Genomic DNA, 438904 nt, shown 5'->3' with positions numbered 1-438904 from the left:
CGAAGTCGTCCATCCGGACGTCTCGCTCGTCCTCCTGGCCCATGCTGATCCAGACGTCAGTGTAGACGACGTCGGCGTTCGCAACTGCCTCGACCGGGTCAGTCGTGACTGTCGGCTCGCCGCCGAGGTCTGCGGCGCGCTCGACGACGTCCTCGTCGATACCGTACCCCTCGGGCGTGGCGATGGTGAGGTCGACGCCGGTGAGCGCACAGCCGAGTGCGAATGACTGGGCGACGTTGTTGCCGTCGCCGACCCATGCCGCCGAGACGTCGTTCAGATCGCCCCTGTGCTCGCGGATCGTCAGCAGGTCCGCGAGCGTCTGGCAGGGGTGGGCGTCGTCGGTCAGCCCGTTGATCACCGGGACGTCGGCGTAGCTGGCCAGCTCTTCGATGTTGGCGTGGTTGAACACGCGGGCCATCAGCAGGTCGACGTATCGTGAGAGTGCGCGCGAGGTGTCCTTGAGCGGTTCGCCCCGCCCGAGTTGGATGTCGCTTTCGCCGAGGAAGACGGCGTGGCCTCCCAGTTGGGTCATCCCGGTCTCGAAGGAGACTCGGGTCCGCGTGCTTGGCTTCTGGAACACCATCCCGAGCGTGCGCTGGTCGAAGTCGTCGTGTGTGACGCCGTCCGCGAACTCGGATTTGTACTCGCTGGCGACGTCGAGGACGGTCTCCAGTTCTGTGCGTGTCAGGTCGTCTACGTCGAGGAAGTGTCGTGGACTCTCGCTCATTCGTGTTCACCTATGAGTCGTTCCGTAACCGATTCGAGCACCTCGATCGAGCGGTCGTACTCCGCCAGCGACAGGTGCTCGTTCGGCGCGTGGTCGAGATCCGAGTCACCGGGCCCGTAGGTGACGATCGGACTGTCCCAGTGGTCAGCGAAGACGTTCATGTCGCTCGTCCCGGTCTTTCTGAGCAGGCGCGGATCGCCGCCGCTCTCCCGGATGGCGACGCGGAACGCGCGAGCCACCTCGGTCCGCGAGCTCTCCATCACCGGTTCGACCTTGTCCTTCCAGTGGACCGAGCCCATCCCGTCGAGGTAGCCGTCCGCGATCTCGCGGACCTCCTCGACTGTCAGGTCCGGCGGGATCCGGAGCTGGACATCCATCGTCGCCTCGACGGACAGGCCGTCGTCGGTGAGACCGCCGTTCATACTCGTCGGTTTCGGCGTGACTCGCTCGAAGACGGGCTCCCAGTCGTCGGCCTCGAACTCGCTCTCGACGTTCGACCACCAGGCGATAGCGTCCTGGACGGCGTTGTTCTCCGGGCGGGAAGTGTGTCCGGACTCGCTCGTCGCGACGTAGGTGCCGGCGAGCAGTCCGCGGTAACCGAGCGTGATACCGTCCCAGCCGCTGGGCTCACCGTTGATGACAACGTCCGGCACGCGATCGCGGTCGTCGATCACGAACCGAGAGCCGCGGGAGTCGACCTCCTCGCCGACGACGCCGACGAAACTGACGCCGGTCTCGACGGCCGCGACCGCCATTGCGGCGAGCGGGCCGGTCGCGTCGACGCTGCCGCGCCCCCACAGCATCTTGCCGTCGTCGCCCTCTTCGATCCGTACCGGGATGTCGCCCGGGACGGTGTCGATGTGTGACGTGAGTAACACCGAGTCGTTGGCCGGCGCGCGCACGTTTCCGATCTCGTCAATCCAGACTTCGCGGTCGTGCGCCTCGAAGAACGTCGCCAGTCGCTCGGCGGCCTCGCGCTCCTCGTCGGTCGGCGAGGGGATGCTCACCAGATCGACGAGCAGGTCGCGGGCCTCGCTGTCCGCGCTGGTCTCGACTGTCGCCGTCATTCGTTCTCACCCAGTATGTCGACCAGCGCATCCACGACCTGATCCGCGTGCTCGCGGTCGATCGTCAGCGGCGGGAGTAGCCGCAGGACCGACCGCCCGGCGGGTAGCGCGAGGATCCCGTGGTTCAGCGCGAGTTGCTTCAGTAGCCGGTTCGATCCGCGCTTGACTTCGATGCCGATCATCAGTCCCTCGCCGCGGACGTCGCGGACGACGTCGCCGAGTTCGGCCTCGATCTCTTCGCGGAGATAGCGCCCGATTTCGTGGGCGTGGGCCGGTATCTCCTCGTCGACGATGGTCGAGACCGTCGCTTCGGCGGCGGCGCTGATGACGGGACCGCCGCTGAACGTCGAGGCGTGCGAGCCGTAGTCCTCGGCGATCCAGTCGCGACACAGCGTTGCGCCGATGGGAAGCCCGTTGCCCAACCCCTTCGCGCTGGTGATCATGTCGGGGACGACGTCGCTCCCGTTCGCGGCCCACAGCGATCCGGTCCGTCCCATCCCGGTCTGTACCTCGTCGAAGATCAGGGCCGCGCCGTTCGTCGCCGTCTCGACGCGGGTGGTCTGGAGGAACTCCTTCGTGGCCGGGTTGATGCCGCCCTCGCCCTGAATCGGCTCGGCGATCACGGCGGCAGTGTCCTCGTCGACCGCCTCGGCCATCGCATCGCCGTCGTTGTACGGGACGAACTCCACGTCGCCGATCAACGGCTCGTACGGCGTCTTGTACTTGTTCTTCCAGGTCGTCGCCAGCGCGCCCATCGTCCGACCGTGAAAGCCCTGCATCGTGGCCACGATCTTCGAGTTCCCCGTCGCCGATCGGGCGAACTTCAGCGCGGCCTCGTTGGCCTCGGTGCCGGAGTTACAGAGCCACACGTTGTCGACGGTCTTCGGTGCCGTCTCGGCCAGTAGCTCGTAGAGATCGGTCCGGCTCTGCACCGGATAGGACGCCTGCACGTAGGTCAGATCGTCGACCTGCTCGTGGACGGCGTCGTCGACGGTCGTGTGGCTGTGCCCGAGCGGGACGCAGGCGTAGCTGGCACCCATATCGAGATACTCGGTCCCGCTGTCGTCGTAGAGATACGCGCCCTCGCCGCGCTCGATCTGGATCGGCTTCTCGTTGAAGACGAAGCCACTCATGACTCTCCCTCCGCGGTCTCGGCCAGTGCGTCGGCCGTGATGTGTGTCCCGCCGCCGTCGATAGCGTCGCTGATCGGCGCATCGACGTTGGCGTCGGCGACGACGACCTCGCGTGCGCCGCCAGCAAGGGCTTCCTTCGCGGCCATGACCTTCTTCGTCATGAACCCTTCTGCGGCCTCCTCGATGCCTTCGAGTCCCGCCGGGTCGGTCGCCCGCTCGATCAGGGTCGACTCGTCGTCGGGGTCGGCGAGAATGCCGGGGACGTCGGTGAGGACGACCAGCGTTGCGTCGAGCGCGCCGGCCACTGCGGCCGCGGCGCGGTCCGCGTCGGCATTGACCGGCGTGAACCGCTTTGATCGCGGCTCATCGCCGCTCTCCGCGGAACTGCGTTCCACGCTCTCTTCGCCGAGCATCGGTACCGTCACGACGGGTGTGTAGCCGTCGCCAAGTAGTGTCTCCAGCAGACCGGCGTTGACGTCGGTGATCTTTCCGGAGTGGTCGCCGCGCTTGATTTTCTTCGTGCCGTCTTCGACGACTCGAACCGCGGACTTCCGGGGGCCCGTGATGAGTCCGCCGTCGACGCCCGAAAGGCCGACTGCGTCGACGCCCTGGTTCTGCAGGCCGGCGGTCAGATCGGTGTTGAGCCGTCCGGGGAGCACCATCTCGAACACTTCCATGGTGCGTTCGTCGGTAAACCGCCCGACGACGCCGCCCGGTGTCTCGACGTACGTCGGCTCCTCGCCGAGTTCCTCTAGCGTGTCGTCGACGGCGGTCGAGCCACCGTGGACGACGACTACCTGTTCATCCTGTTCAACCAGCTTCGCGACGTCGGCGAGTGCACCTGCCGGGTCGACGGCACGCGCTCCACCGATCTTGACGACAGTTGTCATGAGAATCCCTGTTGCATGTATTCAGTGTGTGTCGGTATCAAAAGTTGACGGTTCACGGCCGCTACGGCGATCCAATGGGGTGGAGCCCCTGGAACTCCAGTCCGGCCGTTTCGTCGAGTCCCAGCGCGACGTTGGTGGCGTGGACGGCCTGCCCGGCAGAACCCTTCATCATGTTGTCGATAGCCGAGAAGACGACGATGCGCTCGTTCGAGGGGTCGAGTTCGAAGCCGACCTCGCCGTAGTTCGTGCCGGCGACGGCTTTCGGTTCGGGATACCGGTAGACGCCGCTCCCGCCCGCGGCCATGCGCATGAACGGTTCGTCCTCGTACGCGCCGCGGTAGGCCTTCCAGAGGTCGCCTTTCGAGACTGGTCCGTTCGGGAAGACGTGGGCAGTTGCCGACGCGCCGCGTACCATGTCCACCGCGTGGCAGGTAAAGGAGACGTCCAGTCCGAGGAACGACTCGATCTCGGCCTCGTGGCGGTGGCCGGTCGGCGCGTACGGGCGGACGACGCCCGAGCGCTCGGGATGCGAGGAGGCGTCGCCGCCGCCCGCACCGCCTTCCGAGGAGCCGACCTTCACGTCGACGACGACCTGTTCGGAGCCGTCGAGGACGCCCGCCTCGATCAGCGGATGCAGGCCCAGAATCGTCGCCGTGGCGTTACAGCCGCCGGAGGCGATCAGATCAGCGCCCGGTAGCTCATCGCGCGTAATCTCCGGGAGCGCGTAGACCGATCCTTCGAGCAGTTCCGGCCGGGAGTGCCCGTCGTACCATTCGTCGTAGGCCGCTTCGGTATCCAGGCGGAAGTCAGCCGAGAGGTCGACGACGGTGTCGGCCGCGTCCTGAAACCGGTCGATCTGCTCCATCGAGACGCCGTGGGGCGTCGCCGTGAACAGCACGTCGACGGTCGCTAGCTCCTCGGGATCGGAAAAGCGCAGCTCCGGGTGCGTCCCGCGGAGGTTCGGATGCACGGAGCCGACGGACTTGCCGTCGTAGCTCCGGCTTGTCGCCTGTGCGATGTCGAAATTCGGATGGCTCGCCAGCAGGCGAAGCAGTTCGCCGCCGGTGAAGCCGCTCGCGCCGACGACGCCCGCGGTCAGGTCGGCCATCACGCAGTCACCTCGACCTTCGATTCGAGCCAGTCGACGACTTCGCCCGTCACGTCGATCTCGGTGGCGTCGTTCAGTGCCTTGAACTCGACGGTGTGGTTGACCTCGTGGACGGTGTAGCCACCCGCTTCGGGTGCATCGTCGTCCTGGGACACCCCCGTCTCCATCAGGTCGACGCCGAGGAGGCCGCCGCCGACGGCGTCACTGGCCTCTTTGACGAGCGCTCGCGCCTCGTCATCTAGCTCGAAGGCGTCGGTTTCGGCACCCTTCGCGGCGTTGGTCAGCCAGTGCTCCGACGAGCGGACCATCGCGCCGACGGGTTCACCGTCGACAGCCAGTACGCGGATGTCCCGGCCGGGCTTGTCGACGAACTCCTGCACGTAGAACACCTTGTGCTCGTAGTGGCCGAGCGTCGCCTTGTGTTCGAGCACGGCTTCGGCCGCGCTGCGGGAGTCGATCTTGGCCATCAGGCGTCCCCACGAGCCGATAACCGGCTTGATCACGCAGGGGTAGCCGAAGGACTCGATGATCTCCATGGCCGACTCCTTGGTAAACGCGACCTCGGTGTTCGGTGTAGGGATCCCCGCCCGTTCGAGCGCGAGGCTGTTTTTCACCTTGTCGGCACAGATCTCGGCGGTCTCGGCGCTGTTGACGACCGGGATGTCGTACGCATCACAGAACTGCGTGGCGTAGCGACTCCGGCTCGTCGCCAGACAGCGGTCGAGTACGATGTCGACGCCCTCGAACGCTTCCGGCGGCTCCCGGATCGAAAAGCGTTGTTTGCGCACGTCGATCTTTGCGACCTCGTGGTCGCGGTCGCGTAGCTCTTCGAGTAGCAGTTTCTCGTCTTTCCTGATCCGGGAGTAGAGTAATCCGACTTTCATAGAGGAATCCTCGTGGGCGTGCTCACCGCTCCTGCCGTCATTACTCGCCCCAGTCCTCTTCGAGCTCTGGGGCCTTGTCGAGTTCGGGTGGTTCGACGTCGATCACTTCCAGTTCCGCGCCGCAGGTGGTACAATCGATGATCTCTCCGACTTCGAGGCTGTCGTGCAGGGAGACCTCCGCCCCGCATTCGACGCATTCTACCATTGTACTCCTCTCTCGTTCCTATACCTACTTAAATCCTGCGAACTTATCAGAGAAAAGAAATACGCACACTGCAAGCTAACGGTCCAAAAACAGAGTTTGCAGAGTTTTTGCTGATCCAGTATCAAATTATATATGTTTCCCCGGGCGGGGATCGCCGTCTCTCGGGTGGCTCACACATAGTCGCTCACCGCGGTATCGAGCTGGTCGCGTGCGGTTTCGAGATTCTCTCTGCGGTCGGCGAGTGTCTCCTGATCGGCGTCGACCCGTCCATCGGCCTCGTCGAGGTAGGCCGCGACCGCTGTGGCCGCCGGCCCCCCCATCGAATCACGGGAGGCAACGCTTTCGACCGGATCGAGCGCGGCCTCGACCGCTTCGGGGTCGACGTACTCTGAAACGGGGTCGTCGAGCACCTCGCGTGCCGCGGCGTCGACGGCGTCGAGATCGGTTTTACCCTCTTGCCGGCCGTCTTCGTCCGACTGGTCGGTGTCTCGTGTTTCGATCTCCTCCGCGGCGACCGCGACGACCTCGTGGGCCGTTCGAAACGGAAGCCCGTGGGCGGCCAGCAGGTCGGCAACGCCGGTCGCCGTCGAGAAGCCCTCGCCAGCGGCGTCGGCGAGCACGTCTTCGGGCCACTCGGCCGTGGCGACGGCCCCGCCGACCACGTCGGTCGCGTCGAGCACGGCGTCGACGGTCTCCCATGCATAGGGCGTCGCGGACTGCAGATCGCGGTTGTATGCGCGTGGTAGCCCTTTGAGCGTCGTCAACAGGCCGTTGACTCCGGCCGCCGCCTCGCCCGCAGTCGCGCGAACGAGTTCGAGCGTGTCCGGGTTCTTCTTCTGGGGCATGATCGAAGACGTCGAAGCGTAATCGTCCGATAGCTCGACGAAGCCGCGATTGGCGAAGACGATGACGTCCTCGGCGAGTCCCGAAAGGGTGGTGGTGTGGGTGGCCAGCGCGGTCACGCTTTCGAGCAGGAAATCACGCGCCGAGGAGGCGTCCATCGAGTTCTCGACGACACCGGTCGAGCGATGCGCTACCGGGCCCTCACTCGCTCCGCTCGCTGGGACGCCCCCGAAGCCGAGAAGCGCTGCAGTGCGCTCGCGGTCGATGTCGAACGTCGTCCCGGCGAAGGCCGCCGCGCCCAGGGGCGAACGGTTCACGCGCTCGTAGGCATCGAGCAGGCGTTCGGTATCACGTGCGATCGCTTGCTCGTACGAACAGAGCCAGTGGGCGACGGTCGTCGGCTGTGCAGGCTGGAGATGCGTGTAGCCGGGCATGATCGTCTCCGTATGCTGGCTTGCGGTCTCCAGTAACTGCTCGCGCAGCGCGACAGTTGCCTCGACGGCGTCGAGCAGGTCCTCGCGCAACTGGTAGCGGATACAGGTCGCCACCTCGTCGTTGCGCGAGCGCGCGGTGTGCATTTTGCCGCCGTCCCGCCCGACGCGCTCGATCACGGCGGTCTCGATCGCGGCGTGGACGTCCTCACCCTCCGGCAGGGCGTCGTGGCCCGCGGCTTCGATATCGCCCAGCGCCGCGAGCATCTCGCCGGCGATGTCGTCCTCGATGACGTCCTGCTCGGCCAGCATGACGACGTGTGCGCGGTCGACTGCGATATCGGCCGCGAAGATGCGCGTGTCCGCGTCCATCGAGGAGAGGAACTCCCGGGCGGGGCCGCCGCTGAAGCGGTCGCGCCGGACTACATCGGAACTGGGGTCTCTCTCCTCGGTCATCTCACTCGTCCCCGTCGACCTGCTCGGTGACGGCGTTTGCCAGGCGGCCCTGGTAGCCGTGGTACTTGGCGACGCCGGTGGCGTCCTTCTGGGTGATCCCCTGGCCCTGAATCGTCTCGGTGTTGAACGAGGCGGCCTCCTCGGAGTAGGCGGCATACTCGCTCTCGCGGCCGACCGGGCGGGCGCTCCCACCTTCGAGTTTGATCGTTGCCGTGCCGGTGACGCGGGACTGGGTCTTCTCGATGAACCCTTCGAGCGCGTCGACGAGCGGGGCGTCGATCAGGCCCTGGTAGGCCTTTTTCGACCACTGCTGGTCGATGCCCTGCTTGGCTTCGCGTTCTTCCTGGGTCAGGACGAGTCCCTCCAGTGCCTCGTGGGCGTTGAGCAGCACTGTCGCGGCGGGATGCTCGTAGTTTTCGCGGACTTTGAGACCGAGCATGCGGTCTTCCATCATGTCCGTGCGGCCGATACCGTACGCGCCCGCACGCTCGTTGAGGTGCTCGATCAGTTCGACGGGGCCGTACTCCTCGCCGTCGACGGCGACCGGTTCGCCGTCCTCGAACTCGATCTCGACGATGTCGGCGTCGCCGGCGGTGCCCGGCGCATCGGTCCAGTCGTAGATGTCCTCCGGCGGGACGTAGTTCGGTTTCTCCAGGTTCGCGCCCTCGACCGAGCGACTCCAGAGGTTGGTGTCGATCGACCAGTCGCCGTCGTTACCGCTCTGGACGGGGAGGTCGTGGTCTTCGGCGTACTGCATCTCCCACTCGCGGGTGAGTTCGAGTTCGCGGACAGGGGCGATCACGTCCAGTTCCGAGTCGCGCCAGACGGCCTCGAACCGTAGCTGATCGTTCCCTTTTCCGGTACAGCCGTGTGCAACGGCATCGCAGTCCTGTTCGATTGCAGTGTCGAGAATCGCGTTCGCGATGACGGGTCGCGCCAGCGCGGTCCCGAGCGGATAGCCCTGATAGGTTGCGTTCGCTTTCAGCGAGTCCAGACAGAGCTCGGCGAACTCCTCTCGGGCGTCGACGACGTACGTCTCGACGCCGAGCGCCTCGGCGGTCTCTTCGGCCTCTTCGAACTCTTCGGCTGGCTGTCCGACGTCGACGGTGACGCCGATTACTTCGTCGTATCCGTACTCCTCTTCGAGCAGTCCGACACAGACTGTCGTGTCGAGTCCGCCCGAAAATGCGAGGGCCACACGTTCCATTTGTACTCGAAGCCAGCCTTCGGACGGTATTAAATCCTTTCTTTCTATTACTGAATAAAAATCGCAGAGATGTCTATAAGAGCTATAATCTGTTCTCTACTGTTTGTTGTAGTTCGTGTAGTCGGTGGGGGAAGTGGTAGTGGGCCTAGAGAGGGCCCCGCCGCCGCCGACCGAAAGAAGCGAGTGGAGACGCACCGCTCTCGGGGGGTTCGAAACTCGTCCCCGTAGCAGTCGTCTCCATGTTGAGTGTAGCTACCCCACTCTGAGTATTAAAAACTTCCGTGTTTTCGCCGGAAAACGAAGGCTAGCGGCCGTCTCGCTGCTGCTGTTCCCTGTCACTGCTGGGGTAGCCCGCTCCGACAGTTACCTCCGGCGTGCGACCAGTGCGCCCCCGACGAGTGCGGCAAGCGCCGCCGAGACGACCCCGAAGCCGGGGAGACTGTCGTCGGTGGCGTCGCCCGCACTCGCCTCGATTTCACCATCGGGCGCTTCTATGCTGACCTCGAAGCCGTCCAGTGCGGTCCCAGCGGCCCACGTCGCCGTCCCGTCGCCTTCGTCGTCGGGCGTCGGCATCGCGTCAGCCAGAATAAAGCCGTCGGGGGCGACGATGCTTAGCGGGCGGTCCGTCTCGTATCCGCTGGCGAACGGTTCGGTGACGACGAGCTGATCTCCCTCTATCGCCGCGAGATTGGTCCACTGCACCGTCACTCTCAGCACGCCAACGTCGTCCTGGCGCTCGGTCGTCACGTCCTCGCGGGTGACCACCATCGGCCGCTCGGTGCGCTTGCTGGCGGCGTCGGCGACGGACTGCAGGTCCATGGCGAACCCATCGAGTATCTCGGTCTGTGTCTCCTCGTCGTCCTGCACCGACTCGAACGCGGCGGCCTCTTCCTCGCTGTCGAGGTCGTAGGTCGTCGTTAGCGTGACCTGTGCGTCACCCGTCTCGTCGACGTCGATCACCAGAGACGGTTCCGGAGAGTGTGCTGCCGCGACCGGCGTCACGGCGAGGCTACACACCACGAGTCCTGCGAGCACCGTCGCTATCGCACGATTGGAAATCATCGGTACTGAAACGTTGATCAGTGATCCGCTCCGGCTTCGGTTTCGGTCTCTCCGTCGACCGTCGTTTTGCCGTCGTCAGTCGTGTCGACGTCGGTATTCATCTCGGCGTCGACCTGGGTGTCATCCGTGCCGGCGTCGGCGCCTGCATCGGCGCTTGCTTCCGAGCGGTTCTCGTCGTCGTCGCTCTCGTTGTTCAGGCCGGGAATGTCGACGCCGACCTTGCCGTCAGCCCCGGCACCGATCTCGACGCGCGGTCCGGCGTCAGCGGGGCCGTTCCCGCCTGCGATGGTCTGTGCGGCCTCGGCGACTGCGGGACCACCGAGTTCGTTCGCGCGCTCCTGGAGGGTCATGATCGCGGTGACGTTGATTCCGTTTGCTGTCAGGATTTCAGCATCGAGGCCCTGGGCGCTCGCCTCGCTCTGTGTCGCGAGGTTCGCGGCGGTCTGTCGCTCGGAGGCGACGACGGCCATCTCGGCCTGATACCGCCCCTCGGTGATCTCGCCCTTAGCGCGTTGCTCTTCGAGTTCCGCGACGCGCTCGTCGAGGTCGTCGAGCCGCTGCTCGACGTCTTTGACCTGTTCACCGACGATCTCACCCTGTGCCGAGGCGTTCGCGGACTGGGCCATCTTCACGCCGAAGGTCCGCTCGCTCATCTCACCCTCGAACTCGGATTCGTGTACGGCTACGACCCCCGCGAACTGCTCGCCCGGCTCGACACCGTTCTCGTCGTCGTCGTTCTCGTCGTCCTGTGCGAACGCCTGTCCTGCGACGGCCATGGGCGCGGCGGCAACCATGGACACCACCACGGCAAGCGCCACGAGTGCGGCTACAGTGCGTCTCATTACACTCCCCTCTTGCAGCCGGTACAGTATATAAAGTACAGACGCTCAGCCACGATTGCCGACCGTTAAGCCGGATTAATGCGGATTGTAACCCCGCCTCGTCGTGCGATTCCTGAATGTCGCCACGATTTCGGGGTGCGAAACGACGTGGGGTTTATAAGCTACCTTCCTCGCCCTCTTCCGGAAGCCGGACGACGTTCTCGCGGCCGATCCGGAACGTCTCGACCGTTCCCTCCTCGCGCAGCGCGCCGATCACCTGACTCGTCTTCGCGTCGGTCCACTCCAGTTCGCCGACGACCTGCTGTTGTTTCAGCCGTCCGCCGTGTTGTTCCAGCAGTCGAACAACCCGTTCCTCGTTACTGAGTAGCTCCGAGGGGGGGCTCTCGTCGGCGTCGGCGTCGGGCGCATCGGCATCGTCGGGCACAGCGGCCTGTTGGCCCGCCGCTGCGGGATCGGACTCCGCGGCCGCGGCTGGAGTCGGTTGTCTCTGCTCTACTGTCCCTGCATCGCTCGCCGCGTTGTCCGCCGCACTCGTACCGTCGCCGCCCTTGTCCGAGAGCCCGCGGGTGTAGAGGAACCAGAGAATCACGACCAGCACCGCTCCGGTGAGTCCTGCACCCAGGGGAACTAGCGGCAGACCGCTCTCCTCCCCGAGTGCATCGGCAGCGCCGGGATCCGTGCTGACGACCACACGTGGTTCGTCGCCGACGAACGAGGTCTGGGAGCCCTGCCAGAGGACGGAGCCCTCTCGCGTCTCGGTGGGTTCGGGTTGCACGTCGACGAGTTCGTACTCTCCCGGCCAGGCGACGACGAGTCGCGTCTGGTCGTCGAGGAAGAACCCGGAGATAGCGTCGCCGATCTCCAGTCGCTCACCGTCGACAGCGGCGAAGCCGCTCCACTCGAAACTGTAGGTCAACACGCCGTACTCCTGCGGGATCGACTCCGATCTCGTGCTGACGGTGTAGTCGTTTGCTGCCATCTCCCTGCCCGTGCTGTTCGTGGCGGACGCCACGGTACCGTCCATCGACGCGGCGAACTCGTCGACGTACTCCTGTGGGTTCTCCTCGACGTCAGTCTCGATCGACTCGAAGGCGGTCGTGCTCTCGTCGTCGTCGAGGCGTTTCCAGTACTCGACAGTCCACGTTGCTGTGCCCTCGTCGTCGACGTCGACGGTCAGCCGAACGTCGTCGGCATCGAACTCCTCCTGAGCGACGGGTGCCTGGGTTCCGTCCTGCTGGATCGACTGACTCCGCTGGTCCGCTGCTGCGCCAGCGGCGAGACTCCCGGCTACGAGCGTCGTTACCAGCAGTACTGCGATACCGACGGCGACGATCCGCCGTCCTGTCGTGCGCTCGCTCGGATCCATTCTTCCCGACGTTCTCACCCTGATCGCTAAAGCCTTGTTGCTCTCTTCCGACCGGCCAATGCGTTTTTGAAACATCGGGGGCAATGGCTGTTGCATGAACGATCCCCGTGGCAATGTCGAAGTCGAGACCCTCCTCCGTATTGCACTCGCGCTACTCATCGTCGTACTGGTGCTCGAACTCCTCTCGATGCTGATCGGCGGGCTTGCGAGCCTCTTTGGCTTCCTCCAGCCCGTCATCCTGCTCGGTATCGCCGCTCTGATCGTGCTCTGGCTGCTCGACCGGCTTTGAGTTCGATACGCTCATTTTGCTGGCTCCGGTAGTTGCTCCCAGTGTACAGTCTCAACGCCCCGGTTCCCGGTCGCGTCGCCGCGCTCGCGGCCGACCTGTTCCCCCAACTCGTCGGCTTCGAGTCGATCCGTGAGCACCATTCGGTGCTGCTCAAACGGCTCGGCGACGACGAGTTCACCCACCTCGCCGAGCGGGTGCGCCGCGAACTGCAGGGTGCGCCGACCGTCGAAGCGCGGATCACCGGGATCGATTACTTCGAGCAGCCTCCTCGAGGTTCCAGCCCAGTCGTCTACCTCACCGTCGAATCGCCCGGGATGGCGCGACTCCACGACCAGCTAGTCGAGGAGTTCGGAGCCATCGACGGCCTCGAAGGTGAGGATTACGCCATGCACGTTACGCTTGCGCGCGGCGGGGGCGACGTCGCGGCCGCCCGCGCGTTCGCGGAGCGAGAGATCGAACCGATCACGTGGACGATCACTGAGCTTCGGCTATGGGATGCGATCAACGAGGAAGCGGCGAGAACGATTTCGCTTCCGGCCTGACTACGCCAGTAGCCGCGGCCCGAAGATGACGACCAACAGGCTGAGCAACATCGTCAACCCGATGGTCGTGGTCACGGTTTTCGTCAGCTGGTAGGAGCCCTCGATCGGTAGCCGCGAGACCACTGCCTCGGTGCTGGTGCGCAGGATGTGCCCGCCGTCCAGCGGGAATGCCGGAATGCAGTTGAAAAAGCCGAGCTGGATGTTGATCCACCCGACCCAGAACAGCACGTTTGCGAGGACGAACACGCCGGGCCCGAAGACCGCGAGCGGCCCCTCGAGGACGTAGAAGTTCATCAACTCTCCCGTGAAGCCGGCGAAGCTCTCGGGGAACACCCCCGACCCGACGATTGCGGCGACGGGCAGGAACAGCACGAGCAACGTCTTGCCAATGAAGGAGTCGGTTACTCCGGGGTCGACCGTCGGTTCCCCGTCCGACTCGCCGCCGAGGATTTCGAGATAGCTCCCTGCCGGGTAGTACTGCAGCCCCCAGTCGTCGGTCGTGATCCCGTTCACGCCCGGCGCGACCGATGCCGCGCCGACGAGCGCGCGACCGTCGTCGGCTTCCACGAACGTTACCTGGTGGGTCGTTCGCTCGTCACCGTCGTACGTCACCACCTCTGCGGCCTCGCCCGGAGACTGCTCGGCCATGACGTCTCGCAGGTCCTCGCCGGTCACGGTGCGTTCACCGGCAATCTGGGTGATGACGGTGTTGCTCTCCGGTTCGAGACCCGCTTCGTCGAGCGGGCCGCCCTCGGATACGACGACGAGCGTCCCCGTCGCCATCGTCGCGGTCTCCTCCGCACCGTCCCGTTCGAGCGTCACCGTTACTACCTCCTCGGCTGCGAGTGCCGTCTGCAGTTCGTCCTGCGTGACGACGCTCTCGCCACCGACGGCGGTGATCCGGTCACCGATATCGACGTTGTCAGGACCGCCCTGTGTGACGCCATCGACCACCAGTGATCGCTCTATCGTCGTCTCCTCCTCGCCGTTGAGTTCGACCGTCACCGCGCTCTGGTCGGTCTCGTCGAGCGTCGCTTCGAGGTCGCTGTTGGTCTCGATCGGTTCGCCGTCTATCGCCGTAATTCGGTCGCCCCGGTCGATCCCCGCGGCTTCGGCCCCGGAACTCGGGACCGGTCCGGCTATCGAGGCGCCGGGTGCGACGGCCATCGCGCCCGCGACCGGGCCGAACAGCAACGCGAAGACGAACACCGAGAGCACGAAGTTGTTCGTCACGCCCGCGGCGAACATCCGCGTCCGGCCGCCACGACTCGCGTTCCGCTGGCTTTCCTCTTCGGGTTCGACGAACGCGCCCATGGGGATGATCGCCAGCAGCGCCACGCCCATCGATTTGATGTCGATGTCCTCGACGCGACAGAGCAGTCCGTGGCCTCCCTCGTGGACGACGAGACCGACGACCAGCCCGAAGATGATCTCGGGTGCCATCGACAGCGGCAGGAAGTCGTTGACGCCGGGGATGGCGAGAACGTTTCTCGGCTGTGTCACCTGACTCGGCTGTGGCGAGGACAGCGCCAGGACTGCCGAGAGGCCGAGCATCAGAAACGCTCCAACCATGACGACCAGCGCGATACCCAGCCCGAGGTTCGCCCAGGCCCGCCAGAACCGTTCCCGCTGCGCCAGGCGGTCGAGGAACGCTTTGCCCCGCTCCGTGTGGATGGTTGTGATCGGACCCTGTGTGCTGACGTACTCGGGTAACCACCCGCGCTGGTTCGCCACACTCACGAGGATCCAGTAGCCGAGGACCCCGGTGGCGACCCAGATCAGCGTATTCATTGGAGTATTCTCGGGGTGGCGTTCGGATATGCGTTTGGTTTGGATGAAACCCGCTACTGGTCTGCCGTCGCACCGACTACCGCTCGCGCCGGAGTCGGTCCAGCACGAACGCCTCGTCGAGCTTTGCGAGGAAGGTGCCGAGCTTCGGTCCCTCCTCCTGATCGAAGAACAGCCGATAGCCGGCGGCGAAAAAGTCACCGACGTCGACGTCGTGTCGGCGTGCGATCTCGTAGATCTCGCCCTGGATCGCCTCGGGGTCGTCGTGGGTCTCGATGAAGTCGGCGAGTTCGTCGAGCGCCGCCTCGGTGTTCGCGTCGAACTCGACGTCGGGCATGGACTCGCGCTTGAGTTCGTAGTTGTAGGCGTTGTCGGTCCGGCGCGCCCAGCGGCGGGCCTGCTCGACCCGCGAGAGCGCATCCGCGACGACATCCTCGTCGGCGTCGTCGGGGATGTGGCCCTCTCGCCTCGCGATTTCCTCGCGAAGCGCGGGGTCCTCGGTCATCCCGAGTACTGCGGCAAAGCGGAACGGGATCCGGATCGGCCGTTCGTCGGCTGGCTCGCCGTCGACGAGGAACGGGTAGACCCGGTCGGCGAACGCCTTGTCGGCGTCCTCGCCTGGCTCCTGTTCGCCGTAGTAGATCGCTTCGAGGCGGTCGAACTCGTCGACGAGTTGGTCGAGCCGTGGGATCGAGAAGTCCCGCGAGCGGGTCGGGTCCCTGGCGAAGAAGTAGCGGAGCACCTCGGGTTCGATCAGTTCGAGCACCTCGGGAACCATCACGACGTTCCCGGCCGACGAGGAGAACGGTTCGCCGTCGAGGGTGAACCACTCGTAGACCATCGGTACCGGCGGTTCGACGTCGAAGACGTTCAGCGCGATATCGACGCCGCTGGGCCACGAGCCCTCGGCATGGTCCTTGCCGAACGGCTCGAAGTCGACGCCCAGTTCGCGCCACTGTGCGACCCACTCGAAGCGCCAGGGGAGTTTCCCCTCGCGCAGGCTAGCCGTCCCCTCGTGGCCACAGCCGTCGATCGTCTGATCGCCGGCCTCCATGTCCGTACAGCGGTAGGAGACGGTGCCGGCCTCGACGTCGACGTCGGTGACGGTTTCGGTGACCTTCCCGCACTCCTCACAGATGGGGTTAAATGGGACGTAGTCCTCGTCGACTTTGTTCTGGTACTCGGCGAGGACGTCACGCGCCGTCTCGCGGTTCTCCAGCACGAACTCGGTCGCGGCCTCGAAGCGGCCGTCCTCGTAGCAGTCCGTGTTCGAGACGAGTTCGATCGGCACGTCCAGATCGTCCGCAATCGCTGCGATCAGCGTCGAGAAGTGGTCGCCGTAGGAGTCACAGCAGCCGAAGGGGTCGGGAATGTCGGTGTAGGGTTTGCCCAGATTCCGCCCGAGCGCGCCGGCGTCGATATCGCCGAGGCCGACGATCTGGCCGTCTAGATCCGCAAGCTTTCGCGGAAGCCCGCGAAGCGGATCGCGGTCGTCGGTCGTGAACAGTTGCCGAACCTCGTAGCCGCGCTCGCGGAGCACCTCCGCGACGAAGTAGCCCAGCACGATTTCGTTGGCGTTCCCCAGATGCGGGATGCCCGAGGGTGAGATGCCGCCCTTGATGACGACTGGGTCGTCCGGCTCTCGATCCTCGATATGGTCGGCGACCCGGTCGGCCCAGAACGCGTGCTGTGTCCCCTCGCCGCCGTCCTCTCGCAGGAGATACGGATCGTACTCGGCGGGGACGCCGTGGTCCGGCCGGTCCTCGTCCGGTTCCTCGCTCATCGTTCCTGATCGGCCCAGTAGGTCGGCTCGTCGCCCACACCGTCCGGGATCACGTCAGTCCCGTCGTGGTTGCCGTACCTGACCGCCTCTGCGATACGCTCCGGCTTCGTGCCGTCGAGAACGATCGTCCGAATCCCCGAGCGTTCGATCACTTTTGCGGCCAGTAGGTCGACCGGTGCCGAACTGCCGGCGTTCATTTCGATCCCCGCGATAACGTCGACCAGTTCCGCCGCCGAGAGCTGGTCGTGTTTCGTCGCGTCGTCAGTCTCGTTCGGATCGGCGCTGTAGACGCCGGGGACGCTGGTGGCGTAGACGAGCAGATCGGCGTCGACGTACTCGGCGAGGGCGGCGCTGACGGCGTCGGTCGTCTGTGCCGCCGCGACGCCACCCATCACGCAGACGTCGCCACGCTTGATCGCTGCACCTGCTTCCTCGTACGTCTCTGCGGGCGATGGGACGGCCTGCTGCCCGAGCGCGGAGATCAGCAATCGCGCGTTCAGTCGCGTGACGTCGATACCGATCTCGTCGAGTTTCATCTCGTTCGCGCCGAGGTCGCGCGCGGTGCCGATGTACTCGCGTGCGACGGTACCGCCGCCGACGACCGCGCCCACGGTACAACCGTCGTCGACCAGTCCTTCGATGACGTCTGCGTGCTCGCGGATCCGTTCGGCCCCCAGATCCGGCGCGAGTACGCTCCCGCCGATAGAAACGACCACTTTCATGCTACCGCGTCGTAACCCTGTTGCAGTCTTAAGGGTTGCCAAGTCCGACGTTCCACGGGTTCAGCGTGTTACTCCTCGTCACCCTCGACCGGCGAACGCTCCTCCGGGAGTTCGACGCGAACTTCGAGCACCCGGTTGTTCTCAGCCGTCTGGACGACCAGTTTGACCCCGTCGTGGGTGACGGTCTCTCCCTCTTCGACGAGGCGGCCCGCCCGATCGAACACGAAGCCGGCGATCGACTCGAACTCGCCGCCCTCGGGGAGATCGAGATCCAGCGCGTCGTTGACCTCGTGAACGTTGACCTCACCGCGGACCAGCAAGACGTCTTCGGCAAGCCACCTGATCGGCACCTGCTCGGTCTTTCCGAGCACCTCGCCGATGATCTCCTCGACGATGTCCTCGATAGTGATGATTCCTGCTGTCGTCCCGAACTCGTCGACGACAATCGCAAGCCTGCGGCGGTCCTCCCTGAGTTCGGTCAGGATCTCGTCGACGTCTTTGGACTCGGGGACGATGTATGGCTCTATCGCAACCTCCCTCGCCGTCACCTCCTCGCTGTCACCGCCGGCAGCCACGAGGTCGTTCACCTCGACGACGCCAACGACCTCATCGAGCGTTTCCTCGTACACCGGTAGCCGTGTGAACCCACTGTCGATCGCCACGTCGACCGCTTCCTCGACGGTCGCGTCTGCGGAGACTCCCACGACGTCGAGTCGCGGCACCATCACTTCCTTGGCGATCCGGTTCCGGAAGCGGAGGATTCGCTGGAGCATAAGATGTTCGTCGGCCTCCAGTACTCCCTCGCGCTCGCCCGTCTCGATCATGTCTTCGATCTCCGATCGGGTCACGTAGGCGTTCTCGATGTTTCCCGCACTGCCCATCATCTTGTTCACGATTCGGGTCAGCCTATCGAAGATGACGATCAGGGGGAACAGAACGTACTCCGAGAGTTTCAGCGGGCGGGCCATCCGCAGCGCCCACGATTCGCTGTTCTCGACGGCGTAGGACTTGGGCGCACTCTCGCCGAACAGCAGGACGACCGATGTAATCCCGAACGTTGCGATGAGGACCGCCTGCCCGGCCTCGAAGTACATCCCGAGGAGACCCGTCGCGATCGAGGACATTCCGATGTTGGCGATATTGTTCCCAACGAGAATCGTCACCAGCAGGCGTCGTGGCTTCGATTTCAACCCCTCCAGCGTCTTCGCTCCGCGGACGCCGTCTTCGACGAGCGCGCTCACCCGGTGGTTTCCGAGCGAGAAAATAGCGATCTCAGTGGAGGCGAAAAACGCCGAGAGACCGATCAGAACGAGGATCGCGGCCACGCCGGCCGCCGTCACTACCTCTCGTGACAACAGGTCGGAACTGGCCGCGATCGATCCGCCATCTGCGGTCGCAAACACCGTTGCCAGTAGATCGACAGTAATCGGGTCGGATACGAACGGAAACATATCCTGAACGTATCGGTCCCAGCCGTAAAGTTTCATCTCGATGGCTCGTCACTCTCGATAGCGCTCCAGAACCTACAAATCCCGCGCCGCCGTGGTTCGAGATATGCACGTACTCGGCGTTGTCGGCCCCTCGGACTCCGGGAAGACCACGCTCGTCGAACGGATCGTCGACCGTCTGAGCGATCGCGGCAGCGTCGCGACGATCAAACGGATGACTCATGCGCCGGCGATAGATACCGACGGAAAGGACACGGCACGCCACCGGGCCGCCGGCGCGGAGGCGACCTACGGGATCACCGACGACGAGGGCTGGTTCGCCACCGGAACGAGTCGAACGCTCGATGAGACGCTCACCGAACTGTCGACAGAGTACGACTACGCAGTGGTCGAGGGATACAGCGGGGCCAACCTGCCACAGGTCGTCCTCGGCGGACGGGACCACGCTGGACCGGTCCTCGCGGAGGGGGCCGACGCCGACGCTATCGACGTTTCTGCTGTCCTTGCGGCCGTCGAGGACCACGAACCGTTCGAGTCGCTCGAATCGCTCGTTGCACGGGCGAAACGCTCGCCTGCCGCCGAACGGGCCGGGGCAATCGCTACGTTCACCGGGCGCGTCCGCGCGAAAGACGACCCCGAAGACGAACCGACGGAGTATCTGGAGTTCGAGAAGTACGAGGGTATCGCGGACGAACGGATGGCGACGATCAAGGAGGAACTCGAAGCCCGCGAGGGCGTTCAGCACGTCCTGTTGCACCATCGAACCGGACTCATCGAGTACGGCGAAGATATCGTCTTTGTCGTCGTCCTGGCCGGGCACCGTGAGGAGGCGTTCCGAACCGTCGAAGACGGGATCAATCGGCTCAAAGACGAGGTGCCGTTGTTCAAGAAGGAGGTCACCGTGGACGACGAGTTCTGGGTCCACCAGCGCGACTAGCCGTCGCGCGAGGGCAACTTCGCTCCGCGAGTCGCCTGTCTACGCCGCCAGTTCGCCCGTCACCCATCGTATCAATTAATAGTATATTACTCAAACGAAATAACAAAATACGGATTTAGAACCGGTTTTAAAACGTCTGGGAGATTTTGGACCGGCTTTGAAGCTTTGATGATAGCCGTAAAACGTCTACGATTACTGGAAAAATCTGCAAATCGGATCGAAACGGATCGAAGTAACCTCTCTTTATAACATATACCGGCGGGTTAGGTAGAATCAGGTGGTATCAATGAGTGCAACACCGCAGCCCTCCACGGACGATGACCCGCAAGCTAACCTCAGCAAGGAAGAGACGCTCCGACAGTACCTTGCGGAGAAAGCCAGAGACGGCGAGCTTTACTTCAAAGGGAAGTTCATCGCGGACGAGGTCGGTCTCTCGCCCAAAGAGATCGGCGCCCTGATGGTCAAGCTCCGGGATTCCTGCACGGATCTGGAAGTCGAGAAGTGGTCGTACACGAGCGCGACGACCTGGCGCGTCGAACCCGCCTGAAGATCCCTCTTTGCCGCCCTCCTCGTTTTCGCTGCTACTACCGCACAGTTAGCGACGACTCGTCGATAGCGTAGCCCTCGTCGTGGAGTCTTTAACCGTGGAGAGCATTACATCGGGATAGATGCACGCGACGGAGTCACCCGATATCGGACCACCGCTACAGGTGTTCACCGGCCGCTTTCACGTCCACGAGGTCCGCACCGAGGGTGACCGGATCGAGTACTACGGCACGCCACTGCTTTCCTACGAGAGTCTGCTCCGCGAACTCTGGCCCGTTTTCAACGATGCCGGCTATCGGATCACCTTCACCAGACGGGGCCGGACCGACGTCATCGTCGCAGAGCCAGTCGACGACGGGATCGACGGGATCCCATGGACGAACGTCTTCCTCCTTTTGGCGACTATCGTCTCCACGTTGATCGCCGGGGCGCTCTGGTTCCACATCGATCTGAGCAACGGCATACTCGCGATCATCGACGCCTGGCCGTTCACCGTCGCCCTGCTCACCGTGCTCGGGGTCCACGAACTCGGCCACTACGTTATGAGCCGGTATCACGGCGTCGAGGCGACGTTACCGTACTTCATCCCGATCCCCTCGATCATCGGCACCGCGGGCGCGGTAATCAAGATGAGCGGGCCGATCCCCGACCGGCGCGCGCAGTTCGACATCGGGGTTGCAGGTCCTCTCGCCGGACTTGTCGCGACGATCATCGTTACTGCGATCGGACTCACGCTCGACCCCCTGACCGTTCCGAGCGAGATCGCGGCCAGCGAGGAGGGGATCACGGTCATGCTCGGCCATCCGCCGCTACTGGAACTGCTCGCAACCCTCCTTGGAGAGTCACTGTACGCCAACGACCCCATCCGGAGCGTTCATCCGGTCGTCATCGGCGGCTGGGTTGGCATGTTCATCACCTTCCTGAACATGATCCCGGTCGGGCAACTCGACGGCGGCCACATCTCCCGGGCCATGTTCGGCACGCGGATGGAGGACCTCGCCGCGCTCGTCCCATGGACGCTGTTCGGGCTTGCCGGCTACCTCTACTACGTCGCGGACGTGAGCTTTTCGGGCTCGTTCATCTGGGTGTTCTGGGGGCTGATAGCGCTCTTTTTCGTGGTCGTCGGCCCCGCACAGCCGCTGTCGGAATCCTCGATCGGCCCCCGGCGGATGGCTATCGGAGCGCTTGCGTTCCTGCTCGCGGCGCTGTGTTTCACGCCGGTCCCGTTCGAGGTTATTACGTAACGTCCCGCCGATCCCCTGCTTAGCCGTGGGTGTAGCCCCGGTCTTCGAGCGGGTCCCCGTCCATCAGGATCCCCTCGCGCGTAGCACGCCCGATCCGGGTAACGGCGGTCGGCGAGCGCTCGGCAACGTCGTCGACGGCCTCCTCGGGGACGGTAAACACTAGCTCGAAATCTTCGCCAAAAAAGAGCGCCGCCTCCCGGTAGTCGTCGTCCCCGTCCGTGACCTCGTCGACGGCCGCCGCGACCGGCACGGCGTCGAACTCTATTTCGAACCCGCAGTCGCTCGCCTCGGATAGCTGGTGGAGCGACCGGGCGAGGCCGTCGCTGGAGTCCATCATCGCGGTTGCCTCGGATGCGACCGCCTGCCCGGCAGCGACCCGAGGCGAGAACTGGAATAGCTCGTTTCCGCGGTCGGTCGCCCCGGCGCGAAACTGCTCCAGGGCCGCCGCGCTCCGACCGAGGGCACCGGTGACACAGACTGCGTCGCCCGGTTGCGCCCCGCTTCGCAACACTGGCTCGTCGGTTCCCCCGACCGCCGTCGTCGCCACGGTGAACTCGACGTGGTCGTCGAGGTCGCCGCCGACGTAGGCCCCGTCGACCGACTCGCAGACGTCGCGAGCCCCATCGACGAACTCGGCGAGTTCCGTACGGTCGAACTCGGGGGCGGCGTAGATGGCGACGGCGGCCGTTGCTTCAGCCCCCATCGCAGCGACATCCGATAGCGATGCGCCGACGGCGCGCCAACCGGCGGTGTATCGGGTGGTCCCCTCGGGGAAGTCGGTTCGCTCGTGGAGCATGTCAGTCGTGATGACCTGCTCGCCGACGACAGCGGCGTCATCGCCGGCGGCGTCTAGCTCCGTTTCGAGCATCAAAAGCGCGGCGCGCTCGTCCATGTCCCCTCCTTTCGGGAGCACCGAAAAAAGCGACTCGGTCGGCGGCACCGCCCCTGCCGAACGCCCCGGTTACCGGCCTCAATTGTCGGGCGAGCATCTTTCGCCCGTACCCACAGTGTTTAGCAATTTCAGTGCATATACGGATCAAATGGCAGGGACCGATAACTGGACGGCCCAGAACATGCCGGACCAGTCCGGACGAACGATCGTCGTTACCGGTGCGAACAGCGGCCTCGGGTTCGAGGCCACCAGGGCGTTCGCGAACAAGGGTGGAGACGTCATCATGGCGTGTCGCGACCTCGACCGTGGGCGGACCGCCCGGGACGAGATTCGCGAGGAAGTCCCCGACGCGGACCTCTCGGTAGAGCGCTGTGACCTCGCGGATCTCGATTCCGTCGAGACGTTTACAGAGCGCGTCAGCGACGAGTACGACGAACTACACGTGCTCTGTAACAACGCCGGGGTGATGGCCGTGCCCTATCGCGAAACGGCGGACGGCTTCGAGCTACAGTTCGGCGTCAACCATCTCGGGCACTTCGCGCTGACGGCCGGACTGCTCGACCTGCTCATCACTCCCGACCAGGAAACGCGGGTCGTCACCCACTCCAGTGGGGTCCACGAGCGCGGCGAGATCGACCCCGAGCGACTTATTTCGAACGTAGCCAGCGACGATGCCGAAGCCTCCTACGACAAGTGGGGCGCGTACGGCCGGAGCAAGCTTGCGAACGTCCTGTTCGCGTACGAACTGGACCGACGCCTGAGTGCCGCCGACGTCGATGTAACGAGTCTGACGTGCCATCCCGGCTATGCAGCGACCGACCTGCAACGTCGTGGCCCGGAGCTTTCCGGATCGAAGGTACGGCTATGGATGGCGTCGGCCGCAAACCGGCTCTTCGGACAGCCAGCAGACCGTGGCGTGCTACCGTTGCTGTACGCTGCGACTGCCCCGGATATCGAGGGCAGCGAGTATATCGGCCCCGGCGGACTGATGAACATGCGCGGTTACCCCGAACGACAGCGGTCCAGCGAGGCGTCGTACGACCGCGAACTGGCGCGGGAACTCTGGGACATCTCCGCGGAACTCACCGGCATCACGTACGCCTTCGATCGGTACGCGACGGAGGCCTGAGCCCCGCCCCGGCCACGATACGATGGTCTTAAATGGCGCGGCAGGGAAGAAATCCCTATGACAACGGTGTACGACGTACCTGCGGACGCGCTCATCGAAGCGCTCGTCGAGGAGATCGAGATCGAAGAGCCCGACTGGGCCGAGTACACGACGACCGGCGTCGGCTCGGAACTGCCGCCCGAACAGGAGGACTTCTGGGCGACCCGCGCCGCGAGTCTCCTTCGCAAAGTCGCGATGAGTGGCCCGGTCGGCGTCGAGCGACTCTCGACCGAGTACGGTAGCTCGAAGAACGGCTCGAACCGCTACCGCGTCGCCCCCGACAAGCGAACCGACGGCAGCCAGAACGTCATCCGCACCATCCTCCAGCAGCTAGAAGACGAGGATCTCATCACGATCGCCGATGGCGAGGGCCGCCGCGTCACTCCCGAAGGACAGAGCCTCCTCGACGAAACCGCGACCGAAGTGCTCGAAGACCTCGACCGTCCCGAACTCGAGAAGTACGCCTGAGCGACTGATACACTGTTTTACTCCGTATCTGCCACCCAGTAGCGGCGGCAATCGGCCTGCAGTCGTCCTCGTGGCCCGTCCGTAATGACTTTGCCGCCAGCGCGGCATTATCTAGATAGCCATGGGCAACAACCCCGACGAGGAGAAGATAGACGAGATCCGCCAGAAGAAGATGGAACAGCTCAAAGAACAGCAGGGCGAAGGGGGATCCCCCGAAGCACAGCAGGCCCGACAGGAGCAGGCCGACGCACAGAAACAGGCGTTGCTCCGTCAGCACCTCACCGACGGCGCGCGCAAGCGACTCAACACGGTCAAGATGTCCAAGCCGGACTTCGGCGAGCAGGTCGAACGTCAGGTCGTCGCGCTCGCCCAGAGCGGCCGCGTGCAGGGACAGATCGACGAGGAACAGATGAAAGAGATCCTCGAAGAGCTCAAACCCGACTCCAAGAGCTTCAATATCCGGCGGCGGTAGGATGCGGCTTGGCCTCCTCTTCAGCGGCGGGAAAGACTCCACTCTCGCCGCGTTGCTGCTCGACGAGTTCTACGACGTGACGCTGGTCACCGCCCACTTCGGCGTCACCGACGACTGGCAACACGCCCGCGACACCGCCGAAACGCTGTCGTACCCCTTCGAGCGCGTCGAACTCGACGAGGGCGTCGCCCACGAGGCAGTCGAGCAGATGCGGTCGGACGGCTACCCCCGCAACGCGATTCAGGACGTCCACGTCCACGCGCTCGAAACCGTCGCCGGGATGGAGTTCGACGCGGTCGCGGACGGTACCCGGCGGGACGACCGCGTCCCCTCGGTCTCCCGCGCACAGGCCCAGAGCCTTGAAGACCGCCATGAGATCGATTATATCGCGCCGCTGTCCGGATTCGGCCGCGGTGCCGTCGACCGACTGGTCGAGACGACGCTCGACGTCACAGTCGGGCCGAGCGAGGAGATTCCGCGGTCGGACTACGAGGCGGAACTGCGCGCACTGCTCGCCGAAGAGCACGGCCACGAAGCGATCGGCGACGTCTTCCCGGACCACGAACAGACGTACGTGACTGACGTGCGTTCAGCGGGCGACGAGTAGGATCGTTTCCCGGCGAAAAAGGCTGCTCGCTCAATTCCTTCGCTCGCAGTAGGTTCTCTACGCCAGCGGCGTCCAGCACGACCTTTTTTCGCCTCGGGTCGTGCTACGACCGCTCGGCGCAAAAATCTCGGCCAAAAAGGCTGCTCGCTCACTTCCTTCGCTCGCAGTAGGTTCTCTACGCCAGCGGCGTCCGCTCGACTACAGTCCCGTCCACCGTCGGATACTGCTCGACGATCTCGCCTTCCTCCACGTCGCCCTCCTCGATCATCTCTTCTAAGAGCCACCAGGCGATCTCGACGTGATCGGACTTGGCGGTGTAGAACTCCTCGGGGACGCCCATGTCGTCGAGTCGGCGTTCGGTTACCCACGTCTTGCCGTAGACGATGGTGCCGTCGTCGGTGATCTCGTCGAACTCCCGGCGGATGTTCTTGGCCATGCGCTTGAGTCGGCGGCGGTGCTGGGCGGCGTCCTTGAAGACGCTGGTACAGAAGTAGACCTTCTCGTGATCGCCCATGATGTCGAGAATCTCCTCGCGGTCGCCGTCGACGGCGCTCATGTGGCCGTCCTTGAGTTCGTAGCCCTGTTCTTGCATCCGGCGGTAGTTACCGTCGCTCATCTCGAACTCGTTGACGTTACAGAAGTCGGCCGCGCCCTCGTCCAGGAAGTCGAGGAACTCCGTCTCGGCGCGGATGCCGGGAATCTCGAAGGCGGGGGTTAGCCCCTCCTCGCGAGCGATGTAGAGGATCTCCTCCCACTCGGTGCCGTGGAGGTCGCCCCACTGCTCGTACGGCGGGTGAAAGCGGATCTCGTCGAGGCCGGCGTCCGAGAGGCGGCGCATGTTCTCGCGCCCGCCCGTGATACCGGTGTAGAGGTGCGTGTGGTGGTCCTCGCCGAACTCGTCTTTCAGCAGTTCGAGATATCGGCAGGTCCGGTCCATCGCCTCCTGTGGTTCGCCGCCGGTGATCGAAGTGCCCAGCGCGTCCATCCGGTGGGCCTCTTCGAGGACGTCCTCGTCGGATTCTACCTTTCGCTCGTTGGCGTAGACGTCCGTGACGTTCTTTCGGTTCTCGCCGAGTGGGCAGTAAAAGCAGTCGCGCTGGTCGCAGTACCCGTAGACGAACAGCACCATCTTTCCTCCTTTAGCGCACTGCTCGCAGCCCTTCGAGATCATTCGTTATCCCCTTTATGCGTCGGGTCCTGAAAAAGCGTGCGAATCGAGTCCCCTCCGAGCGGTGCGTGTAAGCAGGCCCCACACCGGCGCTGGGCCACAGAGTATTCAACCCTCCACTTCCTGTCCGTGTAGTATGGATCCACAGCGACGACGTGTTCTTGCGGCCTCCGGTGTTGCACTCACCGGCGGACTTGCGGGCTGTCTCGGCTTCGTCACCGGTGACGAGGCGCTGGAGGTCAGCGCATCGCCGGGCAGTGTCTCACAGAGCGCACTCGACAGCACGGGCTACGGGGAAAACACGGTGGAGGAGGCCGCCATCGAGGAGACCTTCGAGGTTGCGGACCAGAGCCGAACCGTGCGGCTCACGAACTGGCACAGCCAGTACGACCGGGCCGTCGAGATCGACCTGGTCGAGCGGTTTCAGGGTGCGGCCTTCAGCGTCCTCTCGACGCCGAAGTTCGAGATTGCCGGCCGGTCGGTCAACCCGATCGATCGCTGGGACACGGACCGCATCGCCGAGATGGTGCAGGACCGATACGAGGGGATCGAGGACCTGCAGTCGGTCGGCGAGTATTCGACGTCGATGCTCGGGGCCGAACCGACGATTACCGAGTACGAGGGTGCGGCGGGGATCGCTGGCTCCAGCGTGACGATCGATCTTCGACTCCACGTCTCCGAGGCGGTCGACCACGGCGAGGACTTCGTGCTCGCCATCGGCGTCTACCCGGATGCGCTTCCGGAGGAAGAAGAGAGCGTCGAGACGCTGTTCGAGGGCGTCGAGCACGAGTCGTAGCGTCAGGACCAAAAAGGTAAATCACGTGCGAGCGTAGCATCGTCCGATGCTGCTGGTGTTGTGTGTCGACCTCGACGACGACCTCGGCCGCAAAACGGGCATCTCGACGCCCGTTATCGGCCGGCGGGACGTCCGCGAGGCGGCCGTCGAACTCGCTACCGCCGACCCCGAGGACAGTGACGTCAACGTCCTGTTCAAGGGACTCAATATCACCGAATCCGTCGACGACGAATCGGTCGAGGTCGCTGCAGTCACCGGCACGAACGGCGGTGACGTCGCTGCGAACCGTGCAGTCGGCGAGGAGGTCGACACGGTGCTGGCGAGCCTTTCGACCCGCGAAGAGGTCCGCGCCCTGATCGTCACCGACGGCGCGCAGGACGAGAGCGTCGTCCCGGTGATCCGCTCACGAGTTACCGTCGACGGCGTCTCGCGGGTCGTCGTCCGGCAGGCACAGGACCTCGAATCGATCTACTACACGATCAAGCAGGTGCTGAACGACCCGGAGACCCGCGGGACGCTTCTGATGCCGCTCGGTATCCTGCTTTTGATGTACCCGCTGGCGGTGCTGGCGAGCGTCTTCGACCTTCCGGGACTCGTCCTCGGCGTCACCTCCGGCCTGCTCGGACTGTACTTGCTCTCACGGGGGCTGGGAGTGGGCGAGTACATCGATAGCGCGGCCGAAGGGGCGCGCAGGAGCCTCTACGCCGGTCGCGTGACGCTGATAACGTATCTGGTCGCCGCGGTTCTGCTCGTCATCGGCGGCGTGAGCGGCGTCGATCAACTCGAAACGATGCAGGCGGCCGATCCGGGCGGTCTCGGTGCGCTGGAAGTGCTCTCGGCGCTCGTCTACGGTGCAATCCAGTGGTTCGCGGCGGCGGGCGCGACGACCAGTCTGGGTCAGATCACGGACGAATATCTGGCTGATCAACTGGAGTGGCGCTATCTCAACGCGCCGCTGTACGTCCTCGCTATCGCAGTTGTCCTGCACGGCGTCAGCGCGTACGTTCTCGGTATCGAGGGCCTGTCCTACCTTGCGGCGGCGCTCACGAGCGGGACGTTGCTGGGAATCAGCAGTACGCTCGTCTTCGCGATTGCGGAATCGCGCTATCCGACAGACACCGAAGCGCCGTCCTAGTGCTCGCGGACGACGACGAACTCCGCGAGGTCACGGAGATACTCCCCAGCGTCAGTGTTGGCCGCTTCCGTGCGTTCGAGCGCGTCAATCGCGGCGTCGGCCTCCTCCCGGGCGAGTGCGGTCGCTTCGTCCGGCGTCAGATCGGTCACCTGCACCACCGACGGTCGATCCATCTCGGCGTCCTGGTTGGTCGGCTTGCCGAGCGCTTCGGCGTCGGCGGTCGTGTCCAGCACGTCGTCACGGATCTGAAAGGCGACGCCCATCCGCTCGGCGTACTCGCCGAACGCTTCGACGTCGAACGGATCGGCGCCGGCGGCGATCGCGCCGAGTTCCGCCGCGGCACGGAACAGCGCGCCAGTCTTCCGCCGCGCGAGCTGCATGTACTCCTCCTCGTTCGTTGGCTGGGCGACGAGTTCGGTCGCTTCACCCTCGCCCAGTTCGATCATCGCCTCCGTTGCCGCCTGCATCGCACGGGGCTCGTCGGAGAACAGCTCGAACGCTTCGCCTAGTAAGCCGTCACTAGCCACGATTGCAGGGCCGTAGCCGTGGGCTGTCCACGCGCTTTCGACGCCACGGCGCATCTCCGACTGGTCGATCACGTCGTCGACCACCAGCGACGCGTTGTGCACCAGTTCGATCCCGACGCCGAAGTCGACGGCGTCCTCGGCCTCCCCGCCGGCGGCTTCACACGCCAAGACGGTAACGAGCGGCCTGACGCGTTTTCCGCCCGACAGTGCGACCTGCTGGACCTCCTCGGAGAGCTCCGTGGGTTCGACATTTTCGAGCACCGCCTCCAGCCGATCCTCGACCAGCCCCCTCCGGCGCTCCAGAAACTTCATTGACGCCGCGTTAGGAGTGCTCGGGCAAGTAGGTGACGGATCGATGGATACTGGTCGATCCTCCGGTAACAGTAAAAAACTACTTATCCTGTTTACTAGTAACATACCAACAGGTAAGCTAATCCAACTGGAAGGAAAGGACTCAAGTCGTTCAACACCGTTATACACCTTATGTCTGAGGCTCAAAGCGTCAGTCTCTCTTACGAGGATGGGGCGCGGTCGGTTGAACTTGCACGCGAGGCCGTCGAGGCATACGTCCAGAACGGACAGCGTGAACAGCCGGGAAGCATGCGCGAGGCATTTTACGAACGTACTGGGGCGTACGTTCGCCTCCAGTCGACCCGCGGTCGAGCGAGCCTCCGTGGATGTGCTGGCGCCCATCAGGGTGATGATCAACTCGGTCACGTCATCGTCGAAGCCGCCATCGAGGCGGCGAGCGACAACTCCTGTGGGTCCGAGGTGCGCCCGGCAGAGCTATCGAACATCACAGTCTCGGTCTGTGCGGTGACGAACCTCATCCTCACCGACGACCCGGTTGGGGACCTGGAACTGGGCACACACGGCGCAATCGTTGACGCCGGCGACAACAGCGCTTGGCTCTACCCCACCGTACCCGTCCAGAACGGCTGGTCGGCCGAAGAGTATCTCGACCGCACCTGCCGGAAGGCAGGTCTTCCCCCGAACGCGTGGCAGCGAGAGGACGTAATGATCACGCTCTTCGAGGGCGAAATATATCGCGAACGCGAGCCGAACGGCAGCGTCGAACACCTGTAGCTTCAGCAACTGCCGCCGACTTACTCCATTCCAACCAGATCCGCGTCCGCCGTGAGTCGCTCCGCAGCGGCGTCGAGATCGAACTCGCGGACGACTGCTCCGTCCCGGAGCAACGGCTCGAATAGCGATTCGCCGTCGGCCGGACCGTCCCGGCGTGCCAGCCCCACGTGGTGGCCACCGTCGGGGGTCCGGTAGACCTCTTTGATACCCGAGAGCTTCCCGCGTTTCGAGATCGGATCCCCATCGATAGCCACGATGTCGAGCGCGAAGTCCAGCGGATCGGCGTCGGTGACGTAGCTCCCAACGCCGAACCCGTCGGCGACATCCCGGAGCTTTCGCATGGTCTTGGGCGTAATCCCCCCGCTGACGAACAGGTCGATGTCCTCGCGACCGATGGCGTCGAGTTCCCAGTGGAGTTCTTTGAGGATATGTCTGAAGTCCCCGCGACGCGAACTCGTGGTGTCGATTCGGACGCTGTCCAGGTTCTCGCCCAGCGCGTCGGCAGCCCGTAGCGTCTCGTCGACCTCATCGGTGAACGTATCACAGAGCGCGACCCGCGGGACGTTCTCGTCGACTGCCTCGTCGAACGCGACCCACGCTGCTTCCTGGTTGCCCTTCCCGAAACAGAGCAAGAGCGCGTGTGGCATCGTTCCGCCGGCTTCCCGGTCGAGAACCTCTCCTGCCGCGACGTGGGAGATACCGTCCATCCCCGCGAGTACCCCGGCCCGCTCGACCAGCGGCGTGATCGCCGGGTGGACGTGTCGCGCGCCAAACGAGAGCACCTGCGAGTCCGGTGCGGCCCGCCGCGCTTGCAGGGCCTTCGTTGCGTACCCGCTAGCCTGCGAGAGAAAACCCAGCAGCGAGGTTTCGAACCGGGCGAACTCCAGATACGGCCCCTCGATCCGCATCACTGGGCCGCCATCGAATAGTCGTCCCTCCTGTATGGCATCGACGTCGACGGATCGCCCTTCGAGCATGCGTGCGACGTCCTCGATTCCGGTAAAGACGTCGTACGTGCCGGTCGGAAACTGGTCGACGGTGACTTCCGCGACGACCGTCGGGTTCTTTCCGGCGTGTTCGAGGGTGCGCTCCGTGCGATGGAAGTACGAGTCCGTCGCCGTCCCGTCCCGGATCGCTTCCGCAGAAACCGTCCCGAACTGATCACTCATACGGCTACTGTTCGGGAGCGGCATCAAAAAACGTCCGTTCGGCCGTCAGTGTGTGGCAATACCGTCACTACTGCCAGTGGAGGCAGCTGCGGCGGTTTGGTCGCTGTCGGTAGCCGATACGGTCGAGGGCGTCGCGACCGACGCGGTTACCGGTTCTTCGATGGCATGGACCTCGTCGAGCGCCTCGACAGTCGGTGCGTAGACGATGGTCACCGTCGTACCGTTCTGGACGAGGCGGTACGCCCCCGCGAACGATTCGCCCTCGTCGACCTGGTAGGTCCGGTTGTCGATGGGTTCGGCGGCGTTGCCCGTCAGTAGCTCCGCGTAGCCCGATGCGAACTCCTCGGCGTCGGACTCGGTCTCCCACTCGGACTCGAAGACGTGGGCCTGCTCGTCGCCGTCCTCGTAGACGACGATGCTGTCGCCGTCCCAGCCGTTCGTCAGCGGGTGCGCGTAGTTGTACCGGGCGTACTCGCCGCTCGCCGAAGTGATCTGTTGCTGGTCGATCACGCCGTTGTACCAGAACGCCGCAAACAGTCCGGCCTCGCCGAGCATCTCGGAGCGCGGGCCGTCCTCGCCGACTGGCTCCCACGCGTCGGTGCTTCGATCCGCGATGTCGACGTCCGTACCGGGGTCGTCCGGATAGCGGTCCGGATCGATGATCTGCGCGGTACTCGTCGGATGGTCCTCGTAGGCCGCGTTGACCCCTTCCCAGCCCTCACGCTCCTGTAGTTCGTGGACGAACTGCGGGCCGTCCGAGTAGGGGTGGAAGATAGACAGGTAGAGCCCCTCGTTGAACGACTGCTGGCTCGCACCCGACCCCCCTTCGACGGGGTCGATACACTCCCACTCGGTCCCACAGCGTTCCTCGTACCGGTCCATGATGTAGTTGCCCTCACCCTCCAGAAGCCCCAGCCAGCCAAGCCGCTCGTCGCGGGTTGCAGTGTCGCGATTGATCCCGAAGTGCTGGTCCTGCAGGGCGTGCGTGAGTTCATGGACGAGCGTCCCACGGTCCACTTCGACCGCGTCCGGATCGTCGGCGACGAGAACGATCTGTCCGCCCCGGGCACTCGTGTAGTAGCCCTGGACCGACGAGCCGTACAGCGCGCTGAACTCCTCGTCGACGCTGCTGTCGTCGCCGACGACGAAGGCCGCCCGCCAGAGCTGTTTGTCCAGCGCGTCGTAACTCCGCTCGGTCGCGCTGCCGCTCTGGAACTCCTCGCGGCTGATCACTTCGACTGGCACCGCCTGCTCGAAGTTCAGCCGACGGTCCTGTTCGATCCGGGCCATCGCTCGTTTCGTGACAGCCTCTAACTCACCCTCGTCCAGTCCGTCGCTCGTGTCGACGTCGATGGAGTCGTCGTACTCGTAGCCATCGACGTGGCCGAGTTCGCCGTCGTCGAGCGGCTGTGGCCCCTCATCGTCGACTGTCGGCACCGTACAGCCGGCAAGCAGTAACAAGAGACCGACTCCGATCGCCGCCACGATCCTCGTGTTCACGTCCCTACACAACTGCTAAGCAGTGTTAAAACTGTCCGCTCCGGGTGATATCGTCGGGGACGATCAACCGCCGTTGCGTCGCCGCCGAAGGACAATCAGAAACGCACCGAAGAGGCCAATCACGGCGGCTACGATCCCGAAGCCCGGTATCTCGTCGGTGCCGGTGTCGGTGCCGGTGCCGGTGTCGTCGGCAGGCGTCGACTGTGGGAGTTCCCACTCGGTGGTCGATTCGGCGGTGCTTTCGAGGTCCGAAAGTTGATCCACGGTTGGCGCGTGGACGATGGACACTTGTGTCCCCTCGCGGTCGACGTAGTACGCCCCCGCAAACGCGTCGCCGGACTCGTAGGTGCCGGCCCGACCCTCGACGCGGTCCATACTCCACGCATCGTCGAGCAGTCGGTCGTAGCCCTGCCTGAACGCCAGTGCGTCCTCCTCGCTCTCCCACTCGGTCGCCCAGACGTAGCCCGTCTCGCCGTCCTCGGATTCGTAGACCTGTAGCCGGTCGCCGTCCCAGCCAGTGACGTACTCGTTGCTGTAGTTGTAGAGCCTGTAGGGCGAGTCGTTGTCCTGCAGCTCGCTCGGTTCGATCAGCTGATCCGCCGCCGAGTCGAACGTCGGGTTAGCGAACATCGTGAACAGCCCTGCTTGCCCGACGGTCTCGTAGTCGGGTCGCCCCTCGACTGTCAGTCGCTCCCACTCGTCAGTACTGTTGTCCTGTATCGTCACGTTTGTCGACTTGTAGCTCGGATACCGGTCGGGACTGATCACCTCGGCTGTCGTTCCGGGCGGGTTCTCGTACAGTTCGTTGACCGGCCCCCAGTTGCCGGCCGACTGCTCGCCGGGGTCGTACTCGTAGCGCGCGTCGACGAACGCGGGGCCGTCGCTGTACGGCTGGAAGGAGAGGAGATAGAGGCCGACGTTCGCGAGGTCGTCCGGCCCGGGTGCTGGCTCGGGATCCTGAACCTCTATGCAGGTATCCGCCCAGACGCCGTCCTCGCAGGCCCCTTCGTAGAGCTGTTCGACGTAGCCGACGTCACCCTCGATCAGTCCGTTCTCTGCGGTGCTAGCGTCGAGCATCTGCTCGTCGAAGCGACTCAGATCGAACTGTTGGTCCTGCAGGGCGTGACCGAGTTCGTGGGCGAGAACCGTTTCGTCGAACTCCAGTGACTCTTCGTCGTCCGCGATGACGACGATCCGATCAGTGGCTGGGTCGTAGTATCCCCCCACGCCCGTTTCGAGGTTCTCCCGCCGGACCTCCGCGACATCCGTGTCGTCGACGAGCAACAGGGCCTCGTAGACAACGTTCTCGAACGCGCGGCGGTCCTCCGATACGTTCCACTGGGCGGTTTCGTTCGCGAACTCCTCGCGCGTGATCACCTCGACTGTCGTCTCGTTCTCGAAGGGGAGACACCGGATCGCTTCGACGCGGGCCTCGGTCCGGGCGACCAGCGCGTCGAACTCGGACTCGTTGAGTCCTCCTGTCGTGTTAACGTCGAGTGGTTCGTCGTACCAGTAGCCGTTCGACCAGCCGAGGCCGTCCTCCGCCGGATCGGCGTAATCCTCGGGTGGGTCCATGGCGCATGTGTGGACTACACCGCCGTCGCTCACATCGCCGTCGCTCTGGAGTGTCGTACTCGCCGTTGCGACGTCGCCCTCCTGCGGGGTCGCCGTCCCGGTCGCTTGAACGGTCGCTGCGCTGCCGATAGGGATCGCAACCAGTGAAAGTGCAAACAGCAGGGCCATGCACACGGCGAGGTGCTGGCGCATGGTCACAGTATCGTGACAGGCGCATAAAAACTGTTTGTAATGGACGTTAGTGACGGTCCAGACAACGTCTTCCGTCGGCTCCAGGGGGTTCGCCGCAGATATCGTGGATTGAACGTATGACAGCCGTCTGACTCAGTTTTTTACCTCACGCTTCGGTACAAACTGTCATGCCACGACAGTACTCCATCGTCTGTGACGACGATGTCGGCAAGCGAGTCGAGCGACTCGCCAGGGAGTACGAGCTCACGGAACAGGAGGTGCTCCGGCAGTTGATCGAGCGCGGACTCGAAGATTCCGATCCCGCCTAGGCGTTCGAGGGATTCTTTCTGGAGAGCGGGCTCCCACAGATCGGACACCGATCCTTGTTCTCGTCGAACTCGCGACCACAGCCCTGACACTGGAACTGCCAGTTACGCTGTTCGGCGATTCCGTCCCGTGCGATCACTTCCACGTCGACGTTGAGCTTCTCGGCGACGTTCTGCATCGCGTAATCATCGGTCACCAGCCGGCCGTCGAGTTCGAAGGTCGCGGCGATCAGCCGAATGTCAGTGTCCGAGAGCGCATCGAGGTCGCCACTCTCGCGGGCCGCCCGTTCGATCTTCTCGACGGTCTCGTCGCCGGGGATATGGATATGCATCCCCGAGCCCTCCATCGCGTCGTACCGGTAGGCGCTCTCGTCTTCGAGCTCCTCCCGGACGAGCGGGATGGTTGCTGTCTGGCTATCGGTGTGATACTCGTTGATAAACGCTGAGGAGTCGAGAACGTACATTACCGCTTTACGACGATGTAGTCTTTCACTGCCTGGACTGCCTGGACGGGGACGCGATAGCGGCCGCTTTCGTCGGTCCGGAGATCGCTTCCGTGGCCCGTCGTGTCTTCGTCGGGCTCGATGACGACGTCGTGGAGTTCGCCGCTTTTCAGATCCATCGTGATGTTGTACAACATGCCGAGCTCGGTTCCGTCAGTACCCATGACGGCTTTTCCGGAGAGGTTTTCCGCGAGTATGTCGGACATACAGACTCGTTTCGCCTCCTGTAGTATAAACGCCACGGGCGGAACCGACACCGTTTTTTTATCGCGACGACCGGCGGTGGAGTCCTGTTCTGGGCCGAACACTGAAGGTGTGTGGGGTCGTACCACGACGCATGGAGGTCTGGCAATGGGTGCTCGTGTACGCACTCTTGCTCGTCCTGGTGCAGGCGTTCGTCTATCTGTACCTGCGTGGCGAGGACCGTGACCGGTCGTTCGACCTCTCCGACGAGGGAGAACACACGCAGGGGACGACGCCGAGCGCCGCGCCGAGCCAGCCCTATCCCGCGCACACACAGCACGGTCGGCACCCCGAAGGCGCTCCCGAGGATCGCCCGGAAGTCCACCACGCAGTTGCGGCGGGTGAGGACGCCATCGTCTGCCAGCACTGCGGCACCAGAAACGAACGCGAGGCGATCTACTCGTACTGTCGAAGTTGTGGGAGCCAACTGGGCGTCTGATGCCGCGCCGACCGGGTAGCCGGGACTTTTTAGCCACCGGACTGTCTGTGACACCGTGCCCCGAGCAGTAGCGATCAACGTCGCCGCGAACACGAACCTCCCCGGCGTCCGCGGTCCCATCTACGCCGACGGCCGGTTCGAGTACGTCCCGATCCCGGAGCGTGAACCGGTCGACGAACCGGTCCCCACCTACGCGGATCTCGACCTCCGCACGTCGCTCCCCGACGGTCACCTCGACACGCCGGTCCACCTCGACCCTGCCTTTGCCGAATACGCCCACTGCGACCGGTACACCTACGGCGACGAGCACGGCGTCAAGGCCGGTCCGCTGACCGATCTGTCGGCGGGCGACTACGTCTTCTTTTACGCGACGCTTTCGGCGACCGACGAAGAAGCCGAACCGACTGTCGACGACGAAAACGCGCCAACTGCGAGCGACGAACCACGCGCGCGCTGGATCGCCCCCGAGTGGGGTGCCTACGTCATCGGCCAGTTCCGTCTCGCTCGCGACCCGCTTACCGGGGAGGAGTATCGAGCGCTCCCACCGGCCGAGCAGGAGTGGTTCGCGTCCAACGCCCACGTCCGCCGGGAACAGTTCGATGCGAAAGTGCTGCTCGCCGGCGATCCGGACGACTCGGCGCTGTACGATCGGGCGGTCCCGCTCAGTAGCGCTGAGGCGGGGAGCGACGCCAACCGGTTGGTCACCGATCTCTCCTCGGATTCCGGCAACGGGCCGTGGTGGCGTCGCCCGATGCGGTTCGACGCCCCGGCCGTCGAGGAACTGCTCGCGATCCGGCGGACTGGCGCGTTCGATCGCTGTTTCCGCTGAGACTACTCCTCGTCGATGCGCACGACCAGCACTGGCTGATTCGCGCGACGGATCACGTTCTCGGTGACGCTTCCGAGCAGGAACTTGCTGATTCCCGTCCGGGCGTGGGTCCCCATTACGATGGCGTCTATCCCGTTCTCGTCGGCATACTCGACGATACTCTCGTCCGGGGCCCCCTCGTCGACGCGTGTGACGGTCTCGACGCCCGCCTCGGTCGCTCTGCTCACGACGTCGGCGATGACCTCCCGGCCCTCGGTCCGGAGGGATTCCCGGATCGTCTCCCATCGACCGTCAGTGAGTCCCCTCCTGGGGTCGTCGTCGACGACGTAGAGCACGTGTAGCCGGGCCCCCGTGAGGTCGGCGAGATCCATCGCTTCGGCGACTGCGCGCTGGCCGCCGGGGCTACCGACTGTCGGGAGCAAGATCTCCTCGTACATGATACCAGTTTCTTTTCGTCCCGTGGCTCCGAAAGTGTCGGGGTATGTTTCAGCCGGCGAGCGCCGTCTTGACAGTCTCGATACTGTCCGTCTCGACGATGACGGCGACCTGATCACCCTCGTTGAGCGTCGTCCCGGGCAGCGGGATAGTCAGAGATTCGTTCTTGCGGCCGTGTGCGTAGATCCGTGCGCGCTCGGGTAGGTCCACGTCGTGTATCTGCTTGCCGGCCGCGCTCTCGCCCACGCGGAACACCGATAGCTGGAGTTTCTCGGTGAGATCGGAGACGACGTTGAAATCCCCGCCGAGTAGCGCCGTCTTCGCTCCGGCCGCGCCGAGGCGCTCGGGGTAGATGACCTCGTCGACGTCGTCGGCGTACTTCCGGTAGATATCGTGTCTGTAGTCCTCGTCGATCCGGAGCACCGTCCGACAGCCGTGATGTTTCCCGATCATGCAGGCCGCAAAGTTGGCGTTGAGATCACCGGTTAGCCCGCCGACGGCGTCGACCGTTTCGAGATCCGCCTGCTCCAAGGTACTGTCCTCGCTCCCGTCGCCCTCGATCGTCTCGAACCCGTCCGACTCGGCGCGTCTGACCTTCTCCGGGCTCTCGTCGACGACGATCACTTCGTGGCCCTCCTCGCGGAGGATGCGTGCGGTCCGGATGCCCACACGCCCGTACCCTATGATAACGAACTTCATGCGATAGTGGTACGCTACCGGGGATAAAAAAGGCTGGCGACGCTCACGGTTCCGGCAGGCGATCTCACCGAACGATCGGCGACGCCGGAAACGCGAGTACTCCGGCACCCACCAGCGCGGTCCCGAGATACGGGCCGACCGGCGAACCAGCGAGCAGTCCGAGTCCGATCCCGCCCGTCAGGACGACCCCGAGGGCAACGACTGCGGTGCCGACGCCACGTACCGTCGGAGTGAGCGACGCGGGACCATGACCGACCGTGGTCCACGCGACCAGTCCGCCGACGGCCGCACCGGCCGCGCTGGCGGCCGGGCCGCTGCCACCGGTGACGAGGACGGCGAGACATCCTGCGAGAACGGCGGCTACGAGCGCCGGTGTCGCCGGATCGTCGAGTCGCCTGCACGCCGGCAGGGCAACGGCGAGGACGCCCGCTCCGAGGAGGGTTCCGGCCACCACATCGACCGGGTAGTGGACGCCCAGGACGACCCGCGAGACGCCGACGAGGGCGATGGCGGCACCCGCGAGGAGCAGCCGACATCGCCGGGAGGGGCTATCGAGCAACGCCGCGAGCGCGCCCCACGTCACTGTCGCCCCGAGAGCGTGACCGCTCGGGAAACCGTCCGTGGTTGCCGTCGTCTCACGTTCGTAGAACGGCCGAGCGATCGATGCGACCGATTCGGCGGGTACTGCGGGACCGGTTGCTGGACGGGGGAGGCCGAACACCGCCTTCAGAACCAGTACCAGCGAGAGCGCCGTCAGCGAGACGCCGAACAGCGCGGCGATGTCGCGGCGGCCAGTGAACCAGTATGCGAGCGTCATCGCTATTACGAGGATCCAGACCTCGCCCAGTAGCGTCGCCCCGGCAAAGGGGAGCGCGGCCCACTCCGGCGTCGCTCCCTGAATCGCCTCGACGCCGGTAAACCACGCCGTCATCTAGGAGCGCCACTCGCCGATCACGTTCCGAAGTCGGCCGGGCACGCCGAGCACGTTCAGTCCGACACCCACCAGCAACATCAGAACGTATAGCCCGAGTGTCGACAGCCAGATGACCAGCATCGCCGCGACAGCCCACCCGCCGTTGAGGTAGACGAACGCCCCGATGGTCATCGCCGTGCCGTACAGCAAGACGAGATACGGCCCCCAGCCCCGTGCATGACCGCGGCGAACCCGTCGACGGACGTAGCGCTTGAGATCGCTCTCGACGCTATCGCGATCGACTGTCCGGCTCTCGACGTCGTCCTCGAAGTCGTCTAGCTGTTTTCTGAGCTCTGCTAGCTCGCTGTTGAGCCGCTGCACCTCACTTTTCGGTGCGGTACCGGTACTCGCCTCGCCCTCGTCGGTATCAGCGTCGACGCCAGCCTCCTCCGGTCCGGGGCCGGCCATTCCGACGCCACGATCCTCGCTATCGTCGTGTTCGCTGGGTTCGTCGTCCGTCATCGCTTCCGATTGTGTGACACGTCGAACGCCACCACGTTGTAGTTGCCGGTCCTGTTCGGGTTGCTTGTCGGTACTCTCCTCCGGTTCCTCCTCCTGTGCCTGCCCCACGTCGACTTCCCCGCTCGCCGCTTGTTCGTCGATATGGCCGCTAAACACTGCGTTGACGACCGCACCGACCATTACGATCAGCGCACCGAAGTACAGCCAGGTGAGCAACAGCAAGACACCCCCGATGACGCCGTACGCCGCAAAGTTGCCCGCGAACGCCGTGTACAACTGGAATCCAACGCCGAGAACTATCCAGCCGACCGCTGCGATCACCGTTCCGGGTACCGCATCGATCGGGTCGAGACTCGGATCGGGCATGACGAAGTACATCGGATAAAACGCCACGACGAGCGTCGAGAAGAGGATCAGCGTCGCTATCTCCTGGCCGAGTGGACCCAGCGGGAGTCGGCTGATCGCCGTGCCGATGATAGTCACCGCTCCAATGCCGACAATGATCGCACCGAACACGGTCGCGCCCGTGATCATGCTATCGAAGAACGTCGTCGTTCTGGCGGTGCCGTACACCTGTGCGAACGCCCGATCGAGTCCCCGAAAGAGCCGTAATGCGCTCCAGAGCAACACGGCTAGCCCGATGGCTGTCGCGCCGCTACGACCGGCCTCGCCGGTCAGCGCCTCGACCAGCGCCTCCTGGGCCTCCGGCGTCAGGAACTCCCCGACGAACGCGATAATCTGTCCCTCGAAGACGTCGCCACCCATGATCGATCCGATCACCAGCGCGAGCAGCATCAACGGGATCAGGGAGACGAAGGCGTAGTACGCGACCCCCGCCGCCAGAAACGTGATCCCTTCGGACTGGGCCGTCCTGAGGATCGTTCGTAACTGGTCTACCGACGACATCGATGGGTCTCCCACAGAATGTATATGCGGGTAATCATACAAAAACTGGTTGCGTGGTGCGTGCCGGATCAGTCCATCGTGGCCGCCCTGCACTCCTCGACGCTCGCGTCGCTCTTGAATGTCGTGCCACCGTAGTGGGTTCGGGAGGCCTCGTAGCCCGCCGCACGTAGCCGATCTATGAACTCGTCCATACCGATCGCAGTCCGGCCCCACTGCCTGCAGAGGCGGTGTTGATCGTAGTGGGTCGGCCGGTGGATCTCGTCTGCAATCGTCGTCGTCAACTTTCGGGCTTTCTTCGCGGTCCCCATGTCGTCGGTGACGTGCTCGTGGACCTGCTCGACGAACGCCGCGTCGTGGTTCTTGCCGAGCCATATTGGCCCGGCCGTGAGTACGCGGTTCCCCTCACAGGCCGGGCACGTTTCGGGCGGATTCGCGAGCAGTCCGTGCTCGTGCTCGCGGTGGAGACAGTCCTCGCAGTGGTAGATGTGACCGATCTCATCGAGCGTCTCGTTGGCGTCGGTCGCGCGATGGTCGAGTGCGAGATAGGTCCGGACGTAGTGGTTCGTCGCGTGGGAGAACAGCGGCCGCACGCCGACGTCGTACCGGGCCGCGGTGCGGGCGAGCGCCGACAGCAGAATGCGCATCCCGATCTCCCCGTGATACTCGGTGTTGCGCGGGACGGCGGAGTACTTCCTGACGCCGCTGTCGAAGTGCGCGCCACACAGCGGCGCGGTGTCGGTCGCCGTTACGCAGACCATGTTGCGGACGTTGGCGAAAGCGGCGTCGGCGAAGGGGATCGGCGTCCCGAACGGGTCGATGTCGACGACGTCGAACAACTCCTCGTGCAACAGGGCGTTGACGTCGCGCTCGGCCGTCTCGCCGTCCAGATCGTTCCGTTCGAGGTTTCGCTCACAGAGGTCAACGGCGTCGGGGTCGGTATCACAGAGCGTGGCGTCCCAGCCCTCTGCCGCCGCGCGGACGCCGCGGATCCCGCTTGCAGCCATCGCGTCCAGATACGAGTTGGCGCGTGGTTCTCGCTCCCGATAGGCCCGCAGCGTCGCGACCGTGAGGTCCCGGTTCAACTCCTGGACCGGATTGAAAAAGACGGCGTCGTCGATGCCCTCGGAGTCCTGTTCGGGCACCTCGATTTCGACTGCACCCTCCCGAAGTTCCATACACGCCCTCGCCGCCCACGAGCGAAAAGTGCCACGATGCACCTCTCGTATCCGAACCTGTTTTGACAGGTGCGCCCCAACTACCGCCCGGTGTACCGGCCTACTCCAGTCACGTGGACGCCAGCAGGTGGTCCATCGTGACCGACCTCGACGACTGGCAGGCGCTCCTCTCGGACGCCGGCGAACTGACGCCCGCCGCCGTCGAGCGGATCACGGCCGTCCACGGCGACCGCGGCGCGCGTGCGATCGAAGCCGTCGCCGAGGAGCGGGTCAAGCAGTACCGGGATTTCACGGTCGTGGTCGGCCATACCGAGGAGTACGTCATCGAGGGACGGGGCTGTACCTGCAAGGACAGTCTCTACAACCTCGATGAGAACGATCCGACCGATCTCTGCTGGCACGCACTTGCGGTCATGATCGCCCGCCGGATCGACGCGGTCGACCACCACGACATGTGGTACTCGGACGTCCGCGAGTTCTTGTAATGTAGTTGCCGTCTACTCGTTTGTCTCCCGGAGTAGTATATGTTTAGCTTCGGTAAGCAGCTACTTCTATTCCGATATTGTGCGTATACCTTTTAGCTGATACCCTGCCCTAACACACGATGCGACGACGAACGTTCATCGGTACGTGTGGTATCGCAAGTATGGCCGCCGTCGGTGGCTGCCTCGGCTCCGACGACGAGGAGAATGGTGAAGAAAACGGCGGAGAGAACGGCGGGGAGAACGGCGGAGAGAACGGCGGGGAGAACGGCTCAGAGAACGGCGGGGAGAACGGCGGGGAGAACGGTGGGGAGAACGGCGAGGAGAACGGTGGGGAGAACGGCGGGGAGAACGGCGAGGAGAACGGTGGGGAGAACGGCGAAGAGAACGGTGGGGAAAACGGCGGAGAGAACACTGCTATCGAAGAAGAGTTCTCGGGGACCGGCTCCGGAACCATCGATCAGCTCAACGTGGTGGACGGCTTCTCCGGCCTCCGCGTCGATCCTGTCGAAGGGCTGGATCTTACGGTCATCGACGCCGACGGCAACAGCCAGCAGACGTTGGGTTATGATCTCCAGATCTACCAGAGTTTTGTCCCGCTCTTCGTCACGGGCGAGCACGATATCGACGTTCAGGCGGACGAAGGAGTCGAGTGGACGATCACGGCAGTCCAGAACCCGGCCGCCGACGCGACAGTGGTCGACCTCCCAATGACTGTCGAGGGAGCGGAACCGGACTACGTCGGTCCGATCGACTTCAGCGAGGGCGTGAGCGTGTCGATGGATCACGGCGGCGACGGGGAGTTCTTCATGAAACGCCTCGATCTCGACGGCAGCTACGGCCACCAGCTACTCCAAGGGACGGGTAACTACGCAACCCAAACCGATGTAGACGACGACGGGATGGGCTGGATCCTGATCACCGCCAGTGAGCAGTACGAGGTTAGCCTCGAGGCGAGTGGGAACTGAGCGCCAGCAGAGACAGCACTCAGACGCCGGTCGAGTACCGCAGGATTCCTGCGAACCCACCGAAGGCGTTGAGTAGCTGTTCGCCCTTCTCGAAGTCAGACGAAATGAACGTCGTTTCGGTGCCGCGCTGTTCGGCGATATCGATGAGGTGGTCGATAGCGTCTTCGCGCTCGCCCGCTTCGGCGTCGACCGTCTCGCCACACTCCGAGCAGGTGTGATCGGGTGTCGACTTCCGGCTTTCGAGTAGCTTCCGCTCCTCGTGGCCGTTCGGACACTCGTACGTGACGACATCCTTGCGAAGGTCCTCGCTGATCAGGAGCGTCTCGACGGAGCCCATGATCAGATTTCGACGGGTCTGGTCGAAGCCGTAGGTCGCCTTCTCGCCGTCGTGAAGCTCTTTGAAGAACGTCTTCATCAGCGCCTTGTCCTCCATGAGTTCGGCGTCCGCGAGAGCTTCCTCGCCGGCGTCAACGAGGTCGTAGAGCCCGGATTCGTCAGTATAGGAGACGTCGAACTTCCCGAGCACCTTGTCTTGGAGCTCGTGGTGGAGGTAATCGCCGTCGAGGAACTCGTCTTTGGTCGGCGAGGGGCCGCCGACGAGCACGCCGTCGAGTTCGTGGCGCTTGGCGACGAACAGGTCGTTGGCCATCTCGGCGACCTCCTGATAGAAGTTGTCGATCGCTTCGAGGCGCAGGCGGGCGAATCGCTGTGCGGACTGACCACCTTTTCGCTGCTTGCCGGGGACCAGCGAGGAGGCGGACTTGACCGGTTCGACGCGCTTCCCTTTCAGCCAGCCAACGTTCGCCTCGCGGCGGTCCAGCACGATGAGGCCGTACAGCCCCTTGTCGGCCAGCATGTGCTCTAACGGCTCGGTAAGGAAATCGGAGTCGCAATGGTAGCGGAACGACTCGATCGGCTGGGGCGGGTTCTCCAGCGTCTCGGTCACCATCTCGCTTCGGCCGCCGCTGGTGTTGACAGCCCCCGAGAACAGGACGATCCCGTTATCCGGCGGGTAGGTGTCGTAGTACTTCAGGCGCGCCTTGATGCTCGACAGCGCGTCCTGGACGTTCGTCCGGGTCTGTTTGGACTTGATGTTGGCCGCTTCGCTGTGTTCCTGCGTGATATGTGCGACCACGTCGCTGATCTGCTTGTCCGGCGGGACGTAGATCGTGACGAGTTGGGTCCCCGAGCCCTCGTACTCTTTGAGGTCCTCGATGACCTTCCGGAACTCGTACTTCTTCCGGTCGGAGTGCTCTTTTTCCTGCTGGCTCATTATGTGTACTAACCGCTGGCGGGCCTAAGTATGCTTTGACAGATGGATAGCGGACGCCAACGGCTCTCACTGCTCGAATCGGTCAGTAGCTTCGAGCGCGCCCACCAGTCCCGTCGTTGTCACGTCGACAACGTCTCCTGTCAGGTCTGGAATTTGCCAGTTACCGGCACTTCGAACGATGTTTTATTACACATGGGTGTTAGCCTCATAACAACGGATGTCTTCGACAACAGTCTACGCCGTCGCGAGCGGCAAAGGAGGGGTGGGAAAGACCACTACGACCGTCAATCTCGGTACTGCACTGGCAGGCGCAGGACACAAGGTCGTCCTCGTGGATACCGACCTCGGCATGGCGAACCTCGCCGGGTTCGTGAACCTGTCACCGGACGGGCCGACGTTACACGACGTACTCTCCGGCGACGCGACCGTGACCGAGGCGACCTACGAGGTGGCTGAACGGATCGGTGCGGTGCCCAGCGGGACCGAACTCACCAGTTTCGCGCAGGCCGACGCGACGAGACTCCGTGAGGTCATCGACCAACTCCGTTCGGAGTTCGACTACGTCCTGCTGGACGTGGGCGCCGGCATCAGCCACGAGTCCGTGCTACCCCTTGGCATCGCCGACGCCACGATTTTGGTCTCGACGCCGGAACCGGCGTCGGTCCAGGACGTGAAGAAGACGGTCGAACTCGCCGAACAGGCGGGCGGCGACATCTCAGGGCTGGTGCTCACCCGCACCCGTTCGGGCGACGACGTCTCCTACGAACAGATCGCCGCGCGCCTCGACCTCCCCTTGATCGGCGTTATTCCGGAAGACGACGCCGTCCGGGACAGCGTCTACGCCCGAACACCGCTGGTCGTCAACACGCCCGACTCGCCCGCCGCCGGGGCATACCGCGAACTCGCCGCTGGGATTGGTGGCGGGTCGAGCGACGCTTCCGAGGAGTCCCCGGAGACGACGGACGAGGCATCGGCGGCAGTCGGTGCCGAGTCCTCCGACGTGTCCGATGCGCTCTCGGACGTCGAGTCCGACGCGACCGCTGCTGACGGGACTGATTCGGCTGACACCGACGGAGACGACATTCCCGACGAAGATATCGACCTCTCGCTGGAGAGGGAGGGGGCTGAAAGCGAGGAGTCCGACCCGGGCGCGGAAACCGAAGAGTCCGACCCGGGCGCGGAAACCGAAGAGTCCGACCCGGATGCCGAAATCGAAGAGTCGGACGTGGATGTGGACGCCGAGGAGTCGGACGAGCAGGCGACCCCCGACGAAGACGTCGACGAGCAGGCGGACGTCGTCGCCGACGCGGAGAGTGACTCTGTCGAAGCCGCGGCCGGGACGGTCGCGCCCGAAGCGGGCGGTGCAGACAGCGGGGCCGAAGCATCCGCGGACGGCGTGACGATTCCCGACGCGGAAGCGGATGCCGACGCCGCGACCAACTCGTCCGACGACCTCGCTGACGACGCAGTCCCGTTCCGTGGTGGCAATTCGACGGCCGAGGAGGGCGACGCTCCGGCAGAAGACGGCACCGACGAGGACACCGCTGGCGAAGGGGAAGCGGAAGAAGACGCGGACGAAGAGGACGGGAAAGGATTCCTGGGCGGTCTGTTCTAGACGCTCCGGCGGACGTTTCTCCCCGCGTTCTCACATCGACTCGGGAGCCTCGACTCCGAGGACATCGAGGGAGTTCGCAACGGCGTGTTGGGCGGCGGCAACGAGTGCGAGGCGAGCGTCGCGCACCTCGGGGTCGATATCGTCGCCGAGCACCTGACACTCGCGGTAGAAGACGTTGAACCGCTCGGCGATGTCGCGGGTGTAGGTCGCGACGATATGGGGCTGGAGGTCCTCGGCGGCCTCTTCGATCACCGCCGGCAGGCGGGCAACGGTGCGGAGCAGGTCGCGTTCGGCGTCGGTGTCGAGCAAACTGGGGTCGACGTCGGCGGGGGTCGGTGTCACTTGCGCCTCGCCGTCTCGCGGTTCGTCACCGCTCGACCTATTCGAGGCCCCTTGCGCCTCGTCCAGAATCCCACAACATCGTGCGTGGACGTACTGGACGTACGGCGCGGACTGGGCCTCGAAATCGAGCGCGCGTTCCCACTCGAATGTGATCGATTTGGTCGGTTGCTTGGCGACGATATCGTATCTGACCGCGCCGATGCCGACCTGACAGGCGATCCGGTCGACGTCCTCGACGTCCAGGTCGTCGTCGCGGATGCGGTCGTCGAGGCGGTCCTCGACCTCCTCGCGGGCACGGTGGATGGCCTCGTCGAGCAGGTCGTCGAGGTCGACGCCGGTGCCCTCGCGGGTGCTCATCCCCTCGCCGCCGGGGAGGTTGACCCACGAGTAAAACAGCTGATCGAGCTGGTCGGTATCGTTGCCCAGCAGGTCGAGCGCGGCGTCTAGCTGCTCGAATGCCAGGTGGTGGTCCTCGCCGATGACGGTGACGGCACGGTCGTAGTTGTCGAACTTCCACTCGTGGTGGGCCAGATCCCGCGTCGGGTAGAGACTGGTGCCGTCAGAGCGCAGGAAGACGAGGTTCTTCTCGATGCCGTACTCGTCGAGTTCGAGTTGCCACGCCTCGTCGTCGTAGACGGCCTGATCGAGCTCCTTGAGTCGCTCGACGAGGTCGGCGGTCGAGCCATTCCGCATAAAGCGCGTCTCCTTGACGAACTCGTCGAACTCGGCTGGCAGTCTGGCGAGGGTCTCCTGCATCCCCGAGAGCACGGTGTCGACGACCTCGCTCACGCGCTCGTAAGCGTCCTCGTCGCCGGCTTCGAGGCCCTGCATGATGGCCTCGATCTCGGCTTCGGCGTCCTCGACTTCCTCCTCGGGCGCGTCCTCGAGGAACGCGTTGCCCTTGCGGTAGTAGCGGACATACTCGTAGTCGGGTTTGTCGCGTTCGGGGTCGGGCAGGTCCCCCTCGTCGAAGCGCTCGTAGGCCCAGGCGAAGACGGCGATCTGTCGCCCGGCATCGTTGACGTAGTAGTGGCGGTCGACGTCGTAGCCGGCGTAATCGAGCACGCGACAGAGCGCGTCGCCGATGATCGGGTTGCGCGCCCGGCCGACGTGGACGGGGCCGGTCGGGTTGGCGCTGGTGTGTTCGACGACGACGCTCGTCTCGCGGTCGTCGAGTCGGCCGAAGCCGTCCGACTGGGCGGCGTCGAGGGTGTCGGCGAAGTACCGGTCGCTCGGCAGGAAGTTGACGTACGGTCCCTGTGTGGTCACGGCGTCGACGTACTCGTACTCGCCGGCGTCGATGGCCTCGGCCACGTCTGCGGCGACTTTCGGCGGCGGTGCGCCGACCTCGCCGGCCAACCGGTAGGCGATGCTCGACGCGAGCACGGCGTCGACATCCTCCGGTGGCTCCTCGATGCCGAGGTCGTCCTCGGGCAGGTCGAGCGCATCGAGTGCGCCCGCCAGCGCGTCTGCCACTTCGTCGCGGATAGAGAGGAACATGTGCCCCCCTATTCGAGCGCCGGATATAGGAGTGACGAGTTTCGACGCGGAGCGCTGGGACTCAGACCGGCTTCGGTTCGGACCGTACGCCCGGCACTTCGTCGAGCTCCCGGTCCTCTTCGAGCGCCTCCAGACAGTCCGAGACGGTGTACGTTTCGTCCGGGCCGGCACACGGGTAGACTCCCGAGAACTGCTCACCTTTCCGGAGCACCAGACAGAGTACCGGCAGGAACATCACCGTCCGACCCGCTGCGCCCTGACGCACGCGAAAGAACGGATCGACGGTGAGGTCGGTGTCCTCCAGAGCGCGTTCGAACTCCCTGTACATCGCTATCTCCTCCGGAACGCCGCCGCGACCGCCTGACCGGAAACAGACCTTTCGACTCCACCGCGTGACATCTACTTCGTCGACGACGCCCGATTCTTGCAACTCGTACAGTCGTTGCAGCGTCGATTCCTGTGTCTGCTGCGTAGCGTCGGGTGCGAACCCGCGCATATACACCTCGATTCGGAGTGGTCCGTCCGTTCTGTCCATGAATCCCCCGAGAGAATGTACCACATAGCCCGATAAAGTCCTTTCCCGACCCCTCTTTTCGGGGACCAGTCACTGGAATGTACTGTCACGATTCGGATACTGCTTCGGGCCATCAGTTCCGCCTCGACGACCCCCTGATAGCCCGCTCTGGCGCGTCACGCTAAAAACCCTGGCCCGATAACGGGGGAGTATGCATTTCGACCAGCGCACTCAGAACGCACTGCGCGAGGCCGGCCTCGACGTCGACGACCTCAAGCAGACGTCCGAGGCAGTCGTCGATTCGACCCGACAGACTGCGGACGAACTGGAAGCCTTCTTTGGCGACGCCGACAGCGTCTACTCGGACATGGAGATGGCCCACAGCGTCGACGAATACCCCGAGCATACCGTCGACTACCTCGACCTGACGACGCACGCCGCGGAGATGCGCGGTTGGCTCCGCTTCGATAGCTGGGGTGCGTACGTCGAGGACGGCCGGGTGCTCGACGACGGACTCGTCGAACTCTCGCTCGGTCCGACGGTTCACGACCGCGTCCGGTTCGCCCGCTCGCGAGAGCGGCTATGACGCGGGTTCGGCTCCGAGGCATCTACACGACTGCACTCACCCGGCGACTGCTCGATGCCGGTCACGACGTCGTGCAGGCGTCGCCACCGATCCGCGAGCGCTTCGAGGCGGACCTCGAAGCGGCCCCCCGTGATGTCTCGATTACGGACACGAAGCATCGACAGGGGGTCGGTGTATCGGGGCCGACCGACGCGGTCGACGCCGTCCTTCCCGAACTCAGGTCGCTTGCCCGCGATACCCTCGTCTGGGCGGATCCAGCCCCGACGGGTGCGGTCTTCGATGGACAGGTGACCGAGACGCTCGGCAGCGGCGCTATCGTCGCGCTCGGGGATCCCTCGACGGTCCAACTGGACGACGTCCCGCTCCCGACGGGCGATGTCGAGGGCTTTCTCCCCTACGACGACACCGACGGCTACGTCGACGACGGCGACCGGATCCGCGTGCAGGTGCGTGACGCCGCACCGCCGTGGGCCGACCATCGGCCACAACTGAGCACCGATATCGAGGCGGGCGGTGGACTCGTCTCGCTCGTCCGCGGCCGTGAGGAGGTGCGGGCCGCGGTCAGCGGCCAGCGTGGGACCGAACTCGTCCGCACCACCGAGATGCTCCCGGTCGACGCCCCCGATGGCTGGGGGATCCGCTGGGAGCGTCCGGCCGCGGACGCCGAGATCGGGACGCTCGGCGACGCGCTCGACCGGACCACCGCCCGTGCGAACACGCTGGAGGAGACGCTCGCGGACGCCGACGGCGAATCGCCCGCTGATTCCGACACTGAAAGCCGGCTTGTGGCTCCCAACGCGACCGTCTGGTGTTGGTTCGGCCGCGAGTCCCGCAGCGCGCTCGACGGTTCGCGCCGCGACGTGACGACGACGATGCCGGGCCACCACCGGATCAAAGCCGGCGACCGCTCCGCCAGCGACGCGGTGGACTTCGTCGAAGCCGTCTGCGAGCCAGCGGGTGAGTTTCCGTTTGCCGCCGTCACTGGCCAGTTCGGCCCCGTCGAGGGCGACCTGCTCGCGCTCGGTCACGGCAAACCGGACGGTCGACTTCTCGAACTCGGCCGCGGCGAGGTGACCGAACGCACCGATGCGGGCGTGACGGTCCGTCGCGAGATGCGGAGTTCGGGCACCTACGACGGCATCGGCACCGAGCGCACGCGCGGTGACATCGCCATCACGAAACTCGTCGAGGGCCGGTGGTGGTATCCGACGGTCTACCGCGGCGAGGACGGCGAGCGGAAAGGCACCTACGTCAACATCTGTACGCCAGTCGAACTGTTCCCGGATTCGGCCCGATACGTCGACCTCCACGTCGACGTCGTGAAACAGCCCGATGGCACGGTCGAACGCGTCGACGAGGACGAACTCGCCGCCGCCGTTGACGCCGGCTATCTCCCCGAAGCGCTCGCCGAGAAGGCTCGAAACGTCGCGACTGCAGTCGAAAACGCCCTCTAACATGACCGAGACCCCACGCCCCACGCCGCCGTCCGAACGCATCGTCAGTTTAGACGCTCTCCGTGGGTTCGCGCTGCTCGGCATTCTGTTGATCAACATCTGGGTGTTCGCGATGCCCGAGGACGTGTTGTTCAACCCGAACATCTACGGCGACTTCACCGGGGTGAACTACGCGGCGTGGCTGTTCACGCACATCTTCGCGGAGGGGAAGTTCATCACGCTGTTTACCCTGCTGTTCGGCGCGGGCATCATCCTGTTCACCGACAGCAAGGAACGGAAAGGCCAGGAGGCCCGCTCGCTGTACTACCGGCGCACGGTCTGGCTGATCGTCATCGGACTGGCGCATGCCCACCTGCTCTGGTACGGCGACATCCTCGTCGCCTACGGAGTCAGCGGCCTCTGGGTCATCACGGCCCGGGGCTGGCCCCCCCGGAAACTGCTCCTGATCGGGGTCGGTATCTTTGCCGTCCCATCGGTGCTCGAACTCTTCGTCGCCGTTCAGTCGGGTGCCGAAGCCATCGCCCCGCAGTGGGACCCAGCCGCGAGCGTCATCCAGCAGGAGGTCGAAACGTACCGAAGTGGCTGGGTCACACAGCTAGAGCATCGCGTGCCGGCGGCGATCCAGCGCGAGACGACAGGCTACGTTAGCTACTCCTTCTGGCGTGTCAGCGGGCTGATGCTCGTCGGGATGGCGCTGTACAAACTCGGTGTCTTCACCCACGACCGTTCGACGGCGTTCTACCGTCGGCTGATCGCCGGCGGTGCGCTCGGCGGGTTCGCGCTGATCCTCGCGGGCCTCGTCTACATCTCGGCCAACGACTGGTCCGCGGGCGCGGCGCTGTACTGGCGACAGTTCAACTACTGGGGTGCGCCCCTGGTCTCGAGCGCGTATCTCGGCGGTATCTTCCTGTACGCTGGCCGGCGGTCCGACGGCCCGATCACTCGTGCGCTCGCCGCAGTCGGGCGGACGGCGTTCTCGAACTACCTCTTTCAGACGGTGGTGGCGACGTCGATATTCTACGGCCACGGTCTCGGTCTGTTTGGCACTTTCCAACGTATCGAACTACTCGGTATCGTCGCGGGAATCTGGGCGGTAGAGGTGGTGCTGTCGGTGCTCTGGCTACGATACTATCGGTTCGGGCCGGTCGAGTGGGTCTGGCGCGTCCTCACTTACCGGCGGCGCGAACCGCTCAGAAAGTGAACTTCAGGCGTCGACGTCGTGGTCCGGGTCGTCCTCGACCTGACGTTTCATCGACTCGCGGCGGGATTTGGCGTCCCGGCCGGTGGCTTCGAGCAGGAAATCGTTCTTCGCGTCGACGGCGTCTGCGGCCGCGTCGGCGTTGCCCTCCGCGATGACGTCCTCTGCGGGGCGCTCCTCGAAGTGAACCGCAAGCTTGTCTTTCTTGCTGCCGTACTCGGAAGTGCCGGCGACGATCCGATCGAAGACGGGGTTGTCCGGATCCTCGACGACGTAGAGGTCGTTGCCCTTGAACTCCTCGGTCCCGTCTATCGTGCCGAAGTAGTCTTCGACAGTTTCTTTCATATCGGGGATTCGTTCTTCGAGATACTCGCCGCGTCGCATCTTGTACTCTTTCATGGTTGATGAAATCGGTCGGCGTTGATTTACCCGTTACGCTTGCTTCTGCTCCGCGAGGTAGCCGCTCCGACATTCGGGACAGATATCGCCCGCTCTGAGCGAACTCCCTGTCCCCGGTGCGGAGAAGCTACACTCCGGACAGACGTACTGCGAACCGCTCCCGTCTCCCGTCGACTCGACCGGCGTCGGCGCGCTATCCACGCTCGTAAACGTCGTCTCGGCGTTCTGTTCGGGGCGTTCGACGACTGCCTCGCCGTCGGCATCGCCGCCGGACTCGGGCCGCAACCCACCGCCGAACTCGACGTCCTCGGGCTTACCGCTCCCGGTATCGGCGTCGTACCCCTCGTCCTCTCCCTCGACTGCCGGCCAGTCCTCGCTCGGTTCGTCGTCGTCGGCCCGCGTGTCGTCCGAGTCGGGCCACTCGCCGTGTGCTCGCTCGCGTTCGGGCTCTTCCTCGGGTTCGTCGTCGGCGTCCAGGATCACCGCGTCGTCCTCTTCGGGGTCCATCTCCGGTTCGTCGTCGGCCTCGGTCGCGGCACCGGCCTCCTGCGTCGCGGCCGGGACCTCGTCGCTGTCGTCGGGTCCCTCGTCGACGAACTCGGCGTCGTGGCCGTCCCCGGCGGCCGGCGGGGTCTCGCTCTCCGCGGCCGCTGGCTCCGTGTTCGGTGCGTCCCCACCAGAATCGGGCTCTGGCGTCGCGTCGCCTGCTGTCTCCTGCGTGGTCGGTTCGGGTTCGTCGGCCGACTCCGTCAGCGCGGTTACCTCCTTGTTCTCGCTGACGAGTTTCGTCTTCCCGCACCGGGAACACGTCTGTTCCTCCCGGATCGTCACGACCACTTCGTTCCCCTGTTCCTCGCGTTCACGCTCGACTTCGCTGTCGCCGTAGTCGTGTCCGAGGAGCGAACACCTGATAGCCATTGTCCACGCATACCCAACCGCCCCCTAAAAAGTTGCCGCCCGCGAGTACGTCGGCCGAACACTGCAAACACGTCAGAAAACGAAAATAAGGGTAAAAACGGATGGGGCGTATGTATCATATATGAAAGCACGGCCGGAGTATCGCGACAGGGCTGACGTAGAGGTCGCGGTGCTTGATGCGCTTGTCGATCGGAACGACGACGGGATGACGGTGTTCGAGCTTCGATCTCACGCCGAGGTCAGTATCCACGACCTGGAGGCCGCGCTCGAATCGCTCAAAGACGACGGACTCATTCAGGTCGACGACTCGGGGAAGCGGACGGTGATCAAGGCCGACGAGCGCGTGATTCCGTCGACGACGAACGACTCGGAGGAGCCATCATTCTTCGAGGAACTGCGCGAACGACTGCCGTTCTGATCCGCCGCCTCTCGCCCGCTTGCTCGAACCGCTGACCTTTTTCGCCCATAGCCCCCAGTACGGGTAATGACCGTTATCCACTCCGTCCACGAGGATCACGGCGCGACCTTTGCCGAGCGCGGCGGACGGCAGGTCGTCCGACACTTCGGCCGGCCTGGCCGTACCCACCGCGCCGTCCGCAACGGCGTCGGCCTGATCGAGATGGCCTACGGCGTCCTCACGATCGAGGGCTCGGATCGGGTGAGCTACGTCGACAACGTCGTCTCGAACGCCGTGCCGACCGAGAACGGCGAAGGCTCCTACGCGCTCGTGCTCGATCCCCAGGGCGGCATCGAGACGGACATGTACGTCTACAACGCCGGCGAGCGACTCCTGATCTTCACCCCGCCCCAGCGCGCCGAACCGCTCGCCGACGAGTGGCGCGAGAAGACGTTCATCGAGGACGTTGACATCGACCTGGCGACCGACGACTACGCCGTCTTCGGGCTTCACGGGCCGAAAGCCACCGAAAAAGTCGCAAGCGTGCTCAACAAGTCCGGAACGCCCGAGGCGCATCTCTCCTTCGTCCGCGGCTCGATGGGCGACGAGGGCGTCTCGGTGATCCGGACCGACGCGCTGGCCGGCGACGAGGGCTTCGAGGTCGTCTGCGCGGCCGACGATGCCGAAGCCGTCTACGACACCCTGCTAAACCACGGACTCAACGCCGCCCCCTTCGGCTACGATAGCTGGGAGACGCTGACGCTCGAAGCCGGGACGCCGCTGTTCGATACCGAACTGGAGGGCCAGATACCGAACGTCCTCGGCCTTCGCAACGCCGTCGACTTCGAGAAGGGCTGTTTCGTCGGCCAGGAGGTCGTCTCCCGCGTCGAGAACCGCGGTCGGCCGAGCAAACGGCTCGTCGGACTGACCTGCGAGGCGGTCCCGTCGGCAGGTGCGGCAGTGTTCGACGGTGACGCCTCGGTCGGTGAAGTGACCCGCGCCGCCCGGACCGAACTGGTCGCGGAACCGATCGCTCTGGCACTCGTGCAGTTCGACGCCGCCGAGGAAGACGACCTCACCGTGCGTGTCGACGGCGAGGACGTCCCCGCGACGAGTACCTCGCTCCCCTTCGTCGAAGGGAGCGACCGGTCGGGACGGCTCCCGGCCTACGAATAGCTGTTTTCTCTATCGGCCGAGGTCCTCGTGCGCGCTCGACAGATGGCGGGAGGCAAGCGCGGCGAGCAGGGAGAGTTCGCCCGCCAGCGCGCCGACCGCGATGATCTCGGCGAGTTCGTCGGCGTTCGACCCTGCGGGGTCGCCGCCGCCGCGAACGCCGAGGACGTCCAGCGCCTCGGCCTGTGTGGGCAGTTTCGTCCCTCCGCCCACTGTGCCGACTTCGAGACTGGCGATGCTGACGCTCGCATAGAGGCTGTCGCCGCGCTCTTCGATGGTCGTAATCGCGTTCGATCCCTCGACGACCTGCGCGGCGTCCTGTCCGGTCGCGAGGAAGGCGGCGGCGACGACGTTTGCGGCGTGGGCGTTGAAGCCGAGACTGCCCGCCTTCGCGCTCCCGACGAGGTTCTTTCGGGTGTTCGCCTCCTGGATGGCTTCGGGCGTCGTACCGAGTCGCTCCTCGACCAGTTCCCGATCCAGTTCCACGTCGGCGGTGACGCTCCGCCCGCGGCCCTGGACGGCGTTGATCGCCGCGGGCTTTTTGTCCGAACAGAGGTTGCCCGAGAGCGCAACGAGATCCGCCGGGGTCTCCCTCTCGACGAGTTCGCAGGCCTTGCCGGTCGCAATGGTCGCCATGTTCATCCCCATCGCGTCCTTCGTGTCGTAGGCGAAGCGGAGGTAGACCGAATCGCCGACGACGTAGGGTTCGATGTCGAGCAGTTCGCCGTGGCTGGTCGTCGACTCGGCGGCCTCGCGCAGGCGGTCGGTGTTCTCCGCGACCCAGTCGATCACTGCCTTTGCCTCGACGATACCCTGGACGCGGAAGACGGGTGCGCGGGTCATCCCGGATTTCGTGACGCGGGCCTGCGCCCCATCCGCCGAACGGATCGCGGAGAGGCCACGGTTGACGCTCGCCAGCAGTGCGCCCTCCGTCGTCGCTAGGGGCAGGTAGTACTCCCCGGATGCGGCCCCGCCGTCGACCGCTACCGGGCCGACCACGCCCATCGGTAGCTGTGCGCCGCCGATGGCGTTCTCGATGTTCGGTTCGGCGTCGGCCGCGTCGAAAGCGTACTCGCCGACGGTCGACAGATCGGCCCCCGTCTCGCGCTCGACCACCAGGCGGCGCGCCGTCACAGCAGTCTCGTGATCGGTATGCTCTTCCAGTTCGTGCAGGCGCAGGTCGCCGTTCAGGACGCGGTCGGCGAGGTCGGCAGCGTCGGTCATGGTACGGGCATGGCCTGCCCGGCCCCTAACAGTTGCTCTTTCCGGCCGGTCGGACCGCTCGTCGACGTACACACCGCTCATCGGCTTATCGAACTCGAAGCGACAGACTACAGAATACGAAGTAATAAGCTATGCTTTTCGAAGTATGGACCGAAACACCGTTGTCGAACGCCCGAATACACCTCACTCGATGACGACTGTCCGTGATCTCTCCCCCGACGACGCCCCGGCACTGACCGCCCTCTACGAGGAGTACGAGTAGTGGGAGGACCGTAACGTCGAGGACGTCCGCCGCGCGCTCGCCGGGACGGAGGTCGCCGTGGGACTCGAAGCGGACGGCGAACTCGTGGCCTCGGCGCGCGTGCTGACCGATTAAACCTACTACGCGAACGTCTTTGACGTGCTAGTCGCGACGGACTACCGCGGGGAGGGCCTCGGCGAGACGCTGATGACGGCGGTCGTCGAGCATCCCGACCTCCAGGAGGTCGCCGGGCTCTCCCTGCTCTGTCGGCGCGGGCTAGTGCCGTACTACGAATCGGTCGGCTTCGATCTGTTCGACCCCGAGATGGAGGTGCCAGAGGGCGGTGTCGAACCGCTGGTGCGGATGACCTACTCACAGGCGTAATCACTCCACACGCCCGCCGAGCAAGCCCGGAGTGTTTTTGTCGTCGCCGCGCCTACGTCGACCCGATGCAACTGGGCTTTTTCGAGTCGCTGACGATGGTCGGCGCGCTCGCCGTCGCCATTCCGATGGTCTACGCGGGCAGTAACATCTATCTCGCCGGCAACTCGATCGGACTGCTGTTCGTCGGTCTCGGCGTCGTAATGGTGCTCGCGGAACGGTTCCTGACGACCCCGTTCGACGTGCCCTCGATCGTCGCGAAGAAGACCGTCGGACGGTTCATCCGGGACCCCGACGAGGCTGACTCCGACGCGCCGCCCGAGCACGAGTGATCGCATAGTATATTTCTTCAATTTTACTGCAACACCAACGGCTATGCAAATGTATTTATCATCCGTCCACAGACGGATCCGTATGGCTCTTCGATCGTTCGCCGGTGAACTCGGGATGGCGGTGTCCGTATTCGTCGGCCTCGTCGGCTTTTTCGCCGTACTGCTCGTATTGAACGTCGTCCTCTCCCCGTTCGGAATCGACGACCAGACGATCGGTATCGCCGCTGCCGTCGTCTTTTTCGCGTCGTTCTGGGCGATGGGACTGAAGTATTTTCTCGGTTCGTCCTGATCAGTCGCCGACCTGCATCCCCGGCGGATACTCGACGACCGGCCGTGCGCCGTCCTCTTCGACGAGTATCAGATCCCCCACAGCCACGTAGCCGTGCTCGGATGTGGCCAGTCCCGGCCGGAGCGCCAGCACTGTGCCGGCGGGGAGTTCGGCCGTCCCGTCGACAGGCGGCGACTCGTACGGGTCGAGGCCGACGCCGTGGCCGAGGTTCGCGATGACGTCGCCGGACTCCGGCGACGGGTCGAAGCCGTATGCGCCGAGTTCGGCGACCAGTTCGCGGTGGAGTTCGCCCGTCGTGACGCCCGCCCCCGCGTCGAGCGTCGCCAGTGCGGCAGACCGGGCGTTCGTCACTGCGACGTGGGCGCGGCGGTTCCAGCCCCCATCGCCGTCGACGACGAGAGTGCGAGTGAGGTGACCGTGATAGCCTGCTGGCACCCGCGGTGCAACGTCGACCGTAACCGTCGCGGCTTGCGGAATCGGTACGTCGACGCTCGGCGTCTCGGGCGGCCCGCCGACGCCGACCCGTGTGGTGCCGCTCGGGAGGCCACCTGCGGCGACCATCGCCTCGTCGATAGCTCCTCGCAGGCGAGTAGCCGTCAACAGTTCGCCATCCCAGAGTAGCCGATTGCCGGAGTGCTCCGCCTCGGCGAGCACCGCGCGTGCCCGGTCGACTCCTTCGACGGCGACGCCCTGTGCGAACGTGGTGCGGGTCTGCTCCCACTCCGTTTTCTCCCGGCGGGCGCGCTCGACGACGTCGCTCGACGCCAGTTCGTAGCCCGCCTCTTCGAGATAGAGCGCGGCGTCGTGAGGAATCGGCGGGGGGACGAGAACGGTTCCCGTCGTCTCTCCCGATTGTTCGTCGAGCACGCTCGCCGCCGCCTGCCCGGGATGTCGGCGTCGTGCATCGAACCGCCGGACCATGCTGGAGAACTCCGGGACGCCCTCGACCGTCGTCGGCAGACAGAGCACTGCCGCTTTCGAGGTGTAGACGAACGCGACAGGTGTAGCGCCGTCGTAGCCGGTGCAGTACCGGATCGACGAGTCGTGGCCCACGTGGACGAATCCGGTGGCGTCGCGCCCAGCGAGTTCGGCAGCCAACCAGTCGAAATCGGCTGTTGCAGGCGCTTTCGATCCGCTCATCCGGCTTACTGTGCTTCGAGGGGCTCTCGTGCTTCTATCAACAGGTCGTCGATGGGCCGCTCGTCGGGTTCGTTGTGGAGCAAGACGTCGATGGGGAGTGTGGGCGCGCCACTGACCAGGTTCTCCATGATGACGAGTCGCTCGCGAGCACGGCTCATCCCGACGTAGAAGACGCGCCGTTCGTTGTCGGTCAGCGTCGGGACGGGGTTGGTCGTCTTCGTGAACTCCTCACAGCCGGGGACGTCGGTCGGATCCTCGACCGTGGCGGCCATCTGCTCGACGACCTTCTCGGTCAGGTCGGTGCCGACGAAGACGTGGTCGGCCTCGCGGCCTTTCGCGCTGTGGATCGTGCCCAGTCGGACGCGCTCGGTGTCCATCCCGATATACTCGCCGACGGCGAAGTAGGCGGTGACGCTCTTTTTCTGGAAACTCGTCACTTTTCGGGACATGTCGGCCGCGGACTTCGGGCCGGGCATGAACGGGACGTGCTCGCCGATCAGGTCCGGTTCGATGGTGAGGTTTACGATGTCGTCGACGCCCGCTTCCTCCTCGCGGTCTTCGATGGCGTCGAACAGTTCGTCGCGGTCGTTCGAGCCGAAGGCCGAATCCGCGAGCATGTCGGCCAGTCGGCGCGCTTCCAGACCGTTGATCGGTTCGTCGGTGTCGAGTGCCTCGATCGCCTGGACGAACTGGGTCAGCCGGTCGGTCCACATCCGCTGGTCGGTGAGGACGCTGAACGGGATCCCTTCGGTGATGAACTCGTCGATGAACTGGAACATCTGGTAGCGCGCCCGGAACAGCAACATCACGGTCTCCTCGTCGGTCTCATCGACCGTCGCGCGGACCTCCCGAACCAGGTCGAGCATGGAGGGGCTTTCCTCGCCCTGTACGACGCCGCCCTCCTTGCGCGGGTTCAGGTCCTTGTCCTGGCGCTGGTCGATATGTTGGATCTCCCGGTTGACGACGTTCAGGACGTTCGAGGGGAGCCGGTAGGAGTTCGGCAGAATGACGTCCTCGTCGACTTCCTCGTCGAGCAGCAGGGCGGGATCGGCACCCTGCCAGGAGTAGACGACCTGATCGTCGTCGCCGGCGATCAGCACCTTCTGCATGTACGGTTTCCACTCCTCGTAGACGCCGTACTGCAGTTTGGTGATGTCCTGAAACTCGTCGATCACCAGGTAGTCGACGTTCGGGAGGAGGGAGCGCTGTTTGACGCGTTCGAGCATGTCGGCGAAGCCGACGACCCCCTGATCGCCCTTGTAGTTCCGCCAGGCACGGATCGCTTCGGGAACGTCGACACGGTCGTCGTCGCTCGGCCAGGTCGGCGTGTACTTCCCGCCGTCCTGTGCGTTCGGATCGACGTCCGGCGGCAGTCGGATCTCCTCGACGTCCCACTTGAACGGTACGTCGTACCAGTCGGAGACGTCACGCTGGGTGCGCTGGAGCCACTGGCTCGTCGCGATGATCTTGTTGCCAAGCGTCGTCGACCGGGCGGTTCGTCGGCCCCCACCGCCGTACTCGTCCTCGAACTCGATACCGTAGTCCTCACAGAACTCCTCCTTGTCGGACTCGCCGACGACGTCGTTCCGGGAGAGATCGAGCAGTTCGTAGGCCTTCGCGTGCATCGTGCAGACGTTGCCCTTGAGTGCTCGTGGGTTCTCGTCGAGTCGCTCGGCCAGCCGTTCGCGGATCTCCGCGGCGGCGGCCCGTGTGTAGGAGACGACGAGCACGTCACGCTGGCTCACCGTTCCGTCTTCCAGAAGGTCTTCGACCCGGTCGAGAAGCGCCGTCGTCTTCCCGCTTCCAGGACCACCGAACAGGCGGGTGACGGACGTATCGGCTGCAGTCATTACACAGTATCACTATACGAAACACTATAAGCCCCGTGGCTTCGCTCTGGGCCTATCAGCGGTCAGTTCCCCCGGGACGAGCGGGCTTCGCGGACGTCGCTTCCCTCCCGAATCAGGTCGTCACACTGCGGGCAGACCCGCGGTTCGTCAACGCCGCGGGGCGTGAACACTCGCGCGTAATCGACTGTGACAAACGAATTGCAGTTCTGACAGTGTGGCATGCGTTCTCCAGAGGAACGTGAGGAAGCCATCTATATAATTTTACTGGCGATATCGGCCTAAGAATTACAGATGGCTTCCCGGAGCGAACGGTCGAACGCGACGGCATGGGCTCCGGCACTCACAGAGGCACTGCTCCGGAGCACGATTGCAAAAAAACGTCGAACAGCGAGTCGTCTCTCCTTCGTTACGGTCGGGTCGGCGACCAACCACAGACGGAGCAACTGGATGCGTCTTCGTCGTGGAGACCGCCACATTCCGGACACTGTAGCTTGTTATAGTTCCGCTCCCATCCTACGGGTTCTGTTTCGTGGCCGTGACGTGAAAGGAAGTTGTCGATCAGATCGTCTCCGGCATCGTTGGGTGCGGACGCCATACACGGTACCTGTTCACACACCACGCTAATAAAGCTTGGTGGCCGGGAAACCCTTGCCAGTTCCTCCGCAAACCAACGGATCCGTGGACGAACGTACAACTATCTATAGTAATATGGCAAGTTTGTCACACCTAATAGCTCGCTCCGTCGGACGGTCCTGTCGGTGATACACGACTGACGGCAGTACAGTTCGGATCAGGCCTCTTCGAGGTCGAACTCCCAGGCGCGATAGCCGCCTTCGAGATTGAGCACGCGAGCGTCCTCGTCGACGCCCTCGTACGATTCGAGCATCCGTGCGGCCTTCTGTGAACTCTTGCCGACCGGGCAGACGACGACGATTTCGTCGCCCCAGTCGTGCTCGTCGACGCGCTGGGGGAGTTCGGGGAACGGAACGTTCTCGGCGCCGGGGATGTGCCCTCGGGCGAACTGGGGCGGCCGGCGGATGTCGACGACCTGCAGGTTGTCGCCGTTCTCCAACTTCTCGTTGACCGTTTCGGGTGCGATATCCTCGACCATCAATATCGGTTGTTCGGTTCGATTCGGGTAAAGGGCTTCGGCAGCGCGATGTTCTGCCGATCCGCTGTCGGAGTGCCCTCCTGAACCGTCCCGTTTATTCGAGTCCTGGTCCAAACAGTACGTATGAGCGATCTGAACCTCGACCCGGTCCAACTGGACCGGTACTCTCGGCACGTCATCATGGACGACGTGGGACCGGACGGGCAAAAGCGCCTGCTCGACGCCTCGGTGCTCGTGATCGGTGCGGGTGGGCTTGGCGCGCCAATCATCCAGTATCTTGCCGCGGCGGGCGTCGGCCGCATCGGCATCGCCGACAACGACGTCGTCGAGCGGTCGAACCTCCAGCGCCAGGTGATCCACGGCGACGACGACGTCGGCCGGCCGAAAGTCGATAGCGCCGCCGAGTTCGTCGCGGAGCTGAACCCCGATGTCGACGTCGATAAACACGAGACTCGCGTCACCACGGAGAACGTCAATGCGCTGATTGCCGACTACGACCTCGTGATCGATGGCAGTGACAACTTCCAGACGCGCTATCTCGTCAACGACGCCTGCACGCTTGCCGGGGTGCCGTTCACCCACGGTGCAATCTTCCAGTTCGAGGGCCAGATCACCACGTTCCCCGCGACCGAGGACTCACCGTGTTACCGCTGTGTGTTCCCCGAAGCGCCGCCGGATGGGATGGTGGCCGACTGCGCGACGGCGGGCGTGTTGGGCGTGTTGCCGGGCACAGTCGGCTGTATCCAGGCGACCGAAGCGGTGAAAATGATTCTCGGCCAGGGCGACCTGCTCGATGGTCGACTCCTGTTTTACGACGCGATGGCGATGGAGTTCGACGAGGTCGAGATCCGCAAGAATCCGGACTGTCCGGTCTGTGGCGACGACCCCGCTATCGAGTCCGTCCACGACGTCGAATACGTCGAGACGTGCTCGATCGGTGCCGACTGAGTTCTGTCTCGTGCTCCGTGGCGCTACGCACTGTTGCTCGCGACCGACTGCCGGTATCCCTCGCGCGCCTGATACACGAAGACCGCAAGTACCGACACCACGACGGTTCCCCAGATAACGTCCTGTTGCACGCCGGAGACGGTATCGGTGAACATCACCGAGAGAAGACCGAGCATGAGAACGACGACGCCCATCCGCGAGGCGCTGGAGACGGAGTCGTCGACGCGCATCAGATACGCTTGCGGGGCTACGTATCCGAATGCGACAAAGAGCAGGAACGCAACGACTGCGCCCCAGTCGGCGGGCATCCCGACCGTCGCTTCCACGGCGGTCAGCACTCCGAGGGCGGTGATTGTTGCCAGAGCGGACACTACGACGACGGCGTTTTCTCGGGAGGGCATACCCGACAGTTCGATAGGAATGATAATAAGCTTACCTTTCACGGCCGGAGTCCTCCCAGTCCGAAACTCCGACCGAGAGCGCCTGCAGAGACGAGTCCCGTGGCGAAAGCCTATTATCGTGCTCGCAAAGGTGGACGTATGAGCGAGAGCGCCGGACACGCGGCCGAGCGCGTGACCCTGGCACGGCTTCCGTCGGGGACGGAGATTTCGACGACGATCCACCGGTACGAGGGCGACGAATCGGGGCCGACGGTGTACGTCCAGGCCGCTCAGCACGGCCGGGAGATCAACGGGACCGAGGTGCTCCGGCGAGTTCACGACCGGCTTGCCGCCGACACTCGCGCGGGGACGGTGATCGCAGTCCCTGTGGCGAACCCGCTAACCTTCGATCGGGTCTCCTACACGACGCCCGAACAGCTAGACAGCGTCAACCCGAATATGAACCGCGTCTGGCCGGGCCACGACGAGGGGACGCTCCACCAGCGGATGGCCGCCGAACTCTGGGAGTACGCCGGTGATGCCGACATCGTCGTCGACCTGCACACGGGAAGCCCGGATATGTACCCACACGTCGTCTACACGGAGGGCGACGACCGCTCCAGATCGCTGGCCGAGACGTTCGGTACCGACCTCCTGCTGGCGGAGCCATCTGGCGAGGACGCCCCCGACGAGTGGCAAGAGCGCGGCTTCGGCGGGAAACTCCGGGTCGCCGCGGCCCGCGAAGGGATTTCGGCGATCACACCCGAGTTAGCACACAACAAACAGTTCGTCGAATCCGCAATCGATACCGGCGTGACGGGCCTGTTCAACGTTCTCCGCGAACTCGATATCCTGGCGGGGTCGCCAGTCGAAAACGGCAAGAGACAGGACGCGCGCAACCACCTTGGCAACGTCGACGCAACTGGATCGGGGCTGTTTCGGGTCACCGGCGATTACGAACTCGGTGAGACGATTCCCGAGGGGTCGACGCTCGGGACGGTGTACGATCCGGCGACCTACGAGACGCTCCAGACCGTCCGTACGGAGCGTGAAGGCGTCCTCTACGCGCTCACCCGAGAGGCGACAGTAACGGTCGGCGATCGGCTTGCGGGTATCGCCGTCGTCGACTAGAAGATGTTCGCCTGCCGGTAGACGTTGATGCCGTCGTCCGTAATCTCGTAGGGTTTGGTCTCCCGGGAGTGGTTGGCGTCGCGGATCTTCTGGATCTCGATGGCGAGTTGTGTCTCCCGGAAATCGGAGGGGCGGATGTACTGCAGGACGAAGACGGCGTCGGTGAGATACTCGACGATGCCGTGGCGGGAGGCGAACGCCGACTCCTCGCTCGCCTCGCTGGTCAGCAGCGTCGTGACGCCCGCTTTCTTCAGGCTCTTGGTGAAGCCGTAGATCTCGTTTCGTCTGGCCGCGCGGTCGTCGTACATCATCTCCAGCAGCGAGACCGAGTCGAGCACGAGTCGGGACGCCCCGAACTCGTCGATGAGTCGCGGGAGTTCGCTCCGGATGCTCTGAAGGCTGTTTGCCATCTCGACGGGGTCGATGTCGACAACTGCCAGATCCCCGTCTTCGGCGTACTCGTCGAAGGAGAACCCCTTCTCGGTCGCACTTCGGATGACGCGCCGGCGTGACTCCTCCAGGGTGATGTAGACAGCGCGCTCGCCGTTTCGCAGTCCTTCCGCGAGGAACTGCAGGCCGAGCGTCGTTTTCCCCGTCCCGGCGCTCCCGATGGCGACCATCAGCGCGCGGGCGGGGATGCCGCCCTGCACCATCGCATCGAGGCCTTCGATGCCGAGGGCGATCCGGTCGATATCCGAGTCGGGATCCCCCTCGAACCCGCCGCCGCCGAGCGTCTCGAAGTCGTCGGCCCCCATCTCAAACTCCCCGTCGATGTCGAACTCCTCGTCGATATCCAGGTCGTCACCGTCGGCGGAGACGTCATCGGACTCCGCTGGAATGTCGGGAGCCTGGCCGAGCGCGTCGCCGAACCCCCGATCGAACAGTCCGCTATCGCCCGCCCCCTCGTCAGTACCAGGATCCGTCTCGTCGACCGTTCTGGCGTCCCGCTCTGCGTTCTGGAGGCTCTCCAAGGGGTCCGGCTTCTCGTCCACGGCTATCTCTTCGAACGCGTCTTCGAGGTCGTCGGCAGCCTGATCCACCGACGAGGACCGTGCGGCCACCTCGTCCGCTTCGTCGTCTTCGCTTCCTGGCGCTTCGGCGTCGTCTGCATGCTCGTCGGCCTCCTCGAGAGCCCACTCGCCCGAGAAGAGGTCCTCCGCGTCGCCCTCTTCCGCTGCAAGCGCCTGCTCGAACCAGTCGTCGTCCTCGTGGTCGGGATCCGTCTGCGCTTCCTCGGGGTCGTCGTTCTCGTGACCGGAACCGTCGCCCTCACTCACGACGCCCACCTGCGGTTTCGGCAGTATCGGTAGCCCGGCAGTGGCTCCCAGCAGTCGCTGGAGATGGTCCGTTACCCGGGCGCAACCCTCCTGACGCGTTGAGCGTGTTCGTATGGTTCATATCGGTTCCGATAGCATCGCTGGACAACGGCCGTACTATCTCCAATCAGACACCGGGTCCTGATTAACTTTGCTCCAGTCCCGCCGTCAACGGGGGGCTTTTTACTCCCCGCATGCTACCCGACTCCATGTACGTCGGGATTGTCGCACAGCGGGACAACGAGCAGGCAGTGAGTCTCGCGGCCGAACTAGTCGGGACGCTCGAAGCGGACGATCTGACGACGACGCTCGACACCGCCACCGCTGGCGCACTCGACCGTCCCGGAGTCGACGTCAACGAGATGGCCGAGTGTGATCTGGTCGTCTCCATCGGCGGCGACGGCACCTTTCTGTACGCCGCCCGTGGCGCGGGGTCGACGCCGATCATGGGCATCAACCTCGGCGAGGTCGGCTTTCTGAACGCCATCGCGCCAGCCGATGCCATCGAGGCCGTCACCGCCGAAGTCGAACAGCTCCGCGAGACGGGCCGGGCCCGCTCGCGAGAGATACCCCGCCTCCGGGCGAGCAACGGTGACTGGTCGCTCGAACCGGCGATCAACGAGATAGCGTTTCAGGGTCCCCAGCGAGGCCATGGTAACGGGGCCGACTTCACCGTCCGCGTCGATGACGAAGTGTACACGACCGGCCACGCGGACGGCGTGCTCGTCTCGACGCCGACCGGTAGCACTGCGTACAACCTCAGCGAGGGTGGTCCGCTGGTCCATCCCTCTATCGAGGCAATCGTCCTCACCGAGATGTGTCCGACGGACTCGATGCCGTCGCTTGCTGTCGACATCGACAGCACAGTGTCGGTCTCCGTTTCGGGCGCCGAGGAGGCGTTCGTGGTCAGCGACGGTCGGACCAGAGAGCGGATCGATCCGCCGGCCACTGTCACCGTCAGTACGGCCGAGGTCCCGGTCAGAATCGCAGGGGGAAGCGTCGACTATTTCGAGGCGCTGAAGAAACTGGAGTGACCCTCTCGGCGAGTAGCAGAAGTGCCCCTATCGAAAGGACTAATCAGTTGACACCCTTAAAACGGTTCGATGAGTGAGCAACTGCCGGACGTCCAAGCGACGCGCCCGGACGTTACCGTTGGCCTGAGTCAGGTCGGCGTCACGGATGTGGAGAAACTGGTCAAACTCGCCCGCCCCAACAAGCGCCCTATCGTGCTGATGGCCGAGTTCGAAGTGTTCGTCGATCTGCCCTCCTGGCGCAAAGGCGCCGACATGAGCCGAAACATGGAGGTCATCGACGAGACGCTCGAGGACGCGACCCGGGACGAGGCCTACCGCGTCGAGGACGTCTGTGGCGACGCCGCCGAACGTCTGATCGAGAAACACGAGTACACCAGCGAGGTTACCGTCGCGATGGAGGCCGAACTCGTTCAGCGCGAACAGACGCCGGCCTCCGACAAGGAGACCCAGAGCACCGTCGATATCACTGCGAGTGCAACGGCGACTGAGGACGGGACTCGTGAGATGATCGGTGTCGACGTCACCGGGATGACGGTCTGTCCCTGCTCACAGGGGATGTCCGAATCCCGCGCCCGCGACAAACTCGAAGAACTAGATGTAGATGCCGACGCAGTCGAGGAGTTCCTCGACGATGTCCCCCAGCCGGGACACTCCCAGCGCGGCCACGCCAAGATCACTATCGAGAGCCCCGGCGCACCCGAAGTCGACCTGCGCGACCTGATCGAAGTCGCCAAAGACTCGATGAGCGGTCGGATCTACAACATGGCCAAACGCCCTGACGAGGACCACATGACCTACGAGTCCCACGCCGACGCCAAGTTCGTCGAGGACTGCGTCCGTGCGATGGCCGAGGGCGTCGTCGAAGAGTTCCCCGACCTGGGCGACGACGCGGTGATCTCCATGCGCCAGTCCAACGACGAGTCGATCCACCAGCACAACGCCCACGCCGAACGACATATCGGGATGGGCCAACTCCGCGCGGAAGTCCGGAACTGAGCCCCCGGCGTCTGACGGACGCTATTTTATAACCGGTCGGCTGTACCCGGACAATACCGTTGCCGATGGTGGGTGAGGCCGGACGCGTCGAGCGTAACTGGGAACTCGATCCCGCCCCGAGCGGCTGTGAGGACGGCGAGAACTAGAACGAGAGGGTTCGGGCGTCTTCCCAGCGCGGGACGAACTCGTCGTGGATGTTGGTCGCAAACTCTGGGTCTTTCAGATCGATCATGCCGAACGTATCGTTTGCCGCCAGCGGATGGGGAACCTGGATACAGACCTCGACGTCGTCGATGATGTTGAACGTCCCCGTCACGTCATCGCTGACCCGAACCTCGTAGTCGGGGCTGGGCGAGAGCGTTTCGCGGTGGCGCTCGCCGACGGTCTCGGGCAGGGAATCGACTAGCCCGGGCGTCATCAGCACCTTGATGTCGATGCCGCGGTCGATAGCGGCTTCGAGTTGTTTTGCGACGAGCGTTCCGATGTCGCCCTGATCGAACAACGAGGTCTGGTCGGAGGCGACGACGACGATCCGTTCGTCGGCCGCCGAGAGTCGCTCGACGAGCAGGTCGGCGGTCTCTTCTGCGCCGACTGCGGCCGTCCAGAACTGGTCTTCGACCGGCTCTGCGGCGTGGAGTTCGGTCGCCAGATCGTCGACGATCTCCTCGTACTGGTCGGCCTTCTCTTCGAGTTCGCGTTTCTTGTCGTCGAGCAGTCGATCGAGCGCAGTCGAGGGCTCGACGGCGACGTACTTTTTCGGCCTGCTCGCGGTCTGGGTCCGGACCAGGTTGTACTGTTCGATACTGTTGAGCACGTCGTAGATCCGGCCCATTGGCACGTCACTCACCCGTGACAACTCTTTCGCAGTTGTGGGTCCGGTGTTGAGAAGCGACCGGTATGCACGTGCCTCGTACTCGGATAGCCCGAGATCCCTGAGACTGGCCATACCCCCAAAAAACGCTCGAACAGTATAAACGCACCGACCGTTTGTAATCTATGTTACTCGGTCGAGAGCTCCCGGACGCGACTCTCCAGTTCGGCCGGATCCGCCGCTGGCTCTGCCGAGCGGTCGCCGCGCTGTACGAGTGCAGTGCCGTCCTCGATTCCCGTCGTCTCTGGGACAACGACCTTCTCGTGGTCGCCGACGCGCAGTGCGGCGCGGTGCAGTTCCGAGCCCGCGGAATCCGCGACGTGAATCGTCAGCGTGTCGTGTAGCAGCCGAGCGGTGACCGACCCGAAGCCAGCCACCTGCGGCCCGAAGCGGTCGTACGCGCCGGCGAAGGCTTCGACGGTCTCGCAAGCGACTTCGCGGTACCGATCTTCGCCCGTGATGAGGGCCAGATCGAGCAACGCGTCGGCCATCTCGACGTTGTCGTCGAGCGGCCGGAGCGGCCTGTCGAGCAGGCCCAGCCCCGCTGCGGGGCCGTCGCGGAACGAGCCCTCGGTAAACAGTTCGTCGATGGTCGCGTCGGCGACTGTCCGCGCGAGTTCGACCGTCTCGGCACCGAGGACCTCTCTGGCAGTGAGCAGCGCCGCGAGGGTGTGCGCCTGATCCGACAGGAGGAGGCGTTCGACCGTCTCGTCGCCCTCGTAATGGAGTATCTCCCCCCCGTCGATCAGTTCGGCACGGAGGTGCTCGAGTGCTCGCTCGGCGTACTGGCGGGCCCGGTCCTCGTCGGTGTAGGCGTAGTAGGTCAGCAGGCTATCGATAGCCAGCGCGTTCCGGTCGGCGAAGACCGTTTCGTCTACGGGGGGTGCGTCCTCGCCCTCGCGCTCGGTTGGCTCCAGCGTGTAGTAGCTTGCTCCGCTCCCTGCGGACTGACTGCCGGCGAACGCCGAGCCAGTCCACAGCGTCGTCGTCAGATAGTCGAGGGTGCGCTCTGCCGGCTCTCGGTACTCATCCCGACCGGTGTAGAGATACGCGTTGGAGAGCGCCCGGACCAGCGCGGCGTTCGTGTCCAGTAGCTTCTCGTAGTGTGGGTCCGCCCAGTTCTCCTCGACGGCGTATCTGAAGAAGCCCCCGGCGTACTCGTCGAGCAGGTTCGTGGTGATCGCACTCAGCGTGCGTAGCGCCTGCTCGCGCTCGCGCTTGAGCGCGAACTCGACAGTCCGGGGCATCGGGAACTTCGCTTCGGTCCCCCACCCCCCGGCGCGTTCGTCGTAGGTCTCGTGTAGCGAGCCGAGGAAATGTCGCTCGATGTCCTCGCTTAGCGCGCCCGACGGTGGCCCCTCGCCGTTGACACTGCGCGGGATTCGCCCCGCGGCGGAGCCTTTCGAGTCCCACATCTTCCGGACGCTCGTGATCACCTGGCGCATCCCGTCGGGGCCGAGATAGCCCGATCCGGTCAGTAGCTCGCCGTCCGGCGTGAGAAACACCGTCGAAGGAAAGCCGCCCATGTTGTACCGTTCGCGGACGCGAGGCTGACGGTCGACGTCGACGCGAACCGGCACGAAGCCATCGTTGATGTTCGCGGCAATACGGGGCTCGCTGTACGTCTCCCTGTCCATCTCGTGGCACCACGAACACCACGTCGCCGAGAGCGACAGCAGGATCGGTTTGCCCGCCCGGTCGGCGATTTCGAACGGCTCCGGCCCCCACTCGTGCCACTCGACGTTGGTCCGGGCTGCGTGTTCGTCCATGTCACCGGCTACGCCGCCGCGGGGGTAAGGGCTTCGGGACGGCCTCGGGCCATCTCGGACGGCGCTCCGCGTTTCGGCCGACGAGTATCGAGTGTTAAGCGTTTTCACCGCGGAGCCGCTACCCTGTCGTATGTTCAAGCGGATTCTGGCCCTGCTGATGCTCATCCCGCTGCTTGACTCGGCGCTCCTGGTCGCGCTCGGGTTCTACTGGATCGGTGGGCTCGAGATCGTGCTCCTTGTCGTCTTGACGGCGCTGATCGGGACGCTTGCCGTCCAGGCCGAGGGTAAACGGACGATCCGAAAGCTCCAACGCACCCTCCGGACCGGCAGCGTCCCGACGAACGAACTGATCGACGGCGGCTTCCTGATCGCTGCTGGTGCCTTCCTGCTCACGCCGGGGCTCGTGACGGACCTCATCGGCTTCCTGCTCGTCATCCCGCCGACCCGGATCGCGATCAGAGCCGTCGCCAAGAAGTTCGTCATCGTGCCCTACCTCGACAAGCAGACCGACGGCTTCGCTACTGGCAAGGTCTACACCTTCGGCTTCCCCGAGGACACGTCCGGCGGGGGGATGGGAACCGGATCGGGCCAGACCGAGAGTCCCTTCGATGTCGGTGGGAGCTCCGAGGGGAGCGACGACGACGTCTACGACCTCGGCGACGACTCCTACGACGTCGAGTTCGACGATTCGGACGACTCACCCGACCGCTGACCCCCCCGCAGACCACGGGAGGGCGTCACCTGATGACAGTGATCGGTGGACGCGAAGAAGGAAACGCTTAAACACAAGAGCACACTACCCGATAATGCGTTCGAGGGCCAATAGCTCAATTAGGTTGAGCGCTCGGCTGATAACCGGGAGGTTCGCGGTTCAAATCCGCGTTGGCCCACTCCCTTTCTTTGTGATTCCAAACCCACACACGGGACGGTGTTACTTATAAATACCGCCTTCTCAAATCCATCCATCTCAACAGACGATCTGTTGAAGAGAGATTCAATCTGCCGCTGTCTTGCGATTGACTTCAGCCGAAATTTCAATTACCATACCTTTTAGTGCCTGTAAATCAATTATCTAACATGGAGCTATCACCTCGCCTGCTTGCTTTTCTCGAACACGAAATGGAGCAGATTAAGGATGATCGAGATCGAGACTCGGAAGATCGTCATAATGCTTCCTCAGTGCTTGGACGCATTGAGGGGGAGTTAGAGCTTAAACAAAGTCAGAACATGACCGACGACGTTGACGCGAAAGAACTACTCTCATAAATAAAAAAATCCCACCGAGCGTTAACCCGATGGGATAGCGAACAATCTTCTCCGACTCAATGCGTTCTAATTCGGAAGCAAGAATTGAATTCAAATATATCGCTATCTGAAGTTCGCTTATCCTGTAGCTCCATCCATGGACCCGCTTGTTCACCTTCGCTGCAATACTAATACGGACACTTAGGAACCCAGATTTTCTGATCTCAGAGGAGAAATTTGAGAGAGGGGGTCACATATGTATCCATTCAGTAACCCGGATCAATGTTCCAACCCAATACTAATAATTCTGTTAGTTATCTACTTATTCAGTATATATTATAATTAACCAGAGTAACCGCAGATCTTCCGTGTGCTGGTCCCTGATACATTTATTCAAGAAAAACGCCCCATCCCACTCATAATCTCAAAGAACTTGCTCACGCCCCTCTTATATCCATTAGAATAGATACGAATCCCCATCAAGATCCCCAAAGTACACCAAGCAACAGACCGAGATCCTCATTCTTCCGTCTTGATACTACATCTCTATACTTTAGTTGATACTGAGAGTTTCAATCACGAGTTCTAATTCATTGAGGGCGGGAATATCGTACTCTATTGTAGTCTATTATATTACTACTACTAACTACAGTACTACTATATTATACTGTTATACTATACTACTACTATATTGTACTGTACTATATTATCCGTATTATGGTAATATATATCTACAATATTTTTTACTGAGTAGAGCGGGAGGTAGGTATGAGAACAACACTTAATTTGATTAATATATAAATTCCATCTATTATTTATTTTTGATATATGGGCCGACTCAATGCAAAAGAACACCAGAGACAGATTACAAAGATTTACTCACCAGATTCCTGTGATCAAGAAGGAGATGAGGTCAGCTCAATCTCCGACACTCTCCATATCATAGATCTTCCTTCGAGAAAATCAACCGAGTACTGTTCTCTGCCAACCATTCGGCGTGTGATTCATACTCCGGATCGTATTCAGCAACGAGCGACCAGAAGGATTCGTTATGATTCGACTCTCGAAGATGTGCGAGTTCGTGAACGACAATGTAATCCACCACCTTGGGAGGTGCCATCATCAAGCGCCAGTTCAGGCCAAGTGTTCCCGTAGTCGAACAACTCCCCCACTTTGTACGCTGGTTCCGTATCTCGATCTGCTTGTATTCGACTCCCATCTGCTCTGAATAGTAGTCCGCTTGCTCAACGAGATATTCTCGCGCTTTCTTCCGATACAAGTTTTTGAGTGTCTGCTTGATCGAGGACTGCTCAACCGCACTCTTCCGAAGGCGAATCACATCATCAGTTACAGCATGACTCGTCGCGGATTCGATGATCAACTCTCGTTCTTCTCCGAGATACGGGAACGACTCACCAGCCTCAAAAGAGCGATCTGGAATGTCTTCACGGTAACTGTCGTAGGTACGCTGCTTTTCCATCACCCACGCTGCATTGTCTCGAAGTAGCTCCGACGGCTGGATTTCCTCCGAATCTGGAACGACAACCGTCACGCCGTGTATGTCCACATCAATCCGGGGTTCTGTAGCGTCGTCACTATGACGAACCTCGTATTCAACAGTGTTGCCGAACAGTTCGATCTCATGGAACTGTGACTCAGCCATTGTTCTGAATCAGGTAATCCCGAATGGAGTCCACAAACTCGTCATCGTTCTGAATCAGGTGCCCAAGGTCGTATTCGACGACCAGAACATCCAGCAGGATGCGTTCGATTTCAGCGATGGTCTGTTGGTTCGTTTTCCAGCCGGAGTAAGCACGATCAATACGTTCCTGAAACTGCGAGACGATCTCCTCCGCAACGGCTTCTGCTTGCTCGTCAGAGTCAATCGCTTCTGGAGTCTCCTCTGTCAGATGGGTATAGATAGCGAACTCAGCATTGTCCATCCCTTGCTCATCAGCTTCCTCCTCGACAGTCAGTATCTCCTCCTCAACTGATCTCAGGGCATCAACTGCCTGAGGATCGCTAATATCGTCGCCTTGCCAACGTTCGACTATATCGGTGACGCGCTCACTCAGGCGTTTATACCGCGGGTTCTGGTTCTCTCGTGGATGGAGATGGTCCCGTGTGGCGTGGGCAATCTGTGATGCTTTCACTCCTGGGTTCTCCAAGCCCTCGACGTCTTCGAGATATTCCTCTCCGAGCTTGTAGGTAGGGAAATCGCGCTTGATCTGCGTGATCTCCACGTTATCGCTGATGATCTCACGGGTTTTCTCACGCATATCGTCCTCGGGGTCATCATCTCCGGAGGTAGTTCGCTTGAATGCGACGTGTATCCGACTGAGCCATTTGTACTCCCGGTCAATCCCTTCGTTAACAAGGCGTCCATCGGGAGCGATGGCTTCGTAGAGGTTCTGAAGCCGACGGAAGCCCTGCTTGAAATCACGCCGTTCTGGATGGGTGCTAACACGCTCGACGGCCTCGTAGGTTGCTTCCTGTGTATCGTCTTTGGGTATCCCATCAAAGATCTCCATAACGGACTCCAACTGGTCCACGAGATCGTCATAGAGTTCGTCCTTGTCCTGTGCGGCGTAGGCTTTCGTCTCGGCGTCGTAGTCCAACGCCTCATCTATGTTCTCGAAGACGCCCTGGAAGTCCACGATCTCCCCGTTCTCTTTCCCAGCAGCAGGACGATTCGTCCGGGCAATCGCCTGCATGAGATTGTGGTTCTTCAGGTTCCGATCGAGGTACATCGTCTTCAGTACAGGCGCGTCGAAGCCTGTCAAGAGCATATTGTGAACGACGAGGAGTTTCGGGTTCTCGTCATCCTTGAACGCCTTCACGATACTGTCGCGCTCCTCAGAATCCGTGTGGAACTGTTGAATGAGGTCCGGGTCGTCGTTGGTCGCCGTGTAGAGGACTTCCACTTCATCTTCTCCACGCCGCTCAATGAGGTGTTCTCCGTACATCGCTGCCGACCGTCGGCTTGGAGTGACCACCATTCCCTTCCAGCTGTTTGGGGCAACGTGTTCGTCGTAGTGTTGGTCGATCTCCTCAACAGCTCGATCAACTCGCGGTTCGATTTCTGCGAGTGTAGTGGCGTTAACGTTCTCGCGGATAGCGTCACGCTTCTCCTCGGTCGTGAGGCCTCGGAACTTCTGTTCAAACTCCTCATCTAACCCCGCTTCGTCGATTTCCCACTCCATCTCGTGGCGGAGTGTGAAGTAGACGGGAAGAATCAGGCCGTCGTCGATTCCCTGCTTTACTGAGTAACGGTGCAGGTAGTCTTCCCCCTCGGGAGAGAACTCACGGAACGTGTTCCGATCTTCGTGGCGTTCTCCCTCTCGAACAGGTGTCCCGGTAAAGCCAAAGTGATAGCACTCAGGTAACGCTGCATTGAGGCGGCTACCAAGGTCGGCTTCCATGAAGCGGTGAGCCTCATCAGACATGACTATGACCTCATCATTGCCCTGTTCCTCCGGCTCAACATCCTGGAACTTCTGAATAGTCGTGAGGACAAGCTCGCTTTGCCCCCGCTCAATGAGTTCTTGCAGATGGTCGATACTCTCGGCTTCCGTCCACTGCTCCAGCGAGAGATTCGCCAGCTGGTCGCGCATCTGGCTGTTGAGCTTGTCCGTATCGACGATGATGAACACCTGCGGGCTACGTGCTACATCACGCTTCAGGAGATTCTCAGCAGCGTACAGCATCGTGAAAGACTTCCCGGACCCCTGGGTGTGCCAGATGAGCCCCCGATCGTGTTCACCCTCATCGACGCGATCGAGGATAGCGTTCACGGCGTAGTACTGCATATACCGCGGGACAATTTTCGCATCGCCGCCAGCTCGTCGCTCGTAAAAGACGAACCGCTTGAGTAGATCAAGGAGGTTCTTGGGGTTGCACAATGCCCGTACCGCCTGATGCATCTCGTTGTCAGCCTCGTACTCTGGAGGAGCATCGTTCCACGGCTCGTAGAACTCCTTTGGAGCGCCGATCGCACCGTATCGCAGTTCCATCGTGTCGGCGGCGACGTTGAATAGACCGGGGACGAACAGCCGGGGTACGTCGTCCTCGTAGTCTTTGAGATCGCGGACGGCGTCGTGCCAGTCGTTATCCTGCGCGAGGCTCTTGAGTTCCATCGTCACGAGTGGAATCCCGTTGACGAACAGATTCACGTCCGGGCGGATGGTCGTCTCGCGGGAGACAGAGAACTGATTCACCGCGTGGAAGCGATTGTTCTCAGGGTTCTCGTAGTCGATGAGGTCAACGTAGATCGTGTCGGTCGCCCCGCCATCGCGCTGGACATTAAACTTCTTGCCCTTGGTGAGTAACTGGTAGAACGCGCGGTTGCCTTGCATCAGGTTATCGACGTCGAGGTCGCGGCGGAGGGAGGAAACGAACTTATCGACGTTGTCCTCGGTCACTTCTTCATTCAACGCGATGACCTGCTCGGCAAAGAGATTCCAGTAGATTACCTCATGGCTGTCGCGCTCGTAGGCATCGTCAAGGACGTTCGCACCACGGTCGCCGTCCTGTCCGTGTGTCTCCCATCCGACGCCGTCGAGCCACGAGAGAAGCGAGCGTTCGACGCCACCCTCGGATGGGATGCTAACCATACTGTACGATTTCCTCAGGCACCTCTATGTTAGTGTCGGTTGTGCGGACTGTTCCCGAAAGGAGGTCTTGCATTAGACCGCGTTTGAGACGTTCCTGCTGAGTCTTGACTCTTTTCTCCGTCTCAATCTGTTTGTCAATACTCTCCAGAATAGCAACTATTTTTGATTGTATCTCTACAGGCGGTACGGGAACACGAACCTTTGAGAGGAGGGATTTTGTGAGAGATTTGACTGCTCCCTCCTGAACAAAGCGGCCCATATCCACGTCTGAGAGATAGTAATACAGAAAGAGAGGTTTCACTTCTTCTCCGACAATACCGATTTGGTTGTTGTCTATCGCAGAATCTTGGGCCAATATTCTCCTCTTATTTGTCATTATGGCCGCCCCCCGTTTCGGGAGAATAACTGTCCCCTCAGGTTGGATATTACATCCGACTTCTTCAGCAATCTCTTGCGAGATATAATTTTGCGCCCCTGAAACGTATCTTCGATAGTCATTAGTGTCGCTTACTTTAATAAATGGATAGTCCCCTTCTGAACTCCCCTGATATTCTTTAGGGAACGCATCTCCATTAATCAGAGTGCCTACACTTTCCATAGTTTTCAATTCCCAATCTTTCGGGAACTGTCCCATAGGGGTAGTCTTAGTTTCAGACTGCTCTCCAACACCGTTTCTGAATAGGTTCCTGAGTGTACCCTTCTGTACCCGTCTAAGGCGATTAATAACGTCTTCAGTCTTCTCAATCGCTTGGTCAACGTTGTGGAGTACGGTGGCGATTTTGCGCTGTTCAGAGATTGGAGGGAGCGAGACTCTGAACTTCTCCAAAATAGACTTACTGATATTTTGCTGTCCAGAGCCAGCACTGAGGCTCTCCAACTGTTTTTTATCATGTACCAGTTGGTAATACAGATAGTGCGGAAGTAGACGGTCGTCTGGGATAATACCACAGCAAGCCTGGTTCGTCGTCGCCTCAGTGTCTAACATCGACACCTCGCCCGTGGTAGCCCCATACATCGCAATCAGGACGGTTTTCGAAGGAAAAAGCCGAGCGGTTGATTCTTCCAGACCTTGTTCTGTTATTGACTGTTCAGTAGAGCCGATTTTCAGTTGTCCCAGTTCACCAGTTTTGACCCACGGAATATCACCACCGTAGTATTCGTCTTTGTCAGTGTCCGGGGTCCCTCCGGCTTGTAGTTGTTCGACTAATTTCCTCAGTTGATGTTCTTCCCAAGTTGTCTCTTGAGTATCGTCGTTAGAAGACTCAACAAATTCGTCCAACGTCGCGTCTTCACTCATAGTTCAGTGCCTCCATGTGCTGGTCCATCGTCGCCTCAATCTCGTCGCGTTCGGCTTGGAGTTCCCGGAGTTTGGAAAGTTCTTCCTCAACGTCAATATCTTCCTCCGGCTCCGTGGTATCGACGTATAGCGCGATGTTGAGATTGTAGTCGTTCTCTCGAATTTCGTCCAGCGATACCGTGCGGCTCACGCGCTCCTCGCTCGCCCACTCGCGGAAGTTCTCAACGGCGTGGTCGAGTCCACCCTCAGTGAGAATATTCTGATTCGATTCCTCTCGATAGAACGCGTCGTCTGCGGCGTGTATAAACTGTACTTCACCCTCGCGCTCGGCGGGCTTGTTCGTGTTCAACACGAGAACGGCGGATGGGATCGAGTTGTTCTGGAACAGGTTCTCAGGCAGTCCAACGATGGCCTCCACCATATCGTTCTCCAGCATATGCGTCCGATAGCGTCCCTCGTGCTTGCGGAACAGCACGCCGTGGGGAATGACGATAGCGGCTTTGCCCCCCGCCGCATCGCGCTCGGGACGCTTGAGTTGTTCAGCTATATGCATAATGAAGGCGTAGTCTCCCCGATCTGCTCGCGGAAGTTTCTCGTGCCAATGTTTGAAGCGGCCATACGAATCGTCTTGAAGTTCGTCTTTCGCCCAATCAGCCGAGAACGGGAAGTTTGCCAGCACCCGGTCGAAGCGCGTGAGTTCGCTGTTCTCCTCGTCGGCGAATGCGGGACTCGAAAGGGAGTCCTCGCGCTCTATCTGCCCATCCAGCCCGTGAATGGAGAGGTTCATCTTGGCGATGGCCGCAATGTCTGGGTTGATTTCCTGCCCGCTGAATTTGAGTTTCTTCTCGTCACCGCCCTGGTTCTCGCGATAATACCGTGCGGCCTCGATGAGCATCCCGCCTGAGCCGACAGTCGGGTCGTGGAAGGTCATCCCGTCATCGAAGTCATCGACAAGTCGAACGCAGAGATTGACGATTTGCGGGGGCGTGAAGAACTGCCCACCGGACTTCCCTTCCTCCTCCGCGAAGTGGCGAACCAGATCCATATACGCCTCTCCAAGCATATCTGGGGGAACGCTATTTCGGTCGAGATCGTACGTCGTGAGATGTTCGACGAGTTTCCCGAGCCGGTCGTCATCGAGCGCGTCGGCGTTGATGTAGTCCGCGCGGAAAACGCCCGTCAGTTCGGGGTTCTCCTCGGTGAGCGCCTCGAAGGCTTCGTCCAAGGCTTGGTCAACGTTGTCCGAGACAGAGCGAATGTCCTCCCACAGATGGCCTTCGGGAACAACGGGAATGTCGTAGAGATTCTTCCGATGTGCGAAGTCCTCGCCGTACTCCTCGACAGTCTCAGCGTATTGTTTCTCGAACTCATCGGAGATCGACTTGTAGTAAACGAGCGGTAGGATGTACTCCTTATAGTCGGTTGGATCGACTGCATCGCGGATTATATCGGCACATTTGAACAGATGGGATTCCAGCTCATCCAACGAAATAGTCATGGGCATAGTGTTCCGTTCAATCGTAATATGTCCTGTGATGGGATTCGATAGGTGCTCACAGTAATTCTACAACTCTACTGCTGGTAGCATACGTGCAGATGCCATGATTAAGTTCTATACTCCACTGCATTGAGGGGGAGAGAATACTGAGAGTACCCGCGACTCTGCTCACGGAAGACCGCCTCGATGTGAGTTTGTCTTGTCGCCCTCAACAAGGACTGCATCACATAGCCGACGACGCTTGAGTTCTATATCATCCGAAGAAGATACTCTTTGCCAGTGAGATTCATTTCACCATCAATCCGCTTGTAGAACTCGGGGTGTCCTTCTACCTTTGTATATCCCCAATTCGCACTCGTAATAGTTGATAATATACTTTTAATGGATTTATTAGACTGTTTTGTAGGTCTAATAATTACCCATGTTTTATTCCAGAATTACATCGCATTGAGTGGGGGAGAATTGTTTTACTGAGTTACAATAGGACTTTTTAAATTGTTGGACTTAGTGTCTCGTCTGATTAAGAAGCTAAGAAGAGATCTAATCCCACTCAATGCGTTAGTGTATTGTATTTTGATTGAGAGGGTAATACTCCCTGTCTTTCCGAAGTTTGACGTATAAAGTATATACGTAAGAATTCGGAAACCTACTCCAACTGTCCGAACTCCGTGAAATCCTCCAGTCGCTCGTTCGACCAGTGGTATGCGTTTCCACGGCCTCCCCGTCGATGTGTTACATACCCTTCCTCGTCTAACTCCTGCATCAGCTCACTAACCTGCCGTTTGCCGATCGAAGTCTTTTCTGCGATCTCGCTATTCGTCACCTCATCATCTGGCCACTGTTCCGATTCATTGAGTCCCACGACAACTTCCTGCATTCCCCTTGACCATGTTTTGACTTTCCCGCGTGCGTCAGGAGTTACCCAATAAGGGAGCCGAGACGTATGGACATACACCGTCGCCCCGCGTTCTCCATTACTCGGTGTTCGACCGAATCGCATCACTGCTTGCAGGACTTCCTTTTCAACGACAGCTTGGAATAGTGCATTTCCGAGTGAACCGAAATCGAGATCAACGCCACGGGTTACTCTACCGTCTTCGTCCACTTTCCGTTCGACAGCATCTCCATTGAGAGCGCCCCATCGTTGAATTGCTTCGCTTTCCGGAGGATGTGGACTTCCGATTACCGCTCCCAGTCGTGTTTCGGCGAACTCGTTACTCCCCTTGAGATTTCCATAGTGCTCTGCCGACTCAATGTATTCTTCCAGGGAACTCGATTCGTACTGTTCCTTCGCCTGTTTCGAGGTGATAACTGCTGGACGACTGCCCTCCCGCTCATAGATGCCTTCCAGTAAAGATCCATCCGACCTGATATTGACGTGTGTTCCGCTCTGGTAGGGTTTTGCGCCAGCATTCGTCTGGATGATCTGGAGATCAAGAACGTCTCGAAGATACTCCTGCTTCTCCTCGTCAGATTCAAGAACTTCCTCGTGCTCCAACCAATCACCACCGAGAACAAGCCGCCATTTGGTGATCGTTGGAGTACCGTCAAGGACGACTACGCTTTCCGCATTATAGAGTGGGGGTGGAACAAGAACTGTCCACTCATCCTCTGGACTGCGAACAGCTCTCCGCCCTGATCCAAGTTTTGCGTACTCCCACTCATTCTCCAGCAGTTGAAATTCAAGTCCAGCGTGGGTAAGCAGTGGGGCATGGGCATGGAATCCCGGCCTCCGTTGCAGGTTGACCCGTGTATCTCGATGTGAGTAGAAACCGAGGTCCTCTTTCCACTCCTTGATAGCTTCCTTGTACTCGTCATTACCTCGGCGTCGAATCAGATCCTTCCAGTTCTTGAAGGGGAGATCGTCTTCCTCTTTCAGATAGTTGCTCACCGCTCTCGTGGCCTCAATGTGTGTTGGCTCGAAAAAGTATGCATCACCGGGGAACTCGTCAAATGCGACATACCGATTTTCGAGGTATTTCGGATTATGGGCCTGCAAGTAGTGGCCGATCAGAATGTCGTAGTCATCAGGGTTGAACTCCCGTTTCTCCATATACGAACAGCGACCTTCTCGTTGGCAAGGGAGCGGTTCTCCAAAGTATCGTTGAGCGTTCCGGTGTAGTTCTGCTCCTGAGATTCCTGCGTCATAGACCTCGTTTACCTCCGCCTCAATGGGTTCATCCTCTCCCATTGTTTCGCAAACGTGCTGGAAGGCAGGTAGTTCGAGATAAGATAGCTCTCGGTCAATACACCAGTCTTCGTACTGGTCGTAGAGTTCGTGACGAGAGGTTAAGATCGTGAGCTGGTTGTCGGTGTCGTCTGCCCATTTGATGACGCCGTAGCTTTTACCCATCGCAGGGAGAGCTTCAACAAGGGTGGAGTTGTCCTGTTCAAAGGCAGCAAGAAGTGTTTCATCAAGCCGATCACGCACCTCAGAGCGAGTCAATTCTGCAGTCGAGTGATCAAATAGACTGTCTGCGATATATAGACCGTGGGATGAGGGGATTAAACAGTATTGGAAAATCCCTTTCGGATCTGTTAGACCCTTAGCTATTAATATGAATAGTATTCTGAATATAGAGGTTGTACACAGTAGCAGGCAAACCGGGTAGTACAGCCAATTAGGCAACATCTCTTTTTACGTATTAGTCTTCTTCCGAACTTTATTGTAGTGGGGGTGAGTCAGCCCCATGATATGAGCTACGAAAAACCCCCATACGATGCGACAATTGGCAATATCAAACTACTCTGTGAGGAGTCACGTGATGTTTCAGAAACGGATAAGGACGAATTAGAGGAAGGGGTTGAAGACCTACAGGGTAGCACTTTCAGTAGAACCCTTGAAGCAGCTGTTCAACTCGGATTGTTTGAGAAAACAGAGAACGGCTACAAACCAACGACAGAAGGTAAGCGAATTGGTTATGGGAGACTTTCTGACGAGGAGGAAAAAGAACTGTTCAGAAGTCTCGTCAAGCAATATGATTTCTACAACACACTTCTCGAAATCGTTGGGGGAAGTCTAACGAGTGATGATGGAGAACAGTATCTTGAGAGAGAAGTTGTTCAAAGTGAGATGGGGATTAATTTCGATTTTGGGGTGAGTGATAGAACCCTTGAGTCTGCCGCAGGTACGTTTTTACAGGTCTTAGATGAATGTGGCGTCGGAGAATATAAACGGGGACAAAGTGGCTATCCAACTCGTCTGGTTGTGAACGAAGAATATTCTGAATTTCTCTCTGATTCAGCGTCGGAAGAGCCGGAAGATGAAGAGCCTACTCAGGAAGAACTTCCCATAGATGAGGATGATGAAGAAGGAAACAACAATGAAAAAGAAAACAAAGATTTAGAATCCTCTGATGGGACTACCCCTTCTTCTCCGATAAATTCTCAGGAGGAGAATGTTGAGGTATCCCAAACCATTGAGGAAAGCATAGAATCAGGTTTCGATGTCACGGTCAATATCGAGATCTCATCAGCTGACTGGGAGAGTGAAGAGGTTACCTCTTTGATAAACTCGCTTAAGAATAAAGACTTAGAGTGAATGTTTCCCGCATACGTAGTTCCACCAGAGGATATAACTGAGATATTGTTCGCTTTTTCTGAGTTGGATGAGCGTGCTAATAATAAAACGGTCGCACAATTCGTCGATGAATCCGAGCGCAAGGTTCGGGAAGCAGTCAAGATACTACAAGAATTAGAGATTGTTGTTGTGGATGGTGAATACACCGTCGATATTGAATATAGCGACCTGATACAACAGTTACCCCCTGATAACAGAAATGCCGTTATCGAGAGAGCACTGTTGAGGCATCAGCCATTCATAGATTATGCAGCTTATTTGAACCGTGGCTATTCATCTGAAGAAGCCTCAAAGATGGTCTATGCGGCGTATGAGGACTTAGCAAGTGGACAAGAGTATATGCAGACGTACTTTGAGCGATTAGGTCAGTATGCTGGAATATTGACTGAAGAAGGAGACGTTTCTATTGAGGTTCGAGAAATTCCAACGGACTCCACCCACTCAATAGAACAACTTCGAGAATCTCTTGATTCGGAGCTGGAAGTAAGGATATATTTGGACGAGATCTTGGGAGAAGAGCTGATGTCTTTCTTAGATGAAGACACGAAAGCCGATTTGGCAAATGGCTATCTGAAACATATACAAAGTCCACGAGATTCAATTAGTGCTACGGGAAGAGCACTTGAGGACTTTCTTAGAAATGTTGGTGATAAGTACGGTAGCGATGACCGAGACTATGGAAGCGCCTCTGGAATAATCCCTGTCGTCAACCATCTACAGGGTGATGATTTGGTAAAGCGTATTCACAAGCGTAGAGTCTTCGCGTTCACCGAGATTAGAAATAAAGGAGGCGCACACGGAGATGATACTGAGATTCTTGAAAGGTGGGATACCTCATCAGAGATCGCACTTGACTCTGCTATTACTGCCACGTTGCTAATTCGGAGTATCTACTGCTATGCTTCCGAAGACAGGTTGATTCTGTAGCTCTTTCTCCTGGCTAATCCTCATCAAGCGGGGCTTGCTTAACCGATTTACCAAATTGACACGTCACGGTGCGGCACACATGATGGCTTTTATTACATACCAATACGGCGGTATAGTAGAATCGAGCGTATTAGGCAGGGAGTGAGAGTATAATCCCATAGAGCGCTTGGGTAGCGGTAAAGCGCGCCCATGGTAAGAATATAATGTTGCCTCGGTATTCCGAGCTGATGCGCACGCTGTATTCAACAAGACTACTGAGAACTCAGCTCACTGTGTAGGCTGACGCCGCCATTGCTCGTAGTGGTCCCGCGGTACTTTGTGAGTAGTCCCTCGGAACGGAGCAAGCGAACCGTGGGTTACGTAGGCAACATGCTCTAAGTCTACTGCTAATGCAGCCTCACCACATGTTGGACATTCGTACTCAGGAGCCTCATCCGGAATATCCTCTGGGAAGATGTCCTCCCAGTCTGCCCGCTCAATGCATTTATCACAGAGATTCGAGCTACCGCTGTGGGTTCCACTTAGAAGCAGTGCCCATTCACCATCAGACAAATCTTCTATCGGTTTTAGATCATCAGTATCCGGTGGGTTGACGCCATAATCACACAGTGCTTCACCGTTTTTCACGAAGTGATCGCGAGGACTTCGAGTGAATCCCCCACCAGCCTTGCGATAGTAGATGTGGAAATCGGCTTCTTTGTTTTCGCTCATACTCTATCTACGAGCGCACTCAACTTAGTTCTTATCAAATATCTTACTAAAGACTCAAAGAAAGTACGATAACTCTTTGAAATTTGGCATACAAATATCAATTCAAATATGTTTTGATAAGCGATGGATGCGAACTAAATTCAGTGTGATTCCGTCGGTTATTTGTAAGATCAAGGAAACGTTTTATTGTGCCAAGTTATACACTATCCCTTACTGGGAAGCTATTTGTAGTATCCTTGATTTCAACGATCATATCTTATATCGCAATTTTCATATCTGAATTGCTGATATTTATTGTATTTCCAATCTCTCTGTGGCTACTTTCAGAAGCGATCACATCAGAAATGAAGCGAATGATTGAACACGATATCTACTCCCGAGAGTAGTCGGACAAGCAGATCTCTATTGACGCTTCGTCTCCGTCGTGGTTGTATCGTCTCTATTTGCCTTTCTTGAAATCCCCAGTATATGATATATGTTACCCGTTTGCGGTCAGTACAGGTAATGTATTCAGTAAGGGGATGGCGTTCGTTTCAGAAATCCCATCCGATTAAAACTCATGCGCAACGATTGTTTTAACTGGATGGGCATTGATATGTATTGTATGGCTGAAAAGAGCGGAGTTGATCTGGTCGAAGAATGGCAGACGGGAGCTTTTCTTATTTTTGGTAGTACTGTTCTTGGATTTGTTCTGGGTGGTGTTGGAGCAGTACTTGGCGGTCAGATTGGTGGAGTGAGTGGTTTTATCGGTGGAGCAATATTGGGCTTTCTTTTATTATCATACATCTTATACGGTCGGTGAGTTTCTGCAACCAACCGACCACGGCCTACTGAAGTTGATTTCTTATTCTGTGGCAGATACGCACTCTTCAGCGACCGGCTGTTTCAGACGATGATATGTCTGAAGAATAGGATTTCAACAATGCCAGTTGTTTGATTCTTTAAAAGAAGGAGAGTACAGTCCGTACACCACTGGACGTGCGATCAAATTTTTCGCAATAAAACATAAAGATGAAACTGGTCATGATGATCTACAGGTGGATATTGAGAAGCCAACTCCGCTCAAGAAGATCGACGCGACGATTACTGTGAATGAATGAACGCCCCACCCTCGGCCTTAACAGGTCGGGGGATTTTTTTATTTATTGATGGGTCATTCGAGAGATCAACAGACGCCTCTTATTCCCGATCAAAGAAGTCCTTCCGCTGGTCCATTTTCCCTTTATCAGTTCGCTTGTCGTAGTGTTTTTCGATTATATCTTGGTTCACGTTAGCTCGTTCCCCCACTTGTTGCGCTGGAGTATCACGCTGACGCCAGTAGGTGATGCTGGCTTTTCGGACTGAGTGTGGGGATTTGGAAGATGGGCATTGACTCGCGTAGTCTACATTGTTTTTGAAATCACACGTTTTCGGATTTTCGTCGTGTGGACACTTTCCTGTGTAGAAGCAGGGATGGCTGAGTTTGTACAGACGTTGGCGGATGGTATTGGGAGAGAGCCGACCGTGGTTGGTAGTGAGCAGTGGTTTCTGTCCGTAGTCGTCTTTCGCTTCAATCCGGTTATTCTCGATGTAGTCTTCGAGAACTTGGCAGGTCATGGAATTGAGGTAGATTGGCCGTTGTCCTTGACTTCCATTTTTGAGCGGAGTATCTTTTTCAGGTCGATGCTTCACCTCAATGTATTGGTCCTCGGAATGGTAATCCGAGACATTGAGAGTACGCAATCCTCCAGTCCGGACTCCAGTTCGGAACAGTAGTCGAAACATTGCATGATCCCGAGAGGCGTATTGGAACTTTTCGAGATAATCGAGGATCTTGAGAGCCTTTTCAGGTTCCATTTTGTCGTTTGAAACGTCTTCCCCCGGATCGAGTTTGGGGACACGTATTTTCTCATGAAGGCCGGGAGTGACTGCTTGGAAGTCTTCGCACCACGTTATGAACACTCGGAAGGTGGTCATTTGGGTGTGGAGTGTGACGTTGTTCAGATCCCCGTCTTCTTTCCGCCAGTAGCGGAAGTCCTGTAGGTTGCGACCATTGAGGTCGTTCATGTTTTCTATTCCTTCGATCCCACACCACTCAATGAATTTTTTCAGTCGAGCTTTGTGTGATCGGAGAGTTGCGGATTGGACTTCGTTTTCCCGATCGGAGATGTATCGTTCAAGTGCAGTTTCGGGTTCGGTTTCGTAGAGTTCGTATTCTGGATTGGACATGAGGTGGTATCCGGAACACAAGTTTCGGAGAGTGGGCCTTACGCTCAACCGCAGAGTGAGCAATTCGCAAATAACCGCCCGCGTGGCGGCTAAAGCGCCGAAATCGTGCGGTAGAGGCGCTGAGGTTCGCGGTTCAAATCCGCGTTGGCCCATGAGTTTTCCTGACGATAATGAATGACCAGACGTGGGTAGCTTCCATACACACCTTTCCACGACTTTTCTCGCCATCGCCGAAGGCTACCTGACCGAGGAGGAAGCCGAAGACGTACTCGACCCGGCGAAGTGACCGAGCGTGTGATTCTCTGGAACGGCTAACCGGAGAACCGCACTGACCGCTACTCCGGAGAGCCGGCTAGCCTGGGACAGTGCTGGCCGGGTAGTTCGATTTTATTGCACTTCGTTCCTGATCACCACGATGCCTTTCCGTGTCCCGCCCGACCTAGCGGTCGTATGACAGCCAATTTCCAGTCGCGTTTCGACGTGGAGTATGATGGGGAGATCCCGCCCAGCGTCGACGAGGCAGCGCTCCACCGGATGGAGGCTGTTGCGTATGCGCTGGACGAGAGTATCCAGATTCCGGGGACGAACACCAGCGTCGGTATCGACCCGATTCTCGGCGTCCTCCCGGTCGCTGGTGATCTGTTCAGCGCTGGTATCTCGGTCTATATCATCGTCGAGTCTGCCAATCTGGGCGTCTCCTATATGACATTGCTGCGGATGATCGCCAATATCAGTATCGACGTGGCTGGTGGGTCGATTCCCTACGCCGGCACTCTCTTCGACTCGTTCTGGAAGGCGAACAAACGCAATGTCGAACTTGCACTCGAGGAACTTGCCGAACCACCTGCCGAGAACTCGAACGATAGTGATGACGCAGAGACAGCTGTCGATGTCCCGATTCAAACGGACTGAGTATTCACAGAAACCGTACTCGCCTGACGAGGGCGATACCTATCACTGCCTACTCACAGACCTCCTGCTCGACCTCGTAGTGATACGTGACGTCGAGGTCCCACTCGCCCGAGGTCAACGCCGCAGTGTTTTCGAGAGAGATGTAGTACCGGCCTTCGGTCTCGGCGGTGAGGCGACGCTCGATACGATCGGCGACGTCGGTCTCCAGCACGAGGTCCCCGTTGGAATCCTCCACCCGTAACAGCGGCCGCGCACCATCGCCCGTCTGTACCGCAAGGATCTCCAGTTCGTGACCCGCTTTCTCGACCTCGGCCCGGACCGTCCACGTCTGGCCGGCACCGATCGTCTCCCACCCGTCGTATATTTTTTCTGATCTTTCTTCGGTCTCGATCCGACAGTCGTCGCCACCGGTGCTACCATCTGTGCACCCTGCCAGTACTGCCGCTCCCGTAACTCCGACTGATGCCAGATATGTACGTCGATTCACGGCCGTCTGGTCGCTGCCCACGTGGCAAATCCTTTGTGTTCTGCGCTGCTCGGAGCGCGTGTTTCCGGGCGTCTGTGAGGCCGATTACTTGCTGAAAGATCAATTTTCTTTACTTTTACATCATAGAAACACACGGATACATGCCGGTCGATGTCTGCTCGGTCTATGGCGCACTACCGACGGCTACCGTCTCGGTGGCAGTCGACGGATCTCTGCTCGTGTCGTTATGTTCGACTTATCAGATAGTGTCGTCGTGATTACGGGTGGAGCATCGGGAATGGGGAAGTCGATGGCCCACGAGTTCGCCGACGAGGGTGCAAGCGTGGTCGCGGTCGACGTCGACGAGGGGGGTATCGAGGCGGTTGCCGACGAGATCGAGAGCGACGGTGGGGAGGCGATGGCGCTCTACGGAGACGTCCGACGACCTCTGGCACGGCGTCCTCGACGTGAACCTGAACGGGCCCTTCTATCTGACTCGTGCCGCTCTCCCCGAACTACTGGAGGGGGACGACGAGGGCGTCGTCATCAATACGGCGTCGATCGCCGGAAAAGTTGCTGGGGGAGGTGGTTCGGCCTACACGACCTCGAAACACGGGCTGATCGGGTTTACGAAACAGCTCGCACACGATTACGGGCCGGAGCTCCGGGCGAACGCGATCTGTCCGGGCGCGGTCGAGACGGGGATGACCGACGATCTGATCGAAGAGATGGAGGCGATGACCGCCGATACGCCAGCAGGGCGCTACGCCGCGCCCGAAGAGATCGCGACTGTCGCCGTCTTCCTCGCTAGCGATGACGCCTCGTTCATGCACGGTGCTGCGGTCGACGTCGACGGTGGCTGGCTCGTCGACTGATCGGCTTCATTTTTCATATCCTGGTCGTTCTCCTCCGCTCGTCGTGGCCCGTGTCACGCAGACGTACAGGTAGTCGAAGGGAACTGGGACAGATCGGGCTCAGACTGCTCGTGTTCGGTTGTTGTTGGCGCTGTTCGAGGCGCTCATGAACCGATAGTTCGACCGATACTGGTGGGCCGACCGCCGTGCTGACTGCATCGACTTCTCATCCGTTATCAGGTTTATCCTCTCTGCCGTCGTAGTTTCGAACGGAGTACAGTGGGGAAACCAGCGGTCTGCTACCAGACAGCTATGAACTACAAAGATTTCGTCGGCCAGGTACAGCACAGACTGGAGTATGCACAGTACGGGGAGGCCGTTCGCGCCATCCGTGCGGTCCTGACGACGCTCGGCGAGCGGATGCCGGAGGGGGAGGCGACGGATCTCGCGAGTCCACTGCCGATGGAGATCGATCGCTACCTGATCGAGGCCGAGCACGGACAGCGCTTCGACTACAACGAGTTCCTGGATCGGGTGGCCGAACGCGAGGGCGTCGATCGGTCCGACGCCAACTACCACGCCCAGCAGGTGATGGTCGTCGTCGCCGAGGACGTCCCGGCGGGCAACATCGAGAAGGCCCGGGCAGGGCTTCCGGAAGAGTTCGATCCGCTGTTCGAGCTCCTCGACGCCTCGGAAGCATCCGACTAGCATCCCTCCGCGCACTCGGCGGGATCCGCGCGCTCGCAGAGATCAGCGATGCTTGATCTCGACGTGCCACTCCGATTCGGCGACTTGCTCGGCCGTGTGGGTGAACCCGCGTTCGTCCAGTACGTCGTACAGCGGTCGCGGCTCGAACGGATTAATCAGGGTAAGCGTCGCTCCCTCGTCGAGGTCGTCGAGTGCCTCGCTGATCGCCTCGAACGGCGGTTCGTTGATCTCACGAGCGTCGAGAACTGGCTCTGACGTGCTCATACACCGGACGTAGATGCCGGACGGCGGTGGTCGTTGTCGGGAACATGTTCGTCGCCTGGGAGCGTCGACAGATTCCACACGGTACCGAGTGTCACCGACTCAGAACGGACGTGACGATTCTCCCGGTCTGTTGCTCTCGCCGTCGCCGGTCGGATCGAGGTCTGCGTCCGTCTCGTCGGATTCGAGGCGTTCTAGCTGGTCGTTGACTGCTTCGCTACCGTTGAGCGTCTCGTCCACCCGGACGCGGACCTGCTCGTAGCCGTGCGCGTCGACGGCGTTTAGCGCGCGGAACGCCCCGACGGCCAGTGGCTCGGCCTGCGGACAGAACGCGGTCGTCGGCGTGAACTCCGCGCGTAGCGTCGCCGGGTCCTCTCGTTCCTCGGCGTAGCGAAACCCGGCGTCGGTGTGTCGCGGATCCCGGTTGAGTTGGGCCAGGTTGTACCCGAACGTGGCGTCGTACACGCCGTACTCCTCGAAGGCGTCCGCGGCGTGGCGATGGACGACGACGTGTTCGTCCTCGACCAGGATCTCGTGGCCCTCCAGAAAACTACCGGGATCCGGAATGTGCTCGGAGACGAACGCGTCGTCCGGATCGAACTCCGGTTCGTTCCCGCCGAACAGGCTCATTCGCCCACCTCTCGCCACACCACTGTCACGACGTCGTCGTCGGTCTCGACTGTCTCGTAGCTGTAGCCGCGGTCCTCTAGCTTCGGATAGAGGAACTGTGGCGCGCGGTCGTTGTGCTGGACGAGGACGGTCTCGCCGGACAGGTCGGCCAACAACTCGAAGGTACGCTGTAACGGCTCCGGCGGCCCGAGTTCGCGAACGTCCAGCGTCTCGACCGGCCGGTCGTCCGGAGCGTCCGTCTCGGCGAGCACGGTCGCTTCGTGGGACATACCCGACGTTCGGGTCCCCAGCATCCCATGGTTTGTTCCGAACGTGTTCGGGGGCGGATACAGTCCGACTGGCTCGGGCATCCCGAACATATGCGGAACTAGCCTCACGGGGGAGTACTGCTAACCGGCAACCATGCAAACCCTCTCCGAGGATCTTACTACGTCGACTCGTCCACCGACGACGATACCGCTTCGGCACTTTCTCGTTGCCCTCGCATTCCTCGTCGTGGGGGCCGTGCTCGGTCTCTCGTGGACGATGGACGGCCCGGTTCCGTCCTCGGCCTTCGGCGGCATCGCGGTTGCCCACCTGCTGCTCGTCGGGTGGGTCTGTCTCACCATCGTCGGGGCGATGACGCAGTTCGTCCCCGTCTGGTCGGGCGTCGAGATCTACTCCGAACGGCTGGCGAACCTGCAACTCGCGCTGATCGCAGTCGGCGTCGCCGGCTTTGCTGGCGTGCTCTGGCTCGGTCGACCGCTCGATGGCGTCGAGTTCGCCGCGCTCATCGTGGCCGGGTTCGCCGTCTTCGTCTACAACCTCTCCCGGACGCTCTGGCCAGCGCGGCCGTTCGACGTCACCGAGCGACACTTCGCGCTGGCGCTTTGCTTCTTTGCGCTCGCGATCACGCTCGGTGGAACTCTCGCCGCTGATTACCGATGGGGCGTGCTCATCGATGCCGGACTCGCACGCCCGGCCGTCGTGGACGCACACGTGACCCTCGCCGTCTTCGGCGGCGTGCTGACGACCGTCGTCGGCGCACTCTACCAACTCGGTCCGATGTTTACCCAGAGCGACCCGACGCCGCTCGACGACCGACTCGTGGCCGCCGAGACCGTAATCTACCCCGTCGGCGTCCTGACGCTCGCGGCGGGACGGCTGATCCAGCACGCGCCCGTCGCTACCCTCGGCGGGCTACTCGTCGCCGCCGGCGTGCTGGTGACTGGACTCGTTCTCGGCCGCCGTCTCCGGACTGCAACGACGGGCGGAACGCCGATGCTCTCGCGATACGCGGTCGTGACGGTGACCGCACTGGCGTGGGGGCTGACCGCGGCCGGGACCTGGATCCTTCGCCCACTCGGCGCGCCGGTTCGGTTCGGCCATCCGGCCGTCGGTAGCCTCCTGCTCGGCGCGCTCATCGGGTTCGTCGTGATCGGGACGGTGTATCACGTCGTGCCGTTTATCGTCTGGCTCGAACGCTACAGCGACCGCGTCGGTCTCGAACGCGTACCCGCAATCGACGACCTCTACGACGGTCGCGTCTCCGCCATCGAGTTCGCCGCGATGGTCGTCGGGACAGCCCTCCTGCTCGCCTCCGCGACTGTTTCGCTGGGCGGCTACGCGGATACCGTCCGACTGCTCGCTGGCAGTCTCGTCATCGCCGGGGTCCTGCTGTTCGTCGGTAATCTCGTCCTGACGCTGGCTCGCCACGCCGGGCCGACGATGCTCGTCCGATACGACGAGTCGACGGAAATGGACGCTCCGGAGCCGTGAGGGACCGGATCGGAGCGCCCTCATACGCCGTACCGAATCGAGGATCGGGAGCCACGAAAAGGAAGGGACTTGCGTCGCGACAGCAAAGCGATGATATGGCACAGGCTCGACTCCACGTGAACCTCCCCGAGGGGCCGTGGGTGAGCGCGGTCTCCCGCGAGTTTCCCGACGCGCAGTTCCAGGTGGTGACTACCACGCCCGGGGATGGCGCGGGGTTCGCACTCGTGCAGGTGACGGCGGACGACATCGATTCCGTCCTCGACGCGATAGAGGCCCACGAGACGATCGCTGAGCTATCAGTGATGGCGCTCGAAGACGGGGTCGCGACGGTTCAGGTCGAAGCGCACGCACCGCTGTTGATGAACGCCGCACAGCAGGCGGGCGTCCCGATCGAGATGCCCGTCAAGATCGAGAACGGTATCGCCCGGGTCGACGTCACCGGCGCGCACGACCGCGTGGCCGACTTCGGAGAGCTACTCCGAACCGTCGGTGCGGAGTTCGACGTCGAGTACGTCCAGCAGCGAATGAACCCCGGTGAGTCGCTCACCGAGCGCCAGCGCGAGGTACTCTTCGAGGCCGTCGAGCGGGGCTACTACGACGTCCCGCGCACCTGCACGCTGACCGAAGTCGCGGAGCATCTCGATATCGCGAAATCGACGTGTAGCGAAGTGCTCCAGCGCGTCCAGCGGACCATCGTTCGCGAGTACGTCGACGACCTGCCGCGTCACCCGATCGAACCCCACTCGATCGACGACGAGGCCTAGCGGCGTTACCCCGAACCTGTTCGCACTGCCTCTGAGGGTCGTCCGCGCCCAAGGTAACTACATGTCCAACAGCGACGTTGCCGACGGCGGCGAAGCGGCGGAGAGCGGGAAAGACGAGAACCGCCCACAATTTCTGGATACCGATCATGCGGCATCGTGGTCCGCGAACCTGGAGGGCGACCGCTACGCCGACGACCGGGAGACGCTGGTCGAGCACGCGCTCGCCGCAATCGAGCAGACCTGCGCGGGCTATCACGTCAACCTCGTTACGCACCCGAACCACGACAGTCCCGACGACTATCTGGAGGCTCCGATCCGCGAGAACTACCCCGACGCGGAGACCACAGTAGTCGACCAGTGTGGCTGTGGCGGCTACGTCTACCGCGTCACGCTACAGAGCTGATCGTCCCGGACCGCGACGAGTCAGGGCGCGAGGTGGCTCTCGATCCGCCGTCGTGTGTCCTCCAACAGCGCCACGTCGTCGGTGAACACCTCGACTGCGACAGTCCCATCGAACCCCCCTAGCTCCTCGGCGACGATGCCGTAGTCTATCTCGCCAGCGCCGAGCGGTAGGTGGGTGTCGCCGCGGCTTCGCGCGTCGTGAACGTGCAGGTGTGAGACGAGGTCGCCGTAGCCCGAGAGAAAGCGGTCGATGCCGTCGTGGCCGTCCTCCATGTATGCGTGGCCGACGTCGAAACAGACTGCCGTCTCCGTCTCGCGTGCCAGATCCCCCAGCACCGTTAGCGGGAGTCCTCGTTTCTGGTGGCCGACGTTCTCGACGACGAGTTCGACGCCCGCGTCCGCCGCGATGCCCCCGATTGCCGATAGCTGGTCGGCGAAGGCCGGGCGGAGATCCGTATCGTGTGGGTTCCGGGCCGTTCCGTGGAGCACTGCCTTCGTTGCTCCCTGAGCGCCCGCCCACTCCAGCAACCGCGTCAGATACGCCCGGATCGCGTCGTTGATCTCGGTGACGGGCGTCACCGCGACCTGCTTGAACGGCAAGTGGACACAGAGGTCGGCATCCGCTTCTGAAAGTACTTCGTCGAGTCTGTTCCGATCGATCTCGTCGACGTCGGTTCCCTCGCCGATCGAGAACTCGGCCAGATCGAACCCCTCGACGGTCGCCGCCATGCGCGCTATCGAGTCGCCGACGGTGAGGCCAACGTCCATACCTAGGCACTCGTCGACGTCTGCATAACTCTCCGGGTGGTCTTTCTTAAAAAGGGGGACCGATCCCGCGTGGCTCGCCTAGTAGGGCGGGCGCTGGGCACGGATCACTGACGCCAGTTCGCCGTGCTCGTCCGCGAGCAGTTCGTTCAGGTCGTCGACGGTGATGATCCCCACCAGTTGGTCATCGTCGTCACAGACCGGAAGCCGGCGAACGCCGTGCTGTGCCATCAGCTCTGTGGCCCGGTAGAACCCGGCGTCACGGTCGACCGTCGTTGGCTCGGTCGACATCACGTCACCGGCGCTGATCTCGTCCGAGTCCGCCCCCTCGGCCAGCACTCCGACTGTCAGATCCCGGTCGGTTACGATCCCACGGGGCGTCTCTCCGTCAGTGATCACGACGCTCCCGACGTCTTCGTCGTCCATGAGCACCGCGAGTTCCGTGGCTGAGGTGTTCGATCCTGCTGTTACGACATCACTTCGCGCGAGGTCTTCGATTGGCATGTTTTCTCCCCCATCTAGAACGGCAACGGTAGCTGTGATAGTCGTTTGTGGTGGCCGGGTGCCGAGTGGGAGACTGCCGGTGAGCACCGACCGGCTAGCTCTCGAACCCCGGCGGAAGCCCCGTGTGTTTGATACCACTCTGGCTTTCGATCACGAACTCGTAGAATCTGACTGCGCCGTCTTCGGATTTCTCGGAGAGTAGTTGGGGACGCCACTCGCCATCCGTCGCATCGCCCAGGTTCTCCCACTCCGCCGGAGTGAGTTTGTCGATCCTGCCTTCCAGCAGGACGCTCTCCCAGTTGAACGTCGAGTCCGCCTGGTAGACGAGAAAGCTCGCAGAATCGGCCTGGGCGCTCAGCGAGTTTTTCTGGCTTTCTCCGTTGACCAGATAGGTGAAGTACAGCCGTCTGTCACCGTCGTACCCGAACGACATCGGGAGCAGGTACGGCACCTCCCCGTTGGGGAGGCCGAGTACGCCGACCCCCTGTACGGTGAGGAACTCCTTGATCTCGGCGTCGCTCATCTGTTCGACACCGGCCTCTTCGAGCGTATCGACGAACATCGTGCTCTAGTAGGGCGAACACCGTACAAAAACCCCTACTGCCGTTCATCGGGCTTTGTCGGCAGAGAGGACCAATATATTCAATATAGTAGTATTATTTTTTTATTATGTGTTATCAAATCTTGAATGTCCCTGTTCGCGGCAGTGGGAGGCATAATACTGTATCTGGGCGCTTTATACTACTGATTCCGCGTTATGAATAGATTACTACTTCTCTGCACTCGTACGAAATGTAGATCGTGTCCTACATCCTGAAGCTACGTTTATGGTCGTTTCAATAGGCTAAATGGGGATTTACTCCGATCGAGAGATGGATAGTTATGACCGCTTTTTTAAGATTTGAAAGAATATATTATAGTAGTATACTAAATATATTGCTATTTTTCGGCTCCGTCCAGTGTGCTGTCAGTATCGAGCAAGTCGAAGGAGTGGTTCGCCTTGATTTACGGAAGTACCCCTGTAACCGGTTCCGGCCCTGGTGACGGTTGTGGCCGCGAGCGTGGACCGCAGTTTCTCAGTCTCTATTTACAGGCGTACTGCTGTAATACGATTCGGTTCGACACCCTAACTCGTCCGAGATTGTCGTTTACCTCTCGCAAACGAAAACGGTGAAAAGGCCGGCGTTTCGCCGTCCGACCCCGACTTTCGTTTGCGCTGTGCAAACAGACTACTGGATCTGTGCCGCGTTGACCTCTATTACGTTCGAGGTGTGCTGTACCATTTCGGCGACCTCAGATTCGAGGTACTCGCCCTGCATTCGGCTTTTCGGTCCGGTGACACTGACGGCACCGATCACCTTCCCCTCCTGATCGAGCACCGGTGCTGCAACACACTGCAGTCCTTTGAATACCTCTTCTCTGTCGAACGCGAGACCGTGCTCGCGCACGGTTTCGAGCTGTTCCAGTAACTCCTGCCTATCGGTAATCGTGTTCGGCGTCTGTGCGGGGAGTCCGTGCCGGTCGATGATCTCGTGGACCCGCTCTTCGGGTACATTCGCCAGAATGGATTTTCCCAGTGCCGTACAGTGAAGCGGGTTGCGAGTTCCGACGTACGACGCCGTCTGGACGGCATCCTCGCCGATAGACTTGTACAGATACACGCCCCGCCCGTGCTCCTCGATCATGAACTGGGCGACCTCGCCGCTGTTCTCGGCTAACCGATCGATCTCCTCCTGAACGACCGAGTAGATATCTATCTGATTGCGGACGTACTCGCCCAGGTCGAGAAATCGAAGACTGAGGCGATATTCGTTGTCCCCTTTCTTGACGAGTTCGTTGGATTCGAGTGTGGCAAGGTGGGTGTGGACTGCGCCTTTCGAGACGTCGAGATGGTTCGCGATTTCGGTGACACCTGCTCCGTCGAGTTCTTTGAGCGCGTCGATGATGTCACAGGAGAACTGGACCGCCTGGACAGTTCGTTTTTCCTCCGTTTGCCGGGGTGTTTCGCTCATGTTTCGAACCAGTGATTAATCATTATTAATTGTTTGCATCTCGGAAACGCGGGCCGATTGAACGGGGTATGACCGGAGCGGTGGAGGACGTTGATACTCCCCTCACACCGGGCACTGGAGTCGATAAGACGGTTTGCGTACGAAAAGAGGCGTTTGCCGTGTGCGAACGAGACGTGGTGTCGAGCGGCTGTAAACAGGTGTTTCCGCTACGTCGAGGAGATCATGTACTCGTCTATCGCGTCGCTCCCGGCGATGGCTTCTCGGTTCTTCACTGCCTCGCCCGTCTGGCTGTCGAACAGGTGGAGTCGCTCGGGAGGGAGGTGGACGTAGAGTTCCTGATCGTTGTCGATGATCAGTTCGCCACTGACACTAGCAGTGAACGTTTTGCCGCCGATATCGATGTAGATTATCGACACCTCCCCCATCGGCTCGACGACGTTGACCGAGGCCGGGACCGCGTTGTCCACTGACGGGTCCGCCAGTTCGATATCCTGCGGTCGCACTCCGAGTGTCAACTCGTTGCTGGCGTCTCGTAGTTGGTCGCGGATCTCCGGCTTGAGTTCGTAGCTGAACTCCGGGCCTTCGAGTCGCCCGTTTCGATGGGTGACTTCGAGGAAGTTCATGCTCGGCGAGCCGATGAAGCCGGCGACGAACTTGTTCTCGGGTTGGTGGTAACACTCGAGCGGCGTCCCGATCTGCTGGAGCTCTCCGTGATCGAGAACTGCGATCCGATCGCCCATCGTCATCGCCTCGGTCTGGTCGTGCGTGACGTACACCGTCGTCACGCCGAGATCCTGCTGTAGCTCCTGTAGTTCCGTTCGCATCGTCGTGCGCAGTTTCGCGTCGAGGTTGCTGAGCGGTTCGTCCATCAGGAAGATCTCCGGGTCGCGGACGATCGACCGGCCGAGCGCGACACGCTGTTGTTGGCCGCCTGAGAGCTCTTTCGGGCGTTTGTCGAGCAGTTCGGAGATGTCGAGGATGTCCGCGGCCCACTCGACTTTCTCGTGGCGCTCCTCCTTGGAGAGGTCCGTCGTCATCTTTAGCCCGAACGACATGTTCTTTCTGACGTTCATATGCGGATAGAGCGCGTAGTTCTGGAAGACCATCGCCACGCCCCGGTCCTTGGGCCGTTTGTGAGTGACTTCCTCGCCGTTGAGTTCGATCGTTCCGCTGGACGGCATCTCTAGCCCGGCGAGACATCGAAGCGTCGTCGATTTCCCACACCCCGATGGCCCGACGAGTACCAGAAACTCACCGTCCTCGATACTGATATTCAGATCCTCGACGGCGACGATCTCGTTACTGCCCCCGTCGTCGTACACTTTCGTGAGACCGTTAACGTCAACTGTTCCCATAGATAGTCACCTGATACGCTTGATTTGAAATCCCTGATAATAAATCCCGTGGGTACATCGAGTCCACTACGGCTCGAAGACCGAACGGAGCGCTCCGTCGGCGAGTTCCCACTCGCCAACTGTGGCTCCGTCTTCGCTCCGGTCGAGCGGTTCCCCGTTCACGATCACGTCCGCTGGCGCTTCTGTGACGCCATCGACGTGTAACTCGCAGGTCGGCGTGACGGGATCCGCCTCGACAGTGATCGTCTCGCCGCTCCGTTTGATTCCGAACTCGGCGAGTTTCTCGCGCTGTTCGTCGAAGTAGCGTCCGGCGGCCGCCCCGTCGGCGAGATACGTCCGGAGCGTCAGCCGTTCCGGCGGCCCCTCCTCGATCCGTTCGGTGGCGTCACGCATCGGGAGGACGCTCCCGGCGCGAACGTACAGTGGGACCCGGTCGAGGGGCACCGTCACGTCGAGGTGCTGTTGGCCCTCGTAGCGGTCGTCGCTCCACCAGTCGATCCACTCGCCCTCTGGCAGGTAGACCGAGCGCTCGCCGGACTCGTCGAAGATGGGGGCAACAAGCACCGACTCGCCGAGCAGGTACTGATCGTCGATCTCGTGGGTGCATGGATCGTCCTCGAACTCGAACAGGAGCGGGCGAACGATCGGATAGCCGGTTCGGCTCGTCACTTCGGCTTCGCTGTAGATGTAGGGCATGAGCCGGTATCGAAGCCGAGCGAACTGTTTGAATATCTCGACCGCCTCCTCCCCGAACGCCCATGGCTCGCGCGGCGTCGTGCCGTGACAGCGCGAGTGACTCGACAGGAGTCCGAACTGCGACCATCGGATGTACGTCTCGGTGCTTGGCTCCCCGCGGAACCCACCGATGTCGTGGCTCCAGTAGCCGATCCCCGACAGCGACGCGCTCAGTCCGCCCCGCAGCGCCGCGGCCATCCCGTTGAACGACGTCTGTGGGTCGCCACCCCAGTGGACGGGGAACCGCTGACTGCCGGTCCAGCCGGCCCGTCCCCAGACCAGCGCCTCGTCGTCGCCGTTGACCTCGCCGACCGTCTCGTAGACGGCTTCGTTGTAGAGATACGGGTAGACGTTGTGCATCGCCGTCCCGGAGAGCCCGTTCGCGAAGACCGCGTCCTCGGGGACGTACTCCCCGTAGTCGGTTTTGAACGTGTCGACGCCCATCTCCAGCAATCGGCGGTGTTTGTCCGTCCACCACTCGACGGCGTCCGGGTCGGTGAAGTCTACGATCGCTCCGCGGTAGTCCCCCTGACAGGTGCGCTCCATAACGTAGGGCTTCCCGGTGCCGTCCTCGACGAAATACCCCTCCTCGCGGGCCTCGACGAACGCATCGGTCCCCACCGGGACGTGTGGGTGTTCCCAGAGCGAGAGCCGAAAGCCGTTCTCGTGGAGGTCCTCGATCATCCCCTCGGGATCCGGGAACTGCTCGGTGTCCCAGACCAGATCCGTCGATTTGTTCTCGCGCATCCAGAACGGATCGAGGTGGACCACGTCCGCCGGGATCGACTCCTCCCGGAGGCGGTCGGTGATCCGTTCTAATTGTTCGCGGGACTCGTAGCCGAGTCGCGACATCCAGACGCCGAAACTCCACTTGGGCGGCCTGTCGGGCCGTCCCGTCAGTTCGGTGTACGTACTGTGGATCGTCTTGATCGAGGGGCCGGCAAAGAAGACGAACGAAAACCGGTCGTCCTCGACGCCGACGGTCGCACTCGCAGTCGACTCGACACCGAGGTCGTAGTTGACGCGGTGGGTCGTATCGACCAGCAGGCCGTAGCCCCGCGAGGAGACGTGAAAGGGGATGTTCTTGTAGGCGCGCTCGCTCTCGGTGCCGAGGGGTTCGACGTGCCAGGACTCGATCTCCTGGCCCCGGCGGTCGAACCGCGTGAACTTCTCGCCGAGGCCGTACAGGCGCTCGCCGGGAGCCAGCGAGAACGCCGTCCCCGTCTCCGTAACACGGTGGGGGCCGTGGTTGATCTCCTCTTCACTGAACCCCAGCGGCTCCACGCGGTCGTTGCCGCGGACGTCTCGGTCGTCGCGTTGCTCCTCGAACAGGAGCGTCCCGTCGTCGGCTTCGACCCGGAACGACCACGCGTCGAGACCGACGATTACCCGGAGCGTCTCGGTCCGGACGACGAGGGTGCCGTCGCGCTCTTCCAGTTCGAGGTCGACGTCCTCGCGGACGGCCGCCCGGTCGAACTCGGGGTAGGGGTTCCGATCCTCACCCGCTTCCGGGTTCGCCCGAAGCTCGAACTCGAACGTCGAGGCGTTCAGAAACTGGAGTTCGACCGGCACCGGGCGGTCGTCGCTGTGTGGTCGGGCGAGTTCCCTGTCTACGTCACAGAGTAACTCTATCGCGTTCTCGCTCCGGTCGTACCGCCGGACCCCGCTGACAGTGGTTCGAACCATCGTTCTCTTTCGAGAGACCCGTGGTAAGCATATTAAAGCTATCCTCCGTGTCCCCCCTCGCCGACCACAATCATTATGTTGCTTATCCTGCTCTTGGGGAGTGTACTCATGACCGACGAACCAGACTACCGTATTCCGCAGGGCGGGGGCGTCCCGTGGCGCGATATGGGTGTCGACGAGACGCACCGACCGCCGGACCGGGATATCGAGATCACCGATGTCAAGACGATGGCGATCGCGGGCAACTTCACGTGGGGAATCGTCAAAGTCGAGACGAACACCGAGCACTACGGCCTCGGGGAGACCTTTCGCGCAGAGGCGGCGCTGGATATGGCCGGGCGGATGGACGTCGACCTCGCGGGCGAGAACCCCCTCGATACCGACCGGATCGTCGAACTGCTCAGACAGCGCTACACCGGTTGTGGCCGGATCGGACAGGCGGCGTTCACCGCCATCGAGACTGCCTGTTACGACATCAAAGGCAAACTGCTCGACGTACCGGTGTACGAACTGCTGGGCGGCAAGTACAGAGACGAGATCAAGATATACTGTGACACCCACGGCGGGGAGTCACTCGGCGAGGCCGGTGCACACGACCCGAAGGAGGTCTACACCCCCGAATCGTACGCTCGTGCCGCCCGCGAGGTCGTCGACGAGGGGTTCGACGCGCTCAAGTTCGACCTCGACGTGCCGACCCACGCCGAGTACGACGAGGCGAACCGACGGATGGACAACGAGGCAATCGAGCACAAGGTCTCGCTGGTCGAGGCCGTCCGCGACGAGATCGGATACGACATCGACCTCGGCATGGATCTCCACTGGAACTTCACCACGGAGACCGCGATCCGCCTGGGCAAAAAGCTCGAACCGTACGATCTCGCGTGGCTCGAAGACCCCGTGCCGCCGGAGAAACTCGATGCCCAGCGTCGCGTCACCGAGGCGCTCGATCTCCCCGTCCTGACGGGCGAGAACCTCGTGACCCCGGCCCAGTTCAACACGTACGCCAGTGAGGGAGCGCTGGACATCGCCGCCCCCGACGTCAACAAGTGTGGCGGCCTCGGCGAGATGAAAAAGATCGCCACGATCTGTGATCTCTACGGCATCCCGATCGCTTCGCACAACATCTCCAGTCCGCTCGGGACGGTTGCGGGCGCACATCTCTCGGCGGCGGTGCCGAACTTCCTCTGTATGGAGTGGCACTCTCGGGACGTGCCGTGGTGGAACGACTTCGCAAAGCGCACACATGGCGACGGTCCGATCCTCGAGGACGGCTACATCGACGTCCCCGAGGGCCCCGGTCTCGGCGTCGAGATCGACCGCGACCTCGCCGAGCGATACCTCACCGACGGCTCGGACCTGATCATCTGACTCCTCCTCGGGTAACCGACCGATAGCTTTTTTGAGCTAATCACGCTCCCTGAGAGTGTATGACGAAGCACACTGTGGTGGTTAGCGACCACGACTTCGCCGACCTCTCGATCGAGCGGGACGTACTGGGTGATATCGCCGACGTGCGCGACGCTGGCGGCGACCTCGACACCGAAGACATCGACGCGGACCTGGTCGATGCCGACGCGATCCTCAATCTGCGATACGAGATCGATGGCGACCTGATCAGCCGACTCGACGGCTGCCGGATCGTCGCGCGCTACGGCATCGGCGTCGACAACGTCGATAGCGAGGCGGCGACCGAGGCGGGGATCTACGTGACGAACGTCCCCGACTACTGCCAGGAGGAGGTAGCGACACACGCGCTCTCTCTGCTCCTCGCGCTGTACCGCGGCCTCGCTCGCTACAACGACTCCGTTGCCGCGGGCGAGTGGGAGCGAGGGGTCGCCGCGCCGATCCACCGACTCTCCACGCAGACGCTCGGGGTCGTCGGGTTCGGCGCAATCGGGCGGGCCGTCGCCGACCGGGCGGGGGCGCTCGGCTTCGATATCGTGGCGAGCGATCCGTACGTCGACGCCGAGACGGCGGCCGACCACGGTGCCGACCTCGTCGAGTTCGAGACGCTCCTCGATCGATCGGACGCCGTGACGATCCACTCGCCGCTGGTCGAGGCGACGCGCGGGATGTTCGACGACGCCGCCTTCGAGCGGATGAACGACGGTGCCGTCCTCGTCAACGTCGCCCGCGGCCCCATCGTCGACGGCGACGCGCTCCGGGCGGCGCTAGACGACGGGGAGATCAGGGGCGCAGGGCTCGACGTCTTTCCGGAGGAACCGCCCGCCGCCGACGATCCGCTCCGCACACACGAGCGCGTCGTCGCGACGCCACACGTCGGGTGGTACTCCGAGGAGGCCAACGCCGAGCGACGCCGCCGGGCGGCCGAGAACGTTCGGGCGGGGCTCACCGGCGAGCGCCCGGAGAACGTCGTCAACGAGTTGTAACGGAAAGCGGGCCGCGAAAAACTGGGATTACGCCTTTCCGACCGAGGTCAGTCCTTCGACGATCTTCCGCTGGAACACCAGCATCAACAGGAGCAGCGGGACGATCGACATGAACACGGCGGCGGAGATCGTCGCCCACGGGTACGTGTACTCGCCCTGGTAGAGCGCGATGCCGACGGTGATCGTCCGCATCGAGTCCTCGGTCATGAACGTCAGCGCGAACAGGAACTCGTTCCAGGCGTAGATGAAGACGATGATCGCCGTCGTCGCCATCGCGGGTGCCGAGACGGGCAGGATGATCCGGAAGAGGACGCCGATGTGTGAGAGCCCATCGATCAGTCCGGCCTCCTCCAGCGAATCCGGTAGCTCCTTGAAGTACGCCTGGAAGATCCAGATAGCGAAGGGGAGCTGAAACGCCGAGTAGGGGATGATCAGCCCGAGATAGCTGTTCAGGAAGCCGGTCGAACGCGCCAGATCGAATAGCGGGATCAGTCGCCCGAAGAAGGGCAACATCGCGGAGACCAGCACGATCATCAGCACGTGGAGTTTGTACTCGAAGTCCAGCCGCGAGAGCGCGTAGCCCGCCATCGACCCGAAGACGACGCAGACGATTGCGGTCCCCGAGGCGACGATGAAACTGTTGAACAGATATCGGGCGAACGGTGCCTGTTCGAGCGCGACGACGTAGTTGTCGAGGGTGAGGCTTCGCGGGATGTACTCTACGGGGAACGTGATGATCTCCGATGCCGGCTTGACCGAGGTGATCAGTATCCAGATGATCGGGAAGAACGAGACCAGACAGAGCACGGCAATCGAGCCGTAAAAGCCCAGTAGCTCGCCGATCCGCTGGGGGTTGTAGCGCTCGAACAGCGATCGGTCCTCAGTGTCGATGCTCATACTATCTCACCTCCGGTTCGTACAGCGTCACGACGTAGATTACACATATCACCATCGCGATGAGCGTGATGATCGTCGCCGCGGCAGCGCCCTCACCGAACTGCAGTCGGGTGAATGTCTGACTGTGCGCCCACAGAACGAGCGTCGTCGTCGACTCGCCCGGCCCGCCGCCGGTCAGTCCGTACGGTAGTCCGAACGCCTGAAACGCGGGCAGGGTGCGGAAGATCAGCGCGACGAGGATCACGGGTTTGAGCAGCGGTAGCGTGACGTACCAGAACTGCTTGATCTTGTTCGCGCCGTCGATCCGTGCCGCTTCGTACAGGTTGTCGGGGATGCTCGCGAGTCCGGCCAGCAGGATCAGGGCGACGAACGAACTCGTCTTCCAGATAGTCACGAACAGCATCGACCCCAGAGCGACCTGTGGGTCCGACAGGAACGGGTAGGCCGATTCGAGGATGCCGACCCGGATGAGCAGGTCGTTGATGACACCGTACTCGCCGTGGAACAGCCACGCCCAGATCCGGGCGTTGATGATCGTCGGGAGCGCCCACGGGAACAGGATCGCCGCCTGGGCGATATACTTGCCTCTGAACCCGCGATTGACCAGGAGCGCGAGTCCCAGACCGATCACCATCTCGATGGGCACGCTCCCAAACGTGTAGATCATCGTGACGGTAAACGAGTTCCAGAACGAGGAACTCTGCAGGACCGTGGCGTAGTTCTCTAGCCCGACGAACTGTTGTTCAGCCGTCGGCAGTACGCTCCCCTGATGGAGACTCGTCCATACCGTGTCGATGATCGGGTAGTAAGAGATCACGAACAGATAGGTGAGAACCGGAGCGAGCAACAGGGCTGCCATCTCTCCGTCGGAGAAGCGGAACTGTCTGTATCGTCGGTACCTCGACTGTAAGGCGCTGTTCGCCAGGCGAGAGCCCTCCCCTGACTTTTCTGGCGTGTCGACTGCCATCTATACACATGCAATGCTTGACCGCGCACATAAATCTACGGGCATCGAAGACTGCTGTGAGCGCTGGGTCGAGACGTTTAAATATCCCGGCGAGGTGACGACAAACACAACGCATGTCCGCTGACAGAAGCCGTTTCGGGAGTGTTCGCCGGTCCGTTATCGAACCGACCGTCCGTCGCTGGCTAGCCCTCGATACCGACTGGCAGAGCGTCGTCTGCGCGGTTGGAATCGTTGCGCTCGTCGTCGGCGTCGACATCCCCGGTTCGAAGTGAGACCGTGTCTGACGAGCTCTCTCTGGTGCGCACGGCCCGGGAATACATCCCTGGCCTCTCGCTGTTAGTCGTCGGCGCTGGCCTCGCTCGCGTCGCCGGTGCGCGAGTCCCCGGGGTCAACGAACTGCTGGTCGCAATCGTAATCGGTGTGGTTCTCACGAATGCCGTCGGCATCCCGACGTGGATGCGTCGAGGCGTTCGGACGCACAACCTCTGGCTGGGTGCGGGTATCGTCCTGATGGGCGCGTCGCTCGCGCTCGATACCATCGTCGAGAGCGGGGCCGTCGTCGTGGTCTCCGTCCTCGCGGTCACCCTGTTCACGCTCGTCTACGTCGAAGCGCTTGCGCGAGGCGTCTTCGGTCTCGGCGAGCGACTCGGCTCGTTGCTGGCCGCAGGATCCAGCATCTGTGGGGTCTCCGCGGTCGTCGCGGTCGCCGGTAGCATCGAGGCCAAGGAAGAACACCTCGCCTACGCCGCCGCGACAGTCCTGCTGTTCGACGCCATCACGCTGCTGGCGTACCCGGTGATCGGCCGGGTGCTGGAACTCCCTGCACAGGTGTTCGGGATGTGGGCCGGACTGAGCATGTTCAGTACCGGGCCGGTCGTCGCTGTCGGCTTCGAGCACTCGAGCGCCGCCGGCCAGTGGGCAACGGTGACGAAACTGACCCGGAACGCACTGATCGGCGTCGTCGCGGTCGGCTACGCGACCTACTACGCACGGCGGCGAATGGACACGGACGGCTCCTCGTCCGTCCAGTGGCGCGAACTCTGGGACCGGTTCCCGAAGTTCGTGCTTGGCTTTCTGGCACTGGCGCTGATCGCCAGTGCGGGCGTGTTCTCCGCGGGCCAGCTGGCGTCGATGGAGACTGCCTACGGCTGGCTGTTCCTCCTCGCGTTCGTCGGCCTCGGAACCGACCTCGAACTGCAGAAGCTTCGGTGCGCTGGCGTTCGGCCGGTGCTCGTGGTGTTGCTCGCGTTCGCGACCGTGAGTGTGGTCTCGCTGGCCGGGTTGCTCACCGTCGTCGGCTGATCTGTGGCCGATATCGACCGAACGGTCACGAAACCGCCGGTATAGCAAGCTATTTTACCTCCGAGTCGGCCTGTTCTTCTATGGGTGACTCCCACATCGTAGCAGTCGAACCAGAGGACAATGTCGCCACAGCCATCCGCGAGGTGAGCGAGGGCGAAACAGTGACCGTCGACGTCGGTGACGACGAGGTCGTCGTCGACGTGCTCGAAGACGTTCGGTTCGGTCACAAGATCGCGCTCGAAGAGATCTCGCGCGGCGAGACGATCATCAAGTATGGGCTGAGCATCGGCCAGGCGTCGGAAGATATCGATGCCGGAGAATGGGTCCACGTTCACAACGTGGAGAGCAACTACGGCCGTGGCGACCTCGCTGCGAGCGGCGACTGACTCAGATCGATCATGACTGACTTCCTTGGATACGAACGAGACGACGGGAGTATCGGCATTCGAAACTTCGTCCCGATCATCGCGACGGCACCGTACGCCAACGACACGGTGAAACGGGCCGCGGATATCGTCGACGACGCCATTCCGATCACGCATCCGCTTGGGCGATGCCAGACCAAGCCTGACGTGTTCCAGACGTACCGAACCCTGCTGGGCTACGGGACGCATCCGAACACCTACGGCGCAGTCGTCGTTGCACATGCCGGCGAAATCGTCGACGGCGACGAACTGGCGGGCGATATCGGCGAGACGGGCCGTCCGAGCGCGAGCATCAACATCCACGACGAGCAGGGCGTGATGAACGGGCTCAAAGCGACCGTCAACGCCGCACAGGAGATGGTACAGGACGCCAGCGCTCAGCGCCGCCAGCCACACGACCTCTCGAATCTCACGTTCGGGATCAACTGTGCAACGTCCGACACGACCAGCGGTCTCTGCCAGCACAAGGCGACCGCCGGTGCGGCCTGGCGACTCATCGATCAGGGCGGCTGCGCCGTCTTCGCGGAGACGCCGGAGTTCTTCGGCGGCGAGGAGGACCTCGCAGAGCGGGCGGTCAACGACGAGGTCGCACAGAAGATTCTCGACTACGTCGAGGACTGGGAACAGCGGCTACAGGAGACCGGCTACGACGTCCGTGGCGCACAGCCAACGCCGGACAACATGGACGGTGGACTGACGACAATCGAGGAGAAGGCGCTGGGCGCGCTCGTCAAGTCCGGTGACGGGCCGATCCAGGATCTGGTGGATTACGCCGAGAAGATCCCTGACGAAAGCGGGATGTATATCATGGATACTCCGGGCCACGGTGCTGAATCCGTTACCGGGATCGGCGCGGGCGGCGCACACTTCATGATCATCTCGACCGGGCAGGGTCATACCCTCTCGAATGCCGTCATGCCGACGATCAAGATCACGGGCAACCCCGGGAGCGCAGAGCGCGTCCCCGAGGAGACCGATGTCGACGTCAGCGAGGCGCTGGTCGGCGACGCCTCGATCGACTGGGCGACCGACGAACTCTGGGACGAGATCCTGGATGTCGTCAACGGCAAACAGACGCTGAGCGAGGTGCTCGGCGAGAGCCAGTTCGCTATCCACCGGATCGGCCCCTCCACGTGATCGATGGAGATCGATAGAGACCGCGCCCGTGAGGTGGCCGCAGCGGCCTTTCGGGACCACGGCATCCGAGAGTGTGATGCCGTGACGACGGCGGAGATGCTCGTCACTGCAGAGGCACGCGGGAAGTCCTCGCACGGACTGATCCGGCTTCCCCGATATCTCCGCGGGGTCGAACACGGGAACGTCGATCCGGAGGGGTCGATCGAGATTGCCACCGACGCGGGTGCCGCGAGTACGATCGACGGCGGCGCGCGACTGGGCCCTGCCGTTGCCCAGCACGCGATCGCCGAGGCGATAGAGCGGGCCGAAGAGTACGGTGTGGGGCTGGTCGGGGTCCGAAACTCGACCCACCTCGGGATGCTCGGCTACTACACGAACGAGATCCGCGAGGCGGGCTACGTCGGCATCGCGATGACGAATACGGAGCCAGCGATGCCGCCCCACGGCGGCGCGGAACCGGTCCTCGGGACGAACCCGATCGCGATCGGGCTACCGACCGATCCGCCGTTCAACCTCGATATGAGCACGTCAGCGATCGCACGCGGGTCAATCAACGAGGCCGCCGAACAGGGCGAAGAGATCCCCGAGGGCATCGCGCTCGACGCCAGGGGGCAACCGACCACCGATCCCGAGGCCGCGCTGGACGGGACGATCCTGCCGTTTGGCGGGCCGAAGGGCTCCGGGCTGGCAATCGCCGTCGAAGTACTCGCCGGTGGTCTCGTCGGAGCGGCTATGGGAGAGGACGTCACTGGCACCTACCACACCGAGGAGCCATGCACGAAAGGCGATCTGTTCGTGGTGATCGATCCTGATGCCACCGCGGGCGGATCGTTCGAATCGGAGACGAACGCGTTTCTGGCCTCGCTCAAGCGGATCGAACGGGCGGTCGACGTCGACGAGATCAGGCTTCCCGGCGAGAGATCGGTTCGTGAGGAACGAACTGAGACGATCGAGGTAGGGTCTGACCTCTGGGAGGAGGCGCTCGAACTAGCGGGCGAGACGCGCTAGGGCGTCTGTCCCGAGCCGCGACGCTTTGTTTTCCAATGGTCAGAAAGGGAACAATAGAAAAGATTATTAAGGATATATGCAAAGTATGTGAGTGTATGCCTGACAAACAGAGACGGCAGTTTATGAAAGCAACGGCACTCGGGAGTATGGCAGCGATGGCGGGCTGTCTCGGTGGCGACGACGACGGCACCGATCTGAACTACGTCCATCCGAGCTACTTCGGGGCTGACGCGGAGGATATCGTCCCGATGTTCGAGGAGCAAGAGGACGTTTCGGTGTCGACGCAGTCCTCACCGGGAGATGCCACCTCGACGCGGGAGTACTACGTCAACCAGTTCGTCGCCGAGTCGGGGGATTTCGACATCGGTAATATGGACATCATCTGGCCCGGCGAGTTCGCCAGCAACGGGTGGGCGGCCGAGATGGAGGATCCGGAGGGTCACACCGACAATATGCTCCAGACGCCGGTCGATGCGATGACCATCGACGGGTCGATGTACGGGATGCCGCTCCATACCGACGCCAACGCTCTGTACTACCGGACGGACAAGCTAGAGGAGTACGGCTACGATGGCCCGCCCGAGACGTTCATGGAACTCGTCACTATGGCCCAGGACATCCTTGACCAGGACGACGAGATCGAAAACGGCTACATCTGGCAGGGTGGCACCAACGAGGGCCTCACGATCATGTGGCTCAACTGGGTCTGGGGCATGGGCGGTGAGGTCTACGACGGCGACAGCGTCACCGTCAACAACGAGGAGGGCGTCGCTGCGCTCCAGCACGCGGTCGACCTCATCCACGAGTACGAAATCACGCCGGAGTTTATGCCATCGAGTTCGACGGACGAGAACCGCGAGACGTTCCAGCAGGGCAACACGCTGTTCATGCGTAACTGGCCCTACGCGGTCGCGCTGATGAACGAGGACGGTTCGAGCGTGCAGGATAATTTCACCGTCGCACCGTTGCCGACCTCCGAGGACAACCCCGACGCGCAGAACTCCTGTCTCGGCGGTTGGAACCTCTTTATCAACGCCAACGCGCAGAACGCGGAGCTCGCACAGCAGTTTGCGACGTTTGCTAGCTCGCTCGAGATCCAAGAGCGTCTCGCCCAGGAGCACAGCCGTCTCCCGGTCCGGCAGGAAGTGTACGAGAACGAGGAGATTCGGAACGAGTTCGAGGAACTGACGCTGTTCGAGGACATTCTCGGTCGAACTAACGCACGTCCGGGGCTCGCGGACTACCCGACGTTCTCCGAAATCGTGTTCACGCAGGCCAACAACGCGCTGGTCCAGAGCAAGACGCCGCAGGAGGCGCTCGACGACGCTCAGTCCGAGATCGAAGATCAGATCGACGAAGCCTGAGCACCCCGGTCGTTCGTTTCGGCGGACGATCTGTTACTGCAGTATTTTTAATGGCTCTCATAAAGCCCCGTAGCGTCGGCCCCGAACTACACCGTCACCGACGCCAGCACGGAGTCGTAACAGTGATCGAGCCGTTCTCGCTGTGCGTCGTCGAGTTGGGGGAGCGGTGGAAGCGGCGTGCCGATATCGATCCCGCTGCGGCGGACGAGATGTTTCATCGCCGCGGCGGTCGGGATGTCGTTCATCGTACTCACGACGGGGTTGACGACGCTGTTCATCAACTGTCGTGCATGGTCGTAGTCGCTGTGGCGATAGCTGTCGTACAGCTGTGCGACTGGCCGGGGGAAGACGTTTGCTGGCCCAGCGATCAACCCGCTTGCACCGAGTTCGAGCGATGCTATGGCTAGCTCCGAGGCCCCCTGGAAGACGTCGAAGTCGGATGGCGTCGTTTCGATGACGTCGTAGAGAAAGGTCAGATCTCCCGAGGTATCTTTGAGACCGACGACGTTCGGATGCTCGGCCATCGTCGAGACGAGGTCGACCGAGAGCTCTTCACCGGTCAGGGCTGGGATGTTGTACAGTACGATCGGTAACGAACTGTCGTCCGCGATGGTCTCGAAGAAGCGCTGTAACCCGTCCTGCGTCGTACTCAGGTAGTACGGCGTCACGACGACTGCGGCATCGACGCCCGCGGCGTCGGCGTCTCGAATGTGCTCAGCGACGTCGCCCGCGCTGGTGTGCCCACAACCGGCCAACACGGGGACGTCGTCCGCGCTGTCGACGACGGTTTCCAGCACGTTCGACCGCTGTGCCCGTGTGAGACTGGGGAACTCTCCGATCGAGCCACAGGGAAAGAGACCGTGGACACCGCCGTTGATCAGATAGCTCGTGTACTCCGCCAGTGCATCGGTATCGATGTCCCTGCCAGTCGTCGGGGTCGGCATGGGACAGACTGTCCCCTCAAGTCGCATGAATGGATGCTTGTATATCTGAGATAAAAACGTTTGTGTTCAACCCGGGGGGATGATACCGGTCACTGATACAAACGTTTATGAGAAATCGGTGACAACCGTGTTAACGAAACTCATGAGCGTCGAGATCGAACTTCACGACGAGCGTATACTGATCGATGGGGAGTGGGTCGATGCTGACGAACGCACGGACGTTCTGCATCCGTACGACGGCGACAAAGTCGGCTCCGTACCGGTCGCAAGCACAGAACAGGCCGAAGCGGCGGTCCAGGCGGCCCATCGCGCCGTCGAAGCGTCGGACCTCTCCGCCTATCAGCGGTACGAACTGCTCTACCGGACCGCGGAGTTGCTCGAAGAGGAAGCCGAAGCGATGGCGCGGCTGATGACGGCCGAACAGGGGAAACCGATCACCGAATCTCGCGGCGAGGTCGACCGGGCGATCCAGACGCTCCGACTTTCCGGTGAGGAGGCAAAACGGATGTTCGGCGAGTACGTCCCGATGGACGCCCAGAAGGGGTTCGCTCGGACGCACGCGTTTACCCAGCGAGAGCCACTGGGTGTGGTCGCCGCAATCACGCCGTTCAACTTCCCGCTGAACCTGATGGTACACAAGGTCGCCCCCGCGCTGGCCGCGGGCAACGCTGTCGTCGGGAAGCCAGCGTCGAACACGCCGCTGGTCTCGATCAAACTGTTCCAGTATCTGGATCAGGCGGCCACCGAACTCGACGCCCCGGACGGACTGGTCAACGTCGTTACTGGGAAGGGGAGCACCATCGGCGACGTGTTTCTGGACAGCGACGAGGTCGAGGCCATCTCCTTTACCGGCAGTACCGGTGTCGGCAAGTACATCGCAAACAACAGCGGGATGAAAGAGCTCACGCTGGAACTCGGCGGCAACGACCCCACCATCGTCTGGGACGACGCCGATATCGACTCGGCCGCCGCACAGGTCGTCGGCGGCGCGTGCTCGAACGCCGGCCAGGTCTGTAACAGCGTCGAGCGCGTGATCGTCCACGACTCCATCGAGGAGGAACTCGTCGACGCGATGGTCGAGCACACCGAAGCGCTCACTTTCGGTGATCCGTTCGACGAGGAGACGAGTATCTCCGCCCTCATCGACGACGGTGCGGCCGAGAAGGTAAAGCGGATCTTCGAGGAGACGGTCGAGGCAGGCGCAACCGTCGAGTGCGGCGGCGAGTACGATGGCCGTCATTTCGAGCCAACCGTTCTCTCGGGCGTCACACCGGAGATGCCGGCCGCCAGCGAGGAGGTGTTCGGCCCGCTCGTCCCCGTCATCAGCGTCTCCGATTTCGAGGAAGCGCTCGAAGAGGCCAACAACACCGAGTACGGTCTCGAAGCCGGAATCTTTACGCAGGATATCGACCGGGCGAAACGCGCGGCGGATCGGATCGACGCCGGGGGCGTGAACGTCAACACCGTCAGCGGGTTCCGCGCCGATCACATGCCCTACGGCGGCTTCAAAGACAGTGGCATGGGCAAAGAGGGCATCAAGTACGCGCTCGATCACTTCTCCCGGGAGAAACTCGTCGGCTTCCACAGCGGCAAGAACGCCTGAGAGTCGATCCCGGCCCCACTGCTATCGGACCGACGTCTCCGTGAATTTTGCGCGCGTGTCGACGCGCCGCTCGCCGACGATATCGAACTCCCGGGCGAGTGCGGTCTTCGCCGCGGACGGTCCGACCCGTATCTCGACTGTCCCCGGTTCGATGACGGGGATCAGCTCCCGGTCGTACAGGGCTAGCTGTTCGGTCGGCACGGCGAACGCCACCGTCTTTGCCTCCCCCGGGGCGAGTTGGACCCGCTCGAACCCGACGAGCTGTCTGGCCGGTCGGATCCGGCTCGCGACGACGTCCCGTGCGTACACCTGTGGGACTGCCGCACCCGGTCGATCACCGACGTTCTCGACCGTCACCTCGACGGTGACGCGGTCGCCGGCGGCGACCGACGATGGCGTAATCGACAGCTCGCGATACCGGAGCTCGGTGTAGCTTTCGCCGTGGCCGAACGGGTAGAGCGGCTTGGCGTCGCCGAACACGTACTCGTAGTCGGCGCTTGGGGGCTTGCGATTGTAGTGGACCGGCAACTGGCCGACCGACCGCGGGATCGAGACTGGGAGCCTCCCGCCGGGGGTCTCCCGGCCGAACAGGACGTCCGCAATCGCCCGGCCGCCCTCCTCGCCGGGAAGCCAGGCCTCGACGACCGCCCCGACGTTCTCGGCGATCCACTCGGTCGCGAGCGGGCGTCCGTTGACGAGGACGACGACGACCGGCGTCCCGGTTTCGTGTACGGCCCGGACGAGTTCGTCCTGTCGGCCGGGGAGCCCCAGATCCGCCCGGTCGAGGCCTTCGCCCGCGGTCGCGGTCGTCTCCCGCTCGACATCGATCCCCGAGGACCCGCCCAGAAAGAGGACCGCTATCTCGGCGTCGTCGGCCGTACGTACCGCCTCTTCGATCTCGGAATCAGTCCGATCCCTGACGTCACAGCCTCTGACGTGGCTGATCGTTGTCTCGTCGGGGACGACCTTGCGGATCCCATCGAGCGGTGTGACGACCTCGACGCCGCTATCGCGCGATTCGGCGGCCGCATAGGCGTAGTTGCCGAGCAGATGGCGCGGGGCATCGGCGTTCGGCCCGAGGACGGCGAGGGTGTCGGTCCCCTCGTCGAGCGGCAGTAGCCCGTCGTTCTGTAACAGCACGAGCGATTCCGTGGCGGCCTCGCGTGCGACGGACCGGGCGTGAGCACCAGTCGCCGCTCCAGTGGCCTCGAAGACATCGAGGTCGTGGCTGTCGGCAGGGGGCGGATCGAGCAGTCCCAACGTCTCCTTCTGGTGGAGATGACGACTCACCGCCTGCTCTACCCTGCGTTCTTCGACGTCGCCGTCTGCGACCGCGGCCACCAGTGGATCTCCGAAACACTCGCGCTCGGGAAGTTCGACGTCGATGCCGGCGTTGATCGCTACCGCGGCCGCTTCCTGTCTGTCGGCGGCGACCCCCTGCTTCGACTGCAGGAGATCGATCCCGCGGCCGTCCGAGACAACAGTCCCGTCGAACCCCCACTCCTCGCGCAAGAGCCCGGTCAGCAGGCTATGCGAGGCGTGACAGGGGATCCCGTCGATGTCGTGGTACGCGGCCATCACCGAAGCGGCGTCGGCCTGTCGTATACCTGCCTCGAAGGGAACGCAGGCTCCCTCTCGAAGCTTCCGGGGCGAGACGTCGGCCGAGGCCCTGTTCCGTCCCCCTTCGCCCCCGCCGTGGCCGACGAAATGTTTCAGCGTGGCGTGTACCGTCTCGTCGCCTGCATCCTGTAACCCCTCGACATAGGCGGCGGTCATCGCCGCAGCCAGAGACGGGTCCTCCCCGTAGGTCTCCTCAGTTCGGCCCCATCGGGGGTCGCGACTGAGATCAGCGACGGGCGAGAGCGTCAGATCGATCCCGATTGCGGATAGCTGTTCGGCGGTCGTCGCCGCGACTCGCGTGACCAACTGTGGGTCCCACGTGCTCGCGAGTCCGATACTCTGTGGAAAGACGCTCCCGCCCCGTCCCGCGTAGCCACACAGGCTCTCCTCGCGGACGATTGCCGGGATGCCGAGGCGCGTCTCCTCACGCAGGAACTGCTGGATGTCGTCGATGACTTCGGCGAGGTCCGCGGGCGGGAGATGACTCTCGCGGCCGACGCGGGTCACACGTCCGATGCCGTCTCCGAGTACGTCCTCGGCCTTTCTCGCCGCGAACTCTCCGTCCTCGAGCACCGCCCCGATCCGCACGGTCCCGATCTGTGCGACCTTCTCTTCCAGCGTCATCCGCTCTACGAGGTCAGCGACACGGCTATCGGACTCCGGGTGCTCGCCCATACAGGGAAAATACGGGAGCAGCACTTTGCTCTACTCATTGCAGAGAATATTGACGCCTCGTCTCAGAGATCGACCCACTCGCGGCGGTCGGCGGCCCGATAGATCGCTTCCATCGTCTCGACGTCGGTCAGGCCGTGCTCCCCATCGGGGTGGATCGTTGCGTCCAACCGCAGTCGGTCGGCGAAGTAATCGAACTCCTCGCGCATCTGATCGACTTTCTCTAGCTCGACCGAGAGTCGCCCGTCGCCTCGCGAGACGTGCAGCGCGCGCGTCTGATTCTGGAAAAACGCCGGTTCGACGGCCACGTAGCCATCAGTACCGGTGATCCGTAGCGTGCTGGACTGGCGCGCGTTGTGGCTCGCCGCACAGGTCGCGTAGACGTCGTTGGGGAACTCCAGCGTGCAGGTGACGCTCTCGTCGACCTCGTCGAACGCCCCGTGAGAACTCCGCGTCCGGCCGGTGGCGGCCACCGGATCCTCGCCGAGGACGAACCGGGTCGTATTCAGCGGATAGAGTCCGATATCGAACAGCGCGCCGCCGCCTGCGAGTTCCTCGTCCAGTCGCCACTGCTCCGGATCCGGATTGACGTGTTCGAGCATCCGCTGGCTCATCGAGCCGTACACCTCGACCGGATCGCCGATCAGCCCCGCGTCGATTACCTCGCGCATTCGCCGCACTGCTGGCTCGGTGTGCATGCGGTAGCCGATCATTAGCGGGACGCCGGCATCCTCGCAGACGTCGATCATCGTCCGAGACCGTTCGGCGTCACGCTCCATCGGCTTCTCACAGAGCACGGCTTTTCCGTACTTCGCCGCCGTCTCGGTGTAGGTGAGATGCAGGGCGTTGGGAGTGCAGATGTAGACGGCGTCGTACAGGTCGGTGGCGGCACCGTCGTGGAACTCGTCGTAGCTGATCCCGCGCTCGACTGTCGTGAACTCCCCCGCGACACGTTCTGCCTTCTCCGTGGTGCTGCTGACGGTCACCGTCGGAGTGCAACTATCGCTGTCGAGCAGGGCGGGTAAGGCCCGTTCGCGGGTGAACCAGCCGATCCCGATCACGGCGAACCGGACGGGGTCGGCTGTGTCGGGATCGATCGTCTGCCAGTCACGGCTACAGCCCCGGTCGAGTATCGACTCAAGCTCCATGTCCAGCCGTACACTCTCACTACCGGCAGTTAAAACTGACTGGCGGATCCGTAGTTTTACGTTCGAGTCCCGATACCGCTCTCCCATGGAGCCAGAGGACATGGACTGCAAACTGTGTGAGTATCCCGGGGCAGGACCGGTAGTGTGCCCGAAATGCGGGGCGGAACTCGACGCCGTTCTGGTCGAGGAGTGGGACGACGGTGGTGTCACGGTTCACTGCCCAGTCTGTCGCAAGCCAGTCGAAAGCGTCCTCGACGCCGGCCGCATCGCACACGGCGAGTGAGTACGTGGTGCGCACGTCGACAAGGCTACAGAATTATATAAATACTGGAAATACTCTTAAAGTATAGAAAATAATATATTTATCGTCTTCGTAGACGGTCTACTGCATCCCTGCCGGAGAAATTAGTTCAAACAACATTTTAGACTGGTTACAACGCCTAAATTGCTCTTATATCTTCCAAACTACAGGTATACTCGCTATGATTTCCCGATTGTAACTGCTCGGAATCAAATGTCATTATGAGCCCGTAAAGCACACCATACAAGATAAAAACGATGTTAACAGCTTACTCTCCGTCTATAGGATACATATCCCGAAAATCGGCTCTCGCATTCTTATACAAAATCTATATATAAACTTATTCTTATATAATTGCTATACCGCAGCTACTCGGCACTGTCGGGTACGCAGGTTTATATCGAATCGGGCGGCGACCCCACTCGTGCGCTGACAACTGCCCCGGAGCGATCCGTGACGGTCTCCGTCGTCGAGGACTGCCTCAGAAGTGTGCGGCACGTCGCTCCGCTCGTGTTCCCGCCGCCTGTTCGCCCTACTCCGCGGTGACGGACAGTCCCCTCGCCGTCATCTCCTCACAGGCGTCCGGCCACTCCATCGTGATCCTGCTCCAATTCGATCCGGCGTCTCTCGACCGGAACAGTCCGGTGTTCGATAGCGCGTAGAACTCGCCGGTTCGCTCCCCCGCCGTCAGCACGTAGCGATAGACGGCCTCGCCGGTCGGGAGTCCGCTTCCAGCGGTGGCTGCCTCGCCGATCCGGGACCACTCGCCATCTCCACGACGCCGGTAGACGTAGGATTCGGGGCTTCTGTGCGCCGATCTCGCCCCTTTCGCCGCGGAGACGAGTACGGTATCCGGATCGCCCGGATCGGTGGCGACGCTCCAGACGTATCGGTGGTGTAGCCCGTCCTGTGGATGGTTCCACGAGGCACCTCCGTCGTCCGACTCGGCGTAGCCGTCGGCGGCGGCGTACACCCGGCCGGGCGCATCGGCATGTGTGGCCAGCTGGTGATTGTCCAGCCGCGCGCCTTCGGGCCGGTCGGTCCAGGTCGCTCCGCCGTCACGGCTCACCAGCAGTGCGCCGGCCTCGATCCCGACGTACACTCGATCGGCGTCGTTCGGATCCTGTTCGATCCAGCGAACATGATGGGTGTTCGGTCGCGGCGGGAACGACCATTCGTCGGCCGAGGGAAGCTCCGACAGGCCGTCGACCTCGTCCCAGCTTTCGCCGGCGTCGGTGGACTGGAACACCCGGCTCGGCTCGGTTCCGACCCAGAGCTCCGCCGGGTCGTGTGACGAGAGCGCCACTGCGGTCACTGCGTCCGGCAGCACGTCCCCACCGATCCGCTCCCAGGACTCGCCATCGCCGGTTCGGAACAGTCCGGCGTCGAACGTCCCGCAGAACGCGTGCTCCTCGTTGGCAGTGACACACTCTATCTTGTGCCCGGACAGCTGTTCACTCGTCCGGGATATCCCTGTCCGAACGCAGAAAAGTCGATCCCGCATCGCCGCGTAGATGCGCATATCCTCTTCTCGGTGTCGGGCCGTGATAATCGTTCGGTACAACGGCTCGACCGGAATCTCCTGCATCCAACCGGTTCACTCCCGCGATGGGGGTTAGTCGCTACTCGGCTCGGGCTCCGCAGGTTCGTCGACGGGTTCGTCAGCGCCGCGGAGCCGTGCCCACAGTATACTCAGCGGGACTGTGAGTTTCTTCGCCCAGCCCAGTTTCACGAGGCCGTACTGGCTGAGGGTCCCGAGGACGACGACCGCGAGGAACGTCGGCGTCGGATCGAACAACACCGGCGAGGGATCGAGCTCCGTGGCCGCCTCGGTGAACGCGTCGATGGTCCACGCCTGGGTCACTAGTGCCCCCCCGACGAAGGCCATCAGAATCGGCAGGACCTTTTTGAACAGCAGTCCCGCGGCCGCCGCACCGACGATGCCGCCGAACATCGTGATCCCGACGGACTCGACGCCCAGCGAGGACCCGGAGAGGCCGACGGTCGTCGCGGCGACGTAGGAACCGAGCAGGAACCCCGGAATTGTCGCGACGGTCGTGATGAGGGAAAACGCGAGGAAGACGCCGACGATTCCGGCGACGAGTGCAGCGCCGGCCAGCATCAGTGGCTCCAGAGCGAGGTAGCCTGCGATGAAGTAGCCGGCAGCGGCTCCCGAAAGGAACCCGACGAGAGTGACGGTGTATTTGAACAGCGCAGCGCCCGCGAACGCGAGGACGATCCCCACTGCTATCAGCCCGATTTCGAGTGGAGTCATGGAACGTAGTTGGTAGACTATCCGCAAATACCTTTGGCTAACCGTTACTATCGTTGAACAACCTGACATGTACAGAATCGAACAATGGAAGCTGCTCCTCGTACCGGTGGGACGGTATCCCGCTCGCCTCAGTCGTCTGACGCTGCCGCGGCGATCTCGCGATCCGATCGTGGCCCGTCAAGATCGACGTCCGGTAGCAGGTCGCGCAGGTAGCGACCCGTGTGTGAGTCGTCGTTCCGGGCGACGGCCTCTGGCGTCCCCATCGCGACGATCCGACCGCCGTTCTCGCCACCCTCCGGACCGAGGTCGACGACGTTGTCGGCGTTTTTCACCAGATCGAGTTCGTGCTCGACGACGACGACGGTGTTGCCGTTGTCGGTCAGCCGCTGGAGAACGTCGATGAGTTTTCGCTCGTCGGCCGAGTGGAGTCCGGTCGTCGGCTCGTCGAGCAGATACAGCGTCTCGCCGGTCTGTTTTTTGCCAAGTTCCTCGGCGAGTTTGATGCGCTGGGCCTCGCCACCCGAGAGCGTCGTCGAGGGCTGGCCGAGTTTCATGTAGTCGAGGCCCACGTCTTTTAACAGTTTGAGACGGCGCTCGATCCGCGAGTCGTGTCTGAAGAAGTCGTAGGCCTCCTCGACGGACATGTCCAGCACGTCGGCGATCGTCTTGCCCTTGTACTCGACGTCGAGGGTCTCGTCGTTGTAGCGCGCACCGTTGCACTCCTCGCAGGGGACGTAGACGTCCGAGAGGAAGTTCATGTCGATCTTGACGGTCCCCTGCCCACCACACTCCTCGCAACGGCCGCCCTTGACGTTGAACGAGAACCGCCCTCTCTCGTAGCCCCGACGCTTCGAGAGTTCGGTCTGGGCGAACAGTTCGCGGATGTGATCGAAAACGCTCGTGTAGGTCGCGGGGTTCGACCGCGGCGTCCGACCGATCGGGCTCTGGTCGATGAGCCGGACCGTCTCGATACCTTCGAGACCGGATATCGCGTCGTGATCGCCGGGATCGACGCTCGTGTTGTCGTTCATCTCGCGAGCCAGTCCCTTGTACAGCACCTCGTGCATCAGCGTCGACTTCCCGGAGCCTGAGACGCCGGTGATCGCAGTGAAACAGCCGATCGGCAGGTCGACGTCTAGATCGTCGAGGTTGTGCTGCCGTGCCCCTTCGATGGTGAGGTGGCTGTCGGGGTCGCGTCGCTCGTCGGGGACTGGTATCTTCGTCCTGCCCGCGAGATAGTCGCCCGTGATCGATTCGTCGGCCGCCATGACCGCCTCGACGTCGCCCTGTGCGACGACCTCGCCGCCGCGCTTGCCGGGGCCGGGGCCGAGGTCGATGACGCTGTCGGCCCGGTGCATCGTCTCCTCGTCGTGTTCGACGACGAGCAGGGTGTTGCCCAGATCCCGAAGCTCTTCGAGGGTGTTCAGTAGCCGGTCGTTGTCCCGCTGGTGGAGGCCGATCGACGGCTCGTCGAGCACGTAGAGCACGCCGACCAGGCCGGAGCCGATCTGGGTCGCCAGCCGGATCCGCTGGCTCTCGCCGCCCGAGAGCGTCGACGCCTCCCGGTCGAGCGTCAGATACTCCAGGCCGACCTCGCACATGAAGCCAAGCCGTGCGCGGATCTCCTTGAGGATCTCCTCGGCGATCTTTCGGTCGCGGTCGGACATGTCTGCCTCCATCTCCTCGAAGTGCGCGAGCGCGTCGCCGATGCTCATCCGGTTGGCCTCCGTGATTGCGGTGTCGTCGACGAGCACCGCCCGTGAGGCGTCCTTGAGCCGGGTGCCCTCACACGCCGGGCACTCGGTGACGGACATGTACTTCTCGATGTGGTCGCGGGTGCCCTCGCTATCCGTCTCGACGTATCGCCGTTCGAGGTTCGGAATGACCCCCTCGAACCGTTTTCGTTTCTGTCGAGTGCCGTTTTTCGTCCGGCGTTTGAACAGCACTTCCTCGCTCGTCCCGTAGAGGAACGCCTGCCGGACTGCTGCTGGAAGCTCCTCGAACGGTGTCGACAGCGAGACGTCGAAGTGTGCCGCGACGGCATCGAGGCGGGTCTGGTAGTACGAGCGGTTGTAGCTCCACGCCTCGAAGACGTGTTTCAGCGGCTTCGCGGTGTCCTGTACGACCAGTTCCTCGCTGACCTCCTTGGTCTCGCCGATCCCCTCACACTCCGGGCAGGCCCCGTGTGGGGAGTTGAACGAGAACGAACGCGTCTCGATTTCGGGGAGATCGATCCCGCACTCAGTGCAGGCCAACTCCTCCGAGAACTCGACGACGCGGCGTTCCTCGGCGGTATCGTCCTTCTCGCCGCCCGTTCCCAGATCGCCGGTCGACCGCGCGGTTGCGCCGACATCGATCTCGTCGGGCGGGTTCGGAAGGATGACCTTCAGCACGCCATCTGCCTCCTCCAGTGCGGTCTCGACGGAGTCGGCGATCCGCGAGCGAGCATCTGGTGCGATCTTCACGCGGTCGACGATCACGTCGACCGTATGGTCGAAGTTCTCGTCGAGATCGGGTTTGTCGAGTGTCAGGTCGTACTCCTCGCCGTCGACCTCGACGCGGGAGTACCCCTCGCCGACGAGTTCGTCGAACAACTCCTCGAAGGCACCTTTCTGGTCGCGGACGACCGGCGCGGCGAGTTTCGCCTTCGTCCCTTCGGGGAGATCCAGCAGGCGCGACACCATGTTCTGGGCGCTCTGCTCGCCGACCTCTCTGCCACACTCCGGACAGTGTGGCGTCCCGACGCGGGCGTACAGCAGGCGCAGGTAGTCGTGTAACTCGGTGACGGTCCCGACCGTCGATCGGGGGTTGTTCGCCGCGTTCTTCTGGTCGATCGAGATCGCGGGCGAAAGCCCCTCGACCGTCTCGACCTGTGGCTTGTCCATCTGCCCGAGGAAGTTCCGTGCGTAGGCAGACAGGCTCTCGATGTAGCGGCGTTGTCCTTCCGCGTAGACGGTATCGAACGCGAGCGAGGACTTTCCCGAGCCCGAGAGCCCGGTGACGACGGTGAACTGCTCGCGTGGAATCTCGACGTCGAGGTCCTTGAGGTTGTTCTCCTCGGCTCCTCGGACCTCGATGTAGTCCTTGCTCATTCTGGCCGGAGTACGGACCGGATCCGTGTATACCCGTCGGTTCCGGTTCCTCGGCAGGTAGATCTTTACCCCCGGCTTCCCACGATCAACTACCATGAAGCAATCGCTCCCCGACCGTCGACTTACTCGCCGTCGACTGCTCGGTGGACTCACTGTGACGGGGACTGCGTTGTCCGCCTCGGTTGCCGCAGGCGTCGGTGGAGGATCGTCCCTGCAGGAGTCCCCCGGCGCAATGCGGTGGAGCGAGACCTACGACCGTTCAGCACAGGACGTCGAATGCAATGCCATCTCGCCGGTCGACGGCGGCTACTATCTCGCCGGATCGGTCGGCTTTCCCGGCGGCACGCGTCACGGCTGGGTCCAGCGCGTCGACGAGACCGGCGGGGCGGAGTGGGAGTTCGTCGACAATCGGCCGGGCGACGAAGCCCCCCTGTACTCGGTCGTTACGGGGCCCGACGGCGGCTGTCTCGCGGGCGGAGACGTCACGACGCATCTCACCGACGAACCGAACGCCACTGCGCTATCACTCGGATCTGACGGGGTGCTCAACTGGGGATCGGAGTACGCCCGTTCCTGGCACGTCTCGGCGAACGCCGCGACGCGAGTGGCTGACGGCTACGTTCTGGCCGGCCACGCCCGATCCTACTCGACGCAGGGAACCAAGATCATTCTCGTCTCGATCGACGACGAAGGGGACCAACGGTGGCTGCGGACTTTCGGGGAGAGCGCCACGACCAACATCTGCTACGACGTGGTCCCGGTCGACGGTGGCTATCTACTCGCCGGATCGACCGACAGGAAAGACGATTCGCAGGTCTTACTCGCTCGAACCGACGAGAACGGTGAGGTAGACTGGGAGGAACTGTACGATATCGAGGGTGCATACTCGCTCGCCCATGCCGTCGTCCCCACCGACGACGGCGGATATCTCCTCGGCGGCCGGACCGGTGACTCCTCGCACATCTTCCGGGCCGTCGTGATCAAAACCGATGAGGACGGCACCGAGCAGTGGCGCTGGGTCAACGACGTCGAATCGGCCTGTCACGATCTGGTCATCCGCTCGGACGGCGGTTGTGTCCTGGCGGGCCGCCGACTCGACGAGGGATGGCTCGCGGCGATCAACGCCGACGGAGCCCTGATCGCCTCCGAGTCGTACAGTGGCGAGGGCAGGGGCTCGTTCGGGTCGCTCCTGTCAGTCGACGACGGCTACATCACGACGGGCCAGACCTCCGAGTTCGACGGGACGCAGTCACAGGGGTGGCTGGTCTCGGCCGGACGGCTTGCCGAGTCCGGTGCCGCTCCCATCGGTGCCGAGTACTCCGTCGCCGACCAGGACGACGACTCGCTGCCCGGCTTTTCGGCCATCGGTTCGGTGGTCGGCATCTCGACGGCGTATGCGCTCTCCCGTCGGTTCGGGACAACTGACGAGGATTGACGAACCGGCGGCTAGTGACGTAGAATTCGGCAGAGAGGAGTAAGCCCCCTTCTGTTCTGCCCGGCATTCGGCTGAGCATCGACGCCTGTGTCCTGGCTACCGTTCGATGCTCTCGCATCGACGGCGTCGACTTGCACCGGTGGGGATTCGCCGTTCCATCGATCCTCGACCGTCTGCGAGCGGCCTGCGCCGTTCGCCTAATAGGAGGCCCGATGGGCCTCCCTACTCTCGGTGGGTTATCTCCTCCTCACTTTCTATCGGTCGGAGTTCGCGCACCTCATCGATCGGGTCGAGACGTGTCGTTTCTGTTCCAGAGCCGACGGTTTCCCGCCCAGGGCTTGCGCCCCGTCACCTGCCAAGACGGTGGGGGGACTTTCCTCACGTGAAACACGCGGAGGCCGGGCTCTCTCTACCACATTACTGTAGAGGACTGTTGTGTTTAAGCCTGTCGCGGTGCCCGGCGCGGACGCTATCGACTGTAAAAAATAAAAAGCGATCAGCGTGCTGTTCGTCGCGAGGTCGTCGATTCAGTACGTTTCGAGGTACCGGTCGATCTCCCACTGAGAGACGTCGACGAGGTACTCCTCGAACTCCTGGCTCTTCGCTTCGACGAACTTCTCGCTGATGTGGTCGCCGAGCCCGCCGAGGATGACTTCGTCCTCTTCGAGGGCGTCGACGGCCTCACCAAGGTTCGACGGCAGCGTGTCGATGCCGTATTCTTCGCGTTTCTGCTCGTCGAACTCGTAGATGTTCTCGCGGACTGGATCCGGCGCGTCGAGGTCCTGCTCGATCCCTTCGAGACCGGCCGTGATGAGCGCGGCCAGCGCGAGGTACGGGTTACAGGACGGGTCGGGGAAGCGCGCCTCGATACGAGAGGCGGCTGGGACGCGTGCAGCCGGTTTGCGGATGAGGGCCGAGCGGTTGCGGTCCGACCAGGCGACGTAGACGGGTGCCTCGTAGCCCGGGACGAGACGCTTGTAGCTGTTCACTGTCGGGTTGGTGACAGCCGTGATCGCTGGCGCGTGTTCGAGGATGCCCGCGAGGAACGAGTGCGCGGTGTCAGAGAGATCGAACTCGTCGCTCTCGTCGTGGAACACGTTCTCGCCGTCGTCGGTCATCAGCGAGATGTGCGTGTGCATCCCGGAGCCGTTGATCTTCGGGATCGGCTTGGGCATGAACGTCGCGTGCTGGTCGTGCTGGGCCGCGATGGCGCGAACGACCGTTCGGAACGTCCCGACGTTGTCGGCGGTCGACAGCGCGTCGTCGTACTCGAAGTTGATCTCGTGTTGCCCCTCTGCGACCTCGTGGTGGCTGGCTTCGATCTCGAAGCCCATGCTCTCGAGGCCATAGATGATGTCGCGGCGCACGTCGCTCGCGAGGTCCTTCGGTGCGAGGTCGAAGTAACCGCCGTGGTCGGCGGTTTTCGTCGTCGCGTAGCCGTCCTCGTCCTCCTCGAACAGGAAGAACTCCGGTTCGGGGGCGGCGTTGACCGTGTAGCCCATCTCGTTGGCGCGGTCGATGGCCTGCTTGAGGACGTAGCGTGGGTCGCCCTCGAACGGTTCGCCCGTCGAGGTGTTGATGACGTCACAGATCATTCGGCCTGCGGCGGCCTGATCGTCCGTTCTCCACGGCAGAACGGCGAACGTCTCCGGATCGGGTTTGAGCCGCATGTCGGACTCCTGAATGCGGACGAACCCTTCGATCGAGGAGCCGTCGAAGTAGATCCCCTCGGTGAACGCTTTCTCCGCCTGCCGCGCGGGCACGGCGACGTTTTTGACTGTACCAAGGATGTCGGTAAACTGCAGCCGCAGGAAATCGACGTCTTTCTCTTCTATCTCGTCGAGTACCGCTTGTTCCTCCGATGTGAGGCTTCCACTTGTCATGTTTTGTCGTCAGTAGATGAGTGGATAGCCAGTATTAAAGCCCTACTGTTCTGCGCAATTCTACCGTGCTCGCTCTGAAACTGGATATTCGTAAAATTATAATGGCTGGAGTGGATTGGTGGGTATAATGACGTACGAAAATCTGGATGCAAAACTAGTGAATGCACTGCTCGGAGACGGCCGGGCCAGTCTCAGAAGCCTCGCCGAGGAGCTCGACGTCTCGGTCACTACAGTCTCGAATCACCTCAGCGATCTAGAAGAAGGTGGCGTTATCGAGGGGTACACGCCGAAGATCAACTACGGCGAACTCGATTACGACGTCACTGCAATCCTCCAGCTCAAAGTCGAGGGGAACGCGCTCCCCGACATCACGGAGCGCCTCGAACAGGAGAAACAGATGATCAGCGTCTACGAGGTCACGGGCGGCTACGACATCATCGCGATCGGCAAGTTCGAGGACACCGACGGTATGAACGAGCAGATCAAGACACTGCTCACTGATCCCGACATCCGCGAGTCGAACACGAGCGTCGTCCTCAACGCCACCAGCGAGAACGACCAGTTCGAACTCGACCTCAAAGAAGAGTAACGCCTCAGCCGTCGACGGCGGCCGTTTTTTCGAGTGCGATCCGGTAGTGAGCGCTGTCCGGGTCGTCCCGCGCGACGTCGACGAGGGTCCAGGAGGTGCCGGTCGTCGCCTCGCGCACTCGATCGGGACTGAACAGCCTGAACAGCAGCGTCGCTCCGGTCTCGCCGTCGTACTCGAACGACATCACACGGAAGGCGAGTCCAGGCGTTGGATCGTCCCTGTAGCCGAGTAGTTCCGACGTAGCCTCGTGGCCCGGATCGTAGCTGTCGACCACTGCAGTCGCGTCGTGCCGCGTCACGTGAGCGAGGTCGCCGAGAAACGACCGGAGTCCATCCATCGATCGTACGAGGCCGAGTTGGGTCCCGTGCGCTAGCGCGGCGGAAAAGCGGTCGCGGTCGAACGTCTCCCGGAGCGAGAACATGTCGGCGAGTCGCACGTCTTCGACGCCCCGGTCGCGCATCGTCTCGACGAGCGGTTCACTGATCTCGATGCCGACCGTGTCGAAGCGCTGCTGAAAGTACAGCGCGTGTTTGCCAGCACCGGCCCCCATGTCCAGCAGGGGCCCGTCGAGCCACGACTCCAGCCACGGATCGTCACTCGCCTCGTACTCGTCGAAATAGAACTGCTCGATCGGATGATCGAGGGTCTCTTCGCCATCCCGCTGAACGAGTGGCTCCGATCGCCGTTCGTGATAATGGTCGTAAATCGCGTGCCCGAAAGGATCCGGCATGGCCATACTGTCGTCTCGATGTTATATAAACGATAGCCTCGCTACGGCTGGTCAATTGCCATCATGTCCGCCATACGCGTCCTCATCCCGACCGTGAGCCGTCGCCCCGAACCGGGTGCGCAGCGTTCCGATACTCGACCTCTCGCGTCCCCGCAGCGGAATCCGGCGCGAAAACGTCCTCTCGTACGACCCCGTCCATATCCGGCGGGACGGCGTGGCCGCGAAGATGCAGAAGCGTCGGCGCGAGGTCGAGAATCGACAGCGTTCCGATGTCGCCAGTACCGAACGAGGGACCGATTGCCGCAAACAGTCCTGAGCGGGTGTTGACGCCGTTCCAGTCCTCGTCCGTGTCGCTGAACGCCGAGTCGTACCCGAGTTTATCCGAGATATGCACGTTCGATGCCTGATCGATCATAAGATCCGGTGCCTCGTCGGCGTACTTGCCGTGGAACAGTTTCTCGCCACGGAACACTTCCCGCGCTATCGGCCGGCCGGCGGGATCGGTCAGGGATTCGAGCCGTTCGATCAGTTCGGCCCGCAGCGACTCGTAGCGTTCCTCGCTCGTGACGTTCAGATACAGCGGGCCCTGTGCGCTACCGACGACGTCGGTATGCTCCCAGTCGGCGTTTTGCAGTTTGTTCCGCCCCATCCGTCCTTCCTCGTCAGCGAGGTTGTTGATAACCCACTGGGGAGTCAGCCGTTCGAGGGTATCCTTTACGTGGATACCGGTGAGGCGTTGATCGACCGCCGATACCAGTCGGTTGATCCGATCCGAGTTGACTCCGACGGTGCGGAGCGCATCGGCGACCTGATTGTCGAAGCGCAGATACCCCTGCTCTTGGAGCCAGGTGTTGACACGGAACACGGTGTGAATTTCGTTGTGTCCGTGGTCGCTCATCAACACGATATCGTGGCCTTCGTCGAGGAAATCGCCGAGATGCTCGTCGATGATCTTCCAGCCACGGCGAGTGTACTCACTGTCCCACAGGTGATGATGCAGGGAGTTGATGTAGAACGTCGTCACCTGCAGGAACGAGACGTCGTGCTCCGCGAACAGGTGCTTTGCGGCCCGAAAGCGCTGATCGATCAGATCGAGTTCCTCCTCGTATGCGGCCTCGTCTTCGTCCTCGGATCGATTGATCCGGGATACCCGGTAATCGAACCGGTCGACGAGTTCCTCCTCGACTGCCGGTGGCCAGGCGAATCCGGAGTTGCTCGCGTCCGGAGCGCCCGCGACGACGAACGAGTCCGACGTGTCGACCGATTTCGGGGGGAACGTCGTCGGCATCCCCATGACGCCCACTGGCTCGGAGCGGCCGATGATCTCCCAGAACTCCGTGTTCTCGTGATATCGCTCGCTCGGTAGATACACCCGATTGTTCTCGGTATCGACGTTTAACCACCAGAAGATGCCGATCTTCCCCGGGTTCTTTCCGGTCGAGTATGACTTCCAGTTGGGTGACGTCACGGGCGGTAGAACCGATTCGAGGTCGCCCGTCGTCCCTTCTGATAGGATCCGCCCAAAATTCGGCAACTCCCCATCGTCGATATACTTCTCGACGAGTTCGTAGTTCGCCCCGTCGAGACCCACGACTATGGTTCTCGGCATAGGATGTGTTCGAGTGGGCAGTCAGAAAAATACCGCAAGATCGTTCAGAGCGGTAAGAGATATCCTGCCCGGAATATCCCTGGCTTTTACGCTGCCCTCCAGCGGTTTCCACGAATCCCCGGATCGACTCTCGACCGACGAAACGTTCGTATACTCCCTTACTATCTGTCGGACTCACAAAGGAGACAGGCGGACCTGTCCGCTGATGGATACTGTACTCTTCTTCGGTCGAGAACGAACGGATCGGGAACGAAGCCGCGATTGGGACGGAAATCGGTAAGATGGGCTTATGCCACCGAACTGTTCACGCGGACGCCGCTCGCATTTCCGTGGTTTTCACTCGGTTCAAACCACGCTTACATCATGCCGCCCATGCCGCCACCCATGCCGCCCATGCCGCCGGGTGCGCCGCCAGGGCCGCCAGCCTCGTCGCCGCCCTTGTCGGTCGACAGTTCGCCAGCGGAGATGATGTCGTCGATCTTGAGCACGAGGTTCGCCGCCTCGGTGGCGGAGGTGAGTGCCTGCTCTTTGGCGTGTGCGGGTTCGACGACGCCAGCATCGTAGGTGTCGACGATGTCGCCGGAGAAGACGTTCAGTCCGGCGCGCTTGTCACCGCCCTCGTGGGCGGCACGGAGGTCGACGAGCGTGTCGATGGAGTCGAGTCCGGCGTTGCCAGCGAGTACGCGGGGGACGAGTTCGAGCGCGTCGGCGAACGCCTCGACCGCAAGCTGTTCGCGTCCGGAAACGCTGTCTGCGTAGTCGCGGAGACGTCGCGCGACTTCGACTTCGATTGCGCCGCCGCCGGCGACCACGCGGCCGTCGGAGACGGTCTGTGCGACGACCTCGAGTGCGTCGTTGATGCCGCGTTCGAGTTCGTCGACGACGTGCTCGGTCGAGCCGCGGATCAGCAGTGTCACACCGTGGCCGTCGCCGGAGACGTAGAACAGGTCGTCGGCGTCGTCACGGGTAACGTCGCCGTGGCCGAGGTCCGTGGCGTTGACAGCGGTGAGATCGGAGACGATGTTCGCGCCGAGGACCTCCTTGAGGAACTCGATGTCGGACTTCTTCGCGCGTCGGACGGCGAGGATGCCCTCCTTGGCGAGATAGTGCTGTGCCAGGTCGTCAATACCCTTCTGACAGAAGACGACATCGGCACCGGAGTCGACGATAGCATCGACTTTCGCCTTTATTTCGTCCTCCTCGCGGTCGAGGAACTGCTGGAGCTGGCTCGGATCGGTGACGCTGACCTCGGTGTCGGCGTCGGTCTCGTCGACCTCGACCGGGCTGTCCAGCAGCATGATCTCGGCGTCCTCGACCTCGCTCGGCATGTTGTCGTGGACGGGATCTTTGCTGATCACTGCGCCCTCGAGCAGGTCGGAATCGCTCGAGGAGTGACCGGTCTGAGTCTCGGTGTTGAGGAACTCCAGATCGACGACGTGGCCGCCATCGTCGTCCTCGACGGTGACCTTTCGGACGGCGTCGACGATAAGCTGGGAGAGATGTTCCTTGTTGAGTTCAGCGCCTTTACCGGTCATCGACGTTTCGGCGACCGAGCGGAGCAGATCCTCGTCGTCGGGGTCGACGTCACCGGAGATATCGCCGACTTCCTGTCGGGCCTGGTCGCTCGCGAGGTGGAAGCCTTTGATGATCGCCGTCGGGTGGATGTCCTGTTCGAGGAGATCCTCGGCGTTCTTGAGTAGTTCGCCGGCGACCGAGACGGCGGTCGTCGTGCCGTCGCCCGCTTCGTCCTCCTGTGTCTCGGCGACTTCGATGATCATCTCGGCTGTCGGGTTGTCGATGTCCATCTCCTTGAGGATGGTGACGCCGTCGTTGGTGATGGTGACCGATCCCATCGAGTCGACGAGCATCTTGTCCATCCCTTTCGGGCCGAGGGTCGAGCGGACTGACTCCGCCACGGCACGGGCAGCGGAGATGTTGTAGTCCTGCGCGTCCCGGTCCTGAACGCGCTGGGCGTCCTCGCTCATTACGATCATCGGCTGACCTTGCTGCATTCGCTGACTCATGTACAGACGATGGATTGATTGCGATTCTATATAAATCTGTCTATTTTACCGCCAACGCTTCCGTCCCTGTCGCCGATTAAAATTCGCTATTCGGTGTTTAGAGGGCGTCAGGCGCGATCGAACTCGATCTTCGTCTCTCGTATGTCTTTCTGTGGCTAGCTACCAGAAACAAATATTTATATACCAGCTCTCGTTCGCCACGGATACCCCTCGTTCGTCGGTATCCGGGCCCTGCTCGCTGCTGCGAAATCGAAACCTAATGCTGGGCTTTACGCTTCTCGGAGCGCCTTCGCGACGGCTTCTAGCTCCGCTTTCCGCAGCGGTCGCGTCGCTTCCTCCGGATCGTTCTCGTCGAGTTCGCCGATCGACCAGAGGATTCCCGCCCGCATCTCCGACTTCGGCGGCAGCGTTCCAGTGTCAATCTCGTAGTCGACTGCCTCACAGATCGCGGCCAGTGCCTCTTTGGTGAACGCCGTCGACTCGACGCGCTCGTACCTGCCTGTCTCTACCCGAATCTCGTTTCGAAGCTCGTCGACGGTCGGTGACATAACGGGAGGAGGGCGGGACGTCGAAAGAAGGTTTCGGGGGTGTGGTTCTGCGGGGGGAGTTTCTGGACAGGGAGTTGAACCCGATGCAAATCCTCGCTTACGCTCGGATTTCCGTGGTTCAAATCCCTTCAATCGGGTATTTGCCACTCACGAGTTGTTCGTGACAAAATACGCCAGGACAGGGATTTGAACCCTGAATCCCGAAAGGGAACACGCTTTCCAGGCGTGCGCCTTACCATTCGGCCATCCTGGCTCACCTGAAGGTAATCCCGTCCCGTGTTTAAGCATTTTCTTTCCGACTCAACCACCAGCCTTCGCCGTAGTAGGTCGTCACTGCCGAGACGACGCCGACCAGCGCCGTCAGGGTGGCAACGCCCCACAGCGGGACCGAATCGCCGCCCAGCAACACGTAACCGTTCTGCAGGACGAGAAACGAGAGTGCCCCGACGACGCCCCACAGCAGACTCGACTTGACGCGCGGCCTCACGGCTGGGTTGCGATGGCCTCGACTTCCACGCCGACACCCTTCGGTAGCTTCTCGACGCCGACGGCGCTCCGGGCCGGTGGCTTCGACTCGAAGTAAGATGCGTACGTATCGTTCATCGCGTCGAAGTCGTCGATGTCGTCGAGGAAGACGGTCACCTTCAGGACGTCTTCGGGCCCGAGACCGTCTTCTTCTAGTACCGCGACGAGGTTGTCCAGGGCCTGCTCGGTCTGGACGTCGATCAGTTCGTCGTCGAGCAGTTCCCCGTCCGGGGTGAGCGGGATCTGTCCCGCGGTAAAGAGCAAGTCGCCGTTCGTGGTCGCCTGACTGTACGCGCCGACTGCGGCCGGCGCGGCGTCGGTGCTGACGATGCGTTTCATGCGCGAGTGGTCGGGCGGCGTCGACAAAAAACGGCCGGTCCTGTCGGTTGCCGAAACGACTTACCAAGACCGGGAGAAACCGCCACCCGATGACCGACGGACGCGAGTACGACAAACTGGTGCGCGATGAGATCCCGGAGATCATCCACAAGAGCGGCGAGACGCCGATCGTTCACGTCGCCGACGACGTAGAGTACGGAGAGCGCCTCGCGGACAAGCTCGGTGAGGAAACCGCGGAGTTCCGCGAGAGCGGCGATCTCGACGAACTTGCAGACGTACTCGAAGTCATCCGGGCCATCTGTCGCCATCGGGACGTCGAGTTCGAGCACATAGAGACGATCCGCGAGGAGAAAGCCAGCGAGCGTGGCGGTTTCAGCGATCGGATCGTCCTGGATGCGGTCGAGTCGCCGTCTCAGGAGAGCAACTCGACCTCGTAGTCCCGCTCTTCCATCCCTGCGATGAGCGTGGCAACGTGCTCTTCCCCCCGTGTCTCCAGGTCCAGTTCGACCTCGGCGGCGTTCATGCCGATATCCCGCGAGGTCCGGTCGTGCTGGATCGCGTAGATGTTGGCCTGCTGGGCGGCGATCACGTCGATAAGGTCGTCCAGTGCGCCTGGGCGGTCCTTGAGCACCGTCCGGAGCCTGACGTACCGGCCGGTCTCGACCAGTCCGCGCATGATGACGGTCGTAAGTGTGTTCAGATCGATGTTCCCGCCACAGAGGCAGGGGACGATGGTTTCGTCCTCTTCGAACTCGAAGCGCTCGTTGAGCAACGCGGCGAGCGTCACTGCGCCGGCCCCCTCGACCAGCGTCTTGGATCGCTCCAGGAGGTAGGTCAGTGCGACGGCGATTTCCGAGTCGTCGACAGTGACGACCTCGTCGACGCGCTCTTCGATCACGTCGAAGGTCCGATCGCCGACCCGTCTGGTGGCGATGCCGTCGGCGATCGTATCGACGCTCTCGCGCTCGTAAATCTCGCCTTTCTGCAGGGACTGTGCGACGCTTGCGGCCCCCTCGGCCTGCACGCCGATCACGCGAATATCGGAGTCGTAGCCCTTGAGGGCGGTGGCGATCCCGGAGATCAGGCCACCGCCACCGATCGGGACGATCACGGTCTCGACCTCGGGGAGGTCGTCGACGATTTCGAGACCGATCGTCCCCTGTCCGGCCATGATCATCGGATCGTCAAAGGCGTGGACGTAGGTCCGCCCCTCCTCGGCCTCGATCTCGTGGGCGTGCTCCGCCGCTTCGCTGTAGTCGACGCCCTGTAGAACGACCTCCGCCCCGTAGTTTCTGGTCGCTTTCACCTTCGAGATCGGGGCGTGCTCGGGCATCACGATCTTGCTGTCGACGCCGGCACGACTCGCCGCGAGCGCGACGCCCTGTGCGTGATTGCCGGCGCTTGCGGTGACGACACCGGCCTCGCGCTCCGCGTCACTCAGCGTCGCGATCCTGTTCGTCGCGCCGCGGATCTTGAACGCCCCGGTCCGCTGGAACGTCTCCAGTTTCAGGTGGACGTCCGCGCCGGTCATCTCCGAAAAAGTGTGCGAGTACTCCAGGGGTGTGTGGCGGGACGTCTCTCGAACCCGGTCGCGGGCCGCGAGCACGTCGTCGGCATCGATCATACCGCCCCGTACGAACGGACCCATTAAAGGATCTGTTGACCACCGGCGCAGGTCAGTCCGCCGGGCAGCTCCTGCCCGGATCGGCATACGACGCCTGTCGAACAGCCGTCTGACGATATTTTCACTACGCCGCTGTACTGCGGTTTCACTTCCACTCCGGAGGGCTGGGGTTTATGATGTATCCACTACCTCTACTGGATTGCACGTCACACGCGCCGTGCATCATCCTCTATTCCCCCCTTCGGAGTGACTCACCGAGAGCTAACAGTAAAAGGGCTAGCAAACTGAAATGTTAGTATGAGTATCGACGATGCCGTCCGAGCGGCCTACCGCGGGTACCGGTCTCAACCCTCCGATATACTGCCGTACTACTTGCTTGGGCTGGCGACGCCGGCAATCGCGCAGACGGTCATGCTCGTCGGAATCCTCAGTGGCTATCTGGTGATGCTCTCCCAGAACACGCTCGAACCGATCCTCACGGAGGTAGAGACGCTCGGGCCGTTCTCGATCGACGGTCCAGGAATGGGGCCCGACCAGCAGAACGGCCAGACGATGATCGACGGCCAGTCCACCGATGCACTGGCGACCGCGGCCGAGAATGCTCTGACGCCGGAGCTGCTAGCTGTTGGCGCGCTAACTATCGTCTCGCTGGCCCTCGCCCTGTTCCTGATCAACGCCGTCGTCAGCACTGGCCAGGTCCACGCGGTGTATGCCGTCCTCCGCAACCGACCGGGACTGCGGGCTGGCGTCGACGGTATCGCACGGGACTACCGGCGGTTCGTCGGCCTCGCACTCCTCGAAATCGGTCTCATGGCCGTCCTTACCGGCGTCCTGATCGGGAGTGTAGCGGCGGCGTGGGTCCTGGTTAGCGAGGCGACTGGCGTCCTGGTCGGCCTTCTCGCAGCACTCGTCTGGCTGCCACTGATCCTGTTTATCTGGGTGGCGTTTCTCTTCGCCCCACAGGCGGTCGTCGTCGAGGACGTGGGCGTGTTCGCTGCCGTCAGACGGAACCTCGGGTTCGTCCGGAACAACCTGTTGACGACCGGACTGTACGTCGTCCTGCTGATCGCGGTCGGGGTCGCAACGTCGACGCTCACCGGCCTGTTCCAGTTTATCGGGACGCCGACGCTGGCGGCGCTGGTCAGTTCCCTGGCCGTGATCCCCCTGCTGGATTTCGTCAAGACGTGGCTGTTCGCCAGCGAGCGAACCGAGCACACGCTCGTCCCGCGTCCCCGCGAGCGCGGCCTCGGCGCGCGGTTCGTCGCGGCGCTCCGACGTGGCTGGGCCGAACTCACTACCTTCGTCCGCTCGACCCCGACCTATCACGTCGCGAGTACCGCAATCTTCGTCGTGAGCGGTTACGCTGGCTGGCTGTTCAGCGCTCGACTCGATCCCGTCCTGCAGGCCTCTATCACGAACCGCCTCGTCGGCTGGTTCCCGCCGGTCGAAGCGATCAATCTCACCGCGAACAACTGGCAGGTCGGCGTCGCACAGGCGTACTCGGGGCTTGCCGCGGGCATCCCGACGATCGTCACGCTGTTTTACAACGGCTTCTTCCTCGGCGCGATTGCCCGGTTCGAGACCAACACCATCGAACTGATCGCCTTCGTCGTCCCCCACGGCATCATCGAGATTCCATCACTGCTGATCGCGGGTGCGCTCGGCCTCTATCTCGGGCGGTCGACGCTCCGACTCGCCCGTGGTCGGTACAGCCGCGAAGCGATCACTGGCGATATCGAGCGGGCCTATCACGTCCTCGTCGGCCTCCTGCTCCTTTTTGCCGTCGCCGGTCTGATCGAGGCGTTCGTTAGCCCGTACTACTCCGGCCTGATCGGCCTCTGAACAGGATGTCGCGACTACTGGCTCTCCGGTAGCGTCGCCAGGAAGAACGGTTTCGTCCCCTCTTCTGTCGTCGGATCTCGAACGTCCCACACGCCCTGCACCTCGAAGCCGAACGCCTGCAGATCCTCGCGCGTCGCCTCGGTACCGGCCATCGACCAGCGCATCTCCGTACCGCTGTCCAGCCAGTCAGGGTTCGAGCCGCTCCATTCGACGCCGCCCTCGGTGAGGAGTAGCTCTCCGCCCGGCCGAAGGACCCGCTCGAACTCCTCGATGACGGCCCGGTGCTCTTCGAGCGGGACGTGAATCAGCGAGTAAAGCGCAGCGAGAGCGTCGAACGAGTCGTCGGCGAACGGTAGCGCAGTCATGTCGCCCTGTACGAGTCCGCCTGCGACACCCGTTCGTGCCAGCGACAGTTGCTCGCGAGAGAAATCCAGCCCGACGCCGCTCTCGCCCGCCGCGGCAAGCGGGGCATCACCGGCGCCACAGCCAGCGGAGAGCACGCGTTCGTCGCCGCCGAGACCCTCGCAGAACCGCTCGACAGGTTCGGGAAGCGCCTCCTCGCGCACCGCCTCGGTATACTGCTCGAAGTAGTCGTCCGCCATCTCGTCGTACGCATCTCGGACGGCACGCCGGTCGTTCATACCTGTCGTTTTCCGGAGAGATATTTCAGTCTTGGCACGGTCGACGGGTTGCCGTTCGTGAAGTTCTGACTTCGGGTCACGCCTGTCCGATAGCGAGCATGTGGACGGAGATGTCTGCAACCGCCGGGTCCTCGTTGGTCATCCCGATGGCTCGTTCGAGCGCCGCCCGCTCGGACTCGCTCCGGTCGGCGAGGACGTCCCGAAGGTCGGCGTCGTGAAACGGGGAACCGAGTCCCTCCAGACCGACCACCTCGCCCACCGATACTCCGGCATCGGTGAGTAGCCCGGCAAACTCCTCTCTACGGAAGAAATGGGTATCGGTGAACACCATCTCGTAGCCGTGCTTCTCGAGTAACTCCGCGTCGTAGTCGCCGTGTTCGAGCAGTTCCGGGAGCGCTTCGAGATACGACCCGCTCAGCGCGTATAGCTGTACCGCGCCGAGCAGTCCCATCACGGAGACGAACAGCGGCGCTTCCGGCGCCGTGATCCGGCGCAGTTCTTCGACTGCGCGCACCCGCTCGCCATCATCGAGTACGTGAGAGAGCGCCCCGCCGAGACAGCAGGTCGCGTCGAACCGATCCGCCGGTAGCGGGAGATCCGTAATCGAGCCCTGGAAGACCGACACCTTGGACTCGACACCGCGCTCGGCCGCGTGGCGACGCGCCATCTCGACCTGCCGCTGGCTGAGGTCGAGTGCGATGACCTCGTAGCCCCGCTCGGCCAGCCAGACCGCATACCGGCCGGCACCACACCCGGCGTCGAGAACGTGGCCCGACTCGGGGAGGCCCGCTTCGAGCGCGCTGATCGTCTCCTCGAACTCCAACCGACCGTCGATGCCGGTTTCGAGGCGGTCCCACTCGTCGTGTCCGTACTCGTCGTAGAACTGCTGGGGGCCATCAGTCGGCTGCTGCATACTGCTACGCCGGTGTGGAACGATTGTAAACGTACCTGTCGACCGAGGTGGTCGTGACGGCCGAGGGGACAGCAAAGAGGGCTCTCGGCGTCGCGTAGACTGAACGGGAAAGACGCCGCGCCGCGTGACGTCTACCGCTCGTCGAGCGGCGTGAACGTCTGGTCTTCGGGGCCAGTGTAGCGTGCTCGCGGGCGAATGAGGCGGTTCTCGTCGAGATACTCGACAACGTGGCCGACCCAGCCACCGACGCGGCTCATCGCGAAGATGGGGGTGTACAGATCGAGCGGGATGCCCATCTGGTAGTAGGTCGTCGCGGAGTAGAAGTCGACGTTCGGGGCGATCCCCTTGTTCTCGGCCATGTACTCCTCGATGGCGACGCTCATCTCGTACCATCTGGTGTCGCCGGCGGCCTCGCCGAGTTCCCCGGATTTCTCGCCGAGGATCTTCGCGCGTGGGTCCTTGACGTCGTAGACGCGGTGGCCGAAGCCGGGGACGCGTCGCCCCTCGTCCAGCGCCTGGATGACCCAATCGACCGGGTCCTTCTCTGCGGCGTCGACCTCTTTGAGCATCCGCATCACGTTCTGGTTCGCGCCGCCGTGAAGGCCGCCCGAGAGCGTTCCGATGGCGCTGGTGACGGCGCTGTGGACGTCAGCGAGCGTGCTCGCGGTCACCATCGCGGAGAACGTCGAGGCGTTCAGGCCGTGATCGGCGTGTAGCACGAGCGCCATGTCGAACGTCTCCGCGAGGACCTCGTCGGGCTCCTCGCCGTTTAGCATGTAGAGGAAGTTCTCGGCGTGATCGAGATCCGTCCGTGGCTCGATCGGCTCCTCGCCGTCACGAATCCGGCTGAACGCCGCCAGCACGGTCGGCATCTTCGCCGTGATGCGTCGACCTTTCCGGAGGAGCGCGTCGCCGTCCTCGGCGTCGTAGCCACTCTCCTCGGGGTCGTACGCCGACAGCATGGAGACAACCGTCCGGAACGCGGCCATTGGATCCTCGTCCTGTTCGGCGAGTTCGCTGACGACGTCGATGACGCCGTCGTCGACCGATCGCTCCTCGGCCATCGTCGCCTCGAAGTCGGCGAGTTCGTCGCGATCCGGAAGATGTCCGTGCCAGAGCAGATACAGGACTTCTTCGTAGCTCGCGTCACGCGACAGATCTTCGATGGCGTAGCCGCGGTAGATCAGTTTCCCGACGTCGCCGTCGATATTGCTGAGTTCTGATTCCGCGACGAGGACGCCCTCTGGCCCTTTTTTGACCTCGTCTGACATACCCATACGCTTTCAGACCGTAGGGGAAAAACATTGCCGTTTGTCCCTGATAGTTTCTGCTCTTCGTCGAAGAAATGACTGCTCGACACCGTCGAATATGGGATTTTCAACGGTGTAACGTGTAGCTAACTGGGAATGGAACCGACTCGGCACCTACTCGCTCCGGACGAGTCTCCAGGCGGAGTACGCAGTCAACACCAGCGTCAGCGTCAGCGATAGCGCGAACCAGATCACTGCGGTGAGACCGGCGTACAGCAGCGGATTGTGCGTTGTCTGGGCCGGCGCGATGACGAAGGCCACGTACAGCAGTATCGACAGGACGAAACTCGCTGCGACCGAGAGTTTGGCGTTACGTCCGACGCCCAGCGCGGCCGCGAACCGTTTGGTCCCGTCGTGATCGGGGCCGGTATCGGCGCTTTCTATCGGTTCCTGAGACACGCTATGATGTAGGAACGGCCCCCACTAATCCGCGTCGGTTTCTGCAGGAGTTCGACGCTCAACTCTCCGCCGCGTACGCCTCGAACTCCTCGCCGAAGAGCAGGAAGTAGCCTGTCCCGACGAGACCGATCACCGTCGCAATCGAGAAGGCCAGGACGGGATCGCCCTCGAACAGCACCTCGCCGGTCAGCGGGTTCGAGAACCCGTCCCAGATGAGGCCGCCCAGCGCCGCGCTTGGAATGACGACGACGTTTCGGAGCAGATAGTACGCCCCTGTGACGCGCCCGCCGGTCCCCTGCTCGGCAGGCCCGACGATCAGCGCCTTGTGTGCAGGCAGTCCCGCGAACCGGAGTCCGGAAAATGCAAAGAGTACGGCCAGTGCAAGGGCATTTTGAGGAGCCTGAATGAGCAGTACCGGGAAGACGGCGTAGACCAGAAAGCCCGCGGCGACGACGGGTTTCAGCCCGACGCGTTCGGCGATTTTCGCCGCCGGAATCATCACCAGCAGGGCGACGAACATCTCGAGGCCGAGCAGGATGCCGAAGTACGCCTGCGGCGAGAGCGAGACAGTACCGAGTGTCGGCAGGGACAGCGAGAGCCCGACGTCCAGAAACTGCGTGACGACGAGCACGAAGAAGATATAGACCATCCCGTTAGCAAAGCGTACGAGGATGTCGCCGACGAGCAGCGGGCGAAGCGGACCGGGCAGGTTTCGAAGGTCCTCGCGTAACTGTGCGAGTCCCTCGAACTCCTTGCCGAAGCTATCGTCGGTGGCGTCGTAGAGGCGATGCTGGGCGAGCGTTCCGAGCACGCCGAAGCCGATTGCGACCAGCAGGATCAACTGGAAGGCGAATACGACGTCGTCCGCGGCGCTGGTGAAGGGCGCGAAGATGGCGGCCGCGATCAGTGGGCCGACGAGAAAGGCCGTCCGGCGAAAGCTCTCGGTGCTGGCAAAGCCCGCGGCCAGTCGCGAGGGTGGGACGGCTTGCTTGACGATGGCGTAGGTCGCGCCGAGGCCGAAGGACTTCCACGCCTGCGCAAGTACGAGTCCGAGGAAGATGGCGACAATCGACAGCGAGACGGGACCGACCGTGACATCCAGCAGCGGCGCGGCGAGCCAGATACCGAACCCGAGCGTCGTGACGAGACCGAACGCCGTCAGCGCGTACCGCGAGCCGATCCGATCGGATATCGCACCGCCGGGGTAGGGGTAGACCGCGCCGATGATGTTGCCGAACGTGCCGTAGAGGCCGATGACGAGCGCGCTCGCACCAAGCGCGCTCATGTACTCGGCCATGTATCGCCCGGTCATCTGGAAGCCGAGACTAAAGGCGAACATCGCCAGCGAGAGGACGAGGACGTCCCGTTCCAGCGCGAAGAACTGTCTGAACGGGTCGAAAACGTCGGGTTCGGCCTCCGCAGTGTCCTCGGCTGCCATACACGTTCGATTTCGACACCCCTTCGTGAAGTGATTTCGGTCGCCGGCAACCCCATTCATCGGCGACTCGAACTTCTCTCAACCACAAGAGGTTCAAACCAGGACGACACAGCAAGTGGTGATGCGTTTCGCGGATCGCCGTCTCGCCGTGCTCTCCCTTCTCGCCGTCGTACCGGCGGCGCTGTTGACCTCCAAAACCGCGGTACTCGGCGCGGTTGAGACGCTTGCGGCGGACCCGCTTCTCTTCGGTGGCGCCGTGGTACTCCTCTATCTCTTCCGCCCGCTCGTCCTGTGGCCGACCACACTGGTCGCGGTGGCCGTCGGCTACGGGTTCGGCATCGCGCTGGGGTTTCCGGTCGCGCTTGCGGGAGCAGTCCTCACGTCGGTTCCGGCCTTCTACGCCGGCCGGTGGGTCGCCGCGGGGTGGAACTGTGGTGTCGTCGCGCGACTCGCGACGGCTGGAAGCCGCTTTTTCGACGCGACCGGCGACTTCCGTGGCGTCGTCGCGGGCCGACTTGCACCCGTCCCTGCCGACGCGGTCAGCGCCGCTGCCGGGATGGGCAACGTCCGACTACGAGTGCTCGCGGGCGGCGTGCTGCTCGGCGAACTCCCGTGGACGATGGCGGCCGTCGTCCTCGGTAACTCGTTCCATACGATATCGACGGCCGGCCTCGGCGGCGTCGGGACGCGACTGGGGGTCATCACGACGCTCGCCGCGATGGTTTTGCTCGCCGGCCCGGCCTACGAGCATCTCGTAGAGAGTCGCCGTTCGGTCGGGAACCGCTCTCAGTAGAAGGTGTCCGCACAGTCGAAGATCACGCCATGCTGGGGACAGACGTACTTGCAGTGGCGGTGGTACATCGCCGTCCCGCACCGGGGACAGGGCCGGCCACCGTCGCCCGTCTCGGCTCCCTCGTCGACGTCATCTGCCATACCCTGCCGTTCTCGCTCCGGCGACAAGATTCTTCGCTCTCTATCATCGGCCGTCGCCGCAGTCGCGGTTCGTGAGCCCCGACAGGACCCCTCAGTCGCGACTCGGCAACCGCGTCACCCGCCCCGGCGTCGTATTGAACCGCCAGACACGCCGGCCTTCCCGGGCCGGAAAGACGCGGTCGATCTGTCGCAACCCCGCTTTCACGCAGTCCCACCAGGTCTCGCTCGTCTCGTAGCCTGCGGGATACTCCTCGTACAGCGCCTCGATGAACTCGTTGCGTTTGGCCTCCTCGCGGTCTCGCAGGAAGACCAGCGCCGCCCCGACGGCGATCCGGCGGCGCTCTATCAGCGTCTCGTCGTGGCCCGGCACCTCGATGGCGTCGAGGTCGGTGATCGCTTCGCCGGGGCGTTCGCCGTCGTCGAGGTCGGCCGGTAGTTCGTAATCGAGGCCGCTTTCGGGGCTTCCGTCGAACGTCTCGCCAGTCTGGCGGACTGCCGACCGGGCGAATGCGTCGAGGCGTTCGTTCTCGACGCCGGATAGCTCAGTAGCGAGTTCGTTCACCGAGTCGTCCTGGATCCGCGCGGTTCGGGGTTCACGGACTGGCTCCCTGCTCTCCTCCGGTTCGGTGCCGGTCGTGAGGGCGTCCCCATCGAGCGCCTCGGCTTCGTCGGCGTCGTCGAGTTTGGCTTCTAGCTCCTCGACGCGCTCGGTAAAGGCAGAGAGCACCTGCTCGCGGTCCGAGCCGACTTCGATGTCGGTCCGGTGGTCGACGACCCAGCGGAGATACGCCTCGCGGGATTCGAATCCCAGCAGCTCTCGTTCTGTATCGAGGCTCTCGGCGAGCGACTCAGAGACGTCCAGATGGATCGTCGGCATCTGTCGGTCGTATGCCGGGTAGGAATAAAAAAGCGCGTCAGACGATGTTACGTCAGCACTCCGACCAGCCGCAGGACTCGCAGGTCTTGCAGCCTTCGGAGTAGTGCAGCGTCAGCGAGCCACACTCGGGACACTCGGGGCTCTCGCCCGCATCGATGAGGTCCTGTGAGGCGTCGGATTCCTGGACCTGTTCGGTCGCGCCGTCGGGCGTCCCGACGTCGAGTTCCGTCCCGCTCTCGGCGTCGACGCCGCCGTCGGTCTCGCGAGCCTCCTCTTCGAGTTCGGTCAGACTTTGTTGCTGTGGGTACGCCTTCTCGATTTCGCCGTCGAGATAGCGCCGCATCGCGGTGCCGATGGCGTCCGGGATGGACTGGATCTGTTCGCCCTTGTCCCAGGCGACCTTCGGCGAGCGGATGCCCTGCAGTTCGTCGGCGATCTCCTCGGGGTCGACGCCCGACCGAAGCGCGGTCGAAATCGTCTTCGCGAGCGCCTCGGTGAAGGAGGCGGTGAAGCCGCCGGAGTTGCCGATGTTGGCGAATAGCTCGAACGGACGCTCGGCCTCGGGATCCTCGTTGATGTTGACGTAGAGTTTCCCGTAGCCGGTGTCGATGCGCTGGGTGACGCCGTGGAGCACGTCCGGTCGTGCGCGCTTGCTGGCGTACTCGCCGTCGACTTCCTCGCCGTCGGCGATGCTGAGTAGCTCTTCGACCTCCCGGTCGAGCGCGGCCTGGACGTCCTCGTTCTCGAGGAAGCCTTCGAGTCCGCCGAACACTTCCTCGATCTGCTCGACGAGGGCCGCCGCGGCCTCCTGCTCGTCGGCGAACTCGGCGTTCTGTGCACGGGTCGTCAGTACCTGCTTCGAGCGGGTACCGTCGCGGTAGTAGGTGACGCCCTTGCCACCGTTATCGTAGACCCACTCGAACACTTCCTTGGCGTCCTCGGTGGTCGAGTCGTTCGGCGCGTTGACGGTCTTCGAGATGGCCGAGTCGACGCCAGTCTGGCAGGCACACTGGATCGCGGCGTGCTGTTTGGCGGTGAGGGCACCGGTCGTCACGAACAGTTCGCCGATGGCGTCCGGGACGGTGGTCAGCCCGTCCACGCCGTCGAACTCGTTGGTGGCCATCTGCTCCTGGGCCTCCTCTTTGACGGCGTCGACGTCGATGCCGTTGTCCTCCAGCGTGCGGAGAAAGTAGTCGTCGAACTCGACGAGCATCTCGTCGCCCTGGACGTCACCGGAGACGTTCTTGTAGAAGGCGACGTTGTAGATCGGTTCACAGCCACCGGTCGTGTTGCCGATCATCGAGGTGGTGCCGGTCGGCGCGATGGTCGTCGTGTTGTGGTTACGCATCGGGAAGCCGTCTTCCCAGTCGTCGGCGTCGAGGCCGGTCTGGCGCTCGAACCACTCGCGGTACTCGGTCGGGTTGGCGTACTTCGAGTCCTCCCAGTCGGCGAAGGTACCGCGCTCGGTGGCGAGTTCGTGGGAAGCGTTCTTCGAGCCGTGGTTGATGTGGGTCATCAGCTGGCTTGCGACCTCGTTCGAGGCCTCGCTCCCGTAGGAGATGCCGAGCTGGATGTATAGCTGGGCCAGTCCCATAATTCCCAGTCCGATCTTACGCATCTCGCGGACCTTCTGCTCGATCTTGTCGACGGGGAAATCGGACATCGTGACGACGTTTTCGAGGAAGCGGGTGCCGTATGCGATGCGGTGATCGAGCTCCTCGAAGTCGATGGCCTCGTCGAGGAAGGCATCGATTGCGGCTTCCTGACTCGCATACTCGTCGCCGTGGTTGTCGTACCAGATTCGCCAGTCGGGGGCGTCCTGGGCTGCGAGCGTCGAGAGGTTGATGTGGCCGAGATTACAGGCCTCGTACTCCTCCAAGGGTTGCTCACCGCAGTTGTGAACTACGAGACCGTTAGCGACGAACGAGTTCGTGTCAGGTTCGGTCAGGTCGTAGACCGCTTCGTGGCCATCATGTTCGACCGACTCGACGGTCGCGTCGAAAGACTCGCTGTACGGACCACGATCGTAGGCATCGAGCCGTTCATCGAGGGCTTCGTTCTTCGAGTCGATCATAAACCCGATCTCCTCACGGAACCGAACGAGATCGTCCTTCGAGATCAGGAGATCGTGATCGGCCTGACGCTCGTACTCTGCCGTACCACCGTTGCCGTCCGGCATCTCCTGTAGACCCGCTTCGTGACGCTCTTCGTAGATCTTACTGAAGATGCCGAAGTTCAGCAGTAGGCGCTGGACATCTTTGAGCAGGTCGGTCTCCGTGCTCGTCAACCGTACCGAGACGCCCTTTTCGACGTTGCCTTGCACACCACCATCGGCGGTAAACAGCGCCCGAAGGAACTCCTGAGCTATCTCTTCGCTACCGCGCATAACGGTGTCGGGGACCTGTAGTTTGTTCTCCGTAAGCCCGGCCTGTTCGGCGAACTCGTAGAGCCGGGTCGAACGGATCCGTTGCTCGATCGCCTGTGGACCACGATACTCCTCGTCCCGTGAAATATCGTTGACGCCGATCTCGTAATCAGCGTTACCCGTCGGCTCACGCACGATCGTATTAGCGTCGTCTGCGAACTGTTCGGAAATCTCGGAGTCTTCGTCGTAGAAGTTGAGAACGGCGCGCTCTTCGTCGTGTTTGAGGTGGCCGTCTCCGACGAGCCACCCGAGCACACGACCCTCCTCGGCGCTACCGTGCTGTCCGAATTCACCTTTGCGATTCTGGACGTTGACGGTATCACCTGCATCGAGGTTCTGAGCTTCGATCCAGCCATTATCCGTCATTACGCGGTGATCTGCGGTCAGACGTAGCTCGTATCCTTCCTCTGTTGTTAGCTTGTAAACGTCCTTTTCGCCAGTCTTGTAGACACTGGATGCTTCTTTTACGCGGTCCTCGCTGAGCCGCCCGTCGACGACGACATCACGCGCAACGCCTTGCTCATACAGTTCTTCAGCCGGAACAAGCCCGTTTTCGGTGCTAATCAACGTCTCTCCCGTAACACACGGGTTCGTCGCGAGGATGCGGTGGTCGGGGTGTTTCTCGACGTCGAAGGAGTGCCGTTTGTTGACGCGTTCGAGGTAGATGACGCCCGGTTCGCCGTTCTCGTGTGCGCCCTGGATGATCCGCTCCCAGATCAGTTCTGCGGGGATCGATAGCACTTCGCCGGCCTCGACATACTCGCCGAGGTCGAACATCTCGTAGAGTTCGACGGTCTCCGGCGTCGCGATGTGAGGCTCCTCGGTCCGGGGGTTCGTGAAGGTGAACTCCTCGCCGTTCTGTAGGGCCTCCATGAAGCCGTCGGTGACGCCGACGGAGATGTTGAAGTTCGAGAGGTGCCCCTCGACGGCGTTCCGGAGATGCTTGGGCACTTTACCGTCCTCGTCGATCAGTTCACGGGACTCCTCGAGCGCCTCGGCGAAGGAGTTGTGCGTGAAGTCGTCGGGGTCGTTCAGGCGAAGCGTCTCGGCCAGCGAGACGTCCTTGTTCTTGGCGTGAATGAACTGGATGACGTCGGGGTGGGAGACGCGCATGACGCCCATCTGTGCGCCGCGGCGCGCGCCGCCCTGTGCGATCGTCTCGCACATCTGGTCGTAGGTGCGCATGAAGGTGATCGGCCCCGATGCGATGCCGCCGGTCGAGCCGACCGGATCGCCGTAGGGGCGGAGTTTCCAGAAGGCATAGCCCATGCCGCCGCCGCTCTGGAACACCTGTGCGGCTTCCTTGGCTGTCTGGTGGATATCGTCGATGTCGTCCTCGGGCGAGTCAACGAAACAGGCCGACAGTTGCTGGAGTTCGTCGCCGGCGTTCATCAGCGTCGGCGAGTTCGGCATGAAGTCGAGATACTCCATCATCTCGACGAACTCGTCGGAGACGTCCTCGACGTGCTCGCGGATCTCCGTCGGCAGTTCGGGAACGATGGTTTCGTACGCGAACTTGTTGACGTTGTATACCGAAAGCGTCGTCTTGGCACTGCTCGCGGTTTCACCGCTCGCATGTTCGGAGGCCTCCTCACTGTCGGCCTCCCAGTCCTCGGCGGTCGTTCCTTTGCCGAACACTTCGGCGGCGAGTTCGTCACGACGTGGGTGGTCAGGTTTGAGCTGATCGGGTGTAACCGTGATCTCGGTGTCCTGTTTCTCGGCCTCGAACACCGCCTCGGCCAGCGCGACGTTCTCGCCGACGCGCTCGAAGAGGCCCTCGGGCGTCTCGATGAGTTCGCCATCGGCGTCCTTGCGCAGGTATCGTGCGGGCAGGATGTTGTTGTAGGCGTTCCCCGTTAGTCGGTCCTCGAGGGTATCGCCTTCCGTGCGTTTGATCGGAAGCGTGAGTTCGTCGGCGGAGAGCTCCACATCGCTCATGCGGCGCTCACCATCGTCGAATCGTCGTGCTGTCTGGCATTTTTGTAATTTGTGTGCGTCATAGTTCGGGGTAATCGGTGACGGACCATTGCTACTGATTCCATCCTCATAAAACGACTGAATCGGGACGTGTTTGCACTAATACAACTCTAGTTTCACAGATGGCTCTCCGGTTGGATCTGAGTGCGACCACTGTCCCTGTCAGTCGCCGGTCCGGGTCTGTACGTACAGTAGCGTGGCGGCATATTAATACTAGGTCATTCGCGGTGAAAGTGATATCGTCTCCAGCCGTCTCGACTCCCTCTGTGGATTTTACTTTCGGTAGGCTGGGACTGCCCGGACGTACCAGATGCCTCCCACAAAGGTTATCATGCGTGCTGAACTGTTAGGTTCCATGCTCAGTTCGATTGCAACGTCGATGCTGCCGGCGGCCTTCGACGCCGTGCCCTCCAACCCGCTAGCGCAGGCGTTCGTCGGCCTCGCCCTTCTCGCGCTCGTAACGATTGTCGGTCGGTTTCTCCTCAGTCTCGCCTGGAAGCTACTTCTGATCGCGACGGTCGTTATCGGTGTCCTCTATGGACTGACACTCGTCGGAATCTAGAGGCTCTCGAGGAAGTTCTCGATCAGGTCGTGGCCGACGCCGGTTAGCACGCTTTCCGGGTGGAACTGGACGCATTCGATCGGATACTCGCGGTGACGGATCCCCATCACGAGTTCTTCTCCGTCGTGTTCTGCGGTCGCCGTGACCTCGAAACAGTCCGGTACCTCCGTCGCGATCAGCGAGTGGTATCGCCCGCCGCGAAATCCCTGGTCGAGACCGGCGAAGACGCCAGTCGCGTCGTGGTCTATCGACGACGCTTTGCCGTGGATCGGCGATGGCGCGCGTCCGACCGTCCCGCCGTACTCGTAGACTGCCGCTTCGAGACCCAGACAGACGCCGAGCGTCGGCACTTCCGGGCTGACGTCGCGGAGCACGTCCATCGTAACCCCGACATCCCGGTCGTGTTTCGGGTGACCGGGCCCGGGACTGATGATGATCGCGTCCGGTTCTTCGTCCCGAACCGCCGCTGGTGAGGCCGTATTTCGCAGGATAGCGGTGTCGGCGTACTCGCTGACGTACTCGACCAGATTGTAGGTGAACGAATCGAAGTTGTCGATGAAGAGGACTTTCGGCCGGTCTTTCGCCGTCGTCCCCGTCGCCTCGGTTGCGTCGCTCATCGGCGTACCTCCGAGGCCGCCTCTGCTTGCTCCTCGATCCGATCGATTGCCGCCAGGACGCCGCCCATCTTCTTTTCAGTCTCCTCGTACTCGGCGGTTGGCTGGCTGTCGGCGACCAGCCCTGCGCCCGCCTGCACGGTGATCCGGTCCTCGTCGCCGTGTTCGATCGTTGCGGTCCGAATGACGATCGCCATGTCGGCGTCACCGGTCCACGAGAAGTAGCCGACGCCGCCGCCGTAGATTCCCCGAGGTTCGCGTTCGAGGTCGTCGATGATCTCCATCGCGCGGATCTTCGGCGCGCCCGAGAGCGTTCCGGCGGGGAACGAGGCCCGCGTCGCGTCGAAGGCATCAGAATCCGCGGCCAGTTTCCCGGTGACAGTGCTCTCGATGTGCTGGACGTGCGAATACTTGAGGACGTTCATGAACTCGTCGACGCGGACGGATCCGGGTTCGCTCACCCGCCGGACGTCGTTTCGCGCCAGATCGACCAGCATCGTGTGTTCGGCCCGCTCTTTGGCGTCCGCGAGCATCTCTCCGGCCAGTCGACGGTCCTCGACTGGGCTCTCGCCGCGGTCGCAGGTGCCGGCGATGGGGTTCGCCTTCACTTCCTCGTCCTCGACCGAAACGAGCGTCTCGGGGCTCGCGCCGACGATGGTCAGATCGTCGTAGCCGAGCAGGTACATGTACGGCGAGGGGTTGATCTCGCGGAGCGCGCGATAGAACCCGAGCGAATCGATATCGCCGTACAGTTCGCGCTTTCGGGAGACGACTGCCTGATAAACGTCGCCGTCGAGGACGTGCTCTTTCGCCGCGCGCACCGCGTCCTCGTACTCGTCCTGCGGGCCGGCGACCTCGCGGTCTCGGATGAACGGTCCGCAGTCGGGGTCGCTCGCCCCGTCGAGGAGTTCCTCCACGCGTTCGGCCTCCGTCACGAGGTCCTCGTAGATAGCGTCGACGTCGTCGTCCTCGCGCACGACCGGCGTGAAGACGAGCGAGAGCGTTCCCGCGACCTCGTCGAACACCAGCGTCTTCGTGTTCAGGACGAACTGCGCGTCGGGGAACCGGGAGTCGGGCCGCTCGACGCCGACGGACTCGTACTCCTCGTCCGTCGAGCCCTGACTCTCTTCGCTCGGCAGGACGCCCACGTCGTCGAGCCAGAGATCGTAGACGGCGTCGTAGGCGAGAAAGCCGACGAGTCCCCCGTCGAGTTGGCGGCGGTCGCCGTTCTCGAACCCGGCGAGGTCGGCGTCGGGGAGCGCCGAACGCAACGAGTCGGTCGCGTCCTCGCCAGTCGGGTCGATCAGGTCGCCGTAGCGCTCGTCGCCAAGCACCTCCACGTCGGTTTCGTCCGGGTCGACGGTCACGACCGCCGCGGGGTCGTAGCCGACGAAGGAGTAGCGTGCGTGTCGATCCGCCGACGCGCTGGCCGGCCGGAAGGCCCCATCCGGATCGCTGGAGGCCGTCTTCTGGGCGCTCTCCAGCAGGAAAGCGTAGTCGGCGGGGGCCGTCTCCGTTGTCCGGCCGGTCAGCGCCGCGTAGGCCGACAGCGGCGAGACGTCGAGGTCGAGGTCGACTGCCGTCCGGACGACAACTGCGTCCGCCCCGTCGCCCTTGACTGCATCCGAGACGTGCTGTCCAAACTGCGCGCTGTCGGGTGTGAGTTCCGTCATGCTATCGTCTCCATCCCTTCGGCCGCGTTCGCACGGGCGACGAACCGCGCGACTGCGTCGGGATCTTTCCGTGAGTCGTCCTCGCCTATCGTCTCGCGCTCGACGCCGCTCGCGACGTCGACGCCGTACGGTTCGACGGTCTCGACGGCCGCGGCGACGTTCTCGGGCGTGAGACCGCCCGCGAGAATCACCGGGGCATCGAGTTCGGCGGCCACTGTGGCGGTCCGGTCCCAGTCGTGGGTCTCGCCGGTGCCGCCGCCACCCTCGCCGTCCGCGGAGTCGACGAGCAGCGCATCGACGGCATCGACGTAGCGCTCACAGCGTTCCGGTTCGTCGGCGTCGACTGCCTTGACTACCGTCGCCGGGACCTGCTCCGTCACCGTCGCCGCGTCGGCGGGCGAGAGGTCGCCGTGTAGCTGGACGGTGTCGGGCTGGATCCGCTCCGCGAGGTCGACGGCGCGCGCGGCGCGTTCGGGCATCGTCACCAGCACCGTCGAGGCGAAGGGTGGAACCTCGCGTACGAGGTCTGTGGCCCGGTCGACCGTCAGGTCGCGCGGTGTATCGACCGGCACGTCGACGATGAACCCCAGTGCGTCAGCGCCGGCGTCGACGACCGTCTCGACGTCCTGCTCGCTCGTCAGTCCACAGATCTTGACCCGCGTCATACGCCGGTCCGTAGCTGTTCTAGCTTCTCGGCGGCGGCACCCGACTGGATCGCCTGTCGGGCGGCGTCGACGCCGGCTTCGAGCGAGTCGGCCTCGCCCGCGACGTAGATGGCCGCGCCGGCGTTCGCCAGGATGATCTCACGTTTTGCGCCCTGCACGTCACCCTCGACGATTCCGCGCATATCGGCGGCGTTCTCGCTCGGCGTTCCGCCCGAGACTGCTTCGATGGGGTGAACGTCCAGCCCGAGATCGGCGGGCGTCAGCACGTACTCCTCGATCCGGTCGCCGTCGACCTCCGCGACGGTCGTCTCGTCGTGGACCGTGATCTCGTCCATCCCCGCACCGTGGACCACGAGCGCGCGTTCGACGTCCATCTGCGCGAGCGCCTGGGCGAGCACCGGCACGAGGTCCGGATCGTAGACGCCGACGATCTGGGCGTCCGCTCCGGCGGGGTTCGTCAGCGGCCCGAGCACGTTGAAGACCGTTCGCATCCCGAGTTCCTTACGCGGGCCGATCACGGCCTTCATCGCGGGGTGGAACACCGGCGCGAGCATGAAGCCGATCCCGTCGGTCTCGATAGCTCCCTCGACGGCTGACGGCTCCGCCTCGACGTCGACGCCGACCTCCTCCAGCACGTCGGCACTGCCGGAGTTCGACGACACCGAGTAGTTGCCGTGCTTGGCGACGGGGACGCCGGCCCCGCTGGCGACGATGGCGCTCGTCGTCGAGACGTTGATCGTGTCGTAGTCGTCGCCGCCGGTGCCGCAGGTGTCGACCAGCGGCGTCCGGTCGGGCGTGATCGTCCGCGCGGCGTCGCGCATCCCCTCGGCGAAGCCCGCAATCTCGGTCTCAGTCTCGCCTTTCGAGCGGAGCGCGGTCAGCAGGGCACCGATCTGCGCCTCCGTTGCGTCCTCGAACACGGCGCTCGCCGCCTGCCGTGCTTCCGTCTGTGTCAGGTCCTCGCCCTCGGTCACACGTTCGATGTAGTCTTGCATTAGAGGTCACCAATGAACTGTTTAGTCTTACAATGTACAACTTCGTACACTAACTTAAGCGTGTCGCACTCTCACCATGTGGTGATTCCGCACCCGGCGGCCGAATCCGAAACCTTCAATTGTGTCCCCGGGATATCTGTGAGTGCAGAAAGAAGCGCACCAGACGGGGTTTGTGGTCTAGTCTGGTTATGACACCTCCTTGACATGGAGGAGGCCGGCAGTTCAAATCTGCCCAAACCCACTCCAATTCTCGCGCCGCTCACCTTCGAGCGGCGCGTGTTTGAATTACGTGCAGGCATTTTGAACGAGAGAACGCCGAGTGCAACGAGGCGTTCGCGTTGTTCAAATCTGCCCAAACCCACTTTTCCGAACGCTACTCGACGAGCGCAGGCTCTCAGTCTTGAACCCCCACAGGCTCCTCCACCGATTCACCCCCCATCTCTCCACGCTCTCCGAACTCCTCCAGTCGCGCCTGACGCATCCCCACCGACTCCCCGGCGAGCGCGTACGGTAGCAGAATCCGCACCGCGTTGAGCACGAGGATCAGCAGGATGGGCGCGAGAAAGAGCCCGTAGAAGCCGAAGACGACGGGGCCGACGACGTACGAGAGCAGCAACAGTCCGGTGTGGGTCTCCGCACCGCTGATGTGCGCCCGGATGAAGAAGTCGGGGATGAAGTCGACGAGGACGCCGCTGACCGCCAGCAGTCCAGCGACCGGCAGGAGCAAGGAGAGGTCGCCGGCGGTCCAGGCGTTCACCGCGAGCAGGCCGACGACGGGGACGTAGACGAGTTTGATGCCGACGACTGGGATCAGGCTCCCGATGCCGGCGAGTGCGGCGACCAGTCCCGCGTAGGGAATCTCTATCGTGGGAGGAGCGAACAGGTTGTAGCCGTAGAACGTGACGAGGGCGACGATAGCCGTGATGAACACGTTTACGATGTTGCCAAAGAGCGTCAGCGAGAGGTCGGGGTCGACGGCCTGGGCGTACCGTCGGCCGACACCGGACTCGTCGTAGGTCGTGAATAGCCAGTCGACGAGTTGGGGGCCGTCGACCAGCATGTAGTAGGTCAGCACGACGAGGACGAGGAACTGGACGATTGCGCCGCTAACGAGGCTGATGACTACCCCGAGATTCGCCAGCAGGACGCCGATCGAACCGGGCGTCGCTGCGTCGGTTAGAAGCCCCTGCAGTTGGGTCAGGTCCAGGGCGGCGAGGTCGCTCCCCTCCAGTACCTGCTGGAGATAGCTTGCCTCGACGTCGTAGGTCATGAGAAAGTCCTGCGTCTCGATGGCGACGATAGCGAGGGTGTAGCCGATGAGGAGGACGAACGGGATTCCGAATAGGACGAGCGCGAGCATCGCGCGGACCCGTGTCGGGAGGTCGAACCGGGCGAGCGACCGATGGATCGGACGGACGGCGTAGTACAGAAACACCGAGAACACGAGGACGGCGAGAAACGAGTAGGCGACGTACGCGACGAGCACGAACAGCGCGGCGACGAAGCCGCCCACGAGCAGTCGGCGGCCGAACGAGCGATCATAGTTCATTGGTTCGACATAGACACACCCAGTATTTTATTCTCACGCCGAATCCGGCAGGGCCGAGTCCGGACGTTCGTCGACGACGGCGGAGAGCACGCTCCCCCGATCTATAGTTTAGCTGTATTGTCCCGGCGCGACGTCACGCCGAACTCAGAGCTTATCGGCGTTCTGGGCCTGCTCAGTCCTCCGCTGTGCCTGCTCCAGGCGCTTGTCGCTCGCGTTCGCCAGCCCTTCGGGAAGCGCTCCTCGGGCCTCCTGTAGACGCGTCTCGACGCGCTCTAGCCGGGATGCGACCGTCTCTAGCTCTCGGTCCGCGTTCCTCTTGGAGCCCGACGCTGCGTTCTCGGCAGCCCGCCGCCCCGCTTCGGAGACGGCTTCGAGTGCCTGTGCGAGGCCTCTAACTGCGTTGCTCTGCCCGTCGTCGTCATCGTCGCCGTCGACGGCCGCGACCTGGGCCTGCGTCTCCTCGGCGATATCGGCCAGATAGGTCGCGAGCGAGGCCTTTCCAGTCCGGGGCTCGTCGATCCGGACTCGCTCTTCCTCGTCAGGATTGACGCGGAACGCGCCGATCTCGCCGTCGGTGTCGATCACTTCGGTCGTGTAGGCTCCCCCTCGATGGACGTAGACGGCATCGGGTTCCGAGAGCGGGGCGTCGTACATCCGTCCGGCGAAGTCGTCCTCGACCGCCAGGTCGCTGAGGTCGCTGTCGGCGTTGCTCGGGTCGACCTCGATCTTCGTCGCGTTCTCGCGGGCGACGACCGGGATTTCGCCGTCCACGCCGGCGACTGTCGGCTCGTCGTCTCCGGAGACCGTGACCGTCTCGCTGTGCGGTTCGACCCCTGCGCCGTTGATCGTAAAGGTGTGCTCTCCCTCCGGCACGTCCTGCAGGACGGCGATCCCCTGAAAGGTCGGCACCGCTTCGGGATCGCTCTGTAACAGGGCGAACATCTCTAGGGGGGAGCTAACGGTCGTCAGTCCCTCGTCTTCCGGCGCGTCGTCCGAGGAGACCGCGTTCGTGACGCCCGCGATTACCCGATTGATCGGTGCTGGCTTCGCGATGGCGTCGTACCGCTCCGCGAGCGCCTGTCTGTGCGTTGCCTCGGTGATGTCGGTCGCCGGCTCCTCGTATCGTGGGCCCTTCCACGGGACGCCCGTGGTCGTGATGTGCCCGGCGACGAGGTCCTCGGCGAACTCGGGAATCGCGAACTCGAAGCTCAACTGCGGGCCGGTGAAATCCTCGATGTGTTCCAGTTCCGTCGTCGGTGCCAGATCGTATGTCACGTCCGCGTCGCTCTGGTCGCGGCCCGCGAAATCGAACTCCAGGCCCGTCTCTCGGCTCGGAAGGTCCGTGGGCGGGGACCGCAGGTCCTCGAACGAGCGGATCGTCACCGCCTCGTCGACGAGATCCGAGGCGTCGACGGCGGGGAGCCGGTCGTGTTCGTAAAGCGGGGCACCGTCGAGTTCCGGGACGGCGTACGGTAGCGACAGCCCCTCGTCCCGCGGAAGCCCGTACGCCACCGGGATGGAGACGATGTCTTCGATGCCGTCGATAGCGCTGTTCGTGATGTCAGCGAACCCGCCGTCCAGCGGGAACCGCTGGAAGCGGTCCGCTTCGTCGTTGACCGAGAGCCCGCTCGAATGCGATCCGAGTTCGACGAGCACTCTCGGTCGCCGTTCCGGGTCCGGGTCGAGGAACTCGTTGTTCGGGGCGGAGCGGGAGTGTGCACTGGCGACGTACAGCTGTGGCTCGTCAGTCTCGCTGTCGACGAACACCTGGAGTAGCTCCCAGTCGTGCCAGTGGAAGTTCGCGGTGAACTGGTCGAACACGGAGTAAAACCAGAACTGGATGACTTCGAGCGGCGACTCCTCGTACTCGACGGCGTGATAGAACGCTCTCGTCTCCGGCGGGTCGTCGCCGCCGCGCTCGACGTAGCCGTCCAGCGCGTCGAACCCATCGACGACGGTGTTGCCGTCCTGCTCGCTCTCGTAGGTCCGCGGATCCGTCGGGAACCACTGCTCGTCCTGATCGAAGTACAGCGTCGGTGCGAACCGCTCGGCAAGCGCTCGTGCCCGCTCGTCGTCAACCTCGTTGGTTCCAGCATCGGTCTCCCCGTCGAGTAGTGAACAGCCCGCAAGAGAGGCACTGGCACCGCCAGCGATACCGCCAAGAACTGTGCGCCGGGACAGTAGTCGAGAGCTGTTCTCAGTCATCTGTCAGCTCCTATCGTCCGACTCTGCCGGGGTCGCGATAGACGTCGGTCTCCTGGGCGGACACATAGCTTCCTCATAATGATATATTGGTTCCGGTGGCCCACCGGCAAAGCCTTTCCGGCCGATAGCGGCCGGGGAGCACTGAACCGATGCCCGGCTCCCCGATGGTGTGACTCGACAGCAACCTCTTCCGTGTCTTCACTCGATAGCTCGCACCAGCGAGCCGAGTACCGGCAGGACGAGCGCGCTACCGGCAGTCACGTAGACGATCGGTCGCATCGCTGGCGTCCGGGCAGCGGCGTCGCCGAGCGAGAGCGCGAAGACGACCAGCACGAGCAGGCCGATGCCGAATCCGTAGGCGAGGCCGCGGCGAACGGACGGCGCGACGAACGCGACCAGCGCACCGGCAGCGATCAGCCCGATCCAGTGGAGCCACGCGAGGACGAGTCCGGCGATGGCCGCCAGCGCCAGCGCCGCGGCGTGCACTCGCGGCTCGGATCGGACCCGCCTGAGCACGCCTGCAGGCTGTTCGGCGTTATCGGCCTCCTCGGTAGTTCCTGCGGTGTCGTGCTCGCTCACGAGGACTCACCCCGGAAGGTAACCCGCTGGTCGCCATCGACCGTCAGGTCCATCGGCTTCTGGTCATTGTCGAGCCAGCGGTCGAACTGGTCGTCGTAGTGGTCCGAGAAGTAGTCGCCCGAGTTCCCGCCCGGGAGGATCGCTGTCGCGTCGCCGCCAGGCTGGACCACCATCCGCCAACTGGACCCGACCGCGGAGTCGACGCGGAAGTTCTTCACTGTCACCCGGGAGCCGTCGGCCGGTCGCGCTCCGTAGTTGAGAAAGCCTGCTTCGACGCCGAGCGGATGGGTGATCGAACGCGTGGAGTTCCAGTCGCCGTAGCGCTCCCAGCCCTCAGCCGCCATCTCGTCGAGGGCGTCGGCGAGCGCGGCGACCATCGTCTCCTCGCGCGAGCGCTCGTCGAACAGCGTGCTCTCGGCGGGAAGCCCCGCGAGCACCCAGTCGTTCGGGTAGTACGACTCGTCTAACTCCGCGTCGCCAAACGTGGGCTCGACGACCCGGCGACGGAACGCCGCGATCCAGCGCGCAAAGACGAGCGCCGCCCGGGAATCGGGCTCCATCCGGTACTCCCACTCGTCGAGGGTGCTGGCCGCCGTCGCGAGTCGGTCCGTAGTGTCGTCGCTTCCCTCGACTGCCGCTACAAGTTCCGGGACCAGATCCTCGGCCCGGCCGTCCCGGACGTCGTTCTGTAACGCCCGATGGAAGTCGGGATCCGTGGTGCCGCCAGCGATTGCCTCGTCAAGCCGGTCCGCGATCCGCATCCCCCGATACGGCGTCGCGTAGCTCACGCCGACGTAGTGTTCCGGGTCGTCGACGACACGCTGGTTGGCCGTCGAGAGGACGTCCGGATCGATGGCGTGTGGTTTCTCCTCGAACGGAACGAACCCGTCCCACGAGGAGCGACCGAACGGCTCGAAGCCCTGCCACTCACCCTCGCCGGCGGAGCCATCGAAGATCTGATCGCCGGGCACAGCCTCGCCGTCTATCTCGCGGATCGGGAGTTTCCCGGTCGCGTAGTACATCGTCCGGCCGTCGGCGTCGGCGTAGACGAGGTTCTGCGTCGGCAGGTCGAACTTCCGGGTCGACTCGCGGAGGTCGTCGAGCCCCTCGCTCCGGCCGAACTCCTCGATAGCGACCGTCGTCCGCGTCGCGCTGTGGCCCGTCCACGCGATGCCGACCCGTTGGCCCTCCCGCTCGATCATCGGGCCGTGTACCGTCTTCTCGACGGTCAGGCTCCGGTTCTCGCCGCCGCTGACCTGGATCTCGTGTTCCTCGGTTGCGAACTCGCGCCACTCGCCGCGATAGCGGTAGCGCTCGCCGTCCTCGTCGGTCTCGTAGCGGTAGCTGTCGAGCACGTCCGCACCGACGTTGGTGAACGACCAGACGCCCCGGTCGTTCGCCCCGGCGATGACGAACGGGACGCCGGGGAAGGTCGCCCCGCGAACGGAGCGCTCCGGCGTCTCGACGTGCTGTTCGTACCACAGCGCCGGCGTCATCAGCGAGAGATGTGGATCGTAGGCAACGATCGGATCGCCGTTCGCGGTGTGCTCGCCGGAGACGACCCAACTGTTCGAACCGACGCCGGTCGGCGACTCGAACGCCGAGAGGTACCGGGTCAGTTCGGAATCGATCGGTGTCCGGTTGTCCGTCCGGGCGGCGTCGCCGTTCCACTCGTGACTGCTCGCAGTGGCGTCGCTGTCGAGAATCGGGTAGTCGTGATCGTACTGTCGGGGAAACAGTTCTGCGACCCGGTCTTCGCCGAGGCGGTCGATCAGGAGCGCCCGCCGCAGTTCGCCGAACTGTCCCGTGAGATCCCACGAGATCTGTTTTTCCATCAGCATGGAGTCGACTGGCGTCCACGGCCGTGGCTCGTAGCCCAGCAACTCGAACTCCAGTGGGAGCGCCTCGCCGTCCATCGCGGCGTTCACCCCGTCGGCGTACGCCTCGACGAGCGGGCCGGCGCGGGTATCGCGAACGAGGTCCCAGGTCGCTTCCGCCGCGCCGGCGAAGTCCATCGCGACGTGGAACTCGTCGTCTTCGAGCGTCGCCTCGCCGATCACCTCCGATAGCTGGCCCCGCATCACCCGCCGCTGGAGGTCCATCTGGAACAGCCGATCGAACGCCTGGACGTAGCCTACGGCGAAGTAGGCTGCCTGCTCGTCGTCGGCGTCGACGTGCGGGACGCCGAACTCGTCGACGTGCAGGCTCCCGTCACCGTACGGGCTTTCGACCGTCTCCGTGAGGGACCGGCCGGCCGCGTCCCACGTGTCGCCCGACAGCGGTGCGAACGAATCGAGCAACTCGCGGGCCGATGAGAGGGCAAGCCCGCCGGTCCCCGCGGCGACGATTCCGGCGAGGACGCGACGGCGTGTCGTGTTGTCTGTCACTGTACCAGTCCAGACACCGATCTATAATGATAATTTCGGTGATTGACACCCACGCTGGCGTTGGCCTCGGCGTGAGTGGGCCATACTGTTACGCAACAAACTGGTCAGCGTGTCGTACAAGTGGCGAATACATTAATATAGTATGCGTATCCACCACTGGGTACGATGAGTCTCGACGACGAAACAACAGCATGGATCTCCGGGTTCGCTTCGGGCGTCGCCGCCTGCTCGGCCGGTGTATATCTGCTTCACAAACGTGCACAGCGTCGATCCGAGCCTGCACTGGTCGACGACGAGGGAACTGTGATACCGATCGAGTGACTTCGGCGGGTGGTCGTGACTGCTCTCTCGGCCCGAGTTGGCTCCATCCACTGGCTGTTGTTCTGTTCGGGCCTGCCAGGCCTCGATTGGGGGTCCGTCATACGATTGTCTGACAAATACTTTTATGTGCCAATCCTGAGATCCTCAGTATGGAAGCGAAAGTAGCGGATTCTGCACAGACTCGAGTTGTCGTAACCACCGCGGAAGACGTCCCGATGAGCACGACCGTCATCGAGGCAATCGCGGAACTAGAGAGCACTCGACCGATGGCCCTCGACGTGACGCTGTACGACGCCATCGATCTCGATGCCCTCGATTCGCTCTACACGGCTCCAACTGAAGGGGTCGAGGTTAGCTTTACTGTCGACGACTACGCCGTCGAAGTCCGTGCGGACGACACTGTCCTCGTCGAGCGACAATAATTAGTCGGAAACGACATCGTGGAGGGTTTCGTGGAACGCAACGACGAGCGACGGCACGACCACCATGAAGATGTGCTCCTCGACGGGGACGCCGAGGAGATCCCTCCCGGTCCGTAGCTCGATGTCGAAGATGCCGATTTCGAGGGTGTACCAGTCCCAGACGTAGGCGATCGGATACAGAGCAACGACGGTTCTGGCGGCGCGACGGAGCGCGCCCGCCCGCCTGAGCAACAGGAACGCGATCGCGCCCCAGAAGATCTCGGTCGCGAGATACGTGTACCGGCCAAAGACGCTAATGTCGGGTCGCACAGGCGTTTTTGGCACCCCCTGCTCATCAAACTACTTCCTGTCCACTCTCCCCGGCGAGACAACGCCCACACTGACGAGTCCGAGCATGAGCAGGTAGGCGACGAGGCCGCCGGCGACGAGGTTCGGTAGAGCCGTCGCCGCGGCGAGGGCCGCGAGGAGCGCAACACCGAGCACACCGATGATGGCGGCCAGTTGCACCACCTGCCGCTCCCAGAGCGAGCGTACCGGCTGACGGTAGCGGAGTGTCAGCGCTTCGAGCACGACTGCGCCGAGCGCGCCGAGGAGAAACCAGGCTGGCGCGAGCGACGCCTCGGTGGCGACGAGCACGCCACAGTAGCCGAGCAGGGACAGCAGTGCAAGCGCGCCGTCCCGGCGGGCCGTCGTCACCAGTAGACGGTCGCGCCGTCGCCGATTCGAGTCTGGTAGGCGCGGCTATCGACGCCGACGTCGTCGAACGCGTCGAGCATCGACGCGGCGATGGCGCGCCGGTCGGCCTCGTGACAGGCGGCGATAACGCCCGGACCGGCACCGCTGACGGTCACGCCAGTCGCGCCGGCGTCGAGTGCGGCCTCCCGGACGTCGTCGTAGCCGTCGATCAGTTTCGCGCGAGCGGGGGTTACCACGTTATCTTCCATCCCCCGGCCGACCATCGTTGGGTTCTCGCGGTGCATCCCGACCGTGAGCGTCGCCGCGCGGCCGACGGTGTCGACCATGTTCTCGACGGAGGTCGATTCCGGGACCACCCGGCGGGCGTCCCGCGTCGAGACGACGATGTCGGGCAGGCAGACGACCAGCGGGATCGAGCTATCGACCTGCGTGACGCCGTCCTCGGCGACGATGGTAAAGCCGCCCAGCAGTGCCGGTGCGACGTTGTCCTGATGGGCTTCGCCGGAGACGAGCGCCTCGCCCTCCGCGGCGATGGGGACGAGTTCCGACCGGGAGAGTCCCCGGTCGTACAGTTCGTTGAGTGCGAGCGCCGCGCCAGCAGCACTCGCGGCCGAAGAGCCGAGTCCCGAGGCCGGGCGGACGCCCTTGTCGATCTTGATCCGTGCCGGCGCGTCGAGCGCCTTGGCGACGGCTCCGGCGGTGTTTTTCTCCGGATCTTCGGGAATGAACTCGCTTCCCGCGCCGGTCATCTCGATTGTCGTCTCCTCGGCGCGCTCGACGCGGACGATGTCGGCGGGCCGTTCGAGTGCGGCCCCGAAGACGTCGAAGCCGCTCCCGAGGTTCGCGCTCGTCGCGGGAGCCCGCACTGTAAGCATATCCGAGGGGTAACCGGACCGCGGCTAAAAAGCCAGCGGAAAGCGGGCCCCTCGATGGATGGCGGCGGGCGTGTCGAGATGGGTTTGATCACAAAACACAACCCGATGCCCTCCGTACGCGATGCTATGATCGGGGTCGTCGGCGGCGGATTGGCGGGACTCACGGCAGCATACGAACTCCAGTCCAGCGGTCACTCGGTGCGCGTCTTCGAGTCCAGCCCCCGCGTCGGCGGCGCGCTCTCGCGAATCGACCCTCGCGCTACCGCCCCCTGTCGTCCCCACACGATTGCGCCGGACGACGACGCCGCCCGCTCGCTGGCGCGCTCGCTCGGAGTCGAAGCCGCCCTCCCGCACGGACGCGTTCGCACCGGCTACTACGTCGACGGTATCGCCCACCCGACCGACCGGCTTCGGGAACTGCTCGCCTTCCCGTCGCTGAGTCTGCGCGATAGATCGCATCTCCGGTCGCTCTCCGGTGGCGGTCGGGGACCGTTCACGGTACCGAGGGACGCCGTCGCCGATCCGACGACGCTGACGGACGTCACCGCGCGCTCGTTCGTCACCGACCACGCCACCGACTCGCTGTACGACCACGCAATCGAACCACTGCTCCGGGCACGCTTCGGCGACGCGGCCGACCGGATCAGCGCGGCGTGGCTACTCGCCGAACTCTCCCGACGCCGGTCGCTGGGCGACGGCACTGCCCTCTCCGCCGTTCCGCTCGTCGACGCGCTCGTCGAGTCCATCGGCCAAGAGAATCTATGGACCGACACTCGGGTCCTCCCGCTCGGCACCCGTGCGGGCGCGGTCGATCACATCGCCGCAGTCGAGGATGGCACCCGAACCGAGCAGGAGGTCGACGCCGTCGTGCTCGCGACGTCGCCGTGGGCGCTGGACCGACTCACCCGCTTCGACTGGCCGGGCGAGCGAGTCCCGCAGACGACGGTCTGTTTCGCGCTCGACGAGTCCCTGCTAGCGATCGATCGACTCACTGTCGTCGACGACGCGCCGTTCGGCCGGCTTGCCGCGGTGCCGGCTTCCGGAGGGGCGGCCGAAATCGAGCAGTTCCTGTACGCCATCGCACCGTCCGAACGTCCAGTGCGCGAGGACACCGTGGCGGCGTTCCGGCGTGGGATCGAGTCGCTGTTCCCCGACTTCGATCCGGAATCCGTGCGGTGGTCGGCCGTCGACAACCGTGTGGAGCCACTGCCGACCGTCGGCTACGCCGATCACGTCGTTTCGTACGAACGTCCGTCAGTTGTCGCCGAGGGCTGTTTCTACGCGGGGAGCGCGAGTCCGGAGCGGTATCCGCACCAGTCGCTCGACGGGGTGGTTCGCGCTGGGAGAAAGGCGGCACGCGCCGCGAGCGAGCGACTCGAAAGCGCCGTTCAGTCGTCGGACTCGGCGTGATCGCTGTCGGCCGCCTCGATCTCGTCTTCGGTCAGTCCCGGCGCTTCCGCGGGATCGACATCGTCCGGTTCCTCCTGGCCGCCGACCCGTAGTTCGCCGTCCGGCCCCTCGACGTAGACGTCGTCCGCGAACCCGGCCGCGGCGTGGGGATGCTCGGGGTCGTCGAGCTTTTCCGGCGTCGAAGGGGCTTCGGGGACCTCCAGCGTTCGGAACTCGCCGAGGGGGTCGTCGATGCTGATCCCGTGGGCCTCGAAGAACTTCCCGTAGCGCTCGTAGTGCGCTTCGAGTTCGTCGGCGGGGAACTCCATCATCTCGGTCCAGCCGTGGTTGTAGAAGTCGAAGTTCGCCTGGATGTGGGTGATCTCGCGCGCTTTCGCCTCGGTGAACCCGGCCTCGAGCGCCGCGACGTAGGTGTCCATCGTGCAGTCGAAGAAGCCATCGAGATGGTCACGGCGCTCGTCTCGGTGCTGTTCGTCGGCCTTGTCGGCGAAGATGCCGGTATGAAGATCGACGAGTTTGTCGTTTGCGAGGTCGCCGATGATCGGCGCGGTCAGCGCCTGCTTGGCCGCGAAGTGCCGAATGTTCTGCCGAAGTTTCATGACCCTCAGTATGGTCGTGAACTCCTTGAACCTTCCCGAAGCGGCCAGTGCCCCCCGAAGACGGCCTCGTTACCCGTGCGAGTGTGAACATGGCCGAGATAGCAATCCACTTTAACCCGGGCGATACAATCAATACAATATGACCGAGTCGTACGTCATCATCGGTGACGGGATTGCTGGGAGTTCCGCGGCCGAGACCCTCCGCGAGGAAGCCCCGGAGTCCGATATCACCGTCGTCACCGATGAAGGTGAGGCGTTGTACAATCGGATCCTCATCAAGGAGTTCGCCAAGGGCAAACTCCCCGAAGCGCCGGTTTCGATCCACGAGGAAAACTGGTACGCCGAGCGCGACATCGGCCTGTCCCTGAACACACACGTCACGGACGTCGACCCCGACGCCCACGAGATTCATACCCACAGCGGCGAGACGATCGAGTACGACAAACTGCTCGTCGCGTCCGGTGGGACGCCCTCCAAACTCCCGGTCGACAACGCAGACGCTGACGGCATCCACCATTTCTGGACGTTCCAGGACGCTCGCGCGATCAACGAAGACGCCAGCGAGGCCGACACCGGCGTCGTCGTCGGTGCAGGACTGCTGGGGATCGACCTCGCAGCGATCTGCGGGGCCCAGAACGTCGACGCCCACTACCTGATGCGCGGCGAGTGCTGGTGGCGGTATGCACTCAGTCCGGAGGGAGCAGAGATCATGCACGAGGGGATGCGCGGTGTCGGCGTCACGCCCGTCTTCGGTAGCGGCGTCGACGAGTTCGTCACCGACGACGACGGCCACGTCGAGGCGACGATAGACAGCAACGGCGAGCGCTACGAGAGCGACTTCGTCGGCATCGCGATCGGCCTGGATTTCAACATCGAGTATCTGCAGGACACCGATCTCGAAACCGACGACGGCATCCTGGTCGACGAGTATATGCAGACCAACCTCGACGACGTCTACGCCGCGGGCGACCTCACCCGCTTTTACGACACCATCCTCGGCGAACACGCCCAGAACGGTTCGTGGGGGTCGGCCAAAGAACAGGGCCAGGTCGCCGCGAAGAACATGGCCGCCGACGACGCGGCCGAGGCGTTCCGCTGGGTCTCCTCGTACTCGATCACCCACTTCGAGTTCCCGTTCCTCTCGTTCGGTCACCCGACGCTCGGCGACGATTACGTCGAGAAGAAGTACAACGACCACGAGTGGCGACGGATCACGTTCAAAGACGGCAAGGTAGTCGGCGGCGTGCTGATCGGCGACCTCGCTCCCCAGACCACGTTCAAACAGCTAATGCGAGAAGAACGCGACGTCTCCGGGCAGAAGGAACGACTCCTCGAAGAGGAAGTCGACATCGAGATGCTCGACGCGCCCGCTCAGGAACAGTAACCCCCGGCCGCACGCGAATCCTTTTCAGTTTGCCGCCCCTATATAAACATAGATGTCATCGACGATCGCGGGCGAACAACTCACGCCGACCGACGAGTACACCGTCCTCGTCGCTATCAACAAACCGGACAACGCCGAGCAGTTGATGCGCACGGCCGTCGACCTCGCGGTCGCCAACGATGGCCGGGTCCACGTCGTCAGCGTGATCCACAAGCATCACACCTCTCCGTTTTTGCTATTCGACGACGACTACATCAAAGAGGAGTTCTCGGGCGACCGGGAACGGCTCGTCGACCGCGCGAAATCCGTCGCCGAGGAGGCCGGCGTACCGGTCGCCGACAGCCTGCTCGTCGGCAGTAGCGTCTCGCGGTCGATCCTCGATGCGATCGACGAGGTCGACGCCGACGCCGCCCTGCTCGGCTGGCGTGGCGAGTCCAAGCCCTCGGATATCGTTCTCGGGACGACGATCGATCCCATCGTCCGCCGCGCGCGCTGTGACGTGCTGGTCGAGCGGGTCGGCCTCACCGCGAGCACGGTCGATTCGATCCTTCTGCCGACCGTCGGCGGCCCGCACGCCGAACTGGCGACCGAGGTGACGGGTGCGATTGCGGCCCGGAACGACGCCCTGGTTGAGGTCCTCTCGGTGATCGATCCGGACGCCGACGACCGGTCCCGCGACGCCGCAACCGGCCATCTCGATCGAAGTCTCGAACTGCTACCCGACTCCGTCGAGACCGAACGACTACTGATCGAGTCCGATGCTATCGCCGAGACGATTCTGGAGGTCGGCAGCGATCACGACGTGATCGTCCTCGGCGCGACCCGACAGGGCGCACTGACCCGGCGGATCGCCGGGAGCATCCCCCAGACGGTCGGTGCCGAGACCGATCGCCCGTTCGTGATGACGAAACGTCGTCCTGACCGCTCGCGACTCGGCAACCTGCTCGCTCGCTGGTGGCCGTGAGCCGGTCGTCGATATCGAAGCGGTTTTGCACGCGCCATGCGGAGTATCGGGTATGAACGGCGGCGGAAGCGAAGATATGACCTTGGCGTTCGAGTTGAGTGCACTCCAGGCGCTCGCGGAGCCCGGCACGGTCTTCGACGACGCGCGGCGCTGGAGCGAGTACGTCGGCGTCGTCTCGGAGAAGCCGACCTACGTCGTGACGAACTTCACCCGGAAGAATCGCATCCGACAGGACTTCTTCTCCGGCCCACGCGGGCGCTCGGAGAGCCTCGAAAGCGTCAAAGACCAGTTCGACACCGAGCGGCACGTCTTCGTCGGCACCGACGAGGACGACGCCGGACTGGCCGACGAGGTCGGCTGGGAGTACCTGCCCGTCGAGGACGCCGCCGAGGCTGCCGGCTGGACGCTCGCAGAGGACGAGGACGACAGTGAGATCGAAACCGAACAGAGCCGCGACGACTGGCCCTGACCCGGTTCGGGTCCCCCGGTCTCGTGAGCATCTCCGAACCCGGGGAGTTTATTCGTCGGAAACGCCGACCAGTAGGTATGCCTGAGCCGCGGGTCCCCGGAGGTGGCAGCGAAGAACTCTCCCTTGCGTGTGGCGAGTCGGTCGATCCCCGCCGCCTCGACCTGGGGATGCGATCATTCGAGTGTGACTGTGGCGAGACCCACGCTGTCGTCATGGACGTCCACCCTCCATCCCGATTCGTCCCCGAGTTTCTGGTCGAGATCCTGCGCGAGACGATCGAGACCGACGACGAGTTCGACGAGTTCGGGACGCCACATGTCATGGGTGTGCTCATGGAGGAGTTCCCCGAGGACGTCGTGACGTTGGACAAGAGCGACGACGGTAACGTCGGCTACGGACTGCTGTGGGTGACCGAGTTCGACGACCGCGAACTCCACGAGATCGTCGTCGAGTTGCTCGTCGAACTGATGGAACACGCGATTAGTCACGCTGACAGTACAGAGGCGATGTCGGCTTTCGAAGAGCAGATGCTGGAGTTCGACGTTAGCGAGTTCGTTGAGCAGTACCGCGACGAACGGGAGTTCGAGACGGAGCACGACCGGGCGATCTGAGTGCGCTCTGTCGGACCACCGACAGGCGTCTGACGGCTGTGCGACAGGGGTTTATTATCTAGCATGTCGACGTATGGCACACAGCTATGCACGCTCGGGGAGAGTACCAGCGAATCGAACGAGCGCTCGAGGAGGCGGACGTCGAGGAGCCACTGACTGCCCGAGAGATCCTGGAACTGGTCGACGACGCTGACGCGAAGTTCGAGAGTCCCCACCGAATCGCGACCGTACTGGGTCGTCGCGCCGAGTACGGCGACGTGACGGTTATCAGGGATCAGCCCTACCGATACGAACTGTGACAGACGGTTCCCAGCGACTCCGAACGAGGGTGGGGATTTTTATCTTTCAACCGTTTTTGCGTGATATATGTCACCGAATCCCGGCGTTCTACAGGGACATACGATAGAGGACGAGGCGATCGACCAGGTATTGGAAGAAAACGGTGTCGGCGTGCTTTCGATGGCAATCGAGGGGACGCCGTACAGCATCCCGATGTCTTTTGGATTCGCGTCCGGCGGCTCGCTGTACTTTCTGCTTGCGGGTCACTCCGAGGAGGGCAAGAAGATGGAGTTCGCCGAGGAGAGTGAGGAAGCGAGCTTTCTCGTCTACGACGTTGCCTCGGACGAAGAATGGCGAAGCGTCATCGTCACCGGCGCGCTCGACCGCATCACGCCCAAGGAGTGGGACAGAGCCAGAGAGGCGATGATCGACAACGCCTATCGCCCGGACCTCCTGACGCAGATCGACATCCAGTCCGACCCGCGGGTCTGGTCGCTAGACGTCGAGACGAAGTCGGGCCGCAAGATGGGCGGCGAGTGAGCGCTCGGCCGCCGGGCCAGCACTGAGCCACGCTAGAGTGCCGACAAATGTGGCACGCTGACGGCGAACTCGGTGTCAGAGTGGGTTCGCCAGCCCTGTCGAGATGGATCTGCGACGGGCTGATTGCCGATAGCAGCTGTACTTCCCGAAATCTGAGAACGGCTTAATGATTTATACAAGACGGCTATATACTAGTAGCTGTGAAAGAGCAACCATGAGTTCCAGAACGCTCGAATCTACTATGTTTGGTCGCGATGTACAGTTCAGATACTCAGAGACATGGATCGGCTACTCGCTACTCAGCCTGCGACTGATCATGGGCTGGACGTTTCTCTATGCTGGGATCACAAAGGTCATCGATCCCGAGTGGAGCGTCCGTGGTTACCTGAATTTTGCGATCAGTCAGGAGAACTTCCTCCGGAGCATTGCTGGGACGGATCTCTGGGCGGTCATGGCTAACGACTGGTACTGGCTGTTGACACCATTGAACCAGGTCGGGTTGACGCTAATCGGACTCGCGCTCATCTTGGGTCTGTTCGTCCGACTCAGTGCCTTCTGGGGCGGGACGATGATGACGTTCTACTGGCTCGCGTCGTTCCCGCTGGAGGGGTCGATACTCATCGACTTCCACCTGGTATATGTCCTGTTGCTGTTCGCCGTCGGTGCGTTTGGCACTGGTCGTATCCTCGGTCTCGACGCCATAATCGAGAACCACCCAAAAGTCGAACCGTACCTCGAAAAGTACCCGAATCTGCGACTACTCTTGGGCTGATCTATCTCGATCCGGCGACCGTTTTGTTTCCGCCTCGCCGTTTCTCAGATGTCGAAAGCCGACAGTAAGTATATCTGCATACACCTGTAATCGAGTTCCATGGAAGAGGAACCGTCACTTTCTTCGGATCTCGAAGAGACGCTCGAACAGCATCGAACCGGCGCGAGTACGTCCGGGACCCTCGTGTTGAGCGACCAGCAGGGCTACGTCGATGACACGATCACGATCAAGGGGCGAAACCTCCCGGAAACAGCGGCACTGGACCTGCTCTGGCACTCGACGGACGGTAGCTGGGGCGTTCTCAAAGGCAACGAGATCGTCGGCCCACAGTATCGACCACGAACGGACCACATCACAACGGTTACGACCGACGAGTCGGGGCGTTTTGATGAAACGTGGACGATCCCCGAAGACTACGGGGGGGCCCACAAGATCGAACTCCAGCAGGACGGCGAGACGATCGATCGTGCTGAGATCGAGATCACGCCGTGGTTCGAACTCCAGGAGGAATCAGTCCCGCTCGGTGGGACGTTCACGTTCAAAGGCTACGGTCTCGGACCGAACGTCGTCACCAACAACTATCAGGTCTCCTGGGACAACTCCACCTTCGGGTTTATGACCGGTGTGATGAACCGCGGGACCGCCACTGCCGAGATCCGTGCAGTCGGCCCGCCGGGCAAGCACACTCTTGAAGTCTGGCGCAACTACCGGGGAATCCCCTATCTCCAGAACAACACCCAGTCACCGTACGGGGAGGTCTGTGGCGACCGCCAGTCCCGGTGGACCGTGGAAGTGACCGACACCGAGGAAGACCTCGCCGGCTGTTGGATGGACGAGCAGTTCGAGGAGAAGCCGATGGAACTCCACTATCCCGAGCTCGACGCCGAGAGCGATGCCACTCTGGAAGTCACCCCTACTTCCGGTCAGGCTGGGACGCAAGCGTTTATCACTGGCGAGCAGTTCCCGCCGAACGAGACGGTCGACCTGATCTGGTACCGCCATGAGGGACACCGCGTCAAAGGCATCCCGATCACGCCCGAAGCCCATCGCGACGTCCTGCCAACCGTCCAGACCGACGCCAACGGTCGCTTCCAGGTCGAGGTCGAGATCCCGCCCGAGGAAGGGTCGACCCGCCCGATCACAGCCGAGGTCGGCGGCCAGGAGATCGCCGTCACTGGATTCGTCGTCCAGCCCCGCATCGAGAAGTTCACGCCCCACGAGGGACCGGTCGGATCCACGATCGAGATCGAACTGTCCGGCGTCGGCTGGACGATGTACGAGAACGGCCCGTTCCTCGTCTACGATAACAAACCACTGGGCTACGCCTGTGGGACGAGCGGCGATGATAAAGGGGGCGTTATCAAGCTAGATATCCCGGCGGCCGGTGAGCCAGGATATCACTTCATAGACATTTATCCGACGATCTACGAAATGCAGGAAGACGAGCCAAACTTCGAGATCTTCCCGCATCTCTCGTATCTCGACAACCACCCTGTTAGACCGCTGCCAGCATCCCACTTCGTCTTCGAAGTGACCGAAGAATAGATCGGCCGCGACACGACCCTTGATTTTCCACGTTCTCGAACCGATCACCAGATGAGCAAAACACGCTACCAGTGATCGAACCCGCGGAGCCGAACGACGGGCGATCCCGTGCGGATCCCGCCATTCACGGGATCGTCCTCGCGGCCGGGACGAGCGACCGGTTCGGTGACCGGAACAAACTCCTCGCCACGGTCGGCGGTGAACCGATTATCCGCCGAGCAGTGCGAACGCTCGCGGAAGCATCTCTCGAAGGTGTGACAGTCGTCCTCGGTCACGAGGCTGACCGAGTCCGGGCCGTACTCGCCGACCTCGACGTGACGTTCGTGACCGCTACCGGCGAGGGACAGGGGGGCTCGGTGGCCGCAGGCGTCGAGACTGTCCGAGAGGCAGGTGCTGACGCCGCCCTGATCGCGCTCGGTGACATGCCGGCCGTCTCGACGGCGACTGTCGAGCGCCTCGTAGACACCTATCGTGCCGGGGGCGGGAGCGCGCTGGCGGCCGGCTACGACGGCCAGCGTGGTAATCCAGTGCTGTTCGATGGGAGTCACTTCGGAAGCCTCGCCCTGCTCGACGGTGACTGTGGTGGGCGAAACGTGCTTCTGTCGGCGACGGATGCGGCCCTCGTCGAGACCGGCGATCCGGGGGTCTTACAGGATATCGACCGACCGACGGACGTCTAGGAACGAGTCGGCAGGGGACATGTGGGGGCTTGCCAGCCGAGTCAGTCGAGCGTTCCGTTGCTCTCCCAGTCGCGGAGAGTTGCCGGGAGGATTTAGTACCACGACGACCGACTGGCTCGTATGGAATACGATGGGACGACGACGATCCCTGCGCTGCGGGATGCGGTCTGGGAGCCGATCACCGATCCCGAAGTGCTGACGGCGTGTGTCATGGGCGCCGAGGAGATCGAACGCGTCTCCGAGCGCCGGTACGAGGGCGTCATCCGCCAGTCCGTCGCGGGAATCACCGTCTCGCTGGCGGGCGAGGTACAGATCGAGACGATGGTGACACCCGAGCGGCTGACCTTCTCGGCAGTCGGTACTGACTCGCGGACGAACGCCCGGATGGATGCCGACGTCGAGGTGGTGCTGTCGGAGGCCGGCGAGGGCGAGACGCGAATGGACTATATCGTCGACGTCCGGTTCGCGGGCAAACTGGCGACGCTGGGCTCGCGGATCCTCCGGCGACAGATCAAGGCGAACATCGAAACGTACTTCGACAACCTGGCGGCGTACGCCGGTGAAGACGGATGAATCGCCAGCGAGAACAGCCGGAACGCGAGCGCCATCGAACTGTCGGCCGGAACACCCACCGAAAAGAGGCCCGGGGGAAACTCACGGGCGAGGCCAGGTACCCGACTGACCTGGACCGGCCGAACCTCTTGCACGCGGGGATCCTCCGATCCCAGCAGTCCCACGCCAGGATCGAACGTGTCGACCTCGACGATGCGACAGCGATCGACGGGGTTGCCAGCGTCGTCTCCCGGACCGATCTGCTCGGCGACTTCGACGACCGGGTTCGACACTACGGAGACGTCGTCGCCGCCGTCGCCGCAGAGACGCCCGCCGCCGTAGCGCGGGCGCTGGACGCTATCGAGTACGAACTCGATCCGCTCGAATCGGTCCACGACCCGGCCCGGAGCGTCCGCGCAGACGCGCCGAGGATTCACGCCGAGACGCCGGCGTACGGTCAGCCGGTCCGACACCCCCGCCACGTCGAGAACGACGACTACGAGCAGAACGTCGACGACTACCACCGACTGTCGGTTGGGGACGTCGAGGCGGGGTTCGAGGCGGCCGACCACGTCCTGGAGAGCACCTACCGGACGCCGCGGGTCAACCACTGCAACCTCGATCGGCACTGCTGTCTCGCAGAGTTCGATGGCGATAAACTCGAACTGACGGAAACTATCGGAAACCGGACACACACCGAAGACGCACTCGAACGGCTGTTCGACGAGGAGTTCGAGGTCGAGATACTGACCCCACCCGCTGCCGGGTCGAGTTTCGGCGGTCACTCCCTGGAGACGCTGACGCTCGAACCGGTCGCGGCGACGCTAGCCCGCGAGACCGGTCGCCCGGTCAAACTCGTCTTCGACCGGGAAGCGGAGTTTACCGCCGGGGATTCCCGGCACCCGACAACGCTCACGCTCCGTGCAGGGCTAACCGAAGACGGCACACTCACGGCGCTGGACGTCGACATCGTCACGGACACCGGGCCGTACCCGAACGGGGTCGGCCACATCGTTCTGCATAACTGCCAGGATCGGCCACTCGACCTCTATCGCCTCGATAACTACCGGTTTGAGGGGGTCTCGGCGTTTACGAACAACACGCCCTCGGGCGAGTATCGTGGAATCGGCGTCGCCCAGATCACGTGGGCACTGGAGTCACACGTCGACGAACTCGCCCGGCAGGCCGGGATCGACCCGGTCGCAGTCCGCCGGAAGAACTGGGTCGAGACTGGCTACGAGCGCCCCCACACCGGTGTCCCAGTCACGAGCTGTGGCCTGCAGGACTGTCTGATGCGCGGTCGCGAGACGTTCGAGCGCCTGTCCGAGGACGCCGACGAGGACCGGCTGTACGGCTGGGGAATGGCCTCGGGAGCGCACTCGACGACGCCCGCCTCGGCGAGGAACACCGACTATACGGAGGCGAAACTCGTCCTCGATGCCGAGGGAGCGATGACCGCCGTCGTCGGTGCGGTCGAACTGGGACAGGGTGCGGAGACGGCGCTCGCACAGATCGCGGCCGAGAGGACGGGCATCCCGATTGAGCGCGTTACAGTCCGGAGCAAGACTCACGCCGACGACGTCGACGACAAGTACGGCTCGATTGCCAGCCGGTCGACATATCTGATGGGCCGGGCGATCGCCGAGGCTGCCGAAGAGTTGACCGCGACCCTTCGAGAGCGGGCGAGCGACCGTCTCGGCGTTCCGATGGACGAGCTAACGGTCGCGGACGGCGAGATCCGGGACGGGGCGGAGGCGACTGAACTGGCCGAACTGATCACCGAGGGCGTATCGGCGACGGGACGGACCGAGACGACCCGCGCACCGTCATCGTTCGGCGTCCACTTCGCCGGTGTTACGATCGATCCCGAGACGGGTGGAGTCGATCTCCGGACCTACGTCGCCGCCCAGGACGTTGGGTACGCGATCAACCCCGCGATGGTCGAGGGACAGCTTCACGGAGCGGTCCAGGACGGCGTCGAGTTCGCCACGCTCTCGGAACTGCAGCTGGATCGCGGGATCCCGGAGAACCCCAACCTCGCAGACTACCCTGTGAGTTCGCCACACGAGATGCCCGCGGAGCTAGCAGTAGAGATCGTCGAATCGAACGAGGCGTCGGGCCCCTACGGCGCGAAAGGGGTCGGAACGCCCTCGATCACGCCCGTCGCGCCGGCGATCACCAACGCCATCCGCGACGCCGTCGGCACGCGATTCACGACCGCACCGGTCCGCGACGAGGACGTCTTCTTCGCGCTCCGGGAGGGTGAGCGATGAGCGAAACCACCTACTATACGCCCGAAACTGTCGACGATGCCCGCCGACGGCTCGACGGCGATGGTTTCAGAACGGTTGTCGCCGGTGGGCAGACCCTGATGTTGTTGTTGAGACAGGGGTTGCTCGACGCCGACGTGCTGGTCGACGTGGGCGACATACCGGCCCTCTCCGGGATCGAGACCGAGGACGGAACGGCGCGGATCGGTGCGGCGACGACCTACCGCGACCTCGGGAGTCACGACCTCGCGGACCGGATCGGGATGCTCGGGGACGCCTGTGGCGTCGTCGGCGACCGGCAAATCAGGGGTATGGGGACGATCGGCGGCGCGCTGGGTCACGCCGACCCGGCCTTCGACCTGATACCGACGCTATGCTGTCTCGATGCCGAGATCCGAGTCGGGAGCGTCGAGGGCGAGCGAACGGTCCCGATATCCGAGTTTCTGGTTGGACACATGACGACCGACCTGCGGCCCGACGAACTGATCGAAGGCGTTCAGGTCGGTCTCGAAATTGACGGCTCGGCCTATGAGAAACACGCCGAAACCGAAAACGGCTGGGCCACCGTGGGCGTTGCCGCAGCGGTCACGCTCGCTGATGGCCGCTTTGCGGATGTCCGGATCGCTCTCGCGGCTGTCGCGGATACGGCGGTCCGGTCGCCGGCGGTCGAGGACTCCCTCGTCAGCGAGCCAGTGACCGACGACGCGGTGGCGGCCGCCAGCGACGCTGTCGTCGCGGATATCGACCCGGTAGACGACCTCTCGGGATCGGCGACGTACACGGAGCGTCTGGCTCCAGTGGTGGTCGAACGCGCGCTCGAACGCGCCGTCGAACGGGCGGGTGGTTCGCTGTGAGACTCGCCTTCGAGCTCGACGGCAAGCAGCGGACGGTCGAGGTCGCGCCGGACGAACCCCTCCGGGACGTGCTCCGCGAGACGTGTGACAGAACCGGGATCAAATCTGGCTGTGACAGCGGCCGCTGCGGGGCCTGTACGGTGCATCTGGACGGCGAGGCGGTCAAGTCCTGCCTGGTCCCCGCAGGCAAGGCCGACGGCACGTCGATCACCACTGTCGAGGGAATCGAGGACGGGACTCTGGGCAGGGAGATACAGGACGCCTTCGAGGAACAGTTCGCGCTGCAGTGTGGCTACTGTTCGCCCGGGTTCGTGATGACTGCGCTGGCATATCTCCAGGACGATCCGGACGCCGACCGGGCGGCGATCCGGGAGGCGATTGCGGGTAACGCCTGCCGCTGTACCGGCTACGAGAACATTCTGGACGCCATCGAAGTTGTGGCCGCCGATCAGGACGACCCCTACCAGGGTTCCGCCGACCGTGACTGATCCAAACAGATAATATGCTGGTGGTCCGCTATCCCGTATGACCGTGGAACTGTCCTGTAGCGTCGGTGATATGGACACCGTACAAGCGTTGCTGACCGGAGAGGTAGAACCGCGCGGGATCGATCTGACGACTGTCGGTGAGTACCCACCCAGGCGTCACCGTCGGTTCTTCCGCCACGGCGAGTTCGACATCTGTGAGGTGTGTATCGCGTCCTACGTCTCCTCGATGGCTGCGGGAGAGGAGTTCCCCTATACCGCGATCCCCGTGTTTCCGAACCGGAAGTTCCGCCTGGCCTTTTTTTATAAGAACGCCGACGCCGGCATCGAGAAGCCCAAAGATCTCGAGGGCAAAAAAGTCGGGACACAGTCCTGGCAGACGACCGCCGACGTCTGGGTCCGCGGGATCGCCCAGGAACACTACGGGCTGGATCTCACCGATGTCCAGTGGTACCGCCGTCGGGAAGACGACGTGCCCGTCGACCTGCCCGAGAGATTCGACATCCAGCGCGTGCCGGGAAAACAGGCAGGAGACGCCATCTACGAGCCCCGTGACATGCAGGACATGCTGTTCTCGGGCGAGTTGGATGCGGCGATGGATCCCTCGGGGTCGCTGTTTCGTGCGGTCTGCCGGAACGACGAGGCCGAGTTCATGTTCGAGGACCCGAAAGCCGAGGAGATCGAGTTCTTCGAACAGACGGGAATGCACCCGCCGATGCATACCGTCGCTATCCGAGATGAGGTCCTCGAAGAGAACCCGTGGGTCGCGGTTAGCATCTACGACGCCTTCTCCGAAGCGTTGGATCGGTGCATCCAGCGCAACGTCAGTCCGAGTAGCCACACCTCGCTCACCTGGAACCATCTCCACTACAAGGAACAACACGAACTACTCGGCGAGGACGCCTGGGAGTACGGACTGCGACCCAAGACCCGGAAGGAACTCCGAACGTTCCTCGGCTACGCGGCGGATCAGGGGTTGATCTCCCGGTCGTACGATGTCGATGACCTGTTCTTCGAAACGACGCTCGATCTGTAGGGGCTATCGATCCTGGACAAATAACTCTTAGTAGCCCAGCGATCCAGAGCGTTTTCGGTCACATACGATCCGTAGTGTCTCTATCACCTGTCGAGGAGGTACTGCAGAATCCGGACTTCCTCCTCGTCAGTGATCTCCTCGGAGTCCATACAGATGTGGACGACCTTGCGGATGAGTTCGGGATCGTCGAGCGACGTCCCGTTTCCGTCAGCCGTTTCCGCGGCGAGCGAGTCGATCCGGCGTTCTAGCTGGTCGACACGTTCGACGAGGTTCTGTGTCGTCTCTGACAGTTCGACAGCGTTCGTGTCGCCCATGCTAGAGCGGTCGCCGCCAGGGATAGAGTCCAGGTCCAGTACTTCTTTGACGAACTGACGACGCTTGTCCCACTCGAACCCGGGGAGACTGTTGACGCGGTTGCTCACTGTCGCAGCCGTGACGTCTAGAAAGCTCGCTATATCGCGCTGGGTCGCATCGGGATGGGCAGCAATTGCCTGTAATGTCCTGATCTGTCTCTCCGAGATCTCCTCGGGGTCGGGGTACTCCTCCGTCGAGGAGTCCGAGTTGTTGTGTTCTGCCAGGACTCGCTTGACGACCGCTGGAGAGACATCCGAGAGCCGTTCCGCGAGCTCCGACGGCGACGCGTACGGGTCCGCCGTTGCGGCCTCAAGTACGCGATCGTGCACGGTCGACGACGGGTCCCCAGAGTGATTCATATGCTCGGGTAAGAGTAACCGGTGCCATACTAAAAAGCTTCATAGGAGCGTGCCGCCGTGACCCCGTCCCTCGCCCATCGCAAGGACCGACACAACCGATCTACACCCAGTCGATGACGAACCGTTCGAGGGCGACTACTGCACCGAAACAGGCGAGTGAGCTAATCGAGACCGTAAAAACGGCTGCGAACATCGCGGCAGTCGTCCCGAATCCATTGTTGTACTCGAGGATGAGCGTGCCGATGCCCTGATTGCCGATGAGAAACTCGCCGACGATAGCGCCGGTGAACGCGAGGATGACACTGATTTTGATGCCAGCGAAGACGGTCGGGAGCGACGAGTAAAGATAGATGTTCTTATAAACCTGCCACCGATTGGCCGAGAAGCTCTCGAGCATCTCCACGAGTTGCTCGTCAGTCTCCTGGAAGCCTGACAGAGTGTTGACGACCATCGGGAAAAAGCTGATGAGGTAGCTCACGGTGATGACGGTGTTCATCCCGAAGCCGAACCAGACGATGAATATCGGTAGCAACGTCACGATGGGGATCGACCGGATCACGATCACGTAGGGGAAGAACGTAATCTCCATGACCTTCCACTCGAACATCACCAGCGACAGCAGGTAGCCCGACACCAGCGTTAGCCCGAAGCCGATAGCAAACTCACGAAGCGTCACCTGCAACTCGGCGAGGATCGTCTCGTGGTGGTCGACAAACGCGGCTGCGATATCCGAGGGCGTCGGGAGGATGTACGCCTGGATGTCCATCGTAGGAACGGCCAACTCCCAGCCGGCCAGAACGACGACTAGAACGGCGGCTGGCAGGAGGACCTCGGGAGCGCGTATCTGCCGCCAACCGGGGGCCGGGAGCGAGCGCATAGACTATATGTAGTTCGGACCGATGTCGTACTGTTCGAGGGCGTCGTATATCTCGTTGGCCGTCTCGACCGCCAGTTCCTGATTGTTGTCGATGAACTGGTTGTCGTACATCTCCTCGGCGGAGACGTCCCCCTCGATGAGGCCCGCCTCGGTGAACGTGTCGATGGTCTGTTCCATCTTTTCGGGGGAGATCCAGCCTTTGCCCTGTTCGGTCCCGATCGACGGGTCCGGCACCTGGGCGGCGTAGTACTCCCCGAGGGCACCGCGCTGGATCTCCTCGTCGAACCCTTCGGCGGCCAGCGGTTTGTAGATCTCAAGCACCTCGTCGATCCTGTTGGCGAAAATCTGGTACGCCTTCAGCCATCCGCGGACGAAGCTATTGACCATATCTGGGTTGTTCTCGACCACCTCACGCCGCGTGTAAAGCACGATACCCAGATAATCCAACACCTGAGACGTGATGAGAACGTTCGGTGAGAGTCCCGCGTGTTCCAGTCGGGCCGCGGCCAGCGGGAAAAACTTGATCATCGCGTCGAGGTCTCCGGTACGCAGGAGGCGCTCGCCGTTACCCGGCTGGACGTTCTGGAAGGTGATCGACGAGATGTCGACATCCTTCTTGCGCATAGCCGCCTTTGCTTCGGGACCGGTCGATCCGAACGGGAACTCGCCAACAGTTTTTCCTTCGAGATCCGACCAGGTCGTGATCCCCTGCTCGCCTGTCGTGACGACCCCACCCATCGGATCAAGCAACTGGCCGATGACTACCAGGTCCCCGCCCTCCTCATTTAAGCCGAGGACTTCACTGATCCCATCGTTGCCGAACATGTCATTGCCGCTGGCGACCGCTTTGGCCGCTCCCCCATTAGAAGTCTGGAAATCGACGTTCAAACCCTCCTCTTCCCAGGTTCCGAGTTCGACGCCGGCGTCGTTTAGACCGGTTCCGATCCCGGTACGGATGTACCGGTGTCTGTACGTGACATCGGTCAGTTCCTCCTGCCCATCGTCCTCGTTACCGTTTCCGTTGTTGTCGTCGCTGTCGTTGTCGTTGTCGTCGTCTTCGTCAGCGTTTCCGTTTTCGTCATCTTCGCTCCCTTGGCCCAGACATCCTGATAGCGCAACGCCTGCGGTTGCCCCACCAGCAACCAGAAACTCCCGTCGAGATGCTGCTACCGATCGGAGTCGCGATTTGGCATCACTCTCAGTATGGATGGTGTTTTCCATGTTGTATCTTAATATCTATGCCTCGGTTATATATAAATCATGGGCGATTCCAGCTGTCTGAGAACTCAATACTTAGTGATGAACTGGTGTCACAGGCGCTATAGGGCCGTAAAACACATCTTATGCAATGTGTAGATTATGGGGCAATATAATCCTCATTCGAAAAGAGACTAAACAATATTTAATTGAATGAACACTCGCTTAACAGACCTGTTTAGGACAGCGTCGGATACGCAGTCGACCGGAGCCGTTGACTTAAGTATCGGCTGGCACTGAGCATGATTATGGCCGAGTCGATCAGGATCGACGCACTCAGCAAGTCCTTTGGGTCGGGGCCGGACACGCTTCCCGTCCTCCAGGACGTGAACTTCAGCGTGGCTAGCGAGGAATTCCTCGTTATTCTGGGTCCCTCCGGTTGTGGGAAGACGACCCTGTTGAAGATCATCGCCGGAATCGTCGATCAAACAGACGGTGCCATTTCGCTGCAGGGGGCCTCGTCGTCAGGCGATGTCCGGTCGAGCGCGGATATCTCGATGGTCTTTCAGGACTTCGTACTCCTCCCCTGGAAGACCGTCCTGGAGAACGTCGCCCTGGGGCTGAAAGTCCAGGGCGGCGTCGATAAGTCACGCAGGCGTGAGATCGCACAGGAGTGGATCGAGCGGGTCGGTCTCGAGGGCTTCGAGACGTGCTATCCGACGGAGCTTTCAGGGGGGATGCAACAGCGCGTCGGCCTGGCCCGAGCGCTGGCAGTCGACCCGGGAATCCTTCTGATGGACGAACCGTTCGGATCGCTAGACGCCCAGACGAAAGACCAGTTACAGACCGAACTACTCGAACTGTGGCAGGAGGACCGAAAGACGGTCGTGTTCGTGACCCACGACATCGACGAAGCCATTTACATGGCAGATACCATCCTCGTGCTCTCGACAAAACCGGCTACGATCGTCGACCGCGTTACGGTCGATTTCGAGCGGCCACGGACGGAGCGACGACTCGATATCGAGAGCAGTGATGCGTTCAAACGGATCAAATCACGGCTCAGGCGTGATCTCGGATTGACTGATTAGTCGTCTGTTGCCTCTTCTGGCAGCGTGTCGAGGACTGCCTCACCGGGATAGCGTTCGAGGGTCTCGGGAGACAGGTCGGCGTAGTAGCGGGATTTGGCCTCGGTATCTCCCTCGTCCCAGTCGCTCCCCATGTACGCCAGCACGTCAGCCTCCTCCAGCGAGAGCAACCGGCCGTCCAGCCCATCCGCCGTCACGTAGGCGTGTTCGACCTCACCGAAGTAGTAGCTGCAGTTCTCGAACTCGAACGAATCCATCACCGAACATTCGATGTTGCCGACTGCATCGGCCAAAAGCGGTACGTCGACGCTCTGTCCCGGAACCGTCTCTATATCGAGATGGTCGATTTTGTCGACGTCACGGCCGCTGACCGATCCAGCCACGGTCAATGCGTCGATCATGTCCGTCGATGGAGCGGCCAGGACGAACTCCGGGTTCTCCTCGATGAGTTCGTGGGTGTAGGTCTTGTGACTGACCGCTAGCTGGTAGCGGAGCGGATCGTAGCCCGCCAGCATCCACCAGGAAGCGGTCATGAGGTTCGGTCCTCGATCGGGACTGTTCGTGACGACCAGCGAGACGACCTTGGGCTTGAACAGTGACTTCGAGTCGAACTCGGAGATCTCCTCGAATCGCTCGGTGGGATCGATGGCCGTCATTGGTCGTCTTCGACGACCCGATGGACGTTGTCGAAGTAGGTATCGACGTCGCGTTTCACGATCGGTGAGATGACGCGTTTCGGAACCGACGCGACGCCACCGCTGTACTCGACTTCGGCCTGATAGGTCAACTGAACGGTCTCGTCGTCGATTTCCTCCATCTCCATCGCCGCGAGGATCTCGAAGTCGCTACCGGTCTTCGTATCGAAGGCGTTGCCAGTCGTTACGATATAGTCCGGCGGACTCATCTCGACGAACTCGGCTTCGCCGGTCAGCGAGAGCGACATCTGAGCGACTCCACGCGTGATGTCCAGTTCGTATTTCTGCTCGGAGGTGCGCACGATCGACTCTGCCCCCGGAACACACTCTGTCAGCGTCTCCGGGTCGGAGATGGTCGACCAGAGATCGTCTTTGGTTGTGGCGAGTTCGACCGTATCGGCGAACTCCAGGCGCTTGCTAGCCTCGTCGACTTGCTCCTCATCGGAGGATTCTTCGTTCTCTTGAATCATACGTAGTTGGCTCTACGCGGACTGTACAAACGGAGGGGGTTACTATTCTTCGGTGAATGCGAGAAACTGAGAACTGGTCGGGAGTTACTCTTCGATGACGGTGAAGGTGTCCGAGGCGACACCGATTTTGGTGACGGTGCCGTCGGCACCCTGGACGTCGACCTGGTAGGCGTACGTGCCGGCCGGGACCGAGTCCATGGTGGTCAGCTCCAGCGTCCCTGCCCACTGTTCCATAGTGTTCTCCTCCTCGCCGGGGATGTACCCGAGTTCGACCGGGTCGAACTGATCGGTCTCCGGGAAGGTGACTGTCACCGAGTCGACAGCGTCAGCACCCACGAACCCGGCGGTCGAGCCGTTGTAGAGGCCGATAACGAACGTCACGTCCATGTCGCTTGCGCGGAACTGCCGTTCGGGCGAACACGCGCCGACAAAGCCGGCAGTTCCGTCCGGCGCGGGGTGGCCGTTCCAGAAGGTCTCGGTCGTGGCGACGTAGTTCGTCTGGCCGACCGGTTGGGGGTCGATGATCGAGAACGAGGCCGCGGCGATCCCGACTTCGTAGAAGTTAGCCTCGTCGTTCGAGACCTGCACTTCGTAGGCGACCGAGCCGGTCTCGGCGTCGTCCGGAATATCGAAGGTGCCGTTCCACTGCGGTTTGTCACCCTCTTCTTCGGCGGGAACGAACTCCAGTTCGACGTCGTCGTACTGTCGGTCCGGGAACGAGACTGTCGCCGAGTCGACGGCGTCGTCGCCGACGATGTCGCCGGTGTCAGAGTCGTAGACTCCGATAACGAAGGTGACGTCCATGTCGTGGCGGAACTGCTGTTCAGGCGAGCACGTACCCACGTATCCACCGGTGCCCTCCGGCGCAGGGTGGCCGTTCCAGTAGGTGTTCGTCGAGACGATGTAGTTTTGCGGGTCCGATGCCGAACCGTTCTCGGTACCGTTCTCGGTACCGTTTTCGCCACCGTTCTCGGTATCGTTCTCGTTGCCGTTTTCGGTGCCGTTTTCGCCACCGTTCTCGTCGTTGCCGCCGGTACACCCGGCGAGGCCGACCGTCGCCCACGTCGCTGCGCCCGTGGCCAATACCTTTCTACGTGTCGTTAGTCGACTCCCTCGCGAGCCGTCGTTCTTGTTAAACGAATCATCGTCTTTGTTCCGGTCGTTGTTAGCTCCCATTATGTACTGAACACCAATCCGCACCGTAATAAATACTCTTGTTTCTTTTATTCCATGGGAATCAGATGTATGTCGGGGTATCGGCTAAATAGAACAAAGTTTTGAAATTACCCACGAAGAAAACAAATGTTTAGTTGTTTAACTCCGGTCGACTATTCGTTTGTGCAGATGGATGCCACAGGGTTCGATCCGGGAGATAATTGTCGCGTGAACCGTCCCAGATTCTTGTAATAGGGGAACGGCTTTATGTGGGCTGCATCGCTATCATAAGGCAGTATGAGTAACGACGATCCTGAACCTTCTGGAGGTAACAATGAGGAGACGGGCCCGAATCAGCGATCGAATCTCACGCGACGTCGACTCGTTGCGTCCGGTGCAGCGACGTGGGCGACGATCGGTCTTGCTGGCTGTAACTATATTACTGATCCGGGCCCCGAAGACGACGCTGGTGGTGACGGTGGTGACGATGGTGACGATGGTGGGAATGAGACGCCGTCAGAGAATACGACGGTCTCGAACGAGACGACGACGACCGAAAATGGGGGCGAAAACGGTGGCGAAGAGGAAGGACAGTCCTGTGCGAGCATCGGTCGGTTCGCGGCCGGGACGGACATCGCAATGAACGTCGATGTCTTCGATCAGGTGTCCGGCGATCACTTGGGCGCCGGCGAGCTCGAGTCCGTGACCGTCGAGTTCCCGGATGCCGACTTCGATCCGATCAACCTCGACTGGTCGGGACCTCACGAGAAGTTCAGACCTGAAGAGTGGGGTGGGAAACTCTCGACCGACGACGACGTCTCGTCGGGGACGTATCGGTACGAAATCGTTGTCGAGGGCGAGAGCATCGACGGAACGGAGCGGATCACCGACCAGCTCACGATAGTCTAGCCGCGATTAGCTGTACCACTGCGAACTCTGGTCGCGCCCAGCGAGCCCGAGCCAGGGTGGGGATTTTCTCTTCCAGCCGCATTTGCGTGAGGTATACCACTACCCCCGGCCGGACCTCCTGATGCATATCGACGTTCACTCCGACCCAGTTGTCCGGTCGCTAGACGTCGAGACGAAGTCGGGCCGCAAGATGGGCGGCGAGTGAGCGCTCGACCGCCGGGCCACCACTGAGTCACGTTTTTCTCTCTGCATACCCACCGACCTGTATGGACCATCAGGACGTCGCCGACCTTATCGAAGCCGAACTTCCGGATGCACAGGCAACAGTTACGCGCCCGCGCGGCGTTGAAGAGGACGACCATCTCGCGGCCGAGATAGTCTCCCCGGCGTTCGAGGGGAAATCACTGGTCGAACAGCACGAACTCGTCTACGACGCGCTGGGCGAGCACATGACGACCGACATCCACGCTATCGAACTGAGCACGTACACGCCCGAGCAGTACGAGGAGTAAGCGGCGGCAGGCCTTTTAATGAGTAGCCACGAGTACCCGCCATATGACGTTCGAGCCAGAAACTGACCTGTCCGCGGACGAGGTAGCAGAGCGCGTCGAGGAAGTCATCGAGCAGAACGACGTCGTCCTCTTCATGAAAGGCACCGAACTAATGCCACAGTGTGGTTACTCCCGCAAAGCGCTCGGTCTGCTTAGCCAGTACCGCGACGACGTCGAGACGGTCGACGTACTGCAGGCCCTCGACGAGTATCGTGCGGCGTTAGAAGACCACAGCGGCTGGGAGACGATTCCACAGACGTTCGTCGACGGCGAGTTCGTCGGCGGCAGTGATATCGTCGAGGAACTCGACGAGCGTGGCGAACTCGAGTCCAAACTCGACGTCTGAGGGGCAGAGACGCGGGGGAGACAGTACCGATGCGAGCAACCCCGGGTTCGTCGCTCCGATAATTCGAAATTCGAAACTCGATTTCGCTGTTCGTAATCTTTCGCCGGGCTTATTACGATGTACGGACTTCGAGTAGATAGAAATGACTACCGACGGGACAACCGGCGACGAGGAGGATCGCACGATCCTGCTCATCGGGAGCGGTCCGATACAGATCGGACAGGCTGCCGAATTCGACTATTCGGGCGCACAGGCCTGCCGCGCGCTCCAGGAGGAGGGTGCGAAGGTCGTACTGGTCAACTCCAACCCCGCGACGATCATGACGGACCCGGAGATGGCCGACGAAGTGTACATCGAACCGATCACGACCGAGGCCATCTCGGAGATCATCGCCGCTGAGCGGCCCGACGGCGTTATCGCCGGACTGGGCGGCCAGACTGGGCTGAACGTCACCGCCGAACTCGCCGAAGAGGGCGTCCTCGACGAGTACGACGTCGAGATCATGGGCACGTCGCTGGACACCATCTACGCGACCGAGGACCGTGATCTGTTTCGCCAGCGCATGGAGAACATCGGCCAGCCGGTTCCCGCGTCGACGACGATCTCCCTCGACGAGGGCGAATCCGTCGCCGAACTCACCGACGCCGACCTGGAAGACCGAGTCCACGACGCGGTCGACGAGGTCGGCGGACTGCCGGTCATCGCGCGCACCACCTACACGCTCGGTGGCTCCGGCTCCGGCGTCGTCGGCGAGATGGGCGAACTGATCGAGCGCGTCCGCAAGGGGCTTCGCCTCTCGCGCAACAGTGAGGTGCTGATCACCGAGTCGATCGCCGGCTGGGTCGAGTACGAATACGAGGTGATGCGGGATGCCGACGACTCCTGTATCATCATCTGCAACATGGAGAACATCGACCCGATGGGCATTCACACGGGCGAATCGACAGTCGTCACGCCCTCCCAGATCGTCCCCGACCAGGGCCACCAGGAGATGCGCACCGCCGCACTCGACGTGATCCGCGAACTCGGCATCCAGGGCGGCTGTAACATCCAGTTCGCGTGGCACGACGACGGGACGCCTGGTGGCGAATACAGGGTGGTCGAGGTCAACCCACGCGTCTCCCGCTCGTCTGCGCTCGCCTCGAAGGCGACCGGCTACCCCATCGCCCGCGTGACCGCGAAGGTCGCGCTCGGCAAGCGCCTCCACGAGATAGACAACGAGATCACCGGCGAGACGACCGCCGCCTTCGAGCCAGCGATCGACTACGTCGTCACCAAGGTGCCGCGCTGGCCCAAAGACAAGTTCGAGGACGTCGACTTCGAGCTGACGACGGCGATGAAATCGACGGGCGAGGCGATGTCGATCGGCCGCACGTTCGAGGAGTCACTGCTGAAGGCGCTTCGTTCCTCGGAGTACGACCCCGAGGCCGACTGGGCCGAGGTCGACGACGGGGAACTCGAAGAACACTACCTCGAACGACCGTCGCCGGATCGTCCGTACGCGATGTTCGAGGCGTTCGAGCGCGGCTACGACGTCGACGAGGTCGTCGAACTGACTGGCATCTTCGAGTGGTACACAGAGCGGTACAAACGCATTGCCGACTCGACGCTAGCGGCCCAGAACGGCGACTTTACCGAGGCGGCGATCGCGGGTCACACCAATGCGACTATCGCCGCGGCAGGGGGCGCAGAGGTCGAGAGCGTCGAGCAGTCGGTGCCTGGCCGTAGCTACAAGCAGGTCGACACCTGTGCCGGCGAATTCGAGGCCGAGACGCCGTACTACTACTCCTCGCGCAAGTCGGAGTTCGAGTCCGGGCCGCTGAAAGGCGACGCCGCGGCGGGCGAACTCGAAGTCGACCGCGACGCCGAGAGCGTGATCGTCGTCGGCGGTGGTCCGATCCGCATCGGACAGGGCGTCGAGTTCGACTACTGTTCGGTCCACGCGGTCCGTGCGCTACGCGAACTCGGTATCGACGCCTACGTCGTCAACAACAACCCCGAGACGGTCTCGACCGACTACGACACCTCCGACGGCCTCTTTTTCGAGCCGATTACGGCCGAAGAGGTCGCGGACGTGGCCGAGGCCACCGGTGCTGACGGCGTGATGGTCCAGTTCGGTGGGCAGACGTCGGTCAACATCGGCGAACCCTTGCAGGACGAGATCGAGCGCCGCGGTCTGGACTGCGAGATCATGGGCACGAGCGTCGAGGCGATGGACCTTGCGGAGGATCGCAACCGGTTCAACGCCCTGATGAACGACCTGGGCATCGCCCAGCCAGAGGGTGGTACCGCCACCAGCGAGGGGGGAGCGATCGAACTCGCTCACGAGATCGGCTACCCCGTTCTCGTGCGCCCCTCCTACGTACTCGGCGGTCGCGCGATGCAGGTCGTCTACAGCGACGCCGAACTGAAGACCTACATCGAGGAGGCGGTTCGTGTCGCACCGGACAAACCGATCCTCGTCGACGACTTCCTCGAAGACGCCATCGAACTCGACGTCGATGCCGTGGCGGACGGCGAGAACGTCATCATCGGCGGTATCATGGAACACGTCGAAAGCGCCGGGGTCCACTCCGGCGACTCGGCGTGTATGATCCCGCCCCGGTCGCTCGGCCGCGACGTCAACCGCCGCGTCCGCGAAGTGACCGAAGAGATCGCCCACGCGCTCGATACGGTCGGCCTGATGAACGTCCAACTCGCAGTCAAGGACGAGGAAGTGTACGTGCTGGAAGCGAACCCACGCTCTTCGCGTACCGTCCCGTTCGTCTCGAAGGCGACCGGCGTTCCGATCGCAAAGCTCGCGGCGAAGGTGATGAACGGCACCCCCCTCGACGAACTCGACGTGCAAGAGCAGGTTCCCGCCCAGACCTCGATCAAGGAGGTCGTCCTGCCGTTCGACCGTCTGCCGGGGTCGGACCCGCGTCTCGGCCCGGAGATGAAATCGACCGGCGAGGTCATGGGGACCGCAGACACGTTCGGCAAAGCCTACGACAAAGCCCAGGACTCGGTCGGCAAGCCGATCCCCGAATCGGGGACTGTCGTCATCGATCTCTCGGCCGACGAGTTCCCCGGCCCGGACAGCGAGACCGGCGAGGCTCTGGTTGACGGGTTCACCAACTACTACGATCTCTGCGAAGCAGTCGATCTGATCGATGCAGTCAAGCGCGGCGAGGTCGATCTGATCATCTCGCGCGACCGCGATCTGCTGGAGACGGCCGTCGAGGAGGAAGTCACGTACTTCTCGACGACCGCTTCCGCGAAGGCGGCGCTCGAAGCACGCAAGCAACAGGACGATCCGATCGACGTCAGACCGGTTACCGACCGCCCACAGCGTCAGGAGTACTGGGGCCAGCCCAAACAGTAGCTGACGGCCCACACGACTGACTGACCGTCCGGCGGACCAGACTTGCAAGTTACTGTCCAGTCGCTGGCGGCAGGACGACTCTTCTAGCGGCACCAATTTCCGTATTATCCGAAATATGCCTAAAGAGGGCCTGAAACCTCCGTGTACAATCGGATATAAACTAACTAAATTCGGATAAATATGGTGCAATTCGGGCAAACAAACTGCCTCTTATTACCCCGATTAGCACCTGGGTCTGGATGCATGACGAACAACCGAGCGGATTACGAACGACAGAATCGCACGTCGGACGACGACGACGGTATGCACCGCCGCAGTGTACTCGCGGCCGGCGGGGCAGCGGGTGCCGCGTTGATCGCTGGCTGTACGGGTGGCGGCGATACCGAACCCACGACCGACGACAAGAACGTCGAAAGCGGCATGTTCCGTCTGTTGGTCACTGACCTGCCGGCCGATATCGGCGACTTCGACTCCCTCGAGGTTACGCTCGACGAAGCGCGCGTGTTCCCTGGCGAAGAAGAGGACGATGGGGAAGCCGAAAACGGCGAAGAAGACGAAGAGGACGACGAGGAAGCCGAAAACGGCGAGGACGCCGAAGAGAACGATGGGGAAGCCGAAAACGGCGAAGAAGACGGAGAAGACGTGCCGGACGAGGACGGCGCGAACGAGGAAGACGAGCAAGAAGGTGAAAAAGAAGACGAAGAGGAAGAAGAGGGAGACGATCGGGACTCCTTCTACATCGAACTGGACAGCGCGACCGTCGATCTAACCCAGGTCGTCGGCGACAAAGCGATGGCCGTCTTCGAGGGCGAACTCGACGCCGGCAAGTACTCCAAAGTCGAACTCTACGCGGAGAACATCGTGGGAATGGTCGACGGCGAGGAGGTCAACGTGAAGATTCCCAGCGGGAAACTCCAGATAGTCCACGGGTTCGAGGTTCGTGCGGAGGAGACCACGACCTTCGTCTTCGACATTCACGTCGTCCGGAAAGGCAACGGCGGCTATAATCTGCGCCCCGTCATCTCGGGGAGCGGTGTCAACGGCGAAGACGTCGACGTCGAAGAGGTCGATGACGAGGACGAAGAGGAAGAAGAAGACGATGAAGCGGCCGACGAAGCAGACGCCGAAGACGCGGATGACAGCGACGAACAGAACACAGAGCAGGATTCGAACGACGCCGATGGGGATGACTCGACTGACAACTCTACCCAGTAACGTATCGACTCCGGTCTCTGACGCCGTAGTACAGTAGTTGACGTCCCTTTGTACCCTATATCGACGTCCCACCCCATACCTCCTTACTCAGCGCGTCGTAACTATCGCGTATGAGACGTCGTGACGGAGCGCCCGGGCGGGAAACGCAGGCTGCCGACTCTACGGAGCGACGCATCTGGTACGGTCACGGGACGCTCAGGCGGGTCGAAAAAGATCCCCTCGGCATGCTTCTGCAGGACGTCATCCGAATCTACGCCGAGATTTCGGTGCTATCGTTGCCAGTGCTGGTGCTCGTGATGTTGCTCCCGCCCGGTGTCTGGTACGATGCCACGGCGACCGCGCTTGTCGCGTGGATGCTGATGACGGCCGTCGGAACGCTGATCCGGGGCGGGTGGATCCAGCCCCTTGCGACGGAGACTGCGGGCTGGGTGACGCTCTCGCCCTGGCTACTCGCACTTCGGGTCGTCTACTTCAATCTCGCCTTCGTGGTGTCGGCCTTTGGGGGGGTCGTGGTCGCCGCCGCCCTCGGCTGGCCGCCCGCGGGTGTTCTCTGGGCTGGTCCCGTGGCTATCGTCTCGATCCTGCTGTTCCCCCGCGTCGCCGAAGAAACGGCGGCCCGGGTCGGCTACCACTAGACAGCGGCCTCGTCGAACTCGAAGAGGACGGTATCACAGTCTTCACACGCGAGCACCAGTTGTCCCGGTCGGCGCTGATACGTGCCGGGGCCGCCACAGCAGTTCCGGATCGTCGTCTCGATGACGTCGCCGCCACAGTTCGGACAGAGTTCGATGAACGTTCGCAGCGGCTCTGCCGCCGCCGCGCGCATATCGGCGTCCACGTCCCAGTTAGCGAGCGTCTCGGTTGCCGCCACCTCGGCGATCGCGATCGGGTGGCTGAGCCAGATATCGCGGCCCGCGCCCTTGATCAGGATCCGACTGCCGTGGGCCTCCCCTTCGACGTCGTGTGGTGAGGCCGCCGCCGTTCGGTCCGCCAGCGCCTGCGGTTCGAGGTCGGCGAGTTCTTCGATCCGGTCTTCCCAGCTATCCCGGAACGACTCGTTCAGGAATAGCTCTTCCTCGCCGGCTTCGATAACGCCTGCCCCGGCGAGTGCCTCAATGATCTCTTCGCCCTCGAAGTTGGCCGGATCGGCCTCCGTGTCGTCGCTCCCGGTGAGCGACCCGGACCCGACGCCCTCCGGTTCGTCGTGGTCGAAGTCGACCGGGAGTGGGCGAACCAGATCGGGAGCGAACGACGGCGTGCCCGGAACGACGTAACCACGGAGGTAGATCAGTACACTCCCGACGCCGACGGCGAGATAGCCGAGCGGCTTTCGCACCTTGTAGAGGATCAGGCCGATTATCGCGACTATCGCGGCGTTGACAACCGTACACGACTCGCAGCGATTCTCGCCGGTGTACTCCGGACGACGAATCGCCTCGGCCCCCCGCGCGAGGCTATCGATCAGTGACATACCAAATCGTTTGCTTCAGGTGTTGTAAAAATATCGACTACGGTGGCGATCAGACCATTTCGGCCGGTTTCGTCGTCGGATCGCCGTGGACGAGTCGGTACACGCTCGGGAACGCCGCCAGTCCCAGCGCGATAACGACGCCGCCGAAGAGGGTATACCAGTACGATCCCAGCGAAACCGCCGCCGCTCCGACGCCCCACGACGAGATAAAATACAGGACGCTAAAGTACAGCACCCGGAGCGGCGCGCTCGTCAACTCGCCGCGACGGGGCCACTTCCCGACATCGATCGTCTGCTGGCGAAAGCCCGCGAGCGACAGATAGCCGACGAACAGTGCCATGAGACCCGCCAGCGGGACCGCATCGGGATACTGGTACTGCAGCAGGAACACTGCCAGAAAGCCAGGCGTCGCCAGGACCGATAGCTCGACCCCGGCGAAGAAAATCTCCTCCAGCCAGCCAAACAGCCCAAGGCTCTCTTCGATCGCGTCGTCGGCCGCGTTCTCTGAGGTCGTCACAATCAGTATCGTGTTCTGCATCCACCGACTTAACGCTTTCAGCGTCACCAGGTGGCTACTCTCCCGACTGTGAGTCTCTGAGGTGCGCCAGAAGAGCGGGTTCTCGGAGACGAATCTTACTGTTCGCTATTCGTATTTGATGATTGATCATTCGAGACTTGCGGTATCTATAAGTAGGATAGTATCATTAACAACAGGTGTAATGGTTGAAAACGATCCGACCACTGACGGAAAGCCGAGTGGCGTTTCCCGACGCCGGTTCCTGCAAGCTACAGGAGCGGCGAGCGCCGCAATGGGCGTTGCTGGCTGTCTCGGGGACGAATTCGAGGGAATAGAAATCTCGGCGGACGACAACTTCGCCGGAATCGAAGACGAGATTCAGCAGGCGCTCTGGGACGCGGGTCTCGACGAGGGCATCGAAATCCGGATCCTGCCAGGCGACTTCGAGACTGACTCACGACGGGCAGACTACACGAATACACTGGACGCGGGCCGTGCCAGTCCGGACGTCTTCATGATGGACTCCGGCTGGACGATTCCGTTTATGCTCCGCGAGCAGGTCGTCAACCTCGAAGAGGAACTCTCGGACGAGACGCTCGAGTCCGTCAAGAACGACTACCTGCAGGCCTCGGTCGACACCGCAACCAATCCGGAAACTGGCGAACTGCAGGCGCTCCCGTTCTTCCCGGACTACCCGATGATGAACTACCGGAAGGATCTGGTCGAGGAGGCCGGGTTCGATCCGGAAGCCGAGAACTGGTCGACCGAGCCGATGACCTGGCAGCAGTTCGCCGAAGTCGCCGCCGAGGTCTGGGAGTACCACGGCGGCTCCGACGGCGATTACGACTACGGGTTCACCACGCAGGCACAGGCCTACGAGGGCCTTTCGTGCTGTACGTTCAACGAGACGATGACCTCGTGGGGCGGTGCGTACTTCGGCGACCACGAGAACCTCTTCGGGCCGGTCGGTGACCGGCCGGTCACCGTCGACGACGAGCCGATGTACGACACGATCCGCATGATGCGGTCGTTCATGTACGGTCCCGACGAGGAGAACACCCTCGACGGCTACCCACAGATCACCAACAGCGATCTCGTCGAATTCGGCGAAGAGGAGGCCCGGGCCCCGTTCACAGGCGGGAACGCGATCTTCATGCGTAACTGGCCGTACGTCATCCCGATCCACGCCGAGGACGGTGTCGGCGAGGTCGGAACGATGCCGCTCCCCTACGCGGTCGAAGAATCGGAAGCCGAGTACGAGGGTGCTGGCGGTAGCTCTCACGCCCTTGGCGGCTGGCACTTCACTGTCAACCCCAACTCGGACAGCGTCGACGACGCTGTGCAGGTGCTCGAGGCCTTTGCCAACGAGAGCGTGATGCTCGAGGTCTTCGAGTTGCAGGCGACGCTCCCGCCGGACCCGAATGTCCTGTCGAACGCCGACCCGGAGGCGGTCGGACCGATCGGCGATCACCTCGACACCCTGTCGTTCATCGCCGAGAACACCGTTCCGCGGCCGGTGACCGATCTCTGGCCCGAGCAGTCCGCACTCGTCTACCAGGAGGTCCACGATGCCTACAGGGGCGAAAAGACTCCCGAAGACGCGATGTCTGAACTCCAAACCCAGCTCGAAAGTTCCGAACAGTAAGGGTGTAACGCCTGTCGGACCCGCTCCCCGATAGGTTTAATACTCATTTCCAATGTTACTTATTAATCAACACAGATGATCGCGCACAACAGTCGATCACTGATGACCGGGGGATAACCAGAATCATGTCAACAGATCAACAATCTGGCCAGAGTTCGCGGCTCCTGATGCGGCCGCTCAACTGGCTCGAAACACAGACCGAAGAGGTGTACGCCTACATCTTGCTCGCGCCAGCGTTCGCGTTGCTGGGGTTAGTGGCGTTCTATCCGCTACTCCAGACGCTCCGGTTCTCGATGCTCAAGGACCAGACTGCGGCGGTCGAAGTGTTCGGTGGGTTCGTGGGCCTCGACAACTACATCGACGTGCTGACGGGTGATGCACGAGTGCCACGACAGTTCATCGACATCACGACTACGAGCGGATTCCCGTATATCGAGATGGGAGCGCCGTTCCTGCGGCAGGCGCTGTTCGTCACGCTCGCGTTCGTGATCATCAGCGTCCTGTTCGAGACGCTGATCGGCTTCGGACAGGCGCTCGTTCTCGATAAGGACTTCCGGGGTAACCGGTGGGTCCGGGTCGCGGTCATCATCCCGTGGGCCGTACCGATCGTCATCCAGGCAATGATCTTCTTCCTGGTCTTCAACCCGAACGTCGGCTTCCTGAGCGATCCGATGCAATCGCTTGGGCTGTTCGGAGCGAATCCACTGGCGAGCACGCGCGACTCGTTTATAATCGTCACCGTGGCCGATATCTGGAAGACGTCGGCGTTCATGGCGTTGCTGATCCTCGCCGGACTCCAGAGTATCGATCGATCCCTGTACGACGTCGCAAAAGTGTCCGGGGCGACGCCGTGGCAGCGGTTCAAATACATCACGCTACCGCTAGTCGGACCCGCACTGATCGTCGCCATGCTGTTCCGAACGATGGACGCGATGCGCATCTACGGGCTCATCGACGCCAGCGTCGGCTGCTCGACGGTCCCATCTATGACCTGTCTTGTGATTATCTCGCTGGATCAGACCAGACGCTGGGCAACGGCGTCGACGGTGGCGTTCCTGACCGCCATCGTAATCTCGCTGTTCGTCCTCGTCTACCTGATCTTCCTGCGAGATACTGGAGGTGAGAGTCTATCATGAGTACCGATACCGAAGAACACCCAGATATCGCCGCACAGCAACAGATGACGGACGAACCCGAGATCGATCGGGGTCTCGTAGAGGCGTGGGTTGCGAGGATGATCAGCAACCCCGAACGCGCCTACAAGATGGCGTTTTACACCTTTACGATCGCGTTCTTGCTGACCACGCTGTTCCCGTTCTACTGGCTACTGATGCTCGCGCTGACGCCGTCAGGCCAGTTCGGACGGGACAGTATCGTCCTCACGCCCGGCGGATTCGACGCCTCGTTGCTTACAGAGGGTGATATCGCCATGGGGACCAATCCGGGTGCGTTCATCGACGTCTTCACGACGCTCCCGTTCCACCGGTTCGTGTTCAACAGTTTCCTGATCGCTACGATCGGGACGGTGCTCGTCCTCTTTGTGGCATCGCTGGCAGGCTACGTCTTCGGACGACTCCAGTTCCGGGGGAAGACGCCGCTACTGTTGACCGTGCTGGTCGTGTCCTTTTTCCCGCCAGCAGCCTTCTTCGTGCCACTAAACCGGCTGTTCAGCCGGAACTTCGCCGTGCTGGAACCGATCGTCTCGAACGGTTCGCTGTACAACCATCCATCGGCGATCATCATTCCGGTCTCGGCGTTGTACCTCCCGCTCGCTATCTTCATCCTGATGGTGTTCTACTCCCAGATCCCGGATGGGCTAGAGGACGCCGCCAGAGTTGAGGGGACGACCCGCCTCGGCGCGCTGTTCCGCGTCATCGTTCCCCTGTCTGCTCCGGGCGTCGCGACCGCTGGTGTGCTGTCGTTTATCACCATCTACAACGAGTACTTCTTTTCCTCGTTGATGACGTCCGGGCGTCCCGACGACTGGGCACCGATGCTCGAAGGCGTGTTGAGCTTTCAGGGCCAGTACGAGACCCTGTTCAATCTGATGGCGGCATCCAGTATTATCGCCGTATTGCCGATCGCGATACTGGTGATCGTCGCACAGGAAAAGATCGTGAGCGGACTTACACAAGGAGCAGTCAAGGAGTAAACCAATGGCAGAAGTAACACTCGACAACGTCACGAAACGGTACGAAGACGTAACGGCGGTCGACAGCATGACCCTCGATATCGAACACGGCGAGTTCGTCACGCTCGTCGGGCCTTCGGGCTGTGGGAAGTCGACCACGATGGAAACGATTGCGGGGCTCACGCTCCCGACGGAGGGCACCGTCCACATCGGCGGACGGGACGTCACGAACCTCCCGCCGAAAGACCGGGGCATCTCGATGGTGTTTCAGAACATCGCGCTGTTCCCGCACATGGACGTGTACGACAACATCTCCTTCGGGCTCCGGCTCCGAAAGTACGACCAGGAGGAGGTCGACCGGCGCGTCGAGGAGGCCGCCGACATCGTCCAGCTAGAGGGGATGATGGACCGGATGCCCTCCGAGATGTCCGGCGGCCAACGCCAGCGTGTCGCGATCGCACGCGCGATCGTTCGGGATCCGGACGTCTTCCTGATGGACGAACCGCTGGCGAACCTCGACGCGGAACTCAAGGTCCATATGCGGACCCAGCTTCAGCGGCTCCATAAACAACTGGATACGACGATCATCTACGTCACGCACGATCAGGCTCAGGCGATGACGATGTCCGATCGGATCGCGGTGATCGACGCCGGTAATCTCCAGCAGGTCGCGTCGCCGCTGGAGTGTTACAACACGCCGACGAACCTCTTCGTCGCCGGGTTCATCGGCTCGCCGTCGATGAACTTCATGGACGGGGAGATCACCGAGGACGGTTTCACGTCCGAGTACGCGACGATCGACTTCGATCCGACGACACACGATGTCGAACCGGGCCAGCGGGTCACGCTCGGGGTGCGTCCCGAGGACGTCCACCTCGAACGCGATCAGTCGGACGCCGCCGTGGCGACCCGGACGTTCAACGTCGTGACGGACGTGCTCGAACCGATGGGCGACGAACTGTTCGTCTACCTGCTGATGGAGCGTGACGTCGAAGCAAGCGCCGAGGGCCGCGGCGAAGGGCAGTTGCTGATGAGCGTCGGCCCGGACACGACTATCGCCGAGGACGAGGAGGTAACGGTCATCCTCGACCGCGAGAAGATCCACCTCTTCGACACGAACACCGGGGACGCCATCGTCCACGGCCTCGAACCGAAGTCAGTGCCCGAACCCTAGACGCTCCCTTTCGACTCGCGTTCGTTTTCCGTATCAATGACTGCCAGTAGCCGCCGCTCGCGGTTGCTCTCTGTGGGAAAAAACTGCGCGCAGTCAGTCGTCCGCGACGACCGGATCGGTCGCAGCGTCGACCATCCCGAGCACATCGTCGAAGAAGTCCAGCGAGTCGTGCGGGCCGGGGTTGGCTTCGGGGTGGTACTGGCGCGTGATGATCTCCAGGTCGTCGTTGTCGAGTCCTTCGGGGGTGTCGTCGTTGACGTTGAACTGGGTCACATCGAGGTTCTCACCGGGGTCGGTGACGGTGTAACCGTGATTCTGGGTCGTCATGACGACGCGGTTGGTGCGGACGTCCATGACTGGCTGGTTGACGCCGCGGTGGCCGAAGTCCATCTTCTCGGTGGTGCCGCCGAGCGCCCGGGCGACGATCTGCTGGCCGAGACAGATCCCCGCGATCGGCACCTCGCCCGCGTAGTGGTCTACCAGTTCGACGGCGCTCTCGAAGTTGGCCGGATCGCCGGGGCCGTTCGAGATGAAGAGCACGTCCGGTTCGGTCGCCGCGACGTCCTCGACGGTGGCGTCGTAGGGGAGTACGTCGACGTCAGCGCCGCGCTCGAGTAGCGAGTCGACGATCGAACCCTTGTGGCCACAGTCGATCAGCGTGATCGAGGCCTCCCCGTCTCCTGCGTGGGTCTCGCGCTCATCGACGCTCACCTGTGCACCGATATCCGTGTGCTCGCTCATCTCCTTGCAGGCGTGTAGCTGTGCCAGCGCGTCCGCCTCGGTGACGTCCTCGCCGACGACGATACCACACTTCATCGCACCCTCTTCGCGGATGTCGGTCACGAGGTCACGCGTGTCGAGGTGGTCGACGGCGGGGACGTCCTCTTCGTCCAGCCACTCGACGATTTCCTCGGTGAGTTCTCGGGCGACGACGGCGTTGGGGTGGACGCGTCCGGACTCGAATCGCTCCTTTCGGACGCCGTAGTTGCCGATGAGCGGGTACGAGAAAGTGAGCACCTGCTCCTCGTATGAGGGGTCGGTCAGGCTCTCCTCGTAGCCCGTGTATGCTGTCGTGAAAACGAGTTCGCCGTGTGTACTTCCGGGAACGCGACCACGTGCCTCGACGACATGGCCACCCTCCAGCGCTACGTAGGCATCCATCGTTACGAAATGCGTACAGTCTCACCGCTCATAAAGATTTCTTTCGAAGCCAGGCTACGAATTTCGTAATCGGTAAGTGTACCGAGATGAAACGTTGGTGTATCATGGACGACCTCGACAGAGAGATACTGGATGTCCTGCGGCGGGACGCCCGGACGCCGTACACGGAGATCGCCGAACAGGTCGATACCTCCGAAGGCACCGTCCGTAACCGCGTCGAGCGGATGACCGAGGACGGCGTTATCGAGCGCTTTACCGTCACGACGCGCACCGGAAACGTCAAAGCGATGATCGAGGTCAGCGTCGCAGTCGACGTCGACACGACTGCCGTCTCCGAGCGCATGACCGACTGGAAGGAGGTCGATTTCGTCTGGCAGGTCAGCGGCGAGGAAGACGTCGTGCTGGTCGTCGACGCCGCGGACACACAGGATCTCAACGAACTGATCACGAAAACCCGCGAACTCGACGACGTCGTGAGCACCGAGACGCGCCTGATTCTCGACGAGCAGTTGGGCTAACGGCATCTCTCGTCAGGTCCTTCGAGTCTCGAAATGTGGTCAGTAAGGGGGTGTTCGGTCCCGCTCTCGGTCGCACGCAAAACCGAAGCCGGTTTTACGCTGGTATTCGATCGTTTTCATAATGAGTACCGAGGACGCCGACGCGCCAGTACACGAGAATGCCGGTCAGGACGTTATTGCGGTCGACGCCGAGGACGAGCCCGAGGGGCTCGTGAACCGACTAGACGCCCATACGGGCGACGGGATCCGCCACCGCGCGTTTACCGCGCTCATCTTCGACGGCAACGGTCGCATCCTGCTCGCCCAGCGCGCCCCGAACAAACGCCTCTGGGACACCTACTGGGACGGCACCGTCGCCTCCCACCCCGTCGAGGGCCAGAGCCAGAAGGAGGCGACACGAGAACGTCTCGAAGAGGAACTCGGCATCACACCCGACCAGTACTCCGACCTGCGACTTACGGACCGTTTCGAGTACAAACGGTATTACGAGAACGCGGGCCTCGAACACGAGGTCTGTGCCGTCCTCCAGATAACTCTCGACGATACCAGCCTCGATCCCGACGAGGAGGAGGTTGCTGGCCTGATGTGGGTGCCGTACGAGCGCCTGCACGAACACCCCGAGTGGTACCGACAACTGCGTCTCTGCCCCTGGTTCGAAATCGCGATGCGCCGGGACCTCAATCAGTAGCGTCGGAACCCTCTTCGCTGTTCCTCGAAACGGAATACACAGCTACCGGAGTGACGGCTCCTCCGGCGATCTGATCTCGTTCGTCTGGCCTCCCTGTGGGCGTCGTTCCGTGACGACATCTCCCCTTCTCGACGGTGTTGTGATATATGCTATCAATCGACAAGGGTTTATAAGTCAACGGCACCTAACCGTAGATACAGGTAGGGAAGCCGTCGCCGAGACGGCGACCCATCCAGATGAGTCCACAATGAGTACGACCGCAACGCGCCGTGGCCGGACCCGCATCAGCATGAGCAGAACCGAACAGTGGGTCGTCCATCACGTCATGCTCGCCGAGGTCGAAGCACGCTATGACGACGACGAGTCGCCGCCGTGGTGGGCACTTGCGGTCCTGGAAAAGCTAGAAGACCGGCCGGTAACGGAGCGTGACGACGGGGATCGCTCGTTCACCTGCTACGAGGCGTGGCGGGTGCGACGCGCACTCAGGGAGTACGCGGAATCTCCCGACACGCCGACCGAAGACGTCACGGCGGCCATCGACGTCGCACGGCGCCTCGACGAGTCCTTTGTCGAACCCCCGACAGCGATCAGCTAGCGGCGGGTCGTCGCCCATACTGCGACCGCACCCAGTACCAGCGCGGGGACCATTGGCATCACGATCAACGAGACCCAGAACGGCAGTGCTGGCGGGCGGAGATACACCGTCACCGGCGCGATGACGAACGCGAGGATCAGTGTACCGATCAGCACCCAGCCACGCCAGCCGAACTCGCGGTCGACCGTGGCGGGATGGACTGACTCGTCGACGCTCTCACCGTCCTCGTCGAACGTGCCCGGTTCGTGGGTGTACCCGCCGTCCGTGGCGTCCTCTCTCGCATCCATAGCCTCGGCTCCCGAACCATCACTGGCCGTCTCCCCGTCGGTCTCCGCGTCAGGCGTCGAACTCACTGTCAGGAGTTATCACTACTTTCCCAAAGCCCTCACGGTTCTCCAGTATGCGATGGGCCTGTGCCGTCTCGCTCATCGGCAGTCGGTCGCGGATCCGCACGTCGAAGCTGCCGTCCCAGACGAGTTCGAGGACGTCGTCTATCTCGCCGGGCGTCGCCATCGTCGATCCGAGCACCGAAAGCTGGTTCCAGAAGATCCGATTGATGTTGGTCTCGGGCGCGTGGCCGGTCGTCGCGCCACAGGTGATCAGGCGGCCGCCCTTCGCCAGACTCGCCAGCGAGTCGGTCCACGTCGCCGCGCCGACGTGGTCGACGACGACGTCGACCCCTCGTTTGCCAGTCACTGATCGAATCTCCCCGGCGAAGTCGTCGCGCTCGTAGTTGATCGCGGCCTCCGCGCCGATCTCCTCGGCGTACGCGCACTTCTCGTCGCTTCCGCCGGTGGCGTACACCGTTGCCCCCGCATAATCGGCGATCTGTACGGCGGCGTGGCCGACGCCCCCGCTCGCACCAAGCACCAGCACGTCTTCGCCCGGCGAGACGTCGGCCCGCGTCATCAGCATCCGCCAGGCCGTCTGGAACACGAGCGGCGCGGCGGCGGCCGTCTCCCAGTCGACGCCCTCGGGTACTGGGACGAGGTTCTCGGCCGGGACGGCGGCGCGTTCGGAGTGCACACCGGGGAGATGCTCGCCGATGACCCGGTAGTTCACACACATCGACTGTTCGCCGTGCCGGCAGAACTCACACTCGCCACAGTACTGGCCCGCCGCGAGCGCGACCCGGTCACCTGGGACGAACCGCGAGACGTTTTCGCCCACCGCTTCGACGACCCCTGCAGCGTCACTTCCGGGAACGTGGGGCAGGTCGAGGCCGACGCCCGGCAGTCCGCGCCGGGTCCAGATGTCGAGATGGTTCAGCGCCCCCGCCTTGACGTCGAACAGCACCTCGTCCTCGCCCGGGTCGGGATCGGGATACTCGCCGTACTCGATGACGTTCCTGTCGCCGTGATCGGTGAACTGAACAGCCTGCATGGCTAGGGCGTCCGAGCGAACGGTGAAAAGCCCTACCGCCGCTCGTGCTCGTCGTCCCCGTATCGAGTCTGTTCGAGCACCAGATGCGGGACAATGACGCCGACGAACCCGACGACCGCGAAGACGGCCTCCGAGGGGAGTGCGGTGAACTCGTACAGTGCGAACAGCAACACCATCGCGAGCAGTACACAGCCGCCGATGATCCCGTTCTCCCGCGTCACGATCCCCTCGCGCCGGATCGTGATGTAGATCCCGGCGACGACGAGCACGACGATGCCGACCAGGACGGCCACGAGCAGGTCCATCGATCCGGTGGTCAGGGCAACAAGGAGTCCGACACCGACCAGTACGAAGCTGATCGCGAGCGCAGTCGTCGCGACCGGGCCTTCGAGATACGCTGTCTCTCCAGTTGTCGTGTCTTCGGAGGGCATAGTTCGTCACTCACAGCGTGTTGACAAAAGCGCTTGCCCGACTGTCCCCTAGCAGGGATTTTACTACCGGCGTCCGAACGAGCCATATGGTCGATTTCCAGCAACGCGATACCTCGCGGGGTCTCGGCGGCGACGACTCCGAAGCGGACGAATCGGACGACGAGCAATCTCCTGAAGACGACGAGTCACACCACCACGGCGAGGGAGACGAGCACGCTCACGACGAGAGCCATCACGGCCACGACGACGAGCACCATCATCACGACGTCGAGTCGCTCGGTGCGGCGGTCGTCACCGTCTCCTCCTCGCGCACGCTCGACGACGACCCGGCTGGCGACGCCATCACCGCGGCGTTCGAGCGCGAGGGCCACGACGTCGTCGCCCGCGAACTGGTCGGGGACGCCCACGGTGCGATCCGGGACGCCGTCGACGCGCTCGCGGCGAGTACGGACGTCGACACGGTCGTCACCACCGGCGGCACCGGCGTCACGCCCGACGACGTAACGATCGAGGCGGTCTCCGACCTATTCGATCAGGAGTTGCCCGGCTTCGGCGAACTGTTCCGGATGCTCTCCTACGACGAGATCGGCACCCGGATCGTCGGCACGCGCGCGACGGCCGGGATCGTGGACGAGACGCCAGTCTTCTGCCTGCCGGGTAGCGAGAACGCCGCACGGTTGGGCGCAGAAGAGATCATCGTCGAGGAGGCTGGCCACCTCGCGGGACTGGCGGGGCGCTGAGCTACGCGGGCAGCGGACAGAGACTCGCCGTGAGCACCGCCACCTCCTCGCCCTCGTTTCGCGCGCCGTGGCTGACACCGCGCTCGTGGAGCACAACGCCGGGCGCACTGATGGTCTCCTCACTATCGCCCTGTACCACTGTCACTTCCCCCTCGATGACGTGAAAGACGTTCGTCGCGTCGGCGTGCTCGTGGGGCGATAGTTCCGCGCCGGGGGCGAGCGCGAACGCTTTGACGAGCACGTCGTCGGTCACGACGACTTCCGTGTCGAGGACTTCTCCGTCCGCCGGATCGAGTTCTGGTAACTGATCGAGTGTCATACTGTTCGGTACCGGTGCCATTGTGATGAATCTGCGGGGGTCCGATCTCTTTCCGATGAGTCGAAAAAGAAGACTACTCGGCGGCCAACTCCTCGGCGACGGCTTCGGGATCTAGCAGTTCGGGATCGACCGCCAGATCTGCCTGCGCGCTAACGAACTCCGGGAGCGACTGCCGGTCGTAGACGACGGCGCGGACGTCCTCGTTGATGTCTTTCGCGATGGGGATGGCCGTCGCCTGCTCGACGTCCGTGAGGACGAACAGGGCGGCCCGGTGGACGCCTGCCTCCTCCAGTTCCGGTCGGGTCGCCATCCCGTCGACGTGTGCGACCTCGACGCCCTGCTCGCGTAGTTGTTCGCCCAACTCGTCCGGATCGGGACCTGCAAGGATTGCGTACATTACTCGTACTCGATCGTTGCGGGCGGTTTGTGGGTGACGTCGTAGACGACGCGGGCGACGTTCTCGTGAGAGCCGGTGATCCGGCTCTGGATGCGCTGGAGCGTCTCCCAGTCGATTTCCTGTGCGCGCGCGGTCATCCCGTCGCGGGACTCGACCGACCGGACCGAGACGACCCAGCCGTGGACCCGGTTGTCACCTTTGACACCGGTCGCCTTGCCAATCACCGCGGCGAGGGCCTGCCACGGGTCGTACTCCTCTAGCTCTTCCTCGACGACGTGGTTGGCCTCGCGGGCGACTTCGAGTTTCTCCGCGGTCACTTCGCCGATGATCCGCACGGCGAGGCCAGGGCCGGGGAACGGCATCCGCTCGGCGACGAGTTCGTCCAGATCGAGTTCGCGCGCGACCTCGCGGACCTCGTCCTTGTAGAGGTCCCGCATCGGTTCGACGATCCCCTCGAAATCGACGACTTCGGGGAGCCCACCGACGTTGTGGTGGGACTTGATCGTCCCTTCGGACTCGATCCGGTCGGGGTAGATCGTCCCCTGCACGAGGTAGTCGGCGTCGACCTCCGTGGCGACCGTCTCGAACTCCCGGATGAACTGCTCGCCGATGATGTGGCGCTTCTCCTCGGGGTCGGTCGTGTCGCCGAGCGCGTCGAGGAAGCGCTCCTGTGCGTCGACGATCTGCAGCGAGTCCATGTACGAGAAGGTCTCGCGGATCTGCTCGGTCTCGCCTTTCCGCATCAGTCCGGTATCGACGTACACCGGCGTTAACTGGTCGCCGATGGCCTCGTAGGCCAGCGCGGCCGCGGTCGAGGAGTCGACCCCGCCCGACAGCGCGATGACGGCGTTCTTCTCGCCGACTGCGCTCTCTATCTCTGCTATCTTTTCCGTGATGAATGAATCTACGTCTACCATTAGAGTTCGACCTCGGTCTGTGTGTCGGCATCGTCCGCAGCCGCGATCATCGCGTCGAGCAGTCCGACAAAGGGCGGACTCGCACGGGTCGGCCGCGAGCGGAACTCGGGATGGAACTGCGTGCCGAAGAAGTACGGATGGTCGTCGAGTTCGACGATCTCCATCCGGTTGTTCGACGTGCCCGAGAAGACGAGGCCGGCCTCTTCTAGCCGGTCGATATACTCGGGATTGACCTCGTAGCGGTGACGATGCCGTTCGGTACAGGACGTCGCGTCGTACACCTCGTGGGCGAGTGTCCCGCTCTCGATGTCGGTCTCGTGTGCGCCCAGACGCATCGTCCCGCCCATGTCCTCGACCTCGTACTGCTCGGGCAGGATGTCGATAATCGGGTAGGGCGTCTCCTCCTCGATCTCGGCGGAGTGGGCACCCTCCAGTCCGAGGACGTTCCGGGCGTACTCGACGACGGCCATCTGGAAGCCCAGACAGAGGCCGAGGTAGGGAACGTCGTTCTCTCGGGCGTACCTGACAGCCTCGATCTTCCCTTCGGTCCCGCGGGAGCCAAAGCCGCCGGGGACGACGATTCCGTCAAGGTCGTCTAGTTCGCCGCCGTCGCCGTCAGCGAGATCCTCGGAGTGGATCCACGTGACGTTCACGTCGACGCCGGCTTCGAGGCCGGCATGTTTCAGCGCTTCGTGGATCGACATGTAGGCGTCTTCGAGACCGTACTTGCCGACCAGTCCGACTTCCACCTCGCCGGTCGTCTCCTGGGTGACTAGCTCTCGCCACTGGTTGTCGCGTTCGGCTTTCGGCAGTGCGATGTCCGCGATATTCAGTCGCTCCATGACGTACTCGTCGAGACCTTCCTCCTCGACCATCAGCGGCACGTGATAGATGTCCTTGACGTCCGGGTTCGAGAAGACGGCGTCAGTCGGGACGTCACAGAACAGCGCGATTTTCTCTTTGGTCTGGGGATCGAGTTTGTTCTCGCAGCGCCCGACGAGAATGTCAGGCTGGAGACCGATCGAGCGCAGTTCCTTGACGCTGTGCTGGGTCGGCTTGGTCTTCTGTTCGCCGTTTTTCGAGTACGGAACGAGGGTGACGTGGGTAAAGAGAATGTCCTCGTCGTCTTCCTCGTGGGCGAACTGCCGAAGGGCTTCGAGATACGGCATCCCCTCGATGTCGCCGACGGTGCCGCCGACCTCGATGAGACAGACGTCGGTCCCCGCGGCGGCCTCACGGATCCGCCGCTTGATGTCGTTCGTGATGTGGGGGATGATCTGGACGGTCTTCCCGAGGTAATCGCCCGCGCGCTCTTTCTCGATGACGTGTTTGTACGTCTTCCCCGTCGTGACGTTGTGGTCGAAGGTCATGTCGATGTCGAGGAACCGTTCGTAGTTCCCCAGGTCGAGGTCGACCTCGCCGCCGTCTTTTAACACGTACACTTCGCCGTGCTGGTAGGGGTTCATCGTTCCGGCATCCACGTTGAGATACGGATCGATCTTCACTGCCGTAACGTCGAACCCGGCGTTTTTCAGGAGTCGGCCGGTGCTGGCGGCCGTGATTCCCTTTCCGAGTCCCGACATCACGCCTCCGGTAACGAAAATGAACTTGTTCCCGAGGGAGGGGTCGTATTCTGTGTCCGGTTCGGTCGGCATACCGACTTTCCGCGAGCGCGGGTCAAAATGATTTCGGACGGCGGCCGTCACGATAGGGTGTGACATCACATGATTCCTCCCTACTGGCGGTCTCATCTAGTAAATGATGAACATGTGGAAACGTTTAGTACGGTTCGACCAGTACAGGTCTCTATCACATTCGACCCGGACGCGACGGTACAGTCAGTCGTCGATTCGACGCCTGGCACCGTCTACTGCCGTCGACCCGGCGATTCGCACGCCGTCGAGAGCGCCAGCGCCGGCGTCCGCGACCTGACCGGCTACGCGCCCGAGGAACTCGCTGGGGACGACCGGGGGTGGCTCGACATCGTCCACGGGGACGACCGCACGGCGCTCGTCGAGGCCGTCGCGGGCGTTCCGACGACGCCTGCGACCGAACACACCTACCGGATCCGGACTGCCGGCGGCCGAGAGCGCTGGGTCCGCGACCGCTTCCACTCGACCAGTGACGGCCGACAGGTCGAGGGGTTCGTCGTCGACGTCACCGAGCAGATGACCGACCGACAGGAGCTACAGGCCGACGCGAAGCTTCTCGACGCCGTCTTCGAGTCAATCCCCGTCCACACCTACGTGAAAGATCAAGAGGGACGACACCAGCGAGTCAGTGAGCATCTCGGTATCGCCGACAAACTAGTCGGAAACACCGATAGCGACCTCGACATCGTCTCGGAACAGCATGCCCATCAGGCTCACGAGGCCGATATGCAGGTCATCGAGGAGGGCGAATCGATCACCGATACTGAGGAGTATCTGCCCAGCATCGATCAGTGGAACCTCACCTCGAAAGTGCCGCTGTACGTCGATGGCGAAGTCGCCGGACTAATCGGCGTCTCACGGCGGATCACCGAGCACAAGCGTACGGAACGGGAGCTACGACTGAAAACGGAGCGGCTAGAGGAGTTCGTCGATACCGTCACACACGACATCACAAACCCCCTCTCGATCGCCCGCGGATACGTCGACCTCGCGCTCGAAGCCGACGGGGACGAGCAACACTTACAGGAGGTCGCCCAGTCGCTCGAGCGGATCGACGAGATTATCGACGACGTCCTGACACTGTCACGAACCGGCTACGTCGACCTGGATACCGAGACGGTCTCGCTTGCAGAGGTCTGTCGGACGGCGTGGAAAAACGTCGTTTCTTCGAGTGCCTCGCTCTCGATTCGGGAGGAAGACGCGGAGTTCGTGGCCGACCGCTCACAGCTTTTGCGCATCTTCGAGAACCTCTTCAGAAACGCACTCGACCACTGCAGTGACGACGTTTCGATCATCGTCGAGGCGCTGTACGACCCCTCGGGTCGGACGATCGGATTCGCTATCGAGGACGACGGCCCGGGCATCCCGAGCGACGAGCGTGACTGCGTCTTCGATACGAACTACACCATCGACGACGGAGGCTCCGGCTTTGGCCTCTCTATCGTCGACGACATCGTCGACGCCCACGGCTGGTCGATCGATATCATAGAGAGCGAGACTGGCGGCGCTCGCTTCGAGATCACCGGCGTTTAGCCGTCCGCGGAGTTCTAGGAGGCCTCGCTGAGACGCGTTTCCGCGCGGTCGACGGATCGGTCGATCACTTCGGCGAGTCGTGCGTACACCGCGAGCAACGGAAACGTCGTCTCGCAGTGCTGGTAGAGATACTCCGCGAGACCGGTCATCGGGTCGGGCAGGTCGCGGCGCTGTCGTTCGAGAAACGCCTGTCGCTCGTCGACGATGTCGTCACACTGCTCGCGGAGTTCGAGCAGGCGGGTTCGGGTCAGCCGAAGGCTGTTGAACTCCATCCGCTCGATCGGCTGGTCGAGGATCGAGTCGATCTGCTGGATCATCTTCATGACGGTCTCTTCGGCCTCGTCGAGGCGGGCTTCCTCGTCGTCGATCAGCCGGAGTATCTCACCACGAGCCCTGATGGCCTCGTTCGTCGTGACGACGAGATTCCGCTTCAGTGGGGGATACAGCCCGCCCTCACCCGTCACTGCGGCGGCGAGTTCCTCGCCTAGCTCGCCGGCCATGTGCTCTGGTAGCGACTCGTTGTAGGCCAGTTCGTAGTGTGGGACGTCCATCACGGTGTCGGCGTAGGCGTCACGCACGGATTGCAGGCCTGTCGACCCCGCGCCAGTGAGCGGGAACTGCTGGTGCCCCGCCCCCGGACTCGTCGTGTCGATCTCCGTGACGCGCTCTTTGAACGCTTTGAGCGCTTCGCGTTCGTCGCGCAACTGTCTGCGCTCCCGTTGCAGTGCTCGTCTCGCTGCGTCGATCGGTCCCGTCGGCGCGTTGACTCCCACAACGGTCGTAGGTCGGCGGGTAATCGATATAAACCTGTCCTCACTGCTGGGGGCGCTACTGCCACAAATATATAGCAGAATATAGTACTATTGTGAAGAACATATCGTTATGACATTAAATATATAGCTCATAGCAGCCTACTTATTACACTCTTTCATAGCAATAGTCGATGGCACAGAACCACTCGGGAACGGAGCACAGCGCCGGACGAACTGACAGCACGCGACGAAGTTTCCTCGCATCTGCGGGTGTCGTCGGTGGACTGGCGATGGCTGGCTGCCTCGAAAGTGAGGCCGACGAAGAAGCAAGCCTCTCAGGAACGATCGATGTCGCCGGATCGAGTACGGTGTTTCCCCTGATGAGCGCCGTCCTAGAGAAGTTCGAAAAGGAGTACCTCCCGGAGGAGTACCCCGACGCTGAAGTCGAAACCAACATCAGCAGTACAGGCTCGGGCGGTGGGTTCGCGGATCACTTCTGTCCCGGAAACACGGACTTTAACAACGCGAGCCGCCCGATCAAAGAGGAGGAAGAGCAGCTGTGTGCGGACAACGGCGTCGAATACATCGAACTGGTCGCCGCGACGGACGCCCTGACAGTCGTCGTCAACAACGACAACGACTTCGCGACGGAGATGACCGTCGAGGAACTCGCCCAGATCTGGGAGTCCGACGCGGCGTCGACGTGGAACGAGGTCAACTCCGACTGGCCCGAGGAACCGATCGAGCGGTACGGTGCCGCCGACACCTCCGGTACCTACGACTACTTCATCAGCAACGTTCAGGGCGAAGACCGTGGCCACACCGACGACTATCAGGCCACCGAGCAGGACAACACTATCGTCGAAGGTGTCTCGGGAAGCGAGTACGCCATCGGCTACTTCGGATTCGCGTACTACTACCAGAACCCCGACACGGTGACTGCGGTCGCAATCGACGACGGCGACGGTCCCGTCGAACCCAGCCTCGAAACTGCCTCTGCAGGCGAGTACACGCCGCTTTCGCGGAAGCTGTACACCTACCCCTCGATGGAGTCTCTCGGCAAGGAACACATCGCCGAGTTCTCCCGGTATTTCCTCGAACAGACCACCAACGAGGAACTGGTCGCCGGAGACGTCGGCTACGTGCCGAGTACCGAAGAGACCAAAGAGGCCCAGATGGAGACACTCGAAAACGCTATCGAAGAGGCTCAGGGATAACCCGCTGACAATGAAACGGTGTACTACCCGAAGTGGCGTCGGCAACTGTCTCCCCCGTCACTTCGATGCTGGCTCGGGGCGAAGGGTCCGACTCGACGGCACCGCCCCGAGTGACGCGAACCCGTCGCGAGGCGAGGGACGATGAGCGACGCGTCCGCGTCTCCGGATCTCTCCGGCTCTCGCGGTATCGAACGGATCCGCGAGAGCACGTATGCGGGGCTGTTTATGGCCTGTGCGGCGCTAACGATCTTTACGACCGTTGGGATCTTTCTGACACTGCTATCCGACTCCGTCGCGTTTTTCCTCGAGTATCCGATCAGAGACTTTCTGTTCGGTCTCAGCTGGAGTCCGAATCCGGCCGGTGGTAGTGTCGCGTTCGGTATCATCCCCCTACTGATCGGAACTATCGTCGTGACGATCACTGCGGCGTTTGTCGCCCTACCGATTGGAACGCTGACGGCAATCTACCTCAGCGAGTACGCCACACCCCGCGCACGTTCGGTCCTCAAACCGATGCTCGAAATCCTGGCGGGCATCCCGACGGTCGTCTACGGCTACTTCGCACTGGTGTACGTCACACCCGCGCTCAAGGCGACGCTGTTCCCGTCGATGAGCACGTTCAACGCGCTCTCGGCGTCGCTGATGGTCGGCATCATGACCATCCCGATGGTCTCCTCGATCAGCGAGGACGCGATGAGTGCGGTTCCCGACAGCCTTCGACAGGCCGGCTACGGCCTCGGAGCGACGAAGTTCGAGGTCTCGACCGGAATCGTCGTCCCGGCGTCGATCTCCGGAATCGTCTCCTCGTACATTCTCGCGGTCTCGCGTGCGATCGGTGAGACGATGGTCGTCGTGGTCGCGATGGGGGCCCAGGCCAACCTGCCGGCGATCCGGAGCGGCCTGGGTGGTATTCCCTTCATCCACCCCGGCGACGTCCTGCTCGAACCGGGCATGACGATCACTGTGGCGATGGTACAGATCGTCGGTGGCGACCTCACCGGCGGATCGCTCCCCTACGACGCGATGTTCGCGCGAGGGCTTTCACTGTTCGTCGTCACGCTGACGATGAACATTATCAGCGATATAATCGCGGAACGCTATCGCGAGGAGTACTAATATGGCTGTTACTGACTCTACGACCGACTTCGAACCGGTGAGTCGACTGCGAGGTGTCGTCTTCGAGAAACTGTCGCTGGGCGCGTCCGTCTTCGGAATCGTTGCGCTCGCCGTGTTGCTGATCTACGTCGTCATCGACGCGTTCGATCTCACCGCCGCGTCGCCGGAATGGCTGCTGACGTTCTTCATTACGCTCGTCCTGCCCTTTGTCGCCTTCTCGCTGTACAGCGCGAACGACAGGACGTTGACCAGACAGATCGTCGTCGCGCTCGGCGGCGGCCTCGTCGCGACGGCAGTCCTTTTCTATGCCTTCGAGCTACTGATCAGACCGATCCCGCGGCTCTCCTGGCAACTCACATATCTGTTCGTCGTCGTTATCCCGACCACGGGCTACGTGGCGGTTGCCGGGACTCGAGAGCAGATGGGGCAGGTCGGATTCGGCGTCCTCGGCCGACTGCTCGGGGGCGCTGGCCTCGGCGGTGCCTTCGTGATCCTGTTCGACGTCTTCGACGCCCGACTCTGGTTCCTGACGTACACGATTGCACTCCTGCCGGCCCTTGGATTGTACGCGTGGGGACGGATTTCCGGCTCCCGACTTTCCGCCCTGACGCTCCCAGTCGCGATTGCGGGGACCGCCGCCGCCGTGTTCGTCAACCAGAGCATTTCGGTGTATCCGACGGCCTGGCCGATCTACATCTGGACCGTCGTGATCCCGGTCGCAGCGGCGACTGGGCTACTGTACTCCCGCCGACGCGGCCGGCGGGCCGGTCTCGCAATCGGAGGCTTCGTTCTCGTGTCAGTCGTCGTCGGTAGTCTCCTCGCGGGTGTGATGGGGATACCCCAGGGCAATGCGGCGCTGGTCCTGGTGACGACCATCGTTCCGACGACCGTTTACGCCGGGACGGTGGTCGATACTACTGCCGGTCGGATCGGCCTGCTCTTTCCGGTAGTACTCGTCGTGGGGACGCTTGCCGGCGCGACGCTGGTCAGCACCTTCGGTTTCCCGGCACCGGATCCGTGGATCGACCCATCCTACGTGACGAACAGTCCGTCGAGAACGCCGAGTCAGGCCGGTCTGTATCCCGCAATCGTCGGATCGGTTATGATCATCGCACTCGTTGCAGTGCTCTCGTTCGTCCTCGGGATCGGATCGGCAGTCTTCCTGGAGGAGTACACTGCTGGTAGCGGTATCGTCGGCGGAATCACGCGAGTGATCCAGATCAATATCGCGAACCTCGCGGCCGTCCCGTCGGTCGTCTACGGTCTACTGGGACTCGGCCTCTTCGCCAACGCGCTCGGCTTTGGTTTCGGGACCGTGGTGACCGCCGCGGCGACTCTCTCGCTACTGATCCTACCGATCACGATCATCTCGGCACAGGAGGCGATCCGGTCAGTGCCCGACGACCTCAGACAGGGGTCGTACGCGATGGGGGCAACCCGATGGCAGACGACGAAAAACGTCGTCCTGCCCGAGTCCTTCTCGGGCATCCTGACCGGGACGATTCTCGCACTCGGTCGGGCAATCGGTGAGACGGCTCCCCTGATCATGATCGGCGCCCCGACGACGGTGTTCAATGCGCCGGACGGCCTCTGGAGCCGTGCCAGTGCGATGCCGATGCAGATCTTCGCCTGGTCCGACTTCCCGCAAGAAGACTTCCGCTACGGCGTCGTGGCGGCCGGTGTCGTCACACTACTGGTCGTCCTGCTGGGTATGAACGCGACGGCAATCATCATGCGTAACCGGTCCGAACGAGATCTATGACAACGAACGAATCACTCATCACGACGAACGTATCGGTCGACGAACCGACTGAGCGGGCCGATCAGCCCGACCGGACTATCGTCTCGTCGGAGGCCCTCGACGTCTACTACGGCGACGAATGTGCCCTCAGCGACGTCTCAATCGAGATTCCGGAACACAAGGTAACGGCGATTATCGGCCCTTCCGGCTGTGGGAAATCGACGTTCCTGCGCTGTGTCAACCGAATGAACGATCTGATCGACGCCTGCAACGTCGAGGGGAACCTCAGTTTCCGCGAGAAGGGCATCTACGATGACGACGTCGACCCCGTTGCGCTTCGCCGGAAGATCGGGATGGTGTTCCAGAAGCCGAACCCGTTCCCGAAATCGATCTACGACAACGTCGCCTACGGTCTCCACGTACAGGGGAAAGCGGACGAGGTCGACCTCGACGACGCCGTCGAGGAGGCGCTTCGTGGCGCGGCCCTCTGGGACGAAGTCAAAGACCAGTTGGACTCGTCTGGACTGGCTCTCTCGGGCGGCCAGCAACAGCGGCTCTGTATCGCTCGTGCTATCGCGACCGATCCAGAAGTGATCCTGATGGACGAACCGACCTCGGCACTCGACCCGGTTGCCGCCTCGAAGATCGAGGATCTCATCTCCGACCTGGTCGAGGAGTACACCGTCATCATCGTCACGCACAACATGCAGCAGGCGGCCCGCATCTCCGACAAAACCGCTGTCTTCCTGACCGGCGGCAAACTCGTCGAGTTCGACGACACCAGCAAGATCTTCGAGAACCCCGAGCACCAGCGCGTCGAGGATTACATCACCGGCAAATTCGGATAACCATGCCACGAAACGACTACCAACGACAGCTCGAATCGCTTCGCGAGGACGTCCTCGACATGAGTGACCTCGTCGTCGGGCGCCTCGATACTGCGCTCGAAGCGCTGGATACAGGGGATGAGACACTCGCCGAGCGTGTCGTCGCCGGTGACGACGAGATCAATCGGCTCTATCTCGATCTGGAGGGTGAGTGCGTCGACCTGCTGGCGCTCCAGCAGCCAGTCGCGACCGATCTCCGGTTTATCGCCGCCTCGTTCAAGATTATCACCGATCTGGAGCGGATCGCCGATCTGGCGACGAACCTGGCCGAATACGCCGGTACGGTCGCGCACGATCAGACCACACGGTCCGAACTGCGAGAGATCGGCGAGGCCACAACCGAGATGGTCGAGACGGCGATGGACGCGTACGCTCGCGACGATACCGATGCGGCCTACGACGTCGCGGAGCGAGACGACGCGGTCGACGACTACTGCGAGCAGGCGAGCAGCCGGATCGTCCGGGACCTGCTCGAGAGCGAACGCCCGGTCGATGGCCCGGTCGAGTCGATGCTCGACGACGTCTCGACGCATCTGCTGACGATCCGGGACCTCGAACGCGTCGGCGACCACGCGGTTAACATCGCCGCCCGGACGCTGTACATGGTCGAGAACGACGACGAGTTGATCTACTGATCATGTCCCCAACTACACCGGGTGCCGGCCGATGACGGCGAACGCGAACGGGAACGCCGAACCGGTCGAGCGGAAGGTGCAACTTACCGGTGGTTCGACCTACACGATTTCGCTGCCCAAAGAGTGGGCGACCACGAACAACGTCGAGACGGGCACGCCGCTCGTCCTGTATCCGAGCGACGACCGTCTCGTGGCGCTCAAACGGACGGCACAGACCGGGGCTGATGCGATTACTATCGACATCCGCGACGTCGACCCCGAGGCGCTGAAGAAGACCCTCGAAACCGCCTACGTCACGGGCTACGACGAGATCACGCTCCAGTCGTCCACCTCGCTCACGCCCGAGCAGCGCCGCGCGGCCCGATCGGCCGTCAACGGCCTCGTCGGCGTCGAGATCCAGTCGGTCACCGAGGAGTCCCTGCTCGTCCACAGCCTGCTCGACAGTACGGAGGTATCGCTCCGCCAGACCGTCGTACAGATGCAACTGACCGCGCTCTCGATGCACGAGGATGCGATCCTGGCAATCGTCGAAGACGACGCAGAACTGGCACGCCGCGTCGTCGACCAGGACGACGATGTCGACCGCCTGTTCGCCCTGGTGAGTCGTCAGTTCCACCGCGGCCTCGCGGAGTTCCGCGAGATCGCCCAACTCGACGTGGACCGACAGACAGCGTTTGCTCACTATCGGATCGCCAGACAACTGGAGCGGGTTGGCGATCACGCCGAGAAAACCGCGGTCGTGGCGACGCGCCAACACGACGCCCCGCCCGAGCGATTCCACGAGGAACTCGTGGCGCTCGGCGATCAGTCGCGCGACCTGCTGCGGGCCTCGCTAGACGCCACGCTGGATGGCGGTTCGATATCGGATTTACAGGAGGTACTGGTCGACCGCGATACGGTCGTCGAGGACGTACGAACGCTGGACCGCTCGCTCTACGACGAGGAAGTTCCGGAGCCACAACTGCTCGCGAGTGTCCTCGACAGTATCGAGCGGATCGCCGAGTACGGCGCGAACATCGCCGAGACGGGTCTCCAGTCGGCGCTTCGCTCGGACGATCCGTAGGTTATTTTCCCAGAATGTCGCCTTTCGTTTCGGCGACGGCCGCCATCACCGCTTTTCGGTCCTCGTCGGCGATGTCGAACTCGCCCAGTGCATCGTCGAGATGGCCCGCCACCGCCGCGAACTCCCCCTCGTCGATTGCGAGATGCTCGTGGGCCCGACGCATGTTTTCACCCTCGTACCTGTCAGGACCGCCAGCTACGGCGGAGATGAACGCAGTCTGGTGTGCGCGCTGGCGTTCCATGTCGACCTCCTCGAAGTACGGTGCCAACTGGTCGTCCGCGAGCACGCGGTCGTAGAACTCCTCGACGACCGCACCGATCGCTTCCTCGCCGCCGAGTCGCCCGTACAGCGTCGTCTCGGTCATGGCACCGTTTTGGACTCCGGTCAGGAAACGTTTTCTCCGCGATTACTCGCCGATGCTCACGACCAGCACCGTCCGGTCGGCTTCTCTCACGACTCGCTCGGTGACGCTCCCGAGGTTCTCTAGCCGATCACGGCCCGTCCGGCCGTGGGTTCCGATCGTGACCAGGTCGATGTCGTGGCCGTCGGCGTAGTTCAGGATCTCCTTGTACGGCGTGCCATCGACGATAGCGGTTTCGAGTTCCAGACCTGTATCCGCGAGTCGCTCGGTGAGTTCCTCGATTGCCTCCTTCGCGTCGCCCTCCAGTCGTTCCTTGATCTCCGGTCGTTCGTCGTCCTCGGCCGCCAGATAGACCCGCTGGTCCATCACAGAGATCGCGTGCACGGTGGCGTCGTGGTTCTGTGCGATCTCGATGGCGTGATCGAGGGTCTGCTCGGTCCCGTCGCTTCCGTCGGTCGGCACGAGGATGTCGTCGTACATCTCCTGTCGATATTCTCCACAATTGTACGTGAATCTTGCCCCGGTGTCGGCGAATCCGATCCCGACCGTCCAGTCTGCCGCCGGACGAACCGTTAGGTGGGTGGCGACGATACTCGTGAGTATGAACAATCGACGACTCGGCAGCACTGGCTTTCACGTCTCTGAGATCGGTCTCGGCACCTGGAACATCGGCTCTGATTGGGGCGAGGTTCCGGCAGAAGAAGGCCGCGAGGCTATCCGAACGGCGCTCGACTCCGGGGTCGACTTCATCGACACCGCCGACGTCTACGGCGACGGCCGGAGCGAGCGCCTGATCCGCGAGGTGCTCGACGAGCGAGACGCTCACGACGAGGTGACCGTCGCAACCAAGGCCGGGCGGCGACTCGACCCGCACGTCGCCGAGGACTACGACCACGAGCATCTGGAAGACTTTGTCGACCGGAGCCGTGAGAACCTCGGCAGGGAGACGCTCGACCTCCTGCAACTGCACTGCCCGCCGACTGACGCGTACTATCGGCCCGAACCCTGGGACGCACTGGCCGCCCTCGAAGACGCGGGCAAGATCGATCACTACGGCGTCAGCGTCGAGCGCGTCGAGGAAGCGCTCAAAGCTATCGAGTATCCCGGCGTCGAGACGATCCAGATCATCTTCAACCCCTTCCGCCAGCGCCCGGCGGAACTGTTCTTCCGCGAGGCGAAACGCCGCGACATCGGCGTCATCGTCCGCGTCCCGCTCGCCTCGGGACTGCTGACCGGCAAACTCGACCGCGACACCGAGTTCCCGGAGGACGACCACCGAAACTACAACCGCGAGGGCGACGCCTTCGACGTCGGCGAGACGTTCGCCGGCGTTCCCTACGAGACGGGCCTCGAGGCCGTCGATGCGCTCCGCCCGTACGTCTCCGAGGACCTGACGATGGCACAGTTCACGCTCCGCTGGATCATCGACCACGACGCCGTCTCCGCAGTGATTCCAGGGTCGACCTCGGCCGACCACGTCCAGCAGAACGCCGCCGTCTCGGAGGCTGACCCGCTCACGAACACCCAGCACGGTGCCGTCCGGGACGTCTACGAGGAGTACGTCCACGACCACGTCCACCACCGCTGGTAGGCCGCCGCTCGCGTCCCGCCGTACGCTAGTCGTCTATCCGGCCGATGGCCAGTCGTTCGCTCAGTAGTAACGGGCCGCGGCGCGGAACTGCCCGCGAAAGCGGTGTCGACGAGCGGATCCGGTCGGCGACGTCCTCGGCGGTCGTCTCTCGCGTCGTCCCGTCCCGCGCGTCGGTCAGCCGTAGTTCGTCGCGCTCGTCGCCCCGGTCGCCCACGATGGCATACTGGGCGACGAAGTCGTCGCCAGCCGCGTCGATGCGCTCGCCGACCGTCCGCTTCCTGTCGTCGACATCGACGCGAACGCCGCGCTCTGCCAGCGTCGCCGCGACTGACCGACAGCGGTCGAGATGCCGGTCGGCGACCGGTACGAGTCTGACCTGCGTCGGCACAAGCCAGGTCGGAACCGGCGCGTCCCCGCCGAGAAGTGCCGCCAACAGTGCCTCGACCGTCCCGACCGGCGCGGTGTGGACGACGACGGGCGTCTCCCCGCGGCTCTCGACGCCGAACCGCGCCGGGCCGTCAACGTCGAGTCGCACCCAGCCAGCGTCGACGATGCCGTCTCCCGCGTCCGTCACGAACTCGACGGTGAACGGAGAGCCGACGGCACCGCGCTCGACGGCGACCGGCGCGTCTAGCCCCTCGACGACGGCGTCGACCCAGGTGCCGTGCTGGTCGTAGAACGCGCCGGTGACGCGCACGACCGGCACCCGGTCGAGTCCGAGCGTCGAATCGAGCGCGTCGACGAGCGAGAGTCGGTCCTCCACGGTCGAGAGCGCGGCGTCGATATCACCGACCGCAGTGTGGGCCTCCGGGAGCGTCGCGGTTCGCGGTCCCGACGGCCCGTCTCGCGTACACGTCCCGACCTCCCAGAGGGTCGCCGGTAGTGCGTCGGCATCGAGCGAGGTGTCCGCGAACGCCCAGAGATGGCCGGGACAGAGCGCTCGTCGGCGCACCGTCTCCCCGCCCGTCCTCCAGCCCTCCGCCGCGAGATGCTCGCGAACCGCTTTCACTGCCGGATCGTAGCTCTCCGGCGTCCGGATCGGCGTCGCTCCCACCCCCTCGAACTGGTCGTCGAGCAGCGCCCGGACGCACGCACGCATCGTCACACCGCGCTGGTTCCACCGGAGTTCGCCGTTCGCGGCGATGCCGTCCTCGGCTGCCACTTCCTGCTCGACCAGGACGCGCTCGACCCGACTGCCGCGCCGTGCCCCCCGTCTCCCGTCCGCGACGATCGGTTCGAGTCGTGGTGGGATGTCGGTGTCATCGGCCATCGGATGCAGCACGTCTCCACCGTCCGCCCCCCCGTCGACGACGAACCACTCGCTCTCGCACGCCGTCGCTGCCGCCCGCTCCTCGCCGGTGAGCCGTCGGGAGCGAACCGAGTACGGATGCCCCTTCGTCCGGACGTCGAGTTCGAGATGCCAGCCCGCAGGCACGCGCTGGACGTCGAGTCCAGCGACCGCTGCCGCGATACCGTCGAAGACGTCCTCGACGATGGCGGGATCGGCCGGATCGTCGACCAGATGCGGTGTCGGGACGAGTGCGATCCGGTCGGTGTTGAGTTGCTCGCTCGCCGCGCGTAGCTCCTCTGCCGCCGCCGCGACGACTGACTCGAGTCGCGCGCTATCGCTCGCCTCGACGCCGACGAACGCGCCGACGCACTGCTCGACGGTCAGGCGCTCGGGATGCTCGTCGGGCTCGGTGTCCGCCCGCGAGTGGACCGGCACAGAGGAGAGCGATTCGACGTGGACGGCGAGCAGTCGCATACCGATAGCTCGGCTGTCGAGGAAAAAAGCGTGCCGACCCGCTATCGGCGCAGTCGCCAGAGCAGCGACCGTAGCTTGTAGCCGATAGAGCCCGTCTGATAGCCGTTCCAGCCGCTCATTCCACCGGCAAGCGTGCTTGCCGAGTACCCCTCGTCGTTCAGGAGCCCCGTCGCCCGCTTGGCGACGATGCCCATCTTGCAGACGACGACTATCTCCTCGTCGTCCGGTAGTTCGTCCAACTCCGCGCGGAACGACGACTCGTCGCCGCTCCGGAGGTCGTTGTACACCGGCACGTTATAACTGCCCGCTATCGAGCCCGATTGGTAAGCGTCGCGAGGGCGGATGTCGAGGACGAACGGTTCGTCGCCGTCGAGCCGGTCATCGAGTTCGTCCGGGTACGTAGTTGACACGTCAGCGTGTATGGGACCGCCGGAAAAAAGCGCCCGGATCCTCCGGGCACAGCAGTCCCCCGCGGTTTGCCGGAGCCCCTCGGCATCGGATCCCCGGAACCGGACTGACCGATCAGGTCGGCGTCGCTCTTCGTGACGTCACTCGTCGAACTCGTACTCGCGATCGGTCTCCCGGAGGATGAACGTCCCGATGGCTAGTGTTCGCTTTGCGACGGTCGTGATCCGGAGGACGAAGGCGATGAACACGACGAACGGGGCGATACCGACGACGAAGCCCGCACTGATGAGCCAGACGAGATTGTCGATACCGAGCGTGGCTCCGGGTAGCGTGCTCGCATCGACGTACATGAGCATCGTCCCCATCACGGTCAGTGCGGGAATCGCGATGTACAGCAGCGCGCGCGAGAGGTTGATCAGTTCCCACTGGAAGTACAACGTCTTGAAGTGCTCGCGGGCCGGCCCGAAGAACTTCAGCACCTCGATCATCTCGTCCATTTCCTCGGTCGCCTCGTCAGACAGCGATTCGGCGTGCTTGGAACGGAGCTGTCGTGCTCTGCTGATCTTCCAGGAGTAGTTAAAATCGAGCGCGCTCCAGATCACCTCGAAGGTACCGAACTCTGCCCCCTTGAGGTTCGCTTTCACGGACTGGGCGTTCCGAATGACGTTGTCTGCGTACTCGTCGATCGTTTCTTCGAGTGTCTCGTCGCGCTCGTCTTCGATCTGCTCTTTGAGTCCGTTTGCCCGCTCCTCGATACTGTCGAGTAACACGTAGAGGAACGCGGACGGCTCCGCCGGACTCGTGCCGTCCTGGATCGCCGCTTCGACGTCCTGACGAAACGCCATTGCCTCGCTCATGCGCTCGCGCTGATCGCCGACTGCGCCCAGTTCCTGTGAAAGCACGAGTTGGTTGATCGTGACGACGATCGACGTCCCGGTGATGATCGCTCCGATGAACGCCGAGAAGATCCAGTGGTTCGCGTTGGCGCTCGCTACGACCGTCCGGAGCGGGCTGAATCCGATAGTACTCAGCGCGACCAGTGCGACGTAGACGATCACCAGGATCGCACCGACCAGCGCCCACCGCTGTACCCTGAGGAGGATCCAGAACCCGACACCGCTGCCACTGACTCGCTCGTGCATCGTGTCGCTTGGTTCCGAACTCATCTATCGTGGTGAGTGTCGGTTGCTGAATCCAAAAATGGACAGTGCGAGAAGCATTCGGCCGTCCCGGTTCGAGTCACCCACCGAACAGTCGTATCACCAGTCCGATCAGTATCAACAGGATTCCAGCGACGACACCGGCGCCGGGGAACGGAAATGGCAGCGGAACAATTGCGAGGACGAGTCCAAGACCGATGAGTATCGTTGAAAACCTGACCATGGCCCATGCGCAAACCACGACGCCCGCAGTAGTAAGTCTGTGTGGCGCTTTGAGAGATGGCGGAACCTGCAGCGGAAACGGCCCCGTTCTCGGCGGGCGTCAGTCGTCCTGGTCGGGGGCGGCCTCCTCGGGCGGCTCTCCTTCGAGGAGTTCCTCGCTCTCGAACCCCTCGCGGAGGTCTTTCTTCGAGAACTTTCCGGTCGCAGTCTTCGGAATCTCGTCGATGAACTTGAACCCGTCCGGGAGCCACCACTTCGGATACTCCGCTTCGAGCATCGATCGTAGCTCTTCGACGAGACGATCACGCGAGACGTCCGACGCGGTGACGACCATCGCGACGGGACGCTCCTGCCAGCGCTCGTGTGGCACGCCGATGACGGCGGCTTCGCTCACGTCGTCGTGCGCCATGATCGCGTTTTCGAGTTCCTGCGAGGAGATCCACTCCCCGCCGGATTTGATCACGTCGTCGGCCCGATCGACGATCTCGATGTACCCGTCCTCGTCGACGGTTACGATATCCCCGGTTCGCAGCCACTCGCCCTCGAAGTCCGTCTCGTTCGCTCTGGGTCGGTTGTAGTATTCGGTCGTGATCCACGGGCCGCGCACGTACAACTCGCCGAAGGCCTCGCCGTCCCACACGATCTCCTCGCCGTCGTCGCCGACGACTCTGAACTCCAGGCCGGGGACGATGAGTCCCTGTTTCGCCCGTTTCTCGAGTTTGGTCTCGGCCGACGCGTCCGCCAGGTCGTGCTTGATGGTCGCGACGGTCCCGACCGGCGACATCTCGGTCATCCCCCAGGCGTGGAGGACGTCGACGCCGAGTTCGCCGAACTGCTCGATGACCGCCTTCGGTGGGGCCGCACCGCCGATGATGATGTACTCGAGCGTCGAGAGGTCCACGTCGTTGTCCTCGACGTACTCCAGCAGATCGAGCCAGACCGTCGGCACTCCCGCTGCCATCGTCACCCCTTCCTCCTCGATGAGCCCTGCCAGATCCGCGGGCTCGGGTGCCGGACCGGGGAACACCTGTTTCGCGCCGGCGGCGGCCGCCGCGTAGGGCATCCCCCAGGCGTTGACGTGGAACATCGGTACGACCGGCATGATGACGTCCGAATCGTCGACGCCCAGCGCCTGGGGCGTCAACATCGCCATCGTGTGTGACCACATCATCTGCTGGGTGTACTCGACGCCTTTCGGCATACCGGTCGTCCCGGAGGTATAACACATCCCAGCACGGCGCTCGCCGTCGAGGTCGGGCCACTCGTAGGCCGCGGGCTGGTCCCCAACGAACGACTCGTAATCGACCATCGGGCCGAGGTCGACGTCCGGCACCGCCTCGCCCATGATCACGAACTGCTCGACGCTCTCGAAGGCCTCGGGGTCGTACGCCCCGGCGAGTTTCTCCGCGAGTGACGGGTCCACGAAGAGGATTCTGTCGTCGGCATCCTCGACGATATGCTGGATGTGACCGTCCGGAAGCAGGGGGTTGATCGTGTGGAGCTGTGCCCCCATGTTCGGGACGCCGAAGTACGTCTCGAAGTGTCTCGCCGTGTTCCAGCAGAAGGTCCCGACCCGGTCACCCTTCGAGATGCCAAACTCGTCGAGTGCGTTCGCCAGTTGTTTCGTCCGGTCGGCGTACTCGTCGTACGTGTATCGGGTCACGCCCTCCGGGGTTCGAGCGACTATTTCGTGGTCCGGATAGATGTGCTCGGCACGCCACAGGAACGGCGACAATGTCTGATCGTGTCCACCCATGGCTGCAAATTTATTATTAATAGTTATAAATGTTTGTGGGCGAACTCGGAACGGAGTGGCCGTTCGACCAGACGACTCGTGCACGCCCCGACCGACTGCGCCGCCGTACTGGCCGGGACTTCTATCGAACCGATGTAGGAACTGGTCGGTACGGGATCGGTTGAGGCGTCTCCCCCGTCTGGAGGTCGCTTACTCCTCGTCGTCGCGGAGTTGCTCTAGTTCGTCGTCGATCTCGGAATCGGCGATTTCGGCCTCAACGTCGACGTCCTCTTCGAGTTCGGTTTCGAGATCAGGCTCCGCCACCGACTGTGGCTCCTCCTGCGTCGTCTCTTCGGCCTCCTCGGTCTCCTTGCCCATATCGGATTTGAGCGTCTCTAGCTCCGAGTCGACGGTTCCCTGCGTGTGGACGTCTTCCAGTTCCCGCTCCAGATCGTTCTTGTCCGAAAGCTGATCCTCGAGGACGCCCTCGTCCTGGAGTTCGTCCAGGGCGGCCGAGCGCGCTTCGAGTTCTTCGGTGTTCTCCTCGGCTCGCTCGATTGCTCGGCCGACGTCGCCGAACTGGTCGCCCGCGCCCGTCACGGCTTCGGAAACGCGGGCGCTGGCCTCCGCGGCCTCGTGGCGGGCCTTGATCGTCTCCTTTTTTGTTCGGAACTCCTCGATGCGTTGCTGGAGGGTCTCTTTCTGCTCGACGAGTTGGTCCTGTGTATTCTGTAGATCGGCGATCTGGCCCTCTAGCTCCTCGATCTGGGTCATCTTCGTCTTCTTCTTCTCGAGGGCACGCCGGGCGAGGTCCTCGCGGTCCTGCTTGACCGCCTGTCGGGCCTGCTCGTTGTGTTTCTCGACGTTGTCCTCGAGTTTGCGTTTTTGCATCTCCAATCGCTTCTTCTGGGTCGTCAGATCGGCGATTCCCTTCTTGACGTCCTGTAGTTCGTCACGAAGTTGCTCGTACGAGTAGTCCAGCGTCTCGCTGGGATCTTCGGCCCTGTTGAGCAGGGCGTTTACTTTCGATCGGATTACGTAACTTGCGCGCGAGAGCACTCCCATACCTTTCCTGTGTACCGCGTGATTAAAAACATCACCGACGTAACCGAAATGCATGCCAGAATCGGTACTCGTTCCCGGCCAGCGCGACGTCCGCGGGTCGCTCGATCAGGCCGGTACGGGAAGCGACGCCGTCGTCGTTGCCTGCCCACCCCATCCCGAGCATGGGGGGACGCGTCACGACGCCAGACTGACGGCGGTCTCGGACGCGCTCACTGGTGCCGGAATCGACTGCCTGCGCTTCGATTACGGGGCGTGGGACGAGGGCCACGGCGAGCGAGAAGACGCCCACAACGCGGTCGCCTGGGCGCGCGAGCGCTACGAGCGCGTTGGCCTGTTCGGCTATAGCTTCGGCGCGACCATCGCGCTACTCGCGGCCGTCGAAGCCAACCCTGGGGCAGTCTCCGCTCTCGCCCCCACGGCTTCGCTTGCACCCGACCTCGATGCTGTACCGGCACTCGACGCCATCGACGCGCCGGTGCAGGTCGTCTACGGTGCTCGCGACGCGACCGTCGACTGGGAACCGGTCGTCGAGCGCGCCCTGGAACTGGATCACCGGACTGACGAACTCGCCGCGGACCACTTCTTCGTCGGCCAGCACACCACGGTCGCGGATCGCGTCAGCGCGTTTCTGGTCGATATCGTTGCCCCGTGAGCGCGGCGACATGCCAAATCGCGTGACGCCACAACTTCAACTGCGTGGGACGGCTACTCGGTATCAATGCCTCCTACTGATCCTGCCGAGACTGCGCCATCCGACGCGGCCGACTCCCCAACCGACGCATCGCCCGAAACGGATGCCGAGAAACCAGCGGCGGCCCTCGCGACGTTCGTCGAGCGCGTCCTCGACATGAGCATCGACGACCTCGATGCGACGGCGACGGTTACGGGGCAGGACCCGACGCCAGGCCGGCAACTGCTCTCGCTCGTCGCCGACGCCGACTCGGCGACCGGCGTCCTGCCAACCCTTCCGATGTCACTGCTCGACGGGGCGGACGGTTTCGACGGCCTGCGGGCCGCGCTCGTCGTCACCGGTGCGGCCCGCGAGCGCCTCGACGGGCCTGCCCTCTCGCTCGTCGAATCACGCCTGGCCGGCGAGGACGTTACGCTCTACGGTCACGACGGCGACGCCCCCATCGGCCTCCTGTTGCTGGACGACGTCGCCGTCCTCTGTGCGTTCGATGCTACCGGCGAACCGGGCGCGCTGCTCGTAAGCCGCGCCCCCGAACTCCGGGCGTGGATCGCCGAAAGCTGTAGCCGGTATCGGGACGAATCCGACGTTCTGGTCGGATAGACCGCTCTAGGCCGTCTCGAACTCGTCGAGTCGTGCGTCGAGCCACTGCTCGACGGCCGTGGCCGTCTCCTCGACCGTCGCCCCGGTCGTATCCACCAACTCGATACCCGCCTCGTCCGCGTTCTTCCGGAACCACTGGTTGAACTCGGCCTGTTTGTCCACATCGGCCCAGTAACTATCGCCCTCCCAGCCTGCCCGGTCTCGGAGGCGCTCGGCCTGCACGGCATCCTCACAGACCAGCGCCAGATAGTGAGAGTCGCCGAAGTAACGTCTGTTGGTTAACCCCTCGACGTTCTCGGGGACGCCAAGCCCCGTTGTGAACAGCACCGGTGGAACGCCCGACTGTGCGACTGTCCGGCAGAGTCGGAGCACGTACTCGTTGAACGTGGCCTCCTCGAACGCGCAGTCCTCGTGCGCGATACCGTCGTCCTCCAGCAACACGGCATCGACCCGCCCAGCAAGCATGCGACGGATCGTCGACTTGCCCGTCCCGGCCGCGCCGGTGACGATACAGAGGGGTGGCTGGACGAAGGACCGCTCGTGGCCACACTCGGGACAGACGACGAGCGACTCGTCCGATCGAACGGTCATATCGGCGCGCTGCACCCGGCAGGCCGGACAGACGTGAAGCATACTGGGTGAGTTGGGGCGCGTCGGAAAGAAGATATCGGCACTGGCGCCGGCGGTGGGTCGCGACGCTACAACTCCTCCAGCGGGACCACGACGACGGGCCGCGAGGACTGGCCGAGCAACTCAGAGGCGACCGAACCCATGCCCTGGTCGGCACCGGGTTCGCCGCTCCGCGGGCCGATGACCAGTTCGTCGACGTCGTGGTCCCCGGCGCTCGCGAGCAACTCCTCGACGGGGTCGCCGGTCCGTTGCTCCGTCTCGACGTCCGCGATGGCACCGAGGCGGACCGTTGCGACGTTGAGTGCCTCGCGGCCGTCCCGCGCGTCGTCGTCGGCCGACTGAACGTGAACCGCCACGACAGTATCGCCCGCTCCGGCCCGCCCTTCGAGGTAGTCGCAGGCGCTTGCGGTCGTGTGTACCGAGTCCGTCCCGAGAAGATAACGCATGTGTGACAGGGACACGCTCCTCGTTCCTAAACCCGCCGATATATTCCCCGGGAACGGGCCATTTTTGATCGTCGCGCCACACAAATAATTATACGCCATCGCTCCCTAGCGGGTTACACGAATCTAACATGTTCGCCCGACTCGATGATCTCAACGTCGTAGCCGTCAGGTCTCCCACGTAATATGGTCGATAGCAAACAGATTGAACGAACGAAGGCCATCCAGCGCCGAACCGGGCGGACGTTCCATGTCGCAACGCGATTTCTGCCCGAGCACGCGCGACATCCAACGTACGTCCTCTACGCGTTCTTCCGGGTGGCCGACGAAGTGGTCGACGATGCCGGAGATACACCGGCAGAAGAGCAGGCCGCACAGCTAGAAGCGTTTCGCGAACAGGCACTCGGCGAGAGCGAACCGGAGGGGCCAGTACTCGAAGCGTTCCGTGACATCGCCGTCGAACACGACATCTCCGAGAGCGAGATAGACGACTTCATCGACGCGATGAAGACGGATATCTACAAGAGTCGCTACGAAACCTACGCGGAACTCGAAGAGTACATGCGCGGGTCGGCTGCCGCCGTCGGCGTGATGATGACCGAGATAATGGATCTCGATCAGCCAGAGGCCGCGCTCCCGCATGCCGTCGCGCTCGGGGAGGCGTTCCAGTTGACGAACTTCCTCCGGGACGTTCGCGAGGACGTGATCGACCGGGACCGCATCTACCTCCCGTTAGAGACGCTCGAAGAGCACGACGCGTCGGTCGAGGACGTCGAAAACCTGGAGTTCACGCCCGAAATCGGGAGTGCGATCCAGTCCGAGATGGCCCGGACCGAGGCGCTCTATCAGGAGGGGGTCGCCGGAATCAAGTATCTCCCCGAGGACTGCCAGTTCCCCGTCCTGCTGTCGGCAGTTCTGTACGCCGACCACCACCGACTCATCCGCAAGTGTGGCTTCGATACGGTCTCGAACGAACCGGACCTGAGTATGGCCCGAAAGCTCTGGCTCGCGGCGCGGACCCGCTGGCACTGGCAGTGGAACCGTGATCCGGAAGCCGTCTTCCAGCGTGTCAGCTCTATTTCGGCAACCGACACGCCGCGACACGACCCGGATCGGCCGGACACCACGCCAGCGCAGTAGCTACTGTTCGATCGGTTGTTGGGGCGTCGTTCTCGTCAGGCCGGCAAAGTCGAACCAGTCCGCGCGGAACAGTGCCACCAGCAGTGCTGCGGCCAGCGCGACCGGAACGAGGTTGCCGAAGTAGAGATTGACCAGTCCCCAGAGAATGCCGAAACTGATCAGATCGTCGAGTACGTACTCACATCGGTCGAGACGTCGGTCCAGGGCGTCGGCGTCGAACGATAGCGTGAGCACGCCGACCGCGACGATGCCGGAGATAAGCCACCCGACGTAGTTCTGCACCGGCACGTCGTAGTACGCGCCGCCGGCGTCCCAGCCCCAGAAGCCGAGCGCGACCGCACCGGGGTCGAGCACGAGATCCATCGTGATGACGACGAGCAGGACCGACAGGAACCGGATCGGTAGCGACTCCATCCGGTCGCCGAGCATCAGCGTACAGAGCAGATAGCTGTTGAGCAGGATGGGGAAATAAAACACCGGCAGCGCGATTGGGACGGCGTCTAGTAGCATCGGCCCGAGTTCGATCAGGTACTCGAAATCGCCGTAGGGGAATCCGGTAGTCACCCCGAGAAGTTCGATCCCCCAGCTAAACCCGACCAGCCCCGAGAGCCCGGTAGCGACCCGTCGATTGATCAGCGGTGCAAGCCCGCCGATCAGCGGGAGTCGCATCACCATCACCGCGCCCAGCAGGAGAAACGGATTGAACGCCAGCGACCGCGGCACCACGCCTTCGGCCGCAGCGATCAGCAGAACGGTCCCGACGAGGGGGAAGGTGATCGCTATCGTCACACGGTTGTCCCGGATCAGCGAATCCAGTCTCCCTTCGACAGCGCGTCGCTCCATTACCCCGTACTCCGGTTGCATGACACATCAACGAACCGCTTCGGCGCGCCCTACATCGGCGGTGCGATTTCCCAGAGTTTCCCCATCGTCAGCACCGCGCCGACGGCAGTGTTGATCACCGGATACCACCAGTATGCGCGGTCGACGGGGACCGACGAAAGCCCGATAGCGGCGACGAGCACCGGATAGACGGCGAAGACGGCACCGAGTCGGGGATCCAGCAGTCCAAAGGCGACTGCGGCCAGTCCCCAGACGACGGTACAGTAGCCGTAGGTCGTCCGCTCGCCGAGTAGCGTTGCCGTCGTCTGGATACCGGCGCGTCTATCGGGTTCGATGTCGGGAATCGCCGAGAACGTATGCATCGCCATCGCCCAGAGCCACGCCCCGATAACGGCGATTACGGGCGGCTGGCTCCCTGCAACCGTCGCGTACGCCGCCATCGCGGGGACGACGTAGAGCCCGTTCGAGAGCGAGTCGAGCAGCGGCGTCGTCTTGAATCTCGCCGGGGGAGCGCTGTACTCCGCGCCGAGCAGGACGAACAGGCCGATCCAGGGCCAGGCCGCCGCTGGCAACAGCAGGGCGGTCGGAATCGCTAGCACGCCACAGAGCAAAACGGCGTAGACGACGAAACGCTGGCCGCCCCAGCGCGCCTCGCGGCCGCCATCGTCTTTCTTGGGGTTTTCGGCGTCGATTTCGGCGTCGTAGACGTCGTTGATGCCGTAGAGGAAGACGTTCGCGGGCACGAGAAAGTACGCAAAGAGGGCGACCAGCACGGGCGATACGAGTGCGGACAGTTCCGACGCCCCGTAGACGCCGCCGACGGCGACCGGCCCGGCCAGATAGAGCCAGAACCGCGGCCGCGACAGCACGAACAGGTAGCGTAACCGCTCGCCGGGCGTCTGCTGGTTCGCCGCACCGCCAGTGGTCGTGGTCGGAATCACGTCGTCTGAGTCACGTGTTTCGGATCACTTAGTCGCGTCGCCGTAATCCTCGATCAGTTTGTTCGCGGCGTGTTCGCCGCTGATCAGACACATCGGCACGCCGATACCGGGGTTGGTGTACGATCCCGCGAAGTAGAGGCCGTCGACCTTGCTGGAACGGTGGTTCGGCCGGAAGACCGCGGTCTGGGTGAGCGTGTGGGCCATCCCCAGTGCCGTCCCGTCGTAGCTGTTGTACCGCCCGGCGAAATCGGAGACGGAGAATATCTCCTCGACGACGATTCGATCTCTGAGTTCCGTCCCGGTGTTCTCGGCGATATCGTCGAGGATGCGGTCCCGGTACCACTCGCGAGTCTCCTCGTCGTCGTCGAGGCCGGGCGCGATGGGCACGAGCGCAAAGAGGTTGCTGTGACCCTCCGGCGCGACGGTATCGTCGGTCTTCGAGGGGACACAGAGGTAGTAGGCGGGGTCGTCGGGCCACGCCGGTTCGTCGAAGATCTGCTCGAAATGCTCGTCCCACTGCGATGGCAGTACGAGCGTGTGGTGTTCGAGTTCGGGTACGTCGCCCTCGACGCCGAGATACATGAGAAAGGCGGAGGGAGCGTAGGTCTTCGACTCCCAGTACTCCTCGCTGTACTGGCGCTTCTCGGGCGGTAGTAGCTCCTGCTCGGTGTAGGGCATGTCGGCGTCGCTGACCACGTAGTCGACCTCTTCGCCGCCCGTCTCCGTCTCGACACGGAAGCCGCCCGCGCGGCCCTTGATCTCCGTGGCTGCCTCGCCGGTCCGGTACTCGACGCCGAGGTCGTCACCCAGTTCGATGATCCCGTCGACGACGCCGCCGATCCCGTTTTCGGGGTACCAGACGCCGAGGTTGAAGTCGACGTGGCTCATCAGGTTGTACAGCGCAGGCGTGTTGGTCGGCGACCCGCCGAGGAAGACGAGCGTGTACTGGACGATCTGTTGCAGTTTCGGATGGTCGAAGTAGTTCTCGACGTGGTCCTGCATCGATCCGATCAGCGAGAGGCCGCGCGCGTTGCGCAGGACATCCATGTCGATCCAGTCGCGGAACCGGCTACGGTCGGTGTAGACGAACCCGTCCATTCCGACACGGTAGTTCTCGCGTGACTGGTCGAGATATCGGTCCAGCGCCTCGCCAGCGCCGGGTTCGTAGGACTCGAACAGCGCCTTGTTCTGTTCGATGTCGGGGACGAGGTCGATGACCTCGCCGCTCTCGCGCTGGTGGCGGTTGGGGACGTCCTCGACGCTCTTGGAACCGGAGAGTGAGGTCTCGCCGTCGTCCTTGAAGAAGATCCGGTAATGGGGGTCGAGCCGTTCGAGTTCGTAGAACTCCTCTGGCTCCCGATCAAAGTAGCCGAAGAACCGCTCGAAGGCATCGGGCATCAAATACCACGACGGGCCCATATCGAAGTGGAAGCCGTCGCGGTCCATACGGCTTGCTCGGCCCCCGAGTTGCTCGTTCTTCTCGAAGACGGTGACATCCGCACCGGCATCAGCGAGGTAACAGGCAGTGGAGAGGCCGCCGAACCCGCTTCCGATTACGGCGACAGACTGTCCCGATAGAGGTTGCATACTCGGTGGGTAGGGCCGCCCGATTGTAAATGCTCCTGACAGGCACGGTCTCTCCGGTACTCGAACGGATTACTGCTCCGGACTGCTCCGACCTCGCCAACAGCCTCATACCGCTCCGTTCCGTGCTAGAAGTAGACATGGAACTGAACGTACAGGGAGCCGCCTCGGCCGCCCCGTTTCTCGGGGCACAGGACCTGTTCGAGACCGAACACGATCTCGCCCGACCGGTCGAGGTGTACGTCCGCTCGAACCCCGACGAGCGAACGTGGACCTCCCACTACGACGACCACCACGTCCTGAACATCTCCGAGCAGGCGGCGACGAGCACGATGGCTCGCGAACTCGCTCTCCACGAACTCTCCCACATGTTACGCCACGAGGAGGGCCACCCATCTCACGTCCAATCGACCGAGGAAGTGCTCTTTCTCGCGCTCGCAGGACAGAGCGTCGAGCAGCGGACGCTCACGCACTGCTATCAGATCGCCAACCACATGAAGGATATCTACGCCGATGACATCACCCTCTCCGTCGGCCCGACGAACAAACTCGTCGCCTTCTTCGAGTCGAAACTCGCCGCCGCGCTCGCCGACCAGCCAGGGGCCGCCCCTGCAACCCCCGAGGTGCGCTTCGACGGTCACCGCGAACCAGCGCGACGACTCACCGCGGCGTCGGATACGGAGATGACCGTCGTCAACGCCGCCTTCGCGCTTGCGCTGCTGGAGCGCCACGACCTCGTCGAGGCCGACCATCGCCTCTACGACCTCGCGTACGCGGCGGCCCGGGACGCGCCCGGAATCGAACTGGAGGGGTTCAAACGCCGATTCAAGGACCTGCAGGACGACCCGGACCCAAGTGACTACCGGAAACATCTCGTCGACGCCACGCGGGCCTACGCGGCCGGGAGCGACCAGGCCGCCGACTGAGTCTTGCCAGTAGCGAACGAACAAAAACGAAGAAGCGAGAGTAGAGTTACCTTGCGGCGGCGGCGACGCGTTCCTTCTCTTCTTTCTGACTGACTGCGTACGTGTTGACGTCGTTGTTTGCGGCGCCGATAAGCTGGTTCGCGAGCGCCTCCTCGACGTCGATCGTCGTCTTGAACGAGGAGCCGTAGACGCCTTCTGCGATGACCTTCAGGGCCTGATCGACGCGGCGCTGGGGCGCGACGTCGACGGCCTTGGGGACGGAGATGCCACCGTACTTCAGGCGGACGGTCTCCTCACGCGGGGCGGCGTTCTCGACGGCCTGCACGAGCACCTGGATCGGGTTCTCCTCGGTGCGCTCGTGGATCATCTCGAAGGCCTCTCGGGTGATGTTGAGAGCCTGCGTCTTCTTGCCCGTGTTCTCGTCGGTCTGCATCAGACGGTTGATGAGTCGCTCGACGATCGAGATCTCGGATTTCTGGAACTGCTTGCCGGCGTGTCGACCCATCGTGTGGGCGACCGGCGTGACCGTGATGTACCGTTCGGTGCTGGGGTCGGAGTAGCTGATCCCCGTCACGTCCCACTCGCCGAACAGTTTGGCGACTGCGCTTTCGTCCTCGGTCTCGATTGACTCGTCGGCGTCGGATTGGTCTTCTGCCGCCATGATTATCGAACCGGTTTCTCCGCGTTTCCGCGCACGAGTTCGATCATCGAGACGCCGTTGACTTTCTCGACCTTGTAGTTAACGCCGGAGAGGTCACCCATCGCACGACCTTTCGCACCGCCGATCCCGGCGATGGTAACTTCGTCGTGTTCGTCGATAAAGGAGATTGCGCCGTCGCCGGGACAGAAGGCCGTGACCTGTTTGCCGTTCTTGATCAGCTGGACACGGACGCATTTCCGGATCGCAGAGTTGGGCTGTTTCGCTTCGATGCCCACTTTCTCCAGAACGATACCTCGACCCTGTGGAGCGCCCTCCAGTGGGTCGGACTTCTCGCCGAGGCCGCGCTCGCGTCGCGCGTACTCCGAGTCGGACCACCGTGCGCTCTGGCGGTCTTTCTTTATCTTCCGCGCGGCGTATTTGCCGTTTGCCATAGTACACCCGACTACCCGATGGAACCACTTAAGCATCCCCTTTTATCTCCGGAGTTACGGCGTGAGGTGCCTCGACAGGGTGTGATAAAGCGATCTGAGACCGTTGTATGGTCGTAGCGGTTCGCCTCGGTCGTGAAACGAAACGGTTCCTGTCGGGGCTATCCGATCACAAGCGAGTCTCGGATCGGCCGCCTTACGGCGACTTAGTGGCTTCGGCGTCGAAGCCCTGGTCGGACGTGTAACCCTCCCCGAACTGTAACGTAGTAGAACTGACCCGTCAGTCCCGATACGTTCGAGTACGTTCGAGTACTATCAGCTCATTGTAAGATATTTGTACCCGCGGGGGACTCTCCTTCGCCATGGACCAACCACTGCTCGGACAGTCGATCGATCTGAAGCCAGTCCCGATCCTAACGGGGAACGGCGATGTCTGAACGCGTCGATATCGGGGCCGTGGCGACCGCCGCGGCAGCGGCCGGCGCACAGGTCGCGGCTGCCGGTTTCGAGGCCGACCTCGACGTCGATATCAAAGGTAATGGCGAGGGCCCGGTCGGCCCGGCGGATGTCGTCACCGAAACCGACCGGGAAGCACAGCGCCACGTCGTCGAGGTTCTGACCGACCGGGATCCCGCGGCGACCATCGTCGGCGAGGAAAACGACGCCGTCAAAACGGTCCCATCGACGGGGCGGGCGTGGGTAATCGATCCGATCGATGGCACGTTCAATTTCGTCCGGGGCCTCCACTACTGGACGACAAGCGTCGCGGCGACTGTCGACGGCGAGCCAGTAGCCGCTTGCAGCGTACTCCCCGCGATTGGAACGACGTATCACGCGGAGGAAACGGGCGCGCATCGCGACGACGAGCCGATCACCGTCAGCGAGCAGTCGGACGAACGATCCGCGACAGTCGCCCCGATTATTCCTCCGTCCTACGGTGAGCGCGAGACGTACGTCGAGGGGCTGGGAGCGGTCTTCGAACGGTTCGGGACGACACTCCGGCTCTGTAGCGCGCAGGCGACGTTCGCGCTGATCGCAGACGGGAGTCTCGACGCCGCGGTAACGCCACAGCGACCGAACCCTTGGGACAGTCTCGCCGGAGCACACCTGGTTCGTCAGGCCGGCGGCGTCGTTACTGACCTCGACGGCGACCGGTGGACCGCGGATAGTGATAGTATGGTCGTCTCGAACGGTGCAGTGCACGAGCAGTTACTCGATGCTGCACAGGGGTTGCGGTAGTCTGTGCTGTCGACTGACGCAGGCTGCTACCCGCTGGCCGCTGGCCCGATAGTCCCGAGGCCGATATCGTGAGCAACGGCCTTGCGCTGTCCGTCGCCGGAGCCGTGATACTGGGTAGCTATGTCGTAGCAGTCAAACGATACTTCGACCACTACCCGCCGACGCTGTTCGTCGGAGCGACCTACGCTGTCGGCGTTACGTGGTATCTCCCGATAGTATTACTGACGACCCCCGTCGCTGCGGTCGTCCCCGTTGTCGGGCCACGTGGCGGCATCGTCCTGCTCGGAACGGCCGGCTTCACCGCGCTTGCGCTATTTACGTTCTACAGGGCGCTCACGCTCGGCGACGTCTCCTACGTTGCACCGATTAGCAAGATTGTTCCGGTGTTTGTTCTGCCACTGGAGGTGGTGTTGCTCGGGCAGTACCTTTCGGTCCTGCAGGTCGCGGGCGTCGTCGTCGCAACGTTCGCAGTCTACGTAGCGAACTATCGCAGCGGCTCGCTGTTTGCGCCGGTTCGACGACTCGTCCACAGCAAGGCGGCTCTGCTAGCGCTCGCGAGCGCGGCCGCGTTCGGCGTCGTCGACATCGGAAAGCGCGTCAGTATGCAGGAACTCGGTATTCCGCCCGAAGGGTTCGTCCTCACCATGCTCGTGCTGGTCCCCCTGTTGCTCTCGCCGGCGGCCGTCGGTAACCGCCACGCAGTCGACTGGTGGGGAGACCGCCGGAAACTGGCTGTCGCCGGTCTGGTCCTCGTCGTCGGACAACACGTCGTTGCGATGGCGTTCGAGACGCTGCCGGCAAGTGTCGTTTCGCCGGTCGTAAACACGCAGGCCGTCGTTGCGGTGGTCCTCGGGAGTCTCCTGCTGGGTGAATCACGGGTCCGGGTCAGGCTGACTGCGGCGGGACTCGCCGTCTTCGGTATCCTGCTCATCTCGCTCGGGTGAGGTCGCCCCGAAGCTTCTTTATCAGAACTCGTGCAGATACGAGCGGCTTGCCTCCCCGCAGCGGCAACGAACCACCCATCTCGAACTATAGCCGTACGTTCCAGTCTGGTGACCGCGATAGAGACTCGTACATCTACCCCATACGATATATAAAAATTATTAAGTTTCATGAGGTAGTGACCTCTCTACCGTCATGATGGCCTCGAACCCATCGGAACGGCCGATACGCACGGTTTGTCGACGATCCTTTCTCGCTGGAACCGGTGGGCCCCTGACCAGTGGCGGGCCGGCCGGATGCCGAGGTCAGGGCGAACAGAGCCCAACACAGAGCGATGGGGGCCGGGCCGGCGACGCCGTGTATCACTCGGACCACGCCGATACCCGGTCGAACCACGAGGAGCGCCAACAGCCGATTGCGAGCGCTGATTCGTGATGTCGGACAGTACCGGACCCACCGAGTATGACGCGTTGTTGCTGGACATGGACGGCGTGCTGGTCGAACCCACGCCCGGACCCGTTCTCGACAGTGCCGTTTCTGCGACGTTCGAGGCGTTCGACGTCGATGACCCGGATCCCGAGGCGTACGAGGTCCTTCGCTCGCTGTCTGCCGCCACGCCGCAGACGGTCGACCGAGTCGGTCGCACCTACGACGTCGATACCGAGACCCTCTGGCGAATGCGTGAACGGATCGCCGCCGACCGGCAGATAGCAACCCTCGATGAGGGCGGAAAACGGGTGTACGACGACGTCGTGACGTTGCGTTCGGTCGAGGTTGCGGTCGGTGTCGTCAGCAATAATCAGCAACGAACCGTCGACGCAATCGTTAGCCGGAACGGTCTCGATAGCCAGTTCGACGCCTGGTCGGGGCTCGACCCGACGGTTGAGGGGCTCCGTCGCGCGAAGCCAGCACCCTGTTACATCGAAGCGATGCTCGACGAACTCGACGCCGAGACAGCGTTGTTCGTCGGAGATAGCCTTTCAGACATCCACGCGGCACAGTTGGCGGGAATCGATAGCGCCCTTCTGTGCCGAAACGGGGATTCCCCCGAAACCGCTGAAATCGAACCGACCTACGACCTCACATCGCTGTCTGAACTTGCCGAACTGATGCACCCGGAGTCTAGCACTGACGACTCCGCTCGTATCGAAGCCGAACTCGAGCGGTCGACACGCGCCGGGACACGCCGCTCTGGCGGTGCGAGCGAGGCACTGTTGACCCTCGCCCGCCTCGACCGCCCGACATCCGAGAAGCGAACCCGGTTTGCCGTCGTCGCCGACCCGCACGTCTCTCCTGATGCTGCGGGAACGCCAAAGCTCTACCACCAGGGTGTCGGCCGACTCCGACGCGCCTTCGCCGACGCCGAAACCCGCGACATCGACGCGGTGCTCTCGGTCGGCGACCTGACGAAAGACGGTGCACCCGACGAATACACCCAGTTCGACGAGTGTCTCGACGACCTGAGCGTCCCCTTCTTTTCAGTTCCCGGAAACCACGACGCGCCCAAAGCGTCGACTGACGTCTACCAGCACGGCGACGAACACGAGACCCCGCCGATCGATCGGTTCGTCGCACAGTATACGACCGGAGAGCTACCGTTTCATCTCCGACTTGGTGACATCGACCTGCTCGGCCTGAACTCGGCTTCGACGCCGGATGGCGAGCTATCGACATCACACGACGGAACGGTCTCTCCCGAGCAGCTAAAGTGGCTCGACGACAGGCTCGCGGAACTGGACTCCGCGGTGGTCCTCATGCATCACAACACGCCCCAGATGTACGAACAGCTCCGTTCGTACGCTGAGGCCGCCCATCCCGAGATGGGGATGCCGCCGACGATGCGCGAGCCCGACCGACTCGTCGAGACGCTCCAGCAACACGACGTGCCGCTGGTGCTCAGCGGCCATCTACACATTCCCGGGGTAGCCGAGACGGGGACGGTTCGTGAACTGACGGTCCCGGCTACCTGCAGCTACCCTCAGGGGTACGTGCTGGTCGACATCGGGCCGAACGGAACGGTGATCGAATACGTCCCGGTCGCGGCAGCCGACGAGATGGCCGAAGCACACGCCGAGCGTCGGACTGCCGGGGATACCTCCCAGGGGCTGGCAGCGTTTTCGGCGATACAGCTCGCCTCAGCGCCGCTACTCGACGATTGGGCACAGTCTTCGGAGTGACCGCCAGCTAACGCTTCGATCAGCTACGTCGAGACGAAAAACAGTGCCGCTACGTCAACTGCACGTCTTCGATATCGAAATGTCGCTCGGCCAGCAGGCGGGCGGCGTCAATGTTCGATCCGCCCTCCCCGATGGCGACGCCGGTGTCTTCCTCTGCGACTTCGGCATACGCGACCAGTCCGTCGTTTTCGCTGATCGTTACGTTGTACACCGCGGCGGGAGCGAGCGCGTTCGCGACGAACTCCTCGGCGGTCGGCGCGTCCTCGACCAGTTTGACGTCCTTGCCGATCCGCTCTTCCGCCTTTCTGACGTTCTCCCCGCCGGGGCCGATTGCCTGGGCCATGTCGCCGGTGGCGACGAGAATCAGGAGTCGGTCCTCCTCCTCGTCGACCACACAATCGCGGGCTTCGGCACCTGTCGCGTCCTCGAAGGCGACCAGATACTGCCGCGCCGCGTCCGACAGGGTGACCGTCATCAGTCGGAACTCGTCTCGACGTCCGGGCTAAACGAACCCATCCGGAGGTCGACGTCGCCGGTGCCGAGTTTGATCGGCTTCCCGACGATGACGTTCTCCGTGACGCCGTCGAGGTCGTCGACCTCGCCATGGATCGCGGCGTCGAGCAGGTGGTTCACCGTCACCTCGAACGCCGCGCGAGCGAGCACGCTGTCCTTGTTGCCGGAGATGCCGTGTCGGCCGATCGACTCGACCGTCCCGGGGTTCGTCATCATGTCGGCGACCAGCATCAGATGCCGGACGTTCACGTCGTCCAGACCCTGCTCTTCGAGCGTGTCCATCGTCTCGTTGATGATGGCCTCGCGAGTGGCCTCGATGCCGAGGTTCCGATTCACTTCGTGGATGTTGTTGGTCGTCACGCGAGAGGAATCGACGCCCTCGATGGCGAGTGCGTCGCCGAAGGCCGATCCCTCGGTGTAGAGGACGAACTCCTCGCCGTCCTCGGTTTCCTCCTTCCGGATGACGACCCGGGAGATCTCCTCGATCCCCTTGAACGTGATCTCGCGAAGCTCCTCGACGAGCTGGAGCAGGTCACGATAGCTGGGCTCTTTCGGGCCGAACTGGATGACCGATCCGTCCTGGATCGTCTCGACGCCGAGGTTCGCCTCGATCGTATCGGCGATGCCTTCGGGCTCGATCATTCGCTCTTCGAGCGTGTCCTCGTTGAGGTCGATCCGCACGCGCATGTCCGCGACGTTCGTCGAGACGTCACCGAGCGCGAGGATCTTCGTCGCTTCGAGGTTCCAGACGACCTCGTGGGCTTTCTCGCGGTCCTCCGCGTACTCGTCCTCGAGGTGGACCGTCATCGTCGGCGTATCGGGCTCTTTCCGCGCGTCGACGAGTTCGATCAGTCGCGGCAGTCCCTGCGTCACGTCGATCTCCGCGACACCCGCGTAGTGGAACGTGTTCATGGTCATCTGCGTTCCGGGCTCCCCGATCGACTGGGCGCTGACGGTCCCGACGGGGTCGAGCGGATCGATCCGCGTGTCGAGATATCGGTTCTCGACGACGGTGACGATGTCGTTTGCCTCTTCGATGCTCAGGTCGCGCTCTTCGAGCGTCTCGTAGACCTTGTTCTTGAGTCGGCGGGGCAGGTCGGTGTCCTCGACGATCGCCTCCTCGTCGTTGCTGATGTCGAACTCCAGTCGCTCAGTCATCGTCCACCTCCGTGGCTGCCGGTTCAGGCTCACTCTCCGGCTCCGTCATCGGCGGCTGGATGCGCCGCGCGTCGGAGTGTTCCGAGAGGTTCGTCGGCGGTTCCTCGCGGCCCATGAACTGTTCTTTCTCGGTGTCGTCGGCGAACTCCGCCTCGACGATCTGGTCGGCGATATCCTCGACATCGATCTCGTTATCCGCGTGTGAGGAGACCTTCACCGGACTGGTGCCGTCCTCGCCGAACTCGAACTGGACGATGGTGTCCGAGGTGTCCCGGACAGTGCCGTCGTACTGCGTTTCGAGTTCGGAGAGAGCGTTGATCAGCCGGCGCTGGAGGTAGCCGGACTTGGACGTCCGGACTGCCGTGTCGACCAGGCCCTCACGGCCACCCATCGCGTGGAAGAAGAACTCCCGCGGGTCCAGGCCTTCCGTGTACGAGTGCTCGACGAAGCCGTGTGCGTCCGCCGAGAGGTCGTTTGGCTTGTAGTGAGAGAGCGTCCGGTCCTCGTAGCCGCGGTTGATCCGCTCGCCACGAACTGCCTGCTGGCCGACACAGCCGGCCATCTGGGTCAGGTTCAGCATCGACCCACGCGCACCGGACTCGGCCATGATGACGGCCGGATTGTCGTCGTCGAAGTGCTCTTCGGCGATGTCTCCGGCGTTGTCACGCGCCTTGCCCAGCGTCTGCATGATCTTCATCTCGAGGGTCTCGTGGACCGTTCGACCGGGCAGGGATTCGAGTTCGCCCGCCTCGTAGGTCTCGATCAGCTCTTCGACGCGGTCGTAGGCGTCGTCAATCGTCTCGCTGATCCGCTCGCGCGCGTCGTAGGAGACCGTCTCGTCGTCGATCGCAATCGAGAACCCGAAGTGCATGATCGAGCGCATCGCGAGCGCGGCGATCTCGTTGATCAGCTGTCGGGCTCGTGTCTCGCCGTGGACCTTCGTGACGGTGTCGACGATTTCGCCGCCGAACGCGCCGACGCCGTCCTCGTCGATCGTTCCCTTGACGAGTTGGCCGTTCTCGATGAGCACGTCGTCGCCCGCCGAGGACATGAACTCGAGGTTGAGGTCATCGGGCAGCAGTTCGGAGAACAGCTGTCGACCCGTCCAGTACGGTTTGCCGTCCTCGACGCCGTCCTCGGGCGGCAGTTCGTCGACGTGTGTCGCACGAAGCAGGTCCAGTGCCTGCGTCTCGTTGAAGTGTGGGTTATCGTTCGTCAGCAGGTACGTTCCGGAGATGTGGTCCTGAATCGCGCCGATGATGTTCTCACCGAAGCGCGGGCTGAGGATCTGTTCCTGAACCCGCATCAGGACGCGTGCCTCCGCACGGGCCTCCTCGTTCTGGAGGGCGTGCATGTTCATCTCGTCGCCGTCAAAGTCAGCGTTGTACGGCGGACAGACAACGGTGTTCAGTCGGAACGTCTTGTACGGCATCACGACGACTTCGTGCGCCATGATGGACATCCGGTGTAGCGACGGCTGTCGGTTGAAGATGATGATGTCGCCGTCGACCAGGTGACGGTTGACCTCCCAACCGGACTCGACCTTCTCGGCGAGTTCCTCGCAGTTCTTCTCGGTCACCTTCAGTCGGCGACCGTCAGGTCGCTTGACGTAGTTCGCACCGGGGTGGCCTTCGGGCCCGTTCGAGACGTACTGTCGGGCCTGCCGGAGGTTGCGCTCGGTGACGTTCATCGTCTGGGTCATCTCCTTTGCGACGTGGTCCGGGACGCCGACTTCGTTGAGGCTGAGCGTCGGGTCCGGCGAGATGACGGTTCGGGCCGAGAAGTTCACGCGCTTCCCGGAGAGGCTGCCTCGGAAGCGACCCTCCTTCCCTTTGAGTCGCTGTGAAAGCGTCTTCAGCGGGCGACCGGAGCGGTGTCGCGCCGGCGGCGTCCCGCTGATCTCGTTGTCCATGAACGTGGTGACGTGGTACTGGAGCAGTTCCCAGAGGTCCTCGATAATCAACTGCGGTGCACCCGCCTCACGGTTCTCCATGAACCGCTGGTTGATGCGGATGATGTCGACCAGTTTGTGGGTCAGGTCGTCCTCGCTACGCTGACCGTTGTCCAGGGTAATCGAGGGGCGTGCGGTCACCGGCGGCACTGGCAGCACAGTGAGAATCATCCATTCCGGGCGCGAGCGCTCGGAGTTGATTCCCAGTACCTCGATGTCCTCGTCCGGGATAGCCTCGAACCAGTCCCGGATGTCGCTGGGCATTAGCTTGTTCATGTCCTCCTCGGTCAGGTCGAGGTCGAGTGCTTTCTCGATGGCTTTCCGGTCGTCTTCGCGCGGCCGGAACTCGCCGCCGAGAATGTCGTTGACTCGGGAGAGGTCGATGCCGGTCTTGTCGGCCAGATCCTGGGGCGGCATCGGATCGCGGTCCTCTTCTTCGTCTCCCTGCATTGCCGCGGAGATCAGCTGTGGGTACTCGCTGGTGAGCACCTGCTGGACCTCGTAGTAGGTCGTCGGTTTCTCGTGGTTGATGTCGTACTGCTGCTCGCCACAGTGGGGGCAGACATCCTTCTTGCGAGCCTGGCGGATCCCGGCCTTGGTGACGTCGTTGACGTCGTTGCTCAGCTTCTTCGTGGTCTCCAGTTCGTCGTGGAACTCCTCTTTCTCGTCCTCGGTCAGCAGTAGCTTCGAGCAGTCACGACAGGTCCCACGCAGTAGACGTCGGATGAGCTTCGTGAAGCCGACGTGGATGACCGGGGCGGCGAGTTCGATGTGACCGAAGTGACCCGGGCACGAGCCCGAATGCTGGCCACAGCTCGGACATTCGAGTCCGGGGTCGATTACGCCGAGTCGCGGGTCCATCAGCCCCATGTCGATGGGGAACCCGTCGTCGTCGTAGGTGTCCGCCGTGATGACCTTCGTGACGGACATATCGCGGTACGTCTCCGGATCCATGAGCCCGAACTCGATGCCGCCGAGCTCTTTTGGTGTTTCTACGTTCATGTTAGACTGCATCCTCCAGTTTGAGTCGGGGCCGGATGCCAAGCGCCATCATCTCGTCGAGCAGCAGTTTGAACGCATAGCTGATCTCGATCTTGTGAATGTCGCTTTCGTCCCCGGTAAGCTGGTCGTATACGCGGTTCTGGTTGACGTCGTTGACGGCGACCATCCCCGTCTCGGCGGAGATGTACACCTCTTCGCGGTCGGACTCGTCGAGGAGTCGTTCCTTGAGCGTCATTGCCGCGCCGTGACCGATGAAGACGTCCCGTTCCATCTCTCCGATACGGAGTCCGCCTTCGCGGGCACGTCCCTCGGTTGGCTGCCGAGTCAGGACCTGCACCGGCCCGCGCGAGCGGGCGTGCAGTTTGTTCGACACCATGTGGTAGAGTTTCTGGTAGAAGATGGTGCCGACGAAGATCTCGGCCTCGATCTTCTCACCGGAGATGCCGGAGTACATGGTCTCTTTGCCAGAGGACTGGAAGCCGTGTTCTTCGAGCATCCCGCGGAGTTCGCTCTCGTCCTCGCCGGTAAACGGCGTCCCGTCGACACGGCGGCCCTCCATCGAACCGACCTTGCCGCCGATCATCTCCAGGATGTGCCCGACCGTCATCCGCGACGGCAGTGCGTGCGGATTGACGAGCAGGTCCGGGACGACGCCCTCCTCGGTGAACGGCATGTCCTCCTGGGGCGCGAGATGGCCGACGACACCTTTCTGACCGTGTCGGCTCGCGAACTTGTCGCCGAGTTCGGGAATCCGCTCGTCCCGAACCGAGACCTTCGAGAGTTTGGACCCGTCCTCGCCCTCCATCAGCGTGACAGTGTCGACGACACCATCCTCGCCCGAGCGCATGGTGACGCTGGTTTCGCGGCGTTTCTGCGGGCTGAGACCGCCCATGTCGTCCGGCTCTTCGAGGAATCGCGGTGGACTCGTCTTGCCGAGCAGCACGGAGTTCTCGTCGACGCGCGTCTCGGGGTTGACGAGGCCGTCCTCGTCCAGATGCGTGTAGGCGTCCTCGCCACGTGCGCCGCGGACGTCATCGTCGGGAATCTCGAAGCGGTCCTCCTGACCGCCGGGATAGCGCCGTTCTTCGCCCTCGTAGGTTCGGAAGAAGTGCGAGCGGGCGAGTGCGCGGTCGACCGATCCCTGATTCATCACCAGTGCGTCCTCGATGTTGAACCCTTCATACGACATGACGGCGACGACGAAGTTCTGTGCCGCCGGTCGGTCGTCGTAGCCGATCTGCTCGGTGGTCTGGGTCTTGACCATCGATAGCTGCGGGTAGTGCAGGAGGTGCTGGCGCGTGTCCGGTCGGATCCGGTAGTTCGCGGAGGGGAGACCGAGCGACTGCTTGATCATCCCTGCGCCCATCGTAATTCGCGGGCTGGCGTTGTGCTCGGGGTAGGGGATCATCCCTGCACCGATCCCGAAGATCAGTTGCGGGTCGATCTCCATGTGGGTGTGATCCTCGGTCACATCGTCCTCGTCGACGGCGACGTAGATGTCCTCTTCCTCCTCGGCGTCGATGAACTCGACGTAGCCCATCTCGACGAGATCCTCGAACTCGAGTTCGCCCTCTTCGAGGGCCTCTATCTCCTCGTCGGAGACGAGCGTGTCGCCGTCGGTGACGACGAGCAGCGGGCGACGGGCACGGCCCGCGTCCGCGTTGACGATCACTTCCCGGGTTCGCTGGTCGACCGAGACGTTGACCATCTCGCTGACCTCGCCGCGGCGGCGGGCCTCTCGGATCTGATCCGCGAGCCGTTCGGGCTCGGGATGTGTTCCGACCAGACTTCCGTTGACGTACACCTTCGCTTCGCGTTCTTGTTGTTGGCTCATATCAGTCACTCTCCACTCGTCTGTCGACGCCCTCGATGCCGGGGATCCCCTCGACACCCATAGAGGCGAGTTCTCGTTTCAGTTCCTTTTCGTCCTCGACGTCCTGTGAGAGTTCCATCGCTTGCGCGAAGTTCTTCACCAGCCCACAGTTCGGTCCCTCGGGGGTCTCGGAGGGACAGATACGGCCCCACTGCGTGGCGTGCAGGTCCCGCGCCTCGAAGTGTGGCTGACTGCGCGAGAGCGGCGAGCGCAGTCGGCGGAGGTGAGAGAGCACGCCCATGAAGTCGGTCCGATCGACCAACTGTGAGACGCCGGAGCGGCCTCCGACCCAGTTCCCGGTCGCAATCGGGTGTTCGAGCCGCTCGGTCAGCACGTCAGAGCGGACGACCGTGTTCACGGAGAGCTGACGATTCCGCATGTTGGCGCGTTCGAGCTGGTATTTGACGTCCCGTGCGAGCTTGTTCAGCGCGGTCCGGAACAGGTCTTTCATCAGGTCGCCGCTGACCTTCAGACGCTTGTTGGCGTAGTGGTCCTTGTCGTCGGATTCGCGGCGGCCAAGCGCTAGCTCGAAGCAGGCCTCCGCCATCCGGCAGAGGTAATAGGCCTTGTTGATACGGACGTCCTCCTCCTCGACGCCCTCCTCGTGGAGGTGCGGAAGCAGGTAGCGGTCGATAACGTAGTTGGCGCGTTTGAGCTGGTAGTTCTTGCCCTGGCCGGAGGCGACGCGCTCGCCCAGCGTCTCGATTGCCCCTTCGGTCGTCTGGACGTCGGCGGCCTCCAGGTTTTCGAGCATGAACTTCACGATCTCCGGGTCGTCGGAGACGCGGTGGACGATCTCCTCGTCGGATTCGAGTCCGAGCGCGCGAACGAGCGTGACGAAGTTGACGCTCCCCGACACGGACGGGAACGAGACTTCGAGCAGGCCGTCACGGGTACGCTCGGTGAGCACGAGAGCGCGGTAGCCACGGCGCTGGCTGAACGTTTTGGCGACCTGGATCTCGTCGCCGTACTTGGTGTCGTACTCGGCGAGGATCTTGTTCGGCGCGAGGTCCTCGCTCGTCATCAGTACGCGCTCGGAGCCGTTGACGATGAAGTAGCCACCGGGGTCGGCGGGGTCCTCGCCGATCTCGATCAGTTCCTCGTCGCTGAAGCCGGCGATGTTACACTTCTCGGAGCCGACCATGACGGGCATCCGACCGACTTTCGTCTCGGTGCTGTCGACGACGCGCTCTTCGCCCTCTTCCGGATCGCCTTTCACGATCTCCATCTCCATGAAGACCGGCGCGGAGTAGGTGATGTTGCGCAGGCGCGCTTCCTGCGGGTAGAGCAGTTCTTCGCTACCGTCGGCCTCGCGAACCCGCGGCGTCACGACGCGGACGTCGCCGAGTTCGACGTGGACAGGCTCTTCGCCCTCCTTGTCACCGATGTCGGTGTCGATCGTCTCCTTCTCGTCGACGACCTGCTGCATCCCTCGATTGAGGAAGGAGTTGAACGAACGGTAGTGGTGTTCTGCGAGTCGTTCCTTTCCAAAATACTCCCGCGAGATCGTACGTCTATCTTCCTGATTCATTATTCAACCACCATTCGATAGGTGACGGCTCGATCGGTCGTCCGCGAGTCCCGAACGATCTTGATTACGTCGCCGACCTCCGCGTCATCGGGCAGTGCCGGGTCCGCCCGTTTGATTTTCGGCAGGTCTGTGCGTCCGATGTCGTACTCCTCGAGCAGTTCGTCGAGAACGTCTTCCTCGACGACTGAGTGCTCGGGGACGAGTTCGTGTTGGCTTACGTCTACCATGTGTTGTGGGTCTGATCGGAGAGAGAAACTGCTATCACGAGATACTACAGGCCCGTAAAGACGCAGGGCTATTAAGGCTTACCAAGTACGTTGGGATTTACAGCTATCGGGCCCCAGAAGGAGCGGGCAAACTCGGGTCAACGCACACGGATCTGTCGACTGTCAGTATCTGTCGCTACAAGAGCGATGTTTATAGGGTTTGTGGCGTCGTGGCACGGCTGTCTCCCGGTGCCATACGCTCTTTATTTGGAAAGCCTTAAGAACGAGACTGGGCAACGATAGGATGCGTTCGAAAGCCCGGGTGGTGTAGTGGCCTATCATATGACCCTGTCACGGTCGTGACGCGGGTTCAAATCCCGCCTCGGGCGCTTTCTGCTGACGCAAATTGGCGAGCGCAGCGAGCCACTGCGTCAGCGAAACGCCGATAGAAGGGATTTGAAGCAGGGAACAGCTTTGCTGTGACCGGGGTTCAAATCCCGGAGCGGCATTGCCGCTCCGACCTTCGCGAACGCCCTGCGTTCGCTCAGTCCCGCCTCGGGCGTACTTTTGCGGCGGTTTCACGAACCCGTGAGTGACACCTCGTGGCGTCGGCGGCGCCACGGCGAACAACATCGACGAGCACCGCGCAGCGTGTGCTCGTCACTCCGTGAGCCGTAAATACCCTCTAAGGGATTTGAACTACGCAAACCGAACGGACGGAGGTTTGCCTCGGGTTCAAACCTCTAGTTCTGCATTTCCTGCGCTATCTGTCACTGGCACAACACTCATGAGACTCCCCAATGACGAATCGAGTATGGCCGAGCGCCAGCAGGACGAGGAGTCGGAGGACGATGAGGGCGGAAAGTACGACTCGTACGTCGACCGTGCGCTCGATCTGTTGGAACTGATCGACCCGTTCTAGAGGCCGGTGCCGCTGTCGGCGTCCGGCAGTTCGTACGTCTCGCTCTCGATACCCAGTTCTTCCAGCGCGGCTTCGAGGTGACGTTCCTCGGCGTACTCCGCGCCGTCTTCGACGCGCAGACGCTGGGCGGTCGCAAGCACCTCTCCGCGGCGCTCGTCGGGCACGTCGAACTTGTCGGTCGCGAGTTCGATGGTGAGGCCGTTGTGATCGCGGGTGTACAGCGAGTGGAAGATGCCCCGGTCGAACTCGTTGTAGCCGTGGCCGGCGTCGTCGAGCGCCTCGCGTGTTGCGACGAACTGCTCGGGGTCGACCGAGAAGGAGAGATGGTGGACGGAGCCGACGCTGTGGCGCTGGGGCCGGGGATCCGAGTCGCGCTCGTCGGTGACGAAGAACGTGAGAATGCGGCCGTCGCCGGTGTCGAAGAAGAGGTGCGTCTGGTTGGGGTCGTCGAGGTTGGGCTGGCGAAGCACTAGCGGCATGCCGAGCAGGTCGCGATAGAACTCGACGGTGTCCGCTTCGTTGCTACCGATGACGGAGATGTGGTCGGTGCCGGCTAGCTGAATCGGGCTGTCGGGCCGTTCTGCGGTGACGTCGGGTGTCTCGGTCATACCTGTTCTAGGGATCACGAAGGAAAATACCTGCCTGTGAGTGCCGTCTTGGACTGCTCAAAACACATGATTCGGGCTGATCTTCAGCAGCACGCGTTCGGTGACGATCTCGTTCGATTCGGTGTACTCCTGACCAGTGTAGCGCTCTGAGAGTTCGTCGATATGCTCGCGTGCATCCTCGGTCGTGTGTTCGACGACTTCGCCATACACCGAGACGCGCCGGTAGGGATTGTCGGGATCGGTCATACTAACGCCCACCTTCGGGTCCTCCCGGACGTTCCGCTCCTTCCGGCGGTCGCGCTCGGTGTTGACCAGCAGTAGCTCCTCCTCGACGTCGTAGTCGATCCAGACCGGTGTGACGTGGGGGAAGCCGTTGGGGAGCTTCGTCGCGATGTGTGCGATTGTCGATCGCTCGAATAGGTCGTGGTACTCTGATGGAATCGCGGCCATACCGGTGCTTGTACCGCTTGGAACTTGTGTGTTATACCCGGGCATGGATCGGCCGCGGGAGAACGGTTCGCAGGGCGGCTCCAATGCGAGGGGCTTAAGTTAGTCCCCGGGAAAGCGTAGGTGTAGTCAGCCCGGGTGGTGTAGTGGCCTATCATATGACCCTGTCACGGTCGTGACGCGGGTTCAAATCCCGCCTCGGGCGCTTTCTGCGAACCAATATCCACGAGCGACCGCGTTGCGTGTCGCTCGGACGTCTGTGAGCAGAACGCCGTACTGCGGAATTTGAACGACGGAACGAGCGAACATCGTGAGCGAAGTTCCGGCAGTTCACAATCCCGCCTCGGGCGTACTTTTGCGGCGGTTTCACGAACCCGTGAGTGACACCTCGTGGCGTCGGCGGCGCCACGGCGAACAACATCGACGAGCACCGCGCAGCGTGTGCTCGTCACTCCGTGAGCCGTAAATACCCTCTATGGGATTTGAACTACGCAAGACGAGCGGAGCGAGTCTTGCACGGGTTCAAATTCCGGAGCGGCAATGCCGCTCCGACCTTCGCGAACGCCCTGCGTTCGCTCAGTCTCGACTGTCGCTGTCAGTCGGCGTGTACTTCGCTTTGCTCAGTACACTCCCGCCTCGGGCGCACCCTCTGCGGCGGTTTTTACGACTCTCGAAGCAACCCGCTCGCCGACTGAGACGCTGAAAAACCCGGGAAAAGCCGCCCTGATAGCTACTGCAAGAAGTGCTCGACCTTACTCCAGCAGGTTCTCGCCGGTCATGACTTCGGGCTGGTCGATATCCATCAGGTCGAGCATCGTGGGCGCGAGGTCACAGAGCGAACCGCCCTCGCGGATCGTCTTCCCGTCGTCGTCGCCGTCGGGGCTGATGTAGAGGAAGGGGACGAGGTTGTAGGTGTGGGCGGTGTGTGGGTCGTCTTCGGTGCCCATGTCGTCGGCGTTGCCATGGTCGGCGGTGACGAGGACGTTGGCGTCGTACTCCTCCAGCGCGTCGGCGAGCCGGCCGAGCTGTTCGTCGACCGCTTCGACGGCCTCGGTGGCGGCCTCGAAGTCGCCCGTGTGGCCAACCATGTCGGCGTTGGCGTAGTTGAGCACCATCGCGTCCGGGTCGTCGCTCCCGAGGACGTCGATGGCGGTGTCGGTCACCTCGGGCGCGCTCATCTCCGGCTGGAGGTCGTAGGTCGGCACGTCCGGGCTCTCGACGATCTCCCGGATCTCGCCCTCGAACTCGACCTCGCGGCCGCCGTTGAGGAAGTAGGTGACGTGGGCGTACTTCTCCGATTCGGCGAGTCGTAACTGCGTTTTGCCGGTGTTCGCGAGCACCTCGCCGAGGACGTCCTCTGGCTGGTCCGGCGGGAAGGCAACGGGGACGTCGAACGTCTTGTCGTACTGGGTCATCGTCGTGACCGTGATATCCGGTGGCGATGTCTCGAACTCCCACTCGGGGCGGATGTCCGCGAGCATCCGGGTAAGCTGTCGGGCACGATCCGAGCGGAAATTGAAGAAGACGACGCTATCGCCGTCGTCGAGCGCTTCGCCGCCCTCGATCGTGGTCGGTTCGACGAACTCGTCGGTGGTGTCGCGGTCGTAGGACTGCCTGACGGCCTCGACGGCGGACTCGGCGGTGTGGTCGCCCTCGCGGTTGACGATTGCGTCGTAGGCGCGGCGGGTGCGCTCCCAGTTCTGGTCCCGATCCATCGCGTAGTAGCGGCCGGTGACGGTGGCGATTTCGCCGGTGCCGTGGCGTTCGACGGCGGCTTCGAGGTCTTCGAGGTAGCCCTCGCCGCCGTGGGGTGCGGTGTCGCGGCCGTCCATGAAGGCGTGCGTGGTCGCTTCGACGCCGTGTTCGGCGGCCATCTCGATCAGCGCGTGGAGATGTTCCTGCGAGGAGTGGACCCCGCCGTCGCTGACCAGTCCCATGAAGTGGACCCGCCCGTCGTTTGCCTCGGCGTGGTCGAAGGCAGTCTGGATCGCGTCGTTACTCTGGAACGAACTGTCGTTGATGGCGTCGTTGATCCGGGTGTACTCCTGGTAGACGACGCGGCCCGCACCGATGTTGAGGTGACCGACCTCGCTGTTGCCCATCTGTCCATCCGGGAGTCCGACGCGGCGTCCAGCGACCTCCAGCGTGCCGTACGCGCCTGTATCAGCCAGCCGCTCGAAATTTGGTGTGTCGGCGGCCTTTACTGCGTCGCGGCGGTCGTGTTCGCCGATACCCCAGCCGTCGAGGATGACCAGTGCAGCATCCATGGCTCAACAGAGACGCTTATCCTGTAACTACTCTTCGTTTGCCGGCGCGGAGTTCGGTGCCCTCGACAGGATGCCGGAGGTGTGCTGGACACCCCTAGTTGACAGTCCATCCGCTCGTATCTACTCGTAGTGACGGATATGTACGACACGATTCTCGTGCCGACTGACGGAAGCGAGGTAGCGGAGGCGGCAGTCGACGGCGCGGTTGCCCTCGCCGAACGTCACGACGCCGCACTGCACGTTATTCACGTCATAGAACTCGGCGAGTTCCCCACCGAGGTCGCCTCCGAGGCGGCCGAAGAACTCTCTCAGGACGCCGATCAGTTGCTGGCGTCGGTCGTCAGCGCGGGGGATCAGGTCGGGGTGACGCCGACCACGGAGGCCGTCGAAACGGATCGGTCGGTCCACCAGGAAATCGTCGAGTACGCCGAGAACCACGACGCCGATCTGATCGTCATGGGGACCCGCGGCCGCAGGGGGATCGACCAGCGATTGCTCGGGAGCACCACTGAACGGACGCTCCGCGCGTCGCCTGTCCCGGTCCTGACCATGCACGAGGGAGCGGTCCTCGACCCCGACTTCGAGACGATCCTCGTACCGACTGACGGAAGCGATGTCGCGAACGCCGCCGCCGACCACGCGATCAGCCTCGCCGAGCGTCACGACGCCGCACTGCACGTCGTTCACGTCGTCGACGTCGCCGCGACCTCACCACTGGGCGAGAGCGCCGCCGTCCTCGCAGGACTGGAGGACGCCGGGAAAAAGGCCGTCGACGACGTCATCGACCGGGCGAACGGGGCGGAGGTCCGCTCCGTCCAGGCGTCGGTGCTCAGCGGGTCGCCCGCCCGAAGCATTCTGGACTACACCGACGATCACGATATTGACCTGGTCGTGATGGGCACGCACGGCCGGTCCGGTCTCGAACGGTACCTGATCGGGAGCGTCACCGAGACGGTCACCCGTCTGGCCGACGTTCCGGTGCTCTCCATGCCGGATCGGACGGACGGGGAGTGATCGGCCGGAGCATCCGCCGCCCTGTCGACAGTCTGCGGAGCGCAGTGCCGGTTCGACAGGACGAGGGCGCGGTGCCCGTTCGGAACGGGGTCCACTACGGTCGCCTATCCATCCCTCAGTACCGCTATATACTCGGACGTATCTGCTGAAAACAACGCTTATGCCCCTACTGCCGCAACTCGACAGTGATGACCGGATCTACAGACATGACCCGCGTCGCCTTCGTCTGCGTCCAGAACGCCGGCCGGAGTCAGATGGCCACAGCCTTCGCCCAGCGCGAACGGAAGCACCGGGGCGTCGTCGACGAGATCGAGATCCTGACCGGGGGTACTCATCCCGCAGAGCACGTCCACGAGGAGGTCGTGACCGTGATGGACGAGGAGGGGTTCGATCTGCGCGAAAAGACGCCAAAGGACATCACGCCAGACGAACTCCAGGCAGTCGACTACGTCATTACGATGGGCTGTTCGGCCCAGGACGTCTGTCCGGCGACCTGGAACGGCGAGAACCGCGACTGGGGGCTCGACGATCCGGACGGGCAGGGTCTCGACGCTGTCCGAGAGATCAGAGACGAGATTGCCGGGCGTGTCGACGACCTGTTCGACGAACTGCTCGCCGAGACCGAGGCGGCCTGACGGCCGGGAACCACGAGAACCCGCTGGTTTTATCGCTCCGCCGCCGAGTGGTGAGCACGTGACGCTGGATCCGGTACAGTTCGAGGGGATCACCCAACTCGCGAGACGGATCAATCAGTCGGTCGACGAGACCGACCAACAGCAGTTCGTCCGGACCGTCTGGGAGGAGTTTCTCGATCCGCTGGCCGACGACGGTCGGGTGGTTCTGGAGCCACTCGGCGAGCAACGCCGCTGTGAGGTCGCTATCGACGACGTCGCCCTGCAGGATCCGGAGTTCCAGAGCAGTCACGGACTCGACTCGGGGACGATCAACCCCACGTCGTTCAAAAACGGACTCGTTCTCGACGTCGCGCAGGCCGCGATGGCGTCGAGTCCCTCGGATCTCGATCTCCACAGGGATCGCACCGTGGTCGTGACGGCCCACGTCAGCGACAAGATGTCGAAAGACGTCTCGACGGACTGGACACAGTGGGACGAGGGCAACACCGACCGGCGGATCCTCCAGGCCCCACGCGTCTCCCGGTTCGAGGAGAGCGTCGTCCACGAACTCGGCCTGTATCTCGCGGAGAGCCACCATGCGCTCGAACACGCCGACGCCGTCGACGACCTGTTCGTGCTCGACGGGCCCATCTATCCGAAAGGGATGTTGAACTGGACCGACCGGGCACCCGAACTCGCCGACCTCCTTCAGGACGAACAGGAGCCTCGCGACGTCATCGCGAACTACGTCGAACTCGTCGAGACGTTCGTCGAGCGGGAGGTGCCGCTGGTCGGCTTCGTGAAGAACCCGACGACAAAAGCCATCACCCGGACGCTTCGAGAGACCGGTCAGGAAGCGCCGTGGGTCAACGATACCGCCTTCTTTACTCGGGTGCTCGAACAGGTCGAGTTCGCCGAGCGAGAGGGGCCAAACGGCGACTCCAGCCGTGAACGCACCCGCGCGACCGACGTACTCACGTTCACTAACTGGTTCCGCTCGCGCGGCGGTGCGGATCGCTTCCTCAGTGCGGACGGCGATGCCTTCGGCGTCGAGCGCTCTCTCGATCCGGAAGATTACGAGGTTACGTTTTTTCCGATCTACGACCCCCGCGACGACCTGCTCTACCGGATCGAGGCCCCCTACGCCTTCACGAAGTCGGCCGACTGCCGCGAGCGCCTCGCGATGCAGTTGCTCGCAGACGTCGCCGCCGAGCGCGGCCCGCCGCTCTCGGTCCAGAAAGCGGACGAACTCGCCCGGATCAGTGCCGAGGGGACGGATTCGCTACGCTCGGAGCTAGAAGCGACGTTCAACACTGACCGCATGCATAGCTACGATGACCGCCGGTGGGGCGGCGAGGAGTTCTAGGCCGGAACGTCCGGTTCCGTCTTTTCGAGTTCGACATCGACGTCAGCGGCGGCGACGCCGACGCGAGCGAACTGCGTCCGGACGTGTTCTTTGGCCGCTTCGACCGCCTGCTCGCGCGTGTCGAACCCGCGCGGCATCGGCGACTCGAAGGCCACGTTGATCGGTTCGCCGTCGATTTTTTGTTCGCCCCCGCCGCTCTCGACCTCGTAAAACGCGTCACAGACCCAGACATAGGCGGCGTCCTCGTCGGGCGCGCCCTTGAACGTCGGTGCCGATTCGCCCCGCTCGTACAGCGTGCCCGTCAGGGCCGTTCCGCCCGCCTGCCCGCGCACCAGTAGCATATTCTACTAGAGGGCGCCAGCAGTGAAAAGGCCATTGCAGGGCGTGATTGCGCTCAACCGTCCTCGTTATGGCTCCGATATCTACGTCGAGACGGAGGAGACCCAGACGGCTGAACAGGTAGCAGACTAACACTTCGTTCGCGGCGCGGTCCCGCTTTTCGACGCTCTTTCGTTTTTTCCAGTCCGTACGTTCAGGGAAACGCGTTTCACTGATGGGCTACATTCCCTGAGCATGGCCGATCTGAACGATTTCGACGAGTACGGCGGGGACGATGGTGGGACGGGTGACGGCGCGTCCACCGCCGAGAGCGATGCCGACGACGAGTTCGAGACCGTCGAGACGGCGCCTGCAACGGCCGAAGAGGGCATCGGGACTATCGCCGTCTCGCAGGGGCTTCGGATCCACGAGGACGAGGAGGATTCGACGGTCCGGGCCTACGTCACGAAGGGGAACCGGTCCTCGGTCCGGATCGGCAAGTATCTGCTCGCGCCGTATCCGGACGGCGAGACGCTGTTCTGCCGGATCGCGGGACTGGAGTACGCCCAGGAGTTCCACGCCGACGACGCAACGGAGATCCACGCACGGCGCGCGATGGCGCAGGACGGTATCGACGAGGCCGACTACAAGTTCCTCGCGGATCTGGAGCCATTGGCCGTTCTGTACAGTACTGACGGCGACCTCAAGCGCCGAATGACCGACCGGGTTCCCAAACCCCAGACCACGATCAGGGAAGCCGACGATACGTCCGAGATCAAGACCGGCCTCAAGATCCCCGAGGACGGCGTCTTCCTCGGCCACCTCGCCGTCGGCGGCGAGAAGGTTCGGACGAGCGCCCAGCCACCGACGATCGATTACCGGCTCAACGACGACTACGAGGACGGCGACCCCCTCGTCTTCCGGCACACCCTGATCGCGGGCGGCACCGGGTCAGGCAAGACCCACAGCGCCAAGAACGTTCTCCGGCAGTTCCTCGCGGACGAACGCACCTACCGGATGGACGACGGGCGTTCGGTGACGCCGGCGGTCGTCCAGTTCGACCCGCAGGACGAGTACGCCCAGATGCACGACGACAACGAGTCGCTGGATCGGGAGACTGCCCGCCGCTACGAGCGCGAGGGCGTCGTTCACGGCGGCCACGATGACACCATCGCGTTCGTCCCGAAAGTCGGCAACGCGACCTACGCCACCGACGACCACCGCGCCGAGCAGGTCGAGTTCACCATCCCCTTCTCGATGGTGCGGGACAACGAGTGGCTGGTCGCCGGGGGTGGCCTCAACGACAACCAGTACAACGGGCTCCGCCATCTGCTCGACCGGTTCTTCCGCGAATACGGTGCCAGTGGAACCTACGATCAGTTCCAGACGTTCATGGACGACCCGGCGCTCCGCGAGGAACTCAACGAGTCCGGGCGCGTCCACGAGGCGACGTTCGACGCGGTCAACCGACGCGTTCGCGGGTTCGGGTCGGTGTTTGATCAGGACGCCCGGCCGATCACCGAGCAGATCAACCGCTTCGTCCGGCCCGGCGGGCTAACGGTCGTGCCGACGTATCACATCAACGATACACGGGCGGCCGAGACCATCGTCCTCGCGGTGTCGAGCCTGCTCGTCGATCAGAAGCTCTCGAATGACCCGAACTACGACCGTATCAAGGAGACGCCGGTCGTGCTGGGGATGGACGAGGCACACAACTTCCTGACCGATGCCGAGAGCGCACAGGCCCGTCGAGTGATCGGCAAGTTCACCGACGCCGCCAAACAGGGTCGAAAAGAGCGACTGGGGCTCTTCCTCATCACGCAGGATCCACAGGACATCGCCGACCCCGTATTCAAGCAGATCAACACGACTGTCGTCCTGAACCTCGGTGACGAAGACGCTATCAAGAGCGTCAACATCCCATCGAACCTGGAGAGCAAGGTGCCGTACATGGAGAAAGGCCAGATGGTCGTCTACTCGCCGGACAACTCCGAACCGGTCGAAATAATCGGGCTCTCGAACTGTCTGACCAGACACAACTAGATAGTCTGTCCCAACACCCGTTCCCGGGGGTGGATTTTTGAGGATGCCGCCTGGAACTATTGTATGAGCAAGACAGTACTGATCGCGATCGACGGATCGCCACAGTCGGACGACGCTCTCGATCACGCCATCGCCGAGTTTCCCGACGCTGAACTAATCGGGTTGACCGTGATCGATCCGGGCGAGGCCGGCTACGCCGTCGAGGGTGCCGCCGCCGAGTTCCCGTCAAGCTGGTACGAGACAGCAGAAGAGGACGCAAACTCCGTGCTCGAAGAGGCCGAAGAACATGCAAAATCGGCTGGAGCCGACCTCAAAAAGGCGAGCGAGATCGGCCGACCGGCGAACACGATCGTCAGATACGCCGAAGAACACGACATCGATCACATCGTCATGGGCAGTCACGGACGGACTGGCATGAGCCGGATCCTGCTCGGGAGCGTCGCCGAAACGGTGATGCGCCGGTCCACGGTCCCAGTGACAGTCGTTCGATAGCGGGCGGACTACTCGACTTTCTCGACGGAGACGTTATCGTTCTCCGATCCGTCTCCACGATCCTCCAACAGCAGTCCAGTGAGACCGGCGACGACCAGCCCCGCCCCCAGCGCTCGGGTTTGTCTGACGTACCAGTCCCGTGGCTGTAGTTCGGTTGGGTTCTCGAACCCACTTCCCAGCAACTTCAGGTTTAGTTTGAGCGACTGTCTCGGCAGCAGTAGTGAGAGCAGTCCCTGTAACGCCATCCACCCGTAGCCGATCTTTCGCAGTTTCGATCCGAACATACGGGTAGATGTTGGAGCGCCGGCGATATAATGCTCACGGGGTTGATAGCTCGATAAACGTTGGATAGCCCTAGAACGCTCGCAGGTCGTCGAGAACTGCCGCTGCGCTGCCGTCGTCGATTGCCGCTCGTGCGGCCTCGAGCCCTTCGTCGAGGGTTTCGGCGTCGCCGCCGGCGTAGATCCGGAACGCAGCGTTCAGTGCCACGGCGTCCGCGAAGTGATCCTCACGCTCCCCTGCGACGACCTCCTCGGTAATCGTCGACGAGTCCGTCCGGACGTCGTCGACGTGGAGGTCTTCCTCCTCGAAATCCATGCCGTACTCCGGCGTCTCGATCTCGTAATCCTCGAACTCGCCCTCGTCGGTGCCGTCCGCCTGCCACTCGGCGACTTTCGTGTAGCCGGGTCGGATATCGTCGTAGCCTTCCATGCCCTGGAACATGATCACCTTCCCGGGCGAGACCTGCTCGGTCTGTCGGAACGTGTCGACGACCTTCTTGGCAAAGGAGAGATGATAGAAGCTTCCGAGGTGGACGTCGGCGTTGGCCGGGTTCGCGAGCGTCTCGATGGTGTTTACGAACGTCCGGACACCCATCATATCCCGTCGATCGAACAGGTCGTCGATCTCGGGGTTGAATTCGGGCTGGTAGTAGAAGCCAAAGCCGGTCTCGTCGACCATCTCGGCGCTCTCTTCGACGCCGAGTTCGGTCCGAACGCCGAGTTCGTCGAGGACGTGCTTGTACGCCGTCTCCTTCTGGGTCGGGACGCGGTCGCCGCTGTGGGTGACGATGGGCGTTCCTGCTCCCGCGGCGACGATTCCCGCGGCGACGCCGAGCAGTGCTGACCGGTGTTTCCCGTCGTAGTTCGCGCCACAGTCGACCGGGTCGGCGTCCGGTTCGGCGACAACTGTCGACTCCTCGGCCATCACATCGACGTATGCGGCCAGTTCCTCGGGCGTGTTGCGTTTCCAGCGGTTTGCCAGCCAGAACGCACCGAGCGTCGTGTGGTCCGGTTCGCCACCGAGGATGCGCTGAAAGGCCTCGCGGGCCTGCTCCCGGGACATGTCGTCGGCCGACTTCGGACCGGAGCCGACGACTGCGGTCATCAAGCGTTTGAGCGGCCACTCGCCGTACTTCTGAGACGTCTGGGTCATAACTGCGCGTTAGAGGAGCACGCGCAAAAACGTCCCGTTTCCCGCAGGTGACTGCAACCCACTGCATAGCTAACAGGCGGCAGGTCGTATCGCCGGAGCGGCGTGCCGCACACCCGCGAACCGCCCCGGAGCGGTCGGTCAGAGCATGCGGGGCCGTGCCGCGGGATCACTCAAAAACGTGTGGACTGCCCGAAAGTGACGGCTGCTCCGTATCGACCCGAAAGACGTAGGTTTACGCCGTCCAACTCCGGGACAATGAACTCCCGGTCGACCGACTGGCGCGAGTCTATCGACGACGTCGACGCGTCGATTATCGACGGTTTCCAGAGCGGCTTCCCGATCGAAGCGCGGCCGTTCCGTGCCGTCGGAGAGGCGGTCGGTGTCAGCGAGGCGGAGGCGATAGAGCGTGTTACGCGGCTGTACGAGCAGGGTATTTTCCGCCGGTTCGGCGCGGTCCTCAACCCCCCCGTCATCGGTAGTTCGGCCCTCGCGGCGGTGCAGGCTCCCGACGAACGGTTCGGAGAGATCGCCGACGTGATCAACGGCTACCAGCAGATCAACCACAACTACCGCCGGGATCACGAGTGGAACATGTGGTTCGTCGTCACGGCCGGTTCCCGGGAGCGCCGCGACCAGATTCTCGCCGAAATCGAAGAGCGAACTGGCTGTACCGTGCTGGTTCTACCGATGCTAACGGACTTCTACATCAATCTGGAGTTCCCCGTCGTCAACGCCGATCGGTTCGCCCGCGAGGGGTTGGCCAGCGAGGGTTCGACGGATGCCAGCGCGACGCGGATCAGCGAGGATGCTGCGGGCGACCTCTCGCAGTTCGAGGGCGAACTGCTGCTGGAGATTCAGGCGGGCTTTCCGCTCTCGGCGACTCCGTACGCGGACATCGCCGAGGCGCTTGACGCCGACGTCTCGGACGTCATTAGGGCGATCAATCGCCTGCTAGAGACCGGCTGTATCAAGCGGATCGGCTGCGTGGTCAACCACGTCGTGACCGGTTTCGACAACAACTGCATGGTCGTCTGGGACGTCGACGACGAGGAACTCGACGAGCGCGGCGTTGCAGTCGGCGAACTCCCGTACGTGACGCTGTGTTATCACCGTCCACGCCGTCCCGAACTCGACTGGGAGTACAACCTCTTCACGATGATTCATGGACGGGATCCTGATGCCGTCGACGAGAAGATAGACGAACTGGCGGCCGAGCACCTGCCGTACGATCACGAACGGCTGTACTCGACGGAGACGCTGAAACAGACCGGGGCGCGCTACGAAGATCTGGTGTGAGCTACTCTGCGGTCGTATAGAGGATCGGTGCGACGATGACCAGCGCGAAGCCGACGAGCCGGTACATAATGTTCTCGGTCATCGAAAACGGGACCGCGATGAAGATGACGCCGAACAGAATCGCGTTCAGGGCCAGTATCTTGCGCGACCGGAGGGGGAGCGATCCCAGCATCACCAGAACGAACGTCAGTGCCAGCACGTGCCCGATGTGGTAGTCGAGCAGGAACGTGTCCAGCAGTTGCAGTGGAAGCGCGTTCATTGGTTATCCGATATTGCTACCGTGCGGATGATTAAAGTTCCGTTACTCCGCGGGTCATCTCTTATCCCATCGGGCCGGCGAGGTCGAGCGGTCGGATCCAGACGTACCAGACCAGCACGACCATCCCGAAGAAACTCATCCCGAACACGAACGTCCCGATAATGCTGTAGCCGGCGGCGTTGAGAAACCGGGCGATGATTCCGGGTATTACGACTCCCGCCGCAACGATGGCAATGGCCTTTGCGACCAGTCCGTAATCGGCCTCATTGCTGTTCGCGCTCATCGGTCACCACCGTCACGGGGCTCTCCTTCGATCATACCGGAGTTTGTAGCCGTGGCTCCCTGAATGGCTCGGTTCGGCTCGTCGTCCCGGCCCAGGACGACGCCCGGGTACGTTCGAGCGTCTAGATCAGCCGGTACACGCCCCGACTCTCCGAGACACGTCCCCGCTGGGCCAGTTTCTCCAGACTCGTCGTCACGTACTCCGCCGGAACGTCGCGTTCTGCGGCGTACTCGACAACCTCGTCCTCAGTCGGTGCGTCGAGCGTTCGCAATGCCTCTAGAACCGTTTCCTTCCGGGTCTGGGAACTCCCGCCCCGGTCGTCGAACTGCTCGGCGGCCGCGTCGATTTCGTCGGCGTCGAGCCCCGAACCTTCCAGATACTCCCGGTCGTCGACGCCGGCGTCCTCGATCTGGTTCTCTAGCTGGCCGAAGGAGTCGACGTTCGCGAACGCATCGCCGTGGTCGCTACGGTTGGCGAGTATCGACGCGCGCAGTTCGCGGGCGTGGTCCTCGTCGTCGGTCTCGGCGAACTTGTGTAGCCGGTCGAACTGGTGGGTCTTCCCGCACCGGGAACACTGTGCTGTGCCCTGGCGTCCCTCGACGAGCCAGAGATTACTGCAGTTGTTACAGCCGACGACCGCGTACATACCGCCAGCTTGTCGGTGGACGGTAATGAACGCACCGGCGACGGTCGGCGGTAGGTCCGGTCGACCTCAATCACCGGGCCCCCGACCGATCCGTCGGTCGCCCCGGGAGCCGCCCAGCCAGCTATTTACGATCCTCCTCCGTATGCCCCGGTATGCAAGTTCTCGGCCCGGACGACAGCGACTCGACCGAAGCCGTCGACGGCGTCCACCTCTCCCTGCTCGCCGGCGGCGAGGAAATGAACGTCCAGCGCTTCGAGATCGACCCCGACGCCGTCGTTCCCGAACACGACCACCCGCACGAACAGACCGGCGTCGTCCTCTCGGGGACGCTCACGTTCGTTCTCGCGGACGGCACCGAAAAAGTGGTCGGCCCCGGCGACACCTACGCGATTCCCGGCGGGGAGCCCCACGGCGCTGAGAACCGGACCGACGAAGTCGTCGAAGGCATCGACGTGTTCGCCCCGCCCCGGACGGATCCGGCGTGGCAGGACGACGTCGAGTGATCAGATCGCATCGTTCGGGTCGTGGTGCTCGGCCATGCGCCGGGCCTCCGTGGCGTACCGCTCGCGCAGCGACTCGTCGTTGACATCGCCGAGATTGCTCGGGTCGGCCTCGACCGCGGCAGTGGTCTCCCGCACGTCGGTAAACGAGGTGAGCGCCCGCTCCTTGCGGAAATACTGCTCGCCGTCCGTCGTCGCGTAGGTGAGAATGATCAGGTTCTGCTCGTCGTCCGAGTAGGTCCGTTCGACCAGCCAGACGCGGACTGTCTCCGGTTCCTCGCTCATAGTTCAGTCGTCTCCCTCTGGGCGCAAACCGTTTGTGACGATCACTCGACGGTCTTGTACATCTTCACGTGGGGGATGCCCGCTTCCTCGAACTCCTCGCCGCGGCGCTCGTAGCCGACTGACCGGTAGAAGCCGGCCGCGCGCGTCTGCGAGTGAAGTTTGAGTTTCGTCATTCCTCCTGCTCGGGCCTCGGCCTCGACGGCCCGCATCAGCGCCTCGCCGACGCCCTGCTCGCGCCGCGATTCGAGCACGGCGACTCGTTCGACCTTCCCGAGGCCGTCCTCCGGTTCGCGGAGCCGTGCGGCCCCGACCGGTTCGTCGCCGTCGTAAGCGACGAAATGTGTCGCGTGGTCCTCGTGCTCGTCATACTCCAACTCCTCGTCGACGCCCTGCTCGTCGACGAAGACGGTCCGTCGGACCGCGTAGGCGTCCTCGCGCTCGGCCATCGACTCGACGACTCGTACTTCGGTCATGAGAGTGGCGTACGGAACGGTGGTTGGTTAGCGTTACGACCCGTCGCTCGGGGTGACTCGTACCGCAGAAAATCGGAGACTGAGAGCAGGCGCTCTATGAGAGTTTCTCGATGTCCCCGGATATCTCTGATCTCCGGGTGCTCGAAAAGCGGTCTACGACAGCTTTTCGATGTGCTCGCCCAACGGGCGAGCGCCAGAGAAACTCTCTACGAGAGTTTCTTGATGTTCTCGATGACTGCTTCGGCGAACTCGCTGGTCGCTACCTTCGTACCGCCCTCGATCTGTCGTTCGAGGTCGTAGGTAACGGTGCCCGAGGAGATGGTCTCCTCAACGGCGTCCCGGATGAGGTCTGCGGCGTCGGACCAGCCCAGATAATCGAGCATCTCGCGGCCCGAAAGGATCATCGCGGTCGGGTTGACCTTGTCCTCGCCGGCGTACTTGGGCGCGGAGCCGTGAACCGGTTCGGCGAGACAGCGGCCGTGGCCGAAGTTCGCGCCGGGTGCGATGCCGAGCCCGCCGATCTGTGCGCCGGCGGCGTCGGACATGTAATCACCGTTGAGGTTCATCGTTGCGATGACCTCGTACTCGTCGGTTCGGGTGAGGAGCTGCTGGAGCATGTTGTCGGCGATGCGGTCCTGCACGACAACGGTGCCCTCGGGCTGTTCGCCCTCGTAGTCCTCCCACAGATCGTCCTCGACGATGACGTCCTCGCCGTACTCCTCTTCGGCGACCTCGTAGCCCCAGTCGCGGAAGGCTCCCTCGGTGAACTTCATGATGTTACCCTTGTGGACGAGGGTCACCGAATCGCGGTCGTTGGCGAGGGCGTAGTCGATCGCTTCGCGGACCAGTCGCTTGGAGCCGAACTCGGAGATCGGTTTGACGCCGATGCCGACCGGCCCATCGTGGATGACGTCGGCGATCTCCATGTCGTCTTCGAGGAAGTCACGGACCTGTTCGACTTCGTCGGTACCGGCTTCCCATTCGACGCCGGCGTAGACGTCCTCGGTGTTCTCCCGGAAGGTGATCATGTCCATCTCCTCGGGGGATTTGACGGGCGAGGGAACGCCGTCGATGTAGTAGGTCGGCCGGACGTTGGCGTACATGTCCAGCGTCTGCCGGAGCGCGACGTTGAGCGAGCGAAAGCCCGCTCCGACGGGTGTCGTCAGCGGGCCCTTGATAGCCACGCGGTGGTTGCGAATGGCACTGACGGTGTCCTCGGGGAGGTTCTCGTCATACTTTTCACGAGCGGACTCGCCTGCGTAGAGACGCATCCAGGAGATCGAGCGGCCGGTCGCTTCCGCAGCGGCGTCAAGTACCTTCTGTGCGGCCGGGCCGACGTCGGTGCCGATCCCGTCACCGTGAATAATAGGGATAATCGGGTTTGCTGGCACGTCGAGTTCGCCAGTTTCCTCGTCTGCGAGAGTGATCGGTTCCCCGTCCTCGGGGACTTCGACCTTGTCATAGCTCATGGTCGTTTCTACGAAATCAGGTTGGGGCTAAAAGCCCTGTCTTTTGCTTCTGATGGCGCAAATACTGCGACCAGTAGGCCTCTCGACGCCGGTCGGGAACTCCGGACGAAAGTACTGAAGGCAGTCGATTTCCACGATGGTGGTATGCACGTAATTGTCCACGGCGGCGCAGGCGAAGAGCCGAAAGCCCCCGAGTCCAGACAGGCAGTGCTCGACGACGCGGCTGATCGAGGAGTCACCGAATCGGCTCCGCTGGACGCCGTCGTGCGCGCGGTAGAGGTTCTCGAAACGTCGCCACGGTTCAACGCCGGCATCGGGAGCGCCGTCCAGAGTGACGGATCGATCCGGACCGATGCGGGAGTCATGACCGAGGACGGGAAGGCGGGCGCGGTCTGCTCGATGGAGGGTGTCGAGCACGCCCTCGCTGCTGCCCGAGTCGTCCTCGAAGAGACGCCACACGTGTTCGTCTCCGGCGAGCACGCCCGCTCGCTCGCGGGCGAGTACGGAATCGACACCGACGTCGACCTCTGGTCCGAGCGCTCCCGAGAGCGCTGGGCGTCGGAATCCCCGCCGGAGGGACCGGCCAGCGAGCAACTGGACTGGATCGAGGAGCATTTCGGCGATACGTCCTCGCGAGCGCCCGAGGATCACGACACGGTCGGCGCAGTCGCGGCCGAGGAGGGGCAGGTCGCCGCGGCGACGTCGACCGGTGGGCGCTGGTACGCGCTCGCTGGCCGTGTCGGTGACGTCCCACAACTCGGCGCGGGCTTTTTCGCGGCGGACGCGGGGGGTGCGAGCGCCACCGGGGCGGGCGAAGCTATCGCCCGGACCGGCGTAGCCCGGGCGGCGGTCGGCCACCTCGAAAGCGGCGACGATCCGGAGACTGCGGCGACCCGGGCGATCGACGAACTCGATACCGTGACCGGCGACTCCGCGGGCGTCATCGTCGCCGACGCGGACGGCACCGTTGGGAGCGCGTACAACAGCGACGCGATGCAGACGAGCGTCGCTACGGACTCGTCATCCGCCGGCGATACTGCGTAACGCCTTTTGCGCCCTCGGACGAGATACCTGTATGGCAACATCCGACGTCGATCTCGAATCCGAGCAGTACGAGAAACACCGCGAGGCTGGCGAGATCCTCTCTCAGGTGCGCGCGGAGACAGTCGAGCGGGTCGAGGTCGGCGAGAGTCACCTCGAAGTAGCCGAGTTCGCCGAAGACCGGATCCGCGAACTCGGCGGCCAACCCGCCTTCCCCGTCAACATCAGTATCGACGAGGAAGCGGCCCACGCGACGCCGAGTATCGGCGACGAGTCGACGTTCGGCGAGGAGATGATCAACCTCGACATCGGCGTCAGCGTCGATGGCTGGCTGGCCGACACCGCGATCACCGTCGATCTCTCCGGCAATCCGGAGCTAGCGAACGCCCCGGCTGAGGCGCTCGACACCGCCCTCGAGATGATCGAACCCGGCGTTCAGACCGGCGAGATCGGCGGGGCGATCGAGGAGGTCATCGACGGCTACGGCTACAATCCCGTCGTCAACCTCACCGGCCACGGACTGGGTCACTGGGAACAGCACACCGAGCCGACGATTCCGAACCGCGCCGTCTCGCAGGGCACTACTCTGGAGGTGGGCGACGTCGTCGCAATCGAGCCGTTCGCCACCGACGGTTCGGGCAAAGTCAGCGAGGGCGGCGACGAGGAAATCTTCGCGCTCGAACGGGAGGGCTCGGTCCGGAACCGACAGGCCCGGCAGGTACTCGATCAGATCACCGAAGAGTTCCGAACGCTCCCCTTCGCGACGCGGTGGCTCGACAGTTCCCGCGCGAAGATGGCGCTCCGACGGCTCAAATCACAGGATATCGTCCACGGCTACCCGGTGCTCAAAGAGGACGCTGGCTGTCTGGTCAGTCAGAAAGAGCATACGATCATCGTCACGCCGGAGGGCTGTGAAGTGACGACGGACTAGGCGTTGTTCATCCGCTGGCTGGTCCGCGATCCGCACGCCTGACACTCGGACACCCGGTAGGGCTCGCGCGAAAACTCCGCGTTCTTTTCTTTTCTGCTTTCGGTCTTGATCTCTACCGAGACCTGATGTCTCGTCTTCCGACCACAGCTCTCACAGCACTCGTGGATGCCGTCGACGGAGTCGTCGGTGATAGCCATTATACCAGCTTCCAGTCCTGAGAGAGATATAAAAACCCCACTCCGTTATGGATCGTTTAACGCCCCGCTATGGCTACGCCAGTGGGTTTTCGCCGAGACGAGCCGAGAGAGCTTTAGACCGTTCAAAAACGATTCAGACAGTACAACGCCGGTTTCATACCGTGATCGTCGCGGCGTCGTCCGATAGCCGACAGTATATGTGCGGGGCGGCCACACTGTCTCGTATGGAGCAGGTGTTCGCGCCGTGGCGAATCGATTGGGTCGAACGCGATAGCTCTCGGGACGACATCGACGAGTGTGTCTTCTGCGAACTGCCGGAGCAGGACGCAGACCGGCGAAACATGATCGTCGCTCGGAGCGAGCACGCGTTCGTACTCCTCAACAACTACCCGTACAACCCCGGCCACGTGATGGTGATCCCGCACCGACACACCGGGGAGTACGGCGACCTGGACGAGGCGGTACTGACGGATCACGCGCGGTTGAAACAGCGCACTCTCAATGCACTGGAGACGGCACTGAACCCCGATGGGTTCAACACCGGACTGAACCTCGGCAGCGGCGCTGGCGGGTCCATCGACGACCACCTTCACACGCACGTCGTCCCGCGCTGGGAAGAGGACACGAACTTCATGGCGACCGTCAGCGATACGAAAGTAATCGTCGAAGCGCTCGAAGACACCTACGAGCGACTGCACGACGCGTTCGCCCAGCAGGACGAGGCGACCGCTTCAGGACCGGAAACCGCAGTACTGATCGACAAATAGTCGTCGAAATCGCGTCTCCGGCGGCCGGCCGCGTATTTAAAACCCCGTCGAATATTGCGTTTCGTCTATAGATTTCTCAATCGCTGGGAAGCGTCTCGACCCCTCATAGCCCGGTACGGCGTAGCCGCCACCGTGAACAGCTACTATGACTGATCAATGGACCGTCGTAGTAGGGATCAAGCAGGTGCCCGACGAGGACGACGTAACGATCGATCCTGACAGTGGGACACTCAATCGATCGGGTGCGGATGCGATCCTGAATCGGCCGGACAGAAACGCTCTTGAGGCAGCGTTAGCGATCAAAGACGAGGTGGATGCGGAAGTCATCGCCGTGACGATGGGCCCGCCACAGGCGACGCCAGTTCTCGAAGAGGCAGTCGCGATGGGCTGTGACGATGCGGTGCTCGTCACCGACCGTGCGTTCGCCGGGAGCGACACGTGGCCGACGAGTCTCGTGCTCGCGGCGACGGCCGAGTATCTCGACGCGGATGTCGTGCTCGCTGGCGAGGAGACGACGGACTCCTCCACCGGTCAGGTCCCGCCGGGGATCGCCGCCCACAACGGCTGGGCCCAGCTAACCTACGCCGAAGAGCTAGACCCCCGGTTCGAGGACGATCAGATCGTGGCCAAACGTGACGTCGAGGGCGGTCACGAATACGTCGCTGCGGACCTACCGGTCGTTATCGCCTTCGCCTACGGCGAGAACGAGCCACGGCCCGCCGGACTCCACAGAAAGATCTACGCCGAGACCGAGTTCGAGGCCCGCGAGGTCACTGCCGAGGACCTCCCGATCGATACTGATCGGGTCGGGCTTGCCGCCTCGCCCACACAGGTCGGCGGGATGGAGACCGTCGATCCGGTCGAACGCGAACAGGAGCGGCTCGATTCGGCCGAGGAACTGCTCGAAACGCTCGTCGAGGAGGAGGTGGTCTAGATGTCGGACGTAGATATCGAGGATCACTCTGACGTCTGGGTGTTCATCGAGGAACACGACGGCGAGGTCGCGCCCGTCTCCTGGGAGTTGCTCTCGGAGGCCAAATCGCTCGCTGACGAACTCGATGAAGAGCTCGTTGCGCTCGCAATCGGCGAGGACCTCGACGACGTCGCCGAGGAAGCCATCGAGCGCGGCGCGGACAGGGTACTCGTCGCCGACGACCCGGTGTTCGAGCCCTACCGTGCGGACCCCTACGGCGAGCAGTTCCGCCACCTCGTCGAGGAACGCGAACCCGACGTGGTGCTGATCGGCGGGACCCACACCGGCCGCGACTTCGCCGGTCGGGTCGCTGTTCCCGCGTACGCGGGACTCACCGCCGACTGTACGGAACTCGGCATCGATGAGGACGGCCATCTCGAAGCCCGTCGACCGGCGTTCGGCGGCAACGTGCTGGCGACGATCAAGTGCGAGCGCCACCGCCCGCAGATGGCGACGATCCGTCCCGGCGTCTTCGCGACTGCCGAACCCGAACCCGATCACGAGGGCGAGATCGAGGACGTCGAGGTTATCGTCGACGAGGAGGACACGGTCTCCGAGGTCGTCGAACGCGAGGTCGGCGACACTGCCGATATCACCGACGCCGACCGCGTCGTCGCGGCCGGTCGCGGCGTCGAGGGCGATGTCGGACCGGTCGCTGAACTGGCGGATGCGCTCGATGCGGAACTCGCCGCGAGTCGCGCGGCGGTCGACGAAGGCTGGATCGACGGCGCACGACAGGTCGGTCAGACCGGGAAAACCGTCCGGCCGGACCTCTACGTCGCCGTCGGTATCAGCGGTGCCGTCCAGCACATCGAGGGGCTGAACGATAGCGACGTCGTCGTCGCTATCAACAACGACCCGAACGCACCGATCTTCGAGCACGCCGACTACGGAATCGTCGGCGACCTCTTCGAAGTCTGCCCCGAACTGGTCGAACAGTTAGAGGACGTCGACGATCCAGCGGAGGTGATCGCATGAGAGAGCATAACGAACGAGTGCGAGTACGCCGGATCCCCGCTCCGGAGGTGATCGCATGAGCGAAGATTCCGAGCGAGCGAAACCGCCCGCTGATCCCAGCTACGACGAGGAGTTCGACGCGATAGTCGTCGGTGCCGGCCCCGCCGGGAGCGCCTCGGCGCTGACGATGGCCCAGGCCGGTCTCGACGTGATCATGATCGAGCGTGGCGCCTACCCCGGTGCGAAAAACGTCTTCGGCGGCGTGCTGTACACGCCGACCATCCGCGAACTGACCGATATCGACGACGCACCGCTGGAGCGATACGTCGGCGAGAAGCGGTTCGGCATGCTCTCGCCAGAGGACGAGACGGCAGTCTCGATCAAACCGAACCAGTGGCACCAGGAGCCACACAACGACTCCTACACCGTCTTGCGCGGCGACTTCGACGAGTGGTTCGCCGAGCAGGCGGTCGAAGCGGGGACGACGCTGATCACCGAAACGACCGTCACCGATCTGATTCGCGAGGATGGCCGGATCGTCGGCGTCGACACCGACCGACCGGATGGCGAACTGCGTGCGCCGATGGTCGTGCTCGCGGAAGGTGGCAACTCGCTGGTCGCCGAAGGTGCCGATCTCAAGGACAAATCGCCGCGCGAGGACGTTGCGGTGGCTGTCAAGGAGGTCATCGAGTTCCCGGGCAACGGAAACGAGATCGAAGAGCGGTTCCGACTGACCGACGAGTCCGGCGCCGCCTATCACTACTTCGGCGATGGCGCCGTCGGCGACTCCTTCGGTGGCGCGTTCATCTACACCAACGACGACACGGTAAGCATCGGCCTCGCCTACCGGATCGAGGACGCGGTGACGACGCAGGCAAAGCCCGAGGAGACGCTCAACCAGTTCAAGTCCCATCCGGCGGTCGCACCGCTGGTCCGGGGCGGCCGTACTGTGGAGTACTCCGCGAAAACGATTCCGGAGGGCGGTGCGGACGCCATCCCGGATCTCGTCCACGACGGCGCGGTGCTCGTCGGGGACACTGCGGGACTGGTCCTGAACAACGGCGTCCATCTCGAAGGAACCAACATGGCCGTCGAGAGCGGCTACCACGCGGGGAACGCCATCATCACGGCGCTGGCGAACGACCGCACGGACCCGAACGCGCTGATGGAGTACCCACAGAATCTGGAAGACTCCTTCGTCGTCAAGAACCTCGAACGTTACGAATGGCTGATGGAGACGGCAGTCGAGGACAAGGACCTCCTCTTCCGTGATCTGCCGCGAGCGATCGCAGACGCCAGCGAGGAGTATTTCACGATCGATCGCGAACCGAAAGCCGAGCACGCCGAAGACGCGAAAGACCGGATCCTCCAGACGGTCGGCGGCTGGAGAGGCGCAGCGAAACTGGCCTGGCGGTACCGGAAGGTGATGACCTCATGAGCACGCAACAATCCGTAGACAACGCATCGCTCGAAGACCGACTGTACACTGTCAAGTACGAGGATCCCGGCGAATCACATCTCGACGTCAAAGTCCCGGGCATCTGTGAGGAACGCTGTCGTACCGATGACTGCGTCGACGTCTGCCCGGCCGACGTCTGGCGCGAGGGCGAGGACGGCGTCCCGCAGATCGCCTACGAGAACTGCCTGGAATGTAGCAGCTGTCGGTTCGCCTGCCCGCACAACAACGTCGTCTGGACCTATCCCGAGAACGGCTCCGGCGTCACCTACAGCCACGGGTAGCGCGCTCTCTGCGGTTTCCACTGTGACTCTAGCTTTTCTCACTCCATGGGAACGACCCACCCCCCATTCAAAAGAGGCACACATAGGACGGAGTATGACCGCAGCCCCCGGTGCCGACCCTGCCTCCGAGGAGGTCGACACGCTCCGCGCTCGTCTCAGGGTCGAACCTCCGTCGAGTGCAGGATGCGAGTTGCTCTCGGCGGCGTCCGAGTCCGAATCAGTCCGCCAGTCACTCTCCTACCCGGACAGCAACCGCGACGACCGTTCCTGTGAGTGTCACGCGGAAGTAACGCCGTCCAGCGACGCGTCGACACAGCCGCACCTTCTCAGCAAGAAAGTCACGGAATCGTGTGCCTGTCGGATCTTCCAGAACCACGCCTGCGTCTCCGACATAGAGGATGTCCAGGGCAACGAACTCGTTTTTTCGCTGACGATCCGCGGCCGCGAAGAGCTACGGAACATCGTCGCGGAACTCCGTGAGTCCGGGGCGACTGTTCGTCTCCAGCGTCTGGTCGATATGGATTCCGGGGGCGGTGGGGGCTCTACCGCGGCCGACAGCGTCGTCACCGACAAACAGCGTGAAGCGATCCGCTTTGCGTACGAACTCGGCTACTACGAGACGCCTCGCGAGGCCGACCTCGGCGACGTCGCTGACGAACTCGGCGTCTCGAAATCAGCGGCATCTCAGCGACTGAACGCGGTCGCCTCGAAACTCGTCGTCGGATTACTTCAGTCAGAAGATGGCGTCGGGCGTACAACCTCGACGGCGGCCGGGGCAGCAACAGACGAGTGAGAGGGCGGACGCTACTCCTCTGGTCGGGTTTCGGCAGTTTCGATCCCGGATAGCAGATCGGCACAGACGGCGTCGACGTCGTCTGAGACCGTTACTGTCACCGCGGGTGCGCGCTGTTTGTACCGTGCAGGCGGGTCGCCGTCCGGGCGCTTTGCTGTCGTTTCGACCAGCAATCCGGCGTCGTTCAGTTTCTCAACTTTCCTGTAGGCAGTCGACTGCGAGATGTTGCACTCCTCGGTGAGTTGTTGGATCGTCATCGGCTCCGTTGCCGTTCGGAACAGTTTGAGGGCCTCGTCGTCGTTGAGTAACTCGACGACAAGCTTCGGCTCGAAGCATTCGCGTATCTCGCGCTCGTTGGTCCCGCCGTCCGAGTAGAGCTGGGAGGTGCGGCTCATACCAGTACTGTGTATCTACTTCGCCAACACCGTTTGGCTGTAATATACAGTTGTTTATCCGTCGGCAGTTCAGGACGGTCGGCGTCCTGTCCGTCGATTCTTCGGTCTCACTGGAGGTGCCCTCTATCGATACCGTCGTCCAGGGGCCGACCCGGTGCTAGAGCGCTTCGAGGCCGTAGGTGACCGCGACGCCGACGTATTGGACGACCGACGCGTCCAGATCGCCGAGCACGTACGTAATCCAGGAGATCCACAGGAACTAGCCGAGTCATCACTCCCACCGGTATTAAACCCTCCAATATACAGCGTAGTTCCGATTGATCTGGCTGTGATACTGTATGATATGACCGGGCATCCCCTCAACGCTCGCCGATTGCACCGCGACGGACCTGCTGGCCCGCCCGGGGGATTTCGATAATGAACACCGGCGGCTACCGGTACGAACTGACCTGCGAGATCGACCCCGAACGTGAGCAGCAGTACCGCGAACTCGTCTCCGATGCGGTGGTCCGGTGGATTGCCGTCGATGGGCTGGCTGGCTTCCGTCCGATGAGCGCCGTCGACGGGACGTGTGTCCGACTGCAGTTCGAGTTCGCGGACCGGCAGACACTCGACCGATTCACCACCGGTGAGGACCACCGCGCGACGCTCGACGCGCTTCGCTCGGTCTGTACGCGGGTCGAGACTGCTCGGTGGCAACCGGGTGCGGTCTCACTGGGCGGCTACGGATCGGTGTCTGTCGCTTCGACTACAGAGCCGACCTCTCCCGGGCAGTTATCGCGGTAAACCGACCCCCATCGCCCCGAAAGCAAATGGACGCGACTCCAGCAATACCGAACACCATGTCATCAACGACTGATCGGACGACTGCTGAGGAACTGGCGGCGGAACTAGATACGCAGTTAGACCGGATCTGCGGCGATTATCTTCGTGCTGTCGTCCGGTACGACGAGGGAAGTATCGAAATACAGCGTATGAACCCGGGAGCGAAAGACGGGATCCCACCCGAGAAGAAACTCCCCGTCCTCAAACGAACGACCGGCTATCAGCCCGTCGGCGGCCCCTACGGCGAACACACCGCGACCGTCTACAGCTACGAGGACGTGCTGGTACTCCACGCGCCCGTCACCGAGGACAGCGGCGTCGTCGCGACGCTCGACCCCGAGGCGGCGGCTGCTGTCCCACTGTCGGAGCTGCTGCCAGAGCACTGATGGGCGCGCCAGTTCATGGGTGCTTGATTCGTTCTCAGTTTCTGAGACCGAGCTATCGGCTTATGACGCGTCCAGACGAATCTCCCATCATGGGATCGAACACCAGCAGCTGTGAGTACTGGGACCCGTCCGAGTGCGAAGGGACCGCCCACTGCCCGGCACGCTGTCCGCGCTTCGTCGACGCGACTGGGTCGGCCTGGACCGTCCGGCCCTACGACACCGACGACCGGGAGGTGCTCCTCGAGATGTATCGAAAGTTCGATTCCACGGACCGAGCGCAGGGCTTGCCGCCACTGACCGACGAGCGCCGGGCGGAGTGGGTCGACATGCTCGTCGCCGACGGTGGCAACTTCGTCGCGACTGCGGACGGCGATATCGCCGGCCACGCCGTCTACATGCCAACCCACGAGCCCGAACCGGAGCTAGCCGTCTTCGTTCATCAGGACTACCAGTCCCGCGGGATCGGCACAGAGCTCTGCAAACACATCATCGCGAGCGCGTCGGCCGCCGCTCGCGATGCGCTCGTCCTCGAAGTCGAACCCTCGAACCGAAGAGCAATCTCGATGTACGAGCGCCTCGGTTTCGAGCGAGTCGAGCAGACCTCTGACCGCACAGGGATCGGCCGCCGTGCCCCCTCCTTCGAGATGCGGCTCGAACTCTCCTCGTCGAGCGCACTCGCGACTCGTCACCCCCCAATCGTCCGCAGCTAACACGTTCCTTTCGTTGTCGATCGGTTCCAGTCTCAGTTCTCCGGGGATGCGATACGGATACCCCCCGTCGCCGCGTCGATATGCACCCGCGCATCACCCCCTTCTAGCTCCATCGGAACGATCCAGAAACTGGTTCCCCGATAGGGGTCGTCGACCACTTTGATCTCGTCGTGACCGGCCTCTTCGACCGCCTCACGAGCGCGTTCGAGCGCGCGCTCGGGAGAATCGATCGCGCTCGTCTCCTCGGAGACGCGAACCGTCGTTACCGGAATCGGCGATTCCCTGACGATCCGCTCTGTGACGCTTCCCACGAGGAGCCTGTCGATCCCCGTCCGACCATGGGTGCCCATCACGATGGCGTCCGCCGCTGCATCGTCGGCGGCCGCCAGGATCTCCTCGTGTGGAGCCCCGTGCCGTAACTCCGTCTCGACGTCCACGCCAACCCGTCCACAGGTCCGCTGGACTCCATCGAGGGCGGTCTCGCCGGTCCGCTCCAGTTCGTCGGTAGAGTTCCCCTCGAGTTCGTCGTACTCGCTCGTGTTGACGACGTAGACCGCGTGGATCGTCGCTCCGACCTCGTCAGCCAGTGCTACGGCGTGCTCGAGCGCCCGCTGACTCCCCGCGCTCCCGTCGGTCGGCAGCAGGATTCGTCTGTACATACCCCACTCTATGGGGATCGGATACAAAACGATGTGGACCCGATCAGGCTCCGGCGTCGTCCTCGACGGGGAACCAGACCAGTTCGTGATCGGCAACGAGTCCCACGTCGACCCGGTCGCCGAGTTCGAGTTTCTCGCTGTGGTTGTGCATACACTGTACCGTCTCGCCGCTATCGAGTTCGACGCGGTACAGTACGGTCGGGCCGAGATAGCGTCGGTATGTGATCACGCCGTCGGCCTCACCGTTGCAGTTGCACGTCGTGAGCACGTCGTCGGGCCGGACCAGTACGTCGAGTTCGGTGTGGTCGTACTCGGACTGCAGGCCGTGGACCTGCTCGCGGGGGAGGCTATCGACAGACGTCTCGACCTCGTCTCCCTGAACGTAGCCGGAGAGAAAACTGGCGTGGCCGAGGAAGTTCGCGACGAAGCGAGACGTCGGTCGCTGGAAGACGGCTTCGGGCGCACCGACCTGCTCGAGTTCTCCCTCGTGCATCACGGCGACGCGGTCACTGATCGACAGCGCCTCCTCCTGGTCGTGAGTGACAGAGACCGCTGTCACGCCGGTATCTTTGACGATCCGTCGGACCTCCTCGCGCATCTCGACGCGCAGATCCACGTCGAGGTTCGAGAACGGTTCGTCGAGCAGGAGAATCTCCGGTTCGGGGGCGAGCGCCCGTGCGAGCGCGACGCGCTGTTGCTGGCCCCCCGAGAGCGCCTCCGGCCGGGAGTCGCCCTGGTCGGCCAGACCGACGAGTTCGAGCAGGTCTTCGACGCGCCCGTCCCGTTCGGCGTCGGGCAGGTCCTCGATGCCGAACGCGACGTTCTCGGCGGCGGTCATGTGCGGAAAGAGCGCGAAGTCCTGAAAGACGACGCCGACGTTGCGGTTCTCCGGGGGAACGAAGGGTCCGTCACCGGCCTCGGCGGCCGTCTCGCCGTCGATCCGGACCGCCCCTTCGTCGGGGCGTTCGAGGCCGGCAATCAGTCGCAGCGTGGTCGACTTGCCACAGCCTGACGGCCCCAGTAGCGTGATGAACTCCCCGTCGACCACCGACAGCGATAGTTCGTCGACGGCGACTTCGGGACCGTAGCGCTTGGTTGCACTGTCGAGTGTCAGAATCGTTCGATCGGCGGTCGGCGTCTCGCTCTCCTGTCGGTCGGCCGAACGCTGTCTCTGTTCCGACGGTTCCCCGACGATCTCTTCGTGTTGTCTAGACGTAGCCATTGTGTCACCCGGGTGCTGTTCGTACCAGTATCTCAGCGCGTTTTCCTGTTTAACGGGCCGGCGATTCCCAGCGTCTGAGAAGAGTTCTGGGGCGTTCTGACCATTGCCAATTAATATCGTGCGCCTCGGTATCATTCGTATGAGCGTGACTGGCCTCTGTGAGGTCTGTGAGCAAGCGCAGTCAGTCGATCAGTGTCGCAACTGTGGAGCGATGGTCTGCCGAACACATTATCAGGAGGATATGGGGATCTGTGTCGAGTGTGCCGTCGACACCGATCCGTCCTGGGGCGGGCCGACCCAGCAGTTCTGAGCGTTACTCGACCAGAACGGCGTTGACCTGACCGGTCTGACCGGGTCGGGAGGTCACGCGGGCACGCCCTTCGGTCGTCTCGATGACCGCACCTTTCGTGATGATGTTTCGTCGAGCGTAGTTCGGGTCCGCCGCGTTCTCGGCGACGTCCTCGATCTCCGCCTGGACCGTCTCGTCGCCGTCAGCGACGCTTGCGGTATCGATGTTGAGTGCGCGAACTTTGCGGGTGCCACCGCGTGCGTCGATGGTTCGGATCGACGTCTCGCCGAGGCCGGTCTCGGTCGGTTCGCGGCCGAGTTGGTGTTTCTTGCGGTCAGTGTTCGGTCGGAGTCGCCCGCCTGTTCGCTTTCGCATAGAGCGTCCGTGGTCTACCATACAGTGGAGAAACAGCGGGCAACACTTGAATGGATCGACTTGTGGGCCGAAGACCGGCAGGTTTACCGAGCGCGTCCTGTACCTGCAAGACATGAGCCTCCGGATCACCGTCGCCGCGCCGTTCCGCCAGAAGGGAGCCGAACGGCTCGCCGAAAACGAGTTCGTCGTCGCGCTGTCGCTTGACCGGGACTGGTTCTCGCCGGATCAGGCGACCCGACTCGTCGACGTTGCGACCGGGCGTGGCCTGCTCGACCGGTCGGACGGCCACGTCGAGATCACGTTCGACCCGAACGAGGTCGCGGTTCCCGACGGCTTCGTCCCCGACGAGGAGATCATCCAGCAGCGATCACCCTTCGAGCAGGCGCTCTCGGCGCTCGAAGACGAGGGGATCGAGAAACAGGCGGCGGTCGCGGGCATCAACCGTCTCCAGTCGGACCTCGGCGTGACTATCGAGACTGCCGCCGTCGTCTTCGGGCGCCGGAACGGGGTCGACCTCTCGGATGTAGCGCGGCAGGCGCGGGAGAAACTGGGCGGGGAGTGACATCCTCTCGGACGCTTCGAGAGAACGCAAAGCCGAAACCCGCCGAGCGCGAGCATTCGGTATGGTCGAGAAACGCGTCACCGACGGCGTCCGGATCGCCCAACTGCTCTCCTCGGAGATAGACGGGCGCGTCGACGGTGCGCTCGGGCGGCTCTCAGTGACGAATCCGGACCGGGCGGTCTCGGGGACTGCCGACGGTGACCGCGCCTACGATATCGAGTGGACCGAAGAGCGAGTCGAAGACCCGGACGATTCCAGACGCCAGCACGCAAGCGGCGAGGGCTGCCGGATCGCACAGGCGTTCGCCCACGACGACCGGGTCCGGATAGAGCTCTCGGCAGGCCAAGAGGTCGCGGCGGACCGCGCCGAAAGCGAAGGGCTCCGGGTTCGTCCGAAAGCCGTCCATCGGCCGAAGACGCTCGTCTTCGTCGAGAGCGGCGCAGAAACGAAGCGTGCGGCGGCCGTCCTCGATGTGGTCAGCGCGGCACTGGCAGAAAACGACGCGTAAAGCGGCCGCGAAAACCGTCTAGTTGTTCTCCTTGTAGAGGTTCACGAGGTCTTGCATCGACGCTTTGGCGTCGCCAAAGAGCATGCTCGTGTTGCCCTCGGCGAACAGCGGGTTCGGAATCCCGGAGAAGCCGGGGCTCAGGCTCCGCTTGTTGACGATGACCGTCCCGGCCTCAGAGACGTTGAGCACGGGCATTCCCGCGATGGGACTGGATTCGTCGGTGTTCGCCTTGGGGTTGACGACGTCGTTCGCGCCGGTGACGATTACAACGTCGGTCTGGGAGAAGGTCGGATTGACCTCCTCCAGTTCGCGCATCTGCTCGTAGGGCACGTCGGCCTCCGCCAGCAGGACGTTCATATGCCCCGGCATCCGGCCGGCGACCGGGTGGATACCGAACTCCACGTCGACGCCGTTGTCCGCGAGTTCACCGGCTAGCTCGGCGACGGCGTGCTGTGCCTGGGCGACGGCCATCCCGTAGCCCGGCACGATGACGACTCGGTCAGCGACGTCGAGCAGCATCTCCACCTCTTCGGGGGAGGTCTCGGTGATGTTCCCCTCGTAGATGTCGTCCATCTCCGCCTGGTCTGGCTCCTCGCCGAAGCCGCCGAAGAGCACGTTCGTCAGCGACCGGTTCATCGACTCACACATGATCACGGTGAGGATCATCCCGGCGGCCCCGACGAGGGTGCCGGCGATGATCAGCGCGGTGTTGTTCAGCACGAACCCGGTCGCGGCGGCCGCGAGCCCGGAGTAGGCGTTCAGCAGTGCGATCACGACCGGCATGTCCGCGCCGCCGATCGGAATCACGAGCAAGACGCCGAGCAGCGATGCGGCGGCGATCAGGAACCAGTACGACGGCAGCAAGTCGCCCTGGAGTTGTGCCGCCAGCACGTCCGGCTGGGTGACGAGGTAGCCACCGGCCACCAGCGCCAGTCCCAGCGTCAGGAGCTTGACAGCTTGTTCGCCGGAGTATCGGACCGCCGAACTCGTCACGACGCCGTGGAGCTTTCCGGCTGCGACCATGCTACCGAAGAAGGTGACGGCGCCGATGATCCCCGAAAAGACGGCGGCGACGGCAACCTCTGTCGGGAGTACGCCGCCGCCGATCTGTATCTCGATCAGTTCAGCGCCGGCGACGACGGCGGACGCGCCGCCACCGAAGCCGTTGAATACGCCGACTAGCTGGGGCATCTCGGTGCGGTCGACCCGGAGTGCCAGCACCGTCCCGGCGGCCGTTCCGACGATCAGTCCGCTGAAGAGAACGATGGGCGAGATGATCTCGAACCAGACGACGGTCACCGCGACGGCGACGAACATCCCGGCGGCCGAGATCAGGTTGCCCCGCATCGCGGTGCGGGGGTGAGTCATGTCCCGCAACCCCTGGATGAACATCATCGCGGCGAGCAGGTATGCAATCGGCAGTACCCAGTCGGGCGCGACGTCCAGCAGCATCAGGCGCCACCTCCCTTCTTGAAGTCACTGAGCATCTTGTGGCTGACGAGATATCCGCCGACGACGTTGACCGTCGCCATGACGACCGCCAGAAAGCCGAGGACGGTCGCTATCGTGGATTCGCCGGATCCGGCTACGACGACCGCACCGACCAGCGTGATTCCCGTAATCGCGTTCGATCCGGACATCAGGGGCGTGTGCAGGTTCGTCGGAATCTTCGTGATGATCTCGTAGCCCAGGAACGCCGCCAGCACGAACAGGGTCAGGTTCTGGATCAGGCTCATCGGTTCGCCTCCGGTCGGTCCGCAGTAGGTGCGTGAGTCGTCTCGATCATTCGTCTACCTCCGTCCTTTCCTGCTCTACTCCTTCCTCTTCTTCCTCTTCTTCCGCTTCGTCGTCGAGATGCGGATCCCGAACGACGCCGTCTCTGGTTAGCATCGTATCGTCGATGATTTCGTCATCAGTATCGACGACTACCTCGCCGTCGTCGAGCAGGTTCTCGAAGAAGTTCACGACGTTGTTGGCGTAGAGTCTGCTCGACGTGCTGGCGACGGTCGCCGGAACGTTCGTCGGGCCGATAATCTCGACGCCCTCGTGGGTGATCCGTTCGTCGGGCTGAGTGGGTTCGCAGTTGCCGCCTCGCTTTGCCGCGAGGTCGACGACGACCGAGCCGGGAGCCATCTCCTCGATCATCTCAGTGGTAACGAGTTCCGGTGCTGGCCGCCCCGGAATGTTCGCCGTCGTGATGACGACGTCGGCCTCGCCGACAACCCGGGTCATCATCTCGCGCTGTTTCCGGATGAACTCCTCGTCCTGTTCGGTCGCTTGGCCCTGATCATCGGAGGCGTCGTCGTCGGTTTCGAGATCCAGTTCGACGAACTCCCCGCCGAGGCTCTCGACTTCCTCTTTGACCTCCGGCCGGATGTCGTAGGCCTTCGTGGACGCGCCGAGGCGTTCGGCGGTCGCGATGGCCTTCAGTCCGGCGACCCCTGCACCCACGACGAAGACGTCCGCTGGCTGGATGGTTCCGGCAGCGGTCATCTCCATCGGTAAGATCTTTGGAAGCGTCTCTGCGGCCATCATCGTCGCCTTGTAGCCGCTGATGCTGTCCATTGCCGAGAGTGCGTCCATGCTCTGTGCCCGACTGATCCGCGGCATCAACTCGAGTGCGAACGAGGTGACGTCTTGTCCGGCAAGCGTCTCCAGTTCGTCGTCGACGTCGTACGGACCGAGCAGTCCGATGACGATCTGGCCTTCCTGATAGCGGTCCGTCTCGCTCTCCGCTGCGGCACCGAGTGCTCGCACCTGAAAGAGGACGTCAGACCGCTCGAAGACGTCGTCGTCATCGACTATCTCACACCCGACAGCCTGGTACTCGTCGTCGCTCCATCCTGCATCGTCGCCCGCTCCGGCGGCGACGAGGACGTCGAACCCGTCTTCGACGAGTCCCTCAGCGACGGGTGGAATCAATGCCACCCGAGTTTCTTCGTATCGTTCTTCTGGGACACCGATTATCATGTGTTATGCTTACACCTTTCTGGAAACTATCGGGTAATAACACCGTCGAAACGAGAAGCGGCGCTGGACCGCTTTTACGCCAATAAATGCCGCTATACTGACGATGTCGCAAGTGAAGATCTGCCAACAGATCACGGGTCGAACAGCAGCCACGAGTGAGAGACGAACCCGGTCGTGTCGCTCCGCGCTAGTAGCCGAAATCGGCCCGAATATCCGAGACCTTCTCTTCGCTGGCGTGGCCATGAACGAGCCCTCTGAAGTAGAACTCTCGTGCAACGCGTTCGAGCGCGTCCTCGTCGTCGGGGTCGAGGACATCGGCGTCGATCAGGTCCCGGAGGTCCTCGGCGATCTCGTCGCTCGTGTACCGTTCTTTGATGATACCGTCAATCTGTGGCATAGTCGGTGTCAAGGAGTACACGAACTTCAATCATCCGGCGGTTCAGAACGCGCCGAGCGTGGCCGGTAGCTCCGTCGCCAGCGCCGCCCGTTCGACGTGTGCGTCGGCCCGGCTATCCGGGTCGGGGCCGCCCTCGTACAGCACCTGAATTGCTCGCATACCCGTGTCTTTCGCGCCGTGAACGTCGGTCCGTACCTGATCGCCGATGTACACTGTCTCCTCCGCCGGCACCGATAGCGAACCGAGGATCGCCTCGAACGCACGCGAGTCCGGCTTTCCGGCCGAGAGTTCACCCGTGACGATCGTTTTGTCGAAGAGGTCGCCCCAGCCAAGCGTCTCGATCTTGTCCCGCTGGGCGACGACCGGGCCGTTCGTCAACAGTCCGACCCGGTAGCGTTCGCGAAGCCGAGCGATCAGCGACTCCGCGTCGGCGACGGGCACGAGCGAGGCGGCTATCTCGTTGCGGTAGGCCGTCGCCGCGGCGTCCGGATCAGTGTCTGCGTCGTAGTTCTCGAAGATCTCCGAAAAGATCGGTGCACGGGTCTCGTCGGTCAGATGGCGCCCGTGTGCGCTCTGGTACTCCTGTCGCGTGGGCAGGGGGGCGTCGATGGAGGCCATCGCGTCAGTCAGGATCGTTCCTCGCTCGCGGCGTGGGATGGCAAGCGTCTCGTCCAGATCGAAGACGACAGCCGACAGCGTCATATCTACTACTACGTGGCAGGGGATTTGAGCCTGTCTGTCGCGGATATCGCTATCTGCCCTTCTCCGGCAGTGATCGGTATCTTGTAGTGGACTGCTCTCGCACGAGCAAGCATGAACTTCTTCGACCGACTGGCCGACCGCATCGAGACGGTCGACAGCGTCGTCAGCGTCGGCCTCGATCCCGACACGAGCAGGATCCCCGAGCCGCTCCACGAGTACGACCTCCCGCGCTTCGCGTTCAACCGCCGGATCATCGACGCGACGCACGACCACGCGGCGGTGTTCAAGCCCAATGCCGCCTTCTACGAGGACCCCGACGGCTGGCGCGCGCTCGAAGAGACCATCGCTTACGCGAAGGGGAAGGACGTGCCAGTGATCCTCGACGCCAAGCGGGCGGACATCGGTAACACCACGCGCCAGTACGCCGAACTCGTCGACCCGGACGCCAGCAGTACCGCCGCGGACGCCATCACGGTCAACCCCTACATGGGCCGGGACTCGCTACAACCGTTCCTCGACACCGAGACCGCTGGCGTGTTCATCCTCTGCCGGACGTCGAACCCCGGCGGCGCGGACCTGCAGGACCTCGAACTCGCCGAGGGAGACCTGCTCTACGAGCGCGTCGCCGCGCTCGCGGACACGTGGAACAAGAACGACAACGTCGGACTCGTCGTCGGCGCGACCACGCCGGAGGAGTTGGAGTCGGTCCGCGAGCAGGTTCCCGACCTCCCCTTCCTCGTCCCGGGCGTCGGCAGTCAGGGCGGCGACGCCGAAGCCGCGGTCGAACACGGTCTCGCCGACGGTGTCGGCGTCGTCAACTCCTCGCGAGGGATCATCTTCGCCGGCGAGAGCGCCGGGCGGGGCGAGGTAGACGTCGACCAGTTCACGGGCGCGGCGGGCGACGCCGCAAAACGGCTGAAAAAACGGCTCAACCAGTATCGGTAGAATAGGCATACTAGCGGGACAATGCTTACCGAGCGCAGTCCGGACGAGATCGATGAAGTTCCCCTCCCGACGTAGATACGTTCGGTTCGCTGAGCGTTCTCCTTGGGAGCAATCTGGTCATCTCCAGACTCTGGAACCGGACGCGCGACCGGCCGATCAGACCGACCGGGTGCGATACCGGTCGATCTAGTGTTCAACTGCTCGGTGCAGTGTACGTTTCTGTTGCGTCGGCGTCGCCCTCGTCGGGGTCGTCGACGTACACCAGCACGTTGCGGTCGTTGCCGTCGGTCGCGAAGTTTTCCGTCTCGTATTTGAGGGTGTAGGTGCCGAAGATCTGCTGGCCGATCTCGTCGAAGATGTCCGTAATATCGTCCCCGTCGGCGTCGAAGGTGTAGTCCTCGTAGTCGGGGTCGTTGGGGACTTCCCCGGAGATATCATCGAAATCACTCACCGCCGCACCGGAACCGTACGCGATCCCGTAGATCGTCGTCCCGCTGTTTTTGGCATCGTTCGCTGGCACTTCGCCCCCTGACGTATCCCCGTTCCCGAGAACGATCATGAAGTCGGGAGCGTTGTCGCGGTTGTTCTCGGAGGTGTCGAATTCAAGCTGAGCCTCGGAGATTCCAGAACCGACGTCCGTGCCACCGCCAGCACTGAGGCCGTCGATGTCGTCTTCGACCTGGTTCTGATCAGTTCCAAGCTCCGAGATGAGGGATGCGGAGCTATCGAACTCGACGAGACCGACGTTGACCGTCGGGTCGAACCCGCCGACGTTCGCATCGTTGTCGGTATCGGTATCACCGCCAACGAGCGTTATTGCACCGTCTTTAGCGTTCTCGATTTTGCTACCCCCCATAGATCCCGACGTATCCATCACCAACATGATGTCGGCGAGGGTTTCCTCCTGTTCGCCACCGAAAGCGACGTCTTCGATCTCTTGGCCACAGTACCCGTCACCGAGCCCACCGACTGTCTCCTCGCAGAGTTGGAAGTCGCTTGCTTCCAGATCGCCCTTGCCGCCCGCAGCAGTGTCCACGCGGGCAGTAGCTTCTACGGTCGGGAAGGCGCTATCGTCGATGCTCTCGATGGTGACATCGAAGTCGTCCTCGCCTGGATCCGGCACCTCACAATCCGGACACCCCGGTTCCCTCAGGCACCGCTCCGCAGTGAAATCGAAGTTTGCCTCGAATTTGGTCTTCTTTTCGAGGCCCGAATGCTTGGGAACCCACCACTCGAAGCCGATGTAGCCGGTGTTGGAGTTCTCGATGCAGTAGTCGTCATCGTCGCGTTCGCCGCAGACGCCGAATCGGACAGCGGTCATCGGCCGCCGTCGGCCGTGGTCGTCGTCGTAGTCGTCATAGAGCGGCGCAAGCGCGGTTCCTTCCCGAGTACGGTCGAACACGTTCAGCTTCGTATGTTGGCCGCTGGCGATCTCGACCCGGCAGATCGGTAGGTTGCTCTTCCATTCGAAGCCGACCGGCTTGCCTTTCTTGTCAGTGATGACCTCCTCGACCGTGATACGGAGGTCCGGAAGCGGCTGGTCTTTGCTGCGTGCGGCGTACCCGGTACCCTCGATGTGGATCTCGATGCCCTCTTTGAGATCTGCCAACTCCTTGGCCTTCTTCCCGTGAACGTGCTCGTCGACGTTGTGATCGGTGATCCATCCGGGGTCGTACTTTTCGGCGGGCGCCGTCTCCATGCTGCTCGTGTTCTTCCGCGGGTAGGCGTAGTAGTGGATACCCTCCCGGTCGAACGGATCGGCGACGTAGGGGTCGCCGGAGATGTGAACGCCCTTCTTCAGCTTGTACAGCACCTTCTTGAGCGATCCCTGGGCGATGATCGGCTCGTAGGGCTGGTAGACGTTGTCTCCCCGGTCGTCGTGGCCGTTGCCGCCGTTGCCGCCGTTGCCGCCATTACCGTTCTCGAAGCAGCACACGTCGATGTTGCTGATACCCTGCCCGGTGGGCGTCGAGAACGTGGCACCGTCGAGGATGACGGAGTCATTGAAGACGTAGACGTTCTCTCCCTCGTTTCCGCCTTTCACACTGACGATCAGGACGGGTTCATCAGAGGACAGCGTGACGGTTCCGGAGGTCCTGGCGTCGACCGTGATCGTGCCACACTCCCCCGACGCCGTGTCGCCCTCGCTGAATCCTCCCCCGAAGAGTTCGTCTCCCTGGAGATCACCGTCTTCGAACCGGCCGAGCCGGTCCTCGTAGTCGTCGCAGTCGTAGTTTCGGGCACCGGGTTCGGGGAAGCGGGAATCGTCACCCGTAACGATGATCTCTTCGATCTCGTCGGTACCGTCGGTACCGTCGTTGACCGGCCCCATGACCGTCGGGTACATCGGGCCGTTGTTGCCGTTGCTCGGCGGCTTCGCGCCGTCGAACTCGTCGTACCAGACGCGCGCTCGGGCCAAGTGCGCGAGCTTCTTGTCGACGTGGACATCGCGGGCTTTGAACTTGAGTTTGCCCGGCTCGTTACAGAGGTGGTAGCTCAGCGTCGCCTCGCCGCCATAGCCCGGCTTGACCCCGTGGAAGTCGATCAGCGGGTCGCCCGGATCGGTGTACTTGTTGTCCGTGCGCAGGCCCGAGCTGAGCGGGTCTTCGACGTCGACCAGGGCGCCGTTCAGCTCCCCCCCGTCGCAGTAGTCGATATGATCGTCTTGCATCGCGTCGTGGTTTCTGTCCGGGAAGGCCTCGACGTGCTTCCATTTGCCGCTCTTGTAGAACGATTCCTGCCAGTCCATCGCGACCGGGACCTGATATTTGTCGTTTCCGTCCTCCTGTTCGCCTGCGGCGACGCCGTGCGCGCCGAGCGCGACCCCGATGCCGGAAGCGCCGATGCCAGCAAGCACGTTGCGTCGTGTGATGTTTCGGTTGGATTCCTTCGACATGCTTTCACCGTGTGCCCCGGTTTGCTCGGGAACACTACACAAAATGCTGACCGGAGGGGGCATGATATATATACACAACAAGATAGATGTTAGAGAGCTATCTTCTGTAGTCGAAGTAAGATCATTCTTTATTGACTGGCAAGTATATAATATATAATACACGTGTAATTGTCCAAACAAAATAATGCCTATCGAATCGGCCGTTGGCATCGTCACGGCGGCATGTGAACCAATCGGCGACCGGGACGAACCGAAACGACCTTGCCGATCCGGGTCACGCCGCGGCCTTTTGAAGCGCCGTTTCGCCGATGTTGGTACCGTAGTTGGCGCTCTGCGAGAGCGAATCGACGGTCGCCACAGCGGTGGGCCTCGCAAGGGTCGAGGCCCGTCGATGTCGAACCGTCGTCGTCAAGTTCGCCAGCGTAGTCGGTGACGCCGCAGAGGGGTTGACCAGTCCGGGCCGCTCAGTGCCAGTAGTAGCACCTTACTGGCGCGATAACGCAGGTTACCAAACGATGCCATTCTTTACCTGCTGGAATATATTTCATTACTTTCGGGAGGGCGACTGCATCCGAAAGTGGAACGATGGCAGCAAGCAACTATGTCGCTACCGGGAGCCGATCCGGGAGTGATCGGGTATGAGCCAGACCGCGGTACAGGAGGGAGCATCTGTGGAGGCCGATCCGGGGGAGTCGGCCGAGGGCGACCACTCGAGCGTCGAGCACGGGCCGATCGACCAGGAGCTCGCTTTTCAGATGTTGAGCTGTCGGCGACGCCGCCACGTCCTTCACTACCTCCGCCGGGACGGCGGCACGGCGACGCTCCGGACGCTTTCGCGACAGATCGCGGCGTGGGAAAACGATATCGAGCCCGGCGACGTGACGTACCAGCAACGGGTCCGGGTGTACACGGCACTGCGCCAGTCCCATCTCCCGAAGATGGACGATGGCGGCGTCGTCGAGTTCGATCCCGACCGGTCGACAGTTGCACTTACCGACGCGGCTACCCAGCTCGACGTGTATCTCGACGTCGTCCCACACGACGGTATCCCGTGGAGCAGCTACTACGCCGGTCTCGGCGCGCTCTGTGTCGGCTTCGCCGCGCTCGTGGTGGTCGGGCTCCCGCCCTTTTCGGTCCTGGCGGGCGGAATCGCCGCGGTGCTGTTTTCGGCCCTGTTTTTCGTTTCCGGTATCGCACACGTGCTGCACGACAGACGAATGCAGATCGGGGCCGAGGGGCCGCCACAGGGTGATCACTGATGTCGCACATCCGCAGAAAGCTCAGTGCTGCCGCACGCCTGTTGCTTGGCTTCGCCCTCATCATGATGCTCTGTCTTGTCGGCGTCGTTGCCGTTCCCCAACTGGTCGGTGCCGACCAGAGCTACGTCGTCACGTCTGACAGCATGTCGCCGGCTATCGACGGGGGTGACGTCGTGGTCGTCACCGAACGTACCCCCGACGAGATCGAGGAAGGCGACGTGATCACGTTCACCCCACCGGGCGCCGACGACCGCCGGACGACACATCGCGTCGTCGACATCGAGGAGGATGGCGGACAGATACAGTTCGTCACGCAGGGCGACGCGAACGACACCCCGGACGCACAACCGGTCGCGGGCGAACGGGTGATCGGCGAGGTGACCCTCACAATCCCCTACTTCGGGCGGTTCGTCGCCTTCGCCCAGACGTGGCTCGGGATCGTCTCACTGATCGTCCTTCCGGGGATAGCCCTGATCGGCACCGAGATCTGGGAGCTACAGAAGGCGAAAGGCGCCGACGAGCCTGATGCAGAGGGAGACGAACCGGCCGAGGCCGACGACAAGGAGGTGAGAAAACAATGAGCCGACAACGTAGAGTCGCACTCGTTGGCGTGATTGCCGTGCTCGGGCTTGTCAGTCTCTCGATCGGGATGTCCGGCGGACTGCTCAGCGACGGACTCTCGCTGGACGGCAACGAGATCGAAGGCCCTGATGAAGTAAACGACGAAACTGGGCAGCCGACGGCCGACGACACGCCGGAGAACGAGACGGACTCCGGAGAGGAGGTTAGCGATCCGACTGACGAGGAGGGTGACGAACCGGTCGAGGAGGAATCAGACGATGCTGACGAAGACGAGTCGGATGATGAAGACAGCAGCGAGGAGTCCGAGTAGCGTTCGCCACGTATTTTGATCGGCCCGTTTTCTCCGACCAGCGGTCATACCGTGAGGGCTTGTCCGCTTGAGGGACACACTGCGTGATTTCTCACCCGCTCGAACGCCAGTAGCTTCTCTCGTCTTACTTCGGCCTCCCTTTGTGATGTCGTTTCCCTCGTCGACGTCGGCGGGACTGCGTGTGAGAGGGCTCAGAGTACTCCGCCAGCAAATGAAACTGGGTACTCTTTCACCGACATCTCCAGCGTACCACTAAAAATCAGAACGTCGAATGGCAGCGTGGCACCGAACTGCGACGGTACTTCGGCTCCCGCCAGCACCGTCATTGCCGTCGTCTCTGCTCTATTGTTCCTAGAACGGATTCGACGGATCGTCGTTGTGGCGGCACTGCTCGGTGTAGAAGCCGAAGTCGAACTCCAGACGATCCTGCTGGACCTCGTTGCCGACCTCCTTCGGGAGACACCACTCGAAGCCGATGTAATAGGTGTTCGACGCGGTTGTGCAGGCGGGATCGTCGGAGTCCAAATCGCCATCGAGTAGGGCGCCGCCTTCGAGTTCTTCAAGAACTTCCCGCAGGGTCCCTTCCGCGATGACTGGCTCTTTGCCGTACTGATAGACGTTGTCGCCGGGCTCGACCATCTCGCCGTTGCCGCCGTTGTCGCCGTTTTCGAGACAGCACACGTCGATGTTGCTGATACCCTGCCCGGTGGGCGTCGAGAACGTCGCCTCATCGAGGATCACGGGCACTTCGAAGACGTAGACCTGCTCGCCCTCGTCACCGCCTTTCACACTGACGATCACGACGGGACCGTCCGACGAGAGCGTGACGCTTCCGTCGTTCGTGTCCCTACTATTGACTGTTATTTCGCCACAGGGTCCGTTAACCGACGTCTCCTCTTCGAACTCCTCTCCGAAATACTCGTCTCCGTCGAGGTCGCCCTCGGCGAACTGTTCGAGCCGCTCCTCGTAGTCGTCACAGTTGTAGTTTCGAGCCGCCTGACCGAACCGGTCGTCGCTGCCCGTCGTGATGATCTCGTCGATCCCCGATGTTCCCTCGCCGATTTCGCCGCTTACGGAGCCCGCACCGTTGGTCGGGGGATACATCCCCTCGTACATGTCATACCAGACGCGCGCCTCCGCCTTGTCAGCGAGGTGGTCGGTCGGTTTATTATCGGCATTCTTGTCCTCAAAGCGGAGGTTCTTTGTCCGGAACCAGACCCAACCGTCGTTGCCACAGAGGTGATAGCTGAGTGTCGTCTCCCAGCAGTCGCCCGGTTTGACATCGTCAAGGTGGACGAGCGGCTCGTTAGAATTGTCTCCCGATGTGATATCCCTGCTGTGGTAGTCGATTATCGATCGTTTCGAGCTGTTGAGCGGATCCTCGAAGTCGCTGAGTTCGTACTTTTCATGTTCACAGATACCCTTTTTTAGATCATCCTGGGTACCGTCAGTGGGGTGGGCATCAGGGAACACGTCGATGAGTTTCAGCCCGTCACCCATGTCGTATGCTTCCTGCCAGTCCACAAATAGGTCGAGTTCACCCGCGACGATCTCGTTGTCGTTGAGGTGATTGTCGTCGGTAAACAGCGCTGATGTGCCAAGCCCTCCGAGCGCTGCACCGGTGCCGGCAGCGCCGATTCCGGCGAGTACGCTACGTCGATTGAGTCGTCCGCTGTTTTCGTCTGCCATAGTTTTTCCACGCGACAGACGGCGTCTCGCCAACTGCCACGTATCAGATAGTGCCCGGTGATGGGGCGTATATATATACAAGCTGATGGTTCGCTAGACGGAGTCTTTAGCTCGCAAGCATTCGTGTAACATGTCGTAGCAGCGGAATAATATAGCTATTAGAAATGGCTAATAGCGACAATTAGACGCCGGCACGGCGGTTCCATCTGACTCTCACGGACGCGGTGCAGCCTTCTGAAGCGCCATTGTGGACCTGAGAGCTATCCAAAAAGTCTGACCGAACTCCCAGCGACCGTTTCAGTGGCTGCGTTGAATCACTAGATAGCGGCGGAACGAGTCAGTAAATCAAAGGAGTTGAAGCGGGAGGATGCGAGTGTCTATGACGCAAATCTCCCGCTTCACTGGGGAAGTTGTGCCGATTGCTCAAAACGTTACTGGCGATGGAAGCGAATCCGCCGCCCCGGAAGGTGGCGGCGGATTCGCCGACTATGCTCTTGTTTCCCTACATTGTCTACGGATTTACCTCGATGCGTCCTACCGGATGACGATTGACCTGCTCAAGGAAATGCCACAAATAACCGGGGAGATCGGCCTCAGCGCGGCCGATCTCCCCTCTCCATCCACGTTGTGTAAAGCGTTCGACCGAATCAGTATGAGCGTCTGCCGAGTGCTGCTGCGCCAGTCGGCGCAGCTGCACGATCCCTCGAAACACGGAGCTATTGACGCAACATTCTACGAACGATCAGCTGCGAGCCGCCACTACTGCCAGCGAATCAGCTACCGCGTCCAGAAACTCAAAGTCACGAAACTCGTCGATACAGAGTCTCAAGCCGTCCTTGACGTACACTGCTCGACGAACCGGGAAGGAAGCGACGCAGACCTTGCCGAGCAGATCGCCCGCCGGAATGCGGGCGATCTGCGGTCTCTTGCCGCCGATAAAGGTTATGACAAGCAGTCACTCCGTGAAGCACTACGTGATCTCGACATCAGACCACTGATCAAGCATCGTATCTTCGCGCCGTACGACCACGCACACAACGCCAGAATCGACGAAAACCGCTACAATCAGCGCTCTATGACCGAAACCGTGAACTCGGCTGTGAAGCGCTCGCTCGGCTTCGCCGTGCGAGCGCGGTCTTGGTTCCGTGAGTTCCGCGAGATTGCCTTGATGTGTGTTGTCTATAACATAAAGCGCTTCGTCAAACAATGAATTCCAACGCCTTACAGCGATTCAACACGGCCGTTTCAGTCATTCACCGACTGGCCGTCACGCAGCGGGATCGGACTCCTCGTCCCGGTCTCCCTCCGAGTCCGACCCGTCTTCCTGCGTCCCAGCGGAATCAGCCGCTGGCTCGTACTTGTACAGTATAGAGTCCTCTGTGACGTAGTAGCACTCCGCACTGGAGTCTTCGATGACGCGCCGATCGCTGTCGATGGCGACGTCGACGAGCCCTTCGAGCGAATCGACTTCGATCGTCGGTTGGTCCGCAAGCGATGCCGGCAGGGATCCGGTCGTGATCCAGTCGTCGAACTTCCTGCGGTCGGCGTGATGTCGTGTATCGGCGGGGATCTGCAGATGGCCGCGTTTCTCCGCGCCGACGACACCGACGAGACCCACCAGCGACACGACGAACAGCAGCGGTGCGCCGAGCGTTCTGAGCGAACTCCTCTCGGCGGTTCCGGCGACGGTTTCGCTCCGATCCCCGAACCCTGTATCGTCCATCGTCGTGTCGACGCTGTACGTTTCGCCGTCTGGGGTGATGACGAGCACGTCCTCTCGGACGTGGCTAACCGACTGGTTCTCGACCGTGCCCTCGATCTCCGACCGGGCGACGATTCTCGCGTCGGTCTCTCCGGGGTCGGCACCGAGGTTCTCCTGGATCCTTTCGACCCGCTCCTGAAGATCGCTCACGTCGACCGACGAGGCGACGGTGTGGGAATCCCCGGCCGCGATCGAGGCCGACTGTTCGCTGTCGAGCGATTCTGTCAGCTCCCAGTACACCTCCTCGCCGTCGCTCGACTGCAGTATCAACAGGAGCTCCGTCTCGACGTCGACGGTCCCGTTCGCCGTCTCGTGTCGGTACTCGTACTCGACATCTAGCTCCGGCGAGACGCGTGTGAAGTACGTCCCGCGGTTCTCTAACACGTCGCCCTGCTCGAACGCTTCGGTGTCGTTCTGTACGACAGCCGAGTGCGTAAACTCGCCCGAATCCGTCCACACGACACGCTCCTGGTCGCCCTCGGTATCCGGACCGGCCAGCGTCGTGGCGGTGAACGCCCCGCCGATCAGCAGTAAGACGACCAGGGCGACGACGATGGTCGTGTACCGCGCCGCAACGAACCTGCGAAGCCCAGCCAGCCGTTTGTCGGAAGTCGATGCCACTCCGTGTCGATTGTCGTCGTCGCTCATGATTGTCTCTCCCCCAGAATCGTTCGTCTTGGCTGTCGCGTTCGAATCGTCCCCGTCCCGAACAGCAACACCAGCGGCAGGGCGAACGCAGCGCCGATCACGCCGCTGATCGTGCCGACCGCCAACCACGGATGCACCGAATGCAACGCCTGTATCGCCGAGGGCGGCAGGACGGCCAGATACCGGTACTCCGCAACGGTTCTGACGTAGTAGCCGGTCTCCGGTGGTGCCGTGATCTGCACCGTCGCGTTGGCTTCGCTACGCTGCCCGAGATACTGCTGTTCCGGCTCGACTTCGACGCCCGAACTCGCCGGTTCCATCACGGCGTAGCTGGGTAACAAGCCGCTGTTCTGTGTGGTGACGGTCCACGTCGCCGTCTCCCCCTGCGGGATCACGTCCGGCCGATCGGAGTCGAACTCCGCGCTCACGACCCCGTAGTCCTGGGTCCCCCCGGCGGCGAGCATCGTCCCTGCCGCCGTGGCGACGATGAGCAGCGTGAGCACCCCGATCACGAGCCCGGCGTTGTAGACCCCCTTTCGGGACTGCGTTCGATCGCGGTCCCGGCGTCGACGCCCCTCGCCGAGCAGTCCACTCAGGAACGCTCCGGCGCTCACGAGCAGGAGCAAGAAGGCGACCCACTGCACCTGCAGCAAGGCGGTGATCCCGAGCGCAGACGCGACGGTGTGTTGCACCCGCTCGACACCCGACTGGACCGTCGACACGGCCGTCCCGAGGTTCGGGATCACGACGACCTCGCCGTTTACCTGCCAGGCCTTCGCCAGGACCTGCCCCTCAGTAACTAGCGGTTCCCCATCGTCCTGATCGGTAAACGGGTTCGCATCGCCTTTCGTGACGTACCCTTCCTCGGTTATCTCGACGACCCGATGCGTCGTGACGTCACCCCCGTGGACCTCCTCGGACTGGAAGGTAATCACGTCGCCCTCGTCGACGGAGCCGGTGAGTTCGGCGGGGATCGCGACGAAGCCGTCGCCGGCGTCGATGGTTGGCTCCATGCTGCCGGTTTCGGCATAGGAGAGCAGGATCGGCTGACCGAGGGCCTGGCCGGCGAGTAAGGCTGCGACGAGGAGCAGTAGCACCACGACGACACCGGTCTCGACGTAAGATCGCACGCTCATATCCGCACAAGATCGATCGGTGACTCGACATGCGAACGTCGGTTCCTGATGGTTGGCTTCCGGGTGCTTTCGAGTGGGTTCATCCCACGATGTACTCGCTCCAGTATCGGTATTTTATATGTGCTACATACTCCCGGTAAGAGCCATATTCCACACAGAACTTTTCAGTTACTTCCGCTCATCCAGTCCACTGGCATGATTTTGATTCACACGATTTGCGGGTCGTGTATTCAAAAAGAAGCCGACCCAGAACGCGCGATTTAGTGCGAGATTTCAGTCGTCGGCAGTCGCCTCGGCTGTGATCGTCAGATCGGTCCGGCTCTTGATGGTAGTGCCTCCTGATTTGACTGCGACCCCAACTACAGCCGAATCGCCCGGTTCGAGGACGTTCTGTCCGTCGAGACCGCCGCGCCTCGTGATTTCTCCTCGAACTCGTTCGCAAAGTTTGCGTCACATGTCATCACGGAGATCCATTCGTTTCCGTCGACGACGTAGACACCGAACCTAGAGGTGAACCAACCGTCCATTCCACAACCGCTGAATAGGAACGAGATCTCTTGGGTCCCCTTATTAGTGACCACGAGGACATCGTCCATGAGCGTCTCGGCATCAGGATTCACGCCACTGCCACCGGCGTCGGTCTCCGTGATAGTGAGGGAGAGTTAGCCGTTCGTTTCGGTGACGTACTCACCGTTCGGGCCGTCGCTGGTCCGCAGTCCCAGGAATGTGCCACTATCAGAGGTGTCATTGACTGTAAGGTCGCGATCTGCTTCGACCGAGGCGAAAGCTTCGGACCCGAGGCAGCGAGGCCCCGCCTGCCGCCGTCGTCTCGAGTCCGAGTATTTTTCGCCGTTTCAGCTTGGAGCCCCTGTCTTGATGGGGGTTTCTGTTAGACCTGTTCGGCGTCGGCGTGGATGGTGATCGTCTCCAACGCTTCCAGGAATTCGTCGGCGTTTTTGTCCTTTTTCAGATTGAAGAAGAGACCGGTAGTGAAAGTTTCCCCCTTGCCGAGCGTGGGTTGGCTAGAATCGGGTTCCCTACGAAGGAGCGGCCCGGTGGGCGCGACAGCACCCTGGTTCCCACTGTAATCGTCGTCGAAGCCATCAGGACCAAAAGTCATGCCCAGTCTGACCTCTTGAGTGCCTGAGTTCCTGATAGTCAACACGTTCTTGAACTCGACAAGGGCACGGTCGTTAACGCCACTTCCGGCCACACCGGTAGCGTTGTCGTCGAAAGTCAGTTGTATCGTTCCGGGGTCGTCCGTTTCCTCCGCGTACGCGTCGCCGTTTGGACTGTCGGCGGGTTTGATTTCGAGGAATGCATCTGAGTCGTCGGCGACATTGACGTTGATGTCGCGATCAGCCTGCACCTCGGTAAACGCACCACTCCCTGTTATTGCCGCCGCGCCGGCGGCGAGCGATCCCGTTCCGATCAGAAATTTGCGTCGTTCCATTGTTGTCTCACTTTAGTTTGTCGTACGCCGGTTCACCCACTGACTCGTCAGCACCCACACGTCGACCGTCGTTCCGCTGCGGCGCACATCGTGTTGCACCACGGTGTCCCACTTTGGTATATACGACCAGCATCGACGGAGAGAACGCTTGTGCTATCGAAATAGAGCCTATGGAGCGTGAACAAACAGTCTGTTCCAATCGGTTAAGATGCTTATAATTCGTACGTGTGTACTCGTAGCAATTCGCACGAATGCGGTTCCCTCTGGCACCTGAAGAAGCGTCCTTCCGTCGACGTCTCTCGAAGTCATAATCAAACTGTACAGAATAACTCAAATATAAACTACATACCCAAGTAAACGTATCTAGTCCAGTTCTTTGCTTCGTGATTTCAGACCGGCTATTCGAACTGTATTCTCGTATCCGCCTCCGTCCGAAGTTATGTGAGGTTACCCCAAGATAGCTGGATATACTAAAATGATACTGCATTGAACTCTTGATCGAGCAATGAGTGTATCTTCCGACTCCTCGGTAGGATCGAAGAGCCCTTCGATCGGACACGGAGAGTTCTCGAGAGATACGGTTCTGGAGGTATTGAGCAACCAACGACGTCGATTCGCGATCCACTACCTCAAACAGCAGTACAGTTTCACTTCGCAGCGTCCCGCCCCCGTCGATATCGGCGAACTGGCCGAACAGATCGCAAGCTGGGAGTACGACAAGCCGGCCGAGCACCTCACCGCACAGGAGCGGAAACGAGTCCAGAACGCGCTGCGGCAGTTCCATCTGCCGAAGATGGACGATTACGGGTTCGTCGACTACGACTCACAGCGGGGGACCGTCGAACTCACCGAACCCGTCCTGAACTGTGATTTCTACGTCGACGTGTTACCGGAACGCGGCATCCCCTGGGGGACGTATTATCTCGGGTTAGCTGGCTTTTGCACGTTCTGTGTCGCCGGTATCGGGCTTGGAATCGCTCCGTTCTCGTTCTTTTCGCCCTTCTCGTGGCAGGTCTTTCTGGTCACCGTTCTCGCGGTATCGGCCATCGGGCATTACTACGATAACAAGTACCGGATGCGGGTCGGTGCCCGCGACAAACCGCCGGAGGTGGCAGACTGATGAGACGGAACAGTCGACTCGTGGTCGGGGTGGTCGCGCTAATCGTTGCACTCCTGTTGATCACGTCTACCGGATCGTTCAGTGCGATGACCGCCGAGCGCCCGGCGCAGGTGACTGTCGTCGACGATCCGGACGCGTATCTGGGCGTCGAACAGGAGACCGAACAGGCCGACAATGGATCCACGCTGAACCTCACCGTCACCAATCAGTTCTCTGGCGGCACTGATCTCGACGAAATGAACGTGAGCGTCGGTGGGGAGAGCCAGGAGATGAGTCTCGACGCTGGTGAGAGTGAGACGAAAACATTCGAATCAATCGACTGTGGCGATCCGATCACGATTGAGGCGAGCGGCTCCGGTGTCGAGGTGTCGCTCGACCGAACGGTCGAGTGTGAGTGAGCAGCCCCCCTTTCAGGGCCGCGGTGCAGCCTTCTGCAGCGCCGTTTCGGCGATGTTACCGCCGTAGTCGGCGCTCCGGGAGAGCGAGTCGACGATGATCCCGAGTAGCTGTGCCTCGTGGGGATCGAGCGTTCGCAGTTCGTCGTCGATGCGGCGGCTCCGCTCGTCCAGTTCCAGGATCGACTCCCGGACCTGGTGGGCGATCTCGCTCGATCGGGAACTGTCGTCGGTCAGCAGCGCGTCCATCGCCTGATCGATGATGCCGGCGGCCTCCTCGTGGAGGTCGACTATCTCGTCGGTGACGTCCTCGGGGATATCGTCGAGCTGGAGAGTAAGCTTGCTGATCTTGGCCGCGTGATCGGCACTGCGTTCGAGCTGGCGCGCGCTGGAGTGGTAATCGAAACAGTCCTCGCGCGGGAGGCCGAGTTCCGTGGCCGCGCTCGTGTTCCGGAGCGTAGCCCGGAAGGTTCGCGAGACGACGAACCAGAGCCGGTCGACGTCGTCGTCCCGCTGGATGACGTCCCGTGCGAGGTTGTCGTCGTTCTCTACGAGTGCCGTCACCGCGTCCGCGAGCATCGACTCGGCGATCAGGCGCATCCGCGTCACGGCGTTCGTGATAGATAGCTCCGAGGAGTCCAGTAGATCCTGCAGGACGACGCGCTCGCCGGTCTCTTCGAGCACTTCGACGCCGATCAGGCTCTGGGTGGCGCTCCGGATCGCGCGGCGCTGCTCACTCGTGATCTCGTTGCCTTCGAGAGCAATCATGTCGAAGCCGCTGACGTACATCGTCATCACAGCTCTGGTGAGTTGGTCGCCCTCGAGGTCGGTCACGTCCAGCGTTCCCTCGGTGTGTTCCTCGTCGGTTTTCGGCATCAACAGAAGGGAATCGTTCTCGACGTAAAACTCGACCTCGCTCCCGGCCGCGACGTCGTTCTCCGTCGCCCACGATTTCGGTAGCGAGACTGTGTACGTCGAGCCGCCGGTGATCTGGACTTTCCGCGTCTCCATACCTGCCGTTCGGGCGTGCGATACTAAACTCCTCCCATCTATAGAGCAGCCGTCTCTGATCACTCCGCGAGATTGCGCCGCCCTGATGGCTGTTTCCGATTGTTATGGGTCGTTAATGAACTAAGAAATATATATCTATATGGCACTATTTATTGATCATAGAAGCGTATTTAGACCTCCCATCTCCACAGTATTTGTGATGGCAAATCACCGGGAGTCTGGTGACCGCCTGAACAACTCGTCGCGTCGTGGGTTCCTTTTGACGGCCGGAAGTGCCGGGTTAGCCGGCCTCGCTGGTTGTGTTGCTCGTGGACAGAGCAGCGATCTGTCCGGTGAGATTGTTATCGACGGCAGTGATACGGTCTTCCTGCATACCGCGGCCGTCGCAGAGGAGTTCCAGTGGCAGAACAACCAGGTTCGGATCCCGATCCGGGGCTCCGGTACCGGGGCAGGGTTCCAGCGGTTCACCGTCGGTGAGACGGACCTGCAGAACGCGAGCAGGCCGATCACCGACGGCGAACGCGAGACCGCCGAAGCGAACGGCATCGAGTTTCTCGAACTCGAGGTCGTGCTGGACGGGATCGCGCTCTACGCCAACCCGCAAAACGATTGGTGTGATACGCTCACCGTCGAGGAACTCAATCGGATTTGGGGCTCCGACGCGGACGCGACGCGCTGGAGCGATATCGATTCGGACTGGCCCGACGAGGAGATCGTCCTGTACGGCCGTGACTCGCACTCGGGGACGTTCGATTACTTCACCGAAGAGATCAACGGCACCGCTGGCGACGTCACGGGCGATTACAACAAGACGTCCGACACGAACGTCATCGTCCGGGGCGTCCGGGGCAACGAACACGCTCTCGGCTTCGGGGGCGCAGGCTACTACTACGAGAACGAGGAGGACCTGAAACTGATCGCCGTCGACGACGACAACGGCGGCGTCATCCCGACCGAGGAGACGATCGGCAAGGCGTTCGAGGACAACCCGGGCGACGACGCGTACACGCCGCTCTCCCGGTCGATGTACGTTTACGTGAACGTGGCCGAACTGACACGGAAGACGGTCCGGGAGTTCGTGAAGTTCTTCTTCCATCGCGAGGACCCGGACGGGCCCGCGGTCACGCAGAGAGTCGCCCCGCGGGTCGGATCGTACGCGATTCCGGATTCGCTCGTCGATCGGGAGGCAGAACGGCTTCGTGAGGCAATCGAAGAGGTCAACTAATGGCAGGAATGGACACATACTCCGGTGATTCGGGGCTCACGGGTGCGGGAACGGGCGGCGAACAGATCCGGAACAAACTCGTCAAATGGGTGTTTTTCGCCTGCGCGTTCCTGTCAGTCCTGACGACGGTCGCGATCATCGTCGTCCTGTTTCGTGGGGCCTGGACCTTCTTTTCGGAGGTCTCTATCGTTTCGTTCTACACGAGCGCCGACTGGGCACCACAGCAGAACCCGGCACGCTTTGGCGTTCTCTCGCTAGTCTACGGGACGCTGATGATCACTGTCGGCTCCGCGCTCGTCGCCCTGCCTGTGGGAACGGCGACGGCAATCTATCTCAGCGAGTACGCCGACGAACGGATCCGATCGGTCGTCAAACCGACGCTCGAGATCCTCGCCGGTGTCCCGACGATCGTGTACGGCTTCTTCGCGCTCTCGTTTATTACGCCGGTTATCCAGCGGGTCTTCCCCGAGACGGGGACGTTCAACGCGGCGTCGGCGTCGATCGTTGTCGGGATCATGATCATTCCGATGGTCTCCTCGCTCTCGGAGGACGCGATGAGCGCAGTCCCGGACGAACTCCGTAACGCGGGCTATGGCCTCGGCGCGACGAAGTTCGAGGTCAGCACTGATATCGTCGTCCCCTCGGCCGTCTCAGGGATCCTCGCGTCGTACATCCTCGCGGTCTCGCGGGCGATCGGTGAGACGATGGCGGTCGTACTGGCAGCAGGGTTGACCCCGCAGATCACGGCCAACCCGCTCGACCCGGTCCAGACGATGACCTCGTACATGGTCCAGGTCGGGACTGGCGACGTCTCGGTTGGCTCGGTCGGCTACCAGAGCCTCTTTGCGGTCGGAATCACGTTGTTCGTGATGACGTTCGCGATGAACGTGCTGAGTCTGGCGATCAGATCGCGATATCGGGAGGAGTACCAATGAGCTCTAAAGAGACTGACGGCGGCGTCGTCGAGGATCGGTTCCCGCTTGCTGGCGGCGAGCAGTTACAGCGCAAGCGCCTGTACGGAAAGCTATTCGTCGGCGTCTGTCTGGCCGCGACGATGGTCGGTATCGTCGCGTTGGTCGCACTCCTCGCGGACGTGGTCTCCGAGGCGTGGGGCTGGCTGACCTGGGAGTTCCTGACCTACCCGCCTTCGCGGTTCATCGAGAACTTCGACCCCTCGATGTACGGCAACCCGGAGACGCGTCCCGCCGGGATCTATCCCGCACTCATCGGTTCGATCTATCTCATCATCATGACCGCGATATTCACGCTGTTTCTCGGCGTGGGTGCGGCGATCTATCTCGAAGAGTACGCCGCCGACAACTGGCTGACAACTCTGATCAACGCCAACATCTCCAACCTCGCGGGCGTCCCCTCGATCGTCTACGGTCTGCTCGGACTGGCGATGTTCGTCCGGGCGCTCAACACCGGATCGAGTCTGCTCGCCGGCGCACTGACTCTGACACTGCTGATCCTCCCGATCGTTATCGTCTCTTCGCAGGAGGCGCTGCGGGCGGTGCCGGACTCGCTCCGAAACGCCTCCTACAGCGTCGGCGCGACGCGCTGGCAGACGATCCGGAACGTCGTCCTCCCGAACGCACTCCCGGGCATCATGACGGGAACGATCCTGTCGCTCTCCCGGGCGATCGGCGAGACGGCCCCCCTCATCATGATCGGCGCGGCGACGTCGATGTTCGTCCCGCCGAACGGCCCGCTCAGCGCCTTCGCGGCGATGCCGATGCAGATCTTCGACTGGGCACGCCAGCCAGCAAACGAGTTCCAGCACGTCGCGGCGGCCGGGATCATCGTCCTGCTCTCCGCGCTACTGCTGATGAACGCAACGGCGATTTATATCCGAAACAAATACGACACACCCACATAATCCATGAGCGACACAACACTCGGCACGACGACGGCGACGGAGACCGACACCGAAACAGACGACGAGGCCGGACGGGAGTTCGGCTCTCAGGCTGACGACGAGATGGCACCATCGATCGCCACCGTCCGGAACCCGATCCTCGAGGCGGAAGATCTGGTCGTCAAGTACGGCGACATTCAGGCGCTCCAGCCCGTCTCGGTCGGCCTCCCGGAGAAGGAAGTGACGGCGATCATCGGCCCCTCGGGCTGTGGAAAGTCGACGTTCCTGCGGTGTATCAACCGGATGAACGATCTGGTCGACGCCGCCGACATCACCGGGAGCCTGCGCTTCCGTGGGAAAGACGTCTACGACGACGACGTCGATCCGGTCGCGCTCCGGCGGAAGATCGGGATGGTGTTCCAGAAGCCGAACCCGTTCCCGAAATCGATCTACGACAACGTCGCCTACGGCCTCCGTATCAAGGGCCAGACCGAGGACCTCGACGCGGCCGTCGAGCAGGCGCTCAGACGCGCCGCGCTCTGGGACGAGGTCAAAGATCAACTCGATTCGTCGGGGCTCAACCTTTCGGGCGGCCAGCAACAGCGGCTCTGCATCGCCCGGGCCATCGCCCCCGATCCGGAGGTCGTCCTGATGGACGAGCCAGCAAGCGCGCTCGACCCCGTCGCGACATCACAGATCGAGGACCTGATCGCCGACCTCGCCGAGGAGTACACCGTCGTCGTCGTCACGCACAACATGCAGCAGGCGGCCCGCATCTCCGACAAGACCGCGGTCTTCCTGACCGGCGGCCAGCTCGTCGAGTTCGACGACACCAACAAGATCTTCGAGAACCCCGAGCACCAGCGCGTCGAGGACTACATCACGGGCAAGTTCGGATAGGATAACAACTAACCCGATCCCGCCCTTTAGCGGGTGTATGGGATCCGGTCGCGATCCGATCGAACGTGCCGCCGACGAAGGCGTCGACCTCTACGAGGTGTCGACGTGGGAGCCCCGCTCTCGACTCGACCGGGTGCTCGTGGGTGCGGAGAACAAAAGTCGTCGGCTCTATCGCCTGCTGATCTGGCTCGCGTTCGGATTGTTACTTCTCTCCGTCATCGCCCTTTCAGCGCTCGTCATCGTGGCGGAGTTCCAGTTCGGCAACCTCGATGCCATCACCGATCCGGTCGTCACGACGCTCATTGCTCTCTCGGTCGTCCCCGCGTTGATTCTGGCCGGATACATCTGGCAGACGGACGTGACCACCGACGAACCGGTCGCACTACTCGCCGTCACGTTCCTGCTCACGATGGTCCTCGCCGGTGCCGCGGCGCTGTTGAACGAGGTGGGTCAGGGTGTCGTCACCGTGCTCGGGACGGCCGCACTCGGCGAGGCGGTCGGTGGCACCCCTGTGATGCTGTTCCTCTTTTTCTTCCTCGTCGTCGGTCCCGTCGAGGAGACAGTGAAACTGCTCGCAGTGCGGTTGTACGCGTATCGCGACGACCGCTTCGACGCGGTCATCGACGGTGCGGTGTACGGCGCTGTTGCAGGGCTTGGCTTCGCGACGATCGAGAACGCGCTCTACATCACCCGCCCGCTGGACTCGGTGGCGACGGTGGCCGACATTCTGGAGACGGCGAGCGGGGCGACTGCCGCCAGATCACTCGCCGGTCCGGGCCACGTCATCTACTCCGCGCTCGCCGGGTTCTACCTCGGGCTGGCGAAGTTCAACCGCGAGTACGCCGTCCCGCTGGTCGTGAAAGGACTCTTCCTCGCCGCCGTCATCCACGCGACCTACAATACGGGGGCGAGCATCATTCCTGACTGGCTCGTCGAGACGACGTCCATGTCCTCGCTCTCGGCGGTCCTCGTCTACGTCCTCGTGTTCGACGGTGCCGCCGGCTACTACCTCTATCGAAAGCTCAAGCGCTATCAGGACACCTACAGATCGGTCGATGCGGGTCAGTTAGACCGCGATCCGACGCCCGTGCTGACCGAGTTCGATGGATCGACCCACGCCCCGTCTATCGCTTCGGGAGCACCGCCGGTCGAACCGCCGGTCGTGCGTTCCGAGGCGTCGAGCAGTCCGGCTATGGAGGATACGACGAATACGGCCGACAGTGGCGGAGACAACACCGGGGGCGAGGAGGCGTCGGCTCCTGATTCGCGGCCGGACGAAGGGGACTCAGCCCGGAGGAGCGGAGCGGGAGACACGCACGAGGAGGGATCTGACGGGAGCACCGAGGGGGACCGATCCGAAGAGAGCAGCGAGGGGCTGGACAGATCCCGTGGCGACACCAACGACTCCCTCGACGACTGGGAGTTCTAGTAGCCGTCCAGCATCCGTTCTGCGTACTTTGCGATGACGTCGACTTCGAGGTGGATGGGAGCGCCGACCGATTTCTCCGAGAGCGTCGTCATCTCGTAGGTCGTCGGAATGATGGCGACGCTGACCGACTCGTCGGTCCGGTCCGCCACGGTGAGACTGATGCCGTCGAGGGCAATCGAACCCTTCTCGACGACGTACTGGTCGAACTCCTCGGGGACGCCGAACTCGAACTCCCAGTCTTCGCCGACCTGACGGATGTCACGGACCTCTGCGACACCGTCGACGTGTCCCTGCACGAAGTGGCCGTCAAGGCGGTCGTTTGCTGCCAGCGCGCGTTCGAGGTTGACGGCATCGCCCTCGTCGAGCGATCCGAGATACGTCTTCTCGACGGTTTCTGCGGCCAGAAACGTCTCGAACCAGTCGTCGCCGAACTCCTCGACGGTCAGGCAGGCACCGCTGACGCTGATGCTCTGGCCATGTTCGAGGCCGTCGGTGACCGTCTCTCCACTAACACGTAGCCGAACGCCGTCGTCGGTCTCCGTTCGCGAGACGATTTCGCCCGTCTCCTCGACGATTCCTGTAAACATATCTTCGTGTTAGGTTGCTCCCGAGGAAAGGATTCCGGGTTCCGACCGTCCTCGGCCGTTTCGCCCCACAGAGCGACGTGCGAACTAAATCCACGGATATTACTACGTGGGGGGAGTAATGCTTAATAAGAGTTACTTTCACATGAATACGACATATTTCTCTCCGAACGGTGATGCGCGATGAATCCGAGGAGAATCGATTTTCTCGTCGATATGGCCTACGGCGCCATGTTGCTGGCTGCCATCATAATCATCGTCACTGTCGGCACGCAAACCGGTGTCGCGTTCGGTCTGGGAATCATCGCCTCGTACGTCATCCACGTCGTCTGGAAGATGGGTCGATTCGATCCGGACTGGATGACCCGACAGGTCGAGGAGCGGGTCTCCGAGCGCGTCGAAGAACAGGTCGAGGAAGAGGTCGATCAGGTACGCGACCAGATCGACGAGGTTAACGAGCGTGTCGACCGCCGTCCGAGCGAGGGCGAGGTACAGGATACAGTCGGCGAAACGGTCGGTGAGAGGGTCGAGAAAACCGTTGAAAAGACGGTCGGCGAAAAAGTCGAAGAAACGGTTGGCGAGACGATGGAGGATACAGTCGAGGAGACTGTAGAGGCGACGGTGGAGGAAACAGTCGAAGAAACGATGGAAGAGAGGGTTGAGGAGACCGTCGGTGACACCGTCGAAGAAAGGGTCGAAGAGAAGGTCGAAGAGACTGTCCAGGAGGCGGTCGATGTGGAGGAGACGGTCGAGGAAACAGTCGAAGAGACCGTGGAGGAGGCGGTCGATGTGGAGGAGACAGTCGAGGAAACAGTCGAAGAGACCGTGGAGGAGACGGTGGACGAGAAGGTCGAAGAGACTGTCGAAAAGAAGGTTGCAGAGACGGACGGCGACAGCTAACTGGGCCAGCGTCGCGTTCGTCGTTGCACGTCACCAGAGCAGATATCCGAAACGAGTCCGTCGCACGTTTTCCCGTCTCCGATCCAACCGAGAGATACAGTAGAGCCGAGTATATTTACCGTATGATTCCCTCACAATACGGTTAAGCCCGTTTCGCTCGTATTTTTCCTATGGCATCCAAGATTCTGGTCCCGATGGACGACTCGGAGATGGCGCGCGAAGCGCTGGAGTACGCGCTCGAACACTTCCCTGACGCGGAGTTTACGGTTCTACACGTCGTCGGGGGCCCTTCCCCGATGTGGGGCGAGGCGACCGGACTCGCACTCGCTGATGATCTCGAGGAAGCCACGGCCGAACTCTCCGAAGAAGTGTTCTCAACCGCGCGCGAGACCGCCGAGGAGTACGACATCGAAATAGAGACCAAGAGCAAACTGGGCCATCCTGGTCGGGCGATTATCAACGAGGCCGAGGAGTACGACACCGTCGTGATCGGCACTCACGGGGGGACCATTGCCGAGCGACTCTTCGTCGGGAACGTCGCAGAGCAGGTGTTCCGTCGGAGCCCGGTCCCCGTCGTCGTCGTGCGGTGAGTCGCTGTCTCGGCCAGTTAGCTACTCGAAAGCGGTTCGACGCGGAACCGGTAGCCCGGATAGACGCCGTCGAGATTCGCCGGACTCTCCTCTCTCGTGTGCTCCCGACACAGGAACGCCGTCGCCTCGACCGCCCCGTGTCCGGTCTCCTCCTGATACCGCTCGACGACGACGAAGTCGGGTGACTCGGTACAGCCCCGACGGTGACATTCCTGAGGCGGTTCGGCGACGACTTCTTCGCGTGGCGGCTCTTTCTCGTCTCCTCGTTCGACCGCCTCTGTGAGTTCGCGCTGTCGCTGCCGTTCGTCCGCGTCGCGAGCCTGTTTGTCTCGACTATTTCGATCGTCTGCCATACGGTGAGTAACGCGTGTCCGGAGCATAATCGTATGGCCGGAGGAACTCACGCGCCAGAAACTGCAACACGCTCGCGAGACGCGGCTTGAGACGTTCAGAGGTCCCTCCGATATCGACGAGTGGTATTTCACTGTGTTCGCCCGGTCGTTAGATTTCAGTCTCCTATCCCGGGAAATAGCCCACGTAATATTTCCATACCTCTAATCTAACGACATCTGGAGATACATAGATGTTATTGAAAAGAAAATCTTTTCATAGTTCGGTTCTGAAGTGTAGATCAACCACTGGTGTCATATTGTGCCACGAATGGAAACAGCGGAAATCGATACCGACCTGAGTCTCTTCAAATACGACAACCTCGAACAGTTACCCGAACGATATCGGGAACTGGACGAAGCCGAGCGGACTGAGCGGATCGAGGCCGCGCTGGCCGAACTGGGTGACGACGTCGTCATCCTCGGCCACAACTACCAGCGACGGGAGATCGTCGAACACGCCGACTTCATCGGTGACTCCTACCAGCTATCGAAGGAAGCGGCCGCCGCGGACGCCGAGTACGTCGTCTTCGGCGGCGTGACGTTCATGGCCGAGAGCGCGGATATCATCACCGACGACGAACAGACGGTGATCCTGCCGAGCATGGAGGCGTCCTGTCCGATGGCCGGGATGGCCGAGGCCCTGCAGGTCGACGCCGCGTGGGCCGAAATCACCGAGGCCGCGCCCGACGAGGATATCATCCCGATCACGTACATGAACTCCTACGCCGACCTGAAGGCCTTTACCGCCGAGCACGGAGGAGCGATCTGTACCTCCTCGAACGCCCACCTCGTCTTCGACTGGGCGCTGGAGAAAGGCGACAAAGTCCTCTTCCTGCCCGACAAACACCTCGGCGAGAACACGGCCCACCGACTGGGCCTCGAAGACGAGACCGCCGACTGGGATCCGTGGGACCCGGAGGGCAAAGACGCCGCAGAGGTCGCCGAATCGGACATCATCCTCTGGGACGGCTACTGCCAGGTCCACGAACGGTTCCGCGAGCATCACATCGAGACGATGCGCGAGGACCACCCTGACGCGAACGTCGTGGTCCACCCCGAGTGTCGCCGCGAAGTCGTCGAGGCGGCCGATATCGCCGGATCGACGAGTACCATCTGTGAGGTCGTCGAGGAGGCCGACCCCGGCGACACCTGGGCGATCGGTACCGAGATCCACCTGGCGAACCACCTCGACCGCTGGCATCCGGATGTGAACGTCCTGCCGCTGTGTGGCGACGCCTGCATGGACTGCAACGCGATGCGCCAGATCGACCCGAACTACCTGACGTGGGTGCTCGAAGAGCTAGTCGAGGGCCGCGAACGCAACGTCATCGAGGTCGCAGAACGGGAGAAAGAACTCGCCGAAGTGGCGATGAACCGGATGCTGGAGCTTCAGGGGTGAAAGGATGGGTGACCATACTACCGCGGATGTGCTCGTCGTCGGCACCGGCATCGCTGGCTGTGCCGCGGCGCTCGCGGCCGCACGTGAGGGCAGCGACGTGCTCGTCGCGACGAAGGCCGAACGCCCCGAGGACGCGAGTACCGACTGGGCGCAGGGCGGCATCGCCGTCTCCCGGGACGACCCCGAGCAGTTCAAACGGGATATCCTCACGGCGAGTAGCGACACTGCCGACCCCGAGGCGGTCGACGTACTCGTCGAGAGCGCCAACGAGGCGGTCGAAGACGTCCTGCTGGAGACGCTCGGCATCGAGTTCGATACGGCAGACGAGGGCGCCGAATCGACGGGGGAGCAGTGGGACTACGGCCGCGAGGCGGCCCACTCCGAGGACCGGATCATGCACGTCAACGCCGAGACGGGCACGCACATCCTCCGACCACTGCTCGCGTATCTCGACGATCACGAGCGCGTGACGATTCTCGAAGATACGGCCGTGCTCGACCTGATCACGCACGAGGGGCGAGTTCACGGCGCACAACTCGACCGGACCCCAGGGAGCGAGCAGGCCAACACCGGCTACCCGGTCTTTGCCGGGTCGACCGTACTGGCGACCGGCGGGATCGGATCGCTCTATCCTCACTCGACGAACCCGTCGGGATCGACCGGTGACGGCATCGGGATGGCGGCGCTCGCCGGCGCGGACGTCGCCGACATGGAGTTCGTCCAGTTCCATCCGACGGCGCTCGACGAGGCCGCCGACGGCGTGGCCGAGGCCGACGAGACCGAGGGGATGGACACGGTGCTGATCAGCGAGGCTGTCCGCGGCGAGGGCGCACACCTGCTGAACGGGGACGGCGAGCGGTTCATGCCTGAAGTCCACGAGGACGCCGAACTCGCGCCGCGGGACGTGGTGGCCCGTGCGGTCGCCCGCGAACGGTCCGAGACGGGAACAGTCCGTCTCGACGTGTCGACCTTCGACTTCGCGGGGGAGTTCCCCGACCTCGCCGACCGGTGTGCCAAGCGTGGCGTCGATCCCGCCGAGGGGATCCCGGTCACACCCTGCGAGCACTTCCTCTGTGGCGGCGTCGCCGTCGACGACCGCGGTCGGGCGAGCCTCGACCGACTCTTCGCCGTCGGCGAGTGTGCCCGCACCGGCGTCCACGGCGCGAACCGGCTAGCCTCGACGAGCCTGCTCGAAGGGCTGGTCTGGGGACTCCGGGCGGGCGAGACGGCGGTCGGCAACGAGCCCCGACCGATCGAGGCCGCCGATCTGCTCGATAGCGACCCCGACCTCCCGCCCCGGTTTGCCGCCGAGAAGTTCACGCGCCTGCGTCGCGTGATGGGTGAGTACGTGGGTCTGCGCCGCGACCGCGACGGACTCGGACGCGCCGCCGCGGTACTGCGCCGCCTCAAGGGCGAGGTCGACGCCTACGTCCGGACCCGAACCGCACGGGACATCTACGAGTTACGCCACGCCAGCGTCACCGCGTTACTGATCGCCCGCGCCGCGGCCGAGAACGAGCGGTCAGTCGGCTGTCATTACCTCGACGAGGCGACCGAACAGGTCGCGGAGCCAGCGGACGACTGATGATCACGGACTCACAGATCGAGGGATGGCTCCGTGAGGATCTGGGCCATCACGACGTGACCAACGAAGTCCCCGGCGGGACGTCCGGCCGCCTCGTCGCGAAAGAGAGTGGCGTCCTCGCCGGACTCGACGCCGCCGAAGCCGTCTTCGAGTACCTCGACGTCGACGTCACGCAGTCGCTAGCCGACGGCGACCCGGTCGACACCGGTGATACCGTACTGGCTGTCGAGGGGGCGGCTACCGACGTCCTGCGCGGCGAGCGCGTCGCCGTGAATATCGCCGGCCACGCCTCCGGTATCGCCACGAAGACGCGCCGTGCGGTCGAACGGGCGAACGAAGCGACGGCCGGGGCGGACAGCACGGTCGAGATTGCGGCGACCCGCAAGACGACGCCCGGTCTCCGCGGCGTCGAGAAGCGGGCGGTCGTCGCGGGTGGCGGCGACACCCACCGCCTCGACCTCTCGCATATGGTGATGGTGAAAGACAACCAGATCGCGGAGTTAGGGCTGGAAGAGGCGATCACGCGCTTCGACGAGCAGACCTCGTTCGCCACGAAGATCGACGTCGAGGTCGAGCGAGTCGAGGATGCCCCACGGGCCGCGGCGGCCGGAGCGGACATCGTCCTGCTCGACAACATGACGCCCGGGAAGACCCACGACGCAGTCGAACTGCTGGCCGAGTACGAGACGCTCGCGGAGGCCTCGGGCGGAATCACCGTCGAGGACGTTCCGGCGTACGCGAAAACGGGCGTCGACGTCATTTCGATGGGGTCGCTCACTCACAGCGCGCCCGCACTCGACCTGTCTTTCGGGACCGGTGAGTAGGATCATCCTATTCAGCCACGGCACCTGAGCCGACTGTTTATATACGATGGGGCGGCCAGCGGTGGCCATGCGATTCGAAGCGTTCCGCTTGGATGACCGGGCAATCGAGGGGTTACCGATCAGACTCGTCATCGCCATCGTCGTCGGCGTCGCGAGTCTCAGCATCATGATGTCTATGCTCTCGGGGGTCGGTACGCTCGGGACGACGGAACTCGACGTCCAGCCTGACGACGAAGTGATCAACGCTGGCTACAACTCGGTCGATCTCACGGTGATCGACGAGCAGGGCGACGCCGTCGAAGGGGCGACGGTGATCGTCTCCAGCGGCACTGCGAGCATCGACGGCATCGAGAACGAGAAGTCGGATGCGAACGGCGAGGCCACAGTCAGTATCTCGCCGGAGCTACGCGACAATCAGGACAAGGGTACTCTGGAGATAGAGATTAATCCGCCTGCGGGGACCGAGTACGAGGACCAGCGGGAGAACACCGAGCTACTGGTGATCGACGACTAGACGCCGTCCCAGTCGATCCAGTCGCGCTCCCAGCCGTGTCGCGACTCGGCGCTGCGCTGTGCGTGCTCGCGGTCCTCGCGTGCGGTCCGGTTGCGCTCGATGGCGTCGGCCTGTTCGCCCTCGACGAGCAGCGGCGCGAACGCGGCGTTGCCGTGCTCCTCGACGTCGCCATTGGCGTCGACGACCGAGAGCCGCTGTTCGCCGGTGCCGTGGGGCATTACGAGTTTGCCATCGGCGGCTAGCTGGTCGTGCAGGGCGGGCGGTGGCCGGACCGCGGCGGCCTCGAGCAGGATCCGGTCGTACGGCGCGTACTCCGGTAGCCCCTCGGCACCGTCCCGCCAGTCGACCAGCACCTCCTCGTGGCCCGCTGCCGCGAGGTTCTCGCGGGCCTGGTATACCAACGATCGGGTGATATCGACCGCGTGGACGTTTCGTGCGCCAACGATTTCGGCGACCACGGCCGCGGTGTAGCCGACGCCGACGCCGACGATCAGCACCGACTGCTCCGGCTCGACGTCGAGCAGTTCGAGCAGTCTGGCGGCGTCGCTCGGTGAGAGGACGCGGGTGCCGTGCTCCTGGTGCGAGATATCTGCGTAGGCGGCGCGTTCGGCCTCGACGAACTCGTGGCGCGGCACTTCACGCATCGCGAGGCCGATCCGTTCGCTCCGGACGACCCGCTTTGCCTCGTGTTCGAGGCTATCGACCATGTCGTCGCGGAGGATTGCGGGTTCCATAGTCGACGGATAGATCCGGAGCGTAATCAATCGCGCGACTGGCTATCGGTCGTTCAATATAAGAGTCGCCGGCGTGGCACGCGGTTTCAACGCCGCATCCGTACGAACCGGACGCCGCCGTGCGCGCTCCGCTCGAGCGTCCCGTCGGTACGCTTGTCGAACCGTTCGAGCGTCTGCCGTCGACGGCCGATCGGCGCGAGAATTCGGCCGCCGGGGCACACCTGCTCGGCGACTGGTTCGGGGAGTTCTCTGGCCGCGCAGGTCAGATAGGCACGGTCGTAGGGCGCATGCTCCGGCCAGCCGTCCCGGCCATCACCGACACGGATCGAGATGTCGCCGTAGCCGATGTCGTCGAGTGTCGACCGCGCCTGCTCGGCAAGCCGGTCGCTGTACTCGACGGAGTAGACGTTCTCTGCTCCGACGACCTCTGCGGTCACTGCGGCATGATAGCCACAGCCAGTACCGATCTCCAGGACAGTATCGCCCGGGGCGGCGTCGAGCAGTTCGACCATGATCCCGACCATGTGCGGGGCACTGATCGTCTGGCCGTCGTCGATCGGGAGGGGGCGGTCCTCGTAGGCGGCGTCACGGCGGGCCTCGGGGACGAACTCGTGGCGCGGCACCGCTCGCAGCGCGTCGAGCGTCGCCTCGTCGGTGATCCGCCCGCTCTCGGCGAGGCGCTCGACCATCCGGTTGCGACGGTCGGCGGGCGATCCCCCGGTCATCGGCTACCAGGCAGACCAGGCAGTCGTCGTCTCGTCGCGCACGTACAGCCGTTTGATATCCTTTGCGACAGCCGTGTCGCGGTCACGGTCCAGTTTGTCGAACTCGTAGCCGGTCGCGTCGTCGCGGACTGCGATTCCTTCGACACTGAACTCTTCCTCGCCGTGTTCCTCGGTCGCGCCGACGGTGAACTCGTAGTCGCCGGGGACCTGCAGCGTGACGCTTTTGCTCTCGTCGCGGCGGCCGTCCTGCGGGTGGATCGTCGTCTTGACGCCGACGTTTCCGACCGCGCGGGTCCAGATCGTGCTGACGTCCTCGGCGCTCGCCTCGTCGACACGCTTGTCGCTCTCGAGTTCGAGGCTGGTGATCCGGACCGTCATGATCGCTTCGGGCGTGTCGAGGACGAACTCCTCGCCGGACGCGAGTTGCTCGTCGGCAGGCGGTTCGGCCGTCGCCGAAAAGGAGTCGCCCTCCTGGGAGACGACGACGTCGCGCTGGACGGTTCGCTCCTCTTCGATGCGGATCTTGTGGACGTGGCTACACTCCGTACAGCGAACGGTCGCCTGTCCGCCGGGCTTGAGCACCTCGTGGACAGTCTGTTCGTCAGGGGAACAGGACGGACAGCGCGTCCCGACCCGCTCCGTGGTGTCGCTCATACTGGTCGTTTACCGTCCGCGCGGGTAAAAGGAGTCGGTAGTCCGCCCGTTAGTACGTTCACCGTTATCGGTTCCCATACTGTGGCAAGCTTGCCCGATCGGACAGCACTTATACGGCCGGCGGATCTCTGGCCGAGTATGGCACGACAGGACTACCAACAACAACTGGAGTCCCTTCGGGAGGACGTTCTCTATATGAGCGAGCTCGTCCTCGAACGGCTTCGGCTGAGTTTCGACGCGCTCGAACAAAAGGACGAGGCAGTTGCAGAGGAGGTCATCGAAGGTGACCACGAGATCAACCAGCTATATCTCGATCTCGAACAGGATTGTATCGATCTTCTGGCGCTCCAACAGCCAGTCGCCGGCGATCTGCGCTTTATCGCCTCGTCGTTCAAGATCATCACCGATCTGGAACGGGTCGGTGACCTCGCGACGAACCTTGCGGAGTACTCGTACGACGCCGAGGAAGACGTCTACCCGGAGGTCGACGTTCAGGGGATCGGCGATCTCACACACGAGATGGTCGAGGATGCGATGGCGGCGTACTCGGAGGAAGATCCCGATGCCTGCCGCGAAATATCGGATCGCGACGACGAGATCGATGCGCTCTGCGAGGAGGCCAGCCAGACCGTCGTCCGAGATCTGCTGGAACGCGAGTTCACCGAGGGCTCCGGCCAGGAGATCGAAGCGGTGATGAACGACGTGTCCCGGCTCCTGCTGACGATCCGGGATCTCGAACGCGTCGGTGATCACGCGGTCAACATCTCGGCGCGGACGCTGTACATGATCGAAGGCGACGACGAACTGATCTACTGAGACTGGCGGCGACGAGCCGTTTTTCACTCACCGTCGTAGCGCCAGGTCTCGCCGCCCCAGCGTGGCTCGACGACGCCTGGCAGGTCGCCCAGGTGTGCGGACACCATCTCCCACCACTCGGTCGCATCGTCGTAGCCTGCCGAGTGTGCGGGGTACACCTCCGCCCGCAGTTCGTCCTCGTCGAGTTCGGTAACTTCCCGGAGTTGGTCGAATGCCGCGCGGATCGCGTCGCGCCGCCAGTCGCACATCATTCCGCTCGTTCCGGGCACGTCCATGTCTTCGAGCAGTTCGGAGACTCGTTCGCCGACAGGCTGGCCCGTTTCGCTCCCCTCGCCGACGAAGGTTGCACGTGGCCGGTACCAGACCGTCAGCGGTGGCTCCTCGCGCACGCGCTTCCTGTCGAGTTCCCCCGCACGGCACAACGCATCGAGTTTGCTCCGGGCTTCGTACTCGGTACAGGCGAGCGCGTCGGCGATTTCGGTCGCCGTCTTCGGCTCCGCGCCATCGAACCTGTCGACGACGTTGTCGTCGGGTATCTCCTCGACGAATTGCCCCCAACTCCTGTCGTCGTGGTCACTCATACATGCTAGATTTGTACCGAATACACATTATTTTTTGTATCGTTCCGAGCGCTGATATATTCCCGGCTGCCGACGGTCACTCGACGACCGTAGCTCGCTCGTCGACGAGCCGATGGGCGTACCAGACCGTCGAAAAGTCCTGTGGGCTCGGCAGTGCACAGGCGAGCCACGCACCAGTGGCCGCAATCGCGTATGGGTTCCCCGTCGAAATCGGGTCGGGGACGATGCCCAGTGCGACGGGTGCGAACGGTAGTGTCAGTGTGAGCGGCATCAGTGCGGCGAGGCGAAGCCCCGTGACGGAGGTATCCTCGGAGAGTCGCGGTGTCACCGACGCCCACGTGCCGAGCACGCCGGCGCGGAGCCGTCCGATACCGTCTCGACCGCCGAGCCAGTCCATCCGGTAGTCGACGTCGAACGCCTGCAGGGCGAGCGCATGAGCGTGCTCGTGGACGATGGTACCGAGGCAGAGTGTAAGGAAGAGGACGACGACAGCGCCGAGAAGGATGAGTGGATCCATACTGACCAGAGTACCTGCTCTTGTAGTTCAGGTAACGTTGGTTTAATCTATCGCTTCGTGGACTCTCTGTCGGTATTTCGACCGGTCGGAACAGCGACAGCATCGACGCGGTACTGTCTCTCGTTGCTAATGGCGGCTTACCATCTAACTTCGACCGACAACTGGGAGACGGATGGTTCACAACCCTTATTGACCCAGTTGAGACACTGTCGAACGAATGCACGTCTCCGTTGTCGTCTGTACCTACACGATGGATCGCTACGACGCGTTTACGGAGGCCGTCGAGAGCATCCTCGAACAGACCTACGAACCGATCGAGATCGTGTTGGTAATCGATGGTAATCCGAGGGTATTCGAGCGCGCAGTAACGGACTTCGGCGAGCACGAACACGTTATCGTTCACGACAACGACGAGAACCGCGGGATATCCTACAGTCGGACGAAGGGCGCCGAGCTAGCCTCCGGCGACATCGTCGCGTTCATCGACGACGACGCGGTTGCAGAGGAGGACTGGATCGACACACTCGTTCGGACCTACGAGGAGCACGACGCGCTTGCTGCTGGCGGGCGGATGGTTGGCGAGTGGCTGGTCGGCCGTCCCTGGTTCCTCCCCGAGGAGTTCGACTGGGTAGTCGGCGTCACGTATCCAGGGTTTGCTGAACCTGATACAGAAGTGCGCAACACCTTCGAATCGAATATTTCCTTTCGCCGGGATGTGTTCCTCGACATCGGTGGATTCGACGAAAGCCTCGGACGGGACGCGAACTCGTACAGTAATTCGGAAGGCGCCGAGGTCGGGGATCGATTGCGGGCCGAATACGGTCGTGGAGTGGTGTACAACCCCGAGGCCGTCGTCGCGCACAAGGTATTCGAACGCCGGACGAAGCTTCCATGGCTGTTGTCACGAGCCTTCGAACAGGGCGTGTCGAAGCGACGAATGGCAGGAGAATCGGACGGCGTCGGCAGTGAGGAGACCGGCTATCTGAAGTTCCTCTTCACGGAGCGGGTGCCCGAGCGGATTCGAGAGACGGCCCGGAGTCCATCGGTAGCCGCTGTCGGGCAGTTGCTGATGATCGGCGTATTTACTGCAGCAGTGGGTGTCGGATATCTCTACGAAGCAGTCGTGCCGGAATAAGGCGGTCTGTTACGTTTGAGACGGCGTTCTCTGGCCGTCCAGAACACGTTCTGCTGTGGTAACCCGACATAAACAGCTAACTCTGAGCCCCGTCCACAGCGTTACTCATCTACCGTACACACCACAGTAAACGAGCATGTCGTTTCCGGAATCTCCTGTCCGTTGGTGTCGCAACTGCAAAGGGCGTCGCCCGCAGATATCGACACGATGGTCGGAAAACTCGATCCCGGGGCGCTCGCGGCGGTGCTCGATCGAACCGGTGGGGTCGGCGAGGACGTCCTGGTCGGCCCGGCCTACGGCGAGGACGCCGCGGTGATCGACCTCGGCGACGAACTGCTGATCATCTCCTCCGATCCCATCTCGCTCGCTACCGAGCGGATCGGCACCCTCGGCGTCCACGTTGCCTGCAACGACGTCGCGGTCAGTGGGGCAGATCCCGAGTTCCTGACTGCGGTGCTGCAGGTGCCAAGTAGCGAGGAGGTGATGGACGCAGACGGGAGCGATCGTATCGAGGCGATCATGGCCGACATGGAACGAGAGGCGAACACCCTCGACGTCTCCATCGTCGGCGGCCACACCGAGTACGTCGACCAGCTCTCCCGCCCGATACTGTCGATGACCGCGATGGGTCGGACCGATCGAGCAGTCCTGACGGGCGGCGCGGAACCGGGCGACCGCGTCGTGCTGACAAAGGGGGCGGGGATCGAGGCGACTGCGATCCTGGCAACGGATTTCCGTGAGGACCTCGAGGGGATTCCCGACGACGTCCTCGACCGCGGAGCGGAGTTCTTCGACGAGATCAGCGTGGTTCCCGACGCGCGCGTCCTGCGGGAGTGGGCGACCGCGATGCACGACCCGACCGAGGGTGGCGTCTTCACCGGGCTGATCGAACTGGCGACGGCGTCCGGTGTCGCGCTGGACGTCGAGACCGAGGCGATTTCGGTACGGACCGAGACGGCGCGCCTCTGTGCGGCGCTCGACCTCGACCCGCTCAACGCGTTCGGCTCCGGGGCCGTGTTGGCGACGGTCTCGGAGGCCGATATCGAGGCCGCGCTAGACGCGCTGGCCGACGCCGGAATCGAGGCCGCGGATATCGGCGCTGTTCTGGCGGCCGACGAGCCAGCCCTGTTCCTTGACGGCGAGCGGTTCACTGAACCGGAACGGGAGGCCCTGTACACGCTGTGGGACGAGGAGTAGCGCGTCTGCTGTGAGATGATGAACGGGGTCGGGATTCGACGCGAACCGCTCCGCTGCTCGGAGAATTATCCAGCGTCGACCAAAGCTACTTGTCGATTGCCACCGAGAATTGGGTCGAACGCGTGTCCTCCGAGCTACCTTTCACCGTCCGTGGATCGCTCCCGCCCGAGACCGTCGAAGAGTTCCTGCGCTCGACCGTCGTCCCGGTGCGACTCTCCTGTCATCGGCCCAGCGGGGACCTCTGGATGCTCTCGCTGTGGTTTCGCTATCGGGATGGCTATCTGGAGTGTGCGACCTCCGCCAGCGCCGACATCGTCCGCTTCGTCCGCGCGGACGACGCCGTCGCCTTCGAGGTGTCGACGAACGATCCGCCCTACCGTGGCGTGCGCGGCAACGGCGTCGCCCACGTCGACGCCGACGAGGAGAAGGCACTGCTCAATGCGCTCGTCGAGCGGTATCTCGGCGGGGCCGACTCGGACCTGGCGCAGAACCTGCTTTCGGACGAGCGCGAGGAGGTCCGTATTCGGATCGACCCAGAGACGGTCTATGGCTGGGACTACTCGGGGAGAATGAGCGAGAGCGCAGGCGACGACGAGAGCTGAGTGCCGTCAGAGCACCTGTCGCTGACAGGTGCCACAGAGGCTCTGTTCTTTCATATCGACCTCCCTGACAGTCGGCGAGAAGTTCATTACACAGCGTTTGTTGTTGCAGTGTTCGAGACCGAACGTGTGGCCGATCTCGTGGACGATCTCCTTGCGCACGCGGTCGCCGAAGATCTCCTCGGAGTCGCGTTCGGAGAAGCCGCCGTCGCTGGAGGTCTGTAACCGATACGTGGAGACGACGCTCCCGTTGCCGTCGAGGTAGGCCAGGCCAAACACGTAGTTCCGCTTCCGGTAGAACAGGTCTTTGGGAGTCACCGCGATGTTCTTTTCGCCCGAACCTACGCGGCTGGCGAGTTCGATGAAGTCCTCTGCACGGTACTGGTTACGGTTCGCGTCGAACGCGCCGTCTGGGATCTGCTGGGGTTCATGGACGGTGACATCGCAGTCGTAGATCGTCCGTAACCCCGCCGACGCCTCGCGCTTGACTCGCGCAGAGACGTCCCCCACCGGCACGACGTCAACGAGCATACGAACGCCTAATATCGCGGCGGTCATAAACATCCCGCCATGCCCCACGCCGATTCGGGTCCGATCGTCGATCGATTAGCCCGCTTCGACCGCGTCGTCGAAGTGGGCGTCGGCCGGCGGCCGGACGTCGCCAGCGCGCTTGCCGACCGTGGTGTCCGTGTCACCACGACCGACGTTACGCCCCGTACGGTCCCAGAGAGCGTCGCGTTCGTCCTCGACGACGTCACAGTCCCCGATCCGGATATCTACGCCGACGTGGACGCGGTCTACGCGCTGGATCTCCCGCCGGAGCTACACCGACCTGTGGCGGCCGTCGCGCGCGAGCAGAACGCAGAGTTCGTCTTTACAACGCTGGGCGGCGACGAACCCGTGATTCCGGTCGAACGCGAGACGCTGCCAACCGAGACGCTGTACTGGGCACGGGACGGTCCCGGCTAACTGGGGCTCCCACAGGAAGCCGATACGTCCTTAGTCCCGGCGGCCGTTCGGCCGTCTATGACCGACGCCCCGAGCGACTCCGAAGCCCCCAACCTCGCCCCCGATGCGGTCGTACTAGATATCGACGGCGTAGTGGTCGACGTCGAGAACTCCTACCGGCGGGCCATCCTCGAATCCGTCGAGACGGTGTACGGCGATACGATCGAGAAGGCCGACGTGCAGGCGTTCAAAGACGCCGGCGGGTTCAACAACGACTGGGAACTCACCTACGCGGCCGCGCTGTTCGTCCTCGCCGAGCGGGAGGGGATGGAACTGGATATCGCGGCCTTTACCGACGCCATTGCGGAGCACGGCGGCGGTCTTGACGCCGCCGAACGCGTCGCTGCGGAGGCTCTCGACGCGGACGCGTGGACCTTCGTCCGGGATCGCTGGGATCCCGAGCGACTCCGGGACGTCTTCCAGCAACTCTACCTCGGCAGTGATCTGTATCGCGAACTGGAGGGCGGTGAGCCGGATGCCGAGACGCGCGGATACATCCACGACGAACCGCTCCTGCTCGACGCCGAGACGCGCGAGGGACTCATCGAGCGCTACGATGTCGGCGTCGTCACCGGTCGCCCGGAGGCGGAAGCGGAAATCGCCCTGGAGCGGGCCGGTCTCGACGTCCCCACCGAGCGGCGGTTCACGATGGACGACTGGGAAGCGGGAAAGCCCCATCCCCACGCGCTGACGACGCTCGCGGAGCGTTTTGAGGCCGATTCCGTGGTCTTCGTCGGCGATACCCTCGACGACATCAGGACGGCGGTCAACGCCGCTGAGGCGGATCCTGACCGAGAGTATCACGGCATCGGCGTCCTGACCGGCGGGCTTTCCGGCGCGGCAGGAACGGCAAAGTACGAGGATGCGGGGGCGACGGCCGTGCTCGATTCGGTCGCCGAGTTGCCCGAACGCCTCGACTGAGGTCTCCACCACGCGCCAATTCTTGTTGCCGGTCACGCAACCCTTTTGCCCCGCTCGGTCTACCGGACGAGTATGCGAATCGCGCTACTCGGTGGGACTGGCGACATCGGACAGGGACTGGCCCTGCGCTGGGCGTACGACACGAATCACGAGATCCTGATCGGCTCTCGAGACCCTGAAAAGGCCCGGACCAAAGCCGATGAGTACGAGACCGAACTCGATAGTAGAGGACTGGAGAAGACGATCAAGGGCTTCGAGAACTCGATGGCCGCCGACCGGTCGGACATCGTCGTCCTCGCCGTCCCGCCGTATCACGTCTCCGACACCGTAGAGGCGGTCGCGGATCGACTGGACGACGAAACCATCCTCGTTTCGCCCGCGGTGGGCATGAAAGGTGACGAAAACGGGATGCACTATCACCGCCCCGGTGCGGGAAGCGTCACTGCCGTCGCGGCGGAGGCCGCGCCCGAGAACGTGCCGGTCGTCGGTGCCTTTCACAACCTCGCGGCTGACCGACTGGCGAATCTCGATATCGAACTCGATCTGGACACCCTCGTTGTCGGCGACGACGGCGATGCCAAGGGGACCGTAACGATGCTGGCAGAATCGATCGACGGCATCCGCGTGCTCGACGCCGGACCGATCGCCAACGCGGCCGAAGTCGAGAGCATTACACCGCTGGTCATCAATATCGCAAAACACAACGACGGGATGCACGACGTCGGCGTCCGATTCCTGTAACTCGCTTCTGGACGCTCCTGTCGTTTCCCTCCGGTCGCGTACGTCCTCGCGCTCTTCGTTCTGATCGGTGGGGCGTAACTGAATTTTCGGCGTGTGGCGCTCGGCTGACCCGGCGCTGTCGCGTTCTACGGAAGGACACTGGCGGTGCTGGTCTGTTACTGGTTCGCGGAGTTCTAACTCGTTCCACCCGCTCGAAAACGATCGGCTTCAGGCGCCCGCGGATTCGAGGGCGTCCTCGATGTCCTCGCGCTGGGTGACACCGACGAACCGCTCGACGATGCCGTCCTCGTTCTCGACGATCAGGGTCGGTAGCGACCGAACCTGATACTCGTTGGCGATATCCTGCTCCTCGTCGACGTTGACTTTTTCGAGGGCAAAGCGGTCGCCCCACTCCTCCTCGATCTCTTCGAGGATGGGATCCTGCGTTTTGCAGGGGCCGCACCAGTCGGCATGGAAGTCTTTCAGCGTTACAGTCATGATACGTACATCGGGTGTTTCAGGTGTGCGCGCATAAGGGTTTCCCACTTTCGTCGATCGCTCGCACGAGCGGTGAAGAGGGGTCGAAAGACTTAGTTACCCCCGACGATCAGTGTCGAGTATGAGTGGTAGCGGCGAGAACAGCGGTGGGCTGATGTCGAGTGCAGGACTAGTCCGGTACTTCGACTCGGAGGACAGTAACGCGATCGAGATAGATCCGCGAACGGTCGTGGTTGCGTCCGTAGCACTCGGCATTTTCATCCATCTTCTGGGAATCATGGTCTACGGCATCCGGATCTGAGACCAGCGTAGCCACCCCCTTCGATACTGGCCGAAGACGCGAGATTTTTGCCGTTCAGATTCCTACAACAGGTAATGACGATTACTGCTGGCGTGCTCGCCGTACAAGGCGACGTGAGCGAACACGTCGATGCCGTCGAGCGTGCCGCTGATGACGTCGGCGAACAGGTCGACGTCCGGACGATTCGATCTGCAGGCATCGTTCCCGACTGTGACGTCCTCCTGATGCCCGGCGGCGAGTCGACGACCATCTCCCGTCTGATCCATCGCGACGACATCGCGCCCGAGATCCGCGAGCACGTCGCGGCAGGCAAGCCGGTCCTTGCGACCTGTGCGGGCCTGATCGTCGCCGCCGAAGACGCCGGGGACGACCGCGTCGAGACGCTGGATATCCTCGACGTCACCGTCGAGCGCAACGCCTTCGGCCGACAGAAGGATAGCTTCGAAGCACCGCTTCCGGTCGACGGACTGGACGACCCGTTCCCCGCGGTCTTCATCCGCGCGCCGGTGATCGACGAGGTCGGCCCGAACGTCGACGTGCTTGCCTCGTGGGACGACCGCCCCGTGGCCGTCCGACAGGGACCCGTCGTCGGACTCTCTTTCCACCCCGAGTTGACCGAGGATAGTCGGCTCCACCGGCTTGCGCTGTTCGTGGCCGCCGACGCCTCCGTGTAAGCAGTCTGGCGGATCACCCCCTGCGGGACGTGGACTTTTCTCTCTGGACACCGTGCGAGGTAGTATGAAGGCGAGCATTGATGCCGTCCGGGTCGCCGGAACGAGGGAGGGGCCGGTCGCCGTCGTTATCCTGTCCGTCGAAGACGAAAGCGACGTGCTACCGATCTTTATTGGCTTCGAGGAGGCCGCCAGCATTGCCCGAGGAATCGACGCCGAGGACATCGGCCGGCCGCTCACACACGACCTCCTCCTGGACGTCGTAGAGGAACTCGGCGGACGCGTCCGCCACGTCGAAGTCACCGCCGTCGAGGACGGCACCTACATCGCCGACCTGTGTATCGACACCCCGCGCGGCGAGACGACCATCGACGCCCGGCCAAGCGACTCGCTGGCGCTGGCCTCCCGGACCGATGCGAGCATCGAGGTCGCACCGGACGTCTTCGCGGCCGGCGCGCGGCCCGCATCGGAGTTCGAGGATCTCGATCCGATCCAGGACGTCGCAGAGCTAGCGTAGCGAAGCGGAGACGGGTCACTTTATACGCTCCGCACCGACTGCCCTTTCATGAGCGAGGACGTACTCGACGAGCTGTTCGCCGTCATCGAGGATCGCAAGGAAACGCTACCCGAAGATTCGTACACGGCATCGCTGTTCACTCACGAGAAGGGTGAAAACGAAGTGCTGGAGAAACTCGGCGAGGAGACGACCGAACTGATTCTGGCGGCCAAAGACGACGATGCCGACGAAATCGCTTACGAGAGCGCCGACATCGTCTATCACCTGCTCGTGCTTCTCGCGATGAAAGACATGGATCTCGAGGACTTGCGAGCGGAACTGGCCGAGCGAAGATAGCGGGGGCCTCGACCTACAGGTCCCGGGCGACGCGGAGTTCGGTGTCTGTCACCGTCTCAACGCTGTTTGCGGGCACTTCGATGTCGTCATCTGCGGCGGCACCGAAGCCGAAACCCTGGATGACCGCGTCCGCGATATCCGGGTCCGGGTCGACGTACGCGACCTGTTCGTCGGTGTCGACTTCGGTCACGATTCCGATCTGCTCGGCCTCGATATCCATGAGAAACTTCCCTTCGTCGGAGGTCGATAGTACTGTCATACCAGTCGTACATTCCCTCCCGAAGACGTAAAAAAACACTTGCAACGACCGCTCCACTACTCTTCGAGGCAGATGTCGACGAAGTTCTTCAGGATCGTCAGCCCGGTCTCGCCGCTCTTCGTTCGGCCACCTTTTTCATCGTTGGGTTCGCTCGCCCTGCTCGCGAACCACGCCTCGAAAAATCTGGGCCATAAACTGACGCGGCGAAGCCTCGTCGACGCTTCGCTCACAGCCACGTGGGGCTACTCTTCGAGGCAGATATCGACGAAGTTCTTCAGGATCGTCAGCCCGGTCTCGCCGCTCTTTTCGGGGTGAAACTGCGTCCCAAAGACGTTGCCCTCCTCGTTGGCGACGATGCTCGGGAAGTCGATGCCGTAGTCGGTCGTCGCGACGACTGCCGTGTCGTCGTCGGGTTCGGCGTAGTAGGAGTGGACGAAGTACGCGTACTCGCCATCGACGGAACCGCCAGACGCGGCCCCGTCTGCCCGGTGCGTCTCCGACGCAACGGTGTCGACGCCGTCGACCAGCGGGTGCTCGCGTTCGACGTTCAGTTCGTTCCAGCCCATCTGGGGCACCTTCTGGTCGCCGTCGAACCGGACGTTCGTGCCGGGGATCAGATCGAGGCCTTTCACGTCACCCTCGCCTGCGTGGTCGGCCTCCTCGCTGTCGGTCAGCAGCATCTGCATGCCGAGGCAGATGCCGAAGAGGGGCTGCCCGCGCTCGGCGGCCTCGTGGAGCGCCTCGCGGTAGGGGCCGGCGTTCTCGACGCCCTCGCGGAACGCGCCGACGCCGGGCAGGACGATGCCGTCCGCGGCCGCGAACGCCTCGGGGTCGTCGGTAATCTCGACGGTCGCGCCGACGCGCTCCAGGCCGCGCGTGACGCTTCGGAGGTTCCCCAGACCGTAGTCGACGACGACGACCGAGGCGGTCTCTGACTCCGTCGTATCCGTCTGCTGGCTCATACCTCACGGTTTGCTTTCGGTCGGGAAGTTCCTTCCGTTTCGCTCAGATATCGCTGCCGGGTGATCGTCGGTTACTCTCCGGACCGGGGGTGCATACCTGCTTTCTCCGTCTTCTCACGGTGTCACTGCGGGGGGTTCTCTCCCCGCAAATCTCTCTCGCTCGTTACTCGTACTCTCCTAGCCGCGACTGGCCACCCGAACCCCCAGCGCCGCCGAGATCCGCTGCGGTGGCGATGGTCTCTTCGAAGGTACTGCGCTGGCTGCGGTCGTACAGCGTCGCCGCCGGATGGACCGACAACAGCACACGCCGCGACTGGCCGCCGATCCGGACCTCTTCGACGCTGCCGGCTTCCGACGTAATTCCGACGGATCGGTCGAGGAGGTGCTCGCTCGGAACCTTTCCGAGCGTGACGATCACGTCCGGATCGACGAGTTCGAGTTCGCGGTCGAGATACGACTCGCAGTTCGCCAGTTCCTCGCTGGTCGGATCGCGGTTGTCCGGCGGACGACAGCGTACGCAGTTGGTGATCCGAACGTCCGTACGGGCGAGTCCGACATCTCTGAGCGCGTTGTCGAGTACGTCGCCGCTCCGGCCGACAAAGGGTTCGCCGCGCTCGTCCTCGGTTGCGCCGGGGGCCTCTCCGACGAAGACGATGGCGGCGTCCTCGGGGCCGACGCCGTTGACGATCCGACTCCGGGACGCGCACAGTTCGGGACAGCGTTCGCAGGCGGTGACTGAGGTGCCGTCCATCTGCTCCATACTCACAGGCAGTGCTCCCTTCACTAATCTCCACGGATGTCCGCACGGGAGACGAGACAGTCGGGCACTAAACGGCCCTGCGACCGCCGTGTATCGCTCTCGCACACCCGGTATAAGCATTTATTCTAAGCGAGAGATGATCGCATATGTCACTCACCTGTTCCGAGTGTGGTGCCGAACACGAGACCATCGACGACTTCGAGACGGACTCCGTTCGAGAGTTCGAGGTCGAAGAGGATGGTAGCTTTTCACTGTACGAGAACAATGATCTGTTTCTCTGCAAGGACTGCCGGAAACCGATGGGGGTCGGTCGTTCGCGGTGAACTAGTTGGCGTGCATCTCCGGGACGTAGTACGGAGGATGCTCGGGGTCGTCTCACCCAGGCGCACGGGGCGACGCCGCTACAGGAGCCGAAGCACTCGTTCGACCGGTCGGGGGACTATTCCTGATGATCGACGTCGACGCTCTCCCGCAGTTCGTCCAGAGCGTCGGATTCAGCAAGTTCTTCGAGTCGCTCCTGAAAATGACCCTCGCAGAGGCCCACCTTGATGCCGTCGGACTCGGCGGCGACGGTCGCGGTCTCGTCACAGTAATGGCACTGCATACCAGACCGTACGGGCCGACCCCGTTTGAACGCTACGTTCTCGGTACCTCCCGGATCAATCCTCGGCGCGTTCGAGTGCCGCCGCGACTGGCCGATACGACGACTCGTCGAGTCCTGCCCGGCCTAACTCCATCTCGTGGGCGTCCGTACCGCCCGTCGCGACGAGGTCGTACTCGCTGATCGCCCGGTCGACCAGCGCGGTGTCGACCTCCCGGCCGTACGGGTAGAACCGCTCGACAGCATCGAGATGCTCGGTCAGCGCCAGTGCGGCTTCGGGGTCGCTGTACCGGAGTGGATGTGCCAGTCCGACGAGGGCACACGCCTCGTCCAGAAGCCGCCGGCCCTCCTCGAACGGTGTCACGTCGCGGGCGACGAAACACGGACCATCATTGCCGATCAGTTCCGCGAACGCCTCCTCGTAGTTCAGGTCGGTATCGGGATGCGCGTCGATCGCTCTGGCCAGATGCGGCCGGCCGAATCCCTCCTCGACCGTGAGGCCGAGATCGACGTCGAGGCGGCTCTCACACCGATCTATCATTGCCCGCCCCCGCTCGATCCGGTCGCGCTGGATCCGCGTGAGTTCGTCGTCTAGCGCCGGTGTCGGACGTGCGCCATAGCCCAGCAGGTCGATCCGCTGACCGCCTGGCGTCTCGACACGGAGTTCGATGCCGCTGACGACGGTGATGCCGTCAACGGTGTTGATCGCCCGGTCGAGAGCGGGATGGAGGCGGTCGTGGTCGGTAACTGCGACCACGGCGACCCCGGCGTCGCGTGCGGCGTCGGGCAGCGTCGAGAGCGTCAGCGACCCGTCAGAGCGCGTCGTGTGGGCGTGGAGATCCGCATAGACCATATGCCCGCTCCTTTCCGCGCCTCGCAGATGATCGTTCCGGTCCACAGCGTTTGTTAGTCTTCGGCACGGAGTCGACCCCATGGCCGATGCCGAACCGCTGGTCCGAGCGTTCTATACCGCGCTCGACGAGCACAACTACGACGATCTCGCGTCACTGATCGCCTCCGATTTTATCCACTACCGGCCGGACCGGACGTTCGAGGGTCGGACCGCGTTCGTCTCGTTTATGCGCGATGGGCGGCCGATGACCGACACGGCCCACGAGCTAGAGCGGGTGTTTCTGCACGCGGATGGCGCGGCTGTTCAGGGGCAGTTACTCGATTCGAACGACGAGGCGCTCTTTGGCTTCGTCGACGTCCATACCGTTTCGGACGAGCAGATTACGAGCGTCCGAACCTACACGCAGAGCCACTCCGATAGCGTCGAATCGTAAAAAACGACCGTCGTCCGCGCTACTCGCGGTCTCCCGCTCCGAGCGCCGACTCGCCGACTGGCTCGTGGCCCTCGATGCGCTCTTTGCCGCCCATGTACGGGCGCAGCGGCTCGGGAACGGTAACGGTGCCGTCCTCGTTCTGGTAGTACTCCAGGATGGCGACCATCACGCGGGGGACGGCCGTCCCCGACGCGTTGAGCGTGTGGAGATACTCCGCCGACTCGTGGCGTTCGGGCCGGTAGCGGAGTCCGGCACGGCGTGCCTGGAACTCCTCGAAGTTCGACGCGGAGGAGACTTCGAGCCATCGTCCGCCGGCGTCCGGACCGTCCTCCATGTCGTCGCCGGGAGCCCACACCTCGATATCGTAGGTCTTCGCCGAGGCGAAGGTGAGATCGCCCGTACAGAGATCGAGGATCCGGTAGGGCAGACCGAGTTGTCGGAGGACTTCCTCGGCCTCGTCGAGCAGTTCTTCCAGTCGGTCGTAGCTCTCCTCGGGTTCGACGAAGTTGACGAGTTCGACCTTGTTGAACTGGTGGACGCGGACGATGCCGCGTGTCGCGACGCCGTGTTCGCCCGCTTCGCGCCGGAAGTTCGGCGTGTAGGCCTGATGTTTTAGCGGCAGGTCGTCGGCGAGCAGGATCTCGTCGGCGTACATGTTGGTGACCGGGACCTCCGCGGTTGGGCAGAGCCAGAGGTCGTCGTCGTCGTAGGCCTCCTCGTTGCTCCCGCCGACGCGATAAGCGTCGTCCGCGAACTTCGGTAGCTGTCCGGTGCCCCGCATCGACTCGCTTTTTACCGGGACCGGCGGGAAGACGTCGTGGTACTCCTGCTCGCGGTGGAGGTCCAGCATGAACTGGATCAGGGCGTGCTCTAGCTGTGCGCCCTCGCCCTTGAGGAAGTAAAAGCCGCTGCCGGTCGTCTTCGCGCCGCGGGCCTCGTCGATGATCTCCAGGTCCTCGCCGAGGTCGTAGTGTGGCGTGATCTCCTCGGGTAGCTCTCGGAGGTCGTCGAAGCCCTCGCGTCGGGTCTCGACGTTGTCGTCCTCGTCCTCGCCGACCGGGACGCTCTCGTGGGGTACCTGCGGGAGTTCGAGCATCGCCGCGTCGAGTTTCTCGGCCAGTTCGTCGGCGCGGTCCTCGATCTCCTCGATCTCGGCTTTGAGCGACTGGGAGCGCTCGATGGCCTCCTCGGCTTCCTCGTCTTTGCCGTCCTGTTTTAGTTCGCCGATCCGGCTACTGACCTGATTGCGTTCGTGGCGCAGTTCGTCGCCGCGTGCTTTTAGCTCTCGCCACTCCTCGTCGAGTTCGAGCACGGTGTCGAGGTCCGCGTCGGCACCGCGCGCTGCCAGCGCCTCCCGGACCTCGTCGGCCCGGTCACGAAGGGTCGTCCTATCGAGCATTCTTATCGGCCTATTCAGGTGCATATGGCAAAACCGTGTCGATGCACCCTATCCGAACCGCTTCGTAATCGACGCGAACATCCCATCGTCGTCGGAGGATTCGCCGCCTGACTCGTCGTCGCTCGCGCCGCCTGTCTCCGTCCCAGATGTCGCCGACGAGTCCTCCGCTCCGCCACGGTCGAACAGCGATGTGAGGCTGGCCAGAAACCCGCCGTCCCTCGAGACAGCCCCCTGCGAGTCCGATGTCGACCCGATGAGGTTCGCCGCACACTCGTCACACTCCGTCGCTTTTGACCCGACTTCGGCCCCACACTCGTGACAGTAGCGCATTGACTGGTTGTTTCCTCCCCCAGTTCTTATAAGCGTTTCTCACGGAAGAAACTCCGTGGAATCGGTGGCAACCTCTTTTACCCTCCCGCACGGCCTTCCGATATGGCCGCAGGCGACGTCTCTGACGTTACGACTGGTGCATGTACCGACCTCTACTACGTCGACACCGGCATGTACGACTCGCCGGGCTACGGCGCTGTCTACGTTCTCGACGCCGAGCGCCCCGCAGTCGTCGACACCGGCATCGGGACGAACTACGAACACGTCCTCGACGCCATCGAGGCCGCCGGCCTCACAACCGACGATATCGAAGTGATCGCGCCGACACACGTCCACCTCGACCACGCCGGCGGTGCGGGCTTTCTCGCGGCAGACTGCCCGAACGCGGACGTATACACCCACGAGATCGGTGTCCCCCACCTCGCGGACCCCTCGCGACTCGTCGAGGGGACGAAACGCGCAGTCGGCGACCAGTGGGAGTACTACACCGACCCCAAACCGGTCCCGGAGGATCGGCTTCAGCCCCTGATCGACGGCGACGTCGTCGATCTGGGCGATCACGAACTCCACGTCCACCACGCGCCGGGCCACGCGCCCCATCAGGTCGTCTTCGAGGACCCGGCCAACGATGCCGTGTTCACTGCCGACGCCGCCGGGATCTGGGTGCCCGACCTCGAACGCGTCGAACCGACCTCACCACCCTCCAACTTCGATCTCGAAACGGCACTTGACGATATCGAGACGATTCGAGCGATCGACCCCGAGACGCTGCTGTTCGCCCACTTCGGTCCCCATCCGACCGACGACCTGCTCGACGAGTACGAGTCGGTGCTCAGTGAGTGGGTCGAGGAGGTCGAACAGAAGTGGAACGTGCTTCGTAATGAGGCGGCAGTCGTCGATCACTTCGTCGACGGCGTCGACGAGGACCTCATCGAGGTCTGGGGCGAGCACAAGGCCCGGGCGGAGACGGCGATGAACGTCCGTGGCGTGCTGGGCTATCTCGATCAGCGGTAAAACAACTCCAAACTCTCCCTACGTTCATACTGTTTTATTATGATGGTGAACAGTCACACCAGTATGAACTGGAGGGATGCCGAACGGACGTTTTCGGATCGCGTAACGGAGCTGACGACGCTCCCGCGGCTGTTCGAGGGAGCGGCCGAGCGCCACGCGAACCGGCCAGCACAGCAGTACAAGGGTGGTGTCTACAATCGCTCCCTCACGGAGACGGTGTTAGCCGAACCACCGGACGGCGACTATCGGGCGATACCCTACACCGAGATGCGCGATATCGTCCACCATCTCGCGGCCGGCTTTCGTGATCTGGGCGTCGCCGACGGCACCAGAGTCGGCCTGTTCGCGGACACCCGCATGGAGTGGGCCCAGACCGACTTCGCAGTGCTGGCCGCCGGGGGCGTCGTCACGACGGTCTACACTGGCTCGTCGTCCCATCAGGCCCAGTATCTGCTCGACGACCCGGGTGCGGAGGGCGTCGTCGTGGAGAACGAGGAGCTACTGGATCGCGTCATCTCGGTCGAGGACGAACTCGATCTGGAGTTCATCGTCGTGATGGACACGTACGACGAGGACGACGACGCCTACGACCGCGACGATATCTACACGCTTGCGGAGATCCACGACCGTGGCGCGGAACGCTTCGATCCTGACGAGTACGAGGGCTGGCTGGACGAGCGCTCCGTCGACGACCTCGCCAGTCTGATCTACACCTCCGGTACGACCGGGCAGCCGAAAGGCGTCCAACTGACCCACGCCAACTTCCGGTCGAACGTCAATCAGGTGTACACCCGGTACGGTCCGCGGCCCGACAAGGGTGACACGCCGGTCATCGACGAACACACTACGACGGTCTCGTTCCTGCCGCTCGCCCACGTCTTCGAGCGATTGGCGGGGCACTTTTTGATGTTCGGGGTGGGTGCCTGCGTCGCCTACGCCGAAAGCTCCGATACGATCCAGGAGGACTTCGATCTCGTGGGTCCGTCGACCGCGACGAGCGTGCCGCGGGTGTACGAGAAGATGTACGACGCGATCCGCGAGCAGGCCCAGGAGTCCGACCTCAAGGCGCGCATCTTCGACTGGGCCACGGATGTCGGCCAGCAGTACCACGAGGCCGACGACCCCGGGGTCGTCCTCGAAGCGAAGCGGACCGTCGCCGACAAACTGGTCTTCAGCACCGTCAAGGACGCACTGGGCGGCAACATCGACTTCTTCATTAGCGGCGGCGGGAGCCTCTCACCGGAGCTCTGTGCGCTGTATCACGGGATGGGCCTGCCGATCATGGAGGGCTACGGGCTGACCGAGACATCGCCGGTCGTCGCGGTCAACCCCCCCGAGGAGCCGAAAGTCGGGACGATCGGGCCGCCCGTCGTCGATGTCGAGGTCCACATCGACGACAGCCTCGTCGGACCGGGTGAGTTCAGCGACCTGCCGGGCGAGGTCGGCGAACTGCTCGTCCGCGGTCCGAACGTCACCGAGGGCTACTGGCAAAAGCCCGAGGCCACCGAGTCGGCGTTCACCGAACTGGAGAGCCAGCAGGCGTCCGCCGACGGCGGGGAGACGCCCGAGGACGACACCGGGCGCTGGTTCCGCACCGGCGACATCGTCCACCAGCGCCCCGACGACTACATCGAGTTCAAAGAGCGCGCCAAACAGATCATGGTGCTCTCGACGGGCAAGAACGTCGCGCCCGGACCGATCGAGGACGCCTTCGCCTCCAGTGAAGTCGTCGAGCAGTGCATGGTTGTCGGCGATAGTCGGAAGTTCGTCAGCGCGCTGATCGCGCCGAACGTCGAGGGGCTCCGGTCCTGGGCCGAGGAGGAGGGACTCGATCTGCCGGAGAGCCGTACCGCACTCATCGAGGACGACCGCGTCCGTGAGCGGATCGAGGCCGAAGTCGAGGAGATCAACGAACGGTTCGAGTCCTACGAGACGATCAAGAAGTTCCGGCTCGTCCCCGAGGAGTTCACCGAGGACGAAGACCTGATGACGCCGACGATGAAGAAGAAACGCCGGAACATCCTCGAACACTTCGAGGACCGGGTCGAAGATATGTACGAGGACTGACTCTGCGTGTCGAGAAGAGTTTCGCCGCTCTCTGACTTGTGACCACTGTTTCGGGGTGAAATAACCCACCTGATTTATTGTTATTGAAAGATATTGTCAGTCAACCCATGAGCTTGCGACAGGCGGAACGGGAGTACTCCGACGAAGTAACGGGGATGTCGACGATCCCGCGACTGTTCGCCGAGACAGTCGACCGAAACGCCGACAGACCAGCCCAGCGCTACAAGGGCGGGATCTACGACCGCTCGCTGGTCGGCCCGGTGATCGATCCCGCTCCCGACGGGGAGTTCGCGTCGATCACCTACGCCGAGATGGACGATGTCGTCCGGCGACTGGCGGCCGGCTTTCGCGAACTCGGCGTCGACGACGGCGCTCGCGTCGCCATCTTCAGCGATACCCGGATGGAGTGGGCCCAGAGCGACTTTGCACTGCTCGGAGCAGGTGCCGTCGTGACGACGATATACGAGGGGTCGTCCGAACAACAGGTCGAGTACCTGCTCGACGACCCCGACGCGGACGGTGTCGTCGTCGAGAGTCAGGAGCATCTCGAACGCGTGCTCTCGGTCACCGACGATCTCGACCTGGAGTTTGTCGTGTCGATGGACGACCTCGATCCGGAGTATCACGACCGCGAGGACGAGGGGATCTACACGCTTGCCGATGTTTACGAGATCGGCGATGCCGCCTTCGATGCCGAGGCGTACGAGAGTTGGCTCGACGAACCGGCCGTCGACGACCTCGCGACGCTGATCTACACGTCGGGGACGACGGGCCAACCCAAAGGCGTCAAACTCACCCATCGTAATCTGCGGGCCAACGTCAACCAGACCTACCGGCGGTACGCACCCCGGCCCGACAAGGGTGCTGACCTGCCGACGCTCACCCCGGAGACCGATACGGTCTCGTTCCTGCCGCTCGCGCACGTCTACGAGCGGACTGTCGGCCACTACCTGATGTTTGCCGTCGGTGCCACTATCGGGTACGCCGAGAGCGCCGACACGCTCAAAGACGACTTCCAGACGATCCAGCCGACAGCGTCGACGAGTGTCCCGCGAGTGTACGAGAAGATGTACGATGCGATCCGCGAGCAGGCCCAGGAGTCAGATCTCAAAGCGCGCATCTTCGAGTGGGCGACCGCGGTCAGCAAGGAGTACCAGCAGGCCTCCGCCCCGGGACTCGGTCTCAGAACGAAGATGAAAATCGCCGACGCGCTCGTCTTCTCGGACGTCCGCGACGCCCTCGGTGGGAAGCTCGAGATCATGAACTCCGGCGGCGGGACGCTCTCGGCCGATCTCTGCCGACTCTATCACGGCATGGGGCTACCGATCTACGAGGGCTACGGCCTCACCGAGACCGCCCCCGTCGTCTCAACGAACCCGGCAGAGGACACCAAGATCGGGACTATCGGCCTGCCGCTCTCGGAGATCGACGTCAAGATCGACACCTCGGTCGTTCCCCGCCAGCAGTTCGACGACATGCTCGGCGAGGTCGGCGAACTGCTCGTGCAGGGCCCGAACGTCGCCGAAGGCTACTGGGAGAAGCCAGAGGCCACCGAGGAATCGTTCGTCGAGGACGAGGACGGCCGCTGGTTCCGGACCGGCGATATCGTCCAGCAACGCCCCGACAACTATCTGGTCTTCCGCGAGCGGGCCAAACAGCTACTCGTACTCTCGACGGGCAAAAACGTCGCACCGGCCCCGATCGAGGACGCCTTCGCCTCGAACGAGGTCGTCGAGCAGTGTTTCGTCGTCGGCGACGGCCGGAAGTTCGTCGGCGCGCTCCTGGTACCGAACTTCGAGCGGATCCGCGCCCGAGCGGACAAAGAGGGGATCGACCTGCCGGACTCGCCCAAGGAGATCTGTCGGGACGAGCGCGTCCGGGAGGTCGTCCAGCAGGAGGTCGACGCCGTCAACGAGAACTTCGAGTACCACGAGCAGATCAAGCAGTTCAGACTCGTCCCGATCGAGTTCACCGAGGACAACGACCTGCTGACCCCGACGATGAAAAAGAAGCGGCGCAACATCTTCGACATGTACGCCGACGAGATCGAGGCGATCTACTCGGAGCCGGATACGGAGGCCGAGGGCGGCACGGCGACACCCGCAGAGTCCGAGTAGTCGCTTCCGTCGGGGTAGCCGCCGTCCCGAACCGTTAGGCCGGTGGCGGCCGAACGATTGCGGTATGCCACCCTACGACCTCTCCCAGCCGCTCGATCCCGGCGTCCCCGTCTATCCTGGCGATCCGGAGGTCTCCCTCCGGCCCCACGCAACTCACGACGCCGATGGCTACCGCGTTACTGCACTCGAACTCGGGAGCCATAGCGGCACGCACGTCGACGCGCCCGCCCATACCGAACCGGACGGCGCGACGCTGGACTCGGTTCCGGTGGAGACGTTCACGATGGACGCGCTGAAACTCGACTGCACCGAGTACGGCGACGGCCAGCCGATTCCACCCGCCGTCCTGCCGAGCGACCCGGACGCAGACGCGCTGGTGGTGCATACCGGCTGGGACGCCCACTGGCCCGACGAGCGGTATCTCGACCATCCGTATCTCGCGCCCGAGACGGCCCGGCGAATCGCCGAGTTGGACTGTCACGTCGGCATCGACGCGCTGAACGTGGATCCGACGGGCAGCGTGGACTCGGATGTCTCGACTCACGGCATCCCGGCCCACCACGCACTACTCGGCGCTGGAAAGCTTATCGTAGAGAACCTGACGAACCTCGGGGCTATGCCGACGAGATTCACGCTTGACGTCGCGCCGCTTCCGCTGCCCGACGCCGACGCCGCACCGGCGCGAGTCCTCGGGCGCGTCGAGTGAGCTACTGATACCGGCCGCGGCCTTCTATCTCTCGCAACTGATCGAGCACTCGCTGCTCGCCGGCGGCCACGTAGCCGGCCTCGACCGCCTCGCGCATGGCCGGCGGATCCGCCGCGGTGCCGTCCAGACTCTGCTCGAAGACGTGGAGATCCATCGCGTAGTCCTCGACGTGATCCGAGTAGTAGCCCAGTCCGAAGTCGATCAGGTACACTCGCTCGTCGTCGAACCGGACGTTCCGGGTCGTCGGATCGCCGTGGACGATACCGGCCGCATGGAGCGCCGCGAGGTGCTTGCCCACCCACCGGACCCGCTCCGCGGTGAGGTCGGCCTGCAGGTCGGCACGCCCGACGCGCTCGAAGGTGATCCGTGCCCTGCGGCGGTCGATGTCGTGGACCAGCGGCGTCGGGACGCCGTTGCGCCGCGCCTCGCTGGTGAGTCGCGCTTCGAGCGTCGTCCGTTCGCGGCGCAGTCGGTCGTCGAGGTCGGGGTAGCGGTACGCCTTTGGAACACGCTCCTTGTAGACGCGGTCGCCGTCGAAGGTGACGGTCGCCTCCGCACCCTGCTGGCGATTCGATTCGACCGCACCGCGTGGGAGACTCTCCTCTCGCGGTTCCCGACCGCTCGCTGGTTCCGTGGCGTTCCGCGCCACGCTCTCCTCTCGCGGGCCTTGTCCGCTCGTTGGTTCCGTCGCGCTGCGCGCGACACTCTCCCCGTCTCGCCACGTCACCGGCACCTGATCGGGTCGGAAGTCCGAATCGATCTGCGAGTCCGCGACTTCGATCGTATCTCCGGCCTCGTACATCGTCGCGCCGAGGACGGCGATCATCCCGGCGTTGTCGCGCAGGAACCGTGGCTCGGGGGCGTAAAACTCCGCGCCGCGCTGTTCGCACATCATCGCGAGCATCTCCCGCAGTCGGTCGTTCTGGCCGACGCCGCCGCCAAGCACGAGTTCGTCGCTCCCGGTGAGCGAGAGCGCGCGTTCGGCCACCTCGGTCAGCATGGCGAAGACCGTCTCCTGCAGGCCACAGCAGACGTCCTCGACGGGCGTTCCCGCATCGTACTCCTGCTTCGCGGCGCTCATGATCCCCGAAAACGAGAAGTCCATCCCTTTGACGACGTAGGGGAGTGCGGTGTATTCACCATCCGTTGCCGCCTCTTCGACTTTCGGGCCGCCGGGATGGGACCACCCGACGTGGCGGGTGAACTTGTCGATGGCGTTGCCGACGCCGGTGTCCATCGTCTCGCCGAGCACCTGATACCGGCCGTTGTGAAAGCCCAGCACGTGGGCGTTCGCGCCGCTGGCGTTGAGACAGACCGGCGAGTCAAAGCCCGAGCGGTGGCGGCCGATCTCCAGATGCGCGACCATGTGGTTGACGCCGACGAGCGGGACGTCTAACGCTTGGGACAGCGCTCTCGCGGCCGTCCCGACGATCCGCAGACACGGACCCAGCCCCGGGCCACGGGCGAACGCCACTGCGTCGATCGGCGGGTCATCGTCGCCCAGCGCTGCGGCGTGATCCAGCGCCGCCGCGACGACTTCCGGAATCGCGTTATGCATGTGCTCGGCGGCCTCGCTCGGATCGATGCCGCCGCTCTCTGGCTGGTAAGCATCGGTCTCGATACAAACGCCGTCGTCGGGGTCGAAGACTGCGGCGCTGGCCGCCCAGGCAGTGCCCTCGATCCCGAGAACGCGCGGTCGATTACTCACGGTGTACAACAGTTCGCAGCTGCTGGCCGCTCACAACTATCGATGCCCCTCTCCGCTCGGTGCATCGCCTTACTCCCACTCGGTGTAGTCACAGCGACCGCAGTGCTGGCGGTCACCGTGGTCGGCGAGGAACGCGTCGCCACAGCGGGGGCACTTCTCGTTTTCCGTGGTTCCGTCGTCGTTGTAGAGTTCGTGACGGGGCATCTAGGCTTCCTCCGCCTCTTCGGCTTCGGCGTCGCCGAGTTCGATCTTGTTCCGTTCGAGCATGTGGTCCTGCTCGACGTCCTGTGCGTGATCCGCGCTCTCGTAGACTTTCGCCTTGCCGATCGTCTTCCGCATCCCGAACTTCGTGTCGAGTTTGCGGACGACGACTTCGCTCGCGTCCTTGTTGAGCTTCGCGGCGAGGCTGTCACGAACGGAGAGACGCTCCGGGGTCGCTTCTTCGTGTACGATCTGGAAGGTCACGTCGGTGCGGTGCAACATCGGGTTTTCTTCTTCGTCAAGGATTTCGACGTCCATGGATACTCAGTTGTACATTACTCCCTCTGAAACGGGTAAAAGCATTTCGAACGAGTCGCCGCGTCGGTAGGACTCGGACGAACGGCCCGACGGGGGGCACGGGTGTCTATGGCGGGGGATAGCGAGGCACTGTCGGGTGTTCGACGCCTGTCAGACGCTGACGCCGTGTCGATTCGGTATTTAAAAAAAAAACACCTGTTTATTCAGCCCACTATATTATGAAGCTACTGCGTGAGGTGATATACGGATGGCAAACGACCACGGAACCGAAAATCGTCGGGGGGATGCGGTTACGAACTCGTTCTCCTCGCTTGCCGATGTCGTCGATAGATACGGCTTCGATCCGTTTCTCGACGCCCCAACGGAGTTTCACGACGTTCTCAGTTCGCCGCTTCGAAAGCGCGTTCTGGACGAGTTGGTGCGGGCGGAGGATACGCTGTCGGTGCAGGAACTCGCCGAACGGATTGCCGAGGCCGAAAGGGTCGACATTGCCAAGCAGGGGGAAGCGCTCGTTCGATTGCATCACGTTCACCTCCCGAAACTACGCTCGCACGACCTCGTCACGATCTATACCGAACAGGATCGCAGACTGATCGAACTCACTCTTGGATCCGATTGATCTCATCGGGCGATCCGACGCTCCGGAACGAGCCTCGTCTTCCTCCGACGATACCCTTACTCCAGTAGCGTCCACAGTCGGCCGTGGTCGCCGTCCATTCGCTCCAGCAGGGCCCGGAACTGCGTCTTTCGCTCTTTGGTGACCGTCACTTCGACCATCCCCTCGTCCGGCTGGCCATAGACGACGGACGCACCCACTGGGGCGACTAACACTGCCGGTAAGGTGGCGAGATCCTCTTCCCCATCGACGACGATGGTCGTCGGCTTGCGGTGGGCCAGCGCCCGCTCCAGTGCGCTGAGTAGCTCCGCGCTGAGGGTGCCCGCCGGATTGACCACCTCGATCCGGTTCGGTAGCTCGTCGACCCGCTCGCGCACCTCGGCAGCGATATCACGCCGCTTCGTCCGCCCGTCGACGAGTGCGACGTCCGGCTGGTAATCGACCCGATCGAAATGGTACGTGACGATGTCGCCGACGGCGATCAGCGGTGATCCAGCCCCTTCCAGTAGCTCCTCGGGATCGGTGTACACCGTCCCCATCGGCTCTTTGAACGCGGAGCGTAGTTCGTCGGGAAGCGTGACGACGATATCTGCGCCGCCGTGATCCTCGGCTGACACGTTACCGGACTTTCAGCGCGTACGCGCCGGGCTCGGTCACTTCCATCTCGGTCGCGATCTTGCTCTCCTCAGGATGGGCGATATAGACGTAGCCGGCCCAGTCCCCGGTGAGACTGCTCGATCCGCAGGCGACGCAGTTCTGTTCGTCCGGACCGTTGACCCGGTGACACTCCCGACAGACGAGTCGATCCTCTGCCATTAGCTCTCACCGGCTTGCGCCTGGCGCTTGCTCCGCTCGTCTTCGAGCCAGCCGTGTTTGCCGAGGCCCGGCTGTTTCGCCGTCAGACCGATCTTGGAGTCTCGCGGATTCCGCTCGTCGATGCTCTTGGTGACGATCCGTGCTCGGACGGCATCGTCGACCGCGACCGCCTGGTCGGACTCGTTGGAGGCGAGTCGCTGGTTCTCGCCGTCGTAGGCGAGATACTCGTCGGAGATCTGCGAGACGTGGAGTAGTCCGTCGACCGGCCCGATGCCCACGAACGCCCCGAACTCGACGACTTCGACGACGGTCCCGTCGACGACTTCCTGCATCTGCGGATCGAACGTGACGGCGTCGAACTCGGCCTCGTAGTAGACGCCGGGTCGGTTCGGGAGCACTGCCCCATCCCCGATATCGCGGACGTTGACGACGCTGACGACCGAGCCGATCTCCTCGTCCATTCGTCCTTCGAGTTTGTCCTGCAGCAGTTTCTTCACGAGGTCCGGCGTGACGTTCGCCAGCTCCCGCGGCGGTACTTCGACTGTGTCTTTTAGTCTGACCCGTTTGTACATGGCTATGGTTGAGTGATTGCGAGTTTGTTCTTGCCCCTTAAACCAATTACTGCAACGGACGCGTCGAGTGCACGTTGCTGTAGGGGCTGGTCGTTCGTGACGACGTAGTCGGCCGTTCCCTCGCGGGCGAGTTCGACCACCGCGTCGTCGGCGTACGATGCGTCCGTGTCGAGGATGAGACACCGTTCCGTCGCTAGATCGTGTCCGACGCTGGCTGCGATGCCTTCGGTCCCTCCTTTCTCGGAGAGCGCCCGGAGCTCTTCGATGACTGCCTGCGGCGTCACGGGTTTGTACCCGTTCAGCAGCCTGTTGAGTTCGTCGAACAGCCGGACGTCGAGTTCGACCGGCATCATCAGCGCGTTGGTGTCGATAGCGACTGTCGGTGCCATCGCCGACTATCCTTTCAGCGTTCCGACGCCGATCAGCCGCCAGCGCGCGCCGACGCGGCGGTTGATCGCGATTTTGTCACCCTCGGCCGCACAGACCGGGCGCTTGAGCTTGAGTTCGCACTCGTCGCCGCGCGCGCTGGTGACCGATCCGACCGTCGTCGCCGTCCCGACCGTCAGCATCAGCGGTTCGCCCGTGCTGATCTCGTCGACGCTACCGCTCTCCTGGCCGACGATCCGATCGAGCAGGTCGACCTCCATCTCGAAGCTCTCCCACGTCGGCGGGAGCGTCCCCGATGGGCCGGCGACCTGTCCCGCCAGCGCGTCACCCTTCGTGAGGCTGGGGTCCAGTCCGGTGCCGACGCCGAGCAGGCCGCCCGGCGTTACGCGGTCGACGGTTTCGCCGCCCGCCTCTAGCGAGCGGATCTCCGTCTCGATGGGCTGGTACTCCGATTTCCCGCCCTCTTCGACCTCGCGACCGGGACGGATCTCGATCTCCTCGCCGTTTTCGAGGACGCCCTGCGAGAGGCTCCCGCCGATGACGCCACCGGTCAGGTCCTCCCAGGTCGTCCCCGGTCGGTTGATGTCGAAACTCCGGGCGACGTGCATCGTCGCGTCGGCGTCCGGATCCCGATCAGGCGTCGGGATCTCCTCTTCGACCGCCCCGATCAGGACGTCCATGTTGACGTCCTGGCCGGCACTGACCGGAACGACGGGGGCGTCTTCGGCGACTGTGCCCTCGACGAACTCCTGGATCTCCTCGTAGTTCTCCTGGGCGCGGTCGGCGTCGACGAGATCGATCTTGTTCTGTGCGATGACGATGTTGTCGATGCCGATGATGTCGAGCGCCATCAGGTGCTCTTCGGTCTGTGGCTGGGGGACCGGTTCGTTCGCGCTGACGACCAGGACCGCACCGTCCATGATCGACGCACCGGATAGCATCGTCGCCATCAGGGTCTCGTGGCCCGGCGCATCGACGAACGAGACGGTGCGCATGACCTCGCTTTCGGAGCCGTCAGGACAGGTCTCCTCGACGGTGTACCGTTCCGGTTCGTCGAGTCCTGGGCATTCGCGGAACGTGGCGTCGGCGTAGCCGAGACGGATGGAAATACCCCGCTTCATCTCTTCGGAGTGCTGGTCCGTCCACTCGCCGGACAGCGCCTGTACGAGCGTCGTCTTGCCGTGGTCCACGTGACCGACGAGTCCGATGTTCACCTCCGGTTGTCGATTGTTATCTGACATATGGGACAGTAATCTTGGTAGTGATTCGCCCCGAACGCCTGATAAACCTACTGTTCTCGACCCGGAGAACGGGGGAGACGACCGTCTCAGTGCCCGGTTCGCCAGCGTTCTCGCCCAGCGGGAACACAGCGTACATTTATTTTCCCCCCTCGGGAAAGGTCGGGGTATGTCGTTGTACAGCGATGGAATCTCTCGGAGAACGGTTATCGAACAACAGAACGGTAGACCACGCAGACCGGCTCTCAGGACGGTGATATGATGACTGACACGACACTCGTCCTGGCCGCGCTTGCGCCACTGATCGTCGTCGCAGTCCTCCTGGTCGGGCTGCTCTGGCCCGCCGTCAGGTCGATGCCCGTCGCCTGGCTTACCGCGGCGGTCGTTGCAGGAGTCGTCTGGGGAATGCCACTCGACTGGATCGCCGCAACGAGCATCTGGGGTGTGATGCTCGCCATCGAGATCCTGTGGATCGTCTTCGGCGCGCTGGTGTTGCTCTACACGCTGATGCGGGCAGGCGCGATCGACCGGATCAACGAAGGGTTCGCGGCGATCAGCGAAGACCGTCGGGTACAGATCGTCCTGCTCGGCTTCTTCATGGCGACGTTTCTGGAAGGCGTCGCCGGCTTCGGGACGCCCGCAGCAGTCGTCGCTCCGCTCTTGCTCGCGCTCGGCTTCCCCGCCATGGCGGCGGTGGTCGCGGCACTGATCGGGCACGCTATCGCGACGACGTTCGGGGCCGTCGGCGTCCCCGTCCGTCCCGGCACGCTAGATCCGATCGAAGCGCTCGGTACGCTGTCGCCCGCGGAAGCGGCCGACTTCGTCTCGCAGGCCGCGGGAACCGCGGCGATATATCAGGTGTTAATTGGGGTGTTCATGCCCTTGATGGCCGTCTCGATGGTCGTCTACTTCTTCGGCGATCCCGACGAGCGCTCGCTCGCGCCGGTCCGCCCGGTCCTGCCGCTCTGTCTGTTCGCTGGGGTCGCCTTCGTCATTCCCTTCGCGCTGACGGCGCTCTTTATTGGCCCCGAACTGCCGTCTATCGTCGGCTCGATGGTCGGGATCACGGCCACCGTCGCGGCGCTCCGTGCGGGCTACTTCCTGCCCGAGGAAGAGTGGACGTTCCCAGACCGCGACGTCTGGCCTGACTACTGGGTCGGCTCGGTCGAACCTGGCGGTGAGAACGGTGCGGGCGGTGCGGCGGACGCCGGGGTCGACGATACCCCCTCGATGTCGCTCGCTCGCGCCTGGGCCCCGTACCTCCTGCTCGTCGTCCTGCTGATCGTCACGCGGGACTTCACCCCGATCGGCGAGATTCTCACGGACCTCGCGGTGTTCACGCCGACCTGGGAGGGTATTCTTGGCACCGAGGTCACGAACAGCATCGACTGGGCGTACGTCCCCGGGACCTGGCTGGTGCTGAGCGCACTGCTCGCCATCCCGCTGTTCGGCCTGGACGGTTCGCAGGTCGCCAGTGCGTGGCGTGAGGCCGGACAGAAGATCGTCTCTCCGGCGGTCGCGCTCGTGTTCGTGATCGGGATGGTCGGCATTATGCTCGAATCGGGCCAGTATCCGGGTGCGCCCGGCGGCGACAGCATGATGGTCGTGCTCGCCGACGGGACTGCCGCCGTCTTCGGTGATGTCTACACGGTCGTCGCCGTACCGATCGGCGTCCTCGGGACGTTCATCACCGGTTCGATCACGGTCTCGAACATCACCTTCAGCGGCCTCCAGTACGAGGTAGCGACCCAGTCCGGACTCCCACAGCACCTGATCGTCGGCGGCCAGATGATCGGCGGTGCGATCGGGAACGTGGTCGCTATCCACAACGTCATCGCCGCGCTGGCGACGGTCGGCCTCGTCGGACAGGAAGGCCGGGTAATCCGGTTGAACCTCATCCCGGTCATGTTCTACATCGTCATGGGTGCGATCGTCATCTCGATCGCAGTCGCGCTCTAAATTCACGCGAGCTTTTTTATCCGGCCACCCTAACCCCGCTTCGTGAGCGAGTTCGCGTTCGAGCTATCGCTGTGTGCCCACCTCGAAGCGACGACCGACCACCTGGTGGCTCGCCAACTCGGTGGCGGTGTCGCCGCCCCCGGCAAGCGAGTGCTCGATACCGTGCTCGTCGAACCGGGGCCGGCGTTCACGGAGCGCACCGCGATCACGCCGGAAACGATCCCTGCCGCCGCAATCGAGAGCGACGCAGGGCCGGGCCGGTTTCGCGACCGGCGCTCCGTAATCGACGGGCTACCGCGGTACGCCCGCCGAGTCGTCGACCGCGCGGTCGAGGCCGGCTTCTTCGAGCGCGAACGTCGTGACGGCCGCGAGCACGTCCGGCAGGTCGCCCGATATCCGGACGACTGGTTCGGTCGGCTCGTCGGCATCGAGAACAAACCCGATCTCGGCCGACCGGGCGCGCTGGCGACTCAACTACGGAAAGACGTCAGTCTGGGCCTGCTAAACGAGGTCGTCCTGGCGACCGAGAGCCACGTCACGGGCGCGCATCTCAATCGGCTTCCCGAGGAGGTCGGAGTCTGGCGGTTCGACCCCGATGCTGTCGACTCGGATGGGGTTTCCGCCCCGGTCGAGGTCGTCCGGGAGCCGACGCCGCTCGCCCCGGAGTCGACCGGGATCGAGTTGCTGGAGCGTCACGCCGGCCGCGCCGAAGTCGAACCGGCCGGTCCCGCCGCCAAAGCCACGGCCCGGCGGCGGATCGCCGAGCGCGCCTACGGCAAGGGCTGGCGGACCTACGACGCACCGGCCTGCAAACACGCGAGCCTGACCCCTTCTGCGGGCTGTGACGGTCTCCCCCACTGCTCGTGGTACGGCCGGTTCGTCGATGCCGCAAGCGAATGTGGCTCGGACTGTCCGGGCTACGAGGCGGCCGACGCTCCAGCGGCCGACTTCGACGCCGACCGCGCCGAGACGTCGCCATGGGTCGCCGATCCGAAGGGAAAACAGCGGCGACAGTCGGGGCTGGATCGGTTCGGATAGCGCCCGCTACTCGTGGAGTTCGTCGGCGTAGTACCGGAACAGGCCAAGCACCGCCAGAACCCCGAGTCCGAAGATACCTAGCTCGAGCGGGGTCAGGAACTCGATGAGGGAGACCGTCGCCACGACGTAGCCGACAGCACCGACGAGGAACAACACGAGAAAACGACTCGCGTCCGACGCCCAGACCATGGCTCTCGCTGTCGAGGCCATATCGGTGTTCTCCTACAACGAGAACTGTTCGCCGTCGACGGCCAGTGGCTCCTCGAACGCCTCGTCGACGGGGTAGTAGTGGGCGAGGTGGACCAGCCGAGTTCGGTCGGCATCGAGGTCGTCGGCCAGCGAGAGCGCTCCCTCGCGGGTCATGTGTTTGGTCCCGAACGTCCGGGCGACGCCCTCGGCGTCGTGGTGATCTCCGCCTGCTGGGTGGTGCTCACAGAGATGTGCCGGGACGATGCCGTCAGCGAGAAACAGGTCCGGATCAGTCATTACTGACCGAGATTCCTCGGGTACGGCATAGCTCGTATCGCCCGAAAGCGTTAGCTTTGCGCCCGTCTCCGGATCCTCGACGACGACGCCGTAACAGAGCAAGGGCGGATGCTCGACGGGGACGAACGTTACGTCGAACCCGCAGGTCCGGACCGACTCGAACGGGGTCGTCGGCTGGACGTCGATGGCGTCGAGATAGCTGTACTTCCGGTCGACCGTCTCGGCGACGCTCTCGCCGGTCACTGGATCCGTCTCGTCGGCGGCGTAGACCGGTGCCTCGTTCAGCAGTCGGTAGACGTTCCCCAGTCCGTCGAGGTGGTCGAAGTGGATGTGACTGATCAGGATGCCGTCAGGGAGGTCGACGCCTTCGCGCTCGAACTGGTAGCGGAAGTCGGGGCTGGCGTCGATCAACAACGACTCGCCGGTGCGCTCGTTCTCGATGTACACCGAAAACCGGGTCCGCTCGATGTCGTGCTCCCGGGCGTACTCACAGGTCTCACAGTCGCAGTCCAGCGTCGGCGTTCCGGTCGTATCGCCCGTCCCGAGGAGCGTTACCTGCATTCTATCAGTGGTCGTGTGAGTGCCCGTCGTCGCTTCCGCCGCCGCTGATGTCGCCGCCGGCGACCAGCGCCTCGTGGTCGCCGTCCATCATGTCCATGTTCTTGAGGTTGTCGCGCTCCTCGAAGTCCTTGACGGCGTCGATCAGGTCTTTCTGGGTCAGGTTCGTCCGGTTCTCTGTCAGCGCGTCGAGGACGGCCTCGCGGAGCACCATCCGGAGGTCGCTCCCGGTCAGCCCTTCGGTGATATCGGCGACGGCATCGGGATCGAACTCCTCGATGTCCATCGCATGCGTGATCACCCGGAGGATGTCCGAGCGCATGCCACGATCGGGCTTGGGGAAGTTGACGATCTCGTCGAACCGTCGCCACGCGGCGGCGTCTAGCTGGTCCGGGTGGTTCGTCGCGCCGATCAGGAGCACTTCGTCCTCGATGAGGCTCACTTCGTCGATCGACTTGAGCAGGGTGTTGACCGCGCGCTTGATCGCGGCGTGTTCGTCCGAGGCGCGCGTCTTGGCGACGAAGTCGAACTCGTCCATGAACAGGATACACGGCGAGAGTCGCTTTGCGACCTCGAACACCTTCTCGACGTTTTTGGCCGTCTCGCCCAGATACTGGCTCGTGATCATCGAGAGTTTCACCTCGACGAAGGGCAGATCGAGTTCGTGGGACAGTCCTCGCGCAGCGGTGGTCTTGCCGGTCCCCGGTGGGCCGACAAAGAGCAGTTTACCGATCTCGCGGAGTCCGATCTGGGCCAGATAATCCCGGTGCTCGATCGCTTTGACGACCTTGTGGATCTCGTTTTCCTGATCCGGCGTCAGCACGAGGTCGTCGAGCGTCATCTCGATCTCCTCCGGTGCGCGGACGTCGACGAGGTCCAGCAGTTCCTCCTCGTCATCGTCGAAGAACTCGTCGAGCAGGCTGTCGATCCAGACGCGATCGGCCTGGATCGGGCGGTTCGCCTTCCGCGCTCGATCGTAGTCGACGCCCTCGACCTCGCTCTCGAAGACGTAGGCGAGCGTCGGGTTCGACTGGATCCGCTCGGCGTCGATGCGGTCGCGGAACCAGTCCTCGGCCATGTCCTGGTCGGTCAGCGAGATCGACCCGGAGAACTCGTCGCGTTCGGTGAACATCAGATCCGAAATCGCGGCCCATGGCTGATCGATCCCCGTCGCTGTTCGTGCGGTGCTGTTCGTCGCAGACAGCGGCCGCTCAATCTCTCCCTCCGACCAGAACACTTGCCGGTATCGCGGCGGCAGGTCGTTCTCGTCGAGCGACCGGTTGTCAGTGTAGAGTCGCGTCGTCAGCAGAAATTCGACGACATCTATCGACGCATCGCTCATTCTAGAAAACGTTGGTGTGGCCGAATGTTAAGGCCGTCGAAGACGACCGCGCTCGGGGCGGCTACCACGAACTGTCGTCGTTACCATCGCCGTCCTGCGTTCCCCACTCACCGGATCCGTCGGCTGTGTCGTCCCAGCCGCCGTCGTCGCTAAACTCCGAATCGTCCCAGGAACTCGATCCGGAATCCGACGTCCACGAGGTTTCGTCATCGATTCCGGGCGACTGCCCGTCCGTACTCTCGGAGCCGTTTCGGTACTGCTGGACCATAGCTCCGATTCCGACCGAGGAGACCGTCACCCCCACGATACCACCGACGATCGGTACGTAGGTGAGAGCCAGCACCAGCACGAATCCGATGCCGAACGCCAGCCAGAGCGTCTCCGTCGTCGGTGGGCGCTCCGTCCGGTCGGCGAACTCCTCGAGGAGATACCGACCCACCGTAATTTCGGCGATCACAGTCCCGACGAACGACACCACCACGAGCGCCAGCAGCAGCGGGAGCCCGATGAGCGCCCCCAGAATCGTCAGTATCAGTACGACACTGACGATGACGGCCCCGACGATGATGCCGAATCCGATCAACCCGGTCGTAACTGGCTCCGACCGGATATGCCGGTTCGTCGAGTTCGCGTACTTGGGTTTGAGGTGGATCAGGACTGCCGCGATCAGTGCGAAAAAGATCAGTGTCCCAGCGATGCCTACGAGGACGGCTGTCAGACTCAGTTCGTCGACTGCTGTCGCGAGCTCCTGGGGATCCTGTTGCTGTGCCGTCGCGACGCCCGAAAACAGGACGAGCGCACACGCTATCGCGATCGAGTGGAGGGCGGAACGGTCCATATTTATCACTGGTTCGGTATCGAATATAAACGTGGTGATGCCGTCCCTCTCGGTGAACTCCGGGAGTGACCCCTTCCAGTTCTACGTGTTTTTAAGTTCATTAACGACTATTGCAGATACATGTCCGACGAAACGACTCCAGTCATCGCCGCGGCGTATCGCACACCCCAGGGGAAAGAAGACGGCGTCTTCGCCGACGTACGAAGCGAGGATCTGTCCGTCCCGCTGATCGACCACATCCTCGCCGAGAGCGGTCTCACTGGCGAGGACATCGACGACCTGCTGTGGGGCTGTGCCCAGCAACGCGACGAGCAGGGCAACAACGTAGCACGGGTCATCGCCCTGCTCTCGGAGCTCGGCGAATCCGTCCCCGCAACGACGATCAACCGCTGGTGTGCCTCCTCGATGCAGTCGGTCATCTCGGCGGCCGACGCCATCGCCGCGGGCAACCGTGACGCCCTGATCGCGGGCGGCGTCGAATCGATGTCCCGCGTCCCGATGGGCGAGAACACCCACAAGGTCCACCCGCGCCTGGCCGAACTGTACAACATCGGCGAACTCCAGATGGGGATGACGGCCGAGAAAGTCGCCGAAGAGTACGGCGTCTCCCGTGAAGAACAGGACGAGTACGCCCTGCAGAGCCAGCAGCGCGCCCACGAGGCGACCGAGTCCGGGCGCTTCGACGACGAAATCGTCCCCATCGAGACCGAGGACGGTCTCGTCACCGAGGACGAGGGGATCCGCCCGGGCACCTCGCTGGAGAAACTCGCCGAACTCCCGACCGTGTTCAAGTCCGACGGGACGGTCACGCCGGGCAACGCCTCGCAGGTCAGCGACGGCGCGTCGGCGACGCTCGTGACCAGCAAGGCCTTTGCCGAGGAGCACGGCCTCGACGTTCTCGTCGAAATCGGCACCAACAACGTCGCCGGCGTCGATCCGACGGTGATGGGGATCGGTCCCGTTCCTGCCACCCGTGGCCTCCTCGACCGCGCCGACCGGGATATCGAGGACTACGACCTCGTGGAACTGAACGAGGCCTTCGCGAGCCAGACCGTCTACGCACGCGACGAACTGGGGATCGATCCGGACATCTTCAATGTCAACGGCGGCGCAATCGCCATCGGGCACCCGCTCGGAGCCAGCGGCGCGCGCCTGCCCGTGACGCTCGTCCACGAGATGATAAAACGCGACGCCGACCGCGGGCTTGCGACGCTCTGTGTCGGCTTCGGACAGGGAGCGGCGATCGAGTTCGAGCGTCCCTGAGCTGATCGGCCTGGACTTTTTGGCCCAGCTTTTGCAAGGCCGAGCGCGAGCATCGCGAGCGCGACGGCCGAGAGAAAAGGTGGTCGTGACAGGGAGCGGCGATCGAGTTCGAGCGTCCCTGAGCGCCCAGACCGCGTAAGCAGGGTTTTACACCTCGACATCGTACCGCTTTCACACTGTGACCACTCCCGCCATCGAGGCGCACGATCTGACGAAGCGCTACGGCGACATGACGGCGGTTGACGACCTTTCGCTGTCGATCCCGCAGGGCGACGTCTACGGCTTTCTCGGCCCGAACGGCGCGGGCAAGACGACCACGATGCGGATGTTCACGACGCTGACGAAACCGACTGCGGGCGAGGCTCGCGTCGCCGGTCAGCCGATCACCGAGCGCGACAGCGTCACGCCGCATATCGGCTATCTCCCGGAGGAGCCGCCGCTGTACGACGAGCTAACCGGGCGCGAACAGCTAGAGTACGTGGCCGGGCTCCGCGATATGCCGGACGAGGTCGCGACCGAGCGGATCGACCGACTGCTGGGCCGGTTCGACCTCGCGGCGGACGCCGGCAAGCGGATCGACGCCTACTCGAAGGGGATGCGCCAGAAGGTCGGCGTCATTCAGGCCGTCCTGCACGAACCCGACGTGGTCTTTCTCGACGAACCGACGAGCGGGCTCGACCCCCGTGCAGCCCGAACCATGCGCGAGACGATTGCCGACCTCGCGAGCCGCGAGATGACGGTGTTCCTCTCGACGCATATCCTGCCGGTCGTCGACGACCTTGCCGACACGGTCGGCGTGCTCTACGACGGTCGCCTCGTCGCCGAGGGGACGCCCGAGGGCCTGAAAACCCGGGCAGAAGCGGAGCGGGCCGACGGAGAGGACGACGGGAGCCTCGAAGACGTCTTCCTCGATATCACGCGTGACGGCGAAGCACCCGACGAACACAAGAGCGGTCGGACGCCCCTATGAGGCGGGCGCTCGAACGGGCCGTCAGGATCGCTCGAACCGAGGCGGTGCGTCATGCTCGGCAGCAACGCGAACAGCCCTGGCGGATCTTCTTCGAGCTATTTCTCGTCGTGTTCGTCACGCTCGTCGTCGTCGGACGCGTCCCCGGGGTCGGCCTCTATCCGGAACCCGGCGCGTATCACTACGGACAGGTCGCCGCCAGCGAGTCGCCGGGGACCGCGCTCGTCGCCGCACGCGGGTTCGTCGGTATCGTCTTCGTTATCGTCACGCTGGTGACCATGCTCTGGACGATGAAGGCTCAGGACTGGCGCGAGCAGGCGGACGGACTGCTGACGACCGTCCCGATTCCGACACTCGTCGCCGGCGACCTGCTCTCGAAGATACTCAAAGTGGGTCGATTTCTCTCGGTCGCGTCGCTTGCCGGTGCTATCGCGTTCGCGTCCGGGAGCGAATCGGTGCTCGGCGGCGTCCTCTTCGTGCTCGCTGCGTTCGCGCTCGCCTCGACTGCGACCGCGGTCGGCTACACCGCTGGCCTTGCGGGACTCGCGCTCGCCAGTTACTCGCCGTTCGTCCGCGAGCATCGGGTCCTCGTTGGCTCTCCGCTCGTGGCGCTGTACTTCGGGCTCTTCGTCGGTAGTCGCCGGGCGAGCGCAGTTCTCGGCGGGCTACCGATCGGCTGGTACGCCGACATCCCGATGACGGCGGCGACGGGGACTGGCGTCACGACCGCTGGTGCGGCGCTATTCGGGACGACGCTCGGCGGCGTCTCGCTGTGGTGGACCAGCGCGCACCTCGCAGAGCGGGCGTGGCTCGGCGACGGGGTCGCTCCGGCTTCGGTCGAGTCGTCGGCCCGATCCCCGACGACCGACCAGTCGCCCAGACTGCTCGAAAGAGTGCCCACGACCTGGCTCTCTCGCCCCACCAGGGCCGTGATCTACGCCGTCTGGCGCCGGACCGTTCGGGCACCACAAGCGTTGCTGTACGTCTTCCTGCCGTTCGTCCTGCTGCTGGTCATCGGGATCGAACTCGCCGCCACCGCGCCGGCGTCCATCCCGGTTCTCGTCGCCGTCTACGGTGCCGGTGCCGTCGGAGCGGGTGCGACCCTCAACCCCCTCGGGAACGAGGGCCGTACCCTCCCGGTCACGATGACGACGCCCGGCGGACCGCGTCACCTCGTTCGCGGGTACGTGCTCTCGGCCGCCCTCGTCGGCGTGCTCCCGGTCGTGGTTCTCGTCGCTCTCGCGACCCTCGGCGTGACGGCTTCGCCCGTCGCAACGGTTGCGATGGGGCTGTTCGCCGCCATCCTCACCGTCGCCTTCGTGGGGGTCTCGGTCGGCATCGGTGCGTGGCTCCCCGAGTTCGACGGGCTTCGCCCCGCCGACAGCGCGGGCCTCACGACGCCCCACGTCTACGCCGTGTTCGCCTACTCGCTCGTGCTCGCGCTCGCTAGCGTACCGGTACTCGGGGCATTCTTGCTCCAGAGCGCGACTGCCAACATCGCTCCCATCGCTGTGGTGAGCGGCGGCGTCGTTACTCTCGTGGTATCGATGCTCGCAGGCGGCCTGTCCTATCGCTATGCCGTCCGGACCTTCGAGTCACACCAGTACGGCGAGTGAGGGCCGATAGAGCAGCCGCTCACAGGTTTATATACGATCACGCTTCCAACCGGCCCATGCGCTGACGCTGCTGCTACGGCGCTGGCCTGTGCAGGTGCTCGATACACCACGCCGTACTCCAGTTCGTATCGACTGTTCGCTAGACACTAACGTTGATTACGCCCCCGCTCTTAACATCTCGTATGGCCGACAAACCGACGTCCGGCGAGATTCTCGGCGTACCGTACAACTTCGAGCGACCGAACATGCGGCGGCTACTTTCCTCGTACTGGGAGCCGGGCGAGGGAATGCTGGTCGAGAAGCCGTTTGGCATCGGCTACACGCTGAATCTGGCCAACTGGCGCTCCTGGGTTGTGCTGGCCGTTGCCGGTGTCTTGCTCTGGCTCGAACGCGGCGGCGACGAGAGCGAGGGCGATGCCGACGAAGAGCCGGTCGAAGTGATCGTCGACGACGACTAACCGACGCCTATTTTCCCCGGGGCCTCCGACCGGCGGGTATGATCCAGTTCGTCACCAGCAACGAGGGCAAGGTCCGCGAGGCCCGCGAGTACCTGCCCGAGGCGGTTCGACAGGTCAACTACGATTACACGGAGATCCAGAGCGACGACCTCGGCGCAATCGTCGAACGGGGCGCACGCGAGGCGCATCGCGAGATCGACGGCGACGAGCCGGTGCTGGTCGACGACACTGGGCTGTTCGTCCAGGCGCTCGACGGCTTCCCGGGACCGTACTCTGCGTACGTCGACGACACGCTCGGGATCGAGCGCGTCCAGCGACTCGTCGATGACGAGGAGAACCACCGTGCCGCCTTCCGCACCGTACTGGGCTACTGCGACGGCGAGACCGTCGAGACGTTCGAGGGGAGTCTCCGTGGGCGGATCGTCCCGCCGCGTGGCGACGGCGGGTTCGGCTACGATCCGATCTTCGAGCACGACGGCCGGACCCTTGCGGAGCTATCGACCGAAGAGAAAAACGCGATCTCACACCGCGCACGGGCGTTATCGACGTTCGCCGACTGGCTGGCCGAGCAGGCCTGATCAGGCGCGGGGATCACTGTCTGGACCGGGATACTCTCCCTCGTGAAGCGCCCCGTACAGACTCTCGGGATCGAAGACGGCGGCGAACGCCTTCGGATGCCGGACGCTCATGGAGACGTGCCCCTGCAGGGACGCACCGGTCTGGACGCTCCCCAACTGTTCATCGAAGGAGAGAACATGTGCCGCCTGCCCGCGGTACGCGCTGGCCAGTGCCGGGTGATCCCCCGTCGGATGCTCGATACGGACGCGCTCGCGCTCGATGCGGTCGCGCCAGTCTCGCGCTAACTTCTCGGACGCGAACCGCTCGATCAGCGCCGCTGCGTCGTCGACGAGCGGGTCGCTCGCGAGCAACTCGACCCAGGAGTGAGATCGGACGTGATCGAGGGCCTCCCGTGCCGCGCCGCCAACGAGGAGGTCGGCGGCCAGCACGTCCGCATCCGCGACGACGCTCGCGGGATCGACTGTCGTCTCCCGGTCAGTCATCGGCACGCTCCGCTCGACGGTCGGCGAGCGCTTCGATAAGCTCTCTTTCCTCGACTGTCCAACGCTCGCCGCGCTCGAATAGCTCCGACCAGTTCATGGCTGTTGTAACGGCGTCGCCCGACAAAAACGGATCGGCCTGCCCTACAGCCGTCATACGACCGTCTGACGGGGCTTTAACTATCGGTGCGAGTAGCTATCGGATGGGTGCGTCCGAGTACCGCTCTTCCCATCGCGCACCCCACACTGCTCTTCCCCCTCGCGCGAGACGGCCCAGTTCTAGCGAACTACCGTCAGAACTGTCGTTACTCCGCGCAGGCTCCGGGTTCAGCGGAACTCTCTGCGCGCATCATGGCTTCCTCGTCGATCTCGTAGAGGCTCTGTCTTGCGTCGGCGAAGTAGACGTCCTCGTCGACGATACCGATGTCTTCTAACCGTTCCAGAGCGTAACGAACGGTTCGCGCTGAGAGCATTGATTCCTCGACGATCTGTTTTTGTGTCAGGGGTCCGTCATACTCTAGTACCTTGAAAACGAGTTTTGCGCTCGGCGGGAGGTCTTCGATATCTTCCCCATCAGTGCCAGCCATCGTTATACTCAGGTTGGTCCAGAGGCATAAAGATTGAGGGGTTACCCCCGGGTGACCGCGGCGTTGCAACAGATTACTGGCTCTCCACGGAACAGTCCTCACGGCCCCGAGACAGTGTAAGTAGATCCTACCCGGCTACGAAGCCGTTCCAAACGTATGAGAACCACTTTTACAGTTCAATAGGGGTGCCGGGCAAGCTGTAGTTGTAAGCGGTAGATCACGATGTCAACTAACAGCAAAAACCGACTCGAAGGCCAGTTCGCCGGAATCGACCTCGACGGCCAACCCCACGCGCTCAGCGCGTGGTTCGTCGTCGCGCTCCGACTCGTCATCGGCGGTATGATCCTGTTCGCCGGTCTGGGCAAGGTCAGCGAATGGCCGTTCGATGCGGCTGGCTATCTCGTCCACAGCGTCGACCCGGCCAGCCCCGTTAGCGGGCTCTACGCGGCGATGGCCGAGAGCGCGCTCGTGATGGACGTCGTCAACATCGCCGTGCCCGTCGGCCAGTTGCTGATCGGCATCGCGCTGATCACTGGCGCGTTCGTCCGCCTGGCGGCGTTCTTCGGCAGCGTCCAGATGATGGCGTTCTACCTGGGCGGCTGGGCAGGTGAGTTTCTGGCGCTGTTCGATTCGACGCTGACCTACGCCGTCGTGTTCCTGGCGGTCGCCGCCTTCGGCGCGGGCCGGATCCTCGGAGTGGACAGGTACCTCGAACAACTCGAGGTGGGTGGCGACCCCCTGATCGAGACGTTCCCCGTGTTGCGCTACCTGATGGGCTGAATCGGGGGGAATCGACGATCCACGGCCAGAAACGACGGCGTAGCCGTCGACGATGCCGTTTTCGATTGCGGCAGTCGCGCGGTATCGACCCTGACTGAACGATAGCAGTGGAACGAACTCCTTTTTACCGGTGATGCCCGAATAGTGAAATATGTCGACCGAAACTGCCAGCCCGAAGGCTGAACACCTACGGGCGGTGACGATTACGACCATCACCGCGCTTGCCGGCGTGGCCGCGGCGTTCGGTTCGCTGTACATCGGCGGGACGGGCGCGGAGGCCGCGAGCGACCGCATGGCCCAGGTTGTCGTCGTCGTCGCGATCATCGCACAGATACCCCTCTACGACCTCCTCGGCTTCGACGATTACGGCGGCGTGAAAGACTACCTGTACGTCGCGTTCATGACCTTCGCCTTCTGGTTCGTCTCGTGGGGCATCATGCTGACGACCGGCTTCTCACTCTGAGATGGCGGACGACAGTATCGCAGTCGTCGATCTGGAGCGCTGTCAGCCGGATCGATGTAACTACGAGTGCAAGAACTACTGCCCGCCGAACCGGACCGGAAAGGAGTGTATCACGCTCCGCGGCGAGGAAGCGCGGGAGGGACAACCGGAGCAGGTTCACATCTCCGAGGAGATCTGTCTTGGCGAGACCTGTGGCATCTGCGTCGACAAGTGCCCGTTCGACGCCATCGAGATCATCAATCTCCCACAGGAGCTAGATGACGAACCGGCCCATCGCTACGGGGAGAACGCGTTCTCGCTGTACGGCCTGCCGGTCCCCGAAGACGGCAAAGTCACGGGGATCCTCGGTCCGAACGGGATCGGGAAGACGACCGCCGTCCGCATCCTCGCGGGCGAGATGGTCCCCAACCAGGGGAACCACGAGTCGCCGCCGAGTTGGGACGACGTCCTCGAACGGTATCGGGGATCGGAGCTTCAGGACTACATCGCCGCCGTGCGCGACGGCGACATCGAGGTCTCCCGGAAGCCCCAGTACGTCGACGAGATCCCGGGCCAGTTCGACGGGAACACGCGCGAACTGCTCGAACACACGGACGAGCGCGGGGAACTCGACTACCTGATCGACCGGATGGATATCGGCCCGGTGATGAATCAGGATATCGATAGTATCTCCGGCGGAGAGCTTCAGCGAGTCGCCATCGCGGCCTGTCTCGCGCGAGAGGCGGACTTTTACTTCCTCGACGAGATCACGCCGTATCTGGACATCGGCCAGCGAATGACTGTCGCCCGACTGGTCCGTGAACTCGCCGAGGAGGAAGACAAGTCGATGCTGGTCGTCGAACACGACCTGGCGATCCTCGACCTGCTCGCGGATACGCTCCACATCGCGTACGGGTCCCCGGGCGCGTACGGTGTCGTGACGTCGCCCAAGTCGGTTCGGAACGGCATCAACGAGTATCTCTCCGGCTATCTCGACAACGAGAACATGCGGATCCGGCCGAACCCGATCGAGTTCGAGGAGCACGCCCCGCGCCCGGTCAACAACGCCCAGACGCTCACGGAGTATCCGGATCTCTCCAAGAGCTACGGCGAGGGCGAGTTTACTCTCGACGTCGAGGGGGGAACGATCCGCAAGGACGAGGTGCTGGGAGTCGTCGGTCCGAACGGGATCGGAAAGTCGACCTTCGCGAAGATGCTCGCCGGTTCGCTGGAACCGGACGAGGGCGACCTCGACGTCTCGCTCGATATCTCGTACAAGCCGCAGTATATCGATATTGACCAGCCGATGCGGGTCGACGCGTTCCTTTCGTCGATCACCGACAAGTTCGGCTCCTCGTACTGGGACACGGAGATCGCTCAGCCGCTCCAGCTCGAACGCATCATGGAGCAGAACCTCACCGACCTCTCCGGCGGTGAGCGCCAGCGCGTAGCTATCGCGGCCTGTCTCTCGGACTCGGCGGATCTGTACCTACTCGATGAGCCCTCGGCGCACCTGGACGTCGAACAGCGGGTGCAGGCGGCGAGCGCGATCCGTCGGTACGGTGAGCAACAGGACGCGACCGTCATGGTCATCGATCACGACATATACATGATGGATCTGCTGGCCGATCGGCTGATGGTGTTCGACGGCGAACCGGCCGAGCACGGTCACGCCGGAAAACCACAGGCGATGCGGTCGGGCATGAACGAGTTCCTCGCGAACCTGGAGATCACGTTCCGCCGCGACGGGCGCGTCGGGCGCCCGCGGATCAACAAGCCCGACAGCCAACTCGACCGCGAACAGAAACGCGACGGCGAGTACTACTACTCAGTCTGAACCGACTCTCCCAGCCCTTGGGAAGGGAGAGCTTACTGGCGGTATACGGCAGTTTACCCCGCTTTTTGTGGTCCGCTTCCGACCGAGCGCCGGTACTCTAAACAATATAGTAACGGTAGATCCCCTCTGAACCATGGTAACAATAAACACACCATACTCAGAATAAGCTACTATTTCGCGCGGTGGCTACGCACCGCTGTCCTGATAGGTACCTGTCACTGATCGTGTCAGTTAGCCGCAATCAGATAGCAGCTATCAGTAGTTAAAAAATAGTATAAAACGTGATGGTTCGGATAACGAGTCGGTAACCTGCGAAAAGCCCCTTTATGCTACTCCAACCCTACCCGAGTATGGTAGATGACACCGAAGCCGACGAATCACGCTCGACTGGCCTTACCCGCCGTTCCTGGCTCGCTGGTGCTGGCGGCGGCGGCCTATTGTTCGGTACGCTGGCTCTACTCGGTCGGTCCAGCGATTCGAAAGCTTCGGAAGATACTCTGACACCGAAACCGACCGGCGGATTCAGTGTGGAAGACGAGCCTGACGTGGACGACCCGAACGTCGTTCACCTCGGCGAGGAAGGAATGAAGGAAGGCGACGACGCCGGTGCGTGGTTATCGGACTACATCGACGACGGGATGGAGATTATTGTCCCCGCGGGCACGTACGACTACTCCACGAGAGCGTTCACCCGCGGTCATGGCTCCGGCTACGCCGACCTCGTAGTCCGCGGCGAAGGCGAGTTCGGCGACGTGGTGTTCGACCACGGCGACGGTTACACGTTCTCGGAAGTGATCGCCGCCAACGGCGGTGACGTTCTGGTCGACAACATCACCTGGCGGGGCGTCGCTGACGGTAACGGTAACATCACTGCCCGCGCACACGATGGTGACGAGGTGACGCTCCGTCGCGTCGCTCGACCCGACGGCAGCAACGACAACGGGGAGGGCGTGTTCGTGCGGCCAGAACACGCTGGTGTCGTAACCCTCGAAGACTGCTGGATGGAAGCGTTCACTGACAATGGCGTCTATGGCAGCGCACCGGGTGGCTCCAGCGGAAACAATGGCGAGGTCAACGTGATCGGTGGCCTTTACCGGAACAACAACATCGCGAACATCCGCGTCGGCGGGTCGAACTCGACAGTTGACGGCGCGACGGTCGTACTCACCGACCAGCAGCGCGAGCAGTGGGGCTCCAGTCGGAGCGTCAATATGCGTGGCATCTGGGTCCGCGAGGGAACGGACGGGAAGGGTCACGATATTACGATCAAGAACTGTGACGTCTACAGCGAACTGCCGTACGCGCCGATCGAGGTCAACCCGCGTGACGGGGGTGGCAGCGGCGTGATCGAAGATACTCGCGTCTACAACGAGGGCGATGCCACGGCGGTCGGCCACCTTGGCGGTGACTGGGAATCGGATAATCTCCATATAACCGGTGATGGCGACACGTCCAACGACCTCGGTGACGGAACCGGTTGTCGCGGCCTGACCTGTGAGAAAGCAACGCCGGTCGCTGTCGAGCCGGTAGGTGAGCAATAATGGACGGAACATCACGACAGGAGTGGGAAAGCCTCCGGATGGATCCCGATGCGGCAGAAGACCTCGGCTATGAATCCACGGAACTCGACATCGTCTCCGTCGAGCGGTCCGATCGCGACCAGCGGCTCTTCCTCCCTGCCGACGAGGACGCCCTCCACGAGGACGCGTTTATCGTCGCGGACGCTGACGCTGTTTGTGACCTCGTAGAGCAGATCTAACGCTCGTTTCGCCCCGGTAACCGTCACAAAGATTTTCACTGCTGGAGCCGCATCTTGTCATAGCTCTATCCGCGACTCGGCGGTTGCAGTCGCGGAGGGACCATCGCACAACAATGACGGATGCTAACTCTCCCGACGTATTCGAGCCGCCTCGATCCTCTGTCGAAACGAAACCGGTCCCGGTCGACGATGTCAACTCGCTTGCTACGTCTGTCGTCGACAACGTGAAACGGGTGATCGTCGGGCAGGACGACGTGATCGAACACGTCATCGTCACGATACTTGCCCGCGGTCACGTGTTACTCGAAGACGTCCCCGGTGTTGGGAAGACGATGCTCGCCCGGTCGATCGCCCGCTCGGTCGACTGCCAGTTCAAACGGGTCCAGTTCACGCCTGACCTGCTCCCGGCCGACATCACGGGCGTCAACGTGTTCAACAAGCAGAGCCGCGAGTTCGAGTTCCAGCCGGGGCCGGTGTTCGCCAACGTCGTACTGGGTGACGAGATCAACCGGGCACCGCCCAAGACCCAGAGCGCGCTCCTGGAAGCGATGGAGGAGCAACAGGTAACCGTCGACGGCACGACGCGCCCGCTTCCGCAGCCCTACACCGTCATCGCGACGCAGAACGCGGTCGAACCGGACCGGACCTATGACCTGCCGCTGGCCGAGGTCGACCGCTTCACAAAGAAGCTCCAACTGGGCTACCCCGACCCGGACGACGAAGTCGAGATGCTCGACCGGGTCGTCGGGACGCATCCGATCGAATCGCTCTCCGCTGTCACCGACACGGCGACGCTCGTCGGCGCACGCCAGGCCGTTGCCGAAGTGACCATTGAGGCGCCGATCAGGGAGTACGCGACCCGCCTCGCCACGTACACGCGAGAGAATGCAGAACTTGGCACCAGTCCCCGTGCAACGGTCTCGCTCCTCCGGAGCGCACAGGCACGGGCAGCGTTTTCGGGGCGCGGCTACGTGCTCCCGGACGACCTCAAGACCGAAGCGCCGGCCGTGTTCTCACACCGGATCCGTACCGGAGACGGCAGCCGAACCGCCGCGGAGGTCGTCGAGGACGCACTGGCAACGGTGCCGGTGGAATGACGGGGGCGCTCCGATGAGGCCGACGCGCCGGGGTGGGGTGTTGATGGCACTCGTCCCGACGTGGCTATACATGGCCGCCGAGTTCGGCCCCCGGTCGCTTGACGCTGTCGTCGGCCCGGTAGTCGTCGCGCTCGTGGCCGCGGCCCTGCAGGTACAACTCAGCGGTCTCCCGGAGATCGAACGGCAGATGCCAAAGCCCGGGGGCGTCGGTGCCACCCGGTCCGTCGAACTCACGTTCGATTCCGGCTCGCCGACCGCGGCGACGATCCACGATCACGTCGGACCGGGGCTGGATGCCACCGGGAACCGGCAGACGACGACCATCGGTGCCGGGCCGCTCTCGTACGAACTCCGCCTCACAAAACGGGGCGAACACCGGATCGGGCCGCTCGATGTCGAGACGACCGACGTGCTGGGACTGTTCGCCCGACGGTTTCAGGTCGAGATGACCGACAGTCTCCTCGTGTACCCCCCCGCTTATCGTCTCGATCCTGGATCGACCGGACTCAGTGTGTTCTCCACGGTCACGGAGCAGTACGGCTCCGACGAGTTCGCTCACCTGCGCGAGTACCAGCGCGGCGATATGCTCCGCGACGTCCACTGGAAGTCGAGCGCAAAACAGCCGGACGATGGCCTCCTCGTCGGTGAGTACGTCGATAACCGGACGCGAGAGACCCTTCGGATCGCCGTCGACGTCGCCGAGGGTGATCCTGACGAAGTGGCTGTGGCGGCCGCCAGCATCGCGGTCTACCTCCTCGACGACGGCTTCGAGGTCGGTCTCACCATGCCAACAGAGACGATCGAACCCGACACGGGACCAACGCACCGACGAGCGGTACTGGCCGCGCTCGCTCGGCTCTCCGACGGAACGCCGGACGACGATGCCCTCGACCGTGCAGACCTGCTTGTCAGCGGTGACGGGGACGTGACGGTCAGCATGGACCACGTGGCGGCACCGTTCGGCGACATCGTCGCGACACAGGGCGGCGACCGGGTCGGATACAGCGATCCCATTCCCAGCGAGAGCGCCACCCGGTTCGACGCCGGGGAGTCCCGGGAGGTGGCACCGTGAGTACGACCGACGCCGGGATAGCGGGCTGGATGCCGAGCGGCCTGGGTATCGGCTCGATATATCGGTATCTGGCGCTGGGTTCGATTCTGGTGCTCACGGCATCGTACGCCACGGTGTTACGAGATATCGCGATCATCGTCGACGATTCATCGGACGTCTTCGCGACGGTGCTCGTGTCGCTTCTCGTCGCCACCATCCTCGCGAAACTCGTCGCCGAACGGACCGCAATGTTGCTCGCGGCTGGACTGTTGGTGGTCGGCTACGGCTGGTATCTGGCGATGTCTCCGGGGACGATCCAGACGGTGATCGGATCGTGGGACGTCCTGCTCAACGACGCCGTGTCGCTGTTGACCGGACTGTCGATGGTCCAGATCGCCGATGCCGAGGTGTGGGCGGCGGGAACCGCGCCAGCACCCGTCTTCCTCTCGTGGTATCTTGCCGTCCGCGGTCGATACGTCGGCGGTGCGGCCGTCGGCAGTGTCGCATTGCTGGCGCTCGTGCTCACCGGCGACGTCGGGGCGCAAACAACACTGATCGGGGTTCTCGCCGCCGCCAGCGCGGTAGGGTTCGGGGAACTCGATCGGCGGGATGGCTCGTTCCGGCAGCTAGACGTCCTCGTCGTGGTGATAGTTCTCATGCTCGTGTTCTCGCTCTCGGTAAGCGTCGTTCCCGACGGGAGCGGGTCGCCGCTGGCACTCGACAGCCCCGGATCGCTCGGCGGGTTAGAGAACGGCGGGGACGCCGACACCGTCGAGGGGAGCCTGATGAATTCACCCGATCAGGTACAGGTGCAGGGTAGCGTCGACCTCTCGCCGTCAGTTCGGTTCACCGTCGAGAGCAACGAACCGGCCAACTGGCGCGTCGGCACCTACGACACGTTCACCGGCGACAGCTGGGTCCGGTCAGGCGGAAGGCAAAGCTACGATGGGCCGCTGCGCGGGCCGCCGGGGTCGACCGAAACGCTCGTCCAGAGCTACCGCGTCGAAGCCCAGACGAGTGCAATGCCCGCGGCGAACCAGCCGACGGAAGTCCGTGGCGGCATCGCCGACCAGACCGAAGTGACCGCAAACGGAGGCGTGGTGACCAGTCGGACGCTCCTCGAAGGGGACAGCTACGGTATCCGAAGCGAACGGCCGGACGCCTCACCGGACCAACTTCGCAAGGCAGGGACGGACTATCCCAGTGGTATCGAAGACCGGTATCTACAGCTACCGGGCGACCAACCGGAGCGAGTCGGTCAGCTAACGAGCGACATCACGGCCAACACTGACAACCCGTACGACTCCGCGGTCGCCATCGAACAGTATCTCGAAGGGGAGAAAGACTACTCGCTCGACGTCGACCGGCCCGACGGCAACATCGCCGACGGCTTCCTATTCGAGATGAATCAGGGCTACTGCACCTACTACGCGACGACGATGGCCGTGATGCTTCGGTCCGAGGGCATCCCTGCCCGGATGGCGACGGGCTACTCCACCGGGCAGTCTGTCGGCGATGACGAGTACGTCGTCCGCGGCCTGAACTCACACGCCTGGGTGGAGGTGTACTTCCCCAATGAGGGGTGGGTGACGTTCGATCCGACGCCGGGCGGCCCACGTGATAGCACCCGCTCGGATCGGATCGAGGACGAACGCGCCGCAGGGAACCCCCAGGTCGACACCAACGATAGCCAGAACGAACCGGTCGAAGAGGAAGACCCTAGTGGGGAAGACGAGAGGTCGTCAGAGGAGACCCTCTCACAGACTCCGGAGAACGCATCAACCGATGGGCTGTCCGGAGCCGACGCGTACCAGTCACAGGACGACGAACCGATAGTTCCGCTCCCCTCCCGGGAGACGATTGTACTGAGTCTCGTCGTGCTCTTCGGCGTGGCCGCTGGCGCACACCGCGCGGGCTACGTCGACCGGGCTCAGCGGACCGCACAGCTACACTGGCAGGGTGAGACGGGGGACCCCGAATCCGACGTCGAACGGGCGTTCCTCCGCCTCGAACTGCTGCTCGCCGGGGAACACAGCGACCGCGACCCCGCAGAAACGCATCGGGAGTACCTCACATCGGTCGACGATGTCGACGAACGGGTCGAACGGGTCGCACGGATCCACGAACGGGCCCGGTACGGCGGGACGATTACGTCCGACGAAGCCAGGGAGGCGATCCAGCTCGTCGACGAACTCGTCGCGGAGCGCAGTCGGCTTCGGCGTCTGTTCGAGTGAGTATATTCGACATTCGAGCGCTCGCAGTCGCAGAACAGCTGTCTGGCGTTGCACTCCGGTCCCGACAACGTTTAATATGATAGTAGCATACATTCACGTGTAATGTCGGAAGTCTGCTCGACGTGCGGGCTGCCCGAAGAGCTTTGCGTCTGCGAAGACGTGGCCAAGGAATCCCAACAGATAGAGATCCGCATTGACGAGCGCAGATACGGCAAAGAGGTAACGATTATTGATGGATTCGATCCCAACGACGTGGATCTGGATAGCCTGTCTTCGGACCTGAAATCCAAGTTCGCGTGCGGTGGAACCGTCGAGGACGGTCAAATCGAACTCCAGGGCAACCATTCCGGACGTGTCGAGGACTTCCTCAGAGACCGTGGGTTTACCGTTGCCTGACTGACTGCCGCCGGTCGTTCGACGGGTCGGCTGACCTCTCTCACTTTCTTCGCCGACGAGCGCCCGCTCTATCGGTCGTGTGACCGGACTGGATCGAGGTCGCGCTGGAACTCGTCGAACTGCTCCAGATCATCGGGAAGGTCGTACTCGAGTTCGCGTTCGGATTGCCTGTTCGCGTTGACGCCGTCAGCGTCGACGGGAACCGCTTTGTCCTCGAATCCGGGTTTGATTTTGACGCTTTTGGCTGGCATCCCGACCGCGATGTGGTGATCCGGAATGTCGGTCTGGACGACACCGCGCGCGCCGACGATGGCGTTCTCGCCGACGTGACAGCCGGCCCGGACCATCGCGTCGTAGGTGACGCGCGCGTCGTCGTCGACGGTCGTGTGGTAGTTCCGGACCTCCGTCTGGTCGACGATATCGTGATCGTGACTGTAGAGATGGACGCCGTCCGAGATGGAGACCCGGTCGCCGATGGTGAGTTTGCCGCGGTCGTCCAGATGCACGTCGTCGTGGATCACGACGTTGTCGCCGACCTCGATATTGTGGCCGTACGTGACCGAGATCCCCTTGAAGAAACGGCAGTTCTCACCACACTCCGCGAAGAGGTGGTTGGCGAGCATTCGGCGGAACCGGAGGGCGAACTCGACGTTGTCGGCCATCGGTGTCGCGTCGAACTGCCGCCAGAGCCACTGGAGGTGTTTCGAGCGCTGGAACTTTTCTTCGTCCTTCTCCGCGTAGTACTCGCTTTCCAACGTCGAGTTACACGGATCGTACCCCTGCAGACGGACCTGCTCGGCGGGCGAGACGTCCCCGCCCTGTTGCCACCGATTGTAGGCCTCGCGGTCACCGTGGAGGTCGACGAGTACGTCCTCGACGATAGCACAGGTATCCTCGTCCGATGCGAGTCGCCTGTCGATTTCGCCGATGAACGCCTCTAGGCCCCCCTCGGCCTCCGCTGGAAGGCTTACGTGGCGCTTGGTCATGGGACATGTTATCCGCCGGAGCTAAAAGGGGTTTCCGTCCGGGTCTCCTTCGCCGCTTCTCTGAGGGGCGAGCTGACGGGACAGGACAGCGCCATCCGGGAGATCCGCTACCGGTCGTCGAACAGTTCGTCCATCGAGGCGTCGATGGGGTCGTCCTCGCCCGCGTCCGTCTCCACGCGATCGGTCTCGACGCCGTCGAGGAACTCCTCGAACCGTTCCGGGGTCGGGCCCTCGGCTTCGACGGCTGGCTCCTCGTCCAGTTCGACGACCTCGTCGGGATCGACGCCATCGATTTCGTCACCTTCGTTCCCGCCCTCCTCAGAGTTAATTTCCGCGGCGATCCGGTTTTCCATACAGACTGCTGGTAGCTGGAAGATAATAAATATACTCCCATTCTGGAGTTAATCTCTACACTGCTGTTTGCTCAAAATAATTGGCTCTTGCTCAAAAGAAAGTTTCCGCACGGTGAGTATCCGCACGCGCTAAGTATCCTCACTTCCAACGGGCATCTATGAACTACCGAACGCTCGGAGAGAGCGGCGTCGAAGTGAGCGAGGTCGGCTTCGGTGCGTGGGTCGTCGGCACTGACTGGTGGGGCGACCGTGACGAAGAGCAAGCGATCGAAATGGTGCGTCACGCTGTCGATCAGGGGATCACCTTCTTCGATACTGGCGACGTCTACGGTCACGGTGCCAGCGAGGAGATCATCGGCGAGGCGCTCGCGGACCGCCGTGAGGAAGTCACTATCGGCACGAAAGTCGGCTACGACTTCTACAACAACCCGCAGGCAGGTCACGGCGAACTCCCGAAAGAGGTCACGCCCGAGTGGATCGAGACCGCGCTCGACCGCTCGCTGGATCGTCTCGACACCGACTACGTCGACCTGCTGCAGCTACACAACGCCAACGTCGACGAGGTCGACCGAGACGTTCTGGAGACGCTCGACGAACTGAAAGAGTCCGGACGGGTCGGCTCGGTTGGCTGGGCGCTCGGCCCCTCCATTGGCTGGCTTGCGGAGGGCGAGGCCGCGGTCGAACACGAGTTCGACGCACTCCAGACCGTTTTCAACCTCTTCGAGCAGGGGCCGGGCAAACACTTCGTCGACGAGATCGAACGCACCGGCGCCGACACCAGCGTCATGGCCCGCGTTCCCCACTCCTCGGGACTACTCAACGAACAGGTGACTCCCGACACCGAACTCGGCGATGGTGACCACCGCTCGCACCGCCCGACGGCATGGTACGAGACCGGCTGGGAGAAACTGGAGCAACTCCGATTTTTGGAACGCGCGGAGCAACGCTCCGCGGCGGATTCGAGCGGTGAACAACCGCGAGAACACGGCGGCGAGCGCACCATGGCCCAGGCCGCCATCCAGTGGCTCCTCTATCACGACTCGGTCGCTACCGTCACGCCGACGTTCCGCACCACCGACGACATCGACGCGTGGGCGGCCGCGAGCGACGCGCCCGCCCTCACCGACGAGGAATACGAGCGCGTACAGGATCTCTACGCCGACAACTTCGGTATCGAGCGCGACGACGGGATGGATAACTACCGCTCCTCGGTCGGCGGCGAGGACATCGAGGCGGCGGACGTCCAGCCCGCGACTGGCGACTGATCGCGATCGGAGTTAACCCCGCTGCTTCGCTTCGAAACCGCAAGAAAGCTCGGCACTTGTACTCTCAGGTTTCACTTTCACCGCGCGCTTCGTGAACCGTTACCACGTTTCGACGATGCCTTCCTGGACGTCTTCCGCACAGCCGCGGCAGTCGGGATGGTCGGCATCGAAACAGGCGGGCCGTCCGTCCGAATCGAGGCGGACGGCGCGGCGCTCGGCGTAGCGGCGACAGACGAGTCGCACCCGGCCCTTGTCGTCGCGCGGTAACTGTGCCGTTGTCTTCCCCTCGCGGTAGGACTCCTTCGCCTCGGCGACCTGTCGGCCCGCGTTCTGCAGGGTCGAACGAATGAACCGCTCGACGCGCTCGCGGTCAGGCACGGGGACCACCGACCGGTGTCATACCCCCGGGTTGGTGGTCTGGCCACTAAGACCCATCGGGGTGTAAAACCGAGCGTGTGACCAGATTCGTCTCTCATACGTGTCGACAGCAGTATGTCGCCGTACTCTTGCGGTTTTACTTCCGATGCGGCTCCCTGATATTTATATACGATCCCGGCCTACTCTCGGATGTCTCCCACCAGAAAACAAAGCGGAGACGAGACACACCATGAGCGATCTTCGAAACCACGCGGAAGACATACACGAACAGTTCTCGGACCACCTGGACGTAGACGTAGACGACATCGAGTCGCGACTCTCGAACCTGGTGGACGAGTACAAGGTGCCGGTCGACGAGGCGCGCCGCAGCGTCACCAACCATTACCTCGACGAGGCGGGGCTAGAGCGCGACGCGCTCGGTGGCGGCGACGGCAGCGAACTCGTCGAACTGGCCGAGGTCGACGAGGCCGAACAGTGGGTTACGGTCGAGGCGAAAGTCGTCGACCTCTGGGAGCCACGGAGCGACTCCGTGGGACAGGTCGGCCTGCTCGGCGACGAGAGCGGGACGATCAAGTTCACCAAGTGGGCCAAATCGGATCTCGAGGAACTCGAAGCCGGCCAGGCCTACCGGCTCGGAAACGTCGTCACCGACGAGTACGAGGGCCAGCACTCGGTGAAACTCAACCGGACGACCACTATCGAGGAGATAGACGCGGAGATCGAAGTCGGCGACGACACCGAGGCAGTCGAGGGCGCGCTGGTCGATATCCAGAGCGGTAGCGGCCTGATCAAGCGCTGTCCCGAGGAAGACTGCACCCGCGTCCTCCAGAACGGCCGCTGTGCCGAACACGGCGAGGGCGAGGGCGAGTTCGACCTGCGTATCAAGGGCGTGATCGACGACGGCCTCGACGCCCACGAGGTCATCTTCGACAAGGAAGCGACCGAAGCGGTCGCCGACATCACCCTCGCAGAGGCAAAGGAAATGGCGATGGACGCGCTCGACACGACGGTTGTCGCCGACGAGATTTCCGGCAAACTGCTGGGCAAGTACTACCGCGTCGAGGGGCCGGTGTTCGGCCGCTACGTCCTCGCGGATGTCGTCGAGGAGCTAGACGCGCCAGATGATGCTGAAGAAACGCTGATCAAAGCGAGGTCGATCTGATATGAGTGACGCACCATCCCGCGAGGTCGCACGCCGCGTCTTCGCCAGTGAGTTCAACGACGCAGGCTTCACGTTCAAGGAATCCGACGACGAGCGCGCGCCGGTCTACGCGCTCTTGCCGACGGGCGAGCACGCGAACCGCGTGTTCTTCGTCGGGACGCTGACCGAGAAAGAGGACGTCGGGGACGACAACGAGTACTGGCGCGGCCGGATCGTCGATCCGACCGGGACGTTCTTCGTCTACGCTGGCCAGTACCAGCCCGAGGCCGCCTCGATGCTCCGCGATCTCGAACCGCCGGAGTACGTCGCGGTGGTCGGCAAACCTCGGACCTACGAGACCGACGACGGCGAAACCAACGTCTCCGTTCGGCCCGAGTCGATCACGGTGGTCGACGACGACATCCGCGACCGCTGGGTCGTCGAAACTGCCGATCGAACGATCGATCGTATCGACACGTTCGATCCCGAAACGGACGAGTACGCCGCAATGGCCGACGAGGAGTACGAACTGCCGCTCGAAAACTACCGTCGGGACGTCGTCACGGCGCTGGAAGACCTGGAGGAGCAGACCGCACCGAACCCGGACTGAGCGGGACACCGCGTTTCGACGGCGGTTACCGCCGATCCAGTTTTTTGCTGGTGCCGATCCCGGCAGTATTGATCCCGGAGTGAGACGTTTATATCAGTGGCTCCGCTACTCCCGACGACGTGATCCCAGGGACCGACGAGTACGGCGTAGACGTGAGCGTGGACCCGACAGCCGTCGAGTCGCTACTCGACGTCGGACCGGAGGATGTCGAACCGGCGGCAGAACTCTCCTTCGCGAGGAACGTGTTCGTCCCACTCACGACCGCGTGTCGGTACACCTGCACCTACTGCACCTACTTCGACGCGCCGGGCGAGGCGACGCTGCTTTCGCCCGAAGCGGTTCGCGATATCCTGCAAACCGGCGCTGACGCGGGCTGTACGGAGGCGCTGTTTACGTTCGGCGACGACCCCGACGACCGCTACACAGCCGTCAACGACCAGCTTTCGGAGTGGGGCCACGATTCGATCCACGAGTACCTGCGGGCGGTCTGTAAAATCGCGCTGAATGAGGGAATCCTCCCCCACAGCAATCCCGGCGATCAGAGCTACGAACAGATGGCGACCGTCGCGGACCTCAACGCCAGCATGGGCGTCATGCTGGAGACGACTGCCGACCTCGACGTCCACGCGGGCCCGCGCCAGAAGACGCCGGGACAGCGGCTGAACACGATCAAAAACGCGGGGCAGCTTTCGGTCCCGTTCACGACCGGTATTCTGGTCGGCATCGGCGAGGACTGGCGCGACCGGGCGGAGAGCCTGCTTGCGATCCGCGCGCTGCACGAACGGTACGGCCACATCCAGGAGGTGATCGTCCAGCCGGTCAGCGAGAACGAGCGCTGGCAGGACGGGTCGCCCGACATCGCAACGATGCGACGCGTGGTCTCGATGGCGCGTGTCGCGCTTCCCGAGGAGGTCTCGGTCCAGGTCCCACCGAACCTCGCTCCCGCCAGAGAACTGATCGACTGCGGTGTCGACGATCTGGGTGGCGTCTCGCCGATCACCGACGACCACATCAATCCCGAGTACGCGTGGCCGGCGCTGGACGAACTCGAAGCGATTGCGGACTACGCCGGGGTGCCCCTTCGCGAGCGCCTACCGGTGTACGAGCGGTTCTTGCCGCCCGAACTGCGCTCTCCCGGGTTCGACGGTATCGTCGCGGAGGGAGACGACTGGCTCTCCGAGCGCGTCGTGGCCGCCATGACCGAGCAATCGCCGGCCGGTAAGCGCTATCGCGGCATTATCGCGGACGATTAGTCGTCTGCTGCCGGACGGGGTGTCTTCGGACGATCGAGCATCGGCGTCCCGTCGGCGCGCGGGCCGAGCAACGGGCCGAGCGGGTCGTCGTCGCCGTCGAGTCGCCGCCGCTTCCGGTAATCCGTCGAGCGCTCGACGGGGACGCGGCCGATCGACTCGATCATCTCGACGTACTCCTCGAAGGTGCGGATCTCGCCGTAGTCCCCGCCCGCACGCTTGGTGATCTCCTCGGAGAGGATCGTCCCCATGAAGTCATCGGCCCCGCAGTTCAGCATCTTCAGGCCCTGTTCGTCGCCGTACTTGACCCACGAGGACTGGATGTGCTCGATGTTGTCGAGAAAGAGCCGCGAGACCGCGATCATCAACTCGTCCTCGTCGTCGCTCGCGCCCCCCTCGACCAGTCCCTGGCGGTAGAGCGGGGTCTCCGGGTGGATGAAGCTGAGTGGGACGAACTCGGTGATCGCATTAGTTCGGTCCTGGAGCTCTCGTACACGTTCGAGATGCATCGCCCGGTGGGCGGCGTTTTCGACGTGGCCGTACATGATCGTTGCAGTGAGATCGAGGCCGGCGTTCGCGGCCCCTTCCATCGCCGTCAGCCACTCCTCGGTTCCGACCTTGCCGGGACAGATCGCTTCACGGACCTCCGGAACGAGTATCTCCGCGGCGGTGCCGGGGACGCTGTCGAGGCCTGCCTCGCGCAGTCGGCGATACACTTCTTCGTACTCCCAGTCAGTGCCGCGGCGAGCGTGATAGGCCTCCTCCGGCGTCACCGAGTGGACGTGGATGTCGTCGACGTTCATCGCCTCTATCTGCTCGACGTAGGTGCCGGGATCGGCGTCGTACTCCTCGGGTGGGGTGTACTGAACCTCGGCGTCGTCGAGCGATTCCAGGATCTCGCGATGCTCGTCGTCCAGCGCGAAGGCGGGATGGAGTCCCGAGACCGAACAGACCTCGTAGATCCCCATGTCGAGCGCGCCGTCGACGATATCGCGGGACTCGGCGGGCGTCTTGGTGAAGCCGTCGTTCTCGCCCTCGTAGTCGCTCTCGAATCGCTGGGCGGCGTCCTTGAAGTTACAGAACAGACAGCCAACGTCACAGGCTGTCGTAACGTTGTTGTTGAGGTTCGCGACGAAGGTCACTTCCTCGCCGACGACCTCGGCGCGGCGGCGGTCCGCGGCTTCGAGCACCTGTTCTTTGCGCTGGCGGTCGATGCCCTCGCTTTCGCTCCCGGTCGTGAATAACTCGATGGCGTCGTCGACCGTGAGTCTGTCACCACTCCGCGCTTTCGCCAGCGCGTTTTCGAAGGACTGGTCGCTGGTCGGAGTGTGCTCGAACCGTAGCGACGGTTCGTCGTCCACGTCCACGCCCGTCTCGAAGCCGTCGGCCATCACCCGAGTTAGGGGACTCCGTGGTAAAAACGTGCGTGGGTTCGGACGGGGGCGCTCGTTAGGTTCCGGCAGGTACATAATCCGCGACTTCGGGAGTTGGAGTATGACCAGCGTCAAGCAGTTCCGCGTCGACAGGGAGGCGACCGCCGACGAACTCGGTCGGGGCGCGTTCGTCTTCACCGACGCATACTCGGTGTTCGACTGGGGCCAGATGCCGGACGAGATTCCGGAGAAGGGGGCCAGCCTCTGTGCGATGGGCGCGTACAACTTCGAGTTGCTCGAACGCGAGGGCGTTCCGACGCACTACCGCGGCGTCGTCGAGGACGGCGAAGTCCTCCCGCTCGCGGACGTCGACGCCCCGCCGACCGAGATGGCGATCGATCTCACGCAGGTCCCCGACCTGCCACACGAGGGGCGTAGCTACGACTACGACGCCTACCACGAGGCCGCGGGCGAGAACTATCTCGTCCCCCTGGAGATAGTGTTCCGGAACCGCGTGCCGGTCGGCTCTAGCCTGCGCCGCCGGACCGCCCCGGCCGATCACGGCCTCGACCTCGCGGAGTGGCCGGACGAGGCGGTCGACCTCGACGAACCGGTCGTCGAGTTCTCGACGAAGTACGAGGAGTCGGACCGGTATCTCGACCGCGGGGAAGCCGACCGGATCGCCGGCATCGCGTCGATCGATGACCTCGAAACCGTCGCCCGCGAGGTCAACCGCGTCGTCACCGAGCGCGCCGAAGCGGTCGGGATGACCCACGAGGACGGGAAGATCGAGTGTCTGCTGTACGACGACGAGATCCGCGTCGCCGACGTCGTCGGCACGTTCGACGAGAACCGGTTCAGCTACGACGGCCAGCAACTCTCGAAGGAGGTCATCCGCCAGTACCACAAGCGCACCCAGCCAGACTGGGTCGAGGCCGTCGACGCCGCGAAAGCCGAGGCAAAAGAGACCGACGTCGCCGACTGGCGAACGCTCTGTGATGTCCAGCCCCAGTCACTCGACGAGGTCGTCATCGAGACCGCACGCAGTATCTACACTGCCGGTGCGAACGCCTATCTCGGCCGAGAGCTGTTCGACGCGCCGGGCCTCGACGAGGCCGTTGCCGCGGCGCGAGAGCTGTAGCGTCCCTGAAATAGAACATTTAAAACCTGTCGTCTACTTCAGTGGGAACAATGGTAGATCCGACTTCAGATCTCGAGGAGGACGTCACTGAAGACGACGCCCCCAGATGCGTCGTCTGCGACGTGCCGATCATGGGGGACCCGTCACACCGTGTCCGGAGCTGGGTGGACGACGGAGCGGTCGAACATCGACATTTCTGTTCGGCGTCCTGCGAGGACGAGTGGGACGACGCACACTGATATCTTCGTATTCCGGTCGTGTCTCCGGTCCGCCAGCGATAGCTCCTGCCCTTGCGAATACCGAATTGACTAAGAGCGTGGCATCCCGCAGTGTAGGTAATGACAACGCTGGGTACCGCCAGCGCAGACCCCGGAGAGATCGAAACCGGGCGACTGCAAGTCGGCGAGACCCGTGACGGCAGCCCGGTGGGATTGCCGGTCGCGGTGATCAACGGAGCTGAGGACGGCAAACGACTGTACCTCCAGGCGGCGAGCGATGGCGACGAACTGAACGGCGTTGGAGTGCTCCGGGAGTTCGTACCCCAGGTCGATCCCGCGGCGCTTGCGGGAGAGATCCTGATCGTCGGTATCGTCAACTACCACGCCTTCCAGGTCGCAGAGCATCGTAATCCGATCGACGACACCAAGATGAACCGCGTCTATCCCGGCGACCAGAACGGAACATCGAGCGAACGGATCGCGAAAGCGACTTTCGACATCGCAGCGGGGTCGGATCTCGTCGTCGATCTGCATCAGGGTTCGACCAGCCGGATGATCAACGAGACGCGGGTCCGCTGTGGCTCACGCCATCGTAAACACCGGGCCTGTCTCGACCTGGCCAAGACGTTCGGCTGTGGCTATATTCTCGATCAGAAAGGGCCGGACGGACAGCTAGCCCGGGCCGCGCCGGACGAGGGGGTCCCGACGATAGATCCGGAACTCGGCGGCGCTGTCGGCCTCGACGAGGAGAGCGTACAGAGAGGCGTCGAGGGGCTGTTCAACGTCCTCCACGAGTACGACTTCCTGTCCGGAATGGGCGAGGTCGAGCCACAGATCCGCGCGTCAGGCTTCGATCAGTACGGCTCCCCCTCCGGAGGGATAGTCGATTTCCAGACGGATCTGGGCGACCGGGTCTCGGCGGGCGAGACGCTCTTTACGATCACCGACGTCTTCGGCACGGTCAAATCGGAGGTCACCGCGGACAGCGACGGCGTGTTCTGGCGGACCCGTCGCCTCCCACAGGTCGCGACGGGCGAGTACGTCTGCTCGGTCGGGACCAGCATCGACACCTACTGAGCGTCGGGTGCCGTCATCGGACTGCGAAACGTTCTTGGCTCTGATGTGTGTGAGTATCGCACAGACGACGGCAGCACCCCTGCTGCCCTGCGAGTACTTGACCCATGACGACTGATCTCCACTGCCGGTCCTGTGACAGAACGTACGCCGCGAGCGCCGAGGAGCCGTGGCGGTGCGTCTGCGGCGCACCGCTGGATTACGCCGAACAACCGCTCCCCGGCCGAACCTCCCCGCCGGTCGCCCGCTCGATCGACCGAAACCTCGGACTGTGGGCGTTTCAGGAGTTCCTTCCCGAACCGCCGCTGGTCACGCTGAACGAGGGGTTTACCCCGCTGGTCGACAGCGACGACTGGAACGCACAGTTCAAACTCGAGTATCTGTTTCCGTCGGGAAGCTACAAGGACCGCGGCGCAACGCTGACGCTGTCCCGGGCCGCGGCGCTCGACGTCGAGAAAGTGATCGAGGACTCCTCCGGTAATGCGGGTGCGGCAATCGCCACCTACGCCGCCCGCGCCGACATCGAGGCCGACATCTACGTCCCTGCGGACGTGAAACAGTCGAAACTGGTCGCCATCCAGCGGGCCGGGGCACGCCCGATCCGTGTCGAGGGGTCGCGTGCGGACGTCACCGAGGCCTGCCTCGACGCCGTCGAAAGCGGCGAGGGCGAGGGAGCGGTCGACGGCCCACACCAGTCCGGGACTGGCTGGTACGCCAGCCACGCGTGGAACCCCGCGTTTTACGCCGGGACGGCCACGCTCGCCTACGAGATTGCCGCCCAGCGCGAGTGGTCGGTGCCGGACGCGGTCGTCGTCCCGCTCGGCCACGGCACCCTGTTCCTCGGCGCGTATCTTGGGTTCAGCGCGCTCCGGGACGCCGGCTACACCGACGCTATGCCTCGATTGCTCGGCGCGCAGGCGGTCGGCTACGATCCGATCGCCAGCGAACTCCACGGTGACGACCCCGAGGAACCGACGAACGCCCTGACCGAAGCGCTCGGCAACGACGAGAGCGATCCGGAGCCGAACACCCTCGCGGACGGCATCCAGATCCGGAACCCGGCGCGGAAAGGCCAGCTTTTCGATGCCATCGAGCAGACCGACGGCGACGCGATTGCGCTGGACGACGACGACGTCGAGAGCGAACTCGATCGGCTCCACCGCAACGGATTCTACGTGGAACCGACGAGCGCAGTCGCGACGGCCGCCCTCCACGAGTACCGCGACCGGGGCGTCCTCTCCCCGGACGACGACGTGGTCGTCCCGCTCACCGGGAGCGGCATGAAGACGCTCTGAACGGGCCGAACTGCGACGGACTCGCCGCCCCCGCCTCACCGCTCCGGATGGATCGGTGCGTCGAACCCGCCCCGCACGAGCGGCTTCGCGATGTGTCGGCGCGCACAGGGCGGCACTTCGTACCAACCGGGGTCCAGGTCACGGCCGACTCGCCGTTCGACTTTTCCGTCTCTGCTCGTTCCGCAGTCACGACAGCGGTAGCCCTGTCCCGCGCCCGCGCTCTCCATCCGGTTGCCACAGTCGGGACAGGTCGGCGTGACGTACTCGACGTCGTCGAGCGCCCGGACGGCGAACTTCTCCAGTTTGAGCGTCCCGTCGCTCACCTCGCCACAGACAGTGAGTCGGTCGCCGACCCGGAGCGCACGGACGCGATTCCGGAAGCGTTTGGTCGGTTCGAACGCCGCGCAGGGTAGTTCCGTCCCCTGCTCGTCGGCCTCGCCGTTTCCGCTCCTCTCGTCGCCGAGCGTCAGGAAGACGTGGCCGCCCTCGCGGGTCTCGGGCGGTGCGACGACCGTCCCGTCCACGCGGTAGGCGTGCCCGTTCTCGACGTCCCCGAGCGCCCCGTCGAGGAGGTGTGCGTCGGTTCCCTGATTGGTATAAAATAGCCTGGCGGACTCGACCGGTTCGCTCTCGATGCGGTCGGCGACGGCCCGAACCGCTTGCTCGTCGTCACCACGGATCCCGTGGAGGATCGGTCCCGGGGTGTGCGGGACACAGACGGCCTGTCCTTCGACCCGGTCGATCGTGTCCCACGCCTGCGAGTACTGCTCCTCGGCCGCGTCGAAGACGGAGTCGACGTCGATCTCTCGGGGCGTTCCCCGCCGTTCTGCCTCGCGGTAGGAGATGTACTCGACGGTCCAGTCCTCGTGTGCGCGCCACGCGCCGATTGCGGCGAGTGCACCGATCTTCCCTCTGGCGTTTTTCCAGCCAGCGCTCCGGTAGCCGTGTGTGTCGATCAGTCGCTCCGCGTCCGCGAGGTCGTGGTGGCGACGCATGGCATCCCTTGCAAAGGCGGCGACGCTGTCCGGGACGGCGTCGGGCCCGCTCTCGGCGACGACGAGGCCGGGGTTCGTCCGCGGGTCCTCGGTCGCCGCGGCGTCGGCGACGAACTCGTGTGCAATCTCGAACGCCACGTCGGGCGCGAGATCCGTGTGCACCGCGAGCGCGGCGTTTCCGCGGGTCTTGTGCTCGACGGCGGGGTTCAACCGTATCAGCAGAACGCGAGAGATGACTCCGCCCGCCGCGGTCACCTCGCTCGCGATGCGGTTCGCCGCGTAGGTCGTACACATCCCCCGCTCGCGCGAGTCCGTGTCGTCGACCCCGATGATCGTCATTACCTCCTCTACCCACGCGGACGCAACTAATCTTGCGACTCCCGTTCGGGCGTTTATTAACAGCCCTGCTTCTTTCTCAGGAACCGTCCATAGCAATCGCGATCAGTACGACGGATAGATATTTGTATGACTGTTGATACTACGGCAGTATGAGCAGGATCGTAGCCATCGGTGGTGGCGAGATTGCAAGAGAGGAGACAGAACCGATCGACCAGTACATCTGTGACGCGGCCGGTTCTGCGACGCCTCGCGTCTTGTTTGTCCCCACGGCGAGCGGCGATGCTGGCGGATACTGTGATACGTTCGATAGCTATTATGGGGACACGCTCGGGTGCGAGACCCGCCATTTGCTGCTCCACGACGACGGGGTCGAACGCGAAGAGATCCGGACGAACATCGACTGGGCCGACGTCGTCTACGTCGGCGGCGGAAGCGTTCCGTTGTTGCTCGACTGCTGGCAAACGCATGGCGTCGATCAACTGCTCTACGAAGCCTATCAGGAGGGGACGATCATGACCGGACTGAGCGCAGGTGCGATGTGCTGGTTTGCCAGTGGTCTCTCCGATTCGGTAGCGGGAACCGAGTTCACTATGACCGATTGTCTGGGCTGGATCGACGACCTCGCGTGTACCCCGCACGCTGGAGCAGGACGTCGCCCCCCGTTTCGGGACGAACTCGAAGCAGAGTCCATGTCGGGGATTGCACTCGAAGACTGCTGTGCGATCGAGATCAGTGATGGCCAGTACCGGATTCTCTCGGCGACTGGCGAGGAAACGGCGTACAGCTATACCCATCGTGATGGCTCTGTTGAGTGCTCTACACTGCCCGAAGGGGAGTTCGACGACCTCTCTGCGCTCCTGTGATCGGTCGATAGAGCAGCGCCGGTATGGTCAGTGGGGAGAATCCCGCTCCGGTCGTCGCGCGACGCCCGATCAACGGTTGCCCGGGGGTTCCGGAGCAGAAACACTGCGGGTGTGTTTTTATTCTGCCCCCGTCTACGTTTACTCGAAGCCACCTACAAGTGGCCCCGCAACACATGAATATCGAGAGTTTCACCTCCGAACACGGTCCAACGGAGACTGACGAGCCGTTCGAACTGGAGAACAGCTATACGCTCGACATCGATGTCAACGACTCTGTGCTGGCGAAAGCCGGTTCGATGGTCGCCTACACGGGTGACCTATCGTTCACCGGCAAGAGTAGTCCCGAAGGGGGTATTACCGGCTTCATCAAGGAAGCCGCGACCGGTGAGGGAACGCCGGTGATGCGCGTCGAAGGAAATGGACACGTCTATCTCGCTGACAACGAAAAGAAGATCCAACTGCTCGAACTCGACGCCGGGGATTCGATTACGGTCAACGGCGAGGACGTCCTCGCTTTCGATTCGGACGTTTCCTACGATATTTCGTCCATGGATAGCCTCGCCGGGGCTTTCGCTGGCGGATTCACCAACGTCTATCTCGAAGGCCCGGGCTACGTTGCCATCACCACTCACGCCGATCCGATCATCTTCGAACCGCCCGTCACGACGGATCCGAGTGCGACGGTCGCCTGGAGCGGAACCACGCCGAACGTACAGGTCAACAGGAACCTCTCCGATATGGTCGGTCAGGAGTCCGGAGAGCGTTTCCAGATGGATTTCGATGGCCAGTCCGGGTTCGTCGTCGTCCAGCCACACGAGGAACACGCCTAGCCCGACGCCCGATTTGAGAGCGCTCCCTTTCCCCTACGAAACAGCAGGACCAACCACCGTTAAGCGCTCGTGGCACGATGGTTGAGCCATGAGCCCCGCGACGCATCGGTGTGTCTGCGGCGCACGGCTACAGTATAAACAGGACCTCGAAAAGGAACCCGGCGGCGTCTACCCGACCTGGAAGTGCAAGGACTGTGGCACGCCAGTGCCCGGGAAAATCGCCGAGCGAATCAGACATCAGCACCCGTCCTGACCCCGCAGTCCCCGATCACTCGGGACCGTCGGCGTCGACGATCCGGGCGAATACGTCTCTGACCCGCTCCAGCACTGCATCCCTGGAGTCGGTCGCGTCGACGCGCACGAACCGATCGGGGTCGTCCTCGATCAGTTGCTCGTAGTTCGAGCGAACGCGAGTGAGGTAGGCGTCCTGCTCGAACTTGTTGGTCTTCCCGCTCCGCCGGGCAGCGGTCGCGGGGTCGATGTCGAAGTAGACCGTCCGGTCCGGAACGACGGTAAACGGCTCGTGGACGTCCTGGACGTACTGCATCGGCTCGTCGATTTCGCCTTCCAGCGTCGCGCCCTGATAGGCGTACCGCGAGTCCGAGTACCGATCCGAGATCACGAGACCGCCCTGTTCCAGCGTGGGGCGGACCGTCTCCGCGAGGTGGGCCGCGTGATCCGCCGTGTAGAGGAACAGTTCGGCGAGCGGGTCCGCGTCCTCGTCCTCTATCGAGCGGTTCACCGCGTCGCCGTACCACGTCTCTGTCGGTTCGCGGGTGAACGTCGCATCCGGATAGTCCTCGTGTAGCGCCTCCCAGACGGTCGTCTTCCCGCTCCCGTCGATCCCTTCGAGCGTCACCAGCATATCCACTCAGTTCTCGTCCATCGGTCAACTGTCTGTCGGAGTCGAGACACGCCTGGCGCCGTCGTGACGCTGGCCGTGGTGCTCGTCGATATGCCCCGCGCACTCTCCGTGATCGTCGGCATGCTGGAACTGCTCGTCCCCGGTCGTATCGTCCACGCTGCCGAGCGACTCGCCCTCGAAAACCCCGAGGGATGCGAGCCACGGACACCGAGTGAGACGCGGACCCTCCAGTTTCGCGGTACTTTTATCGCGCATCGAGTATAATCACTGGACATGAACGTTCTTGTTGCGGGCGGAACCGGATTCATCGGTCGAAACGTCTGTGCCGAACTCGCCGAGCGGGGGCAGGACGTCACTGCCCTCTCACGCGACCCTGACCCGAGTCAACTCCCCGACGATGTCGAGACTGCGGTTGGCGATGTCTCGGCCTACGATTCCATCGAGGGAGCCTTCGAGGGCCAGGACGTCGTCGTCAACCTCGTTGCGCTCTCGCCGCTGTTTCAGCCGCCGAGCGGGACGACTCACATGACGGTCCACTACGGCGGCACCGAGAACATTCTGCAGGCGATGGACGAACACGACGTCGACCGGCTGGTACACATGAGCGCTCTGGGGGCGGATCCGGACGGCGATACCGAGTACATCCGCGCGAAGGGACTCGCCGAAGAACTCGTGCGCGATGCGGACGTCGAGTCGGTGATCTTCCAGCCCTCGGTCGTGTTCGGCGACGGCGGCGAGTTCGTCCCGTTCGCGCGCAAACTCACGCCGGGTCCGTTTGTCAAGGTGCTTCCCGGCGGTGGCAAGACGCGATTCCAGCCGATCCACGTCGACGATCTGGTCCCGCTACTCGCGGACGCCGTCGAGGACGAAAGCCACACCGGGGAGACGTACGAGATCGGCGGCCCGGAGGTGCTGACGCTCGCGGACGTCACACGGCTCGCGTACGAGGCGAACGGCAAGTCAGTCACTATCGCACCGGTCCCGATGCCGCTAGCGAAGATCGGACTGACCCTTGCGGGCCCGCTCCCGTTCATCCCGATGGGCCCCGATCAGGCCCGGTCGCTTCAACTTGACAACACTACGGAGGACAACGACGTCACTGCTTTCGACGTCGATCCGGAATCGCTCACGACCCTTCAGGAGTATTTAGGACTCGCGTAACGTCGGCAACCGTTTTTTACCCGCACTGCATAACAGATCTTAAACACCCACTATCGGGTCGCAAACGATTCATTCTTGGTAAGCTACAATTACCATTAGAATCCCTTGCAGTCTACCGATTTTCTGCTATTGACCTTCATCGAGTTACTCACACCATCACAAGGTTTATATCCTTATTACCTCTGTTCTCATGCCAACGGAGACCCGGATACGAATTATGAAACTGGCGATGATCGGCTTTGGACAGGCAGGCGGGAAGATCGTCGATAAGTTCCTCGAATACGACGATCGGACCGGCAGCGGGATCGTTCGATCCGCAGTGGCGGTAAACACCGCCAAGGCGGATCTAATGGGGCTAGAGCGGATACCCCAAGAGAACCGCGTACTGATCGGCCAGTCACGCGTGAAGGGCCACGGCGTCGGCGCGGACAACGAACTCGGTGCCGAGATCGCTGAAGAGGACATCGACGAAGTACAGAGCGCGATCGACGCGATCCCGGTTCACGAAGTCGATGCGTTCCTGATCGTTGCAGGAATGGGTGGCGGGACGGGGAGCGGCGGCGCGCCGGTGCTCGCGAAACATCTCAAGCGAATCTACACCGAACCCGTCTACGGGCTCGGCGTGCTTCCGGGCAGCGACGAGGGTGGGATCTACACGCTCAACGCGGCCCGATCGTTCCAGACGTTCGTCCGCGAAGTGGACAACCTGATGGTGTTCGACAACGACTCGTGGCGACAGTCCGGCGAGTCAGTCGAGAGCGGCTACGCCGAAATCAACGACGAGATAGTCAGACGCTTCGGGATCCTCTTCGGTGCTGGTGAGATCAATCAGGGCGACGAGGTCGCAGAAAGCGTCGTCGACTCTAGCGAGATCATCAACACGCTATCGGGTGGCGGCGTTTCCACGATCGGCTACGCCCGCGAGGAAGTAGACAAGTCCGGTAGCGACGACGGCGGTCTCCTCTCCCGGTTTACTGGTGGCGAGGAGACGCAAGTCGATACCGCACATACGACGAACCGTATCACGAGCCTCGTCCGGAAGGCGGCGCTCGGACGGCTTACCCTTCCCTGTGAGATCGACGGGACCGAGCGCGCACTGCTCGTCCTGAGCGGTCCGCCACAGCATCTCAATCGGAAGGGCATAGAGCGCGGGCGGAAGTGGCTCGAAGAGCAGACCGGAAGTATGGAAGTCCGCGGTGGCGACTACCCGGTTCCCGAGTCGAACTTCGTCGCCAGCGTGATCCTGCTGTCGGGCGTCTCGAACGTTCCGCGCATCAAGGAACTACAGCAGGTCGCCATCGAGGCACAGGATAACATCGAAGACATCCGGTCCGAGAGCGAAGAGAATTTAGAAAGCCTCGTCGAAGATGACGAAGATGAACTTGAACCGTTATTCTAAGCTCGGAGTACTCCTCCTCGTGCTGGCTGTCAGCCTTGCCACGGTGGCTCCGGCAGCAGCCGTCGCGTCCGTCGATACCGACGGCGTCCCCGGGGAGTCTGAAGTCGGCAGCGACGTATCGACGACCTACACACTGACCGATCTCTATGCGGGCGACACGCCCCGGCAGTGGACGCTACAGGGTCAGACCAACATGACCAACGCGACGTGGTCGGTCACGGCGTACGATAACGCCGGCGACCAGGTCGGGCAGAGCCAGAGCTACGGCGGCGATACCTTCGAATATCTCGTCGACGCCGACGCCGATGTCGCCGAACTCGAGGTCACGCTCACCGGCACCACGCCCGAGGTCGAGACGTGGAGCTACGACCCCGAAGAGCGGTTCCTCGTCACGGAGTTCACCGAGGTCCGCGACGGTGGCGGCGAGTCGACCATCGACTCGTGGGACGCCCACCACTACACGAGCGACAGTCAAAACGCCCGCGAGGCGATCGGTGACGCCGAGACGGACGTTGCCACCGCCGAGGGCAACGGCGCCGACATCGCCGACGCACAGAGCACGCTCGACAACGCCATCGGGTTCTACGAGAACGGCGACTTCGAGCGCGCCGTCCAGAACGCCGAGGACGCCCAGTCCGACGCCGAGGACGCCCAGTCGAGTGCCGAACAGCGCGACCTGCTCCTGTACGGTGGGGTCGGAGTCGTTGCGCTGCTCATGATCGTCGGCATCGGATTCCTGCTGTACACCCGCCAGCAGGGCGACGATTACGACAAACTCGGCTGAGTCGAATCCGGAACTCCCTTTTTCGATCCACACCTACCCGACAGTCATGCGTGTCCTCGTCCCGTTCGACGCCCGGGAGCCGAAAACGCGTCTCGACGACGTTCTCGACCCCGGAGAGCGGACGGCTTTCGCTCGGGCCATGCTCGGGGACGTGCTGGCGGCCGTCCGCGAGGCGGGCGGCGACCCGGAACTCCTGGCGACGGCATCGCTGGGTGTGGAGTATGCCGACGTCCCGGTCACGGTCGACGACCGACCGCTATCGCCCGCGATCAACGACGTACTCGCCAGTACCGACGACCCGGTTGCGGTCGTGATGGCCGACCTCGCGCTTGCCCGACCGGCAGACCTCCGTCGGCTATTCGATGCCGAGGGCGACGTCGTCGCCGTCCCCGGTCTGGGCGGCGGGACGAACGCCCTTGTGGTCCGTCACCCCGAGTTCCGCGTCGATTACCACGGCGCATCCTTCCGCGATCACCGGCAGATCGCCGCCGAAATCGGGACGGAGTTCCACGTTCTCGACTCGTACCGCCTCGCGACTGACGTCGACGAGCGGAGCGATCTGGTCGAGTTGCTTCTCCACGGGACCCGCGAGGCCGCCAACTGGCTCGACGCGGCCGGGTTCGTGCTCGCCGAGACCGATGGCCGCGTCGACGTTCGCCGTCCAGACGACTCGGATTCCGAACGTCTCAAATAGGCGGAACGGATATTAAAGACCGTGTCACGGCAGGTCCCGCAGGTCGACACGCTGTTCCTCCACGAGTCGAACGACGACTACTTCGTCACCGTTCGACGCGACGGCGAACGGCTGTTCCGCGCCCGACTCGACCTCAAAGAGACGTCCGCAGGCCCCCGTCCGAGCCGATTCCGTATCAAGGACGGCTCTAGCGAGGAACCGCGCAGTCCGGACGAGTTCGTCGATATCGGTCGGCGAGCGAACCGCATCCGTATCTCGGAGCAGACCGCTCCAGAGCACCGGGACCGGCTTCGCGAAGCGCTTGGCGGCTATCAGCTCTCGGCCAAAGTCGTCCGGACGTGTCGGATCTGCGCCTCGGACGGCCGTTACTCGCCGCTGACGAGCGAGACCGCCATCAAGAAAGACGACGAGTACGTCTGTCCGACCTGTGCGAAAGTCGAACTCGAACGCGAACTCTCCTACCAGGGCGAGGTGACGAGCGCCGCCCAGGAGCGACTCGAAGAGCTACTGCTCGAGGTTCAGGATCTGGAGCGAGTCACGAACCTCCTGCAGGGCCACCTCGACCCGGACCTGACGAAATTCGACGAGATCAGTGCGACGGGTGAGGAAATCGAGCGCGTCCGCGTGGATTCGCTGAACCTCCATCCCGGCGTTCAGGGACTTCTGGAGGACCGGTTCGATACGCTGTTGCCGGTCCAGAGCCTGGCCATCGAGAACGGCCTGCTGGAGGGCGACGACCAACTCGTCGTGAGCGCAACGGCGACCGGCAAGACGCTCGTCGGCGAGATGACCGGGCTGGACCGCGTGCTCAACGGGAACGGGAAGATGCTCTTTCTCGTCCCGCTGGTCGCGCTGGCCAACCAGAAACACGAGGACTTCGAGGACGAGTACGGCGACCTCGTCGACGTGACGATCCGCGTCGGCGCGAGTCGGGTGCGAGACGATGGCAACCGGTTCGACCCGAACGCCGACGTGATCGTCGGCACGTACGAGGGGATCGACCACGCGCTCCGGACCGGCCGGGATCTGGGCGACATCGGCACCGTCGTCATCGACGAGGTGCACACGCTCAAAGAGGACGAACGGGGCCACCGCCTCGACGGGATGATCTCGCGGCTCAAATACTACTGCGAGGAGCGAGCGACGGGTCGATCCGGCTACGACGGCGCGCAGTGGGTCTATCTCTCTGCGACTGTCGGGAACCCCCGCGAACTCGCACAGGGCCTGCGCGCGAATCTGGTCGAGTTCGAGGAACGGCCGGTACCGATCGAACGTCACGTCACCTTCGCGGACCAGCGCGAGAAGACGCGTCTGGAGAACAAACTGGTCAAACGCGAGTTCGACAGCAAATCCTCGAAGGGGTATCGCGGGCAAACGATCATCTTCACGAACTCCAGACGGCGCTGTCATGAGGTCAGCAGGAAGTTGGAGTACGACTCCGCGCCGTATCACGCCGGTCTCGATTACGGCCAGCGAAAATCCGTCGAACGGAAGTTCGGGGATCAGGATCTCGCGGCGGTCGTAACGACGGCCGCGCTCGCGGCGGGTGTCGACTTCCCCGCTTCCCAGGTGATCTTCGACACGCTCGCGATGGGGATCGAGTGGCTCTCGGTCCAGGAGTTCCACCAGATGCTCGGGCGGGCGGGTCGGCCCGACTACCACGACAAAGGGACTGTCTACGTCCTCGTCGAACCCGACACCAGCTATCACTCCAGCATGGAGATGACCGAGGACGAGGTCGCGTTCAAACTGCTCAAAGGCGATATGGAGTCGGTTCGGACCGTCTACGACGAGCGCGCGGCCATCGAGGAGACGCTGGCGAACATCACCGTCGCCGGCAAGGCCACCAAACGCCTCAACGGCCAGATGCTCGGCGACGTTCCGACCAAGCACGCGGTCGGTAAACTGCTCGAGTACGAGTTCATCGACGGCTTCGAGCCGACCCCGCTCGGCCGCGCCATCACGACCCACTTCCTCTCGCCCGAGGACGCCTTCACCATGCTCGATGCAATTCGGAAAGGCAAGGACCCCTACGATATCGTCGCCGAAATCGAGTTACAGGACCAGTTCTAGCTAGCCCGACGGCGCTAGAAAGACCGTACCAGCCCGTATACTGCTCGTAACCAAATAGACGGTTCCTCTTCGTTCGCGTATGGAAGCCGCTCGACTGGTCGGAACACTCTGTGGCGGCGAGGCGCTCAAACTGTTGCTCGCACTGCTAGTGCTCGTCGGCCCGTGGCTCACGCTGGGCTATCTCGCGCTGTAGGCTACAGTAGTCCCTCCTCACTGGCGAGCAGGACTCCATTGATAGTCGCGTCGTTGGTCGGGGCTTCCCGGGCGTGTTCGACCGCTTCGTCGACGGGTACCGTCCGGACCTCGAGGAACTCGTTGTCGTCGAGTTCGCGTTCGACGGGGGTCAGCCCCTCCGCGAAGACGATTCCGCGGTCGTGGCGGAGAACGCCCGTCGCCACCTTGTACGTCTGCAAGAGCGACGTACCGGCGGGATCGAAGCCGGTCTCCTCGCGGAGTTCTCGGGCCCCCGCGGTGGTGTAGGACTCGCCGTCTTCGACGATTCCCGCGGGGAGTTCGAGTTGCGTCTCACGGATCGTCGGCCGGTACTGTTCGACGCAGACTAGCTGATCGTCCGCGACGGCGACGATGACGACTGCAGGCGGCAGTTCCGCCCAGTAGTAGCGTTTCGTCGTCCCGTTGGGCTGCTCGACGAGGTCGTAGCCGCCATCGTACCAGCCGGTTTCGTACTCGGTCACAGATTCCAGTACCGTCCAGTCGTCGTTCTCCGCGGTGTCGGACTCGCCCATACTCACCAGGACGGACTCGCGGCTCACGGGGCTGTCGGTTGCGGCATGAGGTCGTCGCAGGGCGAGCGGCTATCACTCCGGGTATCGTCGCACAGAAAAGCGCTCGTAGCCGCCGTAGGCGACGTCGAGCGCTCCCATCCACCAGTTCCATCGCTCCGCGAGCGTGTCCTCGGGTGCGTCTCCAAGGTGGTCCACTATCTCCTTGACGGTCAGTTCGGTGCCCGTATCCGTCGCGTACTTGCCGGCGTCGTGAAGGTCGACAGCCTGTCGGGTGACGACCCGTTGTTCGCCGGGCTTGCCACCGAACTCGTCGTCCAGCCGCTGCCCGAGTCGGACTGGGTCGAGTGTCACAGTCGTACTACAGTCTGCGGACAGTTGAGTTCGGTGGGTGTTACGGCCGGACGATATCGCTGTAGAGGCTTCCGAACGCCTGCCTGCGGAGCGTCGCGACTGCCGCCTGTTCTTTCTCTTGGAACGTCGCGGCCACTGCGTTCCCGTCCGGGCCGACGTGCCAGACGACGTTCTCGACGTGCTCGCTCCCACGCTCTTCGACCGTCCCATCGAACTCGGCGTTCCACTCGTCGTACTCCTTGTCAGTGCCGATCCGGACCTGCAGGAGAGACGCGAACAGTGCGTCCCGGGCGGTCTCGATTACGTCGCTCGTCACGCGCTCGTCGTACTCGGCGGCGTCGAACGCCATCGCCTTCGCCGTCTCTTTGACGACGGTCTGTGCGGCCGGTCCCAGCGTCTCGTAGGACTCCCTGGCTGTGGTCTCGTCGTCCGGAGAGAGCAGTCCCGTAGTGTGCATAGTCGAATCTTTGTAGCCGGAAAGTTACCGGTTCCGACTTCACGGTTCGATCCACGCGGGTACTGTCGATCCGTTTCAGCTCTCGTCGCTCTCCTCGGACTCGCCCTCGTCGAGCATCGCTTCGGTCATCTCGCGGGCCTCCGCGAGGACGTCGCGAGTCTCGTCGGTGAGGTCATCGCGACCACGACCGGCCGTCTGTTGTGCGAGTTCCTGCTCGAAGGTGGCTCCCGACTGGCCACCATGCTCGTGGCCGTGCCCGCCGGTCGTGTCCTCGAACATCTGGGGGAACTCGGTTTCGGGCACTGCGTCGACGATTTCCTCGGCGAGTTCGCTCGGTGTGGACTCCTCCCACCCCGGGGCGTGCTCGGTCAGCCACTCCTCGTGACCCTCTCGGCCGAGTATTGCGGTGATCGCGAGGTGGTTCGCGAGGTGTTCTCCGTCGGCCTGTGGGGCCTCACACACCGGACAGGCATATCCCATATCTCACCGTTACGTGTTCGCTCGCAAAAGGCTACCGCGTCTCCGACTCCGTGTTCGGGGCAAACCAAACGTGATCGTAAAATCGGCGTTCGTGACGAGTTCGACGGTCGGGCATGTGAGTGTGGTTGTTACGGTCCCGTCACCGTACCGCCATCTGCTCGTGGCATCACTCGAACGACCGAACCATGATGATCGCGTCTTCGCCGTCGTCGTAATACCGTGGGATGCGTCGCAACGGCCGGAACCCGGAGCGACTGTACAGCCGTTGCGCTCCCTCGTTGCTCTCCCGAACTTCGAGCTTTACCGAGTGGACGGACTGGTCGTGTAGCGCTTGCAGGCCGTGCTGGAGCAGTTCCGTCCCGATACCCTTGCCGCGACGGTCGGGATGGACGGCCAGATCCTTGACGTGACCGAGCGGTTGGCCGTGGTTCGGGACGACGTCGGCGACGATGAATCCCACCACGTCCGCGGCGTCGATCTGACCGTCTCCGGTTGGTGCCTCGCCATCGACGGCGACGAGAAACCCCTGTGTCGAGAGGTGGCGCTCGAACGCGTCGAACGGCCAGGGGCTCGAAAACGACGCTTTCTCGATCCGATAGATGGCGAGGAGATCTGCCCGCTCCGCTCGCCGTACCCGTACGCCTGTCGCGGAGTCGTCCGGCGGGGACGTCACTGTCCGGACTACGTACCGAGGGTCGTTAAGCCCTATCGTTCGGACGGCCAGTCGTCGACTCAGCCGGAGAGATACCAGCCAAACAGGAGTGGGGACACGAGTAGCGTGATCGGAACCGCGATCCAGACCTGCCCGGCCAGCACGTTGTACTGCCCGATTGTCACCGAGGCCGGCGTCCCCTCGACGTAGCCAACCAGAAACTCGAACCCGACGGTGAGCACCGTCCACAGCACGCCGACAGCCAGCAACTCGGCGTACGTGTACCCGATCGATGTCCGGCCGAAATAGAGCGCCGAGACGGAGAGAATCGCGACGACCAGCAGGGCCGTACTTACGACGTGGCCGGCATACTCGCCGATCCGCGGGATGAGGACGACCTCGCGGAAGCCACCGTTGATGACGGCGAGGACAGCCATGATCAGCCACACCCCCAGCGGATAGAGCACTGCCTGTGCTCGGATCGACTGCAGACTGACTGTGACGGCCGACGACATCATCTCTCACTTCGACGTGCACTGGCTAAACTGTGTGCACGACGCGTCGCTCGGGGGCTGGTGTGTAAAAATGGGAGCTGCTGTCTCGCAGGCCGCCCGCCTGCTCGCAATTTCGAGACGCGATTGCAGGGTGGGTCTCGCGGGTTGTTCCTCGCCGCTTGACTTTTCGAGACCTCCGCTCCGTTCGGATCTCGCTTCTCACGGTGCAAAGCCTCGTTCGATTCGTCGAGACCTTCGCTCCGCTCAGGTCTCGCTTCTCACGGTGCAAAGCCTCGTTCGATTCGTCGAGACCTTCGCTCCGCTCAGGTCTCGCTTCTCACGGTGCAAAGCCTCGTTCGATTCGTCGAGACCTTCGCTCCGCTCAGGTCTCGCTTCTCACGGTGCAAAGCCTCGTTCGATTCGTCGAGACCTTCGCTCCGCTCAGGTCTCGCTTCTCACGGTGCAAAGCCTCGTTCGATTCGTCGAGACCTTCGCTCCGCTCAGGTCTCGCTTCTCACGGTGCAAAGCCTCGTTCGATTCGTCGAGACCTTCGCTCCGCTCAGGTCTCGCTTCTCACGGTGCAAAGCCTCGTTCGATTCGTCGAGACCTTCGCTCCGCTCAGGTCTCGCTTCTCACGGTGCAAAGCCTCGTTCGATTCGTCGAGACCTTCGCTCCGCTCAGGTCTCGCTTCTCACGGTGCAAAGCCTCGTTCGATTCGTCGAGACCTTCGCTCCGCTCAGGTCTCGCTTCTCACGGTGCAAAGCCTCGTTCGATTCGTCGAGACCTTCGCTCCGCTCAGGTCTCGCTTCTCACGGTGCAAAGCCTCGTTCGATTCGTCGAGACCTTCGCTCCGCTCAGGTCTCGCTTCTCACGGTGCAAAGCCTCGTTCGATTCGTCGAGACCTTCGCTCCGCTCAGGTCTCGCTTCTCACGGTGCAAAGCCTCGTTCGATTCGTCGAGACCTTCGCTCCGCTCAGGTCTCGCTTCTCACGGTGCAAAGCCCCGTTCGCAACAACGAGATCAGGCGGCGCCTGATCTCGCATCTCGCGGGGCAAAGCCCCGTTCGATTCGTCGAGACCTTCGCCCCGCTCAGGTCTCGCTTTAGTCGTCTGCCGGCGCAGGACTATCGCCGCCCTGGGCCTGCTCTTTCGTCCATGCGAGTTTGCCACCGACTGCGAGCATGTCGCGCTCGCGCTCGGAGGCGTCCAGCGTCGCGGTCGCTTCCCAGTCCTCGTTGACGCGGACGGTGAACTCCTCCTGCCCGCTCTCGACGGCCTCGCGGACGTCGTCGACGATCTCGACGTCGTCACCCTGATCGATCTTCTCGTAGGTGTCCTCGTCGATGATCAGCGGGAGCAGACCGAAGTTGAAGAGGTTCGCGCGGTGGATCCGGGCAAAGCTCTGTGCGAGCACGCCCTCGATGCCCAGATACATCGGGCACATGGCGGCGTGTTCGCGCGAGGAGCCCTGACCGTAGTTCTCGCCGGCGACGAGGAAGCCGCCGTCGGCGTCGGCCGCTCGCTGTGCGAACGTGTCGTCGACGCGCGAAAGCGTGAACTCGGAGAGCTTGTCGATGTTCGACCGGTACATCAGGATGTCCTGGGTTGCAGGGATGATGTGGTCGGTCGTGATGTTGTCGTCCATCTTCAGCAGCGCTTCGCCCTCGAGCTTGCTGTCGAGGGCATCCTTCAGCGGCACGTCGCCGATGTTGGGGCCTTTGATAAGCTCGTCGTCGATGGCCTCGTCCGGCGCGATGAGGTCCGTCTTGGAGCCGTCGTAGGTGTCGGGCAGCTCGATGCCGGGCGCTTCGATGTCCTCTTCCGCTGCGAGGTCGCGCGGATCGACGATTTCGCCTTTGATCGCCGCGGCGGCGGCGACCTCCGGCGAACAGAGATAGACGTTGTCGTCTTCGATGCCGGAGCGGCCCTCGAAGTTCCGGTTGAAGGTACGCAGAGAGACCGAATCGCTTGCGGGCACGTGGCCGATACCGATACAGGCACCGCAGGTCGACTCGGAGAAGTTGACGCCAGCGGCCATCATCTCCGCGACCCAGCCCTCACGGGCGAGCATCTCGGAGGCCTGTTTGGAGGCAGGTGCGACGATCGTCTCGGTCGACATCGCGACCTCTCGGCCTTCGAGCATCTTCGCGACCGGGAGGATGTCCTCGTAGCCACCGTTCGTACAGGAGCCGACGATGACCTGCTCGACGTCCTCGCCAGCGGCCTCGCTGACCGGGACGACCTTGTCGGGCATCGACGGTTCCGCGATGAGCGGTTCGAGGTCGGAGAGATCGACGACGATCTCGTCGTGATACTCCGCGTCCTCGTCGGGCTGCATCTCCACGTAGTCCTCGCCGCGGCCGACGCGTTCGAGGTAGTCTTTCGTCTGGTCGTCGGTCGGGAAAATAGAGGAGGTCGCACCGAGTTCCGTCCCCATGTTGGTGATCGTCATGCGCTCGGGCGCGGTGAGCGTCTCGACGCCGGGGCCGGTGTATTCGAGAATCTTGCCGACGCCGCCCTTCACGGAGAGCCGTCGGAGTAGCTCCAAGATGACGTCCTTCGCAGTCGCCCACTCGGGGAGCGCGCCCTCGAGTCGGACGTTGACGACTTCCGGCATCTCGATGTAGTACGGCGCACCGCCCATAGCGACGGTGACGTCGATCCCACCCGCGCCGATGGCGAGTTCGCCGAGGCCGCCGGGCGTCGGGGTGTGGGAGTCCGAACCCAGCATCGTCTTGCCGGGTGCCGCGAAGTTCTCGCGGTGAACGTTGTGGCAGATGCCGTTGCCGGGGCGGGAGAAGTGTGCCCCGAAGGTGCCGGCCGCAGAACGCAGGAATCGGTGGTCGTCCGTGTTCTTGAAGTCGAACTGATAGGTCTGATGATCACAGTACTGCGCAGCGATCTCGGTCTGGACTTCCTCCAGACCCATGGCCTCGAACTGTAGCCAGACCATCGTCCCCGTCGTGTCCTGTGTAAGTACCTGATCGATCTCGATGCCGATCTCCTCGCCGGGCGTCAGTTCGCCCTCTACGAGATGATCCTCGAGGATCTTCTCTGTCAAAGTGTGTCCCATAGCGCGCGAATATCGTCTTTCCTCGAATATAAAACCCGCGAGTCCCTCCTATACGACCGTTCGGAATTCGGGAATAGCCCCAGCAGGCGGTTTCGGCGGCGGTAAGAGCATCCAAACTCCTGAGCGTGCGGCCGGTCTTTAACTGTGCTCGCTCCATGAATGAGCCATGAGCAGTTTGGCGTCGCGTGCCACGGGACCGTCCGAAAGCGTCATGCGCTGGCTCGTCCTCGCGACAGCCTACATCCTGTTGGTGCTGTTTCTGGTCGGGATATTCGACGTCCTGATCGGGCTCTACGAGCTGTTCGTCTCCGGGCGGTTCACGCAACCGGTCGCGGTCGTCGATCTTCTGGATACCGTCTTGTTGTTGTTGATCCTCGTCGAGGTTCACCGGACTTTGGTGGCGTACGTCCGCAACGATCCGGTCATCCGGATCGTCATCGGAGCGGCCATTATCGCTATCGCCCGGGAGATCATCAGTTTCCGACTGGCCGACTTCCCGACGGCCAACGAAGCGTTGACCGCGGCGATTTCCTTTACTATCCTGTTGATCGTTCTCGTGGTCGCGTACTACCTCGTCTACGAGCGGGTCGAGTAGTGCCTTCCGACAGCCTCAAGCACTCGGCACCGGACGTGTTGGGTATGAAGTTCCACGACGCGGCGAACTTCCTCTACGATCTGCGTCGGTTCGGTCCTCGCCCCGGGATCGAGTCGACCGATGATCTGCTCGCCGCACTGGACGACCCACACGATGACCTCACGTGCGTGCAGATCGCCGGCTCCAACGGCAAGGGGAGCACGGCGCGGATGACCGAGTCTATCCTGCGGGAGGCGGGACTCACCGTCGGGCTGTTTACTTCACCCCATCTCGATGATCTCCGCGAGCGCATTCGCGTCGACGGGCGCAAGATCCCGAAAGGAGCCGTCTGCGAGTTCGTCGACCACATCGAGGAGCACGTCCGTGACCGCGGTGCAGAGGGTATCTCGCCGACGTTTTTCGAGGCGACCACCGCGATGGCGCTCTGGCAGTTCGCGCGCGAGGAGGTCGACGTCGCCGTCCTGGAGGTCGGTATCGGCGGCAAGAAGGACGCCACGAGCGTGGTGGATCCGGTCGCCAGCGCCATCACCTCCGTCACTCTGGAACATACCGACGTCCTCGGCGACACGGTCGCGGAGATCGCCCGCGACAAAGCCCACGTCGCACCTGCAGAGGCCCCGCTGGTCGCGGCCGTGGAAGGGGATGCACTCGAAGCCGTCCGTTCGGTCGCGGGCGACGTCGTCACGGTCGGCGAGAACGGCGAGGTAGTGCCGACCTACGGCGGCCGGACGAATCACACCGAAGCCGCGGTCGGTATCGACGGGCCGGGCTGGTCGGTGGACACCCGGATCCCGACGCTGGGGGAGCATCAGGCCGAGAACGCGGCCATTGCGGTCACGCTTGCCCGTCAGGTCGCCGACAGCCTGACCGAGGACGCCCTCGCAACTGGTCTGCGCCGGTCCCACTGGCCCGGACGGTTCGAGGTCGTCGAGCAGGAGCCACTCACCGTGCTCGACGGCGCACACAACCCCGGCGCCTGTGAGCGGATCGCGGACGTCCTGGAGGAGTTCGAGTACGACGACCTTCACCTCGTCTTCGGTGCGATGCACGACAAGGACCACCGTGCGATGGCGGCGACGCTCCCGACCGCCGACCGCGTCGTGACATGTCAGCCGGATCTGGATCGGGCGGAGGACGAGGCCGTACTCGCGCGGGTGTTCGAGGCCAGCGGCGCGGACGACGTCGTCACCAACAACTCCGTCGAGGGAGCGCTCTCGCGGGCCCTCCGCGAAGCGGACGAGGACGATTGCGTGCTCGTCACTGGCTCGCTGCTTACCGTCGCAGAGGCCCGGACGCGCTGGACGCGCCTACAGATTCCCAAGCGCGTCGAGGAGCTAGAGGACGCCAGAGCGGTGCTCTCGGACGCCCACGTCACCGATCCGGGTGTCTGGCGGATGCGTGGCAAAGGGGTCCACCGCGTGCTCAAAACGCGGGTGCAGAAACGCCAGGCACAGTATCTCAAAGAGGAGATGCTCAGTCTCGGCGGCGAGTGCGCGCTCTCGGGTCTGAACGATCAGGACGACGTCATCATCGACGTCGTGTTGATGGGGACGATGGCCCAGTTCAAACGCCTCGTCGACAAACTCGACGGCCAGCCCTACGGGCTCTCCGTGGTCGGCAGGGAGATCCGCGAGAGCCTCGGGATCCGGACCGCCGATCCCGACCTGGACTACCCGTGGGACTCGGGCACCGCGGTGATGGGCATTCTCAACATCACGCCCGATAGCTTCCACGACGGCGGCGAGTACAACGCCATCGAGGACGCTACCGAACGCGCCGAGCGGATGGTCGCAAACGGTGCCGCGATACTCGACGTCGGCGGCGAGAGCACCCGCCCTGGCGCCGAACCCGTCACCGTCGAGGAGGAGATAGACCGCGTTGTTCCCGTGATCGAGGCCATCACGGATCTCGACGCCATGATCTCTGTAGACACCCGCAAGGCCCCGGTCGCTCGTGCCGCCGTCGAGGCTGGCGCGGATATCATCAACGACGTCTCCGGGCTGGAAGACCCCGAGATGCGCTTTGTCGCCGCCGACCACGACGCCGCACTGGTCGTCATGCACAGCGTCGACGCGCCGGTCGATCCCAGCAACGAGATAGAGTACGACGACGTCGTCGAGGACGTGATCGACCAACTCTCCGAGCGCGTCCTGCTCGCCGAGAAGGCGGGCCTCGACCGCGAGCAGATCATCGTCGATCCCGGACTGGGCTTCGGCAAGACATCCGCCGAGAGCTTCGAGCTACTGGATCGCTGTGACGAACTCGCGGCGCTCGGCTGTCAGGTGCTGATCGGCCACTCGCACAAGTCGATGTTCGCGCTCTCGGGCCAGGACGCCGGCGAGCGGCTTCCCTCGACTGTCGCCGGGACGACACTCGCGGCCGAGCGTGGGGCCGATATCGTCCGCGTCCACGACGTCGCCGAGAACGCCGCGGCAGTCAGCGTGGCGGAGACGGCGGATCGGCGGCCCGACGACGAGTAGCGATCTCACGGCTCTGATCGAAACTCTCGAAGCGATCCGCGACATTCCTCGAAGCAATACGCTACACTCTTCGAAGTTTCACCGCAAACCGACCGAACTACCGTCAGAGGACGCCGTACTGCTTTCGAAGCTCTCGATACAGATCCAGATACTGTTCGAGCACTGCCCCGCGGTCGAAGCCTGCGAACTCCTCGTCGACCGTCTTCGAGTCCATCTCGCCGGCCTCGCGGATGGCGTCGGCGAGTTCGCTCTCCGATGTCGTCCGGAAGCCACGCTCGCGCCCTTCGACGAGTTCGTGAGCGCTGGAGTCGACGTGGTACTCGACGATGCCGACGCAGCCACAGGCCAGACCCCAGAGCATCTCGGTCGGGAAGCGACACTGGTGGGCGGTCTGGACGAAGACGTGGGCGCTCCTGTAGATGGAGACTCGCTCCTCGCGGGAGAGCGCGCCGGCGAAGGTGATCCGGTCGTCGATCCGCAGGTCGCGGACCTGCCGTTCGTACTCCGCGCGCCGGGGGCCGTCGCCGATTACGGTTGCCGACCAGTCGAACTCGCGTAACTCGGCGAGGGCGAGCAGGAGGCTCTCGAGATTCGCCCCCTCGTCGAGGTCGCGCGCGTAGACGATGTGGCGCTCGTCGGCCGGTTCGGTCTCGCGGATCAGGTCGAAGTCGACGCTGTTGGGGACGACCTGTGTCCGGTCGGCGTCCGCCCCGTTCTCGCGCAGCCGCGTCCGGACGAGTCTGGAGGGGACAGCGATCCGATCCGGTGCCGAGAGCGCCCGGCGCGAGAGAAAGCCGTCGCCGACCGCCGGATCGTACCAGTCACAGAGCAAGGGGGTCCGCGCCAGCGTCGCGCCGAAACTTGCAGACGCAACCGCAGGCGGGTACGTCGCTGCGGCGTGGACCACGTCGGGGTCACAGCCGTTGATCGCGAAGGGGAGCGTGAGGAGGAAGGATCGTTTCGAGTCGGTCGACCTGACGACGCCGTGGTAGGTGATCTCCTCGCTCTCGAAGGTGCCGATCCGTTTGTCCCACCACTGCGAGCAAAAGACGTGAACGTCGTGGCCCCGCTCGACCAGTGCTCTGGCGATCCGGTCGACACGTCGTTGCGGTGATGCGTCACGCTGGTGAACTGTCTCGAACGAAACCATCGCGACGCGCATACACGGGTCGGATGTGACCCCGGATTAAAAATCCCGCCTATTCCATGCAGGGACCGGCGGTGACGTTTTGCCGCTGCGCTCGCTGGTAGGGATATGTCCTACTCGATCGAGCGCTATCTGAACGTCCGCAGCGCGTATGGCAGTTCGTTCGGCCCCGACGGCGAACGGCTTGCCTTCCTGCTGAACACGACCGGCACCCCGCAGATCTGGACGCTCGACGGGTCGAACCGCTGGCCCGAACAGCGCACCTTCTACGACGAACGGGTCACCTTCGTCTCGTGGTCACCCGAACGCGACGAGGTGGCCTTCGGTATGGACGAGGGGGGCAACGAGCGCCAGCAACTGTTCCTGCTGGATATGACCGACGGGACGATCAGGAACCTGACCACACTCTCCGATGCAGAGCACGATACTGGCTCGAAGCGTCGTCACGAGCCTCGCGCCGCCCGTGCGAAACACAGGTGGGGCGGCTGGTCCCACGACGGCGACCGCTTCGCCTTCGCGTCCAACCGCCGCGACGAGTCGGTGTTCGACGTCTACGTACAGGCTCGCGACGAACGCGGCGACGACGCCCAACTCGTCCACGAGGGCGACGGGTGGCTGTCGGTCGCCGGCTGGAGCCCCGACGACGACCGCCTGCTCGTCCACGAGTCACGGTCGAGTTTCGATCAGGGCCTCTACGTGCTGGATCTCGACAGCGAGACGCTCTCACACGTCACGCCACACGAGGGGGACGTCCGGTACCAGAGCGTCCAGTGGGGACCGGATGGCGAGGGGGTCTATCTGGTCACTGACGAGGGGAGTGATACGCTGTATCTCGCCCGTCTCGACCTGGCGAGCGAGGACCTCGACACCGTCCGCGAGGGCGGCGAGTGGAACGTCGGCGGCGTCGCTCTCGACGAGGAGACGGGACGGCTCGTCTACTCGCGAAACGTCGACGGCTACACGGATCTCACGGCCGGACGGCTCGTCGACGAGACGACGATCGAGGCGGTGCCGACTCCCGATTTCCCGGCCGGAACCGCTGGCGGCGTCTCCTTCGGGCCGGACGCCGAGCAGTATGCCCTCACCGTGAACGGTCGGTCGACGAACCCGAACGTCTACGTCGTCGAGTTCGAGACTGGCGCGGCCGAGCGCTGGACCGATGCGCCGACCGCGGGCATCCCCCGCGAGACGTTCCGGTCGCCCGAACTGGTGCGCTTCGAGAGCTTCGACGGGCGGGCGATCCCCGCGTTCTTCTCTCTGCCCGAGGATCCCGTCGAGAGTGAGACGCCCGTCATCGTCGATATCCACGGTGGTCCGGAGAGCCAGCGCCGCCCCGCTTTCAGCGGCGTCAAGCAGTACTTCCTCGACCGTGGGTACGCAGTCTTCGAGCCGAACGTCCGCGGATCGTCGGGCTACGGCCGCGAGTACACCCACCTCGACGACGTCGAAAAGCGGATGGATTCGGTGAGAGACGTCCGCGCCGGCGTCGAGTGGCTCCACGAGCACCCCGCGGTCGATCCCGACCGGATCGCCGTCAAGGGCGGTTCCTACGGGGGGTTCATGACTCTCGCCAGCCTCACCCAGTATCCGGACCTCTGGGCGGCGGGCGTCGACGTCGTCGGCATCGCGAACTTCGTTTCGTTCCTGGAGAACACCGGCGACTGGCGGCGCGAACTCCGCGAGGCAGAGTACGGGTCGCTCACGGAGGACCGCCCGTTCCTCGAATCGATCAGCCCGATCAACAGTGCCGACGCCATCGCGGCCCCGCTGTTCGTGCTTCACGGCGAGAACGACCCCCGCGTGCCCGTCGGCGAGGCCGAACAGATCGTCGAGGAGGTGCGCGAACAGGGCGTTCCGGTCAGAAAGTTGCTCTTCGAGGACGAGGGCCACGGATTCAGCAAACTCGACAACCGAATCGAGGCCTACTCCGCGATTGCCGACTTCCTCGACGGGCACGTCTGAGCCGAGTCATCGAGTGCCACGACGGCCGCCCGTCGAGACGTTTACCCTGCTCCGGGCGGATGTCTACGCATGGACGCGGAACTGCGGGCCGGCATCGCCATCTACAACGCCGGCGAGTACCACGCCGCCCACGACGCCTGGGAGGACCGCTGGCTGGACCTGGGCGACGGCACGGACGACGAGCGCTTTCTGCACGGCCTGATCCAGTTTACCGCCGCGGTCTACCACGCCCGGAACCGAAACTGGGAGGGTGCGACGGGGCTCGCCGAGAGCGCGCTCGACTATCTCGATGGGCTTTCCGAGCCCTATCGTGGCGTGGCTCTCGACCCTGTCCGGGCATATCTCGGACCGCTCGCTACCGACCCGGAACTCATCGAGCGCCGGGAGCCGCCAGTCCTCACCCACGAGGACCGCGCGCTCGCGCTGGGTGACCTCGACGTCGACGCCGCCTTCGTGGCCGCCGAGGTGCTGGCCGAGGAGTCGGAGCACTACGACGAGGGGGTGCTCGAGGACGGGGTCGGCTACGCGCGCGAGGAACTCGGCGACGCGGAGACGACGTTCATAACACTCGTCGTCGATTTCGTCGGCGATCCGGAGAACAGGGGCATCATCTACCAGCGCCTGAGTGAGCACGTCGAGCGCCGCAAACACCGTGAACGGGACGTCGACGGACTGTTCGACTAGCTACTCGGTTTGTGCCTTCTTTTCGCCGTCGAACTCGGCGGAGTTGTCCCGTGGGTCGTAGCCCAGCACGTCCTTCGCGCGTTCGAGCGAGTAGTACTTGCGGTCGTTGTCGGAGATCCCATATACGATCTCGTAGTCGTAGTCGGCCTTGATACAGCGGTCGAAGAGGTGGGCACAGTCCCGGTAGGAGAGCCACATGGCCTGTCCGCGCTCGTAGTCGATCGGCGGGTGGCCTTTGGTGAGATTGCCGATCCGGACACAGGCGACGCTCAGGTCGTAGTGGTCGTGGTAGTACCGGCCGAGCGTCTCGCCGGCGGCCTTGCTGACGCCGTACAGGTTGCTCGGGCGGGGGAGTTCGGAGCCATCGAGGCGGTACTCGTGGTTGTCACGATACATATCGGGCGTCCGGTCCTCCGTCTCGTACGCGCCGACAGCGTGGTTCGACGAGGCGAAGACGACTTTCTCGACGCCGGTCTGGGCCGCGATGTCGAACACCTTCTTCGTGCCGTCGATGTTGTTCTCCAGAACGCTGTTCCAGGGGGCTTCCGGACGTGGATCGCCAGCGAGGTGGATGACCGCACGGACGTCCTTCATCGCGTTCCGGAGGGCGGCCTCGTTGGTGACGTCAGCGACGACGTACTCACCGGGTGTGTCGCCGGTCGGCGGCTCCTGGTCTAAGAGTCGCCAGTCGTACTCGTCGGCGATACCGCCGAGGATTGCGGAGCCGACCCGGCCACTTGCGCCGGTGAGCAGTACGGGTTCGTCCATTTACTCGTTCAGTGGACCAGGTGAGTCAAGTACCATACGGTTTGTGCCCGTGACGGACAACCGCTTTCCAAGGTGATTTACGCCGAGTCTCAAACGTTCGAGCATGGAGCCACAAGAGGGCGAACGCGCGTGTTTCGAGGCCGGTATCAAGTTCGGGACGCTGTATCATCAGTTCGCGGGGACGCCGGTGAGCCCCGCCAGCGCGTCGAGCCTCGAACGCGCCATGGAGGAGTCGATCGAGAACCAGCCCCATGCCGCCGAAGTGCGCGTCGATATCCTCGAAGACGAACTCGATGCGGCCATTGACCACGGCTACACGGAACTGACAGGCGAGTTCATGGAAGTCGAGATCACTATCGAGTACGAGGACAGCGAGGTGCTGACGAGAATGGAGATGGAAGACGGCTATCCGATGATGCGGGTCGAGGATATTCGCCGCGGAGAGTAGGGAGCCGCGTCGAGGATAGTCGCCGCGGCGAACTAGCTATCTGGACGCTGCCCGTCGGTTTTAGGCGTGGATGGTACCCTCTCCGACAGTGTATTTTATGCTGGCCCTCTTATGTTTCCGTATGAGTCTATCTGCGGTCAGATCCGTCGGCGACGCGATCGATCTCACGCGGGAACTCATGACGCCGTTTGCGCCCGGACGAATTCTCAAACTCTCGGTCGTCGTCTTCCTGCTCAGCGGCGGCGGGATCAGCCTCTCTGCGAACGTCCCGCCGATCCCGCCGTCAGTCGACCCGACCTACAGCGGCCCGACCCTCGAAGAGATCACGACGGGCGAGGCGTTTGCGGACGGGCCGGTCGCCGATGCGGATCCGGGAGCGATCCCCGAGGATCTACTGCTGGCAGTCGCGGCCGCTGCCGTCGTCTTCGCGCTGTTCGCGCTGGCGTTTGTCGCGCTCGCCTCTATCGCCGAGTTCGTCTTCGTCGAGTCGCTTCGGAGTGGTGACGTCACCGTCCGGACGTACGTGGCCCGACGCTGGAAGCAGGGTCTTTCACTGCTCGCGTTCCGACTTGTACTCGGCCTCGTTGCAACAGTTGCAGTCGCCGGTACGGCGCTGACCGTGCTGGAACTCGGCATCGCCGACTCGCTCGCCGACGCGGTGGGGTATGCCGCTTCAGTGGGCGCGTTCGTCGCACTCGCGACGACTGTCGTCAGCAGTCTGACTACCTACTTCGTCGTCCCGACGATGATACAGGAAGAGCGGGGCATCCGCTCCGGTTGGGCGCGGGTCTGGACTGCACTGCGTGCCCAACCTGCCGAGTTTCTGGTCTTCGTGGTCGTGCAGTACGTTCTCGGCCTCCTCCTCGCGGCGGCCGTCACGACCGTCCTTGCGTTCGCTGGTGGATTCGTTGCGCTCGCGCTCGCGGTGGTGTTCGGAACGGTCATCGTCGTCGGCGGACTCGGTGTCACCTCGGGCGCGGGACTGGTGCTCGTCGTCGTCGCCGCACTCATCGGCCTCGTACTGCTGGTAGGTGTCGCGGCCGTCCTGCAGGTCCCCGTCCAGAGCTATCTCCGATACTACGGCCTGCTCGTCCTCGGCGACGTCGAGGAGCGACTCGATCTGGTACCAGAGCAGCGCGAGCGGGCCCGAGAGAGGCAGTTCGGCGTCACGACGGGGAGCGAAGAAGCGTAGCCGGTCACGCCGAGTCGACAGACTCGCCAGATTGGCCGAAAAAACGGCCGAAATCCGGAATTTCACTTTCACTTTCGGGCGACTTTTTAACAGCGATCGGATAGAAGTATGTGTATGAGTCAGTCAACGCTCGACGACGACGAACTGTTCGGCGAGGCGGCATCGGAGATGCGAGACGACGTCGAATCATCGCTGGACGACGCGCGGGCCGAACTCCCCGACAGCGAAACGGTCTGGGAGACTCAGGGCGAGAACGTGCTCGGGGTACTCAACTCGCTGCGGTCGGCACTCGATATCGGCGAGGCGACTGATCACCTCCGCGATGCGAAAAAGTGGTTCACGATGGGCCAGCGCGCCGACGCGTTCGACGACGCCGACGATCTGGAGGAATCGATCGCGGAAGTCGAAGCGCTGATCGAGACCATCGAGGAAGCCAACGAACAGGTCGGCGATCTGACGGCGACGATTCCGGATCTCAAGAGTTCCCTCGAAGACGCGGCCGGCGATGACGATGCCGCAGACGAGGAGTAGCGCCGCGTCCGGATCGACGATCCGACATCTCGCGTCAGTCGAGCAGCGACTGTCGAACCTTACTTATGTTCCGGGCGCTCTACGTCTCGCGTCGCCACCGCGCTCAGTAGCTCTGCGAGCGCCTCTGCCGCCAGTTCGAGCAGTTCCTCCCCGCGCTCGGCGTCGCCATCACCCGGATCGCCGACGACGCCGTTCTCGGTGAACTCCGCGGAGTCGTACGCGAGGTTGACGCCGCTTTGCCACTCGCCCCAGCCGTCGCTGGCACCCTCTCGTGCCTCCTTGATCCGGTCCTCGGCGACGCTCTCGGGCCGGACGTGACGCAGGAGTGCGGTCTCCAGCGGCCCGCCGTGGCCCATCTCCGAACTGTGGTCGCCGACCGCCTCGAACCAGGTGAACGGGACGGCATAGGCATCGTCATGGCGCGTGATCCGCCCGGCGACCTCACGGAGGGCGTCGGTGTTTCCCCCGTGGCCGTTCACGATGACCACCCGATCCCAGCCGTGGTACGCGAGGCTGTCGATGGTCTCGCGGACGTACGAGCGGAAGGTGTCCTCGCTCACCCAGAGCGTTCCGGGAAACTGGCGGTGTTCCTCGGCGACGCCGACCGGAATCGGCGGCGCGACGACGACCTCCCCGTACTCCTCGGCTCCTGCCTCCGCGACCGCTTCGGCAGTGATCGCGTCGGTGCCAAGCGGTGCGTGTGGGCCGTGCTGTTCCGTACTTCCGACCGGTACGATGGCGACGTCGGCGTCGCTCGCGTCGGCATCCGTCCAGGTAGAATCGCTCAGGTGCACGTCCTGTGCGTTGCGGGCACGCCACTAAATAGGTAGTCGTCGGCGGGGTGCTCAGTCGTCGTCGGTCTCGGTCCGGGCCTGCCGCTTTGCCGCCCGGTCGATGAACTCCTGTGGGAGTTTGTCGATCTCGCCGGCCTGGACGCCCCAGAGGTGCGCATAGAGCCCGTCGTTACCGAGTAGCTCTTCGTGAGTACCTCGCTCGACGATCCGGCCGTCTTCGAGGACGAGGATCTTCTCGGCGTCCTTGATCGTCGAGAGCCGGTGGGCAATCGAGAATGTAGTGCGGTCCTCGGTGAGACGGTTCAGACTACGCTGGATTAGCATCTCCGTCTCGGTGTCGACGTCGCTGGTGGCCTCGTCGAGGATCAGGATCTCGGGATCCTTGAGGATGGCACGGGCAATCGAGAGCCGCTGGCGCTGGCCGCCGGAGAGTTTGACGCCCCGTTCGCCGACCTCGGTGTCGTAGCCCTCGGGGAGGTTCTGGATAAACTCGTGAGCCTCGGCCATCTTTGCGGCCTCGACCACGTCCTCGCGCTCGACGTCGAAGGTGCCGTAGCGGATGTTCTCCTCGACGGTGCCGTAAAACAGGAACGTATCCTGGCTGACGTATCCGATCGAGCGCCGCAGGCTGTTGAGCGTCACGTTTCGGAGGTTCTGGCCGTCGATCCGGATCGCTCCCTCGTCGACGTCGTACATCCGCAGCAGTAGCTTCAGGACGGTGGACTTCCCGGCGCCGGTCGGCCCGACGAGTGCGAGCGTCTCGCTGCCTTCGACCGTGAAGTCGACGTCCTCGATGATCGTCTCCTCGTCGTAGCCAAAGGAGATGTCGTCGTACTCGACGCGACCATCCGTGACGGTGAGTTCGGTCGCGTTCGGGTCCTCCTCGACCCGACTCGGCTCGTCCATCAGTCCGAAGATCCGGGCCGACGAGGCGCGAGCGCGCTGGTACATGTTGATGATCTGCCCGAACTGCGCCATCGGCCAGATGAACCGCTGGGTGTAGAGGATGAACACGACGAAGGTACCGGTTCGGAGTTCACCGGTAAACGGCCCCGGAGCCCCCTGGAACACCCACAGACCGCCGACGATAAACGTGATGACGAAGCCGATACCGGCGATGACGCGCAGGCCGGGGAAGAACTTGATCCGCGTGGTGATGGCGTCCCAGTTGGCGTCGAAGTAGTCCATCGAGACGTCGTCGACCCGTTCGGACTCGTAGTCCTCGGTGGTGCTCGACTTGATAACCTGGATGCCGCCGAGGTTGTTCTCGAGTCTGGAGTTGACGTTTCCGACCGTCGAGCGGACCTCCGCGTACTTCGGCTGAATGATCTTGATAAAGAAGTACGTAAAGGCCATGATCAGCGGGACGGGAAGCATGGCAACCAGGGCTAACTGCCAGTTGTACGCAAAGAGCAGCAAGCCGATCCCAAAGACCATTACGACGAGTCTGAACAGCGAGTTCATCCCGTCGTTGAGGAACCGTTCGAGGCGATTGACGTCGTTCGAGAGGATCGACATCATCTCGCCGGTCTGTTTGTCGGCGAAGAAGTCCATGTTCAGCCGCTGCATCTTGTCGTAGGTGTCGGTCCGGACGTCGTGCTGGATGTTCTGGGCGAAGGAGTTGAACCCCCAGTTACGCGTCCAGTGGAAGACTGAACCCAGGATGAACGCGCCCCCGATGATTCCGATCGTTAGCCAGAACTGCCCTTCCGTCGTTCCGGGGACGACTGGCTCGATGAGGTTTCCACCGATCGGGAACGCCTCGGCGTAGCCCACCTCCTCGAAGAAGACGGCGTCAATAGCGACACCCAGCATGATCGGCGGCAGCAGATCGAGGATCCGTGCGAAGATGCTCGTAATGATGCCAACGATGGCCTGAAACCTGTACCGGCTACCGTAGGCACTGAACAACCGCCGCATCGGGTTCTCGATCTTGTCCCGTTGCTCTTCGAAGGGGTCGTCCTCGTCCCAGTCGACACCGCTCATTCACTCGGTTTAACAGACAACGGTCTAAAAGAGTTTGTTAGAACGGGAGATTAACCGGTTTCTCTAGATATCGCGTCGTTCGATCTCCGGGTCGATCCCCGCGGCGTCGAGGTCCATTCGGATCCGATCGCGAAGCGGCGTCGGTACTGTCTCCCGACCGACGGGCACTGCCGTCTCACCGTCTCCCTTCACCTTCCAGTAGAGCACGCAGTCGCTCGGTTCGTAGTACTCGATGCTGTAGTACTCGTCCGCGCCTTCGTAGTGAACGCGCGCCGCAAAGCCCTCCTGCCGCCAGCCGTCCTGCTCGGTGAGCGTGTTCAGCGTGTCGGCCATAGGCGTCATCTAGGAGACGCTGACTCTATGGGTTTTCGATCCATGCGTCAGTCGTGATACTCGATCTCGATCCGATCGCCGACCGAAACGTCGTTGTCGTCCATGTAGCCCCGTGGCACTTCGAGGACGTACTGTCCCGTCCCGCTGTAGCGCTGCTGCTCGCCGTCCTCGTCGGGGGCCGGCGCAGGCGCGCTGTGAATCGTCGTGATTTGGCCGTCGGCGTCGACGAAGACGATGTCGATGCCGAAGGACATGTTCCGCATGACGTAGGTGCGTTCGTCCTCGTCGTCGTGGACGAACAACATCCCTTCGCCATCGGCCAGCGAATCGTGCTCGCTCAGCCCAGTGTAGCGATCTGAGCGCGTGTCCGCGACCTCTGTGTCGACTACTGCGAGCGTCTCCCCGTCCTCGTCGACGACCTCAATAGTCGCATCGGAGTGTTCGCCGGACCATGGAAGCAGGCCCATCTGGCTGGCGAACAGACCGAGCCCCAGGACGCTCACTACGATGACAGTTAGCGAGAACGCGATCCGGAGACGACGGTCGATCATACGTGTTCTGTGGACCAGCAGAATGGTAAGCGTACCGACCGAGAAAGAAAGCGTTATTCCCGTGGGTCGTCTTCGCTCAGGTGCCGGGTTCGTGGTCTAGTTGGTTATGACGCGGCCTTTACAAGGCCGAGATCGGCGGTTCGAACCCGCCCGAACCCACTGAGTTTCTGTCGGCGCTCACTTCCGAGCGCCGCCTGCGCGATGCGGTCGTCGGGTTCGCAACCCAGAGGACGAGCGGAGCGAAGTCCTCGCGGTTCGAACCCGCCCGAACCCATCCTTGCTGTCGCGAACAACTCCGTGAGCGACAGCAGGATCACTGAGGGTTCGGACCCTGCCAGTCGCGCGGAGCGTAGTGAGCACATCTGGCTTCGGTTCGACCCCGCCCGAACCCATCCTCGCTGTCGCGAACAACTCCGTGAGCGACAGCAGAATCACTGAGGGTTCGGACCCATTCGTCACTACTCGTCGACGAGTGCTACCTGGAAACAGTCGGTCGCCCTTACTCCTCGACTTCCGGCGTCGCGAAACTGCCTCCACCGGCGACAATCGCGGCTGACGCGAGCAGTGCCGCGCCGAGCAGGACGAAGTCGTCACTCGGCGAGAGGCCCCCGATCGAGGCGGCGGCGTCGACGATGAATACGGTCACGAATACGCTCAGTATTGCGAACAGTAGCATCACGCTTGCGGCGATGAGACTGCTCAATAATGAACCGAAGGAGTCGAGTACACCTATTCCATCGTTTTACTGGCGCCCGTCTTATATGTCTGTGCTCTGGGAACTCGTCGCAGCCCTGCTGATCTATAGATGGCAGGCAGAGTACCACGGGTCACCTGACCCGTGGGTGAATGCCGTTAACTTGATCAGGCAAACCACGGTGAGTTGATGCGTGGTTTTAATGGGATATGTTGTGATGAATTATTTGTCAGATGAAAGAGCTTGTTGAAACGCTGTGCTTCCGCCTTCACATCGAGAGCGGCGAGCGCTGGCGTCTCAAACAAGCCCGATTCGACGCCCGACCCATCGCAAACCACACCTGGGCAATGCGACAACTCGGATACTCGAAGACCGAGATTGCCAAACAAGTCACGCCGACCGCGAATGATTTCGTGAAAAACAACGCCCAAGCCGTTGTGTGGAAAGCCTGCGACGCCTACAACAGTTACGAGTCCGCGTTGAAAAAATGGCACAATAGCGACAATCAAGACGACTTACCGAAACCACAACCACCCGCGACCGACTCTCTCGGAGCCTTCCCGCTCGTCATGAATCACGGCGAAGGCTACGAACTCACAGTTCGTGACAAAGATGACCGCGTCGGCTACCGCATCAGCACCCAACCATACAAAGAGAAAGTTCGTGGGGTTCTTCGCGGGAATAAACAGTCGCTCGACAGAGTCAAGCACGCGCTTGACTCGTCGAGCTCACTATCTGTGGGTCGAGCAGAGGTTGTGTATCGAGAGGGCGTGTACTACCTACACGTCCCGATACAACAACCAGTCGAACTAGATGCTGCGGACGATGCAGAGTCTGTCATCGCCATCGACATTAACGAACGCAACATCACCACAACCGTCCTCGACAGGGAGTCGCGTGAAACGCTCGCGCAACTCACCATTGATTACGGCCAAGTCAAGCAGAAACGGCAGCGATACTACGACATTAAACGTCGCTGCCAGGAACACGACAAACACAGCGTCGTCCACGAGATCGGGAACCACGTGGAGAACTTTACTGAGTGGACGCTTCACCGACTCAGCAAAGTCATCGAACACTACGTGCGATGGTTCCCGAACCCTGTTGTGGTGTTTGAATCGCTCGACGGTATTCGCAACGACATGGACTACGGCAGCTATATGAACCGCCGATTGCATAAACTGCCGTTTCACGAGTTTGAACGGCAAGTCACGTACAAAGCCCACCGTCACGGTGCGCCAGTCGAGCATGTCGAATCTGAGTATAACTCACAGCGCTGTGCGTGCTGCGGTGAACTTGGCTCTCGGAACGGTGGGCGATTCACGTGTCAGAATGATGTGTGTGCTCTTGAGCAGGATCATTCTGATCGGAACGCGTCGGTGAATGCTGCGGTGCGATGGATTGCGAAAACAGAGACCGGCGATGACAGTCACAGCAACGCGGATAACTACCGACCTCGCAAAACCCCGCCACAAGTGCGGGTGCGCCGGGTCGGGTCGGGACGCCACAACACCACAAATTGTGGTGGTGTGGATGTAAACCGTCCAACCTCATCCCACGAGATCGCCTCACAGGGAGTGCTTCACAGCTAAAGTTGAGGGAACTACAAAAGCCACGGGTCACCCGACCCGTGGTCGTTTACTCGTAGCAATCGTGGTACCAATAGGCAAATACGTTGACCTACTGATCGTCCATGTTTGGGCATATGGCCACTGTTCCGATAGACCGTCGGTCGTTTCTCGCAGGGTCCGTCGTTGTCTTGGCTGGCTGTCTCGGAGACGAGGACGATCAGTCGCCCGAGCAATCAGCTTCCTCATCATACGACGGATACATCAGCGTCTCCGATCAGGTGGGTGACGGATCGTCAGTGACGATCACGGCCGCCTCAGCGTCGGTCGATTACTATCTTGAACTACGACACGGCGAACAAGCGACGGTAAGCGACACGTTTGCGGCCGAGCAATCGGCTACGGACGTGGAGCTACCGATCGCTCCCGAACTCGACAACCACACGACGGTCAGGGTCAGCATCCTGCTCCGGACTGCTGCGGACGACGAGTCGGTGTTGCGCCGCGAGATCGAGTACACCGTCGATCGGCCGGTGGGCCGACTCTCGCTGACCGACCAGAGCGGTGCAGGAGACGTGTTCGTCGTCGACGAGGCGACTGCTGACGCCCGGTTCTATATGATCGTCGAATACGCCGGGGAGCGCTACGAGACGAGCGAGTTCGAGGCAGATCGGACAGTGGAAACCCTGCCAATAGACCTCGATCCGCCGGTCGGAGGGGACCAGGAGATCGCGGTGACGCTGTACACTGTCGACGAAGAGCGCGAACTGGCTACGGAGACGATCACATACGACTTCGAGCGAACGGCCTCGCTACGTGTCTCCGACCAGACCGGGGACGGACGTACGCTCGCTATCGAGAAGGCGACCGCAAACGTTCCCTTCGAGGTCGTCGCTCGATACCCCGGCGAAGTCGTCGAAACCGATACCTTTGCGGCCCGGTCTCTGGTCGAACCGAGGGTGGATCTCGATCCACGCCTCCTGGAGGAGGCGACCGTGGAAGTCAGCGTTCAGGCGTCCGAGGACGGGGCCGACCTGCGGACCGAGCGGGTGACGTTCACCCCCGAATCACCGGACGGTCCGGAGCTAACCGAGACAGCGGCGATCAGACTCGCCCAGGACCCGTTCCCGTTTATTGGCAAGCCGGACGTCTTCGAGGGATGGTTTGACGACGAGATAGACGTCGAGTCACATCCCGACGGCTACCGGGTTCGACTGGGCTATCTCGCGGCGCGGCAGCGAGCCGTGTTTTCCTCGGATGCAAGCCGGACCGAGCAGGCTATCGCGGAGTTCGCAATCAACGTCTTCGAGTCGCTGTTCACCAGCAACTATCAGATTCTCGATATCGAAATCGACGCCTGGCTCACCTTAGAGACTGACAGGTTCGACGACGACGACGAAGACGAAGACGAAGACGAAGACGATGACGATAACGACGATAACGACGACGATAACGACGAGGAGTTCGAGCGAGCGTCGGAGATACGGCTCGACCGATCCGCCGCCGGAGGGGTAGACTGGGACGACCTGCGTGAGGAGCCAGCCGAAAACTTGCCACCTGTCGCCGAAACGTACAGTTTCGACTACTTCGAGCGATCGTAGCGCAGTCCATGAGGTATGGTACCCCACCCGCCGTGTTTCGAAATCCTTTTTCCTTCCATCGATAGAGATAATGGTACGCCACGAGGCGGGCCGCCTTAGCTCAGACTGGGAGAGCACTCGACTGAAGATCGAGCTGTCCCCCGTTCAAATCGGGGAGGCGGCATACCGATTCTATACGGATCCGATTCGAAGAGCGGCGGCCTCGACTGAAGATCGAGCTGTCCCCCTCCCCGCGAGCGGTACGAGGGGTGAGCGAAGCGAACGCCTCGGCGATGAGCGGTGAAACCGCGAATCGAGCGAGAGGGGGCTCGGAAGACGAGCGTAGCGATGTCTTCCGGTGGTTCAAATCGGGGAGGCGGCATTTCTCACCGCGAACAACGTGAAAAAGCGTCGCGACCGTGAGCAGCAAACTGTTTTTTAGCTGAATCGAACACGACGATCGCAGTCCGCACAGCGAACCGAGCAGGAACTGCACATCGTTGCGAATATTGGCGGCCTGTCGAAGAGGCCGCACACGTTGCTGCCAACCGGTTCGCAGAGAGTCCTCGACGAGCGGGCTGAAAAACGACGACGGTGGCGCGGTTGCCGGACAGCGGGGGACGCGCTCACAGAGTGACTCTCTGGTGAGCACTTACTCCGAATAGCCCTCTCGAAGGAACTCGCCTTCCGTCTCGTAGATGGACACCAGTTCCGCGATGAATTCCTCGTGCGATTCACCTTCCTGAAGGTGGCTGTCCAGTCGGTCCTTGAGTTCGTCGCTGATTTCGAGTGTGTATGTCATGGTAGGGAATCCTGACCTCCACATTTATTATAACGTACACATCACTAAAATAACCCGCCTATCACTCTTTGGTACAGTAATAACGACGCTCGGGATAGCCTTCTTCTGGGGCGTCTGACGAGCAGTTCATCCGGAACTGGCTCAAAATTCGACGGCGTCGCCTACGTCGATAGCCCCCGAGTCGACGACGTTCGCGTTCAGTCCGCCGCGATGGGTGAGCGCGTCGACAGCACCCTCGGCATCCGCGAGCGATTCCATGTATCCGCAGGGTTCACACAACCGCACGCCGACCATCGTCGCGTCGCCGACCGTGAACTCGCGGTCGACCAGATGGTTCAGCGGGACGTTTCGGGTGGCGATGTTCCGTCGGGTTTTCCGTGGTTCTAGCTTCATCCCTTCGTCTCGCCGTGCCGCCTCCAGCGCTTCCATCTCGATCAGCGTCACGTCCGTGGCCTCCGGAAGGTCCTCGCGGCGGTTGTAGAGCCCGCGTTCGTGAAAGTACCGGTCGCCACGCAGCCCTCTCCCGGCGACGGCCTCGACGGCGTCGACAACCTCCATCTGCTCGCCCGAATCCGGCGTGACGAAGATCCCCTCGACTGATCCTGTCGTCTCCATACCGGCCCCTCGACCGGATGCCGCATAAAAACACACATCTCTCCGACGTTGGCCACCGCCGCTTGGATCGCTACTGGGCGCGCTGTATCACTCGATAGCTCTTCCGATACGGTCGCTCTGGACCGCACAGAGCGTAGCAAGTCACAGAAGCAATGGCTTATCGGGACAGTCTTTGTGAGGGTCGATCAGCTACCAGCCTCGACGACGGCAAGGTCACCCGGAGAGCCAGGCGTAGGTCTGGATAGCTCCGAAGAACAGCGCAAGCACCGCGTTTTCGACTATCAGGAGACCGTGATCCGGGAATACGGCCCGAGCGACCACGGCGAGAATCCCGAATCCAGTCGCCAAAAGCAGATTGTACTTTGCCAATGCGACCCAACACTCCTGGTCGAGTTCGATGAGGCCGTCGCTTCCCATACGGACGGTTCACTCGCGGAGGTAACAAACGTACTGTTCGACCAGTTTTCGCAGGTGTGGTTTCCTCGAATATCGAACAGTCAGCCGTGACTGTTCCAGATCCGAAGCACGTCCCCCGAGGCGTCCACATAGAGCAGCGACAGTGCCCCGCTCCACAGTATTACCGTTCCAACTGTCGAGTGGCCGCCGGGCGGAAGCGCGAAGAAAAACGATTCGGAGAGGCCCGGATACAGGAAGGGGACCCCCTGGGGAGTCGTCGCGTCGATGAGCAGGTGTGAGACGTATCCCGCTCCGAAGGCAGTCCCGGTGGCCCGATGTCGAACCGCGATGAGAGCCGTCGCGATGGTCGCTACGAGCAAGGTATGAGTAACCCCACGGTGGACGAACGGCCACTCGAACGCCGCCGGAAAGAGGAAATCTATGTCGGGTACGACGCCGCCGACAGCGCCGACGTACGGTCGGTCGGCCAGTATCGCACCCAACACGTAGCCGACGACGGCATGGGTCGCAATAGCGCCGGTGAGGAAGATGACTCGTCCAGCGGGGACTGGTGTCATAAATGACAGTTCTCATCACACTATAAAAAATTGACCGGCCATGCCACCCCGCACGCGAGGGTCCCCTGATCGGTTCGAGACCCGGGGGGTCACGAGTCCCGGTCGTTTCTCCATACAGGCCACGACGCACAGAGACCCGCTATCCAAACATCCTTGTTGACTCCGCACGTCGGTTTCATTCGAGTGACTATACCGAGTCTACCGAGCATTCCGGCCTGTCGGAGCTACCAATGAGAGACCTCTTCGGCGTCAATCCGCAGGTGCTGGCGCTGGCGCTCGCGCGCATGTCCGAGTCCGTTGGCAACTCGTTTCTCATCGTCGTCCTGCCGCTGTTCATCGCTAGCGATTTCGTCAGCGGTGCGACGTTTGGCCTGACAGAGGTGTTTATCACCGGCCTCGTGCTCTCTATTTTCGGCCTCATCAATAGCCCGCTCCAGCCGTTCACTGGGAAGCTTTCGGACCGCACCGGCAGGCGAAAGATCTTCGTCCTGTTCGGACTGACGCTGATCGCCGTCGCTAGCTTCGCGTACTCGCTGGCGTCGGCGTACTGGCATCTGATCTTCCTGCGTGTGCTCCAGGGCATCGCCGGCGCGTTCATTATTCCGACGACAGTCGCCCTGGTCAATGACCTCGCGAGCGAGGGCAACCGGGGCGGCAACATGGGGACGTACAACACCTTCCGCCTGGTCGGGTTCGGCGTCGGCCCCATCGCGGCGGGCGGCGTCGTCGCCGCCGGTCCGTACTCGATCCCCATCGGCGCGACGACGCTGACGCTTACCGGCTTCGACGCCGCGTTCTATCTCGCCGCCTCGACTGCGACGCTTGCCTTCTTTCTCGTGCTGGCGCTCATCCGGGATCCGGACATCGAGCCGTCCGATTCCGACGAATCGGCGCTGAGCGGGATCGACGTCTTCGATCAGACGGGGACCCAGTTGCTCGATCCGGTGTTCGCGCTTGGCGTGGTCTCCTTTTTCATGGCGGTCGGAATCGCCGTCTTCGCCACGCTCGGGGAGATCGTCAACTCCCAACTGAATCAGGGGCCGGAGATGTTCGGCCTCCAGTTCGCCGCGTTCGTGCTCGCACAGATCTTCCTGCAGGCCCCGATCGGGCGCGCGACCGACTTCTACGGACGCAAAGCGTTCATTCTCACTGGCACGATCCTGCTGGTGCCGACGACGCTGGTACAGGGGTTCGTTCCCGGCGTGAGCATCGGTATCGTATCGGACTCGTGGCTGATGTTCAGCGCGCGATTCCTGCAGGGTGCGGCCGGTGCGATGGTCTTTGCACCAGCCCTTGCCCTCGCAGGGGACATCGCGCCTGCCGACGAATCCGGGTCGACGCTGTCCGTACTAACGATGGCCTTCGGCTTCGGCGTCGCTGCCGGGCCGTTGCTCTCCGGAATCCTCGTCGCGTGGGGCTTTGCGGTCCCCTTTGCGTTCGCGGCGTTACTCGCAGGCGTCGGCGTCGCCATCGTCCTGACGCAGGTCGAGGAAGTCAATCCGCCCCGGCGGGCGATCCCTGTCGTCGGTCGGGTGACGTGACGGTATCGTCGTTCGCCCCGTTCTCCACGATCATTGCGCGATTCGATTTATACTGCTCCAGTGCCAGTACCCTGTATGGAGATCGAGATCAGATCGTTCGCCGGCTTCCGTGAGGCTCTCGGACAGAAGACTGTCACTACGACGGCTCCCGAGGAGGCCACCGTCGGCGACGTCCTCCGCGAACTCGACGAGGAACACCCGGAGCTAGAGGTATTCGATACGGATGGCTCGCCGCGGGAGTACATCACAGTGATGAAAAACGGGAAAGATATTACCCATATGGAGGGGATGGAGACCCGACTCGACGACGGCGACACGATCAGTGCGTTTCCGCCGGTGGCGGGCGGATAGCCGGCCGGGGGCTGTCAGCCTGCGGCCCTCAACAGCAGTAGATGAACGGGTAGATGAGCGCGACCCGATCACCGTCGTCAAGTTCGGTATCGAGCCCATCGAGGAGTTCGTTGAACGTCCCGTTGATAACGACGCGAGCGTAGCGTCTGGTCTGCTCGCCCTCTGGGTTCTTCGCGTAGTTCTTGCCCGGTAGCTCGTCCATCTCCGGCGCCCACCCTTGCGTCGTCGCCTCGGCTTCCGTCTCCGCGATCAGCATCTCGCGCACGTCGTACTCCTCGAAGAAGGCGTCCAGAAACTCCCGGAGCGTCTCCCCCTCGAACGTGTACTGGAGTCGCCCGGTCCCGATTGCCGTCCGGACGTGGCCAGTACATCGGACCTCGACGGTCGTCTCCGGGGCCGTCGTGCCGGCCGGCCGCTCACCTGCTCGCTGTCGTGTCTCTCCCATACGTGGTTCTAGGCTCTCAAATCCGAAAGCGTCCGGCCCGAACATGTTCGACTGTCCGGAGCGCCGGTATCTTTTATTTCCGACGCCACCACAGTAGCCGTATGGAAGAACTAGAGCTGTATATTCCGGAGGGAATCGTCGACGCTCTGCCCGAAGACGGTAAAGATACGAAACAGGACATGGGGAGAGCGATCGAAGGCTGGGAAAGCGAACTCAACGCCGCGCTCACCGACGATGCGGGCGAGGCGGTCGGTGCCGTCGTCGACATGATCCAGCATTTCGAGAGTCGATGGGAGGAGTACGACGAGTACGTCGTCGAACTGCGCGCGTGGGGCCAGTCGCCCATCTACGCGATGGGCTGGCGTGATCTCCACGCCTCGATCATCCAGCAGATCTACGACCACAGCGATCTGGCCGACCGGATCGACCGGGAGCGAAACGCCCGGATCGTCGACGACGGGATCCGGCACGGCGGTGGCTCGTAGGCGGACCGTTCCGCCTCGGACGTCGACCGCTGGCGCCAACACCTTTAGCTAACGGCCGCCACTATGAACGTGTGATGATCGAGCGCGAACGGAGCTATCGGGGCGTCTCAGCCAGAGCCGTCATCGGCTATCTCGAGGGGCTTGGCGGCGACCGGATCGACGAAACTACCGTCGAGGGCGACGACTGGCGTGCCTCGGTGGCAGAGTCGACGGTCAGCGTCGGTCGTTCGATGGAACTCACCGAGGTCACCGTCTCCTTCGAGGGCGAGAGCGCGGAGACGCTCGATCCGCTGATCGAGCAGTTCTCACAGAAAGCGGTCCGGGCGGGGGGCTGAGCTATCCCGGCCATGTCTGGCGCCGACCACACGCATCCGATCGATGGGCAGGTAGTGTTGCTCGCAGGCGCACGCGCGAGCGTCACTCTCTCGCGACTGTCGACCCTTCTCGAACGAGCGCAACAGCATCTCGTGGGCCAGTACGAGGCGTACGCGAGGGAGTTCGAACGGATCGAGGGAACGGACGGAACGACCTACTTCCTCGCGCCGGAGGGCCACTGGTCGGGCGTGGGCGAGGACCTGGACCTCACTGAGCGCGAGGCTGACGCTCTCAGACGTGCTCACGAGACACAGTTCCTGCAGGACGGTCGACGCCTCGACAGGCGCGACGAGTTCGAGACCAGCGTGGAGATCAGAGAGCCGGTCGCTATCGCGCCGGCGTGACGGACCCGTCTACTCGTCGCTGTGTGTAATCGTGCCGACGACCCGCTCCGAGAACTCCACTTCGGTCAGGTCCCCGTTGTGCAACTCGTCGATCCACTCCGCGTCGACGTGCCAGCAACCCATTTCGACGCCCTCAAAGTCGGTGACGACGGCCTCGATGTCCGTGCCCGTCCAGTCGTCGTCGTGCAGGTCACGGAAGACGTTGATCACCCGCCCGACCTCGCGGTGGGGGACGATCCCTTCCGAGTCAGCCGAAATCGACTCGTACTGGACCGCGTAGCCGTCCTCCGTTTCCGTGACGGTATCGACGTACACGCCGTGGCTGGTCAACCGTGACTCTACTCGAAACTCGAACTCCTCTGTTTCGCTCATTGATAAATGGACTTCGGGAAGATTGGCCGGGGGTCTCAGTCGTCCGCCGTGGCGGGCGAGTCGCCACTCGACGAGACGCCGGTGCCGGGGCCGATATCGATGTCGAGGTCGTCGAGTTTCTCGTCGGGCACGACGCCGTCGACCCACTCGCGGACCTCGTAATACTCGTCTTTTAGCTGGTCGAGTTCGGCGAGTTGCCCCTCGCTCCCGCCCTGTGCGGGGATAGCGTCCTCGTGGCCCTCGACGAACCGGCCGGGCAGGTCGTCGTCCGCGCCGTCGAAGCCGGCCAGGTTGTTGTAGTACCGTTCGAGGTTGTAGATGCGTTCGCCGGCCTCCATCAGTTCGTCTTCGGTCACGTCGCGGCCGGTCATACCGTTGTACTGGAGCACGTACTCCTCAATACCTTCCGCGAAGGCGTTGAACTTGCAGATGTCGAAGGAGTCCGAGATGGCGTGCAGATCCTGAAAGAGCACACACAGCTCGCCTTTCCCCTCGGGGTCGTGCGGATCGACCTGCTCGGGGATGCCGAGAATCTCCGCTGCCGGGGTGTAGCCGCGCAGGTGACAGGCCCCGCGGTTCGAGGTGGCGTAGCCGATGGCCATCCCCTTCATACAGCGTGGGTCGTAGGCGGCCATCGTCTGGCCTTTGACTGCCAGGGAGTTCTCTTCGGCGTCGAACTCGGGTTCGAGATGTGCGGGGCCGCCCGCGAGATGGTCGCCGAGTTCGTCCTCGCGGTGTGCGATGCGGTCGAGCATCTCGATCATCTCCTCGGTGTCGCCCCAATCTAGACCAGCGGGAGACTCCGTCTCCCGAGCAGACGGGCTTTGCCCGTCGACATCGCCCAGTCCGTCGAACTTGCCCTGCTCGGTCATCTCCATGGCCATCGCCATGGTGTTGCCGGCGTCGATCGTATCGATGCCGAGGTCGTTACACCGGTCGATCATCAGCGTGGCCGCTTCGGCGTCCGTGTGCCCGGAGTTCGGCCCCAGGGCCCACGCGGACTCGTACTCGAACGACTCCATCCGGACGTTCATCTCCTCGCCCTTGTGCTGGGTCTGGACTTCGACTTCCTTCTTGCAGGCGACCGGACAGGAGTGACAGGTCGGTTCGTCGACGAGGATGTTTTCGCGGACGTGCTCGCCGGAGATCTCCTCGGCATCGAGGTCGTCGCCCTCCGAATCACGCATCGACCGGGTCGAGGTGTATGCGGCGTTTTTCGTCGGGAGGCCGTCCATCTCCTCGGTGAGGTTCATCAGGACGTTGGTCCCGTACACCGACAGTCCGCCCTCGTTGGGACCGGTCACGTCGGATTCCTGGATCAACTGCATCGCCTGTTTGTGTCCCTCACGGAACGTCTCCGTGTCCGCGGGTTTGGGCATCTTCGTCGCCGATTTCACGACGACCGCTTTGAGGTTTTTCGACCCCATTACCGCGCCGGTACCGCCGCGGCCCGACGCCCGGTCGTCCTCGTTGACGATACAGGCGTACCGAACCTCGTTCTCCCCGCCGGGGCCGATCGCCATGATCGAGAGGTTCTTGCCGTACTCGCCATCGATCTCATCCTCGACGGTCTCGACGGTCTCGTGGACGCCGCTGCCCCAGAGATGCGAGGCGTCCCGTAGCTCTACTTCGCCGTCTTCGACGTAGGCGTACACTGGCTCCTCGGCTTTCCCCTCGAACAGGAGGCCATCGAAGCCGGACCACTTGAGCCTCGCACCCGACCAGCCACCGTGGTGTGAGTCGGTTACCTGGCCTTCGATCGGGGATTTCGTACAGACGGCGATCCGTCCGCTCATCGTCACCTGTGTCCCGGTGAGGGGGCCGTTCATGAATGCGATCAGGTTGTCGGGGCCGAGTGGGTCCACGTCCGGACCCTGGTCGAAGACGTACTTGACCCCGAGCCCACGGGCGCCGATATACTTCTTCGCATCCTCGTCGTCGATGCTTTCGTAGTTCACTTCACGGTCGCTGAGATCGACACGTGCCACATGATCGTGGAATCCGCCCAAATCTGTCATGGTCTTCTATGTTCTATACGTGGAGCGAGAGAACACTTAATGATTCGGTACGTCAACTATAAGCACTATATTTCCGGGACAGGGTCGTTACTACTGTTCAAAGGAGTTTCAGGCGGTTGTCACTACTGTTTGACATAATGTCCGAAAGCCGGTAGAATACACCGGTAGCTACGACGCTCCATATGAACCGTCATTGTAGCGAAATCGCAGACAGACTGGGGGTAGCCTGCCGAATTTTCGATCGTCGGCCCGTCGACGCTACTCGTGGTATTTACCGAGACCGTGCTTGTCGTAAGTGAATACCGCCTATCCACTCTGATGACAGACGAGGCGTTCTCACGGAGGCAGTTCATGGCTACTAGCGGCCTGGCCGCTACCGCCGGGTTGGCCGGTTGTCTTGGCGGAGATCTCGACGAACTCAGTGTCGCGTATATGCCGATCTATCCGGATCTTCAGTACTTCGTGATGGAGGGTGAAGGCTACTTCGAGGAGGTTGACAGCGACATCGACGCCCGAGAGTTTACCAACGGACCGGCGATCGTTCAGGCGTTCGGCGGCGGAGAGATCGACATCGCGATGTTCGGGATGGTTCCGTCGATGATCGTTAGTGACCGTGGCATCCCCGCGAAAGTGACCGCCGCGAACATCAAAGAGCCGATGGGTATCATGGGCCACCGCGATTTCAACGCCCTGTTCGAGGAGCACGGTGCCGACGCCTTCGACATGTGGGCCGAAGAGACGGGGGACAAATTCACGTTCGGGACGTTCCCACAGGGATCGACACCGGACGTCCTGTTACGTTACTGGCTCCGAGATATCGTCGGTATCGACCCCGAGACGGACGTCGATATCCTCGAAATCGGCGGTGCTAACGCGGTCTGGCAGGCCATCGCCAACGGTGAAATCGACGGCACCTCGATCATGGAGCCAGTACCGACAATCGCTCAGGAGGAGGGTTCGCCCGTGGAGATGCTCCGGACCGCAACAGAGGTCATGCCGGGCCAACCCGCCGCAGTAGTGACGATGGCCGACGAAGTTCGGGATACGGAGATCGCAGAGCAGTTCCTCCGCCAGCACGTTCGTGCGACGGAGTTCATCGAGGCGAACCCGGATCGGACGGCCGAACACGTCGAATCGGGGATCGGAATGCCGGTGGATCGGGCCCGCAAGGCGCTCGACTCGCCGCTATCGAACTTCATTACGGACCCCCGGGAAATCGAGGAGGGAACGAAGATATTCTCGCAGTTCGCTCACGAAAACGGGCAGATCGACGAGGAACTCTCCATGGACCAGATCTTCGATTACAGCGTCTACGACAGTCTGTGAACCGAAGGGGTACATTGAACAATGGCAACTGACACACTCAGCGAAGAACTCGACCGTGACGAGGAGGCGTTTGCCCCGCTATCGAGCTTTGATCTGCAGCATACCGCGCTCGGCATCACCGGCATCCTGACGTTCATCGGGGTGTGGTGGATTACCTCGCTCTCCCAACCGGAGTACGTCCTGCCATCGCCGCTGACGGTCGGCGAAACGTTCTCCGAACTGGCAGCCAGTGGTGAGATGACCACCGCGCTCTTCCAGAGCATGCTCCACTGGCTCCCCGGTGTCTTCATCGGGACGCTACTCGGCGTCGGTTTCGGCGTCATGTTCGGCTGGAGTCGCTCGCTGGACGATCTGTCGGCCCCGGTCGTTCGGTTGCTGCGGCCGGTGCCACCGCTGGCGCTTATCGGCTTCGCAATCGCGTGGTTCGGAATCAACCACTGGGGAGCGGCGTTTATTATCGCCATGGGTGCGTTCTGGATCAACTTTTATGCGGCGTACGGTGGCGTCGAGGGGGTATCGGAGGACCTACTCGATGTCGCGCGGAGTCTCGGCGTCAACGGGGATATCGAACTGGTCCGCTCGGTCGTCGTACCCGCCGCACTCCCGGAAATACTGACCGGGATGCGCACAGCTATCGGCCGCTCCTGGATGCTCGTGGTGGCTGCCGAAATCTTCGGCGTTCCGGGTATCGGTCGGGAGATTCTGCGCGCATCGAACAATCTGCGGGTCGACGTTGTTATCGCGTATATTCTGGTGTTGAGCCTCACGTACCTGGTAATCGATACCGCCTTCAGAACGGCCCAACAGGAGGTGCTCGTATGGCGATAGAAGACGGCGAACGGGTCGCCGAGACCGGAGTACGCGTCGATGGCGTGAGCAAGCAGTATCGGAGCGAGGGTAGTCCCGTGCAGGCACTCCGGAATGTCACGTTCGACGTCACCAAGGGTGAGTTCGTCTGCCTGGTCGGCCCCTCCGGCAGCGGCAAGACGACGTTGTTCCGGATTATCGCAGGGTTGGAAGAGCCCACCAAGGGGATGGTGTTCCTCGGCGATGCCCCGGTCAAGGAACCGGGGACGAACATGGGGGTCGTCTTTCAGGAGTACCACCTGTTTCCCTGGCGGACTGTCCGCGGGAATATCGCGTTCGGTCTCGAAAAGCAGGGCACCCCGGCCGACGAACGGACAGAGCGCGTCGACCGACTGCTGGAACTGATCGGCCTCGAAGAGTTCGCCGATTCCTACCCCAACCAACTCTCTGGCGGCATGAAACAGCGAGTCGGCATCGCCCGGGCGCTGGCGATCGATCCCGGTCTACTGCTGATGGACGAACCGTTCGGTGCCGTCGACGCGCAGACGCGCAGGATGCTACAGGACGAACTCCTGGAGATCTGGCAAGAAACCAAAAAAACGGTGCTGTTCGTCACTCACGACGTCGAGGAGGCGGTGAGACTCGCCGATCGGATCGTCGTAATGAGTTCCGAACCGGGAGCGGTCCGTGAGACGGTGACTGTCGACCTCCCGCGTCCGCGCTCCCGATCCGACCCCGGATTCGGTGAGTACTACGAACAGGTCCTCGACCTCATCCGGGAGTAGCGACCGTCGAGTCTTCCGTATTCGACCCGCCGTCTCCGAGTCGGTCCCGAACGCTCTCAGCCCTGGTCAGGTGCCTCGACTTCGACTGCGACCTCGTTTCGCCGGAGGAACGGCAGCGTCCACGGCGCGTCGTAGCCCATGTAGAACGGCTCTCCGGTGATGGGAACGTCCGCCGCTTCGAGCGTCTCCAGTAGCCGGTCGCTTTCGCGAGCGACTCGCTCGTCGGTGGGCCGCCAGGAGAACTGGCGGACGGCAAGAGTCCGTTCGGGCACTCTCGTCAGCGTCACCTCGTCGTGGGTTGGCTGGGGCGCCGAGTCGATGTCGTACTCCTCCGGGAGATGAAACGCCATCCTGACGTCCGAATCGTCGCCTTCGTCACCGCCGACGTGACCTGTCTCGACGCCGGTTCCCCGCTCGACCGGTGCAGTCATCGGAATCGATGTCCCGTCCCCGTCAACTTCTACGGGCGCGGTCATCGGGAGTTCGTCGGCGGCCACGTTATCACCGCCGATATATCGGAACAACCGACCGAACGCTTCCCGCTCGGACGTCGCCACGGTCTCGGCGAGAACGACCGACGGATACCGGCGTAGTTCGGCGTCGCCCACCTGAGCGACGACGGTGTAGGCAACGCTCTCCGTGCTGTATCGCTGATAGAGGTTCCAGGCCCCCACAGCACCAGCGACGCCGGCCGCCAGCGCCAGACCCGCACGCAACTTTCGAACCATACGGATACTTCGACAAGCGTCAGTGTAACTCTTCTGTCGCGCCGGGTCGCGTGATCAGTGGCGGCCGAACCGGCCCTCCCCCTCGTCTACCCGTTCTCGTCGACTTTCTGCCCCCAGAACCCCGGATGCTTGGTCACGTCGACGTCACCCTCGACCGTCGTCTGACAGGCCAATCGCAAGCCATCTTCGGGGTCATGTGGCGGAAACGAGAGGCGGCGTTGCTCCTGAGAACTCTTCTCTCCGACCGCTCCATCGACCTCGACGGCACAGGTGCCACACGTCGAGTTTCCTCGACAGTTTACGCTATCTGCCAATCCGTTGTGTGGACTCTCGCCTGCCCGAAGCAGGACGTCACGGAGGATCTCGCCCGTCTCACAGTCGATCTCACGATCACGGAACTGAACCGTCGGCATACGGAATAGTACGTTTCCTGTGAACGTATGTCTTGGCACCGAATTTCACAAGGCTGCACGCAGTGGGTGACCGCCCCGTCAGTTTAGAGAAGCGTCGCTCAGTGACCATCTCAGTCACGTCGGATCGATCCCTGCAGAACCCTGGTGCGAGGCCGCGCCGTTCGGCGGCATCCGGACGTCTAACCGTCATCAGGCGTAGATGGTAGCTTTCAAGTCCTTCCGAGGAATTTGACCGACCAATGCAGGACCCGGACACCGACGACCGAGAAGCCACTACGGGCGAGACCGTCGAACGGTCACAGATGGGCGCACCGGCCGTCGGCGAGGCCGTCCATGACCGTTTCTCGGCCGACGAGGTGTTCCAGCGGATCGTCGCTGCGGCGGACGAGGAGGTCACCGCAAGCGGGCGCGAACTCTTCTTCAGCGGCATCGCCGCAGGGTTCGCCATCAGTATCACGTTTCTCCTCTATGCCTCGGTCTCGGCGACGACCGACAGCAAAGTCGTCGGATCGCTGCTCTATCCCCTCGGCTTTCTCTACATCATCATCGGCGGCTACCAGCTATACACCGAAAACACCCTGCCGCCGGTCGCGCTCACGCTCGAACGTCTCGCGTCGCTCCCGGCGCTACTTCGGCACTGGACAATAGTACTTGCGGGGAACTTCGCGGGCGGTGCGGCGGGCGCGATGGCGCTCACCTGGGGTGGCGTGTTTGACCCGGCTGCGGCGACCGAAGCGCTAGAGATCTCTCGGCACGGTGCCTTCGAGGTCGGCTGGTGGTCGCTCTTTTTCAAGGCGGTGTTCGCCGGCCTGATCGTCGCTGGCGTCGTCTGGGTTGGGTTCGCGTCGCGTGATACCATCTCTCGTGTGGTCATAACGTATCTCGCCTTCCTGGCGATCCCCCTTGGCGGGCTCTTTCACGTTGTCGTCACCTTCACCGAGGCGCTCTACCTGATGTTCCACGGTGAGCTGGCGCTTCTCCCCGGTATTACGACGTTCATTCTTCCCGTCCTGATCGGCAACACGATCGGCGGCGTGGCGCTGGTCACCATCGTCAACTATTTCCAGACCAGCGAGAACCGTCTCGAATCGGCCCGATTCGACGGGATCGAGCGACGGCTGACTGTTCGTGAGTGGCTGTTCGGCCGTCTCGTGGGCAGGTCGTACGTCCCGATCCTCGATAGCGCCGAGCGGGACATCGGCTCCGAAGAGTCGGATTTCGATATTCTGGTTCCGATCGCGAACCCCCGGACTGAGGGTCCGATCGTCGACTTCGCGTGTACGCTCGCAAGCGCCAGAGACGGAGCAAGCGTGCAGGTGGTCCACATCGTGCAGACGCCACGGGGTCGCTCCTCGGACTTCCGTCCCGGCCAACGCCAGAGCATCATCGCCGAGTCGGATCGGTTGATGGCCGATATCAAAAGCCGTACCGTCGACTACGACGTCGAGGTCAACACGTCCCGGATCATCACGAACCGGTCGTTCGAGGAGGTGTTCGACACCGCCCGGCGCGTCGAACCGGATCTCGTGATGCTGGGCTGGGAGGAAGACCGACTCTGGAGCGATGCCCGTGCCGAGCGACCGATTTCGGAACTGACCAACCAGCTCCCCTGCGACTTCCTCGTCGTCAAGGACCGTGGACTGGACGCTTCGCGGATCCTCCTGCCGACCAGAGGCGGTCCGGACTCCGATCTGAGCGCCGAAGTCGCACAACTGTTTCAGTCCGCCACCGGTGCCTCGGTATCGGTGTTGCACGTCGTCGACGGGCCGGACGAGCGCGACGATGGCGAACGCTTCATCGGCGAGTGGGCGATCGACCACAGTCTGGAAGACGCCGAAACGATCGTCGACGACAGCGGGGACGTCGAGGGCGCGATCAAACGCGAGGCGACCGAGGACACTCTCCTGCTGCTCGGGGCGACCGAGCGTGGACTCCTCTCACGGCTCGTAACTGACTCGCTGCATCTGGACGTCGTCAACGAGGTCGACTGTTCCGTACTGCTGGCCGAACGACCGTCGGAGCGCTCCATCCGCGACCGGCTGTTCGGCTAGCGAACGGGGTCAGCGGTCGTCGTCACTCGTCGCCGACGAACACCGTCGCGAGGCGCGCCTTACACTGCGGGCAGTTCAACGTCTGCCACTTGTCCGGGTCCAGATCGCCGTAGGTCTTCGACCGGATGGCGTCCTCGACCGGCACGGACTCGCCGCACTCGTCGCACTCGTAGACGTCCTCAGTTGGCATGCCTGACGATTGACCGCGGGCGGGTTTAGTTCTCGCTACATGCGCCGGTACGCGTTGTACGAATCGGAAAATAAAACCCGCCTCATTGAGATGTAAACGTATGCCCGAAACGACGCTTCACGAACTGCTCGAACGGAACGCCCGTCACGTCGATTCGCTGTCGCCGGACCACTTCGCGGCCGTCCAGGACGCCCAGACACCCGCCGCAGTCTCGATCTGCTGTTCCGACTCCCGGGTTCCTCAGGACGGGATGTGGGATATCGACGAGCCGGGCTGGCTGTTCACGCCGAGTACGATCGGCAACCAGGTCTGGGACGTTCACGACGGTGAACGGGTCGTCGACGGCAGTGTCCTCTACCCGATGGTCAACACCGAGACGGACGTGACTCTCGTTGTCGGCCATAGCGGCTGTGGCGCAGTGACGGCCGCGCTCGACGCCGTCCAGAACGGCGGTAGTGAGGTTCCGCCCGGGATCGAGAAGTGGGTCGATCTGCTCGTCCCTGTCGTGGAAGCCGGCCTCGACGACGAGCGTGTCGACGCCGACCGCGACGTGAGCATCGTCGATCAACTGGTCGAGTACAACGTCGACCAGCAAGTCGAGTTCCTGCTCGACAGCGACGACGTCCCCAGTACCGAAACCGTCTACGGGTTCGTCTACGACTTTCAGGGTGTCTACGGCGAGGACCGAGGGAGCGCGTATTTTGTCAACGCCGACGGCGAGACCGATACCGAGGCGCTTCGTGAACTCGTACCGCCCGAGTTCACGGACGCAGTCGCCCGTCTTCTGGAGTAGGGCGGTCCCGGACGGCGTCGTCGTCACCTTTATTGACTCCTCGATCCCACTCTGCCGTTCACGTGTTTTCACGAACGGCCGGCGGAATTAACAGATGTTCACGATTCTCGTCGGCAGTTCGGATCATATTTTAAAATCCGCCAGTAATCTGAACGAGTAACACAACCCTTATACGTAATACTGGCGTCGGTACGGTTGCAATGGCGAAAGGAAACGTTGATTTCTTCAACGACACAGGCGGCTACGGTTTCATTTCGACGGACGACGCGGACGATGACGTTTTCTTCCACATGGAAGACGTTGGCGGTCCGGACCTCGAAGAAGGCACAGACATCGAATTCGATATCGAACAGGCCCCCAAGGGCCCCCGGGCGACCAACGTCACCCGACTCTAATTCGGTTCGACTTCCCGTCTTCGGACGGGAATGCGGATTGTATTTTCTTTTGGACTCACCTGAGATAGCGACGGTGCTGTCGACGCATGCGTAGTTCCTGCCGAGAGTAGTCTCGACCACACGATCGGTTTTCGGTCATCTGCACGATAGCGGCCGCTCACCCAGGTGACCGTGCCTATCAAGTCCATGCCGTCCCTAGAGCGCATGATGCACAGTACGGAGGTACTCGTCGTCGGCGGTGGGGGAACCGGAACCGGAATCGCGCGCGACCTGGCGATGCGCGGACTCGACGTGACGCTTATCGATCGGGGCGGCCTCGGCATCGGGACGACCGGGCGCTCACACGGACTCTTGCACAGCGGCGCGCGCTACGCGGAGTCGGATGCTGCGGGAGCACGTGAGTGTATCGTCGAAAACGATATTCTGCGGGACATCGCGGGGGAATGTATCCGCGACACGGGGGGATACTTCGTCAGACTGGCAGACGACGACCCGGAGTACTTCGAGGAGAAGTACCAGGCGTGTCTCGAACACGACATTCCCGCTGAACGGATCTCGCCGGAGGAGGCCCGCGAGGCGGTGCCTGATCTCGCCGAAGACGTCGAGGAGGTGATGGTCGTTCCTGACGGTGTGATCTACCCGTCCCGACTCGTCGCGGCGACCGCCGCCGATGCACGCGAGCACGGTGCAGCGATCTACCCGGACGCACCGGTGACCGAACTGCTCCGTGACGACGGCCGAGTGATCGGTGCGGCAGTCGACCACGGCATCGGGAAGATTCACGCCGACCACATCGTCAACGCGACCGGCGCGTGGGCCGGGCAACTCGGCGATATGGCGGGTGTCGATATCGAGATGAAGCCCACCCGGGGGGTCATGATCGCGCAGGAGTACGACGGACTCGATATCGTACTCAACCGCGCTCGTGACCCGGACGACGGCGACATCGTCATCCCGCACGCAGAGCAGGTAGTGCTCGGGACGACCAGTGTCGAGGTCGAGGATCCGGACGAGTACGAGAAAGCGGACTGGGAAATCGAGCGGACCATCGAGGAGTGTGCCGAGATGTTCCCACCCGCGGCCGAGGCACCCGAGACCCGCACCTACTGGGGCGTCCGGCCACTGTACGCACCAGAGGAGGCTGAAACCGGGGGGGCACGCGGTATCTCGCGCGGGTTCTTCGTGCTCGATCACGAGGAACGCGACGGCGTCGAGGGCTTCACCAGCGTCGTCGGCGGGAAGCTAACGACCCATCGCATGATGGCGGAGGCGGCCGCCGACTCGATAGCCGAGCGTCTCGGCGTCGACGAGCCATCTCAGACCACCGAAAAGCCGCTCTACGCCAGCCAGGACCCGGAGCAACTCGACGAACTCGTGGCGGAGTTCGATATCGACGGGCCGTCCGACGCGGACGTGATCGGGAGCGTACAGTAAGCCCGCGGTAGACCGCCTGTAATAGGCTCCCGGGGGAGAGTCTCGACTACTACATATTTCGAAGCGTATGGCTACTGTTTTCAAACCAATATACTACAGAAATCGAAGTAAGAGCGACTCGCGTCCTATTCCCCGAACTCTTCGATCAGTTCCGGTACGACCTCGAACAGGTCGCCGACGATTCCGTAGTCTGCCAGATCGAAGATCGGGGCGTTCGGGTCGGTGTTGACCGCGATGATCGTTTCCGCGCCCTTCATTCCGGCGACGTGCTGGACGGCCCCGGAGATGCCGATGGCGAGGTAGACGTCCGGCGTGACGACCTTGCCGGACTGGCCGACCTGCCGCCCCTTCGGAAGCCAGCCGTTGTCGATGATCGGCCGGGACGCCGACATGGTCGCGCCGAGGGTGTCGGCGAGGTCCTCGATCAGTTCCAGGTTCTCCTCCTCCTCGATCCCGCGGCCGATCGAGACCAGCAGGTCGGCCTCGGTGATGTCGACGTCGCCCGCGCCGACCTCCTCGAAGCCCTTTACCGTCGAGCGGACCGCGCTCTCGTCGATATCGACGTCGGCCGCCTCGATTTCGGCTTCGCCCGCTCCCTCAGTGACGGGCCACTCGGCGTCCCGGACCGTCACGGCGACGCCGTCGCCCGCGTCGACAGCGTTGGTCGTCGCGACCTTCGAGCCGTACATTTCGCGGGTAGCGACCAGTTCGTCGCCGTCGAGGTCGAGTTCGACGGCGTCGGGGACGTAGGGCAGGCCCAGACGCTCCGCGAGCGCGGGGGCGGAATCTAGCCCGTTGACCGTGTTCGGGAGCAGAAGTACCTGCGGCGCAACCTCGTCGTACAGTGCCGCGATAGCCTGCGTATAGACGTCGTGGTTGAACTCCTCGCCCGCTCCGACGGTCAGGATGCGGTCGACGCCCTCTCGGTTCAGATCGTCGGCGAACGCGTCGACGTCCCCGCCGATGACCGCGACGTGGAGGTCGCCGCCCGTCGAATCGGCGAGTTCGCGGCCGGCCGTAAGTAGCTCGAAGCTCACGTCACGGAGTTCGCCGCGGCGGTGTTCCGCGACGGCGAGAATATCCGTCATTCTGCCACCCCCTTCTCCCGAAGCACTTCAGCCAACCGTCCGGCGGTTTCGCTGGCTCCTCCTTCGATCAGTTCTACGTCGCTTTCGGTCTCGGGGACGTACATCTCCGTGACGTCGAGCGCGCTATCGGCCGCCGAGGGGTCGACGTCGAGGTCGGACAGCGTCTCGACGTCCAGGTCTTTGGCCTGTGCCTGCCGGATGCCGCGCAGGCTCGCGTATCGGGGCTCGTTGATCCCCGTCTGGATCGTTAGCACTGCTGGCAGTTCGACGTCGGTTAGCTCCTCGACGCCGCCTTCGAGTTCGCGCCGCACCGACGCGACGCCGTTATCGGCATCCAGATCGAGGTCGTTGACGACGGCTGCCCATTCGTAGCCCACGCGTTCGGCCAGCGCGACGCCAGTGCCGCCGAAGGCGTCGTCCTCGGCCTGGACGCCGGTGAGCACGAGGTCGGGGTCCTCGGCCTCGACGACCGCTCCGAGTATCTCCGCTTTTGCCCCGACGTCAAGCGTTTCGGTCGCTTCGAGGTCGTCATCCCAGATCCGGAGCGCGCGATCTGCGCCTTTCGCGAGCGCCATTCGGATCGTCTCGTCGCTTCGCTCGGGGCCGATCGTCGCCGTAACTACCTCGACGTCGTCCTCCGATTCGCTGATCTGGACGGCCTCCTCGACGGCGTAGTCGTCCCACTCGTTGAGATCGTACTCGCGGTACTGTTCGGCGATCTCGGTCCCACTGATCTCGAACTCGTCGCCGACCGTAACTACCTCTTTGACGGTCACCAGAACCTTCATGATTATCTATTGCACGCGGTACTCGCTAAACCTTTTTGAAACTCGGGATCCGTCGCTTCCCGTTGTCCTACTGCTCGGTCTCTGTGATATCCTCATCGGGGAGGCTAATGAGGTTCTCGCGGCCGATCCGCAGTTTGTCGATCCGACCGTCCTCGTCCATCGACGAGAGCAGTTGCGAGACTTTCGCGTTCGACCAGCCGGTCTCCGTGACGATGTTGGCCTGTTTCATCCGACCGCCGTTCCGCTCGATCAGGCGCATCACGCGCTCTTCGTCGCTGAGCAGGTCTGGATCGACCCCGTCGTCGGTCTCGTCGGCGTCGGACGCCATGGCCACCCCGCCCGTCTCGGTCTCCGCTGGCTCGTCGTGCTGTGTCGCGCCGCCGACTGCTCCCTCGTCGGGTAGACCGTCGGGCTGCTGGCCGTCAGGCGCGGTGATGGCCTCTGTCTCCCCGTTGGTGATGGTCGAGGAGAGAGCGCTTCCGATCGATTCTTCGTCCGAACGGTTCACCAGGAAGACCCCTGCGACGAGTGCGACGAGCAAGAGGAGACCGATTCCTCCTCCGACCAGTGCTATCGTCGAGAGTCCCCCGGTGGCTGGGGGTTCGACCGGTCCGCTGGTCGTGACGTAGGTGATCCGGATGTCGTTGGCCTCGAACGTTTCGGGGCCGGTCCACTGGGCGGACCGGTCCTCGAACCCACTGTCCGGCGGCGTATCGAGGCTGAATCCGTCCACAGCGTACCCGTCAGGTGCGACGATTACGAGCCGCTGGTCGTCGTTCAGGCTCGGGAGCCAGGTTTCGCCGTCACCCGACTGGAAGACGTCGGCAACTTCGACCCGGTCACCATCGACCGCGGCGAAACCCGTCCACGTGAACGACAGGGCGAGCGTCCCGGTTCCGTCCTCGACCGATCCGTTCCACTGCTCGTCACGGAGGATCATCTGGCGGTCCGTCGCTGCCGATGCACCGTCCGCGTACGTGCGGAAGGTATCGGTGGAGTAGCCGATGTCTTCCTCCCCGTTCTGGAGGTCCTCGACCAGTTGCTCGAAGGCCTCGCGGTCGGCTTCGTCCTCCAGTTCGTACCGGGTGCTCACGGTCCACTCGGCGTGGCCCTCGCCAGTTATCTGGACCCGGAGTGTCTGGCGGACTGACTCGTTGCCGTCGTCTTCCGCCTGCTGGAGCGTCTGCACGCTCTCGGACCACGGGACATCGTCGCCACTGATGGAGGGATCGGTGGGTGCGGCGACGGCACCACCTGATGCGGCCGCGAGGAGGGCACACGTAAGGATAACGACCACTAGGACGGCGGAAACCCGCATATAGACTCGTGTTATCTCCCGGTAGAAAACGCTTTCCATAGATAAAACGTCTCTACTGGTTATGAATTATCTCGCGCCTGCTCGTGGTGTTTCATCCAGAGTGCCGCTGGGAGACTAATCGGAGGGATCCGCGAACTTTTATATAGCAGACGCTTACATCTACGGTAATGACGCGCATCCTCGCGACACTGCTCGTCGCCCTCCTCGTCGCCTCCGCACCGATGACGGCCGTCGTCGGTGGCGTCGGCCCACCAACGTCCGGTCCGGACGACGTCGCCACCGCCTCGCTCTCCCAGACCGAGGTCACGGACCACGAAGGTATCACGTGGATTACGACCGGGAGCGACGCCAGGGCTGGCTCTGCCGAGCACGGTGCTGACCTTGGGAGCGCTCTCGCTATGGGTGATACGGAGTTCCGAACGCAGATCCAACTGGGGACCGTCGAACGCGCCTTCGAGAACGCGGAGTCGCCCGAACAACGGCAAGCGGTCCTCAATGAACACCTCGACGAGATCAAAGACCGGACAGTAGCGCTTCACGAGCGGGAAGCGGTGCTTGCAGCAGCGTACAGCAACGGCGAGATGGACGACAGCACCCTCCTCCGTGGCATTGCGGAGGTGAGCAAGGAGGCCCGGACGCTCCGGTCCGCGGCTGATACAGTCGACGAACTCGCCGAGACCGATCCCGAGGTGACGGTGAGTGTCCGCAATATCAAGGGCGATCTGAGCCGGTTCGATAGCCCGATCCGAACCCAACTGCTGGAAGCGACCTACGGTACCGCCGAGCGTGCGGGCCCGATACAGATCTCCGCGGCCGAGAACGCGCTGGTCCTGAGCACCCTCGACGAGTCGAGTTCGGACGCCGACGATCGGATCTACGTCCGTGAGGGCGTGCAGTTCGATCAGTTCGCGCCCGACGAACCGCCGACTTTCGAAAGTCTGACTGAACTCGACGACCGCGGCCCGGAGCTATACCCGTGGATCTACTCGAACCTCTTCGGCCTCGGGATCAGCGGCTACGACAGGCTGATCGCTCTCAGTCTGGATCATCCCCGCGGCGAGTCGACGTCGCATATCGACTTTAGTACCCAGGAAGTCGTCATGGAGTATCACACGCTTACCGTCGACTCGCTCTCGACGACCGCAACGGTCAGTCGGTCGAACGAGAACGCAACGGTCTCTAGTCACCGCGTCTCCGGGGGCGGCCCGGTCTGGGTATCGGTGACCGGTCCCGACTCCGAGGAACCCGTCGACGCGACGGTCTCAGTCGCCGGTCAGCAGTCGGTCGAGACGGACGAGGACGGCACTGCCTGGCTGCTTGCGCCCGAAGATGACGTCGAGGTGACGGCGACCACGGACGCGGGCGAGGTTTCGATCACGGTCCGGGAGTAGCGTCTCTGAAAACCACCGACAGTTCCTGATAGCGATCTATACTTCCCCAATACCGGTCTACAGATTTATACGCCAGTACGCGGCGATGGCAGGGTATGAGGACGCACGGGGACGTGCCGACGGATAGAGCACTCACGCCAGTCATCGGCGTCGTCCTTCTGGTCGGACTCACCGTCGTGATCGCCGGGGTAGCCGCCGGTGGCCTGCTCGCCGTTGAAGAGCCTGAGCCACCGCCGACAACGGTGCTCGACGTGACGGCCGACGCCGACTCGGATACGATCAGGGTCCGACATGCGCGCGGTGACGCGCTCGAACCGTCCGAACTATCGGTACGGATCGCTGTCGAGGGGACTGAACTGGACGAACAGCCACCAGTCCCGTTCTTTTCGGCAGACGGCTTCGCCCCCGGACCGACCGGTCCGTTCAACTCCGGGATGGACGACGACTGGACCGCAGGAGAGACCGGTTCCCTTCGGATCGCGTCGACGAACACACCGGGTGGGCTTGCCGCCGGCGAGTCGGTCAGCGTAACTATCGTTTACGACGAGCACGTCCTCGCTGAGAAAACTGTAACTGCCCGCTAAACGGCCCGTCTAGATGTCCTCGGGAACCGTCGCAACCGTCGTGATGGCGATGTCGGGCTTGTGGGAGGGGCCCATCAGGTAGTGGTCGAACTCCTCGTAGCCCGCCTGTTCGAACATCCGGTCCGCCTCCTCGTCGTCGTAGAACAGCATGATCGCGTCCGCAACCCGCTGCATGACCGAGTTTCGCGGGTTGTTCGGGCCGACGACGAGCACCTGCCCGCCGGGCTTGACGACACGCCGAAACTCCCGAAGCGCGTTGACCGGGTTCGGCCAGTATTCGATCGATCCCGACGACCAGAGGACGTCGAAGCTATTCGTCCGGTAGGGCAGTCGCTCCGCGTCCCCACGCGCGAACTTGACTGGGTCGTGCTTGCCGAGTTTGGCCCACGCTTTCTCCATCTGGTGGACGCTCTGGTCGAGTCCGTGTACGTTCTCGGTCTTTTCGAGCAATCCTTCGGTGGCAAAGCCGGTACCGGAACCGACGTCGAGGACGCGGTCGTCCTCGTCGATGTCGAGCAGAGCGATCGCTTCGGTTCGCATGGCCTCGTTCCAGATGAACGGGTTAATCTGATCGTACACCTGCGAGAGATACTTGTAGAACACCCGTGCGCGTCGTTTATTTTCGAGAACGCCCATTGCTACGCCGTTAGGACTGGGTGATCATAATCCTGACCGTTCGATGGTACGACGCGCCAGACCGCTTTCCAACCGGGTTGGATCTTAAACCCCCGCAAAATGAGCGGGCGCTGTTTCGCAACTACCTTATACGCCCATTCGCAATTATCCGCCTGCCAAAAGATATGCCGAGGCCAGAGGTCCTTGACCAAATTCAGACGGCGGAAGACGAAGCTGACGAGATCGTTGCGGAGGCCGAGGCGGAGCGGGACGACCGTATCGCCGAAGCCCGTGAGCGTGCCGAGGAGATCCGCGCGGAGGCGGAGGCCGAGGCACGAGAGTTGAAAGAACAGCGACTCGCGGAGGCCCGCGAAGAGATAGAGGACGAACGGGAGGCGATCCTCGAAGAGGGACGCCAGCAGCGTGAGGCGCTCGCAGAAGACGCAAGCGAGCGCGAAGACGACGCTGTCGAGTTCGTCCTCGATATCTTCGAGGAGGCGGTGCATGCTCAGACCTGAGCAGATGAGCAAGGTGTCGGTGGCAGGCTCCCGGACCGTGATGGAGCCGGTCATCGAGACCGTCCACGGGATGAATCTGGTGCACCTGAGTGACTACGACGGCTCTTGGGACGGCTTCGAGCACGGCGATCCGATCGAAGGCTCCGAGGACGCGTCGGAAAAACTCGTGACGGTTCGCGCGCTGGAGAGCATCCTCGACCTCGACGACGACGAAGCCGGCCCGAGCCGGATCGTCTCACAGGAAGAGATCGACGACGAACTCGACGGGATCCAGACCGAAGTGAACGAGCTCGACGACCGACGTGACGAGATTCGGGACGAGCTGCGGCAGGTCAACGAACGGATCGAATCGATCGAGCCATTCGTCGATCTCGGAATCGATCTCGATCTCCTTCGTGGCTACGACTCGCTCGAAGTGCGGGTCGGTCACGGCGACGTCGAGGAGATCGAAGCGGCACTGGAGGACGAAGAGACCGTCGACGCGTACGAGACGTTCACCGGCGACGAGGTCGTCGCGGTGTTCGTGTACCCGGTCGACGACGCCGAGGGCGCACTCGAAGACGCGCTCGTCGGTATCGAGTTCGCCGCACTAGAGGTGCCTGACAGCGACCGAGCGCCCGAAACGTTCCTCGCGGAACTTCGCGAGCGCAAAGGCGAGCTACAGGATCAGCGCGAGCAGATCGAAGCGGAACTCGCAGAGCTCAAAGAGGAAGTCGGGGGCTTCCTGCTGGCGGCCGAAGAGAAGCTCTCGATCGATGTCCAGCGTTCGGAAGCGCCCCTGCAGTTTGCGACGTCGAAGCGGGCGTTTATCGCCGAAGGCTGGATTCCAACGGAGCGATACGACGAGTTCGAGACTGAACTCCAAGATGCGGTCGGCAACCGACTGGAGGTCGAAGAGCTCGTTCGTGCGGACTACAACGAACAGGGTCACGCAACGCACGCCGAAGCCGTGGAACCCGAAGAGTCGGCGAGCGAGGAGCAATCGCCCGCCGAGGAAGAGGAACCGCCGAAAGCCGCGACGGATGGCGGACAGCCCGTCGGTGCTAACGGCGGCGCGACGATGATGGACGACTCCCCGCCGGTCGTGCAGGACAACCCCGACATCGCGGAGCCGTTCCAGATGATCGTCAACACGGTCAACCGACCGAAGTACAGCGAGATCGATCCGACGTTGATCGTGTTCCTCTCGTTCCCCTTCGCGTTCGGGTTTATGATCGGTGACATCGCGTACGGACTGCTCTATTTGGCGCTCGGGGTCGCACTGTACCGGTCCGAGTCCGTAGGGCTGCAGGCGATGGGTGCCATCGCTCTGTGGTGTGGTGTCTTCACGACTATGTTCGGCTATCTGTACGACGAACTGTTCGGGATCCACATGTACGAACTGGGGATCCACCTGCCGTTCGCAGGCGTGATATCGAAAGGGATCGCGTCGCCGGACTTCGTCAACTTCTGGCTCGTCGCTGCCGTGCTGTTCGGCATCGCGATGCTGAGCCTGGGCTGGATCGTCGGCTTCGTTAACGACCTCCAGCACGGCGTAGTCGAATCGGGCCTCGAGAACCTCTCGTGGGTCGTCGCACTCAACGGCTTTTTCGTCTGGGTCTTCTCCCAGCACCTCGCGTCCGGAAAGCCCGGCTTCATCGTCGGTCCGGAGGCGGCGCTCAACAACGGAGATATCGCTGGGTTCCTTACGTTCAGTGGCTTTCCGGAGACGGTCGGTCTCATCGGTCTGGGACTGTTCGTCGTCGGACTCGTCGGTATCGGTATCGGCGAGGGTGGTATCGGGCTGATCGAGACGCCCGCCTACATCTTCGGTCACACCCTCTCGTTCCTGCGGATTCCCGCAGTGTTGCTCGCCAAAGCCGGGATGGCCTTCGTGGTCAACCTGCTTGTCTTCGGTGAGTACGTCGACGCCGAGGGCCACACCGTATTCGGTCTGCCGACGCAGGATATCGCCGCGATGGATGCACAGTTCGCGGGACTGCTTCACATCGATGCAGTGCCGTTTGCCCTACTCCTGCCGATCGCCATACTCGTGTTTGTAATCGGACACATCTTTGTCCTGCTGCTCGGTATCACGTCCGCAGGTATCCAGATGGTCCGTCTCGAGTATGTCGAGTTCTTTCAGAAGTTTTATGAAGGCGGCGGGGAGAAATATCAACCGTTCGGTTACGATCGAAGTCACACAACTCAAGACTGATTACAAACATGGAAGCTGCACTACTTACGACACTGGCTGAGACGGCAACGTTCCTGAACACGAACGCGATGAGCCCCGAAGCGGCACAGAACCTGGGCAATGGCTACGCGCTGGCAGCGGCCGGCATCGCTGTTGGTCTCGCGGCACTGGGCTCCGGATATGCGGAACGAGGTATCGGATCCGCTGCAGTCGGCGCTATCGCCGAGGACGAAGACCTGTTCGGTAGGTCGCTGGTTCTGACAGTACTACCGGAGACGCTCGTGATCTTCGCGCTCGTCGTCTTCATCCTGGTACTGGTGCAGTAGAGCCCCGACCAACCTCTATTTACAACCATGAGTTTAGAAACGGTAGTTGAGGACATACGAGACGAAGCCCGCGCGCGTGCGGAGGAGATCAACTCCGACGCCGAAGAGCGCGCCGACGAGATCGTCGCCGAGGCCGAGGCGGAGCGAGAGGAGCTCATCGCCGAAGCCGAAGCGGAGGTCGAAAAACAGATCGAACAGGAACAGGAACAGCGTCTTTCCAGTGCGAAGCTCGAAGCAAAGCAGCAGCGCCTCGAAGCCCGCCGAGATACGCTCGAATCCGTCTACGATCAGGTCGAAGAAGAACTCGCCACCCTCGACGAGGAGACCCGCAAAGAGCTGACGACGGCACTGCTCGATGCGGCCGCGGTCGAGTTCGACGACGGAGCGGACGTCGAGGTATACGGCCGTGCCGACGACAAGGAACTGCTCGAATCGATCCTCGAAGAGTACGACGGCTTCGAGTTCGCAGGCGAGCAGGACTGTCTCGGCGGCGTCGTCCTCGAGAGTGACACGTCGAACATCCGCGTGAACAACACCTTCGATTCCGTGCTGGAGGACGTCTGGGAGGACAACCTTCGAGACATCAGCGCACGGTTGTTCGACCAATGAGCTCGATCGGTGCATCGAATCCCGAGTACGTCAACGCCCGCGTCCGGGCTCGACGAGCGGCGCTCCTGTCGGATGAGGATTATCGGAAACTGATCCGAATGGGGCCCGGTGGCATCGCGCGGTTCATGGAAGAGACCGAGTACGAGACGGAGATCAACGCCCTCGGTGCGCGCTACAGCGGCACCGATCTGATCGAGTACGCACTCAACCAGAACCTCGCAAAGCACTTCCACGACATGCTCGACTGGTCGGAGGGGCGACTGAACGATCTGATCGCCCGGTACCTCCGCAAGTACGACACGTGGAACATCAAGACGGTCATCCGTGGCGTCTACTCCGACGCGTCGGCCGAAGCGATCCAGTCCGATCTGATCCGGGCGGGCGAACTCGAGCCCGAGTTCCTCGACCGGCTCTCCGAACTGGAGACCATCGAAGCGGTGGTCGAACAGCTCGACGAGACGCTGTACGGTGACGCGCTCGCAGACGCCCTCGAGGAGTTCGAGGACGACGGCGTGCTCGTTCCGCTGGAGAACGCAGTCGACCGGGAGTTCTACACGCACTTACTCGACGACCTGCCGACTGGCTGGAACGAGGGGCCGATCGGCCGGTACGTCGAGTTCCTGCAGGCGGAGATCGACTTCCTGAACGCGCGGAACGCGCTTCGGATAGCACGGAGCGGTGCCGACCTCGATCCGGCGGCGTACTTCATCGAAGGTGGAACGCTGTTCACCCCCAGTGATCTTCGATCGCTGGCGACGAACACCGACCAGTTGATCACGCATATCCGGGAGAGCAGGTACGGTGAGGACCTGTCGACCGCACTCGACGAACTGGAGGAGGCCGATACGCTCATCCAGTTCGAGCACGCGCTCGACGCGGCACTGCTGGAGTACACGGATCGACTGTCGACTGTCTATCCGGTGTCGATCACCGCCGTGATGTCGTATATTCTCGCCAAAGAGCGGGAAGTCGAGAACATCCGTGCGATCGCACGCGGTCGCGAAGTCGGACTCGACGAAGCGGAGATCGAGGAGGAACTGGTGATACTATGAGCCAGGAGATAGCAGTCGTCGGCAGTCCCGAGTTCACGACCGGCTTTCGACTCGCCGGGGTCCGTGAGTTCCACAACGTCGCCGACGACGAGAAAGACGATGACCTCGACGACGCGGTTACCGCAGTGCTCGAGGACGAGGGGATCGGAATCGTCGTCATGCACGACGACGACCTCGATCACCTCTCGCGGAACGTCCGGCAAGACGTCGAGACGAGCGTCGAACCCGTCGTCGTTACGCTCGGTGGCGGTGCCGGGAGTGGCGGACTGCGCGAACAGATCAAACGGGCCATCGGTATCGATCTGATGGACGAAGACGAAGAGAGCTAAATCATGAGCAAAGCAACAGATACGGACACTATCCAGGAGGACGGTGTCATCGACAGCGTGAGCGGACCTGTCGTGACGGCGGCCGACCTTGATGCCCGGATGAACGACGTCGTCTACGTCGGCGACGAAGGGCTGATGGGCGAGGTCATCGAAATCGAAGGCAACGTCACGACGATTCAGGTGTACGAGGAGACGTCGGGTGTCGGACCCGGCGAACCCGTCGAGAACACGGGCGAGCCACTGAGCGTGGATCTCGGTCCCGGCATGCTGGACTCCATCTACGACGGCGTCCAGCGTCCCCTCGACGTCCTCGAAGGAGAGATGGGAGCGTTCCTCGACCGTGGGGTCGACGCACCCGGTATCGACCTCGACAAGCAGTGGGAGTTCTCCCCGACCGTCGAGGAGGGCGACGAGGTCGAGGCCAACGACATCATCGGCACCGTCCCGGAAACCGAGAGTATCGAGCACAAGGTAATGGTGCCCCCCGATTACGAGGGTGGCGAGGTCAGCGCCATCGAGGCCGGCCAGTTCACCGTCGAGGAGACGGTCGCCGAAGTCGACAACGGCGAAGAGATCCAGATGCACCAGGAGTGGCCGGTCCGCAAACAGCGGCCGGCCGAAGAGAAGCGCACGCCGAAGACCCCGCTGGTCTCCGGACAGCGCATTCTCGACGGTCTGTTCCCGATCGCGAAAGGCGGGACAGCCGCGATTCCGGGCCCGTTCGGTTCCGGGAAGACCGTTACACAGCACCAACTCGCCAAGTGGGCTGACGCGGACATCGTCGTCTACGTCGGATGTGGCGAGCGCGGTAACGAGATGACCGAAGTGATCGAGGACTTCCCGGAACTCGAAGACCCGAAGACCGGGAAGCCGCTGATGAGCCGAACCTGCCTCATCGCGAACACCTCGAACATGCCCGTCGCCGCCCGTGAGTCCTGTATCTACACGGGAATCACCATCGCGGAGTTCTTCCGCGACATGGGCTACGACGTCGCACTGATGGCCGACTCCACCTCGCGGTGGGCCGAGGCCATGCGCGAGATCTCCTCGCGACTCGAGGAGATGCCCGGCGAAGAGGGCTATCCGGCCTACCTCGCCGCTCGCCTCGCACAGTTCTACGAGCGAGCCGGCTACTTCGAGAACATCAACGGGACCGAGGGATCGGTCTCCGCCATCGGCGCGGTCAGCCCGCCTGGCGGGGACTTCTCCGAGCCGGTCACCCAGAACACCCTGCGGATCGTCAAGACGTTCTGGGCGCTCGACGCCGACCTCGCGGAACGACGGCACTTCCCGTCGATCAACTGGACAGAGTCGTACTCGCTGTACCGCGATCAGCTCGATCCGTGGTACCGAGACAACGTCGCGGAGGACTATCCGGAGATCCGCCAGTGGGCGATCGACGTCCTCGACGAGGAGGGCGAACTCCAGGAGATCGTCCAGCTCGTCGGGAAGGACGCCCTGCCCGAGGACCAGCAGTTGACGCTGGAGGTCGCCCGCTACCTGCGCGAGGCATGGCTCCAGCAGAACGCGTTCCACGACGTGGACACCTACTGCGAACCGAACAAGACCTACCGGATGCTTCAGGCTATCAAGGCGTTCAACGACGAGTCGTTCGACGCGCTTGACGCCGGAGTGCCGGTCGAGGAGATCCAGGACATCGACGCCGCGCCGCAGCTGAACCGGATGGGCGTCGCCGAGGACTACGAACAGTTCATCAGCGACCTGGAAGACGACATCGCAGACCAGACGCGGGAGCTGTACTAACAATGAAAGAATATCAGACAATTACGGAGATCAGCGGCCCGCTGGTGTTCGCCGAGGTCGACGAGCCGATCGGGTACGACGAAATCGTCGAGATCGAGACCCCTAACGGCGACATCAAGCGCGGACAGATACTTGAATCGAGCGAGGGGGTCGTCGCGATTCAGGTCTTCGAGGGAACCGAAGGGATCGACCGCAAGTCGTCCGTTCGCTTCCTCGGCGAGACCATGAAGATGCCCGTCACCGAGGACCTGCTCGGACGGGTGCTCGACGGCTCCGGGAACCCGATCGACGGCGGTCCGGAGATCGTCCCCGACGAGCGGATCGATATCGTCGGCAAGGCGATCAACCCCTACGCCCGCGAGTATCCCGAGGAGTTCATCCAGACTGGCGTCTCGGCCATCGACGGTATGAACACCCTCGTTCGCGGTCAGAAACTGCCGATCTTCTCCGGATCGGGACTGCCGCACAACGACCTCGCACTCCAGATTGCCCGGCAGGCGTCCGTGCCGGAAGAGGAAGAGGAGGGCGAAGATGGCTCCGAGTTCGCAGTGATCTTCGGTGCGATGGGGATCACACAGGAGGAGGCAAACGAGTTCATGAACGACTTCGAGCGCACCGGCGCGCTGGAACGGTCGGTCGTCTTCATGAACCTCGCGGACGACCCCGCAGTCGAGCGGACGGTCACGCCGCGACTCGCGCTCACCACGGCCGAGTATCTCGCCTTCGAGAAGGATTACCACGTGCTAGTGATCCTCACCGACATGACCAACTACTGTGAGGCGCTCCGAGAGATCGGTGCCGCACGTGAGGAGGTCCCGGGACGACGTGGCTACCCCGGGTACATGTACACCGACCTGGCCCAGCTCTACGAGCGCGCCGGTCGGATCGAGGGCCGCGATGGATCGGTCACGCAGATTCCGATCCTGACGATGCCCGGCGACGACGACACCCACCCGATCCCCGACCTGACCGGCTACATTACGGAAGGTCAGATCTACATCGATCGGGATCTCAACAGCCAGGGTATCAAACCGCCGATCAACGTCCTACCGAGCCTCTCTCGGCTGATGGACGACGGTATCGGCGAAGGACTCACGCGCGTCGACCACGCCGACGTCTCCGACCAGATGTACGCGGCGTACGCCGAGGGTGAGGACCTGCGCGACCTCGTGAACATCGTCGGCCGCGAAGCGCTCAGCGAGCGGGACAACAAGTTCCTCGACTTCGCGGACCGCTTCGAGGAGGAGTTCGTCCAGCAGGGCTACGACAACAGCCGTTCGATCGACGAGACGGTCGAACTCGGCTGGGACCTGCTCTCGATGCTCCCGAAAGAGGCTCTCAACCGGATCGACCAAGACCTCATCGCGGAGCACTACCGCGAGGACGAGGGCGAAACCGTCGAAGCGACTGCCGACTGATCGGTCTCGAACTTTCTTCGGCCGTTTTCAACAGACTGAGCCGTGGCTCCGTCGATACGACACGTCGGCAAAACGGCTGCTCGCGGTTCAGGCGTCTCTGAAGAACTCGTCTTGCTCGAAGGCCTCGTCTTCGCCCTGCACGTCGAGCACGTCGAGCGCCGTCACTTCGGCGTCGATATCGAGCATGCCGGAGAGGCTTGGTTCGGTCCGGCCGTTGTCGCTACTGACCAGTTCCTTGACGTAGAGTCCGCCTGCGCCGTGGAGTTCGATATCGGCGTGACGCTCGTCTTCGAGTTCGCCGTCGACTTCGTACACGTCTCGCGTGCGCGTGATACTGGCTCGGCGGTGGTCGACGCGCTCGGGCGTGAACTGCTCGACGGTCGTCCCCTCCAGTTCGTCGAGGGCCGCCTGAAATTCGGCTTCGTCGACCGGTTCGTCGAACTCGACGTCCATCCGGTAGGTCTTGCTCGCTTCTAGCTCTTTGACGCGCTCGACCATCTCGTGGGTGGCGAGTCGGAGTCCCTCGACTTCGACTGCGCCCTCGGCCGCCTCGTTGATCCGCGCTTCGAGCGCCTCGACGTCCGGGCTACGGTAGTGGGGTTTCTTCACTTCGGCGACGAACGGTCGGCCGTGCTCGAGCATCCGCGCATCGACGTCCTCGCGCCCAGCACCGTGGAAGACGCCCTCCTCGCCCTCCATGGCGTCCCGGACGAGCGGCGCGACGTAGCCCTCGACGCTGTCGTCGTAGAGGTAGCCGCTCCCGCCGCAGTACTCGCAGTCGACCTCGCCGTCGGGGCCGAGCTCCTTGCCGCTGCCGCCGCACTCCCGGCATGGCCACTCTGTCTGGGGAATGTCCCGTTCGAGTTTGCGATAGCGGCCGTAGACGAACGCGGGGTTGACCTGGATTTCGACGTCGCCGTCGCGTTCGAGATTGAGCAGGGCGAGCACATCGGGTCGCTCGAAGTCGACCATGGTGTCCGTCTTCTGGCCGACGCGTTTGCCGACCTCGCGGTTGAATTCGGATTTGAACAGTTCGCCCGCATCCTCGTCGAGTCCGGCGTCCGCCCGGAGCAGTGCGTCGTTCTCCTCGATCAGCGGTGGCGTACGCGTCCCGACCTGATACGTCTCGAAGTGGACGCCCTCGAGCGCCTCGGCGACGCGGTCAGCCCACGCGTCGTACTCGCCACAGAAGCCCTCACAGACCCAGCAGTCCTCGGGTGGCGTCGATTCGTAGTCGGTATCGTCTTCCAGTGCGATGGTCGTCCGGAGTCCCATACCCCGTTCGTCGTTCGTCAGCCCGAAACTCCGGTCCGCGAAGGGACGCCCGAGGCAGGCGTCACAGAGCGGTCCGGTCTCCAGAAGTGCACGGGCGTCCTCGATAACCGTCATACCTCTATCCAGTCGGAGCGTGGGTAACTACCTTGTGGAAGCCAGTCGGCGAGTCCCGCCCGATCTCTCTCGCTTACAACTGCCCCCGACCGAGCAGGACGTACAGCAGGACGCCGAGAAACGGCGCGAAAAAGACCACGAGCGCCCAGAGGACCGCCGATTGGGGGCTGTTCCGTTGTGCATCGGAGTAAGTCCACACGATCAGGCCGACGTAGACGGCGAACAGTAGCAGGCCGAACAACAGGAAGAAGCCGCCGACTGCGCCGGACTGCAGGACGGTGATGGAGGGCATTATAATATATCATTGAATAAAGTGGAATAAATTCTTTTTGGCCAACAGGTCGAGTCGACGCCCCTTTTTATCCGCCCGGCTATCTCCGAGTATGCGACAGTTCATCGTAATCGGCCACGACGCCCCCATCGAGTCGGAGTTCGCGCTCTCTGATCTCGCGGGCGGGGCGGGCCGCCTCGACATACTCTGCCGGTGTGTTAACTCCGCGTTCTTCCTCTCGCACGATCTCCGCGAGGACGTCCGCGTGCATCTCGTTCTCCAGGACGAGTTCACGGTCACCTTCGAGGGGAGCGACCTCCGGCGACTCAACCCCGACGAGCGCTCGACGGCCGCGCTCGTCCGAAACGCGCTCGAACAACGTCAGGAAGCGATCGGTCATATCCCCGTCGAGACGTCGCCGGGCGTCTCGCTCACGCGAATCGGCTTCGAGGAGCTACTCGACGACGTCGCCAGCGAGGGATCGATCGTCCAACTGCACGAGGACGGCGACCCCATCTCGGACGTCGAACCGCCGACCGATCCGATCTTCGTTCTTTCGGACCACTACGACTTCGAGGAGTGGGAGGCGGAACTGCTGGCGTCGACGACTGATCGGCGGGTCCGACTCGGCCCGAATCGACTCCACGCTGATCACGCGATCACTGTCGCACAGCACTATCTCGACACCGACGGCTACACGCGATTCTGACGCTCGTTTGGGCACAGTCCGGAAGCGTTAAAAACGATACTCCCCTTCCTTCGTGTGCGGGCCGGTGGGGTAGCTTGGTATCCTTCGGCCTTCGGGTGGCCGTAACCGCGATTCGAATTCGCGCCGGCCCACTTTTCCCGCATTCCATCACCGCGAGCGTAGCGAGCGGTCCGGAATGCGTGGAAAATCCATCCAAGCGAATTCAGAATGAGGCCGAGGTTCTGCGCAAAGCGCAGGTTCTCGGACGTAATTCGAGCTTCGCGCCGGCCCACTTTTCCCGCATTTTCTACCTGCGAGCACCAGCCTTCGGGTGGCCATAACTCGAACTTCGCGCCGGCCCTGCTCACAGACGCTACCTGAGCCATTGGAGATCTCGAACTGCCGGCGGCAGTAGTTTTATGCTGGACGTTAAACTGTCGACGTATGGATACTCTTGAGATCGGTCTCCGCCTGGTCGCCGGAGCACTGTTTATCCTGGGGAATGCCTTCTTCGTCGCCACCGAGTTCTCCCTGACGCGTGTGCGCCAGTACGACGAGTCGGAGTTCGCAGAACCCGGCTTGCGGCGCGCCTGGGAGATGACCGAGGATCTGGAGATCTATCTCACGAGCTGTCAGGTCGGGATCAGCGCGACGAGCATCGCTGTCGGTATCATCGCAGAGCCTGCGCTTTCGGGACTGTTCGAGCCGTTCTTCGAGAACACGGTGCTCGCGTCGGTCGGCGCTGCTGGGATCATCGCCTTCGTCATCATCAATCTCGTCCATCTGACCCACGGCGAGCAGACGCCGACCTATCTCGGGGTCGAGCGGACGAAGTTCGTCGCCCGCCACGGCGCGACGCCGCTGTACTGGTTCACGAAACTCATCTCGCCAATGATTGCGATCGGTGACAGCGTCGCCAAGTGGACGCTCAGCCTGTTCGGCGTCGAGATGACGGGCGCGTGGCTGGAGAGCCAGACCGAACGGGTTCGATCCCGGGCGGAGCTTCGACATCGGCTGACGACGCTGCTCGACCGCGGGGACCTCCCCAGAGAACGCCTTGAGGAGGTGCTCAACGCGTTCACCATCGGTGAGATCCCGGTTCGAGACGTCATGACGGAGACCGAGGACATCGTGTTCGTCTCGACGGCACTGTCGGCCGAGGAGAACCTCGACCGTATCGGATCGAGTCCCCACACTCGCTTCCCGCTGATCGGCGAGGAGCCAGCGGAGTTTCTGGGAATCGTCTACGTGCCGACCGTTGTCGATGCGTTCGACGACCTCCGGGCGGGCGAGCGGTCGTTCGAGGATATCGCGACGCCGCCGATGACCCTCGGTACGGACGTCCACCTCAGCGAAGCGATCGACCGGTTTCAGGCCCAGAAACAGGAACTCGCACTGGTGCTGGACGACGACGAGGTGGTCGGGCTGATCACGGCGACCGACGCGCTCGAAGCCGTGGTTGGAAAGCTCGAAGACCCGCTCGACGTGGAGATCACGGACACCTGATCGGCGATCAGGACAGTTCCTCTCTGATCGCCGACCGCTTGACGAGCGCAAAGCCCGTACAGATGAGGGCGAACCCGGCGACGGTCGTGAGCGTGAGGCCCTCGTCGAGCAGGAGCCAGCCCACCAGCGCCGCGAAGACCGGTGCCACGTAGGAGACGAGGTTGATCTCGATGGGGCCGACCCGGTCGAGCAAGTCGAAGTAGATGAGGAAGCCGAGGCCGCTGGCGACGACGGCGAGGTAGCCGAGCGCCAGCAGGGACTCGGTCGTCCAGACGATAGCGTCCACCGATTCGCCGAGTACGAGCGCGACCCCGTGAGTGAGCACCGCGCCGACGAGCATCGACCAGGCCTCCATCGTCTCGATGTCCATCCCGGAGTCGAGGGCCCTCGTGAGGACGGAGCCGAGGGCGAAGGACGTCGCGGCGAGAAGGACGAGGAACTTGGCGGTAGTGCCGTCTCCTGTCAGGTTTGCAGGGTCGGGCGACGCAAGCACGACCGCACCGACGAGACCGATCAGTAGGCCGGTGACACCGACGAGCGTCAGTCGCTCGGACGGGAGGAAGGCCCTGGCGAACACCGTCGTCAGGAGGGGCGAGAGTCCGACGATGACCGCGGCGATGGCGCTGGTCACCGCGGGGCTACTTTCGCCGTAGAAGAGGAAGGCGTGGTAGCCAGCGATGATCAGCGTCGCACCGATGGCGACGTCCGACCACTCGCGGCGGCCACGCGGGATCGGATCGTCGACGGCGTAGGCCGCGTACGCGAGCATGACGATGCCGGCGACGTCGAACCGGAGCGCGGCAAACGTTACTGGTGGAAAATACGCTAGCCCGGCGTTGATCGCTACGAACGCAGAGCCCCAGACGGCGGCGAGCAACAGGAACAGCGAGAGGGTACGATAGCGGCTCACGGCTCACCTGCTCGCGCCACTGGCCAAAAGCTTGCGGAAACGGCCTGGGTCGGGGGCAATCGGTGTTCCCTGTTCGTTACTCGTCCGCAGACGTCTTTGCCGGGGGCTCAGCGAGTGGCTCCTCGATATCGAGCAGTTCGGCGCTTTGCTCCCAGAGGCGCTGTGCGGCGACGGTGTCCTGTGCCGCATCCGAGGGCGTCGTAACGCTCTGGCCGGAGAAGTAGCGCCCGAAGACGTCTGCGGTCCTCGGTGATACTGCGAGATTCACCAGTGCGGCGGCCCCGTCAGCCACCGACGTGACGCCGGGAACCACATCGAGTTTCCCGAACAGGCTGGAGAGCGGGCCGGGAAGGAACCGGCTGAAGCCGCTGCCGGGGATCGCACCCGGATGGAGGCTGTTGGACGTGACGTCCCGATCAGCGGCGTCGAGCCGTCGCGCCAACTCGGTCGCGAAGAGGATGTTTGCCAGTTTCGAGTGGCTGTACGCCCACATCCCGGCGTCCGGTTCGGTAACTCGATCCAGATCCAGCGACGCGCCCTGGTGGGCACCTGAGGCCGTCGTGACGACGCGGGCGTCCGGAGCGAGGTGATCCAGTAGCTCTGCGGTCAGCAAGTACGGCGCGAGGTGGTTGACGTGGAACGTGTACTCGACGCCGAGGTCGGTCAGTTCGCCGCCACGGAAGAATCCGCCGGCGTTGTTGACGAGCACGTCGAGCCCATCGGTTTCCTCTCGAACCGTTGCCGCGAGTTCCTCGACGGCATCGGTATCGGAGAAGTCGGCCCGGACGAACGTCGCCTCCGCGCCGAGCGCGGTGAGTTCGTCGACCACGCTCTCGCCTTTCCACGGATCGCGGCCGTGGACGATCACGTCCGCGCCCAGTCGACCTAGCGCCAGCGCGGCGTGACGGCCGATGCCGCTCGTCGAACCGGTGACCAGCACGTCCATTCCGGTACAGTCGACGTCGTCGACGCCAGCAATCACTTCTGGGAGTTCGCTCATTACTCGTGTCAAGGGTCGAACGAACAAAACGGTACGGCAATCCGGACACCTCGTCCCGGCGATACCCCCCGTGATCTCACCAGTTACCGAAGAGTCCGCCGCCCGCGACGTCCTCTTTCACCACCTCGGCGACGTGCTCGCCGCTTAGGAGACACATCGGGACGCCGATTCCGGGGTTGACGTCGCCGCCGACGTAGTATGCGCGGTCGACGTTCGGAACCTTGAATCCGGGGCGCATCGGCCCGGTCTGTTCGAGAGTGTGGGCGAGGCCGAGCGCCGTCCCGCCGAGCTTGTTGAACTGGGCTTTGTAATCGCTGACGCAGGCCGAGTGCTCGACGCGAATCCGGTCGTGCAGGTCGACGCCGACGTGCTCGGCGAGGCTGTCGAGCACGTCGTCACGGAACCGTTCTCGTTGCTCGGGGTCGTCGTCGAGTTCGGGCGCGACCGGGACGAGGACGACCAGCGTCTCGGCGTCCTCGGGTGCAACTGAGGGGTCGGTCTGGGACGGAACGTTGACGTAGTACGCCGGATCCTCGGGCCATCCGGACTCCTCGAATATCGACTCGAAGTGGTCGCTCCAGTCCGTCGGGAGCACGAGCGTATGGTGCTCGAACTCGTCGAGGTCGCCGTCGATGCCGAGATACAGCATGAACGCCGAGGGAGCGAGGGTTCGGCTGTCCCAGTACTCGCCGTCGCCGCCGACCAGCGAACCGATCGGCCGTGAGCCGACTACGTCATCCGGGAGGAGGTCCCGCTCGACGTGTGCGGGCGGGGCGTTGTTGACGACCCGGTCGTGGCTCGTCGTCCCTCCCCGGTGGTCGACGGAGATACTCGACTGTCCCGGCTCCAGCCCGGTCACCGGCGTCTCCGTCCGAATCTCGACGCCCTGCTCGCGGGCGACCGACTCCAGCGCGTCGATGAACGCCGACATCCCGCCCTGTGGATAGTAGACGCCAAGCCCGTAGTCGACGTGGCTCATCAGGGTGTACAGCGCCGGCGTGTTGTACGGCGACCCACCGAGGAAGACCAGCGTGTACTGAACCAACTGTCGGAGCTTGGGGTGATCGAAGTACTCGCTGACGTGCTCGTCCATCGTCCCGAGGAAGTTGATTCCCCGGCCCGAGCGCGCAACGTCAGTCGAGACGTAATCGCGTAGCCGCCAGCGGTTGGCCATGACGAACCGGTTCATCCCTAGCTCGTAGGCCTCTTCGGCCTGATCGAGATACCGCTCGAATGCCTCGCCACCGCCGTCCTCGTAGAACTCGAACAGCTCCGCGGCGGCGCCCGGATCGGCGGGTACGTCGACGCTGTCGCCGTCCTTCCAGTACACCCGGTAGTTCGGGTCGAGCCGTTCGAGGTCGTAGTAGTCGGTCGGCTGACTGTCGAAGTGCTCGAAGAAGCGCTCGAACAGTTCGGGCATCAGGTACCACGACGGACCAGTGTCGAACTGGAACTCGCCGTCGACCAGTGTCCCTGCGACGCCGCCGACCGCCGAGCGCTGTTCGTAGACCGTTACGTCGGCCCCGTCTCGGGCGAGATACGCCGCCGCGGAGAGGCCGCCGATGCCGGCACCGACGATGCCGATAGACGTACCAGCGAGGGACGTATCAGCGAGGGTTCGTGTCACACTCCGCCGGTTAGGACTGGACTGTTGAATGGGTGGCCCGTCCGATGTCGGGCTTTTTAAGGAACGTACCAGATGCCCCGCTTGAAGTCGAGCCACTCGCCGACGACGACGTGCGGGAGGGCGACGATACAGACGAAGATCGTGTAGAACGCGACCAGCCCCGGCAGCAGTCCCTGCGTCCCGAGCGGGTTGGGCGCGACGAACCAGAGCGTCGCCGCGACGAGTCCGGTCGCTAGCGCGCCGACGATCAGGACGCCCCAGACGACCGGGACGGGGAGGCCCTGTCCGTCGTCCGGCTCCTTGCGGTTAGCGACGAACGTGCGGCCCGACTGTCGCATGGAGTACCAGAGCGGAAAGTACAGTCCGATCGAGATAACCACGGGGACGGCGGCGAAGTAGCCCACGAGCAACGACGTCTCGCCGACGTCGGCGAGCCACTCCGTCGATCCGCCACTAGCGACGTAGCCCCAGACGAGATGGGCGAGTAGCGCGAGGCCGTAGACGCCGCCCAGCAGGGGAGTCATCAGTTCCATCCGGCCGTGTAACGCCCCGACTGCACCGGCGTCGAACATCGAGACCATGTAGGAGGCAAAGCCGTAGAACGTCTCCGGCCAGAAGAGTAGGGGGACGATCATCACCGCGCCTCCGCGGACGAACGCGGCGAGGGCACGCTGTGGCTCGCTTTCGAGGTGGTCGCTCCCGACCAGCGCGTCCATCACCCGGAGGTCGCCGTGGCCGCCTTTAGCCACTGCCGTTGCGAAGGCCAGCGAGAGCGCGAGCAACGGCGCGACGAAGAACAGCGCGATGAACCCGGCCACGAACGTTACGTACATCGCGACGTACTTCGCGCCCATCGGGAGCCCTCGCCGCCGGAGGTTCTCGAAGTGCTCGTAGCCGCCGTGGGGGAGGTTCAGCCCGACCATCCCCACGAGATAGATGACCATCTGGAGTTCGAGCGAGGGCATCGTCCCGGTGAGACCCGCGCCGACGAAGACGACCAATAGCGCGAGCAAGGCCCCTCGCGACGCGTGAATCGCCCAGTTTTCGATACGTTTCGTTCGGGTCTCGGTCAGTTGCCACGTTCCCGTTCCCATACGCGTCGCTTAGGATCGAAGTCGGTTGTTCCGCTGGGTTCGTTCTGTGGCGTTTTATATGGTCAGGTTCGGCGTGCTCCAGTTCCGGCTCGTCCGATCGCTTCGAGATCGATCCGTCCGCCGGGCATCGGGACGCCATCGTAGGGATCCTCGTCGAGCAGCAGGGAGCCGTCGAGATCCGCGTAGTCGAGCAGTGGTGCGAGATGCGCAGCGGCGGCAATCGACGCGTTCGACTCGTACATGCAACCACACATCACCTCCAGTCCGTGAGCGTGAGCAGTCTCGACGATCCGTCGGGCCTCCCGGAGACCGCCACACTTCATCAGTTTGAGGACGGCGACGTCACACCGGTCCGCGATCCGTGGGATGTCCGTGGCCCGCTCGACGGACTCGTCGACCGCCACCGGTAGCTGCGAGTGCTCGTAGACGTAGCGAAGCCCCTCGGGGTCCTCGGCGGGAACTGGCTGTTCGACGAACTCGATCCCGTAGGGGGCGATCCGATCGATGGTCTGGATCGCTTCCGTGGGCGACCAGGCCTCGTTGGCGTCGACCCGGATCGTCGCGTCCGGGGCCGTCTCGCGGATCGTCCGCACGATCGCCTCGTCCCGGTCGGTGCCGAGTTTGACCTTCAGGACCTCGTAGCCCCGCTCGGTCGCCGTTGCGACTTTCTCCCGGATCGTCTCGGCGTCGTCGATGCCGATCGAGTAGGACGTCCGGATGCTCTCCGTCGGGTCGAGTCCCCAGTAGCGGTACAGCGGCAGATCGAGACGCTTCGCGACGAGGTCGTGTAGCGCGATACTCACCGCCGCCCGGGCGCTGGGGTTCCCCCGGACCGTCTCGTACATCCGGCGCTCGATCCTGGCGAGTTGGTGTGGATCCCCGACGGTCTCGACGACGTCTAGCAGGGCCGGCAGGACGGCTTCGACGGTCTCGACGGTCTCGCCGTAGTGGGCCGAGGGTGCCGCGCCGCCGATTCCGGTCCGGCCCGCCTCGTCTTCGATCCGCACGAGTACGGTTTCGGCGTGTGTCGTCGTCCCTCGCGCGATGGTAAAGGGGAACTCGAACGGCAGTTCGACGTGCTCGACGGCGGCATCGAGCGTCATACCACCACCTCCAGCAGGTCGTCGGTGCCGTACCGGAGCACGTCGGTCGCCGGCGCGTCGAGCGCGTCCCCGTAGTCGACGACGGCTTGCTCGGCTTCCCCGTCGTCGAGTCCGTCCGTGTTGAGCGCGCCGGCGACGACCGACGCCGAACTGACCGGCCCGGCGAGGCCCTCGTAGAGGTCGACGTACTGGTCTACCGGTGGGAGCGAAAACGACTCGTAGCCGTGGATTCGCTCCCGGCCCGCGTCGTGACAGAGGACCAGCGCGTCGGGCAACGCGCCGTGGAGGATCCCACAGGTCACCGCGGAGTAGGCCGGGTGGACGATGCTTCCCTGCCCCTCGACGAAGAGGTACTCGTGCTCGTCTCCCCGTTCGAGTATCATCTGCTCGACCGCCCCCGCGGTGAAATCGCTCACGACGCGGTCGACCGGCGTCCCCCAGCCTTCGATCATGATACCGGTCTGGCCTGTCGGGACGATGGCGGCGTCGTGGCCGGCGGCCCGGGCGTTCCGGGCCAGTTCCATCGTCGTCGTCATCTTTCCGACCGAGCAGTCGGTGCCGACGGTGAGGATCACCTCGGCGTCGACATCCCCTGCAATGCCTTTGCTGACCGTGAGATCCTCGGGCGGCCGGCGGACGTCACGTAGCTCACAGCCGTTTTCGGCGGCGAGGTCGGCGAACTGCTCGTCGTCTGCGAGGAAGTAGTGCAGTCCGGCGATCACGTCACAGCCACGCGTGAGCGCGGCCACCACGTCGGGTCGCCAGCTATCGTCGAAACCGCCGCCGATCGGCGCGATTCCGATGATCAGCGCGTCGACCGGTTCCGCAACTTCCCCGAAGCCAGCGACGACTGGCGCGTCCTGGACGTCGGGGACGTGCTCGTTCACTCGCGTTCCTGCTCGCTCGCGGTCGATAACGGCGGCAACGTCGTAGTCGGCGTATCTGAGGACTCCTACCGCGGTCTTTGCCCGCTCTGGGAACTTCCCGTGGGCGAGAACGGCGACGCGCATAGCCAATCCATCGGACACTGGCGACTTAATGACTACCGGTGGCGTGGCTTCTAGCTCTCGACGGCACCGAGATACTCCGGCTGGCGGGCGTACAGCGCGGTATAGCCGCCCAGAAACGTCGCTCCGGCGGCCGTGCCGTACACGACGATCTGACTGCCGGTCACCGCCATCACGGCCGTAACGCCAACGAGGCCGGTACCCGTCGCCAGGAGGGCGATGACGATCATATCGCTCAGCATCTCGTCCGTCGAGTGGTCTCCGAGATACCCCTCCCGGTCGAAGGTATCGCCCGACCCGGATCCATAAAACAAGAGAATCGGCGTCGCGAGACCGAGACCGACGGCAAGCGACCGTGGACCATCGAGCACGAGTCCCGCAATCACCGTGGTCACGCCGGCTAACACCGAGCCGAGCACGAGGCCGACCCACGGATGCGGCTGATCTCCGTTCATACAGAGCGCACGGCCGAGTAATCCTTAGATGTACTGGTCTCCTTAGATATCTGGTCCGGGGACTCAGGAGGGCTTCTCGACGTGCAGCCTTTCGGGTGATTTGCGCAACGGGCAATAGGGATCGGAACGTGCGGTGCAATTGTGAATTGAAAACTATATTGCTCGCTCGCTGTT

461 protein-coding genes, 8 tRNA genes, 1 other RNA gene and 3 pseudogenes (1 of these 473 running past the window's edge) are annotated in these 438904 nt (G+C 62.8%); 232 read left to right on the top strand and 241 right to left on the bottom strand.

What is annotated here, in order from left to right; all coding sequences use genetic code 11:
* From argF to ACFQL3_RS15965, 12 genes are all read right to left on the bottom strand, one after another.
* Positions 1 to 727 carry the 5' portion of an ornithine carbamoyltransferase gene (argF, locus tag ACFQL3_RS16020; RefSeq protein ID WP_377056110.1) on the bottom strand. The gene continues 197 nt to the left of window position 1, outside the view, so only the first 727 of its 924 coding nucleotides appear in the window; its start codon is at positions 725 to 727; its stop codon lies off the left edge, out of view.
* Positions 724 to 1794, bottom strand: a complete 1071-nt coding sequence (locus ACFQL3_RS16015) for a [LysW]-lysine hydrolase (RefSeq protein ID WP_377056108.1) — start codon at positions 1792 to 1794, stop codon at positions 724 to 726. Before ACFQL3_RS16015 ends, argF begins: the two co-directional genes overlap by 4 nt.
* Positions 1791 to 2927, bottom strand: a complete 1137-nt coding sequence (locus tag ACFQL3_RS16010; protein ID WP_377056106.1) for an aspartate aminotransferase family protein — start codon at positions 2925 to 2927, stop codon at positions 1791 to 1793. The genes ACFQL3_RS16015 and ACFQL3_RS16010 overlap by 4 nt, the downstream gene beginning before the upstream one ends.
* Positions 2924 to 3817 carry an acetylglutamate/acetylaminoadipate kinase gene (locus ACFQL3_RS16005; protein WP_377056104.1) on the bottom strand — a complete coding sequence of 298 codons (894 nt, stop codon included), beginning with the start codon at positions 3815 to 3817 and terminating at the stop codon, positions 2924 to 2926. The genes ACFQL3_RS16010 and ACFQL3_RS16005 overlap by 4 nt, the downstream gene beginning before the upstream one ends.
* A 61-nt stretch (positions 3818 to 3878) precedes the next feature.
* Positions 3879 to 4925: an N-acetyl-gamma-glutamyl-phosphate reductase gene (gene argC / locus ACFQL3_RS16000; RefSeq protein WP_377056102.1), complete on the bottom strand. Its 1047-nt coding sequence runs from the start codon at positions 4923 to 4925 to the stop codon at positions 3879 to 3881.
* Positions 4925 to 5809, bottom strand: a complete 885-nt coding sequence (gene lysX, locus ACFQL3_RS15995; RefSeq protein ID WP_377056100.1) for a lysine biosynthesis protein LysX — start codon at positions 5807 to 5809, stop codon at positions 4925 to 4927. The genes argC and lysX overlap by 1 nt, the downstream gene beginning before the upstream one ends.
* A 40-nt stretch (positions 5810 to 5849) precedes the next feature.
* A complete protein-coding gene (lysW, locus tag ACFQL3_RS15990; protein ID WP_377056098.1) occupies positions 5850 to 6014 on the bottom strand; it encodes a lysine biosynthesis protein LysW in 165 nt (54 codons plus the stop codon).
* Positions 6015 to 6184: 170 nt separating this feature from the next.
* Positions 6185 to 7744, bottom strand: a complete 1560-nt coding sequence (gene argH / locus ACFQL3_RS15985; RefSeq protein ID WP_377056096.1) for an argininosuccinate lyase — start codon at positions 7742 to 7744, stop codon at positions 6185 to 6187.
* A 1-nt stretch (position 7745) separates the two neighbouring features.
* The gene (locus tag ACFQL3_RS15980; protein ID WP_377056094.1) at positions 7746 to 8951 is read right to left on the bottom strand and encodes an argininosuccinate synthase; all 1206 of its coding nucleotides are present in this window, start codon (positions 8949 to 8951) and stop codon (positions 7746 to 7748) included.
* A gap of 363 nt (positions 8952 to 9314) precedes the next feature.
* The gene (locus ACFQL3_RS15975; protein WP_377056092.1) at positions 9315 to 10013 is read right to left on the bottom strand and encodes a DUF7345 domain-containing protein; all 699 of its coding nucleotides are present in this window, start codon (positions 10011 to 10013) and stop codon (positions 9315 to 9317) included.
* A 17-nt stretch (positions 10014 to 10030) separates the two neighbouring features.
* A complete protein-coding gene (locus ACFQL3_RS15970) occupies positions 10031 to 10855 on the bottom strand; it encodes a hypothetical protein (protein ID WP_377056090.1) in 825 nt (274 codons plus the stop codon).
* Positions 10856 to 11009: 154 nt separating this feature from the next.
* Complete coding sequence (locus ACFQL3_RS15965) at positions 11010 to 12221, bottom strand: DUF4897 domain-containing protein (protein ID WP_377056088.1); 1212 nt, start codon at positions 12219 to 12221, stop codon at positions 11010 to 11012.
* Positions 12222 to 12315: 94 nt separating this feature from the next.
* Between ACFQL3_RS15965 and ACFQL3_RS15960 the strand changes: the two genes are divergently transcribed.
* Together ACFQL3_RS15960 and ACFQL3_RS15955 are read left to right on the top strand one after the other, a co-directional pair.
* Positions 12316 to 12510 (top strand): DUF7554 family protein, encoded by a 195-nt coding sequence (locus ACFQL3_RS15960; protein ID WP_377056086.1) that lies wholly within the window; start codon positions 12316 to 12318, stop codon positions 12508 to 12510.
* A 41-nt stretch (positions 12511 to 12551) separates the two neighbouring features.
* Positions 12552 to 13052 carry a 2'-5' RNA ligase family protein gene (locus ACFQL3_RS15955; protein WP_377056084.1) on the top strand — a complete coding sequence of 167 codons (501 nt, stop codon included), beginning with the start codon at positions 12552 to 12554 and terminating at the stop codon, positions 13050 to 13052.
* Here ACFQL3_RS15955 and ACFQL3_RS15950 read toward each other — a convergent pair whose 3' ends face one another.
* From ACFQL3_RS15950 to ACFQL3_RS15935, 4 genes are all read right to left on the bottom strand, one after another.
* A complete protein-coding gene (locus tag ACFQL3_RS15950; RefSeq protein WP_377056082.1) occupies positions 13053 to 14843 on the bottom strand; it encodes a site-2 protease family protein in 1791 nt (596 codons plus the stop codon).
* Between the two features lie 76 nt (positions 14844 to 14919).
* A complete protein-coding gene (lysS, locus tag ACFQL3_RS15945; RefSeq protein WP_377056080.1) occupies positions 14920 to 16623 on the bottom strand; it encodes a lysine--tRNA ligase in 1704 nt (567 codons plus the stop codon).
* On the bottom strand, positions 16620 to 17345 hold the full coding sequence (gene pyrH, locus ACFQL3_RS15940; protein WP_377056078.1) for a UMP kinase: 726 nt from the start codon (positions 17343 to 17345) through the stop codon (positions 16620 to 16622). Before pyrH ends, lysS begins: the two co-directional genes overlap by 4 nt.
* Positions 17346 to 17413: 68 nt before the next feature.
* On the bottom strand, positions 17414 to 18796 hold the full coding sequence (locus ACFQL3_RS15935) for a hemolysin family protein (protein ID WP_377056076.1): 1383 nt from the start codon (positions 18794 to 18796) through the stop codon (positions 17414 to 17416).
* Between the two features lie 103 nt (positions 18797 to 18899).
* Between ACFQL3_RS15935 and ACFQL3_RS15930 the strand changes: the two genes are divergently transcribed.
* The 3 genes from ACFQL3_RS15930 to ACFQL3_RS15920 all read left to right on the top strand — a co-directional run bounded on the left by ACFQL3_RS15930 (position 18900) and on the right by ACFQL3_RS15920 (position 21520).
* Positions 18900 to 19730, top strand: coding sequence for a molybdopterin synthase (locus ACFQL3_RS15930; protein WP_377056074.1), 831 nt, complete (start codon positions 18900 to 18902; stop codon positions 19728 to 19730).
* Between the two features lie 286 nt (positions 19731 to 20016).
* Positions 20017 to 20277, top strand: coding sequence for a DUF7123 family protein (locus tag ACFQL3_RS15925; RefSeq protein ID WP_377056072.1), 261 nt, complete (start codon positions 20017 to 20019; stop codon positions 20275 to 20277).
* Positions 20278 to 20398: 121 nt separating this feature from the next.
* Positions 20399 to 21520 carry a site-2 protease family protein gene (locus ACFQL3_RS15920; RefSeq protein WP_377056070.1) on the top strand — a complete coding sequence of 374 codons (1122 nt, stop codon included), beginning with the start codon at positions 20399 to 20401 and terminating at the stop codon, positions 21518 to 21520.
* Between the two features lie 19 nt (positions 21521 to 21539).
* Here ACFQL3_RS15920 and thiL read toward each other — a convergent pair whose 3' ends face one another.
* The gene (thiL, locus tag ACFQL3_RS15915) at positions 21540 to 22412 is read right to left on the bottom strand and encodes a thiamine-phosphate kinase (RefSeq protein WP_377056068.1); all 873 of its coding nucleotides are present in this window, start codon (positions 22410 to 22412) and stop codon (positions 21540 to 21542) included.
* 148 nt (positions 22413 to 22560) lie between these two features.
* Here thiL and ACFQL3_RS15910 point away from each other — a divergent pair, with 148 nt between their 5' ends.
* The 4 genes from ACFQL3_RS15910 (at position 22561) to ACFQL3_RS15895 (ending at position 25127) form a co-directional block, all read left to right on the top strand.
* Positions 22561 to 23541, top strand: coding sequence for an oxidoreductase (locus tag ACFQL3_RS15910; protein WP_377056066.1), 981 nt, complete (start codon positions 22561 to 22563; stop codon positions 23539 to 23541).
* A gap of 57 nt (positions 23542 to 23598) precedes the next feature.
* A complete protein-coding gene (locus tag ACFQL3_RS15905) occupies positions 23599 to 24048 on the top strand; it encodes a 30S ribosomal protein S19e (protein WP_377056064.1) in 450 nt (149 codons plus the stop codon).
* Positions 24049 to 24169: 121 nt separating this feature from the next.
* Positions 24170 to 24520: a DNA-binding protein gene (locus ACFQL3_RS15900; protein ID WP_377056062.1), complete on the top strand. Its 351-nt coding sequence runs from the start codon at positions 24170 to 24172 to the stop codon at positions 24518 to 24520.
* Between the two features lies 1 nt (position 24521).
* Positions 24522 to 25127 carry a DUF7411 family protein gene (locus ACFQL3_RS15895; protein ID WP_377056060.1) on the top strand — a complete coding sequence of 202 codons (606 nt, stop codon included), beginning with the start codon at positions 24522 to 24524 and terminating at the stop codon, positions 25125 to 25127.
* 175 nt (positions 25128 to 25302) lie between these two features.
* Here the strand turns inward: ACFQL3_RS15895 and ACFQL3_RS15890 are convergent, their stop codons facing one another.
* A complete protein-coding gene (locus tag ACFQL3_RS15890) occupies positions 25303 to 26298 on the bottom strand; it encodes a radical SAM protein (protein WP_377056058.1) in 996 nt (331 codons plus the stop codon).
* Positions 26299 to 26431: 133 nt separating this feature from the next.
* Between ACFQL3_RS15890 and ACFQL3_RS15885 the strand changes: the two genes are divergently transcribed.
* A complete protein-coding gene (locus tag ACFQL3_RS15885) occupies positions 26432 to 27091 on the top strand; it encodes a DUF6517 family protein (protein WP_377056056.1) in 660 nt (219 codons plus the stop codon).
* Between the two features lie 46 nt (positions 27092 to 27137).
* Positions 27138 to 28226, top strand: coding sequence for a DUF373 family protein (locus ACFQL3_RS15880; protein ID WP_377056054.1), 1089 nt, complete (start codon positions 27138 to 27140; stop codon positions 28224 to 28226).
* Here the strand turns inward: ACFQL3_RS15880 and ACFQL3_RS15875 are convergent.
* The gene (locus tag ACFQL3_RS15875; protein ID WP_377056052.1) at positions 28223 to 29065 is read right to left on the bottom strand and encodes a polyprenyl synthetase family protein; all 843 of its coding nucleotides are present in this window, start codon (positions 29063 to 29065) and stop codon (positions 28223 to 28225) included. The two genes, ACFQL3_RS15880 and ACFQL3_RS15875, sit on opposite strands and share 4 nt — an antisense overlap.
* 171 nt (positions 29066 to 29236) lie before the next feature.
* Here ACFQL3_RS15875 and ACFQL3_RS15870 point away from each other — a divergent pair, with 171 nt between their 5' ends.
* Positions 29237 to 29839 carry a TIGR00296 family protein gene (locus tag ACFQL3_RS15870; protein ID WP_377056050.1) on the top strand — a complete coding sequence of 201 codons (603 nt, stop codon included), beginning with the start codon at positions 29237 to 29239 and terminating at the stop codon, positions 29837 to 29839.
* Between the two features lie 20 nt (positions 29840 to 29859).
* Here ACFQL3_RS15870 and ACFQL3_RS15865 read toward each other — a convergent pair whose 3' ends face one another.
* From ACFQL3_RS15865 to ACFQL3_RS15855, 3 genes are all read right to left on the bottom strand, one after another.
* Positions 29860 to 31008, bottom strand: coding sequence for a nicotinate phosphoribosyltransferase (locus ACFQL3_RS15865; protein WP_377056048.1), 1149 nt, complete (start codon positions 31006 to 31008; stop codon positions 29860 to 29862).
* Between the two features lie 45 nt (positions 31009 to 31053).
* Positions 31054 to 32508 carry an Hvo_1808 family surface protein gene (locus tag ACFQL3_RS15860; protein ID WP_377056046.1) on the bottom strand — a complete coding sequence of 485 codons (1455 nt, stop codon included), beginning with the start codon at positions 32506 to 32508 and terminating at the stop codon, positions 31054 to 31056.
* A 63-nt stretch (positions 32509 to 32571) separates the two neighbouring features.
* Positions 32572 to 34275 carry an Hvo_1808 family surface protein gene (locus ACFQL3_RS15855; RefSeq protein ID WP_377056044.1) on the bottom strand — a complete coding sequence of 568 codons (1704 nt, stop codon included), beginning with the start codon at positions 34273 to 34275 and terminating at the stop codon, positions 32572 to 32574.
* Positions 34276 to 34442: 167 nt separating this feature from the next.
* Here ACFQL3_RS15855 and ACFQL3_RS15850 point away from each other — a divergent pair, with 167 nt between their 5' ends.
* Complete coding sequence (locus ACFQL3_RS15850) at positions 34443 to 34583, top strand: CopG family transcriptional regulator (RefSeq protein ID WP_377056042.1); 141 nt, start codon at positions 34443 to 34445, stop codon at positions 34581 to 34583.
* On the opposite strand, the gene ACFQL3_RS15845 is transcribed toward ACFQL3_RS15850, so the two are convergent.
* Positions 34580 to 35044 carry an NOB1 family endonuclease gene (locus ACFQL3_RS15845; protein WP_377056040.1) on the bottom strand — a complete coding sequence of 155 codons (465 nt, stop codon included), beginning with the start codon at positions 35042 to 35044 and terminating at the stop codon, positions 34580 to 34582. The two genes, ACFQL3_RS15850 and ACFQL3_RS15845, sit on opposite strands and share 4 nt — an antisense overlap.
* Complete coding sequence (locus ACFQL3_RS15840; RefSeq protein ID WP_377056038.1) at positions 35044 to 35289, bottom strand: PRC-barrel domain-containing protein; 246 nt, start codon at positions 35287 to 35289, stop codon at positions 35044 to 35046. The genes ACFQL3_RS15845 and ACFQL3_RS15840 overlap by 1 nt, the downstream gene beginning before the upstream one ends.
* A gap of 131 nt (positions 35290 to 35420) precedes the next feature.
* Between ACFQL3_RS15840 and ACFQL3_RS15835 the strand changes: the two genes are divergently transcribed.
* Positions 35421 to 35765: a DUF7577 domain-containing protein gene (locus ACFQL3_RS15835; RefSeq protein ID WP_377056036.1), complete on the top strand. Its 345-nt coding sequence runs from the start codon at positions 35421 to 35423 to the stop codon at positions 35763 to 35765.
* 55 nt (positions 35766 to 35820) lie between these two features.
* Entirely contained in the window at positions 35821 to 36594 is a 774-nt protein-coding gene (locus ACFQL3_RS15830) for a hypothetical protein (RefSeq protein WP_377056034.1), read from the top strand.
* Between the two features lie 2 nt (positions 36595 to 36596).
* Here the strand turns inward: ACFQL3_RS15830 and ACFQL3_RS15825 are convergent, their stop codons facing one another.
* The 5 genes from ACFQL3_RS15825 to ACFQL3_RS15805 all read right to left on the bottom strand — a co-directional run bounded on the left by ACFQL3_RS15825 (position 36597) and on the right by ACFQL3_RS15805 (position 41244).
* Positions 36597 to 37031, bottom strand: coding sequence for a universal stress protein (locus ACFQL3_RS15825; protein WP_377056032.1), 435 nt, complete (start codon positions 37029 to 37031; stop codon positions 36597 to 36599).
* Positions 37032 to 37080: 49 nt separating this feature from the next.
* Positions 37081 to 37728: a potassium channel family protein gene (locus ACFQL3_RS15820; protein ID WP_377056030.1), complete on the bottom strand. Its 648-nt coding sequence runs from the start codon at positions 37726 to 37728 to the stop codon at positions 37081 to 37083.
* A gap of 64 nt (positions 37729 to 37792) precedes the next feature.
* Positions 37793 to 38659, bottom strand: coding sequence for a phosphatase PAP2 family protein (locus ACFQL3_RS15815; RefSeq protein ID WP_377056028.1), 867 nt, complete (start codon positions 38657 to 38659; stop codon positions 37793 to 37795).
* Positions 38660 to 40069 carry a YihY/virulence factor BrkB family protein gene (locus ACFQL3_RS15810; protein ID WP_377056026.1) on the bottom strand — a complete coding sequence of 470 codons (1410 nt, stop codon included), beginning with the start codon at positions 40067 to 40069 and terminating at the stop codon, positions 38660 to 38662. It abuts the gene before it with no gap.
* A 68-nt stretch (positions 40070 to 40137) separates the two neighbouring features.
* A complete protein-coding gene (locus ACFQL3_RS15805) occupies positions 40138 to 41244 on the bottom strand; it encodes a tRNA (guanine(26)-N(2))-dimethyltransferase (RefSeq protein WP_377056024.1) in 1107 nt (368 codons plus the stop codon).
* Between the two features lie 137 nt (positions 41245 to 41381).
* Here ACFQL3_RS15805 and ACFQL3_RS15800 point away from each other — a divergent pair, with 137 nt between their 5' ends.
* Positions 41382 to 41729 carry a hypothetical protein gene (locus ACFQL3_RS15800; RefSeq protein ID WP_377056022.1) on the top strand — a complete coding sequence of 116 codons (348 nt, stop codon included), beginning with the start codon at positions 41382 to 41384 and terminating at the stop codon, positions 41727 to 41729.
* Positions 41730 to 41848: 119 nt separating this feature from the next.
* Positions 41849 to 42694 carry a hypothetical protein gene (locus ACFQL3_RS15795; protein WP_377056020.1) on the top strand — a complete coding sequence of 282 codons (846 nt, stop codon included), beginning with the start codon at positions 41849 to 41851 and terminating at the stop codon, positions 42692 to 42694.
* Between the two features lie 19 nt (positions 42695 to 42713).
* On the opposite strand, the gene prf1 is transcribed toward ACFQL3_RS15795, so the two are convergent.
* On the bottom strand, positions 42714 to 43967 hold the full coding sequence (gene prf1 / locus ACFQL3_RS15790) for a peptide chain release factor aRF-1 (RefSeq protein ID WP_377056018.1): 1254 nt from the start codon (positions 43965 to 43967) through the stop codon (positions 42714 to 42716).
* Positions 43968 to 44184: 217 nt separating this feature from the next.
* Between prf1 and minD the strand changes: the two genes are divergently transcribed.
* Complete coding sequence (minD, locus tag ACFQL3_RS15785) at positions 44185 to 45582, top strand: cell division ATPase MinD (RefSeq protein WP_377056016.1); 1398 nt, start codon at positions 44185 to 44187, stop codon at positions 45580 to 45582.
* A gap of 30 nt (positions 45583 to 45612) precedes the next feature.
* Here minD and argS read toward each other — a convergent pair whose 3' ends face one another.
* Positions 45613 to 47424: an arginine--tRNA ligase gene (argS, locus tag ACFQL3_RS15780; RefSeq protein ID WP_377056014.1), complete on the bottom strand. Its 1812-nt coding sequence runs from the start codon at positions 47422 to 47424 to the stop codon at positions 45613 to 45615.
* 61 nt (positions 47425 to 47485) lie between these two features.
* Positions 47486 to 47959 carry an HTH domain-containing protein gene (locus ACFQL3_RS15775; protein ID WP_377056012.1) on the bottom strand — a complete coding sequence of 158 codons (474 nt, stop codon included), beginning with the start codon at positions 47957 to 47959 and terminating at the stop codon, positions 47486 to 47488.
* 190 nt (positions 47960 to 48149) lie between these two features.
* Between ACFQL3_RS15775 and ACFQL3_RS15770 the strand changes: the two genes are divergently transcribed.
* From ACFQL3_RS15770 to ACFQL3_RS15760, 3 genes are read left to right on the top strand one after another with little or no spacing between them, the layout of a single operon-like run.
* Positions 48150 to 48524, top strand: a complete 375-nt coding sequence (locus ACFQL3_RS15770; protein WP_377056010.1) for a DUF7532 family protein — start codon at positions 48150 to 48152, stop codon at positions 48522 to 48524.
* The gene (locus ACFQL3_RS15765; RefSeq protein WP_377056008.1) at positions 48521 to 49978 is read left to right on the top strand and encodes a DUF402 domain-containing protein; all 1458 of its coding nucleotides are present in this window, start codon (positions 48521 to 48523) and stop codon (positions 49976 to 49978) included. Before ACFQL3_RS15770 ends, ACFQL3_RS15765 begins: the two co-directional genes overlap by 4 nt.
* Position 49979: 1 nt before the next feature.
* The gene (locus tag ACFQL3_RS15760; RefSeq protein WP_377056006.1) at positions 49980 to 51179 is read left to right on the top strand and encodes a DUF418 domain-containing protein; all 1200 of its coding nucleotides are present in this window, start codon (positions 49980 to 49982) and stop codon (positions 51177 to 51179) included.
* 3 nt (positions 51180 to 51182) lie between these two features.
* Here ACFQL3_RS15760 and ACFQL3_RS15755 read toward each other — a convergent pair whose 3' ends face one another.
* Together ACFQL3_RS15755 and ACFQL3_RS15750 are read right to left on the bottom strand one after the other, a co-directional pair.
* Entirely contained in the window at positions 51183 to 51575 is a 393-nt protein-coding gene (locus tag ACFQL3_RS15755) for a DUF5611 family protein (RefSeq protein WP_377056004.1), read from the bottom strand.
* Positions 51576 to 51608: 33 nt separating this feature from the next.
* On the bottom strand, positions 51609 to 52493 hold the full coding sequence (locus ACFQL3_RS15750; protein ID WP_377056002.1) for a DUF7093 family protein: 885 nt from the start codon (positions 52491 to 52493) through the stop codon (positions 51609 to 51611).
* 121 nt (positions 52494 to 52614) lie between these two features.
* Here ACFQL3_RS15750 and ACFQL3_RS15745 point away from each other — a divergent pair, with 121 nt between their 5' ends.
* Complete coding sequence (locus ACFQL3_RS15745) at positions 52615 to 52911, top strand: DUF6432 family protein (protein ID WP_377056000.1); 297 nt, start codon at positions 52615 to 52617, stop codon at positions 52909 to 52911.
* 66 nt (positions 52912 to 52977) lie between these two features.
* On the top strand, positions 52978 to 54066 hold the full coding sequence (locus ACFQL3_RS15740) for an aminomethyltransferase family protein (protein WP_377055998.1): 1089 nt from the start codon (positions 52978 to 52980) through the stop codon (positions 54064 to 54066).
* Between the two features lie 9 nt (positions 54067 to 54075).
* Here ACFQL3_RS15740 and hmgA read toward each other — a convergent pair whose 3' ends face one another.
* Entirely contained in the window at positions 54076 to 55287 is a 1212-nt protein-coding gene (gene hmgA / locus ACFQL3_RS15735; RefSeq protein WP_377055996.1) for a hydroxymethylglutaryl-CoA reductase (NADPH), read from the bottom strand.
* Positions 55288 to 55684: 397 nt separating this feature from the next.
* On the opposite strand from hmgA, the pseudogene ACFQL3_RS15730 reads away from it, so the two are divergent.
* The 3 genes and pseudogenes from ACFQL3_RS15730 to ACFQL3_RS15720 all read left to right on the top strand — a co-directional run.
* Positions 55685 to 55912 (top strand): annotated as a pseudogene (locus ACFQL3_RS15730) (GNAT family N-acetyltransferase); the annotation flags it as partial.
* Positions 55913 to 55977: 65 nt separating this feature from the next.
* Positions 55978 to 56241 carry a DUF7533 family protein gene (locus ACFQL3_RS15725; RefSeq protein WP_377055994.1) on the top strand — a complete coding sequence of 88 codons (264 nt, stop codon included), beginning with the start codon at positions 55978 to 55980 and terminating at the stop codon, positions 56239 to 56241.
* Between the two features lie 82 nt (positions 56242 to 56323).
* On the top strand, positions 56324 to 56530 hold the full coding sequence (locus tag ACFQL3_RS15720; protein WP_377055992.1) for a hypothetical protein: 207 nt from the start codon (positions 56324 to 56326) through the stop codon (positions 56528 to 56530).
* Here ACFQL3_RS15720 and ACFQL3_RS15715 read toward each other — a convergent pair whose 3' ends face one another.
* The 5 genes from ACFQL3_RS15715 to ACFQL3_RS15695 all read right to left on the bottom strand — a co-directional run bounded on the left by ACFQL3_RS15715 (position 56531) and on the right by ACFQL3_RS15695 (position 60631).
* A complete protein-coding gene (locus ACFQL3_RS15715; protein ID WP_377055990.1) occupies positions 56531 to 57670 on the bottom strand; it encodes a M24 family metallopeptidase in 1140 nt (379 codons plus the stop codon). It lies immediately after the preceding gene.
* A 5-nt stretch (positions 57671 to 57675) separates the two neighbouring features.
* Positions 57676 to 59520, bottom strand: a complete 1845-nt coding sequence (locus tag ACFQL3_RS15710; RefSeq protein ID WP_377055988.1) for a UvrD-helicase domain-containing protein — start codon at positions 59518 to 59520, stop codon at positions 57676 to 57678.
* A 62-nt stretch (positions 59521 to 59582) separates the two neighbouring features.
* Complete coding sequence (locus ACFQL3_RS15705; RefSeq protein ID WP_377055986.1) at positions 59583 to 59741, bottom strand: DUF7563 family protein; 159 nt, start codon at positions 59739 to 59741, stop codon at positions 59583 to 59585.
* A 185-nt stretch (positions 59742 to 59926) separates the two neighbouring features.
* Positions 59927 to 60115, bottom strand: coding sequence for an HVO_0416 family zinc finger protein (locus ACFQL3_RS15700; protein WP_377055983.1), 189 nt, complete (start codon positions 60113 to 60115; stop codon positions 59927 to 59929).
* A gap of 195 nt (positions 60116 to 60310) precedes the next feature.
* Complete coding sequence (locus ACFQL3_RS15695) at positions 60311 to 60631, bottom strand: rhodanese-like domain-containing protein (RefSeq protein ID WP_377055981.1); 321 nt, start codon at positions 60629 to 60631, stop codon at positions 60311 to 60313.
* A 123-nt stretch (positions 60632 to 60754) separates the two neighbouring features.
* On the opposite strand from ACFQL3_RS15695, the gene ubaA reads away from it, so the two are divergent.
* Positions 60755 to 61579: an SAMP-activating enzyme E1 gene (ubaA, locus tag ACFQL3_RS15690; protein WP_377055979.1), complete on the top strand. Its 825-nt coding sequence runs from the start codon at positions 60755 to 60757 to the stop codon at positions 61577 to 61579.
* Between the two features lie 23 nt (positions 61580 to 61602).
* Here ubaA and ACFQL3_RS15685 read toward each other — a convergent pair whose 3' ends face one another.
* Positions 61603 to 61980, bottom strand: a complete 378-nt coding sequence (locus tag ACFQL3_RS15685) for a hypothetical protein (RefSeq protein WP_377055977.1) — start codon at positions 61978 to 61980, stop codon at positions 61603 to 61605.
* 138 nt (positions 61981 to 62118) lie between these two features.
* Here ACFQL3_RS15685 and ACFQL3_RS15680 point away from each other — a divergent pair, with 138 nt between their 5' ends.
* A complete protein-coding gene (locus tag ACFQL3_RS15680; RefSeq protein ID WP_377055975.1) occupies positions 62119 to 63090 on the top strand; it encodes a succinylglutamate desuccinylase/aspartoacylase family protein in 972 nt (323 codons plus the stop codon).
* Here the strand turns inward: ACFQL3_RS15680 and ACFQL3_RS15675 are convergent.
* On the bottom strand, positions 63087 to 64367 hold the full coding sequence (locus ACFQL3_RS15675; RefSeq protein WP_377055973.1) for a KaiC domain-containing protein: 1281 nt from the start codon (positions 64365 to 64367) through the stop codon (positions 63087 to 63089). The genes ACFQL3_RS15680 and ACFQL3_RS15675 overlap by 4 nt on opposite strands.
* Before the next feature lie 248 nt (positions 64368 to 64615).
* On the opposite strand from ACFQL3_RS15675, the gene ACFQL3_RS15670 reads away from it, so the two are divergent.
* Together ACFQL3_RS15670 and mptA are read left to right on the top strand one after the other, a co-directional pair.
* A complete protein-coding gene (locus tag ACFQL3_RS15670) occupies positions 64616 to 65440 on the top strand; it encodes an NAD(+)/NADH kinase (RefSeq protein WP_377055971.1) in 825 nt (274 codons plus the stop codon).
* Positions 65441 to 65509: 69 nt separating this feature from the next.
* Positions 65510 to 66436 (top strand): GTP cyclohydrolase MptA, encoded by a 927-nt coding sequence (gene mptA, locus ACFQL3_RS15665; RefSeq protein WP_377055969.1) that lies wholly within the window; start codon positions 65510 to 65512, stop codon positions 66434 to 66436.
* 142 nt (positions 66437 to 66578) lie between these two features.
* On the opposite strand, the gene ACFQL3_RS15660 is transcribed toward mptA, so the two are convergent.
* Together ACFQL3_RS15660 and ACFQL3_RS15655 are read right to left on the bottom strand one after the other, a co-directional pair.
* Complete coding sequence (locus ACFQL3_RS15660) at positions 66579 to 67382, bottom strand: TrmB family transcriptional regulator (RefSeq protein ID WP_377055967.1); 804 nt, start codon at positions 67380 to 67382, stop codon at positions 66579 to 66581.
* Between the two features lie 53 nt (positions 67383 to 67435).
* The gene (locus ACFQL3_RS15655; RefSeq protein WP_377055966.1) at positions 67436 to 69076 is read right to left on the bottom strand and encodes a DUF255 domain-containing protein; all 1641 of its coding nucleotides are present in this window, start codon (positions 69074 to 69076) and stop codon (positions 67436 to 67438) included.
* Positions 69077 to 69206: 130 nt separating this feature from the next.
* Here ACFQL3_RS15655 and ACFQL3_RS15650 point away from each other — a divergent pair, with 130 nt between their 5' ends.
* Together ACFQL3_RS15650 and ACFQL3_RS15645 are read left to right on the top strand one after the other, a co-directional pair.
* Positions 69207 to 69788, top strand: a complete 582-nt coding sequence (locus ACFQL3_RS15650) for an FxsA family protein (RefSeq protein WP_377055964.1) — start codon at positions 69207 to 69209, stop codon at positions 69786 to 69788.
* Between the two features lie 104 nt (positions 69789 to 69892).
* Positions 69893 to 69966, top strand: a tRNA-Ile gene (locus ACFQL3_RS15645).
* Positions 69967 to 71261: 1295 nt separating this feature from the next.
* Here the strand turns inward: ACFQL3_RS15645 and ACFQL3_RS15640 are convergent.
* The 5 genes from ACFQL3_RS15640 to ACFQL3_RS15620 form a co-directional block, all read right to left on the bottom strand.
* A complete protein-coding gene (locus ACFQL3_RS15640; RefSeq protein WP_377055962.1) occupies positions 71262 to 71984 on the bottom strand; it encodes a M48 family metallopeptidase in 723 nt (240 codons plus the stop codon).
* Positions 71977 to 74934: a type I restriction endonuclease subunit R gene (locus ACFQL3_RS15635; protein WP_377055960.1), complete on the bottom strand. Its 2958-nt coding sequence runs from the start codon at positions 74932 to 74934 to the stop codon at positions 71977 to 71979. The genes ACFQL3_RS15640 and ACFQL3_RS15635 overlap by 8 nt, the downstream gene beginning before the upstream one ends.
* Positions 74927 to 76231: a restriction endonuclease subunit S gene (locus tag ACFQL3_RS15630; RefSeq protein WP_377055958.1), complete on the bottom strand. Its 1305-nt coding sequence runs from the start codon at positions 76229 to 76231 to the stop codon at positions 74927 to 74929. The genes ACFQL3_RS15635 and ACFQL3_RS15630 overlap by 8 nt, the downstream gene beginning before the upstream one ends.
* Entirely contained in the window at positions 76224 to 77729 is a 1506-nt protein-coding gene (locus ACFQL3_RS15625; protein ID WP_377055956.1) for a type I restriction-modification system subunit M, read from the bottom strand. The genes ACFQL3_RS15630 and ACFQL3_RS15625 overlap by 8 nt, the downstream gene beginning before the upstream one ends.
* A 646-nt stretch (positions 77730 to 78375) precedes the next feature.
* Entirely contained in the window at positions 78376 to 80160 is a 1785-nt protein-coding gene (locus ACFQL3_RS15620) for a hypothetical protein (protein WP_377055954.1), read from the bottom strand.
* A gap of 264 nt (positions 80161 to 80424) precedes the next feature.
* Between ACFQL3_RS15620 and ACFQL3_RS15615 the strand changes: the two genes are divergently transcribed.
* Together ACFQL3_RS15615 and ACFQL3_RS15610 are read left to right on the top strand one after the other, a co-directional pair.
* Positions 80425 to 81270: a hypothetical protein gene (locus ACFQL3_RS15615; protein WP_377055952.1), complete on the top strand. Its 846-nt coding sequence runs from the start codon at positions 80425 to 80427 to the stop codon at positions 81268 to 81270.
* A complete protein-coding gene (locus ACFQL3_RS15610; protein ID WP_377055950.1) occupies positions 81271 to 82236 on the top strand; it encodes a hypothetical protein in 966 nt (321 codons plus the stop codon). It abuts the gene before it with no gap.
* 267 nt (positions 82237 to 82503) lie between these two features.
* Here the strand turns inward: ACFQL3_RS15610 and ACFQL3_RS15605 are convergent, their stop codons facing one another.
* The gene (locus tag ACFQL3_RS15605; protein WP_377055948.1) at positions 82504 to 82947 is read right to left on the bottom strand and encodes a hypothetical protein; all 444 of its coding nucleotides are present in this window, start codon (positions 82945 to 82947) and stop codon (positions 82504 to 82506) included.
* A gap of 604 nt (positions 82948 to 83551) precedes the next feature.
* On the opposite strand from ACFQL3_RS15605, the gene ACFQL3_RS15600 reads away from it, so the two are divergent.
* On the top strand, positions 83552 to 83749 hold the full coding sequence (locus ACFQL3_RS15600; RefSeq protein ID WP_377055947.1) for a hypothetical protein: 198 nt from the start codon (positions 83552 to 83554) through the stop codon (positions 83747 to 83749).
* A 377-nt stretch (positions 83750 to 84126) separates the two neighbouring features.
* Here ACFQL3_RS15600 and ACFQL3_RS15595 read toward each other — a convergent pair whose 3' ends face one another.
* Positions 84127 to 85155 (bottom strand): tyrosine-type recombinase/integrase, encoded by a 1029-nt coding sequence (locus tag ACFQL3_RS15595; RefSeq protein ID WP_377055945.1) that lies wholly within the window; start codon positions 85153 to 85155, stop codon positions 84127 to 84129.
* A gap of 450 nt (positions 85156 to 85605) precedes the next feature.
* Here ACFQL3_RS15595 and ACFQL3_RS15590 point away from each other — a divergent pair, with 450 nt between their 5' ends.
* Positions 85606 to 86067, top strand: coding sequence for a DUF4112 domain-containing protein (locus ACFQL3_RS15590; protein WP_377055943.1), 462 nt, complete (start codon positions 85606 to 85608; stop codon positions 86065 to 86067).
* Positions 86068 to 86116: 49 nt separating this feature from the next.
* On the opposite strand, the gene ACFQL3_RS15585 is transcribed toward ACFQL3_RS15590, so the two are convergent.
* Positions 86117 to 86554: a hypothetical protein gene (locus tag ACFQL3_RS15585; protein WP_377055941.1), complete on the bottom strand. Its 438-nt coding sequence runs from the start codon at positions 86552 to 86554 to the stop codon at positions 86117 to 86119.
* A 226-nt stretch (positions 86555 to 86780) separates the two neighbouring features.
* Between ACFQL3_RS15585 and ACFQL3_RS15580 the strand changes: the two are divergent.
* A pseudogene (locus ACFQL3_RS15580) lies at positions 86781 to 87408 on the top strand (SDR family NAD(P)-dependent oxidoreductase).
* Positions 87409 to 87699: 291 nt separating this feature from the next.
* Positions 87700 to 88095 carry a DUF2267 domain-containing protein gene (locus ACFQL3_RS15575; RefSeq protein ID WP_377055939.1) on the top strand — a complete coding sequence of 132 codons (396 nt, stop codon included), beginning with the start codon at positions 87700 to 87702 and terminating at the stop codon, positions 88093 to 88095.
* Between the two features lie 42 nt (positions 88096 to 88137).
* Here ACFQL3_RS15575 and ACFQL3_RS15570 read toward each other — a convergent pair whose 3' ends face one another.
* The 3 genes from ACFQL3_RS15570 to ACFQL3_RS15560 all read right to left on the bottom strand — a co-directional run bounded on the left by ACFQL3_RS15570 (position 88138) and on the right by ACFQL3_RS15560 (position 89255).
* On the bottom strand, positions 88138 to 88359 hold the full coding sequence (locus ACFQL3_RS15570; RefSeq protein ID WP_377055937.1) for a DUF2249 domain-containing protein: 222 nt from the start codon (positions 88357 to 88359) through the stop codon (positions 88138 to 88140).
* Between the two features lie 99 nt (positions 88360 to 88458).
* Entirely contained in the window at positions 88459 to 88986 is a 528-nt protein-coding gene (locus ACFQL3_RS15565; RefSeq protein ID WP_377055935.1) for a hypothetical protein, read from the bottom strand.
* Entirely contained in the window at positions 88983 to 89255 is a 273-nt protein-coding gene (locus tag ACFQL3_RS15560; RefSeq protein ID WP_377055933.1) for a DUF2249 domain-containing protein, read from the bottom strand. The genes ACFQL3_RS15565 and ACFQL3_RS15560 overlap by 4 nt, the downstream gene beginning before the upstream one ends.
* A 133-nt stretch (positions 89256 to 89388) precedes the next feature.
* Between ACFQL3_RS15560 and ACFQL3_RS15555 the strand changes: the two genes are divergently transcribed.
* From ACFQL3_RS15555 to ACFQL3_RS15545, 3 genes are all read left to right on the top strand, one after another.
* On the top strand, positions 89389 to 90744 hold the full coding sequence (locus tag ACFQL3_RS15555) for a hypothetical protein (protein ID WP_377055931.1): 1356 nt from the start codon (positions 89389 to 89391) through the stop codon (positions 90742 to 90744).
* A gap of 95 nt (positions 90745 to 90839) precedes the next feature.
* Complete coding sequence (locus tag ACFQL3_RS15550; protein WP_377055929.1) at positions 90840 to 91508, top strand: helix-turn-helix domain-containing protein; 669 nt, start codon at positions 90840 to 90842, stop codon at positions 91506 to 91508.
* Positions 91509 to 91569: 61 nt separating this feature from the next.
* Positions 91570 to 91911 carry a CGCGG family rSAM-modified RiPP protein gene (locus ACFQL3_RS15545; protein WP_377055927.1) on the top strand — a complete coding sequence of 114 codons (342 nt, stop codon included), beginning with the start codon at positions 91570 to 91572 and terminating at the stop codon, positions 91909 to 91911.
* Between the two features lie 20 nt (positions 91912 to 91931).
* Here ACFQL3_RS15545 and ACFQL3_RS15540 read toward each other — a convergent pair whose 3' ends face one another.
* From ACFQL3_RS15540 to yicI, 6 genes are all read right to left on the bottom strand, one after another.
* Entirely contained in the window at positions 91932 to 92678 is a 747-nt protein-coding gene (locus ACFQL3_RS15540) for a sugar phosphate isomerase/epimerase family protein (RefSeq protein WP_377055925.1), read from the bottom strand.
* A gap of 78 nt (positions 92679 to 92756) precedes the next feature.
* Positions 92757 to 93179, bottom strand: coding sequence for a CBS domain-containing protein (locus ACFQL3_RS15535; protein ID WP_377055923.1), 423 nt, complete (start codon positions 93177 to 93179; stop codon positions 92757 to 92759).
* Between the two features lie 94 nt (positions 93180 to 93273).
* The gene (locus tag ACFQL3_RS15530; protein ID WP_377055921.1) at positions 93274 to 93741 is read right to left on the bottom strand and encodes a pyridoxamine 5'-phosphate oxidase family protein; all 468 of its coding nucleotides are present in this window, start codon (positions 93739 to 93741) and stop codon (positions 93274 to 93276) included.
* A 667-nt stretch (positions 93742 to 94408) separates the two neighbouring features.
* Positions 94409 to 95191 carry an IclR family transcriptional regulator gene (locus ACFQL3_RS15525; RefSeq protein WP_377055919.1) on the bottom strand — a complete coding sequence of 261 codons (783 nt, stop codon included), beginning with the start codon at positions 95189 to 95191 and terminating at the stop codon, positions 94409 to 94411.
* Between the two features lie 206 nt (positions 95192 to 95397).
* Positions 95398 to 96546 carry an ABC transporter ATP-binding protein gene (locus tag ACFQL3_RS15520; protein ID WP_377055917.1) on the bottom strand — a complete coding sequence of 383 codons (1149 nt, stop codon included), beginning with the start codon at positions 96544 to 96546 and terminating at the stop codon, positions 95398 to 95400.
* Positions 96547 to 96612: 66 nt separating this feature from the next.
* Positions 96613 to 98967 (bottom strand): alpha-xylosidase, encoded by a 2355-nt coding sequence (gene yicI / locus ACFQL3_RS15515; RefSeq protein WP_377055915.1) that lies wholly within the window; start codon positions 98965 to 98967, stop codon positions 96613 to 96615.
* A gap of 108 nt (positions 98968 to 99075) precedes the next feature.
* Here yicI and ACFQL3_RS15510 point away from each other — a divergent pair, with 108 nt between their 5' ends.
* Together ACFQL3_RS15510 and ACFQL3_RS15505 are read left to right on the top strand one after the other, a co-directional pair.
* Positions 99076 to 100335 carry a mandelate racemase/muconate lactonizing enzyme family protein gene (locus tag ACFQL3_RS15510; protein WP_377055912.1) on the top strand — a complete coding sequence of 420 codons (1260 nt, stop codon included), beginning with the start codon at positions 99076 to 99078 and terminating at the stop codon, positions 100333 to 100335.
* 59 nt (positions 100336 to 100394) lie between these two features.
* Positions 100395 to 101357, top strand: coding sequence for a C-terminal binding protein (locus tag ACFQL3_RS15505; RefSeq protein WP_377055910.1), 963 nt, complete (start codon positions 100395 to 100397; stop codon positions 101355 to 101357).
* Between the two features lie 27 nt (positions 101358 to 101384).
* Here ACFQL3_RS15505 and ACFQL3_RS15500 read toward each other — a convergent pair whose 3' ends face one another.
* Positions 101385 to 102254: a carbohydrate ABC transporter permease gene (locus tag ACFQL3_RS15500; protein ID WP_377055908.1), complete on the bottom strand. Its 870-nt coding sequence runs from the start codon at positions 102252 to 102254 to the stop codon at positions 101385 to 101387.
* 1 nt (position 102255) lies between these two features.
* Entirely contained in the window at positions 102256 to 103221 is a 966-nt protein-coding gene (locus tag ACFQL3_RS15495) for a carbohydrate ABC transporter permease (RefSeq protein ID WP_377055906.1), read from the bottom strand.
* Positions 103222 to 103334: 113 nt separating this feature from the next.
* On the opposite strand from ACFQL3_RS15495, the gene ACFQL3_RS15490 reads away from it, so the two are divergent.
* The 6 genes from ACFQL3_RS15490 (at position 103335) to ACFQL3_RS15465 (ending at position 108457) form a co-directional block, all read left to right on the top strand.
* Positions 103335 to 103493 carry a hypothetical protein gene (locus tag ACFQL3_RS15490; protein WP_377055904.1) on the top strand — a complete coding sequence of 53 codons (159 nt, stop codon included), beginning with the start codon at positions 103335 to 103337 and terminating at the stop codon, positions 103491 to 103493.
* Positions 103494 to 103497: 4 nt separating this feature from the next.
* A complete protein-coding gene (locus ACFQL3_RS15485) occupies positions 103498 to 104523 on the top strand; it encodes a YeiH family protein (RefSeq protein ID WP_377055902.1) in 1026 nt (341 codons plus the stop codon).
* 80 nt (positions 104524 to 104603) lie between these two features.
* Positions 104604 to 104909 (top strand): UxaA family hydrolase, encoded by a 306-nt coding sequence (locus ACFQL3_RS15480; protein ID WP_377055899.1) that lies wholly within the window; start codon positions 104604 to 104606, stop codon positions 104907 to 104909.
* A gap of 12 nt (positions 104910 to 104921) precedes the next feature.
* The gene (locus ACFQL3_RS15475) at positions 104922 to 106085 is read left to right on the top strand and encodes a UxaA family hydrolase (protein ID WP_377055897.1); all 1164 of its coding nucleotides are present in this window, start codon (positions 104922 to 104924) and stop codon (positions 106083 to 106085) included.
* Between the two features lie 3 nt (positions 106086 to 106088).
* Positions 106089 to 107093 carry an Ldh family oxidoreductase gene (locus tag ACFQL3_RS15470; protein ID WP_377055895.1) on the top strand — a complete coding sequence of 335 codons (1005 nt, stop codon included), beginning with the start codon at positions 106089 to 106091 and terminating at the stop codon, positions 107091 to 107093.
* Positions 107094 to 107188: 95 nt separating this feature from the next.
* A complete protein-coding gene (locus ACFQL3_RS15465) occupies positions 107189 to 108457 on the top strand; it encodes an ABC transporter substrate-binding protein (protein ID WP_377055893.1) in 1269 nt (422 codons plus the stop codon).
* Positions 108458 to 108543: 86 nt separating this feature from the next.
* Here the strand turns inward: ACFQL3_RS15465 and ACFQL3_RS15460 are convergent, their stop codons facing one another.
* A complete protein-coding gene (locus ACFQL3_RS15460; protein WP_377055891.1) occupies positions 108544 to 109428 on the bottom strand; it encodes a dihydrodipicolinate synthase family protein in 885 nt (294 codons plus the stop codon).
* A 115-nt stretch (positions 109429 to 109543) separates the two neighbouring features.
* Between ACFQL3_RS15460 and ACFQL3_RS15455 the strand changes: the two genes are divergently transcribed.
* Positions 109544 to 111004, top strand: coding sequence for an aldehyde dehydrogenase family protein (locus tag ACFQL3_RS15455; RefSeq protein WP_377055889.1), 1461 nt, complete (start codon positions 109544 to 109546; stop codon positions 111002 to 111004).
* A 21-nt stretch (positions 111005 to 111025) separates the two neighbouring features.
* Here ACFQL3_RS15455 and ACFQL3_RS15450 read toward each other — a convergent pair whose 3' ends face one another.
* A complete protein-coding gene (locus ACFQL3_RS15450; protein WP_377055887.1) occupies positions 111026 to 113299 on the bottom strand; it encodes a glycoside hydrolase family 3 N-terminal domain-containing protein in 2274 nt (757 codons plus the stop codon).
* Positions 113300 to 113361: 62 nt separating this feature from the next.
* The gene (gene gfo6 / locus ACFQL3_RS15445) at positions 113362 to 114444 is read right to left on the bottom strand and encodes a D-xylose 1-dehydrogenase Gfo6 (RefSeq protein ID WP_377055885.1); all 1083 of its coding nucleotides are present in this window, start codon (positions 114442 to 114444) and stop codon (positions 113362 to 113364) included.
* 85 nt (positions 114445 to 114529) lie between these two features.
* On the opposite strand from gfo6, the gene ACFQL3_RS15440 reads away from it, so the two are divergent.
* Complete coding sequence (locus ACFQL3_RS15440) at positions 114530 to 114727, top strand: hypothetical protein (protein WP_377055883.1); 198 nt, start codon at positions 114530 to 114532, stop codon at positions 114725 to 114727.
* Between the two features lie 550 nt (positions 114728 to 115277).
* On the opposite strand, the gene ACFQL3_RS15435 is transcribed toward ACFQL3_RS15440, so the two are convergent.
* From ACFQL3_RS15435 to uvrA, 3 genes are all read right to left on the bottom strand, one after another.
* Positions 115278 to 116267 carry a WD40/YVTN/BNR-like repeat-containing protein gene (locus tag ACFQL3_RS15435; protein ID WP_377055881.1) on the bottom strand — a complete coding sequence of 330 codons (990 nt, stop codon included), beginning with the start codon at positions 116265 to 116267 and terminating at the stop codon, positions 115278 to 115280.
* Between the two features lie 93 nt (positions 116268 to 116360).
* Positions 116361 to 117020: a phosphate ABC transporter permease gene (locus ACFQL3_RS15430; RefSeq protein WP_377055879.1), complete on the bottom strand. Its 660-nt coding sequence runs from the start codon at positions 117018 to 117020 to the stop codon at positions 116361 to 116363.
* Between the two features lie 128 nt (positions 117021 to 117148).
* Positions 117149 to 120112 carry an excinuclease ABC subunit UvrA gene (uvrA, locus tag ACFQL3_RS15425; RefSeq protein WP_377055877.1) on the bottom strand — a complete coding sequence of 988 codons (2964 nt, stop codon included), beginning with the start codon at positions 120110 to 120112 and terminating at the stop codon, positions 117149 to 117151.
* Between the two features lie 94 nt (positions 120113 to 120206).
* On the opposite strand from uvrA, the gene ACFQL3_RS15420 reads away from it, so the two are divergent.
* Positions 120207 to 121547 carry a hypothetical protein gene (locus tag ACFQL3_RS15420; RefSeq protein WP_377055875.1) on the top strand — a complete coding sequence of 447 codons (1341 nt, stop codon included), beginning with the start codon at positions 120207 to 120209 and terminating at the stop codon, positions 121545 to 121547.
* 28 nt (positions 121548 to 121575) lie between these two features.
* On the opposite strand, the gene rnpB is transcribed toward ACFQL3_RS15420, so the two are convergent.
* Together rnpB and glnA are read right to left on the bottom strand one after the other, a co-directional pair.
* Positions 121576 to 121961: RNase P RNA component (rnpB, locus tag ACFQL3_RS15415), an RNA gene on the bottom strand.
* A gap of 113 nt (positions 121962 to 122074) precedes the next feature.
* Complete coding sequence (gene glnA / locus ACFQL3_RS15410; protein ID WP_377055873.1) at positions 122075 to 123430, bottom strand: type I glutamate--ammonia ligase; 1356 nt, start codon at positions 123428 to 123430, stop codon at positions 122075 to 122077.
* 127 nt (positions 123431 to 123557) lie between these two features.
* Here glnA and lrp point away from each other — a divergent pair, with 127 nt between their 5' ends.
* A complete protein-coding gene (gene lrp / locus ACFQL3_RS15405) occupies positions 123558 to 124019 on the top strand; it encodes an HTH-type transcriptional regulator Lrp (RefSeq protein WP_377055871.1) in 462 nt (153 codons plus the stop codon).
* Between the two features lie 4 nt (positions 124020 to 124023).
* Here the strand turns inward: lrp and ACFQL3_RS15400 are convergent, their stop codons facing one another.
* From ACFQL3_RS15400 to ACFQL3_RS15370, 7 genes are all read right to left on the bottom strand, one after another.
* The gene (locus tag ACFQL3_RS15400) at positions 124024 to 124749 is read right to left on the bottom strand and encodes a methyltransferase domain-containing protein (protein WP_377055869.1); all 726 of its coding nucleotides are present in this window, start codon (positions 124747 to 124749) and stop codon (positions 124024 to 124026) included.
* A gap of 82 nt (positions 124750 to 124831) precedes the next feature.
* Positions 124832 to 126358: an alkaline phosphatase family protein gene (locus ACFQL3_RS15395; RefSeq protein WP_377055867.1), complete on the bottom strand. Its 1527-nt coding sequence runs from the start codon at positions 126356 to 126358 to the stop codon at positions 124832 to 124834.
* Between the two features lie 356 nt (positions 126359 to 126714).
* Positions 126715 to 128370 carry a thermosome subunit beta gene (thsB, locus tag ACFQL3_RS15390; RefSeq protein WP_377057124.1) on the bottom strand — a complete coding sequence of 552 codons (1656 nt, stop codon included), beginning with the start codon at positions 128368 to 128370 and terminating at the stop codon, positions 126715 to 126717.
* Between the two features lie 281 nt (positions 128371 to 128651).
* On the bottom strand, positions 128652 to 128930 hold the full coding sequence (locus tag ACFQL3_RS15385; protein ID WP_377055865.1) for a hypothetical protein: 279 nt from the start codon (positions 128928 to 128930) through the stop codon (positions 128652 to 128654).
* Positions 128931 to 129101: 171 nt separating this feature from the next.
* Positions 129102 to 129183, bottom strand: a tRNA-Ser gene (locus ACFQL3_RS15380).
* Positions 129184 to 129210: 27 nt separating this feature from the next.
* Positions 129211 to 129417, bottom strand: a complete 207-nt coding sequence (locus tag ACFQL3_RS15375; RefSeq protein WP_377055863.1) for a hypothetical protein — start codon at positions 129415 to 129417, stop codon at positions 129211 to 129213.
* Positions 129414 to 129794 carry a Rid family detoxifying hydrolase gene (locus ACFQL3_RS15370; protein ID WP_377055861.1) on the bottom strand — a complete coding sequence of 127 codons (381 nt, stop codon included), beginning with the start codon at positions 129792 to 129794 and terminating at the stop codon, positions 129414 to 129416. The genes ACFQL3_RS15375 and ACFQL3_RS15370 overlap by 4 nt, the downstream gene beginning before the upstream one ends.
* An 89-nt stretch (positions 129795 to 129883) precedes the next feature.
* On the opposite strand from ACFQL3_RS15370, the gene ACFQL3_RS15365 reads away from it, so the two are divergent.
* A complete protein-coding gene (locus tag ACFQL3_RS15365) occupies positions 129884 to 130231 on the top strand; it encodes a hypothetical protein (protein WP_377055859.1) in 348 nt (115 codons plus the stop codon).
* Here ACFQL3_RS15365 and ilvA read toward each other — a convergent pair.
* A complete protein-coding gene (gene ilvA, locus ACFQL3_RS15360; RefSeq protein WP_377055857.1) occupies positions 130207 to 131418 on the bottom strand; it encodes a threonine ammonia-lyase in 1212 nt (403 codons plus the stop codon). The two genes, ACFQL3_RS15365 and ilvA, sit on opposite strands and share 25 nt — an antisense overlap.
* 297 nt (positions 131419 to 131715) lie before the next feature.
* On the opposite strand from ilvA, the gene ACFQL3_RS15355 reads away from it, so the two are divergent.
* The gene (locus ACFQL3_RS15355) at positions 131716 to 133260 is read left to right on the top strand and encodes a stage II sporulation protein M (protein WP_377055855.1); all 1545 of its coding nucleotides are present in this window, start codon (positions 131716 to 131718) and stop codon (positions 133258 to 133260) included.
* A 14-nt stretch (positions 133261 to 133274) separates the two neighbouring features.
* Here the strand turns inward: ACFQL3_RS15355 and ACFQL3_RS15350 are convergent, their stop codons facing one another.
* The 5 genes from ACFQL3_RS15350 to ACFQL3_RS15330 all read right to left on the bottom strand — a co-directional run bounded on the left by ACFQL3_RS15350 (position 133275) and on the right by ACFQL3_RS15330 (position 137961).
* Entirely contained in the window at positions 133275 to 133901 is a 627-nt protein-coding gene (locus tag ACFQL3_RS15350) for a class I SAM-dependent methyltransferase (RefSeq protein WP_377055853.1), read from the bottom strand.
* Between the two features lie 76 nt (positions 133902 to 133977).
* Complete coding sequence (locus tag ACFQL3_RS15345) at positions 133978 to 134814, bottom strand: class I SAM-dependent methyltransferase (protein ID WP_377055851.1); 837 nt, start codon at positions 134812 to 134814, stop codon at positions 133978 to 133980.
* 131 nt (positions 134815 to 134945) lie between these two features.
* The gene (gene citZ / locus ACFQL3_RS15340; protein ID WP_377055849.1) at positions 134946 to 136085 is read right to left on the bottom strand and encodes a citrate synthase; all 1140 of its coding nucleotides are present in this window, start codon (positions 136083 to 136085) and stop codon (positions 134946 to 134948) included.
* A gap of 153 nt (positions 136086 to 136238) precedes the next feature.
* Positions 136239 to 136523 carry a DUF7536 family protein gene (locus tag ACFQL3_RS15335; RefSeq protein WP_377055847.1) on the bottom strand — a complete coding sequence of 95 codons (285 nt, stop codon included), beginning with the start codon at positions 136521 to 136523 and terminating at the stop codon, positions 136239 to 136241.
* Between the two features lie 58 nt (positions 136524 to 136581).
* Positions 136582 to 137961: an MFS transporter gene (locus tag ACFQL3_RS15330; protein WP_377055845.1), complete on the bottom strand. Its 1380-nt coding sequence runs from the start codon at positions 137959 to 137961 to the stop codon at positions 136582 to 136584.
* A 121-nt stretch (positions 137962 to 138082) separates the two neighbouring features.
* Here ACFQL3_RS15330 and ACFQL3_RS15325 point away from each other — a divergent pair, with 121 nt between their 5' ends.
* On the top strand, positions 138083 to 138754 hold the full coding sequence (locus ACFQL3_RS15325; protein ID WP_377055843.1) for a TVP38/TMEM64 family protein: 672 nt from the start codon (positions 138083 to 138085) through the stop codon (positions 138752 to 138754).
* On the opposite strand, the gene ACFQL3_RS15320 is transcribed toward ACFQL3_RS15325, so the two are convergent.
* The 4 genes and pseudogenes from ACFQL3_RS15320 to ACFQL3_RS15305 form a co-directional block, all read right to left on the bottom strand.
* Positions 138748 to 138894, bottom strand: coding sequence for an HVO_2523 family zinc finger protein (locus tag ACFQL3_RS15320; RefSeq protein WP_377055841.1), 147 nt, complete (start codon positions 138892 to 138894; stop codon positions 138748 to 138750). The genes ACFQL3_RS15325 and ACFQL3_RS15320 overlap by 7 nt on opposite strands.
* A gap of 91 nt (positions 138895 to 138985) precedes the next feature.
* A complete protein-coding gene (locus ACFQL3_RS15315) occupies positions 138986 to 139771 on the bottom strand; it encodes a hypothetical protein (protein WP_377055839.1) in 786 nt (261 codons plus the stop codon).
* Between the two features lie 52 nt (positions 139772 to 139823).
* Positions 139824 to 143588: an LAGLIDADG family homing endonuclease gene (locus tag ACFQL3_RS15310; protein WP_377057122.1), complete on the bottom strand. Its 3765-nt coding sequence runs from the start codon at positions 143586 to 143588 to the stop codon at positions 139824 to 139826.
* Positions 143589 to 143627: 39 nt separating this feature from the next.
* Positions 143628 to 144134: pseudogene (locus tag ACFQL3_RS15305) on the bottom strand (ribonucleotide reductase N-terminal alpha domain-containing protein); the annotation flags it as partial.
* A 394-nt stretch (positions 144135 to 144528) separates the two neighbouring features.
* Here ACFQL3_RS15305 and ACFQL3_RS15300 point away from each other — a divergent pair.
* Positions 144529 to 144735: a hypothetical protein gene (locus ACFQL3_RS15300; protein ID WP_377055837.1), complete on the top strand. Its 207-nt coding sequence runs from the start codon at positions 144529 to 144531 to the stop codon at positions 144733 to 144735.
* On the opposite strand, the gene trpG is transcribed toward ACFQL3_RS15300, so the two are convergent.
* Genes trpG through trpD form a run of 4 tightly spaced genes read right to left on the bottom strand, consistent with a single transcriptional unit; the run spans position 144732 to position 148682 of the window.
* Positions 144732 to 145352, bottom strand: a complete 621-nt coding sequence (gene trpG, locus ACFQL3_RS15295; protein ID WP_377055835.1) for an anthranilate synthase component II — start codon at positions 145350 to 145352, stop codon at positions 144732 to 144734. The two genes, ACFQL3_RS15300 and trpG, sit on opposite strands and share 4 nt — an antisense overlap.
* The gene (gene trpE, locus ACFQL3_RS15290; protein WP_377055833.1) at positions 145349 to 147022 is read right to left on the bottom strand and encodes an anthranilate synthase component I; all 1674 of its coding nucleotides are present in this window, start codon (positions 147020 to 147022) and stop codon (positions 145349 to 145351) included. The genes trpG and trpE overlap by 4 nt, the downstream gene beginning before the upstream one ends.
* Entirely contained in the window at positions 147019 to 147687 is a 669-nt protein-coding gene (locus tag ACFQL3_RS15285; protein ID WP_377055831.1) for a phosphoribosylanthranilate isomerase, read from the bottom strand. Before ACFQL3_RS15285 ends, trpE begins: the two co-directional genes overlap by 4 nt.
* Entirely contained in the window at positions 147684 to 148682 is a 999-nt protein-coding gene (trpD, locus tag ACFQL3_RS15280; RefSeq protein WP_377055829.1) for an anthranilate phosphoribosyltransferase, read from the bottom strand. The genes ACFQL3_RS15285 and trpD overlap by 4 nt, the downstream gene beginning before the upstream one ends.
* Positions 148683 to 148848: 166 nt before the next feature.
* Between trpD and ACFQL3_RS15275 the strand changes: the two genes are divergently transcribed.
* Positions 148849 to 148923 (top strand) — tRNA-Val (locus tag ACFQL3_RS15275).
* Positions 148924 to 149076: 153 nt separating this feature from the next.
* Here the strand turns inward: ACFQL3_RS15275 and ACFQL3_RS15270 are convergent.
* The 4 genes from ACFQL3_RS15270 to ACFQL3_RS15255 form a co-directional block, all read right to left on the bottom strand.
* Entirely contained in the window at positions 149077 to 150231 is a 1155-nt protein-coding gene (locus ACFQL3_RS15270; protein WP_377055827.1) for an AI-2E family transporter, read from the bottom strand.
* Positions 150232 to 150375: 144 nt separating this feature from the next.
* A complete protein-coding gene (locus ACFQL3_RS15265) occupies positions 150376 to 152436 on the bottom strand; it encodes a hypothetical protein (protein WP_377055825.1) in 2061 nt (686 codons plus the stop codon).
* Positions 152437 to 152634: 198 nt separating this feature from the next.
* Positions 152635 to 153015 carry a hypothetical protein gene (locus ACFQL3_RS15260; RefSeq protein WP_377055823.1) on the bottom strand — a complete coding sequence of 127 codons (381 nt, stop codon included), beginning with the start codon at positions 153013 to 153015 and terminating at the stop codon, positions 152635 to 152637.
* Positions 153012 to 155402: a penicillin acylase family protein gene (locus tag ACFQL3_RS15255; RefSeq protein ID WP_377055821.1), complete on the bottom strand. Its 2391-nt coding sequence runs from the start codon at positions 155400 to 155402 to the stop codon at positions 153012 to 153014. Before ACFQL3_RS15255 ends, ACFQL3_RS15260 begins: the two co-directional genes overlap by 4 nt.
* A 165-nt stretch (positions 155403 to 155567) precedes the next feature.
* Here ACFQL3_RS15255 and ACFQL3_RS15250 point away from each other — a divergent pair, with 165 nt between their 5' ends.
* Both ACFQL3_RS15250 and ACFQL3_RS15245 read left to right on the top strand, forming a co-directional pair.
* Complete coding sequence (locus ACFQL3_RS15250) at positions 155568 to 155723, top strand: hypothetical protein (RefSeq protein ID WP_377055819.1); 156 nt, start codon at positions 155568 to 155570, stop codon at positions 155721 to 155723.
* A gap of 149 nt (positions 155724 to 155872) precedes the next feature.
* A complete protein-coding gene (locus ACFQL3_RS15245) occupies positions 155873 to 156145 on the top strand; it encodes a HalOD1 output domain-containing protein (protein ID WP_377055817.1) in 273 nt (90 codons plus the stop codon).
* Here ACFQL3_RS15245 and ACFQL3_RS15240 read toward each other — a convergent pair whose 3' ends face one another.
* Genes ACFQL3_RS15240 through ACFQL3_RS15230 form a run of 3 tightly spaced genes read right to left on the bottom strand, consistent with a single transcriptional unit; the run spans position 156146 to position 157716 of the window.
* Positions 156146 to 156454, bottom strand: coding sequence for a lycopene cyclase domain-containing protein (locus ACFQL3_RS15240; RefSeq protein ID WP_377055815.1), 309 nt, complete (start codon positions 156452 to 156454; stop codon positions 156146 to 156148).
* A gap of 30 nt (positions 156455 to 156484) precedes the next feature.
* Positions 156485 to 156841 (bottom strand): hypothetical protein, encoded by a 357-nt coding sequence (locus ACFQL3_RS15235; RefSeq protein WP_377055813.1) that lies wholly within the window; start codon positions 156839 to 156841, stop codon positions 156485 to 156487.
* Positions 156838 to 157716, bottom strand: a complete 879-nt coding sequence (locus ACFQL3_RS15230) for a homoserine kinase (protein WP_377055811.1) — start codon at positions 157714 to 157716, stop codon at positions 156838 to 156840. Before ACFQL3_RS15230 ends, ACFQL3_RS15235 begins: the two co-directional genes overlap by 4 nt.
* A gap of 126 nt (positions 157717 to 157842) precedes the next feature.
* Between ACFQL3_RS15230 and ACFQL3_RS15225 the strand changes: the two genes are divergently transcribed.
* Entirely contained in the window at positions 157843 to 159126 is a 1284-nt protein-coding gene (locus tag ACFQL3_RS15225; protein WP_377055809.1) for an FAD-dependent oxidoreductase, read from the top strand.
* On the opposite strand, the gene ACFQL3_RS15220 is transcribed toward ACFQL3_RS15225, so the two are convergent.
* Positions 159105 to 159725 (bottom strand): DUF6149 family protein, encoded by a 621-nt coding sequence (locus ACFQL3_RS15220; RefSeq protein WP_377055807.1) that lies wholly within the window; start codon positions 159723 to 159725, stop codon positions 159105 to 159107. The genes ACFQL3_RS15225 and ACFQL3_RS15220 overlap by 22 nt on opposite strands.
* Positions 159726 to 159864: 139 nt before the next feature.
* On the opposite strand from ACFQL3_RS15220, the gene ACFQL3_RS15215 reads away from it, so the two are divergent.
* The 14 genes from ACFQL3_RS15215 to ACFQL3_RS15150 all read left to right on the top strand — a co-directional run bounded on the left by ACFQL3_RS15215 (position 159865) and on the right by ACFQL3_RS15150 (position 172166).
* On the top strand, positions 159865 to 161109 hold the full coding sequence (locus tag ACFQL3_RS15215) for an NAD(P)/FAD-dependent oxidoreductase (protein WP_377055805.1): 1245 nt from the start codon (positions 159865 to 159867) through the stop codon (positions 161107 to 161109).
* Between the two features lie 52 nt (positions 161110 to 161161).
* Positions 161162 to 162073, top strand: a complete 912-nt coding sequence (locus ACFQL3_RS15210; protein WP_377055803.1) for a universal stress protein — start codon at positions 161162 to 161164, stop codon at positions 162071 to 162073.
* A 52-nt stretch (positions 162074 to 162125) separates the two neighbouring features.
* Positions 162126 to 162542, top strand: a complete 417-nt coding sequence (locus tag ACFQL3_RS15205; RefSeq protein WP_377055801.1) for a DUF7124 domain-containing protein — start codon at positions 162126 to 162128, stop codon at positions 162540 to 162542.
* A 77-nt stretch (positions 162543 to 162619) separates the two neighbouring features.
* The gene (locus ACFQL3_RS15200; protein ID WP_377055799.1) at positions 162620 to 163153 is read left to right on the top strand and encodes a DUF5815 family protein; all 534 of its coding nucleotides are present in this window, start codon (positions 162620 to 162622) and stop codon (positions 163151 to 163153) included.
* 86 nt (positions 163154 to 163239) lie between these two features.
* A complete protein-coding gene (locus ACFQL3_RS15195) occupies positions 163240 to 163452 on the top strand; it encodes a hypothetical protein (protein WP_377055797.1) in 213 nt (70 codons plus the stop codon).
* Positions 163453 to 163519: 67 nt separating this feature from the next.
* Positions 163520 to 163972, top strand: a complete 453-nt coding sequence (locus tag ACFQL3_RS15190) for a pyridoxamine 5'-phosphate oxidase family protein (protein ID WP_377055795.1) — start codon at positions 163520 to 163522, stop codon at positions 163970 to 163972.
* Positions 163973 to 164186: 214 nt separating this feature from the next.
* The gene (locus tag ACFQL3_RS15185; RefSeq protein ID WP_377055793.1) at positions 164187 to 164744 is read left to right on the top strand and encodes a DoxX family membrane protein; all 558 of its coding nucleotides are present in this window, start codon (positions 164187 to 164189) and stop codon (positions 164742 to 164744) included.
* 99 nt (positions 164745 to 164843) lie between these two features.
* Complete coding sequence (locus tag ACFQL3_RS15180) at positions 164844 to 166289, top strand: hypothetical protein (protein WP_377055791.1); 1446 nt, start codon at positions 164844 to 164846, stop codon at positions 166287 to 166289.
* Positions 166290 to 166360: 71 nt separating this feature from the next.
* Entirely contained in the window at positions 166361 to 166969 is a 609-nt protein-coding gene (locus tag ACFQL3_RS15175; RefSeq protein WP_377055789.1) for a nucleotidyltransferase family protein, read from the top strand.
* A gap of 120 nt (positions 166970 to 167089) precedes the next feature.
* Positions 167090 to 167542, top strand: a complete 453-nt coding sequence (locus ACFQL3_RS15170; RefSeq protein WP_377055787.1) for a CoxG family protein — start codon at positions 167090 to 167092, stop codon at positions 167540 to 167542.
* Entirely contained in the window at positions 167539 to 169794 is a 2256-nt protein-coding gene (locus ACFQL3_RS15165) for a xanthine dehydrogenase family protein molybdopterin-binding subunit (RefSeq protein WP_377055785.1), read from the top strand. Before ACFQL3_RS15170 ends, ACFQL3_RS15165 begins: the two co-directional genes overlap by 4 nt.
* Positions 169791 to 170645 carry an FAD binding domain-containing protein gene (locus ACFQL3_RS15160; RefSeq protein WP_377055783.1) on the top strand — a complete coding sequence of 285 codons (855 nt, stop codon included), beginning with the start codon at positions 169791 to 169793 and terminating at the stop codon, positions 170643 to 170645. The genes ACFQL3_RS15165 and ACFQL3_RS15160 overlap by 4 nt, the downstream gene beginning before the upstream one ends.
* On the top strand, positions 170642 to 171133 hold the full coding sequence (locus ACFQL3_RS15155) for a (2Fe-2S)-binding protein (RefSeq protein ID WP_377055781.1): 492 nt from the start codon (positions 170642 to 170644) through the stop codon (positions 171131 to 171133). Before ACFQL3_RS15160 ends, ACFQL3_RS15155 begins: the two co-directional genes overlap by 4 nt.
* Positions 171134 to 171170: 37 nt before the next feature.
* Positions 171171 to 172166, top strand: a complete 996-nt coding sequence (locus tag ACFQL3_RS15150; protein ID WP_377055779.1) for an ABC transporter substrate-binding protein — start codon at positions 171171 to 171173, stop codon at positions 172164 to 172166.
* A gap of 83 nt (positions 172167 to 172249) precedes the next feature.
* Here ACFQL3_RS15150 and ACFQL3_RS15145 read toward each other — a convergent pair whose 3' ends face one another.
* The 3 genes from ACFQL3_RS15145 to ACFQL3_RS15135 form a co-directional block, all read right to left on the bottom strand.
* Complete coding sequence (locus ACFQL3_RS15145; protein ID WP_377055777.1) at positions 172250 to 172879, bottom strand: winged helix-turn-helix transcriptional regulator; 630 nt, start codon at positions 172877 to 172879, stop codon at positions 172250 to 172252.
* Between the two features lie 100 nt (positions 172880 to 172979).
* On the bottom strand, positions 172980 to 173645 hold the full coding sequence (locus tag ACFQL3_RS15140; RefSeq protein WP_377055775.1) for an ABC transporter permease: 666 nt from the start codon (positions 173643 to 173645) through the stop codon (positions 172980 to 172982).
* A 114-nt stretch (positions 173646 to 173759) separates the two neighbouring features.
* Positions 173760 to 174977 (bottom strand): ABC transporter substrate-binding protein, encoded by a 1218-nt coding sequence (locus ACFQL3_RS15135; protein WP_377055773.1) that lies wholly within the window; start codon positions 174975 to 174977, stop codon positions 173760 to 173762.
* A 284-nt stretch (positions 174978 to 175261) separates the two neighbouring features.
* Here ACFQL3_RS15135 and ACFQL3_RS15130 point away from each other — a divergent pair, with 284 nt between their 5' ends.
* Positions 175262 to 176044 carry an ABC transporter ATP-binding protein gene (locus ACFQL3_RS15130; RefSeq protein WP_377055771.1) on the top strand — a complete coding sequence of 261 codons (783 nt, stop codon included), beginning with the start codon at positions 175262 to 175264 and terminating at the stop codon, positions 176042 to 176044.
* Here ACFQL3_RS15130 and ACFQL3_RS15125 read toward each other — a convergent pair.
* From ACFQL3_RS15125 to ACFQL3_RS15115, 3 genes are all read right to left on the bottom strand, one after another.
* Positions 176041 to 176697: a flavin reductase family protein gene (locus ACFQL3_RS15125; protein ID WP_377055769.1), complete on the bottom strand. Its 657-nt coding sequence runs from the start codon at positions 176695 to 176697 to the stop codon at positions 176041 to 176043. The two genes, ACFQL3_RS15130 and ACFQL3_RS15125, sit on opposite strands and share 4 nt — an antisense overlap.
* A complete protein-coding gene (locus tag ACFQL3_RS15120) occupies positions 176694 to 177206 on the bottom strand; it encodes a CoxG family protein (protein WP_377055767.1) in 513 nt (170 codons plus the stop codon). Before ACFQL3_RS15120 ends, ACFQL3_RS15125 begins: the two co-directional genes overlap by 4 nt.
* A gap of 84 nt (positions 177207 to 177290) precedes the next feature.
* Positions 177291 to 178382, bottom strand: a complete 1092-nt coding sequence (locus ACFQL3_RS15115) for a hypothetical protein (protein ID WP_377055765.1) — start codon at positions 178380 to 178382, stop codon at positions 177291 to 177293.
* A gap of 276 nt (positions 178383 to 178658) precedes the next feature.
* Between ACFQL3_RS15115 and ACFQL3_RS15110 the strand changes: the two genes are divergently transcribed.
* The 6 genes from ACFQL3_RS15110 (at position 178659) to ACFQL3_RS15085 (ending at position 185381) form a co-directional block, all read left to right on the top strand.
* The gene (locus ACFQL3_RS15110) at positions 178659 to 179270 is read left to right on the top strand and encodes a hypothetical protein (protein WP_377055763.1); all 612 of its coding nucleotides are present in this window, start codon (positions 178659 to 178661) and stop codon (positions 179268 to 179270) included.
* A gap of 266 nt (positions 179271 to 179536) precedes the next feature.
* On the top strand, positions 179537 to 179782 hold the full coding sequence (locus tag ACFQL3_RS15105) for a BolA family protein (RefSeq protein WP_377055761.1): 246 nt from the start codon (positions 179537 to 179539) through the stop codon (positions 179780 to 179782).
* A 43-nt stretch (positions 179783 to 179825) separates the two neighbouring features.
* Positions 179826 to 180167, top strand: coding sequence for a glutaredoxin family protein (locus tag ACFQL3_RS15100; protein WP_377055759.1), 342 nt, complete (start codon positions 179826 to 179828; stop codon positions 180165 to 180167).
* A 142-nt stretch (positions 180168 to 180309) separates the two neighbouring features.
* Positions 180310 to 183531, top strand: a complete 3222-nt coding sequence (carB, locus tag ACFQL3_RS15095; RefSeq protein WP_377055757.1) for a carbamoyl-phosphate synthase large subunit — start codon at positions 180310 to 180312, stop codon at positions 183529 to 183531.
* Between the two features lie 243 nt (positions 183532 to 183774).
* Entirely contained in the window at positions 183775 to 184746 is a 972-nt protein-coding gene (locus ACFQL3_RS15090; protein ID WP_377055755.1) for a DUF4382 domain-containing protein, read from the top strand.
* A 110-nt stretch (positions 184747 to 184856) separates the two neighbouring features.
* Positions 184857 to 185381, top strand: coding sequence for a hypothetical protein (locus ACFQL3_RS15085; RefSeq protein WP_377055753.1), 525 nt, complete (start codon positions 184857 to 184859; stop codon positions 185379 to 185381).
* Here the strand turns inward: ACFQL3_RS15085 and ACFQL3_RS15080 are convergent.
* Both ACFQL3_RS15080 and ACFQL3_RS15075 read right to left on the bottom strand, forming a co-directional pair.
* Complete coding sequence (locus ACFQL3_RS15080; protein WP_377055752.1) at positions 185378 to 186217, bottom strand: hypothetical protein; 840 nt, start codon at positions 186215 to 186217, stop codon at positions 185378 to 185380. The genes ACFQL3_RS15085 and ACFQL3_RS15080 overlap by 4 nt on opposite strands.
* Before the next feature lie 49 nt (positions 186218 to 186266).
* A complete protein-coding gene (locus tag ACFQL3_RS15075) occupies positions 186267 to 186734 on the bottom strand; it encodes a hypothetical protein (RefSeq protein ID WP_377055751.1) in 468 nt (155 codons plus the stop codon).
* Between the two features lie 202 nt (positions 186735 to 186936).
* Here ACFQL3_RS15075 and ACFQL3_RS15070 point away from each other — a divergent pair, with 202 nt between their 5' ends.
* The 4 genes from ACFQL3_RS15070 (at position 186937) to ACFQL3_RS15055 (ending at position 191684) form a co-directional block, all read left to right on the top strand.
* Positions 186937 to 188379 (top strand): substrate-binding domain-containing protein, encoded by a 1443-nt coding sequence (locus ACFQL3_RS15070; RefSeq protein WP_377055749.1) that lies wholly within the window; start codon positions 186937 to 186939, stop codon positions 188377 to 188379.
* A 125-nt stretch (positions 188380 to 188504) separates the two neighbouring features.
* The gene (locus ACFQL3_RS15065; protein ID WP_377055747.1) at positions 188505 to 189515 is read left to right on the top strand and encodes a carbohydrate ABC transporter permease; all 1011 of its coding nucleotides are present in this window, start codon (positions 188505 to 188507) and stop codon (positions 189513 to 189515) included.
* Positions 189512 to 190531, top strand: coding sequence for a carbohydrate ABC transporter permease (locus tag ACFQL3_RS15060; protein WP_377055745.1), 1020 nt, complete (start codon positions 189512 to 189514; stop codon positions 190529 to 190531). The genes ACFQL3_RS15065 and ACFQL3_RS15060 overlap by 4 nt, the downstream gene beginning before the upstream one ends.
* A 4-nt stretch (positions 190532 to 190535) precedes the next feature.
* Positions 190536 to 191684, top strand: coding sequence for an ABC transporter ATP-binding protein (locus ACFQL3_RS15055; RefSeq protein ID WP_377055743.1), 1149 nt, complete (start codon positions 190536 to 190538; stop codon positions 191682 to 191684).
* Positions 191685 to 191777: 93 nt separating this feature from the next.
* Here ACFQL3_RS15055 and carA read toward each other — a convergent pair whose 3' ends face one another.
* The gene (gene carA / locus ACFQL3_RS15050) at positions 191778 to 192845 is read right to left on the bottom strand and encodes a glutamine-hydrolyzing carbamoyl-phosphate synthase small subunit (RefSeq protein WP_377055741.1); all 1068 of its coding nucleotides are present in this window, start codon (positions 192843 to 192845) and stop codon (positions 191778 to 191780) included.
* Positions 192846 to 192949: 104 nt separating this feature from the next.
* Here carA and ACFQL3_RS15045 point away from each other — a divergent pair, with 104 nt between their 5' ends.
* From ACFQL3_RS15045 to ACFQL3_RS15035, 3 genes are all read left to right on the top strand, one after another.
* Entirely contained in the window at positions 192950 to 193363 is a 414-nt protein-coding gene (locus tag ACFQL3_RS15045) for an Lrp/AsnC family transcriptional regulator (RefSeq protein WP_377055739.1), read from the top strand.
* Positions 193364 to 193484: 121 nt separating this feature from the next.
* Entirely contained in the window at positions 193485 to 194051 is a 567-nt protein-coding gene (locus tag ACFQL3_RS15040; RefSeq protein WP_377055737.1) for an NUDIX hydrolase, read from the top strand.
* A 247-nt stretch (positions 194052 to 194298) separates the two neighbouring features.
* Positions 194299 to 194646, top strand: a complete 348-nt coding sequence (locus tag ACFQL3_RS15035) for a hypothetical protein (protein WP_377055735.1) — start codon at positions 194299 to 194301, stop codon at positions 194644 to 194646.
* Here ACFQL3_RS15035 and ACFQL3_RS15030 read toward each other — a convergent pair.
* From ACFQL3_RS15030 to ACFQL3_RS15020, 3 genes are read right to left on the bottom strand one after another with little or no spacing between them, the layout of a single operon-like run.
* Entirely contained in the window at positions 194643 to 194999 is a 357-nt protein-coding gene (locus ACFQL3_RS15030; RefSeq protein ID WP_377055733.1) for a hypothetical protein, read from the bottom strand. The genes ACFQL3_RS15035 and ACFQL3_RS15030 overlap by 4 nt on opposite strands.
* Positions 194983 to 196029, bottom strand: a complete 1047-nt coding sequence (locus tag ACFQL3_RS15025; protein ID WP_377055731.1) for a zinc-binding dehydrogenase — start codon at positions 196027 to 196029, stop codon at positions 194983 to 194985. The genes ACFQL3_RS15030 and ACFQL3_RS15025 overlap by 17 nt, the downstream gene beginning before the upstream one ends.
* 32 nt (positions 196030 to 196061) lie before the next feature.
* On the bottom strand, positions 196062 to 196460 hold the full coding sequence (locus ACFQL3_RS15020) for a hypothetical protein (protein ID WP_377055729.1): 399 nt from the start codon (positions 196458 to 196460) through the stop codon (positions 196062 to 196064).
* 86 nt (positions 196461 to 196546) lie between these two features.
* Between ACFQL3_RS15020 and ACFQL3_RS15015 the strand changes: the two genes are divergently transcribed.
* A complete protein-coding gene (locus ACFQL3_RS15015; RefSeq protein WP_377055727.1) occupies positions 196547 to 197200 on the top strand; it encodes a MogA/MoaB family molybdenum cofactor biosynthesis protein in 654 nt (217 codons plus the stop codon).
* Position 197201: 1 nt separating this feature from the next.
* On the opposite strand, the gene ACFQL3_RS15010 is transcribed toward ACFQL3_RS15015, so the two are convergent.
* The 4 genes from ACFQL3_RS15010 to pyrG all read right to left on the bottom strand — a co-directional run bounded on the left by ACFQL3_RS15010 (position 197202) and on the right by pyrG (position 200488).
* Positions 197202 to 197519, bottom strand: a complete 318-nt coding sequence (locus ACFQL3_RS15010; protein WP_377055725.1) for a cupin domain-containing protein — start codon at positions 197517 to 197519, stop codon at positions 197202 to 197204.
* A 73-nt stretch (positions 197520 to 197592) separates the two neighbouring features.
* Positions 197593 to 197916 carry a DUF7126 family protein gene (locus ACFQL3_RS15005; protein ID WP_377055723.1) on the bottom strand — a complete coding sequence of 108 codons (324 nt, stop codon included), beginning with the start codon at positions 197914 to 197916 and terminating at the stop codon, positions 197593 to 197595.
* Positions 197916 to 198833 (bottom strand): glutamine-hydrolyzing GMP synthase, encoded by a 918-nt coding sequence (gene guaA, locus ACFQL3_RS15000; protein ID WP_377055721.1) that lies wholly within the window; start codon positions 198831 to 198833, stop codon positions 197916 to 197918. The genes ACFQL3_RS15005 and guaA overlap by 1 nt, the downstream gene beginning before the upstream one ends.
* Positions 198833 to 200488 carry a glutamine hydrolyzing CTP synthase gene (gene pyrG / locus ACFQL3_RS14995; protein WP_377055719.1) on the bottom strand — a complete coding sequence of 552 codons (1656 nt, stop codon included), beginning with the start codon at positions 200486 to 200488 and terminating at the stop codon, positions 198833 to 198835. Before pyrG ends, guaA begins: the two co-directional genes overlap by 1 nt.
* A 114-nt stretch (positions 200489 to 200602) precedes the next feature.
* Here pyrG and ACFQL3_RS14990 point away from each other — a divergent pair, with 114 nt between their 5' ends.
* Positions 200603 to 202018, top strand: coding sequence for a PAS domain-containing sensor histidine kinase (locus tag ACFQL3_RS14990; protein ID WP_377055717.1), 1416 nt, complete (start codon positions 200603 to 200605; stop codon positions 202016 to 202018).
* A gap of 14 nt (positions 202019 to 202032) precedes the next feature.
* Here ACFQL3_RS14990 and ACFQL3_RS14985 read toward each other — a convergent pair whose 3' ends face one another.
* Complete coding sequence (locus tag ACFQL3_RS14985) at positions 202033 to 202791, bottom strand: DUF7260 family protein (RefSeq protein ID WP_377055715.1); 759 nt, start codon at positions 202789 to 202791, stop codon at positions 202033 to 202035.
* A 170-nt stretch (positions 202792 to 202961) separates the two neighbouring features.
* Here ACFQL3_RS14985 and ACFQL3_RS14980 point away from each other — a divergent pair, with 170 nt between their 5' ends.
* The 6 genes from ACFQL3_RS14980 (at position 202962) to ACFQL3_RS14955 (ending at position 209429) form a co-directional block, all read left to right on the top strand.
* On the top strand, positions 202962 to 203987 hold the full coding sequence (locus ACFQL3_RS14980) for a PstS family phosphate ABC transporter substrate-binding protein (RefSeq protein WP_377055713.1): 1026 nt from the start codon (positions 202962 to 202964) through the stop codon (positions 203985 to 203987).
* Between the two features lie 141 nt (positions 203988 to 204128).
* Positions 204129 to 205103, top strand: a complete 975-nt coding sequence (gene pstC / locus ACFQL3_RS14975) for a phosphate ABC transporter permease subunit PstC (RefSeq protein ID WP_377055711.1) — start codon at positions 204129 to 204131, stop codon at positions 205101 to 205103.
* Between the two features lies 1 nt (position 205104).
* Positions 205105 to 206865 (top strand): phosphate ABC transporter permease PstA, encoded by a 1761-nt coding sequence (pstA, locus tag ACFQL3_RS14970; protein ID WP_377055709.1) that lies wholly within the window; start codon positions 205105 to 205107, stop codon positions 206863 to 206865.
* A complete protein-coding gene (gene pstB / locus ACFQL3_RS14965) occupies positions 206862 to 207692 on the top strand; it encodes a phosphate ABC transporter ATP-binding protein PstB (protein WP_377055707.1) in 831 nt (276 codons plus the stop codon). The genes pstA (ACFQL3_RS14970) and pstB (ACFQL3_RS14965) overlap by 4 nt, the downstream gene beginning before the upstream one ends.
* Positions 207693 to 207694: 2 nt before the next feature.
* A complete protein-coding gene (gene phoU, locus ACFQL3_RS14960; RefSeq protein ID WP_377055705.1) occupies positions 207695 to 208366 on the top strand; it encodes a phosphate signaling complex protein PhoU in 672 nt (223 codons plus the stop codon).
* A 31-nt stretch (positions 208367 to 208397) separates the two neighbouring features.
* A complete protein-coding gene (locus tag ACFQL3_RS14955; protein ID WP_377055703.1) occupies positions 208398 to 209429 on the top strand; it encodes a PhoU domain-containing protein in 1032 nt (343 codons plus the stop codon).
* Position 209430: 1 nt separating this feature from the next.
* Here the strand turns inward: ACFQL3_RS14955 and ACFQL3_RS14950 are convergent, their stop codons facing one another.
* A complete protein-coding gene (locus tag ACFQL3_RS14950) occupies positions 209431 to 209793 on the bottom strand; it encodes a group I truncated hemoglobin (protein ID WP_377055701.1) in 363 nt (120 codons plus the stop codon).
* Between the two features lie 42 nt (positions 209794 to 209835).
* A complete protein-coding gene (locus ACFQL3_RS14945; RefSeq protein WP_377055699.1) occupies positions 209836 to 210270 on the bottom strand; it encodes a universal stress protein in 435 nt (144 codons plus the stop codon).
* 121 nt (positions 210271 to 210391) lie between these two features.
* Between ACFQL3_RS14945 and ACFQL3_RS14940 the strand changes: the two genes are divergently transcribed.
* Entirely contained in the window at positions 210392 to 211381 is a 990-nt protein-coding gene (locus tag ACFQL3_RS14940; RefSeq protein WP_377055697.1) for an aldo/keto reductase, read from the top strand.
* Positions 211382 to 211406: 25 nt separating this feature from the next.
* On the opposite strand, the gene ACFQL3_RS14935 is transcribed toward ACFQL3_RS14940, so the two are convergent.
* The 5 genes from ACFQL3_RS14935 to ACFQL3_RS14915 all read right to left on the bottom strand — a co-directional run bounded on the left by ACFQL3_RS14935 (position 211407) and on the right by ACFQL3_RS14915 (position 217736).
* On the bottom strand, positions 211407 to 213146 hold the full coding sequence (locus ACFQL3_RS14935; protein WP_377055695.1) for a threonyl-tRNA synthetase editing domain-containing protein: 1740 nt from the start codon (positions 213144 to 213146) through the stop codon (positions 211407 to 211409).
* A gap of 41 nt (positions 213147 to 213187) precedes the next feature.
* On the bottom strand, positions 213188 to 213556 hold the full coding sequence (locus ACFQL3_RS14930) for a rhodanese-like domain-containing protein (RefSeq protein WP_377055693.1): 369 nt from the start codon (positions 213554 to 213556) through the stop codon (positions 213188 to 213190).
* A gap of 138 nt (positions 213557 to 213694) precedes the next feature.
* Entirely contained in the window at positions 213695 to 214720 is a 1026-nt protein-coding gene (locus tag ACFQL3_RS14925; RefSeq protein WP_377055691.1) for a hypothetical protein, read from the bottom strand.
* A 316-nt stretch (positions 214721 to 215036) separates the two neighbouring features.
* Positions 215037 to 216692, bottom strand: coding sequence for a long-chain fatty acid--CoA ligase (locus ACFQL3_RS14920; protein WP_377055689.1), 1656 nt, complete (start codon positions 216690 to 216692; stop codon positions 215037 to 215039).
* A 189-nt stretch (positions 216693 to 216881) separates the two neighbouring features.
* Positions 216882 to 217736, bottom strand: coding sequence for a PspA/IM30 family protein (locus tag ACFQL3_RS14915; RefSeq protein WP_377055687.1), 855 nt, complete (start codon positions 217734 to 217736; stop codon positions 216882 to 216884).
* 52 nt (positions 217737 to 217788) lie between these two features.
* On the opposite strand from ACFQL3_RS14915, the gene ACFQL3_RS14910 reads away from it, so the two are divergent.
* Both ACFQL3_RS14910 and ACFQL3_RS14905 read left to right on the top strand, forming a co-directional pair.
* Positions 217789 to 218388: an alpha/beta hydrolase gene (locus tag ACFQL3_RS14910; protein WP_377055685.1), complete on the top strand. Its 600-nt coding sequence runs from the start codon at positions 217789 to 217791 to the stop codon at positions 218386 to 218388.
* Positions 218389 to 218454: 66 nt separating this feature from the next.
* A complete protein-coding gene (locus ACFQL3_RS14905; protein ID WP_377055683.1) occupies positions 218455 to 219027 on the top strand; it encodes a hypothetical protein in 573 nt (190 codons plus the stop codon).
* Positions 219028 to 219033: 6 nt separating this feature from the next.
* Here ACFQL3_RS14905 and ACFQL3_RS14900 read toward each other — a convergent pair whose 3' ends face one another.
* Entirely contained in the window at positions 219034 to 219618 is a 585-nt protein-coding gene (locus ACFQL3_RS14900; protein WP_377055681.1) for a hypothetical protein, read from the bottom strand.
* Positions 219619 to 219725: 107 nt separating this feature from the next.
* Positions 219726 to 220103: a universal stress protein gene (locus ACFQL3_RS14895; RefSeq protein WP_377055679.1), complete on the bottom strand. Its 378-nt coding sequence runs from the start codon at positions 220101 to 220103 to the stop codon at positions 219726 to 219728.
* Positions 220104 to 220286: 183 nt separating this feature from the next.
* Here ACFQL3_RS14895 and ACFQL3_RS14890 point away from each other — a divergent pair, with 183 nt between their 5' ends.
* Positions 220287 to 221240 carry a phytoene/squalene synthase family protein gene (locus tag ACFQL3_RS14890; RefSeq protein WP_377055677.1) on the top strand — a complete coding sequence of 318 codons (954 nt, stop codon included), beginning with the start codon at positions 220287 to 220289 and terminating at the stop codon, positions 221238 to 221240.
* Here ACFQL3_RS14890 and cruF read toward each other — a convergent pair whose 3' ends face one another.
* The 3 genes from cruF to ACFQL3_RS14875 are packed head-to-tail and all read right to left on the bottom strand — an operon-like array spanning position 221241 to position 224611.
* Complete coding sequence (gene cruF, locus ACFQL3_RS14885) at positions 221241 to 222083, bottom strand: bisanhydrobacterioruberin hydratase (protein ID WP_377055675.1); 843 nt, start codon at positions 222081 to 222083, stop codon at positions 221241 to 221243. It abuts the gene before it with no gap.
* 50 nt (positions 222084 to 222133) lie between these two features.
* Positions 222134 to 223024: a prenyltransferase gene (locus ACFQL3_RS14880; protein WP_377055673.1), complete on the bottom strand. Its 891-nt coding sequence runs from the start codon at positions 223022 to 223024 to the stop codon at positions 222134 to 222136.
* Between the two features lie 24 nt (positions 223025 to 223048).
* A complete protein-coding gene (locus ACFQL3_RS14875; RefSeq protein ID WP_377055671.1) occupies positions 223049 to 224611 on the bottom strand; it encodes a phytoene desaturase family protein in 1563 nt (520 codons plus the stop codon).
* Positions 224612 to 224748: 137 nt separating this feature from the next.
* Between ACFQL3_RS14875 and ACFQL3_RS14870 the strand changes: the two genes are divergently transcribed.
* Positions 224749 to 225534, top strand: a complete 786-nt coding sequence (locus ACFQL3_RS14870) for a DUF5781 family protein (RefSeq protein WP_377055669.1) — start codon at positions 224749 to 224751, stop codon at positions 225532 to 225534.
* A 46-nt stretch (positions 225535 to 225580) separates the two neighbouring features.
* Here the strand turns inward: ACFQL3_RS14870 and ACFQL3_RS14865 are convergent, their stop codons facing one another.
* Entirely contained in the window at positions 225581 to 226195 is a 615-nt protein-coding gene (locus ACFQL3_RS14865; protein ID WP_377055667.1) for a 30S ribosomal protein S7, read from the bottom strand.
* A 2-nt stretch (positions 226196 to 226197) separates the two neighbouring features.
* Entirely contained in the window at positions 226198 to 226626 is a 429-nt protein-coding gene (locus ACFQL3_RS14860) for a 30S ribosomal protein S12 (RefSeq protein WP_238478078.1), read from the bottom strand.
* A gap of 426 nt (positions 226627 to 227052) precedes the next feature.
* On the opposite strand from ACFQL3_RS14860, the gene ACFQL3_RS14855 reads away from it, so the two are divergent.
* The 3 genes from ACFQL3_RS14855 to ACFQL3_RS14845 all read left to right on the top strand — a co-directional run bounded on the left by ACFQL3_RS14855 (position 227053) and on the right by ACFQL3_RS14845 (position 230981).
* Positions 227053 to 227862, top strand: coding sequence for an inositol monophosphatase family protein (locus ACFQL3_RS14855; RefSeq protein ID WP_377055664.1), 810 nt, complete (start codon positions 227053 to 227055; stop codon positions 227860 to 227862).
* 68 nt (positions 227863 to 227930) lie between these two features.
* Positions 227931 to 228806: an EamA family transporter gene (locus ACFQL3_RS14850; RefSeq protein WP_377055662.1), complete on the top strand. Its 876-nt coding sequence runs from the start codon at positions 227931 to 227933 to the stop codon at positions 228804 to 228806.
* 432 nt (positions 228807 to 229238) lie between these two features.
* Positions 229239 to 230981, top strand: a complete 1743-nt coding sequence (locus ACFQL3_RS14845) for an HAD-IA family hydrolase (RefSeq protein ID WP_377055660.1) — start codon at positions 229239 to 229241, stop codon at positions 230979 to 230981.
* 49 nt (positions 230982 to 231030) lie between these two features.
* Here ACFQL3_RS14845 and ACFQL3_RS14840 read toward each other — a convergent pair whose 3' ends face one another.
* The 6 genes from ACFQL3_RS14840 to ACFQL3_RS14815 are packed head-to-tail and all read right to left on the bottom strand — an operon-like array spanning position 231031 to position 239236.
* On the bottom strand, positions 231031 to 231456 hold the full coding sequence (locus ACFQL3_RS14840; protein ID WP_377055658.1) for a NusA-like transcription termination signal-binding factor: 426 nt from the start codon (positions 231454 to 231456) through the stop codon (positions 231031 to 231033).
* A complete protein-coding gene (rpoA2, locus tag ACFQL3_RS14835; RefSeq protein ID WP_377055656.1) occupies positions 231456 to 232652 on the bottom strand; it encodes a DNA-directed RNA polymerase subunit A'' in 1197 nt (398 codons plus the stop codon). Before rpoA2 ends, ACFQL3_RS14840 begins: the two co-directional genes overlap by 1 nt.
* A complete protein-coding gene (locus tag ACFQL3_RS14830) occupies positions 232645 to 235605 on the bottom strand; it encodes a DNA-directed RNA polymerase subunit A' (RefSeq protein WP_377055654.1) in 2961 nt (986 codons plus the stop codon). Before ACFQL3_RS14830 ends, rpoA2 begins: the two co-directional genes overlap by 8 nt.
* A 1-nt stretch (position 235606) precedes the next feature.
* A complete protein-coding gene (gene rpoB / locus ACFQL3_RS14825) occupies positions 235607 to 237439 on the bottom strand; it encodes a DNA-directed RNA polymerase subunit B (RefSeq protein WP_377055651.1) in 1833 nt (610 codons plus the stop codon).
* Between the two features lies 1 nt (position 237440).
* The gene (locus tag ACFQL3_RS14820) at positions 237441 to 239009 is read right to left on the bottom strand and encodes a DNA-directed RNA polymerase subunit B'' (protein ID WP_377055648.1); all 1569 of its coding nucleotides are present in this window, start codon (positions 239007 to 239009) and stop codon (positions 237441 to 237443) included.
* A complete protein-coding gene (locus tag ACFQL3_RS14815; protein ID WP_377055646.1) occupies positions 239009 to 239236 on the bottom strand; it encodes a DNA-directed RNA polymerase subunit H in 228 nt (75 codons plus the stop codon). Before ACFQL3_RS14815 ends, ACFQL3_RS14820 begins: the two co-directional genes overlap by 1 nt.
* A gap of 295 nt (positions 239237 to 239531) precedes the next feature.
* Between ACFQL3_RS14815 and ACFQL3_RS14810 the strand changes: the two genes are divergently transcribed.
* Positions 239532 to 239604 (top strand) — tRNA-Asp (locus ACFQL3_RS14810).
* Positions 239605 to 240133: 529 nt separating this feature from the next.
* Here the strand turns inward: ACFQL3_RS14810 and ACFQL3_RS14805 are convergent.
* Entirely contained in the window at positions 240134 to 240745 is a 612-nt protein-coding gene (locus ACFQL3_RS14805) for a VOC family protein (protein WP_377055644.1), read from the bottom strand.
* 57 nt (positions 240746 to 240802) lie between these two features.
* Positions 240803 to 241195 (bottom strand): PPOX class F420-dependent oxidoreductase, encoded by a 393-nt coding sequence (locus ACFQL3_RS14800; RefSeq protein WP_377055642.1) that lies wholly within the window; start codon positions 241193 to 241195, stop codon positions 240803 to 240805.
* A gap of 129 nt (positions 241196 to 241324) precedes the next feature.
* Between ACFQL3_RS14800 and ACFQL3_RS14795 the strand changes: the two genes are divergently transcribed.
* Positions 241325 to 241397 (top strand) — tRNA-Asp (locus ACFQL3_RS14795).
* Positions 241398 to 241944: 547 nt separating this feature from the next.
* Here the strand turns inward: ACFQL3_RS14795 and gpmI are convergent.
* Positions 241945 to 243459, bottom strand: coding sequence for a 2,3-bisphosphoglycerate-independent phosphoglycerate mutase (gpmI, locus tag ACFQL3_RS14790; protein WP_377055640.1), 1515 nt, complete (start codon positions 243457 to 243459; stop codon positions 241945 to 241947).
* A 138-nt stretch (positions 243460 to 243597) separates the two neighbouring features.
* Between gpmI and ACFQL3_RS14785 the strand changes: the two genes are divergently transcribed.
* From ACFQL3_RS14785 to ACFQL3_RS14775, 3 genes are all read left to right on the top strand, one after another.
* A complete protein-coding gene (locus ACFQL3_RS14785; protein WP_377055638.1) occupies positions 243598 to 244473 on the top strand; it encodes a universal stress protein in 876 nt (291 codons plus the stop codon).
* A gap of 188 nt (positions 244474 to 244661) precedes the next feature.
* On the top strand, positions 244662 to 245108 hold the full coding sequence (locus ACFQL3_RS14780; protein ID WP_377055636.1) for an arsenate reductase ArsC: 447 nt from the start codon (positions 244662 to 244664) through the stop codon (positions 245106 to 245108).
* A gap of 58 nt (positions 245109 to 245166) precedes the next feature.
* Positions 245167 to 246453, top strand: a complete 1287-nt coding sequence (locus tag ACFQL3_RS14775) for a DNA double-strand break repair nuclease NurA (RefSeq protein WP_377055634.1) — start codon at positions 245167 to 245169, stop codon at positions 246451 to 246453.
* Here ACFQL3_RS14775 and ACFQL3_RS14770 read toward each other — a convergent pair.
* Entirely contained in the window at positions 246450 to 246794 is a 345-nt protein-coding gene (locus ACFQL3_RS14770) for a DUF7113 family protein (protein ID WP_377055632.1), read from the bottom strand. The two genes, ACFQL3_RS14775 and ACFQL3_RS14770, sit on opposite strands and share 4 nt — an antisense overlap.
* 232 nt (positions 246795 to 247026) lie before the next feature.
* Between ACFQL3_RS14770 and ACFQL3_RS14765 the strand changes: the two genes are divergently transcribed.
* Positions 247027 to 248814 (top strand): ATP-binding protein, encoded by a 1788-nt coding sequence (locus ACFQL3_RS14765; protein WP_377055630.1) that lies wholly within the window; start codon positions 247027 to 247029, stop codon positions 248812 to 248814.
* A 63-nt stretch (positions 248815 to 248877) separates the two neighbouring features.
* Complete coding sequence (locus ACFQL3_RS14760) at positions 248878 to 249306, top strand: universal stress protein (RefSeq protein ID WP_377055628.1); 429 nt, start codon at positions 248878 to 248880, stop codon at positions 249304 to 249306.
* Positions 249307 to 249314: 8 nt separating this feature from the next.
* Here ACFQL3_RS14760 and ACFQL3_RS14755 read toward each other — a convergent pair whose 3' ends face one another.
* Positions 249315 to 249590, bottom strand: coding sequence for a hypothetical protein (locus ACFQL3_RS14755; RefSeq protein ID WP_377055626.1), 276 nt, complete (start codon positions 249588 to 249590; stop codon positions 249315 to 249317).
* 70 nt (positions 249591 to 249660) lie between these two features.
* A complete protein-coding gene (locus ACFQL3_RS14750; protein WP_377055624.1) occupies positions 249661 to 250740 on the bottom strand; it encodes an anthranilate phosphoribosyltransferase in 1080 nt (359 codons plus the stop codon).
* Between the two features lie 255 nt (positions 250741 to 250995).
* Between ACFQL3_RS14750 and ACFQL3_RS14745 the strand changes: the two genes are divergently transcribed.
* Complete coding sequence (locus tag ACFQL3_RS14745; RefSeq protein WP_377055622.1) at positions 250996 to 252036, top strand: Lrp/AsnC family transcriptional regulator; 1041 nt, start codon at positions 250996 to 250998, stop codon at positions 252034 to 252036.
* 1 nt (position 252037) lies between these two features.
* On the opposite strand, the gene ACFQL3_RS14740 is transcribed toward ACFQL3_RS14745, so the two are convergent.
* The 3 genes from ACFQL3_RS14740 to ACFQL3_RS14730 all read right to left on the bottom strand — a co-directional run bounded on the left by ACFQL3_RS14740 (position 252038) and on the right by ACFQL3_RS14730 (position 253224).
* On the bottom strand, positions 252038 to 252295 hold the full coding sequence (locus tag ACFQL3_RS14740; RefSeq protein ID WP_377055620.1) for a hypothetical protein: 258 nt from the start codon (positions 252293 to 252295) through the stop codon (positions 252038 to 252040).
* 61 nt (positions 252296 to 252356) lie between these two features.
* Positions 252357 to 252578 carry a hypothetical protein gene (locus tag ACFQL3_RS14735; protein WP_377055618.1) on the bottom strand — a complete coding sequence of 74 codons (222 nt, stop codon included), beginning with the start codon at positions 252576 to 252578 and terminating at the stop codon, positions 252357 to 252359.
* A 121-nt stretch (positions 252579 to 252699) separates the two neighbouring features.
* On the bottom strand, positions 252700 to 253224 hold the full coding sequence (locus tag ACFQL3_RS14730; protein ID WP_377055616.1) for a DUF5817 domain-containing protein: 525 nt from the start codon (positions 253222 to 253224) through the stop codon (positions 252700 to 252702).
* A 152-nt stretch (positions 253225 to 253376) separates the two neighbouring features.
* On the opposite strand from ACFQL3_RS14730, the gene ACFQL3_RS14725 reads away from it, so the two are divergent.
* A complete protein-coding gene (locus tag ACFQL3_RS14725; RefSeq protein ID WP_377055614.1) occupies positions 253377 to 253727 on the top strand; it encodes a cupin domain-containing protein in 351 nt (116 codons plus the stop codon).
* Here the strand turns inward: ACFQL3_RS14725 and ACFQL3_RS14720 are convergent, their stop codons facing one another.
* The 3 genes from ACFQL3_RS14720 to icd form a co-directional block, all read right to left on the bottom strand.
* Positions 253728 to 254009: a hypothetical protein gene (locus ACFQL3_RS14720; protein ID WP_377055612.1), complete on the bottom strand. Its 282-nt coding sequence runs from the start codon at positions 254007 to 254009 to the stop codon at positions 253728 to 253730. It lies immediately after the preceding gene.
* Positions 254010 to 254050: 41 nt separating this feature from the next.
* On the bottom strand, positions 254051 to 254482 hold the full coding sequence (locus ACFQL3_RS14715; protein WP_377055610.1) for a GNAT family N-acetyltransferase: 432 nt from the start codon (positions 254480 to 254482) through the stop codon (positions 254051 to 254053).
* A gap of 206 nt (positions 254483 to 254688) precedes the next feature.
* Complete coding sequence (gene icd / locus ACFQL3_RS14710; RefSeq protein ID WP_377055608.1) at positions 254689 to 255951, bottom strand: isocitrate dehydrogenase (NADP(+)); 1263 nt, start codon at positions 255949 to 255951, stop codon at positions 254689 to 254691.
* Positions 255952 to 256095: 144 nt separating this feature from the next.
* On the opposite strand from icd, the gene ACFQL3_RS14705 reads away from it, so the two are divergent.
* Together ACFQL3_RS14705 and map are read left to right on the top strand one after the other, a co-directional pair.
* Positions 256096 to 256995 carry an isoaspartyl peptidase/L-asparaginase gene (locus tag ACFQL3_RS14705; RefSeq protein ID WP_377055606.1) on the top strand — a complete coding sequence of 300 codons (900 nt, stop codon included), beginning with the start codon at positions 256096 to 256098 and terminating at the stop codon, positions 256993 to 256995.
* Between the two features lie 31 nt (positions 256996 to 257026).
* The gene (gene map, locus ACFQL3_RS14700; RefSeq protein ID WP_377055603.1) at positions 257027 to 257923 is read left to right on the top strand and encodes a type II methionyl aminopeptidase; all 897 of its coding nucleotides are present in this window, start codon (positions 257027 to 257029) and stop codon (positions 257921 to 257923) included.
* Here the strand turns inward: map and ACFQL3_RS14695 are convergent.
* Positions 257920 to 258120 carry a hypothetical protein gene (locus ACFQL3_RS14695; RefSeq protein ID WP_377055601.1) on the bottom strand — a complete coding sequence of 67 codons (201 nt, stop codon included), beginning with the start codon at positions 258118 to 258120 and terminating at the stop codon, positions 257920 to 257922. The two genes, map and ACFQL3_RS14695, sit on opposite strands and share 4 nt — an antisense overlap.
* 224 nt (positions 258121 to 258344) lie before the next feature.
* Between ACFQL3_RS14695 and ACFQL3_RS14690 the strand changes: the two genes are divergently transcribed.
* The 6 genes from ACFQL3_RS14690 to ACFQL3_RS14665 all read left to right on the top strand — a co-directional run bounded on the left by ACFQL3_RS14690 (position 258345) and on the right by ACFQL3_RS14665 (position 263350).
* On the top strand, positions 258345 to 258887 hold the full coding sequence (locus ACFQL3_RS14690; RefSeq protein ID WP_377055599.1) for an HIT family protein: 543 nt from the start codon (positions 258345 to 258347) through the stop codon (positions 258885 to 258887).
* A gap of 145 nt (positions 258888 to 259032) precedes the next feature.
* Positions 259033 to 259821: an electron transfer flavoprotein subunit beta/FixA family protein gene (locus ACFQL3_RS14685; RefSeq protein WP_377055597.1), complete on the top strand. Its 789-nt coding sequence runs from the start codon at positions 259033 to 259035 to the stop codon at positions 259819 to 259821.
* Positions 259822 to 260838 (top strand): electron transfer flavoprotein subunit alpha/FixB family protein, encoded by a 1017-nt coding sequence (locus tag ACFQL3_RS14680; protein WP_377055595.1) that lies wholly within the window; start codon positions 259822 to 259824, stop codon positions 260836 to 260838.
* A 55-nt stretch (positions 260839 to 260893) separates the two neighbouring features.
* Positions 260894 to 262255 (top strand): FAD-dependent oxidoreductase, encoded by a 1362-nt coding sequence (locus tag ACFQL3_RS14675; RefSeq protein WP_377055592.1) that lies wholly within the window; start codon positions 260894 to 260896, stop codon positions 262253 to 262255.
* The gene (locus ACFQL3_RS14670; protein ID WP_377055590.1) at positions 262252 to 262557 is read left to right on the top strand and encodes a ferredoxin family protein; all 306 of its coding nucleotides are present in this window, start codon (positions 262252 to 262254) and stop codon (positions 262555 to 262557) included. The genes ACFQL3_RS14675 and ACFQL3_RS14670 overlap by 4 nt, the downstream gene beginning before the upstream one ends.
* A gap of 94 nt (positions 262558 to 262651) precedes the next feature.
* Positions 262652 to 263350: a helix-turn-helix domain-containing protein gene (locus ACFQL3_RS14665; protein WP_377055588.1), complete on the top strand. Its 699-nt coding sequence runs from the start codon at positions 262652 to 262654 to the stop codon at positions 263348 to 263350.
* Positions 263351 to 263361: 11 nt separating this feature from the next.
* Here ACFQL3_RS14665 and ACFQL3_RS14660 read toward each other — a convergent pair whose 3' ends face one another.
* Positions 263362 to 263745, bottom strand: a complete 384-nt coding sequence (locus ACFQL3_RS14660) for an HTH domain-containing protein (RefSeq protein WP_377055586.1) — start codon at positions 263743 to 263745, stop codon at positions 263362 to 263364.
* 417 nt (positions 263746 to 264162) lie between these two features.
* Here ACFQL3_RS14660 and ACFQL3_RS14655 point away from each other — a divergent pair, with 417 nt between their 5' ends.
* From ACFQL3_RS14655 to ACFQL3_RS14645, 3 genes are all read left to right on the top strand, one after another.
* Positions 264163 to 264531, top strand: a complete 369-nt coding sequence (locus ACFQL3_RS14655; protein WP_377055584.1) for a hypothetical protein — start codon at positions 264163 to 264165, stop codon at positions 264529 to 264531.
* 56 nt (positions 264532 to 264587) lie between these two features.
* Positions 264588 to 264956, top strand: a complete 369-nt coding sequence (locus ACFQL3_RS14650; RefSeq protein ID WP_377055582.1) for a hypothetical protein — start codon at positions 264588 to 264590, stop codon at positions 264954 to 264956.
* Positions 264957 to 265045: 89 nt separating this feature from the next.
* Positions 265046 to 265666: a GNAT family N-acetyltransferase gene (locus ACFQL3_RS14645; protein WP_377055580.1), complete on the top strand. Its 621-nt coding sequence runs from the start codon at positions 265046 to 265048 to the stop codon at positions 265664 to 265666.
* A gap of 32 nt (positions 265667 to 265698) precedes the next feature.
* Here the strand turns inward: ACFQL3_RS14645 and ACFQL3_RS14640 are convergent, their stop codons facing one another.
* Both ACFQL3_RS14640 and ACFQL3_RS14635 read right to left on the bottom strand, forming a co-directional pair.
* Positions 265699 to 266325 carry a universal stress protein gene (locus tag ACFQL3_RS14640; RefSeq protein WP_377055578.1) on the bottom strand — a complete coding sequence of 209 codons (627 nt, stop codon included), beginning with the start codon at positions 266323 to 266325 and terminating at the stop codon, positions 265699 to 265701.
* A 43-nt stretch (positions 266326 to 266368) separates the two neighbouring features.
* Positions 266369 to 267547, bottom strand: coding sequence for an ABC transporter ATP-binding protein (locus ACFQL3_RS14635; protein ID WP_377055576.1), 1179 nt, complete (start codon positions 267545 to 267547; stop codon positions 266369 to 266371).
* 139 nt (positions 267548 to 267686) lie between these two features.
* Here ACFQL3_RS14635 and ACFQL3_RS14630 point away from each other — a divergent pair, with 139 nt between their 5' ends.
* Positions 267687 to 267857: a hypothetical protein gene (locus tag ACFQL3_RS14630; RefSeq protein WP_377055573.1), complete on the top strand. Its 171-nt coding sequence runs from the start codon at positions 267687 to 267689 to the stop codon at positions 267855 to 267857.
* 3 nt (positions 267858 to 267860) lie between these two features.
* On the opposite strand, the gene ACFQL3_RS14625 is transcribed toward ACFQL3_RS14630, so the two are convergent.
* A complete protein-coding gene (locus ACFQL3_RS14625) occupies positions 267861 to 268232 on the bottom strand; it encodes a 30S ribosomal protein S8e (RefSeq protein WP_377055571.1) in 372 nt (123 codons plus the stop codon).
* A 91-nt stretch (positions 268233 to 268323) separates the two neighbouring features.
* Here ACFQL3_RS14625 and ACFQL3_RS14620 point away from each other — a divergent pair, with 91 nt between their 5' ends.
* The gene (locus ACFQL3_RS14620) at positions 268324 to 268773 is read left to right on the top strand and encodes a DUF2240 family protein (RefSeq protein ID WP_377055569.1); all 450 of its coding nucleotides are present in this window, start codon (positions 268324 to 268326) and stop codon (positions 268771 to 268773) included.
* A gap of 61 nt (positions 268774 to 268834) precedes the next feature.
* Positions 268835 to 269281 carry a hypothetical protein gene (locus ACFQL3_RS14615; RefSeq protein ID WP_377055567.1) on the top strand — a complete coding sequence of 149 codons (447 nt, stop codon included), beginning with the start codon at positions 268835 to 268837 and terminating at the stop codon, positions 269279 to 269281.
* 18 nt (positions 269282 to 269299) lie between these two features.
* On the opposite strand, the gene ACFQL3_RS14610 is transcribed toward ACFQL3_RS14615, so the two are convergent.
* The 5 genes from ACFQL3_RS14610 to ACFQL3_RS14590 form a co-directional block, all read right to left on the bottom strand.
* Positions 269300 to 270733, bottom strand: coding sequence for an NAD(P)(+) transhydrogenase (Re/Si-specific) subunit beta (locus tag ACFQL3_RS14610; RefSeq protein WP_377055565.1), 1434 nt, complete (start codon positions 270731 to 270733; stop codon positions 269300 to 269302).
* Positions 270733 to 271017 carry an NAD(P) transhydrogenase subunit alpha gene (locus ACFQL3_RS14605; RefSeq protein ID WP_377055563.1) on the bottom strand — a complete coding sequence of 95 codons (285 nt, stop codon included), beginning with the start codon at positions 271015 to 271017 and terminating at the stop codon, positions 270733 to 270735. Before ACFQL3_RS14605 ends, ACFQL3_RS14610 begins: the two co-directional genes overlap by 1 nt.
* A 46-nt stretch (positions 271018 to 271063) precedes the next feature.
* Positions 271064 to 272251, bottom strand: a complete 1188-nt coding sequence (locus ACFQL3_RS14600; protein ID WP_377055561.1) for a Re/Si-specific NAD(P)(+) transhydrogenase subunit alpha — start codon at positions 272249 to 272251, stop codon at positions 271064 to 271066.
* A gap of 187 nt (positions 272252 to 272438) precedes the next feature.
* Positions 272439 to 272648: a hypothetical protein gene (locus ACFQL3_RS14595; RefSeq protein WP_377055559.1), complete on the bottom strand. Its 210-nt coding sequence runs from the start codon at positions 272646 to 272648 to the stop codon at positions 272439 to 272441.
* A 42-nt stretch (positions 272649 to 272690) separates the two neighbouring features.
* Positions 272691 to 273350, bottom strand: coding sequence for an HAD family hydrolase (locus ACFQL3_RS14590; RefSeq protein WP_377055557.1), 660 nt, complete (start codon positions 273348 to 273350; stop codon positions 272691 to 272693).
* Positions 273351 to 273461: 111 nt separating this feature from the next.
* On the opposite strand from ACFQL3_RS14590, the gene pyrF reads away from it, so the two are divergent.
* Positions 273462 to 274295 carry an orotidine-5'-phosphate decarboxylase gene (pyrF, locus tag ACFQL3_RS14585; RefSeq protein WP_377055555.1) on the top strand — a complete coding sequence of 278 codons (834 nt, stop codon included), beginning with the start codon at positions 273462 to 273464 and terminating at the stop codon, positions 274293 to 274295.
* Positions 274296 to 274488: 193 nt separating this feature from the next.
* Here pyrF and ACFQL3_RS14580 read toward each other — a convergent pair whose 3' ends face one another.
* Positions 274489 to 277191 (bottom strand): vWA domain-containing protein, encoded by a 2703-nt coding sequence (locus ACFQL3_RS14580; protein ID WP_377055553.1) that lies wholly within the window; start codon positions 277189 to 277191, stop codon positions 274489 to 274491.
* Between the two features lie 638 nt (positions 277192 to 277829).
* Here ACFQL3_RS14580 and ACFQL3_RS14575 point away from each other — a divergent pair.
* From ACFQL3_RS14575 to ACFQL3_RS14565, 3 genes are read left to right on the top strand one after another with little or no spacing between them, the layout of a single operon-like run.
* On the top strand, positions 277830 to 278450 hold the full coding sequence (locus tag ACFQL3_RS14575) for a DUF7344 domain-containing protein (protein WP_377055551.1): 621 nt from the start codon (positions 277830 to 277832) through the stop codon (positions 278448 to 278450).
* Positions 278450 to 279031 carry a signal peptidase I gene (locus ACFQL3_RS14570; RefSeq protein ID WP_377055549.1) on the top strand — a complete coding sequence of 194 codons (582 nt, stop codon included), beginning with the start codon at positions 278450 to 278452 and terminating at the stop codon, positions 279029 to 279031. The genes ACFQL3_RS14575 and ACFQL3_RS14570 overlap by 1 nt, the downstream gene beginning before the upstream one ends.
* Complete coding sequence (locus tag ACFQL3_RS14565; protein ID WP_377055547.1) at positions 279028 to 279342, top strand: hypothetical protein; 315 nt, start codon at positions 279028 to 279030, stop codon at positions 279340 to 279342. Before ACFQL3_RS14570 ends, ACFQL3_RS14565 begins: the two co-directional genes overlap by 4 nt.
* 351 nt (positions 279343 to 279693) lie before the next feature.
* On the opposite strand, the gene ACFQL3_RS14560 is transcribed toward ACFQL3_RS14565, so the two are convergent.
* A complete protein-coding gene (locus tag ACFQL3_RS14560) occupies positions 279694 to 281031 on the bottom strand; it encodes a SipW-dependent-type signal peptide-containing protein (RefSeq protein WP_377055545.1) in 1338 nt (445 codons plus the stop codon).
* A gap of 379 nt (positions 281032 to 281410) precedes the next feature.
* Between ACFQL3_RS14560 and ACFQL3_RS14555 the strand changes: the two genes are divergently transcribed.
* Positions 281411 to 282241, top strand: a complete 831-nt coding sequence (locus ACFQL3_RS14555; protein WP_377055543.1) for an IS5 family transposase — start codon at positions 281411 to 281413, stop codon at positions 282239 to 282241.
* Between the two features lie 57 nt (positions 282242 to 282298).
* Here ACFQL3_RS14555 and ACFQL3_RS14550 read toward each other — a convergent pair whose 3' ends face one another.
* The 4 genes from ACFQL3_RS14550 to ACFQL3_RS14535 form a co-directional block, all read right to left on the bottom strand.
* A complete protein-coding gene (locus ACFQL3_RS14550; protein ID WP_377055541.1) occupies positions 282299 to 283441 on the bottom strand; it encodes a DUF5305 domain-containing protein in 1143 nt (380 codons plus the stop codon).
* The gene (locus tag ACFQL3_RS14545) at positions 283438 to 284577 is read right to left on the bottom strand and encodes a signal peptidase I (protein ID WP_377055539.1); all 1140 of its coding nucleotides are present in this window, start codon (positions 284575 to 284577) and stop codon (positions 283438 to 283440) included. Before ACFQL3_RS14545 ends, ACFQL3_RS14550 begins: the two co-directional genes overlap by 4 nt.
* 359 nt (positions 284578 to 284936) lie before the next feature.
* A complete protein-coding gene (locus ACFQL3_RS14540) occupies positions 284937 to 285197 on the bottom strand; it encodes a hypothetical protein (protein WP_377055537.1) in 261 nt (86 codons plus the stop codon).
* 269 nt (positions 285198 to 285466) lie between these two features.
* Positions 285467 to 286030 carry a hypothetical protein gene (locus ACFQL3_RS14535; protein WP_377055535.1) on the bottom strand — a complete coding sequence of 188 codons (564 nt, stop codon included), beginning with the start codon at positions 286028 to 286030 and terminating at the stop codon, positions 285467 to 285469.
* Positions 286031 to 286622: 592 nt separating this feature from the next.
* Between ACFQL3_RS14535 and ACFQL3_RS14530 the strand changes: the two genes are divergently transcribed.
* Complete coding sequence (locus ACFQL3_RS14530) at positions 286623 to 287150, top strand: DUF7344 domain-containing protein (protein ID WP_377055533.1); 528 nt, start codon at positions 286623 to 286625, stop codon at positions 287148 to 287150.
* Positions 287150 to 287548, top strand: coding sequence for a hypothetical protein (locus ACFQL3_RS14525; protein ID WP_377055531.1), 399 nt, complete (start codon positions 287150 to 287152; stop codon positions 287546 to 287548). The genes ACFQL3_RS14530 and ACFQL3_RS14525 overlap by 1 nt, the downstream gene beginning before the upstream one ends.
* 12 nt (positions 287549 to 287560) lie before the next feature.
* Here the strand turns inward: ACFQL3_RS14525 and ACFQL3_RS14520 are convergent, their stop codons facing one another.
* The gene (locus ACFQL3_RS14520) at positions 287561 to 288556 is read right to left on the bottom strand and encodes a PhoU domain-containing protein (protein ID WP_377055529.1); all 996 of its coding nucleotides are present in this window, start codon (positions 288554 to 288556) and stop codon (positions 287561 to 287563) included.
* A 199-nt stretch (positions 288557 to 288755) separates the two neighbouring features.
* On the opposite strand from ACFQL3_RS14520, the gene ACFQL3_RS14515 reads away from it, so the two are divergent.
* From ACFQL3_RS14515 to ACFQL3_RS14495, 5 genes are read left to right on the top strand one after another with little or no spacing between them, the layout of a single operon-like run.
* A complete protein-coding gene (locus ACFQL3_RS14515; protein ID WP_377055527.1) occupies positions 288756 to 289781 on the top strand; it encodes a PstS family phosphate ABC transporter substrate-binding protein in 1026 nt (341 codons plus the stop codon).
* Between the two features lie 8 nt (positions 289782 to 289789).
* Positions 289790 to 290716: a phosphate ABC transporter permease subunit PstC gene (gene pstC, locus ACFQL3_RS14510; protein ID WP_377057120.1), complete on the top strand. Its 927-nt coding sequence runs from the start codon at positions 289790 to 289792 to the stop codon at positions 290714 to 290716.
* Positions 290713 to 291660, top strand: coding sequence for a phosphate ABC transporter permease PstA (pstA, locus tag ACFQL3_RS14505; RefSeq protein ID WP_377055525.1), 948 nt, complete (start codon positions 290713 to 290715; stop codon positions 291658 to 291660). The genes pstC (ACFQL3_RS14510) and pstA (ACFQL3_RS14505) overlap by 4 nt, the downstream gene beginning before the upstream one ends.
* Before the next feature lie 3 nt (positions 291661 to 291663).
* On the top strand, positions 291664 to 292539 hold the full coding sequence (gene pstB / locus ACFQL3_RS14500) for a phosphate ABC transporter ATP-binding protein PstB (RefSeq protein ID WP_377055523.1): 876 nt from the start codon (positions 291664 to 291666) through the stop codon (positions 292537 to 292539).
* A 37-nt stretch (positions 292540 to 292576) separates the two neighbouring features.
* Positions 292577 to 293968, top strand: coding sequence for a PrsW family intramembrane metalloprotease (locus tag ACFQL3_RS14495; RefSeq protein ID WP_377055521.1), 1392 nt, complete (start codon positions 292577 to 292579; stop codon positions 293966 to 293968).
* Here ACFQL3_RS14495 and ACFQL3_RS14490 read toward each other — a convergent pair.
* Positions 293965 to 294555 (bottom strand): riboflavin synthase, encoded by a 591-nt coding sequence (locus tag ACFQL3_RS14490; RefSeq protein WP_377055519.1) that lies wholly within the window; start codon positions 294553 to 294555, stop codon positions 293965 to 293967. The two genes, ACFQL3_RS14495 and ACFQL3_RS14490, sit on opposite strands and share 4 nt — an antisense overlap.
* 180 nt (positions 294556 to 294735) lie before the next feature.
* Between ACFQL3_RS14490 and ACFQL3_RS14485 the strand changes: the two genes are divergently transcribed.
* On the top strand, positions 294736 to 295452 hold the full coding sequence (locus ACFQL3_RS14485; protein ID WP_377055517.1) for a hypothetical protein: 717 nt from the start codon (positions 294736 to 294738) through the stop codon (positions 295450 to 295452).
* A 170-nt stretch (positions 295453 to 295622) separates the two neighbouring features.
* Positions 295623 to 296042 (top strand): universal stress protein, encoded by a 420-nt coding sequence (locus tag ACFQL3_RS14480; protein WP_377055515.1) that lies wholly within the window; start codon positions 295623 to 295625, stop codon positions 296040 to 296042.
* A 17-nt stretch (positions 296043 to 296059) separates the two neighbouring features.
* Here ACFQL3_RS14480 and ACFQL3_RS14475 read toward each other — a convergent pair whose 3' ends face one another.
* Positions 296060 to 296395, bottom strand: coding sequence for a hypothetical protein (locus ACFQL3_RS14475; RefSeq protein ID WP_377055513.1), 336 nt, complete (start codon positions 296393 to 296395; stop codon positions 296060 to 296062).
* 307 nt (positions 296396 to 296702) lie between these two features.
* On the opposite strand from ACFQL3_RS14475, the gene nadA reads away from it, so the two are divergent.
* The 4 genes from nadA to ACFQL3_RS14455 all read left to right on the top strand — a co-directional run bounded on the left by nadA (position 296703) and on the right by ACFQL3_RS14455 (position 300756).
* Positions 296703 to 297833, top strand: coding sequence for a quinolinate synthase NadA (gene nadA / locus ACFQL3_RS14470; protein ID WP_377055511.1), 1131 nt, complete (start codon positions 296703 to 296705; stop codon positions 297831 to 297833).
* A 4-nt stretch (positions 297834 to 297837) separates the two neighbouring features.
* Entirely contained in the window at positions 297838 to 299418 is a 1581-nt protein-coding gene (locus ACFQL3_RS14465; protein ID WP_377055509.1) for an L-aspartate oxidase, read from the top strand.
* Positions 299418 to 300242 carry a carboxylating nicotinate-nucleotide diphosphorylase gene (gene nadC / locus ACFQL3_RS14460; RefSeq protein ID WP_377055507.1) on the top strand — a complete coding sequence of 275 codons (825 nt, stop codon included), beginning with the start codon at positions 299418 to 299420 and terminating at the stop codon, positions 300240 to 300242. Before ACFQL3_RS14465 ends, nadC begins: the two co-directional genes overlap by 1 nt.
* Before the next feature lie 67 nt (positions 300243 to 300309).
* Positions 300310 to 300756, top strand: coding sequence for a DUF7382 domain-containing protein (locus ACFQL3_RS14455; protein ID WP_377055505.1), 447 nt, complete (start codon positions 300310 to 300312; stop codon positions 300754 to 300756).
* On the opposite strand, the gene ACFQL3_RS14450 is transcribed toward ACFQL3_RS14455, so the two are convergent.
* From ACFQL3_RS14450 to ACFQL3_RS14440, 3 genes are all read right to left on the bottom strand, one after another.
* On the bottom strand, positions 300753 to 301490 hold the full coding sequence (locus ACFQL3_RS14450) for a protein-L-isoaspartate O-methyltransferase family protein (protein WP_377055503.1): 738 nt from the start codon (positions 301488 to 301490) through the stop codon (positions 300753 to 300755). The genes ACFQL3_RS14455 and ACFQL3_RS14450 overlap by 4 nt on opposite strands.
* Positions 301491 to 301576: 86 nt before the next feature.
* A complete protein-coding gene (locus ACFQL3_RS14445; protein WP_377055501.1) occupies positions 301577 to 302215 on the bottom strand; it encodes a protein-L-isoaspartate(D-aspartate) O-methyltransferase in 639 nt (212 codons plus the stop codon).
* 3 nt (positions 302216 to 302218) lie between these two features.
* Complete coding sequence (locus tag ACFQL3_RS14440) at positions 302219 to 302869, bottom strand: HVO_0476 family zinc finger protein (protein ID WP_377055499.1); 651 nt, start codon at positions 302867 to 302869, stop codon at positions 302219 to 302221.
* Between the two features lie 138 nt (positions 302870 to 303007).
* Between ACFQL3_RS14440 and phoU (ACFQL3_RS14435) the strand changes: the two genes are divergently transcribed.
* The gene (gene phoU / locus ACFQL3_RS14435) at positions 303008 to 303685 is read left to right on the top strand and encodes a phosphate signaling complex protein PhoU (RefSeq protein ID WP_377055497.1); all 678 of its coding nucleotides are present in this window, start codon (positions 303008 to 303010) and stop codon (positions 303683 to 303685) included.
* 23 nt (positions 303686 to 303708) lie between these two features.
* Here phoU (ACFQL3_RS14435) and ACFQL3_RS14430 read toward each other — a convergent pair whose 3' ends face one another.
* Both ACFQL3_RS14430 and ACFQL3_RS14425 read right to left on the bottom strand, forming a co-directional pair.
* Positions 303709 to 304266, bottom strand: a complete 558-nt coding sequence (locus ACFQL3_RS14430) for a FaeA/PapI family transcriptional regulator (RefSeq protein WP_377055495.1) — start codon at positions 304264 to 304266, stop codon at positions 303709 to 303711.
* Positions 304267 to 304342: 76 nt separating this feature from the next.
* The gene (locus ACFQL3_RS14425) at positions 304343 to 304783 is read right to left on the bottom strand and encodes a hypothetical protein (RefSeq protein WP_377055493.1); all 441 of its coding nucleotides are present in this window, start codon (positions 304781 to 304783) and stop codon (positions 304343 to 304345) included.
* A 217-nt stretch (positions 304784 to 305000) separates the two neighbouring features.
* On the opposite strand from ACFQL3_RS14425, the gene aglG reads away from it, so the two are divergent.
* The 3 genes from aglG (at position 305001) to ACFQL3_RS14410 (ending at position 307717) form a co-directional block, all read left to right on the top strand.
* The gene (aglG, locus tag ACFQL3_RS14420; protein WP_377055491.1) at positions 305001 to 305918 is read left to right on the top strand and encodes a glucosyl-dolichyl phosphate glucuronosyltransferase; all 918 of its coding nucleotides are present in this window, start codon (positions 305001 to 305003) and stop codon (positions 305916 to 305918) included.
* A gap of 207 nt (positions 305919 to 306125) precedes the next feature.
* Positions 306126 to 307115, top strand: a complete 990-nt coding sequence (locus ACFQL3_RS14415) for an AIR synthase family protein (RefSeq protein ID WP_377055489.1) — start codon at positions 306126 to 306128, stop codon at positions 307113 to 307115.
* 122 nt (positions 307116 to 307237) lie between these two features.
* Positions 307238 to 307717, top strand: a complete 480-nt coding sequence (locus tag ACFQL3_RS14410) for a pyridoxamine 5'-phosphate oxidase family protein (RefSeq protein ID WP_377055487.1) — start codon at positions 307238 to 307240, stop codon at positions 307715 to 307717.
* Positions 307718 to 307723: 6 nt separating this feature from the next.
* Here ACFQL3_RS14410 and ACFQL3_RS14405 read toward each other — a convergent pair whose 3' ends face one another.
* Positions 307724 to 308245: an archaemetzincin family Zn-dependent metalloprotease gene (locus ACFQL3_RS14405; RefSeq protein WP_377055485.1), complete on the bottom strand. Its 522-nt coding sequence runs from the start codon at positions 308243 to 308245 to the stop codon at positions 307724 to 307726.
* 39 nt (positions 308246 to 308284) lie between these two features.
* Between ACFQL3_RS14405 and ACFQL3_RS14400 the strand changes: the two genes are divergently transcribed.
* From ACFQL3_RS14400 to npdG, 3 genes are all read left to right on the top strand, one after another.
* Positions 308285 to 308683, top strand: coding sequence for a UPF0146 family protein (locus tag ACFQL3_RS14400; protein WP_377055483.1), 399 nt, complete (start codon positions 308285 to 308287; stop codon positions 308681 to 308683).
* 57 nt (positions 308684 to 308740) lie between these two features.
* Positions 308741 to 309643 (top strand): TIGR01548 family HAD-type hydrolase, encoded by a 903-nt coding sequence (locus ACFQL3_RS14395; protein WP_377055481.1) that lies wholly within the window; start codon positions 308741 to 308743, stop codon positions 309641 to 309643.
* A 72-nt stretch (positions 309644 to 309715) separates the two neighbouring features.
* On the top strand, positions 309716 to 310384 hold the full coding sequence (gene npdG / locus ACFQL3_RS14390; RefSeq protein WP_377055479.1) for an NADPH-dependent F420 reductase: 669 nt from the start codon (positions 309716 to 309718) through the stop codon (positions 310382 to 310384).
* A gap of 207 nt (positions 310385 to 310591) precedes the next feature.
* Here npdG and ACFQL3_RS14385 read toward each other — a convergent pair whose 3' ends face one another.
* Positions 310592 to 310861: a thioredoxin family protein gene (locus ACFQL3_RS14385; protein ID WP_377055477.1), complete on the bottom strand. Its 270-nt coding sequence runs from the start codon at positions 310859 to 310861 to the stop codon at positions 310592 to 310594.
* Positions 310862 to 310982: 121 nt separating this feature from the next.
* Between ACFQL3_RS14385 and ACFQL3_RS14380 the strand changes: the two genes are divergently transcribed.
* From ACFQL3_RS14380 to hisE, 4 genes are all read left to right on the top strand, one after another.
* Positions 310983 to 311162, top strand: coding sequence for a preprotein translocase subunit Sec61beta (locus ACFQL3_RS14380; protein ID WP_377055475.1), 180 nt, complete (start codon positions 310983 to 310985; stop codon positions 311160 to 311162).
* Positions 311163 to 311236: 74 nt separating this feature from the next.
* On the top strand, positions 311237 to 311836 hold the full coding sequence (gene pdxT / locus ACFQL3_RS14375) for a pyridoxal 5'-phosphate synthase glutaminase subunit PdxT (protein WP_377055473.1): 600 nt from the start codon (positions 311237 to 311239) through the stop codon (positions 311834 to 311836).
* 64 nt (positions 311837 to 311900) lie between these two features.
* Positions 311901 to 312350 (top strand): bifunctional nuclease family protein, encoded by a 450-nt coding sequence (locus ACFQL3_RS14370; protein WP_377055471.1) that lies wholly within the window; start codon positions 311901 to 311903, stop codon positions 312348 to 312350.
* 48 nt (positions 312351 to 312398) lie between these two features.
* The gene (hisE, locus tag ACFQL3_RS14365) at positions 312399 to 312686 is read left to right on the top strand and encodes a phosphoribosyl-ATP diphosphatase (protein WP_377055469.1); all 288 of its coding nucleotides are present in this window, start codon (positions 312399 to 312401) and stop codon (positions 312684 to 312686) included.
* A 13-nt stretch (positions 312687 to 312699) separates the two neighbouring features.
* On the opposite strand, the gene ACFQL3_RS14360 is transcribed toward hisE, so the two are convergent.
* From ACFQL3_RS14360 to ACFQL3_RS14345, 4 genes are all read right to left on the bottom strand, one after another.
* Positions 312700 to 312945 carry a hypothetical protein gene (locus tag ACFQL3_RS14360; RefSeq protein WP_377055467.1) on the bottom strand — a complete coding sequence of 82 codons (246 nt, stop codon included), beginning with the start codon at positions 312943 to 312945 and terminating at the stop codon, positions 312700 to 312702.
* A 56-nt stretch (positions 312946 to 313001) separates the two neighbouring features.
* Entirely contained in the window at positions 313002 to 313175 is a 174-nt protein-coding gene (locus ACFQL3_RS14355; RefSeq protein ID WP_377055465.1) for a hypothetical protein, read from the bottom strand.
* Between the two features lie 12 nt (positions 313176 to 313187).
* Complete coding sequence (gene hisH / locus ACFQL3_RS14350) at positions 313188 to 313907, bottom strand: imidazole glycerol phosphate synthase subunit HisH (RefSeq protein WP_377055463.1); 720 nt, start codon at positions 313905 to 313907, stop codon at positions 313188 to 313190.
* Positions 313908 to 314070: 163 nt separating this feature from the next.
* Complete coding sequence (locus ACFQL3_RS14345; protein ID WP_377055461.1) at positions 314071 to 314667, bottom strand: uracil-DNA glycosylase; 597 nt, start codon at positions 314665 to 314667, stop codon at positions 314071 to 314073.
* Between the two features lie 146 nt (positions 314668 to 314813).
* Between ACFQL3_RS14345 and ACFQL3_RS14340 the strand changes: the two genes are divergently transcribed.
* Positions 314814 to 314990, top strand: a complete 177-nt coding sequence (locus ACFQL3_RS14340; protein WP_377055459.1) for a hypothetical protein — start codon at positions 314814 to 314816, stop codon at positions 314988 to 314990.
* Between the two features lie 116 nt (positions 314991 to 315106).
* Here ACFQL3_RS14340 and ACFQL3_RS14335 read toward each other — a convergent pair whose 3' ends face one another.
* Together ACFQL3_RS14335 and ACFQL3_RS14330 are read right to left on the bottom strand one after the other, a co-directional pair.
* A complete protein-coding gene (locus tag ACFQL3_RS14335; RefSeq protein ID WP_377055457.1) occupies positions 315107 to 315271 on the bottom strand; it encodes a DUF6757 family protein in 165 nt (54 codons plus the stop codon).
* A 55-nt stretch (positions 315272 to 315326) separates the two neighbouring features.
* On the bottom strand, positions 315327 to 316121 hold the full coding sequence (locus tag ACFQL3_RS14330) for a PHP domain-containing protein (protein WP_377055455.1): 795 nt from the start codon (positions 316119 to 316121) through the stop codon (positions 315327 to 315329).
* A 79-nt stretch (positions 316122 to 316200) separates the two neighbouring features.
* On the opposite strand from ACFQL3_RS14330, the gene ACFQL3_RS14325 reads away from it, so the two are divergent.
* Positions 316201 to 316554 carry a nuclear transport factor 2 family protein gene (locus ACFQL3_RS14325; protein ID WP_377055453.1) on the top strand — a complete coding sequence of 118 codons (354 nt, stop codon included), beginning with the start codon at positions 316201 to 316203 and terminating at the stop codon, positions 316552 to 316554.
* 19 nt (positions 316555 to 316573) lie between these two features.
* Here the strand turns inward: ACFQL3_RS14325 and serS are convergent, their stop codons facing one another.
* Positions 316574 to 317953, bottom strand: a complete 1380-nt coding sequence (gene serS, locus ACFQL3_RS14320) for a serine--tRNA ligase (protein WP_377055451.1) — start codon at positions 317951 to 317953, stop codon at positions 316574 to 316576.
* Positions 317954 to 318001: 48 nt separating this feature from the next.
* On the bottom strand, positions 318002 to 318283 hold the full coding sequence (locus ACFQL3_RS14315) for a hypothetical protein (protein ID WP_377055449.1): 282 nt from the start codon (positions 318281 to 318283) through the stop codon (positions 318002 to 318004).
* A 102-nt stretch (positions 318284 to 318385) separates the two neighbouring features.
* On the opposite strand from ACFQL3_RS14315, the gene ACFQL3_RS14310 reads away from it, so the two are divergent.
* From ACFQL3_RS14310 to ACFQL3_RS14295, 4 genes are all read left to right on the top strand, one after another.
* Positions 318386 to 319297 carry an MBL fold metallo-hydrolase gene (locus tag ACFQL3_RS14310; RefSeq protein WP_377055447.1) on the top strand — a complete coding sequence of 304 codons (912 nt, stop codon included), beginning with the start codon at positions 318386 to 318388 and terminating at the stop codon, positions 319295 to 319297.
* Between the two features lie 63 nt (positions 319298 to 319360).
* Positions 319361 to 321364, top strand: a complete 2004-nt coding sequence (locus tag ACFQL3_RS14305; protein ID WP_377055445.1) for an AMP-dependent synthetase/ligase — start codon at positions 319361 to 319363, stop codon at positions 321362 to 321364.
* A 107-nt stretch (positions 321365 to 321471) separates the two neighbouring features.
* Entirely contained in the window at positions 321472 to 323481 is a 2010-nt protein-coding gene (locus ACFQL3_RS14300; RefSeq protein WP_377055443.1) for an AMP-dependent synthetase/ligase, read from the top strand.
* Positions 323482 to 323545: 64 nt separating this feature from the next.
* Complete coding sequence (locus ACFQL3_RS14295) at positions 323546 to 324187, top strand: cyclase family protein (RefSeq protein WP_377055441.1); 642 nt, start codon at positions 323546 to 323548, stop codon at positions 324185 to 324187.
* Between the two features lies 1 nt (position 324188).
* On the opposite strand, the gene ACFQL3_RS14290 is transcribed toward ACFQL3_RS14295, so the two are convergent.
* From ACFQL3_RS14290 to ACFQL3_RS14280, 3 genes are all read right to left on the bottom strand, one after another.
* Positions 324189 to 325895, bottom strand: coding sequence for a bifunctional N(6)-L-threonylcarbamoyladenine synthase/serine/threonine protein kinase (locus ACFQL3_RS14290; protein WP_377055439.1), 1707 nt, complete (start codon positions 325893 to 325895; stop codon positions 324189 to 324191).
* Positions 325896 to 325964: 69 nt separating this feature from the next.
* On the bottom strand, positions 325965 to 326099 hold the full coding sequence (locus ACFQL3_RS14285; protein WP_377055437.1) for a 30S ribosomal protein S27ae: 135 nt from the start codon (positions 326097 to 326099) through the stop codon (positions 325965 to 325967).
* Positions 326100 to 326414, bottom strand: a complete 315-nt coding sequence (locus ACFQL3_RS14280) for a 30S ribosomal protein S24e (protein WP_377055435.1) — start codon at positions 326412 to 326414, stop codon at positions 326100 to 326102. It abuts the gene before it with no gap.
* Between the two features lie 247 nt (positions 326415 to 326661).
* On the opposite strand from ACFQL3_RS14280, the gene ACFQL3_RS14275 reads away from it, so the two are divergent.
* Positions 326662 to 327033, top strand: a complete 372-nt coding sequence (locus tag ACFQL3_RS14275) for a DUF7344 domain-containing protein (RefSeq protein ID WP_377055433.1) — start codon at positions 326662 to 326664, stop codon at positions 327031 to 327033.
* 56 nt (positions 327034 to 327089) lie between these two features.
* Here the strand turns inward: ACFQL3_RS14275 and ACFQL3_RS14270 are convergent, their stop codons facing one another.
* From ACFQL3_RS14270 to ACFQL3_RS14250, 5 genes are read right to left on the bottom strand one after another with little or no spacing between them, the layout of a single operon-like run.
* Positions 327090 to 327647 (bottom strand): GTP-dependent dephospho-CoA kinase family protein, encoded by a 558-nt coding sequence (locus tag ACFQL3_RS14270; protein ID WP_377055431.1) that lies wholly within the window; start codon positions 327645 to 327647, stop codon positions 327090 to 327092.
* 1 nt (position 327648) lies between these two features.
* Positions 327649 to 327846 (bottom strand): transcription elongation factor subunit Spt4, encoded by a 198-nt coding sequence (gene spt4 / locus ACFQL3_RS14265; RefSeq protein WP_377055429.1) that lies wholly within the window; start codon positions 327844 to 327846, stop codon positions 327649 to 327651.
* Positions 327846 to 328418: a DNA-directed RNA polymerase gene (locus tag ACFQL3_RS14260; protein WP_377055427.1), complete on the bottom strand. Its 573-nt coding sequence runs from the start codon at positions 328416 to 328418 to the stop codon at positions 327846 to 327848. Before ACFQL3_RS14260 ends, spt4 begins: the two co-directional genes overlap by 1 nt.
* 2 nt (positions 328419 to 328420) lie before the next feature.
* Positions 328421 to 328807: a twitching motility protein PilT gene (locus ACFQL3_RS14255; protein ID WP_377055425.1), complete on the bottom strand. Its 387-nt coding sequence runs from the start codon at positions 328805 to 328807 to the stop codon at positions 328421 to 328423.
* Positions 328808 to 328813: 6 nt separating this feature from the next.
* A complete protein-coding gene (locus ACFQL3_RS14250; protein ID WP_377055423.1) occupies positions 328814 to 330046 on the bottom strand; it encodes a translation initiation factor IF-2 subunit gamma in 1233 nt (410 codons plus the stop codon).
* 258 nt (positions 330047 to 330304) lie between these two features.
* On the opposite strand from ACFQL3_RS14250, the gene ACFQL3_RS14245 reads away from it, so the two are divergent.
* Both ACFQL3_RS14245 and ACFQL3_RS14240 read left to right on the top strand, forming a co-directional pair.
* Positions 330305 to 332002 (top strand): L-lactate permease, encoded by a 1698-nt coding sequence (locus ACFQL3_RS14245; protein ID WP_377055421.1) that lies wholly within the window; start codon positions 330305 to 330307, stop codon positions 332000 to 332002.
* Between the two features lie 42 nt (positions 332003 to 332044).
* Positions 332045 to 333040, top strand: a complete 996-nt coding sequence (locus ACFQL3_RS14240; RefSeq protein ID WP_377055419.1) for a DUF5787 family protein — start codon at positions 332045 to 332047, stop codon at positions 333038 to 333040.
* A gap of 6 nt (positions 333041 to 333046) precedes the next feature.
* Here the strand turns inward: ACFQL3_RS14240 and ACFQL3_RS14235 are convergent, their stop codons facing one another.
* The 4 genes from ACFQL3_RS14235 to ACFQL3_RS14220 all read right to left on the bottom strand — a co-directional run bounded on the left by ACFQL3_RS14235 (position 333047) and on the right by ACFQL3_RS14220 (position 336264).
* Positions 333047 to 333250, bottom strand: a complete 204-nt coding sequence (locus ACFQL3_RS14235; protein ID WP_377055417.1) for a hypothetical protein — start codon at positions 333248 to 333250, stop codon at positions 333047 to 333049.
* Between the two features lie 12 nt (positions 333251 to 333262).
* Positions 333263 to 334087 carry an MBL fold metallo-hydrolase gene (locus ACFQL3_RS14230; RefSeq protein ID WP_377055415.1) on the bottom strand — a complete coding sequence of 275 codons (825 nt, stop codon included), beginning with the start codon at positions 334085 to 334087 and terminating at the stop codon, positions 333263 to 333265.
* Positions 334088 to 334091: 4 nt separating this feature from the next.
* Positions 334092 to 335426 carry an ATP-binding protein gene (locus tag ACFQL3_RS14225; RefSeq protein WP_377055413.1) on the bottom strand — a complete coding sequence of 445 codons (1335 nt, stop codon included), beginning with the start codon at positions 335424 to 335426 and terminating at the stop codon, positions 334092 to 334094.
* A 61-nt stretch (positions 335427 to 335487) separates the two neighbouring features.
* The gene (locus ACFQL3_RS14220; protein ID WP_377055411.1) at positions 335488 to 336264 is read right to left on the bottom strand and encodes a hypothetical protein; all 777 of its coding nucleotides are present in this window, start codon (positions 336262 to 336264) and stop codon (positions 335488 to 335490) included.
* Between the two features lie 120 nt (positions 336265 to 336384).
* On the opposite strand from ACFQL3_RS14220, the gene ACFQL3_RS14215 reads away from it, so the two are divergent.
* The 5 genes from ACFQL3_RS14215 (at position 336385) to ACFQL3_RS14195 (ending at position 341146) form a co-directional block, all read left to right on the top strand.
* Positions 336385 to 337527: a thiolase family protein gene (locus tag ACFQL3_RS14215; protein WP_377055409.1), complete on the top strand. Its 1143-nt coding sequence runs from the start codon at positions 336385 to 336387 to the stop codon at positions 337525 to 337527.
* Positions 337528 to 337756: 229 nt separating this feature from the next.
* Complete coding sequence (locus ACFQL3_RS14210; RefSeq protein ID WP_377057118.1) at positions 337757 to 338497, top strand: ABC transporter ATP-binding protein; 741 nt, start codon at positions 337757 to 337759, stop codon at positions 338495 to 338497.
* Positions 338494 to 340110, top strand: a complete 1617-nt coding sequence (locus ACFQL3_RS14205; protein WP_377055407.1) for a hypothetical protein — start codon at positions 338494 to 338496, stop codon at positions 340108 to 340110. The genes ACFQL3_RS14210 and ACFQL3_RS14205 overlap by 4 nt, the downstream gene beginning before the upstream one ends.
* Positions 340111 to 340292: 182 nt before the next feature.
* Positions 340293 to 340568, top strand: coding sequence for a DUF5808 domain-containing protein (locus ACFQL3_RS14200; RefSeq protein ID WP_377055405.1), 276 nt, complete (start codon positions 340293 to 340295; stop codon positions 340566 to 340568).
* A gap of 38 nt (positions 340569 to 340606) precedes the next feature.
* Positions 340607 to 341146, top strand: coding sequence for an XTP/dITP diphosphatase (locus ACFQL3_RS14195; protein WP_377055403.1), 540 nt, complete (start codon positions 340607 to 340609; stop codon positions 341144 to 341146).
* Here the strand turns inward: ACFQL3_RS14195 and ACFQL3_RS14190 are convergent, their stop codons facing one another.
* Both ACFQL3_RS14190 and ACFQL3_RS14185 read right to left on the bottom strand, forming a co-directional pair.
* Positions 341147 to 341629, bottom strand: a complete 483-nt coding sequence (locus ACFQL3_RS14190) for a DUF7384 family protein (protein ID WP_377055401.1) — start codon at positions 341627 to 341629, stop codon at positions 341147 to 341149.
* A 302-nt stretch (positions 341630 to 341931) separates the two neighbouring features.
* On the bottom strand, positions 341932 to 342213 hold the full coding sequence (locus ACFQL3_RS14185; protein WP_377055399.1) for a MarR family transcriptional regulator: 282 nt from the start codon (positions 342211 to 342213) through the stop codon (positions 341932 to 341934).
* Between the two features lie 222 nt (positions 342214 to 342435).
* Between ACFQL3_RS14185 and ACFQL3_RS14180 the strand changes: the two genes are divergently transcribed.
* The 9 genes from ACFQL3_RS14180 (at position 342436) to yciH (ending at position 351809) form a co-directional block, all read left to right on the top strand.
* A complete protein-coding gene (locus ACFQL3_RS14180; RefSeq protein WP_377055397.1) occupies positions 342436 to 342993 on the top strand; it encodes a DoxX family protein in 558 nt (185 codons plus the stop codon).
* A gap of 151 nt (positions 342994 to 343144) precedes the next feature.
* Positions 343145 to 343456 (top strand): hypothetical protein, encoded by a 312-nt coding sequence (locus tag ACFQL3_RS14175; RefSeq protein ID WP_377055395.1) that lies wholly within the window; start codon positions 343145 to 343147, stop codon positions 343454 to 343456.
* Between the two features lies 1 nt (position 343457).
* The gene (locus ACFQL3_RS14170) at positions 343458 to 345272 is read left to right on the top strand and encodes a ribosome biogenesis/translation initiation ATPase RLI (RefSeq protein WP_377055393.1); all 1815 of its coding nucleotides are present in this window, start codon (positions 343458 to 343460) and stop codon (positions 345270 to 345272) included.
* 350 nt (positions 345273 to 345622) lie between these two features.
* Entirely contained in the window at positions 345623 to 346813 is a 1191-nt protein-coding gene (locus tag ACFQL3_RS14165; RefSeq protein ID WP_377055391.1) for a hypothetical protein, read from the top strand.
* Positions 346813 to 347031 (top strand): hypothetical protein, encoded by a 219-nt coding sequence (locus ACFQL3_RS14160; protein ID WP_377055389.1) that lies wholly within the window; start codon positions 346813 to 346815, stop codon positions 347029 to 347031. The genes ACFQL3_RS14165 and ACFQL3_RS14160 overlap by 1 nt, the downstream gene beginning before the upstream one ends.
* Before the next feature lie 113 nt (positions 347032 to 347144).
* Entirely contained in the window at positions 347145 to 348128 is a 984-nt protein-coding gene (locus ACFQL3_RS14155) for an AAA family ATPase (protein ID WP_377055387.1), read from the top strand.
* Positions 348129 to 348171: 43 nt separating this feature from the next.
* Positions 348172 to 349200 carry a DUF58 domain-containing protein gene (locus ACFQL3_RS14150; protein ID WP_377055385.1) on the top strand — a complete coding sequence of 343 codons (1029 nt, stop codon included), beginning with the start codon at positions 348172 to 348174 and terminating at the stop codon, positions 349198 to 349200.
* On the top strand, positions 349197 to 351413 hold the full coding sequence (locus ACFQL3_RS14145; protein WP_377055383.1) for a transglutaminase TgpA family protein: 2217 nt from the start codon (positions 349197 to 349199) through the stop codon (positions 351411 to 351413). Before ACFQL3_RS14150 ends, ACFQL3_RS14145 begins: the two co-directional genes overlap by 4 nt.
* Positions 351414 to 351515: 102 nt before the next feature.
* Positions 351516 to 351809: a stress response translation initiation inhibitor YciH gene (gene yciH, locus ACFQL3_RS14140; protein ID WP_377055381.1), complete on the top strand. Its 294-nt coding sequence runs from the start codon at positions 351516 to 351518 to the stop codon at positions 351807 to 351809.
* Positions 351810 to 351877: 68 nt separating this feature from the next.
* Here the strand turns inward: yciH and ACFQL3_RS14135 are convergent, their stop codons facing one another.
* A complete protein-coding gene (locus ACFQL3_RS14135; RefSeq protein WP_377055379.1) occupies positions 351878 to 352795 on the bottom strand; it encodes an acyltransferase in 918 nt (305 codons plus the stop codon).
* A gap of 107 nt (positions 352796 to 352902) precedes the next feature.
* Positions 352903 to 353148, bottom strand: a complete 246-nt coding sequence (locus ACFQL3_RS14130) for a hypothetical protein (protein WP_377055377.1) — start codon at positions 353146 to 353148, stop codon at positions 352903 to 352905.
* A 158-nt stretch (positions 353149 to 353306) separates the two neighbouring features.
* Here ACFQL3_RS14130 and ACFQL3_RS14125 point away from each other — a divergent pair, with 158 nt between their 5' ends.
* On the top strand, positions 353307 to 354413 hold the full coding sequence (locus ACFQL3_RS14125) for an aldo/keto reductase (protein ID WP_377055375.1): 1107 nt from the start codon (positions 353307 to 353309) through the stop codon (positions 354411 to 354413).
* Positions 354414 to 354512: 99 nt separating this feature from the next.
* On the opposite strand, the gene ACFQL3_RS14120 is transcribed toward ACFQL3_RS14125, so the two are convergent.
* A complete protein-coding gene (locus ACFQL3_RS14120; protein WP_377055373.1) occupies positions 354513 to 354791 on the bottom strand; it encodes a DUF7091 family protein in 279 nt (92 codons plus the stop codon).
* Positions 354792 to 355020: 229 nt separating this feature from the next.
* Between ACFQL3_RS14120 and ACFQL3_RS14115 the strand changes: the two genes are divergently transcribed.
* The 3 genes from ACFQL3_RS14115 to cofG all read left to right on the top strand — a co-directional run bounded on the left by ACFQL3_RS14115 (position 355021) and on the right by cofG (position 357795).
* Positions 355021 to 355953, top strand: coding sequence for a replication factor A (locus ACFQL3_RS14115; RefSeq protein WP_377055371.1), 933 nt, complete (start codon positions 355021 to 355023; stop codon positions 355951 to 355953).
* A 1-nt stretch (position 355954) separates the two neighbouring features.
* Positions 355955 to 356542, top strand: coding sequence for an RPA family protein (locus ACFQL3_RS14110; protein WP_377055369.1), 588 nt, complete (start codon positions 355955 to 355957; stop codon positions 356540 to 356542).
* Between the two features lie 119 nt (positions 356543 to 356661).
* Positions 356662 to 357795, top strand: coding sequence for a 7,8-didemethyl-8-hydroxy-5-deazariboflavin synthase subunit CofG (gene cofG / locus ACFQL3_RS14105; RefSeq protein WP_377055367.1), 1134 nt, complete (start codon positions 356662 to 356664; stop codon positions 357793 to 357795).
* Here the strand turns inward: cofG and cofH are convergent.
* On the bottom strand, positions 357792 to 359183 hold the full coding sequence (gene cofH, locus ACFQL3_RS14100; RefSeq protein WP_377055365.1) for a 7,8-didemethyl-8-hydroxy-5-deazariboflavin synthase subunit CofH: 1392 nt from the start codon (positions 359181 to 359183) through the stop codon (positions 357792 to 357794). The genes cofG and cofH overlap by 4 nt on opposite strands.
* Before the next feature lie 103 nt (positions 359184 to 359286).
* Between cofH and ACFQL3_RS14095 the strand changes: the two genes are divergently transcribed.
* The 4 genes from ACFQL3_RS14095 to ACFQL3_RS14080 all read left to right on the top strand — a co-directional run bounded on the left by ACFQL3_RS14095 (position 359287) and on the right by ACFQL3_RS14080 (position 362893).
* Positions 359287 to 360306: a phosphoribosylaminoimidazolesuccinocarboxamide synthase gene (locus ACFQL3_RS14095; protein WP_377055363.1), complete on the top strand. Its 1020-nt coding sequence runs from the start codon at positions 359287 to 359289 to the stop codon at positions 360304 to 360306.
* A gap of 50 nt (positions 360307 to 360356) precedes the next feature.
* Entirely contained in the window at positions 360357 to 360545 is a 189-nt protein-coding gene (locus ACFQL3_RS14090) for a DUF7576 family protein (protein ID WP_377055361.1), read from the top strand.
* 99 nt (positions 360546 to 360644) lie between these two features.
* The gene (locus ACFQL3_RS14085; protein WP_377055359.1) at positions 360645 to 361601 is read left to right on the top strand and encodes a succinylglutamate desuccinylase/aspartoacylase family protein; all 957 of its coding nucleotides are present in this window, start codon (positions 360645 to 360647) and stop codon (positions 361599 to 361601) included.
* 104 nt (positions 361602 to 361705) lie between these two features.
* Entirely contained in the window at positions 361706 to 362893 is a 1188-nt protein-coding gene (locus tag ACFQL3_RS14080) for a pyridoxal-phosphate dependent enzyme (protein ID WP_377055357.1), read from the top strand.
* Positions 362894 to 362928: 35 nt separating this feature from the next.
* Here ACFQL3_RS14080 and ACFQL3_RS14075 read toward each other — a convergent pair whose 3' ends face one another.
* Positions 362929 to 364227 (bottom strand): TiaS agmantine-binding domain-containing protein, encoded by a 1299-nt coding sequence (locus tag ACFQL3_RS14075; protein WP_377055355.1) that lies wholly within the window; start codon positions 364225 to 364227, stop codon positions 362929 to 362931.
* 149 nt (positions 364228 to 364376) lie between these two features.
* On the opposite strand from ACFQL3_RS14075, the gene ACFQL3_RS14070 reads away from it, so the two are divergent.
* The 3 genes from ACFQL3_RS14070 to ACFQL3_RS14060 all read left to right on the top strand — a co-directional run bounded on the left by ACFQL3_RS14070 (position 364377) and on the right by ACFQL3_RS14060 (position 366173).
* The gene (locus ACFQL3_RS14070) at positions 364377 to 365090 is read left to right on the top strand and encodes a Type 1 glutamine amidotransferase-like domain-containing protein (RefSeq protein WP_377055353.1); all 714 of its coding nucleotides are present in this window, start codon (positions 364377 to 364379) and stop codon (positions 365088 to 365090) included.
* 173 nt (positions 365091 to 365263) lie between these two features.
* Positions 365264 to 365920, top strand: a complete 657-nt coding sequence (locus tag ACFQL3_RS14065; RefSeq protein WP_377055351.1) for an AIM24 family protein — start codon at positions 365264 to 365266, stop codon at positions 365918 to 365920.
* Positions 365921 to 366008: 88 nt separating this feature from the next.
* Positions 366009 to 366173 (top strand): hypothetical protein, encoded by a 165-nt coding sequence (locus ACFQL3_RS14060; protein ID WP_377055349.1) that lies wholly within the window; start codon positions 366009 to 366011, stop codon positions 366171 to 366173.
* A 15-nt stretch (positions 366174 to 366188) separates the two neighbouring features.
* On the opposite strand, the gene tmk is transcribed toward ACFQL3_RS14060, so the two are convergent.
* Entirely contained in the window at positions 366189 to 366785 is a 597-nt protein-coding gene (gene tmk / locus ACFQL3_RS14055) for a dTMP kinase (RefSeq protein ID WP_377055347.1), read from the bottom strand.
* A 24-nt stretch (positions 366786 to 366809) separates the two neighbouring features.
* Entirely contained in the window at positions 366810 to 367040 is a 231-nt protein-coding gene (locus ACFQL3_RS14050) for a hypothetical protein (RefSeq protein WP_377055345.1), read from the bottom strand.
* 18 nt (positions 367041 to 367058) lie between these two features.
* Between ACFQL3_RS14050 and ACFQL3_RS14045 the strand changes: the two genes are divergently transcribed.
* From ACFQL3_RS14045 to ACFQL3_RS14025, 5 genes are all read left to right on the top strand, one after another.
* A complete protein-coding gene (locus ACFQL3_RS14045) occupies positions 367059 to 367946 on the top strand; it encodes a complex I NDUFA9 subunit family protein (protein ID WP_377055343.1) in 888 nt (295 codons plus the stop codon).
* Positions 367947 to 368163: 217 nt separating this feature from the next.
* Positions 368164 to 369345 carry a tubulin/FtsZ family protein gene (locus tag ACFQL3_RS14040; protein WP_377057116.1) on the top strand — a complete coding sequence of 394 codons (1182 nt, stop codon included), beginning with the start codon at positions 368164 to 368166 and terminating at the stop codon, positions 369343 to 369345.
* 19 nt (positions 369346 to 369364) lie between these two features.
* Positions 369365 to 370129, top strand: a complete 765-nt coding sequence (locus ACFQL3_RS14035; RefSeq protein ID WP_377055341.1) for a DUF4398 domain-containing protein — start codon at positions 369365 to 369367, stop codon at positions 370127 to 370129.
* A 46-nt stretch (positions 370130 to 370175) separates the two neighbouring features.
* Complete coding sequence (cofC, locus tag ACFQL3_RS14030; protein ID WP_377055339.1) at positions 370176 to 370823, top strand: 2-phospho-L-lactate guanylyltransferase; 648 nt, start codon at positions 370176 to 370178, stop codon at positions 370821 to 370823.
* Between the two features lie 21 nt (positions 370824 to 370844).
* Positions 370845 to 372896 (top strand): DEAD/DEAH box helicase, encoded by a 2052-nt coding sequence (locus tag ACFQL3_RS14025; RefSeq protein ID WP_377055337.1) that lies wholly within the window; start codon positions 370845 to 370847, stop codon positions 372894 to 372896.
* 194 nt (positions 372897 to 373090) lie between these two features.
* Here ACFQL3_RS14025 and ACFQL3_RS14020 read toward each other — a convergent pair whose 3' ends face one another.
* The 7 genes from ACFQL3_RS14020 to ACFQL3_RS13990 form a co-directional block, all read right to left on the bottom strand.
* A complete protein-coding gene (locus ACFQL3_RS14020) occupies positions 373091 to 373642 on the bottom strand; it encodes an NUDIX hydrolase (RefSeq protein ID WP_377057114.1) in 552 nt (183 codons plus the stop codon).
* A gap of 72 nt (positions 373643 to 373714) precedes the next feature.
* A complete protein-coding gene (locus ACFQL3_RS14015) occupies positions 373715 to 373993 on the bottom strand; it encodes a hypothetical protein (protein WP_377055335.1) in 279 nt (92 codons plus the stop codon).
* A gap of 40 nt (positions 373994 to 374033) precedes the next feature.
* Positions 374034 to 374450 (bottom strand): DUF5809 family protein, encoded by a 417-nt coding sequence (locus tag ACFQL3_RS14010; protein ID WP_377055333.1) that lies wholly within the window; start codon positions 374448 to 374450, stop codon positions 374034 to 374036.
* 75 nt (positions 374451 to 374525) lie between these two features.
* On the bottom strand, positions 374526 to 374930 hold the full coding sequence (locus ACFQL3_RS14005) for a DUF5810 domain-containing protein (RefSeq protein ID WP_377055331.1): 405 nt from the start codon (positions 374928 to 374930) through the stop codon (positions 374526 to 374528).
* Between the two features lie 166 nt (positions 374931 to 375096).
* On the bottom strand, positions 375097 to 375603 hold the full coding sequence (gene rimI / locus ACFQL3_RS14000) for a ribosomal protein S18-alanine N-acetyltransferase (RefSeq protein ID WP_377055329.1): 507 nt from the start codon (positions 375601 to 375603) through the stop codon (positions 375097 to 375099).
* Between the two features lie 59 nt (positions 375604 to 375662).
* Entirely contained in the window at positions 375663 to 376097 is a 435-nt protein-coding gene (locus tag ACFQL3_RS13995; RefSeq protein WP_377055327.1) for a hypothetical protein, read from the bottom strand.
* 1079 nt (positions 376098 to 377176) lie between these two features.
* Positions 377177 to 379147 (bottom strand): aconitate hydratase, encoded by a 1971-nt coding sequence (locus ACFQL3_RS13990; protein WP_377055325.1) that lies wholly within the window; start codon positions 379145 to 379147, stop codon positions 377177 to 377179.
* Between the two features lie 166 nt (positions 379148 to 379313).
* On the opposite strand from ACFQL3_RS13990, the gene ACFQL3_RS13985 reads away from it, so the two are divergent.
* Entirely contained in the window at positions 379314 to 379742 is a 429-nt protein-coding gene (locus ACFQL3_RS13985) for a phosphate-starvation-inducible PsiE family protein (protein ID WP_377055323.1), read from the top strand.
* A 44-nt stretch (positions 379743 to 379786) separates the two neighbouring features.
* On the top strand, positions 379787 to 382222 hold the full coding sequence (gene folP, locus ACFQL3_RS13980; protein ID WP_377055321.1) for a dihydropteroate synthase: 2436 nt from the start codon (positions 379787 to 379789) through the stop codon (positions 382220 to 382222).
* A 103-nt stretch (positions 382223 to 382325) separates the two neighbouring features.
* Here the strand turns inward: folP and ACFQL3_RS13975 are convergent, their stop codons facing one another.
* Complete coding sequence (locus ACFQL3_RS13975) at positions 382326 to 383384, bottom strand: glycosyltransferase family 4 protein (protein WP_377055319.1); 1059 nt, start codon at positions 383382 to 383384, stop codon at positions 382326 to 382328.
* Positions 383385 to 383477: 93 nt separating this feature from the next.
* On the opposite strand from ACFQL3_RS13975, the gene ACFQL3_RS13970 reads away from it, so the two are divergent.
* Together ACFQL3_RS13970 and ACFQL3_RS13965 are read left to right on the top strand one after the other, a co-directional pair.
* Positions 383478 to 385331 carry a S9 family peptidase gene (locus ACFQL3_RS13970; RefSeq protein ID WP_377055317.1) on the top strand — a complete coding sequence of 618 codons (1854 nt, stop codon included), beginning with the start codon at positions 383478 to 383480 and terminating at the stop codon, positions 385329 to 385331.
* A 69-nt stretch (positions 385332 to 385400) separates the two neighbouring features.
* Positions 385401 to 386015, top strand: a complete 615-nt coding sequence (locus ACFQL3_RS13965; protein ID WP_377055315.1) for a DUF309 domain-containing protein — start codon at positions 385401 to 385403, stop codon at positions 386013 to 386015.
* Here ACFQL3_RS13965 and azf read toward each other — a convergent pair whose 3' ends face one another.
* Positions 386016 to 386783, bottom strand: a complete 768-nt coding sequence (gene azf / locus ACFQL3_RS13960) for an NAD-dependent glucose-6-phosphate dehydrogenase Azf (RefSeq protein WP_377055313.1) — start codon at positions 386781 to 386783, stop codon at positions 386016 to 386018. It lies immediately after the preceding gene.
* Between the two features lie 103 nt (positions 386784 to 386886).
* Between azf and ACFQL3_RS13955 the strand changes: the two genes are divergently transcribed.
* From ACFQL3_RS13955 to ACFQL3_RS13945, 3 genes are all read left to right on the top strand, one after another.
* Complete coding sequence (locus ACFQL3_RS13955; protein ID WP_377055311.1) at positions 386887 to 387231, top strand: dihydroneopterin aldolase family protein; 345 nt, start codon at positions 386887 to 386889, stop codon at positions 387229 to 387231.
* Between the two features lie 121 nt (positions 387232 to 387352).
* A complete protein-coding gene (locus tag ACFQL3_RS13950) occupies positions 387353 to 388423 on the top strand; it encodes a DUF7544 domain-containing protein (RefSeq protein WP_377055309.1) in 1071 nt (356 codons plus the stop codon).
* Positions 388424 to 388537: 114 nt separating this feature from the next.
* The gene (locus ACFQL3_RS13945) at positions 388538 to 388954 is read left to right on the top strand and encodes a DUF5790 family protein (RefSeq protein WP_377055307.1); all 417 of its coding nucleotides are present in this window, start codon (positions 388538 to 388540) and stop codon (positions 388952 to 388954) included.
* 59 nt (positions 388955 to 389013) lie between these two features.
* On the opposite strand, the gene ACFQL3_RS13940 is transcribed toward ACFQL3_RS13945, so the two are convergent.
* The 4 genes from ACFQL3_RS13940 to ACFQL3_RS13925 all read right to left on the bottom strand — a co-directional run bounded on the left by ACFQL3_RS13940 (position 389014) and on the right by ACFQL3_RS13925 (position 392618).
* Positions 389014 to 389748, bottom strand: coding sequence for a creatininase family protein (locus ACFQL3_RS13940; RefSeq protein ID WP_377055305.1), 735 nt, complete (start codon positions 389746 to 389748; stop codon positions 389014 to 389016).
* A 51-nt stretch (positions 389749 to 389799) separates the two neighbouring features.
* Positions 389800 to 391734, bottom strand: coding sequence for an ABC transporter ATP-binding protein (locus tag ACFQL3_RS13935; protein ID WP_377055303.1), 1935 nt, complete (start codon positions 391732 to 391734; stop codon positions 389800 to 389802).
* A 63-nt stretch (positions 391735 to 391797) separates the two neighbouring features.
* Entirely contained in the window at positions 391798 to 392067 is a 270-nt protein-coding gene (locus ACFQL3_RS13930) for a DUF7538 family protein (protein ID WP_377055301.1), read from the bottom strand.
* A gap of 47 nt (positions 392068 to 392114) precedes the next feature.
* Positions 392115 to 392618 (bottom strand): DUF192 domain-containing protein, encoded by a 504-nt coding sequence (locus tag ACFQL3_RS13925; protein WP_377055299.1) that lies wholly within the window; start codon positions 392616 to 392618, stop codon positions 392115 to 392117.
* Between the two features lie 85 nt (positions 392619 to 392703).
* Here ACFQL3_RS13925 and ACFQL3_RS13920 point away from each other — a divergent pair.
* Positions 392704 to 392777, top strand: a tRNA-Val gene (locus ACFQL3_RS13920).
* A 340-nt stretch (positions 392778 to 393117) separates the two neighbouring features.
* Here ACFQL3_RS13920 and ACFQL3_RS13915 read toward each other — a convergent pair.
* Positions 393118 to 393351 carry a hypothetical protein gene (locus tag ACFQL3_RS13915; protein ID WP_377057112.1) on the bottom strand — a complete coding sequence of 78 codons (234 nt, stop codon included), beginning with the start codon at positions 393349 to 393351 and terminating at the stop codon, positions 393118 to 393120.
* A gap of 194 nt (positions 393352 to 393545) precedes the next feature.
* On the opposite strand from ACFQL3_RS13915, the gene ACFQL3_RS13910 reads away from it, so the two are divergent.
* From ACFQL3_RS13910 to ACFQL3_RS13900, 3 genes are all read left to right on the top strand, one after another.
* Positions 393546 to 394904 carry an RNA-guided endonuclease TnpB family protein gene (locus ACFQL3_RS13910; RefSeq protein ID WP_377055297.1) on the top strand — a complete coding sequence of 453 codons (1359 nt, stop codon included), beginning with the start codon at positions 393546 to 393548 and terminating at the stop codon, positions 394902 to 394904.
* Between the two features lie 113 nt (positions 394905 to 395017).
* Positions 395018 to 396481 carry a hypothetical protein gene (locus ACFQL3_RS13905; protein ID WP_377055295.1) on the top strand — a complete coding sequence of 488 codons (1464 nt, stop codon included), beginning with the start codon at positions 395018 to 395020 and terminating at the stop codon, positions 396479 to 396481.
* Between the two features lie 89 nt (positions 396482 to 396570).
* A tRNA-Phe gene (locus ACFQL3_RS13900) sits at positions 396571 to 396644 on the top strand.
* A gap of 468 nt (positions 396645 to 397112) precedes the next feature.
* Here ACFQL3_RS13900 and ACFQL3_RS13895 read toward each other — a convergent pair.
* The 4 genes from ACFQL3_RS13895 to ACFQL3_RS13880 form a co-directional block, all read right to left on the bottom strand.
* Complete coding sequence (locus ACFQL3_RS13895) at positions 397113 to 397262, bottom strand: DUF7557 family protein (protein WP_377055293.1); 150 nt, start codon at positions 397260 to 397262, stop codon at positions 397113 to 397115.
* 141 nt (positions 397263 to 397403) lie between these two features.
* Positions 397404 to 397877, bottom strand: a complete 474-nt coding sequence (locus ACFQL3_RS13890) for an MOSC domain-containing protein (RefSeq protein WP_377055291.1) — start codon at positions 397875 to 397877, stop codon at positions 397404 to 397406.
* Positions 397878 to 398090: 213 nt separating this feature from the next.
* Entirely contained in the window at positions 398091 to 398294 is a 204-nt protein-coding gene (locus ACFQL3_RS13885; protein ID WP_377055289.1) for a hypothetical protein, read from the bottom strand.
* A gap of 80 nt (positions 398295 to 398374) precedes the next feature.
* Positions 398375 to 398851 carry a metal-dependent hydrolase gene (locus ACFQL3_RS13880; RefSeq protein WP_377055287.1) on the bottom strand — a complete coding sequence of 159 codons (477 nt, stop codon included), beginning with the start codon at positions 398849 to 398851 and terminating at the stop codon, positions 398375 to 398377.
* Between the two features lie 230 nt (positions 398852 to 399081).
* Between ACFQL3_RS13880 and ACFQL3_RS13875 the strand changes: the two genes are divergently transcribed.
* Both ACFQL3_RS13875 and ACFQL3_RS13870 read left to right on the top strand, forming a co-directional pair.
* Positions 399082 to 400392: an MFS transporter gene (locus tag ACFQL3_RS13875; RefSeq protein ID WP_377055285.1), complete on the top strand. Its 1311-nt coding sequence runs from the start codon at positions 399082 to 399084 to the stop codon at positions 400390 to 400392.
* A 75-nt stretch (positions 400393 to 400467) separates the two neighbouring features.
* Positions 400468 to 400743 carry a ubiquitin-like small modifier protein 1 gene (locus ACFQL3_RS13870; RefSeq protein ID WP_377055283.1) on the top strand — a complete coding sequence of 92 codons (276 nt, stop codon included), beginning with the start codon at positions 400468 to 400470 and terminating at the stop codon, positions 400741 to 400743.
* Positions 400744 to 400771: 28 nt separating this feature from the next.
* Here ACFQL3_RS13870 and ACFQL3_RS13865 read toward each other — a convergent pair whose 3' ends face one another.
* Positions 400772 to 401188: a MoaD/ThiS family protein gene (locus ACFQL3_RS13865; RefSeq protein WP_377055281.1), complete on the bottom strand. Its 417-nt coding sequence runs from the start codon at positions 401186 to 401188 to the stop codon at positions 400772 to 400774.
* Positions 401189 to 401289: 101 nt separating this feature from the next.
* On the opposite strand from ACFQL3_RS13865, the gene ACFQL3_RS13860 reads away from it, so the two are divergent.
* The 3 genes from ACFQL3_RS13860 to ACFQL3_RS13850 all read left to right on the top strand — a co-directional run bounded on the left by ACFQL3_RS13860 (position 401290) and on the right by ACFQL3_RS13850 (position 402392).
* A complete protein-coding gene (locus ACFQL3_RS13860) occupies positions 401290 to 401673 on the top strand; it encodes a hypothetical protein (RefSeq protein ID WP_377055279.1) in 384 nt (127 codons plus the stop codon).
* A 77-nt stretch (positions 401674 to 401750) separates the two neighbouring features.
* Positions 401751 to 402008: a hypothetical protein gene (locus tag ACFQL3_RS13855; RefSeq protein WP_377057110.1), complete on the top strand. Its 258-nt coding sequence runs from the start codon at positions 401751 to 401753 to the stop codon at positions 402006 to 402008.
* A 12-nt stretch (positions 402009 to 402020) separates the two neighbouring features.
* Complete coding sequence (locus ACFQL3_RS13850) at positions 402021 to 402392, top strand: hypothetical protein (protein ID WP_377055277.1); 372 nt, start codon at positions 402021 to 402023, stop codon at positions 402390 to 402392.
* Positions 402393 to 402401: 9 nt separating this feature from the next.
* Here ACFQL3_RS13850 and ACFQL3_RS13845 read toward each other — a convergent pair whose 3' ends face one another.
* Together ACFQL3_RS13845 and ACFQL3_RS13840 are read right to left on the bottom strand one after the other, a co-directional pair.
* Complete coding sequence (locus tag ACFQL3_RS13845) at positions 402402 to 402764, bottom strand: hypothetical protein (protein ID WP_377055275.1); 363 nt, start codon at positions 402762 to 402764, stop codon at positions 402402 to 402404.
* Between the two features lie 35 nt (positions 402765 to 402799).
* Entirely contained in the window at positions 402800 to 404782 is a 1983-nt protein-coding gene (locus tag ACFQL3_RS13840; RefSeq protein ID WP_377055273.1) for an aldehyde ferredoxin oxidoreductase family protein, read from the bottom strand.
* 351 nt (positions 404783 to 405133) lie between these two features.
* Between ACFQL3_RS13840 and ACFQL3_RS13835 the strand changes: the two genes are divergently transcribed.
* Genes ACFQL3_RS13835 through ACFQL3_RS13825 form a run of 3 tightly spaced genes read left to right on the top strand, consistent with a single transcriptional unit; the run spans position 405134 to position 407700 of the window.
* Positions 405134 to 406108, top strand: a complete 975-nt coding sequence (locus tag ACFQL3_RS13835) for an ABC transporter substrate-binding protein (protein WP_377055271.1) — start codon at positions 405134 to 405136, stop codon at positions 406106 to 406108.
* Positions 406109 to 406129: 21 nt separating this feature from the next.
* Complete coding sequence (locus ACFQL3_RS13830; RefSeq protein ID WP_377055269.1) at positions 406130 to 406936, top strand: ABC transporter permease; 807 nt, start codon at positions 406130 to 406132, stop codon at positions 406934 to 406936.
* Positions 406927 to 407700 carry an ABC transporter ATP-binding protein gene (locus tag ACFQL3_RS13825; protein WP_377055267.1) on the top strand — a complete coding sequence of 258 codons (774 nt, stop codon included), beginning with the start codon at positions 406927 to 406929 and terminating at the stop codon, positions 407698 to 407700. The genes ACFQL3_RS13830 and ACFQL3_RS13825 overlap by 10 nt, the downstream gene beginning before the upstream one ends.
* A 56-nt stretch (positions 407701 to 407756) precedes the next feature.
* Here the strand turns inward: ACFQL3_RS13825 and ACFQL3_RS13820 are convergent, their stop codons facing one another.
* A complete protein-coding gene (locus ACFQL3_RS13820; RefSeq protein WP_377055264.1) occupies positions 407757 to 408428 on the bottom strand; it encodes an SOUL family heme-binding protein in 672 nt (223 codons plus the stop codon).
* Positions 408429 to 408514: 86 nt separating this feature from the next.
* Positions 408515 to 408841, bottom strand: coding sequence for a 2Fe-2S iron-sulfur cluster-binding protein (locus ACFQL3_RS13815; protein ID WP_377055262.1), 327 nt, complete (start codon positions 408839 to 408841; stop codon positions 408515 to 408517).
* 239 nt (positions 408842 to 409080) lie between these two features.
* Here ACFQL3_RS13815 and ACFQL3_RS13810 point away from each other — a divergent pair, with 239 nt between their 5' ends.
* Complete coding sequence (locus ACFQL3_RS13810) at positions 409081 to 410892, top strand: formate/nitrite transporter family protein (RefSeq protein ID WP_377055260.1); 1812 nt, start codon at positions 409081 to 409083, stop codon at positions 410890 to 410892.
* A gap of 22 nt (positions 410893 to 410914) precedes the next feature.
* On the opposite strand, the gene ACFQL3_RS13805 is transcribed toward ACFQL3_RS13810, so the two are convergent.
* The gene (locus ACFQL3_RS13805; protein ID WP_377055258.1) at positions 410915 to 411082 is read right to left on the bottom strand and encodes a hypothetical protein; all 168 of its coding nucleotides are present in this window, start codon (positions 411080 to 411082) and stop codon (positions 410915 to 410917) included.
* A 100-nt stretch (positions 411083 to 411182) separates the two neighbouring features.
* Here ACFQL3_RS13805 and ACFQL3_RS13800 point away from each other — a divergent pair, with 100 nt between their 5' ends.
* The 3 genes from ACFQL3_RS13800 (at position 411183) to ACFQL3_RS13790 (ending at position 413704) form a co-directional block, all read left to right on the top strand.
* Positions 411183 to 411875, top strand: a complete 693-nt coding sequence (locus tag ACFQL3_RS13800; RefSeq protein ID WP_377055255.1) for a carbonic anhydrase — start codon at positions 411183 to 411185, stop codon at positions 411873 to 411875.
* Between the two features lie 200 nt (positions 411876 to 412075).
* Positions 412076 to 412270 carry a cold-shock protein gene (locus tag ACFQL3_RS13795; RefSeq protein ID WP_006087767.1) on the top strand — a complete coding sequence of 65 codons (195 nt, stop codon included), beginning with the start codon at positions 412076 to 412078 and terminating at the stop codon, positions 412268 to 412270.
* 204 nt (positions 412271 to 412474) lie between these two features.
* Positions 412475 to 413704 (top strand): FAD-dependent oxidoreductase, encoded by a 1230-nt coding sequence (locus ACFQL3_RS13790; protein ID WP_377055252.1) that lies wholly within the window; start codon positions 412475 to 412477, stop codon positions 413702 to 413704.
* Between the two features lie 125 nt (positions 413705 to 413829).
* On the opposite strand, the gene ACFQL3_RS13785 is transcribed toward ACFQL3_RS13790, so the two are convergent.
* The 3 genes from ACFQL3_RS13785 to ACFQL3_RS13775 all read right to left on the bottom strand — a co-directional run bounded on the left by ACFQL3_RS13785 (position 413830) and on the right by ACFQL3_RS13775 (position 416898).
* Positions 413830 to 414792 carry an electron transfer flavoprotein subunit alpha/FixB family protein gene (locus tag ACFQL3_RS13785; RefSeq protein WP_377055250.1) on the bottom strand — a complete coding sequence of 321 codons (963 nt, stop codon included), beginning with the start codon at positions 414790 to 414792 and terminating at the stop codon, positions 413830 to 413832.
* Complete coding sequence (locus tag ACFQL3_RS13780) at positions 414789 to 415580, bottom strand: electron transfer flavoprotein subunit beta/FixA family protein (protein ID WP_377055248.1); 792 nt, start codon at positions 415578 to 415580, stop codon at positions 414789 to 414791. Before ACFQL3_RS13780 ends, ACFQL3_RS13785 begins: the two co-directional genes overlap by 4 nt.
* A 67-nt stretch (positions 415581 to 415647) precedes the next feature.
* The gene (locus tag ACFQL3_RS13775; protein ID WP_377055246.1) at positions 415648 to 416898 is read right to left on the bottom strand and encodes a helix-turn-helix transcriptional regulator; all 1251 of its coding nucleotides are present in this window, start codon (positions 416896 to 416898) and stop codon (positions 415648 to 415650) included.
* 167 nt (positions 416899 to 417065) lie between these two features.
* Between ACFQL3_RS13775 and ACFQL3_RS13770 the strand changes: the two genes are divergently transcribed.
* Positions 417066 to 418289, top strand: coding sequence for a DUF7096 domain-containing protein (locus ACFQL3_RS13770; RefSeq protein WP_377055244.1), 1224 nt, complete (start codon positions 417066 to 417068; stop codon positions 418287 to 418289).
* 95 nt (positions 418290 to 418384) lie between these two features.
* Positions 418385 to 418873: a type IV pilin gene (locus tag ACFQL3_RS13765; protein ID WP_377055242.1), complete on the top strand. Its 489-nt coding sequence runs from the start codon at positions 418385 to 418387 to the stop codon at positions 418871 to 418873.
* A 9-nt stretch (positions 418874 to 418882) separates the two neighbouring features.
* Here the strand turns inward: ACFQL3_RS13765 and ACFQL3_RS13760 are convergent, their stop codons facing one another.
* On the bottom strand, positions 418883 to 419509 hold the full coding sequence (locus tag ACFQL3_RS13760) for a methyltransferase domain-containing protein (RefSeq protein WP_377055240.1): 627 nt from the start codon (positions 419507 to 419509) through the stop codon (positions 418883 to 418885).
* A 164-nt stretch (positions 419510 to 419673) separates the two neighbouring features.
* On the opposite strand from ACFQL3_RS13760, the gene ahaH reads away from it, so the two are divergent.
* From ahaH to ACFQL3_RS13720, 8 genes are all read left to right on the top strand, one after another.
* A complete protein-coding gene (gene ahaH / locus ACFQL3_RS13755; protein WP_377055238.1) occupies positions 419674 to 420006 on the top strand; it encodes an ATP synthase archaeal subunit H in 333 nt (110 codons plus the stop codon).
* Entirely contained in the window at positions 419993 to 422203 is a 2211-nt protein-coding gene (locus ACFQL3_RS13750; protein WP_377055236.1) for a V-type ATP synthase subunit I, read from the top strand. Before ahaH ends, ACFQL3_RS13750 begins: the two co-directional genes overlap by 14 nt.
* A 68-nt stretch (positions 422204 to 422271) precedes the next feature.
* On the top strand, positions 422272 to 422508 hold the full coding sequence (locus ACFQL3_RS13745; RefSeq protein WP_377057108.1) for a hypothetical protein: 237 nt from the start codon (positions 422272 to 422274) through the stop codon (positions 422506 to 422508).
* Between the two features lie 27 nt (positions 422509 to 422535).
* Positions 422536 to 423117, top strand: a complete 582-nt coding sequence (locus ACFQL3_RS13740; RefSeq protein WP_377055234.1) for a V-type ATP synthase subunit E — start codon at positions 422536 to 422538, stop codon at positions 423115 to 423117.
* Complete coding sequence (locus ACFQL3_RS13735; RefSeq protein ID WP_377055232.1) at positions 423114 to 424169, top strand: V-type ATP synthase subunit C; 1056 nt, start codon at positions 423114 to 423116, stop codon at positions 424167 to 424169. Before ACFQL3_RS13740 ends, ACFQL3_RS13735 begins: the two co-directional genes overlap by 4 nt.
* Positions 424166 to 424498 (top strand): V-type ATP synthase subunit F, encoded by a 333-nt coding sequence (locus ACFQL3_RS13730; RefSeq protein ID WP_377055230.1) that lies wholly within the window; start codon positions 424166 to 424168, stop codon positions 424496 to 424498. Before ACFQL3_RS13735 ends, ACFQL3_RS13730 begins: the two co-directional genes overlap by 4 nt.
* 3 nt (positions 424499 to 424501) lie before the next feature.
* The gene (locus ACFQL3_RS13725; protein WP_377055228.1) at positions 424502 to 426262 is read left to right on the top strand and encodes an ATP synthase subunit A; all 1761 of its coding nucleotides are present in this window, start codon (positions 424502 to 424504) and stop codon (positions 426260 to 426262) included.
* Between the two features lie 2 nt (positions 426263 to 426264).
* The gene (locus tag ACFQL3_RS13720) at positions 426265 to 427680 is read left to right on the top strand and encodes an ATP synthase subunit B (RefSeq protein WP_377055226.1); all 1416 of its coding nucleotides are present in this window, start codon (positions 426265 to 426267) and stop codon (positions 427678 to 427680) included.
* A gap of 87 nt (positions 427681 to 427767) precedes the next feature.
* Here ACFQL3_RS13720 and ACFQL3_RS13715 read toward each other — a convergent pair whose 3' ends face one another.
* Together ACFQL3_RS13715 and ACFQL3_RS13710 are read right to left on the bottom strand one after the other, a co-directional pair.
* On the bottom strand, positions 427768 to 429069 hold the full coding sequence (locus tag ACFQL3_RS13715; RefSeq protein ID WP_377055224.1) for a tRNA pseudouridine(54/55) synthase Pus10: 1302 nt from the start codon (positions 429067 to 429069) through the stop codon (positions 427768 to 427770).
* Positions 429070 to 429142: 73 nt separating this feature from the next.
* Positions 429143 to 429361: a PLDc N-terminal domain-containing protein gene (locus ACFQL3_RS13710; protein ID WP_377055222.1), complete on the bottom strand. Its 219-nt coding sequence runs from the start codon at positions 429359 to 429361 to the stop codon at positions 429143 to 429145.
* 91 nt (positions 429362 to 429452) lie between these two features.
* On the opposite strand from ACFQL3_RS13710, the gene trmY reads away from it, so the two are divergent.
* The 3 genes from trmY (at position 429453) to ACFQL3_RS13695 (ending at position 431534) form a co-directional block, all read left to right on the top strand.
* Positions 429453 to 430049, top strand: coding sequence for a tRNA (pseudouridine(54)-N(1))-methyltransferase TrmY (gene trmY / locus ACFQL3_RS13705; protein WP_377055220.1), 597 nt, complete (start codon positions 429453 to 429455; stop codon positions 430047 to 430049).
* Between the two features lie 58 nt (positions 430050 to 430107).
* Positions 430108 to 430180: transfer RNA gene (locus tag ACFQL3_RS13700), tRNA-Pro, on the top strand.
* A gap of 292 nt (positions 430181 to 430472) precedes the next feature.
* Positions 430473 to 431534 (top strand): CNNM domain-containing protein, encoded by a 1062-nt coding sequence (locus ACFQL3_RS13695; RefSeq protein WP_377055218.1) that lies wholly within the window; start codon positions 430473 to 430475, stop codon positions 431532 to 431534.
* Between the two features lie 7 nt (positions 431535 to 431541).
* Here the strand turns inward: ACFQL3_RS13695 and ACFQL3_RS13690 are convergent, their stop codons facing one another.
* The 7 genes from ACFQL3_RS13690 to ACFQL3_RS13660 all read right to left on the bottom strand — a co-directional run bounded on the left by ACFQL3_RS13690 (position 431542) and on the right by ACFQL3_RS13660 (position 438730).
* Positions 431542 to 432444, bottom strand: coding sequence for a DMT family transporter (locus ACFQL3_RS13690; protein WP_377055216.1), 903 nt, complete (start codon positions 432442 to 432444; stop codon positions 431542 to 431544).
* 76 nt (positions 432445 to 432520) lie between these two features.
* Entirely contained in the window at positions 432521 to 433444 is a 924-nt protein-coding gene (locus ACFQL3_RS13685; protein WP_377055214.1) for an SDR family NAD(P)-dependent oxidoreductase, read from the bottom strand.
* 76 nt (positions 433445 to 433520) lie between these two features.
* Positions 433521 to 435071: a phytoene desaturase family protein gene (locus ACFQL3_RS13680; protein ID WP_377055212.1), complete on the bottom strand. Its 1551-nt coding sequence runs from the start codon at positions 435069 to 435071 to the stop codon at positions 433521 to 433523.
* A gap of 56 nt (positions 435072 to 435127) precedes the next feature.
* Positions 435128 to 436165, bottom strand: a complete 1038-nt coding sequence (locus tag ACFQL3_RS13675; RefSeq protein WP_377055210.1) for a Brp/Blh family beta-carotene 15,15'-dioxygenase — start codon at positions 436163 to 436165, stop codon at positions 435128 to 435130.
* A gap of 62 nt (positions 436166 to 436227) precedes the next feature.
* The gene (locus tag ACFQL3_RS13670; RefSeq protein WP_377055208.1) at positions 436228 to 437268 is read right to left on the bottom strand and encodes a dipeptide epimerase; all 1041 of its coding nucleotides are present in this window, start codon (positions 437266 to 437268) and stop codon (positions 436228 to 436230) included.
* The gene (locus tag ACFQL3_RS13665) at positions 437265 to 438278 is read right to left on the bottom strand and encodes a DUF1611 domain-containing protein (RefSeq protein ID WP_377055206.1); all 1014 of its coding nucleotides are present in this window, start codon (positions 438276 to 438278) and stop codon (positions 437265 to 437267) included. The genes ACFQL3_RS13670 and ACFQL3_RS13665 overlap by 4 nt, the downstream gene beginning before the upstream one ends.
* A gap of 50 nt (positions 438279 to 438328) precedes the next feature.
* Entirely contained in the window at positions 438329 to 438730 is a 402-nt protein-coding gene (locus ACFQL3_RS13660; protein WP_377055204.1) for a hypothetical protein, read from the bottom strand.
* Between the last annotated feature and the right edge of the window lie 174 nt (positions 438731 to 438904).

Source organism: Natronoarchaeum sp. GCM10025321 (assembly GCF_042663585.1).
GTDB lineage: Archaea > Halobacteriota > Halobacteria > Halobacteriales > Natronoarchaeaceae > Natranaeroarchaeum.
The sequence above is the reverse complement of the archived record's forward strand: the minus strand, read 5'-3'. Positions and strand labels throughout refer to the sequence as shown.

What these genes read in the sequence shown, in the direction of transcription:
- ACFQL3_RS14800 (WP_377055642.1), bottom strand. Translation starts at nt 241,195, where the DNA reads ATGGCCGCGATTCCATCAGAGTACCACGACCTATTCGAGCGATCGACA.
- citZ (WP_377055849.1), bottom strand. Translation starts at nt 136,085, where the DNA reads ATGTCAGACGAGGTCAAAAAAGGGCCAGAGGGCGTCCTCGTCGCGGAA.
- ACFQL3_RS15055 (WP_377055743.1), top strand. Translation starts at nt 190,536, where the DNA reads ATGGCAGAAGTAACACTCGACAACGTCACGAAACGGTACGAAGACGTA.
- ACFQL3_RS14255 (WP_377055425.1), bottom strand. Translation starts at nt 328,807, where the DNA reads ATGGCACCGACAGTCGCTATCGACACCAACGCGCTGATGATGCCGGTC.
- ACFQL3_RS14660 (WP_377055586.1), bottom strand. Translation starts at nt 263,745, where the DNA reads ATGAGCCGCACCTCCCAGCTCTACTCGGACGGCGGGACCAACGAGCGC.
- ACFQL3_RS15550 (WP_377055929.1), top strand. Translation starts at nt 90,840, where the DNA reads ATGGCACAGGCTCGACTCCACGTGAACCTCCCCGAGGGGCCGTGGGTG.
- trpG (WP_377055835.1), bottom strand. Translation starts at nt 145,352, where the DNA reads ATGAGCGACGCAACCGAGGCGACGGGGACGACGGCGAAAGACCGGCCG.
- ACFQL3_RS15395 (WP_377055867.1), bottom strand. Translation starts at nt 126,358, where the DNA reads ATGCCGAGAACCATAGTCGTGGGTCTCGACGGGGCGAACTACGAACTC.
- ACFQL3_RS14860 (WP_238478078.1), bottom strand. Translation starts at nt 226,626, where the DNA reads ATGGCAAACGGCAAATACGCCGCGCGGAAGATAAAGAAAGACCGCCAG.
- ACFQL3_RS13725 (WP_377055228.1), top strand. Translation starts at nt 424,502, where the DNA reads ATGAGCAAAGCAACAGATACGGACACTATCCAGGAGGACGGTGTCATC.
- ACFQL3_RS13780 (WP_377055248.1), bottom strand. Translation starts at nt 415,580, where the DNA reads ATGAAGGTTCTGGTGACCGTCAAAGAGGTAGTTACGGTCGGCGACGAG.
- ACFQL3_RS15135 (WP_377055773.1), bottom strand. Translation starts at nt 174,977, where the DNA reads ATGGAAAACACCATCCATACTGAGAGTGATGCCAAATCGCGACTCCGA.
- ACFQL3_RS15065 (WP_377055747.1), top strand. Translation starts at nt 188,505, where the DNA reads ATGTCAACAGATCAACAATCTGGCCAGAGTTCGCGGCTCCTGATGCGG.
- ACFQL3_RS14225 (WP_377055413.1), bottom strand. Translation starts at nt 335,426, where the DNA reads ATGAGCGATGCGTCGATAGATGTCGTCGAATTTCTGCTGACGACGCGA.
- ACFQL3_RS15400 (WP_377055869.1), bottom strand. Translation starts at nt 124,749, where the DNA reads ATGCCGGATCCTTTCGGGCACGCGATTTACGACCATTATCACGAACGG.
- ACFQL3_RS15435 (WP_377055881.1), bottom strand. Translation starts at nt 116,267, where the DNA reads ATGCGCATCTACGCGGCGATGCGGGATCGACTTTTCTGCGTTCGGACA.
- ACFQL3_RS15495 (WP_377055906.1), bottom strand. Translation starts at nt 103,221, where the DNA reads ATGGCAGTCGACACGCCAGAAAAGTCAGGGGAGGGCTCTCGCCTGGCG.
- ACFQL3_RS14275 (WP_377055433.1), top strand. Translation starts at nt 326,662, where the DNA reads ATGGCAAACGACCACGGAACCGAAAATCGTCGGGGGGATGCGGTTACG.
- ACFQL3_RS15300 (WP_377055837.1), top strand. Translation starts at nt 144,529, where the DNA reads ATGCTCAGTTCGATTGCAACGTCGATGCTGCCGGCGGCCTTCGACGCC.
- ACFQL3_RS13950 (WP_377055309.1), top strand. Translation starts at nt 387,353, where the DNA reads ATGAGTCTATCTGCGGTCAGATCCGTCGGCGACGCGATCGATCTCACG.
- ACFQL3_RS15960 (WP_377056086.1), top strand. Translation starts at nt 12,316, where the DNA reads ATGAACGATCCCCGTGGCAATGTCGAAGTCGAGACCCTCCTCCGTATT.
- gfo6 (WP_377055885.1), bottom strand. Translation starts at nt 114,444, where the DNA reads ATGGAGCTTGAGTCGATACTCGACCGGGGCTGTAGCCGTGACTGGCAG.
- ACFQL3_RS13735 (WP_377055232.1), top strand. Translation starts at nt 423,114, where the DNA reads ATGAGCTCGATCGGTGCATCGAATCCCGAGTACGTCAACGCCCGCGTC.
- tmk (WP_377055347.1), bottom strand. Translation starts at nt 366,785, where the DNA reads ATGCTGGTGACGCTCGAAGGGATCGACGGGAGCGGGAAGACGACCGTC.
- ACFQL3_RS14085 (WP_377055359.1), top strand. Translation starts at nt 360,645, where the DNA reads ATGACAACGCTGGGTACCGCCAGCGCAGACCCCGGAGAGATCGAAACC.
- ACFQL3_RS15920 (WP_377056070.1), top strand. Translation starts at nt 20,399, where the DNA reads ATGCACGCGACGGAGTCACCCGATATCGGACCACCGCTACAGGTGTTC.
- ACFQL3_RS14335 (WP_377055457.1), bottom strand. Translation starts at nt 315,271, where the DNA reads ATGCAGTGCCATTACTGTGACGAGACCGCGACCGTCGCCGCCGAGTCC.
- ACFQL3_RS15285 (WP_377055831.1), bottom strand. Translation starts at nt 147,687, where the DNA reads ATGACGCGGGTCAAGATCTGTGGACTGACGAGCGAGCAGGACGTCGAG.
- ACFQL3_RS13955 (WP_377055311.1), top strand. Translation starts at nt 386,887, where the DNA reads ATGGAGCCACAAGAGGGCGAACGCGCGTGTTTCGAGGCCGGTATCAAG.
- ACFQL3_RS13710 (WP_377055222.1), bottom strand. Translation starts at nt 429,361, where the DNA reads ATGCCCTCCATCACCGTCCTGCAGTCCGGCGCAGTCGGCGGCTTCTTC.
- guaA (WP_377055721.1), bottom strand. Translation starts at nt 198,833, where the DNA reads ATGGTAGACGTAGATTCATTCATCACGGAAAAGATAGCAGAGATAGAG.
- ACFQL3_RS15815 (WP_377056028.1), bottom strand. Translation starts at nt 38,659, where the DNA reads ATGACGGCGTGGTTTACCGGCGTCGAGGCGATTCAGGGAGCGACGCCG.
- ACFQL3_RS15140 (WP_377055775.1), bottom strand. Translation starts at nt 173,645, where the DNA reads ATGGACATCCAGGCGTACATCCTCCCGACGCCCTCGGATATCGCAGCC.
- ACFQL3_RS14550 (WP_377055541.1), bottom strand. Translation starts at nt 283,441, where the DNA reads ATGAGCGACGACGACAATCGACACGGAGTGGCATCGACTTCCGACAAA.
- ACFQL3_RS15950 (WP_377056082.1), bottom strand. Translation starts at nt 14,843, where the DNA reads ATGAATACGCTGATCTGGGTCGCCACCGGGGTCCTCGGCTACTGGATC.
- hisH (WP_377055463.1), bottom strand. Translation starts at nt 313,907, where the DNA reads ATGAGCCAGCAGACGGATACGACGGAGTCAGAGACCGCCTCGGTCGTC.
- ACFQL3_RS14135 (WP_377055379.1), bottom strand. Translation starts at nt 352,795, where the DNA reads ATGACCAAGCGCCACGTAAGCCTTCCAGCGGAGGCCGAGGGGGGCCTA.
- ACFQL3_RS13890 (WP_377055291.1), bottom strand. Translation starts at nt 397,877, where the DNA reads ATGGAGACGACAGGATCAGTCGAGGGGATCTTCGTCACGCCGGATTCG.
- ACFQL3_RS15090 (WP_377055755.1), top strand. Translation starts at nt 183,775, where the DNA reads ATGACGAACAACCGAGCGGATTACGAACGACAGAATCGCACGTCGGAC.
- ACFQL3_RS14250 (WP_377055423.1), bottom strand. Translation starts at nt 330,046, where the DNA reads ATGTCAGATAACAATCGACAACCGGAGGTGAACATCGGACTCGTCGGT.
- ACFQL3_RS15040 (WP_377055737.1), top strand. Translation starts at nt 193,485, where the DNA reads ATGAGTACCGAGGACGCCGACGCGCCAGTACACGAGAATGCCGGTCAG.
- ACFQL3_RS14875 (WP_377055671.1), bottom strand. Translation starts at nt 224,611, where the DNA reads ATGCAACCTCTATCGGGACAGTCTGTCGCCGTAATCGGAAGCGGGTTC.
- ACFQL3_RS14750 (WP_377055624.1), bottom strand. Translation starts at nt 250,740, where the DNA reads ATGACCCAGACGTCTCAGAAGTACGGCGAGTGGCCGCTCAAACGCTTG.
- ACFQL3_RS14920 (WP_377055689.1), bottom strand. Translation starts at nt 216,692, where the DNA reads ATGGGTGGACACGATCAGACATTGTCGCCGTTCCTGTGGCGTGCCGAG.
- ACFQL3_RS14950 (WP_377055701.1), bottom strand. Translation starts at nt 209,793, where the DNA reads ATGACCGAGACGACGCTGTACGGGCGACTCGGCGGCGAGGAAGCGATC.
- ACFQL3_RS14160 (WP_377055389.1), top strand. Translation starts at nt 346,813, where the DNA reads ATGGACGGAACATCACGACAGGAGTGGGAAAGCCTCCGGATGGATCCC.
- ACFQL3_RS14730 (WP_377055616.1), bottom strand. Translation starts at nt 253,224, where the DNA reads ATGTACGCGGTCGTCGGCTGTAACAACTGCAGTAATCTCTGGCTCGTC.
- ACFQL3_RS14020 (WP_377057114.1), bottom strand. Translation starts at nt 373,642, where the DNA reads ATGGGCGAGTCCGACACCGCGGAGAACGACGACTGGACGGTACTGGAA.
- ACFQL3_RS13685 (WP_377055214.1), bottom strand. Translation starts at nt 433,444, where the DNA reads ATGAGCGAACTCCCAGAAGTGATTGCTGGCGTCGACGACGTCGACTGT.
- ACFQL3_RS15595 (WP_377055945.1), bottom strand. Translation starts at nt 85,155, where the DNA reads ATGTCCAATCCAGAATACGAACTCTACGAAACCGAACCCGAAACTGCA.
- ACFQL3_RS14580 (WP_377055553.1), bottom strand. Translation starts at nt 277,191, where the DNA reads ATGTCGAAGGAATCCAACCGAAACATCACACGACGCAACGTGCTTGCT.
- ACFQL3_RS15195 (WP_377055797.1), top strand. Translation starts at nt 163,240, where the DNA reads ATGCACGCTCGGGGAGAGTACCAGCGAATCGAACGAGCGCTCGAGGAG.
- ACFQL3_RS14010 (WP_377055333.1), bottom strand. Translation starts at nt 374,450, where the DNA reads ATGCACACTACGGGACTGCTCTCTCCGGACGACGAGACCACAGCCAGG.
- ACFQL3_RS14685 (WP_377055597.1), top strand. Translation starts at nt 259,033, where the DNA reads ATGACTGATCAATGGACCGTCGTAGTAGGGATCAAGCAGGTGCCCGAC.
- ACFQL3_RS15605 (WP_377055948.1), bottom strand. Translation starts at nt 82,947, where the DNA reads ATGAGCGAAAACAAAGAAGCCGATTTCCACATCTACTATCGCAAGGCT.
- rpoA2 (WP_377055656.1), bottom strand. Translation starts at nt 232,652, where the DNA reads ATGACTGAGCGACTGGAGTTCGACATCAGCAACGACGAGGAGGCGATC.
- ACFQL3_RS15130 (WP_377055771.1), top strand. Translation starts at nt 175,262, where the DNA reads ATGGCCGAGTCGATCAGGATCGACGCACTCAGCAAGTCCTTTGGGTCG.
- ACFQL3_RS14575 (WP_377055551.1), top strand. Translation starts at nt 277,830, where the DNA reads ATGAGCCAGACCGCGGTACAGGAGGGAGCATCTGTGGAGGCCGATCCG.
- ACFQL3_RS14695 (WP_377055601.1), bottom strand. Translation starts at nt 258,120, where the DNA reads ATGGCTATCACCGACGACTCCGTCGACGGCATCCACGAGTGCTGTGAG.
- ACFQL3_RS13945 (WP_377055307.1), top strand. Translation starts at nt 388,538, where the DNA reads ATGAGTCAGTCAACGCTCGACGACGACGAACTGTTCGGCGAGGCGGCA.
- thiL (WP_377056068.1), bottom strand. Translation starts at nt 22,412, where the DNA reads ATGGACGAGCGCGCCGCGCTTTTGATGCTCGAAACGGAGCTAGACGCC.
- ACFQL3_RS15850 (WP_377056042.1), top strand. Translation starts at nt 34,443, where the DNA reads ATGCCACGACAGTACTCCATCGTCTGTGACGACGATGTCGGCAAGCGA.
- lysX (WP_377056100.1), bottom strand. Translation starts at nt 5,809, where the DNA reads ATGAAAGTCGGATTACTCTACTCCCGGATCAGGAAAGACGAGAAACTG.
- ACFQL3_RS13995 (WP_377055327.1), bottom strand. Translation starts at nt 376,097, where the DNA reads ATGTCGTCGGCCGTCACAGTCAGTCTGCAGTCGATCCGAGCACAGGCA.
- ACFQL3_RS15215 (WP_377055805.1), top strand. Translation starts at nt 159,865, where the DNA reads ATGACCGAGTCGTACGTCATCATCGGTGACGGGATTGCTGGGAGTTCC.
- ACFQL3_RS14170 (WP_377055393.1), top strand. Translation starts at nt 343,458, where the DNA reads ATGGCGGACGACAGTATCGCAGTCGTCGATCTGGAGCGCTGTCAGCCG.
- ACFQL3_RS15925 (WP_377056072.1), top strand. Translation starts at nt 20,017, where the DNA reads ATGAGTGCAACACCGCAGCCCTCCACGGACGATGACCCGCAAGCTAAC.
- ACFQL3_RS15890 (WP_377056058.1), bottom strand. Translation starts at nt 26,298, where the DNA reads ATGATCTCGAAGGGCTGCGAGCAGTGCGCTAAAGGAGGAAAGATGGTG.
- ACFQL3_RS15325 (WP_377055843.1), top strand. Translation starts at nt 138,083, where the DNA reads ATGCGTTTCGCGGATCGCCGTCTCGCCGTGCTCTCCCTTCTCGCCGTC.
- ACFQL3_RS14630 (WP_377055573.1), top strand. Translation starts at nt 267,687, where the DNA reads ATGAGCGTGACTGGCCTCTGTGAGGTCTGTGAGCAAGCGCAGTCAGTC.
- ACFQL3_RS14890 (WP_377055677.1), top strand. Translation starts at nt 220,287, where the DNA reads ATGGTCGATAGCAAACAGATTGAACGAACGAAGGCCATCCAGCGCCGA.
- argC (WP_377056102.1), bottom strand. Translation starts at nt 4,925, where the DNA reads ATGGCCGACCTGACCGCGGGCGTCGTCGGCGCGAGCGGCTTCACCGGC.
- ACFQL3_RS14720 (WP_377055612.1), bottom strand. Translation starts at nt 254,009, where the DNA reads ATGAGCGAGGAACCGGAGACAGTCCGCGTCTGGCTGGTCGAACGGACC.
- ACFQL3_RS15525 (WP_377055919.1), bottom strand. Translation starts at nt 95,191, where the DNA reads ATGAGCGAAACACCCCGGCAAACGGAGGAAAAACGAACTGTCCAGGCG.
- mptA (WP_377055969.1), top strand. Translation starts at nt 65,510, where the DNA reads ATGAGTGAGCAACTGCCGGACGTCCAAGCGACGCGCCCGGACGTTACC.
- ACFQL3_RS15845 (WP_377056040.1), bottom strand. Translation starts at nt 35,044, where the DNA reads ATGTACGTTCTCGACTCCTCAGCGTTTATCAACGAGTATCACACCGAT.
- ACFQL3_RS15965 (WP_377056088.1), bottom strand. Translation starts at nt 12,221, where the DNA reads ATGGATCCGAGCGAGCGCACGACAGGACGGCGGATCGTCGCCGTCGGT.
- ACFQL3_RS15980 (WP_377056094.1), bottom strand. Translation starts at nt 8,951, where the DNA reads ATGGAACGTGTGGCCCTCGCATTTTCGGGCGGACTCGACACGACAGTC.
- ACFQL3_RS13975 (WP_377055319.1), bottom strand. Translation starts at nt 383,384, where the DNA reads ATGCGCGTCGCGATGGTTTCGTTCGAGACAGTTCACCAGCGTGACGCA.
- ACFQL3_RS13745 (WP_377057108.1), top strand. Translation starts at nt 422,272, where the DNA reads ATGAGCCCCGAAGCGGCACAGAACCTGGGCAATGGCTACGCGCTGGCA.
- ACFQL3_RS15350 (WP_377055853.1), bottom strand. Translation starts at nt 133,901, where the DNA reads ATGAACGACCGGCGTGCCGTCCGAGATGCGTACGACGAGATGGCGGAC.
- ACFQL3_RS14165 (WP_377055391.1), top strand. Translation starts at nt 345,623, where the DNA reads ATGGTAGATGACACCGAAGCCGACGAATCACGCTCGACTGGCCTTACC.
- ACFQL3_RS14280 (WP_377055435.1), bottom strand. Translation starts at nt 326,414, where the DNA reads ATGGACGTCGAAATCCTTGACGAAGAAGAAAACCCGATGTTGCACCGC.
- ACFQL3_RS15875 (WP_377056052.1), bottom strand. Translation starts at nt 29,065, where the DNA reads ATGAAGTTTCTGGAGCGCCGGAGGGGGCTGGTCGAGGATCGGCTGGAG.
- ACFQL3_RS15575 (WP_377055939.1), top strand. Translation starts at nt 87,700, where the DNA reads ATGAACTACAAAGATTTCGTCGGCCAGGTACAGCACAGACTGGAGTAT.
- pdxT (WP_377055473.1), top strand. Translation starts at nt 311,237, where the DNA reads ATGACGATTACTGCTGGCGTGCTCGCCGTACAAGGCGACGTGAGCGAA.
- ACFQL3_RS15540 (WP_377055925.1), bottom strand. Translation starts at nt 92,678, where the DNA reads ATGGACGTTGGCCTCACCGTCGGCGACTCGATAGCGCGCATGGCGGCG.
- ACFQL3_RS15750 (WP_377056002.1), bottom strand. Translation starts at nt 52,493, where the DNA reads ATGGCTATCAGGTGTTCGCTCCTCGGACACGACTACGGCGACAGCGAA.
- ACFQL3_RS14150 (WP_377055385.1), top strand. Translation starts at nt 348,172, where the DNA reads ATGGCACTCGTCCCGACGTGGCTATACATGGCCGCCGAGTTCGGCCCC.
- ACFQL3_RS14185 (WP_377055399.1), bottom strand. Translation starts at nt 342,213, where the DNA reads ATGGCTGGCACTGATGGGGAAGATATCGAAGACCTCCCGCCGAGCGCA.
- ACFQL3_RS14480 (WP_377055515.1), top strand. Translation starts at nt 295,623, where the DNA reads ATGGCATCCAAGATTCTGGTCCCGATGGACGACTCGGAGATGGCGCGC.
- azf (WP_377055313.1), bottom strand. Translation starts at nt 386,783, where the DNA reads ATGGACGAACCCGTACTGCTCACCGGCGCAAGTGGCCGGGTCGGCTCC.
- ACFQL3_RS13695 (WP_377055218.1), top strand. Translation starts at nt 430,473, where the DNA reads ATGGATACTCTTGAGATCGGTCTCCGCCTGGTCGCCGGAGCACTGTTT.
- ACFQL3_RS13740 (WP_377055234.1), top strand. Translation starts at nt 422,536, where the DNA reads ATGAGTTTAGAAACGGTAGTTGAGGACATACGAGACGAAGCCCGCGCG.
- ACFQL3_RS15770 (WP_377056010.1), top strand. Translation starts at nt 48,150, where the DNA reads ATGCATTTCGACCAGCGCACTCAGAACGCACTGCGCGAGGCCGGCCTC.
- gpmI (WP_377055640.1), bottom strand. Translation starts at nt 243,459, where the DNA reads ATGGATGCTGCACTGGTCATCCTCGACGGCTGGGGTATCGGCGAACAC.
- ACFQL3_RS14830 (WP_377055654.1), bottom strand. Translation starts at nt 235,605, where the DNA reads ATGAACGTAGAAACACCAAAAGAGCTCGGCGGCATCGAGTTCGGGCTC.
- ACFQL3_RS15680 (WP_377055975.1), top strand. Translation starts at nt 62,119, where the DNA reads ATGAGCGAGAGCGCCGGACACGCGGCCGAGCGCGTGACCCTGGCACGG.
- ACFQL3_RS15100 (WP_377055759.1), top strand. Translation starts at nt 179,826, where the DNA reads ATGACGTTCGAGCCAGAAACTGACCTGTCCGCGGACGAGGTAGCAGAG.
- ACFQL3_RS15695 (WP_377055981.1), bottom strand. Translation starts at nt 60,631, where the DNA reads ATGGTCGAGGATATCGCACCCGAAACGGTCAACGAGAAGTTGGAGAAC.
- ACFQL3_RS15430 (WP_377055879.1), bottom strand. Translation starts at nt 117,020, where the DNA reads ATGACTCCACTCGAAATCGGGCTGATAGCAGTGGGGATCGTCCTCGCG.
- ACFQL3_RS15900 (WP_377056062.1), top strand. Translation starts at nt 24,170, where the DNA reads ATGGGCAACAACCCCGACGAGGAGAAGATAGACGAGATCCGCCAGAAG.
- ACFQL3_RS14520 (WP_377055529.1), bottom strand. Translation starts at nt 288,556, where the DNA reads ATGGAGACGCGGAAAGTCCAGATCACCGGCGGCTCGACGTACACAGTC.
- ACFQL3_RS14215 (WP_377055409.1), top strand. Translation starts at nt 336,385, where the DNA reads ATGTCCGACGAAACGACTCCAGTCATCGCCGCGGCGTATCGCACACCC.
- ACFQL3_RS15840 (WP_377056038.1), bottom strand. Translation starts at nt 35,289, where the DNA reads ATGTCCGACATACTCGCGGAAAACCTCTCCGGAAAAGCCGTCATGGGT.
- aglG (WP_377055491.1), top strand. Translation starts at nt 305,001, where the DNA reads ATGCACGTCTCCGTTGTCGTCTGTACCTACACGATGGATCGCTACGAC.
- ACFQL3_RS13720 (WP_377055226.1), top strand. Translation starts at nt 426,265, where the DNA reads ATGAAAGAATATCAGACAATTACGGAGATCAGCGGCCCGCTGGTGTTC.
- ACFQL3_RS14220 (WP_377055411.1), bottom strand. Translation starts at nt 336,264, where the DNA reads ATGGACCGTTCCGCCCTCCACTCGATCGCGATAGCGTGTGCGCTCGTC.
- ACFQL3_RS14230 (WP_377055415.1), bottom strand. Translation starts at nt 334,087, where the DNA reads ATGCAGGTAACGCTCCTCGGGACGGGCGATACGACCGGAACGCCGACG.
- ACFQL3_RS14820 (WP_377055648.1), bottom strand. Translation starts at nt 239,009, where the DNA reads ATGAATCAGGAAGATAGACGTACGATCTCGCGGGAGTATTTTGGAAAG.
- thsB (WP_377057124.1), bottom strand. Translation starts at nt 128,370, where the DNA reads ATGCAGCAAGGTCAGCCGATGATCGTAATGAGCGAGGACGCCCAGCGC.
- ACFQL3_RS15220 (WP_377055807.1), bottom strand. Translation starts at nt 159,725, where the DNA reads ATGAAACTTCGGCAGAACATTCGGCACTTCGCGGCCAAGCAGGCGCTG.
- icd (WP_377055608.1), bottom strand. Translation starts at nt 255,951, where the DNA reads ATGAGCTATGACAAGGTCGAAGTCCCCGAGGACGGGGAACCGATCACT.
- ACFQL3_RS15200 (WP_377055799.1), top strand. Translation starts at nt 162,620, where the DNA reads ATGCCTGAGCCGCGGGTCCCCGGAGGTGGCAGCGAAGAACTCTCCCTT.
- npdG (WP_377055479.1), top strand. Translation starts at nt 309,716, where the DNA reads ATGCGAATCGCGCTACTCGGTGGGACTGGCGACATCGGACAGGGACTG.
- ACFQL3_RS14325 (WP_377055453.1), top strand. Translation starts at nt 316,201, where the DNA reads ATGGCCGATGCCGAACCGCTGGTCCGAGCGTTCTATACCGCGCTCGAC.
- ACFQL3_RS16010 (WP_377056106.1), bottom strand. Translation starts at nt 2,927, where the DNA reads ATGAGTGGCTTCGTCTTCAACGAGAAGCCGATCCAGATCGAGCGCGGC.
- ACFQL3_RS13870 (WP_377055283.1), top strand. Translation starts at nt 400,468, where the DNA reads ATGGAGATCGAGATCAGATCGTTCGCCGGCTTCCGTGAGGCTCTCGGA.
- ACFQL3_RS15370 (WP_377055861.1), bottom strand. Translation starts at nt 129,794, where the DNA reads ATGAAACGCATCGTCAGCACCGACGCCGCGCCGGCCGCAGTCGGCGCG.
- ACFQL3_RS14155 (WP_377055387.1), top strand. Translation starts at nt 347,145, where the DNA reads ATGACGGATGCTAACTCTCCCGACGTATTCGAGCCGCCTCGATCCTCT.
- ACFQL3_RS14175 (WP_377055395.1), top strand. Translation starts at nt 343,145, where the DNA reads ATGTCGACCGAAACTGCCAGCCCGAAGGCTGAACACCTACGGGCGGTG.
- ACFQL3_RS14945 (WP_377055699.1), bottom strand. Translation starts at nt 210,270, where the DNA reads ATGTACGACGACATCCTCGTGCCGACCGACGGAAGCGACGGGACCGAG.
- ACFQL3_RS15870 (WP_377056050.1), top strand. Translation starts at nt 29,237, where the DNA reads ATGTCTGAGGCTCAAAGCGTCAGTCTCTCTTACGAGGATGGGGCGCGG.
- ACFQL3_RS14705 (WP_377055606.1), top strand. Translation starts at nt 256,096, where the DNA reads ATGCACGTAATTGTCCACGGCGGCGCAGGCGAAGAGCCGAAAGCCCCC.
- ACFQL3_RS15745 (WP_377056000.1), top strand. Translation starts at nt 52,615, where the DNA reads ATGAAAGCACGGCCGGAGTATCGCGACAGGGCTGACGTAGAGGTCGCG.
- phoU (WP_377055497.1), top strand. Translation starts at nt 303,008, where the DNA reads ATGGCACGACAGGACTACCAACAACAACTGGAGTCCCTTCGGGAGGAC.
- ACFQL3_RS13835 (WP_377055271.1), top strand. Translation starts at nt 405,134, where the DNA reads ATGGCTACTAGCGGCCTGGCCGCTACCGCCGGGTTGGCCGGTTGTCTT.
- ACFQL3_RS13965 (WP_377055315.1), top strand. Translation starts at nt 385,401, where the DNA reads ATGGACGCGGAACTGCGGGCCGGCATCGCCATCTACAACGCCGGCGAG.
- ACFQL3_RS14535 (WP_377055535.1), bottom strand. Translation starts at nt 286,030, where the DNA reads ATGGAACGACGCAAATTTCTGATCGGAACGGGATCGCTCGCCGCCGGC.
- ACFQL3_RS15905 (WP_377056064.1), top strand. Translation starts at nt 23,599, where the DNA reads ATGACAACGGTGTACGACGTACCTGCGGACGCGCTCATCGAAGCGCTC.
- ACFQL3_RS13930 (WP_377055301.1), bottom strand. Translation starts at nt 392,067, where the DNA reads ATGGCCGACACGCTGAACACGCTCACCGAGCAGGACGGCTGGCGGCAG.
- lysW (WP_377056098.1), bottom strand. Translation starts at nt 6,014, where the DNA reads ATGGTAGAATGCGTCGAATGCGGGGCGGAGGTCTCCCTGCACGACAGC.
- ACFQL3_RS15345 (WP_377055851.1), bottom strand. Translation starts at nt 134,814, where the DNA reads ATGCAGCAGCCGACTGATGGCCCCCAGCAGTTCTACGACGAGTACGGA.
- yicI (WP_377055915.1), bottom strand. Translation starts at nt 98,967, where the DNA reads ATGGTTCGAACCACTGTCAGCGGGGTCCGGCGGTACGACCGGAGCGAG.
- ACFQL3_RS14615 (WP_377055567.1), top strand. Translation starts at nt 268,835, where the DNA reads ATGGTCGAGAAACGCGTCACCGACGGCGTCCGGATCGCCCAACTGCTC.
- ACFQL3_RS15610 (WP_377055950.1), top strand. Translation starts at nt 81,271, where the DNA reads ATGTTTCCCGCATACGTAGTTCCACCAGAGGATATAACTGAGATATTG.
- ACFQL3_RS15565 (WP_377055935.1), bottom strand. Translation starts at nt 88,986, where the DNA reads ATGAGCCTGTTCGGCGGGAACGAACCGGAGTTCGATCCGGACGACGCG.
- ACFQL3_RS14245 (WP_377055421.1), top strand. Translation starts at nt 330,305, where the DNA reads ATGACTGACACGACACTCGTCCTGGCCGCGCTTGCGCCACTGATCGTC.
- ACFQL3_RS15600 (WP_377055947.1), top strand. Translation starts at nt 83,552, where the DNA reads ATGGCTGAAAAGAGCGGAGTTGATCTGGTCGAAGAATGGCAGACGGGA.
- ACFQL3_RS14905 (WP_377055683.1), top strand. Translation starts at nt 218,455, where the DNA reads ATGCCTCCTACTGATCCTGCCGAGACTGCGCCATCCGACGCGGCCGAC.
- ACFQL3_RS14560 (WP_377055545.1), bottom strand. Translation starts at nt 281,031, where the DNA reads ATGGCAGACGAAAACAGCGGACGACTCAATCGACGTAGCGTACTCGCC.
- ACFQL3_RS15835 (WP_377056036.1), top strand. Translation starts at nt 35,421, where the DNA reads ATGGAGGTCTGGCAATGGGTGCTCGTGTACGCACTCTTGCTCGTCCTG.
- ACFQL3_RS14425 (WP_377055493.1), bottom strand. Translation starts at nt 304,783, where the DNA reads ATGGATCCACTCATCCTTCTCGGCGCTGTCGTCGTCCTCTTCCTTACA.
- ACFQL3_RS14430 (WP_377055495.1), bottom strand. Translation starts at nt 304,266, where the DNA reads ATGAGTGACCACGACGACAGGAGTTGGGGGCAATTCGTCGAGGAGATA.
- ACFQL3_RS15015 (WP_377055727.1), top strand. Translation starts at nt 196,547, where the DNA reads ATGGTCGATTTCCAGCAACGCGATACCTCGCGGGGTCTCGGCGGCGAC.
- ACFQL3_RS14680 (WP_377055595.1), top strand. Translation starts at nt 259,822, where the DNA reads ATGTCGGACGTAGATATCGAGGATCACTCTGACGTCTGGGTGTTCATC.
- ACFQL3_RS14065 (WP_377055351.1), top strand. Translation starts at nt 365,264, where the DNA reads ATGAATATCGAGAGTTTCACCTCCGAACACGGTCCAACGGAGACTGAC.
- ACFQL3_RS14870 (WP_377055669.1), top strand. Translation starts at nt 224,749, where the DNA reads ATGGAACTGAACGTACAGGGAGCCGCCTCGGCCGCCCCGTTTCTCGGG.
- ACFQL3_RS14315 (WP_377055449.1), bottom strand. Translation starts at nt 318,283, where the DNA reads ATGCGCTACTGTCACGAGTGTGGGGCCGAAGTCGGGTCAAAAGCGACG.
- ACFQL3_RS15640 (WP_377055962.1), bottom strand. Translation starts at nt 71,984, where the DNA reads ATGGCTGAGTCACAGTTCCATGAGATCGAACTGTTCGGCAACACTGTT.
- ACFQL3_RS16005 (WP_377056104.1), bottom strand. Translation starts at nt 3,817, where the DNA reads ATGACAACTGTCGTCAAGATCGGTGGAGCGCGTGCCGTCGACCCGGCA.
- ACFQL3_RS15170 (WP_377055787.1), top strand. Translation starts at nt 167,090, where the DNA reads ATGGAATACGATGGGACGACGACGATCCCTGCGCTGCGGGATGCGGTC.
- ACFQL3_RS14465 (WP_377055509.1), top strand. Translation starts at nt 297,838, where the DNA reads ATGGGTGACCATACTACCGCGGATGTGCTCGTCGTCGGCACCGGCATC.
- ACFQL3_RS14445 (WP_377055501.1), bottom strand. Translation starts at nt 302,215, where the DNA reads ATGACCGGGGGATCGCCCGCCGACCGTCGCAACCGGATGGTCGAGCGC.
- ACFQL3_RS14080 (WP_377055357.1), top strand. Translation starts at nt 361,706, where the DNA reads ATGACGACTGATCTCCACTGCCGGTCCTGTGACAGAACGTACGCCGCG.
- ACFQL3_RS14765 (WP_377055630.1), top strand. Translation starts at nt 247,027, where the DNA reads ATGGCCGATCTGAACGATTTCGACGAGTACGGCGGGGACGATGGTGGG.
- ACFQL3_RS13895 (WP_377055293.1), bottom strand. Translation starts at nt 397,262, where the DNA reads ATGACATACACACTCGAAATCAGCGACGAACTCAAGGACCGACTGGAC.
- ACFQL3_RS14405 (WP_377055485.1), bottom strand. Translation starts at nt 308,245, where the DNA reads ATGCTCGTTGACGTCGTGCCGGTGGGGGACGTCTCTGCGCGAGTCAAG.
- trpE (WP_377055833.1), bottom strand. Translation starts at nt 147,022, where the DNA reads ATGACGGAACTCACACCCGACAGCGCGCAGTTTGGACAGCACGTCTCG.
- ACFQL3_RS14675 (WP_377055592.1), top strand. Translation starts at nt 260,894, where the DNA reads ATGAGCGAAGATTCCGAGCGAGCGAAACCGCCCGCTGATCCCAGCTAC.
- ACFQL3_RS13985 (WP_377055323.1), top strand. Translation starts at nt 379,314, where the DNA reads ATGAGCAGTTTGGCGTCGCGTGCCACGGGACCGTCCGAAAGCGTCATG.
- ACFQL3_RS15210 (WP_377055803.1), top strand. Translation starts at nt 161,162, where the DNA reads ATGTCATCGACGATCGCGGGCGAACAACTCACGCCGACCGACGAGTAC.
- ACFQL3_RS15025 (WP_377055731.1), bottom strand. Translation starts at nt 196,029, where the DNA reads ATGCAGGCTGTTCAGTTCACCGATCACGGCGACAGGAACGTCATCGAG.
- ACFQL3_RS14305 (WP_377055445.1), top strand. Translation starts at nt 319,361, where the DNA reads ATGAACTGGAGGGATGCCGAACGGACGTTTTCGGATCGCGTAACGGAG.
- ACFQL3_RS15245 (WP_377055817.1), top strand. Translation starts at nt 155,873, where the DNA reads ATGGAAGCGAAAGTAGCGGATTCTGCACAGACTCGAGTTGTCGTAACC.
- ACFQL3_RS14115 (WP_377055371.1), top strand. Translation starts at nt 355,021, where the DNA reads ATGAGCGATCTTCGAAACCACGCGGAAGACATACACGAACAGTTCTCG.
- ACFQL3_RS14650 (WP_377055582.1), top strand. Translation starts at nt 264,588, where the DNA reads ATGTCATCAACGACTGATCGGACGACTGCTGAGGAACTGGCGGCGGAA.
- ACFQL3_RS15385 (WP_377055865.1), bottom strand. Translation starts at nt 128,930, where the DNA reads ATGTCACCGACCGTCGACGAGCTTCGAAACGAGATTCGGGTAGAGACA.
- ACFQL3_RS14545 (WP_377055539.1), bottom strand. Translation starts at nt 284,577, where the DNA reads ATGAGCGTGCGATCTTACGTCGAGACCGGTGTCGTCGTGGTGCTACTG.
- ACFQL3_RS15185 (WP_377055793.1), top strand. Translation starts at nt 164,187, where the DNA reads ATGAGTTCCAGAACGCTCGAATCTACTATGTTTGGTCGCGATGTACAG.
- ACFQL3_RS14640 (WP_377055578.1), bottom strand. Translation starts at nt 266,325, where the DNA reads ATGTACAGACGAATCCTGCTGCCGACCGACGGGAGCGCGGGGAGTCAG.
- ACFQL3_RS14195 (WP_377055403.1), top strand. Translation starts at nt 340,607, where the DNA reads ATGATCCAGTTCGTCACCAGCAACGAGGGCAAGGTCCGCGAGGCCCGC.
- ACFQL3_RS13715 (WP_377055224.1), bottom strand. Translation starts at nt 429,069, where the DNA reads ATGACGGTTATCGAGGACGCCCGTGCACTTCTGGAGACCGGACCGCTC.
- ACFQL3_RS15315 (WP_377055839.1), bottom strand. Translation starts at nt 139,771, where the DNA reads ATGCCGACGATCCATCTGGACGTCTCTGAGTCGCTCGCCGAGAGCCTC.
- ACFQL3_RS13805 (WP_377055258.1), bottom strand. Translation starts at nt 411,082, where the DNA reads ATGCCAACTGAGGACGTCTACGAGTGCGACGAGTGCGGCGAGTCCGTG.
- ACFQL3_RS14625 (WP_377055571.1), bottom strand. Translation starts at nt 268,232, where the DNA reads ATGGTAGACCACGGACGCTCTATGCGAAAGCGAACAGGCGGGCGACTC.
- ACFQL3_RS15465 (WP_377055893.1), top strand. Translation starts at nt 107,189, where the DNA reads ATGCCTGACAAACAGAGACGGCAGTTTATGAAAGCAACGGCACTCGGG.
- ACFQL3_RS15895 (WP_377056060.1), top strand. Translation starts at nt 24,522, where the DNA reads ATGCGGCTTGGCCTCCTCTTCAGCGGCGGGAAAGACTCCACTCTCGCC.
- ACFQL3_RS15365 (WP_377055859.1), top strand. Translation starts at nt 129,884, where the DNA reads ATGACCGACGGACGCGAGTACGACAAACTGGTGCGCGATGAGATCCCG.
- ACFQL3_RS13810 (WP_377055260.1), top strand. Translation starts at nt 409,081, where the DNA reads ATGCAGGACCCGGACACCGACGACCGAGAAGCCACTACGGGCGAGACC.
- nadC (WP_377055507.1), top strand. Translation starts at nt 299,418, where the DNA reads ATGATCACGGACTCACAGATCGAGGGATGGCTCCGTGAGGATCTGGGC.
- ACFQL3_RS15510 (WP_377055912.1), top strand. Translation starts at nt 99,076, where the DNA reads ATGACCGACGAACCAGACTACCGTATTCCGCAGGGCGGGGGCGTCCCG.
- ACFQL3_RS13885 (WP_377055289.1), bottom strand. Translation starts at nt 398,294, where the DNA reads ATGGGAAGCGACGGCCTCATCGAACTCGACCAGGAGTGTTGGGTCGCA.
- ACFQL3_RS14645 (WP_377055580.1), top strand. Translation starts at nt 265,046, where the DNA reads ATGGGATCGAACACCAGCAGCTGTGAGTACTGGGACCCGTCCGAGTGC.
- pstC (WP_377055711.1), top strand. Translation starts at nt 204,129, where the DNA reads ATGAGCGACGCGTCCGCGTCTCCGGATCTCTCCGGCTCTCGCGGTATC.
- spt4 (WP_377055429.1), bottom strand. Translation starts at nt 327,846, where the DNA reads ATGGCAGAGGATCGACTCGTCTGTCGGGAGTGTCACCGGGTCAACGGT.
- ACFQL3_RS14740 (WP_377055620.1), bottom strand. Translation starts at nt 252,295, where the DNA reads ATGAACGCGCTTCCACTGCAACTGCTGGACACGTTCCTGCTCGACTAC.
- ACFQL3_RS15630 (WP_377055958.1), bottom strand. Translation starts at nt 76,231, where the DNA reads ATGAGTGAAGACGCGACGTTGGACGAATTTGTTGAGTCTTCTAACGAC.
- ACFQL3_RS14785 (WP_377055638.1), top strand. Translation starts at nt 243,598, where the DNA reads ATGTACGACACGATTCTCGTGCCGACTGACGGAAGCGAGGTAGCGGAG.
- ACFQL3_RS13760 (WP_377055240.1), bottom strand. Translation starts at nt 419,509, where the DNA reads ATGGGCGTTCTCGAAAATAAACGACGCGCACGGGTGTTCTACAAGTAT.
- ACFQL3_RS15795 (WP_377056020.1), top strand. Translation starts at nt 41,849, where the DNA reads ATGCGACGACGAACGTTCATCGGTACGTGTGGTATCGCAAGTATGGCC.
- ACFQL3_RS13860 (WP_377055279.1), top strand. Translation starts at nt 401,290, where the DNA reads ATGGAAGAACTAGAGCTGTATATTCCGGAGGGAATCGTCGACGCTCTG.
- ACFQL3_RS15270 (WP_377055827.1), bottom strand. Translation starts at nt 150,231, where the DNA reads ATGAACTATGATCGCTCGTTCGGCCGCCGACTGCTCGTGGGCGGCTTC.
- ACFQL3_RS15150 (WP_377055779.1), top strand. Translation starts at nt 171,171, where the DNA reads ATGACCGTGGAACTGTCCTGTAGCGTCGGTGATATGGACACCGTACAA.
- ACFQL3_RS15560 (WP_377055933.1), bottom strand. Translation starts at nt 89,255, where the DNA reads ATGTCCCACGAAGCGACCGTGCTCGCCGAGACGGACGCTCCGGACGAC.
- ACFQL3_RS15190 (WP_377055795.1), top strand. Translation starts at nt 163,520, where the DNA reads ATGTCACCGAATCCCGGCGTTCTACAGGGACATACGATAGAGGACGAG.
- ACFQL3_RS13905 (WP_377055295.1), top strand. Translation starts at nt 395,018, where the DNA reads ATGGCCACTGTTCCGATAGACCGTCGGTCGTTTCTCGCAGGGTCCGTC.
- ACFQL3_RS15740 (WP_377055998.1), top strand. Translation starts at nt 52,978, where the DNA reads ATGACCGTTATCCACTCCGTCCACGAGGATCACGGCGCGACCTTTGCC.
- ACFQL3_RS13840 (WP_377055273.1), bottom strand. Translation starts at nt 404,782, where the DNA reads ATGACAGATTTGGGCGGATTCCACGATCATGTGGCACGTGTCGATCTC.
- ACFQL3_RS15820 (WP_377056030.1), bottom strand. Translation starts at nt 37,728, where the DNA reads ATGAAGTTCGTTATCATAGGGTACGGGCGTGTGGGCATCCGGACCGCA.
- ACFQL3_RS14840 (WP_377055658.1), bottom strand. Translation starts at nt 231,456, where the DNA reads ATGACGGTCACCCTGTCGGACGCGGCGCGGCAGTATCTGGTCGCCTTC.
- ACFQL3_RS14285 (WP_377055437.1), bottom strand. Translation starts at nt 326,099, where the DNA reads ATGCCCCGTCACGAACTCTACAACGACGACGGAACCACGGAAAACGAG.
- ACFQL3_RS14605 (WP_377055563.1), bottom strand. Translation starts at nt 271,017, where the DNA reads ATGAGCCTGATCCAGAACCTGACCCTGTTCGTGCTGGCGGCGTTCCTG.
- ACFQL3_RS14910 (WP_377055685.1), top strand. Translation starts at nt 217,789, where the DNA reads ATGCCAGAATCGGTACTCGTTCCCGGCCAGCGCGACGTCCGCGGGTCG.
- ACFQL3_RS15555 (WP_377055931.1), top strand. Translation starts at nt 89,389, where the DNA reads ATGCAAACCCTCTCCGAGGATCTTACTACGTCGACTCGTCCACCGACG.
- ACFQL3_RS15460 (WP_377055891.1), bottom strand. Translation starts at nt 109,428, where the DNA reads ATGCGACTTGAGGGGACAGTCTGTCCCATGCCGACCCCGACGACTGGC.
- ACFQL3_RS14725 (WP_377055614.1), top strand. Translation starts at nt 253,377, where the DNA reads ATGCAAGTTCTCGGCCCGGACGACAGCGACTCGACCGAAGCCGTCGAC.
- ACFQL3_RS13795 (WP_006087767.1), top strand. Translation starts at nt 412,076, where the DNA reads ATGGCGAAAGGAAACGTTGATTTCTTCAACGACACAGGCGGCTACGGT.
- ACFQL3_RS15500 (WP_377055908.1), bottom strand. Translation starts at nt 102,254, where the DNA reads ATGAGCATCGACACTGAGGACCGATCGCTGTTCGAGCGCTACAACCCC.
- ACFQL3_RS14895 (WP_377055679.1), bottom strand. Translation starts at nt 220,103, where the DNA reads ATGCGTTATCTTCTCGGGACGGACTCGGTACACACGACCGCAAGCGCC.
- ACFQL3_RS14565 (WP_377055547.1), top strand. Translation starts at nt 279,028, where the DNA reads ATGAGCCGACAACGTAGAGTCGCACTCGTTGGCGTGATTGCCGTGCTC.
- ACFQL3_RS14060 (WP_377055349.1), top strand. Translation starts at nt 366,009, where the DNA reads ATGAGCCCCGCGACGCATCGGTGTGTCTGCGGCGCACGGCTACAGTAT.
- ACFQL3_RS15160 (WP_377055783.1), top strand. Translation starts at nt 169,791, where the DNA reads ATGAGCGAAACCACCTACTATACGCCCGAAACTGTCGACGATGCCCGC.
- ACFQL3_RS14440 (WP_377055499.1), bottom strand. Translation starts at nt 302,869, where the DNA reads ATGAGCGACACCACGGAGCGGGTCGGGACGCGCTGTCCGTCCTGTTCC.
- ACFQL3_RS15885 (WP_377056056.1), top strand. Translation starts at nt 26,432, where the DNA reads ATGGATCCACAGCGACGACGTGTTCTTGCGGCCTCCGGTGTTGCACTC.
- lysS (WP_377056080.1), bottom strand. Translation starts at nt 16,623, where the DNA reads ATGAGCGAGGAACCGGACGAGGACCGGCCGGACCACGGCGTCCCCGCC.
- ACFQL3_RS15455 (WP_377055889.1), top strand. Translation starts at nt 109,544, where the DNA reads ATGAGCGTCGAGATCGAACTTCACGACGAGCGTATACTGATCGATGGG.
- ACFQL3_RS15825 (WP_377056032.1), bottom strand. Translation starts at nt 37,031, where the DNA reads ATGTACGAGGAGATCTTGCTCCCGACAGTCGGTAGCCCCGGCGGCCAG.
- ACFQL3_RS14190 (WP_377055401.1), bottom strand. Translation starts at nt 341,629, where the DNA reads ATGACTGACCGGGAGACGACAGTCGATCCCGCGAGCGTCGTCGCGGAT.
- ilvA (WP_377055857.1), bottom strand. Translation starts at nt 131,418, where the DNA reads ATGATCGATGCCGACGACGTGCTCGCGGCCCGCGACCGGGTTCGAGAG.
- ACFQL3_RS15505 (WP_377055910.1), top strand. Translation starts at nt 100,395, where the DNA reads ATGACGAAGCACACTGTGGTGGTTAGCGACCACGACTTCGCCGACCTC.
- ACFQL3_RS14745 (WP_377055622.1), top strand. Translation starts at nt 250,996, where the DNA reads ATGAACTCCCGGTCGACCGACTGGCGCGAGTCTATCGACGACGTCGAC.
- ACFQL3_RS13770 (WP_377055244.1), top strand. Translation starts at nt 417,066, where the DNA reads ATGACGCGCATCCTCGCGACACTGCTCGTCGCCCTCCTCGTCGCCTCC.
- hmgA (WP_377055996.1), bottom strand. Translation starts at nt 55,287, where the DNA reads ATGACCGACGCTGCCGACCTCGCCGACCGCGTCCTGAACGGCGACCTG.
- ACFQL3_RS15975 (WP_377056092.1), bottom strand. Translation starts at nt 10,013, where the DNA reads ATGATTTCCAATCGTGCGATAGCGACGGTGCTCGCAGGACTCGTGGTG.
- ACFQL3_RS14980 (WP_377055713.1), top strand. Translation starts at nt 202,962, where the DNA reads ATGGCACAGAACCACTCGGGAACGGAGCACAGCGCCGGACGAACTGAC.
- ACFQL3_RS15655 (WP_377055966.1), bottom strand. Translation starts at nt 69,076, where the DNA reads ATGGACGAACACGCAGCCCGGACCAACGTCGAGTGGCACGAGTGGGGG.
- nadA (WP_377055511.1), top strand. Translation starts at nt 296,703, where the DNA reads ATGGAAACAGCGGAAATCGATACCGACCTGAGTCTCTTCAAATACGAC.
- ACFQL3_RS13815 (WP_377055262.1), bottom strand. Translation starts at nt 408,841, where the DNA reads ATGCCGACGGTTCAGTTCCGTGATCGTGAGATCGACTGTGAGACGGGC.
- carB (WP_377055757.1), top strand. Translation starts at nt 180,310, where the DNA reads ATGACTACCGACGGGACAACCGGCGACGAGGAGGATCGCACGATCCTG.
- cofH (WP_377055365.1), bottom strand. Translation starts at nt 359,183, where the DNA reads ATGGCCGACGGCTTCGAGACGGGCGTGGACGTGGACGACGAACCGTCG.
- ACFQL3_RS14940 (WP_377055697.1), top strand. Translation starts at nt 210,392, where the DNA reads ATGAACAATCGACGACTCGGCAGCACTGGCTTTCACGTCTCTGAGATC.
- ACFQL3_RS15470 (WP_377055895.1), top strand. Translation starts at nt 106,089, where the DNA reads ATGGAGATCGATAGAGACCGCGCCCGTGAGGTGGCCGCAGCGGCCTTT.
- cruF (WP_377055675.1), bottom strand. Translation starts at nt 222,083, where the DNA reads ATGGAGCGACGCGCTGTCGAAGGGAGACTGGATTCGCTGATCCGGGAC.
- ACFQL3_RS14125 (WP_377055375.1), top strand. Translation starts at nt 353,307, where the DNA reads ATGAACTACCGAACGCTCGGAGAGAGCGGCGTCGAAGTGAGCGAGGTC.
- ACFQL3_RS14200 (WP_377055405.1), top strand. Translation starts at nt 340,293, where the DNA reads ATGGCCGACAAACCGACGTCCGGCGAGATTCTCGGCGTACCGTACAAC.
- carA (WP_377055741.1), bottom strand. Translation starts at nt 192,845, where the DNA reads ATGGATGCCTACGTAGCGCTGGAGGGTGGCCATGTCGTCGAGGCACGT.
- ACFQL3_RS14370 (WP_377055471.1), top strand. Translation starts at nt 311,901, where the DNA reads ATGAAGGCGAGCATTGATGCCGTCCGGGTCGCCGGAACGAGGGAGGGG.
- ACFQL3_RS15080 (WP_377055752.1), bottom strand. Translation starts at nt 186,217, where the DNA reads ATGTCACTGATCGATAGCCTCGCGCGGGGGGCCGAGGCGATTCGTCGT.
- ACFQL3_RS13665 (WP_377055206.1), bottom strand. Translation starts at nt 438,278, where the DNA reads ATGCGCGTCGCCGTTCTCGCCCACGGGAAGTTCCCAGAGCGGGCAAAG.
- trmY (WP_377055220.1), top strand. Translation starts at nt 429,453, where the DNA reads ATGCGACAGTTCATCGTAATCGGCCACGACGCCCCCATCGAGTCGGAG.
- ACFQL3_RS14490 (WP_377055519.1), bottom strand. Translation starts at nt 294,555, where the DNA reads ATGTTTACAGGAATCGTCGAGGAGACGGGCGAAATCGTCTCGCGAACG.
- ACFQL3_RS14865 (WP_377055667.1), bottom strand. Translation starts at nt 226,195, where the DNA reads ATGGCGGCAGAAGACCAATCCGACGCCGACGAGTCAATCGAGACCGAG.
- ACFQL3_RS15020 (WP_377055729.1), bottom strand. Translation starts at nt 196,460, where the DNA reads ATGCCCTCCGAAGACACGACAACTGGAGAGACAGCGTATCTCGAAGGC.
- ACFQL3_RS15660 (WP_377055967.1), bottom strand. Translation starts at nt 67,382, where the DNA reads ATGGCCAGTCTCAGGGATCTCGGGCTATCCGAGTACGAGGCACGTGCA.
- pstC (WP_377057120.1), top strand. Translation starts at nt 289,790, where the DNA reads ATGGACACATACTCCGGTGATTCGGGGCTCACGGGTGCGGGAACGGGC.
- ACFQL3_RS13670 (WP_377055208.1), bottom strand. Translation starts at nt 437,268, where the DNA reads ATGACGCTCGATGCCGCCGTCGAGCACGTCGAACTGCCGTTCGAGTTC.
- ACFQL3_RS13865 (WP_377055281.1), bottom strand. Translation starts at nt 401,188, where the DNA reads ATGGGAGAGACACGACAGCGAGCAGGTGAGCGGCCGGCCGGCACGACG.
- ACFQL3_RS15450 (WP_377055887.1), bottom strand. Translation starts at nt 113,299, where the DNA reads ATGGGCGAGCACCCGGAGTCCGATAGCCGTGTCGCTGACCTCGTAGAG.
- ACFQL3_RS14455 (WP_377055505.1), top strand. Translation starts at nt 300,310, where the DNA reads ATGCGATTCGAAGCGTTCCGCTTGGATGACCGGGCAATCGAGGGGTTA.
- ACFQL3_RS15330 (WP_377055845.1), bottom strand. Translation starts at nt 137,961, where the DNA reads ATGGCAGCCGAGGACACTGCGGAGGCCGAACCCGACGTTTTCGACCCG.
- ACFQL3_RS14450 (WP_377055503.1), bottom strand. Translation starts at nt 301,490, where the DNA reads ATGGAACCCGCAATCCTCCGCGACGACATGGTCGATAGCCTCGAACAC.
- ACFQL3_RS15165 (WP_377055785.1), top strand. Translation starts at nt 167,539, where the DNA reads ATGAATCGCCAGCGAGAACAGCCGGAACGCGAGCGCCATCGAACTGTC.
- ACFQL3_RS14130 (WP_377055377.1), bottom strand. Translation starts at nt 353,148, where the DNA reads ATGGAAAACCGGATCGCCGCGGAAATTAACTCTGAGGAGGGCGGGAAC.
- ACFQL3_RS15930 (WP_377056074.1), top strand. Translation starts at nt 18,900, where the DNA reads ATGCACGTACTCGGCGTTGTCGGCCCCTCGGACTCCGGGAAGACCACG.
- ACFQL3_RS13990 (WP_377055325.1), bottom strand. Translation starts at nt 379,147, where the DNA reads ATGGGACACACTTTGACAGAGAAGATCCTCGAGGATCATCTCGTAGAG.
- lrp (WP_377055871.1), top strand. Translation starts at nt 123,558, where the DNA reads ATGACGTACGAAAATCTGGATGCAAAACTAGTGAATGCACTGCTCGGA.
- ACFQL3_RS14955 (WP_377055703.1), top strand. Translation starts at nt 208,398, where the DNA reads ATGACGGCGAACGCGAACGGGAACGCCGAACCGGTCGAGCGGAAGGTG.
- ACFQL3_RS13785 (WP_377055250.1), bottom strand. Translation starts at nt 414,792, where the DNA reads ATGACGGATATTCTCGCCGTCGCGGAACACCGCCGCGGCGAACTCCGT.
- ACFQL3_RS13765 (WP_377055242.1), top strand. Translation starts at nt 418,385, where the DNA reads ATGAGGACGCACGGGGACGTGCCGACGGATAGAGCACTCACGCCAGTC.
- ACFQL3_RS13660 (WP_377055204.1), bottom strand. Translation starts at nt 438,730, where the DNA reads ATGAACGGAGATCAGCCGCATCCGTGGGTCGGCCTCGTGCTCGGCTCG.
- ACFQL3_RS14235 (WP_377055417.1), bottom strand. Translation starts at nt 333,250, where the DNA reads ATGGCCTCGACAGCGAGAGCCATGGTCTGGGCGTCGGACGCGAGTCGT.
- ACFQL3_RS15755 (WP_377056004.1), bottom strand. Translation starts at nt 51,575, where the DNA reads ATGAAAGAGTACAAGATGCGACGCGGCGAGTATCTCGAAGAACGAATC.
- ACFQL3_RS14735 (WP_377055618.1), bottom strand. Translation starts at nt 252,578, where the DNA reads ATGAGCGCGAACAGCAATGAGGCCGATTACGGACTGGTCGCAAAGGCC.
- map (WP_377055603.1), top strand. Translation starts at nt 257,027, where the DNA reads ATGGCAACATCCGACGTCGATCTCGAATCCGAGCAGTACGAGAAACAC.
- ACFQL3_RS15005 (WP_377055723.1), bottom strand. Translation starts at nt 197,916, where the DNA reads ATGTACGCAATCCTTGCAGGTCCCGATCCGGACGAGTTGGGCGAACAA.
- ACFQL3_RS14780 (WP_377055636.1), top strand. Translation starts at nt 244,662, where the DNA reads ATGACCGGATCTACAGACATGACCCGCGTCGCCTTCGTCTGCGTCCAG.
- ACFQL3_RS13970 (WP_377055317.1), top strand. Translation starts at nt 383,478, where the DNA reads ATGTCCTACTCGATCGAGCGCTATCTGAACGTCCGCAGCGCGTATGGC.
- ACFQL3_RS14900 (WP_377055681.1), bottom strand. Translation starts at nt 219,618, where the DNA reads ATGACCGTTCGATCGGACGAGTCGCTCGTCGTCTGTCCCGAGTGTGGC.
- ACFQL3_RS14300 (WP_377055443.1), top strand. Translation starts at nt 321,472, where the DNA reads ATGAGCTTGCGACAGGCGGAACGGGAGTACTCCGACGAAGTAACGGGG.
- argS (WP_377056014.1), bottom strand. Translation starts at nt 47,424, where the DNA reads ATGTTCCTCTCTATCCGCGACGAAGTGGCAGACGCGCTGGCGGGCGCA.
- ACFQL3_RS13925 (WP_377055299.1), bottom strand. Translation starts at nt 392,618, where the DNA reads ATGATCGACCGTCGTCTCCGGATCGCGTTCTCGCTAACTGTCATCGTA.
- ACFQL3_RS14050 (WP_377055345.1), bottom strand. Translation starts at nt 367,040, where the DNA reads ATGCGCGATAAAAGTACCGCGAAACTGGAGGGTCCGCGTCTCACTCGG.
- ACFQL3_RS14805 (WP_377055644.1), bottom strand. Translation starts at nt 240,745, where the DNA reads ATGACCGAGACACCCGACGTCACCGCAGAACGGCCCGACAGCCCGATT.
- ACFQL3_RS15810 (WP_377056026.1), bottom strand. Translation starts at nt 40,069, where the DNA reads ATGTCGTCGGTAGACCAGTTACGAACGATCCTCAGGACGGCCCAGTCC.
- ACFQL3_RS14395 (WP_377055481.1), top strand. Translation starts at nt 308,741, where the DNA reads ATGACCGACGCCCCGAGCGACTCCGAAGCCCCCAACCTCGCCCCCGAT.
- ACFQL3_RS15880 (WP_377056054.1), top strand. Translation starts at nt 27,138, where the DNA reads ATGCTGCTGGTGTTGTGTGTCGACCTCGACGACGACCTCGGCCGCAAA.
- trpD (WP_377055829.1), bottom strand. Translation starts at nt 148,682, where the DNA reads ATGCAAGACTACATCGAACGTGTGACCGAGGGCGAGGACCTGACACAG.
- ACFQL3_RS15060 (WP_377055745.1), top strand. Translation starts at nt 189,512, where the DNA reads ATGAGTACCGATACCGAAGAACACCCAGATATCGCCGCACAGCAACAG.
- pyrG (WP_377055719.1), bottom strand. Translation starts at nt 200,488, where the DNA reads ATGCCGACCGAACCGGACACAGAATACGACCCCTCCCTCGGGAACAAG.
- ACFQL3_RS15720 (WP_377055992.1), top strand. Translation starts at nt 56,324, where the DNA reads ATGGCTCTTCGATCGTTCGCCGGTGAACTCGGGATGGCGGTGTCCGTA.
- pstA (WP_377055709.1), top strand. Translation starts at nt 205,105, where the DNA reads ATGGCTGTTACTGACTCTACGACCGACTTCGAACCGGTGAGTCGACTG.
- ACFQL3_RS14595 (WP_377055559.1), bottom strand. Translation starts at nt 272,648, where the DNA reads ATGCCACAGATTGACGGTATCATCAAAGAACGGTACACGAGCGACGAG.
- ACFQL3_RS15480 (WP_377055899.1), top strand. Translation starts at nt 104,604, where the DNA reads ATGGGTGACTCCCACATCGTAGCAGTCGAACCAGAGGACAATGTCGCC.
- rpoB (WP_377055651.1), bottom strand. Translation starts at nt 237,439, where the DNA reads ATGAGCCAACAACAAGAACGCGAAGCGAAGGTGTACGTCAACGGAAGT.
- ACFQL3_RS14260 (WP_377055427.1), bottom strand. Translation starts at nt 328,418, where the DNA reads ATGTACAAACGGGTCAGACTAAAAGACACAGTCGAAGTACCGCCGCGG.
- ACFQL3_RS15715 (WP_377055990.1), bottom strand. Translation starts at nt 57,670, where the DNA reads ATGAGCGGATCGAAAGCGCCTGCAACAGCCGATTTCGACTGGTTGGCT.
- ACFQL3_RS14045 (WP_377055343.1), top strand. Translation starts at nt 367,059, where the DNA reads ATGAACGTTCTTGTTGCGGGCGGAACCGGATTCATCGGTCGAAACGTC.
- ACFQL3_RS15970 (WP_377056090.1), bottom strand. Translation starts at nt 10,855, where the DNA reads ATGAGACGCACTGTAGCCGCACTCGTGGCGCTTGCCGTGGTGGTGTCC.
- ACFQL3_RS15045 (WP_377055739.1), top strand. Translation starts at nt 192,950, where the DNA reads ATGGACGACCTCGACAGAGAGATACTGGATGTCCTGCGGCGGGACGCC.
- ACFQL3_RS13790 (WP_377055252.1), top strand. Translation starts at nt 412,475, where the DNA reads ATGATGCACAGTACGGAGGTACTCGTCGTCGGCGGTGGGGGAACCGGA.
- ACFQL3_RS15910 (WP_377056066.1), top strand. Translation starts at nt 22,561, where the DNA reads ATGGCAGGGACCGATAACTGGACGGCCCAGAACATGCCGGACCAGTCC.
- ACFQL3_RS15310 (WP_377057122.1), bottom strand. Translation starts at nt 143,588, where the DNA reads ATGAACGCCGGCGACGAACTCCAGCAACTGTCGGCCTGTTTCGTTGAC.
- ACFQL3_RS15530 (WP_377055921.1), bottom strand. Translation starts at nt 93,741, where the DNA reads ATGTTCGTCGATACGCTCGAAGAGGCCGGTGTCGAACAGATGAGCGAC.
- ACFQL3_RS15865 (WP_377056048.1), bottom strand. Translation starts at nt 31,008, where the DNA reads ATGAGTGATCAGTTCGGGACGGTTTCTGCGGAAGCGATCCGGGACGGG.
- ACFQL3_RS14770 (WP_377055632.1), bottom strand. Translation starts at nt 246,794, where the DNA reads ATGCTACTGGTGCGCGGGCAGGCGGGCGGAACGGCCCTGACGGGCACG.
- pstB (WP_377055707.1), top strand. Translation starts at nt 206,862, where the DNA reads ATGACAACGAACGAATCACTCATCACGACGAACGTATCGGTCGACGAA.
- ACFQL3_RS14040 (WP_377057116.1), top strand. Translation starts at nt 368,164, where the DNA reads ATGAAACTGGCGATGATCGGCTTTGGACAGGCAGGCGGGAAGATCGTC.
- ACFQL3_RS14855 (WP_377055664.1), top strand. Translation starts at nt 227,053, where the DNA reads ATGTCTGAACGCGTCGATATCGGGGCCGTGGCGACCGCCGCGGCAGCG.
- ACFQL3_RS14495 (WP_377055521.1), top strand. Translation starts at nt 292,577, where the DNA reads ATGGGATCCGGTCGCGATCCGATCGAACGTGCCGCCGACGAAGGCGTC.
- ACFQL3_RS15765 (WP_377056008.1), top strand. Translation starts at nt 48,521, where the DNA reads ATGACGCGGGTTCGGCTCCGAGGCATCTACACGACTGCACTCACCCGG.
- ACFQL3_RS15085 (WP_377055753.1), top strand. Translation starts at nt 184,857, where the DNA reads ATGAGACGTCGTGACGGAGCGCCCGGGCGGGAAACGCAGGCTGCCGAC.
- ACFQL3_RS14005 (WP_377055331.1), bottom strand. Translation starts at nt 374,930, where the DNA reads ATGGGATATGCCTGTCCGGTGTGTGAGGCCCCACAGGCCGACGGAGAA.
- ACFQL3_RS14915 (WP_377055687.1), bottom strand. Translation starts at nt 217,736, where the DNA reads ATGGGAGTGCTCTCGCGCGCAAGTTACGTAATCCGATCGAAAGTAAAC.
- ACFQL3_RS15545 (WP_377055927.1), top strand. Translation starts at nt 91,570, where the DNA reads ATGTCCAACAGCGACGTTGCCGACGGCGGCGAAGCGGCGGAGAGCGGG.
- ACFQL3_RS13850 (WP_377055277.1), top strand. Translation starts at nt 402,021, where the DNA reads ATGTCTGGCGCCGACCACACGCATCCGATCGATGGGCAGGTAGTGTTG.
- ACFQL3_RS14345 (WP_377055461.1), bottom strand. Translation starts at nt 314,667, where the DNA reads ATGGAGCAGATGGACGGCACCTCAGTCACCGCCTGCGAACGCTGTCCC.
- ACFQL3_RS14845 (WP_377055660.1), top strand. Translation starts at nt 229,239, where the DNA reads ATGTCGGACAGTACCGGACCCACCGAGTATGACGCGTTGTTGCTGGAC.
- ACFQL3_RS14715 (WP_377055610.1), bottom strand. Translation starts at nt 254,482, where the DNA reads ATGACCGAAGTACGAGTCGTCGAGTCGATGGCCGAGCGCGAGGACGCC.
- ACFQL3_RS15775 (WP_377056012.1), bottom strand. Translation starts at nt 47,959, where the DNA reads ATGGACAGAACGGACGGACCACTCCGAATCGAGGTGTATATGCGCGGG.
- ACFQL3_RS14635 (WP_377055576.1), bottom strand. Translation starts at nt 267,547, where the DNA reads ATGGCTACGTCTAGACAACACGAAGAGATCGTCGGGGAACCGTCGGAA.
- ACFQL3_RS15760 (WP_377056006.1), top strand. Translation starts at nt 49,980, where the DNA reads ATGACCGAGACCCCACGCCCCACGCCGCCGTCCGAACGCATCGTCAGT.
- ACFQL3_RS14690 (WP_377055599.1), top strand. Translation starts at nt 258,345, where the DNA reads ATGGAGCAGGTGTTCGCGCCGTGGCGAATCGATTGGGTCGAACGCGAT.
- ACFQL3_RS15855 (WP_377056044.1), bottom strand. Translation starts at nt 34,275, where the DNA reads ATGCGCCAGCACCTCGCCGTGTGCATGGCCCTGCTGTTTGCACTTTCA.
- folP (WP_377055321.1), top strand. Translation starts at nt 379,787, where the DNA reads ATGAAGTTCCACGACGCGGCGAACTTCCTCTACGATCTGCGTCGGTTC.
- ACFQL3_RS14090 (WP_377055361.1), top strand. Translation starts at nt 360,357, where the DNA reads ATGGTAGATCCGACTTCAGATCTCGAGGAGGACGTCACTGAAGACGAC.
- uvrA (WP_377055877.1), bottom strand. Translation starts at nt 120,112, where the DNA reads ATGAGCAAGGACTACATCGAGGTCCGAGGAGCCGAGGAGAACAACCTC.
- ACFQL3_RS15700 (WP_377055983.1), bottom strand. Translation starts at nt 60,115, where the DNA reads ATGGCGTCCGCACCCAACGATGCCGGAGACGATCTGATCGACAACTTC.
- ACFQL3_RS13845 (WP_377055275.1), bottom strand. Translation starts at nt 402,764, where the DNA reads ATGAGCGAAACAGAGGAGTTCGAGTTTCGAGTAGAGTCACGGTTGACC.
- prf1 (WP_377056018.1), bottom strand. Translation starts at nt 43,967, where the DNA reads ATGAGCCAGCAGGAAAAAGAGCACTCCGACCGGAAGAAGTACGAGTTC.
- ACFQL3_RS15110 (WP_377055763.1), top strand. Translation starts at nt 178,659, where the DNA reads ATGAGTAACGACGATCCTGAACCTTCTGGAGGTAACAATGAGGAGACG.
- ACFQL3_RS14525 (WP_377055531.1), top strand. Translation starts at nt 287,150, where the DNA reads ATGAGACGGAACAGTCGACTCGTGGTCGGGGTGGTCGCGCTAATCGTT.
- hisE (WP_377055469.1), top strand. Translation starts at nt 312,399, where the DNA reads ATGAGCGAGGACGTACTCGACGAGCTGTTCGCCGTCATCGAGGATCGC.
- ACFQL3_RS14475 (WP_377055513.1), bottom strand. Translation starts at nt 296,395, where the DNA reads ATGGCAGACGATCGAAATAGTCGAGACAAACAGGCTCGCGACGCGGAC.
- ACFQL3_RS13675 (WP_377055210.1), bottom strand. Translation starts at nt 436,165, where the DNA reads ATGGGAACGGGAACGTGGCAACTGACCGAGACCCGAACGAAACGTATC.
- ACFQL3_RS15105 (WP_377055761.1), top strand. Translation starts at nt 179,537, where the DNA reads ATGGACCATCAGGACGTCGCCGACCTTATCGAAGCCGAACTTCCGGAT.
- ACFQL3_RS14755 (WP_377055626.1), bottom strand. Translation starts at nt 249,590, where the DNA reads ATGTTCGGATCGAAACTGCGAAAGATCGGCTACGGGTGGATGGCGTTA.
- ACFQL3_RS15265 (WP_377055825.1), bottom strand. Translation starts at nt 152,436, where the DNA reads ATGACTGAGAACAGCTCTCGACTACTGTCCCGGCGCACAGTTCTTGGC.
- ACFQL3_RS14295 (WP_377055441.1), top strand. Translation starts at nt 323,546, where the DNA reads ATGCCACCCTACGACCTCTCCCAGCCGCTCGATCCCGGCGTCCCCGTC.
- pyrH (WP_377056078.1), bottom strand. Translation starts at nt 17,345, where the DNA reads ATGAAAGTGGTCGTTTCTATCGGCGGGAGCGTACTCGCGCCGGATCTG.
- ACFQL3_RS15120 (WP_377055767.1), bottom strand. Translation starts at nt 177,206, where the DNA reads ATGATTCAAGAGAACGAAGAATCCTCCGATGAGGAGCAAGTCGACGAG.
- ACFQL3_RS15710 (WP_377055988.1), bottom strand. Translation starts at nt 59,520, where the DNA reads ATGACTGCAGCCGATACGTCCGTCACCCGCCTGTTCGGTGGTCCTGGA.
- ACFQL3_RS15615 (WP_377055952.1), top strand. Translation starts at nt 80,425, where the DNA reads ATGAGCTACGAAAAACCCCCATACGATGCGACAATTGGCAATATCAAA.
- ACFQL3_RS14815 (WP_377055646.1), bottom strand. Translation starts at nt 239,236, where the DNA reads ATGGTAGACGTAAGCCAACACGAACTCGTCCCCGAGCACTCAGTCGTC.
- ACFQL3_RS15010 (WP_377055725.1), bottom strand. Translation starts at nt 197,519, where the DNA reads ATGACACTCGATCAGTTACCAGAACTCGATCCGGCGGACGGAGAAGTC.
- ACFQL3_RS14600 (WP_377055561.1), bottom strand. Translation starts at nt 272,251, where the DNA reads ATGATAATCGGTGTCCCAGAAGAACGATACGAAGAAACTCGGGTGGCA.
- ACFQL3_RS13750 (WP_377055236.1), top strand. Translation starts at nt 419,993, where the DNA reads ATGCTCAGACCTGAGCAGATGAGCAAGGTGTCGGTGGCAGGCTCCCGG.
- ACFQL3_RS13800 (WP_377055255.1), top strand. Translation starts at nt 411,183, where the DNA reads ATGCCCGAAACGACGCTTCACGAACTGCTCGAACGGAACGCCCGTCAC.
- ACFQL3_RS15590 (WP_377055943.1), top strand. Translation starts at nt 85,606, where the DNA reads ATGACAGCCAATTTCCAGTCGCGTTTCGACGTGGAGTATGATGGGGAG.
- ACFQL3_RS15650 (WP_377055964.1), top strand. Translation starts at nt 69,207, where the DNA reads ATGTTCAAGCGGATTCTGGCCCTGCTGATGCTCATCCCGCTGCTTGAC.
- ACFQL3_RS14570 (WP_377055549.1), top strand. Translation starts at nt 278,450, where the DNA reads ATGTCGCACATCCGCAGAAAGCTCAGTGCTGCCGCACGCCTGTTGCTT.
- yciH (WP_377055381.1), top strand. Translation starts at nt 351,516, where the DNA reads ATGTCGGAAGTCTGCTCGACGTGCGGGCTGCCCGAAGAGCTTTGCGTC.
- ACFQL3_RS13730 (WP_377055230.1), top strand. Translation starts at nt 424,166, where the DNA reads ATGAGCCAGGAGATAGCAGTCGTCGGCAGTCCCGAGTTCACGACCGGC.
- ACFQL3_RS14110 (WP_377055369.1), top strand. Translation starts at nt 355,955, where the DNA reads ATGAGTGACGCACCATCCCGCGAGGTCGCACGCCGCGTCTTCGCCAGT.
- ACFQL3_RS15205 (WP_377055801.1), top strand. Translation starts at nt 162,126, where the DNA reads ATGAACGGCGGCGGAAGCGAAGATATGACCTTGGCGTTCGAGTTGAGT.
- ubaA (WP_377055979.1), top strand. Translation starts at nt 60,755, where the DNA reads ATGAGCGATCTGAACCTCGACCCGGTCCAACTGGACCGGTACTCTCGG.
- ACFQL3_RS14210 (WP_377057118.1), top strand. Translation starts at nt 337,757, where the DNA reads ATGACGGCGGTTGACGACCTTTCGCTGTCGATCCCGCAGGGCGACGTC.
- ACFQL3_RS15125 (WP_377055769.1), bottom strand. Translation starts at nt 176,697, where the DNA reads ATGACGGCCATCGATCCCACCGAGCGATTCGAGGAGATCTCCGAGTTC.
- ACFQL3_RS14415 (WP_377055489.1), top strand. Translation starts at nt 306,126, where the DNA reads ATGGTCGGAAAACTCGATCCCGGGGCGCTCGCGGCGGTGCTCGATCGA.
- ACFQL3_RS13775 (WP_377055246.1), bottom strand. Translation starts at nt 416,898, where the DNA reads ATGCGGGTTTCCGCCGTCCTAGTGGTCGTTATCCTTACGTGTGCCCTC.
- ACFQL3_RS15320 (WP_377055841.1), bottom strand. Translation starts at nt 138,894, where the DNA reads ATGGCAGATGACGTCGACGAGGGAGCCGAGACGGGCGACGGTGGCCGG.
- ACFQL3_RS14205 (WP_377055407.1), top strand. Translation starts at nt 338,494, where the DNA reads ATGAGGCGGGCGCTCGAACGGGCCGTCAGGATCGCTCGAACCGAGGCG.
- glnA (WP_377055873.1), bottom strand. Translation starts at nt 123,430, where the DNA reads ATGACAAGTGGAAGCCTCACATCGGAGGAACAAGCGGTACTCGACGAG.
- ACFQL3_RS14380 (WP_377055475.1), top strand. Translation starts at nt 310,983, where the DNA reads ATGAGTGGTAGCGGCGAGAACAGCGGTGGGCTGATGTCGAGTGCAGGA.
- ACFQL3_RS14095 (WP_377055363.1), top strand. Translation starts at nt 359,287, where the DNA reads ATGACCAGCGTCAAGCAGTTCCGCGTCGACAGGGAGGCGACCGCCGAC.
- ACFQL3_RS15145 (WP_377055777.1), bottom strand. Translation starts at nt 172,879, where the DNA reads ATGAATCACTCTGGGGACCCGTCGTCGACCGTGCACGATCGCGTACTT.
- ACFQL3_RS14515 (WP_377055527.1), top strand. Translation starts at nt 288,756, where the DNA reads ATGGCAAATCACCGGGAGTCTGGTGACCGCCTGAACAACTCGTCGCGT.
- ACFQL3_RS14070 (WP_377055353.1), top strand. Translation starts at nt 364,377, where the DNA reads ATGAGCAGGATCGTAGCCATCGGTGGTGGCGAGATTGCAAGAGAGGAG.
- ACFQL3_RS15355 (WP_377055855.1), top strand. Translation starts at nt 131,716, where the DNA reads ATGAGTATCGACGATGCCGTCCGAGCGGCCTACCGCGGGTACCGGTCT.
- ACFQL3_RS13825 (WP_377055267.1), top strand. Translation starts at nt 406,927, where the DNA reads ATGGCGATAGAAGACGGCGAACGGGTCGCCGAGACCGGAGTACGCGTC.
- ACFQL3_RS15035 (WP_377055735.1), top strand. Translation starts at nt 194,299, where the DNA reads ATGAGTACGACCGCAACGCGCCGTGGCCGGACCCGCATCAGCATGAGC.
- serS (WP_377055451.1), bottom strand. Translation starts at nt 317,953, where the DNA reads ATGCTCGATAGGACGACCCTTCGTGACCGGGCCGACGAGGTCCGGGAG.
- ACFQL3_RS15685 (WP_377055977.1), bottom strand. Translation starts at nt 61,980, where the DNA reads ATGCCCTCCCGAGAAAACGCCGTCGTCGTAGTGTCCGCTCTGGCAACA.
- ACFQL3_RS14925 (WP_377055691.1), bottom strand. Translation starts at nt 214,720, where the DNA reads ATGAGTTCGGAACCAAGCGACACGATGCACGAGCGAGTCAGTGGCAGC.
- ACFQL3_RS15805 (WP_377056024.1), bottom strand. Translation starts at nt 41,244, where the DNA reads ATGGAACTTCGGGAGGGTGCAGTCGAAATCGAGGTGCCCGAACAGGAC.
- phoU (WP_377055705.1), top strand. Translation starts at nt 207,695, where the DNA reads ATGCCACGAAACGACTACCAACGACAGCTCGAATCGCTTCGCGAGGAC.
- ACFQL3_RS15490 (WP_377055904.1), top strand. Translation starts at nt 103,335, where the DNA reads ATGTCCGCTGACAGAAGCCGTTTCGGGAGTGTTCGCCGGTCCGTTATC.
- ACFQL3_RS14620 (WP_377055569.1), top strand. Translation starts at nt 268,324, where the DNA reads ATGAGCCTCCGGATCACCGTCGCCGCGCCGTTCCGCCAGAAGGGAGCC.
- ACFQL3_RS14555 (WP_377055543.1), top strand. Translation starts at nt 281,411, where the DNA reads ATGACGCAAATCTCCCGCTTCACTGGGGAAGTTGTGCCGATTGCTCAA.
- ACFQL3_RS13935 (WP_377055303.1), bottom strand. Translation starts at nt 391,734, where the DNA reads ATGAGCGGTGTCGACTGGGACGAGGACGACCCCTTCGAAGAGCAACGG.
- argH (WP_377056096.1), bottom strand. Translation starts at nt 7,744, where the DNA reads ATGACCGAGGAGAGAGACCCCAGTTCCGATGTAGTCCGGCGCGACCGC.
- cofC (WP_377055339.1), top strand. Translation starts at nt 370,176, where the DNA reads ATGCGTGTCCTCGTCCCGTTCGACGCCCGGGAGCCGAAAACGCGTCTC.
- ACFQL3_RS15625 (WP_377055956.1), bottom strand. Translation starts at nt 77,729, where the DNA reads ATGACTATTTCGTTGGATGAGCTGGAATCCCATCTGTTCAAATGTGCC.
- ACFQL3_RS14330 (WP_377055455.1), bottom strand. Translation starts at nt 316,121, where the DNA reads ATGGTCTATGCGGATCTCCACGCCCACACGACGCGCTCTGACGGGTCG.
- ACFQL3_RS15535 (WP_377055923.1), bottom strand. Translation starts at nt 93,179, where the DNA reads ATGCCAATCGAAGACCTCGCGCGAAGTGATGTCGTAACAGCAGGATCG.
- ACFQL3_RS15440 (WP_377055883.1), top strand. Translation starts at nt 114,530, where the DNA reads ATGGAGCCAGAGGACATGGACTGCAAACTGTGTGAGTATCCCGGGGCA.
- ACFQL3_RS15670 (WP_377055971.1), top strand. Translation starts at nt 64,616, where the DNA reads ATGTACGTCGGGATTGTCGCACAGCGGGACAACGAGCAGGCAGTGAGT.
- ACFQL3_RS14485 (WP_377055517.1), top strand. Translation starts at nt 294,736, where the DNA reads ATGAATCCGAGGAGAATCGATTTTCTCGTCGATATGGCCTACGGCGCC.
- ACFQL3_RS14400 (WP_377055483.1), top strand. Translation starts at nt 308,285, where the DNA reads ATGCCCCACGCCGATTCGGGTCCGATCGTCGATCGATTAGCCCGCTTC.
- ACFQL3_RS15570 (WP_377055937.1), bottom strand. Translation starts at nt 88,359, where the DNA reads ATGAGCACGTCAGAGCCAGTTCTCGACGCTCGTGAGATCAACGAACCG.
- ACFQL3_RS13830 (WP_377055269.1), top strand. Translation starts at nt 406,130, where the DNA reads ATGGCAACTGACACACTCAGCGAAGAACTCGACCGTGACGAGGAGGCG.
- ACFQL3_RS14180 (WP_377055397.1), top strand. Translation starts at nt 342,436, where the DNA reads ATGTCAACTAACAGCAAAAACCGACTCGAAGGCCAGTTCGCCGGAATC.
- ACFQL3_RS14610 (WP_377055565.1), bottom strand. Translation starts at nt 270,733, where the DNA reads ATGCTGCTGGACGTCGCGCCCGACTGGGTACTGCCGATTGCATACCTG.
- ACFQL3_RS16015 (WP_377056108.1), bottom strand. Translation starts at nt 1,794, where the DNA reads ATGACGGCGACAGTCGAGACCAGCGCGGACAGCGAGGCCCGCGACCTG.
- minD (WP_377056016.1), top strand. Translation starts at nt 44,185, where the DNA reads ATGTCTTCGACAACAGTCTACGCCGTCGCGAGCGGCAAAGGAGGGGTG.
- pyrF (WP_377055555.1), top strand. Translation starts at nt 273,462, where the DNA reads ATGAACTTCTTCGACCGACTGGCCGACCGCATCGAGACGGTCGACAGC.
- ACFQL3_RS14665 (WP_377055588.1), top strand. Translation starts at nt 262,652, where the DNA reads ATGACCGCAGCCCCCGGTGCCGACCCTGCCTCCGAGGAGGTCGACACG.
- ACFQL3_RS15520 (WP_377055917.1), bottom strand. Translation starts at nt 96,546, where the DNA reads ATGGGAACAGTTGACGTTAACGGTCTCACGAAAGTGTACGACGACGGG.
- ACFQL3_RS14385 (WP_377055477.1), bottom strand. Translation starts at nt 310,861, where the DNA reads ATGACTGTAACGCTGAAAGACTTCCATGCCGACTGGTGCGGCCCCTGC.
- ACFQL3_RS15725 (WP_377055994.1), top strand. Translation starts at nt 55,978, where the DNA reads ATGCAACTGGGCTTTTTCGAGTCGCTGACGATGGTCGGCGCGCTCGCC.
- ACFQL3_RS14310 (WP_377055447.1), top strand. Translation starts at nt 318,386, where the DNA reads ATGGCCGCAGGCGACGTCTCTGACGTTACGACTGGTGCATGTACCGAC.
- ACFQL3_RS14760 (WP_377055628.1), top strand. Translation starts at nt 248,878, where the DNA reads ATGAGCAAGACAGTACTGATCGCGATCGACGGATCGCCACAGTCGGAC.
- pstB (WP_377055523.1), top strand. Translation starts at nt 291,664, where the DNA reads ATGAGCGACACAACACTCGGCACGACGACGGCGACGGAGACCGACACC.
- ACFQL3_RS14935 (WP_377055695.1), bottom strand. Translation starts at nt 213,146, where the DNA reads ATGCGACTGCTCGCCGTCCACGTCGAATCGCTCTCCTCTGTGCCGGTC.
- ACFQL3_RS15225 (WP_377055809.1), top strand. Translation starts at nt 157,843, where the DNA reads ATGATCGGGGTCGTCGGCGGCGGATTGGCGGGACTCACGGCAGCATAC.
- ACFQL3_RS15475 (WP_377055897.1), top strand. Translation starts at nt 104,922, where the DNA reads ATGACTGACTTCCTTGGATACGAACGAGACGACGGGAGTATCGGCATT.
- ACFQL3_RS15935 (WP_377056076.1), bottom strand. Translation starts at nt 18,796, where the DNA reads ATGTTTCCGTTCGTATCCGACCCGATTACTGTCGATCTACTGGCAACG.
- ACFQL3_RS13820 (WP_377055264.1), bottom strand. Translation starts at nt 408,428, where the DNA reads ATGGTTCGAAAGTTGCGTGCGGGTCTGGCGCTGGCGGCCGGCGTCGCT.
- ACFQL3_RS15230 (WP_377055811.1), bottom strand. Translation starts at nt 157,716, where the DNA reads ATGCTTACAGTGCGGGCTCCCGCGACGAGCGCGAACCTCGGGAGCGGC.
- ACFQL3_RS15635 (WP_377055960.1), bottom strand. Translation starts at nt 74,934, where the DNA reads ATGGTTAGCATCCCATCCGAGGGTGGCGTCGAACGCTCGCTTCTCTCG.
- ACFQL3_RS15420 (WP_377055875.1), top strand. Translation starts at nt 120,207, where the DNA reads ATGAAGCAATCGCTCCCCGACCGTCGACTTACTCGCCGTCGACTGCTC.
- ACFQL3_RS14075 (WP_377055355.1), bottom strand. Translation starts at nt 364,227, where the DNA reads ATGACGATCATCGGGGTCGACGACACGGACTCGCGCGAGCGGGGGATG.
- ACFQL3_RS15070 (WP_377055749.1), top strand. Translation starts at nt 186,937, where the DNA reads ATGGTTGAAAACGATCCGACCACTGACGGAAAGCCGAGTGGCGTTTCC.
- ACFQL3_RS14340 (WP_377055459.1), top strand. Translation starts at nt 314,814, where the DNA reads ATGTCACTCACCTGTTCCGAGTGTGGTGCCGAACACGAGACCATCGAC.
- ACFQL3_RS15705 (WP_377055986.1), bottom strand. Translation starts at nt 59,741, where the DNA reads ATGCCACACTGTCAGAACTGCAATTCGTTTGTCACAGTCGATTACGCG.
- ACFQL3_RS14670 (WP_377055590.1), top strand. Translation starts at nt 262,252, where the DNA reads ATGAGCACGCAACAATCCGTAGACAACGCATCGCTCGAAGACCGACTG.
- ACFQL3_RS13880 (WP_377055287.1), bottom strand. Translation starts at nt 398,851, where the DNA reads ATGACACCAGTCCCCGCTGGACGAGTCATCTTCCTCACCGGCGCTATT.
- ACFQL3_RS14360 (WP_377055467.1), bottom strand. Translation starts at nt 312,945, where the DNA reads ATGACAGTACTATCGACCTCCGACGAAGGGAAGTTTCTCATGGATATC.
- ACFQL3_RS13875 (WP_377055285.1), top strand. Translation starts at nt 399,082, where the DNA reads ATGAGAGACCTCTTCGGCGTCAATCCGCAGGTGCTGGCGCTGGCGCTC.
- ahaH (WP_377055238.1), top strand. Translation starts at nt 419,674, where the DNA reads ATGCCGAGGCCAGAGGTCCTTGACCAAATTCAGACGGCGGAAGACGAA.
- ACFQL3_RS14655 (WP_377055584.1), top strand. Translation starts at nt 264,163, where the DNA reads ATGAACACCGGCGGCTACCGGTACGAACTGACCTGCGAGATCGACCCC.
- ACFQL3_RS15180 (WP_377055791.1), top strand. Translation starts at nt 164,844, where the DNA reads ATGGAAGAGGAACCGTCACTTTCTTCGGATCTCGAAGAGACGCTCGAA.
- ACFQL3_RS15250 (WP_377055819.1), top strand. Translation starts at nt 155,568, where the DNA reads ATGAGTCTCGACGACGAAACAACAGCATGGATCTCCGGGTTCGCTTCG.
- pstA (WP_377055525.1), top strand. Translation starts at nt 290,713, where the DNA reads ATGAGCTCTAAAGAGACTGACGGCGGCGTCGTCGAGGATCGGTTCCCG.
- ACFQL3_RS14590 (WP_377055557.1), bottom strand. Translation starts at nt 273,350, where the DNA reads ATGACGCTGTCGGCTGTCGTCTTCGATCTGGACGAGACGCTTGCCATC.
- ACFQL3_RS13910 (WP_377055297.1), top strand. Translation starts at nt 393,546, where the DNA reads ATGAAAGAGCTTGTTGAAACGCTGTGCTTCCGCCTTCACATCGAGAGC.
- ACFQL3_RS15115 (WP_377055765.1), bottom strand. Translation starts at nt 178,382, where the DNA reads ATGGGAGCTAACAACGACCGGAACAAAGACGATGATTCGTTTAACAAG.